436 protein-coding genes, 16 tRNA genes, 2 pseudogenes and 1 riboswitch (1 of these 455 only partly in view) are annotated in these 461373 nt (G+C 46.1%); of the genes and pseudogenes, 160 read left to right on the top strand and 294 right to left on the bottom strand.

Annotation, left to right across the window (positions count from 1 at the left end):
• Positions 1 to 227: the final stretch of a sigma-70 family RNA polymerase sigma factor gene (locus tag L8G48_RS02265; RefSeq protein WP_248262990.1), read on the top strand. Its footprint begins 394 nt before the window's first position; the window shows 227 of its 621 coding nt (coding positions 395-621); the start codon falls outside the window, past its left edge; its stop codon occupies positions 225 to 227.
• On the top strand, positions 220 to 894 hold the full coding sequence (locus tag L8G48_RS02260; RefSeq protein WP_248262989.1) for a ChrR family anti-sigma-E factor: 675 nt from the start codon (positions 220 to 222) through the stop codon (positions 892 to 894). Before L8G48_RS02265 ends, L8G48_RS02260 begins: the two co-directional genes overlap by 8 nt.
• 44 nt (positions 895 to 938) lie before the next feature.
• Here L8G48_RS02260 and L8G48_RS02255 read toward each other — a convergent pair whose 3' ends face one another.
• The 7 genes from L8G48_RS02255 to thrS all read right to left on the bottom strand — a co-directional run bounded on the left by L8G48_RS02255 (position 939) and on the right by thrS (position 7860).
• Positions 939 to 1235 (bottom strand): integration host factor subunit alpha, encoded by a 297-nt coding sequence (locus L8G48_RS02255; protein ID WP_248262988.1) that lies wholly within the window; start codon positions 1233 to 1235, stop codon positions 939 to 941.
• Between the two features lie 3 nt (positions 1236 to 1238).
• Positions 1239 to 3626 (bottom strand): phenylalanine--tRNA ligase subunit beta, encoded by a 2388-nt coding sequence (pheT, locus tag L8G48_RS02250; RefSeq protein WP_248262987.1) that lies wholly within the window; start codon positions 3624 to 3626, stop codon positions 1239 to 1241.
• A 13-nt stretch (positions 3627 to 3639) separates the two neighbouring features.
• A complete protein-coding gene (gene pheS, locus L8G48_RS02245) occupies positions 3640 to 4620 on the bottom strand; it encodes a phenylalanine--tRNA ligase subunit alpha (protein WP_248262986.1) in 981 nt (326 codons plus the stop codon).
• 123 nt (positions 4621 to 4743) lie between these two features.
• Positions 4744 to 5097, bottom strand: a complete 354-nt coding sequence (gene rplT, locus L8G48_RS02240; RefSeq protein ID WP_011234642.1) for a 50S ribosomal protein L20 — start codon at positions 5095 to 5097, stop codon at positions 4744 to 4746.
• 13 nt (positions 5098 to 5110) lie between these two features.
• The gene (gene rpmI, locus L8G48_RS02235) at positions 5111 to 5308 is read right to left on the bottom strand and encodes a 50S ribosomal protein L35 (protein WP_248262985.1); all 198 of its coding nucleotides are present in this window, start codon (positions 5306 to 5308) and stop codon (positions 5111 to 5113) included.
• Between the two features lie 73 nt (positions 5309 to 5381).
• Positions 5382 to 5924 (bottom strand): translation initiation factor IF-3, encoded by a 543-nt coding sequence (gene infC / locus L8G48_RS02230; RefSeq protein WP_248263327.1) that lies wholly within the window; start codon positions 5922 to 5924, stop codon positions 5382 to 5384.
• A gap of 19 nt (positions 5925 to 5943) precedes the next feature.
• Positions 5944 to 7860, bottom strand: a complete 1917-nt coding sequence (gene thrS / locus L8G48_RS02225) for a threonine--tRNA ligase (RefSeq protein ID WP_248262984.1) — start codon at positions 7858 to 7860, stop codon at positions 5944 to 5946.
• Between the two features lie 325 nt (positions 7861 to 8185).
• Between thrS and L8G48_RS02220 the strand changes: the two genes are divergently transcribed.
• A complete protein-coding gene (locus L8G48_RS02220) occupies positions 8186 to 8395 on the top strand; it encodes a CPXCG motif-containing cysteine-rich protein (RefSeq protein WP_248262983.1) in 210 nt (69 codons plus the stop codon).
• Here L8G48_RS02220 and L8G48_RS02215 read toward each other — a convergent pair.
• Positions 8389 to 8997 (bottom strand): riboflavin synthase subunit alpha, encoded by a 609-nt coding sequence (locus L8G48_RS02215; protein ID WP_248262982.1) that lies wholly within the window; start codon positions 8995 to 8997, stop codon positions 8389 to 8391. The two genes, L8G48_RS02220 and L8G48_RS02215, sit on opposite strands and share 7 nt — an antisense overlap.
• A gap of 30 nt (positions 8998 to 9027) precedes the next feature.
• Here L8G48_RS02215 and L8G48_RS02210 point away from each other — a divergent pair, with 30 nt between their 5' ends.
• From L8G48_RS02210 to L8G48_RS02195, 4 genes are all read left to right on the top strand, one after another.
• Positions 9028 to 10062, top strand: a complete 1035-nt coding sequence (locus L8G48_RS02210; protein WP_248262981.1) for a DUF3080 domain-containing protein — start codon at positions 9028 to 9030, stop codon at positions 10060 to 10062.
• Between the two features lie 72 nt (positions 10063 to 10134).
• Complete coding sequence (locus L8G48_RS02205) at positions 10135 to 10746, top strand: TetR/AcrR family transcriptional regulator (protein WP_248262980.1); 612 nt, start codon at positions 10135 to 10137, stop codon at positions 10744 to 10746.
• A 24-nt stretch (positions 10747 to 10770) separates the two neighbouring features.
• A complete protein-coding gene (locus L8G48_RS02200; RefSeq protein ID WP_248262979.1) occupies positions 10771 to 12453 on the top strand; it encodes an isovaleryl-CoA dehydrogenase in 1683 nt (560 codons plus the stop codon).
• Positions 12454 to 12471: 18 nt separating this feature from the next.
• Positions 12472 to 13968, top strand: a complete 1497-nt coding sequence (locus tag L8G48_RS02195; RefSeq protein ID WP_248262978.1) for a class I adenylate-forming enzyme family protein — start codon at positions 12472 to 12474, stop codon at positions 13966 to 13968.
• 17 nt (positions 13969 to 13985) lie between these two features.
• Here L8G48_RS02195 and L8G48_RS02190 read toward each other — a convergent pair whose 3' ends face one another.
• Positions 13986 to 14249 carry a hypothetical protein gene (locus L8G48_RS02190; RefSeq protein ID WP_248262977.1) on the bottom strand — a complete coding sequence of 88 codons (264 nt, stop codon included), beginning with the start codon at positions 14247 to 14249 and terminating at the stop codon, positions 13986 to 13988.
• A gap of 193 nt (positions 14250 to 14442) precedes the next feature.
• Between L8G48_RS02190 and L8G48_RS02185 the strand changes: the two genes are divergently transcribed.
• Positions 14443 to 14519 (top strand) — tRNA-Val (locus L8G48_RS02185).
• Between the two features lie 267 nt (positions 14520 to 14786).
• Here L8G48_RS02185 and L8G48_RS02180 read toward each other — a convergent pair.
• Positions 14787 to 15350, bottom strand: coding sequence for a porin (locus tag L8G48_RS02180; RefSeq protein ID WP_248262976.1), 564 nt, complete (start codon positions 15348 to 15350; stop codon positions 14787 to 14789).
• A gap of 314 nt (positions 15351 to 15664) precedes the next feature.
• Between L8G48_RS02180 and dbpA the strand changes: the two genes are divergently transcribed.
• Complete coding sequence (dbpA, locus tag L8G48_RS02175) at positions 15665 to 17077, top strand: ATP-dependent RNA helicase DbpA (protein ID WP_248262975.1); 1413 nt, start codon at positions 15665 to 15667, stop codon at positions 17075 to 17077.
• A 74-nt stretch (positions 17078 to 17151) separates the two neighbouring features.
• On the opposite strand, the gene katG is transcribed toward dbpA, so the two are convergent.
• Complete coding sequence (gene katG, locus L8G48_RS02170; protein WP_248262974.1) at positions 17152 to 19407, bottom strand: catalase/peroxidase HPI; 2256 nt, start codon at positions 19405 to 19407, stop codon at positions 17152 to 17154.
• A 394-nt stretch (positions 19408 to 19801) separates the two neighbouring features.
• On the opposite strand from katG, the gene L8G48_RS02165 reads away from it, so the two are divergent.
• From L8G48_RS02165 to L8G48_RS02150, 4 genes are all read left to right on the top strand, one after another.
• Positions 19802 to 21496: a BCCT family transporter gene (locus L8G48_RS02165; RefSeq protein ID WP_443986703.1), complete on the top strand. Its 1695-nt coding sequence runs from the start codon at positions 19802 to 19804 to the stop codon at positions 21494 to 21496.
• A gap of 53 nt (positions 21497 to 21549) precedes the next feature.
• Positions 21550 to 23406 (top strand): DUF294 nucleotidyltransferase-like domain-containing protein, encoded by a 1857-nt coding sequence (locus L8G48_RS02160; RefSeq protein WP_248262973.1) that lies wholly within the window; start codon positions 21550 to 21552, stop codon positions 23404 to 23406.
• 2 nt (positions 23407 to 23408) lie between these two features.
• The gene (locus tag L8G48_RS02155) at positions 23409 to 24146 is read left to right on the top strand and encodes a 3'-5' exonuclease (RefSeq protein WP_248262972.1); all 738 of its coding nucleotides are present in this window, start codon (positions 23409 to 23411) and stop codon (positions 24144 to 24146) included.
• A 129-nt stretch (positions 24147 to 24275) separates the two neighbouring features.
• On the top strand, positions 24276 to 24884 hold the full coding sequence (locus tag L8G48_RS02150; protein ID WP_248262971.1) for a hypothetical protein: 609 nt from the start codon (positions 24276 to 24278) through the stop codon (positions 24882 to 24884).
• A gap of 34 nt (positions 24885 to 24918) precedes the next feature.
• On the opposite strand, the gene prpF is transcribed toward L8G48_RS02150, so the two are convergent.
• The 5 genes from prpF to L8G48_RS02125 all read right to left on the bottom strand — a co-directional run bounded on the left by prpF (position 24919) and on the right by L8G48_RS02125 (position 31588).
• Positions 24919 to 26109 carry a 2-methylaconitate cis-trans isomerase PrpF gene (prpF, locus tag L8G48_RS02145; protein WP_248262970.1) on the bottom strand — a complete coding sequence of 397 codons (1191 nt, stop codon included), beginning with the start codon at positions 26107 to 26109 and terminating at the stop codon, positions 24919 to 24921.
• Positions 26110 to 26121: 12 nt separating this feature from the next.
• Positions 26122 to 28716 (bottom strand): Fe/S-dependent 2-methylisocitrate dehydratase AcnD, encoded by a 2595-nt coding sequence (gene acnD, locus L8G48_RS02140; RefSeq protein WP_248262969.1) that lies wholly within the window; start codon positions 28714 to 28716, stop codon positions 26122 to 26124.
• Between the two features lie 83 nt (positions 28717 to 28799).
• On the bottom strand, positions 28800 to 29924 hold the full coding sequence (gene prpC, locus L8G48_RS02135; RefSeq protein WP_248262968.1) for a bifunctional 2-methylcitrate synthase/citrate synthase: 1125 nt from the start codon (positions 29922 to 29924) through the stop codon (positions 28800 to 28802).
• A gap of 99 nt (positions 29925 to 30023) precedes the next feature.
• The gene (gene prpB, locus L8G48_RS02130) at positions 30024 to 30902 is read right to left on the bottom strand and encodes a methylisocitrate lyase (protein ID WP_248262967.1); all 879 of its coding nucleotides are present in this window, start codon (positions 30900 to 30902) and stop codon (positions 30024 to 30026) included.
• Positions 30899 to 31588 carry a GntR family transcriptional regulator gene (locus L8G48_RS02125; protein WP_248262966.1) on the bottom strand — a complete coding sequence of 230 codons (690 nt, stop codon included), beginning with the start codon at positions 31586 to 31588 and terminating at the stop codon, positions 30899 to 30901. The genes prpB and L8G48_RS02125 overlap by 4 nt, the downstream gene beginning before the upstream one ends.
• A gap of 305 nt (positions 31589 to 31893) precedes the next feature.
• Between L8G48_RS02125 and L8G48_RS02120 the strand changes: the two genes are divergently transcribed.
• Positions 31894 to 33447 carry a peptide MFS transporter gene (locus L8G48_RS02120; RefSeq protein WP_248262965.1) on the top strand — a complete coding sequence of 518 codons (1554 nt, stop codon included), beginning with the start codon at positions 31894 to 31896 and terminating at the stop codon, positions 33445 to 33447.
• A gap of 47 nt (positions 33448 to 33494) precedes the next feature.
• Here the strand turns inward: L8G48_RS02120 and L8G48_RS02115 are convergent, their stop codons facing one another.
• The 9 genes from L8G48_RS02115 to L8G48_RS02075 all read right to left on the bottom strand — a co-directional run bounded on the left by L8G48_RS02115 (position 33495) and on the right by L8G48_RS02075 (position 42546).
• The gene (locus L8G48_RS02115) at positions 33495 to 33965 is read right to left on the bottom strand and encodes a hotdog fold domain-containing protein (protein WP_248262964.1); all 471 of its coding nucleotides are present in this window, start codon (positions 33963 to 33965) and stop codon (positions 33495 to 33497) included.
• A 93-nt stretch (positions 33966 to 34058) separates the two neighbouring features.
• A complete protein-coding gene (locus L8G48_RS02110) occupies positions 34059 to 36284 on the bottom strand; it encodes an NADP-dependent isocitrate dehydrogenase (RefSeq protein WP_248262963.1) in 2226 nt (741 codons plus the stop codon).
• 89 nt (positions 36285 to 36373) lie between these two features.
• On the bottom strand, positions 36374 to 36814 hold the full coding sequence (gene gloA / locus L8G48_RS02105; protein WP_248262962.1) for a lactoylglutathione lyase: 441 nt from the start codon (positions 36812 to 36814) through the stop codon (positions 36374 to 36376).
• Positions 36815 to 37294 carry a low molecular weight protein-tyrosine-phosphatase gene (locus tag L8G48_RS02100; protein ID WP_248262961.1) on the bottom strand — a complete coding sequence of 160 codons (480 nt, stop codon included), beginning with the start codon at positions 37292 to 37294 and terminating at the stop codon, positions 36815 to 36817. It lies immediately after the preceding gene.
• A gap of 73 nt (positions 37295 to 37367) precedes the next feature.
• Positions 37368 to 37997, bottom strand: a complete 630-nt coding sequence (locus L8G48_RS02095) for a YgjP family zinc-dependent metalloprotease (protein WP_248262960.1) — start codon at positions 37995 to 37997, stop codon at positions 37368 to 37370.
• A gap of 70 nt (positions 37998 to 38067) precedes the next feature.
• Entirely contained in the window at positions 38068 to 38895 is an 828-nt protein-coding gene (locus L8G48_RS02090) for an ion transporter (RefSeq protein WP_248262959.1), read from the bottom strand.
• An 11-nt stretch (positions 38896 to 38906) separates the two neighbouring features.
• On the bottom strand, positions 38907 to 39704 hold the full coding sequence (locus L8G48_RS02085; protein ID WP_248262958.1) for an undecaprenyl-diphosphate phosphatase: 798 nt from the start codon (positions 39702 to 39704) through the stop codon (positions 38907 to 38909).
• Between the two features lie 85 nt (positions 39705 to 39789).
• Positions 39790 to 41181 (bottom strand): lysine-sensitive aspartokinase 3, encoded by a 1392-nt coding sequence (gene lysC, locus L8G48_RS02080; protein ID WP_248262957.1) that lies wholly within the window; start codon positions 41179 to 41181, stop codon positions 39790 to 39792.
• A gap of 94 nt (positions 41182 to 41275) precedes the next feature.
• Positions 41276 to 41452, bottom strand: a riboswitch (Lysine riboswitch).
• A 44-nt stretch (positions 41453 to 41496) separates the two neighbouring features.
• Positions 41497 to 42546: an NAD(P)-dependent alcohol dehydrogenase gene (locus L8G48_RS02075; RefSeq protein WP_248262956.1), complete on the bottom strand. Its 1050-nt coding sequence runs from the start codon at positions 42544 to 42546 to the stop codon at positions 41497 to 41499.
• A gap of 135 nt (positions 42547 to 42681) precedes the next feature.
• Between L8G48_RS02075 and L8G48_RS02070 the strand changes: the two genes are divergently transcribed.
• Positions 42682 to 45594, top strand: coding sequence for a ligand-binding sensor domain-containing diguanylate cyclase (locus L8G48_RS02070; protein WP_248262955.1), 2913 nt, complete (start codon positions 42682 to 42684; stop codon positions 45592 to 45594).
• A gap of 111 nt (positions 45595 to 45705) precedes the next feature.
• Here the strand turns inward: L8G48_RS02070 and L8G48_RS02065 are convergent, their stop codons facing one another.
• The 3 genes from L8G48_RS02065 to L8G48_RS02055 form a co-directional block, all read right to left on the bottom strand.
• Positions 45706 to 46875 carry a vWA domain-containing protein gene (locus tag L8G48_RS02065; RefSeq protein ID WP_248262954.1) on the bottom strand — a complete coding sequence of 390 codons (1170 nt, stop codon included), beginning with the start codon at positions 46873 to 46875 and terminating at the stop codon, positions 45706 to 45708.
• A gap of 8 nt (positions 46876 to 46883) precedes the next feature.
• Positions 46884 to 47720: an AAA family ATPase gene (locus L8G48_RS02060; RefSeq protein ID WP_248262953.1), complete on the bottom strand. Its 837-nt coding sequence runs from the start codon at positions 47718 to 47720 to the stop codon at positions 46884 to 46886.
• Between the two features lie 64 nt (positions 47721 to 47784).
• Positions 47785 to 49716, bottom strand: coding sequence for a hybrid sensor histidine kinase/response regulator (locus L8G48_RS02055; protein ID WP_248262952.1), 1932 nt, complete (start codon positions 49714 to 49716; stop codon positions 47785 to 47787).
• A 101-nt stretch (positions 49717 to 49817) separates the two neighbouring features.
• Between L8G48_RS02055 and L8G48_RS02050 the strand changes: the two genes are divergently transcribed.
• A complete protein-coding gene (locus L8G48_RS02050) occupies positions 49818 to 50288 on the top strand; it encodes an SEL1-like repeat protein (RefSeq protein WP_248262951.1) in 471 nt (156 codons plus the stop codon).
• A 1-nt stretch (position 50289) separates the two neighbouring features.
• Here L8G48_RS02050 and L8G48_RS02045 read toward each other — a convergent pair whose 3' ends face one another.
• Both L8G48_RS02045 and L8G48_RS02040 read right to left on the bottom strand, forming a co-directional pair.
• Complete coding sequence (locus L8G48_RS02045) at positions 50290 to 51357, bottom strand: alpha/beta hydrolase (RefSeq protein ID WP_248262950.1); 1068 nt, start codon at positions 51355 to 51357, stop codon at positions 50290 to 50292.
• A 15-nt stretch (positions 51358 to 51372) separates the two neighbouring features.
• A complete protein-coding gene (locus L8G48_RS02040; protein ID WP_248262949.1) occupies positions 51373 to 51696 on the bottom strand; it encodes a DUF3392 domain-containing protein in 324 nt (107 codons plus the stop codon).
• 121 nt (positions 51697 to 51817) lie between these two features.
• Between L8G48_RS02040 and xthA the strand changes: the two genes are divergently transcribed.
• On the top strand, positions 51818 to 52627 hold the full coding sequence (gene xthA, locus L8G48_RS02035) for an exodeoxyribonuclease III (protein WP_248262948.1): 810 nt from the start codon (positions 51818 to 51820) through the stop codon (positions 52625 to 52627).
• A 24-nt stretch (positions 52628 to 52651) separates the two neighbouring features.
• Here xthA and yfbV read toward each other — a convergent pair whose 3' ends face one another.
• Positions 52652 to 53086 (bottom strand): terminus macrodomain insulation protein YfbV, encoded by a 435-nt coding sequence (gene yfbV, locus L8G48_RS02030; RefSeq protein WP_248262947.1) that lies wholly within the window; start codon positions 53084 to 53086, stop codon positions 52652 to 52654.
• Positions 53087 to 53300: 214 nt separating this feature from the next.
• On the opposite strand from yfbV, the gene L8G48_RS02025 reads away from it, so the two are divergent.
• From L8G48_RS02025 to L8G48_RS02005, 5 genes are read left to right on the top strand one after another with little or no spacing between them, the layout of a single operon-like run.
• Positions 53301 to 53774 (top strand): PTS glucose transporter subunit IIA, encoded by a 474-nt coding sequence (locus L8G48_RS02025; RefSeq protein ID WP_248262946.1) that lies wholly within the window; start codon positions 53301 to 53303, stop codon positions 53772 to 53774.
• A 20-nt stretch (positions 53775 to 53794) separates the two neighbouring features.
• Entirely contained in the window at positions 53795 to 54139 is a 345-nt protein-coding gene (locus L8G48_RS02020; RefSeq protein ID WP_248262945.1) for an arsenate reductase, read from the top strand.
• Positions 54136 to 55266, top strand: coding sequence for a succinyl-diaminopimelate desuccinylase (gene dapE, locus L8G48_RS02015; protein WP_248262944.1), 1131 nt, complete (start codon positions 54136 to 54138; stop codon positions 55264 to 55266). The genes L8G48_RS02020 and dapE overlap by 4 nt, the downstream gene beginning before the upstream one ends.
• Positions 55260 to 55943, top strand: a complete 684-nt coding sequence (locus tag L8G48_RS02010; protein ID WP_248262943.1) for a M15 family metallopeptidase — start codon at positions 55260 to 55262, stop codon at positions 55941 to 55943. The genes dapE and L8G48_RS02010 overlap by 7 nt, the downstream gene beginning before the upstream one ends.
• Complete coding sequence (locus L8G48_RS02005) at positions 55940 to 56098, top strand: DUF2897 family protein (RefSeq protein WP_248262942.1); 159 nt, start codon at positions 55940 to 55942, stop codon at positions 56096 to 56098. The genes L8G48_RS02010 and L8G48_RS02005 overlap by 4 nt, the downstream gene beginning before the upstream one ends.
• On the opposite strand, the gene purC is transcribed toward L8G48_RS02005, so the two are convergent.
• Genes purC through dapA form a run of 3 tightly spaced genes read right to left on the bottom strand, consistent with a single transcriptional unit; the run spans position 56095 to position 58810 of the window.
• Positions 56095 to 56808, bottom strand: coding sequence for a phosphoribosylaminoimidazolesuccinocarboxamide synthase (purC, locus tag L8G48_RS02000; protein ID WP_248262941.1), 714 nt, complete (start codon positions 56806 to 56808; stop codon positions 56095 to 56097). The genes L8G48_RS02005 and purC overlap by 4 nt on opposite strands.
• A gap of 23 nt (positions 56809 to 56831) precedes the next feature.
• Positions 56832 to 57920 carry an NlpB/DapX family lipoprotein gene (bamC, locus tag L8G48_RS01995; protein ID WP_248262940.1) on the bottom strand — a complete coding sequence of 363 codons (1089 nt, stop codon included), beginning with the start codon at positions 57918 to 57920 and terminating at the stop codon, positions 56832 to 56834.
• The gene (gene dapA / locus L8G48_RS01990; protein WP_248262939.1) at positions 57920 to 58810 is read right to left on the bottom strand and encodes a 4-hydroxy-tetrahydrodipicolinate synthase; all 891 of its coding nucleotides are present in this window, start codon (positions 58808 to 58810) and stop codon (positions 57920 to 57922) included. Before dapA ends, bamC begins: the two co-directional genes overlap by 1 nt.
• A 177-nt stretch (positions 58811 to 58987) precedes the next feature.
• Here dapA and bcp point away from each other — a divergent pair, with 177 nt between their 5' ends.
• Positions 58988 to 59458 (top strand): thioredoxin-dependent thiol peroxidase, encoded by a 471-nt coding sequence (bcp, locus tag L8G48_RS01985; RefSeq protein WP_248262938.1) that lies wholly within the window; start codon positions 58988 to 58990, stop codon positions 59456 to 59458.
• A gap of 18 nt (positions 59459 to 59476) precedes the next feature.
• Here bcp and L8G48_RS01980 read toward each other — a convergent pair whose 3' ends face one another.
• A complete protein-coding gene (locus L8G48_RS01980; RefSeq protein WP_248262937.1) occupies positions 59477 to 60556 on the bottom strand; it encodes an AI-2E family transporter in 1080 nt (359 codons plus the stop codon).
• Positions 60557 to 60701: 145 nt separating this feature from the next.
• Between L8G48_RS01980 and bepA the strand changes: the two genes are divergently transcribed.
• Complete coding sequence (bepA, locus tag L8G48_RS01975; RefSeq protein WP_505465438.1) at positions 60702 to 62153, top strand: beta-barrel assembly-enhancing protease; 1452 nt, start codon at positions 60702 to 60704, stop codon at positions 62151 to 62153.
• Here the strand turns inward: bepA and L8G48_RS01970 are convergent.
• A complete protein-coding gene (locus L8G48_RS01970; protein ID WP_248262935.1) occupies positions 62145 to 62594 on the bottom strand; it encodes a TlpA disulfide reductase family protein in 450 nt (149 codons plus the stop codon). The genes bepA and L8G48_RS01970 overlap by 9 nt on opposite strands.
• 70 nt (positions 62595 to 62664) lie before the next feature.
• Between L8G48_RS01970 and arsC the strand changes: the two genes are divergently transcribed.
• The 3 genes from arsC to L8G48_RS01955 are packed head-to-tail and all read left to right on the top strand — an operon-like array spanning position 62665 to position 63968.
• The gene (gene arsC, locus L8G48_RS01965) at positions 62665 to 63012 is read left to right on the top strand and encodes an arsenate reductase (glutaredoxin) (RefSeq protein ID WP_248262934.1); all 348 of its coding nucleotides are present in this window, start codon (positions 62665 to 62667) and stop codon (positions 63010 to 63012) included.
• Positions 63012 to 63569 carry an NAD(P)H:quinone oxidoreductase gene (wrbA, locus tag L8G48_RS01960; RefSeq protein WP_248263325.1) on the top strand — a complete coding sequence of 186 codons (558 nt, stop codon included), beginning with the start codon at positions 63012 to 63014 and terminating at the stop codon, positions 63567 to 63569. Before arsC ends, wrbA begins: the two co-directional genes overlap by 1 nt.
• Before the next feature lie 9 nt (positions 63570 to 63578).
• Positions 63579 to 63968 carry a DUF2069 domain-containing protein gene (locus L8G48_RS01955; protein WP_248262933.1) on the top strand — a complete coding sequence of 130 codons (390 nt, stop codon included), beginning with the start codon at positions 63579 to 63581 and terminating at the stop codon, positions 63966 to 63968.
• Here L8G48_RS01955 and hda read toward each other — a convergent pair.
• Entirely contained in the window at positions 63965 to 64678 is a 714-nt protein-coding gene (gene hda / locus L8G48_RS01950; RefSeq protein WP_248262932.1) for a DnaA regulatory inactivator Hda, read from the bottom strand. The genes L8G48_RS01955 and hda overlap by 4 nt on opposite strands.
• Positions 64678 to 65763 (bottom strand): DUF2066 domain-containing protein, encoded by a 1086-nt coding sequence (locus tag L8G48_RS01945; RefSeq protein ID WP_248262931.1) that lies wholly within the window; start codon positions 65761 to 65763, stop codon positions 64678 to 64680. The genes hda and L8G48_RS01945 overlap by 1 nt, the downstream gene beginning before the upstream one ends.
• Positions 65764 to 65915: 152 nt before the next feature.
• Between L8G48_RS01945 and L8G48_RS01940 the strand changes: the two genes are divergently transcribed.
• Positions 65916 to 67205: an MFS transporter gene (locus tag L8G48_RS01940; protein WP_248262930.1), complete on the top strand. Its 1290-nt coding sequence runs from the start codon at positions 65916 to 65918 to the stop codon at positions 67203 to 67205.
• Between the two features lie 8 nt (positions 67206 to 67213).
• Here L8G48_RS01940 and pgm read toward each other — a convergent pair whose 3' ends face one another.
• Both pgm and L8G48_RS01930 read right to left on the bottom strand, forming a co-directional pair.
• Entirely contained in the window at positions 67214 to 68851 is a 1638-nt protein-coding gene (pgm, locus tag L8G48_RS01935) for a phosphoglucomutase (alpha-D-glucose-1,6-bisphosphate-dependent) (RefSeq protein WP_248262929.1), read from the bottom strand.
• Positions 68851 to 69333 (bottom strand): replication initiation regulator SeqA, encoded by a 483-nt coding sequence (locus tag L8G48_RS01930; RefSeq protein WP_248262928.1) that lies wholly within the window; start codon positions 69331 to 69333, stop codon positions 68851 to 68853. The genes pgm and L8G48_RS01930 overlap by 1 nt, the downstream gene beginning before the upstream one ends.
• Positions 69334 to 69439: 106 nt before the next feature.
• Here L8G48_RS01930 and L8G48_RS01925 point away from each other — a divergent pair, with 106 nt between their 5' ends.
• The 5 genes from L8G48_RS01925 to L8G48_RS01905 all read left to right on the top strand — a co-directional run bounded on the left by L8G48_RS01925 (position 69440) and on the right by L8G48_RS01905 (position 72660).
• Positions 69440 to 70216: an alpha/beta fold hydrolase gene (locus L8G48_RS01925; RefSeq protein ID WP_248262927.1), complete on the top strand. Its 777-nt coding sequence runs from the start codon at positions 69440 to 69442 to the stop codon at positions 70214 to 70216.
• A gap of 88 nt (positions 70217 to 70304) precedes the next feature.
• Complete coding sequence (locus tag L8G48_RS01920) at positions 70305 to 70520, top strand: DUF2788 domain-containing protein (RefSeq protein ID WP_248262926.1); 216 nt, start codon at positions 70305 to 70307, stop codon at positions 70518 to 70520.
• A 77-nt stretch (positions 70521 to 70597) separates the two neighbouring features.
• Complete coding sequence (gene fldA, locus L8G48_RS01915; protein ID WP_248262925.1) at positions 70598 to 71131, top strand: flavodoxin FldA; 534 nt, start codon at positions 70598 to 70600, stop codon at positions 71129 to 71131.
• A gap of 45 nt (positions 71132 to 71176) precedes the next feature.
• On the top strand, positions 71177 to 71623 hold the full coding sequence (fur, locus tag L8G48_RS01910; RefSeq protein ID WP_248262924.1) for a ferric iron uptake transcriptional regulator: 447 nt from the start codon (positions 71177 to 71179) through the stop codon (positions 71621 to 71623).
• Positions 71623 to 72660 (top strand): saccharopine dehydrogenase family protein, encoded by a 1038-nt coding sequence (locus L8G48_RS01905; RefSeq protein ID WP_248262923.1) that lies wholly within the window; start codon positions 71623 to 71625, stop codon positions 72658 to 72660. Before fur ends, L8G48_RS01905 begins: the two co-directional genes overlap by 1 nt.
• On the opposite strand, the gene glnS is transcribed toward L8G48_RS01905, so the two are convergent.
• Genes glnS through L8G48_RS01875 form a run of 6 tightly spaced genes read right to left on the bottom strand, consistent with a single transcriptional unit; the run spans position 72647 to position 77535 of the window.
• Positions 72647 to 74332 (bottom strand): glutamine--tRNA ligase, encoded by a 1686-nt coding sequence (gene glnS / locus L8G48_RS01900; RefSeq protein ID WP_248262922.1) that lies wholly within the window; start codon positions 74330 to 74332, stop codon positions 72647 to 72649. The genes L8G48_RS01905 and glnS overlap by 14 nt on opposite strands.
• A gap of 48 nt (positions 74333 to 74380) precedes the next feature.
• Positions 74381 to 75337: a 5-oxoprolinase subunit C family protein gene (locus L8G48_RS01895; RefSeq protein WP_248262921.1), complete on the bottom strand. Its 957-nt coding sequence runs from the start codon at positions 75335 to 75337 to the stop codon at positions 74381 to 74383.
• Positions 75334 to 76047 (bottom strand): 5-oxoprolinase subunit PxpB, encoded by a 714-nt coding sequence (gene pxpB / locus L8G48_RS01890; RefSeq protein ID WP_248262920.1) that lies wholly within the window; start codon positions 76045 to 76047, stop codon positions 75334 to 75336. The genes L8G48_RS01895 and pxpB overlap by 4 nt, the downstream gene beginning before the upstream one ends.
• A gap of 14 nt (positions 76048 to 76061) precedes the next feature.
• Positions 76062 to 76826 carry a 5-oxoprolinase subunit PxpA gene (locus L8G48_RS01885; RefSeq protein ID WP_248262919.1) on the bottom strand — a complete coding sequence of 255 codons (765 nt, stop codon included), beginning with the start codon at positions 76824 to 76826 and terminating at the stop codon, positions 76062 to 76064.
• Complete coding sequence (locus tag L8G48_RS01880; protein ID WP_248262918.1) at positions 76823 to 77227, bottom strand: hypothetical protein; 405 nt, start codon at positions 77225 to 77227, stop codon at positions 76823 to 76825. The genes L8G48_RS01885 and L8G48_RS01880 overlap by 4 nt, the downstream gene beginning before the upstream one ends.
• A gap of 47 nt (positions 77228 to 77274) precedes the next feature.
• Positions 77275 to 77535, bottom strand: a complete 261-nt coding sequence (locus L8G48_RS01875; protein ID WP_248262917.1) for a hypothetical protein — start codon at positions 77533 to 77535, stop codon at positions 77275 to 77277.
• Between the two features lie 76 nt (positions 77536 to 77611).
• Between L8G48_RS01875 and L8G48_RS01870 the strand changes: the two genes are divergently transcribed.
• Entirely contained in the window at positions 77612 to 78067 is a 456-nt protein-coding gene (locus L8G48_RS01870; RefSeq protein WP_248262916.1) for a hypothetical protein, read from the top strand.
• A gap of 27 nt (positions 78068 to 78094) precedes the next feature.
• Here L8G48_RS01870 and L8G48_RS01865 read toward each other — a convergent pair whose 3' ends face one another.
• The 17 genes from L8G48_RS01865 to sdhC form a co-directional block, all read right to left on the bottom strand.
• Positions 78095 to 78877: an SDR family oxidoreductase gene (locus L8G48_RS01865; RefSeq protein WP_248262915.1), complete on the bottom strand. Its 783-nt coding sequence runs from the start codon at positions 78875 to 78877 to the stop codon at positions 78095 to 78097.
• A 28-nt stretch (positions 78878 to 78905) separates the two neighbouring features.
• Positions 78906 to 79988, bottom strand: coding sequence for a phosphotransferase family protein (locus L8G48_RS01860; protein WP_248262914.1), 1083 nt, complete (start codon positions 79986 to 79988; stop codon positions 78906 to 78908).
• Complete coding sequence (locus L8G48_RS01855; protein ID WP_248262913.1) at positions 79981 to 81228, bottom strand: acyl-CoA dehydrogenase family protein; 1248 nt, start codon at positions 81226 to 81228, stop codon at positions 79981 to 79983. The genes L8G48_RS01860 and L8G48_RS01855 overlap by 8 nt, the downstream gene beginning before the upstream one ends.
• A gap of 286 nt (positions 81229 to 81514) precedes the next feature.
• Positions 81515 to 82249 carry an alpha/beta hydrolase gene (locus L8G48_RS01850; protein ID WP_248262912.1) on the bottom strand — a complete coding sequence of 245 codons (735 nt, stop codon included), beginning with the start codon at positions 82247 to 82249 and terminating at the stop codon, positions 81515 to 81517.
• Positions 82250 to 82340: 91 nt separating this feature from the next.
• On the bottom strand, positions 82341 to 83009 hold the full coding sequence (locus tag L8G48_RS01845; protein WP_248262911.1) for a hypothetical protein: 669 nt from the start codon (positions 83007 to 83009) through the stop codon (positions 82341 to 82343).
• A gap of 624 nt (positions 83010 to 83633) precedes the next feature.
• A complete protein-coding gene (locus L8G48_RS01840) occupies positions 83634 to 84263 on the bottom strand; it encodes a hypothetical protein (RefSeq protein ID WP_248262910.1) in 630 nt (209 codons plus the stop codon).
• An 84-nt stretch (positions 84264 to 84347) separates the two neighbouring features.
• Entirely contained in the window at positions 84348 to 84779 is a 432-nt protein-coding gene (locus L8G48_RS01835; protein ID WP_248262909.1) for a nuclear transport factor 2 family protein, read from the bottom strand.
• Positions 84780 to 84888: 109 nt separating this feature from the next.
• Positions 84889 to 86733 (bottom strand): hypothetical protein, encoded by a 1845-nt coding sequence (locus tag L8G48_RS01830; protein ID WP_248262908.1) that lies wholly within the window; start codon positions 86731 to 86733, stop codon positions 84889 to 84891.
• Positions 86734 to 87061: 328 nt separating this feature from the next.
• Complete coding sequence (gene dps / locus L8G48_RS01825; RefSeq protein ID WP_248262907.1) at positions 87062 to 87586, bottom strand: DNA starvation/stationary phase protection protein Dps; 525 nt, start codon at positions 87584 to 87586, stop codon at positions 87062 to 87064.
• Between the two features lie 131 nt (positions 87587 to 87717).
• Positions 87718 to 88590: a succinate--CoA ligase subunit alpha gene (sucD, locus tag L8G48_RS01820; RefSeq protein WP_054487381.1), complete on the bottom strand. Its 873-nt coding sequence runs from the start codon at positions 88588 to 88590 to the stop codon at positions 87718 to 87720.
• On the bottom strand, positions 88587 to 89756 hold the full coding sequence (gene sucC / locus L8G48_RS01815) for an ADP-forming succinate--CoA ligase subunit beta (protein ID WP_248262906.1): 1170 nt from the start codon (positions 89754 to 89756) through the stop codon (positions 88587 to 88589). Before sucC ends, sucD begins: the two co-directional genes overlap by 4 nt.
• A gap of 133 nt (positions 89757 to 89889) precedes the next feature.
• Complete coding sequence (gene odhB / locus L8G48_RS01810) at positions 89890 to 91437, bottom strand: 2-oxoglutarate dehydrogenase complex dihydrolipoyllysine-residue succinyltransferase (RefSeq protein WP_248262905.1); 1548 nt, start codon at positions 91435 to 91437, stop codon at positions 89890 to 89892.
• Positions 91438 to 91450: 13 nt separating this feature from the next.
• Positions 91451 to 94258 carry a 2-oxoglutarate dehydrogenase E1 component gene (locus L8G48_RS01805; protein ID WP_248262904.1) on the bottom strand — a complete coding sequence of 936 codons (2808 nt, stop codon included), beginning with the start codon at positions 94256 to 94258 and terminating at the stop codon, positions 91451 to 91453.
• A gap of 107 nt (positions 94259 to 94365) precedes the next feature.
• Positions 94366 to 95079: a succinate dehydrogenase iron-sulfur subunit gene (locus L8G48_RS01800; RefSeq protein WP_248262903.1), complete on the bottom strand. Its 714-nt coding sequence runs from the start codon at positions 95077 to 95079 to the stop codon at positions 94366 to 94368.
• A gap of 13 nt (positions 95080 to 95092) precedes the next feature.
• The gene (gene sdhA, locus L8G48_RS01795) at positions 95093 to 96859 is read right to left on the bottom strand and encodes a succinate dehydrogenase flavoprotein subunit (protein ID WP_248262902.1); all 1767 of its coding nucleotides are present in this window, start codon (positions 96857 to 96859) and stop codon (positions 95093 to 95095) included.
• Positions 96860 to 97207, bottom strand: coding sequence for a succinate dehydrogenase, hydrophobic membrane anchor protein (sdhD, locus tag L8G48_RS01790; RefSeq protein WP_248262901.1), 348 nt, complete (start codon positions 97205 to 97207; stop codon positions 96860 to 96862).
• Positions 97201 to 97575, bottom strand: a complete 375-nt coding sequence (gene sdhC, locus L8G48_RS01785) for a succinate dehydrogenase, cytochrome b556 subunit (RefSeq protein ID WP_248262900.1) — start codon at positions 97573 to 97575, stop codon at positions 97201 to 97203. The genes sdhD and sdhC overlap by 7 nt, the downstream gene beginning before the upstream one ends.
• A gap of 325 nt (positions 97576 to 97900) precedes the next feature.
• On the opposite strand from sdhC, the gene gltA reads away from it, so the two are divergent.
• Complete coding sequence (gltA, locus tag L8G48_RS01780; protein ID WP_248262899.1) at positions 97901 to 99181, top strand: citrate synthase; 1281 nt, start codon at positions 97901 to 97903, stop codon at positions 99179 to 99181.
• 208 nt (positions 99182 to 99389) lie between these two features.
• On the top strand, positions 99390 to 100736 hold the full coding sequence (locus L8G48_RS01775; RefSeq protein ID WP_248262898.1) for a KamA family radical SAM protein: 1347 nt from the start codon (positions 99390 to 99392) through the stop codon (positions 100734 to 100736).
• Here the strand turns inward: L8G48_RS01775 and kdsB are convergent.
• The 5 genes from kdsB to L8G48_RS01750 are packed head-to-tail and all read right to left on the bottom strand — an operon-like array spanning position 100733 to position 106745.
• Positions 100733 to 101494 (bottom strand): 3-deoxy-manno-octulosonate cytidylyltransferase, encoded by a 762-nt coding sequence (gene kdsB, locus L8G48_RS01770; protein WP_248262897.1) that lies wholly within the window; start codon positions 101492 to 101494, stop codon positions 100733 to 100735. The genes L8G48_RS01775 and kdsB overlap by 4 nt on opposite strands.
• On the bottom strand, positions 101491 to 101688 hold the full coding sequence (locus L8G48_RS01765) for a Trm112 family protein (RefSeq protein ID WP_248262896.1): 198 nt from the start codon (positions 101686 to 101688) through the stop codon (positions 101491 to 101493). The genes kdsB and L8G48_RS01765 overlap by 4 nt, the downstream gene beginning before the upstream one ends.
• Positions 101678 to 102664: a tetraacyldisaccharide 4'-kinase gene (gene lpxK, locus L8G48_RS01760; RefSeq protein ID WP_248262895.1), complete on the bottom strand. Its 987-nt coding sequence runs from the start codon at positions 102662 to 102664 to the stop codon at positions 101678 to 101680. The genes L8G48_RS01765 and lpxK overlap by 11 nt, the downstream gene beginning before the upstream one ends.
• Positions 102664 to 104412: a lipid A export permease/ATP-binding protein MsbA gene (msbA, locus tag L8G48_RS01755; RefSeq protein WP_248262894.1), complete on the bottom strand. Its 1749-nt coding sequence runs from the start codon at positions 104410 to 104412 to the stop codon at positions 102664 to 102666. The genes lpxK and msbA overlap by 1 nt, the downstream gene beginning before the upstream one ends.
• Positions 104413 to 104447: 35 nt before the next feature.
• Entirely contained in the window at positions 104448 to 106745 is a 2298-nt protein-coding gene (locus tag L8G48_RS01750) for a DNA internalization-related competence protein ComEC/Rec2 (protein WP_248262893.1), read from the bottom strand.
• A 50-nt stretch (positions 106746 to 106795) separates the two neighbouring features.
• Here L8G48_RS01750 and L8G48_RS01745 point away from each other — a divergent pair, with 50 nt between their 5' ends.
• On the top strand, positions 106796 to 107302 hold the full coding sequence (locus L8G48_RS01745) for a DUF2062 domain-containing protein (protein ID WP_248262892.1): 507 nt from the start codon (positions 106796 to 106798) through the stop codon (positions 107300 to 107302).
• Positions 107303 to 107307: 5 nt separating this feature from the next.
• Here the strand turns inward: L8G48_RS01745 and L8G48_RS01740 are convergent, their stop codons facing one another.
• The 3 genes from L8G48_RS01740 to L8G48_RS01730 are packed head-to-tail and all read right to left on the bottom strand — an operon-like array spanning position 107308 to position 110451.
• Complete coding sequence (locus L8G48_RS01740; protein WP_248262891.1) at positions 107308 to 108543, bottom strand: lipoprotein-releasing ABC transporter permease subunit; 1236 nt, start codon at positions 108541 to 108543, stop codon at positions 107308 to 107310.
• The gene (gene lolD, locus L8G48_RS01735) at positions 108543 to 109229 is read right to left on the bottom strand and encodes a lipoprotein-releasing ABC transporter ATP-binding protein LolD (protein WP_248262890.1); all 687 of its coding nucleotides are present in this window, start codon (positions 109227 to 109229) and stop codon (positions 108543 to 108545) included. Before lolD ends, L8G48_RS01740 begins: the two co-directional genes overlap by 1 nt.
• On the bottom strand, positions 109222 to 110451 hold the full coding sequence (locus L8G48_RS01730) for a lipoprotein-releasing ABC transporter permease subunit (protein WP_248262889.1): 1230 nt from the start codon (positions 110449 to 110451) through the stop codon (positions 109222 to 109224). Before L8G48_RS01730 ends, lolD begins: the two co-directional genes overlap by 8 nt.
• Positions 110452 to 110557: 106 nt before the next feature.
• On the opposite strand from L8G48_RS01730, the gene L8G48_RS01725 reads away from it, so the two are divergent.
• The 4 genes from L8G48_RS01725 to L8G48_RS01710 all read left to right on the top strand — a co-directional run bounded on the left by L8G48_RS01725 (position 110558) and on the right by L8G48_RS01710 (position 117693).
• Entirely contained in the window at positions 110558 to 111166 is a 609-nt protein-coding gene (locus tag L8G48_RS01725; protein ID WP_248262888.1) for a PilZ domain-containing protein, read from the top strand.
• 47 nt (positions 111167 to 111213) lie between these two features.
• Positions 111214 to 114696, top strand: coding sequence for a transcription-repair coupling factor (gene mfd / locus L8G48_RS01720; protein ID WP_248262887.1), 3483 nt, complete (start codon positions 111214 to 111216; stop codon positions 114694 to 114696).
• 15 nt (positions 114697 to 114711) lie between these two features.
• Complete coding sequence (locus tag L8G48_RS01715) at positions 114712 to 115809, top strand: peptidoglycan binding protein CsiV (protein WP_248262886.1); 1098 nt, start codon at positions 114712 to 114714, stop codon at positions 115807 to 115809.
• Positions 115810 to 115923: 114 nt separating this feature from the next.
• On the top strand, positions 115924 to 117693 hold the full coding sequence (locus L8G48_RS01710) for an ExeM/NucH family extracellular endonuclease (protein WP_248262885.1): 1770 nt from the start codon (positions 115924 to 115926) through the stop codon (positions 117691 to 117693).
• Here L8G48_RS01710 and L8G48_RS01705 read toward each other — a convergent pair.
• Positions 117597 to 118646 (bottom strand): hypothetical protein, encoded by a 1050-nt coding sequence (locus tag L8G48_RS01705; RefSeq protein ID WP_248262884.1) that lies wholly within the window; start codon positions 118644 to 118646, stop codon positions 117597 to 117599. The two genes, L8G48_RS01710 and L8G48_RS01705, sit on opposite strands and share 97 nt — an antisense overlap.
• Before the next feature lie 45 nt (positions 118647 to 118691).
• Here L8G48_RS01705 and msrB point away from each other — a divergent pair, with 45 nt between their 5' ends.
• A complete protein-coding gene (gene msrB / locus L8G48_RS01700; protein WP_248262883.1) occupies positions 118692 to 119804 on the top strand; it encodes a peptide-methionine (R)-S-oxide reductase MsrB in 1113 nt (370 codons plus the stop codon).
• Between the two features lie 3 nt (positions 119805 to 119807).
• Here the strand turns inward: msrB and asnB are convergent, their stop codons facing one another.
• Genes asnB through L8G48_RS01680 form a run of 5 tightly spaced genes read right to left on the bottom strand, consistent with a single transcriptional unit; the run spans position 119808 to position 124943 of the window.
• Positions 119808 to 121823 (bottom strand): asparagine synthase (glutamine-hydrolyzing), encoded by a 2016-nt coding sequence (gene asnB / locus L8G48_RS01695; RefSeq protein WP_248262882.1) that lies wholly within the window; start codon positions 121821 to 121823, stop codon positions 119808 to 119810.
• 18 nt (positions 121824 to 121841) lie between these two features.
• The gene (locus tag L8G48_RS01690) at positions 121842 to 122909 is read right to left on the bottom strand and encodes an aspartate/ornithine carbamoyltransferase family protein (RefSeq protein ID WP_248262881.1); all 1068 of its coding nucleotides are present in this window, start codon (positions 122907 to 122909) and stop codon (positions 121842 to 121844) included.
• A 4-nt stretch (positions 122910 to 122913) separates the two neighbouring features.
• Positions 122914 to 123036, bottom strand: coding sequence for a hypothetical protein (locus L8G48_RS13455; protein ID WP_282444453.1), 123 nt, complete (start codon positions 123034 to 123036; stop codon positions 122914 to 122916).
• On the bottom strand, positions 123023 to 124459 hold the full coding sequence (locus tag L8G48_RS01685; protein WP_248262880.1) for a sodium:solute symporter family protein: 1437 nt from the start codon (positions 124457 to 124459) through the stop codon (positions 123023 to 123025). Before L8G48_RS01685 ends, L8G48_RS13455 begins: the two co-directional genes overlap by 14 nt.
• Positions 124452 to 124943, bottom strand: coding sequence for a hypothetical protein (locus tag L8G48_RS01680; RefSeq protein WP_248262879.1), 492 nt, complete (start codon positions 124941 to 124943; stop codon positions 124452 to 124454). The genes L8G48_RS01685 and L8G48_RS01680 overlap by 8 nt, the downstream gene beginning before the upstream one ends.
• A 145-nt stretch (positions 124944 to 125088) precedes the next feature.
• Here L8G48_RS01680 and folK point away from each other — a divergent pair, with 145 nt between their 5' ends.
• Positions 125089 to 125460, top strand: a complete 372-nt coding sequence (folK, locus tag L8G48_RS01675; protein ID WP_248262878.1) for a 2-amino-4-hydroxy-6-hydroxymethyldihydropteridine diphosphokinase — start codon at positions 125089 to 125091, stop codon at positions 125458 to 125460.
• Entirely contained in the window at positions 125457 to 126164 is a 708-nt protein-coding gene (locus tag L8G48_RS01670) for an SDR family NAD(P)-dependent oxidoreductase (RefSeq protein ID WP_248262877.1), read from the top strand. Before folK ends, L8G48_RS01670 begins: the two co-directional genes overlap by 4 nt.
• A 50-nt stretch (positions 126165 to 126214) precedes the next feature.
• Here L8G48_RS01670 and acnA read toward each other — a convergent pair whose 3' ends face one another.
• Complete coding sequence (gene acnA / locus L8G48_RS01665; RefSeq protein WP_248262876.1) at positions 126215 to 128884, bottom strand: aconitate hydratase AcnA; 2670 nt, start codon at positions 128882 to 128884, stop codon at positions 126215 to 126217.
• Positions 128885 to 129147: 263 nt separating this feature from the next.
• Here acnA and tesB point away from each other — a divergent pair, with 263 nt between their 5' ends.
• On the top strand, positions 129148 to 130008 hold the full coding sequence (tesB, locus tag L8G48_RS01660; protein WP_248262875.1) for an acyl-CoA thioesterase II: 861 nt from the start codon (positions 129148 to 129150) through the stop codon (positions 130006 to 130008).
• Positions 130009 to 130027: 19 nt separating this feature from the next.
• Here the strand turns inward: tesB and L8G48_RS01655 are convergent, their stop codons facing one another.
• On the bottom strand, positions 130028 to 131236 hold the full coding sequence (locus tag L8G48_RS01655) for a NupC/NupG family nucleoside CNT transporter (protein WP_248262874.1): 1209 nt from the start codon (positions 131234 to 131236) through the stop codon (positions 130028 to 130030).
• Positions 131237 to 131249: 13 nt separating this feature from the next.
• Positions 131250 to 131882, bottom strand: a complete 633-nt coding sequence (gene udk, locus L8G48_RS01650) for a uridine kinase (RefSeq protein ID WP_248262873.1) — start codon at positions 131880 to 131882, stop codon at positions 131250 to 131252.
• A 210-nt stretch (positions 131883 to 132092) separates the two neighbouring features.
• Between udk and L8G48_RS01645 the strand changes: the two genes are divergently transcribed.
• The gene (locus L8G48_RS01645; protein ID WP_248262872.1) at positions 132093 to 134867 is read left to right on the top strand and encodes a M16 family metallopeptidase; all 2775 of its coding nucleotides are present in this window, start codon (positions 132093 to 132095) and stop codon (positions 134865 to 134867) included.
• A gap of 47 nt (positions 134868 to 134914) precedes the next feature.
• Here the strand turns inward: L8G48_RS01645 and L8G48_RS01640 are convergent, their stop codons facing one another.
• The 4 genes from L8G48_RS01640 to L8G48_RS01630 form a co-directional block, all read right to left on the bottom strand.
• Positions 134915 to 135610 (bottom strand): 2OG-Fe(II) oxygenase, encoded by a 696-nt coding sequence (locus L8G48_RS01640; protein WP_248262871.1) that lies wholly within the window; start codon positions 135608 to 135610, stop codon positions 134915 to 134917.
• Between the two features lie 65 nt (positions 135611 to 135675).
• Positions 135676 to 137265 carry an EAL domain-containing protein gene (locus L8G48_RS01635; protein ID WP_248262870.1) on the bottom strand — a complete coding sequence of 530 codons (1590 nt, stop codon included), beginning with the start codon at positions 137263 to 137265 and terminating at the stop codon, positions 135676 to 135678.
• Positions 137266 to 137393: 128 nt separating this feature from the next.
• Positions 137394 to 137519: a hypothetical protein gene (locus L8G48_RS13450; protein WP_282444451.1), complete on the bottom strand. Its 126-nt coding sequence runs from the start codon at positions 137517 to 137519 to the stop codon at positions 137394 to 137396.
• A gap of 27 nt (positions 137520 to 137546) precedes the next feature.
• Positions 137547 to 138095 carry a DUF6436 domain-containing protein gene (locus L8G48_RS01630; protein ID WP_248262869.1) on the bottom strand — a complete coding sequence of 183 codons (549 nt, stop codon included), beginning with the start codon at positions 138093 to 138095 and terminating at the stop codon, positions 137547 to 137549.
• Between the two features lie 190 nt (positions 138096 to 138285).
• On the opposite strand from L8G48_RS01630, the gene L8G48_RS01625 reads away from it, so the two are divergent.
• Positions 138286 to 139536 (top strand): DEAD/DEAH box helicase, encoded by a 1251-nt coding sequence (locus L8G48_RS01625; protein WP_248262868.1) that lies wholly within the window; start codon positions 138286 to 138288, stop codon positions 139534 to 139536.
• Between the two features lie 28 nt (positions 139537 to 139564).
• On the opposite strand, the gene L8G48_RS01620 is transcribed toward L8G48_RS01625, so the two are convergent.
• A complete protein-coding gene (locus L8G48_RS01620; protein ID WP_248262867.1) occupies positions 139565 to 140476 on the bottom strand; it encodes a M14 family metallopeptidase in 912 nt (303 codons plus the stop codon).
• A 76-nt stretch (positions 140477 to 140552) separates the two neighbouring features.
• Positions 140553 to 140867 carry a YebG family protein gene (locus L8G48_RS01615; protein WP_248262866.1) on the bottom strand — a complete coding sequence of 105 codons (315 nt, stop codon included), beginning with the start codon at positions 140865 to 140867 and terminating at the stop codon, positions 140553 to 140555.
• Positions 140868 to 141001: 134 nt separating this feature from the next.
• Between L8G48_RS01615 and L8G48_RS01610 the strand changes: the two genes are divergently transcribed.
• Entirely contained in the window at positions 141002 to 142186 is a 1185-nt protein-coding gene (locus L8G48_RS01610) for an MFS transporter (RefSeq protein WP_248262865.1), read from the top strand.
• Here the strand turns inward: L8G48_RS01610 and L8G48_RS01605 are convergent.
• On the bottom strand, positions 142173 to 142832 hold the full coding sequence (locus L8G48_RS01605) for a flavin reductase family protein (RefSeq protein ID WP_248262864.1): 660 nt from the start codon (positions 142830 to 142832) through the stop codon (positions 142173 to 142175). The two genes, L8G48_RS01610 and L8G48_RS01605, sit on opposite strands and share 14 nt — an antisense overlap.
• Before the next feature lie 136 nt (positions 142833 to 142968).
• Between L8G48_RS01605 and L8G48_RS01600 the strand changes: the two genes are divergently transcribed.
• Entirely contained in the window at positions 142969 to 143388 is a 420-nt protein-coding gene (locus L8G48_RS01600; protein WP_248262863.1) for a hypothetical protein, read from the top strand.
• 171 nt (positions 143389 to 143559) lie between these two features.
• Here the strand turns inward: L8G48_RS01600 and arfB are convergent, their stop codons facing one another.
• Positions 143560 to 143970 (bottom strand): alternative ribosome rescue aminoacyl-tRNA hydrolase ArfB, encoded by a 411-nt coding sequence (gene arfB, locus L8G48_RS01595; protein ID WP_248262862.1) that lies wholly within the window; start codon positions 143968 to 143970, stop codon positions 143560 to 143562.
• A gap of 1 nt (position 143971) precedes the next feature.
• Positions 143972 to 144214 carry a hypothetical protein gene (locus L8G48_RS01590; RefSeq protein WP_248262861.1) on the bottom strand — a complete coding sequence of 81 codons (243 nt, stop codon included), beginning with the start codon at positions 144212 to 144214 and terminating at the stop codon, positions 143972 to 143974.
• A gap of 246 nt (positions 144215 to 144460) precedes the next feature.
• Between L8G48_RS01590 and L8G48_RS01585 the strand changes: the two genes are divergently transcribed.
• The gene (locus L8G48_RS01585; protein ID WP_248262860.1) at positions 144461 to 145456 is read left to right on the top strand and encodes a branched-chain amino acid aminotransferase; all 996 of its coding nucleotides are present in this window, start codon (positions 144461 to 144463) and stop codon (positions 145454 to 145456) included.
• Here L8G48_RS01585 and L8G48_RS01580 read toward each other — a convergent pair.
• Positions 145453 to 145767 carry an antibiotic biosynthesis monooxygenase family protein gene (locus L8G48_RS01580; protein ID WP_248262859.1) on the bottom strand — a complete coding sequence of 105 codons (315 nt, stop codon included), beginning with the start codon at positions 145765 to 145767 and terminating at the stop codon, positions 145453 to 145455. The genes L8G48_RS01585 and L8G48_RS01580 overlap by 4 nt on opposite strands.
• Positions 145768 to 145784: 17 nt before the next feature.
• Complete coding sequence (locus L8G48_RS01575; RefSeq protein WP_248262858.1) at positions 145785 to 145925, bottom strand: DUF3149 domain-containing protein; 141 nt, start codon at positions 145923 to 145925, stop codon at positions 145785 to 145787.
• A gap of 240 nt (positions 145926 to 146165) precedes the next feature.
• On the opposite strand from L8G48_RS01575, the gene L8G48_RS01570 reads away from it, so the two are divergent.
• From L8G48_RS01570 to L8G48_RS01540, 7 genes are all read left to right on the top strand, one after another.
• Complete coding sequence (locus L8G48_RS01570) at positions 146166 to 146570, top strand: BON domain-containing protein (RefSeq protein WP_248262857.1); 405 nt, start codon at positions 146166 to 146168, stop codon at positions 146568 to 146570.
• 131 nt (positions 146571 to 146701) lie between these two features.
• A complete protein-coding gene (locus tag L8G48_RS01565; RefSeq protein ID WP_248262856.1) occupies positions 146702 to 147244 on the top strand; it encodes a PH domain-containing protein in 543 nt (180 codons plus the stop codon).
• Positions 147237 to 148745, top strand: coding sequence for a PH domain-containing protein (locus L8G48_RS01560; RefSeq protein ID WP_248262855.1), 1509 nt, complete (start codon positions 147237 to 147239; stop codon positions 148743 to 148745). Before L8G48_RS01565 ends, L8G48_RS01560 begins: the two co-directional genes overlap by 8 nt.
• Before the next feature lie 3 nt (positions 148746 to 148748).
• Positions 148749 to 149336 carry a DUF938 domain-containing protein gene (locus L8G48_RS01555; protein WP_248262854.1) on the top strand — a complete coding sequence of 196 codons (588 nt, stop codon included), beginning with the start codon at positions 148749 to 148751 and terminating at the stop codon, positions 149334 to 149336.
• 405 nt (positions 149337 to 149741) lie between these two features.
• Positions 149742 to 150518 carry an NAD-dependent protein deacetylase gene (locus L8G48_RS01550; protein ID WP_248262853.1) on the top strand — a complete coding sequence of 259 codons (777 nt, stop codon included), beginning with the start codon at positions 149742 to 149744 and terminating at the stop codon, positions 150516 to 150518.
• Positions 150515 to 151735 (top strand): MFS transporter, encoded by a 1221-nt coding sequence (locus L8G48_RS01545; RefSeq protein WP_248262852.1) that lies wholly within the window; start codon positions 150515 to 150517, stop codon positions 151733 to 151735. Before L8G48_RS01550 ends, L8G48_RS01545 begins: the two co-directional genes overlap by 4 nt.
• Positions 151736 to 151809: 74 nt before the next feature.
• Positions 151810 to 152745 carry a D-2-hydroxyacid dehydrogenase gene (locus L8G48_RS01540; RefSeq protein ID WP_248262851.1) on the top strand — a complete coding sequence of 312 codons (936 nt, stop codon included), beginning with the start codon at positions 151810 to 151812 and terminating at the stop codon, positions 152743 to 152745.
• Between the two features lie 211 nt (positions 152746 to 152956).
• On the opposite strand, the gene L8G48_RS01535 is transcribed toward L8G48_RS01540, so the two are convergent.
• Complete coding sequence (locus tag L8G48_RS01535; RefSeq protein WP_248262850.1) at positions 152957 to 153307, bottom strand: hypothetical protein; 351 nt, start codon at positions 153305 to 153307, stop codon at positions 152957 to 152959.
• Between the two features lie 97 nt (positions 153308 to 153404).
• Positions 153405 to 155780 carry a TonB-dependent receptor domain-containing protein gene (locus L8G48_RS01530; RefSeq protein ID WP_248262849.1) on the bottom strand — a complete coding sequence of 792 codons (2376 nt, stop codon included), beginning with the start codon at positions 155778 to 155780 and terminating at the stop codon, positions 153405 to 153407.
• 168 nt (positions 155781 to 155948) lie between these two features.
• Here L8G48_RS01530 and L8G48_RS01525 point away from each other — a divergent pair, with 168 nt between their 5' ends.
• A complete protein-coding gene (locus L8G48_RS01525; protein ID WP_248262848.1) occupies positions 155949 to 156617 on the top strand; it encodes a haloacid dehalogenase type II in 669 nt (222 codons plus the stop codon).
• A 2-nt stretch (positions 156618 to 156619) separates the two neighbouring features.
• Here the strand turns inward: L8G48_RS01525 and L8G48_RS01520 are convergent, their stop codons facing one another.
• The 4 genes from L8G48_RS01520 to L8G48_RS01505 form a co-directional block, all read right to left on the bottom strand.
• The gene (locus L8G48_RS01520) at positions 156620 to 157159 is read right to left on the bottom strand and encodes a DUF924 family protein (RefSeq protein WP_248262847.1); all 540 of its coding nucleotides are present in this window, start codon (positions 157157 to 157159) and stop codon (positions 156620 to 156622) included.
• 62 nt (positions 157160 to 157221) lie between these two features.
• Positions 157222 to 158232 carry an alpha/beta hydrolase family protein gene (locus L8G48_RS01515; protein WP_248262846.1) on the bottom strand — a complete coding sequence of 337 codons (1011 nt, stop codon included), beginning with the start codon at positions 158230 to 158232 and terminating at the stop codon, positions 157222 to 157224.
• Positions 158233 to 158363: 131 nt separating this feature from the next.
• Positions 158364 to 158897 (bottom strand): DUF1543 domain-containing protein, encoded by a 534-nt coding sequence (locus L8G48_RS01510; RefSeq protein WP_248262845.1) that lies wholly within the window; start codon positions 158895 to 158897, stop codon positions 158364 to 158366.
• 9 nt (positions 158898 to 158906) lie between these two features.
• A complete protein-coding gene (locus tag L8G48_RS01505; RefSeq protein WP_248262844.1) occupies positions 158907 to 159137 on the bottom strand; it encodes a DUF1653 domain-containing protein in 231 nt (76 codons plus the stop codon).
• Between the two features lie 264 nt (positions 159138 to 159401).
• On the opposite strand from L8G48_RS01505, the gene L8G48_RS01500 reads away from it, so the two are divergent.
• Both L8G48_RS01500 and L8G48_RS01495 read left to right on the top strand, forming a co-directional pair.
• Positions 159402 to 160313, top strand: a complete 912-nt coding sequence (locus tag L8G48_RS01500; RefSeq protein WP_248262843.1) for a prolyl oligopeptidase family serine peptidase — start codon at positions 159402 to 159404, stop codon at positions 160311 to 160313.
• A gap of 20 nt (positions 160314 to 160333) precedes the next feature.
• Positions 160334 to 160552 (top strand): hypothetical protein, encoded by a 219-nt coding sequence (locus L8G48_RS01495; protein WP_248262842.1) that lies wholly within the window; start codon positions 160334 to 160336, stop codon positions 160550 to 160552.
• Between the two features lie 113 nt (positions 160553 to 160665).
• Here L8G48_RS01495 and L8G48_RS01490 read toward each other — a convergent pair whose 3' ends face one another.
• The 13 genes from L8G48_RS01490 to queE form a co-directional block, all read right to left on the bottom strand.
• Positions 160666 to 161145 (bottom strand): tetratricopeptide repeat protein, encoded by a 480-nt coding sequence (locus tag L8G48_RS01490; RefSeq protein ID WP_248262841.1) that lies wholly within the window; start codon positions 161143 to 161145, stop codon positions 160666 to 160668.
• Positions 161099 to 161491 carry a DUF192 domain-containing protein gene (locus L8G48_RS01485; RefSeq protein ID WP_248262840.1) on the bottom strand — a complete coding sequence of 131 codons (393 nt, stop codon included), beginning with the start codon at positions 161489 to 161491 and terminating at the stop codon, positions 161099 to 161101. Before L8G48_RS01485 ends, L8G48_RS01490 begins: the two co-directional genes overlap by 47 nt.
• Positions 161488 to 162276 carry a type II secretion system F family protein gene (locus tag L8G48_RS01480; RefSeq protein ID WP_248262839.1) on the bottom strand — a complete coding sequence of 263 codons (789 nt, stop codon included), beginning with the start codon at positions 162274 to 162276 and terminating at the stop codon, positions 161488 to 161490. Before L8G48_RS01480 ends, L8G48_RS01485 begins: the two co-directional genes overlap by 4 nt.
• Positions 162273 to 162788 carry a type II secretion system F family protein gene (locus L8G48_RS01475; protein ID WP_282444589.1) on the bottom strand — a complete coding sequence of 172 codons (516 nt, stop codon included), beginning with the start codon at positions 162786 to 162788 and terminating at the stop codon, positions 162273 to 162275. The genes L8G48_RS01480 and L8G48_RS01475 overlap by 4 nt, the downstream gene beginning before the upstream one ends.
• 317 nt (positions 162789 to 163105) lie before the next feature.
• The gene (locus L8G48_RS01470) at positions 163106 to 164329 is read right to left on the bottom strand and encodes a TadA family conjugal transfer-associated ATPase (RefSeq protein ID WP_248262837.1); all 1224 of its coding nucleotides are present in this window, start codon (positions 164327 to 164329) and stop codon (positions 163106 to 163108) included.
• Positions 164329 to 165540 carry a type II and III secretion system protein family protein gene (locus tag L8G48_RS01465; protein WP_248262836.1) on the bottom strand — a complete coding sequence of 404 codons (1212 nt, stop codon included), beginning with the start codon at positions 165538 to 165540 and terminating at the stop codon, positions 164329 to 164331. The genes L8G48_RS01470 and L8G48_RS01465 overlap by 1 nt, the downstream gene beginning before the upstream one ends.
• On the bottom strand, positions 165525 to 166232 hold the full coding sequence (gene cpaB / locus L8G48_RS01460; RefSeq protein ID WP_248262835.1) for a Flp pilus assembly protein CpaB: 708 nt from the start codon (positions 166230 to 166232) through the stop codon (positions 165525 to 165527). Before cpaB ends, L8G48_RS01465 begins: the two co-directional genes overlap by 16 nt.
• Positions 166229 to 166420 (bottom strand): hypothetical protein, encoded by a 192-nt coding sequence (locus L8G48_RS01455; RefSeq protein WP_248262834.1) that lies wholly within the window; start codon positions 166418 to 166420, stop codon positions 166229 to 166231. The genes cpaB and L8G48_RS01455 overlap by 4 nt, the downstream gene beginning before the upstream one ends.
• Entirely contained in the window at positions 166417 to 166917 is a 501-nt protein-coding gene (locus L8G48_RS01450) for a hypothetical protein (RefSeq protein WP_248262833.1), read from the bottom strand. The genes L8G48_RS01455 and L8G48_RS01450 overlap by 4 nt, the downstream gene beginning before the upstream one ends.
• A 2-nt stretch (positions 166918 to 166919) precedes the next feature.
• Positions 166920 to 167456: a hypothetical protein gene (locus tag L8G48_RS01445; RefSeq protein WP_248263324.1), complete on the bottom strand. Its 537-nt coding sequence runs from the start codon at positions 167454 to 167456 to the stop codon at positions 166920 to 166922.
• On the bottom strand, positions 167446 to 168669 hold the full coding sequence (locus tag L8G48_RS01440; protein ID WP_248262832.1) for a pilus assembly protein TadG-related protein: 1224 nt from the start codon (positions 168667 to 168669) through the stop codon (positions 167446 to 167448). Before L8G48_RS01440 ends, L8G48_RS01445 begins: the two co-directional genes overlap by 11 nt.
• A complete protein-coding gene (locus L8G48_RS01435) occupies positions 168669 to 168944 on the bottom strand; it encodes a Flp family type IVb pilin (protein WP_248262831.1) in 276 nt (91 codons plus the stop codon). The genes L8G48_RS01440 and L8G48_RS01435 overlap by 1 nt, the downstream gene beginning before the upstream one ends.
• A 97-nt stretch (positions 168945 to 169041) precedes the next feature.
• A complete protein-coding gene (gene queE, locus L8G48_RS01430) occupies positions 169042 to 169713 on the bottom strand; it encodes a 7-carboxy-7-deazaguanine synthase QueE (RefSeq protein ID WP_248262830.1) in 672 nt (223 codons plus the stop codon).
• 61 nt (positions 169714 to 169774) lie between these two features.
• On the opposite strand from queE, the gene queC reads away from it, so the two are divergent.
• The gene (gene queC / locus L8G48_RS01425; protein ID WP_248262829.1) at positions 169775 to 170431 is read left to right on the top strand and encodes a 7-cyano-7-deazaguanine synthase QueC; all 657 of its coding nucleotides are present in this window, start codon (positions 169775 to 169777) and stop codon (positions 170429 to 170431) included.
• A 32-nt stretch (positions 170432 to 170463) separates the two neighbouring features.
• Here the strand turns inward: queC and nagZ are convergent, their stop codons facing one another.
• Positions 170464 to 171456, bottom strand: a complete 993-nt coding sequence (gene nagZ / locus L8G48_RS01420) for a beta-N-acetylhexosaminidase (RefSeq protein ID WP_248262828.1) — start codon at positions 171454 to 171456, stop codon at positions 170464 to 170466.
• Positions 171457 to 171589: 133 nt separating this feature from the next.
• On the opposite strand from nagZ, the gene L8G48_RS01415 reads away from it, so the two are divergent.
• Positions 171590 to 172942: a S41 family peptidase gene (locus tag L8G48_RS01415; RefSeq protein WP_248262827.1), complete on the top strand. Its 1353-nt coding sequence runs from the start codon at positions 171590 to 171592 to the stop codon at positions 172940 to 172942.
• 20 nt (positions 172943 to 172962) lie between these two features.
• Here the strand turns inward: L8G48_RS01415 and L8G48_RS01410 are convergent, their stop codons facing one another.
• From L8G48_RS01410 to hemA, 10 genes are all read right to left on the bottom strand, one after another.
• Entirely contained in the window at positions 172963 to 175302 is a 2340-nt protein-coding gene (locus tag L8G48_RS01410; protein ID WP_248262826.1) for an acyl-CoA dehydrogenase, read from the bottom strand.
• 63 nt (positions 175303 to 175365) lie between these two features.
• The gene (locus L8G48_RS01405) at positions 175366 to 175992 is read right to left on the bottom strand and encodes a TetR/AcrR family transcriptional regulator (protein WP_248262825.1); all 627 of its coding nucleotides are present in this window, start codon (positions 175990 to 175992) and stop codon (positions 175366 to 175368) included.
• A 111-nt stretch (positions 175993 to 176103) separates the two neighbouring features.
• On the bottom strand, positions 176104 to 177597 hold the full coding sequence (locus L8G48_RS01400) for a TrkH family potassium uptake protein (protein ID WP_248262824.1): 1494 nt from the start codon (positions 177595 to 177597) through the stop codon (positions 176104 to 176106).
• 4 nt (positions 177598 to 177601) lie between these two features.
• Positions 177602 to 178444: a 3-deoxy-8-phosphooctulonate synthase gene (gene kdsA / locus L8G48_RS01395; RefSeq protein WP_248262823.1), complete on the bottom strand. Its 843-nt coding sequence runs from the start codon at positions 178442 to 178444 to the stop codon at positions 177602 to 177604.
• A 15-nt stretch (positions 178445 to 178459) separates the two neighbouring features.
• Positions 178460 to 179731: a DUF819 family protein gene (locus tag L8G48_RS01390; RefSeq protein ID WP_248262822.1), complete on the bottom strand. Its 1272-nt coding sequence runs from the start codon at positions 179729 to 179731 to the stop codon at positions 178460 to 178462.
• A 15-nt stretch (positions 179732 to 179746) separates the two neighbouring features.
• A complete protein-coding gene (locus L8G48_RS01385; protein WP_348983630.1) occupies positions 179747 to 180121 on the bottom strand; it encodes a SirB2 family protein in 375 nt (124 codons plus the stop codon).
• Positions 180122 to 180142: 21 nt separating this feature from the next.
• A complete protein-coding gene (locus L8G48_RS01380; RefSeq protein ID WP_248262821.1) occupies positions 180143 to 181615 on the bottom strand; it encodes a DUF3369 domain-containing protein in 1473 nt (490 codons plus the stop codon).
• A 2-nt stretch (positions 181616 to 181617) separates the two neighbouring features.
• Positions 181618 to 182463 (bottom strand): peptide chain release factor N(5)-glutamine methyltransferase, encoded by an 846-nt coding sequence (prmC, locus tag L8G48_RS01375; protein ID WP_248262820.1) that lies wholly within the window; start codon positions 182461 to 182463, stop codon positions 181618 to 181620.
• The gene (gene prfA / locus L8G48_RS01370) at positions 182460 to 183554 is read right to left on the bottom strand and encodes a peptide chain release factor 1 (RefSeq protein ID WP_443986702.1); all 1095 of its coding nucleotides are present in this window, start codon (positions 183552 to 183554) and stop codon (positions 182460 to 182462) included. Before prfA ends, prmC begins: the two co-directional genes overlap by 4 nt.
• A gap of 4 nt (positions 183555 to 183558) precedes the next feature.
• Positions 183559 to 184830, bottom strand: a complete 1272-nt coding sequence (hemA, locus tag L8G48_RS01365) for a glutamyl-tRNA reductase (RefSeq protein WP_248262819.1) — start codon at positions 184828 to 184830, stop codon at positions 183559 to 183561.
• 132 nt (positions 184831 to 184962) lie between these two features.
• Here hemA and lolB point away from each other — a divergent pair, with 132 nt between their 5' ends.
• The 6 genes from lolB (at position 184963) to ychF (ending at position 189911) form a co-directional block, all read left to right on the top strand.
• Positions 184963 to 185598, top strand: a complete 636-nt coding sequence (gene lolB, locus L8G48_RS01360; RefSeq protein ID WP_248262818.1) for a lipoprotein insertase outer membrane protein LolB — start codon at positions 184963 to 184965, stop codon at positions 185596 to 185598.
• Positions 185580 to 186440 (top strand): 4-(cytidine 5'-diphospho)-2-C-methyl-D-erythritol kinase, encoded by an 861-nt coding sequence (gene ispE / locus L8G48_RS01355; RefSeq protein WP_248262817.1) that lies wholly within the window; start codon positions 185580 to 185582, stop codon positions 186438 to 186440. Before lolB ends, ispE begins: the two co-directional genes overlap by 19 nt.
• A 15-nt stretch (positions 186441 to 186455) precedes the next feature.
• The gene (locus L8G48_RS01350) at positions 186456 to 187403 is read left to right on the top strand and encodes a ribose-phosphate pyrophosphokinase (RefSeq protein WP_248262816.1); all 948 of its coding nucleotides are present in this window, start codon (positions 186456 to 186458) and stop codon (positions 187401 to 187403) included.
• A 138-nt stretch (positions 187404 to 187541) separates the two neighbouring features.
• Positions 187542 to 188204, top strand: coding sequence for a 50S ribosomal protein L25/general stress protein Ctc (locus L8G48_RS01345; protein WP_248262815.1), 663 nt, complete (start codon positions 187542 to 187544; stop codon positions 188202 to 188204).
• Between the two features lie 12 nt (positions 188205 to 188216).
• Positions 188217 to 188813 (top strand): aminoacyl-tRNA hydrolase, encoded by a 597-nt coding sequence (gene pth / locus L8G48_RS01340; RefSeq protein ID WP_248262814.1) that lies wholly within the window; start codon positions 188217 to 188219, stop codon positions 188811 to 188813.
• A gap of 6 nt (positions 188814 to 188819) precedes the next feature.
• Positions 188820 to 189911: a redox-regulated ATPase YchF gene (ychF, locus tag L8G48_RS01335; protein ID WP_248262813.1), complete on the top strand. Its 1092-nt coding sequence runs from the start codon at positions 188820 to 188822 to the stop codon at positions 189909 to 189911.
• A gap of 52 nt (positions 189912 to 189963) precedes the next feature.
• Here ychF and L8G48_RS01330 read toward each other — a convergent pair whose 3' ends face one another.
• Genes L8G48_RS01330 through L8G48_RS01315 form a run of 4 tightly spaced genes read right to left on the bottom strand, consistent with a single transcriptional unit; the run spans position 189964 to position 194189 of the window.
• Positions 189964 to 190371, bottom strand: a complete 408-nt coding sequence (locus L8G48_RS01330; protein WP_248262812.1) for a group I truncated hemoglobin — start codon at positions 190369 to 190371, stop codon at positions 189964 to 189966.
• 9 nt (positions 190372 to 190380) lie between these two features.
• On the bottom strand, positions 190381 to 191235 hold the full coding sequence (locus L8G48_RS01325) for a DUF3034 family protein (protein WP_248262811.1): 855 nt from the start codon (positions 191233 to 191235) through the stop codon (positions 190381 to 190383).
• A gap of 9 nt (positions 191236 to 191244) precedes the next feature.
• A complete protein-coding gene (locus L8G48_RS01320) occupies positions 191245 to 193536 on the bottom strand; it encodes a bifunctional diguanylate cyclase/phosphodiesterase (RefSeq protein WP_248262810.1) in 2292 nt (763 codons plus the stop codon).
• A gap of 50 nt (positions 193537 to 193586) precedes the next feature.
• A complete protein-coding gene (locus L8G48_RS01315) occupies positions 193587 to 194189 on the bottom strand; it encodes a methylamine utilization protein (protein WP_248262809.1) in 603 nt (200 codons plus the stop codon).
• Between the two features lie 171 nt (positions 194190 to 194360).
• On the opposite strand from L8G48_RS01315, the gene L8G48_RS01310 reads away from it, so the two are divergent.
• The 7 genes from L8G48_RS01310 (at position 194361) to L8G48_RS01280 (ending at position 197070) form a co-directional block, all read left to right on the top strand.
• A complete protein-coding gene (locus L8G48_RS01310) occupies positions 194361 to 195743 on the top strand; it encodes a class II fumarate hydratase (protein ID WP_248262808.1) in 1383 nt (460 codons plus the stop codon).
• 24 nt (positions 195744 to 195767) lie between these two features.
• Positions 195768 to 196436, top strand: coding sequence for an SDR family oxidoreductase (locus tag L8G48_RS01305; RefSeq protein WP_248262807.1), 669 nt, complete (start codon positions 195768 to 195770; stop codon positions 196434 to 196436).
• A 144-nt stretch (positions 196437 to 196580) separates the two neighbouring features.
• Positions 196581 to 196657 (top strand) — tRNA-Met (locus L8G48_RS01300).
• A gap of 19 nt (positions 196658 to 196676) precedes the next feature.
• A tRNA-Leu gene (locus L8G48_RS01295) sits at positions 196677 to 196761 on the top strand.
• Between the two features lie 21 nt (positions 196762 to 196782).
• Positions 196783 to 196857 (top strand) — tRNA-Gln (locus L8G48_RS01290).
• A 37-nt stretch (positions 196858 to 196894) separates the two neighbouring features.
• Positions 196895 to 196969, top strand: a tRNA-Gln gene (locus tag L8G48_RS01285).
• 14 nt (positions 196970 to 196983) lie between these two features.
• Positions 196984 to 197070 (top strand) — tRNA-Leu (locus L8G48_RS01280).
• A gap of 74 nt (positions 197071 to 197144) precedes the next feature.
• Here L8G48_RS01280 and L8G48_RS01275 read toward each other — a convergent pair.
• Positions 197145 to 198287, bottom strand: coding sequence for an FAD-dependent oxidoreductase (locus L8G48_RS01275; protein WP_248262806.1), 1143 nt, complete (start codon positions 198285 to 198287; stop codon positions 197145 to 197147).
• Between the two features lie 105 nt (positions 198288 to 198392).
• Here L8G48_RS01275 and L8G48_RS01270 point away from each other — a divergent pair, with 105 nt between their 5' ends.
• From L8G48_RS01270 to L8G48_RS01165, 22 genes are all read left to right on the top strand, one after another.
• Positions 198393 to 199262 (top strand): DMT family transporter, encoded by an 870-nt coding sequence (locus tag L8G48_RS01270; RefSeq protein ID WP_248262805.1) that lies wholly within the window; start codon positions 198393 to 198395, stop codon positions 199260 to 199262.
• 79 nt (positions 199263 to 199341) lie between these two features.
• The gene (gene miaB / locus L8G48_RS01265; protein WP_248262804.1) at positions 199342 to 200781 is read left to right on the top strand and encodes a tRNA (N6-isopentenyl adenosine(37)-C2)-methylthiotransferase MiaB; all 1440 of its coding nucleotides are present in this window, start codon (positions 199342 to 199344) and stop codon (positions 200779 to 200781) included.
• 15 nt (positions 200782 to 200796) lie between these two features.
• The gene (locus L8G48_RS01260; protein ID WP_248262803.1) at positions 200797 to 201786 is read left to right on the top strand and encodes a PhoH family protein; all 990 of its coding nucleotides are present in this window, start codon (positions 200797 to 200799) and stop codon (positions 201784 to 201786) included.
• Positions 201786 to 202277 carry an rRNA maturation RNase YbeY gene (gene ybeY, locus L8G48_RS01255; RefSeq protein ID WP_248262802.1) on the top strand — a complete coding sequence of 164 codons (492 nt, stop codon included), beginning with the start codon at positions 201786 to 201788 and terminating at the stop codon, positions 202275 to 202277. Before L8G48_RS01260 ends, ybeY begins: the two co-directional genes overlap by 1 nt.
• A complete protein-coding gene (corC, locus tag L8G48_RS01250; protein ID WP_248262801.1) occupies positions 202274 to 203161 on the top strand; it encodes a CNNM family magnesium/cobalt transport protein CorC in 888 nt (295 codons plus the stop codon). The genes ybeY and corC overlap by 4 nt, the downstream gene beginning before the upstream one ends.
• Positions 203161 to 204672 carry an apolipoprotein N-acyltransferase gene (lnt, locus tag L8G48_RS01245; RefSeq protein WP_248262800.1) on the top strand — a complete coding sequence of 504 codons (1512 nt, stop codon included), beginning with the start codon at positions 203161 to 203163 and terminating at the stop codon, positions 204670 to 204672. Before corC ends, lnt begins: the two co-directional genes overlap by 1 nt.
• A gap of 90 nt (positions 204673 to 204762) precedes the next feature.
• Complete coding sequence (locus L8G48_RS01240; RefSeq protein WP_248262799.1) at positions 204763 to 204960, top strand: hypothetical protein; 198 nt, start codon at positions 204763 to 204765, stop codon at positions 204958 to 204960.
• 36 nt (positions 204961 to 204996) lie between these two features.
• Entirely contained in the window at positions 204997 to 207573 is a 2577-nt protein-coding gene (gene leuS / locus L8G48_RS01235; protein ID WP_248262798.1) for a leucine--tRNA ligase, read from the top strand.
• Positions 207574 to 207576: 3 nt separating this feature from the next.
• Positions 207577 to 208062 (top strand): LPS-assembly lipoprotein LptE, encoded by a 486-nt coding sequence (locus tag L8G48_RS01230; RefSeq protein ID WP_248262797.1) that lies wholly within the window; start codon positions 207577 to 207579, stop codon positions 208060 to 208062.
• A gap of 12 nt (positions 208063 to 208074) precedes the next feature.
• Positions 208075 to 209157 carry a DNA polymerase III subunit delta gene (holA, locus tag L8G48_RS01225; protein ID WP_248262796.1) on the top strand — a complete coding sequence of 361 codons (1083 nt, stop codon included), beginning with the start codon at positions 208075 to 208077 and terminating at the stop codon, positions 209155 to 209157.
• Positions 209154 to 209783: a nicotinate-nucleotide adenylyltransferase gene (gene nadD, locus L8G48_RS01220; RefSeq protein WP_248262795.1), complete on the top strand. Its 630-nt coding sequence runs from the start codon at positions 209154 to 209156 to the stop codon at positions 209781 to 209783. Before holA ends, nadD begins: the two co-directional genes overlap by 4 nt.
• A gap of 63 nt (positions 209784 to 209846) precedes the next feature.
• A complete protein-coding gene (gene rsfS, locus L8G48_RS01215) occupies positions 209847 to 210164 on the top strand; it encodes a ribosome silencing factor (RefSeq protein ID WP_248262794.1) in 318 nt (105 codons plus the stop codon).
• A 3-nt stretch (positions 210165 to 210167) separates the two neighbouring features.
• Positions 210168 to 210638, top strand: coding sequence for a 23S rRNA (pseudouridine(1915)-N(3))-methyltransferase RlmH (gene rlmH / locus L8G48_RS01210; protein WP_248262793.1), 471 nt, complete (start codon positions 210168 to 210170; stop codon positions 210636 to 210638).
• Between the two features lie 8 nt (positions 210639 to 210646).
• Positions 210647 to 212542: a penicillin-binding protein 2 gene (gene mrdA / locus L8G48_RS01205; protein WP_248262792.1), complete on the top strand. Its 1896-nt coding sequence runs from the start codon at positions 210647 to 210649 to the stop codon at positions 212540 to 212542.
• Entirely contained in the window at positions 212529 to 213647 is a 1119-nt protein-coding gene (gene rodA / locus L8G48_RS01200; RefSeq protein WP_248262791.1) for a rod shape-determining protein RodA, read from the top strand. The genes mrdA and rodA overlap by 14 nt, the downstream gene beginning before the upstream one ends.
• A gap of 14 nt (positions 213648 to 213661) precedes the next feature.
• Positions 213662 to 214633, top strand: coding sequence for a lytic murein transglycosylase B (gene mltB / locus L8G48_RS01195; RefSeq protein WP_248262790.1), 972 nt, complete (start codon positions 213662 to 213664; stop codon positions 214631 to 214633).
• Positions 214620 to 215444: a septal ring lytic transglycosylase RlpA family protein gene (locus L8G48_RS01190; RefSeq protein WP_248262789.1), complete on the top strand. Its 825-nt coding sequence runs from the start codon at positions 214620 to 214622 to the stop codon at positions 215442 to 215444. Before mltB ends, L8G48_RS01190 begins: the two co-directional genes overlap by 14 nt.
• Before the next feature lie 62 nt (positions 215445 to 215506).
• Positions 215507 to 216664, top strand: a complete 1158-nt coding sequence (locus tag L8G48_RS01185; protein WP_248262788.1) for a D-alanyl-D-alanine carboxypeptidase family protein — start codon at positions 215507 to 215509, stop codon at positions 216662 to 216664.
• Between the two features lie 12 nt (positions 216665 to 216676).
• Positions 216677 to 216943 carry a DUF493 family protein YbeD gene (ybeD, locus tag L8G48_RS01180; protein WP_248262787.1) on the top strand — a complete coding sequence of 89 codons (267 nt, stop codon included), beginning with the start codon at positions 216677 to 216679 and terminating at the stop codon, positions 216941 to 216943.
• A gap of 44 nt (positions 216944 to 216987) precedes the next feature.
• Positions 216988 to 217653: a lipoyl(octanoyl) transferase LipB gene (lipB, locus tag L8G48_RS01175; protein WP_248262786.1), complete on the top strand. Its 666-nt coding sequence runs from the start codon at positions 216988 to 216990 to the stop codon at positions 217651 to 217653.
• Positions 217637 to 218605, top strand: coding sequence for a lipoyl synthase (gene lipA, locus L8G48_RS01170; protein WP_248262785.1), 969 nt, complete (start codon positions 217637 to 217639; stop codon positions 218603 to 218605). The genes lipB and lipA overlap by 17 nt, the downstream gene beginning before the upstream one ends.
• Positions 218606 to 218620: 15 nt before the next feature.
• Positions 218621 to 219013, top strand: coding sequence for an MAPEG family protein (locus tag L8G48_RS01165; RefSeq protein WP_248262784.1), 393 nt, complete (start codon positions 218621 to 218623; stop codon positions 219011 to 219013).
• Between the two features lie 13 nt (positions 219014 to 219026).
• Here L8G48_RS01165 and L8G48_RS01160 read toward each other — a convergent pair whose 3' ends face one another.
• The 17 genes from L8G48_RS01160 to rlmE form a co-directional block, all read right to left on the bottom strand.
• Positions 219027 to 220142: an SEL1-like repeat protein gene (locus tag L8G48_RS01160; protein ID WP_248262783.1), complete on the bottom strand. Its 1116-nt coding sequence runs from the start codon at positions 220140 to 220142 to the stop codon at positions 219027 to 219029.
• A gap of 11 nt (positions 220143 to 220153) precedes the next feature.
• On the bottom strand, positions 220154 to 221038 hold the full coding sequence (nlpI, locus tag L8G48_RS01155; RefSeq protein WP_248262782.1) for a lipoprotein NlpI: 885 nt from the start codon (positions 221036 to 221038) through the stop codon (positions 220154 to 220156).
• A 121-nt stretch (positions 221039 to 221159) separates the two neighbouring features.
• The gene (gene pnp / locus L8G48_RS01150; RefSeq protein WP_248262781.1) at positions 221160 to 223310 is read right to left on the bottom strand and encodes a polyribonucleotide nucleotidyltransferase; all 2151 of its coding nucleotides are present in this window, start codon (positions 223308 to 223310) and stop codon (positions 221160 to 221162) included.
• Positions 223311 to 223490: 180 nt separating this feature from the next.
• Positions 223491 to 223760 carry a 30S ribosomal protein S15 gene (gene rpsO / locus L8G48_RS01145; protein WP_248262780.1) on the bottom strand — a complete coding sequence of 90 codons (270 nt, stop codon included), beginning with the start codon at positions 223758 to 223760 and terminating at the stop codon, positions 223491 to 223493.
• Positions 223761 to 223856: 96 nt separating this feature from the next.
• Positions 223857 to 224789, bottom strand: a complete 933-nt coding sequence (truB, locus tag L8G48_RS01140) for a tRNA pseudouridine(55) synthase TruB (RefSeq protein ID WP_248262779.1) — start codon at positions 224787 to 224789, stop codon at positions 223857 to 223859.
• Complete coding sequence (gene rbfA, locus L8G48_RS01135; RefSeq protein WP_248262778.1) at positions 224789 to 225175, bottom strand: 30S ribosome-binding factor RbfA; 387 nt, start codon at positions 225173 to 225175, stop codon at positions 224789 to 224791. The genes truB and rbfA overlap by 1 nt, the downstream gene beginning before the upstream one ends.
• Positions 225176 to 225193: 18 nt before the next feature.
• Positions 225194 to 227884, bottom strand: a complete 2691-nt coding sequence (gene infB, locus L8G48_RS01130) for a translation initiation factor IF-2 (RefSeq protein ID WP_248262777.1) — start codon at positions 227882 to 227884, stop codon at positions 225194 to 225196.
• A 29-nt stretch (positions 227885 to 227913) separates the two neighbouring features.
• Positions 227914 to 229410, bottom strand: coding sequence for a transcription termination factor NusA (nusA, locus tag L8G48_RS01125; RefSeq protein WP_248262776.1), 1497 nt, complete (start codon positions 229408 to 229410; stop codon positions 227914 to 227916).
• Between the two features lie 26 nt (positions 229411 to 229436).
• Positions 229437 to 229895 (bottom strand): ribosome maturation factor RimP, encoded by a 459-nt coding sequence (gene rimP, locus L8G48_RS01120; RefSeq protein WP_248262775.1) that lies wholly within the window; start codon positions 229893 to 229895, stop codon positions 229437 to 229439.
• 176 nt (positions 229896 to 230071) lie between these two features.
• Positions 230072 to 230148: transfer RNA gene (locus L8G48_RS01115), tRNA-Met, on the bottom strand.
• A 76-nt stretch (positions 230149 to 230224) separates the two neighbouring features.
• A tRNA-Leu gene (locus tag L8G48_RS01110) sits at positions 230225 to 230311 on the bottom strand.
• Positions 230312 to 230316: 5 nt separating this feature from the next.
• Positions 230317 to 230658, bottom strand: a complete 342-nt coding sequence (gene secG / locus L8G48_RS01105) for a preprotein translocase subunit SecG (protein WP_248262774.1) — start codon at positions 230656 to 230658, stop codon at positions 230317 to 230319.
• Between the two features lie 4 nt (positions 230659 to 230662).
• Positions 230663 to 231421 (bottom strand): triose-phosphate isomerase, encoded by a 759-nt coding sequence (gene tpiA / locus L8G48_RS01100; RefSeq protein WP_248262773.1) that lies wholly within the window; start codon positions 231419 to 231421, stop codon positions 230663 to 230665.
• A gap of 86 nt (positions 231422 to 231507) precedes the next feature.
• Positions 231508 to 232848, bottom strand: coding sequence for a phosphoglucosamine mutase (gene glmM / locus L8G48_RS01095; RefSeq protein WP_248262772.1), 1341 nt, complete (start codon positions 232846 to 232848; stop codon positions 231508 to 231510).
• Positions 232845 to 233660, bottom strand: coding sequence for a dihydropteroate synthase (gene folP, locus L8G48_RS01090; RefSeq protein WP_248262771.1), 816 nt, complete (start codon positions 233658 to 233660; stop codon positions 232845 to 232847). The genes glmM and folP overlap by 4 nt, the downstream gene beginning before the upstream one ends.
• A 70-nt stretch (positions 233661 to 233730) precedes the next feature.
• Positions 233731 to 235680 carry an ATP-dependent zinc metalloprotease FtsH gene (ftsH, locus tag L8G48_RS01085; protein WP_248262770.1) on the bottom strand — a complete coding sequence of 650 codons (1950 nt, stop codon included), beginning with the start codon at positions 235678 to 235680 and terminating at the stop codon, positions 233731 to 233733.
• Positions 235681 to 235720: 40 nt separating this feature from the next.
• The gene (rlmE, locus tag L8G48_RS01080; protein ID WP_248262769.1) at positions 235721 to 236347 is read right to left on the bottom strand and encodes a 23S rRNA (uridine(2552)-2'-O)-methyltransferase RlmE; all 627 of its coding nucleotides are present in this window, start codon (positions 236345 to 236347) and stop codon (positions 235721 to 235723) included.
• A gap of 91 nt (positions 236348 to 236438) precedes the next feature.
• Between rlmE and yhbY the strand changes: the two genes are divergently transcribed.
• A complete protein-coding gene (gene yhbY / locus L8G48_RS01075) occupies positions 236439 to 236735 on the top strand; it encodes a ribosome assembly RNA-binding protein YhbY (RefSeq protein ID WP_248262768.1) in 297 nt (98 codons plus the stop codon).
• A 269-nt stretch (positions 236736 to 237004) separates the two neighbouring features.
• On the opposite strand, the gene L8G48_RS01070 is transcribed toward yhbY, so the two are convergent.
• The 10 genes from L8G48_RS01070 to grpE all read right to left on the bottom strand — a co-directional run bounded on the left by L8G48_RS01070 (position 237005) and on the right by grpE (position 249750).
• Positions 237005 to 237529: a hypothetical protein gene (locus L8G48_RS01070; protein WP_248262767.1), complete on the bottom strand. Its 525-nt coding sequence runs from the start codon at positions 237527 to 237529 to the stop codon at positions 237005 to 237007.
• Positions 237530 to 237675: 146 nt separating this feature from the next.
• Positions 237676 to 238152: a transcription elongation factor GreA gene (gene greA, locus L8G48_RS01065; protein ID WP_248262766.1), complete on the bottom strand. Its 477-nt coding sequence runs from the start codon at positions 238150 to 238152 to the stop codon at positions 237676 to 237678.
• A complete protein-coding gene (gene carB / locus L8G48_RS01060) occupies positions 238149 to 241373 on the bottom strand; it encodes a carbamoyl-phosphate synthase large subunit (protein ID WP_248262765.1) in 3225 nt (1074 codons plus the stop codon). Before carB ends, greA begins: the two co-directional genes overlap by 4 nt.
• Positions 241374 to 241431: 58 nt before the next feature.
• Entirely contained in the window at positions 241432 to 242577 is a 1146-nt protein-coding gene (carA, locus tag L8G48_RS01055) for a glutamine-hydrolyzing carbamoyl-phosphate synthase small subunit (RefSeq protein WP_248262764.1), read from the bottom strand.
• A 157-nt stretch (positions 242578 to 242734) separates the two neighbouring features.
• Positions 242735 to 243541 (bottom strand): 4-hydroxy-tetrahydrodipicolinate reductase, encoded by an 807-nt coding sequence (dapB, locus tag L8G48_RS01050; RefSeq protein ID WP_248262763.1) that lies wholly within the window; start codon positions 243539 to 243541, stop codon positions 242735 to 242737.
• The gene (locus L8G48_RS01045; RefSeq protein ID WP_248262762.1) at positions 243541 to 244773 is read right to left on the bottom strand and encodes a dicarboxylate/amino acid:cation symporter; all 1233 of its coding nucleotides are present in this window, start codon (positions 244771 to 244773) and stop codon (positions 243541 to 243543) included. Before L8G48_RS01045 ends, dapB begins: the two co-directional genes overlap by 1 nt.
• A 138-nt stretch (positions 244774 to 244911) precedes the next feature.
• Positions 244912 to 245739, bottom strand: a complete 828-nt coding sequence (locus tag L8G48_RS01040) for a M48 family metallopeptidase (protein WP_248262761.1) — start codon at positions 245737 to 245739, stop codon at positions 244912 to 244914.
• 51 nt (positions 245740 to 245790) lie between these two features.
• Positions 245791 to 246945, bottom strand: coding sequence for a molecular chaperone DnaJ (gene dnaJ, locus L8G48_RS01035; protein ID WP_248262760.1), 1155 nt, complete (start codon positions 246943 to 246945; stop codon positions 245791 to 245793).
• A 102-nt stretch (positions 246946 to 247047) separates the two neighbouring features.
• A complete protein-coding gene (dnaK, locus tag L8G48_RS01030; RefSeq protein WP_248262759.1) occupies positions 247048 to 248979 on the bottom strand; it encodes a molecular chaperone DnaK in 1932 nt (643 codons plus the stop codon).
• Positions 248980 to 249084: 105 nt separating this feature from the next.
• Complete coding sequence (grpE, locus tag L8G48_RS01025) at positions 249085 to 249750, bottom strand: nucleotide exchange factor GrpE (protein ID WP_248262758.1); 666 nt, start codon at positions 249748 to 249750, stop codon at positions 249085 to 249087.
• A 142-nt stretch (positions 249751 to 249892) separates the two neighbouring features.
• Here grpE and nadK point away from each other — a divergent pair, with 142 nt between their 5' ends.
• The 5 genes from nadK to L8G48_RS01000 all read left to right on the top strand — a co-directional run bounded on the left by nadK (position 249893) and on the right by L8G48_RS01000 (position 259667).
• Positions 249893 to 250771 (top strand): NAD(+) kinase, encoded by an 879-nt coding sequence (gene nadK / locus L8G48_RS01020; protein ID WP_248262757.1) that lies wholly within the window; start codon positions 249893 to 249895, stop codon positions 250769 to 250771.
• A 79-nt stretch (positions 250772 to 250850) separates the two neighbouring features.
• The gene (recN, locus tag L8G48_RS01015) at positions 250851 to 252515 is read left to right on the top strand and encodes a DNA repair protein RecN (protein WP_248262756.1); all 1665 of its coding nucleotides are present in this window, start codon (positions 250851 to 250853) and stop codon (positions 252513 to 252515) included.
• An 86-nt stretch (positions 252516 to 252601) separates the two neighbouring features.
• Positions 252602 to 252952: an outer membrane protein assembly factor BamE gene (locus L8G48_RS01010; RefSeq protein ID WP_248262755.1), complete on the top strand. Its 351-nt coding sequence runs from the start codon at positions 252602 to 252604 to the stop codon at positions 252950 to 252952.
• Between the two features lie 29 nt (positions 252953 to 252981).
• Complete coding sequence (locus tag L8G48_RS01005; protein ID WP_248262754.1) at positions 252982 to 255690, top strand: insulinase family protein; 2709 nt, start codon at positions 252982 to 252984, stop codon at positions 255688 to 255690.
• Between the two features lie 158 nt (positions 255691 to 255848).
• A complete protein-coding gene (locus L8G48_RS01000; protein WP_248262753.1) occupies positions 255849 to 259667 on the top strand; it encodes an EAL domain-containing protein in 3819 nt (1272 codons plus the stop codon).
• Positions 259668 to 259687: 20 nt separating this feature from the next.
• On the opposite strand, the gene fadJ is transcribed toward L8G48_RS01000, so the two are convergent.
• Both fadJ and fadI read right to left on the bottom strand, forming a co-directional pair.
• Positions 259688 to 261814 (bottom strand): fatty acid oxidation complex subunit alpha FadJ, encoded by a 2127-nt coding sequence (gene fadJ / locus L8G48_RS00995; RefSeq protein ID WP_248262752.1) that lies wholly within the window; start codon positions 261812 to 261814, stop codon positions 259688 to 259690.
• Entirely contained in the window at positions 261814 to 263124 is a 1311-nt protein-coding gene (gene fadI, locus L8G48_RS00990) for an acetyl-CoA C-acyltransferase FadI (protein ID WP_248262751.1), read from the bottom strand. Before fadI ends, fadJ begins: the two co-directional genes overlap by 1 nt.
• Before the next feature lie 211 nt (positions 263125 to 263335).
• Between fadI and L8G48_RS00985 the strand changes: the two genes are divergently transcribed.
• Genes L8G48_RS00985 through L8G48_RS00960 form a run of 6 tightly spaced genes read left to right on the top strand, consistent with a single transcriptional unit; the run spans position 263336 to position 270247 of the window.
• A complete protein-coding gene (locus L8G48_RS00985; RefSeq protein ID WP_248262750.1) occupies positions 263336 to 264292 on the top strand; it encodes an AAA family ATPase in 957 nt (318 codons plus the stop codon).
• Positions 264292 to 265251 (top strand): DUF58 domain-containing protein, encoded by a 960-nt coding sequence (locus tag L8G48_RS00980; protein WP_248262749.1) that lies wholly within the window; start codon positions 264292 to 264294, stop codon positions 265249 to 265251. Before L8G48_RS00985 ends, L8G48_RS00980 begins: the two co-directional genes overlap by 1 nt.
• A complete protein-coding gene (locus tag L8G48_RS00975) occupies positions 265248 to 265727 on the top strand; it encodes a DUF4381 domain-containing protein (protein WP_248262748.1) in 480 nt (159 codons plus the stop codon). The genes L8G48_RS00980 and L8G48_RS00975 overlap by 4 nt, the downstream gene beginning before the upstream one ends.
• Positions 265720 to 266703, top strand: coding sequence for a vWA domain-containing protein (locus L8G48_RS00970; protein ID WP_248262747.1), 984 nt, complete (start codon positions 265720 to 265722; stop codon positions 266701 to 266703). The genes L8G48_RS00975 and L8G48_RS00970 overlap by 8 nt, the downstream gene beginning before the upstream one ends.
• Positions 266700 to 268529, top strand: a complete 1830-nt coding sequence (locus L8G48_RS00965; protein ID WP_248262746.1) for a vWA domain-containing protein — start codon at positions 266700 to 266702, stop codon at positions 268527 to 268529. Before L8G48_RS00970 ends, L8G48_RS00965 begins: the two co-directional genes overlap by 4 nt.
• Positions 268523 to 270247, top strand: a complete 1725-nt coding sequence (locus tag L8G48_RS00960) for a BatD family protein (RefSeq protein WP_248262745.1) — start codon at positions 268523 to 268525, stop codon at positions 270245 to 270247. The genes L8G48_RS00965 and L8G48_RS00960 overlap by 7 nt, the downstream gene beginning before the upstream one ends.
• 73 nt (positions 270248 to 270320) lie before the next feature.
• Here L8G48_RS00960 and L8G48_RS00955 read toward each other — a convergent pair whose 3' ends face one another.
• The 11 genes from L8G48_RS00955 to L8G48_RS00905 all read right to left on the bottom strand — a co-directional run bounded on the left by L8G48_RS00955 (position 270321) and on the right by L8G48_RS00905 (position 279585).
• Complete coding sequence (locus L8G48_RS00955) at positions 270321 to 272189, bottom strand: SurA N-terminal domain-containing protein (RefSeq protein ID WP_248262744.1); 1869 nt, start codon at positions 272187 to 272189, stop codon at positions 270321 to 270323.
• Between the two features lie 151 nt (positions 272190 to 272340).
• Entirely contained in the window at positions 272341 to 272613 is a 273-nt protein-coding gene (gene hupB / locus L8G48_RS00950; RefSeq protein WP_011234253.1) for a nucleoid-associated protein HU-beta, read from the bottom strand.
• 302 nt (positions 272614 to 272915) lie between these two features.
• Positions 272916 to 275240, bottom strand: a complete 2325-nt coding sequence (lon, locus tag L8G48_RS00945; RefSeq protein WP_248262743.1) for an endopeptidase La — start codon at positions 275238 to 275240, stop codon at positions 272916 to 272918.
• Between the two features lie 121 nt (positions 275241 to 275361).
• Positions 275362 to 276639, bottom strand: a complete 1278-nt coding sequence (gene clpX, locus L8G48_RS00940) for an ATP-dependent protease ATP-binding subunit ClpX (protein WP_248262742.1) — start codon at positions 276637 to 276639, stop codon at positions 275362 to 275364.
• A gap of 27 nt (positions 276640 to 276666) precedes the next feature.
• Positions 276667 to 277287: an ATP-dependent Clp endopeptidase proteolytic subunit ClpP gene (clpP, locus tag L8G48_RS00935; RefSeq protein WP_248262741.1), complete on the bottom strand. Its 621-nt coding sequence runs from the start codon at positions 277285 to 277287 to the stop codon at positions 276667 to 276669.
• Between the two features lie 99 nt (positions 277288 to 277386).
• Positions 277387 to 278688, bottom strand: a complete 1302-nt coding sequence (gene tig, locus L8G48_RS00930; protein ID WP_248262740.1) for a trigger factor — start codon at positions 278686 to 278688, stop codon at positions 277387 to 277389.
• A gap of 181 nt (positions 278689 to 278869) precedes the next feature.
• The gene (locus tag L8G48_RS00925; RefSeq protein WP_248262739.1) at positions 278870 to 279097 is read right to left on the bottom strand and encodes a hypothetical protein; all 228 of its coding nucleotides are present in this window, start codon (positions 279095 to 279097) and stop codon (positions 278870 to 278872) included.
• Positions 279098 to 279196: 99 nt separating this feature from the next.
• Positions 279197 to 279273, bottom strand: a tRNA-Pro gene (locus L8G48_RS00920).
• A gap of 28 nt (positions 279274 to 279301) precedes the next feature.
• Positions 279302 to 279377, bottom strand: a tRNA-His gene (locus L8G48_RS00915).
• A 26-nt stretch (positions 279378 to 279403) separates the two neighbouring features.
• Positions 279404 to 279480: transfer RNA gene (locus L8G48_RS00910), tRNA-Arg, on the bottom strand.
• 28 nt (positions 279481 to 279508) lie between these two features.
• A tRNA-Pro gene (locus L8G48_RS00905) sits at positions 279509 to 279585 on the bottom strand.
• A gap of 238 nt (positions 279586 to 279823) precedes the next feature.
• Here L8G48_RS00905 and folD point away from each other — a divergent pair.
• Positions 279824 to 280684 carry a bifunctional methylenetetrahydrofolate dehydrogenase/methenyltetrahydrofolate cyclohydrolase FolD gene (folD, locus tag L8G48_RS00900; RefSeq protein WP_248262738.1) on the top strand — a complete coding sequence of 287 codons (861 nt, stop codon included), beginning with the start codon at positions 279824 to 279826 and terminating at the stop codon, positions 280682 to 280684.
• On the opposite strand, the gene L8G48_RS00895 is transcribed toward folD, so the two are convergent.
• Positions 280685 to 281422, bottom strand: coding sequence for a pilus assembly protein (locus tag L8G48_RS00895; protein WP_248262737.1), 738 nt, complete (start codon positions 281420 to 281422; stop codon positions 280685 to 280687).
• 110 nt (positions 281423 to 281532) lie between these two features.
• Complete coding sequence (topA, locus tag L8G48_RS00890; RefSeq protein ID WP_248262736.1) at positions 281533 to 284151, bottom strand: type I DNA topoisomerase; 2619 nt, start codon at positions 284149 to 284151, stop codon at positions 281533 to 281535.
• Between the two features lie 297 nt (positions 284152 to 284448).
• Here topA and astB point away from each other — a divergent pair, with 297 nt between their 5' ends.
• On the top strand, positions 284449 to 285792 hold the full coding sequence (gene astB / locus L8G48_RS00885) for an N-succinylarginine dihydrolase (RefSeq protein WP_248263321.1): 1344 nt from the start codon (positions 284449 to 284451) through the stop codon (positions 285790 to 285792).
• 34 nt (positions 285793 to 285826) lie between these two features.
• Here the strand turns inward: astB and purF are convergent, their stop codons facing one another.
• The 10 genes from purF to fabB form a co-directional block, all read right to left on the bottom strand.
• Positions 285827 to 287344 (bottom strand): amidophosphoribosyltransferase, encoded by a 1518-nt coding sequence (gene purF, locus L8G48_RS00880; RefSeq protein ID WP_248262735.1) that lies wholly within the window; start codon positions 287342 to 287344, stop codon positions 285827 to 285829.
• Between the two features lie 14 nt (positions 287345 to 287358).
• Positions 287359 to 287853, bottom strand: coding sequence for a CvpA family protein (locus tag L8G48_RS00875; RefSeq protein ID WP_248262734.1), 495 nt, complete (start codon positions 287851 to 287853; stop codon positions 287359 to 287361).
• Between the two features lie 90 nt (positions 287854 to 287943).
• Positions 287944 to 288489: an SPOR domain-containing protein gene (locus tag L8G48_RS00870; RefSeq protein ID WP_248262733.1), complete on the bottom strand. Its 546-nt coding sequence runs from the start codon at positions 288487 to 288489 to the stop codon at positions 287944 to 287946.
• A 3-nt stretch (positions 288490 to 288492) separates the two neighbouring features.
• Positions 288493 to 289785, bottom strand: coding sequence for a bifunctional tetrahydrofolate synthase/dihydrofolate synthase (gene folC, locus L8G48_RS00865; RefSeq protein ID WP_248262732.1), 1293 nt, complete (start codon positions 289783 to 289785; stop codon positions 288493 to 288495).
• Positions 289782 to 290660, bottom strand: coding sequence for an acetyl-CoA carboxylase, carboxyltransferase subunit beta (gene accD, locus L8G48_RS00860; RefSeq protein WP_248262731.1), 879 nt, complete (start codon positions 290658 to 290660; stop codon positions 289782 to 289784). Before accD ends, folC begins: the two co-directional genes overlap by 4 nt.
• Before the next feature lie 91 nt (positions 290661 to 290751).
• On the bottom strand, positions 290752 to 291537 hold the full coding sequence (gene truA / locus L8G48_RS00855; RefSeq protein WP_248262730.1) for a tRNA pseudouridine(38-40) synthase TruA: 786 nt from the start codon (positions 291535 to 291537) through the stop codon (positions 290752 to 290754).
• 11 nt (positions 291538 to 291548) lie between these two features.
• Complete coding sequence (locus L8G48_RS00850; protein ID WP_248262729.1) at positions 291549 to 293873, bottom strand: FimV/HubP family polar landmark protein; 2325 nt, start codon at positions 293871 to 293873, stop codon at positions 291549 to 291551.
• A 78-nt stretch (positions 293874 to 293951) separates the two neighbouring features.
• Positions 293952 to 294968, bottom strand: coding sequence for an aspartate-semialdehyde dehydrogenase (locus L8G48_RS00845; protein WP_248262728.1), 1017 nt, complete (start codon positions 294966 to 294968; stop codon positions 293952 to 293954).
• A gap of 9 nt (positions 294969 to 294977) precedes the next feature.
• Positions 294978 to 296123 (bottom strand): 4-phosphoerythronate dehydrogenase, encoded by a 1146-nt coding sequence (locus L8G48_RS00840; protein ID WP_248262727.1) that lies wholly within the window; start codon positions 296121 to 296123, stop codon positions 294978 to 294980.
• 21 nt (positions 296124 to 296144) lie between these two features.
• On the bottom strand, positions 296145 to 297359 hold the full coding sequence (gene fabB, locus L8G48_RS00835) for a beta-ketoacyl-ACP synthase I (protein ID WP_248262726.1): 1215 nt from the start codon (positions 297357 to 297359) through the stop codon (positions 296145 to 296147).
• A 133-nt stretch (positions 297360 to 297492) separates the two neighbouring features.
• Here fabB and mnmC point away from each other — a divergent pair, with 133 nt between their 5' ends.
• Complete coding sequence (gene mnmC, locus L8G48_RS00830; RefSeq protein WP_248262725.1) at positions 297493 to 299313, top strand: bifunctional tRNA (5-methylaminomethyl-2-thiouridine)(34)-methyltransferase MnmC2/FAD-dependent 5-carboxymethylaminomethyl-2-thiouridine(34) oxidoreductase MnmC1; 1821 nt, start codon at positions 297493 to 297495, stop codon at positions 299311 to 299313.
• Here the strand turns inward: mnmC and L8G48_RS00825 are convergent.
• Complete coding sequence (locus tag L8G48_RS00825; protein WP_248262724.1) at positions 299278 to 299562, bottom strand: YfcL family protein; 285 nt, start codon at positions 299560 to 299562, stop codon at positions 299278 to 299280. The genes mnmC and L8G48_RS00825 overlap by 36 nt on opposite strands.
• 116 nt (positions 299563 to 299678) lie before the next feature.
• Here L8G48_RS00825 and fldB point away from each other — a divergent pair, with 116 nt between their 5' ends.
• The gene (gene fldB, locus L8G48_RS00820; protein ID WP_248263320.1) at positions 299679 to 300200 is read left to right on the top strand and encodes a flavodoxin FldB; all 522 of its coding nucleotides are present in this window, start codon (positions 299679 to 299681) and stop codon (positions 300198 to 300200) included.
• Positions 300201 to 300205: 5 nt separating this feature from the next.
• A complete protein-coding gene (locus L8G48_RS00815; protein WP_248262723.1) occupies positions 300206 to 302608 on the top strand; it encodes a zinc-dependent metalloprotease in 2403 nt (800 codons plus the stop codon).
• A gap of 25 nt (positions 302609 to 302633) precedes the next feature.
• Here L8G48_RS00815 and L8G48_RS00810 read toward each other — a convergent pair whose 3' ends face one another.
• From L8G48_RS00810 to L8G48_RS00800, 3 genes are all read right to left on the bottom strand, one after another.
• Positions 302634 to 303026: an acyl-CoA thioesterase gene (locus L8G48_RS00810; RefSeq protein ID WP_248262722.1), complete on the bottom strand. Its 393-nt coding sequence runs from the start codon at positions 303024 to 303026 to the stop codon at positions 302634 to 302636.
• A gap of 40 nt (positions 303027 to 303066) precedes the next feature.
• Positions 303067 to 305298 (bottom strand): S9 family peptidase, encoded by a 2232-nt coding sequence (locus L8G48_RS00805; RefSeq protein WP_248262721.1) that lies wholly within the window; start codon positions 305296 to 305298, stop codon positions 303067 to 303069.
• A 139-nt stretch (positions 305299 to 305437) separates the two neighbouring features.
• On the bottom strand, positions 305438 to 307642 hold the full coding sequence (locus L8G48_RS00800) for a TonB-dependent receptor domain-containing protein (protein WP_248262720.1): 2205 nt from the start codon (positions 307640 to 307642) through the stop codon (positions 305438 to 305440).
• A gap of 162 nt (positions 307643 to 307804) precedes the next feature.
• Between L8G48_RS00800 and L8G48_RS00795 the strand changes: the two genes are divergently transcribed.
• Entirely contained in the window at positions 307805 to 309451 is a 1647-nt protein-coding gene (locus L8G48_RS00795) for a M28 family metallopeptidase (protein WP_248262719.1), read from the top strand.
• Positions 309452 to 309578: 127 nt separating this feature from the next.
• The gene (gene olsF / locus L8G48_RS00790) at positions 309579 to 311282 is read left to right on the top strand and encodes a bifunctional ornithine lipid synthase OlsF (protein WP_248262718.1); all 1704 of its coding nucleotides are present in this window, start codon (positions 309579 to 309581) and stop codon (positions 311280 to 311282) included.
• Here olsF and L8G48_RS00785 read toward each other — a convergent pair.
• Together L8G48_RS00785 and L8G48_RS00780 are read right to left on the bottom strand one after the other, a co-directional pair.
• Positions 311264 to 311995, bottom strand: coding sequence for a UDP-2,3-diacylglucosamine diphosphatase (locus L8G48_RS00785; RefSeq protein ID WP_248262717.1), 732 nt, complete (start codon positions 311993 to 311995; stop codon positions 311264 to 311266). The two genes, olsF and L8G48_RS00785, sit on opposite strands and share 19 nt — an antisense overlap.
• A complete protein-coding gene (locus L8G48_RS00780; protein ID WP_248262716.1) occupies positions 311970 to 312467 on the bottom strand; it encodes a peptidylprolyl isomerase in 498 nt (165 codons plus the stop codon). Before L8G48_RS00780 ends, L8G48_RS00785 begins: the two co-directional genes overlap by 26 nt.
• A gap of 120 nt (positions 312468 to 312587) precedes the next feature.
• Here L8G48_RS00780 and cysS point away from each other — a divergent pair, with 120 nt between their 5' ends.
• Together cysS and L8G48_RS00770 are read left to right on the top strand one after the other, a co-directional pair.
• Positions 312588 to 313967 carry a cysteine--tRNA ligase gene (cysS, locus tag L8G48_RS00775; RefSeq protein WP_248262715.1) on the top strand — a complete coding sequence of 460 codons (1380 nt, stop codon included), beginning with the start codon at positions 312588 to 312590 and terminating at the stop codon, positions 313965 to 313967.
• Positions 313968 to 313995: 28 nt separating this feature from the next.
• Positions 313996 to 315540 carry a M17 family metallopeptidase gene (locus L8G48_RS00770; RefSeq protein ID WP_248262714.1) on the top strand — a complete coding sequence of 515 codons (1545 nt, stop codon included), beginning with the start codon at positions 313996 to 313998 and terminating at the stop codon, positions 315538 to 315540.
• A 73-nt stretch (positions 315541 to 315613) separates the two neighbouring features.
• On the opposite strand, the gene L8G48_RS00765 is transcribed toward L8G48_RS00770, so the two are convergent.
• Complete coding sequence (locus tag L8G48_RS00765) at positions 315614 to 316213, bottom strand: Yip1 family protein (protein ID WP_248262713.1); 600 nt, start codon at positions 316211 to 316213, stop codon at positions 315614 to 315616.
• Positions 316214 to 316408: 195 nt separating this feature from the next.
• On the opposite strand from L8G48_RS00765, the gene miaE reads away from it, so the two are divergent.
• Positions 316409 to 317191 carry a tRNA isopentenyl-2-thiomethyl-A-37 hydroxylase MiaE gene (gene miaE / locus L8G48_RS00760; RefSeq protein WP_248262712.1) on the top strand — a complete coding sequence of 261 codons (783 nt, stop codon included), beginning with the start codon at positions 316409 to 316411 and terminating at the stop codon, positions 317189 to 317191.
• Positions 317192 to 317217: 26 nt separating this feature from the next.
• On the opposite strand, the gene L8G48_RS00755 is transcribed toward miaE, so the two are convergent.
• The 3 genes from L8G48_RS00755 to L8G48_RS00745 all read right to left on the bottom strand — a co-directional run bounded on the left by L8G48_RS00755 (position 317218) and on the right by L8G48_RS00745 (position 322066).
• Entirely contained in the window at positions 317218 to 318501 is a 1284-nt protein-coding gene (locus L8G48_RS00755) for a dicarboxylate/amino acid:cation symporter (protein ID WP_248262711.1), read from the bottom strand.
• A 96-nt stretch (positions 318502 to 318597) separates the two neighbouring features.
• On the bottom strand, positions 318598 to 319596 hold the full coding sequence (gene sohB, locus L8G48_RS00750) for a protease SohB (RefSeq protein ID WP_248262710.1): 999 nt from the start codon (positions 319594 to 319596) through the stop codon (positions 318598 to 318600).
• Between the two features lie 73 nt (positions 319597 to 319669).
• Complete coding sequence (locus L8G48_RS00745; RefSeq protein ID WP_248262709.1) at positions 319670 to 322066, bottom strand: VolA/Pla-1 family phospholipase; 2397 nt, start codon at positions 322064 to 322066, stop codon at positions 319670 to 319672.
• A gap of 186 nt (positions 322067 to 322252) precedes the next feature.
• Here L8G48_RS00745 and L8G48_RS00740 point away from each other — a divergent pair, with 186 nt between their 5' ends.
• Together L8G48_RS00740 and L8G48_RS00735 are read left to right on the top strand one after the other, a co-directional pair.
• The gene (locus L8G48_RS00740; RefSeq protein ID WP_248262708.1) at positions 322253 to 323005 is read left to right on the top strand and encodes a YciK family oxidoreductase; all 753 of its coding nucleotides are present in this window, start codon (positions 322253 to 322255) and stop codon (positions 323003 to 323005) included.
• A gap of 81 nt (positions 323006 to 323086) precedes the next feature.
• Entirely contained in the window at positions 323087 to 324157 is a 1071-nt protein-coding gene (locus tag L8G48_RS00735) for a WD40/YVTN/BNR-like repeat-containing protein (RefSeq protein ID WP_248262707.1), read from the top strand.
• A 14-nt stretch (positions 324158 to 324171) separates the two neighbouring features.
• On the opposite strand, the gene L8G48_RS00730 is transcribed toward L8G48_RS00735, so the two are convergent.
• The 12 genes from L8G48_RS00730 to L8G48_RS00675 all read right to left on the bottom strand — a co-directional run bounded on the left by L8G48_RS00730 (position 324172) and on the right by L8G48_RS00675 (position 335769).
• On the bottom strand, positions 324172 to 326289 hold the full coding sequence (locus tag L8G48_RS00730; RefSeq protein ID WP_248262706.1) for an aminotransferase class V-fold PLP-dependent enzyme: 2118 nt from the start codon (positions 326287 to 326289) through the stop codon (positions 324172 to 324174).
• Between the two features lie 56 nt (positions 326290 to 326345).
• Positions 326346 to 326558, bottom strand: coding sequence for a (Na+)-NQR maturation NqrM (nqrM, locus tag L8G48_RS00725; protein ID WP_248262705.1), 213 nt, complete (start codon positions 326556 to 326558; stop codon positions 326346 to 326348).
• 8 nt (positions 326559 to 326566) lie between these two features.
• Entirely contained in the window at positions 326567 to 327598 is a 1032-nt protein-coding gene (locus tag L8G48_RS00720; protein WP_248262704.1) for an FAD:protein FMN transferase, read from the bottom strand.
• A gap of 3 nt (positions 327599 to 327601) precedes the next feature.
• Positions 327602 to 328828 (bottom strand): NADH:ubiquinone reductase (Na(+)-transporting) subunit F, encoded by a 1227-nt coding sequence (nqrF, locus tag L8G48_RS00715; protein WP_248262703.1) that lies wholly within the window; start codon positions 328826 to 328828, stop codon positions 327602 to 327604.
• A gap of 36 nt (positions 328829 to 328864) precedes the next feature.
• On the bottom strand, positions 328865 to 329473 hold the full coding sequence (nqrE, locus tag L8G48_RS00710; RefSeq protein WP_248262702.1) for an NADH:ubiquinone reductase (Na(+)-transporting) subunit E: 609 nt from the start codon (positions 329471 to 329473) through the stop codon (positions 328865 to 328867).
• Positions 329474 to 329478: 5 nt separating this feature from the next.
• Positions 329479 to 330111 carry an NADH:ubiquinone reductase (Na(+)-transporting) subunit D gene (locus L8G48_RS00705; RefSeq protein WP_248262701.1) on the bottom strand — a complete coding sequence of 211 codons (633 nt, stop codon included), beginning with the start codon at positions 330109 to 330111 and terminating at the stop codon, positions 329479 to 329481.
• Positions 330104 to 330880 (bottom strand): Na(+)-translocating NADH-quinone reductase subunit C, encoded by a 777-nt coding sequence (locus tag L8G48_RS00700; RefSeq protein WP_248262700.1) that lies wholly within the window; start codon positions 330878 to 330880, stop codon positions 330104 to 330106. Before L8G48_RS00700 ends, L8G48_RS00705 begins: the two co-directional genes overlap by 8 nt.
• Positions 330873 to 332075, bottom strand: coding sequence for an NADH:ubiquinone reductase (Na(+)-transporting) subunit B (locus tag L8G48_RS00695; RefSeq protein WP_248262699.1), 1203 nt, complete (start codon positions 332073 to 332075; stop codon positions 330873 to 330875). The genes L8G48_RS00700 and L8G48_RS00695 overlap by 8 nt, the downstream gene beginning before the upstream one ends.
• Positions 332076 to 332078: 3 nt before the next feature.
• Positions 332079 to 333419: a Na(+)-translocating NADH-quinone reductase subunit A gene (locus tag L8G48_RS00690; RefSeq protein ID WP_248262698.1), complete on the bottom strand. Its 1341-nt coding sequence runs from the start codon at positions 333417 to 333419 to the stop codon at positions 332079 to 332081.
• 174 nt (positions 333420 to 333593) lie between these two features.
• Complete coding sequence (fabV, locus tag L8G48_RS00685) at positions 333594 to 334772, bottom strand: enoyl-ACP reductase FabV (RefSeq protein ID WP_248262697.1); 1179 nt, start codon at positions 334770 to 334772, stop codon at positions 333594 to 333596.
• A gap of 84 nt (positions 334773 to 334856) precedes the next feature.
• Positions 334857 to 335177, bottom strand: coding sequence for a BolA family protein (locus L8G48_RS00680; RefSeq protein WP_248262696.1), 321 nt, complete (start codon positions 335175 to 335177; stop codon positions 334857 to 334859).
• 115 nt (positions 335178 to 335292) lie between these two features.
• Positions 335293 to 335769 (bottom strand): hypothetical protein, encoded by a 477-nt coding sequence (locus L8G48_RS00675; RefSeq protein ID WP_248262695.1) that lies wholly within the window; start codon positions 335767 to 335769, stop codon positions 335293 to 335295.
• 117 nt (positions 335770 to 335886) lie between these two features.
• On the opposite strand from L8G48_RS00675, the gene L8G48_RS00670 reads away from it, so the two are divergent.
• On the top strand, positions 335887 to 337197 hold the full coding sequence (locus L8G48_RS00670; RefSeq protein ID WP_248262694.1) for a capsule assembly Wzi family protein: 1311 nt from the start codon (positions 335887 to 335889) through the stop codon (positions 337195 to 337197).
• Between the two features lie 157 nt (positions 337198 to 337354).
• Here L8G48_RS00670 and L8G48_RS00665 read toward each other — a convergent pair whose 3' ends face one another.
• Positions 337355 to 339175, bottom strand: coding sequence for a cation:proton antiporter (locus L8G48_RS00665; protein WP_248262693.1), 1821 nt, complete (start codon positions 339173 to 339175; stop codon positions 337355 to 337357).
• Between the two features lie 174 nt (positions 339176 to 339349).
• On the opposite strand from L8G48_RS00665, the gene L8G48_RS00660 reads away from it, so the two are divergent.
• The 8 genes from L8G48_RS00660 (at position 339350) to bfr (L8G48_RS00625) (ending at position 347455) form a co-directional block, all read left to right on the top strand.
• The gene (locus L8G48_RS00660) at positions 339350 to 340375 is read left to right on the top strand and encodes a Fe(3+) ABC transporter substrate-binding protein (RefSeq protein ID WP_248262692.1); all 1026 of its coding nucleotides are present in this window, start codon (positions 339350 to 339352) and stop codon (positions 340373 to 340375) included.
• 21 nt (positions 340376 to 340396) lie between these two features.
• Positions 340397 to 342025, top strand: coding sequence for an ABC transporter permease (locus L8G48_RS00655; RefSeq protein WP_248262691.1), 1629 nt, complete (start codon positions 340397 to 340399; stop codon positions 342023 to 342025).
• The gene (locus L8G48_RS00650) at positions 342026 to 343084 is read left to right on the top strand and encodes an ABC transporter ATP-binding protein (protein WP_248262690.1); all 1059 of its coding nucleotides are present in this window, start codon (positions 342026 to 342028) and stop codon (positions 343082 to 343084) included. It abuts the gene before it with no gap.
• A gap of 221 nt (positions 343085 to 343305) precedes the next feature.
• Positions 343306 to 345177 carry an acetate--CoA ligase gene (locus tag L8G48_RS00645; protein ID WP_248262689.1) on the top strand — a complete coding sequence of 624 codons (1872 nt, stop codon included), beginning with the start codon at positions 343306 to 343308 and terminating at the stop codon, positions 345175 to 345177.
• 36 nt (positions 345178 to 345213) lie between these two features.
• Positions 345214 to 346191 (top strand): calcium/sodium antiporter, encoded by a 978-nt coding sequence (locus L8G48_RS00640; RefSeq protein WP_248262688.1) that lies wholly within the window; start codon positions 345214 to 345216, stop codon positions 346189 to 346191.
• A gap of 62 nt (positions 346192 to 346253) precedes the next feature.
• On the top strand, positions 346254 to 346478 hold the full coding sequence (locus L8G48_RS00635; protein WP_248262687.1) for a bacterioferritin-associated ferredoxin: 225 nt from the start codon (positions 346254 to 346256) through the stop codon (positions 346476 to 346478).
• A gap of 33 nt (positions 346479 to 346511) precedes the next feature.
• A complete protein-coding gene (gene bfr / locus L8G48_RS00630; protein ID WP_248262686.1) occupies positions 346512 to 346988 on the top strand; it encodes a bacterioferritin in 477 nt (158 codons plus the stop codon).
• Positions 346988 to 347455, top strand: a complete 468-nt coding sequence (bfr, locus tag L8G48_RS00625; protein ID WP_248262685.1) for a bacterioferritin — start codon at positions 346988 to 346990, stop codon at positions 347453 to 347455. Before bfr (L8G48_RS00630) ends, bfr (L8G48_RS00625) begins: the two co-directional genes overlap by 1 nt.
• A 227-nt stretch (positions 347456 to 347682) precedes the next feature.
• On the opposite strand, the gene L8G48_RS00620 is transcribed toward bfr (L8G48_RS00625), so the two are convergent.
• From L8G48_RS00620 to L8G48_RS00600, 5 genes are all read right to left on the bottom strand, one after another.
• A tRNA-Ser gene (locus L8G48_RS00620) sits at positions 347683 to 347770 on the bottom strand.
• Positions 347771 to 347816: 46 nt separating this feature from the next.
• Positions 347817 to 349448: a methyl-accepting chemotaxis protein gene (locus tag L8G48_RS00615; protein ID WP_248262684.1), complete on the bottom strand. Its 1632-nt coding sequence runs from the start codon at positions 349446 to 349448 to the stop codon at positions 347817 to 347819.
• A gap of 120 nt (positions 349449 to 349568) precedes the next feature.
• Positions 349569 to 350228 (bottom strand): gamma-glutamyl-gamma-aminobutyrate hydrolase family protein, encoded by a 660-nt coding sequence (locus L8G48_RS00610; RefSeq protein WP_248262683.1) that lies wholly within the window; start codon positions 350226 to 350228, stop codon positions 349569 to 349571.
• Entirely contained in the window at positions 350201 to 351178 is a 978-nt protein-coding gene (locus L8G48_RS00605) for an amidoligase family protein (RefSeq protein WP_248262682.1), read from the bottom strand. Before L8G48_RS00605 ends, L8G48_RS00610 begins: the two co-directional genes overlap by 28 nt.
• Complete coding sequence (locus tag L8G48_RS00600; RefSeq protein WP_248262681.1) at positions 351171 to 352556, bottom strand: M28 family metallopeptidase; 1386 nt, start codon at positions 352554 to 352556, stop codon at positions 351171 to 351173. Before L8G48_RS00600 ends, L8G48_RS00605 begins: the two co-directional genes overlap by 8 nt.
• Before the next feature lie 246 nt (positions 352557 to 352802).
• On the opposite strand from L8G48_RS00600, the gene L8G48_RS00595 reads away from it, so the two are divergent.
• Positions 352803 to 353645 carry an SDR family oxidoreductase gene (locus L8G48_RS00595; protein WP_248262680.1) on the top strand — a complete coding sequence of 281 codons (843 nt, stop codon included), beginning with the start codon at positions 352803 to 352805 and terminating at the stop codon, positions 353643 to 353645.
• A gap of 21 nt (positions 353646 to 353666) precedes the next feature.
• Here L8G48_RS00595 and L8G48_RS00590 read toward each other — a convergent pair whose 3' ends face one another.
• From L8G48_RS00590 to L8G48_RS00505, 18 genes are all read right to left on the bottom strand, one after another.
• Positions 353667 to 355088, bottom strand: coding sequence for a glutamate synthase small subunit GltD family protein (locus L8G48_RS00590; RefSeq protein ID WP_248262679.1), 1422 nt, complete (start codon positions 355086 to 355088; stop codon positions 353667 to 353669).
• Positions 355088 to 359554: a glutamate synthase large subunit gene (gltB, locus tag L8G48_RS00585; protein WP_248262678.1), complete on the bottom strand. Its 4467-nt coding sequence runs from the start codon at positions 359552 to 359554 to the stop codon at positions 355088 to 355090. Before gltB ends, L8G48_RS00590 begins: the two co-directional genes overlap by 1 nt.
• A gap of 139 nt (positions 359555 to 359693) precedes the next feature.
• Positions 359694 to 360734: a quinolinate synthase NadA gene (nadA, locus tag L8G48_RS00580; RefSeq protein ID WP_248262677.1), complete on the bottom strand. Its 1041-nt coding sequence runs from the start codon at positions 360732 to 360734 to the stop codon at positions 359694 to 359696.
• Positions 360735 to 360828: 94 nt separating this feature from the next.
• Positions 360829 to 360904, bottom strand: a tRNA-Lys gene (locus L8G48_RS00575).
• Between the two features lie 31 nt (positions 360905 to 360935).
• A tRNA-Lys gene (locus tag L8G48_RS00570) sits at positions 360936 to 361011 on the bottom strand.
• Between the two features lie 131 nt (positions 361012 to 361142).
• Positions 361143 to 361901 (bottom strand): tol-pal system protein YbgF, encoded by a 759-nt coding sequence (ybgF, locus tag L8G48_RS00565; RefSeq protein WP_248262676.1) that lies wholly within the window; start codon positions 361899 to 361901, stop codon positions 361143 to 361145.
• A gap of 27 nt (positions 361902 to 361928) precedes the next feature.
• Positions 361929 to 362465: a peptidoglycan-associated lipoprotein Pal gene (gene pal, locus L8G48_RS00560; protein WP_248262675.1), complete on the bottom strand. Its 537-nt coding sequence runs from the start codon at positions 362463 to 362465 to the stop codon at positions 361929 to 361931.
• 51 nt (positions 362466 to 362516) lie between these two features.
• Positions 362517 to 363866, bottom strand: coding sequence for a Tol-Pal system beta propeller repeat protein TolB (tolB, locus tag L8G48_RS00555; RefSeq protein ID WP_248262674.1), 1350 nt, complete (start codon positions 363864 to 363866; stop codon positions 362517 to 362519).
• A gap of 11 nt (positions 363867 to 363877) precedes the next feature.
• Entirely contained in the window at positions 363878 to 364795 is a 918-nt protein-coding gene (gene tolA, locus L8G48_RS00550; protein WP_248262673.1) for a cell envelope integrity protein TolA, read from the bottom strand.
• Between the two features lie 2 nt (positions 364796 to 364797).
• A complete protein-coding gene (tolR, locus tag L8G48_RS00545) occupies positions 364798 to 365226 on the bottom strand; it encodes a protein TolR (RefSeq protein WP_248262672.1) in 429 nt (142 codons plus the stop codon).
• Positions 365223 to 365933: a protein TolQ gene (tolQ, locus tag L8G48_RS00540; RefSeq protein ID WP_248262671.1), complete on the bottom strand. Its 711-nt coding sequence runs from the start codon at positions 365931 to 365933 to the stop codon at positions 365223 to 365225. The genes tolR and tolQ overlap by 4 nt, the downstream gene beginning before the upstream one ends.
• Before the next feature lie 3 nt (positions 365934 to 365936).
• Positions 365937 to 366347, bottom strand: coding sequence for a tol-pal system-associated acyl-CoA thioesterase (gene ybgC / locus L8G48_RS00535; protein WP_248262670.1), 411 nt, complete (start codon positions 366345 to 366347; stop codon positions 365937 to 365939).
• A gap of 417 nt (positions 366348 to 366764) precedes the next feature.
• A complete protein-coding gene (gene ruvB, locus L8G48_RS00530) occupies positions 366765 to 367784 on the bottom strand; it encodes a Holliday junction branch migration DNA helicase RuvB (RefSeq protein ID WP_248262669.1) in 1020 nt (339 codons plus the stop codon).
• A gap of 9 nt (positions 367785 to 367793) precedes the next feature.
• Entirely contained in the window at positions 367794 to 368411 is a 618-nt protein-coding gene (gene ruvA / locus L8G48_RS00525; protein WP_248262668.1) for a Holliday junction branch migration protein RuvA, read from the bottom strand.
• Between the two features lie 12 nt (positions 368412 to 368423).
• Entirely contained in the window at positions 368424 to 368960 is a 537-nt protein-coding gene (ruvC, locus tag L8G48_RS00520; protein WP_248262667.1) for a crossover junction endodeoxyribonuclease RuvC, read from the bottom strand.
• On the bottom strand, positions 368961 to 369710 hold the full coding sequence (locus tag L8G48_RS00515; RefSeq protein WP_248262666.1) for a YebC/PmpR family DNA-binding transcriptional regulator: 750 nt from the start codon (positions 369708 to 369710) through the stop codon (positions 368961 to 368963).
• 16 nt (positions 369711 to 369726) lie between these two features.
• Complete coding sequence (gene aspS, locus L8G48_RS00510; protein WP_248262665.1) at positions 369727 to 371496, bottom strand: aspartate--tRNA ligase; 1770 nt, start codon at positions 371494 to 371496, stop codon at positions 369727 to 369729.
• Positions 371497 to 371570: 74 nt separating this feature from the next.
• Positions 371571 to 373001, bottom strand: coding sequence for a diguanylate cyclase domain-containing protein (locus tag L8G48_RS00505; RefSeq protein WP_248262664.1), 1431 nt, complete (start codon positions 372999 to 373001; stop codon positions 371571 to 371573).
• A 116-nt stretch (positions 373002 to 373117) separates the two neighbouring features.
• Between L8G48_RS00505 and cmoA the strand changes: the two genes are divergently transcribed.
• The 3 genes from cmoA to L8G48_RS00490 are packed head-to-tail and all read left to right on the top strand — an operon-like array spanning position 373118 to position 375745.
• Positions 373118 to 373849: a carboxy-S-adenosyl-L-methionine synthase CmoA gene (gene cmoA, locus L8G48_RS00500; protein ID WP_248262663.1), complete on the top strand. Its 732-nt coding sequence runs from the start codon at positions 373118 to 373120 to the stop codon at positions 373847 to 373849.
• A gap of 8 nt (positions 373850 to 373857) precedes the next feature.
• Complete coding sequence (gene cmoB, locus L8G48_RS00495; protein WP_248262662.1) at positions 373858 to 374829, top strand: tRNA 5-methoxyuridine(34)/uridine 5-oxyacetic acid(34) synthase CmoB; 972 nt, start codon at positions 373858 to 373860, stop codon at positions 374827 to 374829.
• Positions 374830 to 374851: 22 nt separating this feature from the next.
• Positions 374852 to 375745, top strand: a complete 894-nt coding sequence (locus tag L8G48_RS00490) for a LysR family transcriptional regulator (protein ID WP_248262661.1) — start codon at positions 374852 to 374854, stop codon at positions 375743 to 375745.
• Positions 375746 to 375749: 4 nt separating this feature from the next.
• Here L8G48_RS00490 and galU read toward each other — a convergent pair whose 3' ends face one another.
• Positions 375750 to 376634: a UTP--glucose-1-phosphate uridylyltransferase GalU gene (gene galU, locus L8G48_RS00485; RefSeq protein ID WP_248262660.1), complete on the bottom strand. Its 885-nt coding sequence runs from the start codon at positions 376632 to 376634 to the stop codon at positions 375750 to 375752.
• Between the two features lie 103 nt (positions 376635 to 376737).
• Here galU and L8G48_RS00480 point away from each other — a divergent pair, with 103 nt between their 5' ends.
• Positions 376738 to 377049, top strand: a complete 312-nt coding sequence (locus L8G48_RS00480) for a DUF6170 family protein (RefSeq protein ID WP_248262659.1) — start codon at positions 376738 to 376740, stop codon at positions 377047 to 377049.
• Here the strand turns inward: L8G48_RS00480 and L8G48_RS00475 are convergent.
• From L8G48_RS00475 to ccmA, 11 genes are read right to left on the bottom strand one after another with little or no spacing between them, the layout of a single operon-like run.
• Positions 377018 to 378007, bottom strand: coding sequence for a response regulator (locus L8G48_RS00475; RefSeq protein WP_248262658.1), 990 nt, complete (start codon positions 378005 to 378007; stop codon positions 377018 to 377020). The two genes, L8G48_RS00480 and L8G48_RS00475, sit on opposite strands and share 32 nt — an antisense overlap.
• A 55-nt stretch (positions 378008 to 378062) precedes the next feature.
• On the bottom strand, positions 378063 to 378827 hold the full coding sequence (locus L8G48_RS00470) for an MlaA family lipoprotein (RefSeq protein WP_248262657.1): 765 nt from the start codon (positions 378825 to 378827) through the stop codon (positions 378063 to 378065).
• Positions 378824 to 380032 carry a c-type cytochrome biogenesis protein CcmI gene (gene ccmI / locus L8G48_RS00465; protein ID WP_248262656.1) on the bottom strand — a complete coding sequence of 403 codons (1209 nt, stop codon included), beginning with the start codon at positions 380030 to 380032 and terminating at the stop codon, positions 378824 to 378826. The genes L8G48_RS00470 and ccmI overlap by 4 nt, the downstream gene beginning before the upstream one ends.
• Positions 380025 to 380486, bottom strand: a complete 462-nt coding sequence (locus tag L8G48_RS00460) for a cytochrome c-type biogenesis protein (RefSeq protein ID WP_248262655.1) — start codon at positions 380484 to 380486, stop codon at positions 380025 to 380027. Before L8G48_RS00460 ends, ccmI begins: the two co-directional genes overlap by 8 nt.
• Complete coding sequence (locus tag L8G48_RS00455) at positions 380483 to 381031, bottom strand: DsbE family thiol:disulfide interchange protein (RefSeq protein ID WP_248262654.1); 549 nt, start codon at positions 381029 to 381031, stop codon at positions 380483 to 380485. The genes L8G48_RS00460 and L8G48_RS00455 overlap by 4 nt, the downstream gene beginning before the upstream one ends.
• Entirely contained in the window at positions 381024 to 382979 is a 1956-nt protein-coding gene (locus L8G48_RS00450; RefSeq protein ID WP_248262653.1) for a heme lyase CcmF/NrfE family subunit, read from the bottom strand. The genes L8G48_RS00455 and L8G48_RS00450 overlap by 8 nt, the downstream gene beginning before the upstream one ends.
• On the bottom strand, positions 382976 to 383458 hold the full coding sequence (gene ccmE / locus L8G48_RS00445; RefSeq protein ID WP_248262652.1) for a cytochrome c maturation protein CcmE: 483 nt from the start codon (positions 383456 to 383458) through the stop codon (positions 382976 to 382978). The genes L8G48_RS00450 and ccmE overlap by 4 nt, the downstream gene beginning before the upstream one ends.
• Positions 383442 to 383672: a heme exporter protein CcmD gene (gene ccmD / locus L8G48_RS00440; protein ID WP_248262651.1), complete on the bottom strand. Its 231-nt coding sequence runs from the start codon at positions 383670 to 383672 to the stop codon at positions 383442 to 383444. Before ccmD ends, ccmE begins: the two co-directional genes overlap by 17 nt.
• Positions 383672 to 384409, bottom strand: coding sequence for a heme ABC transporter permease (locus L8G48_RS00435; RefSeq protein ID WP_248262650.1), 738 nt, complete (start codon positions 384407 to 384409; stop codon positions 383672 to 383674). The genes ccmD and L8G48_RS00435 overlap by 1 nt, the downstream gene beginning before the upstream one ends.
• A gap of 1 nt (position 384410) precedes the next feature.
• Entirely contained in the window at positions 384411 to 385094 is a 684-nt protein-coding gene (gene ccmB / locus L8G48_RS00430) for a heme exporter protein CcmB (protein ID WP_248262649.1), read from the bottom strand.
• Positions 385091 to 385747 carry a cytochrome c biogenesis heme-transporting ATPase CcmA gene (ccmA, locus tag L8G48_RS00425; RefSeq protein WP_248262648.1) on the bottom strand — a complete coding sequence of 219 codons (657 nt, stop codon included), beginning with the start codon at positions 385745 to 385747 and terminating at the stop codon, positions 385091 to 385093. Before ccmA ends, ccmB begins: the two co-directional genes overlap by 4 nt.
• 78 nt (positions 385748 to 385825) lie before the next feature.
• Here ccmA and L8G48_RS00420 point away from each other — a divergent pair, with 78 nt between their 5' ends.
• Positions 385826 to 387472, top strand: coding sequence for a flagellar hook-length control protein FliK (locus L8G48_RS00420; RefSeq protein ID WP_248262647.1), 1647 nt, complete (start codon positions 385826 to 385828; stop codon positions 387470 to 387472).
• Complete coding sequence (locus L8G48_RS00415) at positions 387469 to 387750, top strand: EscU/YscU/HrcU family type III secretion system export apparatus switch protein (RefSeq protein ID WP_248262646.1); 282 nt, start codon at positions 387469 to 387471, stop codon at positions 387748 to 387750. Before L8G48_RS00420 ends, L8G48_RS00415 begins: the two co-directional genes overlap by 4 nt.
• Positions 387751 to 387757: 7 nt before the next feature.
• Here L8G48_RS00415 and L8G48_RS00410 read toward each other — a convergent pair whose 3' ends face one another.
• The 12 genes from L8G48_RS00410 to flhA are packed head-to-tail and all read right to left on the bottom strand — an operon-like array spanning position 387758 to position 400015.
• Complete coding sequence (locus tag L8G48_RS00410; protein WP_248262645.1) at positions 387758 to 388207, bottom strand: DUF2802 domain-containing protein; 450 nt, start codon at positions 388205 to 388207, stop codon at positions 387758 to 387760.
• On the bottom strand, positions 388208 to 388711 hold the full coding sequence (locus tag L8G48_RS00405) for a chemotaxis protein CheW (RefSeq protein ID WP_248262644.1): 504 nt from the start codon (positions 388709 to 388711) through the stop codon (positions 388208 to 388210).
• A 21-nt stretch (positions 388712 to 388732) separates the two neighbouring features.
• Positions 388733 to 389554 (bottom strand): chemotaxis protein CheW, encoded by an 822-nt coding sequence (locus L8G48_RS00400; RefSeq protein ID WP_248262643.1) that lies wholly within the window; start codon positions 389552 to 389554, stop codon positions 388733 to 388735.
• Positions 389555 to 389556: 2 nt separating this feature from the next.
• Positions 389557 to 390333: a ParA family protein gene (locus tag L8G48_RS00395; RefSeq protein WP_248262642.1), complete on the bottom strand. Its 777-nt coding sequence runs from the start codon at positions 390331 to 390333 to the stop codon at positions 389557 to 389559.
• A gap of 12 nt (positions 390334 to 390345) precedes the next feature.
• Positions 390346 to 391506: a protein-glutamate methylesterase/protein-glutamine glutaminase gene (locus L8G48_RS00390; protein WP_248262641.1), complete on the bottom strand. Its 1161-nt coding sequence runs from the start codon at positions 391504 to 391506 to the stop codon at positions 390346 to 390348.
• Between the two features lie 15 nt (positions 391507 to 391521).
• On the bottom strand, positions 391522 to 393666 hold the full coding sequence (locus tag L8G48_RS00385; protein WP_248262640.1) for a chemotaxis protein CheA: 2145 nt from the start codon (positions 393664 to 393666) through the stop codon (positions 391522 to 391524).
• A gap of 13 nt (positions 393667 to 393679) precedes the next feature.
• A complete protein-coding gene (locus L8G48_RS00380; protein ID WP_248262639.1) occupies positions 393680 to 394432 on the bottom strand; it encodes a protein phosphatase CheZ in 753 nt (250 codons plus the stop codon).
• Positions 394433 to 394445: 13 nt separating this feature from the next.
• A complete protein-coding gene (gene cheY, locus L8G48_RS00375; protein WP_248262638.1) occupies positions 394446 to 394829 on the bottom strand; it encodes a chemotaxis response regulator CheY in 384 nt (127 codons plus the stop codon).
• Between the two features lie 37 nt (positions 394830 to 394866).
• Entirely contained in the window at positions 394867 to 395592 is a 726-nt protein-coding gene (locus tag L8G48_RS00370; RefSeq protein ID WP_248262637.1) for an RNA polymerase sigma factor FliA, read from the bottom strand.
• Positions 395585 to 396457 (bottom strand): MinD/ParA family protein, encoded by an 873-nt coding sequence (locus L8G48_RS00365; RefSeq protein ID WP_248262636.1) that lies wholly within the window; start codon positions 396455 to 396457, stop codon positions 395585 to 395587. The genes L8G48_RS00370 and L8G48_RS00365 overlap by 8 nt, the downstream gene beginning before the upstream one ends.
• A 57-nt stretch (positions 396458 to 396514) precedes the next feature.
• On the bottom strand, positions 396515 to 397849 hold the full coding sequence (gene flhF, locus L8G48_RS00360; protein WP_248262635.1) for a flagellar biosynthesis GTPase FlhF: 1335 nt from the start codon (positions 397847 to 397849) through the stop codon (positions 396515 to 396517).
• 12 nt (positions 397850 to 397861) lie between these two features.
• Positions 397862 to 400015, bottom strand: a complete 2154-nt coding sequence (gene flhA / locus L8G48_RS00355; protein ID WP_248262634.1) for a flagellar biosynthesis protein FlhA — start codon at positions 400013 to 400015, stop codon at positions 397862 to 397864.
• Between the two features lie 168 nt (positions 400016 to 400183).
• On the opposite strand from flhA, the gene L8G48_RS00350 reads away from it, so the two are divergent.
• The 4 genes from L8G48_RS00350 to L8G48_RS00335 are packed head-to-tail and all read left to right on the top strand — an operon-like array spanning position 400184 to position 401632.
• Complete coding sequence (locus L8G48_RS00350) at positions 400184 to 400600, top strand: prepilin-type N-terminal cleavage/methylation domain-containing protein (RefSeq protein ID WP_248262633.1); 417 nt, start codon at positions 400184 to 400186, stop codon at positions 400598 to 400600.
• Positions 400594 to 401094, top strand: coding sequence for a prepilin-type N-terminal cleavage/methylation domain-containing protein (locus tag L8G48_RS00345; RefSeq protein WP_248262632.1), 501 nt, complete (start codon positions 400594 to 400596; stop codon positions 401092 to 401094). Before L8G48_RS00350 ends, L8G48_RS00345 begins: the two co-directional genes overlap by 7 nt.
• Positions 401095 to 401112: 18 nt before the next feature.
• Positions 401113 to 401307, top strand: a complete 195-nt coding sequence (locus L8G48_RS00340) for a Type II secretion pathway-like protein (RefSeq protein ID WP_248262631.1) — start codon at positions 401113 to 401115, stop codon at positions 401305 to 401307.
• Positions 401288 to 401632 (top strand): Type II secretion pathway-like protein, encoded by a 345-nt coding sequence (locus L8G48_RS00335; RefSeq protein WP_248262630.1) that lies wholly within the window; start codon positions 401288 to 401290, stop codon positions 401630 to 401632. Before L8G48_RS00340 ends, L8G48_RS00335 begins: the two co-directional genes overlap by 20 nt.
• 5 nt (positions 401633 to 401637) lie before the next feature.
• Here L8G48_RS00335 and ispH read toward each other — a convergent pair whose 3' ends face one another.
• The 8 genes from ispH to L8G48_RS00295 all read right to left on the bottom strand — a co-directional run bounded on the left by ispH (position 401638) and on the right by L8G48_RS00295 (position 409711).
• Positions 401638 to 402582, bottom strand: coding sequence for a 4-hydroxy-3-methylbut-2-enyl diphosphate reductase (ispH, locus tag L8G48_RS00330; protein WP_248263319.1), 945 nt, complete (start codon positions 402580 to 402582; stop codon positions 401638 to 401640).
• A gap of 36 nt (positions 402583 to 402618) precedes the next feature.
• On the bottom strand, positions 402619 to 403059 hold the full coding sequence (fkpB, locus tag L8G48_RS00325) for an FKBP-type peptidyl-prolyl cis-trans isomerase (RefSeq protein ID WP_282444447.1): 441 nt from the start codon (positions 403057 to 403059) through the stop codon (positions 402619 to 402621).
• Between the two features lie 10 nt (positions 403060 to 403069).
• Positions 403070 to 403597, bottom strand: a complete 528-nt coding sequence (lspA, locus tag L8G48_RS00320) for a signal peptidase II (protein WP_248262629.1) — start codon at positions 403595 to 403597, stop codon at positions 403070 to 403072.
• Positions 403590 to 406424, bottom strand: coding sequence for an isoleucine--tRNA ligase (ileS, locus tag L8G48_RS00315; protein ID WP_248262628.1), 2835 nt, complete (start codon positions 406422 to 406424; stop codon positions 403590 to 403592). The genes lspA and ileS overlap by 8 nt, the downstream gene beginning before the upstream one ends.
• Positions 406425 to 406450: 26 nt before the next feature.
• The gene (gene ribF, locus L8G48_RS00310; RefSeq protein ID WP_248262627.1) at positions 406451 to 407389 is read right to left on the bottom strand and encodes a bifunctional riboflavin kinase/FAD synthetase; all 939 of its coding nucleotides are present in this window, start codon (positions 407387 to 407389) and stop codon (positions 406451 to 406453) included.
• Positions 407390 to 407450: 61 nt separating this feature from the next.
• Positions 407451 to 409013 (bottom strand): murein biosynthesis integral membrane protein MurJ, encoded by a 1563-nt coding sequence (gene murJ / locus L8G48_RS00305; RefSeq protein ID WP_248262626.1) that lies wholly within the window; start codon positions 409011 to 409013, stop codon positions 407451 to 407453.
• A gap of 45 nt (positions 409014 to 409058) precedes the next feature.
• Positions 409059 to 409421, bottom strand: a complete 363-nt coding sequence (locus tag L8G48_RS00300; protein WP_248262625.1) for a HepT-like ribonuclease domain-containing protein — start codon at positions 409419 to 409421, stop codon at positions 409059 to 409061.
• The gene (locus tag L8G48_RS00295) at positions 409418 to 409711 is read right to left on the bottom strand and encodes a nucleotidyltransferase family protein (RefSeq protein ID WP_248262624.1); all 294 of its coding nucleotides are present in this window, start codon (positions 409709 to 409711) and stop codon (positions 409418 to 409420) included. Before L8G48_RS00295 ends, L8G48_RS00300 begins: the two co-directional genes overlap by 4 nt.
• Positions 409712 to 409895: 184 nt before the next feature.
• Here L8G48_RS00295 and rpsT point away from each other — a divergent pair, with 184 nt between their 5' ends.
• Positions 409896 to 410156, top strand: coding sequence for a 30S ribosomal protein S20 (gene rpsT, locus L8G48_RS00290; protein WP_248262623.1), 261 nt, complete (start codon positions 409896 to 409898; stop codon positions 410154 to 410156).
• Between the two features lie 75 nt (positions 410157 to 410231).
• On the opposite strand, the gene L8G48_RS00285 is transcribed toward rpsT, so the two are convergent.
• The 18 genes from L8G48_RS00285 to L8G48_RS00200 all read right to left on the bottom strand — a co-directional run bounded on the left by L8G48_RS00285 (position 410232) and on the right by L8G48_RS00200 (position 427844).
• Positions 410232 to 410528 carry a hypothetical protein gene (locus tag L8G48_RS00285; protein WP_248262622.1) on the bottom strand — a complete coding sequence of 99 codons (297 nt, stop codon included), beginning with the start codon at positions 410526 to 410528 and terminating at the stop codon, positions 410232 to 410234.
• 1 nt (position 410529) lies between these two features.
• Positions 410530 to 410952 (bottom strand): flagellar export chaperone FliS, encoded by a 423-nt coding sequence (gene fliS / locus L8G48_RS00280; protein WP_248262621.1) that lies wholly within the window; start codon positions 410950 to 410952, stop codon positions 410530 to 410532.
• Between the two features lie 15 nt (positions 410953 to 410967).
• Positions 410968 to 412356 (bottom strand): flagellar filament capping protein FliD, encoded by a 1389-nt coding sequence (gene fliD / locus L8G48_RS00275; protein ID WP_248262620.1) that lies wholly within the window; start codon positions 412354 to 412356, stop codon positions 410968 to 410970.
• Between the two features lie 12 nt (positions 412357 to 412368).
• Positions 412369 to 412779, bottom strand: coding sequence for a flagellar protein FlaG (locus L8G48_RS00270; RefSeq protein ID WP_248262619.1), 411 nt, complete (start codon positions 412777 to 412779; stop codon positions 412369 to 412371).
• A 773-nt stretch (positions 412780 to 413552) separates the two neighbouring features.
• On the bottom strand, positions 413553 to 414968 hold the full coding sequence (locus L8G48_RS00265) for a flagellin (protein WP_248262618.1): 1416 nt from the start codon (positions 414966 to 414968) through the stop codon (positions 413553 to 413555).
• Between the two features lie 189 nt (positions 414969 to 415157).
• Positions 415158 to 416372 carry a flagellar hook-associated protein FlgL gene (gene flgL, locus L8G48_RS00260; protein WP_248262617.1) on the bottom strand — a complete coding sequence of 405 codons (1215 nt, stop codon included), beginning with the start codon at positions 416370 to 416372 and terminating at the stop codon, positions 415158 to 415160.
• Between the two features lie 5 nt (positions 416373 to 416377).
• Positions 416378 to 418393: a flagellar hook-associated protein FlgK gene (flgK, locus tag L8G48_RS00255; protein ID WP_248262616.1), complete on the bottom strand. Its 2016-nt coding sequence runs from the start codon at positions 418391 to 418393 to the stop codon at positions 416378 to 416380.
• Between the two features lie 91 nt (positions 418394 to 418484).
• Positions 418485 to 419462 carry a flagellar assembly peptidoglycan hydrolase FlgJ gene (gene flgJ / locus L8G48_RS00250; RefSeq protein ID WP_248262615.1) on the bottom strand — a complete coding sequence of 326 codons (978 nt, stop codon included), beginning with the start codon at positions 419460 to 419462 and terminating at the stop codon, positions 418485 to 418487.
• A gap of 14 nt (positions 419463 to 419476) precedes the next feature.
• Positions 419477 to 420577, bottom strand: a complete 1101-nt coding sequence (locus L8G48_RS00245; protein WP_248262614.1) for a flagellar basal body P-ring protein FlgI — start codon at positions 420575 to 420577, stop codon at positions 419477 to 419479.
• Positions 420578 to 420587: 10 nt separating this feature from the next.
• Positions 420588 to 421262, bottom strand: a complete 675-nt coding sequence (gene flgH, locus L8G48_RS00240; RefSeq protein WP_248262613.1) for a flagellar basal body L-ring protein FlgH — start codon at positions 421260 to 421262, stop codon at positions 420588 to 420590.
• Between the two features lie 34 nt (positions 421263 to 421296).
• Positions 421297 to 422085 carry a flagellar basal-body rod protein FlgG gene (flgG, locus tag L8G48_RS00235; RefSeq protein ID WP_248262612.1) on the bottom strand — a complete coding sequence of 263 codons (789 nt, stop codon included), beginning with the start codon at positions 422083 to 422085 and terminating at the stop codon, positions 421297 to 421299.
• 21 nt (positions 422086 to 422106) lie between these two features.
• Positions 422107 to 422850, bottom strand: coding sequence for a flagellar basal body rod protein FlgF (locus tag L8G48_RS00230; protein ID WP_248262611.1), 744 nt, complete (start codon positions 422848 to 422850; stop codon positions 422107 to 422109).
• Between the two features lie 120 nt (positions 422851 to 422970).
• The gene (flgE, locus tag L8G48_RS00225) at positions 422971 to 424320 is read right to left on the bottom strand and encodes a flagellar hook protein FlgE (RefSeq protein ID WP_248262610.1); all 1350 of its coding nucleotides are present in this window, start codon (positions 424318 to 424320) and stop codon (positions 422971 to 422973) included.
• 15 nt (positions 424321 to 424335) lie between these two features.
• Positions 424336 to 425019, bottom strand: a complete 684-nt coding sequence (gene flgD, locus L8G48_RS00220) for a flagellar hook assembly protein FlgD (RefSeq protein ID WP_248262609.1) — start codon at positions 425017 to 425019, stop codon at positions 424336 to 424338.
• Between the two features lie 14 nt (positions 425020 to 425033).
• Positions 425034 to 425486: a flagellar basal body rod protein FlgC gene (flgC, locus tag L8G48_RS00215; RefSeq protein WP_248262608.1), complete on the bottom strand. Its 453-nt coding sequence runs from the start codon at positions 425484 to 425486 to the stop codon at positions 425034 to 425036.
• A 6-nt stretch (positions 425487 to 425492) separates the two neighbouring features.
• Positions 425493 to 425897, bottom strand: a complete 405-nt coding sequence (flgB, locus tag L8G48_RS00210) for a flagellar basal body rod protein FlgB (RefSeq protein WP_248262607.1) — start codon at positions 425895 to 425897, stop codon at positions 425493 to 425495.
• 94 nt (positions 425898 to 425991) lie between these two features.
• Complete coding sequence (locus tag L8G48_RS00205) at positions 425992 to 426828, bottom strand: CheR family methyltransferase (RefSeq protein WP_248262606.1); 837 nt, start codon at positions 426826 to 426828, stop codon at positions 425992 to 425994.
• Between the two features lie 83 nt (positions 426829 to 426911).
• A complete protein-coding gene (locus tag L8G48_RS00200; RefSeq protein WP_248262605.1) occupies positions 426912 to 427844 on the bottom strand; it encodes a chemotaxis protein CheV in 933 nt (310 codons plus the stop codon).
• Positions 427845 to 428015: 171 nt separating this feature from the next.
• On the opposite strand from L8G48_RS00200, the gene flgA reads away from it, so the two are divergent.
• The 6 genes from flgA (at position 428016) to L8G48_RS00170 (ending at position 431500) form a co-directional block, all read left to right on the top strand.
• Complete coding sequence (flgA, locus tag L8G48_RS00195; protein ID WP_248262604.1) at positions 428016 to 428747, top strand: flagellar basal body P-ring formation chaperone FlgA; 732 nt, start codon at positions 428016 to 428018, stop codon at positions 428745 to 428747.
• A gap of 116 nt (positions 428748 to 428863) precedes the next feature.
• Positions 428864 to 429187 (top strand): flagellar biosynthesis anti-sigma factor FlgM, encoded by a 324-nt coding sequence (flgM, locus tag L8G48_RS00190; protein WP_248262603.1) that lies wholly within the window; start codon positions 428864 to 428866, stop codon positions 429185 to 429187.
• Positions 429187 to 429588 (top strand): flagellar export chaperone FlgN, encoded by a 402-nt coding sequence (flgN, locus tag L8G48_RS00185; protein WP_248262602.1) that lies wholly within the window; start codon positions 429187 to 429189, stop codon positions 429586 to 429588. Before flgM ends, flgN begins: the two co-directional genes overlap by 1 nt.
• 57 nt (positions 429589 to 429645) lie before the next feature.
• On the top strand, positions 429646 to 430125 hold the full coding sequence (locus L8G48_RS00180; RefSeq protein WP_248262601.1) for an LPP20 family lipoprotein: 480 nt from the start codon (positions 429646 to 429648) through the stop codon (positions 430123 to 430125).
• Between the two features lie 97 nt (positions 430126 to 430222).
• A complete protein-coding gene (locus tag L8G48_RS00175) occupies positions 430223 to 431386 on the top strand; it encodes a flagellar assembly protein FlgT (protein WP_248262600.1) in 1164 nt (387 codons plus the stop codon).
• Positions 431387 to 431426: 40 nt separating this feature from the next.
• Positions 431427 to 431500: transfer RNA gene (locus L8G48_RS00170), tRNA-Arg, on the top strand.
• Between the two features lie 30 nt (positions 431501 to 431530).
• Here L8G48_RS00170 and L8G48_RS00165 read toward each other — a convergent pair.
• From L8G48_RS00165 to L8G48_RS00120, 10 genes are all read right to left on the bottom strand, one after another.
• A complete protein-coding gene (locus L8G48_RS00165) occupies positions 431531 to 432334 on the bottom strand; it encodes a sterol desaturase family protein (protein ID WP_248262599.1) in 804 nt (267 codons plus the stop codon).
• On the bottom strand, positions 432327 to 432965 hold the full coding sequence (locus L8G48_RS00160) for a CDP-alcohol phosphatidyltransferase family protein (protein ID WP_248262598.1): 639 nt from the start codon (positions 432963 to 432965) through the stop codon (positions 432327 to 432329). The genes L8G48_RS00165 and L8G48_RS00160 overlap by 8 nt, the downstream gene beginning before the upstream one ends.
• Positions 432958 to 433626, bottom strand: a complete 669-nt coding sequence (locus L8G48_RS00155; protein ID WP_248262597.1) for an ATP-binding cassette domain-containing protein — start codon at positions 433624 to 433626, stop codon at positions 432958 to 432960. Before L8G48_RS00155 ends, L8G48_RS00160 begins: the two co-directional genes overlap by 8 nt.
• The gene (locus L8G48_RS00150) at positions 433610 to 435232 is read right to left on the bottom strand and encodes an ABC transporter permease subunit (RefSeq protein ID WP_248262596.1); all 1623 of its coding nucleotides are present in this window, start codon (positions 435230 to 435232) and stop codon (positions 433610 to 433612) included. The genes L8G48_RS00155 and L8G48_RS00150 overlap by 17 nt, the downstream gene beginning before the upstream one ends.
• Positions 435211 to 436293 carry an ABC transporter substrate-binding protein gene (locus L8G48_RS00145; RefSeq protein ID WP_248262595.1) on the bottom strand — a complete coding sequence of 361 codons (1083 nt, stop codon included), beginning with the start codon at positions 436291 to 436293 and terminating at the stop codon, positions 435211 to 435213. The genes L8G48_RS00150 and L8G48_RS00145 overlap by 22 nt, the downstream gene beginning before the upstream one ends.
• A gap of 1 nt (position 436294) precedes the next feature.
• A complete protein-coding gene (locus L8G48_RS00140; protein WP_248262594.1) occupies positions 436295 to 438460 on the bottom strand; it encodes a dihydrolipoyl dehydrogenase family protein in 2166 nt (721 codons plus the stop codon).
• Between the two features lie 5 nt (positions 438461 to 438465).
• Positions 438466 to 438753, bottom strand: a complete 288-nt coding sequence (locus tag L8G48_RS00135) for a type II toxin-antitoxin system RelE family toxin (RefSeq protein WP_248262593.1) — start codon at positions 438751 to 438753, stop codon at positions 438466 to 438468.
• The gene (locus L8G48_RS00130) at positions 438743 to 438997 is read right to left on the bottom strand and encodes a type II toxin-antitoxin system Phd/YefM family antitoxin (RefSeq protein ID WP_248262592.1); all 255 of its coding nucleotides are present in this window, start codon (positions 438995 to 438997) and stop codon (positions 438743 to 438745) included. The genes L8G48_RS00135 and L8G48_RS00130 overlap by 11 nt, the downstream gene beginning before the upstream one ends.
• A gap of 62 nt (positions 438998 to 439059) precedes the next feature.
• Complete coding sequence (locus tag L8G48_RS00125; protein WP_282444581.1) at positions 439060 to 441309, bottom strand: TonB-dependent receptor; 2250 nt, start codon at positions 441307 to 441309, stop codon at positions 439060 to 439062.
• A gap of 121 nt (positions 441310 to 441430) precedes the next feature.
• On the bottom strand, positions 441431 to 441955 hold the full coding sequence (locus L8G48_RS00120; protein ID WP_248262590.1) for a hypothetical protein: 525 nt from the start codon (positions 441953 to 441955) through the stop codon (positions 441431 to 441433).
• On the opposite strand from L8G48_RS00120, the gene L8G48_RS00115 reads away from it, so the two are divergent.
• Positions 441954 to 442862, top strand: coding sequence for an AraC family transcriptional regulator (locus L8G48_RS00115; protein WP_248262589.1), 909 nt, complete (start codon positions 441954 to 441956; stop codon positions 442860 to 442862). The genes L8G48_RS00120 and L8G48_RS00115 overlap by 2 nt on opposite strands.
• A 15-nt stretch (positions 442863 to 442877) precedes the next feature.
• On the opposite strand, the gene L8G48_RS00110 is transcribed toward L8G48_RS00115, so the two are convergent.
• The 5 genes from L8G48_RS00110 to L8G48_RS00090 are packed head-to-tail and all read right to left on the bottom strand — an operon-like array spanning position 442878 to position 446931.
• Positions 442878 to 444482, bottom strand: coding sequence for a methyl-accepting chemotaxis protein (locus tag L8G48_RS00110; protein WP_248262588.1), 1605 nt, complete (start codon positions 444480 to 444482; stop codon positions 442878 to 442880).
• The gene (locus L8G48_RS00105) at positions 444479 to 445024 is read right to left on the bottom strand and encodes a DoxX family protein (protein ID WP_248262587.1); all 546 of its coding nucleotides are present in this window, start codon (positions 445022 to 445024) and stop codon (positions 444479 to 444481) included. Before L8G48_RS00105 ends, L8G48_RS00110 begins: the two co-directional genes overlap by 4 nt.
• A complete protein-coding gene (locus L8G48_RS00100; protein WP_248262586.1) occupies positions 445005 to 445712 on the bottom strand; it encodes an HvfC/BufC N-terminal domain-containing protein in 708 nt (235 codons plus the stop codon). The genes L8G48_RS00105 and L8G48_RS00100 overlap by 20 nt, the downstream gene beginning before the upstream one ends.
• Positions 445699 to 446559: an MbnB/TglH/ChrH family RiPP precursor modification enzyme gene (locus tag L8G48_RS00095; RefSeq protein WP_248262585.1), complete on the bottom strand. Its 861-nt coding sequence runs from the start codon at positions 446557 to 446559 to the stop codon at positions 445699 to 445701. The genes L8G48_RS00100 and L8G48_RS00095 overlap by 14 nt, the downstream gene beginning before the upstream one ends.
• A 3-nt stretch (positions 446560 to 446562) precedes the next feature.
• On the bottom strand, positions 446563 to 446931 hold the full coding sequence (locus L8G48_RS00090; protein ID WP_248262584.1) for a BufA1 family periplasmic bufferin-type metallophore: 369 nt from the start codon (positions 446929 to 446931) through the stop codon (positions 446563 to 446565).
• Between the two features lie 169 nt (positions 446932 to 447100).
• On the opposite strand from L8G48_RS00090, the gene L8G48_RS00085 reads away from it, so the two are divergent.
• The 5 genes from L8G48_RS00085 (at position 447101) to L8G48_RS00065 (ending at position 450624) form a co-directional block, all read left to right on the top strand.
• On the top strand, positions 447101 to 448009 hold the full coding sequence (locus L8G48_RS00085; RefSeq protein WP_248262583.1) for an HD-GYP domain-containing protein: 909 nt from the start codon (positions 447101 to 447103) through the stop codon (positions 448007 to 448009).
• A 24-nt stretch (positions 448010 to 448033) separates the two neighbouring features.
• Positions 448034 to 448573, top strand: coding sequence for a carboxymuconolactone decarboxylase family protein (locus L8G48_RS00080; protein WP_248262582.1), 540 nt, complete (start codon positions 448034 to 448036; stop codon positions 448571 to 448573).
• Between the two features lie 19 nt (positions 448574 to 448592).
• Positions 448593 to 449018, top strand: coding sequence for a hypothetical protein (locus L8G48_RS00075; RefSeq protein WP_248262581.1), 426 nt, complete (start codon positions 448593 to 448595; stop codon positions 449016 to 449018).
• Between the two features lie 9 nt (positions 449019 to 449027).
• Positions 449028 to 449819 carry a DUF547 domain-containing protein gene (locus tag L8G48_RS00070; RefSeq protein ID WP_248262580.1) on the top strand — a complete coding sequence of 264 codons (792 nt, stop codon included), beginning with the start codon at positions 449028 to 449030 and terminating at the stop codon, positions 449817 to 449819.
• Positions 449820 to 449901: 82 nt separating this feature from the next.
• Entirely contained in the window at positions 449902 to 450624 is a 723-nt protein-coding gene (locus tag L8G48_RS00065) for a DUF1499 domain-containing protein (RefSeq protein WP_248262579.1), read from the top strand.
• A gap of 63 nt (positions 450625 to 450687) precedes the next feature.
• Here the strand turns inward: L8G48_RS00065 and L8G48_RS00060 are convergent, their stop codons facing one another.
• The 4 genes from L8G48_RS00060 to L8G48_RS00045 form a co-directional block, all read right to left on the bottom strand.
• On the bottom strand, positions 450688 to 451287 hold the full coding sequence (locus L8G48_RS00060; protein WP_248262578.1) for a FlgO family outer membrane protein: 600 nt from the start codon (positions 451285 to 451287) through the stop codon (positions 450688 to 450690).
• A gap of 13 nt (positions 451288 to 451300) precedes the next feature.
• Positions 451301 to 451867: a FlgO family outer membrane protein gene (locus L8G48_RS00055; RefSeq protein WP_248262577.1), complete on the bottom strand. Its 567-nt coding sequence runs from the start codon at positions 451865 to 451867 to the stop codon at positions 451301 to 451303.
• Between the two features lie 65 nt (positions 451868 to 451932).
• Positions 451933 to 452370: a hypothetical protein gene (locus L8G48_RS00050; RefSeq protein WP_248262576.1), complete on the bottom strand. Its 438-nt coding sequence runs from the start codon at positions 452368 to 452370 to the stop codon at positions 451933 to 451935.
• A 62-nt stretch (positions 452371 to 452432) separates the two neighbouring features.
• Entirely contained in the window at positions 452433 to 453704 is a 1272-nt protein-coding gene (locus L8G48_RS00045) for an IS4 family transposase (RefSeq protein ID WP_248262575.1), read from the bottom strand.
• Between the two features lie 98 nt (positions 453705 to 453802).
• Between L8G48_RS00045 and L8G48_RS00040 the strand changes: the two are divergent.
• The 6 genes and pseudogenes from L8G48_RS00040 to L8G48_RS00015 all read left to right on the top strand — a co-directional run.
• Positions 453803 to 453892: pseudogene (locus L8G48_RS00040) on the top strand (IS5/IS1182 family transposase); the annotation flags it as partial.
• 35 nt (positions 453893 to 453927) lie between these two features.
• A pseudogene (locus L8G48_RS00035) lies at positions 453928 to 454039 on the top strand (DDE-type integrase/transposase/recombinase); the annotation flags it as partial.
• 162 nt (positions 454040 to 454201) lie between these two features.
• On the top strand, positions 454202 to 457276 hold the full coding sequence (locus L8G48_RS00030) for a TonB-dependent receptor domain-containing protein (RefSeq protein WP_248262574.1): 3075 nt from the start codon (positions 454202 to 454204) through the stop codon (positions 457274 to 457276).
• A 71-nt stretch (positions 457277 to 457347) separates the two neighbouring features.
• The gene (locus tag L8G48_RS00025; protein WP_248262573.1) at positions 457348 to 457980 is read left to right on the top strand and encodes a DUF6445 family protein; all 633 of its coding nucleotides are present in this window, start codon (positions 457348 to 457350) and stop codon (positions 457978 to 457980) included.
• Positions 457981 to 458066: 86 nt separating this feature from the next.
• Positions 458067 to 458651: a hypothetical protein gene (locus L8G48_RS00020; protein ID WP_248262572.1), complete on the top strand. Its 585-nt coding sequence runs from the start codon at positions 458067 to 458069 to the stop codon at positions 458649 to 458651.
• Positions 458652 to 458909: 258 nt separating this feature from the next.
• Positions 458910 to 460031 (top strand): ISAs1 family transposase, encoded by a 1122-nt coding sequence (locus L8G48_RS00015; RefSeq protein WP_248262571.1) that lies wholly within the window; start codon positions 458910 to 458912, stop codon positions 460029 to 460031.
• Positions 460032 to 460344: 313 nt separating this feature from the next.
• On the opposite strand, the gene tnpC is transcribed toward L8G48_RS00015, so the two are convergent.
• On the bottom strand, positions 460345 to 461373 hold a 1029-nt coding region (gene tnpC, locus L8G48_RS00005; protein ID WP_348983625.1), incomplete at its 5' end, for an IS66 family transposase.

The raw sequence follows: 461373 nt of genomic DNA, 5'->3' as shown, positions 1-461373 counted from the left end.
GCCTGGATGATGGTTATGCGTTAGACCATGATGTTCTGATGCAAGAGATTTCGCATTACTATGCGAAACTACCCGATGCACAGCGGGTTGTTATTGAAAAAATTTACATTGAAGGAAAATCCCAGCAAGAAGTATCAGATGCTTTGGGAGTCCCTTTAGGGACAATTAAATCTCGCACTCGTCTAGCATTAAAAAAACTGAAAGAGTTGATAGTCGATAATGATTAAATCACATCCGGGCGAAGGCCTTTTATATCAATATGTCTCCGGCGATCTCAGTGCGGCAATGACTCTAGTTGTCGGCACGCATATCGACATGTGCAAAACATGTCGTCAGACAGTATGTGACATCGAACAAAAACTGTGTGAGGAAAATCTGGACACGTTGGTCAGCATTGCCAGCTCAACCATGAGCAAATCTCAGTGTGACCAAATGCTGGAAGCCATTTTTGCCTCTTCTGCGTGCAACAAACAAGTTCATCAACCCAATGAATTATTGTCTCTGGAAGGTCGTCGCTTCACGTTACCACGTACACTGGCTCACAACAGTCACCGCATTGGTGAATGGTCAAAGCTAGTCGGAAAGCTCTGGCGAGCACCTTTAACGCTGGACAACGGCAACCAGACTAACCTCATTTATATGGCGCCTGGCGCAAAAGTTTCTGAGCATACGCACAAAGGACTGGAAGCGACACTGGTCATTGATGGTATTTTTAACGACGAACAGAGTGAGTATCGCGATGGAGACTTTATTTTGTTGGATCCAAGTAGAACTCACACTCCGGAAACGCAAAATGAAGACTGCTTAACTTTAGCAACCTTAGATGCGCCAATGCATTTTACTTCTGGCATCAGTCGGTTATTAAACCCCTTTAGCCACCTGTTCTTTCGCTAACGAAAAGCAGCTAACCTTACCGCCAATGAAAAAAGAGCCTGAAGTTAATCTTCAGGCTCTGCGTTTTCTACACGGCTTTTAAATTTTTGACCCGGTTTAAAAGTGGCCACTCGGCGTGCAGAGATTGGAATTTCTTCACCCGTTTTAGGATTACGTCCCGGACGCTGACTTTTGGTTCGCAGCTCAAAGTTACCAAAGCCTGATAACTTAACTTGCTCACCTTTTTCCAAAGCAACTCTGATTTCTTCAAAAAAATCTTCAACCAACACTTTGGCATCTTGTTTACTAATACCGTATTTGTCGAACAACACTTCTGCCAGTTCTGCTTTGGTCAGCGCCATAGTTTAATCCCTCAAAGTTGCATTAAACTCACTCTTTAATGTCTCAATAAATTTTGTCATAAGCTCAGTAACATCGGTTTCTTCCAGCGTTTTGTCACTGTCTTGTAAAGTTACCGACAACGCCAGACTTTGTTTACCTTCCGGTACGCCGTCACCCACGTAAACATCAAACAAGTTTAGGTCAACTAACTGTTTTACGCCAATATTTTCCATCGCAGCAATCAGCTCACCCGCCGCAAGCTGCTTATCAACAACGACCGCAAGGTCTCGACGAATGGATGGATATCGGGAAACAGGCTTAGCCAGAGGCAGAGGTCGCTGAGTTACTGCCGATAACGATAACTCAAAAACAAAAGTGCGTTGGTTAAGACCCAGCGCTTTATCGAATTTAGGATGCAAGGCGCCAATGTCGCCAACTTTTTCAGATCCACAGTAAATACCGGCAGACTGCCCCGGATGCAGAGCCGGATTTTGCGATGCAACAAAACGAAATGCTGAGGCATTACCGGTTTGAGCTAATAATGCTTCGACATCTCCTTTAACATCGTAAAAATCAATGCCTCGGTCGCCTTCAGACCAATGCTCTGAATGCGCTTTACCGGAGCGTATGCCGCTAATGACCGCTTCCTGTCGAACACCATTTTCTGCTGAATCATCAGGTATAAAGCGTAGTCCTGTTTCCACGAAGGCTAAAACAGCCTGCTGGCGTTTTTGATTATGAGCTACAGCACCAACTAATCCAGGCCATAAACTCACGCGCATAGAAGACATATCAACCGAAATTGGGTGAGGTAAGGTTAACGCGGCCGTTTCATCAAACATCAACGCCTGATGCTTTGGATCAACAAAACTATAGGTTATTGCTTCCTGATAGCCACGGCATACCATCGCGTCAACAAGCTTATGCGCACTGAGCTGGCTTTCTTTGCGCCCGGTCATAACTAATTGCGCGGCTGGGGGCGCAGCCTGAATTGAATTGTAGCCATAGATACGTGCCACTTCCTCAATCAAGTCTTCTTCAATGCTCAAATCAAACCGGTATGAAGGAACACCGACTTGCCATTGCTTGCCGTCAAATGAAACATCAAAGCCTAAACGCTCCAAAATTTCAGTGACACTGCCCTCGGCAATACTAACACCAAGCACTTTACCTAATCTGCTGGCTCTCAATATAATACCGTCACGCTTAGGCAAAAATTCTTCGGCGACGGCTTCAGTTACTGGTCCGGCTTCACCACCGCATATAGCCAACAATAACTCGGTCGCTCGCTCCATAGCAATACGCTGCAATTGAGGATCTACGCCTCGCTCATAGCGATGCGAAGCATCGGTATGTAAACCGTAACGCCGCGCCTTACCTAAAATAGCATCTGGTGCAAAAAACGCGCTTTCAAGGAAAATATTCTGACTTTTTTCCGTAACACCGCTGCTTTTACCACCGTAAACGCCAGCCATGGCTAACGCTTTTTTCTCGTCGGCAATCACCAAGGTATCTTCGTCCAATTCGACAATCTGTTCATCAAGCAAAGTGAGTTTTTCTTTGGGTTCAGCCACACGAACGTTAATATTGCCTTCGAGCGAATCCAGATCAAACGCATGCATCGGATGACCCAGTTCAAGTAACACGTAGTTTGTGACATCGACCACAGGGTCAATACTACGAATACCGCTGCGGCGAAGCTTCTCCGTCATCCATACTGGCGTTGGGCGAGTTAAGTCGACATTTTTAATAACCCGGCCTAAATAACGCGGGCATTGCTCAGCAGCAGACAAGGTAATATTTAACGTATCTTCAATACCAGCCGCTACTTCACCAATTACCGGGGCGGTAACATCCATACGGTTTAGTACACCAACTTCGCGGGCAATGCCACGTATACTCAGGCAATCACCGCGGTTCGGTGTTAAATCAATATCGATGCTATTATCGTCAAGCTGCAAGTATTTACGGTAATCTTCACCGACCGGCGCATCTGCCGGCAATTCGATAATACCTTCGTGCTCATCAATCAAACCCAACTCTTTAAATGAGCACAACATGCCATGAGAGGGATGGCCGCGAAGCTTAGCTTTTTTGATTTTAAAGTCACCCGGTAACACCGCACCGACTTTAGCAACGGCTACTTTGATACCCTGGCGACAGTTAGGTGCACCACAGACAATATCAACCGGTTCAGTGTCACCAATATTCACTTTGGTAACCTGGAGTTTATCGGCGTCTGGATGAGGACCACACTCAATCACTTCACCAACGACGACAGTATGGAATTCATCGGCAACCGGCTCGACAGAATCTACTTCAAGACCCGCCATGCTAAGCTGCTCGCTCAATTCATGACTGCTGATATCGGGGTTAACCCATTCCCTTAACCATTGTTCACTGAATTTCATTACTTACTGCCCGTTAGTTAAATTGTTTGAGAAAACGCAGGTCGTTCTCGAAGAACGCGCGTAAATCATTCACACCGTAGCGCAACATGGTAAGACGTTCTACACCCATGCCAAAAGCAAAGCCGGTGTATTTTTCCGAGTCAATACCCACCGCTTTCAACACGTTGGGATGCACCATGCCACAACCTAAAACCTCTAACCATTTACCGTCTTTACCCATGACATCAACTTCCGCCGAAGGTTCGGTAAACGGGAAGTATGAAGGTCTGAAACGCACTGTCAGCGACTCCTCAAAAAAGTGATTCAGGAAATCTTCCAGAATACCTTTTAGTTGGGTAAAGCTGACATCGGTATCAACCATCAACCCTTCTACCTGATGAAACATTGGTGTGTGGGTCTGGTCGTAATCATTCCGGTAAACACGCCCGGGAGAAATGATCCGAAGCGGCGGCTGTTCATTTTCCATGGTACGGATTTGCACACCCGAGGTTTGCGTACGCAGCATTGTTGAAGGGGTAAAATAAAAGGTGTCGTGATCAGCCCGTGCCGGATGGTTCGCCGGAATATTCAGTGCATCAAAATTATGAAACCCGTCTTCGACTTCCGGGCCTTCTTTGACGCTGAAGCCTAAATCACCAAAAAACTGTTCAATACGACGAATAGTCTGAGTAACCGGGTGCACGCCGCCAACGGCTGAATGACGGCCAGGCAGAGTAACGTCTATACGTTCGGCTTCCAGCTTCTGCGCCAATTCAGCGGCTTTCAACAGCTCTTTACGGGCATTGATGCTGGTTTGCACTTGCTGTTTAGCTTCATTAATTTTTTGTCCGGCTTCACGACGCTCAGATGGTTCTAACTGACCTAAGCCTTTCAGCAGCTCGGTCAGTTGCCCTTTTTTGCCCATGTACTCGACGCGGACTTCGTCTAACGCAGTCGGTGAATCAGCGGCCGCAATGGCCGATTCAGCCTGCTCAACAATTTGCTCTAGCTGCATCGTATCCCTCAACAACACAAGATAAATAATAAAGGCGCTATAATAGCGAATTTTCAATGAAAAAGGGAGCCAATTGGCTCCCTTCTAAATCTGTTTATTCTAACCGGTAACGGTTTTGAATAATTACAGTGCGCCTTTTGCTTTCTCAACCAAAGCGGCAAAGCCGTTTTGATCGTGAACAGCGATATCGGCTAAGATTTTACGATCGATTTCAATGGATGCTTTTTTCAGACCATTAATAAAGCGGCTGTAAGACAAACCGTTTTGACGAGCCGCAGCGTTGATGCGAACAATCCATAACTGACGGAATTGACGTTTCTTGTTGCGACGGTCACGGTAAGCATATTGACCCGCTTTAGTGACTGCCTGGACCGCTACGCGATAAACGCGACTACGGGCACCATAATAACCTTTCGCCTGCTTCAGGACTTTTTTGTGACGCGCTCTCGCGATTACACCACGTTTTACTCGTGCCATTTGCTATCTCCCTTTATGCGTACGGTAACATGCGAGCGACTAATCGAACGTCGGCCTCATGGACCATGTTCTTTGCGCGAAGCTGACGCTTACGCTTAGGGCTCTTCTTTGTCAGAATGTGACGCAAGTGAGATTGCTTGCACTTAAAACCACCAGAAGCAGTCTTTTTAAAGCGCTTAGAAGCGCCTTTGTTCGATTTCATTTTTGGCATGAAATTAAACTCCGCATTGTTGATAAAAGTGTGAAAGGGTGAGCCTGACAACCAGACTACTTGTAAACCACGATCACTTCTTGTTGGGTGCCAAGACCATGATCATCTGACGCCCTTCGGCACGCCTTGGGAACGACTCAACAATTGAGATTTCTTCTAAATCGTTTTTAACACGATTTAGCAATTCGATACCCAACTCTTGGTGTGCCATTTCCCGGCCACGGAAACGGATAGTGACTTTGGTTTTGTCACCTCCCTCGAGGAAACGACGCAGGTTGCGCAGTTTTACCTGGTAGTCGCCCTCATCAGTACCAGGCCGGAACTTAACTTCCTTGACCTGAATCTGTTTCTGCTTTTTCTTTTGCTCTTTTTGCTCTTTGCTCTTGTCAAAGAGGAATTTACCGTAATCCATTAAGCGGCAGACCGGTGGCTCCGCATTCGGGCTCATTTCCACCAAATCAACGCCAGCTTCCGCTGCTGCGCTAAGAGCTTCTGTAATACTGACGATACCAATCTGTTCAGCTTCTACACCAATTAAACGAACTTCATCTACACGAATTTCTTCGTTGATACGATTTTTATCTGCAGCTTTCTGAGTTCTTTTTCCGCCTTTAATGGTTTATTCCTCCAAACAATTAATCAATTTTGCGAGTACGGACTTCGTCCTTTACACGAGTAATGAAGTCTTCTAACGGGAATTTCCCCAAGTCTTCACCACCACGTGTACGTACCGCAACCTCACCAGCTTCGACTTCTTTGTCGCCAACAACCAGTAAATATGGAACACGTTTTAATGTGTGTTCACGGATTTTAAAGCCTATCTTCTCATTTCTCAAGTCGGCTGATGCACGAATTCCCTTTTCATTCAGGGTTTTCACAATATTTCGTACATAATCGCTTTGATTATCCGTGATATTCATTAAAACAACTTGCGTTGGCGACAACCACAACGGGAAGTTTCCGGCGTATTCTTCAATAAGAATCCCCATGAAACGTTCAAGTGACCCTAAAATAGCGCGGTGAATCATAACAGGCGTATGTCGCTCGTTATCTTCGCCCACGTATGTAGCCCCTAAACGGCCCGGCAACGCAAAATCAAGCTGTATTGTACCACATTGCCACGCTCTGCCCAGACAATCGAACAAAGTAAATTCTATTTTCGGACCGTAAAAAGCCCCTTCACCCGGTAAATATGAAAAATCGATATCATTATTTTTCAATGCCTGAGCCAATGCTGTCTCTGAACGGTCCCAGGTTGCATCATCACCTAAACGCTTTTCAGGACGAGTCGAAAGTTTTACATCAACCTTGTCAAAACCAAAGGTTTTGTAGGTTTCGTACACCATTTTGATGCAGCCCGCGACTTCTTCCTGCACTTGCTCTTCTGAACAGAAAATATGCGCATCGTCCTGAGTAAAGCCCCGAACCCGCATCAAACCGTGCAAAGCACCTGATGGTTCATTACGGTGACAACTGCCAAATTCAGCCATACGCAACGGCAAGTCACGGTAAGACTTTAAGCCCTGATTAAAGATTTGAACGTGTCCCGGGCAGTTCATGGGTTTAATTGCATACTCACGGTTTTCCGAAGATGTTGTGAACATCAACTCTGAAAACTTTTCCCAGTGCCCCGATTTTTCCCACAACACCCGGTCCATCATCAACGGACCTTTCACTTCCTGATATTCATACTCACGCATTTTCTCACGGATATAAGTCTCAAGCTCACGGAAAATTGTCCAACCATTGTGGTGCCAAAAAACCATGCCCGGCGCTTCTTCCTGCCAGTGGAAAAGATCCTGTGCTTTCGCTATTTTACGGTGATCGCGCTTTTCGGCTTCTTCTAAACGCTGCAAGTATGCCTTTAACTGCTTTTTGTCTGCCCAGGCTGTTCCATAGATACGTTGCAACATTTTATTGTCAGAATCACCACGCCAGTATGCACCTGCCATTTTCATAATTTTTAAGTGATGACAGAACTTCATGTTAGGCACGTGCGGTCCCCGGCACATATCTATGTATTCTTCGTGGTGATAAAGCGCAGGATGAGAGTCTGTTGGAATATTTTCGTCCAGAATTTCTATTTTGTAGGGTTCATGGCGTTCTACAAAAGTTTCACGGGCTTCTTTCCAGCTGACTTTGTTCTTAATAACGGCGTATTCCGTCTTCGCCAGCTCTTTCATCCGTTTTTCAATTGTTTCCAGGTCGTCTTGAGTAAAGGTGTGGTCAACATCAATGTCGTAATAAAAACCGTTGTCGATAACCGGTCCTATTGCCATTTTCGCCTCTGGCCATAACTGCTTTACCGCATGCCCCATTAAGTGGGCACAAGAGTGACGAATAATTTCAAGTCCGTCATCATCTTTGGGGGTAACAATTTCGACACGTGCATCGTGCTCAATCAGTTCACAGGCATCAACTAACTCACCGTCTATACGTCCGGCAACTGTTGCTTTAGCCAGACCAGCGCCGATATCAGCGGCAATGTCCACAATACTTACTGGGTAATCGAATTCACGTTGACTTCCGTCAGGGAGAGTAATTACAGGCATGAAACTTCCTTTCTACAGTGGTGACACCTACCAAGTGCCACATGCTCTATTTGGGCTTTATCTATAGTTTAGAAAAACCAACGAAATTTGTTGCGTTTGGTACAATCAAACGCGAACCGCTACTATAATCGACCGTTGACACTTCAGCAACCGCTGAGTATATCAACCTTGACGCTTCGTGCTTTTTCTTTATTACTCTTCCCATTTCTTTGCTGTAAAAACAATGGATTACACCGCAGTCAAAATCACAGCTCTACTATCATTGGGCGAAATCGAAATTTTCTTTCTATAGTTAGCAGTATGACTCAGAAAATAAGAGCACAACATGAACGAAGAGAATTTAAAAAGCTGGTCGGTGCGGTGCCCTCATTGTGGACATAATACTTTTCTGGACATTGATGTCTCGGAAGGTAACCAGGACTATCAAGAAGAATGTGCGGCCTGCGGTGACCTTATTCATGTTCAATTACAAATAGATGAGGCTAACCAGCAGGCGCGTATTAAAGTAGACGGTAACGATGAACAATTTTACTGACGCTTGGCCAATACTCGTTCTACGGTTTCAACAATGGTAATGGTTTGTTGATCAAACTCAATATTCAGATTGTCACCTACCTGAGTCAGCTCTAAATTCGTTAGGCGCTGGGTTTCCGGAATTAAATGCAAACTAAAGCTATTGCTTTGTACCTGACCAATTGTCAAACTCGCTCCATTAATCGCAATAAAGCCTTTGGCAAACAAATAGGCTAAATACTGTTCAGGAACGTCTATCCACATAGCAACATTATTCTCTGACTCATCAATTTTGGTCACCTTGCCCTGACAATGAATATGACCAGAAACCGCATGCCCACCAATTTCATCCCCCACTTTCAACGACCTTTCCAGATTGATCTTATCGCCCTCGCCTAATAAACCTAAGTTGGTTAGCCGCAGAGTCTCGTCAATAACGTCAAAGTGTACCTGGGTATCACTAACTTCAACCGCAGTTAAGCAGCAACCATTTATCGCAACGCTTGCACCAATGGCCAAATTCTGTAGAAACTGAGGTTCGGTTTTAATAACCAAGTGTCGAAAAGATCCTTGGTCAGAGACTGAAAATATCGTAGCTTGGGTTTGAACAATACCGGTAAACATGGATAAAACCTTGTTGCGAGGAATAAAACAATGAAACAAAGTGTACTTATTTTTCGGTCTTTTGGCTATGTGTTAGTGGCCTTAGGTTTATCGGCTTGCTCGGATAATCCCGGCTTAACAGAGTACGCCGATAAACTGCATAACCGTGTCCACAATACACTCAACCGGCCCGCTAACTCAATAACGGCTCCTAAACCTCAACTTCAATACCCGGCCAAACGCGCATTAACTCAAACTATTGAACGAACCCGTTTAGGGTTGCTGGACAGTCTTAAACTCAATCACTGCCGGTTAGGTCAGCTTATTGCCGAAAACAATAGCTCGTTGGGCAGGCTCAAGGATGGGTTTAGCCGCTACCATGCTGACCTGAATATGGTTCAAGCACTAAAGAGTTGCGTTAAACACCCTGAGTCAGTTGCTGTTAAAGACAAACTTAAAAAAGCATTGCTGCATAAGAAATCACAACTGAATAACAGCCTGGCCAATGCCTTTGCTCGCGACGACGCACTCAGAAAAGCTCTGTCTGTAGGCAATAATTCGTTATCTCAATTTCATATGACCGAATACAACTACGCCGTTAATGCTTTGGAGCGCTTTACTCGTATACTCGAGCGCTGGAACTATAAAAAGGAAGCAGACGACCCGGCGGAGTTAATAAAAATGCTCGGGCGTTTGGAGCGTAGCAATTATCTTCCCGATTTGTTCCGTACTATGTTGGATTACTCCTATAAACTCGAACGAATGGCTGAGCTGCTGCCTGAAATTCCGCAATCAGTTTACTGCAAAAATGGGCAGGTGCCCGATAAAGCTCTGGCACTGAAAAAGGCCTTTAATTCTATTTATATTCAAGAAATGCAAGGCGATATAGCAGAGATTATTGAACAACATCAGCGTTTGTTAATGACTCTGGCAAACCTGCAAGGTATAGCGCCTCAACCTGAGCTAAAAGCCTATATTGCTGAGCTGGGGACATTAAGTAAGAAACTGACCGATGCTTCTGTTCAATTTGTTCGCCCCTGGCAGAAGTTTTACAGTGCTTGCAACTTTAATCCAGGATTAAATTAAGCCAGAACTTGACTCTGAATCATTTATCGCCTAAAAAGTGAATATAGATTCATTCTTTAGCAGGAGTCAGTGTTGGCTTATCGTGAAACTGCCCGCATGCAACAGCGCAAACAGGCAACCCGCGACACAATTGTGGTGCAGGCATTAAAACTACTTGATGAACGCGGTTTTGCAGGAATACAGATGGTGGTGTTAGCGCAACGGGCAAACTTGGCTACCGGTACCTTGTATCGATATTTCGGCTCAAAAGAACAGTTATGCGAAACCTTGTTTAAACAGGCGACTCAAATTGAAATTCAGCAAGTTCAGGAGCAATTGCAACACGAACAAGCAAACGCATCGGAACGTATCGCTGCAGCATTAACCACCTTTGCAAAGCGCGCTTTGCGCGCACCGACTACCGCCTGGGCACTGATAGCAGAGCCCGTAGAGCCTATTGTTGTAGCAGCCCGACTCAAGTATCGCGAACGCTATGCACAACTGTTCGAACAAGCCATTGAACTAGGCATAGCCGATGGCTCTCTACCTCAACAAAACAGTGCACTGGCCAGCCGGGCTTTAGTTGGAGCCATTGCAGAAGCACTTATTGGTCCATTGGCTCAGCAAGCGCAACAGAATGAGCAACAATCCATCAGCGACAGTGTGCGTTTTTGCTTACAAGCCATTACCGCCCGTACATGGTGATCATCACCAAACAGGAGATTTATTATGACGAACAAGAACCGCTTTTACGCGACCACCCATAACGTCACCAATCAGCCACCAGAACTGGAAAACTATAATTTATACGCGGAAGATACAGCCTTGCAGGAAGCACTTAAACGCGAAGGAGCCCAATGGGCGGAGCAGGATGTTGCTCGATTTGGCGCGGAATGCGGCCTGGTTGAGCGCATCAAACTCGGTTTTGATGCCAATGCCAATAAACCTCAGTTACGTACCCACGATCGTTTCGGACATCGTATTGACGAAGTCGACTATCACCCTAGCTATCATCAATTAATGGATATTGCCAAAACTGAAGGCTTACACGGCAGTCCCTGGCTTAATCCTAAATCCGGCGCTCATGTTGCCCGTGCGGCAAAATACTATTTGCATACGCAAGTTGAAGCAGCACATGGCTGCCCTATTACCATGACTTTTGCAGCCATTCCGGCACTTAAGCATCAACCTGAGCTGTTTGAGAAATTTGGTAAAAAGATTATCGCGCCAAGTTATGATGCTCGAAACGTGCCCGACAGCCAAAAACACGGCCTTACCGTCGGTATGGCGATGACCGAGAAACAAGGAGGGTCGGATGTACGCAGCAACAGCACCAAAGCTTACCCTATCGGTCCGGAAGGTTCCGGGCAGGCCTATGAACTGGTCGGACATAAATGGTTTGTTTCAGCCCCTATGTGTGACTTGTTTTTAATTTTAGCGCAAACAACCAACGGTTTATCCTGTTTTGTGGTCCCCCGGTGGCATCCAGATGGTAGTAAAAACCCACTACAAATTCAGCAGCTGAAAAATAAAATGGGTAACGTAGCTAATGCCTCCAGCGAATGCGAACTGCGGGGCGCGCTGGGCTGGATGATCGGTGATGAAGGTCGCGGTGTACGCACTATTATTGAAATGGTCGCTATGACCCGCTACGACTGCATGATTGGTTCATCGTCCGGTATGCGTCAGGCAACAGTGCAAGCTTTGCACCATTGCCACCATCGCGAAGCCTTTGGTGCCCGCTTAAGCGAACAACCTTTAATGCAAAATCTGCTGGCTGATTTAGCGCTGGAAAGCGAAGCCGCAATGACCTTAACCCTGCGCATGTCGCGTTGTTTTGATAATCAGGATAACGAACAGGAAAAACTATTTGCCCGCATTGCTACGCCTATTGGTAAATACTGGATTTGCAAACGGACACCCAACCACGCCTATGAAGCTATGGAAGTCATTGGCGGCATGGGATTAATGGAAAACACCGTTATGCCAAGATTACTTCGTGAGTCGCCGGTTAATGCGATTTGGGAAGGCAGCGGTAATGTGCAGTGTCTGGATATTTTACGGGCCGTTCAAAAAGAACCTAAGGTGCTGGAAGCCTATTTCAATGAACTGGCAAAAGCACAAGGCCGTTCTAAACTTTACGATGCCTTTGTTCAGCGTCTGCAAAAAGACTTTAAACAAACCAACCCGGATGATTACCAATACCACGCAAGGGAATTTGCCGACCGCATGGCACTGGCATTACAGGCCGGATTATTGTTGCAGAACGGTCCTGATTTTATCGCCGACGCCTTTTGTCAAAGTCGTTTAAGCGACAGCCCTTTCAGTCGCTATGCCAATTACGGAACATTGCCTAGCGGCATTGATGTTGCCAGCATTATCCGCCGTGCTTCACCCACGTTACAAGAATAAGGAAAAGGAAAAGTCGTTATGATTATCCCTGCGTATGTCAGCCGCAATGCCCGTAAATACTCGAATCATGAAGCGGTTATTGATGGCGAGCGACGAATGACCTGGTCGCAACTTAACGCTGATGTCGATAGCCTGGCCGAAATTCTGGCTAATGATTATCAGGTTGCTGTCGGCGACAGAGTTTGTCTGGTATTACCCAATAACTATACTTTTATTGTTGCTCATTTTGCGGTTCAGCGTTTAGGAGCCATTATTTCGCCCATTAATGTCAAACTGACAGCCAATGAGCTTGATTATATTTTTAACAATGCTGAGCCCAGCCTGGTTATTAGCTGCAGTTTAACTAAAACCGAAGCGGAAAAAGCCACGGCGGATTCTGCCACTTGTCCTTTATTATTGATTGACAATTTAGCTGAGTTTCAGCAAGAGCATGCTAGTGGGCGATCATTTCAGGCGCTCGATGAAAAACGAGCGGATCAACCGGCTACGCTGCTCTATACCTCGGGGACTACCGGTCGCCCTAAAGGCGTATTGTTTGACCATCAGGCGTTGTTGTTTGTAGGGTTAATGTTCGCGACCGAAATGCATTATCAGCCCGAAAGTCGCTTATTGTCGTTGATGCCGTATACACACTCAGCACCGCTGAACTTAAGTTTGGTTGGGGGCACATTAATGGGTTCAACCCATGTTATTGCCCCTACTTTCACACCCGACTTACTGCTGGGGTTAGCAGAAAGAGAACGAACAACCCACTTTTTCGGTGCGCCGGTAGCCTATTTATTGACGGCGCAACATCCGCATATTGAAAACACAGATTTATCTAGCATGAGCCACTGGATTTACGGCGGCGGGCCGCTGTCAGCTGAACATGCTAAGCGTGTACAAAAAGCCTTTAACAGTGACCAGTTTTACTGTGTTTACGGCTTAACCGAAGCCGGACCCACCGGCAGCTTTTTACGGCCTGAAGATCACGCTAAAAAAGCCGGTTCCATTGGGTGTCGGGCAGCAGCCTTCACCGAAATGAGAGTCGTAAATGAAAGTGGCGATATCGCCGCCATTGATGAACCCGGTGAAATCCACATTGGTGGCGACGGACTCATGCGTGAATATTGGCACAATCCCGCCGCTACGGAAGAAACCTTCTCAAGTGATGGCTGGATAAAAACCGGTGATATCGGTGTGCGCGACGCCGATGGCTTCTACTGGATAAAAGATCGCAAGAAAGATCTCATTATCAGCGGCGGTGTTAACGTTTACCCCCGTGAAATCGAGGATGCGTTATCAGCGCACCCGGCAGTTGCCGAAGTCGCGGTTATTGGCGTACCGCACCCAGAATGGGGCGAAACGGTTAAGGCCTGTGTGGTGCTTAATAAAGACGTCAGCGAAGATACATTACGTCAGCACGCGGCCGTATACTTGGCTGACTACAAACGACCGCGAGTCTATCAGTTTTATGAGGAACTGCCGCACAATGCCAATGCTAAAGTATTAAAGCATGAATTACGCGACAGCTAACAGCTCTCTTTTGCCTCTTACAAATGCCATTGCTTTGTAAGACTTGGATGCGGCGAGCCTTGCTCTTTTTGGTGGATTTCGTTGATAACATAACGCAGACCGAAAAAGGCCCAAAGCCAGAAAGCCCCGTGAAGAACGCCCGCGATGATTGCGATCATGGATGATCGCATCAGGGAATCAACCTGCAAGACATTATACGTTAACTGTGCGATAACTGCGGCTATTGTCAGCAGAAAAAATAGCCCGGCCAAAGCCCGTATAACCCGTAAAAAATTCAACATGATATTACTCCTTATCATAGCCTGCTTTGTTTTTAATAAAGCTTAAAAATTAGATGTGGGCAAACACCGGATTTTTAAAGGTTGAATAGAATTTCGACAAACAAATGCGTTTCGTAAAAAACTACTTGCACCCATGGCGGCAAATCACTAGTATAACGCCTGTTCCACAGCAGTGGATACCTTTCTAAAATGTGCGTCCGTAGCTCAGTTGGTTAGAGCGCTGCCTTGACATGGCAGAGGTCGGTAGTTCGAGTCTACTCGGACGCACCATTTATTATTTCTATTCCTGAACTATCTTCCTAAATTACGCTTTTGACTCTCTACAATAAACCCTTAAGAAAAGAATAATATAGCCAAACTCCGCCATATACAGAATGTATTGCTTCCTTCAAAATCACTATTTTCTGTTGCAGGTAAAATGAGTGAATATAAAGCGGGTAATTGGCTATGTGAAAATCTGAATGAAATGCAGCGTTGTTTTTACGGGGGTAATTGCCGCCCGTCTGAAACGACAGGCGGCGGACTTAACTGGGTTGCTTAGAAGTGCCAAGCAGCGCCAATGAAGTAGCCATCGCGCCAGTCGCTGTCAAAACCATCAACGTAAGTTGCACTTAGGCTGAATTCATTATTGATGTACCAACGAGCAGCCAATTCATATTCTTGCTCAGAATCTACGAAGATATCATTATCGATGTGACGCACCAGACCTGAGAACTCAACGGCTGGGTTTAAACGATAAACACCACCAACCTGTACTGCATAACCAGTATCATCGTCGCTGGCTAGCTGAGCATCATAATCCATATAAGAAAGGTTAACATCAGCAAAGCCCGTGAATTTTTCACTGAACTCGTGCTTGTAACCAATACCCGCCAATATTTCATCAACATCCAAAGAGCTTTCGCTGGTGTGAGCGTAGTCTCCGGTGAAATAGATAGATTCATTCAGCATTACACGACCACTAAGGCCAAAACCATCGATATCACTATAATCGATGTAACGAGCTTCTAAACGATCAAAGTTAGAACCTTGGTCTGCGGCTAAAGTTGCACCACTGAATAATGCGGCGCCGATAAGTGTAGCTAATACTGCTTTTTTCATTCTTTAATACTCCGTTATGTCGTGTGTTTCACACATACTACTTCCAAGCTGCCAGGCAGCCTTGCTTCAATGACTGAAACAGTTTTGTAATAATAACAGGGTAGAAATACATAATTTGTTGTTATTTCATTGATTTTTTGATTATAAATTATTGAGTTAAACAATTTGGAGAACATGCTGACTGCAATGCCTGCATGTTTTTGATGGGCAACTTACCTGAGTAAAGGCTGGCATAACTGAATAGATTATCGCAGTACCTTTACCCTAAGCCTGCTACAATACGCAAAGAAACTTAAACAGAAAGTAGCCTTTTAATGCCTGAAGATACGTCGGAAAACACACCTGAAAATACACCAGAGCTTATTCACTTTAATCAGCTTAACTTAGCGCCAGTCTTAATCGCCAGATTAGATGAAATGGACTATCAGCAAATGACGACCGTGCAGTCTCTAAGCTTGCCCGTTATTTTAAATAATGCCGATGCGGTTGTCCGTGCCAATACCGGCTCTGGAAAAACAACGGCTTTTACGCTGGCTGTGCTTTCAAAGCTGAATGCCAAGCGCTTTTCACCACAGGCATTAGTGTTGTGCCCTACTCGTGAATTAGCCCATCAGGTTGCTGACGAAATTCGTAAGCTGGCTAAATCCATGGCAAACATCAAAGTATTAACATTATGCGGCGGTGAACCGACCCGTATCCAGACAAACTCCCTTGAGCATGGTGCCCATGTTCTGGTTGGCACACCCGGTCGTATACTTGATCATCTGGAGCAACGGAACCTCGAGTTATCCGCTCTTAGCACTTTTGTGCTGGATGAGGCGGACCGTATGTTAGAGATGGGTTTTCAGGAGAGTCTGAGCGCGATTGTTAAACACATTCCCAAAGCCCGACAAACATTGCTATTCAGCGCAACGTACCCAAAAAATATTGCGGCTCTGGCAGAACAAGTAACCACAGAAGCCACTAACATTAATGCGTTTCAGGAAGAAGCAAAGCCGCGCATTGAACAGCACTTTTATGCCACAAATAATGAAGATAACGCACAGCTGGTTATGAGTTTATTAAATGAACACCAACCGGAAAATTGTCTGATTTTTTGCAACACAAAGAACGAAGTCAAAGACATGCTCGATACACTAAAAACGAACCAGTTTAGCGTATTAGCGTTGCATGGCGAACTGGAGCAAAAAGACCGTGATCAGGCCATTGTACAATTCAGTAACGGCAGTGTTCGGGTACTGGTGGCCACCGATGTAGCCTCCCGTGGATTAGATATTGCTGAACTAGACTTAGTGATTAATGTCCATATGGCGCACGATTTAGATACTCATACCCACCGTATAGGGCGTACCGGGCGAGCTGGTAAAGACGGTATAGCAATCACTTTAATTGGCGCACAAGACGACTACAAAATGCGCTTACTCGAAGACACCTTAGCTGAACCCATTCAGATAAAATCGGCGCCAGCCTTAGTCAATAACAAACCATTAAAAGCAACTATGACAACACTGCATTTAAGTGGTGGTAAAAAAGATAAACTAAGACCTGGTGACATTGTCGGCGCATTAACCAGAGACAATGTTCTGAGCGCTGAAGATATTGGAAAAATAAAATTAGAAAGTACGTTTGGCTTTGTTGCCGTAAATTCTCGTTTGGCCAAGCACGCTTTAGGGCTTATTAGCAATAACAGAATAAAAGGTAAGCGATTCCGCGCCAAAATGCTTTAGATAATAGAAAGAAACCTAAAAAACGGTGACGCTATAGCGCCACCGTTTTCAATTTTAGCTTTCCTAATCATTTTTTATTCTAGATCAAAGCGATCTAACTGCATGATTTTAGTCCATGCCTGAACAAAATCACTGACGAACTTCTGGTCTGCATCGCTCATTGCATAAACTTCCGCAACAGCGCGTAGCTCAGAGTTAGAACCAAAAATCAGGTCAACTGGCGTTGCCGTGTATTTTTGCTCACCGGTTTTACGATCGAAACCTTTATAAATCGCTTCGTTGTCAGATGATTGTTTCCATTCGTTGTCCATGCTTAACAGGTTAACGAAAAAGTCATTATTCAACGTACCCGGCTTATCAGTAAATACACCATGCTTACTACCGTTATAGTTAGCGTCTAATGACCGTAATCCGCCTATTAACACCGTCATTTCAGGTACGGTTAAGGTTAACTGATCAGCCTTATCCACCATATGCTGAGCCGGTGACACCCGATTACCTTCTGCATAGTAGTTCCGGAACGCATCTGCTTTAGGCTCAAGGAAAGAGAACGAATTCACATCCGTCATTTCCTGAGATGCATCGGTACGGCCGGGTTCAAATGGCACGGTAATGTCATAGCCAGCGTCTTTCGCTGCTTTTTCGATTGCCGCCGCACCACCAAGCACAATAACGTCAGCTAAAGATACTTGCTTGTCACCAGGTAGCTCATCATTAAAGTCTTCCTGAACACCTTTCAGTGTATTCAATGCTTTTTTCAGCTCAACCGGGTTATTCGCTTCCCAGTTAACCTGCGGTTCTAATGCGATACGCGCACCGTTAGCACCACCACGCCTATCAGTTCCGCGGAAACTTGATGCCGACGCCCAGGCTGTACGCACTAACTGAGGCACTGAAAGACCCGATTCCAGAATAACGGTTTTAAGCTGTTCAATTTCGCTGTTGTTAATCAATTCAAAGTCAACGTCAGGAATTGGATCCTGCCATAGAAGATCTTCCTCGGGAGCCATATCGCCTAGATAACGCTGTTTAGAACCCATATCCCGGTGAGTCAGTTTGAACCAGGCTTTAGCGAACGCCAGTTCAAATTCTTCCGGATCTTCGTGAAAGCGCTTAGCAATTTTGCGGTATTCAGGGTCTTCTTTTAGAGACAAGTCCGTCGTGAACATAATAGGTGCGTGGCGCTTACCTTCTACGTGCGCATCAGGAACCAACTCCGACGCCTGGCCGTCAACAGGGATCCATTGAACAGCGCCGGCAGGACTCTTAGTCTGCTCCCACTCAAAACCAAACAGGTTGTCCAGGTACTGAGTGGTCCATGCGGTTGGATTCACTGACCATGCACCTTCTAAACCACTGGTGATGGTATCTTCAGCGTTACCTTTACCACATTTGTTCTTCCAGCCAAGGCCCTGCTCTTCAACGCCCGCAGCGGCAGGTTCTGCGCCTAAACACTCTTCTGGTTTGTGTGCGCCGTGTGCTTTACCAAATGTGTGGCCGCCGGCAATCAGAGCAACGGTTTCTTCGTCATTCATAGCCATGCGAGCAAAAGTATCACGAATGTCTTTCGCGGCCAGTAACGGGTCAGGCTTGCCGTTTGGTCCTTCAGGATTGACATAAATAAGACCCATTTGAACAGCCGCCAGCGGGTTTTCAAGTTCACGCTCACCTGAATAACGTTCATCTCCTTTTAACCATTCTTTTTCCGGCCCCCAGTAAACAATGTCTGGTTCCCAGGCATCTTCCCGTCCGCCGGCAAAACCAAAGGTTTCAAAACCCATAGACTCAAGCGCAACGTTACCGGTTAGCACCATCAAGTCAGCCCATGAAATATCTCTTCCATACTTCTGTTTAACCGGCCATAAAAGACGACGTGCTTTATCCAGACTGACATTATCCGGCCAGCTATTTAGTGGTTCAAAACGTTGTTGAGCGCCGGCAGCTCCGCCACGCCCGTCTTGAACCCGGTAGGTTCCCGCACCATGCCAGGCCATACGAATAAAGAATGGACCATAATGACCGTAGTCGGCTGGCCACCAGTCCTGATCCGATGTCATTAATTCTTCAATGTCTTTTTTCACTTGCTCCAGATCAAGCTGGCTAAAAGCTTCAGCATAATCAAAATCATCGCCATAAGGGTCTGATTCAGGGCTATGCTGACGTAAAGGCTCTAGATTCAACTTGTTTGGCCACCAAAATTCGTTTGATTTAGGCTCTGGAGCATTCACCTCGTAAGACGAATTTTCCTGAGCGTTAGCAACACCTAATCCCGCTGAAACTGATATTGCAATTGCTACAGCAGAAAGTAAAGGTACTGTGTTCTTAAACATAATTAATTACCCTTTTTGTTAGACCACAATAAATTCGCTATTAATATAAACTAAATGCTTTGCTTTAGGGGGGTCAGATAAATTTGAAAAACAGATTGGAATAATCGAATTGTCAGTTGGTGTTTTCAAACAATTGACAGTTAAGGAGTTTGCCGCTCACTCAGTAAGTTATGAGGCCATTGTCGCCTTTTTGGATATCGGTGACGAAAATATTATCCGGCACGATATTTCTCCTTTCTTTCATTAGTTTTTTATTACAATCTCTTATTTTTACTGAAAAAAACCAATCTAATTTTGAGAAATCTGCGTAGCTCTCTATACTTTAGTAGTGGATTTAGAATAAACGTTTAATTTCGAGGCGTAAAAGTACGCACTTTTATACAGGGGATAGCCAATGAACAAAAAAGAAGAAGAGGTGCTCCGCGGAGAAAAAGATCTCGAGCGCGAGCGCCAAGCTAATGACCCGATGATTCCTGACGGTGAAGTCAATCCAATAAACACGGATTATCAAGTGGGACAAGACAACGTGGTTATGAAAGTCGGCCCTTTTGGTCTGGATTTCCATAACCGGGTGTTTGCTATTTCTGCATTAGTAATTATAGCCTTTGTTGTCATAACTTTAATGTTCCAGGCTCAAGCGGAACCCGTATTCACAACAACAAAAAACTGGTTAACCTCGAATCTTGATTGGTTCTTCATTGGTGCCGCTAATATTTTTGTCATTTTGTGTTTGTTTTTGATTTTTTCTCCACTCGGCAAGGTTCGTATAGGTGGTACTGAAGCCAGTCCTGATTTCTCCTATTTAGGCTGGTTTTCGATGTTATTCGCGGCTGGTATGGGTATCGGGCTCATGTTTTATGGTGTTTCTGAGCCAATAACGCACTTCAGTACCGCTCTGGGTGGAACAGAGACAAACGCTGAAGGTATCCGTACTGACTGGGCGCCTCTTGGTGGCGCAGGTGGTGATCAAGCAGCTGCAATGAAGTTGGGTATGGCTGCCACAATTTTCCACTGGGCATTACACCCATGGGCTATTTATGCAGTTCTGGCTCTGGGTCTGGCGTTATTTTCCTTTAACAAAGGACTACCGTTAACAATACGCTCAATTTTCTACCCAATTCTGGGAGAGCGAGTATGGGGCTGGCCAGGACATATTATCGATATCATAGCGATATTAGCCACTCTGTTTGGTCTTGCAACCTCATTGGGACTGGGCGCGTCTCAGGCAGCCGCCGGTCTTAACTTTTTATTCGGCTGGTCTGAAGGTGCCACGACACAAGTCTTATTAGTCGTAGGAATAACAGCAATTGCAACCATTTCTGTCTTAGTCGGACTTGAGGCCGGCGTGCAGCGGCTTTCTCAAGTTAATATGTCACTTGCGGCTATTCTTATGCTGTTCGTGATCATTGTTGGTCCTACCGTGGCCATTTTTACTGGCTTTGTAGACAACCTTTATAATTACGTTGTTAACCTTCCGGCATTCTCAAACCCGGTTGGACGTGAAGATCTCAACTACTCACAAGGCTGGACATCCTTCTACTGGGCGTGGTGGATTGCCTGGTCACCTTTCGTCGGTATGTTTATTGCCCGGGTTTCACGAGGCCGTACAGTACGCGAATTCTTAATCTCAGTACTGCTAATTCCTTCGTTGGCTTGTATATTCTGGATGACTGTATTCGGTACTGCCGCTATTGATCAGTTCGTGTCAGGTGCAGAAGAAGTCGCCAATGTTGACTTGTCATTGCAGCTATTTGTGATGCTGGAAGGTCTTCCCTGGACCGGAATCACCTCCTTTGTGGGTATTATTCTGGTAATAGTGTTCTTCATCACGTCATCAGATTCCGGCTCACTGGTTATTGATACCATCAGCGCCGGTGGTAAGGTTGAAGCACCTATACCTCAGCGTGTTTTTTGGTGTACTTTTGAGGGCTTAGTCGCTATTGCACTTATACTGGGAGGGGGCCTGGTTGCCTTACAGGCAATGTCTGTATCTGCCGGTTTGCCTTTTACTCTCGTATTACTGGCCGCCGGTTTCGCCCTCGTTCAGGGATTGCGTTCTGAACCCAGAGTTGGTAAAACCACAAAATAACCGACCACAAGCGGCACCTCCGGGTGTCGCTCATTTTTTCAAAAGGTGCTTATATGGAAGCTGAGCACGTCGAAATACTTAACTTCTTACGCAAATATTCGCCGTTTAATAAACTGCCGGAAGAAGATCTCCAGTTAGCCGCACAGAAAACCTCTGTTGCATACTTTAAAGCAAATACTCAAATGCTGGAATTTAATCAACATATTGATTCATTGTACGTGGTCAGAAGTGGCTCCGTAGAAACCTACCATAGAGATGGCTCATTATTTAACCGGTTAGATGAAGGTGGTTTTTTTGGTGAAGCCGGTTTACTCCGTAAAGGGCATGTCCGCTTTCCGGTTAAAACCATTGAAGACACGTTAATTTATTACATTCCGGGCGACTTATTCAATCGCTTTTATGACGAATGCGATTCCTTCGCTGATGCCGTGGAAGTTGAAGAAAAACGTCGCGTCAGTCACGCCGTTAAGGAGCACGAAAGTCGTAACCGAACATTGACAGCCCGGGTTGAAACGCTTATCACACGTGAGCCTGTGGCCATAGATAAAACTGCATCGATACGTGAAGCCGCCGCATTAATGACGGATGAAAAAGTCTCTTCACTGCTTATTTATGATGGTGAAAAACGTCATAAACCGGTTGGCATAATTACAGACAAAGATCTGCGTAAGCGGGCGCTTGCCGTAGACAGAAACGCCGCCGATCCAGTTTCTGATATTATGTCTGAAAACTTGATTTTCATTCAGCATAACAACCGGGTGTTTGAAGCCTTTCTCACCATGCTACGCACCAACTTGCATCACTTACCGGTGTTACGCCAGTCAAAAGTCACTGGCGTTATTGCTCTGTCTGACGTGGCAAAACATGAATCCCAAAGTAGCTTATACGTTGTCTCCGGTATCTTTAAACAAACTACTATTGAGGAACTCTCGCAACTGGTACCTGACGTGCAAAAAAGCTTTGTTCGTATGGTTGAAGAAGATGCAAACTCCCGCATTATAGGCTCTGCTATGGCGACTATCGGGCGTAGCTTTAAACAACGCCTGCTAGAGCTCGCCGAGGAAAAGTACGGACCTCCACCGGTGCCGTACTGCTTTTTGGCTCTTGGTTCTATGGCCCGGGATGAACAAACCATAGTAACGGATCAAGACAATGCCATGGTGCTTGACGACAGCTTTAAACCCGAACTGCACGACGAATACTTCTTGAATATCGCACAGTTTGTTTCTGATGGTTTAAATGCCTGCGGTTACACCTACTGTACCGGCGGTATTATGGCAACGAATCCGAATTGGCGTCAGCCGCTGTCTAAATGGAAGCAGTACTTCAACGACTGGATAGATAATCCGTCACCTGAAAAATTGCTGCATTCGTCAATATTTTTTGACCTTGACGGTGTTGGCGGTGAAACTCGGTTTGCCAAAGAGTTAAATCAACTCATTCGCAAAAAAGCCCCTCAGCGAAAGCGGTTTCTGGGATCTATGGCTCGTAATGCTCTGAACCGTACGCCTCCACTGGGTTTTTTCCGAGACTTTGTGATGGAAAAAGACGGCAAGCACAGAGACAGCATTAACACTAAACGGCGCGGAACCGGTCCTGTCGCCGACTTAATTCGCGTCCACGCATTAGCTATTGGCGCACAGCGACAAAATTCGTTTGCGCGTTTAGAAGAAATTGTCGACGCCAACCTTTTACCCAAAGGTCGTGGGCCTGACTTACGCGATGCACTTGAACTCATTTCTATGGTGCGTATTCGTCACCAGGCACTGGCATTGGAAGCCGGGGAAGCGCTGGATAATAATGTAGCCCCGGAGGACTTATCGGACTTTGAGCGCAAAAACTTAAAAGACGCCTTTCAAATTCTCAGCAATGCGCAGAAGTACCTGCGTTATAAATACTCGGGAGCGTAAAAATGCTGTATTTGCCCCCCGACGCTGAAAACAAACAACAGAAAACGACCATAAACTGGCCGAAGCGCTTTGAGGAACTCTCGGAAGCAGCGAAATACCCGGCTCTGAAACAATACTATGAGGCCGGTATAGCCAGTACAGACACGCCTATCAATGACGTTCCTATGGTCGCCGTTGACTTTGAAACCACCGGTATGGACCCGGACCGACACAGCATTATTAGTATTGCCATTGTACCCATGACACTTGCAAGAGTCGATATGAGCCAGGCACAGCAGTGGATTGTAAAACCACGCCGGGTACTGACCGATGAATCAATCACTATTCATGGTATAACGCACAGTGCCATTGAACGGGCGCCGGACTTATCCGAAATTATGGACTCGTTATTAGAGGCTGTTGCCGGGAAAGTCTGGGTTGTGCATTATAATGGTATTGAGCGGCCCTTTCTGCAAGGTGCTTTTGAAGAGCGTTTAAAAGAAAGTATTCATTTCCCGGTTATTGATACCATGGAAATTGAAGCACGCTTTCATCGTAAAAATCGCAGTTTATGGGACAGAATAACCCGTAAAAAACGGGTATCTATTCGTCTGTCAGACAGTCGTGAGCGCTACAACCTCCCATTTTATGCACCGCATGATGCCATGACCGACGCCCTCGCCTGCGGCGAACTGCTGCAGGCACAAGTAGCCCATCACTTTTCTGCCGATACACCCATTGGTGAGGTTTGGTTACCGTAAGGTATTTTAATCTGAAATTTCGGCTACAACGGTATGTATTATAAGTTTACGTAAAAGTACTGGCATGTACTTTTAATTCATGTCAGGTTTTATTTTCGCCATAATTAAACATTAACTCATGGTCAAAAAATGAAAAAAATTATTTTAGTTACGTCAATTACCGTCGCAAGTGCATTTTCCACCGTCTCTGCAGAACAAGTTGTTAAACCAGCTCCACGGGTTGCCACTCAGACACAGGCCGAATTTTTTCAAGCCATTAACCAACACTGCGGGAACTCATACGCGGGCGAGGTCACAGTTGATACGCCCTCAAGCGAAGGCTTCGAGGGACCTTTAATTATGCACGTTCGCAAGTGCGGTGATCATAAAATTGAAATTCCCTTTCATGTCGGTGATAACCATTCGCGCACCTGGATTTTAACGCAAACAGGCTCAGGCATTAGTCTGAAACATGATCACCGCAAACCTGATGGTAATTATGACCCGTTAACCATGTATGGCGGTCATACTGTCGATAAGGGCCATGCAACCGCACAGTCATTCCCTGCTGATGCCTATTCTAAAGAGTTGTTTATTGAGCTCGGTGCTCCGCAGTCCAACACCAATATTTGGCAGATGTATATTCACGACGAAACCTTTACTTATCGTTTGGTCAGAGAAGGTCGTGAGTTTCGGGTAGACTTTGACTTAACGCAACCCGTTGAAACAGCAGCAACCCCCTGGGGTTATGCCGATTAATAAAAGTCGCGCATTACGCGCGACTTACTTCACCTTAAAGAACATCGCCGGGTACTCGTACCTGCCCTTCCATTAACACTCGGGCGCTGCGGCTCATAATGGCTTTAATAGCTGTCCACTGACCGTTAACCTGTTTGCACTCAGCACCTACCTGCAAAGTACCTGAAGGGTGACCAAAGTTAACCATAGTACGGTCATTGCCACCGGCGGCTAAATTAACCGTGGTGCCGGGAATAGCAGCGGCGGTGCCTATAGCTACTGCAGCCGTCCCCATCATGGCATGGTGTAACTTACCCATGGACATAGCCCGTACCAGCAAATCAATATCATTTGCTTTAATTACTTTACCACTGGATGCGGTGTAGTCTTTGGGAGATGCCACAAAAGCCACTTTTGGGATATGTTGACGGTTAGCCGCCTCGGCAACATCGTCGATTAAGCCCATCTTCACAGCGCCACAGGCACGGATGGTTTCAAATCGCTCCAGCGCTTCCGGACTGCCGTTAATGACTTCCTGCAATTCAGTACCGTTGTAGTCAATTTCTTCTGCGTTTAAGAAAATGGTCGGAATGCCTGCATTGATCATTGTTGCTTTTAGCGTACCCATGCCCGGCACTTCTAAATCATCAATCAAGTTACCGGTCGGAAACATAGATTCACCATCTGCAGAAGGGTCCATAAATTCCACCGGAACTTCAGCTGCCGGGAAGGTAACACCATCCAGAATAAAGTCACCGGCTTCCTGCACTTCGCCATTAACCATAGGCACTTTATTGACAATAGTCTTACCAATATTGGCCTGCCAGATGCGAACTTCACAAACACCGTTTTCCGGAATTTTATCAGCACTGACTAAGCCGTTAGCAATAGCGAAGGGCCCTACCGCTGAGGACAAGTTGCCACAGTTACCACTCCAGTCGACAAAAGGCTTATCAATAGAAACTTGTCCAAAAAGATAATTAACATCGTGCTCTGGCTGTGAGCTTTTTGACACAATGACAGTTTTACTGGTGCTTGAAGTCGCACCACCCATACCGTCCGTATGTTTCGCATATGGGTCCGGACTACCAATCACCCGCAACAATATCGCATCACGCACTGCGCCCGGCTGTTGTGCCGCCTCAGGTAAATCCTGCAAACGGAAAAACACCCCTTTTGAGGTCCCGCCACGCATATAGGTGGCAGGAATTTTGACTTGTGGTTTGCTTGCCTTAACTGTTGCCATTGTAAGAACTCCTTAGCTTGCTTCAGCTTCTAAAAAGTCCTGAGCAAAACGCTGCAATACACCACCGGCTTCGTAAATTGATACTTCTTCTTTGGTGTCTAAGCGACACTGCACCGGCACCACTTCACTGTCGCCGTTGGCACGATGGATCACTAATGTCAGTTTCGAACCGGCCTCTGGTGTCCCTTTTACATCGAAGGTTTCAGTACCGTCAATATTCAGAGTTTTACGGGTTGTGCCTTCTTCAAACTGAAGAGGTAATACCCCCATACCAATCAGGTTGGTGCGGTGAATGCGCTCAAAACCTTCAGCCACAATGACTTCAACACCGGCTAAGCGAACGCCTTTTGCCGCCCAGTCGCGTGACGAGCCCTGACCGTAGTCGGCTCCGGCAACAATTATTAATGGTTGTTTATTTTCCATATAGTGCTCAATGGCTTCCCACATACGTACCGTTTTGCCTTTCGGCTCTATACGTGCCAGCGAGCCCTGAATCACTTCGCCGTCTTCGTCTTTTACCATTTCGTTAAACAGTTTCGGGTTAGCAAACGTCGCGCGTTGCGCAGTTAAATGGTCGCCCCGGTGCGTCGCGTAGGAGTTAAAGTCTTCTTCCGGCACACCCATCTTCGTCAGATACTCACCCGCTGCACTGTCAGCCATAATGGCATTTGATGGTGACAAGTGGTCTGTCGTGATGTTGTCGCCCAGCACCGCTAACGGACGCATGCCTTTCATGGTGCGTTCCGCGGCTAATGCACCTTCCCAATATGGCGGACGGCGAATATAGGTGGTTTGCGGACGCCAGTCATATAGCGGATTATTCTTTTCACCGTAATCAACCGACAGATCAAACATCGGATCATACACCTTGCGGAATTGTTCTGGCTTTACACTCTGCTTAACAATGGCATCAATTTCTTCGTCACTTGGCCAGATATCTTTCAATGTTACCGGGTTGCCGTCAGGGTCAATTCCCAGCACATCTTTCTCGATATCAAAGCGAATAGTGCCCGCAATGGCGTAAGCCACTACCAATGGCGGTGACGCTAAAAATGCCTGCTTAGCGTGAGGATGGATACGACCGTCAAAGTTACGGTTGCCCGATAAGACCGCCGTAGAGAACAAATCCCGGTCGATGATTTCTTGCTGAATTTTCGGGTCTAACGAACCACTCATGCCATTACAGGTCGTGCAGGCAAAAGCCACGACGCCAAAGCCTAAATCTTCCAGTTCAGGCAAAAGTTCGGCTTCTTCCAGGTACATTTTTACCGTTTTAGAACCCGGAGCCAGTGATGACTTCACCCATGGTTTACGGGTTAAGCCCAGCTTGTTCGCGTTACGGGCAATTAAGCCGGCCGCAATCATATTGCGCGGGTTACTGGTATTGGTACAACTGGTAATAGCCGCAATAATCACCGCACCGTCAGGCATGTTGCCTTCTTCGGGGTTCTCAATGTGCTTGGCGACGCCGCGTTCTGATAATTCCGATGCCGGTAATAACGAATGCGGGTTAGAAGGACCGGCCAAATTACGCTTCACTTTCGATAAGTCAAACTTGAGTACTCGACCATACTCAGCGGATTTCAGGCTGTCAGCCCATAATCCGGTTTCTTTGGCAAAATGTTCAACCAGTTCAACTTGATCGTCATCGCGCCCGGTGATCTTCAAATAATCAATAGTCTGGTGGTCGATATAGAACATGGCCGCAGTTGCGCCGTATTCTGGTGTCATATTAGAGATAGTAGCCCGATCGCCCACCGTTAAGGCCTCAGCACCCTCACCGTAAAACTCGAGATAAGCGCCAACCACGCGTTGTTTGCGTAAGAACTCAGTCATTTCCAAGACTAAATCGGTACTGGTAATGCCGGGTTGCAGCTTACCGCTGAGCTCAACACCAATAATGTCCGGCAAGCGCATGTAAGAGGCACGGCCGAGCATAACACTTTCAGCTTCTAAGCCGCCTACCCCCACGGAAATCACCCCAAGGGCATCGACCATTGGCGTATGGCTGTCTGTACCCACACAAGTGTCAACAAAGGCTACATTGTCACGCACCTGCACAACCGGAGACATCTTCTCCAGGTTAATTTGATGCATAATCCCGTTGCCCGGAGGTATCACATCAACGTTCTTAAACGCGGTTTTGGTCCAGTTAATAAAGTGAAAGCGGTCGTCGTTACGACGGTCCTCAATCGTCCTGTTCTTCTCAAAGGCGTCTTTATCAAAACCAGCGTGCTCAACTGCCAGTGAGTGATCAACAATTAACTGGGTAGGCACCACAGGGTTGACTTTGGCGGGGTCTCCGCCCTTTTCTGCGATGGCGTCACGCAAGCCGGCTAAATCCACTAAGGCTGTCTGACCCAAAATATCATGGCAAACCACGCGGGCCGGAAACCAAGGGAAATCGTGTGCTTTTTTCTTATAAATAAGCTGTTCTAACGACTGCGTCAGAATGTCCGGCGGGCAGCGACGCACCAAGTTTTCAGCTAATACACGAGAGGTATAAGGCAGACGCGCATAAGCGCCTGGTTCTATCGCATCCACCGCGGCCTGAGTATCAAAGTACTCAAGCGTAGTACCAGCGAGTTTTTTACGGTATGAAGTCATGAATTACCACTTATCGTCATGATTAAACGAAAAAAGGAGCAGTAAATGACTGCTCCTGTACTATTTACCAGTCGAAGACTAAATTAACGCTCTTCTAAAGCTGGAACTTTACGCGGCTCTGGTCCGGTATAATCCGCACTTGGACGAATGATACGGTTATTAGCGCGCTGTTCTTTCACATGAGCGGTCCAGCCGGTAACACGTGACATCACAAAAATTGGCGTAAATAATTTGGTCGGAATACCCATGTAGTGATAAGCCGAGGCATGGAAGAAGTCTGCATTCGGGAACAGGTTTTTCTCGTCCCACATAACTTTTTCACAACGTACCGACACGTCGTACAAGCGGCTATCGCCCACTTCTTCAGACAGCTTCTCAGACCAGGCTTTAATGACATCGTTACGAGGATCAAAGTCGCGGTAAATAGCGTGCCCAAAGCCCATGATTTTCTCTTTACGTTCCAGCATGCCTTTCAGCTTGTGTTCAGCGTCATCTGCGTCTTTCATGCCTTCAATCAGTTCCATTGCCGCTTCGTTTGCACCACCGTGTAATGGACCACGCAATGAACCAATAGCACCCGTTACACAAGAATGAATGTCTGACAAGGTTGAAGCACAAACACGAGCGGTAAAGGTTGAGGCATTAAACTCATGCTCTGCGTACAAAATCAACGATGTGTTCATTACTGCGGTATGAAGTTCTGAGGGGGCTTTGTCGTGTAATAAACGCAGGAAGTGTGCGCCAATTGACTCTTCTTCAGAATCGGTATCAATACGAATACCGTCGTGAGTAAAGCGGTACCAGTACAATACGATACCCGGGAAAGTTGCGAGCATACGCTCAATATGACCATCCGCTTCATCAAAGCTTTCTTCCGTTTCCAGGTTACCCAACATAGAGCAGCCGGTACGCATAACGTCCATTGGGTGTGCTGTTTTTGGAATACGCTCAAGTACGTCTTTCACTTCCTGAGGCAAGCTGCGCAGTGATTTTAAACGTTTTTTATAATCGGCTAACTCTTGTTTGTTCGGTAATTCACCTTTAGCCAAAAGATGAGCCACTTCTTCAAAACTGACTTTTTCAGCCAGTTCAGAAATGTCATAGCCACGGTAGGTTAAACCTGAGCCACTTTTGCCTACAGTACACAGTGCCGTTTCGCCGGCTGATTGTCCGCGCAAACCTGCGCCGCTTAGTTTCTTCTCTGCCATAATTTTGTTCCCTTCTTAACCTTTATTGGTATCTTCCGTAGCCTGATGTTCACATCAAGTGAGATATTGAACCTGACGTAAACGTCAGGCTACGTCGTCTTACTTTTTAAATAATTGGTCGAGTTTTTCTTCAAAGTCGTGGTAATTCAAAAAGTCATACAGCTCTGCGCGAGTCTGCATGTCATCGACAACGGCTTTCTGATCACCATGCTCTAAAATACTATTGTAGACGTTTAATGCCGCTTTGTTCATAGCGCGGAATGCACTTAACGGGTAAAGAACAATTTCCACCCCGACATCGGCGAGTTCTTGTTTGTTAAACAACGGCGTTGCACCAAATTCAGTAATATTTGCCAAAACAGGAACATCCAGCGCCTCACTGAAAGCTTTGTATTCATCCACCGTGCGTACCGCTTCTGCAAAAATGGCGTCTGCACCCGCATCAACGCAAGCCTGGGCACGTTCAATAGCCGCTTCCAGACCTTGTTGTTGCAAAGCGTCGGTACGCGCCATAATCAGAAACTGGTCATCAATACGTGCATCAACGGCCGCTTTAACACGATCAACCATTTCTTGCTGGGTCACAATTTCTTTATTAGGGCGGTGTCCACAGCGTTTTTGCGCCACCTGGTCTTCAATGTGCATTCCTGCCGCTCCGGCGCGAGTCATTTCCTGAACCGTACGGGTAATATTAAATGCACCGCCCCAACCGGTGTCTGCATCAACTAACAACGGCAAGTCGGTTGCCGCTGTTATGCGACGAATGTCTTCACAAACATCATTTAACGACGTCATACCCAAATCAGGCAAACCAAACGACGCATTGGCTACGCCGGCACCAGAAAGGTATAACGCTTTATGCCCTACCTTTTCAGCCATCATTGCTGTGTAGGCGTTAATGGTGCCAACAATCTGTAACGGGCTTTCATTGGCAATGGCTTGGCGCAATTTAGCGCCCGGACTTGTCATTTGAGTCATGAGGTTTCCTTTTCTGTTTGTAACCGTGATTCAATATTTTTACGAGAAGCGCCAATGTGACGACGCATTAAGAGATCGGCTAATTCACCATCACGATTCGCAATGGCATTAATAATGGCTTTGTGTTCATCAAAGGCACGCGAGACTCTCGGCCCATTCATGCCCATTTGTACTCGATACATACGAACCAGATAGTAGAGCTGGTCGCAAAGCATATTAATTAAATACTGATTTTTACTGCCGAGGATAATGCGATAATGAAAATCCAAATCGCCGGCTTCCTGATAATAGCTCTCGCCTTCGCGTACACGTTGAGTTTCCAGGTGTTTGTCTAAAAGCTGTCTTAACTCGTCAATTTCACTATCCGGCATTTGCTCTGCCGCTAAGCGACAAGCCAACCCCTCCAGCTCTTCACGTAGCTGATACAAAGCAACCAAACCTTCAGGAGACAAGGTAACCACTCTGGCACCGGCATTCGGTATTCGTTCAATCAGATGACAACGCTCAAGTCTCGCCAGAGCTTCACGCAACGGCGCCCGACTTACGTTAAAACGCCTTGCCAGCCCTGGCTCACTAATTTTTGAGCCAGCAACAATATTACCTTCGACAATCGCGCGCTGTATTTCAAACAAGACCCTGTCTGAGGAGGTAATGGCGGAACGTTCTAAGGGGCTGACTATTTGCATTAATTGTCGACAGTCGTTATTGATAGTTCTATTTTCTATGAAAAAACTTCGGTTAGCAAGGTTTACCTCATTAAATTGTCGACAATTAAAAAAGGGATTAACGAAGAAAAAAGATGATCCGTTGAGTGATCAGATGACTTCTCAAAAGGACAAACAGCGCGAAAACTGACTATTTCGTCGTTTTCGGTTTTATTTCTCAGCTGTCGCTAGTAAAGTAAGGCCTCTTTTTTCGGCTCAGACTTTAGTCGAATAAGCCATTAGTAACGCTAACTATTTAATATTAAATAACAAAATGGATAACAAGAATGGATCCAAATAAAATAGTCGATAAAGATTCAAGCTTTTTCGGGCAGCCCGGTGGTCTACAAACCCTGTTCTTTACCGAAATGTGGGAACGCATGAGTTACTACGGTATGCGTGCGTTGCTGGTTCTTTTTATGACCGCCAGCTTGCAAGAAGGCGGGGTAGCATTCACCGTCGCCGCCGCAACAGCCATCTACGGATTATACACCGGTGCCGTTTATTTTATGGGCCTGCCCGGCGGTTGGATTGCTGACCGACTACTTGGCGGCCAGCGCGCAACCTGGTACGGCGGCATCATCATCATGCTGGGGCACATAGTATTAACGATACCCAGTGAAGCTGGCTTCTTCATCGGAATGATTCTGGTGGTACTTGGAACCGGCTTATTAAAACCAAACATTACCGCCATGGTTGGCCAGTTATACAGCTCTGACGATGATCGTCGTGATGGTGGCTATACCCTTTATTATATGGGTATTAATATCGGTTCTATCATCGGTTACATTGTTACCGGTTATCTGATGGAAAATGCCGGCTACCACTGGGGCTTCGGCGCTGCCGCCATTGGTATGGCATTTGGTCTTATTCAGTACAAATTAACCTTACCTAAACTGAAGAACGTAGGTGAAAAGCCACCAAAGCCTTTAGGCCCAAAAGCAGCAAAACGCAGTTGGGGAATCATCTGGTTTTTACTGGCGAGTTTGGCTGTCTACACATTCCTGGCGCTAAATGACTATGTCAGCATTAATCCAGTCGCTGCCGCTGAAAGCGTTTCCATTATATTCACGGTTATCTTTTTCCTGTTTTACCTATCCGTTTTTCTTTTTGGTAAATTGACGCGGGATGAAATGAAAAGGCTGGGTGCCTTATTCTTAGTCTGTATTGCCTCAACCATGTTCTGGGCAGGCTTTGAACAAGCGGGTTCTTCATTCAACTTGTTTGCCCGAGATTTAACCGATCGCATGGTTGGCGGTTTTGAAATTCCGACAACTTGGTTTCAGTCACTGAACTCTTTCTTTCTGGTTGCCTTGTCACCTTTCTTTGCAGCACTTTGGATAAACCTGAGCAAACGTATGATTAATCCATCGTATGGCTTTAAGAGTGCAATTGGACTTATCATTATGGCAACGGGCTTTATTGTCATGTTCTTTGCGTCGCAAGCCGCCGCCAGTGGCATGAAAGTGGCTCCCTACTGGTTGGTTGCCGTTTATTTTATCCACACTGTGGGTGAGCTATGCTTAAGCCCGGTTGCACTGAGTGCGGTCAGTAAACTGTCTCCCAAGCGCATGGCGGGTCAGATGATGGGTATCTTCGTATTGACTTACTCAATCGGTAACGTTGTTGCTGGCCGAATCGCGGGTGGCCTTAACCCTGACGACCCACAGGCAATGCCTGAGCTTTACTGGACGATTTTCCTATTCGGTGTGAGTGTTGGCGTTATAGTATTCGTATTGGCTCTGTTTACTCGTAAATGGGAAAAACTGGCTCCGGACGATGGCGAAGACGAGCACCCTGGCGCTGTCATCGATGCTAATGAACCAGTTAGCAAACCTTAATTCACTTTTTTGTGAAAAGCGGCCAGAAAGGGACCTTCGGGTCCCTTTTATCGTTCAGGCTTTTCTGAAACGTAAATAATAATATTGCCGGCAGCCACAACGGTACCGTCGTTGCGTTTTGCTTCCACTGATATTGGTTGCTCGCCAGGCTGCCAGGTCAACGCTGAAGCCACCGCCTCTATTGTCACATCGCTGTTTGTTTTCGCCAGATACTGAACATTCATACCTTTGGGGAGCCAACGCAGACTCCTGGGAATTGATGCTTCAGCTAACGCCCCCATAGCCATTTCCATACCATTACAGACCGCAATAGCATGCACAGTGCCTATGTGATTCTGTACTGCCTTTCGTTTTTTGAAAGTCAGCTGACAGAAATTTGGTTCTAATTTTGTAATTAAAGGTTTAATTGTTTTGAAGTACGGTGCTTTGCGGGCAAATATTGTTGAAAAAATCTTGCGTCCAAAAGGAAGCTTTAAGCAGCGCTGGTATAAATTAATCAGATAGTTCCCATTAGCCAAGGTCTTTACTCCAAATAGAGGGTTATGCAATATAGCCATAAAAAAAAGCAGGCCGCAGCCTGCTTCTTCAACTCATAGCTTACAAAGTTTTAATTATAAGCTAGCCAGTGTTTCGTTTAATACCGAACACGGACGCATCGCTGCCGATACCTTGTCAGTATTTGGTTGGTAATAACCGTCAATATCAACTTTAACGCCCTGAACTTTGTTCAGCTCATCGATAATAGCTTTTTCGTTACCAGAAAGCTTATCAAACAGCGTGCTGAAGCGTTCTTTCAGATCAGCATCGTCAGTTTGGTTAGCCAGAGCTTCGGCCCAGTACATTGCCAGATAAAAGTGCGAACCACGGTTGTCAATTTCACCCGCTTTACGCGACGGTGATTTGTTCTCTTCCAGGAACTTAGCCGTTGCCACATCCAGGCTGTCTGCCAGAATTTGCGCGCGTTTATTGTCAAAAGTCTGGCTTAAGTGCTCCAGAGAAGCAGCTAATGCTAGGAATTCACCCAGTGAGTCCCAACGTAAGTGGTTCTCTTCAACAAATTGCTGTACATGTTTAGGCGCCGAACCACCCGCACCCGTTTCAAACAAGCCACCACCGTTCATTAACGGAACAATTGACAGCATTTTCGCTGAGGTGCCCAGTTCCAGAATGGGGAACAAATCGGTCAGGTAGTCACGCAGCACATTACCGGTAGCAGAAATGGTGTCTTTACCTTCTTGCACACGTTTTAACGTATGGCGAGTCGCTTCAACCGGTGCCATTATCTGAATATCCAGGCCATCGGTGTCGTGCTCTTTCAGATATTCTTCCACTTTACTGATAAGTTGTTTGTCGTGTGCGCGGTTGCTGTCCAGCCAGAATACCGCCGGCATACCGCTTAAACGTGAACGGTTAACCGCCAGTTTCACCCAGTCGCGAATTGGCGCGTCTTTCACCTGACACATACGCCAGATATCACCTTCTTCTACGTTGTGTTCAAAGACAACGTCACCGGCTTTATTGAAAACTTTTACTACGCCGTCAGCCGGAATTTCGAAAGTCTTATCGTGAGAGCCGTACTCTTCTGCTTTTTGCGCCATGAGGCCAACGTTCGGCACGGTACCCATGGTAGACGGGTCAAAGGCTCCATGTTCACGGCAGAAGTCGATAGTTTCCTGATAAACGCCAGCATAACTGCGGTCAGGGATCATCGCTTTAGCGTCTTGCTGGCTATCGTTCGTGTCCCACATTTTGCCCGAGTCACGGATCATCGCCGGCATCGATGCGTCAATGATGATATCGCTTGGAACGTGTAGGTTAGTAATACCTTTATGTGAATTAACCATCGCCAGTTCAGGCTGTTTCGCATAAACCGCGTTCATGTCTGCTTCAATGGCATCACGCTGTTCTGCGGTCAGTTCATCCAGTTTACTGTACAGATCACCGATACCGTTGCTGGCATCAAAATCAATCTCTTTCATTACGTCGGCGTGCTTTTCTAAAACGTCTTTATAGAACACACGAACGGCGTGACCAAACATGATTGGGTCAGACACTTTCATCATGGTTGCTTTTAAGTGCAATGACAGCAATACGCCCTGCTCTTTTGCCGCGACGGTCTCTTTTTCAAAAAACGCCTGTAAATGCTTTTTGCTCATAGTTGCTGCGTCAACAACTTCGCCGGCCAGAACTGGTACTGATTCTTTCAGTACCTTCTGCTCACCGTTCGACTCAAAAACAATCTTGAAGCTGTCATCAGAGCCAGAAGTCACTGATTTTTCGCTGCTGTAGAAGTCGCCTTCGTTCATGTGCGCAACGTGAGTCTTAGAGTCCTTTGACCATTCACCCATGCTATGCGGATGCTTCTTCGCGAAGTTTTTAACGGCGCCTGGCGCACGACGGTCAGAGTTACCTTCACGCAGAACCGGGTTAACCGCACTGCCTTTAACTTTGTCGTAACGTGAGCGAACGTCTTTTTCTTCATCAGTTTGCGGATCAAACGGGAAGTCAGGCAGTTTGTAGCCCTGCTCTTGTAATTCTTTAATACAGGCTGTCATCTGCGGAATAGACGCGCTGATGTTTGGCAGCTTTATAATGTTGGCTTCCGCGGTTTTCGCCATTTCGCCCAGTTCAGCTAAAGCGTCTGACTGACGTTGTTCTTCGGTCAGGTACTCCGGAAACTGCGAAATAATGCGACCAGCCAAAGAAATATCGCGGGTTTCAACGGAAACACCGGCAGCCTTAGTAAATGCTTCGATAAAAGGCAGAAACGAGTAGGTTGCCAGGCGCGGCGCCTCGTCCGTTTCAGTATAAATAATCTTTGCTTTATCAGTCGACATAGTCATTCCTATTTATTGGACTAAAGTAAAAATCTATTAACTTATTTATGTAATTTTGTGGCGCAGATTATAGAGGATCAGGCCTTTAATTACCATTCACCCGTATTTCCCATAGACACCCAAGGCTCTTGTGGCGGTAAATGATCGCCCTTTTGCAGCAGCTCTATAGAGATGTTGTCGGGCGAGCGCACAAAGGCCATATGCCCGTCTTTTGGTGGTCGATTTATGATGACACCGTTATCCATCAGCTTTTGGCAAAGTTCATAAATATTCTCAACCCGAAAGGCCAAATGACCGAAATTACGCCCACCGCTATACGTTTCAGGGTCCCAGTTATAGGTCAGTTCCAGCATCGGTGCCTGTTCTTTTTTAGCACGCTCAACATCATTGGGAGCGGCTAAAAAGACTAAGGTGAAACGACCTTTCTCTACGTCCTTGCGCTTAATTTCCTGCAACCCCAATAGGTCACAATAGAAATTTAAAGACTGTTCTAAATCGTGCACTCGCACCATGGTATGTAGATATTCCACTCACGACTCTCCTTGCTGTTTAATCAGGGCCTTAGCACCGCGTTCAATAAGGTCGACACAACGTTCAAACCCTTCCGGCCCTCCAAAATACGGATCAGGCACCTCTAGTGGTTCATCACTATTCTGGCTATGAAGCGTCTGCAAAAACAATTCGACTTTATGCTCATACCCCGGCGCATCTCGTTCTGCTAACGCTTTCAAGTTATGGAAGTTTGATCGGTCCATGGCGTAAACGAAATCAAACTGCTCAAAATCCTCTTTGGTTACCTGTCGACCTCGCAAATGGCTTATATCAATACCCCGGGCACGCATGCTTTTTTGCATTCTCTTATCCGGCTGTTCACCAATATGATAGTTCGATGTCGCTGCAGAATCGACTTGAAGCGCTAAGTTTTCGTTATCAATAAACGACTGAAAAAAACCTTCAGCAGCCGGCGACCGGCATATATTGCCTAAACATACCATTAGAATTTTCTTCAACTTTTCACCTCTTCCTGATTTAAAGTCGCGTATGTGTTCAGAGTAATAGCTCAGACCCCATTAGGAGAAGAGCTCAGATGAACTGGTTAGTCAGTTTCTTTCGTTCGCGCCAGTCAGGCAGAAATTCATCCATCAGCGTATAAAAGCGGGCGTTATGGTAACGCTCAAACAGATGTGTCAGTTCGTGAACAACCACGTATTCAAGGCATTCTACAGGCTTTTTCACCAACTCCAAATTCAGCCAAATTTTCTTACTGTTGACATTGCAGCTGCCCCAACGCGTTTTCATTATTCTGATTCCAAAGCTACTGCTGAAAGCCCCCATTCTGGGCTGCCAGATAGCCAGTAACGCTTCTACTTCGCGAGTAATTTGCGCACGATACCAATGGTTCAGAACCTGTTGACGCTTAACTGAGTTGTAGTGTGGTAATGTAATTAGACTCAATTGGTCAGCAAGCTGCTCAACGCCGGTGCCCCGTTTTTGTTCCACAACATTGAGGGTATAACTTTTTCCCCAAAGCTTATGGTTTTCACCTGAAACAAACTGAAGCTCAGCCTGACTTGGTTGCTTAGCAATTCTTTGCCGTTGCTTTATGAGCCAGTCATGACGTTCAAATAGCCAGCGTTCTATTTCATTTAATGAACACTGTTTAGGCGCGGATACCTCAACATCACCTGAAGGTGCCCGCACTCTTAGGTACATATTTTTTATCCGCTTACTTTTAACCGTAACCGGAATTTCGTTAATAAGAAGCTTTGCGCTATAAAGGTTTTTACTTTCTTTGGGCATCTTGCTGAGCCACTATCAATTGCTTTAATTCCCGAATTTCTTGCTGCAAATCGGTTATCGAAGGTTCCTGCCCGATAAGCTCCTGATCCGCTTGCTTCTCGCTAAGCTCAACTTTCCGTCCCTCTTTATCCATAACGTTAATGACGATACCAATAACCATATTTAAGAACGCGAAAGCGGTCAGGAAAATAAAGGTCATATAATAAATCCAGCTCCAGCCGTATACCTCCATAGTTTCGTACTGGATATCGGTCCAATCCTCGAAGGTCATTACCCTGAATAACGTCAGCATTGAAGTAGCAATATTGTCCCACAAGAACGGATTAATGTCGGCAAACAGATAGCTGCCAACCGCCGCATAAATATAGAAGATAATAAACATCAGCAACACCACATAGCCCATTTGGGGAAGCGCTTTCAGCAAAGAGTTTATTAAGGTTCGCAGCTCCGGAATAATGGATATCATCCGCAGTACGCGGAATATTCGGACTAACCGTGCCAGCAGAGCCAGTTCAGAATCATTAATGGGTATGAGACTCATGACGACAACCAGAGTATCAAACACATTCCAGCCATCTTTAAAAAACGCCTTCTTATTGTCTTCAGCAATAAATCGAATGGTAATTTCAACCACAAAAAATAGCGTAATAAAGAGATCTAAACCTAAGGTCAGGCTATTAGCAAAGGCCGGCAATTCATACGTTTTTGCACCAATCTCCAATGCAGAAATAATAATGACGGCAACAACCAGCGCTTCAAATGTTTTGTTACTTTTAAGTCGGAATAACTGCTTTTTGATGTTTTCGTACATAAATTAACAACTCAAAAGAATAATAAGTACAGGACAACCGCTAAGATTAAACGGTAAATAACGTAAGGCCACATACCGAACGCATTAAGCCATTTCAGGAAAAAGTGAATCGCCGTTATGGCAGTTAAAAACGACACAATACCGCCAACCAGAAAGCCTGACCAGTCAACCGCAATAGACTCAGAAGCAATAGTTAATAATTTTACTAAAGCAGCTGCGGCCGTAATTGGAATGGCCATAAAAAATGAAAACTTTGAGGCTGATTCGCGGTTTAATCCTAAAAACAAACCGGCAGTTATGGTCGCCCCCGAACGTGAAGTGCCCGGAATAAGTGCCACGGCTTGCGCAAGCCCGACAATAATCGCATCTTTAAAGCCAATATCCTGCAGGGTTCGGTTTCCGCGGGCAAAACGATCGGCTACCGCTAAAAGCACAGCGAAAACAACGGTGGTAGCGATAATAACTCCCACAGCTCTTAACGTTGTGTCGATGTAGTCCAGTAACAATACTCCCGCAATACAAGCCGGTATGGTTGCAACAACCACAGCCCAGCCTAAGCGACTTTGACCGACATGCTGACGCGCAGAAATAGAACGAACTCCGTCAACAAAGAGTTCAGTGACATCTTTGCGAAAGTACAGGATAACCGCGAGCAAGGTACCAACATGAACCGCAAGATCAAAGCCGACCCCCTGGTCTTCCCAGCCGGTTAATAGCGGCATCAAAATTAAGTGGGCAGAGCTGGATATGGGAAGAAATTCGGTTATGCCCTGGATAATGCCAAGGATGATCGACTGTAAGAAATCCATTAAAAATGCTCGCCTTCATTTTGCTCAAACAGAAAGCGAGCATTATAGTCAGTTTCGTTGCCAGAACGAAAGTACGATTATGCGATTAGACTTCGCACTGGCTTTCACCACATTTACCCTCATCGCACTTCATTTCCTGACTCAATATTTTATCGTGCAACGTTCGGATCACATTCTCACCTTCCCGTTCTTCTACTAAAAAGCAAAGGTTGTGTTCACTCGCTCCCTGACAAATTAAACGCACAGCGTAGTCGTTTACCGTATTAAAAGTGAGTTGACTGATATGAGCATCGCGGCCAATACCATTTCCAATAATCGCCACCAGCGACAAGCCCGTTTCAACCTCTACCCGGCAAAACTGTTCAAGCTCCTCCAAAGCCGCAGCCGGCAATAAAGCCTGTCCATTCGCAATACTGCCACCTTCATCCAGCGTGAGTGCAATACTGACTTCTGACGTTGTCACCAGGTCAACACTGACGTCATAGCGTGCCAGTATTGCAAAAAGCCGGGCCAGGAAACCGCTGGCGTGAAGCATGCTCAGACTATGAACCGTAACTAATGTCTGGTTCCGACGCAGCGCAACCGCACGCACGTCAGGCCGGGTTGCAGGGTTTGCGGATACATAAGTACCGCCGGCCGTCACGTTTTGACTACTGCCAATAAAAACCCGTATACCATTCTTTATTGCAGGTGCCAGACTGGAAGGGTGCAGAATCTTCGCGCCAAATGTTGCCAGTTCTGCCGCCTCTGAAAAGCTCATCTCGGCTATCGCCCGGGCGCTGGCACAAATTCTCGGATCCGTTGTATAAATACCGGCAACGTCTGTCCAAATTTGTAAATCTGTTGCATTGAAACCTGCGGCCAGCAGCGCTGCACTATAGTCACTTCCGCCGCGGCCCAGAGTCGTTGTCCGCGCCTTGTCATCTGAGCCAATAAAACCTTGAGTGACCCAAACACAACCCGATTCGAGCTTTTGTTTTTGCTCCAGGCAATGCGACTTGGTTGAAACGTCATCTGGCTGTGCACGGCCAAAGCCGCTAGTGGTTTTCAGCAGTTGACGAGCGTCCAGAGTATCCGATAACGTTCTCTGCTCATTTAAAACACAAGAAAACAAAAGGCTGGAGCAACGTTCACCGAAGCTTAATAGTTCATCCCGCCAGGCAGCCCAATTTGCTACAGATTGCCTACAGTGATGGTCTATTTCTTCATGCAGCTGAAGCAAAGAAGCTTCCGCGTCGCTGGTATCGTTGAGCTTTTTTAGAATAGAAGAATGGATGGTATAAATTTCATTTCGCAGAGACTCGGCTTGCTTTCCCTGTTGGTCAGCTATTTCTGCCAGCCGGTTCGTCACTCCGGCGCAAGCACTGACAACCACCAGCCGAATAGATGGGTTATTCCTGACAATTTCAGCACAGCGTAGCATTGAGGGGTAATCGGCAACGCTGGTACCTCCGAACTTGGCAACAGTAAAAGACACAGTTTTCTCCTAAACATAGCTATATAAGTGTTCGGAGAACTCAGGTTTTGCAGAATGCGCGGCAGGTGTTGTTTATCAGCCAATAAAAAATGCAAACACCAGAAGCTCTCCACCCTGAAGGTGACAGTTGTGGGTATTCAAACCCTGCAACCGGCAGTATTGCCGCCAACTGGCAATACCACCTCGGCATAGCGCCCCTCCCTTTCGACTCAACTCCGGTTTTGGCAACCTAAGTTCGAAAGTTCCTGGCGTACGCACCTCTTCTTTGCGTAAATTAGACCACGCTCGGCAAAGTGCGGTCAATTTATTTACTCATTACGACTGCTTTAACGAGTCCATATCAATCACAAACCGATACTTTACATCACCTTTTTTCATACGAATAAAGGCATCGTTGATATTCTGAATATTCAGCATTTCAACATCGCAGTGAATATCGTGTTCAGCACAAAAATCAAGCATTTCCTGAGTTTCCGGAAGGCCGCCAATTAGAGAACCGGCTAACACCCGGCGCTTCATTACCAAAGCACCCGCCTGTAACGCAGGGTCAACCGGTTCTAGCAGCCCCACCAAAATATGTGTGCCATCCACTTTCAGACAGTTAATATAAGGGTTCAGGTCATGCTGAACCGGCACGGTGTCTAATAAAAAGTCAAAAGTCTCAGCCGCAGCTTCCATTTGCTCATCATCGCTGGAGATAATTACATGGTCTGCGCCTTGTTTTTTAGCTTCTGACATTTTGCTTTGTGAACGAGTAAAAATAGTGATTTCAGCGCCCATGGCTTTGGCAAACTTAACGCCCATATGGCCTAAGCCACCCATACCAATAACACCGACTTTATGCCCTTTTTGCACACCAAAGTGACGCAATGGAGAATAGGTTGTAATACCCGCACACAAAAGCGGCGCTGCCTTTGCCGGATCCAGCTTTTCAGGTACCCGCACAACAAAACGGTCACTGACTACAATCTTTTCAGAGTAACCACCATAGGTTACGCTTTTGTCGTGCAAATCTTCCCCATTATAAGTCGGTACCATGGCGTTAAGGCAGTACTGTTCCAGACCTTTCTCACAAGAGGAGCACTCACGGCAAGAGTCGACCAAACAGCCAACACCAACTGTATCTCCAACGCTAAAGGCTTTAACATTTTCACCTACGGCAGTGACTTTGCCGATGATTTCATGACCCGGGACGACCGGATAAATAGTGCCACCCCAGTCATTCTCGGCATAGTGAATGTCGGTATGACAAACACCACAGTAAGTGATGTCGATAGCAACATCATCATCGCGCAGCTCTCGACGTTCTATAGCGTGCGGCGCCAATTTGGAGTTTTTGGATTGTGCAGCATAAGCTTTCGTCATTTATTTTTTCCTTGAATTATGATTTCCGGCTAATGTACTCATTAACGTATTTTTTAGATTATCGACTTTAGAATTATTGCAACCTGCCCGACTACAACATACCATCGAATAACACTGCTTAATAATCGATGACCTATGAAGTACCTCCTCTTTATATCACTGGCTACACTTTTATACCTGCACGCTCCGGTAACGAGCGCCTTTGCCAATCAAGCCAGTGCTATTGAGGAAAAGAAACCTCTGAGCGACTATTTAATTCGGCACTGGAGAACTCGTGACGGATTACCGCACAATTCTGTCAATGAAATTATTCAAGACGACAAAGGTTATCTTTGGTTAGCTACATGGCAGGGCCCGGCCCGTTTTAATGGCCGTCGTTTTGATATCTACGACAATTTACGCGAAACCGGTTTGCCCGATATTGGCATGTATACTGCTGCTTACAGCCATTGCGATGGCAGTGTTTATGTTGCCGGTAGCCGGGGAGGAATAGCCCGTTTTTACGACGGGCGTTGGAAAACATTACAATCAGCTCCGCCATTTGTGAATCACTTATCTATCGATAAGAACTGTAATCTCTGGGTTTCGACCTCAGAACTTGGTCTGTTAGTTTATAAAAACAATCAACCTACAGCCCAGTTCACGACCGAACACGGTTTAAATTCTATGTTCGTCTATGAATCCATAATCGATAGCCAGGGCAACTTATGGGCCGCAACCAATAAGGGTGTTCAAGTCAAAAAAGCGGGTCAGGCGCACTTTCAAGCCATTACAACAATACCCGAGCAACTTATTACCGCACTTTTTGAAGTCGAGAACGGCAGTTTATTAATTGGGACAGAACAAGGCCTGTATCAACAAAAAAATAATAAAATGGAGTTTGAACGCATATTACCGGAGATTAATAGCAGAATTAGTACTCTGTTCCAGTCACCTAATAATGGGCTTTGGCTGGGAACCTACCGTGATGGACTTATTCGCATTGGCAACTATGGCATCGAGAGATTTGGCACCGAACACGGGCTTCCAAACAATCATGTGCTCGATATCATTCAGGACAAAGAAGGCAGTTTCTGGGTATCAACACATGGCGGCTTAGTTCAATTCAGAAACGCACTATTCTCTACCTACACAACGGACGATGGATTGACAGGCAACTACATCAGAGCGTTAGCAGAAAACAAAAACGGTGACGTTATTGTGGGTTCCAGTAACGGCGCCGCTATCATAAACAAGTCGGGCATCACCCCGCTTGCTCCCGATACGCCGCTAACGAAACAATCGGTATTGTCTCTGGCTTACGATCATAAACAGCAGCTTCATATCGGCACTTACACCGACGGTCTTTATATCTGGGATGGTGCCCAAATTGTCCATCATTTCGATGATGACAACCTGTTGAAAACCGATGAAGTTCGTCAGCTAGCACTTGATCCTGAACTCGGCATATTTCTGGCGACACCATTGGGTATTACCCATTTGTACCAGAACTCCGAAGAAACATGGAAAGCCCAATATATTGCACAAAAAGATGGCTTAACCAATAACTATACAACGTCATTATATCTGGATCAGCAAGGAACATTATGGGCAGGCTCTGCACGAGGCGTCGTCAACATTAAGATCACCCAAAAAAATGAACAGTTTGATTACCAAATTAATGAAGTTGATTTAACCGAACTCAATAATGCCGAACTGGCATTTCATATTACCGGGCAGTCCGGTTATATCTGGATGGCAACCGACCGTGGACTTATCGTTCATCATCTTAAAAACAGCAGCTGGCAGATTTTTAATCGTGACCAGGGCTTACCATTTGATAACTTTATGTCTGTTACTTTTGATGGTGATGGCAACCTGTGGCTTGGCTCAAACAGGGGCCCGGTTATGGTTGAACATGACTCCTTTACTCAAGTTTTAGAAGGTCACGCAGACAAACTTAATGTGCAGCACTTTAGCGAAGTTGACGGCCTTGAAAGCGCCCAGATTAACAGTGGTGGCCCTTCAATGCTGCAATCTCAAACGGGCAGCATTTGGCTGGCAACCAGTAACGGTGTTTCAGAAGTTGACCCCAAAACGATGTCTAAAATTGGCAACCGCCCGCCAGATGTCAACATAGAATCGGTAAAAGCAGATGGAGCAACCGTTGTCTTCGGGGAACAACTCAGTGCGGAAACTGAACGTATTGTGTTTGAGTTCATTGCTCCTGGTTACCTGATGGCAGAACAAATTAATTATCAGGTACGCCTGGTTGGATTTGATAAAGGCTGGGTTAATAAAAGCTCGCTCAACTCAGCCGAATACACAACGTTGCCAGCCAATGACTATATCTTTCGGGTTCGGGCAAGATATCCCGGAGGCCAATGGAGCCAACCCGACCATTTCGCATTCCGGCAGTCCGCACATTTTTGGATGCAACCCTGGTTTTGGATTTTCGCCTTATTAATTGTCGCTCTTTTAATCTTAATTTCAGTGAGAGCACGTCTTAATCAACACAACAGAACGCGCCTGCGACTCGAGCAAATGGTTAAAGAGAAAACAGCAGATTTAGAAACCGCGGCTCGTCAGGATCCTTTAACCACCCTTGGTAACCGCCGGGCTTTTGATGAACGTTTGCAACATGAGCTTAGCCGCTCCAGACGTGACGGAACCTATTTAAGCCTTGCGATTTTAGATGTTGATTACTTTAAGCAAGTTAACGACACCTATTTACACACCGTAGGCGACCAAGTACTAATTCGCTTAGCTGAGGTGCTACGTGACGAAATTAGAGACATTGATTATGTTGCCCGCTGGGGTGGTGAAGAGTTTGCTGTATTAATTACGAATTCTGAACTGGAAGTTGCTAAAGAAGCCAGCGAGCGAATGCGCGAAAGAATCGCAGCGACCTCATTCGACGATCTTGTTGATGACATGAAAATTACCGTTAGTATTGGGGTTGCAAGCAGTTATCACTATGCTGATTATGCGGGTTTACTGGTTGCCGCCGACCAAGCTTTATACCAGGCAAAACACAGCGGTCGCAACCGAATAGAGTCAAAACCATGATTCAACAAAATGGCATTTCGCGTCACACGTACTCCGGGCCGGACAGCTAAACGCCGCCGCTAAATACCGGCACCGGGTTCTTTATAAAGCCTCAGTGCCGGTATTAAAGGGTTATTTAATTGTGCTCATTGCCCTTTCAAGGCCAGCCAGAGTTAACGGGTACATTCTTCCGCCCACTAAGTTGTGGATCATTCGTACCGACATATAATAACGCCAATGCCCCTCGGGTTGAGGGTTAAGCCACGCCACTTTTTCAAAATGGCGGGTCAAACGATTCATCCAGACCTCGCCCGGCTCTTCGTTCCAATGCTCAACACTGCCGCCAGGATAAGCTATTTCATAAGGCCCCATGGTCGCATCTCCCACAAACAACAATTTATAGTCCTCACCGTAGGTTTGGATGAGTTGTTCTGTCGGAATCTGCTCTTGCCGGCGTCGGGAGTTCTCTCGCCAGACCCCCTCATACACGCAGTTATGAAAATAAAACAACTCCAGATGCTTAAACTCGTTTTTCAATGCGGTAAATAACTGCTCACACTGATAAACATAATCATCCATTGAGCCGCCAACATCTAACAACAGAATAATTTTAACCGCATTATGCCGTTCAGCCTGCCACTTCAGATCAAGTAAACCGCCTTTTTTTGACGTCGCTTCAATGGTTCCGTTTAAATCAAGCTCTGTTGCCGCACCGGTGCGCGCAAACTGACGCAGTTTTCTCAGCGCCAGCTGAAAGCCGCGCTGTTCCAACCGTGCATTATCATCAAGATCGCGGAATTCGCGTTTATCCCACACTTTGGCGGCACTGCGGTTACGATTCCCGTGCTGTCCAATTCGGATACCGCCGGGGTGATACCCATAAGCTCCAAAAGGTGAGGTTCCTCCGGTACCAATCCACTTAGAGCCGCCCTGATGCCGCTTTTGTTGCTCCTGCAAACGCTCATGAAACGTTTTCATTAACTCATCGAGGCTACCAAGCTGTTGTGCTTTTTTCTTTTCTTCGTCACTCAAGTTACGTTTTAACGCGTTCTCCAGCCAATCTTTAGGAATCTTATCGGTCACATCAACTTTAGCGACTTTATCGACATACTCACTAAAGGCGCGATCAAACTTATCGTACTGCGACTCATCCTTTACCAGAATAAGCCGGGACAGATAATAAAACTGTTCAACATCAGCAAAGGCTAAATTAGCTTTCATCGCGCTTAATAAATCCAGCCATTCGGTAATGCTGGTTTTAAGCCCATGCCGCCGTAAAATTTGAAAAAAATCAATAAACATAGTGCGAATTAACGTCTTTGAATACGAGCATGCTCAGCTAAGCGCTCGACATCCTGTTCATGTTTTAGCAAAGCACCGGTTAAAGGCAATACCCCCCCCTGTTCACGGCTTTTACGCAATTCATCGGCGTTAATATCTTCCACCAACAATAACCGTAACCAATCCAGTAGTTCAGAGGTAGAGGGCTTTTTCTTTAATCCGGGAACCTCTCTTAACTCAAAGAACATCGCTAAAGCGGTATCTAATAAGTCGCTGTGTAAATCAGGGAAATGCACATCCACAATCGCTTTTAATGTGTCACTGTCAGGAAACTGAATGTAATGGAAAAAACAGCGACGCAGAAACGCATCGGGTAAGGCCTTTTCATTATTGGAGGTTATAAGAACAATCGGCCGTTGTTGGGCTGTAATCTGCTCGCCGGTCTCATAAACGTGAAACGCCATCTGATCCAGTTCATGCAGCAAGTCGTTAGGGAATTCAACATCGGCTTTATCAATTTCATCAATAAGCAGCACCGGACGCTTCTTTGCTGTAAAAGCCTGCCACAGTTTGCCGGGTCGAATGTAGTTACTAATATCATGAACTTTTTCACTACCTAACTGGCTGTCGCGAAGGCGTGACACAGCATCATATTCATACAAGCCCTGCTGGGCTTTTGTGGTCGATTTAATCGACCATTGCAGCAAGTCGGTCTCTAAAGCACTTGCCAATTCTTCTGCCAGACGAGTTTTACCGGTGCCCGGCTCGCCTTTCAGTAATAATGGCTTTTCTAATGTTACTGCGGCATTAACGGCTGTCGCCAACTCTTGTGATACAACATACTGAGAGCTACTGCTAAAATTCATTATTCTATCCCTTAGCTAAACCAAAACTGCGTCTATGGTACAACAGACACTGGGGCTGTGCTAATCAGAGAAACTTTTGAGACCCTAAGTCTTCAAACCGTTTAAGAACTTTAGCGATATCTGCTTTTACAAAAGGTTTGGTGACATAGTCATCCATACCTGAACGTAAAGCTTGCGTTCGTGTTTTCGGGTAGGCATCGGCAGTCAGCGCAATAACATAGGGTTGATGAGTATCCATAGCACGAAGCGCCCGGGTCGCCTCCATTCCGTCCATATGCGGCATATGCAGATCCATAAAGAGCACATCATAATCCCGTGCCTGCATCATCTTTAAGGCATTTTTAGCATCACTCACAAGTTCGACTTCTTGATTCAGCGACAGCAGCATTTCTTTAATGATCAACTGGTTAATTTTATTATCATCGACCACCAGAACATAACTTTTAGCTAAGGTTGGCAGCTCAGAAACCTTGTGTTCGTCGGTCCTTCCAGATTGAATCGACATCGGCAGACACAGTGTAAAACACGACCCGTGCGCAGGTTTGCTATCAACCTGAATCGTACCATTTAATAATTGCACCAGGTTACGAACAATCGCAAGACCCAGTCCACTTCCGCCCTCAGGGCGATTAAAACCATCTTGTTCCTGCTCAAAAAGTTGCCATATTCGCTGCGTATCATGAATACCCATGCCGGTATCCTGTACCTTGACAACTAATTCACCTTCACTGTGCTTCGCTGGATTATCATACCAGCTTGCACTCACAGCTATTGAACCTTGTTCAGTAAATTTAAGCGCATTACTGACCAAATTACTGACAACCTGAGCAATTCTAGCTTGATCCATTAAAATCTGTTCTGGAATATCGTCACTAATGTCGACCAGAAAATCCAGTCCTTTATCTTTTATCGGCTGCTCAAACAATCGGACAATATGGTTTAACACTTTAACCGGGCAGTGCACGCCCAATGTCACTTTTAGTTGCCCCTCTTCTGCCCGGGTTAAATCAAGAACATCGTTAAGCGTGGTCAGCAGATAGTCACCACTGTTTTTTATCGTACCTAGTAACTGTTGCTGATGCGGATTCAGATCCGTTGACTCCAGCACCGAAGCTATACCGAGAATACCGTGTAACGGTGTTCGAATTTCATGCGACATATTAGCTAAAAAAACATTCTTAGCATGTGCCGCTCTGCGCGCATCCAATTCAGCTTTTTTCTGCTCGGTAACATCGGTCAGGGTTCCGGTATAACGAATAGCTTTACCTTCGCTGTCGCGCTCAATTATTTTTCCGCGGTCTAAGACATACACCCAGTGCCCATCCCGATGTCTTATGCGGTAAAGACTTTCATAAAACGGCGTAATTCCATCCAGATGGTTTTTTATAGCCTGCCAGACGTTATCGTAATCTTCGGGGTGTAAACGACTGGACCAACTTTCCACGTTAGCTTCCAGTTCAGAAACATCCCAGCCAAACATGTTGGCCCAACGTTGATTAAAAATGGTCACCCCGGTTTGCGGATTCCACTCCCAGGTGCCTAAACGGGTGGCGTCTAAAATGAGCTGTAATCGATTGCGTTCCATCTCCAGGGCTATTTGCAACTGCTTACGTTCAGTAATATCAATCAAATACCCATAAAGGTGTTTTTTACCGTCTTCGTGTCGGATCACAACGGTGGTGTCTGATACCCAGATATCGCGGCCATCAAGATGTTTTACACGGTAATCCTGATGAGTTAGTGAAGAACCGGACGCACTGCTTAAAAGCGTTTCAACTTCCTCCATCACCTGTGGCAAATCATCCTGATGAATGAGATCCCGGTACTCAATTTGCTGTTTTTCTAAACGCGTTTTTTTGTAACCCAAGAGTTCTTCGACGTTGTCTGAAACAAAAAGCACCGGCCAGCCGGCCGAGTCTTCCCAGACAAATAAACTTAAACGACTTCCGACGTTTAGCAGCGCCGCCAAATTTTCATTAGAAACAGGTGTAATCATCGACTTTAGCTCACTTCATACGCTATTTCCCCACCAGTTTGCCGCAGTAGCAACTTGGTGTACACTGACAAAAACAATAACATAGAAACAACGATACGCGGATGACTCAGGCAAACGTCAATGAATGGCAAACAGCGCTGCTTACACAGGTTGATCAACTCATTGAGTTGGCTAAGACACGCTTACCCGGTAGACAACAACCCACTATTCGCGGCCCTGAATACTGGCAGCGGTTTGCTAAACATCATTACGTACGCGCTGCTGATTTACTGAAAGCAGACCAAGGGTTTGAAGCGGCCAAGCATTTTCGCCGGGCCGCTTTATTTGGCCACAGCAAGGCCATGTTATATTTGGGCCAAATGTTTTTACAAGGCAAAGATTTACCGGAAAGCGTCTTTCACGCCTGCTGTTGGCTTACCTTAGCCGATCGCGCCGGAGAAGCAGAAGCCGAAAAGATTATTGATAATTTGATTCATAAGCTTACGGCAAGACAACTGAACAGCGCCCGCCAGCTTGCAGCGGAGCGCTTTGAACAAATTTGTGATGCCAGCTTCGAGATTCACGGATTGTAGCTTACGGTAACCACAACTGAGTCTTTTCACGTACCTTGCCGGTAGCTACCCAGTCCTGAAGCTGATCAGCCATGCGCTTTCCGGCATCCACCGCTTTTTCCCAGTAATCGATACGAGTCGCAGCATCAAGCTTAACAAAGTCGGTTCTGTCCGGAATTTTTCCATAAGGCAGTGACTGTATAAAATCTTCAGACGGGCTGATAAACACCACATTCGGCCACTTTGCCCCTGTTGTTCGTCGCCAGCTTAGGCGTTTATCGAACCAGCCGGGAATGGCTTCGTTATGAAAGTGAGGGTAAAGCACCAGCCCATTTACTTTAGAGAAATTCAAATCAAAATGGTAATCGGTAACACCGCCGTCACGATACACCCCTTCAGGCGCACCCGGAATATCAACAACACCATCGAGTACTAACGGAATAGAGCCGGTGGCCAGTAACGCTGGTTGGAAGTTCTGCCCGGTGAGCTCTACATGATGTGTGGGTAAATCTTGCCAGCCTTTAGAAAAGCTGAGATCCGACTGAGGGTGATGAAAAATAACCCGTTCGTAGAATCGTCCCAACCAGCGTCGGTTCATACTATTAGCAAAAGCAGAGCCAAGTAAGCCTAACATCTGCTTTTTCGTTTCTGCCGCGGTCCAGCCCCGACAACGGGCAACAATAAAATGATGACGAACAGCCGACTGCCCTAATATTTCTGTAACGGCCTGATCTGGTACATACTTAGCCAGTAACTCTTTTGCTTCACTGGTAATTTCATTTCTGTCGGGCTTTTCGCAATAAGTCTGAGTTCTGTACAAACGACAGAACAAGTCACTGGCCGCAACGGGGTCGTTTTGCCCCAGTGCGGCAAAACGCCAGGCCCCGGCAGAGGTACCCAAGGTATTCAGTGGTTCTTGCTTGTCTTTAAAAAACTCACCGAACATCCATTTATCAAGCCCCTGAAGAACAAACCACTTAGGCCCGCCGGACGCGCCTAACAGCAAACCGATATCATCGACGCTCAGTCCTTGTTCCTGAATGTGCTGATAAGCCGACGCGCCGGCCTTAATGTTAATCCAATCCGTCATACAACGTTCCCTGATCTACAATTGTCGCTTTCTCTCGGCAAGGAACCCCAGTAACAACAGTATTCCAATGGTACTTACCGCGAGTAAATGCAGCGGAATAAGGCTTAACCAACCCGCAAGAACGGGTGTAAACCAAACCGTCAGCCAACCATAACCAAATGCGCACACCACAATAAAGACTATTGTTCGGAAAACAAAGTGCCAATGCGCCACCTGTCTTTTCACCATTCGGTTCACTTCGGCACCGTAAATAACCAATAGTGTCGCAACAATCGCCATGGCTAATTCGTAAAAATGAGGACGAATCATGATGCCCAAATTATTTAATACGTTTTGCACGCCAATACCCCGCTTAAAATTATCGCCAGAGTATACGAATTTTCTGTTGTTTTCGCATCCCAAGTTTGCGCTGTGCTGTGTTATCCTAAAGCTATAAAGAAGCTCATTTATAGGACGTTTTATGAAAATCATTTCATTCAATATCAATGGCATACGTGCTCGATTACATCAGTTACAGGCGTTAATTGATAAGCATAAGCCCGATGTTATTGGTTTGCAGGAAACCAAAGTGCATGATGACCAGTTTCCGTTGAAAGACGTTGAAGCTATGGGTTACCACGTAATTTTTCATGGTCAGAAAGGCCATTACGGCGTCGCTATGCTCAGTAAAAAGCCGCTGCAAAACCCGCAGTTTGGTTTCCCTTCTGACGACGAAGAAGCACAGCGCCGGATGATCATGGGCGATTATCCACTTGCCGATGGCAGTCATGTACGCATCTTAAACGGCTATTTCCCGCAGGGTGAAAGCCGGGATCACCCCACTAAGTTTCCGGCAAAAGAGAAGTTTTATCAGGACTTAATGAGCTATCTGGACAACGACCTTTCACCGGAGAAGCCCGTTATTGTGATGGGCGATGTGAATATTTCACGTATCGATTCAGACATTGGTATTGGTGAAAACAACGCCAAACGCTGGTTAAGAACGGGTAAATGCAGTTTCCTGCCGGAAGAGCGGGAATGGATGCAAAAACTGATGGACTGGGGCTTTACCGATACTTATCGTCAGCTGAACCCCAATGTGGATAATCAGTTCAGTTGGTTTGATTATCGTTCCCGTGGTTTTGATGACAACCGTGGATTACGTATCGACCTGATTCTGGCTACGAAAACTCTAGCAGAGCATTGTCAAGACAGCGGTATAGATTATGCTCTGCGGGGCATAGAAAAACCTTCCGATCATGCGCCAGTCTGGTCTACCTTCAAAGTCTGAAAATAACATCGCCGCCGGTTAATTTTAATGATCTTCCGGCGGTAATGTTTCCAATGCTTTACGCAAAATAATCGCCAGATCCATGTATTCAGGCCCTTTCTCACCCTGAGGCTGACATTCCACTCCTTGTGCCCGCAACTTATCTCTTAGCTCTTTATACCAATATCTTAACGAAGGTTTGAGTACCTGACGTGAACGCCATCCAAGCCAATACAGCCCCTGAAGCGGTAAACTCAACATAATCAGCGACAGCATCAGTCCCGGAGCCAGTTGCTCCTGCGGCATAAACTGCCAGGTGAGTGCAGCATTTAGCACAGCAATACCCGGCGTCCAGCTAATGGCCTTGCGCGTCACCGGTATAATTCTCGATTCCGCCATAGCTGCCACAACTGAATGGTGAGGCCATTTATCGGCATACACGTTTCCATCTCTTAAAACTGCAAAAAATGAACCACTCATGATGACCTCTTTGACAAAAATGCTGCAATTATAAACAAATATCTACCCATTGTACGATATTCACACTTTAAATATTATTCATATTTTTCATGAACTTAAAACCTTACAACCGCGTAGTGCACAAACATATCCACAGTTAATGTGGATACAGTTGCACGCGAGCTTTAGCTTTGCCACTATACTAACTGAATTAGTCAGTAGCATGGTGTCAGTTGTGGCAACAAGTCAGCTTCCTTCTCTTTATGCACCGGTAACCGGCCGGGTCATCGACGTACCACCCACAGCCGGAGTATGCCAGCAAGGCCTGTTGGGACAGGGTATCGTCATAGAAATGACCGGTAGTACCTTATACGCCCCGGCAGATGGCGTACTGACCCATATTAGTGGCAGTGGCGATTACTTATCCTTACGCCTGAATAACACCTACTCGCTACAGTTAGTAACAGGCTCAGGTGATGCATTCGGAGCGCATTTGGCTCTGACCGTACTTTGCCGCAGACAGGTCCAGATTCAATGCGGCGATCCTCTGGTAAAAATTAACCAGTCACTGCTACGCAGTTTAAATTCCATGCAGCAACGGCTTGCGGTTCTGGTCTGTGCGCCGGACTCTACAAAAACAACTGAGCCTTTCGACTGGCTGACATCCGGACTCGTTACCGCAAAAGACAGTCCACTTATCACAACTTAACCTCGACAGGAGCTGTACCTATGTTGCGCGTTTATGGCATAAAAAACTGCGACACTGTAAAAAAATCACTTAAATGGCTGGATAACAACGGACTTTCTTATGAGTTTATCGATGTTAGACAACAGCCACTGCAAAAAGAAACGGTGACTGGCTGGTTGAAGCAGCTTCCTGCTGAGTCATTGTTAAATAAACGCAGCACCAGTTGGCGGAATCTGTCCGACGAACAAAAGTCTGTGGATAATCGCGATGCCATTGCCGCGTTAATTGCCGAGCAGCCGACTCTGTTTAAGCGCCCATTGGTTGAGACCGGCCAGAACATTTATTGTGGCTTTAACGAAAAACTCTGGAGCGAACGCTACTTATGAGCTCTGAAACACTGCAACTTGCCCATGAACTTATTTCCCGCCCGTCAATTACACCGGAAGACGAAGGCTGCCAGCGACTTATTGGTGAACGTCTTGCGGCGCTGGGATTCGACCTTGAGTCTCTAATCTTTGATGATACAACGAACCTTTGGGCTCGTCGCGGGCAAGGTCGTAAATTGTTTTGCTTTGCCGGTCATACCGACGTGGTTCCGCCCGGCGATGTGAATGACTGGCAGTTTCCTCCTTTTCAGCCAACGCTTCACGAAGGCTATTTATATGGTCGCGGAGCCGCTGATATGAAAGGTAGTTTAGCGGCTATGATAACGGCTACCGAGCGCTTCATTAAAGACTACCCGGATGTGGATGCTGATATAGGTTTTCTGATCACCAGTGACGAAGAAGGTCCTTTTATCAATGGCACCAAACGTGTCATAGAAACACTTCAACAACGCAACGAAAACATCGACTGGTGTATTGTCGGCGAGCCCTCAAGTACTGAGACTCTTGGTGATATTGTAAAAAATGGGCGCAGAGGCAGTCTCACCGGAGACCTAACCGTGTTAGGTATACAGGGTCATGTTGCATACCCTCACCTGGCAAAGAATCCGGTTCACGATCTTGCACCGGCACTCAGCGACTTAATTAAAGAAAAGTGGGACAAAGGCAATGCCAGTTTCCCGCCAACGACATTTCAGGTGTCAAACATTCAGGCCGGTACCGGTGCGGGAAATGTCATTCCCGGACGTATTAACACCCAGTTTAACTTTCGCTTCTCCACCGAGCTGACGGCTGAAAAAATTAAACAGCGAGTTGAGGCCATACTCAATAAGCACTCGCTAAAATACAGCTTGCAATGGAAGCTCAACGGACCGCCTTTTTTGACAGAGTCAGGCCCATTAGTCGAAGCGGTTCAGTCTGCCATTGAGCATGAATGTGGATTTTCTACCACCCTCTCCACTGCGGGTGGAACTTCTGATGGCCGTTTTATCGCACCAACCGGCGCTCAGGTGATTGAGCTGGGTCCCGTAAATGCAACCATTCATAAAGTGAATGAATGCGTCAAAGCCACTGATCTGGATAAGCTCAGCGGCGTTTATTACCGCTGTATGGAAAAATTACTATGTTAAGTAATACCGAACTTACCGGCGCCAGTGAAAAACACTTAACTGCGGTAGACGGGCATAAACTTCATGCTGGTGCCGCTGAAGGTTATCTTGCTATGCAAAAAGCAGCGGCAGCTAACGGCCTTGAGCTTGCTATTGCCAGCGGTTTTCGCGCTCTGGACAGGCAGTTATCTATCTGGAACCGGAAATGGCGGGGTAAGTTGCCTCTGTTGTCTCAACACGGCGAGCAACTGGACGCCTCTGCCTTAAACGATACCGAGAAAATGCACGCTATTTTGCATTGGTCTGCGTTACCCGGCAGCAGTCGTCACCATTGGGGGAGCGACCTCGATATTTATGACCCTCGCCCGTTTCAACATAGTGAACGTAAATTACGTTTAGTGCCTGCCGAATATACTGATGCAGATGGCCCTTGCCACAAGCTCTGGCAATGGTTAACGCAACATGTACATGAGTATGGTTTCTTTTTTCCTTATGCCCGCTATCAGGGTGGCGTTGCCCGGGAACCCTGGCATTTAAGCTATCGTCCGGTGTCGCAAAAATGTCATCAACAACTCAGCCTGGAACTACTGGCCGAAACCATCAATGCTATAGCGATAGAGGGCAAACCTATTATTCTGGATAATCTGGTACAGATAAAAAATCAGTACATCGATACAATTACGGAGGATGACGGATGAACGAATATCTGGTGTGGTTACTGATAGCATTAGTGCTTGGAGTCGTTATCAGTAATGTCATGGTGCTAAAGTATACGGCTAAACTTAAATGGCCCGACGCAGAGTCGCCTAAAACTAAAGACGACTCCGACCAGAATACGGAAACTAAAGATTAGTCCAGTTGCACGCCCAGACGCTCAGCGACCTCACGATAAGCCTCGACAACACCGCCTAAGCCTTGACGAAAGCGATCTTTGTCCAGTTTTTCGCGGGTTTTAGCATCCCAGAGACGACAACCGTCCGGTGTGAATTCATCACCCAGCATGACTTCGCCGTCAAACACACCGAATTCCAGCTTATAATCCACTAACAGCAAACCCGCATCAGCAAACAGAGCTTTTAAAACCTCGTTGACTTTAAAGGTCAGCTCTTTCATCTTCTCAATTTGTACTGCAGTTGCCCACTCAAAAGCCTGAATGTGATAATCATTCACCATAGGGTCATGCAAAGCATCATTTTTCAAAAAGAACTCGAATGTCGGCGGGTTAAGCGTTTTACCCTCATCAACCCCTAAGCGTTTTACCAGAGAACCCGCGGCAACATTACGAATAACACACTCAACCGGAATCATATTCAGTTTTTTAACTAAAGATTCGGTATCACTTAAGCGCTCATCCAGCTGTGTCGGAATACCCGCTTGTTCCAGCTTTGCCATAATAAAATGGTTAAATTTATTGTTGACCATGCCTTTATCATCAAGCTGTTCAACTTTTTCACCATCAAACGCTGAAGTGTCATTGCGAAACTCCAGAATCAGACGGTTAGGGTCGTCAGTATGGTAGACCGTCTTTGCTTTGCCCCGATACAGTTCACTGCGTTTTTCCATGAATCTTTCCACTCGCACTTAAGTTAAAGTTGGCTTTGCTGTTTAACAGCGTTTTTAAAGGCTTCAAACACTTGATTGACCCACTCGTCTGAAACAACTTCATCATCCTGATAAACGGTTACCGATGTATTCTGGCCGTCTTCCAATAAGCGGAATTCATACTCACCCTCGGCAATACCAAGCGCTTCATAGTCATCACCGCCAATGAACAAGAAGCCGCTGCCAGGTTGGCTGTACTCGACAAAATACGTTCCGGCTTCACGGTTTAAATCTTCAACCTCAAATCCAATATCTTCTAAAGCAAGGTTAACCAACGGCCACGCTTGCTCAAAATCGTCTTCAACGATTAAAACAGAATGCCCTTCGGTTGTTTTTGACAGGCGTGTATCAATTCCTTCCGCTTTTTCGCGAACAACGGCTAACTGCTGCTTACGGTTGACTTCGGAAATAACCGCGTTAAGCAAGTCAGTTTCCAGATTACGAACAACCAGTGGTGCTACTTTTTTCTGTTCGCCGTCAATAACCTGAGTAAAGTCATTTACATTGACACGCAAGGCCGTACTACGTTGATGATTTTCGGTTTCCTGAGTCACCTCGTAACGGAACGTTCTTTCACGAATTTTATCGCTCTCTCCGCCAAAGCCAAGAAAACCGCCCTCTCCGTCAATACCCTGCTGCACAGCCATCGGCTCAGTAAGCCAGCGATTTTCACCCACTTCGTCCCAGTTAATATTACGGCGTTCTAAAACATCTTTGGCCGCCTGACTGACAAACTCAGTGACTGAGTCTCCCATGCCATCAACAATATCAAAGTAAACCCGGGTTTCTGTTTCTGTCTCTAAAACTCGGCTACCCAGTCCAATAGGACGAACTTGCTGAGGTGCAGTAATATTCACTCTTTGTCCGATTGGCGCCGGAGAAATTTGGGTATCAGGAATTCGGTATTGATCGCCCGTTTTCGCATCTTCCAAATCTTCAGGAATATTCAGCGTCGCAGTAGGCTGAATATTGATATATTCAAACCCTCCGCTCGCACGTTCTTTTTCTACCGACGAACAACCTGTTACGACTACGGCAGCTACGCCCATCCACGCAAGGCGAGACAATTTCATTACGACTCCTGAATATTTAATAGGTTTTCTTGCTGCAATACTGACTCAATCAATTGCTGATTTTTTTCTTCCGGAGGTGTCAGTGGCAGACGATAGTTTGCACTAACCCAGCCCATCAAGGCTAAAGACCATTTAACCGGAATTGGGTTAGATTCAACAAATAGCATATTATGCAAAGGCTCAAGTTCGGCATCTAATTGGTTCGCATGAGCGGTGTCGCTCGCAACCGCAGCCGTTACCATTGCTTTTATTTTGGCAGGTACAATATTAGCCGTTACACTGATAACCCCATGACCACCAGCCAACATAAATTCGCGCGCTGTCAGGTCATCACCGCTTAACAGAATAAAGTCATCACCACAGCGTTTTTTTAGCTCTTGCACACGGCTTACATCGCCGGTCGCTTCTTTAATACCAATAATGTTATCAATTTTTGCGAGCTGCTCTATCATTTCCGGCGTCATATCAAGACCGGTGCGACCCGGAACATTATACAGAATTTGAGGTTTATCAGTGACATCTGCGCAAGCCTGATAATGAGCAATAAGACCCGCTAAAGAGGGTTTATTATAGTAAGGCGTCACATTCAAAAAGCCGCTAACACCAGCCTGATTCATTTTCTCAGTAAGCTGCACCGCTTCGCTGGTTGAATTTGAGCCATTGCCAGCAAGAACATCAATGCGTCCTGCGCTCAACTCGACCATCGCATTAACGACATCAATGTGTTCTTCATGCGTTAAGGTTGTTGACTCCCCTGTTGTGCCAACCGCTACAATAGCGTCTGTACCCGCTTCACAATGCCGGTTTACCAGAAACTCAAGTTCACTGTAATCGACATTGCCATGTTTTGTAAAAGGGGTAACTAGAGCGACAATACTGCCCTTAAGCATACAATCTCCAAGTCCTAAACTGGGGCTCTAATGGTAATGCCAGCCCCGACTAAACACAAGTGGTAGGAACCTAACTTAGCCAGAAGGTTCCGCAAACTTTTGTCGCTATCACATTTTCCAATACGCTCTGTGTCCGCTATGATGTTGGCACAGTTAACTCAGTTGCAGGAGAATACAATGCAGACATTACAACAGGGTGATAAAGCACCTGACTTTACGTTACCCGACGCTCACGGGAACTCAGTGGCATTATCGGAGCTGCTGAAAGAACATCGCGTACTGGTCTACTTCTACCCCAAAGCCATGACTCCCGGCTGTACGGTGCAGGCACAGAACTTACGTGACAGTCGTAAGCAGCTGGAAGACTGCAATGTAGTATCCGTTGGTATAAGCCCGGATGCGCCTAAGCGGTTAGCTAAATTTACTGACAGAGATGAGCTCAACTTTACTCTGCTCAGTGACGAAGACCACAAAGTTGCTGAAGCGTTTGGGGTTTGGGGTCTGAAAAAGTTTATGGGTAAAGAATATGACGGCATCCATCGCATTAGTTTTTTAGTTGAACAGGACGGAACCGTTTCAAAGGTGTTCGATAAATTCAAAACCAAAGAACACCACGAGGTTGTATTGGATCACCTTAAACAAGCTTAAACCTCAGCAAACACCGCATTATTGCGGTGTTTGCTCTTCCTTATTATCACTCGTACCAGTGTCCCAGGCGGTTAATACCGCTTTCACCAGACTCGCCAGCGGAATGGCAAAAAACACCCCCCAGAAACCCCATATACCACCAAAGATTAATACCGCAGCAATGATGTAAACGGGGTTTAAACTAATCGCTTCTGAAAATAACAAAGGCACCAGCAGGTTTCCGTCTAAAGCCTGAATAACCAAATAAGTAACCGTCACCCAGACAAAAGGCGCTGTTGGGCCAAACTGGAATAAAGCCACCAGAACAACAGGTATGGTTACTACCGCCGCTCCTATGTAAGGAATCAAAACCGATAATCCAACCAAAATGGACAACAGCGCAGTATAGCGCAAATCGAACAGACTGAAGGTGACAAAAGTCACTACCGCTACCACAACCACCTCAATGGCTTTCCCACGAATGTAATTCATAATCTGCAGGTTCATTTCCTGGCCTACCTGCGAAATTAACTGGCGGTTTGAAGGCAGCAATCGGCTAAAATGAGCGACTAAGACATCGCGATCTTTTAGCATAAAGAAGATCAATAACGGCACCACAATTAAATACACCAGCATTGCCATAACATTAACGATAGAGGTTAAGGAAACCGTTAATAGGTTTTCCCCCAAACCGACCACCCGCCTTTTCATTTCCTGGGTAAATTCGTTAATTTGGTTGTCATCAACAATGGTCGGGAACATTTCAGGTAATTTATGCAACCAAATTTGTAAGTTGGTAACCATATCCGGCATTTCTTGTATCAGCGTTGTGCTTTGCTGCCAAATGACCGGAACCAGAGTCAGTAAACCGATGATCATTAACGCCAGAAATAGAGAAAACGTGATAACCGTGGCGCTAAGCCGGGACAAGCCTATTTGCATTAACCGAATAACCGGCCAATCTAACAAGTACGCTAAAGAAATAGCGATTAATAATGGCACGATTAAACCGCCAAAAACTGCAATAACAAGTACAGTAAATGCCAATAACAGAAATAAGGTTACTGCATTGGGGTCTGCAAATTTCCGTCGGTACCACTGTTGAATGTATTCCCACATAGCCGTAATCTCTTTATCTTCGTTAGGTCGATAATATCAGTCCTTGCAATCTTTCCATAACCCCATAGAGTAAAAAGGAACTAAAGATTAAAATTTGGTTCTTAAAAGAAGATTAACTCTGTTTCATTTAGCCTGCGAGTCATTGATGTCCGCCAAAAAACTACACTTTTTTATCGCTTGCCTCTTCACCTTTACATTGAGCTATAGTGCTGCAACGAGCGCTACACAGGATCGTCAACGTTTACCCGAAATAGGCACCACCGGCGCCGCTTTCATGAGTATTGAACGCGAACAGGTTGTTGGTGATTTTTATATGCGCCAGGTTCGCTCTCAGGCTCCGATAATTTACGATCCGGTATTAGATAGCTATTTAAACAGTATGGGTCAGCGTTTGGTCAGAAATACCGGCGGTGTGCGTTACCCCTTCAACTTCTTTTGGATAAACAATAAAGAAATAAATGCCTTTGCCTTTATGGGCGGCTATGTTGGTGTGCATACCGGCTTGCTCAATGAAGCCAGAACTGAATCTGAACTGGCGGCAGTACTGGGACACGAAGTTGCACACATTACTCAACGTCATATTGTCCGGCGAATGCAGGAACAACAGCGCAGTATGCCCATGACAATTGCCGGTATTATTGGCTCTATTCTCATCGGTATGGCAAACCCGGAAGCGGGTATGGCCGGACTGTATACCACTATGGGTATGGCCGGACAGTCGCAGATTAACTATACCCGTATGTACGAGCAGGAAGCCGATCGTATTGGCCTTTCTGTGTTACTGGCGGCGGGTTTTGATCCCAGAGGTGCCCCTGATTTCTTTGGTCGGCTGGCAGAAAAATACCGATACGTGAGTAAGCCACCCGAAATGCTTATGACGCACCCTTTGCCGGAGTCTCGTATAGCTGATACAAGAGCTCGCGCTGAAAACATGAGGCCAGTTGATGTACCACCAAGCCTTGATTTTGCTTTAGCAAAGGCCCGGGTTCAAGCGCGTTATAGTAGTGACAGTACAAAAAGCGATTTCGAATCGATGCGCTCAAGCCCTAACGCCATTAATCAGCAAGCGGGACAATATGCTCTGGCAATACAAGCATTGGATAGCAACCGTATCGACTTAGCCCATGAATTAATGCAACCATTACTGGAGCGTTCCCCGAACAATGCGTTTTATATCGACGTTCAAACCGATATTTTGCTTGCACAAGAGAACTACGAAACCGTTTTAAATTGGTTGCGCGGTAAGTATATTCAACAGCCGACAGAGCCGGTCATTACACTGAACTTTGCAAATGCTGCACTCAGAGCCAGAGATACCGCACTTGCTGAAAAATTATTACGTGACTTTTTGCTGCAAAATCCCGACCATACGTTGGCACTTGACCTTCTGATACAAGCTTATGAGCGCAGCGGGAAACCGGCTGCTTTGTACGAGACCCGTGCTGAGGCGCTTGCGCTGCGAGGAAATTTTAAGCTTGCAATTGATCAGTTGCATACCGCGCATAATCACACTGATAACGACCTGACCCACAAGCGTCTGAATGCCCGTATCGATCAGATCCGAAACATGGAACAACAAATTCAGTCATTAATGTGACTGAACAGCGTTTTCCAGTGATTCTAAGTCCTGCTCACCCATCAAGGGTCCTTTGACGCTACCATCCGGCTTGATAACGTAAGTCGCGGGTAGCACCTGAGGCCGTTCGAAAGGAAACGCCGGTGCCGGATCCATCATGGCCAGTTGAAATTCAATACCGTGACGCTGCTTCAGTTCGGCAAGCTCGTTATTTGACATTGGGTCAAAGCTGACCCCAATTAACTCAACGTTTTCCGGCTTATGCGCGTTAAACTCATTGAGCTCCGGAAGTTCCCGCAGACACGGAGCACACCACTGCGCGAAGTAATTTACGACAACGGTTTTACCTTCAAGTTGCGCCCAGCGAAACTCATTATTGGCATCAGTAACCACGTCAGGCTTTGGTGAGCAAGCCGTTATCAATACAGCTGCAGCCGCGCAGACCAGTGTTCTCAATTTCATTCCTTACCTCAATTACGTTACTATTAGCATATATTCACCTAATACTCAGATACTACAAGGTACGATACCTATGAGCCAAGTAACAATTTATCATAACCCGCGTTGCTCAAAATCAAGACAAACTCTGGAACTACTGAACCAAAACAACGTAGAACCAGAAATTGTGGAATACCTTAAAACACCGCCTAACGCGGCCGAACTCAAAGACATTCTGGAAAAGCTGAGTCTTTCCGCTGACCAGCTTATGCGTAAAAAAGAAGATATTTATAAAGAGCTAGGCCTGGCGGGTATTAACAATGAAGATGAATTGGTTACAGCTATGGTGAATAATCCCAAGTTGATTGAACGTCCCATTGTCATTCGGGGCCATAAGGCCGCCATTGGTCGCCCACCTGAAGCCGTGTTGGATATTTTATGATGACCCGCGTCGTTATTCTTTATTACAGTCGTAACGGAGCAACACAACTGCTTGCCGATGCCATAGCAGAAGGCGTAACGGCGGCCGGCGGCGAAGCCGTTTTGCGTAGTACCGGGCACGGCAGCAATGCTGTTAGTGACAGAGATCTTGAGATTGAAAATGCGGATCTGGAAAGTTGTGATGCCCTCATTCTCGGCAGCCCAACTCGATTTGGGCATATGGCTTCAAGCCTGCAGAAGTTTTGGGAAGGGACGTCGCGCGAATGGTTACAGGCAATCCTGACCGACAAACCCGGCGCCGTATTTACTTCGTCCAGTTCACTACATGGTGGCCAGGAATCCACATTGCTGACGTTAGCACTGCCTTTAATCCACCACGGTATGATGCTGGTGGGTATTCCATATTCAGAGCCCGCGCTGCATCAAACGGAATCGGGTGGCTCACCTTATGGTGCGAGTCACCATGAACACAGCAAAAAATTAACTGAGCATGAGCGTCAATGCGCTATCGCATTAGGCAAACGAGTTACGCAAACGGCTGCTAAGCTTTCTTCATAGGATTTATCAATGCCAACATCCCCACGTTTTTACCGCTGGTTAACACAAATTTGCTACTGGCCTTTGCTTATTTTAATTGCGCTCTGGCATGGCATGCCAACCGATGCACCCGGCACACTACCCGTTTATATTGCGCTAATTTTGTGGCTCTTGCCTCTGCTGTTTCCTTTGCATGGACTGGTTAAAGGCAAACCTTACACCCATGCCTGGACCAACTTTATTTTGATGTTTTATTTCCTGCACGGTTTAACGGTGGTTTATACGCACCCCGATGAACGAATGTGGTCAATACTGGAACTGATATTTACCACTGGCGCTTTTATTGGTGCAACCGGCTATGCGCGTTATCAGGGACGAGCCCAGGGGTTGGGACTGAAAAAACTAAAAGACTACGACTAAATTTCAAGAACTTGCTTAACAAACGGAATTGTTAAGCGACGTTGGTAAGTAATAGAGGCTTCATCCAGTTCGTTTAAGGCTTTCATTAAATCACGCATTGAGCGGCCTAAACGTTGTGTCATGAAAGCCGCTACATCGCCCGGAAGCTCAAGCCCACGCCACTGTGCCCGCAGAATTAACGCGTTAGCTTTCTCGTCATCGTTCAACGGCTGAAGCTGAAAGCCGGTAGCCCACTGAAAACGGGACTGCAGGTCCGGTAAGATAACGTCGGTCTGCGCCGCCGACTGCTTAGCCGTCATAATCAACCGCGTTGACTCGTTATCGGTCACTCTATTAATGAGTGAAAATAATTCAAAGCTCCAGCTCTGCTCTAGTGTCACGCTATCAATATCATCCAGACAGATGAGATCAGCTTGTTCAATACCCTGCAGTACGGCCGTTGCATCGGCCTGAGCCAATTCCTGCAAAGGCAAATAAGCAATACGCTGCTCCGGTTTTACCGATGCAATGACGCTATGCATTAAATGGCTTTTCCCCACCCCGGTTGCACCGGATAACCAGGTCAATTGTTGGCTTCTTTTTAACGGCGGCTGCGATTGCGGTAATCCTTCCAGCCAACTCAATAACGTTGCGTTGTCGCCGGTCAGAAACGTCGAGAATATTTCGTCATCCGGCAACTGTACGGCCAAAGGCAACTGCTGTGGCAACATCAGCGGTTCTCGTTCCAGCGATAAACAGGTATTTCAGCTTCTCTGGCAGCAACGAATGGCCCAACTTCTTTTGACGCTAGTCGTCCATCCAAATTAATCGCCTGCAATATTTGATCGACAGGACCGTTAACCACAATTTCAAATTCGCTCAAAGCCTGTGAGTAGGTCAGTAAACGGACGTCCCGTACAGACACGATACTTTTCAAAAAACGTTCCAGTTCTAAAACCCGGCTTAAGCTGGCTAATTCCTCCACTTTTACCGTCATGGTATTGCGAACGTTTTCATCACCTGCGGTAAGACTGTATTTCTGCGACAATTTTGTCATTAGCTGCTCAACCAGCGGCTCGGCCAGCCAGTCAGGACTGGCTGCCGTCACTTCGCCGGAAAACCTATCGTCCCCCACTTCCACAAACCAATTTAAACGCCAGGGCTCTTCAGTTTCCTCCTGACGAATAATACGTCCAACCAACAAACCATCGGTACCATAGCGTTCAGTCGACGTTCTTACCGGATCGAGAAACCGCCCCCAGACATCCGTTGCGCTGATAGTGAAGTTGTCGGTTAAGTCCATTAAAGGCAACTGAACGGGAATACTGTTTTGGCGCGCAAAGAACTTTAATTGCTGAGTAAAAACAGACTCACTGTTACTATCAATAATAGTGCGTTGCCCATTACTGCCTTCTTTTGCTATCCATAACATCAGTTGAGGTCGGCGACTGCCCCAGTAGGGTAACTGATGCTCAGCCAGTAACGCGCGTAATTTAGTGCCGTCAAAAGTCGCCGTCAACGTGCGCTGCCCCTGGTTTTGACTATAGCCGTACTGAACCAGATAATTATTTAAATCGCGCTTAGCCCGTTTAATCGCCTCATACTGCGTTGCTTCAACCTGGCCGGTTAACTTAGTAATAACCCGGTCAAAAGCTTTGCCAATTGCCTGTTGCCGATCAGACGAGCTCTGCGACGCAACTTCAACTTCTGCTGCATACAAATTATCAATCAACCGCGCCTCAGCGTCGGTTGTCGAAAAAACAGCTAACAGCAACAATAAACCTGCAGCAATATAATGAATTTGGGACTTTGCCATGCCATTATCCAAATAAGACTTTGAGAGCATATTAAACAGCCAGATAGCGAACAGCAAGTAACAACTTGTGGATAAGCTTGTGGGAATCTCCACTAGGAAAATAAAGCCACTAACGGTAATATTGCGACAAACGGGTGAAGAGTGACAAAGGCATGCTAAAACAACAACTTCGAGGTATCAGTTCTTTACTGGGCAGCATCAGTTTAATTGGTGTCTGTGTCGGCATGACCAGTACTCTATTGAGTCTGCGCGCCACCATTGAAGGTTTTGGTACTCTGGTTACCGGTTTTATCATGTCAGCCTATTTTATCGGCTACTTATTTGGTTCTACCCGCGCACCTAAAGATATTCGTCGGGTTGGCTATATTCGTTCATTTGGTGGCCTGGCAGCGTTAGCTGCTTTTAGTATTTTAATGCAAGCCATTTGGGTTGACCCCATTATCTGGTTTGTCATGCGCTTTATTACCGGGTTTGCCATTTCCGGCATTTTTGTCATTGTAGAAAGTTGGCTGAACACAATGGCAGACAACCGCAGTCGCGGTACTTTGCTGTCCGTTTATCTGGTTATTATTTATACTGGCCTTATTGTCGGGCAGCTTATTCTGGGTGTTGCCGACCCGGCGGGTTTTATTGCCTTCGCTATTATTGCTTTACTAATAAATCTGGCTCTGATTCCTATTTTGATCAGTGTGACAGCTGAACCAACAACCCATGAAAACCGAAAGGTCCCCATTTCGTTATTATTTAAGACCGTACCTCTGGGCGTCGTCAATGCCTTTATCATGCAGGCCTGCTACGCCATGTTTTACGGCATCGGTCCAATGTATGCGTCTTACATAGGCCTTAGCGTCGTTCAAATTACCTTTTTCATGGCAGCATTCATTGCCGGCGGCTTAATTTCTCAAGCGCCTTTCGGATTATTATCGGATCGAATCGACCGCCGTTTTGTTATTGCTATTTGTGCTGCAGGTGGAACACTAACAGCTGCTGTCCTGTCTCAACTGGGGGCATCAAACGCTATTCTCATTTATCTGATTGTTGGCTTGTTAGGCGCCTTTATTTTGCCTCTGTATTCACTGGGCATGGCGCACACGAACGATTTTCTGGAACGAGACCAAATGGTGGGGGCAACCGGCGCCATTATTAAAATTGGCGGCGCTGGCTCAATTATAGGAGCCCCCGCTGTTGCGGCATTAATGCAGTTTGGTGCTATTAACTACTTTTTCTTGTTACTGGCAGCACTGACAGCCATGGTGGGTTTTTACTCGCTGTACCGCATTACACGCCGCGCAAAAGCCGAAGACCAGTTACACAGCAACTTTGCCATACTGGCACCGTCACAAACTTCTGATGAGCTATTAACGTCTATGGCGGAGGAAGCTCCGGAAACGGAAGAAGAAGAGGACGACGACGAAATGGAGTCCAACGCCGTCCTTCGTTAACTGCTTATTTATTCTGACAGCAGGTCATTGACCCAACTGGTGGCCTGCTCAAAAATCTCGTCTAAATGCTGCTCGCTGACAAAACTTTCAGCGTAAATTTTGTAAATAGGCTCGGTGCCTGAAGGTCGTGCCGCAAACCAGCCATTACCGGTCGTCACTTTAATGCCACCAAACTGTGCCCCATTTCCAGCCGCTTTGGTTGAGATATCAGACACAGTATCGCCTGCCAGCTCAGGCAGTTTGACTTTGTACGCGCGAATGTCTTTAAAGCGTGCGTTTTTATCGGCACTTGAAGCGGTATCAACCCGACGATAATAAGACGTACCGTGCTGCTGGCATAACTCATCATAATATTGGCCCGGATTCTTACCGGTTTTCGCCAGTACCTCAGCGGCCAACAAAGCCATCACAATACCGTCTTTATCGGTGGTCCAGGTATTTCCTTTGCGGTCCAGCAAGGTTGCACCGGCACTTTCTTCACCGGCAAAGGCTATGCTTTGTTCAGCAAGCCCTTTGGCAAACCACTTAAAGCCAACCGGCACTTCCATGAGTGGACGCTCGTTTGAACTGACTACGCGGTCAATCATGGCGCTGGATACCAGGGTCTTACCTATCGCAATACTCTTGTCCCAGTCACGATGTTTACATAAGTAATCTATCGCTACCGAGAGGTAATGATTCGGGTTCAGCAAACCGTGGGTCGGTGTCACTATGCCGTGGCGGTCGTAGTCCGGGTCATTACCAAACGCTAAATGGTAGTTGTCTTTTAACGCCAGTAAACTGGCCATAGCAAAAGGCGATGAGCAGTCCATTCTAATTTTGCCGTCTTTATCCAGCGGCATAAATGAAAAGGCCGGATCAACCACTGCATTACGAACCTCAATAGACAAATTGTAATGCTCAGCAATTTGCTGCCAGTATTTAACGCCGGAACCCCCCATAGCATCGACCGCTAATGTTAGTTTCGCATCGCGAATAGCCGACATATCAATACAGTCTTCCAGTTGAGCGATGTAATGCTTGCGCCAGTCAACAAAGGTCAGTTTTGAATGCTGTAATACATCTTCACTTTCACAGGTGTTTACCCCGACTAACCCGGATGACAGTAACGCATTAGCATACTTCTCAATAATTCGCGTAACATCGGAATCGGCCGGTCCGCCATGCGGTGGGTTATATTTAAAGCCACCGTCTTCGGGCGGGTTATGCGACGGCGTAATCACCACACCGTCGGCTTTCGCTTTATGGTCGCGGTTCCATTCAATAACCGCACGGCTTAATACCGGCGTCGGGGTATAATCGTGCTCGGTCTGAACCTGAACTTCTATACCGTTACCAATGAACACATCTAAAGCACTGATGTAGGCAGACTCTGACAGCGCGTGGGTATCTTTAGCAACCATAATAGGTCCGCTAATGTCCTGCTCTTCGCGATACGCGCAAATAGCCTGCGCAATAGCCAGAATATGCGCTTCATTAAATGAACGCTTAAATGAACTGCCCCGGTGACCCGACGTACCAAAACTGACTTTTTCTGCCTTTTTGCGTGGGTCCGGCTCATAAACATAATAAGCACTGGTCAGTTGCGCAATGTTTGTCAAGTCACCGGCCTGTGCCAGCTGACCTGCCCGTTCATGATTCGCCATTATAAAAAGTCCCTAATTTTTTCTGCATCGACTGAATCATAGCCAAGTTTCTCGGCTACCTGAGTCAGCATCGATTTTTTCTTTGTCGTATTGGTGTTGGTAATCACCCAAAATGGGGAGTCCGGTATTTGTTTTGGATTTGTGCTGTTACCGGAAGTCAGTAACGCCTCTTCTGATCGCGCGAAATACTGACGATCGCGTCCGCGGATATCCAGCACTTGCGAAAACTCGCTTGAATGGCAACGATACAACATACTTAAAATATAAAGAAAGCGTGCAACCACACTTTTTTGAATGCGCACATCCTGCTCGTTTAAGCGGTTAAAAACCGATTCGGTTTGTGTACTTTTGCTGTCGACTTCAGGCTCGTTATTATTTACATCAAGCAGGCGACGCAGAATATCCGACGCGCTCTCGCCTATTTTTCTGGTATGGCTTGCAATGTATGCGTATAAATCATCGTCAATGTCAATCCGCTTCATTATTGACTTTCTACCCCTGAATATTGAAAGGTTGTGCTTTGTCACTTGCAACGCCCCGACAAAGCCTTGAAAATATGCCTCAAAGTTTATCACTAAAGGCGCTTCGATGGCAGACTCTTCATTGTTGAATCACGAAACATTAGGTACCGATAATCATCCGGCTATCATCATTATTCATGGCCTTTTCGGCGACAAAGACAACTTAAAAAGTATCGCCAGAGAACTTTCAGATGACTACTTTTGTATTTTGCCGGACACTCGCAACCACGGCGATTCTTTCCACAGTGAAACTATGACTTACTCGGCCATGGCCGACGACATCATTGAGCTGGCCGATGCGTTAGAGGTTGAACAGTTTTCTGTATTAGGTCATTCCATGGGGGGCAAAATTGCCATGGAAATGTGCATGAAAGCACCTGAACGCGTTACTGCTGCCATAGTTGCTGATATATCCCCCGCAGCTTACAACGGCACTCACGACAGCATTTTGGATGCGCTGTCAGAACTGGATTTAAGCCAGGTAAAAAGCCGCGGCGATGCCGACGAACAACTAGCGGATAAAATTTCAGAAAAAGGCGTGCGTCAGTTTTTACTGAAAAACCTTAAAAAGACCGACAATGGCTACCAATGGCGACTTAACCTTAACGCATTAAAGCAAAACTATGAGCAAATTTCAGCAGCTGCCAGTACCGGCCACTATGAAGGCCCGGTACTTTTCATTAAAGGCGGCAACTCAAACTACCTGACTGAAAAACACCAAAAAGAGGTCAGTTCCCGTTTCAGTAACACGTCAGTTAAAATTATCGAAGACGCGGGTCATTGGTTACACGCTGAAAAGCCCCGAATATTCAACCGTCTTGTCCTTGAGTTTCTGACTCAGTAATCTCGCCAGCCGCAGCGCTTTATGGTAATCTAAGTGCCGTAAAAAAATAGCCAATATCAGGCGTTACACATCAGCGGGGTTAAGCGGTATGTTAGCTGAGTATTATGAAGAAATTGAAGTTCTGGCCACCAATTTTACGCTGGGCATACTATTTTTACTAATAGGCTTAGCCATTCGTGATGTGTTAAAACGCTCGGCAGTACCGAAATTCGGACAAATCATTGTTTGGGCGGTATTGTTCCTGGGTTGTTTTGGTTTTATTGCAAAAGGTATTATTCAGGTGCTCTGGGAATCCGGAATTTAACCTAATTGATAATTTACGCCGCTGAATGACAATTCATTCAGTATTGTTTGTTCGTATAACCAGGTGGAAATTGATTTATGGCAACTGTTGGAATTTTCTTTGGAAGCGATACCGGTAACACCGAAGCCGTCGCTCAGATGATTCAGAAGGAGCTGGGTAAAAAGCTTGTTGACGTTAAAGACGTCGCTAAATCCAGTAAAGAAGATATTGCCAGTTATGACCTACTATTGTTCGGAATTCCGACGTGGTACTACGGCGAAGCTCAGTGCGACTGGGACGATTTTTTCCCCGAACTGGAAGAAATTGATTTTACTGACAAACTCATTGCAATTTTTGGGTGTGGTGACCAGGAAGATTATGCCGAATACTTCCTTGATGCAATGGGTATGGTTCGCGATATTGTCGAAGCGCGAGGTGGCATTATTGTCGGTCACTGGCCAACCGAGAGTTATAATTTTGAAGCCTCAAAAGGCATGACAGACGAAAATCATTTTGTGGGGCTGGGTATTGACGAAGACCGTCAGCCCGAACTGACCAAAGAGCGCGTGAGTAAATGGTGCCAGCAAGTCTATGAAGAAATGTGTTTAGCAGAACTGGCAAATAACAGCTAATACAGGGTATGCTGTTATACATGTTTAATTGAGATGCGAATTATTATGGCGAGTAACGACGAACAGCTAAAGAAAGCAGGACTCAAAGTCACGTCCCCACGAATGAAAATTCTGGAGATCTTAAAACATCCAGATAATCAACACATCAGTGCCGAGGACGTTTACAAAATTCTGCTGGAACAAAAAGATGAAATTGGCCTGGCTACTGTATATCGAGTACTGAACCAGTTTGATGACGCTGGCATTATTACTCGCCACCACTTTGAAGGTGGCCGTTCGGTGTTTGAGTTAAGTGCTAAGGATCACCATGATCATTTAGTGTGTTTAACCTGTGGTCACGTGTTTGAGTTTGAAGACGACGTTATTGAAAAACGTCAGGAAAAAATTGCTGTGTCCAATAAAATCAAACTGACCAACCACAGCCTTTATCTTTACGGTGAATGTCAGCGCGGCGAAAGCTGCGAATATAAAACCGCTGCTGAGGCAGAATAATGGCGCTACGCTGGCTCATTTATGGGGCTTATGGTTATTCGGGCAAGCTTATTGCTCATCAGGCAAAAAAGCGCGGTTACCAACCCATTTTAGCCGGTCGGAATGAAGACTCCCTTGAGCCAGCTGCTCATCACTTAGGCTTTCAGTATAAAGCCTTTTCATTAGACAGTATCGATGAGGTCAAACAGCAATTAGAAGACGTTGACTTAGTCGTTAACTGCGCCGGACCATTCAGTCAAACCGCAGTTCCGCTTATCAACGCCTGCATTGATACCCAAACCCACTACTTAGACATTACCGGCGAGATTGACGTTTTCGAATACGCGCACTCTATGGACAAAGCGGCTCGTGAAGCTGGCGTTGTTATTTGTCCGGGTGTCGGCTTCGACGTTATTCCAACCGATTGTATTGCGGCGCGACTAAATGCCCAAATGCCTGAAGCAACTCATCTGGCTCTGGGTTTTGATTCAGGATCACGTATGAGCCGGGGCACGGCTAAAACCAGTATCGAAAGTTTAGCCCGTGGTGGTGCCGCACGAATTCAGGGGCAAATTACCGATGTTCCGCACGCCTGGCATTCTCGCTGGATAGACTTCGGTAACGGTGAAAAATGTGCCATGACCATTCCCTGGGGTGATGTTTCCACGGCTTACTACACCACTGAAATACCCAACATTGAAGTCTACATACCCGCCAGCCCGCGCTTAGTGAAAAAGATGCGTCGCATGAACTGGTTCCGCTGGGTATTTAACTGGAAATGGGTACAACGCAAGCTAAAACAAAAACTAGAGTCACAGCCCGCAGGCCCGGAAGAAAAAGAACGCAAAGACAACCCGACTTATGTTTGGGGTGAAGTTACAGACGCCAAAGGTAATAAAAAGAGTATGCGGGTTAAAGTGAAAAATGGTTATTCACTGACCGCTGAGGGTGCGGTAGAACTGGCGGTGCATACCTTAAAGCAAAAACAATCAGGGGGCTTTTACACCCCCTCACGTTTATACGGCGCTAAACTACTGGATCAGTTTACGATTCAGTAGTTTGTTGCTGTTCTATTTTCGCCCAGCTGTCACGCAAGCCAACCGTCTGGTTGAAAATAAGACGCCCTTCTTTCTCGGCATCAGTGTCTAAGCAATAATAGCCCAGGCGTTCAAACTGGAAGTTTTCGCTGAGTTTCGCACTAGCTAAGTTTGCTTCCACAAAGCCTTTCTTAATAACCAGAGACTCAGGGTTCAGGGTGGAGAATAAGTCTTCCTCGGCCGCCGGATTCGGCACCTGGAATAAACGATCATAAACACGGAACTCGGCTTCTTTAGCCGTTTCAACAGACACCCAGTGGATCACGCCTTTTACCTTGCGACCGTCAGCCGGGTCTTTACCTAACGTATCCGCGTCGTAGTGGCAATAGATGGTCTGAATTTCACCATTATCGTCGGTTTCTACCCGGTCGGCACGAATAACATAAGCGTTACGTAAACGTACTTCTTTATCCAGTACCAGCCGCTTGAACTTCTTATTGGCTGATTCGCGGAAATCCTCACGTTCTATCCAAATTTCGCGGCTGAAAGTGACCTGCCGAGAGCCCATTTCCGGGTCGTTCGGGTGGTTAGGCGCATCCAGCAATTCCTGCTCGCCTTCCGGGTAGTTCTCAATCACAACTTTTACCGGATCCATCACCGCCATAGCACGTGGTGCATTGGCATTTAAGTCATCACGGATGCAGGCTTCCAGCATGCTCATTTCTACCTGATTATCCATTTTGGTCACGCCAATACGACGACAAAACTCACGAATGGATTCAGGTGTATAACCACGGCGACGTAAACCAGCAACACTGGCAATACGAGGGTCATCCCAGCCCGTGACTTTATTTTCTTCCACCAGCGTATTAATAATACGCTTGCTCATTACCGTGTATTGCAGGTTCAGGCGTGAAAATTCTATCTGCTGTGGGTGGCAGTCAATGCTGATGTTATCCAGTACCCACTCGTACAAACGACGGTTGTCCTGAAACTCCAGCGTACACAGTGAATGCGTAATACCTTCCAATGCATCGGAAATACAGTGGGTAAAGTCGTACATGGGGTAAACGCACCATTTATCACCGGTCTGGTGGTGATGCACAAAGCGTACACGGTAAATTACCGGATCACGCATGCACATAAACGGCGAGCTCATATCAATTTTTGCGCGTAATGCCGCGGTGCCTTCTTCGTGTTTACCCGCTGTCATATCAGCGAAGTGCTTTAAGTTCTCTTCCACAGAAGTGTCACGGTACGGGCTGTTTACGCCCGGCTCTTTCAGGGTACCGCGCATTTCACGCATTTTATCCTGAGGGCTGAAATCAACGTAGGCCAGGCCTTTCTCGATCAGTTCGACCGCAAAGGCATGCAACTGATCAAAGTAGTTGGATGAGTAACGTGGCTCACCTTCCCAGTGATAGCCCAGCCACTCCACATCTTTTTTAATGGAGTTTACGTAATCCACTTTTTCTTTCAGCGGGTTCGTATCATCAAAACGCAGGTTACAGGTGCCTTTGTAGTCTTCGGCAATACCAAAGTTCAGCACTATCGACTTAGCATGGCCAATATGCAGGTAACCATTCGGCTCCGGGGGAAAACGGGTGTGTACAGTGGAATGCTTGCCACTGGCCAAATCTTTATCAATAATTTGACGAATAAAATTACTGGGACGTGAATCAGTATCAGCCATGGACTTTTTGTCTCCGCTACAAAATCAACACCGGATAAAATGAAGCGGTTATGATCGCAGGTTATGGCCTGCCTGACAAGTTAAGCGAACATTAAAAAACTGATAAAAACGGCGCAGTTGCTGCTGTGCAACTTTACCTTCAATGCGGGTAAAACGAACCGTCTGACTGGGTTGGCATTGCGCCAGCCGACCTAAATCAAAAGGATTAATGGTGCCCAGTTTAGGGTATCCACCCAGGGTTTGGCGGTCGTGCATCATAATAATAGGCTGCCCGTTGGCCGGCACCTGTACCGAACCCACATTAACCCCCTCTGACACCAAGCCTTCACCGTCGTATTCCAGCGCTTTACCGGACAAACGAATACCCATACGGTCACTGTCTTTCGTGACTTCGTAATCTTCGTAGCAGAAAGCTTCTTGGGCAGAACTGGGAAATGCGTCGTACTGAAACCCCGGTATTAAACCAATAACCGGAGTTTTTTCGTAATTAGGCCGGTACTTCCAGCCAACGCGGCGCGATACTTGATAGTCCTGTTCTTTATTAAACGCCACCTCGTCTCCGGCTTTTAACGGCGCGCCGTCACCATGCAAGCCGCCAACCGCATCACGTGTTACCGTGGCGCAACTGCCCCATTTAGGTTTCACCTGAAAGCCGCCCTGCACCGCTAAATAGGCTCTGACACCGGCACTGGCGTAACTCACTTTTAGCCGCTGCCCCGCACGTACCTTAAAATTTTGCCAATTCTGCAGTGTTTCATCATCCAGCGTAAGCTCAACATCAGCGCCAGTCACTGCACACTGACAATCGGAGTCAAACTCAACCTCTAAACCACCCAGGGTTATTTCAATCTGAGCAGCATTAAAGCTATTACTCAGTAAGCGGTTGGCCCATAAAAACGCGTGCTCATCCATTGGGCCGCCGCGGGTCAGGCCTTTAGACAAATAACCAAAACGACCAAAGTCCTGCACCATTGCGCGCATACCCGCTTCAATAATCCGCATCATGATAAGGTCTCCGTATCACCGCCTTCATCAATAAACTCCTGTTTATCAACAGCATAAAATTCTACTTCGTCGCCCACATTCAGCGGGCTAATGGTTCCTGAAGACGGGTCATAAAGCTGAGTTGAGGTACGGCCAATAATATTCCAGCCGCCGGGCGACGCCGACGGATAAACCGCGGTCTGGCTTTCGGCAATGGCTACACTGCCTGCCGTTATTTTCTTGCGGGGGTTCTCTAAACGCGGCGTTCGTATATTTTCCGAAACTTCACCTAAATAGGCAAAACCCGGTGCAAAGCCCATGGCATAAACCCGATAGGTTTGTTTCGTATGAGCTTTAATCACATCCTCTACGGAGCAGTTATTGGTTTCAGCAATACGGGATAAATCGGGGCCAACGCTTTTATCGTAATACACCGGTATGCGGTGCCGCTTGCCTGTTTGGTTGCGGTCATCACTGGTCAGATCCTGCAAAGCGTTTTTTAAACGCTCGCGCATTTCCGGCTCATCAATATTCAGCACGTCATAGTAAACCATCAACGAGTTATAAGACGGAACGAGATCCAGCACCACATCGGATAGTTTCTGCTCTACCGCCCGAACCGCCGCCAGAACACGTTGATTAACCGAGACACTAATGCCCTCGCCTAAATAGACAATCAGTGCATCAGCCCCCGCTGAAACCAGTTTGGGAAAATCAGATTCTTTATTCATACCTTAATCATAAATTATTGGTAAGCTTGCCGGACAATATCCCGCAGTTTCTCAACGGTTTCTATTGCCCTGGGGTTATCGCCGTGAACACAAAGAGAGTCAATTTCAATCTGTAACGATTTACCCGATACACTCTCAATAGCGCGGCCTGTCGCAAAGGCTTCGGCCTGCGCGTACAGAGTTTCTGCGTCACCGTATACCGCATCAGAGTTACTGCGCGAGCGCAGTTGCCCGTTATCATCGTAAGCTCGGTCGGCAAACCCTTCAAACCAAAGTTCAACATCAAACTGCTGGCCGCGATGACGCCAGGCATCGTTTTCCGGGGTTGCCATGACCATTAACGGTAACGGTTCATGACGGTCATTCTGCAATGCTGCAATAGCCTGACAAACCGCATCAAACTGCTGGCCGTCGCTGAGCATGTCATTATATAGTGCACCATGGGGTTTCACGTAACTCACTTCTGTTTTTTGACCGGCACAAATTCCCTGTAACGCCCCCACCTGGTATTGAATTAAGGCTGTTACCTCATCGGGTTTTAACTTCATGTGGCGTCGGCCAAAACCAACCAGATCGGGGTACGCCGGGTGTGCGCCTATGGTCACATTGTGCTGCTTCGCCAGTTTAACCGTTTTCAGCATAGTGAGAGGATCAGACGCATGAAAACCACAAGCGACGTTAGCACAGTCAATATGGGGCATGATTAACTCATCGGCGCCCATTTCCCAAGCACCAAAACTTTCACCAATATCACTGTTTAGAGTAATTTGAGGATTCATTTCTTACCTTTTTCAGACTTTCTGGCTTCAATGTCACCCATTAACTTAGCCAAACTGACACCAAATAGATACAAACCGATACCCACGGCCGCGAGCTGTAATGGCGGTAAACTCAGCACCACCAACTGGTGTTTGGCAAAGACCGCTATGGCACCTGTAAGCCCCATGGTCGTTATTGCACTGGCAACCAGAGTTACAGGAGCCATCCAGGACAGCAGCCAACGCAGTTTTAGCAACGCGCACAATCCACCAAGCACCAGCCCCCAGGCAATAGGAACGCCCAGTTTGTACCAACCCAGATCAAAATTCGCAATCAGGGTAATCAGCTCTTCCTGCTCCGCCGTGTAAAAAAATAAACCCACGGCACCGGTTAAAATAACAATTCGTTTTGCGATATTCATTAATTAGATTCCTGATTTATGCCTAACTCTCTGCTTAAACTATCCGCCTACATGAACAGACTGATAATAAAAAAGATGATCGCAATAACCGGAACCCACAAGAGCGGAGACTGATACCATTTCAACGTCGGTTTGTCGGTGCGATTCAGCGATTTTAAGGTGGGCTGCTTATAAAGCCAGATAATACCTATCAGCATTAAAACAGCACCCGATAGGCGGATATTAGTGTCGTTATCACTCACAACACCCAAAACCGCCATCAATAAGCCAGCAATAAGAATCAGTAATGCCAAAACACGTTGCCACATACTTCCCCCAAGTTATTGTTCTTATATTTATTGTCTTTATACTAAGAAATTCTACTGTATCAGGTTCTGGAGCCATATGTTAAAGCAAATTATTCTTGGTGTGGGTGCCATTATTATTACCATCATTCTCATTTTGGGTAGCGCGATTATTTATCAGAAGGTCACTATGCAACCCGACTTGCCCAGTGAAGAGCAGTGCGAAATAAAACAGTTGGTTAGCAATGATGGCGGCTCTTTAGAAGCCCACTCTTACTGGTGTGAGCGCGGCAGCGATAAGCAATGGCAAGGCCACGAAGTCTGGCTGCATGAGCCGCGTATTGATAAATGGCAGCGCATACTCACGACCGAGCACGATGGTTGCCTTAAACTGACCCTGAAAGACCAGCAGCTTGATATCAACCACGACGGTAGCCGTGGCAATATGCATTTGGTTGAGCCGGTGTTCTTATTTAACGACGCTGACGGCGTCAGCCAGTCACTGTCGGTGCAGGTATCTACCCGCGGTAATGCGGTCTGTGGCAGCCCCGAATAAATTGCCGGGCTGAGTTAAAAATCTGAATTAAGCCAGCTTTAACACCCATTTTAACGGCAGACGCTTCATTAAAAATGCCATTAACGCCCAGGGCCAGCGCGGCACATAGGCTTTTACCGGCTCTTTATTGATAGCTTCTGCCAATAACCGGCAGCCCGTTTCTGTGTCCACCATGAACGGTGTGTTTTTCACCTTTTCATTAATTTCCGAGCGAATATAGCCCGGATAAATGGTCGATACTTTAATGGGGCTGTTGCTGCCATAGGTTTTCATTAAGTCCGCCCGAATGCCTTCGGTTAACGACGCCAAACCCGCTTTTGTGGCCGCATAGACCGTCATAGCCCGTGGCATACCGCGAAAGGCACTCATGGACGAAATAGTGACTAAATGCCCCTGCTTTTGTTCGCGCAAAATGTCCATAGCCGCTTCGCATTGCGCCAGTGCCGCCACAAAGTTCGTTTCGGCCGTGGCTTTATTCGCTTCAAAATAGCCCGTCCCCAGAGCGGCGCCCTTGCCCATACCAGCGTTAATAATAAAGCGGTCGATTTGTTTTTTTTGTGCGTGAAACTCTTGCTTAAATTCCTGAAAGATGCGGAATACGTCTTCGTGCTGGTTTACATCCAGGGTTTTAATGCTCACGGTTATACCGGAATGCTGACCTTCCAGCTCGGCTTTTAGCTCTTCCAACCGGTCTAACCGGCGGGCGCACAGGCACAAGTTTTTACCCTGCGCTGCAAATTCCCGCGCCATACCCTGACCCAGGCCAGAGCTGGCACCGGTAATTAAAATGGTTTTTCGTTGTTGAGACATTTTTTAATTCTCTTTTTATTGTTATTTTTTAGGCTTTCGCAATACGGCGGCGGCAGCGCCACAGCAAATAATTCACCAAAAACCAGAAGTTCTTAAAGGCTTTGTTGCTGGTTTGCTTGTGGTGGTAGCGGTAATAAATTTGCTGCGCAATAACCGCTAAACGGAACAAGCCAAACACCTCGTAAAAAGCGAAATCTTCAGCATTAGTGCCGGTACGCTCACAGTAATAATCGATGACTTCCTTGCGGGTTAACATGCCCGGATAATCACTCGGCTGACGTTTTGTTGCTCGCGCCACTTTGTCGTCGCTGGCTTCTATCCAGTACGCCAGCGAGTTGCCAATATCCATTAAGGGGTTACCTAAGGTTGCGAGCTCCCAGTCCAGAATACCGATTATTTCGGTGGGGTCTTCCGGGTTGAGTATCAAGTTGTCTAAACGAAAGTCGTTATGCACCAGGCAAATGTTCTCTTCCGACGGTTTGTTTTCCTGCAGCCATTGCATGACGGAGCCTGCCCCGAACACATTCCAGGTTTTAGCTCTTTCATAGCGGCCACACCAGCCGTTCACCTGACGCTCGGTATAACCCCTGCCTTTAGCGATTTTACGCAAGCCGGTGCTGTTTAAATCGACCTGATGCAGCTCAATGATTTTATCCAGCGCATTGGTACATAGCTGCCGCGCCTGATCAGAGCTGAGATCCAAACCTTTCGGAAAACGCCTGCGCGGAATAATGCCGGTAATGTGCTCCATCACATAAAACTCCGCGCCTATTACTGACTCATCTTTGCAATGCGCCAGCATTCTGGGCACATGCGGAAAAGCCGGACGCAGGCGCTTCTGCAGCCGATATTCACGCCCCATATCGTGAGCAGACTTCGCTTTGGTACCATCCGGCGGACGACGCAATACCAGTGCCAGACCGTTGTAATCTAAACGATAGGTCCAGTTAGACACACCGCCATTGTATTGGGTAATTCGCAGTTCGCCGCGCTCTTCGGGCAGTTCACTGCCTATGTTTTCGACTAACCAGTTATCCAGCGCCTCTATTGGCAGCGCTTCGTCTTCCCTTACCTCAACGGCCTGATCAGTAACCGCAGATGAATCAGTCATTAGCGCGTCCTTTCCATTGTTTTTCCCATTGTTTTAACTCTGTTTTTGCAATAGTCGCACGATGCACGGCGTCAGGTCCATCAGCAATACGCAATGAACGAGCTACGGTTAATAAGCCCGGTAACGGCGTGTCGTGACACATGGATGCACCACCAAACAACTGCATGGTTTCGTCGACCACGTTTTGCAGTACATTCGGAGCCACCAGCTTAATCGCCGATATTTCCTTAATGGCTTTCATGGCACCGACGTTGTCAATTTGCCAGGCCGCATGCAGGGTCAGCAAACGCGCCTGATCAATAGCCACACGCATATCAGCCAAGCGCTCGCTGTTACCGCCCAGTTTCAATAAAGGCTGACCAAAGGCAATGCGCGAAGTGCCGCGTTCAACGAACAGCTCCAGCGCGCGCTCGGCCGCGCCAATAGCGCGCATACAATGATGAATGCGGCCCGGGCCTAAACGCCCCTGAGCAATTTTAAAACCGGCACCCGGACCGACAATGATGTTTTCTTTAGGTACCCGAACGTTGTCGAACACCACCTCGCCGTGGCCGTATGGCGCATCGTACTCGCCCAGAGCGTGCAACATACGTTCAATGTTTACGCCCGGCGTGTTCAAAGGTACCAACACCATAGAGTGGCGATAATGCTTTTCCGCGTCTTCGTCGGTTAAACCCATGACAATGGCAATTTTAGCATCGGGGTGACCTAAACCCGTACTCCACCATTTACGCCCGTTAATCACCCAATCGGAGCCGTCCGCCTTAATAGTGGTTTGCATATTGGTGGCATCGGAGGACGCAACGTCCGGCTCTGTCATACAAAACACCGAGCGAATGTCGCCATTCAGCAAGGGCGTTAACCACTGCTCTTGTTGCGGGTCATCACCAAAGTGATACAACACTTCCATATTGCCCGTATCGGGAGCATTACAGTTGAAAATTTCCGGCGCCAGCAGGCTGCGGCCCATGCGCTCGGCAAGCGGTGCGTATTCCAGCGTGCTTAAACCTGCACCGATTTTTTCGTCCGGCAAAAACAAGTTCCAGAGCCCCTGCTCTTTTGCCAGCTGTTTAAGCTCAAATAGCCGCGGAGGCACCTGCCACTCCCGCCAATTTGGCGTGCTGTTCAGCCGATAATTCTCTTTCTGATATTGCTCTTCGTATGGCTCAACGTACTCCGCCATGAAGGCATTCAGCCGCGCCAGATAATCCTTTGTTTTCGCACTGTAGGAAAAGTCCATAGCACCCACTCCCAACGAATAATAAACAGCATTGTAGACATGAAAGGGTTGGTGGTACAACCAGAGTTGAGAGCATAGTTTTAGTTAGGATATTGAGGGGGGGTTAGTGGAACCGTTTAGACTCCACAAAGGCATTATTTGTCTTTTTTAGTCATTTTTTGGGTTATAACGTCGCCCTTCCAAATCATAAGGAAGCTGACAAAAACAGAGGCAACGGCTAAGGCAATCAGTAAATAAATCATTGTTAATTCCTTTTGTTGGGTTTAACCCCGTTATCACGGACGGTTTAAACTTTTTCGCACTCAAAACCATTCAGATAGTTTGCGACCTTACGACTAATTTCGTCTTTAAGCCATTTAGGCCCGTAATCAGTCATGTCGTTATGGCGGGACTCCGGTATTTCCTTAACACAAATACCGTACTGCGCGCTTTCTTGTTGCGAAGGCAACACGCCCTCGTCTGCCGGGTAATCGCTCCCGCGAATTGAGAGCACACCGATATCTTCGCTGCGGGGAAGAGGAACGCGCCGGTGATCAATCGTAATGACAGTGCCTACGTAATCCTTGCCCTCGTTCGCAAGCCAGGAAGAAATATCGCCACCATTTGAGTGAGCGATAAGAAGCAAGTCATTAAAATTGTAGCTCGGGTAATCAGGTTCCAGGTTATGCTTAATAAAGTCCAGTGTTTCAGCGCCCCTGCTCCAGTTCTCACTTCGAGTTTCATACAAGTCACCCGACACTGACAACGGCGGATCGGTTTCAAGCTCATGTCCAATAGCGACAACCATATAGCCCAACTCATTCAGCTGTTTCGATAGGAAAGTGTACTTTGAGTGCGGTACACCATAACCCGAGCTAAGAAAGGCTACAGGACATTTTTGTATTTCGCTACATTGCTCTTTAGCAGTGGGATGCGAGATATCTATTGGAATCTGTCTATCTCTAGATTCATCATAAACCGTATTGCCTGCGAAGCAGAATACACTGAAAAATATACTGGTAACTAATGCGAGAAATTTCAAATTATAGTCCTTTACGATTTGGTTTTGGGATGCGCCCCAAATTATTGACTTGAAATATATCAAATCTTCAGCATCTAATAAAATAATACAGTTATTCTGGTTGCATGCTTTCATGAAGAACCATTGAATTATCGAAGTACAGCTCACTACTTTGAACTTTTGGATTACGTTTTAAGCTACTTAAAATAGGCTCTTTCCTGGCCTTATCATTATATTTTGAAAGCTTTATCAGAATATCATTGGGTGTATTCGGGTTGCTGGCTAAGTTAATATCAGTTCCAATTTGGTCTGGAGTTCCATATAACGATTCAAGAACATCAGTAGGTGTAGATGGATTTCTCGCAATCCTGTTATCTATTTCATAGCCAAAACCCGATTGAAAACCAACAAGTTTCCTCAACCTTTCAGGCTTCGTTGCAGGGTTAGCCGAGTCCAAAAGTGCATGCTTCCTCTCAACCGAACCTGTGATTGAATAGGCTGCCAGACACAGCAGAATAACGGTTATAAAGGCGAAACTAATTACTTTTAACCGATCTGCATTGATAGATGCTCGAATAAGTTTATAAATTGATAGCGTTAATAGTACCCAGAGTATTGCGCTGGTGATGAATGCAAAAACGACAACAACGCCAGCCTGGGCATCAATAAGAATATCCGTCAAATTGGCTTCAAAAGTGTATTTGGTAAACGCGATTGCAAAGCTAATAACCGTAGCAACCAAAACTGTATGCAGCTTATTAAGCTTTATAGAAAGTTCCATTTTCGTTTCCTGCTAAAATTCGCTATTTAAAAAACTCAGTGTGTAATACCTCGCCCTCAGCATTCGTTACCTTTATTTGAGTGCTGGATGGCGAGATAAAAATACCTGACGCATCACTGGTCGTTGGAATGATAATGCGATCAGCAGGAATTTCTTCTTCATTCCCTACTCGGTAAACTTCAACGGTACAGGGAAACTTCTGTTGGCACCAACTCTTATCAACTGGCGCAAGCTCCCTACCTAGACTAGCCCAGTCTGGGCGACTCAATCTATATTCTGTTCTAGGCCAGACTACATTAACGTCATATTTTTCGGAATTTAATGACCAAAACTTACCCTCACTATTCGTCAATAAAACCGGTTCATCAAACGCATGATTCTCCACAAGCCAGGTATAAGTCTCCGGTTCAAATTTTTTCTCACTTTTTTCAGCAATCGCCGTCTGGTTAATCGTGAATGGGTCTAGCTCTAACGACTCTTTTAAATAGTAGGCGAGCCAGCCATCTTCATTTATGTGGCTATAGCCGACATGAATGATGACTTAGCATCGCGATTATTGTCGAATATTTTCTCACGAAGGTTTTTGGCTGCACTTTTCTCTCTAGCTTCCGTTCCACCGGATGTTTAAGAACCGTAGTCGTATGAAACTAACTGAAAACCTAACTGCCGAGCATGCAGTATTAAATTCGCGAACACGGGTTCGACTGTATAATAACCAGCGCTCTCAGAAACGTATTCGTCAGCCAACTCCTTTTCAGCATTTTCGGATAAAGTTTCCAACGCCAAGTAACGATAACCTTGTTCCCACAAATCCTTTAACAGTCGATATGTCAGTACACGGTGCTGGGCAACATGGTGCGCTTCATTAATCATTACAATTTGATGTTCAACTGATTTTTCCACAATCGCATCAACTGCATTTTGCATACTTAACCCCTTTACTTTGTCATGCAGGTTTTTAGGTGTTAAGTTGCGCTTATCAAATGCCGCCAACGCCTGATTATGTTGACCCAGAAATGAATAGGTAGTACCGCGCTCTTGAAGTAGCATGTCATACACCGCTTCATTGTCAGCAAACTCAGTAGAAAGCTCCTCAAGCGCATTAATCTGCTGACTTAATGTTTTGCCGTTCGTGGCTTCGTAAACTCTCTCAAATGCTTTTTTCATTTTCTTTAGATGCTCTTCGTGAGACTGTTCGTCCGAAAAACATACGAAACTCATAAGCAAAGCGACGATAAAAAGCAAAGTTCTCATGATTTATCCTCCATGATTAAGATCTGAGTATTGAATCAAGCAAATAAAATCTAGCAGATTCCAGCTTATTCAATAGCTTACCAATCAGAAATAATGCCTAATCAATTTTATTTTGTTGTTTTCAAACTCGAATAAAGTAACTAATTTTTCATTGTTATTTTCAGGATCAGAGTTCCCATCTTTATCCGTGCAAGGGTGTAAATATTCGACGGTGACAGCGTTAAGCCCTTCAATAACATTCATTACCTGAATATCACATTCGCCATAATTTCCCAAATAGTAAAGCAGGCCTTTTTTGTACTCCGCTTTTGACTGAACGGCATCAAACCTGGGGTGCTCGAATTTTGCGTCGTCAGTGAGTAAGGATAATAAGTCACCAACATCACTTTCCGTTGAATTTTTATGCTCTACGGCTTTTTGAGCTTCGAAATACTGGTTAACCTTGTTAATCAGGTCACCGGCAAAAGCAACGTTAGAAAGTAATAACGAAGCAAATATTACATAGCGATATTTCACTTTCTCCTCCTTGAGGCATAGTTAATTAAATAGCGACAGTGATTAACTCTATTAAGCAAGCGTCTCAAATGCACACGAATCTCGGCGACCTCAAGACAAACACCCACTCTCATATATTCTTAGCAATCAACCCCGCCTTCAACAGTCCGCCCTTAGTAAACAGCTTCGCAGAAAACTTCGGGGTTCGACGCGACTTAAATGCTTCCAATATTTTTTTAAGCCCGGCGGCCTCTAGTAGTGAAATATTGACTTCAGTATCCATTTCAGCCGACTCAACAAAGTCATTAGAGAAGCTAGGGGCGACAATAAGTACTTGAGCAACTCGTTTACCGGCGGCTTCACAACGAGTAGCGTACGCTTTAACCTGCCTGGAGGTGGTGGAGTATTTCGCAAAATCTCCGTTCTTCGAGGTTTTTGCTTCACCGATAATGATCTCGTCTTCACTAAGAGACAATATAATGTCAGCTTTATCTTTGGCTGTATTAATATCTCGACGTAAATCCTCGTCAACGATCAAGCCAAGCTCTTCAAATATGGCTTTAGTGACCTCTTCGAACTTAACGCCAATATCGGCTTCGGCTATTTCAATATTCTTTTGTTTCAATGTGACCCAATCGCGTTTTGCCAGCGCTTCATAGTTCTCGACTAACTTGTCTGTGGCATCAGCAAAGCTCTCTAAAATGACCTGTCGGGGATCACCACGACGCGTTATATCCATGTCGGATTTTAAACTCTTCACCTGTTCATTGGATAACATGAATAAAATGTCGTACGGCGTAATGGCAAGAGAGCGTAACTTTTCAACGTCAATTTCCTGATGAGGCTCAAGCTCGAACTCACTTTTTAGCATTTCAGGAAGCTTAGGCATGTGCTGGCTGAGCGTGGCAAACAAGGACTTATAACCAGCGGCAGAAAGAATATTAAACTCCCGTTCTGTCGACGAGTTAAGCGCACCAATAATCAGGTTGTACCGCTCATCTAAAGTAGTTCCTAGTTTATCGAGTGATAACTGCAGGTCTTCAATAAGTAACTTAAGCCGGTCTTTTTTCTCTGTGACACCTACTTGTTCATTGTGCATATCGTCACTCAGTATCTGGCTTACCGATAAACCCATTTTAAAAACCGTATCTATTTTCTCATCACGGCTTACACCCCGAATGCGCTTGTCATGATTCTTTAGAATGTTGGATAACTCAGCATCAGAAAATGTTCTTAAAATTCTTAGAAGGTGCTTGTCTGCCAGCTCTTTATGCTGGATACGGTGAAGCATTGCAACAATCTCGTCAGGAATGTAAACCGTCTGATCTTTCTTTGACACAAAGACTATGCCTATTTCACGCAATTGATTAAGGCAGTCCTGAACTCCCGTTTTAGGTATTGGATCAATTAAGTGCTCGATAGCCACCCTATTGTCAGCAGTTACATCCAATTGCTGGGCAAGAACATTCAGTATTCCCCGCTCTTCATCCGTAATTTTTGCTTCCCGGTTGGAGCGTTCGTCGTTATGAAGAGCCTCGTGCAAACAGGCATAATAGATCCCTAATCGCTTCGGCTCGTCATAAACCTCGGTTTCAGGCGCATCTGCAAAAAGTGATTTCAGACTTTTTGCCTGCTCATCAATTTGCTTCCACTCTTTCTCACAAAGATGCTCTATCCATGTGATTCGCGCCACACAGTTGCCGTCGCGACTGAGTATATTGACCAGCAGGACTGTTTGAGCGCCGCTAAGCGCCAGTTGTGATTTAACTTCTTTTTGAAACAGGTGCTGAGCAAGCTTGAATAACTGAGTTACTTCGCCACTGGAGGCATTTTTAATTTGCCCATCAATATTTTTAAAACGCTTAGCAACTTCTATGTCGTGTGAGCTAACTTCTGTACAAATACGGTCGAGGAAGTTAATGAATTTCGACTTCTCAAACTGATTGACGGTAGATAAGACGTTGGCAAGTTTCATTGCTACTCCGCTCCTTGGTTCGCTTAATTATTAGTCAGTTAAATTACTCCCTTATAACAATATTGCAACCTAAAGACATGGGAAACTAAAGCCGCTTTTCTACATCTTCTAATACGAAATTAGCCAATTCAATGAAAAGTTTTAATGCATCTTTCCACTCAACTGGACTCTCGGCGTACACCATAGGACTGACATAATTGTTATATCGCTCAATAAATTTAGGGTGATCTTCGAGCAGACTCTTTCGCTGAGTATTTCTTACTTACATATATACAATAAAAAAAGCCCGACATCAAAGATGTCAGGCTTTTCAAATTTGAAACGCTATTTAGTTTTTCAACTCACCCGATGATGACTCAATATGAGCGCGAACAAACCACTGGAACTGCTCTAGTTCGCCGAGTTGCCCGGTAAGCATATCTTCCGAAACAGGGTCTAACTCTGAGAGCTTGTCGATAGCTTTCCGGTGATCAGCATTAACGCCGTTGTATACTTTATCCAACGCGACTAGATGCTCTGTCACTAAGCCTTTGCCAATTGAATACTCGTCCCAACGACGGCGATCAACAATAGATTTAGGCGTACCTAATGGTACTCCGCCCATGGTGGCAATACGCTCCGCAATGGTGTCAGTCATTTCACGAACCGCATCAACCTGCGGATCCAGCATTTCATGCACACCAATGAAGTTAGGCCCAACAACGTTCCAATGAATGTGCTTTAAAGTCAGTTGTAGATCGAGAAGTGCAACCAAACGGTCATCAAGTAAAGCGACAGTATCCTGCGCCGATTTATTATCAACGCCCGGAGCAGTGAATTCAGCTGCTTTCTTTGCATTGTTGCTGTTACTCATTATTCCTCCTGCTGCTTATTTATATACTATCTACTACGGCAGAAATAGAATATTGGATCGCTACACCCTATAAGCCAGCAACAAAAAACCCGGCTCGAAGGCCGGGTTTTGGTAGAGCGTTTGGCGGGTTATTACCAGCCTGTTTTCTCTGCAACAGCTTTGCCAATTTCGGCCAGGCTGCGTACAGTTTTAACGCCTGCTGCTTCAAGTGCAGCAAATTTCTCGTCAGCAGTACCTTTACCGCCGGCAATGATAGCACCAGCGTGGCCCATACGTTTGCCCGGAGGTGCAGTAACACCAGCAATGTAAGAAACAACTGGCTTAGAAACATTGTTCTTAATGTATTCTGCCGCTTCTTCTTCTGCTGTACCGCCAATTTCACCAATCATAACGATAGCTTCGGTTTCTGGATCTTTTTCAAACAGTTCCAGAATATCGATGAAGTTAGAACCCGGGATAGGGTCGCCACCGATACCAACACAGCTAGACTGACCAAAACCTGCGTCAGTAGTCTGCTTAACCGCTTCGTACGTTAATGTACCTGAACGCGAAACAATACCCACTTTACCTTTCTTGTGGATGTGGCCAGGCATGATACCAATCTTACACTCGTCCGGAGTGATAACACCCGGGCAGTTTGGACCAATCATGCGCACGCCTTTGTGCGTCAAGTATTCTTTAACGTAAAGCATGTCCAGTGTAGGAATACCTTCAGTAATACAGACAATCAGTTCGATACCGGCGTCTGCCGCTTCGATGATTGAATCTTTACAGAAAGGGGCCGGTACATAGATAACGGATGCGGTTGCGCCAGTTGCTTCTACTGCTTCTTTAACAGTGTTGAATACAGGCAGACCTAAGTGTTCCTGACCACCTTTACCCGGTGTTACACCGCCGACCATTTGGGTACCATACGCAATAGCTTGCTCAGAGTGGAAAGTACCCTGACCGCCAGTAAAGCCCTGGCAGATAACTTTGGTATTTTTATCGATCAAAATGCTCATTCTTGACCTCCTGCCGCAGCAACCACTTTATCGGCAGCATCAGATAAGCTCTCTGCAGCGATAATGTTCAGGCCACTTTCTTTCAATTTTTGAGTACCCAGTTCAGCGTTGTTACCTTCAAGACGAACAACAACGGGTACTTTAACGCCAACTTCTTCAACAGCTCCGATGATACCTTCAGCAATCATATCGCAACGTACGATACCGCCGAAGATGTTAACCAATACGGCTTTAACAGAACGGTCAGACAGGATGATTTTGAACGCTTCTGCAACGCGTTCTTTTGTCGCGCCGCCACCAACATCAAGGAAGTTAGCTGGCTCGCCGCCGCTCAGCTTAACGATGTCCATTGTACCCATCGCCAAACCAGCACCGTTAACCATGCAACCAATGTTGCCGTCTAGTGCTACGTAGTTCAGTTCCCACTTAGCCGCTTCTGCTTCACGCCCGTCTTCTTGTGACGGATCGTGCATTTCACGGATTTTAGGCTGGCGATACAGTGCGTTACCGTCGATGCCGACTTTCGCATCCAAGCAATGTACGTTGCCTTCGTCAGTGATAACCAATGGGTTAATTTCCAACAATGCTAAGTCGTACTGTTCGAACATTTTTGCCAGGCCTAAGAACACCTTAGTGAACTGCTTAACCTGGTCTGGAGTCAGACCCAGTTTAAAACCTAATTCACGGCCCTGGTAAGCCTGTGCGCCAACCGTTGGGTCAATTTCAGCTTTCAAGATTTTCTCAGGTGTTTCTTCAGCAACGGTTTCAATTTCTACGCCGCCTTCGGTTGATGCCATGAACACGATTTTTCGTGAAGCACGATCAACAACTGCACCTAGGTAAAGCTCGTCGGCAATGTCAGTGCAGCTTTCAACTAAAATTTTAGAAACTGGTTGACCTTTTTCGTCGGTCTGGAAAGTGACTAAGTTTTTACCTATCCACTGTTCTGCAAATGCACGAACGTCGTCTAAACTTTTCACTAATTTCACGCCGCCCGCTTTACCACGGCCACCAGCGTGAACCTGACATTTGACAACCCAAATGTCGCCACCAATACGTTTTGCCGCTTCTACCGCTTCATCAGCAGTGTCGCAGGCATAACTTTCAGATACTGGCAAACCAAACTCTTTAAAGAGTTGCTTGCCCTGATACTCATGCAAATTCATGATGCTCTTCCGATTCGTTGAAACAACTTAAGCAGCCAAGTGCTGCTTACCCGAATACCGCGCCGAATTCTAACGTTCTCGGCGCATAATTTACAGCCGCAAGCCTAATAGCTCACGGCTGGGTTCTCAGCGTCTAGATATCCAGGATAAGACGTTGAGGGTCTTCTAATAACTCTTTTACGGTAACCAGGAAGCCTACCGATTGTTTACCATCAATAATCCGATGGTCGTAAGACAGAGCTAAGTACATCATTGGTAAGACTTCAATCTTACCGTCAACCACCATGGCCCGATCCTGGATTTTGTGCATACCCAGAATAGCGCTTTGTGGTGGGTTCAAAATAGGTGTTGAAAGCAGTGAACCAAATACCCCACCGTTAGTAATGGTGAAGTTACCGCCCTGCATTTCGTCCATGGTCAGCTTACCGTCACGGCCTTTAATGGCTAAGTCACGAATGCCGTTTTCCATGTCAGCAATGCTCAAACGGTCAGTGTCACGTAATACTGGCGTTACCAGACCACGAGGCGTGGATACCGCAATGCTGATATCGAAGAAATTGTGGTACACAATATCGTCGCCATCAATTGACGCGTTAACGTCTGGGAAGCGTTTCAGCGCTTCTGTTACCGCTTTAACGTAGAAACCCATGAAACCAAGACGCGTGCCGTGTGTTTCTTCAAACACATCTTTGTATTTCTTACGCAAGTCCATAATTGGCTTCATGTTAATTTCGTTGAACGTGGTCAACATGGCGGTGTCGTTCTTCGCTTGCAACAGACGCTCAGCAATACGCTTACGCAGACGTGTCATAGGTACGCGTTTCTGATCGCGGTCACCAGCAACAGCAGGCTGCGATGATTCTTTTTTACCGCTGTCAGATGATTTCGCTGAAGACTGACCTTTAACATGCTTCTCAACGTCTTCTTTAGTCACGCGACCGCTTTTGCCTGTGCCTTTTACATCACTTGGCTTAAGACCGTGCTCACCTAACAAACGACGCACTGCTGGACCAGCAACTTCGGTATCGCTGCTGTCGTCTTTGCTTTCTGACGAGGATTCAGACTTGCTGTCAGATTTGCCTGAACTGTCGCCGCCGGAAGCACCTGCTTCTACAATACCAATAACGTCATCGGCACCAACGGTGTCGCCTTCGTCATGCTTAATTTCAGCCAGTAAGCCGTCAGCCGGAGCCACAACTTCCAGAACCACCTTGTCGGTTTCGATATCAACCAGGTTTTGGTCGCGTTTTACTGAATCGCCAGCTTTTACGTGCCAGGTCGAGATAGTGGCATCAGAAACAGATTCAGGCAACTGAGGAACTTTAACCTCCATTTTCTCGCCGGAACCTTTCTTGTCAGATTTTTCTGAGTTTTCTTTTTTATCTTGTTTGTCATCGCCTGAGTCTTTATCTTCTGGTTTATCGTCAGAAGCAGACCCACCGCCACCTTCTTCAATTTTACCGATGACTTCTTCAGCGGTTACTGTGGTACCTTCTTCGGCAGTAATTTCGCCTAAGACACCGTCCGCTTCTGCGACGACTTCAAGCACTACCTTATCGGTTTCGATGTCAACCAGATTCTGGTCGCGAGACACTTTATCGCCAGGTTTTACGTGCCATGTTGCAATGGTTGCATCTGCAACAGACTCGGGTAATTGAGGAACTTTAATATCAATTGCCATGGTTCATCTTCACCTATTTAATGGTTAGCGCTTCGTCAACAAGGTTTTGCTGCTGCTTGTTGTGCTCTGAAATGTATCCGACCGCTGGTGCTGCTGAAGCACTGCGACCACGATAGGACAACTGAGCTCCTTTCGGAATTGCGGCCCAGAAATGGTGCTGGCTGCTATACCATGCGCCTTGGTTCTGAGGCTCTTCCTGACACCAGACAAAATCTTTAACGTGCTCATAATCTTTCATGATTTCTGCCACTTCTTCTGCAGGGAACGGGTAAAGCTGTTCAATACGAATAATGGCAACATCTTGTTGTTCACGTTCGCGGCGTTCCTTCAGTAAGTCGAAATAAACTTTGCCGGAACAAAATACCACGCGTTTTACTTTTTTCGGGTTCAAGTCGTCAATTTCAGCAATCGCGTTCTGGAACCCAACATTCGCTAAGTCGTCCATTTCTGAAACGGCTAATGGATGACGCAATAAGGATTTCGGTGTCATCACAACTAATGGTCTGCGAACAGGCCGTAAGTGTTGACGACGGATCATATGGAAAACCTGAGCCGGTGTTGTTGGCACGCAAACTGACCAGTTATGATCCGCTGAAAGTTGCAAGAAGCGCTCCAGACGCGCCGAACTGTGTTCTGGCCCCTGACCTTCATAACCATGCGGTAACAATAACGTCAAGCCACACAAACGGCCCCATTTTTGTTCCCCAGAGCTCATGAACTGGTCAATAACGACTTGTGCACCATTGACGAAATCACCAAACTGGGCTTCCCACATTACCAGTGCTTTTGGCTCTGCGGTTGCATAACCATATTCAAAAGCTACTACTGCAGCTTCTGATAACACCGAGTCATAAATTTCAATTTTACCGTCCTCGGAACCCAGGTTATTCAGAGGCATATAAGTTGATGCGTCTTCCTGATCGTGCAAGACCGCATGACGATGGAAAAACGTACCACGACCACTGTCCTGACCAGTCAGACGAATATGAGTGCCGTCATTCACTAAGGTCGCATAGGCTAAGGTTTCCGCAAAACCCCAGTCCATCGACTTTTCACCTTTTGCCATTTTCAGGCGTTCTTTATACACTTTCTCAACGCGTGAGTTCAGCTTATGCTCTTCTGGGTACTCAGTGATTTTCTGACCGAGCTCTTTCAGCTTTCCAACTGACACTTTGTAGTCGTATTCAACATCCCAGTCGTTACCAATGTACGGAGACCAGTCAACTGAGTGTTGACGCATCGGCCGGTGCTCATCGACGACCACTTCGCCTTTATCTAAAGCATCGCGGTAATCGGACATCCATTGTTTTGCTCTTTCTTCATCAACAACTGAGTTTTTAATTAAGCGCTTACCGTAGATTTCACGAGTAGCCGGCTGTTTTTTGATTTTACTGTACATTAACGGCTGAGTTGCACTTGGCTCGTCGGCTTCGTTGTGGCCGTGACGGCGGTAACAAACTAAGTCGATTACCACGTCGCGCTTAAACGCATTGCGATAATCCAAGGCCAGCTGAGTGACAAAAACCACAGCTTCCGGGTCATCGGCATTCACGTGGAAAATCGGTGCCTGCACCATTTTGGCAATATCGGTACAGTACTGAGTAGAACGCGCGTCTTCTTGTTTTGCGGTAGTGAAACCAACTTGATTATTTATAACAATTCGAACCGAACCGCCAACATGATAAGCACGTGTCTGCGACATATTAAAGGTTTCTTGGGCTACGCCCTGACCAACAACCGCTGCGTCACCATGAATGGTAATCGGTAATACTTTTTTACCGTCAGGGTCTTGCAGACGATCCATGCGTGCACGAACAGAACCCATAACCACCGGATTGACAATTTCCAGGTGCGATGGGTTAAACGCTAATGCAAGGTGGACATCGCCCCCCGGTGTCGCGTAGTCAGACGAAAAGCCCATGTGATATTTAACATCACCAGAACCTTTTGTGCTGTTATGTTTACCGGCAAATTCGTCGAATAAGTCTTGTGGCTTTTTACCCAGAACGTTAACTAAAACGTTCAGTCGGCCACGGTGCGCCATGCCAATAACCACTTCTTTGGCACCTTGCTCACCCGAGCGTGAAATGAGTTCTTTTAACAACGGAACGAGGCTGTCACCACCCTCTAATGAGAAACGCTTAGCTCCCGGGAATTTAGAACCCAGGTATTTTTCCATTCCGTCGGCTGCAATCAGTTCTTTCAGAATTTTGGTTTGTTGTTCTTTTTCAAACTTAGGCTTGCCAAGGACACCTTCCAACCGTTGCTGGATCCAGCGTTTTTCTTCGGTTGAAACAATGTGCATATATTCAGCGCCAATCGAGCCACAATAAATGTTTTCCAGTGCTTCGTGAATATCACTCAGCTTCATTGTGTCTTTGCCGACAGCTAAAGAGCCCACATTAAACTCTCGCTCTAAGTCGTCTTTACTTAGATTGTGAAAGCTTAATGATAAATCTGTAACAGTTTCTTGTTTCCATAAACCAAGGGGATCAAGGTTAGCATGCTGATGACCGCGGAATCGGTAAGCATTGATAAGCTGTAATACTTTAACTTGCTTCTGATCAGCGGCAGTCGTGCTGCTTGCTTGGGATTGCTTGAATTTATTTTTTGCGGCTTCGCGGAACTGCTCCCTCACTTTGCTGACTTTGGTATCAACTGTGTGGTTTTCTTTCGGCAACGCATCGAACATTTGACGCCATTCATCACTGACTGCCGTCGGATCATCCAGATACGCCTCAAACATTTGTTCAATGTAGGCAACGTTACCACCGGCTAGATGCGATGTTTCTAACCATTCACGCATTACACCATCTTGCATTGCGTTTCCTTCACCTGAATAGATAAACCTTTTTATTAAAATAGCCACCCTGGTAGGATGGCTATCCATAACATTAACCGCTCAAATTGAAACGACTGTTTAATTGCTTAAACGGCGCGGTTCAAAAGCATCGATTTAATGTGTCCAATAGCCTTCGTCGGATTCAATCCTTTTGGACAAACGTTGACGCAGTTCATGATTCCGTGACAACGGAATACACTAAAGGCATCATCCAATTCATCCAGACGCTCGTCGGTCGCCGTGTCCCGGCTATCAATTAAGAAACGATAAGCGTGTAACAAACCAGCCGGACCAACGAACTTGTCTGGATTCCACCAGAACGACGGACAGGAACTTGAACAACATGCACATAAAATACATTCGTACAGGCCATCAAGCTTAGCACGATCTTCCGGAGACTGCAGACGCTCTCGCGCTGGTGGTGTTTTATCATCGTTAATCAGGTACGGTTTAATCTTTTCGTACTGCTGATAGAACTGGCTCATATCAACTATCAAGTCACGAATAACCGGTAAACCCGGTAATGGACGAATCACTATTTTCGTTGACTTCAATGAAGACAAGTGTGTGATACAGGCCAAACCATTTTTACCATTTATATTCATACCATCTGAACCACACACACCCTCGCGGCATGAACGGCGGAAAGACAGCGTTGGATCTTTCTCTTTCAGTTTTATCAGTGCTTCTAACACCATAAGGTCCTGATTTTCTTCAACTTCCAACGTGTACTCTTTCATGTGAGGTGCGTTGTCAACATCAGGATTGTATCGATACACTGAAAATGTATATTTTTTCATATCACCCTCCAACTTAGTAGGTACGAGCTTTCGGAGGGAAAGCTTCACGCAGTTTAGGTGCCATATTGACTTCCCGCGTTACCATATCTTCCTTTTCAGGACGATAAACGGTGTGCACCAGCCACTTCTTATCATCGCGATCCGGGTAGTCAGCACGACTGTGAGCACCACGGCTCTCAGTTCGGAAGCTGGCAGCTAAAGCTGTCGAATAAGCGGTTTCCATTAAGTTTTCTAGTTCAAGACACTCAACCCGTTGAGTATTGAACTCTTTGGACTTGTCATCCAGACGGGCATTTTTCAAGCGTTCGCGAATTTCTTGCAGCTCTTTCAAGCCCTCTTTCATCGAATCGCCTTCCCGGAAAACAGAGAAGTTAAGTTGCATGCACTCTTGTAAATCTTTCTTAATTTGCGCCGGGTCTTCACCTTTTTGAGTGTTTTCCCAACGGTTATAACGTGCTAGCGCAGCGTCAATGTCATCACTTGTTGCTTCTCTGGTCTCTACGCTGGCCGCAAGGGTTTCACCCAGGTGCATACCAGTTGAACGACCAAATACGACCAAATCAAGTAATGAGTTACCGCCTAAGCGGTTCGCACCATGCACTGATACACAAGCGATTTCACCGCAAGCAAACAAACCTTTAACGTGAGATGTTTGACCATCATCAGCTACCGACAACACTTGTCCGTTAACATCCGTTGGAATACCACCCATCATATAATGGCAAGTTGGAATAACCGGAATAGGCTCTTTTACTGGGTCAACGTGAGCAAAGGTGCGTGACAAATCACAAACACCGGGTAAGCGACTTTCCAGCGTTTCTTTACCCAAGTGATCAAGCTTCAATTTCAGGTGAGTGCCCCATGGGCCTTCACAACCACGTCCTTCACGGATTTCGGTCATCATTGCGCGAGAAACAACGTCACGTGAAGCCAGGTCTTTCGCATTCGGTGCATAACGCTCCATAAAACGTTCGCCATCTTTATTTAAAAGATAACCACCTTCGCCACGACAACCTTCTGTCACCAGAGAACCGGCTCCGGCAATACCGGTTGGGTGAAATTGCCACATTTCCATATCTTGCACTGGAACACCAGCACGCAATGCCATACCAATTCCATCACCCGTATTAATATGAGCGTTGGTTGTTGATGAGTAAATACGACCTGCGCCGCCAGTTGCAAGCACAACAGCCTTAGCTTTTACGTAATAGACTTCGCCACTTTCGATGTCCATGGTGGTGACACCACAAACTTCGCCGTCTTCATTTTTGACGATATCCAGTGCATACCATTCAGAAAAAACCGTCGTTTTCTTTTTGACATTTTGCTGATACAGCAAGTGCAGCAGTGCGTGTCCGGTACGGTCAGCCGCGGCCGCCGTGCGAGCAGCTTGTTCGCCACCAAAATCTTTGGACTGGCCACCGAATGGGCGTTGATAAACTTTACCATTTTCAAACCGCGAAAATGGCAAACCTAAGTTTTCCATTTCTAAAATAGCTTCAGGGCCTGCTTTGCACATGTATTCGATAGCATCCTGGTCACCAATATAATCCGAACCTTTAACGGTATCGAACATGTGCCATTCCCAGTTATCTTCATGCGCATTACCTAATGCTACGGTAATGCCACCCTGCGCTGAAACTGTGTGAGAGCGCGTTGGAAACACTTTGGACATCAACGCACAACTCAATCCCTCTTGGGAAATTTGCAATGCTGCTCGCATACCAGCACCGCCGGCACCAATCACCACTGCATCATATTCTAAAGTTTTAACAGTCACTTAAACACCCCACAGTACAAACAAGCCAGTGAGCCAAACAGCGATCAGACCAACACTGAAAACTAATTGGATAAAGGCTCTGAGACCAGACGCTTTCACGTAGTCGGTTGATACTTGCCAAATACCAATCCAGCCGTGAATTAGTACAGAAGACAAGGTCAGCATAGTGAATACTTTCATCCAAATGGCGGCAAACAAACCATTCCATACTTGATAAGTTACATCTGGCGTAGATAAGAAGAACCCAGCCATGAACAGTGAATATAGAACCATTACAATAGCGCTGGCTCTTACTAAAATAAAGTCATGAGAACCACTACGACCAAAAGTAGCTGCTGCTGTTACCATAGCCAAACTCCTATTAATACGGAAAAGATCACAGAAAGCACAATAGAAACAATTGCGCTGATTCTTCCGGAATCGAGTTCTTCCCAATAGCCCATGTCCATTACTAAGTGACGCAGACCAATGATTAAGTGAAATCCTAGCGCTGTCAAAATACCCCAACCGATGAATTTCGCGATGAAGCTGGTCATAATACTTTCAATTTGAGCAAAACCTTCAGGGCCACTCAGTGACACGGAAAAAGCCCAGATTAAAAATACCAGAGAGAACAACATAACAACACCTGAAATACGGTGCAGTATGGATGCTTTGGCAGCGGCAGGAAACTTGATAGTTGATAAATCTAAATTAACAGGTCTTTCTTTTTTCACGATAGATTGCCTTTTAATAAAGCACAAAAGAAATGCAATTTTCGTTTGCGCGACACACATATATGCCACTAATGCGACACAAAGTATATCGCTCCAAACCTCTAATTACAACGACAAAGTCAGATTTGAACTCTTAGCAAATGTGTCTTACCACTAAAGTTTAACGTAATGCCGAAAATCTTCAATCTGAGTAATTTTTTCGTCATGTTTATTACGTATATTTGACCATAATTGGTTCATGTTACCCGATTAAAATTGACATTTAAGGGCATGATCGAGTTAAATTAGCGCACTTTTTCAAAGTAGACAGTGAGGAGAATTCCTTATGGCTGATCGTAAAGCCACTTTACAGATTGACGGCCAATCCATTGAGTTGCCGGTACTTTCACCCGCGGCGGGCAAGGATGTAGTCGACGTCCGAACTTTGGGCAAACACGGTTACTTCACATTCGATCCTGGGTTTCTCGCTACAGGCTCTTGTGAGTCGGCCATCACCTACATTGATGGTGAAAATGGAGTTTTACTGCACCGCGGCTACCCAATTGGCGAACTGGCAACCCAGGCAGACTATTTAGAAGTTTGCTACATGCTGTTGCACGGCGAAGCGCCGAATGAAAAGCAATATCATGAGTTTAAAGACACCATTACTAACCACACTATGATTCATCAGGGAATTCATAATTTCTTTAATGGTTTCCGCCGTGATGCGCACCCAATGGCAATGCTGTGCGCGGTAACGGGCGCTTTATCATCGTTTTATCACGATGATTTAGAAATTCACGATGAAGATCAACGGTTACGTAGTGCTTACCGCCTAATTGCAAAAATTCCGACTATTGCTGCGATGGCTTATAAGTTCAGCATCGGTCAGCCTTTCGTCTATCCACGTAACGACTTAGGCTATGCAGAAAACTTCCTGAACATGATGTTCTCTGTTCCGGCTGAAGATTACAAAATAAGCCCTGCCGTTGCCCGTGCAATGGATCGCATCTTTACTTTGCATGCTGACCACGAGCAAAACGCATCAACCTCAACCGTTCGTCTTGCTGGCTCTTCAGGCGCTAATCCGTACGCCTGCATTGCGGCAGGTGTTGCTTCTTTATGGGGGCCTGCACACGGTGGCGCAAACGAGGCTTGCCTGCGCATGCTGGCTGAAATTGGTTCTGTTGAGAATATTCCAAAATACATCGAGAAGGCGAAAGACAAAAACGATCCTTTCCGTCTGATGGGCTTTGGTCACCGTGTCTACAAAAACACTGACCCACGTGCAACGGTTATGCGCGAATCATGTCACGAAGTACTAAAAGAATTAGACCGTGACGATCCATTATTAGACGTAGCAATGGAACTGGAGCGTATCGCACTGGAAGACGACTACTTCATTGAGAAGAAACTGTTCCCGAATGTTGATTTCTACTCTGGTATTGTCCTGAAAGCTATTGGCATTCCGACCAATATGTTTACCGTTATCTTTGCACTGTCACGTACTGTCGGCTGGGTTTCTCACTGGCACGAAATGATGGGCGAAGCGAACCAGAAAATTGGCCGTCCTCGTCAATTGTATACCGGTTATACAAAACGCGAATTTTCGCCAATTAAAAAGTAAATCGTTACCACTTGAAAGGCGCCGGAAGGCGCCTTTTTTATGCTTGTAATCAATTAGTTAGAACACATTGTCTTTTATCTTTTGCAGGACGTGCAACTGCCCCTCGTTTTCTTTATACTACGGCGCATTTCGTTGGTCGCCGGAGAGCTGACACGCACATTCATTTTTAACGCGCTTTAGTCGGTTACAGATAATGACAGAGAGGCTTATGCAGCAAGTAGTTAATGTACAACAACCCATCATTACCCCACGCAAGTTCAAGGTCTACCAGCATCGTCAACTCGATAAAATTGAGGCCTTAAAGAAAGTCCCTGCTGACATCCGCTTCGAAATGAAAGTCGTTGCTAATGTACTGCCGTTCAGGGTTAACGAATATGTTTTTAATGAACTCATTGACTGGGAAAATGTGCCTAACGACCCGCTGTTTCAACTGACATTTCCGCAAAAGGACATGCTGGAACCCTCAGCATACCAGCGCATGGCTGATTTGATGTCGGGCAAACACACCACTAACGAAGTGTTTGACTTAGCCACCCAGCTACGTGATGAAATGAACCCACACCCTGCTGACCAAATGCAAATGAACGTGCCGCATGTTGATGGAGAGCCCTTACCGGGGATGCAACACAAATACCGTGAAACAGTTCTCTTTTTCCCGGCCCAGGGTCAATACTGTCATTCATACTGTACCTTTTGCTTTCGCTGGGCGCAGTTTGTCGGTAAAGCCACGCGGTTTAACTCAAACGATGCCGATCAGTTGCATCGCTACTTAGCTCAGCACAAAGAAGTAACTGATTTATTAGTTACCGGCGGTGACCCCATGGTCATGCGCACACGAAAGCTGGCTCATTATTTAGAAGGTTTGCTTAAACCTGAATTTGAGCATATAAAAACCATACGTATTGGTACCAAATCGCTGACCTTCTGGCCTTATCGTTTCATTACCGACCCGGACGCAGATGATATGCTGCGCCTGCTGGAGCGGTTAGTTGCGGGCGGCAAGCACGTTTCTATTATGGCGCACCTGAATCATCATAATGAACTGCGTACCGAGGTCTGCCAGGAAGCCATTCGTCGTTTGCGTAGCACTGGTGCACAAATACGCTGTCAGGCACCCTTACTTAAGCATATTAACGACGATGCTGATGTCTGGGCGTCTATGTGGGAAAAACAAGTACAGCTTGGAATGATCCCTTACTACATGTTCGTTGAGCGAGACACTGGTGCGAAACGCTACTTTGAAGTGCCGTTGGAACGTACCTGGGAAGTATTTCAAAAGGCCTACCAACAGGTGTCCGGTATTGCCCGCACCGTTCGCGGTCCTTCAATGAGTGCAGGTCCGGGTAAGGTAGAAATTCAGGGCGTAACCGAAATTGCGGGAGAAAAAGTATTTGCTTTACGCTTTATTCAAGGCCGCAACCCTGACTGGGTACAACGACCTTTCTTTGCTAAGTACAACCCGGATGCAACCTGGTTGCATCAATTAGAACCAGCCTTTGGCGAAGACAAGTTCTTTTTCGAAGACGAGTATGTAAAAATGGCAGCCATGGATTAACCATCGGCTGCCTGATTTCGTGCGCGCTGCAGGTCTTCTTCTGTATCAATGCCTGTAGCCGGCGCGATAATAGCTTCTGCCACATGAATACGCTCACCATGCCAAAGCACACGCAGTTGCTCTAACGACTCGAGCTGTTCTACAGGGCTAGCCTGCCATTCAATATAACGTCTGACAAAACCTGCCCGATAAGCATAAATACCGACATGGCGATGGTAATGGTCGACAACCACATCTGTCGCCCGTTCAGCAGAAAAATGCTCTCTGTCCCAGGGAATGGCAGCACGGCTAAAGTACAGTGCATAACCAGCCGCATCAGTAACCACTTTTACCGTATTAGGGTTAAAAATATCCTCGGCATCAGTAATCGGAACAGCCAACGTAGCCATAGGTGCTTGCCGTTGATTTGCAAGGTTGTCTGCGACCTGTCTGATAATTTCAGGTGGAATAAAGGGCTCATCCCCCTGCACATTCACCACCACCTCATTTTCCGCCAGTGCTAACTGGTCAATGACCTCAGCCAGTCGCTCGGTGCCGGATGTATGCTCAGTCGAGGTCATCATCACGCGACCACCAAATTTATCAACGCCCTCTTTTACCCGAACATCATCAGTAGCAACGATAACTTCAGCAGCACCACTGCTCTCCGCTCTTTCAACCACATGCTGAATCATCGGTTTACCACCAATGTCGGCTAAAGGTTTACCGGGCAAACGGCTGGAACCATAACGTGCAGGAATAACTACGGTAAAACTCATGAGGGAACCTTTTCTAACTCTTCTGCGGATAATTCTCTTGCTTTATCGGCTAAAAGCACCGGAATGTTTTCGTCGACAGGATAAGCCAAGCGCTCTCCCCGACAGACTAATTCGTCTTTTTCGGCGTAATAGGTCAGCTTACCTTTACATTTTGGACACGCCAAAATCGCTAATGTTGTTTTATCAATGGGCATTTTTCTTCCTTTCCAGTTCCGCCAGCAAATTGGTTTTCATGACTTCCGGCAGCTTCGCTTCAATTGTTTGATAATACCAGTTTGGTTGTGCAAACGGCTGACATTTCCCGGCATCTTTTTCAGTCATTAGTATGGGCTTATCCGTTAACTGAGAAAAGTTTTCCTCACTAAAAACGTGATGATCTGAAAATGCTTGCCTGTCATGCAGCTCAATTCCCTGGTCAACCAGCGAATTAAAAAATCGTTGAGGGAAACCAATACCGGCAACGGCATTAAACTTGTCGTCGACGTTTAGTTCTATTTTTTCATTATTATCAACCCGGAACCAACTGCCGGGTTCAACATCCACTACGTGCTGGGCAAAAGCGTGACGACCGTAATTTGAAATAACCCAGTCGGCACCTTTCAAACGCCATGGACCCTCCCGTAAAGGACCGGCAGGTAACAGCCAACCGTTTCCGGTTCCCCTTTCTGCATCCAACATGATCAACTCAATATCGCGCTTTAACGCGTAGTGTTGTAAGCCGTCATCACAAATAATCACATTCACTTCCGGGTGCTGTTCTGTCATTAACTCTGCCGCTTTGGCACGCTTAGGAGCAATAATAACGGGACAACCTGTCCGGTGGCGCATAAGCAAAGGTTCATCGCCCACTTTTCCCGGTTTATCAGTTTCTGAAACAGAATGCGGGAAAGGTCCCTTAGCACCATAGCCGCGACTGATGATTCCAGGCTGCCAACCCTCTTCCTTAAGCCACTTGCATAAGGCAACAACCATGGGGGTTTTTCCGGTACCACCCACACTGATATTACCCACAACAATAACGGGAACGCTTGCTTTATAACGAGGTACCAGTCCGGAAAAATAAAAACTCCGGCGCAAATTAGTCATCAGCCAAAACAACAAGGACAGTGGCGTCAGCAAATAAAGCAAGGGATGCAGCCTGGCTTTATACCATTGCTGTTGGAGCCACATTAGCTGGCCCCGCTAAACTGCAGGTTATACAGTTGAGAATACGCACCTTCCTGGTTCAGTAGCTGTTCGTGGGTGCCACGCTCAATAATTTCGCCGGTATCCATAACCAGAATCTCATTCGCATTTTCTATGGTCGACAACCGGTGAGCTATAACAATAGCGGTACGGTTTTGTCGTAAGGTTCCCAGCGCATCCTGAATGTGGCGCTCTGATTCCGTATCTAACGCCGAGGTTGCTTCGTCCAGAATTAAAATGGGAGCGTCTTGCAACAGCGCTCTGGCAATCGCAATACGTTGACGTTGACCACCCGATAACATGACACCATTTTCACCCACCATGGTATCCAGCCCTTTAGGCATGTTATCTGTAAATTCAGTAACATAAGCTTGATTAGCGGCTTTAATGATATCATCACGCGACAGATTCTTTGCAGCACCATAAGCAATATTATTAGCAATAGTGTCGTTAAATAATGTTACGTGTTGAGAGACCAACGCAAATTGACGTCTCAAACACTTCAGTTTGTAATCATTAATATTGTGACCATCCAGTAAAATCCGCCCTTGCTCAATATCATAAAACCGGGTAAGCAAGTTAGAAATGGTCGATTTACCACTGCCGGAGCGTCCTACCAGAGCCACAGTTTTGCCCTGGTCGACACTAAAGTTAATATGCTGCAGTGCAGGCTCATCCTCTTTTTGATAAGCAAAAGTGACATCGTCGAAGACAATATCACCCGCTGCGCGCTCTATAACCCGCGATCCTTTATCAATTTCAATAGGCTCATCAAGAATTTCAAAGACACTGGTAGCCGCCGCAATACCGCGTTGGAAATCGCTATTCACATTCGTTAACTGCTTCAGCGGCCGTAACAGCATGATCATAGCCGTTAGCAAAGTGGTGAATGCGCCAGCTGACAGCTCTCCTAACATTTCGGGAAAACTGGCTATCACTAAAACCATAGACAAGCTTAAAGACGCAATAAACTGAATAACCGAAGTGCTAATTGCCCGGGTGCTCACCAGTTTCATATTCTGATTACGAGTGGTGTTGTTTATCTCAGAAAAACGTGATGATTCATCTTCCTGGCCTTGGTGCATCACCACAACTTTATGGCCGTTGATCATTTGCTCGGCAGTTGTCGTGACATTACCCATGGCTGTTTGAATACGACTACTCACTTTACGGAAGCGCTTAGAAACAACTCCCACAACTTTCGCAATTAACGGCCCAACCACTAAAAACACCAGTGATAATTGCCAGCTTTGATAAAACATCAAGCCCAGCAAGCCAACAACAAAAGCCCCTTCTTTAATCAATACCAATAAAGCCCGGCTACTGGCTTCTGCCACTTGCTGAGTGTCGTAGGTTATTTTTGAAATTAGATCGCCAGTAGAGTGTTGGTCATGGAATCCTACGGGTAACTTCATCATGTGGTCAAAAAGCTGTTGTCGCATTTTGGTTACCACTTTGAAACCAACCCAATGCAAAAAATAACTGGAACCTACGTTAAGTAAACCGCGAAGGATAAATATAAAAGGTACAAAAAGCGCACCATAGAGCAATATGGTCGAATCTTGCTCAGTCAAACCTTCATCTATCAAGGTTTCTATCTGAGATAGAAATAAGGTATCGATGCCTGCATATCCAATCATGCAAATGACAGCGACGAGAAACGCGGCTTTATAAGGTTTGATATAACCCAGAAGGCGTTTAAAGCTGGTCTTTTTTTTAAGCTGAGAGTCCATGTAATCTCAAATGAGTTATTAATACTTTCAATATTCTACCTGTTTTCAAAGGGTAACTCCAAACTCCATGTGCCACCGTCACTTACTACGGTTAACTGTCCGTTTTCTCTGGTTCCGAACCAGGGCCGTTGAGTACGGGATAACCGCTCCACTGTATAACGGTGCGGAAATTGGTAACCGCGATGCCTGCCATAGCTCATCAGATACAGGTCTGCATTGACCGCCTGCAGCAGCGGCCAACTGGTTGAGGTTTTACTGCCATGATGCGGGATAAGCATGACATTGGAGCGAATTTGGGAAGCGTTATCCAACCCCGCCAATAGCAATTGCTCCGCCGGCATTTCGATATCACCAGGCAGAAAAACACTAAATTCCCCAAAGCGGATAACGAGTACGCATGAACGGTTATTTTTGCTTAGGCGCTCCGCTCCCTGATACTCAGCCGCTGGCCACAATACTTCCCAATGCATACCGTTCCACTGGCCTGAATCCCCCGCCTTACATGGCGCGTTACTGGCATCTCCCCGCCACTTCAATTCGGGATAACGCTGAGAAAGGAAGGCTCTGCCGCCATTATGATCTTTATCACCATGGCTAATAAACGCAATCTCAGGAATCAGCCCGTGATAGTTTAAAAATGGTTCAATAACCGATTCGGCAACGCTGAAACCCGAATTATATTCAATTCCCGTGTCAATCAGCATCGCTTTACCATTTCTTTCCATTATCACGGCCTGGCTCTGACCCACATCCAGAACATGAAGGCGCAAATTACCGTCCCGCTGATTAAACAATATGAAAACAAACGCAGGTAAACACAGCATTAAGCCAAAGCGCTGCCAGCCATATCTGACCGGAGCTAACAACACCGCGATAAGCGCAAACAGAACGGCAAAACGAGCCTCCCGCGTTATCGGCCACCGATTCAGCTGCAACCAATTAGCTGAATGCTCTGCCAGATTTTCCAGTACGGGATTAAAATAAATGATAGGGAGTTCGGCCAGCTGCCAAAGAGGTTCAGCAAAGTTCGAGTCAAACAGCGCAAAAACGGTACCTGTTAACGCCAAGGGAAGTAACCAGAAACTGATAACCGGCAGCACCAGCAAGTTAACTACTGGAGCAAACAGCGAGAATCCGCCAAATAATAAAAATGATAATGGGGACATAACCACAAGCAGCAGCCACTGAATAAACCAGAGGTTTTTTATAGTAGCAAGCCGTCCGTCAGCTTTTTGCCAGCGCCAGCGTGCTAAAAACAATGCCGCAACGGCGGTTATTGACAACCAAAAGCCGGGATCCTGCCAGGCAAACACGTCAACGATTAATACCGCCACACTGACTCGCAACAATAAACTCAGTGGGCTTAATTTCAGATTTAAAATGATATGAGCAACAACCACCAAAAACATGGTTAACGCTCTTACTGTAGATATTGGGAAATCGGCTAAGCTAGCGTATGCGCTCGCAACAAGTGCCGCAAAAACGAATGACCAGACCCGAATGTTTAACCGCTCTCTGAGTTTTAACCCAACCGGGAAACACCGGAAACATAAACGAAAAAATAAAGTGGCGGCAGCCGCAACCATTCCCAGATGCAAGCCTGATATTGCTAAACTATGAGCCAATCCATTTTTTTGCCAACTGTCGCGCACTTCAGGTGTCAATAAACTGCGTTCACCGATGGTTAATGCCGCTAATATTCCCGGTTGACTTAAATTCGACTGGGTCAATCTGTCAAAAATTCTTTGTCGTAAACTGACAGACTGGGTCAGTTTTTTCCCCTGCGTGATAGTACCGATAGCGTAAATATTATTGCGCAGTAGGTATTGCCTATACCTGAAGCTACCATGGTTACGGTAGTCCGTTGCCTCCTTGAGTCGCGTAAGTAGTTGCCAACGCTCGCCGGTCTTGGGCATTTCTTCCAGATTATCCCGATACCAATTTAACTGCACTCTGGACTGCCGCCAATAAGACAGCGGCTTATCATTAAGCTTTAGTATTCGGCCCGTTACCCGCAAGTGATAAGGGTAGCGTCGTGATATCTCATCCACTACCAAGGTTAATTGGCTTTCAGTCTGTGTGAGAGTGTCGGGTATGGCGCGTAAGTTTTGCCAATAAAGGTTGGCATTAGCCCATAAAATGCCGCAAAATAACGCTATTAATAGTGGTACAAATGATCGCTGTTTTACTTTTCTCTGTCCAAGATCCAAAAAGGCATAAACTATCGCCAGAAACAGTAATGCGATAGTTGAAACAATGAGCCAGAATTTAGTGTCAGAGTACAATGAGGCGGATAAAATTCCGCCAGCAAATAGCAGTAACCAGCGTTCCATCGTTGCTCCTTCCTTGGGGCAGTAACAGGATAGGTAATAAACGTCATATTATGGCTAGACGCTTCATTAAACGCTTAATGCCTGATCATCAAAAAGTGCGCAATTCAAAAGCAATCCGCTTATTTGGCAGCCTTTTGCACGATGCAAATCTGTGGCATCTAAACAGACGTTCAGCTTCAGGTGCGTTCGCTGTGGGCTTATTCTGCGCTTTTATACCGGTTCCCTTTCAAATGTTACTAGCAGTGGCCTCAGCAATTCTTTTCCGCGTGAACCTGCCACTTTCAGTCGGACTTGTCTGGATCTCAAACCCAATTACGATGCCGCCCATGTTTTATCTTTGCTACCTGGTGGGTAATGCCTTATTAGCTCAACCTCCACAACCCTTTGCATTCGAAGCAAGCTGGGAGTGGCTAATGCACAGTATTTCAACCATAGGCCCGGCATTTTTGCTTGGGTGTTTGGTTTTAGGCACGTTATCCAGCTTTATCGGTTATATCGGTATTCGGCTACTATGGCGCCAGTCGGTGGTTAAAGCCTGGCGCCGCCGTAATCCATAAAATTGCTAAACGCTCTCGTGCAAGGCTTTCGCCGGCTCAACTTTTACCGCTCGCCACGCTGGATAAATAGTCGCCAATAAACTCATTACTATTGCCACCGAAGCAACCAGGAAGATATCTGGCCAAAGCCACTGAGACGGAACTTCACCCACAAAATAAATATCACTGGAAAGCACATCAAAGTTAAACCAGTCTTCCAGAGTTATCATAATATCGGGTAAAAAATGTGCTAATAATATTCCGCTTGCGCAGCCCAATACAACACCGTATATTCCGTTTATAAGCCCTTGAAATATAAATGATTGCAATAAGGCGCTGTCCGTCATCCCCAAGGTTTTTAACATGGCAATCTGGCTACGCTTTTTAGCAACTGTCATAATAAGCGTTGAAACAATATTAAAGCAGGCAACCGCCATGACTAAAATAAGAACCAGGTAAACCACCCAACGAACCAACTCAATATCACGATACAAATGACCATGACTTCGGGTCCAGTCATCCAGATAGACGAGCTCAGGCAGCTGATTCCCAATTTCTCTGGCAACGGCCGGAGCTGAAAACACATCGTTTAAACGAAGCCGAACTGAACTGACGCCATCGGCAAACCCCAGTTCACCCTTAGCGGTTTCCAGCGAAACATAAGCGTTGTGATAGTCAATCTGTCCACCAAACTTGAATACCCCGGTAACCTCAAGCCTGACACGATCCGGCGAGCGAAAACCACGTTCGGATTTCTCTGGTGTCAATAACGAGATAGAATCGCCAACCGACAAATCCAATTTTTCGGCTAACCCGGCTCCAAGCAACAAACCGCCTTTTTGTTGCCAGCGTTGCCAGTCCTCTTCACTAACATAGTCGGATAACGCCGATACCTTTTGTTCATACTCTGCTGATATGCCACGCACCTGAATACCATGAAAAGTAGATTGGGTTTGCACCATAACAGTGGCATTGATTCCTGGTGCAGCAGCAATAACCTGAGGGTGTTGCCGCGCAATTTCCGCAAGCCCTTCCCAGTCTTCCAGTTGACCTTCAACAGCTCTGTATTCAACCTGAGGAACAACCGCCAGAAGCCTTTCCTGCAACACTTGGTTAAAACCATTCATCATTGATAATGCCGCAATTAAAACCGCACAACCCAATGCAATACCGATGGTTGAAGAAGCCGATATAAACGACAGAAACCCCTGCTTAGCCGTTCCCTGACGAAAGCGACGGGCAATTAACCAGGCCAGCTGCATTAGTCTTGTTCCTTATGCAGAAGACCATTCTTCAGAACTTCTACACGCTGTAATTGTTCAGCCAAACGCAAATCATGAGTCACAACAATAAAGGCGGTGCCCATTTCCTGATTAAGCTCCAGCATTAACTGATAAATACTCTCAGCAGCCTCACCATCTAAGTTACCTGTGGGTTCATCGGCAAGTACCACTTGTGGTTTGTTGACAAAGGCACGGGCGATAGCCACCCGCTGCCGCTCACCTCCCGATAACTGTGCCGGCCGATGCGACAACCGGTGTTCCAGGCCTACCCGCACTAAAAGTTGCTTTGCCTGCTGTTTAGCCTCTGCTGAACTTTTGCCCGCAATCATTTGAGGCATTGCAACATTTTCCAATGCTGAGAATTCGGGTAGTAAATGATGAAACTGATAAACAAAGCCCAGGTTTTTATTACGCCACTGTGCCAGTTTATTGGCTTTCCAATGTGTCATCTCTTCAGTGTTGTAAAATAACTGTCCGCTGGAAGGTTTATCCAACCCGCCTAGCAAATGCAGCAACGTACTTTTGCCTGAACCTGACGTTCCTACAGTGGCAACCATTTCTCCGGGTTGCAAAGCAAAATCAATGTCTTTTAAAACGGTAACCCGGTTGTCTCCGTCCTGATACGACTTACTCAGTCCTTTACAACGCAACAGCGCGTCAGTCATAGCGTAATGCCTCCGATGGTTGGACATGTGCTGCTTGTGATGCAGGATATAAAGTTGCCACCAGAGTTAATACAATTGCAGCAACAGCAGTAACGATGACCTGGAAAACATTAATAACAATTGGCAAACCTTCTTCTGATCCCGCAAAGATTCGTGCCCCAAACAAGGCCAGAATATCATTAAGATACCAACTCAATAGCAGTCCCAGAATAACGCCTAACAATGAGCCAAATATTCCGTTATACAGTCCCTGAAGTAAAAACACAGCGCGAATATGGCTATTTGATAACCCCAGAGTTTGTAATATGGCAATGTCGTGACGTTTATCGTTTATGACCATAACCAGAGCCGATAGTGTGTTAAATGCGGCAACCGCAATAATTAACGCGAGCATCAGCCACATCATCCGCTTTTCCATGCCAACGGCGTCGAATAACTGTCCATAGTTTTGGCGCCAGTCACTAACATTTAACTCGGTTTGATTACGAAGGCTTTGTGCAACTTGTGGCGCCTGAAAGGCGTCCTCTAAAAACAACTGCAACCCCGTCACATACCCCTCAGGCAAACGGATAAGACGTGCTAAGTCATTGCCGTGCGCAAAAACAACCGACTCGTCAACTTCGGAACCCATCGCAAATAAACCACTGACCACAAAACGCCGCTGTGATGGAACCAGCCCAAAAGGCGTGTAAACGCCGCCTTGCGCTGCGATAACCCGGATGGTGTCACCTACCGTTATACCTTGTTTTTGCGCCAACCGCTGTCCTATCACAATGTGGTAACTGCCGGCTTCCAGACTTCTCCAGTCACCGCTGACCATCTTATTGGTCAGCGATGGCGGTACCTCACCAGTGTCTGGGTATATTCCCTGTATATTAGCGACCGACATTTTTTCAGAAAACTGAAGTATGCCCTGCGTCTGAACATAGGGTATCGACCCCTTCACCGAATCCAGTTGAGGAAGCTGCTTCTGAGTCTTCTGCCAGTCGGTTAACTCGGTTGTGCTGCCGGCATCGGTAAGCGTTACCTGTGGCACCGCGCCCAGAATACGGTCTTTCAATTGACCTTCAAAACCATTCATGACCGACATCACCACCACCAGCGCCATAACGCCCAGTGCAATACCGGCAAAGGCAAAGCGATTGATAAAGGCGGTAAACGCTGAACCCTGCCTTGCCCGGCTATAACGCAGGCCAATAAACAGCACAACCGGCTGAAACATATACCCTCAATTATTTGATGGTTGCTAATTAATAACGAGCAAGGATAATGAGTTGTATTGAGCCTGACAACTAAAAGCCGAAACAATGACGCAATCGCAGACATCAATGACATCACCAATAGGAGATTTCTTCACTGTAGGGGAGTATTTCCCGGTTAATTTAATTGCGCTGGAATCGGCAACTAACATTCCGGATGAAGACGCGTTTATTGCGGAAATCCCCGAGCTTTTTACGATTGCCTCCAGTATGGCTGAAAGCGATCAGCAACAACTGCAAAGTATCAAGGTAGAACAGTCGTCAGGCAGTGCGTTAGTGGCTTTTCTTGAACAGCAGCACAAGCGCATGAACATTTTACTGGGCTATATGCTCCGCAACGAGGATGATCCCAAGCATCGCTTTGAAGGGGTAGAATACGGCGGCGGCGGTATCCGTCTTTTAAATGATTCGCCCTTAACTGAGGGGCAAGTATTTCAGGCCAAGTTATTTTTCAAAGAAGAAGCTTTGGCAATTTACTGCTACCTGACTCTGGAGAATTGCCAACACGAAGAGGACAGCGACCGTTACCGTTGCACGCTTCGCTTTGCTCAAATTCGGGAAGAAGATCAGGAACTGCTTATCCGGGCCAGCCTTCATGCTCAAAGTCGTCAGCTTAAAGAACGTTCAAAACAACGCCGTGAACAAAAAGAAAGCGACAGCTCGTCATCCAAATCCTGATTGATTTCGGTATAATACCGATGTTTTCCCAAACCAGTTGAGTAGTCATGACTAAGGCATCTGTACTAAGACCCCCTTTTCCACCGGCAGCCAATAAAGATATTACCTGGCAGGAACTGCATGGCAGCGCCCCTGCATTGGCTCTGGCCAAATTAATAGACGCTACCCCCGGGCGCGTTTTAATTGTTACAGCAGATGCTAACCAGGCGCACCGGTTAGAACAGGAAGTTAAATACTTTGCCGGTGAGAACACCGAGTACCATGACGACATTACTTTGTTCCCTGACTGGGAAACTTTGCCGTATGACAGTTTCTCCCCGCATCAGGACATTATATCCGATCGTCTACGGGTTCTGGCTCGCCTTCCGGAAGCTAAACGCGGGGCATTAATAGTCAGCATTAATACCTTATTACACAAAATTGCACCAACCTCTTTTGTTCAGGGACAGGCATTACAAATTGAAAAAGGCCAGCAACTCGATAGCCTGAAACTGCGTCAACAATTAGAGAATGCAGGCTATCGCCATGTTAACCAGGTTATGGAGCATGGCGAATTCAGTGCACGCGGCTCAATTTTAGACCTGTACCCTATGGGCAGTCAGACACCATATAGACTCGACTTTTTTGACGATGAAGTCGACAGTATCAGGCCATTTGACCCGGAAACTCAACTTTCAAAAGCTCAAATAGACAACATTAACCTGTTGCCGGCACACGAGTTTCCGCTGACCCAAACAGCAATTGAACGCTTTCGCGCCAATTACCGCGAGCATTTTGAAGCCAGTACCGAACGTGAGTCTGTTTATCAGCAGGTGAGTAAAGGCCAGTTACCCGGCGGAGTCGAATATTACCTGCCACTATTTTTCGAAGAAACCGCCAGCTTGTTTGATTACCTGCCAGAAGATACGGTACTGGTTACTTTTGGCAACATTCAAGCCAGCCTGGAACGCCTGTGGAAGGACATTAACCACCGCTACGACCAACGTCAATTTGATCCGTTACGACCATTGCTGCACCCGAATGAACTGTTTCTTCCGGTCGATAATATACACGCCGGCTTTAAACAATACCGCAGGGTAAGAGCCAACGTAGCGGCTGAAATGGCGCAACCCGGGCCGACACCATTTATTACCGAAACGGTTACCGAAATTGCAGCGGATCATCAACAAAAAGAGCCTTTTGCCAAGTTAAAAGCCAAATTAGAACAGGCTCAGGCAAACAAGGAAAAAGTGTTACTTTCCGCTGAAAGCGCCGGTCGCCGCGAAGCCTTGCGCGAAATTGTCAGCAAGCTTGGGTTCAAAGTAAGGCTTTGCTCTGGGTTAGAGGAGTGCCCGACACAAGAAATCGGGTTAATCATAAGCCCGGTCATTAATTCATTTTATTTACCAGACACCAAACTCTGGTTCATTACCGAAACCGAGTTGTTCGGGAACCGTGTTGTGCAAAGTCGCCGACGCGCACAAAAAGCCACGGTTAGTGCCGATACGCTTATTCGTAATCTGGCAGAGTTGCAAGCCGGTCAACCCGTCGTTCACCTGGATCACGGCGTGGGTCGCTATCAGGGACTGACAACTCTGGATGCCGGTAACGTAACAACGGAATTTGTCACTATTGAGTACGCAGGTGGCGCAAAACTTTACGTTCCGGTAGCGAGTCTGAATGTTTTAAGCCGTTACAGTGGTGGTGAAGAAAACCATGCTCCTTTGCATAAGTTGGGTAACGACGGTTGGGAAAAAGCGAAGAAACGAGCGGCGGAAAAAGTCCGTGACGTAGCAGCCGAGTTACTGGATATCTATGCTCGCAGAGAAGCCAAGCCAGGCTATGCGTTTAACATGAATGAAGACGACTATCAGCGCTTTGCGGCTAGTTTCCCATTTGGAGAAACCATTGACCAACAAGCCGCTATTGATGCCGTAAAGCAGGATATGCAACAAGCTCGTGCAATGGACAGACTGGTTTGTGGTGATGTTGGTTTTGGTAAAACGGAAGTCGCAATGCGCGCTGCTTTTATTGCGGTTAATGAAGGTAAGCAGGTGATGGTATTAGTACCGACCACCCTGCTTGCGCAGCAACACTACGAAAACTTCAGTGACCGCTTTGCTGATCAAGCCATTCGGGTTGAAGTGCTGTCGCGCTTTAAAACGGCCAAGCAGTCAAAAGGCATTCTTGAAGATTTATCGAACGGCAAAGTCGATATAGTGATAGGCACACACAAACTCATTCAGGACAGCGTCAAGTGCCATGATTTAGGTTTGCTGGTAGTCGATGAAGAGCACCGTTTTGGTGTCCGTCAAAAAGACGCCATTAAGCGCCTGCGAGCCGACGTCGATATTCTGACATTAACGGCTACGCCTATTCCCCGAACTTTGAATATGGCCATGAACAACATTCGTGACCTGTCCATTATTGCGACGCCCCCGGCTAAGCGTTTAGCCGTAAAAACCTTTGTCCGGGAATACGATGAACCCACAGTTCGCGAGGCCTTGCTGCGTGAAATATTACGCGGCGGCCAGGTGTTTTTCCTTCACAATAATGTTGAAACTATTGAAAAAACCGCTGCGGATATTGAAGCCTTAGTGCCTGAAGCCCGGGTGACTGTCGCACACGGGCAAATGCGCGAGCGTGACCTTGAGCGCATTATGTCGGACTTTTACCATCAGCGTTTTAATGTACTGGTCTGCACCACCATTATTGAAACCGGTATCGACATTCCCAGTGCCAACACCATTATTATGGACCGAGCCGATCATCTCGGGCTTGCTCAAATGCACCAATTGCGCGGTCGCGTCGGGCGTTCTCACCATCAGGCTTATGCGTATTTACTGACGCCGCACCCCAAACGCATGACCAAGGACGCGCACAAACGTCTTGAGGCAATTTCCCAACTGGAAGATCTGGGGGCCGGCTTTATGTTGGCGACTCACGACTTGGAAATTCGCGGTGCGGGTGAATTGTTGGGTGATGATCAAAGCGGACAGATTGAAAGTATTGGTTTTACCTTGTACATGGATATGCTGGAACAGGCGGTTAAAGCCTTAAAAGAAGGCAAAGAACCCGGTCTTGCTCAATTGCTGCATGAACGTGCCGAAATTGATTTAAAACTCCCGGCACTTTTACCCGAAGCTTACATACCGGACGTGAACAACCGGTTAAGTTTGTACAAACGAATAGCCAATTGTGAAACCAGTAAAGAACTTGAAGATTTGCAGGTTGAACTGATTGATCGCTTTGGTCTGTTACCAGATGCCGCAAAGAATTTGATTCGCCAGACACAGCTACGCAATAAGGCGGAACAATTGGGTATAAGCAAAATTGACATGGGTAATCAAGGGGGTATTATTGAGTTCGCTGACAACACAAAAATTAATCCCGAAATTATTATTGCACTCATTCAGAAAGCCCCTGACTATTATAAGCTTGATGGACCAAGCCGTTTGCGTCTGAGTCAGACACTGGAAGATACTCAAAGTCGCTTAAAACTGATAGAGTCTTTATTAGAAGAATTCGCAGAGCAATCTCAGGCGGCGTAACACAGGAGTGAAGGAATGGCGCTGGTGCATCGTGGGTTAAAATCGGTACTGGGCTTAATAACAGCACTAATAGCTTTAGTGTCTGCTGAAGCCGCAGCTCAGTCTGGTAAAGACTACTGGCGCTGGTTCGAAGTCGAAGTCCTTATATTCAAACAAACAGCGACCGACCAATCGGGCGAAAACTTCTCGTTAACCCTGCAACCTATTTCTATTGCAGGCAGCCAAGATTTACTGACACCACACCATAGCCTTAAAAACCGCTCGCTTCGCAGCGCTTTACCAACTTGCGAACCACTGTCAGAGGGTAATTGGCAACTTGATGTTGCCTGCCAATATGAAAATGAAGATCAGTGGATACCTATTACCGGTAACCCATTTGCACCTTCACCCGTTCTATCTGAAGTGACATCGACCGCGGTCGTTATTGACGGCCCGGGGGGGGATATCAAAACCGCCTCGCAACCTTTCTTAATGCCTGAAGAGGTTTTAGAGCTGTCACCCATTCGCACCCAACTGGATAAGAAAGGCCAGGCAAAATCTCTATTGCACCTCGCTTGGAGACAGCCCGTATTTACCCGAAACCATGCCCGCAAGTTCCGCTTATTTGGCGGTAAAAATTACAGTGATGAGTTTTTCTATAATGGCTTCCCCCGGGAGCAGGCAAAACTTAACACGCCTTTATCCAGCGCCAGTCAACAACAACGTATGGATAATATAGAGAGTCTGCTTAAGGTTATTGATTCCGGAGCTGAACCTTTTCGTCGCTTAAATGAGACGACTCCGGTTCGTCCACCTCTGATAGCGGCCGACCAACCGCATCTTTCCTGGGAGTTTGACGGGCTGATGCAGATTTTTTTAGTGGGCAATTATCTTCATATTAATGGTGAGTTTAATTTACGTGAAACCGACAGAATAGAACGCATTGCCAACAATATAGAGGAACAGGCATCGTTGGCACTCAATAATGCCAGTGAACAGATTCCTTATCTACGTAGCTACTACTTTTCACAGTTACGGCGGGTTATCAGTCACGAAACACACTACTTCGATCACCCTAAGCTTGGTGTTGTTGTTCAAATCCGCCGTACCGACTTATCAGCTCCAAGGTACTAGCAGGCTTCGGGACAACGATGGAAAAAATCAAAAAATTACCCACATAATGGATGCGGAACGCCCGGACGCGGCACTCGTTCCCAGTAGGAAGCTACGACAACCTGGATCACTACTATGAATAAACAACTACTTAACTTGTTACCCGCTCTTTTTTTGTCAGGAACAGCCGTTGCAAGTACCTGTGATAATGACAGCGATATGACTTCTATTGCCAGCATTCAGGGAGAAACTGAACGTTCCGAAAGGGTCGGTGAAGAAGTTAGCATCCGCGGTATCGTCACCGCCTCCTGGCAACACACTAATGAACTGAGCGGTTTTTTTATTCACAGTTTTGCTAATGATATGGATGAAAATCCAGCCACTTCAGAAGGGTTATTTGTTGCCACTGATGAGCACCATTCCACGGTTACTGCCGGTGATACGGTAAGAGTTTCCGGCAAAGTGGAAGAGCGCTCACGGTTAACCTCTTTGGTGAATGTATCCAATATAACCACCTGTGGTAAAAGCACGACCATTCCTTCGTTAACAGCTTTACAGCTACCCGTAAACTCACTTAAAGAGCTTGAGGCTCTGGAAGGAATGCCTGTCCAGCTGTCCGCAACGAAAGGTAAAGAACTGACGGTATCAGGACATTACAACTACCCTCGTTACGGCTTTTTTGATATCTCTTCAGGCCGACTATGGACGCCGACACAAATTGTTATGCCCGGTAAAGATGCCCAACGCCAGGCAAAAGAAAATGAACTGAACCGACTTCAGGTTGATGACAACAGCCATGTTATTGAACCCAGCCCTTTGCCTTTTGCCTCCCTCCAGCATGGTGAACAAAATAGCTTACGCTCAGGTTCTAAAATAAGCAGCTTCAGCGGCATTATCAGCCAGTTTAATCACGGCTACAGAATTCAGCCAACCGAAGACTTAGTATTAAAAACCGTATCACAGCAACCTCAGCTGGCAGAAAAGTCCAGCGACGTTGTCCGTATTGCCAGCTTTAATGTCTTGAATTTCTTTAATGGTAACGGTGCCGGCCAGGGTTTCCCCACACCCAGAGGCGCTGACAACCCAGCACAAATGCAACACCAACTGCAAAAAATTGTAGCTGCACTGACCACTATGGATGCTGATATTATCGGGCTGATGGAGCTTGAAAATGATGGTTTCGCTAAAAACAGTGCGATTACACAACTGGTTAACGCACTAGAAATAGTGTCAGGTAAAGATTATGAAATAGCTGAGCCCCATGCGCAAAAAATTGGGACCGATCAAATTACGGTGGGTATTATTTACCAGCCAGAACGCGTTAAACCGAGTTCTCACGCAATCTTTACTCGTCAGGGGCCCTTTTCCTGGGGAAGTCGCCCGCCTTTGGCACAAAGCTTTATCGACCAAAACAGTGACACTGAATTCAGCGTTATCGTTAATCACTTTAAATCGAAAGGCAGTTGCCCTGAGGACTCTGAAAGCCCGAACAGTAATAAAAATGATGGTCAGGCGTGTTGGAACGACTTACGGCTAAAATCTTCGGAGCAGCTAACGCAGTGGATTCAAAATGAAACTTTGGTCAACCCTGTTCTTTTAGGCGACTTTAACGCCTACTACCATGAAGATCCTATTCGTTACTTCACTGAAAATGGTTTTTATAACCCTTCCAATGCAACGGATTATTCCTATGTGTACGATAGTCAGGCGGGTGCTTTAGACCATGTTTTTGTAGCTGACTCGCTTAAAGATAAGATTAAAAAAGTCTATCATTTACCGTTTAATGCAGACGAACCCTGGGTTTACGACTACCGTAATGACACGTATTTTTCCGAGGGGCCATTTCGCTCGTCAGACCATGATCCTCTGGTGCTGGATTTGCGCTTTTCCGCTTCGGGCATGTAAGCATTATCGGTTCCGAAATGAACTTCAAATTCAATCCCCACTAACCACTGGCCACTACGTTGCTCTGCTAAATGACCGCGTGGCCAGTGGTAACCCACCCAACTTTCAACAAAAAACCAATCCCGCAAATAACGCTGACGGTTCAGCAAACGTACGCCGTAATCCTGAACCGGTACCTCGTGATCGGTATTGCCTTCTATCCAGGTTTCCGCAGCCCAGGCTTTTTCTTCACTGTATAGGTGATATAAACGGGCGCTGCTGCTCCAGCGAACACCATCAGTCTCTTCAGCGAAGGTTCCGATTGAAGCCCACCTCAGCAACCAGCTTTCCATTAGCGTCGTTTCATAATCAATACGCTGAGCAACACCAAAGCCATCACTGTCGCGCCAGAACGCAGAGGATTGAGTACGGACTTGTTGGTCTTCCGAAAAAACAAAACCGGTCATGTAGCGCGCCCGGGCGTAGGTATCAAAACGCAAACCACCGCGAATGCCAATACTGTATGAAATACGATGGCCTTCATTAATTTCCGGATCAAAGCCCAGTCCAACTAACCATTCTTCATCCGATTCCGGCGAACGAATAACCGAGGGCCGGCCCGCTGAATCATTATCCAAAAATTCGTTTTCATCGACCCGACCAATAAAGGCTGAAAAATTTTTCTTTAGTTTGGGTAAGGCAACACGCGCTCTAAAGCGAGATTTCACTTCAAAGCCATCATATTGATCCCATTGAGGTGCAACCGAGAGCCGTCCGTAAGAACGCTCATAATGACCGATACCTGTTTCTCCAAACAGACCGTCAACCCAGCGAGCTGTTACCTCAACCGAGGTTCCTAGTCCGCTACGAAAACTGTCCAGCCACATGTCATCTTTCTCGTCTGACTGCTGCAATGCAGCGACAGATTGGCAGTTAAGGCCAAAAATAAAAGCTACCCAAGTAATCTTTTTCATATTAAACGGTCTATAACTAGATAACACCTTTGGTTAGAGAATACTATGTCAATTCGCCTGATAATTATTGTTACCAGTTTGTTAGTATCTGGTATCAGCATGGCACAGAATAATGAGCCAACAAAGCAAAAAAATGAGAAAGTTGCCACTTTAGCGGGTGGCTGCTTTTGGTGCGTAGAAGAGGCTTTTGAGAAAATGCCGGGGGTTCGTGAAGTTGTCTCTGGTTACAGTGGCGGCAAAGAAACCAATCCGACTTATGAACAAGTTGCCGGCGGTCAAACCGGACACACTGAAGCTGCGCAAGTTTACTATAATCCGGATATTGTCAGCTATGCTGCCTTGCTTCAAAAACTGTGGCGTATCAGTGATCCAACAGACAATCAGGGGCAGTTTGTCGATCGTGGGCAGCAATACCGCCCCGCTATTTTTTATCATAATGAACAGCAAAAACGCATTGCTATGGAATCGCGTGAATGGCTGGATAAAAACGGGCCTTTTTCTGACCCCGTAGTTATTGAAATAACTCCCTTTAGAAGCTTTTATAACGCTGAAAAGTATCACCAGAATTATTACGATAAAAACCCTGTTCGTTATCGTATCTACACCTATAATTCGGGGCGATATGACTTTGTGGAGAAACACTGGGGCGATACTTCTGACGTTGATTACCAGCAATTTACTAACGAGAACCCATCAGGAAAAAGTGACAAAAACACGTACACGAAACCCAGTAAAAGTGAATTAAAAGAACGCTTAACTGACATTCAGTATGCCGTCACTCAGGAAGACGCGACAGAACCGGCGTTTGATAACCCATATTGGGACAACGAACGCGCTGGTATTTATATAGATATTGTCAGCGGCGAGCCACTTTTTTCTTCAGCGGACAAATATGAATCGGGTACTGGCTGGCCAAGTTTTACCAAACCAATAACACCTGACGCGGTTGTTGAAAAAGAAGACAATAGCTGGTTTTACACGCGTACAGATATTCGCAGTCGCCAGGCAGATTCTCACGTGGGTCATGTTTTTAAAGATGGCCCCAGACCAACTGGCTTAAGGTATTGTATGAACTCAGCCGCAATGCGTTTTATTCCTTTAGAAAAGATGGAAGAAGAAGGTTACGGTGACTACATTGATGCAGTCACCGAGAAGTAAAAATTAAACCGTCCAGCCCAGTTCGCTGGCACGTTGCCGGGCTTGTTTAGGTACATCAGTTGCCACAAAGTGATGATACAGTACCTGAACGCCCAGCATGTGGTTAATCACCGCATCGAGCTGCACACGCTCTTCTTTAGGAACGTTATCGTCCTGATGACGTTCAAAAGTTCTTACCACTTCGTCGTAGTCAAGTAACCCAGCTGACTTCACAAAATCCTCATTTAAGAACTGATGAGCCAGCTTTTCTACCGCTTTCCATTTTTCAGGATCGGTATGTGCCGGCGGCGCCATAAAAGCAAACTTTTCACGCTTGTACAGCGTTTCCGGCAGCAGGCCTTTCATTGCTTCGCGCAACACATACTTCTCTTTATTACCCTTAATACGCAAATGCGGCGGCACCGAAAAAGCGTATTCCGCTAAATGATGATCGAGAAATGCCGGACGCGCTTCCATTGAATTAGCCATATCAACCCGGTCGCCACCCCAGGTCAGAATTTGCCCTTCCAGCATGGTTTTTATCCAGACATACTGGGCTCTGTCGAGCGGATGGCGACCATCGAGCATGTTCTCGTCTAATGTATCCGCTATTGCCTTGCTGGGCTCATAACCCTCAACTTGCTGGCGCTTTTCCTCTGACATTAGCGGTAAGGCAACGGATGAACAGGACAACCAAGGCTGCACGCAACTGGGAGTAAAGCCCATTTTTTGGTTGAAAGCATCGCTGACAAATTCTTCGCGAGCCAACATGGCGCCTTTAAAGAGCTTATTATTTTTTTCTAATAATTCCTGCCACTCTACCCGCTCAACTTCCGGTAAATGATCGAGCCCATGCAAAAACATATCCTGACGAAAAGCTGGGTAACCGGCAAAAAGCTCATCTGAGCCCTCGCCTGTCATCACCACTTTATAACCCGCTTCGTGTACCTCTTTACTCATAAGATATTTAGCAACACCCAGAGTGTTATAAATGGTTCGCTCGGTGTGCCACAACGTTTTCACGAAGTGATCATAAAGATCATCGGCTTTAAGACGCATAATATGGTGGTCAGCATGAGTCGCTTCCGCCATTTCCTGCGCTATCGGTGTCTCATCATAGTCTGCTGAATCAAATCCTATGGTAAAGGCTTTAACCGACGTTTGAGTTGACGCTGACGCCAGACCCAGAATTGCACAGGAATCGATCCCACCCGACAAATAGCAACCCACAGGCACATCGGCTGTCATGCGGTGCTGAACCGCTTCCAGTAACTTTGAGCGAACACCTTCTATATACTCTTCTTCATCAACATCAGCACCGGGATAACTCTCCTCTGGTGGGAAGTCCACGTCCCAGTATTTGTGTTCTGTCGCAACCACTTTGCCGTTTTTACGTTGCAGCTTAACCACATACCCCGGCTGAACCTGATTAATTCCCTCAAAAGCCGTAGAACCGGGAACCATCACCTGAATCAGCTGGTGATACAATCCTTCAGCGGAAAACTCACGCTTAACTTCCGGGTGAGCAAACAACACTTTCAGTTCAGAGCCAAATACCACGCCATGCTCTGTCTCGGTCCAATAGAGAGGTTTAACGCCAAAGCGGTCACGCACTAAGTACAGACTTTCGTCTTTGGCATCGAACAAGCCAAAAGCAAACTCACCACGTAACTCTTTTAGAGTGTCCTCTAACCCGAAACGCTCAAACAAATGCAACACAATCTCTGAGTCACTTTTACTGTTAAATCGTGCACCGCGGGCGGTTAAATCCGCACGAATACGTTTAAAATCGTAGAATTCACCATTATGGGTCAGCATCAATCGCTTATCAGTTGACAAAAACGGTTGCCGACCCCGCTTTTCGTCCAGGTCGATAATGGATAAACGGGCGTGACTAAACCCCACCCCATAATCTTCTTGTACTTCATAACCAAACCCATCGGGACCACGATGATGCATTATCGCAGCCATATTCACTAAGGTCTGGGGGTCAATCGCTCGTTCCGTTTGATGATGAAAAACGCCAGCAATTCCGCACATTCTTTGCTTTTCCTCGTATCAGACGACATCAATGACGCGTTCAGCTCGCTGCACCATACAGGTCAGCAGCGCCATCCGTAAAAACACCGCTCCCCGGGCCTGGCTGAAATACCAGTTATGAGGCGTGGGGTCGAGATCGGTCGATAGTTCCCGACCGCGTGCTAATGGGTGTAAAATAATGGCGCTGTCTTTTAGCGGTGACTGCGTCGTTAAGTGAAACTCACTACCGTAAGTACTAAAGGTATCACCTTCCCATGAAATGGCATTGATATAAACCACATCAAGCTCTGGTAATACCTGCTCTAAATCCCGAGTGGTACGAATTCTAATTCCGGTCTGTTCAATCTGCTCTCTTTGCTTATCTCCGAACAATTGAGTAGACGACTCTTCATCGTGGATAATAACAATTTCATCAATGGCTTTAGGAAACTTAACCAGACATTTAATAAAGCTACGAACCGTACGCATTTTATCCGGCACCCCAATAATCCCAATTTTTATGGGTGCTTTTTCTGCCTCATCAGTCACCAAATCCGGGCGCCATTTAAAAAGCGCATACATATCCGAAAGTGCCTGCGTCGGATGCTCGTCCGAGCCATTGCCCGCATTGATAATAGGAATACGCAACGAATCGATCATTTCCTCTAATGACGTTTCGTTATTGTCGCGCAGCACCACGCAGTCGCCATAGTTGTTAAACATTTCAGCAACATCAGACAAACGCTCACCTTTTGCAATGCCGGTGCTGGAACGGTCCGTAATTGACATAATGTCCCCGCCCAGCCGGTGCCATGCGCTCTCAAATGACAAGCGCGTACGGGTACTTGGTTCATAAAATGCGCTGATTAGGATCTTACCTTGTAACGACGTACTAAATCGACGAGGGTTAGCCTCATACTTTGCCGCCAGCCGGAACAACTGCAACATACCCAGTTGCGAAAATTGGTCAGCCGATACCACATGCTGATTCGACAGTTTCAGCAGGTAATCACCATCTTCCTGAATTGCTTTTAATAACGCCTTTGGGTGAGCGTCACCACACACATCGGGCCAGTCTCGCTCAAAGGAAACATCCTTTATAGTCATACAATTACCATATGGTTTTAGAAATAAAATCTTTAATGAAAAGCCCCAGTAATAATATCGGAGCCACACCAGTCATTAGCAATGCCAGAAAAATCAACCACTCAAACGCCAGCTCATTGATTAGCATCTACCTGCTCCTTTTCATTTAACTGGTCCCAGTCAAACTGTTTGTCACTGCGAATAATACCCACTAAGCAGATAAGCCCGGAAATAGCGCACGATACCAATGCTGCGACATAAAACCCGACAGCAAAGTAACCCAGCATACCCGATAACGTTCCGAGCGCCATAGCAAAAGCAGCATAACCACCGGTCAGACGACGCTGGTAAAGTCCCAACAGTATCGGCCAAATAGTACTGGCAACGAAAGCACCGGCAAAGTTTAGCAAAGCCCCTAACGTAGCAATACGCGGTAAGCACAAGAGCCAGGTCATTATGCCTAAGCCGAGAATACAGCTACGATTAAAGCGCATTAACGTTTTGTCGCTGGCGTTTGGTTTTAATTTCTTATGAAAAATATCTTGTGTGACTAAGTCAGAAGTCGCCGCAAGCAATGAGTCCAGACTGGAAGCCAATGCCGAAAAAATGACAACAAAAACAATGATAGCCCCCACTTTACCGAGTACCGCAGCGGCCACAGTAGGTCCTATCATATCCGGGCTTGGCGGGAAAATTCCCAGTTGTGGCGCAGCCAAAGCAATAAAACCTGTCACTATAGGAATAGGCAGCCACAATAAACCTCCGGTTAAGTAAGCTTTGTAAGCCACGTCCTTTTTAAAAGACAACGCCCGTGACCACCAGACATTGGAATGGAATATTTCGCCAAGCCCAAAGAAAATATTATTAAACAAAAACATGACAGCTGCAGGAAACAAAAGATCCAGTAACTGTGGGTGCTCAGCGGTTAAGTTGCTGTGAATGCTGTCTAAGCCTACATTATCAATCAGCCAGTAAGCGATAAAACTGACCCCGACAATAATAATCAACGCCTGAATAAAGTCGGTGGCGATAACGGCCCGCATCCCGCCGAATAAAGTATAACCAACACAAATGACCAATATGGTTGTCATGCCAATGTGGTAATCAAGACCGCTCAGTGATTCCAGCAAAATGCCGCCAGCCATGCCCAGGCTGATTAACCAGCCAAACGCATACACCACAGAAATAACAACAAAGACCAGCCAGGCTAAGTTACCATAACGCAAACGAACGAAGTCCCCTGAGGTGTATCCGTTCGGTAGCAACTCCTTAATACGTTTGGCCATTGGCGCAAATAAAATAAGCCCTAAAGCGGCAAAGGAGTAACCTATCATGCCCCATATACCAAACTGATAGGTCAGTTGAGGTGCAACCAACGTGGTGTTGCTGGTTACCCAGGTTGCCATAGCCGTTGCGGCAGCAAAAGCAAAGCCAACATTCCGCCCTGCTAAAGCAAAATCTTCGTGGGTGCGGTTTTTTCGTCCCAGCCAATAACCAAAGGCAACCCAGAACACTCCGAACAGAATGATAATAGTGATGCCGGTGCTGGTTTCTAATGCGAACTCAGTCATGATGCTTATGTTGTTTGGAATGTAGCCATTGACGATGCAGCAGCAACAAGGTTGCTACTAAAGTAATGAAAATAACTAAACCAATAAAAAATAAAGTCAAAGCCTGCCACAGTGGGTAATGTTTTACGGTAATTTTGACTGTATTACTCACATAGGCTTGTCTATTGGCATCTTCTGCCCGAGCGCGTACGTAGTATTTCCCGTTGCTAAAGCCGGTTAACGAAATGTCTTTAAAATCACCTAATGCGGGAAACTGGCGAGTACGCTCTGTAAAATCCGAATCGCTGGCAACCTCAATAGTAATTCTGTTAAGCTCATTAATATCATTAGCATGGACAGAAACGGTAAAGTAACCTTCCTTAATAACAGACTCAGGCCCGCTTAGCGTCAGGGAGCTTGCAAGCGTGGTTGTTGGTAACATGAAGAACAGACATAAAGCCAACAAAGTATATCGATAGTTAAAGCAGGTTTTCTGTGTCGTCATTAAGACTTCTGCTCACCAGCGTTAGTTGAAATTTTAGGCTATCAACAGATCTTTGCAATTTCAACTATTTGAGTCTGTCATCTGTTTGGTGTTTTTACCCGTATACAAATCAACATATTATTCACGTTCAGTGGTCAGATATTCAATGAAAAAGTACTTATGCAGTCTTGGTTCAAACATAGAGCCCCAAAGAAATTTTTCTCAGGCACAAGCTGAACTAAAGGCTTTGTCAAAAACCATAAGTTTCTCGAGAAATATTCCCACATCTCCGGTGAATATGAACACCGACAGAAACTTTTTAAATGCTCTGTTTATAATTCAGACACCAATGACGACTGAGAAACTCAAGTCTGAGTTTAATAGAATTGAGGAAGCACTGGGGCGCGATCGCTCTGATCCACAACGCAGTTTTAAAGACCGCACCATAGATATAGATATTCTCGGAAAGCTTGAGGAGAAACCGCAAGTTCCGGAGTATTTAACTTCTTTACTCACAGATTTAGGACTCACGCCATGAAAAAAACAGCCGTTATTACCGGTGCCGGCCGACGCTTCGGTTTTGAGTTGGCTAAGGCTTTACTTGCTGAAGGCTATCAATTATTCGCTCACTACAACAGTTCACGCAAAGGCATTAACGAATTAGAGTCACTTGGTGCCACCGCCGTACAGGCTGATTTCACCGATCTTGATAGTATTCAGACCATGATCCAGACAATTAATAACGCCACTGATTCCATCGACCTTTTGGTCAATAACGCATCCTGTTTTTTCGACAACGAAACTGTTAATAACGATAACAATGCGCTCGCCGCTGTATTTCAGGTGCATGGCATGGCCCCTTATCTGCTCATTAACGGCTTACAAACAAAGCTGGGTCAGTCAAAAAATGGGCTGGTAATTAATATTACAGATATCTATGCTGATCGCCCTTCCACTGACTACATAGCCTATTGCGCCGCAAAAGCCGGACTTGCCAATATGACTCAGGCATTTGCTAAAAGCTTGGCACCATCAGTAAGAGTCAACGCCATTCAGCCTGGTCCCATTTTATTTTTACCTGAGCATGATAAAGAGCACCGGGCGCAAGTACTCGATGAGACCCCATTACGGGTTGAAGGAGGGTTAGAGCCAATGATAGAAACCGTTCGCTTTTTACGTGACAACCCCTTTATTACCGGAGAAGCGATTAAAGTCGATGGCGGCCGCGGCTTAATGATATAAAAAAAGCCCGGCTCATTGGCCGGGCTTCAATTTCTTTTCTGTTAAAATTGTTATTTAAGCATTCCACGCAACACGTAATGTAAGATACCACCACTTTTGTAGTAACTCATTTCATTACCGGTATCGATGCGACACTTAGCTTCAAACTCAACCTCACTGCCGTCTTTGCGTTTAGCAACAACTTTCAGCAGCTGTCCCGGTTTCAGATCATTGTCTAAACCAAGAATCGAAATTTGCTCTTCACCGGTCAATTTGTGTTCTTTCACGCCTTCATCTTCAGCAAACTGAAGTGGCAGAACACCCATACCAATCAGGTTAGAACGGTGAATACGTTCGTAGCTTTCAGCCAATACGGCCTTAACGCCCAACAGAGTCGTACCTTTGGCAGCCCAGTCACGACTTGAGCCTGTACCGTATTCTTTACCTGCCAGGACAACCAACGGCGTATTATTCTCCATATATTTCATAGCCGCGTCGTAAATTGGCATTTGCTCGCCAGTAGGAATGTATTTGGTGTAACCACCTTCAACATCATCCAGCATTTGGTTTTTAATACGAATATTGGCAAAAGTACCGCGCATCATCACTTCGTGGTTACCACGACGCGAACCGTAAGAGTTAAAGTCTTTAACTTCCACTCCATTTTCCTGCAAATACTTACCGGCCGGTGAATCTGGTTTTATTGCACCCGCCGGTGAGATGTGGTCAGTAGTAATTGAATCAGCAAATACTGCTAACACATTTGCGTCTTTAATGTCGCTTGGCGCTTCCAGTGGCTTGTCAATACCTTCAAAAAACGGGGGATTCTTAACGTAGGTGGAATCATCTTGCCATTGGTAAGTATTGCCCTCAGCAACACTGATTGACTGCCACTCCTCATCACCTTCAAAAACCTCACCGTATTCTTTGCCGAACATTTCGTTATCAACGATTTCTACTACTTCAGCAATTTCTGCACTGCTTGGCCAAATGTCCTTTAAGAACACGTCATTACCCTCTGAGTCTTTACCCAAAGGATCTTTACTCAGATCGGTACGAGTGGTACCCGATAATGCATACGCAACCACCAGGGGTGGTGATGCCAACCAGTTAGCCTGAACTTCGGGGTGAACACGCCCTTCAAAGTTACGGTTGCCCGATAGCACTGAAGATACGGTCAGTTTGCCTTCATTAATAGCTTCAGTTATTTCATCATCCAGTGGACCTGAGTTACCAATACAAGTAGTACAACCATAACCCACCAGATTAAAACCGAGTTTATCAAGATATTCGTCTAAGCCTGCTTTAGCGAAGTAGTCGGTCACCACTTTAGAACCCGGAGCCAGTGAAGATTTAACCCATGGCTTACGAACCAATCCTTTTTCCACGGCTTTTTTAGCAACCAGACCGGCTGCCATCATAACACTGGGGTTGGACGTATTAGTACAAGACGTAATAGCAGCAATGACGACGTCGCCATGCGACAACGAGTAATCCTTACCTTTTACCTGTACTTCTTTGTCTTTTTCGCCCGATTTACCATTGGTTTCCAGAATCAGGTCAAAGTTACTGCCCAGTTGTTCCATATCCACTCGGTCCTGAGGACGTTTAGGACCGGCAAGTGAAGCGGTTACTGTACTTAAATCTAATTCAAGCGTATCGGTGTATTCGGGCTCGTTGTCGTCATCGCGCCATAAACCTTGAGCTTTCGAGTATTTTTCAACCAATTCAATGGTTTCTTCATCGCGGCCGGAAAGGCGGAAATAACGCAGAGTTTCATCATCGACCGGGAAGAAACCACAGGTTGCACCGTATTCCGGCGACATGTTGGAAATAGTAGCCCGATCGGCTAATGGCAGATTTCCCAGACCCGGGCCGTAAAATTCAACAAACTTACCGACAACACCCTTTTCGCGCAGCATTTGAGTTACCGTTAATACCAGGTCGGTAGCGGTGACACCTTCTTTCAGTTTGCCAGTCATGCGGAAACCCACAACTTCCGGTATCAACATCGAAACCGGTTGCCCCAGCATAGCGGCTTCGGCTTCAATACCGCCTACGCCCCAGCCTAATACACCAATACCATTGATCATGGTGGTGTGTGAGTCAGTGCCGACCAGGGTATCGGGATAGGCAAACGTCTTGCCGTCTTCTTCTTTGGTCCAAACGCTCTTACCCAAGTATTCCAGGTTGACCTGATGACAAATACCGGTGCCCGGCGGCACCACACGGAAATTTTTAAAGGTGTCCTGTCCCCATTTCAGAAACTCATAACGCTCTTTGTTTCTTTCCATTTCGAAGCGAACGTTTGCTTTAAAGGCTCCTTTCGTCGCGTATTTATCAACCATAACCGAGTGGTCGATAACCAGGTCGACCGGAGACAGTGGATTAATAACTTCAGGATCATGTCCGGCTTTCGCTACGGCGTCTCGCATGGCAGCTAAATCAACAATGCCCGGAACGCCGGTAAAGTCCTGCATCAACACTCGAGCAGGACGATATTGAATTTCACGGTCAATTTTCTTCTTCTTTGACCAGTCGACCATAGCCTGCAAGTCATCTTTGGTCACGGTTTCGCCATCTTCATTACGCAGTAGGTTTTCGAGCAAAACTTTCATCGAAGCGGGAAGTTTCGAGATATCCCCTAACGCTTCCTCCGCTTTCGGTAAACTGTAGTAATGAAACGTTTTTCCTTTAACATCTAACGAACTTAAGGTTTTTAGACTGTCTTTACCCGACATTGATTCTCTCCCATTCGCTTATAAAAGCGTAGTTTATGGCTCAACGGTTTTAAATATAAATATAGACAAATACAACCGTTTCAGCCATCAAATTTGTGCTTTTATGAAAACATAAATCAAAGGTTTGTGCCAATTAACTGGTGGTTAAGCACCCAGTTAAACAACTATTTTTATTATAAATTGTGTTTATATTACATAGTTTTTAAAAAGCGTTTAAGATCAACCAGACATCGGCTTCAACGTATTAAGTAAGGATATAATGGATGAGTCAGGTACTCGACGATTTACTGAATTTACTAACCCTGGAAAGCATTGAAGACGGTCTTTACCGTGGACAAAGTCAGGATTTAGGCTTTGGTGCTGTCTTCGGTGGTCAGGTGATTGGCCAGGCGCTTTCTGCAGCCAAAGAAACGTTACCTCAGGAACGAGTGTGTCATTCGTTTCACAGTTACTTTTTGCGTCCAGGTGATGCCAAAAAGCCCATTGTTTATGACGTTGAAAACATTCGTGACGGTAAGAGTTTTTCAGCACGCAGAGTCAAAGCCATACAATATGGTAAACCCATTTTCTACATGACGGCATCTTTCCAGCAACAGGAAGAAGGCTTTGAACATCAGGACACCATGCCTGAAGTCCCCGGGCCTGAAGGCTTAGTTTCAGATTTGGACATTTATCGCGAGCACGAAGAACTGATACCCGCACCTCTGCGCAACAAGTTCATCTGCGATAAGCCAATAGAAATGCGGTTTGTAACGCCCTACAATCCATTTAAGCCTGAAAAAGATAAACCCCGCCGCTATGTCTGGTTTAGAGCAAATGGCGGTATGCCAGATGATCAGCGCGTTCATAAATACTTACTGGCTTATGCATCGGATTTTAACTTCTTGCCAACTGCATTGCAGCCTCATGGTGTAAGTTTTGCTCAGCCCAACATGCAGGTCGCTACCGTTGACCATGCAATGTGGTTCCACCGCGACTTTCGCATGGACGACTGGTTGCTTTATGCAATAGACAGTCCGTCGGCCAGCGGTCAACGTGGTTTAGTTCGTGGACAAATTTTCACGCGAGCTGGTCTGTTAGTAGCATCGACAATTCAGGAAGGAGTCATGCGGGATCGTGGTTAAACGCGATCCCGAGACCGTTTTAGGTTAGTGAAACAAAGAAGCCTGCAATTGCAGCACTCATCATGTTTGCTAAAGTTGCCGCTAATAAAGCACGCATGCCTAAACGGGCAATATCGTGGCGTCTGCTGGGCGCCATACCACCTAACCCGCCAAGCAAAATAGCGATAGATGAAAAATTCGCGAAACCGCAAAGCACGAAGGTAATAATTACCTGAGAGTTTTCACTTAACTGATCTTTGTAATTGACAAAATCGAGAAACGCAACGAATTCGTTAATAACCAATTTCTGGCCGATAAAGCTTCCCGCCAGGTTCGCCTCATCCCAGCTTACGCCCAGTACATAGGCAACCGGCTGAAATACATAACCAAAAATTTGTTGTAAGGTGAGTTCAGAATAGCCAAACCAGCCACCAACCCAGCCAAAAATACCGTTTATCAACGCTATTAAAGCCACAAATGCCAATAGCATAGCGCCAACATTCATTGCTAACTGCAAGCCACTAGATGCCCCTTGAGCTGCTGCGTCAATGACATTTACTGAATTATCTTCTACTTCAATTTCGTTGAGATCGTTACGCGGCTTTTCTGATTCAGGAATCATCATTTTGGCCATTAAGAATCCACCGGGAGCAGCCATAAAGCTTGCCGCAATAAGATACTTCAGTTCAATTCCGACCTCGGCCAGACCAGCAAGAACAGAGCCAGATACTGAGGCCATCCCGCCTACCATAACCGCAAACAACTCAGAACGCGTCATAGTGCCGATAAAAGGCCTTACCATCATTGGCGCTTCGGTTTGTCCCACAAAAATATTGGCAGCCGCTGACATCGATTCCGGGCGACTGGTACCCAGCAACCTTTGCAGCACCCCGCCTAAAATGCGAATAATCCATTTCATAATGCCTAAGTAGTACAAAACGGAAATAAGAGAGGAGAAAAAAACAATGACCGACAAAACTTCAATGGCAAAAACAAGACCAAACTCTTCAGACGCTAATCCACCAAATAGAAAATTGATACCTGCCTGAGTGTACCCAATAACCTCCGAAATTCCGGCCGCAAAACTCAGTAGTAACTCTTTTCCTATAGTGGTGTAGAGTACAATACATGCTAATCCGACTTGAATACCGAATGCTCCGAGAACCGTTCGCCAACGAATGGCTTTACGATCCGTTGACACTAAATATGCAACGAGAAAGATGACGGCAATGCCGAGAATACTGTTCATAGAAAAACCAATTTTATTCCGCCAGCAACTGACGTATTTTTGTTTTTATAATATCAATGGCGATTTCGTTCTGACCACCGCGAGTGACAACGATATCGGCAAACTGCTTAGACGGGAATATAAAGTCAAAGAATGCGGGACGAACATACTGCTCATATTGCTCAGTAACCGACTGCAACGTACGTCCACGCTCTTCAATATCGCGCTTGATACGGCGCAGCAGACAAATATCCAAAGGCGTGTCCATAAATACCGAGATATCAAACTGCTCACGTAGCTTTTCGTCAGTTAACAGCAAAATGCCTTCAACCATCACAACTTTCGCCGGAGCAACCCGTATAGATTCTTCCAGGCGGGTATGTGTGGTATGGCTGTACTGCGGCATATCAACCGCTTCACCGACTTTTAACTGCCGCAAATGCTGCTTCAGCAAATCGTGTTCAAAAGCAGCAGGCTGATCGTAATTAGTTAGCACCCGTTGTTCCATGGTCATATGACTCTGGTCACGGTAGTAAGCGTCTTCGGCCAGAATAGCAATGCCGTCAGTTCCTAATTCAGCCACCAACTCCTGATACACCGTGGAGGCAAACAGGCTTTTTCCCGACGCCGATGCGCCCGCTATCGCTATCACTGTTATTTTACTCACAAGCTTCCGTTTCTATTTGCTGAAAACCGACGCAATTATCCTTGATTGTCTGTGTAATTAAAAGACTTGACTGGAACCTTTATTTTCACAACTTTTACCAACAAGCCGTCATATGTTTAATTTCGTTACAATTTAGCTTAGACACAAGCATGCATACGAGCGCTTCCTCTCGTATAGTTATGTTGCTTAATAAATAATTCAGGAACCACTATGAAGATGATGAAAACTTTAACTGCTGTTGCTGTAGCAACCGTGTTACTTGGCGGTTGTCAGACAACTCAGCCGGCTAACAACGGACAGGCTGTGAGCCAGTCACAATTTCCCGACGTAAAAGTCAACTATGAGACATTTACATTAGATAACGGCTTAACTGTCGTTGTTCATGAAGATCGCAAAGCTCCTATTGTTGCCGTTAACGTTTGGTACGCTGTTGGCTCAAAGGACGAAAAGCCCGGTCAGACCGGCTTTGCTCACTTGTTCGAACATTTGATGTTTAACGGTACTGAAAACTACGATGACGAGTATTTCGGCCCGTTTGAACGTGCCGGCGCAACAGAAATGAATGGCACCACCAATAATGACCGTACTAACTACTTTGAAAACGTTCCAACTCCAGCGCTTGATATGGCTTTGTGGATGGAGTCAGACCGTATGGGTCACCTATTAGGAGCGGTTACTCAGGACAAACTGGATGAGCAACGGGGGGTTGTTCAAAACGAGAAGCGCCAGGGTGAGGCTCAGCCTTACGGCAAAGCCTGGAGCTACATTGCGGAACAAACCTTTCCTGAAGGACACCCATATTCATGGTCAGTCATTGGTTCAATGGAAGACTTAAACGCCGCTTCTCTGGATGACGTTCATCAGTGGTTTGAAGACTACTACGGCGCCGCAAACGCCGTATTAGTTTTAGCGGGTGATATCGATGTTGCAACCGCTAAAGAAAAGGTCACTAAATATTTTGCCGACATCAGTCCTGGCAAACCCTTACAGAAACAGGAAGCCTGGGTAGCGAAACGTGACGAGCAAAAACGCTCGACCATGGAAGACCGTGTACCGGCTCCACGTGTTTATAAAGTCTGGAATACCGCCCAAATGGGAACGGCGGACTCTGAGTACCTTAACCTGCTGGCCGATATTCTTGCTAATGGTAAGAATTCACGCCTGTATGAGCGCTTAGTTTACAATGAGCAAATTGCCAGCTCTGTTGGTGCCTTCCAATATGGCCGTAAACTGGCCGGTCAGTTTATGATCACTGCCGACGCCAAACCCGGTGTAGAACTGGAACAGATTGAAACCATTATCAATGAAGAAGTCTCGCGTTTAATTACTGAAGGTCCAACCGCTGCTGAACTTCAACGCACTAAATTCAGTACCACCGCAGACTTTGTTCGTCGCGCTGAAAAAGTCGGTGGTTTTGGCGGTAAATCCGACATTCTGGCTTCCGGTGCGGTTTATCATGAAAACCCGGGCTTTTATGAAAAAGAAATGAAATGGACCAAACAAGCGTCCGTCAATAACCTGCGGGATGCCGCTGAAAAATGGCTGAGTAATGGTGACTTCGTTCTTAATGTTGTACCACAACCTGACTACACGGCTCAGGAAACCGATGCCGACCGTTCACAATTACCCAATATTGGTGACTTACCACAACTTGAGCTGCCGGAAGTTGAACAGTTCACATTATCTAACGGTTTAGACGTTTACCTCGCCCAGCGCAGCGATACGCCAACGGTTGAGATGAGCCTGGTCTTTGACAGTGGTTATGCCTCAGATGTTGGTGCGAAGCTGGGAACAGCCAGTTACACCATGTCGATGCTAAAAGAAGGCACGGAAAACCTGAGCGCGTTAGAGCTTAACAAGCGTCTGGAGTCTCTGGGTACAAACCTGAATGCCTCAGCCAGCCTCGACAGCTCGCGCATTAGTATGGATACCCTCAGTGTGAACTTGGCTGAAAGCTTAGCGCTAATGAACGATATTTTACAAAACCCTGCGTTTTCTGAAGAAGAAATTGAGCGTAAACGTTCAAACTGGCTAGAAGGAATTCGCAAGGAAGAGGCTCGCCCTCAAACTCAAGCGTTACGTGTTTTACCGGGTTTAATGTTTGGCGAAGAACATGCTTACAGCCAGCCGTTAACGGGTTCCGGTACGCCTGCATCTATTAAGTCCTTAACTCGCGAAGACTTAGTCCAGCACGCTCAAACCTGGTTGCGCCCCGATAACGCAAAACTGGTAATAGTAGGCGATACCACCGTTGAACAAGCTCAAGCTCTATTAGACGAGCAGTTTGCCAGCTGGCAGTCTCCGGCTTCTGATAAACCAGAAAAGGTACTTGATGCCTCCATGGTTTCAAAAACCAGTCGCGTATTTCTCATCGATAAACCCGGAAACCCACAATCCGTCATAATTGCCGGACAAATTGCTCCATCGGGTCAAGTCGATAACGCCGATACCGTTGATGTAATGAACACGGTTCTTGGTGGTAGCTTTACCAGCCGTCTGAACATGAACTTACGGGAAGATAAAGGTTGGTCTTATGGTGCTCGCTCTATCTGGCTGGATAACGAAGGCCCCGGCTTGTTAGTTGCTCTGGCTCCGGTACAAACCGATAAAACCAAAGAGTCGATTGAGGAAATTATTAAAGAATTTACTCAATACGAAGGTGATAAGCCTGCAACAGCAGACGAGCTGGCCAAAGTAAAAGCAAATAAAACAGCTAAATTACCAGGCGCCTACGAAACCAAAGGCAGCTTGCTTAGCGGCTTAGTCGGCACCTTTAATAAAGGCAAAGACGTTGAGTATCTCGAAAGTTATGGTCAACGCATAAACGCTATTACGCTTGAAGATATTCAGGTAAATGCAGATGAGGTATTAACCCCGGAAGCTATGACCTGGGTTATCGTTGGCGACTTAGCAGAAATTGAAGAAAAAGTGCGTTCACTGAATTTAGGTGAAGTCACTATTCTTAGTGACAGCGACGTTAAGTAATATCATCTCCCCCGGTTTATTTGGCCGGGGGATTTTTCCTCACTATCTCACTCACCAAATAATTGTTCTGCCCGACTGTGAAGGATCCAGCTGGTTAAAATATACTTGTCATTTGATACAGGCATTCTGCCTCTGTGCGTATGTGTAAAGTAAGCCGGTGCTATGACCATTTGACCCGCTTTGGGTTTTAACGAACGTTCCTGATAGTAAAAATCGGTTTCCCCACCTTCGTCTACGTCATTTAAATAATACATAAACAATAAAGCCCGGTGCAGTGGTTCAGTTGACCCCTTCTGCGGAAACGCTTCGCAATGCCAGTAATTATAGTTTCCGTCACCTTTTCTATACCGCTGCATTTGTATTGCACCCACACGAAATAACGTTTGCATAATCGCAATTTCATTGCCTTTCACAATTTCATCAAAATTATCGTGGGTCAACGCCGTCGGTTGCTGGTTTTTTGGGTGTTGTAACGTTAACGCTACGGGGGCTATCAAAGCAAAATGGTACTTTTTAAAATACGCCAACGCATGCCGGGCTGTGGTCTGCTGTATATTTAGCAGCAGTTCCCGGTACTCGGGGTGAGCGTTTAACGCCAGGTCTGTACTGGACTTTTTACTGACATCAACACCACCGCCGGTGCGACCCTGGAAAGTATGCGGCGACTTTTCAAATACCGCAATCAGTTGTTGGCAAAGTTCAGGGGATAAAGCGTTGTCATAGGTTTCGATAAAATCATTCATAAGATGACTCTTTCTATTAGCAGTACGTTTAGACAAAATAACGTTTCAAAAAACATCAACACGCCCTAATTTAATGCGCGGCTAACTTCCGGAGAGGGTCTGCCAATATAATACCCCTGCAAATACTCAATTTGTTGATCACACAAGTAACCGTTTACGTCTTCACTTTCTACAAATTCGGCTACAATTGGAATCCGTAATTCCTTACAAATACTGATTAACCCATTAAGAATACTGGCACTGGTCGGATCGTTTAATACATTTTGAACAATACTTCCGTCAATCTTCAGATAGTCTGGGCGTAAGCTTATCAAGCGCGAAAAGTTTGAATAGCCAACACCAAAGTCATCTATCGCAATTTGACCACCTAAGCGTCTGACCTCTTCAGCAAAAGCCTGAACTTTAGTGAAGTCTTCAGTTGACTCAGTTTCAGTAATTTCAAAAATAAGCTGTGCTTTTTTATGCTCAGCCAATACATAATGAATGAAACTCACCGTTTCTTTATTAAAAATATCTTGAATCGATAAATTAACGGATATTGCCACCTGATAACTCTCTGAAGTTAACACCGCCTGTTCGATAACAGAACGGGTAATTTCGCAGTAATATCGTGTTGTTTTTGCTGTATCTAAAAACAATCCCGGCACTAAATCTTTATTATTATCTCGTAAGCGAACCAAGGCCTCGTAATAGCCCGGCTTATCTTTGTTGGTACTTTTAATGGGTTGGTAATAATTCACAAAGCGATGATCAACCAGTGCTGACTGAATTTTGGGTATCCAGTTAACGTTATTTTCTTTAAGGAAGTCACGCTCATACACCACTTCAATTCTGTAGCCCGAATAAATTACTTTGGCTTTAGACAGCGCACTTTCAGCCAACTGCAGTTGTTTGTTACGGCCCACTCCCATCCCAATAGCAATATCCAAAGCAACTTCGCTATTTGCGACCTTGAGTTTTTCCGCCGATAAAGTCTGGTAAAAGCTTAAAAGATGGCCTTCAAACAAATTTGGGATCATTCTAAAATCGGGAATCAAGGCAAATTTATCGCTGTACAGTCGATAGATATTAATATGCTTATGTCGCAAAAATTCCGATGCCCAGGCACTGAATTCACCTAACAACTCATCACCAAACTCAAGCCCATGAAAATCCGCGTAACTGCGGAACTTGCGAATATCCAGCACCGCTAAACACTGAGTCCCTACTCGTTTTAGATCGTTCAATAAGTCGACCCGTGTCGCAAGTCCGGTAACCGGATCAAACCGGGCTTCCTGCAGCAGTTCATCAAGATAAACCTCACGAGAAATATCCTGAAACAGCAACACGAACTCGGTTAAATAGCCGTCAGTCCCATATAAAGGAATGGCCATACAGCGACACCAGTTACTCCGGCTATTACTGTCAAGATAGAGTTTACCGTTCCAGGTATCACCATTGTCGGAGGCTTGTTTAATAGCATCGGTAACACTTTTACGGTAATCAATGTGCAGGAATTTAGAAAACGCAGTGGTTCGTCTTAAATAGTGAATATCTAATAATTTATGAAGAGAGTCACTCATCCAGCGAATGTTGCCCTGGGGTGACAACCGCGCACACAAAGCCGCAGATTCAAGCGTATTAATATACTGCTTCAACAAAAATTCATCACGCATGCATGCTCAGTCCTGGGCGGCGACAGTCAATGTTAACTTTCTGTAATGTACCGAATTCACTGAGATAATAACAGCCCGTAACGCAAGATATTTACTTAACCGAAATCATCGGAGCGGGTATAATTTTCTCAATTTTTGCGTGAGCAAGCATCCACGGCCTGATTAACCGCACTAATAATGCCCTTGCGTTCAATAACTACAGCACCATCAAAAATAAGTTGGAGAAAATCGGTAAAGGTTTGTTTTACTTGCATATTTAGCAGCTCCGTTGTCCTGTCGCTTTAAACTTTGCAGTAACATCCTTTTGCAACGGTATTAACCCACTCAGGAGCCTTTGAACTCATCGAAACGGACGGGATCAACGCTTCCACAAAGCTGCTTTCAGCATTACAAAAAGCACCATCTGCGTATGGACCAATGTAAATCAGTTCTGATGATTTATTAAACATAATAATGGCAGGCGTTGCCGGGACGAAGCTTTTTAGGCTGGAAGCTTGATCAATATCAATTAAGAGGTTCTGTCCATCCGCCTCGGTTATCTGTCTTTTTACCTTGGCTATATGGGCCGATGAACGCCAATTGCAGGAACAGTCCTGCGACATGATATGGAAAACCTGCCCTGATACCGAGTAACCAAGATGACTGAGCTGTTGTACCAACTCGTGCTCGAGTTTGTCATTGTTACTGAGCTCCAGCAGCTGCCCTTGCTCATCAAACCAGACTAAACGCTGTTCCAGCAGGTAATTAATGCCCCAAAGCACCAGTCCAAACCAGGCAATAACAGCGACAAGGAGCCACCGGGCTCGTGCTTTACTCAGCTTTTTAGTCAAGGATAAAACGCCTTACTTCTGCATCAAGTTTATTTGAGAACTTTGTCAGCTCTTTGTGGATCTTCAAAGTAAACTGACGTTATTCACTAAACCGCCGCTATAACATAGCAAGTGAGTTTACTTCTGTCTGTGGTACAATACCTTAAAGTCGCAGTCATGTGATATTTATCATCCTAATTCCCGGAGCTTCATGTCCACAGAACCAAACCAAACCTCATTCCAGTCACTGGGATTGAGCGACAATATTTTACGTGCCGTTACTGAATGCGGTTATACCACCCCGACTCCAATTCAACAGCAAGCCATTCCAACGGTCATGGCCGGTCATGATTTATTGGCCGCAGCGCAAACGGGGACCGGGAAAACAGCCGGTTTTACGCTTCCTCTGCTGCATAAATTATCCAGCAGCAAGACCGACGGCAAGCCAATTATAAAAGCGTTAATTTTAACCCCAACCCGAGAGCTTGCGGCGCAGGTTGAAGATAACCTGAATACTTACGCCAAGTACACCGGTCTTAAATCACTGGTTATTTTTGGTGGTGTTGGTATTAACCCTCAAATTAACGCTTTGCGACGCGGCGTTGACATTCTGGTGGCAACTCCCGGACGCTTGTTAGATCACAGCCGTCAGGGAACGGTAGACTTGAGTAAAATTGATGTTCTGATTATGGACGAAGCGGATAGAATGCTCGACATGGGCTTCATTCATGACATTAAAAAAGTCATGAAGCTTATACCTGAAAAACGTCAGACACTGCTGTTTTCTGCAACCTTCTCAAGTGAGATAAAAGCCTTAGCTCAACAGTTTATGCAACAGCCTAAATTGGTTGAAGTAGCACGCCAAAATGCAGCGGCAGACAACATAAAACAGCGAGTTTATCCGGTTGATAAAAAGCGCAAAAGAGAGCTTCTCAGCTACTTAATCGGTAGCCGCAACTGGCGCCAGGTATTGGTTTTTACGCGCACGAAACATGGTGCCAACCGTTTAGCGACTCAGTTAACCGATGATGGCCTGCCCGCCATGGCAATTCACGGTAATAAAAGTCAGGGCGCAAGAACTAAGGCCTTAGCGCAATTTAAAGCCGGAAAGTTACGAGTGTTAGTTGCAACAGATATCGCTGCACGTGGCATCGATATTAACGAACTGCCTCATGTTATTAATTTTGAGTTGCCGCAAGTGGCTGAAGATTATGTACACCGTATTGGTCGTACAGGTCGGGCCGGCAGTGAAGGTGAAGCCGCATCACTGGTTTGTGTTGATGAACATAAACCGCTGCGGGACATAGAAAAGCTGACTAAAAATGAGATACCCAAAGAGGTTATCCCAGGCTTTGAACCCGACCCGAGTATAAAACCTGAGCCCATTCAAAAACCCAGAACTGGCCGTCCTCAGAATTCACGTCGTGCGCCTCGTCAAAAGCGACCGGACACACGACGTTAATTTAGCGATCGTTTTAGCGGATTGGGCTTTACTTTAAAAAGTCCAGTCCGCCGGTTATCGCTGCCACCTGAGCTTCAATACATTGTTCCGGTGTTGCTTTCGGGCTATCCGGATACACTTCTGTGGTGGTGGCATACTCCGCTTTACTAAAGCTAATGCAAAGCCCCATTTTTGCCGTTGGCAATAAAATAACACCACGCTGAGCAATGTCTTCGCCTATTAACTTATTCTCGTCATCAGCATCAGCAATGTGCGTCACTTTTTCAACCGAATCTAACACCGCTTTTTGAAACTCTGGGTAAGGTTTTTCTGAGTTTCCAACCAGATAAAACCCGTCCGGAATATTCCAGTTGGTATTGACTACGCCATCCATTGCCGCTTTGGCTGGACGAAACTCGCTGTTATCGGTGTCCGTTGTTTCATGCAAATCAATATGAGCCAGAATATCCACACCCAGACTATCAACATAGTTCATAATATGTGCGCACTCGCCAGCTGGAGAGTCAGTCACAAATGAACGGTTAGGATCAATTGCGGCCGGGTTCCAACGGTTAATCGTTTCATAGCCCCAAGGACTCAAACAAGGCGCAACAACAACATTAAAGTTTGCTTGGTAACCTTTTGCTTTGGTCTCAATAAACCGTAATGCACCATGAACACCGCTGGTTTCGTAACCGTGTACACCACCAGTGACTAAAACGGTTGGTTTACTGTTATCCCAGCCTCTTGTTCTGACCACAAACAGAGGGTAAGTGCCACTTTCGTAAGCAAGCTCACCGTATTGTTCTACCTCAAAGTCGGCTTTAAAGCTTTCTATTTTACTCAGTACATCATCAAAATATGAGCGCTTTTTGTCTTGCTCTGCCAGCCACTGCAACTTTTCTTCCGCGCCCCAGGGCTTACCCGGTGTTCCAATATGATAAATCGTTTGTTGTGTCATCTTTTAATCCTATCCATTCATACGGTGGCAGCTATACTACCAAAGTCTTTATAAGCGCTAAATCGTGTCCTGGCCATTAAGCCGCCTTTGTCGATTCTTTATCGCTTGCTTTTGACGGTTCAGGCTTTTCCGTTGACGCTTTTTCGGTCTTTGGCTTTTTCGACTTTTTAGCCCCTAATGCAATAAGCACGTTTTCACGCTCTTTTGCTAAGAACAGCGCCATATCTTCAAGTTGCTGTTCATCATTAAAAAGTTCACTGCCTTTAATGAGTGGACTCAGGGCCTCGGCCATATCCAGAATTTTATCGTGTGCATCGGCTTCGGCTTTTGAAGTGAATGTCATTTTCTCGGCTCCGTCGCGAATAACTACATATTGGGTTACTACAGCCATGGTATGGTCCTTTGCTGATGTGTAAATATACTGTTTATTTGTACAGTAAAGTAACATGAATTGCAATAGCTGTAGCATTCGCTAAACTGCGCAATCCCAATCGGCTCTATTACCGCAGGAAGCAGACCAGACCTATGACTCAGTTCTCTAAAGCACAAGTTCAACTGGCTATTTTTGCTATGGCAATTGGCAGCTTTGCTATTGGCATTGGTGAGTTTGTCATTATGGGGTTACTGCCTGACGTTGCTGCTGATTTTAACACGGATACCCGGCAAACCGGGCACCTGATCAGTCTTTATGCGTTGGGTGTTGTTATTGGCGCGCCACTTATTACTATTCTATTTGCCCGCTTTCCACGCAAACCCATGTTACTCGCGTTGCTGCTTGCTTTTGCGCTCGGTAACTTTGCCAGTGCCTCAGCAGAAAGCTATCCATTTTTGCAGCTGTTGCGCTTTTTAACCGGCCTGCCACATGGTGCTTATTTTGGTATCGCCTGTCTGGTTGCGGCCGATATGGTGCGTAAAAACCAACGCGGCATGGCCGTGACCATGGTGATGATGGGACTGACTATCGCCATTTTAGTCGGTAACCCTTTAGCGACCTGGCTTGGCCAACTTATTGACTGGCGTATCGTTTACCATACCGTCGGCGCTTTAGGACTTTTAGCGCTGGTTATGATTTTATTTGCGGTACCGAAACACCCTAACGAGCAAAAAACCTCGGCCAGAGGAGAAATGAGAGCACTGCAAAACCCTCAGGTGTGGCTAACCCTGGCGATAGGAGCCATCGGTTTCGGCGGTATGTTTGCGGTTTTAAGTTACATCGCCCCCACGCTTATAAATGCAACTGGCCTGGCACCTCACTGGATACCTGTCGCTTTATTGATTTACGGAATTGGTTCATTAGTTGGTAGTTTAATTGGTGGCTGGGCCGCTGACCGAAACCTGAAATTAAGCATAGGTGGTTCTTTGTTCTGGTCAGCGATGGTCCTGGCTGTTTTCCCATTAACATTACAAAACCTATGGGCCGTCATGCCCATGATTTTATTACTCGGCAGCGCAGCCGCTTTGGTTCCCGCACTTCAGGTTCGTCTGATGGACGTTGCCGGTGAAGCTCAGACTCTGGCGGCGTCTTTAAATCATTCTGCATTTAATGCGGCGAATGCATTAGGTGCCTGGCTGGGCGGACTGGCGATTATTTCTCCGCTTAGCTGGCAAGGCACCGGCTGGATTGGTTGCGCACTTTCGTTAATCGGTTTGCTGTTATTTTGGATAACCAAAAAACACAGTCGCAAAGTACCCGGCATTATAAGTCTTTAGAGCTTTCATTTGAGTCCAGTTCTTTTACTGGTTCATCAGGTTTTGCATAAGATAGACGCGCAGCCCGTTGAGTACGGTGATAACCATCTAGCCCCGAAATAGCCATAGTTCCTAACGATTCAATATCAATGTAACCATCATTTTTTACAGCCTCTTCCTCAACTTTTACCCAACGAACTTCACCCACAATTAATGCGGTATCATTATGTTGTATCGGGATAACTTCAACTAACTGCATACCAATTCGCAAGGCACTTTCAGCAACATAAGGGGCATGAAAACCATCTTCAAATTCAGGTGTAAGGCCGCAGGCTTCAAACTCTGAAACGTCTCTTGAGTAACGAGCTGAAGTCTGATGAGCTTGACGGAAGAACTTTTCGCTCACCTGGTTAATGGTGTAAACACCGCTCTCTTCAATATTTTCCAATGTATGTCTGGTTACTGAATGAGGGCGCATAATAAAGCCGAGAAAAGGAGGGTTGCTTCCCAGATGAACCACTGAGCTTATTATTGCTAAATTATCTTGCTGGCGCCTGTCACGGGTACCTATTACATTGGCACTCTTAAACCCGGACAAACAATTTACAAAACACGCTCTCTCGATATTTTTCATGTTCGCCAAGTCTTGCTGCTTATAAGTTTTCATTAAAACTCCAGGTCTATTTTCTTTAATATTAACTATACGTCATATTCTTCCATTACGATCGTTTGCAAATAACTTGTTGCGAACCGTTATCATTTGCGTTAGCTTATTTATTCACAGCCAAAGCAGAAGGTGCAACATGAAGAATATCTATAACAATTATTTTAACAGCCAGGAACAGCTAAAAACGGCCACCTCTTTACTGAACCGCAAAGACTATGAGGCTGCAGCAGCTTTTCTCATTCGAGCACGTCAATCGGCGCAACACATTTGCAACGATCCAGTGCTGGCCGGTAACGCAATCCAGAACTACACAACCTGTTCCATTCTGCTGATTGCAACGCACATTAGACGCCACCAACAACTGCAGGCGTACGAGTTTCAACAAGAAAGTATCGAGCAGTTAAGACACTGGCAAAAAGGCTCAACAACCGAGTCAATTAAAGACCTTTGCCGCTACTGCTATCAACTACTTGTTACAGGCTGTCAGCATTCTCGCTGTCTTGGGCACTGTTTGCAGCAACTGGAGGAGTGCGGTCATGCGCAGGAGCAAACCTGAACGTTTACAATTGTCAATGACGAAAGAACAGCTCAAAAAGTTATTGCTCGAACAAAAGTTAGTCGCGAGTGACATTCGTTGCTGTAATCACTGCAGCCAGCACGAACTGAAGCAGCTGATACTTGAATGCGCCCGAATTAATTGCGCAGGTTCGCTACAAAAATTTGGCAATTAGAATTCTTTTTTTCTAAGCGCTTTCTTTTGCCCTTGCTGTTTTTTACTGGTCAGTCGCCTTTCTTTGGCAGAGCGACCGGGCCTTGTTGGAATACGCTTTTTGGGAACCAGTGACACGCTGCGAATTAATTCAATTAATTGCTCAAGCGCCAACTCCCGATTGCGGGCCTGGCTTCGTGTTTCCTGGCATTTAATAATGACTTTGCCACTTTGGGTAATGCGGTGGTCAGATTTATTAAGCAGACGCTGCTGATAAAAATCCGGCAATGAAGACGCCTGGATATCAAAAATAAGTTGAGCGGCAGTCGCGACTTTATTGACGTTCTGACCTCCCGCACCACTAGAACGGATAAACTGCCACTCTATTTCGTGCTCTGCAATCTCAACTCGTTGTGAAACTCTGATCATTTTACTCTGCGGGTTCTATGAAATTATCAATACCTTCCTCTTTTAAAGCATCTAATGCTTCGGCAAGCGCATCATCTTCTTTTTCAAATTCGTCTTCCCAAAGCGTTGAGTTATTATTTTCATCGACAACTTCCAGAATCCAGCCACTGTCTTCAGTTCGGTAAATATCGATTTCAACAGTTTTACCGTTGGCACTGTATTGCTGAGTACTCTCGCTTTGGATCACTTGCTTTTCTTCGCTCATAATAGGCTCTTTGTTGTTCTGCAATGTAAGTCACGCAGTCTACCATTCTTCAGCCTCCCCTGACGGGTCTTTTTAAGGCGCTTTTAATACATTTGGCACACAATCGTACTCACCACATCCTTGTTTTCCGACAATGTCATAGCCGCGACCAACAACCACTCAATTTCCTGGGGTATTCTGAATCATCCGGCTATTAAAAATTATGGTATATTACAAGGCAACTATTTAGCCGATAAGGATAACTTTATGGCAGCTTTTGGTACGGTGTTTATGCCGCAGATGACGTTAGCGACTTTCGAGGATTCAAACTGGAGTACACCCAAACTTGTTTCTTCTGACACGATACAACTACATCCCGGAGCTCATGTTCTGCATTACGCCAGCACCTGTTTTGAGGGGCTTAAAGCCTTTCGCCACGAGGACGGCTCTATAAACTTGTTTCGCATGGACAGAAACATTGAACGTATGCAGCAAAGCAGCAAACTACTTTCGTTGCCCGCTTTTAATGCCAGCCTGCTGCAACAGATGATCGTGGATGTCGTTAAAAATGTTACTAACGAGGTGCCCGAACCGCCTGGTTCCATGTACATACGTCCTACTCATATCGGTACTGAAGCCGCTATAGGTAAGGCTGCGTCGCCAACCAGTTCTTCTATGCTTTATGTACTGCTGTCGCCTGTTGGTGACTACTTTTCCGGTGGCGATAAAACCTTACGCTTATTACTGGAAGAAGATGGCTCACGCTGCGCTGCTCATATGGGCATGGTTAAAAGTGGTGGCAACTATGCCAGTGCACTACAACCTATTCTGCATGCTCGTGCCACTGTAAACGCTGACCAGGTTCTGTTTTGCCCAAATGGAGATGTTCAGGAAACCGGCGCAGCTAACTTTTTACTCATTGATGGCAATGAGATTATCACCAAAGCTCTGGATAGCAGCTTCCTCCATGGTGTTACCCGAGACTCCATACTGACCATTGCCCGCGATATGGGTATGACAGTCTCTGAACGCGAACTGAGTGTCGACGAATTGCTTGAGCGCGCTGCGAAACCAAACACCGAAGCGGCTCTATCTGGCACGGCTGCAGTATTAGCTCCGGTTGGTACCTTAATTCATAATGGACAAGAATTTTCCGTCGGTAGCGGAAGCCCGGGTCAGACAACCTTAAAACTGCGCAAAGCCCTGAATGATATTCAGTGGGGAAAAACAGAAGACAAACACGGCTGGTTAACCCAAATTTAATGGTTTGGTGGCAGTACCACCCATTCAGGATCGTCGAATTCGCCTAAAGGCGTTATTTCGCAAAAAGGGGCAGCACTGCGAATAATCTCAGCAACATCAGGATTATGCTGCCCTTCCATAGCGTCACGCTGTTCTTTACTATCCCATGACGCTATAGCGATTAAGGTTTTATCATCACCTATTTTACGGTGCAGTTCTGTGCCTCTGGCTCCGGGCGCTTGTTGAATAATCTCACTCGCTCTGACCCAGGCATCAGCGTATTCTTCTGCCGTATGACCTTCTTTGATACGAACTTGAAAAATATACTTCATAAACCTCCGTTGCGCTTTTATTGACGTTTTCTTTCTGATTTTGCCATCTTAATATAAAAGAAAACAGCGTAAAAAACACACATACCAATAACAATCGCTAAGCCACTAAAAGAAAAAAATATTACTGGATCACTAAAAAACTCTTGCCATAAACTCATGGTTACTCCCCTGTCTGAATCCTTAATTTCAGTCTATTAAAACTTGGCAATAACCATATTGATCTTAATCAAAATTAGTAATGACACGGATTTTTATGGGGTTTTATTTATCCCGGTTGAATTATCACAGGTGTACAAACTGCGACCCGTTTTGCAAAACATCTGTAAACATCACCCTAAAGCCTAAAGATGTCGCTATAGTGATTGTGATAACAATTTTTCACTAACAGGAGGTTATTCATGACAAATTTTAAAATGGTACTGCCAGCAAGTTTAATTGCGCTTTCAATGCTAACAATTTCTGGTTGCAGTGACGCAGAGACCGAGAAAGCGGAGTCTAAAGCTGAGAATGCAATACAGGAAACCGAAGATAAAGCTCAGGAAGCAAAAAGCTACACTGAAGAAAAAGCTCAAGACGCTGGTGAATATCTTGATGACGCGGTTATCACCACCAAAGTTAAAGCCGTTATCTTCGAAGACGACAACCTGAGCAGTATGGACATCAATGTTGAAACGAACAATGGTATTGTCCAATTATCTGGCTTTGTTGAAAATGAAGCCGATATCGATACAGCTGAGAATCTTTCTGCAACCGTTAAGGGTGTTAAAGACATCGAAAACGATATTCAGTTTCGCAAAGATTAAGCCTTTATCAGTAACGACGGCTGTTTGATTAAAAGCGGCTTTTTTAAGCCGCTTTTTTATTCCCGCAAAGCTAGAACGCGTAGTAAAACACTGTTAACTTTAAAGCATAACCGTCATTAAATAAGAAAATAATGTCAGCCGATAAATTTAGCAATCAATCGATAACGCCAGATGACCTGGCAAAGGTTAATTCGCAACAGTTCACTCCAATAAGCCATGTTTACGTTAAAGTGAACTTGATGTGTCGTTTAGTATTCTGGTTAATTATTGTCAGTTTACTATTGATTCTTTATTGGCAACCCTGGTTTACCCTTCCTAAAACCATTGAGCTTTACTTGCCTCAGATACAGTTAGCGGTGGGTATTTTGGGTTTGTTAAGCTCTGCATATGGCGTTATTGCTGATAAACAAAAAGGTTACGCGGTACGTGAACACGACTTCAGCTATTGCAGTGGGGTTATATTTAGATCGGTTATTAGCCAGCCAATATTACGCATACAACATGTTGAATTGAAACATGGACCCATTGATCGTCATTTTGAACTGGCTAACCTGGAAGTTTTTAGCGCAGGTGGTGCCATGCATACTTTTGCCATTGCCGGATTACCAAACGAAACAGCCCGAAAACTTCGCTCCTACGTATTAACTCATAGTGATATCGCCGAAAATGATTAGTTATAAAGGGCAATGGCTTAAATTATCGCCGGTAGCAATCATCTATTTTGCGGTTCAGTTTGTCAAAGACGTTGGTAATAACCTCATTTACCTACTGCCGGCTATTTTTGTTGGTTACAATCAATTTTCTGAAAATGCAGTCACGATAGTTTCAGGTCTGGCAGCCTTGTTGGTATTGGTGGTGATAAGTGCCTTATTAAAGTTTTACTTTTATCAGTATCGTCTTACTGAAGGCCGGGTCCAAATTCATTCAGGCGTATTTCAAAAAAAACATATCGACCTTCCTTTTGAACGCATACAAAATGTTCGTTTTGAACAGCCCATTTTCTACCGCCCTTCTCACCATGTTTGCATGCTGTTAGATACTGCGGGGTCGAATAAACTCGAAGCAAAAATTATTGCGCTGCCAAAAGATACGGCCGACGCGCTTAAGCGAGAAATCCTTTCTTACAAAGCTCAGGAAGTGAAGACAACAGAAAACGACGAACCTCAAACAGAACATGAGCAGCTTCTGAACTCTCGCTCTATAAAAGATTTAATTATGCATGGTCTTGCCAGTAACCGTATCTGGATTGTTTTAGGTGCTTTAGCCCCATTTTTCAATTCACTCTCAGAAAAGTTTATTGAAGGTGTAGAAAACATGGGCGTTGATGTTGATGCACTTATGGAGTCGTCACAGTATGCCTTCTGGCAATATTTTTTATTCTTCCTGTCCATCGCTTTTGTCGTCATCGCGGTTATGGCCTTAATTTCGGTTTTGGGATCAGTCATCACCTTTTACGATTTTAAATTAACCCGCAGTAATGACCGCTATATTCGACGCAATGGACTTTTTACCCGTCACGAAGTGGTTATGAAATTATCACGACTTCAAATGATTGTTTGTCAGCAAAACTGGCTCGATAAAGCTTTAAAAAGGGTTAACTTAAAGTTTGAGCAGCTGGGCGCTGGTCTGGAACGCCAATCCGCAGGAACATCCGGTGGAAAAATTATGGTGCCGTCGGTAACTCTGGAACAAGCCAATACACTAGCTTCCGATGCCTGGCCGGAAAACCAGCTAAAAACAATAAAGTATCACCCGGTCAGCAAACGCCTGGCGGTTAGAAACACACTGATTGCATTTTGGCTGTTAGTGCCTCTGAGTATCGCTTTAACCTACTATGAACAAACCGAGCTGGCGCTTGCCTCTGTCACTCTGTTTGTTCTGGCAACCCTATTAATAATTCTGGGCTGGAAACGCTGGGGTTACGCAATTAAAGATGACTTTATTTACCTGAGAAAGGGCCTTATTGGCGTCAATTATCGGTGTTTCCCAATTCATAAAATTCAACAAACTCAGCTGCATCAAAGTTGGTTTATGCGACGCTTTCGGCTCTGTTCGGTTAAGTTTGTACTGGCCTGTGGCGGACAGACGCTCCCTTTCATTAAAAAGCCAACCGGAGAAAAGCTGGTTGATACCAGTTTGCATCAGGTTGAGGCGTTAAAACGGTCCTGGATGTAATTTATGGAACTCCCTTTCTCACAAGCTTGTGAAAACAATAAAGACTCTATACTTCGTATTCTTAACAAGGTTTTTGTGGACGCTACCCATGTTTTAGAAGTCGGAAGTGGTACCGGTCAACATGCGGTCTACTTTGCCGGGGCTCTTGCTCATTTAAAATGGCAGGCGAGTGATCAAAAGCCTTATTTACCGGGAATAGAAGTGCGAATTAAAAAGGAAGGTGTAAACAACCAGCCGCTACCGCTGGAGTTTGATGTTTTTAAAACAGTACCTAAAGGCCAATTCGACGCGTTGTTTACAGCAAACACTTGCCATATTATGCCGAAAGAAGGTGTTGAAGCGCTATTTAATCACCTCGGCGATAATCTGAAATCGGTGAGGTATTTATGCATTTACGGGCCATTTAATGACAACGGGCATTTTACCAGCGACAGCAACCGGGCATTTAATCAGTCTTTACAGGCTCGTGACAACCAAATGGGCATACGCGATAAACAATGGATCACTGAACTTGCCAGCCAGCGAGGGTTTAAATTGGAAAACACTCACGCTATGCCGGCAAATAATCAACTTCTGGAGTTTCAGCGTTAGCTTCTCAAGCCGGGGCTAACCTTTTTTTATTGAGTATTTGGAACAAGCCGTAACTCAACCCGGCGGTTTAAGGACAGTTGCTGGTTGTATTCTGCAGACCCGATGCTATCGGTATGACCCGCTATTAGCATGGTGGTCCTCTCATGCTTTTTCAGAACCCGCAAGTTCTCATGTCGACATTGTCATCGCTAAAACAAACTTTTTCATATCATTGACTCCATTAAAACAATTCATGCCGAAAAATTAGCATGCTGTAATAGAATCACTCAGATGATTTGCGGATTCTTTACTTAACGCTTTCCTCTTCTTGCGCTGCAGTGGTAACTTAAGGGAATAGTTGTAACCCACTTTTGTATTTTCATTGATATGACAATAACTGACGCTAGCAAAGCCCGTGAAATTCTTATGAGATTCCTGCGGGAAAATGCACCGGTAACCGTAATTACAGGCGCTGGCCTGAGTACTGACTCCGGCATTCCCGACTACCGGGATAGTAACGGAGAATGGAAGCGCACACCTCCGGTTCAACACCAGGATTACATGCGCAGCGAGGCGGTACGAAAAAGATATTGGGCCCGCAGTTTGTTTGGTTGGCCGGTTCTGTATCATGCGCAACCCAATTCTGCTCATTACGCTATTGCTAAATTACAACAACAAGGGCTTATTGGTACTATTATTACTCAGAATGTCGATGGACTGCACCAAAAAGCCGGCGCAGTTGATGTTATTAATTTACACGGATACGCTAACGACATGGTCTGTATGAGTTGCCGTGAAATAACTCCCAGACTTGAAATGCATGAGCGTTGTGTAGCCATGAACCCGGACTTTGTAGCTTTGGACGCCACCGCAGCACCTGACGGCGATGCCGATCTTGAAGCTGATTTTAACCGTTTCAGAATTGCCGACTGCCTTAGCTGCGGCGGCATTTTAAAACCCGACGTGGTCTACTTTGGTGACAACGTTCCACGGCCTCGTGTCGAAAAAGCCCAACAGCGGTTAGAGGACAGTAACGCTCTGCTTGCCATAGGTACATCTCTTATGGTTTTTTCCGGCTACCGCTTTGCACGGCAAGCCAGTCAAAATGACAAACCTATCGCACTGTTAACGCTGGGGAAAACACGTGCCGACGAGTTGGCCACTCTAAAACTGAATTGCGCTATCATGGACGTATTAGCATGAACTACTGGCAGTTATTAAAGCAGTACCCCGCTTTCTTAATGTTCGGCTTTATGGCGACCTTTGCCTCAAGCTTCGGGCAGACCTTTTTTATTTCCTTATTTGTTGATGATATTACCCAGTTGCATGATCTTAGCTACGGTCAGTTCGGTAGCTTATACGCCATTACTACTGCCGTTGGCGGGCTGTTTTTAATGCGCGTGGGAAAAAAGCTGGATTACATTCCGTTAAAACACTTTGCTCATTTTGTCATATTAGGGCTCGCCCTTTCCGCTGCACTCATGGCGTTATCAGCAAACTGGGTAGTACTCATAATTGCTATGTTTGGGTTACGTTTATTTGGCCAGGGACTGATGGGGCATATGGCTGTAACCAGCATGGGTCGATATTTTAATGAGCTACGGGGCCGAGCCGTTGCTTTTTCAGGAATAGGCTTTCCTGCTGGTGAAATCGTGTTGCCCGGCCTCGCTCTGTTGCTGCTTAGTCAGCTAGGATTCATTACTACCTGGTGGCTGATAACCGGCGTCATTATTATCGCATTCTGGCCATTACTAATAGCACTTCAGGCTCACCACCCTAAGGTTTCATTATCTAAAAAAAGCGATGATGCAACTGAAATTCCAGCGCCGGCAATGCTGCGCCAACGGGATATTATCAGAGACAAGAGTTTTCTGGGGGTTTTACCCGCCATGTTAGCTTTACCTTTTGTAATGACTGGCATTCTAATCAACCAGTTGTGGTTTGCTGAACAGCGCGGGTGGTCACTGGATGTTATTGCCGTTGGTATTGCTTTGTTCTCAATCAGCCGGGTTATTACTTCTGTCATTGCCGGCAGTTGGGTTGATAAATTAGGGTCATTTAAACTGATTGGGGTTAATATTCTGCCGGTTGCTGTCGGCCTGATAGCATTAACCTTTGTCGAAGCATTTTGGGGATGGTACACCTTTATGCTTCTGGGCGGTTTTAGTGCCGGGTTTAATTCGGCAATATCCGGAACGCTGTGGCCTGAAATATACGGAACCCGCAGTTTAGGAACGATTCGCGCTCTGTACCACTCGCTTATGATTTTTGCGACCGCAGCTGCGCCTATGCTCTTTGGTTACCTAATTGACTTAGGCGTTCCACTTTCATGGTGGTTACTCACGACCGTCGGCGCGCTGATTCTTGCCTGGATATGCGCACGCCTGGCTGTTAGCGGACTTTCACACAAGCGGCTTTGATAGCCTAACTTTTCTACCTTAAATGGTAAACTACTCGATAACTGAGAAATAGTTTCAAAGTATTAGGAGTTATTATGAAAGCAGTAATTTTGGATAACGACAGTTTAGGCGAGGGGGTGGATTTATCTGCTATCAAAGACCATGTTAGCGAACTGGTTTGCCACCCACTGACCTCTCCTGATCAAGTTGATGAACGGATTAAAGACGCCGACGTTGTTATCACCAACAAAGTAGTGCTGAATGAAGCTTCTTTAAAAAGCGGGAATCAGCTAAAATTGATTTGTGTGCTGGCTACCGGTATGAATAATATCGACCTAAAAGCAGCCGAAAAGCTTGGAATTCCGGTTAAAAACGTTGCCGCTTACGGAACCCCCAGTGTAGTGCAGCATACGCTGATGATGATGTTGTCACTGGCAACAAAAATGCCTGTTATGCAAAAACGTATGACTGCCGGCGACTGGCAAAATTCACCTCTGTTTACGCTACTTGATCCACCAACGTATCAACTTGAAGGCAAGCACCTGGTTATTGTTGGTTCCGGAGAGCTGGGGCAAGCAGTAAAAAAACAAACCGAAGCACTGGGTATGCGCGTGACATTTACCGCCCGCCCCGGAAAAACAGACGACTCACGCCCCAGTTTTGATGAATTACTGCCAGAGGCTGACGTTATCTCATTTCATTGCCCACTAACCGATGAAACAAAAGGTTTGCTTAACCGCGACAATATCCAGTGCTGCCAGTCTCATGTTTTAGTTATTAATAATGCCCGGGGCGGCGTTGCCAATGAGCGCGATGTGTTGGAGGCATTAGGTAAGGGGCAAATTGGCGGCTATGCAACCGATGTTCTGCCACAAGAACCACCTAAAGATGGCCACCCATTACTTAATGCTCTAAACGAGCCTTTAAATCTGATCGTAACGCCACATAACGCCTGGACATCGCCTGAAGCGCGGCAGCGTATTGTAGAGCTGACAGGAGAGAACATTAAAAGTACTCTTAATAAAGCTTAAAACTTATTTTTTGCGCAGTAAATAAGCGGTCTCGGTCGACGTCAGTTTCAATTCAAACACTTTCTCGTCGTCATTACCGACAAGGGTGGCTTCAATTGAAGCTACCTGTTCAAGTCATTAGAGGGCCACTTTCAGAACAAGCACCGGTAAATAAAGCCGTAATGGCCACAAAAGATAAACGCGTTAACATAAGTCCCCTTTGTTTTTTTATTTAATATGACCAAGCGCCCGTTTCTTCAATTAGAACACGCCCCTTTCCCTGAACCACTCGCAATACGCCAGATTCAAGTACGGTATAGGTGACATTACCATTTTCAAAACGGTAACCCAGGAAGCGACATGGTGATACTCCATCTGCACAGTGGGTATGCCAAGTTTTACCTTTTAATTCAATGCTATTACCCGACATTTTGGATACGCCCGTGTAACTCACGTTATCACAAGTCACAGACCCCTCTTTGCAATGTCTTTCTATCTCGATAATGTAATTTTCGGTGGTCAGTGTGGCAGCAGCACTCACGCTACAAAATGCGAAGGCACTCAATAACAGATAATTTTTCATCCAACTTCCCTTGAACGTGAAAGATAAAGTACCTTATCACGAACTCGTATCTGATTAATTGAAGGCACTGCAACGCAGTGCCTTCAATTGGCTTTACTCAGAAGCTTACGGTAACACCAAACCAGAAGTTTCTGGCTTTGTCTTTTACGTTGTAATCGTCGGTAAATACGACCTCGCTGACGGCACCACGCCCGGTAACATATTCAAACTCGCCATCACCATTAAGGTCGGTGTAAGTTGTTGAATAAGTCGTGAAGTCGCGATCCAATAAGTTGTTAATACGAAGGTTCAAATCAACCGAGTCAGTCAGTTTATAATTAGCGCCTAAGTTAAGCAGGCTATAGTTCTCAAAATACAGCTGCTTATCAATGGTGCTGTCATAGCCGCGGTAACGGTCAGAGCGAAGCTCGCCTTGCAGGTAAACGGTCAAAGCATCCGAAGCATTCCAGTTTAACCACAAGTTTGCCATGTGTTCGGCGGTATTGGTTAGCGGTAAGCCCGACTGACTGCCGCTTTTTTGTTCACTGTCGGTCCAGGTATAGTTACCTCTTACTGACCACGCGTCGCTAATTTCATAGCGCCCTGCCACTTCAACACCTTGAACATCGACTTCGTCGATATTAATGCTCTGTCGCCAGGAGTCGTAGCCCAATTGTTTATACTCACCTAAGTTGACACAAGGACGCACACCGCCCGTTGCTTCACAACTCAAAACCGTATCACCACGCCCAATTTTGTCGTCAAAGCGCGTACTGAAATAGGTGATATTAAAGTTGTGATCAGCAGTATCCGAATTCCAGTAAAGTGCTATTTCCGAATTAACACTGGTTTCAGGCTCTAGCTCCGGGTTCCCGGCGAATGGCATAGTCCCCTGCCCGCCAAAGCCAACAATACCGTCATATAAATCGGTTGTTTTTGGCGTTTTATAGCCGGTACTGACACCACCTTTAACAGTCCAGGCAGAGCTTAGGTTATAAACCGCATAAAGACGCGGCGATACCTGGCTGCCAAACACGTCATGCTTATCGTAACGAACTCCGCCGGTTAAGGTGAAATCAGCAACTGGCATCCAGTTGTCTTCCACAAACAACGAATACATTTTTTGCTCTTGAATTGCGCCAGCATTGCCTTCTTCAAGACCGAAAACACCGTCTTTGAGTTCGCCGTCAATTAACTGTCCTCCGACCACTAAATTATGATGCCCGCCAAAACCTGAAAAAGGCATATCCAGCTTTGCGTCCACTGTATACTGACTGCTGTCTAATGGGCGATCCGGTCGTGGCAGGAAAGTTTCTTCAGCAAGTGAACGACGCGCGTCTTCCGGCAAACCTGAATACTCACCGGTTCCGTCATACATTTCCTGTAGTAATAAACGTTCATTAACGCTTAACGGTAAGGTTCTGCCGTTGTTTTGGGTGTCAACGTAAGACACAGAAATCATACTTGAACCGAAAGACCACTCAGCATCGTGAGCCAGTGACCACCAGGTTCGATCAAAGGTTTGATCCGCCGCATAACCAGCACGGGGATTAACCTGACCGCCACGCGCCTGCCAGATAGATTCAATACTGTCTTTGGTGCCTAACGGATAAGTGATGGTATCGGTTTCTACATCATAAGAGGGTGTGTTGTCGTACGACTGGTGAGAGTCATCGTAGTCGAATTGAATATTATGATTTTTTGCAGGCGTATAAGAAATAGAGAAACCATAATGCTCATCTTTGTTATCGACGGTACGACCACCACTACCAAAGCCCAGTTGACGAACATGCACAGTGCCGTTTGGATCGACAGCGGGTGAAAATTCTGGCGAAGACGCTTGTTGGTCGTACAAGCTTGCGCGAACCCCCAAGCTTAATACATTATCAATCAATGGCCCGGTTGCAGTGAAATCCGTTGTAAAGTCGTCGCCAAAATTATCGTTTGTTTGTAGACTACGACCAAAGGTTATGGCACCTGTCCAATTCTCGGTATGATTTTTAGTAATAACATTGATGACACCACCCAGTGCATCTGCACCATACAAGGTCGATGCCGGACCACGTATGACCTCAATTCTGTCGATGGTTTCAAGTGGAGGAATATGATTGAAGGCGTTACCTCCAAAGTTGTTTGGGTAAATATTACCATGGTTGTTCTGACGAATACCGTCAACCAAAATTAACGTATAGTCACCGGTTAAACCGCGCATGCTGATGCTGCCCTGACCAGTTTTGTCGCGGCTTGTTCCTATATCGATACCTTCCTGATACTTCACCGCATCGAGCAGCGAGGTGAAAGAACGCGACCGAATTTCCTCATTGGTAATTACCGAAATGCTTGCGGGTGCTTCTGTCAGCTTTTGTTCAAAGCCAGAAGCCGTTACAACAATCCGTTCCATACCATCAGGAAGTTCAAGGTCACTAGCAACGGCGCTGGCGCCAAGGGTTGAGGCAATTACCGTGGCAACGGCGCTGGGTAAAAATTTCTCCATTTGTCATTGTCCTTAATTAGATTGGCTGAGCGGCTCAGTATCCTACAGAGGCTTCTTACGAATGTAAATACAAATAACAACAATTCGTATTTCAAAATAAATAGAAAACTACGTTGGGAATAGCTCCGTACACTCAATACAGACTTATTTCAGTAACAGGAGCGTGTTTTGACAGCTTTAGCTTTTGACGTTTACGGCACACTTATCGACACTCAAGGTGTCGTTTCTCTTTTAGAGTCATACCTTGACGAAGACAGCGCCCAGCAATTTTTAAACCGCTGGCGCGATAAGCAACTAGAATATTCATTTCGTCGCGGGCTTATGCAGCAGTATCAGGACTTTTCGGTCTGTACCAAAGACGCCCTTCAATTTACGAATAATGAACACAATGCGCCGTTAAGCGACGAGCAACAGGAGAGTTTACTGGAAGCATACAAAAGCCTCCCCGCATTTGACGATGTGAAAACAGCACTGAATAAATTAAATGCTGCCGGTGTCGAGTGCTTTGCATTTTCTAATGGCAGCACCAGTGCAGTAACCGAACTGCTCGAAAATGCAGAGCTCAGTAACTACTTTAAGGGGATAGTCAGTTGTGAAGACGTAAAAAGCTTTAAACCTAACCCCGATGTTTACCAGCATTTTCTCAGCAAAAGTGGCAGTCGTGAGCAAAATACCTGGTTAATATCCAGCAACAGCTTTGACATTATTGGGGCTCATGCAGCCGGCTGGAAAACAGCCTGGGTTAAACGCTCTAAAGAGGCCCAATTTGACCCATGGGGCGTTAACCCCACAATTACAGTGGGTTCGCTCACACAGTTAATTGAGAACATAAAGTAATATTAAAAACTGGACCCCGGCTGTTTAAGAAATTCCTTTTCTTCCGGGGTCGATTCACGCCCCAATATTTTATTCCGGTGTGGATAACGCCCAAATTGATCAATAATTTCTTTGTGTCTCACTTCAAAGTTGTAATTAGTTTCAAGGCCGGGTTGTTTGAACAATTGTACGGCCTGCTCATGAATCAACCTGGATTCGCTGTGCATATAAGGCATGTAGAGAAAGGCTTTTTCACTGGCATTCAATGATTTGTCCGCTCCTTTCACCACCGCCTCCTGCGCCAGAACTAATGCAACAGGGTCTTGTGTAAAGGCCTGCGGTTTATCCCGAAAAACATTTCGGGATAACTGATCTAACACAATAACCTCAGCCAGACGTCCATGTGCGGTTTCACGCCAATGCCAAAGCTCCCCGTTCGCGGCAGTGTTAAGCGTATGGGAAAAGCGTTTTTTAATGGTAGTGTCCAGTTCATTACTTTTGGCAAACCACTGCTTAGGTGTCAGTTCGTTAAACCAAAAATCCAGAATTTTCTGCGCGCTCATTGCCCCTTCCTCATTTTACTTAATAACCCGCTGAAAAGCTTGAAGAAGACGACTACGGCAACTTATTTCCAGTTCGTTTTAAACCAGGACATCATTTCGCCTTCAATGGCTTTCGCGTTTTTGCCGTAACGATGTTTTCCGCCTTCATATATCGAGAGCTTATGAGTGAAATCTTCTTTCTCAAGAACTTTGTTCAGCGCAATGCTGGACGCCACTGAAACTCGTTCGTCTTTGTCGCCATGTATCAACAAAATTGGAATGTCGTTATCAATCTCGTCCATCCAGAAAACAGCAGAACGCTTTCTTAGTTCAGCTTCTTTTTCTTCGTCATAATTTGGGATTCGCCCTTTATAAACTCGCTCCATCTCTGGACGGTGCTTTAAACCCTCAAGTAAATTGTACTGCCCGGCATAAAGAACAATAGCGTCAACGTCTAAACCCTGCTTTACCGCTAAAAGGGACTGCATGCCACCGCGGCTGGCACCAAATACGCCAATCTTTTCAGAGTTCACATTAGGGAAGTGTTCGAATAACTCTGGTAACGCAACAACGTCGTTGACATCAGCGCCGCCAAATTCATCTTTACCGGGGAGTTTAGGGTATATGCCACGATAATTAGACGCGAAAATAGCAATATTCTCATCTACGGCCAAACTAAAGAGCTGAAGGTAAACATTACCAAACACCCATGAACCATAACGAGCATTGCCACCTCTATTATTTATAATTACTGGTAAATCTGACTGGTCTTTTGGAGCAACATAGTAGCCCGTGGATACTGCATCATTAACTTTGTAAACTAACTCTTTACATTCAAGGATTTCCTGGTAATTTTGAAAATCTTCTTTTTTAAAAACTTTCTTCATATTCTTTAATCGTTGTTCAGAACCGGGTTCATTGGAAACTTTATCGGTAAGCATACTTATCCAGCTTTCATAACTCTCAAACGGGCCACTGAAGCAGTCGTTCGTTTTTAGTAACTCAACATCCAGTTCTGCTTGCGCAGGCATAGCAATAAAACCAGCTACCGTAACCAGTGTGAAGACAACGGTTTGTTTAATTATTTTTATCACTTTCTTTCTCCGACTTGTCGCTAAAAACATTTAATCAACACTTTTAACAAATTACTCTATAATGATTAAAATAACAAGGAAGTGCAAAACCGCCCCTTAAAAGGCCGTTATGGATAAATTTAAATTAAAAATTACGGCAGTGGCTGATACCCTTTCCAGTCTGGTACCAACGCCTGTTGTTCGCCGTCGAATTCAAGCGTCACGTAGTGGTTATCAACCAAATCAACGCACAAGCAGTCGTCCACCGCCAGTAAGTCGTCCTTATGAATTTGCTCAGCACCCGTTAAACCAGCCCTGGAAATCTGAGCGCGAGCCAGTTGCTTTGCGGATTGCGGTGAATCAGCAACCACAACGGTAAAGTCGTGATACTCAGCCAGCTTATTGGGAAAATAACCACCGAAGTTAACGAAGTACAAACGTTTTTTCGCCGGTTTCTCAGGCGCTTTAGAGGTAAGCTGAATGCGGTAACCATCGACATGGTGCAAATGAACAAAGCTATCCAGGTGCAGGCCTTTTTGTGTACCGAACCATCCTTTGCGAATAGCCTGGTAGGTATCTTCCATGCACTTACCCGCCACAAACCGGATATCGTGCAGCTCAATGTTTGCACCGGGGGCTGTGCCACCCACGTACACTAAAAACAGTTTGTTGTCGGTTTCGCTCATTATCTTTCCTTACTCATTGCCAATAAAACGAAACCGGGGTACATCATGGCCGTCTTGAGTCACCGTTTTCACGAACACATCAAAGGGGCTCACCCACAGCTTCTGCTCACCGTTCTCTTGTTCTCCGTACAGTGGCTGATAAAGCACCATCCACTCTTCGGTTTCACTATGCCGAGCGGTATCAATAACGCGGTAACGCCCACCTTTGTAATGTTCATAAATGCCGGGCTGTATGGTCATATTGGTTTGTTCCAATGCTTATGGTTACTAAAATACGTTAGAAGCATCCTACCAAAAGTCACGGTTAGGGTTTACTCATTTGCTTATGACTACCGAAAAATAATGGTTTGTGATTAGAGCGGTTAGCGGATAATCTGCTTTGTAACACTGACATAAAGGACTATAAAGTGCCTGAACTGATCCTACCCATCACTGAGCTTGAATCCAGTTACCGATGCTACATTCATGAGCTCGGCGACGAAGAAATAAACCGGTATTTAATTCATGCGTAAACTTAATCAGATTATCGCTTTGGCCTTTTTTTCTATCAGCTCATGCTTATTAGCCGCGTCAGAATTGTCTTTTGAAACACAGACACTGAAGCGGCCGTTAATGCCCGACTCTAAAATTACCTATCACCTCGGCTTAAGAGCAAAGCCCGCAAATAACCTATTACTCATATTACAAGGTTCTGACTGCCGGAGTGCATTAACAAACAACTCAATTAAAGAAGTTTTCCCCAAAGTACGACCCGACGCCGATGTTCTGCTCATTGAAAAATGGGGACTTAACTCGGGTACTGCTAGCTGCCCGCAAGCCTACATCAAGAATGATTCACCGTCGCAATGGGTAAATGACGCCAAACAGGTGCTTCAACACCTTAACGAAACTAAAAGTTACCAGTCAGTCTATGTTCTCGGCGGCAGCGAAGGCGCGGTTATTGCTGTTATGCTGCGCGAAGCGTTCTCTGGTATTACAGCAACTATCGCCTTTAATGGTGGCGGTAATTCATTTCAGAACGACATTGAGCACAATATAAAAGCATCCACACCTACAGAGGTTACAGCATCGGTGCTTAGTGAGTTTCGTAGATTTGCGGAGCAAGTAAAAACATCAAAAGAGCCTTTCGCAGTGAATTCAAGCCAGCATGGTTATAAATGGTGGAAAGAAATGCTTACCCTTGAACAGGCTAAGATTATAGAGCGCGGAACAACACCCCTGCTAATTGTTCAATCGGGCCAAGATGATTCGGTAGATCCAGAGCAAACCGATTTAATGATAGAAAGCTTGGATAGCTCTGAAAGCCTAGATTACCGTTTTTTTGAAAAACTTGACCATGGCTTACGAAAAGGCACTGGCAACACTATTGATGACTCGGCACTAGCCGCCATGACAGAATGGTTTCAGAAGCACTGAAAACGGCATGAGTTGCTGATATGAAGAAAAAAGAGAATAAAATACGTTCGACCATTTACTGGGCTCTGGTGCTTCAAGGTGGCTATATTATTGCAGCTACTGCAGTTAACTCCTTTCAACAAAGTGAGTTAACGCTACATACTTTAGAGTTTCAGGGTTTACTCATAGCTTTAATTATTTCGGCGCTTTACCACTGGCGAGCAACGCGCAAAGAGAAAGAGAAAAATGAGCAACCCTGATAGTTATCTTATGCTAAATGCAGCTTTAAAAGAGGACATTGCTAAGCTCGATTTCTGGAACCCGTAGTTTCTTCAATTTAAAACTAAGAGCACTCTCAATCAGTATCGTTATTTCAACTTCCGATCGGCACCAAATCACTTGATGGAACCGGAGTATCTTTCAATCTCGCTTTTTGAAGCTCTAATAGTTTATTGAGTAACATTTCAAGTTCACCATCAAAATTATCGAGTTGTGCTCTCGCGTCCATCAAGACATTTGTGGTTTGGCGAAGGTTTAGTAGCGCTAAATTAAACCAAACGCTTTCATCTGACTCGTTAATTTTTAGTGAATTTCTGTAAGCTGACTCGCTAGCCTGAAAGCGATATTGTCTAAAATAGATATTGCCAAGCAATTTCCAGCTTTTATCAGTTCCCAATCCTTTGCTATGAAGCCACTGCAAATGCTGTTCAGCTGACAAAAGATCGCCAGTTTTATACCATTCGACGGCCGACTCTATACTTTTCGTTCTTGTCTGCCTCTCCTGTACTGTTGCGCTGCAACCCAGGTTAAGTAAGCTCAATAACAATACTGCAATCGTAAGGCTTGCTTTCATTTCGCTCTCCATGCTTTTTAATAAATTTCAATTTCTTCCCTACCCACTTTTCTACCGGCCAAAAACTTCCGGACGCCATTTCAAGCAAACCATGCGCACCTTTAAAACGGGCTATTTCATTAGGGCAAACGAACCGACGAACTTCAATAATTGTATTCTCTTTATCTAGAGCAACAACATCGATAGGCTCTTTCATTCCCCATGTGTGAATTGACTTACAAAACGGGAACCAGAAGGCCTTGTCCGGCGCCGGTTGCTGTTCATTCATCATGCCGATCAATCGTTGGTGAAATTTTTTCATCACCTTCACTTTAGGCCATAAAACGACTTCCTTTTTATTCTTCACCCGAACCCTCCCTGGCTGAGTTGTACAATGACCGGTCCCAAAATAACGAGAAAATTAACCGGAAAAAAACAAGTTACCAGCGGAAATAATAGTTTAACCGGTGCTTCCTGTGCCCTTTTTTCAGCAGAATTAAGCAGTTCCTGCCGCAATTGATTGGCATAGAACCGTAATGACTTCGTAAGACTCGCCCCCTGTTGATACCCTTTAACTAACATCGAGCTCCATTCTTTAAGCTCATTAGCGTTATATCTTTCAGACAGCTCTTTCATCGATTGTGGAAAACTGGCTCCTCGTCGTAACCGGCTCAACATTGCCCTTATTTCACGCGCCAGAAGTAATTCACTGCATGAATCTGAAACTTTTTCCAACGCCGAAATAAGTGGTACACCTGAAGCGATCATCATTGAAATTAAGTCACAAAAATCCGGAAGCTGACGAACAGCAGCGCGGTTATTCCGCTTTTCTAAAGCTTTTTTTTTATTAATAACCATCAGCATAGACAGAGCGTAACTAGCAACAACCCACCAGGCTCCGGATATTAAATAGACACTGACGGACAAAACCAGCATTGCGACCCAAAAGAAAAATGATCGCGCTTCTCCGTTAAGAACCTCAATTAGCAAGTAGCTAGCAGTCCATTTTTTTACTTTTACAGGTAAAACGACAAATACAGCAGACATTAAGTTGTCTAGCTTTTCGCTCAACCCTAAAAACTGCCACAGTAACATTCCCCAAAAAATGAAACTTAGTGCCGCGATGAATATTAATACGGTGACTACGATCATTGCTCATCTTCCGGGTGCATAATGCGTTTTACCATCCAGCCACCAACTGCCATTAATACAAAGGCAACGGTCAGCATCAGAATGCCAATACGTGATTCTGTGAACAATGCTGTGTGTTCAGGTTTCATCCAACTTAAAAGAAAATAGAGGCCGACTGGCATTAATACTAAAATTTTAGCCTGCATTCTGGCTTGTGAAGTCAATGTTAACTGACGTTCTCTAAGGTGTTGTTGCTGCTGTAAATTATCAGCCAATCTCAAAAATAAGTCCGACTGCTGACCACCACTTTTCAAACCTAAGATTAAAGACTGAACAACCAATTTAATCGAAAACAGAGGCAGCCTAAGCTGCCATTGCTCCAGGCACTCGGTTAATGGTTTCCCCATCTTCTCTTGCCGCAATAGTTCATCCACTTCCTGCCCTAAGGGTGCCAGCATACTTCCTTTAAAGCTTTTCACTGCGGCTCCAACACTGGTCCCGCTTCTTATCTGATTACTGAGTGCAATCAACATCCCTGGTAATTGCTTTTCAATTTTAAGAAAACGTCGCTTTTTAAAATGTCGGTAGATAATCGGCGGGGCCAACAGCGTTATAGCAAAGGTGAAGGCAGCCCACTTGATATTGCTGTTTAACCAAATAACCAGCGGGAGTAGCACAGCTATGCTCAAGTAACCTCTGACCAGAATTTTCACCGGCATCCTTAAAAAGAATTCCTCTAAGGACTGAACCGTCGAAATTGTTAATTTGTCTTCAAATTTCTGATATTGCCTGGTGGTTAAATGAGAAAAGATCCATACCCAAAACAAACCGCTGATACTTATCAGCAGGACTATACTGGCGATGAACATAACTCGTCCCCCATCAGTGATTCCCATATTGCCTGACGATTTTCCTCGGTCTGCTCTTCTGCAAACTTGCACAGGGTCTGATTGCTGACTAAGGAACCTTGTGTATTATGCCGTTCAAACAATGGTGACAACTGAAGCACATCATCATCTATTCCAGCCACTTCGTTAATACTCAGAACAGCCCTTCTGCCATCCGAAAGACGAGCTATTTGAACAATAATGTCAACAGCGCTTGCAATCTGCTGCCGCAAAGCTGAAATAGGTAATTCTATTCCCGCCATCAGTACCATTATTTCCAAACGTCTTAATGCATCTCTGGCGCTATTTGCATGAACCGTACTGAGAGAGCCAGCATGACCTGTATTCATTGCCTGTAGCATATCTAAAGCCTCCGAACCCCGACACTCACCAACAACAAGTCTGTCGGGTCTCATCCGAAGTGCATTGATAACTAATTCTCGAATACTTATCTCACCCACGCCTTCTTGGTTTTTAGGTCTGGCTTCCAGACTAATGAGATTGTCGTGCTGCAATCGAAGCTCAGCCGCATCTTCAATCGTTAAAATTCTTTCATCTTCTGATATTTCCTGAGATAAGATATTTAATAGCGTCGTTTTTCCTGTTCCCGTGCCGCCGGACACAATAATATTTTGACGACAACGAACAGCCAGCTTTAGAAACTCAGCAGCTTTTTTAGTCAGAGAATCACCTAAAACTAAATCGTTAATGGTGAGAGATTTATTCGTGAACTTACGAATCGTCAGACATGAACCTTTAGTTGCAAGCGGCGCCAATACCGCGTTAACACGGGAGCCATCAGGTAAACGAGCATCCACCATTGGTGATGCTTCGTCGATATGCCGCCCTAAGGGCAGGACGATTTTGTCAATGGTACGACGTAATGAAACTTCATTGATAAATTGCTCTGAAGCTTTTTCGAGCCTTCCCGAACGCTCGACGTAAATATGTTCAAAACTATTCACCATAATTTCGCTGACTGAATCATCGGAAAGAAGCCTTTCAATAGGACCCAGGCCGATAACCTCCGCTACAGCGTCTTTTATCATATGGTCAGGAGCGGAGGTTTTTTCGGTTAAAAAAGACTCGGCATAACATCTTAACTCGCGCTCATTCATCTCCGCTATTAAAGGATCTCTGGCATCTAAATGCTCTTTAAGGTAATTGATAAGTGTCACTGGCGTCATCAGAATGTATCCCTTAACTGTAAAACTGACTTTTCTCGATACCAACTCCGCTTCTGCTCTCGTTTTTGCCGTTTATCGCGAAGCTTTTTCTCGGCGGTATCCATGCGCTCAGCGGTTACCATAATAACTAACTCAGTCGCCTGGTTTCTGTTCTGCTGACTCCTAAATGCATTTTCTACAATAGGTAATGAACCTAACCCGGGAATTTCATCGTCCTGCGCGGATTCATCTGTACTTAATAAGCCAGATAAAACCATCGTATCTCCGTCATTTGAGAGAAATACGGACTCTGTTCGCCGACTCAATATTCCTGGAACACCTGATACCGAAACAGCAGGATCAATATTACTCAGTTCCGCGTGTAGTTGAGTTTTTATTCTATTACCGTTTAAAACAACGGGCTCAATAATGAGCTTTATTCCGTATTCGCGAAAAGTAACATCCTGCATCCCTTGAGCCACAACTTGAGGAATTGGTAACTCGCCACCCGCAAGAAATGTTGCCTTTTCACCACTTTGCGTTGATAAAGTTGGATTAGCTAATAATTTTGCCAGTCCGCGGCGCTGCATGAGCATTAACTGGGAGTTTATTTCTGCATCCCATTCGAACAAACCTGATAACGCACTTGAAAAGGTTGGCCCACTGGTTGTCCCCTGCCAGCGAATTCCTATGTCTTCCAGGTACTGACGCTTAGTCTCAAAAATACTAACCTTTAATGTCAGCATGGGGGCTTCTTCTACAAAAGGTTCTGTTAAGTTCAGAACACCCTCGTGACTCTGAGAAAGTTTGACTAACTCGTTATAGTACCTCTCGGAGACCTCACCGCTCAGTATCGTTATCCCTGGCTTTTCTGTTTTTTGTAGTCCGCTTTCTGCCTCGACAATCGCATTAACACGGGCCTGTAAAGATTGCTCTAGTTTACCGGTTACGGTAACGCTCAGCTCCCGTAGCACTTCTCCGTGTTTAAGCCATATACCGGCCTCACCTTCATTTAAAGCTCTGACGACGGCCTGGGTATTACTCAGCACGTGAATATCCACAACAGTCTCGTCACTAATAAGAATATCAGTACCCGGCTCCATATTAATAACTTTGGTCTCTCCCTCCTGGAGGGAATAGCCTGAGTTATCAACACTGGCTAACGCTGGCAATACAATTAAGTTTAATAAGGTTAAAACGATACAGCATTTTAATTTTACTGAACCTTCCATGGTGCCACCTTGCTTTGTTTTAAATCTTCCGCCCAAACATTTAATTGAGATGATTGACGACCACGAGCCCATACCAGCATAGGCCGGCCCAGTGCCTGGGTAAAAGCTTTCACCTTTTGAGGAGCAATTAATAATGTCAGGGAATAAGAGCCATAACCTTCTTGCAGGCCATGAATTTCAAAAACTTCTATCTCACTAAAAGAAATGTACCGCTTAGACTGCTTGAAAGAGTCCCCGACAAAAGCAATATCGACAACATCTCCGGTTTTTAGCATTGCATTATGGTGCCCTAAATTATCCGTATTGACGGTTATGGCGTAATACCCATTAGGCAACTTTTCTGACAAACCGCTATTTGCACGACTCAGCAACACCCTTTGAGAAACTGGCTCACCAGGTCCGACTGCAGTACGAAGCTCCTGACCGATAACCAACCCCGCCGAATTCTCCATGTACCAATGGTCATTAATTAACTCTTCTGGGTACTTACGAACCAACAAATCATTTGCACCAAGAATTTTTCCTGCCTCTAGTTCTCTTGCAAACACAATAACACTCCCTGTATTTTTTGACGCGGCCTCCAGCCGTCGCGATGTCTCTTGTTGCAGATATTGATGAATTAAAAAGACTGTTACGACAGAAATCACTGAGCTAAAAACTACGGCAAAAATCCATTTCGCCTTTTTCGTCATGAACTCCCTCCTGGAATCAATACTAAATAGCGCCAAATAAAATAATAAAATGCTTTAGCTTCACGGCCTGTTTCAATCAAGTAATCAATAAGCGACAGCTGTTCTTCGGCAACCAATAAAACAGTCATGATTAAGAGCGAAATAATTAACCACTCAATCGACGCCTGACCACCCTGCCTTTGACTCATAAAACATGAACCAAAATCACGTATTCACCTTGCTCGGAAAAAATTAACCGACCGAAGTCTTCTTTGAATATCCAAACGTCATTCTCATTCTCGATGGATTGGAAAGAATCAACTTTTTGGCTGTAATACAACATCATTGAAGTCTGTAGTTGTTTAAGAGGGTACCTGGCTAAATAGACCCAAACCTTTTTCCCATTACTTTCATGTTCAGAAATTGGAGTAAATGGACCTTTTAACAACTTATCTCTAGGTGGAAAACCACTCATCGGCATTAACACCCATTGCTCATTTTCAACCTCAAATAAAGTCCAGTCCGTACCGTCTATAGGGCAAAGCCAAAAAATAGTTTTTCCGCCCGGACAATATGGATAAAACTGCTGCAATGCATCCCAGTCCGGAATCTTCGGCTTTTCTAAAAAGTGAGCATTAACGTTAATAGAGGAACTAATCGGTTGCTCTACCCAATCCCAATCATCTAAAACTACTGGTAAATCCATAATTATTTCCTTTCCTGATATGCTTCTGGAGGAACAATGTCAGGTGAAATCGTTCCAAATACTAACGAGTCTGAATGAAGCTCTTCAGCTAAAAAAAGCCAGCTAATTCCATCTTGAACTAATCGAGTTACATCCCCCGACAACGCACTATTTACAACCAGTGATGCCGGTCTGCTTGATAACTCAGAAGCAGTTCGCGCTTGCCAACTATCGTTTAACCTAACCATTGGGTATAAATTTGGCTCATCTAACGACCTTAGTGCTCGTAAATTTTTCCCTTCAAGGTTTACCGGTAAAATTTTGTTTAAAGGTCTAAAAAATATTCCTGTACGCTCATTTAGACGATAATTACCTGACAAGACTGTTTTCTCATCATTTCGGACTTTTTCCCAAATTGCTTTTCGCGCAGCTATTAAGTTATATGTATTGCTCTCAACAGCAGGAATAAGTGCTTGGTGTAAAGATAGATAAACAATTATCAATGCTCCCACCGACAGCAAAACTTCAACGACTGCCTGCCCCTTATTTTTAGAATGCATCACGGCCTAGAATCCCTATTTTGTCTTCGTCAGCGATAAGGACTAAGTCAGCTTCCCACAACGCATTGAATAAGTTATCAGTCTCTGCACGTTCATCACCTCGGGGAAAAACTTGACTCGGTCGACTAAAACTCGTTTTTGCTTTAGCGAAAGCTGCTTGGCTATCCAATTCTATTTTTACTATGACGGTGTCCATACTCATATTTAAAAAGTTGCTCAACCGCATAAAGCTAAAGCTATCGGTGTTATCATTAAAAGTTCCCATCTGAGCCAATCCCATCCCGGAAGACATTGAATTACTTCGGAAGGCGCCGCCGTAACCAGAGCGCTTGTAGCGTCGCTTGTTCTGGGCTTTAGCTCCCCAACCTAATGGCAGTTGTTCTCTAAAACTTCCAATTAGCCAACGCCGCCCATGCAGTGATACTGAATCCAAAGCATGCCAGTCCCATCCGCCATTTTTGTTCCTCGATAATTCAGTTCCACCACGTTTCACAATTTTATGAGTGAATACGTTAATCCAGTTGTATCCGCGGCTTTTACTGAAAGGGTCCAGGCTTTTTAAAGTCAGTTCTTCCAATTCTTTCGATTCACTTTCATCATCGGTATTACGTACTTCGGTTTTTCGCCACCAAAGGCTGGGAAATGGAGCAATACCACCGCCTTGATAGGCGTCCCAACTAAGCTCTTCCGAATGTTTTGAAACAATGTCCTGAATGAGCAGCGGTAGCTCTATAACAAAACTGGCATCCAGAAGTCGCTGAGCGGTAGATATGCCTTGTATAACAGCAGATTGAAAACGGATAAGAGTCCGAACTACCTGTTCAAAACCTCCCTCAATACGATCTAAAACCGTAGACAAGGCTCGGGTAATTTGTCCCAAATAAGGGATGAATGATGTCACTGCTTCAAGATTATCAGCGGTTCTATCCAACATTGCTAAGTAACTGGCCAGCCCAACCCATTGAGCAATGGCGACCTGATTCCCGATAAGCGCACGGTTGGTTAATGCTAAGAAATTCATCTGGCGCGACATAGCTACGGCGGCGCTGTATGAAGCGTTATCAGCAACGCTTTGCAAGTACCACTGGCGACGGGCGTGTTTACCCATGTCAGTCACAGCAAACAGTAAAAGCGATACCAATAGCAGCACCCCGACCATTAAAATCAGGGTCTGCCCTTTTACTCGTGAATTAAAACTTCCCAAAGCGACCATTATTGCTCACCTTGCTCCGTCGCCTCATCATAGTTGCCAAGATTCACATCCGTATTAGCGACGGTACCTGCTCGCCGTGATGATTGTCTTGCCCGATTGAGTTGTTGAGACGATGACTGCCCAGTCATTTCTTGAGCAAGACCGGCAACCTGATTACGGATAGACTGACCGAAAAGCGAGTAGACACCTATGGCTGCGACAGCAATTAGAGCGACAATGATGATGTATTCCGTCATTCCCTGACCACGATAACGCCGAGCAAAACCCGTATTCATAATCCCCTCCTGATAAATAATTCGACGCCATAATTAGCGTAGAAGTCAGGAAGTATAGACCGGGTTTTAGCAAGTCAGATCAGAAGTAGCAAATGTCTTACTCAATATTGAGATATTTATGCATCTGCACGGAAAGGCGCCAGTTGCGAGCTATGCAGGTTTTCATGGCAAGCTCGGTGGCCCTTGGGCGCTGGCTTATGGGTTGCAGGCAAATAATAGCGTCTGTTTTGGGTGGGCAGCGTTTGAGTAAGGAGTCTAACGCGTCTATGTGCTTTTGCATGGCTACGGGGTGCTTTATTTCATTAGCGCGGGCCATGCAGTCCGGGCGTACCAGGTAGCCGCCGGGCATATCCAGCTTAGGCGATACCGTTACCCAGGTATTGTCGGTCACTTTTAGCTCAAAGGTACCGCTGGTTTCTATTTGCAGCTGATAGCCTTTGGCTTCTAAAGCTTGGCCCAGCGGCAGCAAGTCAAACATAGCGGGCTCGCCGCCGGTAATTACTACGTGTTTGGCGGCGTAACCTTCTTGTTCAAAGCGCGCAGTAATGTCTACGGCGCTCATTTCTGCCCATTTTGATGAAGCTTCAGTTTTTGCCATCATCGCGTCAACGCTCACCAGATCACTCTGGTTGGTCTCCCAGGTATGCTGGGTGTCGCACCAGGGGCAGCCCACGGGGCAACCCTGCAAACGCAGAAAAATGGACGGCACACCGGTAAAGGTGCCCTCGCCTTGCAAGGTCTCAAAAATTTCGTTGATGCGGTAAGACATAGCTTCCGTTAAAATGGCTTTCGTTAAAAGGACAGATGCGGATTATACGGGGAGTTACAACATGTCGCAAAAGGTCGTTGTTATTTATTCAGGCGGAATGGACTCATTTACCGTTTTGCACAAAGCCCTGGCAGAGGGTAAAGAAGTGCTGGCACTGTCGTTTAACTACGGCCAACGCCATGTAAAAGAATTGGAAGTTGCGGCTAACGTCTGCAAACAGCATGGAATATCTCACAAAGTAGTAGATATTACCGCGATTAACTCGCTGCTTTCGGGCAGCTCGCTGACCGACGACATCGACATACCCGAAGGCCACTACGAAGAAGAGTCAATGAAATCCACCGTGGTGCCAAACCGCAATATGATTCTGTTGTCGCTGGCCATTGGCTATGCGGTATCTGAAGAAGCCTCTGCGGTGTATTACGGCGCCCATTCAGGCGACCACGCCATATACCCGGACTGTCGTCCTGAATTTGTGCGGCAAATGGATGTAGTCAGTAAAATGGCTAACTACGAGCCGGTAGCCGTGCATGCACCTTATTTAGACGTGGATAAAAACGCGATTCTGGCCGATGGCTTAAAAATGGGACTGGATTACAGCCAGACATGGACCTGCTACAACGGCCGTGACAAGGCCTGCGGTAAGTGCGGTGCCTGCCAGGAACGGTTACAGGCCTTCGCTGCCAACGGCATTGAAGACCCCATTCCTTATGAATAAAGAGTTACGAATAAAAAGTTTCGAATAAGAGCCTACAACCAGCGCTGGGCTTGTTCCCAGCGCTCAGTGCGTTTTAACGCATCCAGCGAAACCGCCGGTGACGACATCAGCATACGCTGCACCCGTTGTGCGCTCTCTGGTTCGGTTGCCGGTAACTTAGCATCTAATACCTGTAGTGCGCCTGCCCGGTCATTACACACGAGTGTCATATCGCAACCGGCTTTTAACGCGGCTTTTGCCCGCTGCTGCATATCGCCTGCTACCGTTGCGCCCTGCATGGACAAATCATCGCTAAATATGGTGCCGTTAAACTGTAGTTCGTTACGCAATATTTGCTGTAACCAGAACTCGCTAAAGCCCGCCGGTTGCGGGGCTATTTGCGGATAAATAACGTGCGCCGGCATAATACCGTCCAGCTTCTGGCTTAATGACAAAAACGGTTTTAAGTCATGCGCCCGAATTTGCTCTAACGTACGGTCATCTTCCGGAATGGCAATGTGCGAGTCGGCCTGCACCGAGCCATGACCCGGAAAGTGTTTACCGGTACAGGCCATACCGGCTTCGTGCATACCTTCAATAAAGGACGACGCCAGCTTAGAAATTTCCGACGGTACAGCAGAGAACGCGCGGTCGCCAATGACGTCGCTGCAGTCGTCAACGTCCAGCACCGGTGCAAAGCTGATATCAATGCCCACGGCCTGAACTTCGGCAGCCATTAACCAGCCTAAATCCCGGGCGGCACGCTGGCGTTCGTCTTCGTTCTCAATTTTTTGCAGTGAACCCATAGGTGGAATGGCACTGAACCCCTGGCGAAATCGCTGCACGCGTCCGCCTTCATGGTCCACTGCTATTAACAGCGGCTTAGCTGCCGCCACCCGCGCTTCACCGGTTAATTCCTGAAGCTGTTCTAACGATGCAAAATTCCGCGTAAATAAAATAAGTCCGTTAACTGAGGGCTCTGCCAGTAATTTTTTATCGTCAGCGGTCAGCTCAGTGCCCGCAATATCTACCATTAGTTGTGCCATAACAGTGGCTGTCTCGTTTGGTTTTTAATAGTCAGCAGTTTGCCATGAGTTCAGTAAAGACGCCATGTTCACTATTTATCTTTTCGCTTGCTGTGCTAAATTAACATTTTTACAACAGAAAAAGAGATGTGGTATGAAACTCGAAAAATCGCTTTTATGCGTGGGGATTACTCTGGCTTTATCGGCCTGCGGTGGCTCCGGCAGCGGCTCTAATAATAGCGGAACAGATAGTTCCGGTGGCTCTGATAACGGTAACAACTTCGCTGTTTGCTCAGTCGAGGACCAGAATCAGCGCTTTTTCGAGTACATGAAGGAAGACTACTTTTGGGCTAGTCAGTTACAGGAAGACTTAGATCCGGAAGCCTTTGACGACGTGTATGCGGTGCTTGAAGAACTGCGTGTACCAGAAGATACATACAGCTACATTCTTACAGAAGAAGAATATGATCAGCTGTTTGTCAGCGCCACGTTTTTTGGTTTTGGGTTCTCTATGGAGCAAACTAACGAAAGCCAGGTAAAATTTCGTTTTGTCTATAACGACTCCCCTGCTGACACGGCCGGCATTAAGCGTGGCGATGAGCTTCTCGAAATTGACGGCGTAGCGGTTTCAGAGTTATTAGCCAACGGTGAATTCAACGATGCACTTGGGCCTAATGAAGACGGTTTAAGTCGTGAACTGACCTGGCAAAAACCCGACGGCACAAAGCAAACCGAACGACTCAGTAAAGTTGAAGTAGAAACCAATACGGTGATGGGTGCTCAGACTTATGAACTTGATGGCCAAACCGTTGGTTACTTTACTCTGGACTCTTTTATCAACCGCACTGGTGATGACTTAAACAGCGCCTTTGACTTGTTCACCGCCGAAGGCATTGACCATTTGGTGATTGACGTTCGTTACAATGGCGGCGGTTTAATTCGTTATGCAAACCAAACCGCAACCCAGGCAGCCGGCACCAATGTTCAGGGTAAAACCTTTTTACAATATCGCTTTAACGAGCAAAACAGTAACCAGAACCGTACTGTTCCTTTTAGTCTGAAAAATGGAATAGAACAACTGGATTTAGACCGGGTGTTTGTACTGACAACAGGTAGCAGCTGTTCGTCTTCAGAAATTATTATTAACTCTCTGAACCCACACATCGATGTCGTTACTATTGGTGAGAAAACTTGCGGTAAACCTGTCGGCCAACAACCGGAAGATCTTTGCGATAAAGTGACCTTTGCCATTAACTTTGAAACGGTAAACTCTGAAGGCGAAGGCCGGTATTACGATGGCATTGCGCCAGACTGCTCCGTTGATGACGAAATAGTTGCTGACTGGGGTAGCCCCGAAGATCCACTCACAGCAGCTGCAAACACTTATATCAGTACCGGCAGCTGCCCTGCTGAGTCTGCGAGCGCATTAATAAAAAAGAGCGCTCAGGAGCGCTCTTTTGCAAAGCCTATTCATAACATGAAAGATAAGCGCGAGTCTCTTCAATAAGAGACTCTGCTTTGCAGCGGTTAGTCTCTAACCGCTGCTTTTCTCATGTCACCTTTAGCGGTGTAAAACTGATTGTTTTCCAGAATACCCGGAGCAAAACTGTCGACACCAATAGCGGTTAACCGCAACGCTTCAGTTTCAGCCAGTTTTCCGGCAGTCTCTTTATCTATTAAGCCCTTTTCCAGAGCCGTATCTGCAAGTTCCTGGCCATTGAGATTTGACGATAACTCACCACGTTTTTGAGCCTTGCGCAAAGTCTTATATACCGATTTCATTTCCAGCATAGACAAAAACGCTTTTTCCATATGGCCGGTTGAGTCGCTGATACTATCTTTCCAGTAACACAGGAAGGTATGACGGTCACGGGTGACGCCCGGCTCCATCATGCTGGTACTGATATTTTGTAATATCTTATCAGATGGCTTTTTGAAATGATTCCCCAGAGGGAAAATCAGGATACGCATCGTCCATGCCATGAAGCGATTCGGGAAGTTATCAAAGAAACCATAAAACGCATCGGCAATGTTGTATAAATGGTGCTTCAATGCGTAATGAACATACGGCAGGTCAGCAACCTGACGCCCTTCATCTTCAAAACGTTTCAGTACCGCCGAGGCCATATACAAATGGCTCAAAACATCACCTAAGCGGGCAGAGATCATTTCTTTACGTTTTAAATCTCCGCCCATCATCAGCATTGAAATGTCGGACGCCAACGCTAAGCCACGACTCATACGACCCAGCTTACGGTAATAATGAGCGGTTTCCCCACTAACCGGAGATTCGCCAAAACGCGCGCCGGAGAGACCCAGCCACAAACTGCCAAACACGTTACTGGCAGCAAAACCAATGTGTTTAAGTAACAGCCCGTCAAAATCACGCATACCTTCGTCTTCATTTGGGTTGGCTGCAGCTTGCATTTCTTTCAATACATAAGGGTGACAGCGCGTGGCACCCTGACCGAATATCATCAGGTTGCGCGTCAGAATGTTCGCCCCCTCAACCGTAATAGATACCGGTGTTGCCATATACGCATGACCCAAATAGTTGTGCGGGCCTAGCTGAATGCCTTTACCCGCATGTATATCCATGGCGTGTTCAAGCACTTCCCGACCCATTTCGGTCATGTGGTACTTGGTCATTGCCGTAACCACCGAAGGACTTTGCCCCTGACATAACGCTGAAACAGTCAGTCGGCGTGTCGATTCAAGAATGTAGTTAGTACCACCAATTTTACCCATTGGCGATTGCACACCTTCGAACATACCGATTGGCATGCCAAACTGCTGACGAACATAGGCGTAGGCACCGGTCATACGCTGAGTCACGTGGCCGGATGCCGTCGCCAGTGCCGGCAACGAGATACCGCGCCCCGCTGACAAGCACTCAACCAGCATACGCCAGCCTTTACCGGCGTAATCAGAACCACCAATAATCCAGTCCAACGGAATGAAAACATCTTTACCAAAGGTTGTGCCGTTTAAAAATGCCTGATTCAGAGGAAAGTGACGGTCACCAATCTCAATACCTTTATGCGACGTTGGAATTAACGCACAGGTAATGCCTATTTGTTTTTTATCGCCTAAAAGTGCATCCGGGTCATAGAGTTTAAATGCCAACCCCAAAACCGTAGCCGAAGGCGCTAACGTAATGTAACGCTTTGACCAGTTTAAGCGAATACCAACAACTTCTTTGCCGTCATGCTCGCCTTTACAAATGATCCCTTCATCCGGAATAGAGCCGGCGTCAGACCCTGCTTCAGGTCCCGTTAGGGCAAAGCACGGAATGTCTGTCCCATTGGAAAGACGCGGTAACCAATAGTCCTTTTGCTCTTTGGTGCCATAGTGTGTCAGTAACTCGCCCGGACCCAGAGAGTTCGGTACCATCACCGATACTGCAGCACTGATAGAACGACTGGCAATGCGGGAAACAATGTAAGAGTTAGCCGCCGGAGAGAAGTCCAGACCACCATAGTCTTTGCCTATAATCATGGCAAAGAAACGTTCCTTGCGCAGATAGTCCCACACCGGTTTCGGAAGGTCTCTGTCTTGCTGGACAATTTTAAAGTCATCCAGCATGTCCATCAGCTTCGCTAATTGATTATCAACAAAAGCTTGTTCGTCTGGTGTCAGTTTAGGTTCAGGTACATCCAGTAGTTTTTGCCAGTCAGGGCGACCACTAAACAGCTCACCGTCCCACCAGACGTCTCCCGCTTCCATGGCTTCACGTTCCGTGTCAGACATAGGCGGCAAAATGCGCTTAAAAATAGCAAATACAGGTTTAGTTACCAGGCTGCGTCGAATATCTCCGACTGCAAACACCAGTACCACTAAAACCACTAACAGAATAATAATTTCCATGGTTATCTCCAGTGCACTATCACAATAAAAGTGTCGTCAAATCTCAAGCTTAAGACAGTCTCTTTACGCCTCTTCGAGCCCGCCGGAAACAAAAGGAATCAAATGATCAATCACGTCCTGTGCGTTAACTTTCTGATTAAACTCGGCCTGCGCAATTTCAATAAGAGCTTGCCCCGATACTTGGGCAAAAACTGCCGCCCCCAAAATAAAGTGTAGACGCCAGAACATTTGTTGCTCACTTAAATGCGGGTTCGCTCGTTTTAGCAAAGCCAGTAAATGCTGCAATACGCCACCAAATTCTTGTTGGGTGTATCGGCGCAGATGTCCCTGAATTTCAGAGTAAGCAAAGCCCAGTAACCTTAAGAAGATATCAGGGCCGTGTTTATTAACCTCAGTTAACTTTGCTAAAGGTATTTTGAAACGCTTAAATAACGCTTCTGTTTTTAACTCGCTTTGTTGCTCAGCTAACTTTAGCTGTTCATCCAGAATCGGCATAAAGACTATTAAATAGCGAGCCATCACCGCTTGTATAAGTGCTTTTTTTGAACCAAAGTGATAATTAACAGAAGCAAGGTTAACCCCCGCTTCCTGCGTAATTTGTCGTAACGAGGTTTGCTCAAATCCATCGCGGGAGAAAAGCGTCTCGGCGGCATTTAATATTTTCTTTTGAGTGGAAATGCGTGCTGTCATATAATAAATAAACGCATGATTTAAACATGCGTTTAATTTAATTGATGTGAATTCAGCGTGCAAGTGTTCGCTGAACTTTATTTTCATTACTCATGTAGAGTAAAGTAGGCATTAGTGTTGCCAGTAATGGCGATGGAATAAGATAAGCACGGTCATAATTTCGAGGCGACCCGCTAACATTGCAAAAACTAAAAGTAATTTAGCGCCACCTTCCAGACTGGAAAAGTTACCAGAAGGGCCAATAATATCTCCTAACCCGGGACCAACATTACCCACTGCCGAGGCAGCTCCTGATATTGCCGTTAAAAAGTCGAGATCAAATAACGACAAACCTAACGCAATAATGGCTATTAACAGAAAGTACATAAAGCAAAACGCAACCATAGACCCCAGCAGTGAGTCATTGACCCGGCGATCCTGATAAGTTTGTACCCTAACCAAATTCGGGTGAATTAACTGGCTGAATTGTTTTCGCAAGAGGAGTTGAGACAACTGAAAACGGAAGATTTTCATACCACCGGAAGTTGAACCGGTACAACCGCCAATAAACATCAGGTAGAAGAAAACCATTAACGACCAGCTTCCCCAGCTGCCGTAATCTTCGGTCGCGAACCCTGTTGTTGTGACCACAGAAACGACATTAAAGGCGGTGTGCATCAATGCATCGCCAAATTCGCGACCTTTAACTATCTGCACCAAAGTGATTAATGCAATTGCAATGAGCAAAAAGGTAATAAAAGCACGTACCTGAGTATCTTTCCACAGCGGCTCAAAGTCTCTTTTCAAGAGCCGGATATAAAGAACAAACGGCAAAGCCCCGGCAACCATAAAAATAGTACCGGTCACAATCAAAAATGGCGTATCGGAGAAATGCCCAAAAGAGGCATCGTAGTTTGAAAATCCTGCGGTACCAATGGTTGTCATACCATGAACAAAGGCATCAAAGCCGCCCATTCCGCCCACTAAATACAAGCCAATAACCGCCGCTGTCAGCATAAGGTAAACCCGCCCTATTGCCATAATCATATGACTCGAGCGAGGCATGAACTTTCCTGACATATCAGACGACTCAGCCTGGAATAACCGCATCCCCCCAACTTGCAGGAACGGCAGAATAGCCATGGCCATAACGATAATTCCAATACCACCTAACCACTGCAGCATAGCCCGCCACAATAAAACGCTGGAAGGTAAATCATCGAGTCCCGAGATGACCGTAGCCCCGGTTGTCGTAATAGCTGACATAGACTCAAACCAGGCACTGGGGAAATCCAGATAAGGCTGAGCAAAAATAAACGGTAAGGTGGCAAACAGGCTGGCCGAAACCCAACATAAGGATGTGAGCAGGAAAACTTGTCGCGCACGCAACTTTGCGTTGCCAACAGGTTGCAAAAATAAAACCAAACCAACGACTAACCCCAGAATAACCAGGGTAAGATAAGTCCACTGCTCTTTCTCGCCATTGACGACTGCCATTACAAATGGCGCTAAAAGTGCAATAGAAAGCAAAGCGATCAGTCCACCCACAGCTTTAAGCAACAACTTAATCGCCTGTCGGCTATCGAGCGGAATTTGACCCAGTGACTGGTTGGCTTGCAATGACATAATGTCAGTTAGATGTATCTAATGGCGCAAATGACTTAATCAAATCGTCGATTGCTTTCATTTGCTGTAAATAAGGCTCCAGAGTATGTAACGGCAAAGCACAGGGACCATCGCATTTCGCTTCATCCGGATTGGGGTGCGCCTCAATGAACAAACCCGCGATACCCAGTGACATACCAGAGCGCGCTAATTGTGCAGCTTGCGCCCTGCGCCCATCTGCAGAATCCGTTCTGCCGCCCGGCCGTTGCAAGGCATGAGTTGCATCGAAAATAACCGGAGCCATAGGTTTCATTTCATCCATACCAAGCATATCGACAATCAGGTTATTATAACCAAAGCTGGAACCACGCTCGCACAGCATTAGTTTATCGTTACCGGCTTCAGCAAACTTTTTAATAATGTGCTTCATTTCCTGAGGCGCAAGAAACTGAGGTTTTTTAATATTAACCATAGCGCCCGTTTCCGCCAGCGCAACGACCAAGTCAGTCTGACGGGCAAGGAACGCCGGTAGCTGCAACACATCAACCACTTCTGCTACCGGAGCAGCCTGATGCGGCTCATGCACATCGGTAATAAGAGGTAGATTAAACTGTTGCTTTACCTCTTCAAAGATGCGCAACCCCTGTTCCAGGCCAGGGCCTCGAAAAGAATGAATGGATGAGCGATTAGCCTTATCAAATGACGCTTTAAATACGTACGGTATGCCGAGCTTACTGGTCACCTCTGAATAATGTTCAGCTATCCGCAGAGCTAAGTCACGAGACTCCAGTACATTCATCCCGCCAAATAAAACAAAAGGTTTATTATTTGCAATTTGAATGTCGCCCAGCTTTAATTCTTTAATCATTGTAAACTCCTGCGATTAGCTACCCACAACTCTTAAAATCTGGCCGGCAAAGTACGCCATATAGGTTCCGAGCGCATACCCCATTACCGCTAATAATACACCAACCGGTGCTAATGACGGATGAAAGGCTGAAGCAACAACCGGTGCCGACGCCGCACCACCTACGTTAGCCTGACTACCAACCGCCATATAGAACACCGGTGCGCGAAGCAGTTTTGCCACTAATAACATGAGTCCGGCATGAATCATCATCCAAATAGCACCTATTAAGAAGTACTTGGGCGCATCCACAATTTTGGTCACATCCATGTGCAGGCCAATACTGGCGACCAACACATAGACCAGCACAGAACCAATTTTTGAAGCACCCGCGGCTTCCATTGAGCGAGCTCGGGTAAAGGACAGTGCAATACCGCCGGCGGTAGCCAGTACAATCACCCAAAAGAATAAACTATCGAGGCTAAACTTGCTGAGTGCCGGGTAGTTAGCTGCAATTCCCGGAGCTATCCAGTCAGCCAAAAAATGCGCTAAACCTGCAACGCCAAAACCAATGGCCAGAATAAGCATTAAATCTCTTAAGCTAGGATTCCTGACATGCTCCGCTTCATACAACTCAACTTTATGGCGGATACGATCAATAGCTGAGGTGTCAGCGCCCGTACGCGCATCAATTTTCTTGGCGTTTGCTGCCATATAAAGCAGCACAGCCATCCATAAATTGGCAACAATAATGTCGACAGTCACCATAGCGGAGAAAATATCACCGCCCACTTCGTAAACTTCTTTCATGGCAGCCTGATTAGCGCCACCGCCAATCCAGCTGCCGGCAATGGTTGTCATACCACGCCAAACAGCATCAGGCCCTGCACCGCCCAACATTTCAGGAAATACTGCCGATACCAGTAATAACGCTATTGGACCACCAATAACAATGCCGAATGTCCCGGTTAAAAATAAGATAAGGGCTTTAGAGCCTAAGCCGATAACAGCTTTTACGTCCAGGCTTAAGGTCAGCAATACCATACAGGCCGGTAACAGATAATCCATTGCAATATCAGTGACCACCGTTTGGTTAGCATCAACAATGCCAAAGGTATTAAGCAACGACGGCAAAAAATAACAAAGCAATAAAGCCGGAACAAAGCGGTAAAACTTCTTGAAAAACGGATGCTCACTGCTATTGGTATAAAAGACAACACCAAGAATGGCGAATAGCAGGCCGGCAACCACTCCATCGTTAGTGATTAAGGCATTCGTTTCCGAAACAACAGACTCAGGCGCTAACATAGGTACTCCCTTAACTTAACCGGCAATAAGAGCTTGTTTTGACAAGGCAACATGCAAAAGAAAAGCTATCCAGCCACAGGCGCCAATAAAACCTAACCAGCGCGCACCAACCGTTTTGCCTTTTATAGCTAATACACCAAAGCCTATATAAGCGATAACACCAATGACTTTATCTGTTAGCCAGGGCACCTGAATGGGATACATACTTAAAGTCACCATGATGCCAACCGCGCTTAATAACAGTAAGGTATCGTTAATATGAGGCACTATTTTCAACCACTTCTTTTCTAGTAGGGGAGAATTAAGCAGTCGAAGTACAAAGCGGAATAAAAAAAAGCTGATTGAAATCAGCACGAACAGTACGTGCAAGTGTTTAAAAGCTGTGTACACAAGTAACCTCTTATAATTTAATTAAATAGTTCTTAATTCAGGCAGGGATTTTATCACTGCATTGAGAAACTTAGGCGAATAATAACGACCTTTTTCGTCGTTTAGGCGCACAGCAATGTCGTCATCACTAACACCACTTTCCCACCACTCCAACAGTTGCTCAGTCAGCAGTAGAACTTGAGTACTTATTGCTATATCGGAACCTTGTTTGCCGTCCGGCAGCCCTAATCCATCCCAACGTTCAAGCCTTTCTATTAGCGCTCTATGCGCACTCTGAGTTGCCTCATGTTCACCATGAGCCAATGCCCGCAATGAGCGAGCAACACGCTGCTGACATATTGTTTCTACAGCCGCCGCTGCATCTGTTACAGAGTTAAGTAATGGCCGGGCTTGCGCAAATAAAGACCAGGCTAAAGCCGTCGTTTCTGCGTCATCCGCAGCAACTCGCTGAGCTATTTCATACGTAAGACGAACCTCATTATCTTGTTCAATGACACGATTAAATTGGCTGGCGTGATGCAGCATCAATTGGTCGGCCAAACGCGCTAAAAACTTATCTGAGTCTTCCAGACAGACCACATTATCTTGCGCTAACTGAACATTTTCCGAAAACAACTGAAGAAGATGATGATCATCTGCTGTCAGTGAGCGGGACAAGCCTCCGATAAATAAGACGGACCCATGAGGCTGACAATGACTTCGACAATACAAGAGCACGAAATCATCACCATAATAAGATCCATGATTGGTAATAATATACTCCAGCTCAGACAAAGCTTTTGAGGGGATCACTGAGCGTAACGTTTGTCCCACACACACTTTTGAATCCTCACCGTGAGCTGCCAGCACTTTATAGATTGAGCCATCTTCATTGGAGGTTGCATACAAGGTTTGTTTAGCGCCGCCAATAACCCAGCTTAGTTGTTGCACTAAGCCATCAACGAAGCTATTCATTGGTTGCAACGTATAAAGGTTAGTCGACGCCGCAATAATCTTCTCAAGTCCATGTCGGCTCTGGTCTATTGACATAATATCGCGGTACGAGCGCAACGATGACATGACCGCAGTGAATAGTTTTTGAGCAGTCAGTTCGGTTTTGGATTTATAGTCATTAATATCGTAATTAACAATAACTGTGCGCTCTGGTGCCTGACCTGGCTGCCCGGTCCGCAAAATAATTCGGGTAAAATGATTATCCGCCTCTTCGCGAATATAACGCGCAACCTGCAAACCAGCGTCGTCAGTTTCCATAACAACATCCAGTAATAATATTGCCGCATCAGGGTGCTCATCAATTAATTGCTTCGCTTCTTCACCCGAGAAAGCGCTGTAAAACTTTAAACCTCGCCCTAAAAAATTAAAGTCATTGAGTGCCAGTTTGGTTACAGCATGTACCTCTGGTTCGTCATCGACAATCAGAATTTTCCAGTATTCTGTCGGTAATTTTGTGGTTTGCTGGCTGGTTTCGTCAGCAAACATAAACTGATTGCTCATTATTAGTCTCTCTCCGCCCTGGCTTTTGTTCCACCGGTAACTCGTTCTACACTAGCATAATCCTGCCAGTGGTTAACCTTTTTATAACCACTTTTAAACAGTAGCTCAAGCACACTGTCTGCCTGCTGCCAGCCCTGCTCAAGTAACAGCCAACCCTGGTCAACCAGGTGGTTTCTGGCTTCTTTTATAATCGTCTCTATATCGGCTAAACCGTTATTTTCTGCAACTAAAGCCGAGTGAGGCTCGAATCGGACATCCCCCGAAACCAAATGAGGGTCGGCTGCATCAATGTATGGCGGGTTCGATATAATTAAGTCAAACAAAGGAGTCTCTGGCACAGAATCAAACCAACTACTGCACAAAATTTCAACATCCAAACCTAAGGTTTCACTATTACGGCGGGCCAACTCAACGGCTTCCTCGTTGTTGTCACAAGCCAGCACTTGCCAACCGGGGCGTTCGGATTTTAACGCCAATGCAATAGCCCCTGTGCCTGTACCTAAATCTAACACTCGCGCTTTTTCGGGGAGTTCCAGATTCAGTGCAACTTCAACCAGAGTTTCAGTATCAGGGCGAGGGATCAAAGTACTGTCATTAACTTCAAGCATCAGTGACCAGAATTCACGGTGACCCGTAATATGAGCAACTGGCTGGCCTTGCTTGCGCGCGGCGATGCAATTTTGATACTGCTTCTGCTGCCTTTCGTTTAGTTGTTTTTCCGGCCAGGTAAGCAAATAGGCTTTATCCTTATCCAGCACATGGCAAAGTAAGACAAATACATCCACATGCGCGTCTTCACTTTGACCTAACTGCTGTCTGCCCCAGATCAGCGCTTGCTGTAGCGTCATTGCTGCCCTTCAGACAAGGCTGCCAGCTGATCAGCCTGATGCTCGGTAATAATCGCATCAAGAATTAAATCAATATCGCCGGTCAGCACTTCGTCTAAGCGGTATAATGTCAGGTTAATCCGATGATCCGATACCCGACTCTGCGGATAGTTATAAGTACGAATACGCTCCGAACGGTCACCACTACCGACTAAATTACGCCGTGTGCTCTCTTCTTCGGCCTGGCGCTTTTCATCTTCAGCTCGTTGCAAACGCGCCTGCAAAACCGACATCGCTTTTGCCCGGTTTTTATGCTGAGAACGTTCTTCCTGACATTCAACAACCACGCCAGAAGGTAAATGGGTGATACGGATAGCCGAGTCTGTCCGGTTAACGTGCTGACCACCAGCACCTGAGGCCCGGTAAGTGTCTACTCGTAAATCTGCCGGGTTAATTTCTATCGCTTCGGCTTCGGGAATTTCAGGCAGAACGGCCACAGTGCAGGCCGACGTGTGAATTCGCCCTTGTGATTCAGTTTCCGGGACACGTTGCACACGGTGCCCGCCGGACTCAAACTTCATTCGCCCGTAAACGCCTTCACCACTCATATGGGCAATAATTTCTTTATACCCACCATGCTCACCTTCACTGGCACTGACAATGTTCACCTTCCAGCCATGCTTTTCCGCGTAACGGCTGTACATACGAAACAGATCTCCCGCAAATATTGACGCTTCATCACCGCCGGCACCTGCGCGTATCTCTAAGTAACAAGAGCGGTCATCGTTCGGGTCTTTAGGTAGCAGTAACAGTTGCAAACGGTTTTCCAGCTCTTCTTCTGCGTGTTGCGCTTCATGTAACTCGTCTTCTGCCATTCCGCGCATTTCAGCGTCGTCATCTGCTGCCATATCTTTTGCAGCGATCTGGTCTTCCTGATTCTGGCGATACTCTTCAAAACAACCGACCACTTCTTCGAGCTGAGAATATTCGCGAGATAGCGAGCGGAAACGGTTTTGATCGCTGATCACATCGGGTTCACCCAATAAAGCCTGTACTTCCTGATAACGCTCAACTAATCCTTCTAGCTTGCGTTCAATGGATGGATTCAACATGTTTTTATTTGCCTTTTAATGAGTCAGAGTCTGATTCTGACCAAAGTTGTTGCAAAACGGCCAGCGTATATTGATCGTTATTTTCGCCAGCAGATTTTAATAAGTTTGTCGGTTTGTGTGTCAATTGCTGTAGCAGCCTATGACTGAACTTTTGCAAGACTTCAGCCGGATCTTTACCCTGTTTAAGCTGTGCTAACGCTTTTTTTAGCTGCTCGTCAGCCAAAGTCTTTGTGTGCGTGCGATACTCCCGCACCAGCTCCACACTATTAAGAGACTTCAGCCAGTCATTAAACTCTTGTGTCTGTTGCTGAATGATAATCTGAGCTTCGCGTGCGGCCTGCTCTCGATTACGAATATTTTCACTAATGATGCTTTGCAAATCATCAACCGTGTATAAGTACGCATCATCAAGTTCATTCACTTGCTCTTCGATATCTCTCGGAACCGCTAAATCGATGAGCAACATTGGTCTGTGCCGCCGCTGCTTTAACGCTTTTTCAATACTGCCTTTTCCCACTATAGGTAAAGTACTGGCGGTTGAACTGACGACAATGTCGGCTTCAGGTAATAACTCCGAAAGTTCCGATAAACTGTGGGCTGTAGCGCCAACCTTGTCGGCCATTTCGCGTGCACGTTGTAACGTCCGGTTGGCAACAACAAGCTCTGTCACGCCCTGCTGTTTCAAATGTTGTGCAACCAGTTCAGAAGTATCGCCGGCACCAATAAGCAAAACCTTCGACTTATTCAAATTAGCAAAAATATGACGAGCCATAGAAACAGCAGCATAAGCAACCGAAACTGCATTTTGACCAACCGCCGTTTCATTTCTTACCGTTTTTGCGACACGAAAGGTTTGTTGAAATAAACGTTCCAGAATGCCACCAACAGAGGATTGGCGTTTAGCGGCTTGATAGGCCTGCTTTACCTGCCCCAGAATTTGCGGTTCGCCCAAAACCAGAGAGTCCAGACCACTGGCAACCGACATTAAATGGGTAATGGCTTTTTCACCTTGAAACAGATAATGATGATTCTCCAACGCATTGGATGCTAATTTGTGAGAATCGGTAAGCCAGTCCAGTAGCAACTCGCCAGAAATATCGCCGCGGCAATAAAGCTCGGTACGATTACAGGTAGAAACAATAACCGCTTCTTCAACGCCCTTAAGATTGCATATGGCCTGAAGCGCGGTATCTAGTTGTTCAGCACTAAACGCGACTTGCTCACGCAAATCTACCGATGCTGTTTTATGATTAATTCCAAGGGCTGAAATGGTCATCTGACTGTGAAACTCGTTATCCCAACGCGGCCAAAATCTTAGTTGTCCGATTGTACGTGAAAGCCTTAGTCATTGAAAGTCACAGCGCTTTCTGGTCAACTACTCGCATTCCGATTGCACCAATAGAGAACTATGATTCAACGTCGAATTTTCTGGGTTTATTTTGTTGTCATAACAACCTTAACCGGTTGTGCCCTGCCGACTCCGTCAGAACAAGTCAGTAGCACCCAAGTAAACCAAAGTTTGGTCAACTCTCATCAGCAAAAGCTCGAACAGTTACAACAATGGTCATTAAGCGGTCGCATGGCTATTGTTCAAAAAAAACAAAAACAAAGAGACAGTTTTTATATTAACTGGCATTACTTACCGAACCAGCAAATTATTCGTTTTTCTCACCCATTAAAAGGCCAGTTGGCAAAACTAACCATTGATGACAGCGGTGCGTTGCTGGTTGACTCTGATGATCAAGAACGCTGGGCTCCCACTGCAGATGCGCTAATGTATCGTTTATTGGGTGCCGCTATTCCGTTTCAGCAGTTACACCACTGGGTTTTGGGCCGAAAAACCCCAACACTTGAATCTCCCCGTTACCATAAGGATGGAACGCTGGCTCAGGCAAAGGTCGTTAATCGGGGGCAAAACTGGCAACTCAACTGGTTTTTCAGTCAGAACAGCACTCAGCCAATACCTCTGCCGGAACAAATCCATGTAGAAAACCCAGTTCTTCAAATAAAGGTGCAAGTGAACCAATGGCAGTTAACACACTAACGCTTCCTGCTCCGGCAAAACTGAATCTATTTTTGCATATTGTCGGTCGGCGCCCCGATGGCTACCACAATTTACAAACCGTTTTCCAATTTCTGGATTACGCCGACACTCTCAAATTTCACAGTAATAATGAAAGTAAATTCAATTTGGTTGACCAGAGCAGCCATATCCCTAACCAGGAAAACCTGGTATGGAAGGCGTTAATAAAGCTTCATAACGCCTATCACAGCAAGGGCATTACACAGCTGCCGGGCTGCACTATTGAGTTAATTAAAAAGCTTCCTCAGGGGGCCGGGCTTGGCGGTGGCTCATCCGATGCCGCTACCACTTTAGTGGGACTTAATCGTTTTTGGGGCAGTCGTCTTACTCTGTCCGAACTGCAGTCCCTGGGAACAGAACTGGGAGCCGACGTCCCCGTATTTATTCATGGACATGCCTGTTTCGCTGAGGGTATTGGCAATATTTTTACTGACATATCGCCACCAAACCGGTGGTATTTAATCGTCAAACCTGACGTTTCAATCAGCACCGCAGCATTATTCTCTCACCCTCAATTACAGCGAGACTGCGCACCGATAACCGCTGATAACTGGCAAAATAAACCCACCACAAATGTATTTGAGCCCGTAGCCTGCGATTTGCATCCCGAAGTTGCTATGTTACGCCGTGCGTTGTTAGAATATGCTCCGACTCGGCTCACTGGCAGTGGAGCGTGTCTTTTTTCAGCATTTGAAACAAGGCAAGCCGCAAAGGAAGCGCAGCAGCATATCTCTGAGGGGGTACGCTCATTTATTGCTCACGGCCAGAACCGTTCACCTCTTATCCAGACATTAACCCAATAGAAGTCGAGGTATGTTGTGCCTGACATGAAACTTTTCGCCGGCAACGCTACTCCTGAGCTAGCCCAGAAAATCGCCGATCGCCTTTATATCAAACTTGGTGAAGCTGCTGTAGGCCGCTTCAGTGACGGTGAGATTAGCGTCGCTATTAACGAAAACGTCCGCGGTTCCGACGTCTTTATTTTACAATCTACTTGCGCCCCAACCAATGACAACCTAATGGAACTCATTGTTATGGTGGATGCATTACGCCGTGCATCAGCTGGCCGCATTACCGCCGTTATTCCTTACTTTGGATACGCCCGCCAGGATCGCCGGGTTCGTTCGGCTCGTGTTCCTATTACTGCAAAAGTGGTTGCAGACTTTTTATCAAGTGTTGGTGTTGATCGCGTACTTACCGTCGATTTACACGCTGAGCAAATTCAGGGCTTCTTCGATGTTCCTGTTGATAACGTTTTTGGAACCCCCGTTTTACTTGAACACATGCGCCAGCAAAACTTCGATAACCCGGTTGTCGTTTCTCCTGATATCGGCGGCGTTGTGCGCGCTCGTGCTTTTGCCAAACTTATGGATGAAACCGACTTAGCTATCATCGACAAACGTCGCCCATCTGCGAACGTATCGCAAGTTATGCATATTATTGGTGATGTTAAAGACCGTGACTGCATCATTGTTGATGACATGATTGATACCGGCGGAACACTTTGTAAAGCGGCTGAGGCGCTGAAATCTCACGGTGCAAAACGCGTGTTTGCTTACGCAACCCACCCGGTCTTTTCCGGCAATGCCGTGGAGAACATCAAAAACTCTGAGATTGATAAAGTGATTGTTACCGATAGCGTACCATTGAGCGACGCCATGAAAGCAACGGGTAAAGTCAGTCAACTCACCCTATCCGGGATGTTGTCTGAAGCACTGCGCCGCGTCAGTAATGAAGAATCTATTTCTGCAATGTTCGAGTACTGATTGTTGTAATTAATACCACTGAGTGCTAGTATTGCGCGCCCTTAGAAACCGGCCTCGTTGTCGGTTTCTAAGTTTCTGGGTCAGTTCTTGGTCGCGAGATCTGACAAATAAAAACTTTAAACATTGAGAGGCCAAATCATGGCTGAATTAGATTTTAATATCCAAGCCACTGTCCGCACAGACAAAGGGAAAGGTGCGAGCCGCCGCCTGCGTCATGAGGACAAAGTACCAGCGATTTTATACGGTGGTCAGGGCGAACCAATTGCCCTAGCGTTAGATCACAACAAAGTGAATAACATGGCCGACTACGAAGCCTTTTATTCACACATTTTGACGCTAGAGTTTGATGGTGAAAAACATCAGGCCATCCTTAAAGACATGCAGCGTCACCCGTATAAGCTTAAATTGACTCACCTGGATTTCCAGCGCGTTGAGAAAGGCCACAAACTGCACACTAACTTACCTTTGCACTTCTTAAACGAAACCACTGCAAAAGGTGTTAAAGAGGAAGCAGGTGTAATTGTTCACCACGTAAACGAAGTGGAAATCACGGTATTGCCTAAAGATTTACCAGAATACCTGGAAGTTGATATTGCTGAACTTAGCGTCGGTGACACCATCCACCTAACTGACTTAAATCTGCCTAAAGGCGTTGAGTTAGTTGAGTTATCTAAAGGTGAAGACCACGACCAGGCGGTTGTATCTATTATTGCTCCTCGTGTCGAGAAAGAAGAGACCGAAGACACAGTAGCACCTGGCGACGTTCCTGCTGATAACAGCAAAGACGCTGACGAAGAATAAGTCAGTCTCCTTATGGAAACTGAAGTAAAACTGCTTGTGGGCCTGGGAAATCCAGGCCCCGAGTATCATAAAACTCGCCACAACGCTGGTTTCTGGTTAGTCGAAGACTTCTGCAGGCGCCACGCAATGACACTTTCTCCGGATACAAAAAGCAAAGCCCTGATTGGACGTTGGCAACAAGGCCCTCACGATCTTCGCATTGTGTTACCACAAAATTTTATGAATCGCAGTGGCTTTTCTGTCGCCGCTCTGGCTAACTTCTATAAGATACCGGCCAGTGAGATTTTAGTGGCTTACGATGAACTCGATTTACCACCCGGCGTTGCTAAATTTAAAAAAGGTGGAGGTGCCGGCGGGCACAACGGAATTAAAGATATTATTGCCCAAACAGGGAGTCAGGACTTTATGCGGCTGCGTATTGGTATTGGCCATCCGGGCGATAAAACAAAGGTAACCGGTTTTGTACTAGGCAAAGCCTCAGCAAATGAACAGCGGCTTATTGATGATTGCATCGATGAAGCCAGCCGCAGTATCGACACATTAATGGTGGACGGCTGGGGGCCTGCATTACAGCGACTCCACAGCTACCGCCCTGAACAGAAAGGCTAAACTCTCATGGGATTTCGATGTGGTATTGTTGGTTTACCAAACGTAGGTAAATCCACACTTTTCAACGCACTGACAAAAGCAGGCATTGAAGCGGCAAACTTTCCATTTTGTACCATCGAACCAAATACCGGCGTTGTACCCGTGCCTGACCCACGTCTGGATAAGTTAGCGACTATTGTCAATCCCCAGCGAGTTATTCCGACAACCATGGAATTTGTCGATATCGCTGGATTAGTAAAAGGGGCTTCAAAAGGCGAAGGTTTAGGTAATCAGTTTTTAGCAAACATTCGCGAAACTGACGCTATTGGTCATGTGGTACGTTGTTTTGAAGATGACAACATTGTGCATGTTAGCGGTGGCATTGACCCCACCGACGATATCGATACCATCAACACTGAGTTGGCCTTAGCTGACTTAGACTCAGTTGATAAATCGCTATATCGCCTGGCTAAAAAAGCCAAAGGCGGAGACGCACAGGCCAAAGCTGAAATCGCCGTACTGGAAAAACTAAAGCCCGCACTGGATGAAGGGCAAATGGCTCGCTCCGTTGAGCTCAGTAAAGATGAGCGTGCAACGATACGCTCATACAACTTACTGACTTTAAAGCCGACCATGTACATTGCTAATGTGAACGAGGACGGCTTTGAAAATAACTCGCACCTGGATAAAGTGCGTGAAATTGCCGCAACCGAAAACGCGGTTGTTGTTCCTGTCTGTGCCGCTATTGAATCAGAAATTGCCGAACTGGACGAAACCGATAAAGAAGAATTTTTGAGCGAGCTGGGTCAGGACGAGCCAGGTTTGAACCGCGTTATTCGTGGTGGCTATGAGCTATTAAACCTGCACACTTACTTCACTGCTGGTGTAAAAGAAGTTCGCGCCTGGACTGTTAAAGTGGGGTCAACCGCACCACAAGCCGCCGGACGTATTCATACCGACTTTGAAAAAGGTTTTATTCGGGCGGAAATCGTTGGCTACGATGACTACATTGCTAATAATGGCGAGCAAGGTGCGAAAGATGCCGGGAAATGGCGTTTAGAAGGGAAAGAGTACATTGTAAAAGACGGCGATGTCATTCACTTTCGTTTTAACGTTTAACTACCGACGGGTGGCTCGGCACCAGCGAGCCACCCTTCTGCGGCTCAAATTATTAGTCTTCAACAATATCGCTATGCATTGGCGCCAACAATGCCAACAGCTGATTTTGCGCTGAAACCGGGATATCCTGCTTTTCCATGGCCGCAATTAAATGCTCAACCAAGGCATTAAAGTCGGCATTATCAATCCCCATATTGCGATGGGCTGTTTTCATATCTTCACCGCTGTAATCACAAGGACCGCCACTTAAATCGCACACCTGTTCACTGATCAGTTTATGCACCCGCATAATATCCACACCGTCAAAATGATGAGCAATACGGGCGTCGCCACCAACTCGATACAGCATTTCTTCGACTATGGTTTTAATCCCCTGCTTCTCACCAAGTTTTACATATAAATTCTGTGCAAACGTCAGCGGTGTAATCAACAGTAGCGCCAATAACAAACCTATTTTCATAACCTCTCCTTAAAAAGCTGCCTGAACTGACAAATACCAACCTGTCTGATCATCTAACCCGGCAATGGAGCCTAAGTCTGTATAAGCCCCCACAACCGATACATGTTTACTCGGGAAATAAGCGACAAAGAGGTCTTTCCAGTCCTGCTCTTTGGCAAAGCTTAAATTATCGGGTTTCTGTCGATACTCAATACCGACAGCCCAGTAACGATTAATAAAAGTTGCTACCGAAGCTTCCGCTAACCAGTCGCGACTGTCTTCTTTATCACCACCAAAGCCGAGTAAACCAAGTTGGTTCGCTTTACTGGAACGTAAGGTTAAATTGGCGACCCAGGTTCGATGAAAAGGCCCGTCTAACCACGCTTTTGCTGCGCTGACATACCAGTCGACGCTGCTGTCATCTTGCGAGCCAACGGCGGAAGGTAATGCGTAATCTTTATTCTTTTTGTGTTGTGCGCCGATACTGATTTGCGGTAAGTCACCGTATATTAGGTCACCCGCTAAGCGCACTTTTGCACCAACAATATCTTGACTCAATTCACCACCAATAGTGGATAGATCAAAGGTCTGCTCTGCGTACGACAACTCTATTCGGTTATTCCAACTAAAGCTGGCGCCCTGCACACTTAAACGAAAATCATCGACAGTAACTTCGCTCAGGCTAACCGTAACGCCCAACTGATCCTCGCCGGAATAGCTGCTTAATGTTGCCCAGGGAACGATTCCACCACCTCCGGAACCCTCAAGCATACTGGCTCCTCCGGTTGCTAATAAACGGGCTCCCTGGTCTGCAAACGTTAATGGTGTAAAAAATAAAGCGCAGACCAGCAAAGTGCTATTTCCGAATAATAAAGGCTTTCTCATAATTCGCTCTCATCCATTCACATCATGGTCATTTAAGTAATCGATAAAATCTGAGACAGGTAACGGCTTGCTAAAGAAATACCCTTGCAACTCGTCGCATTTTAAGGTTTTTAACAGTTTCCAGCTTGCCTCATCTTCTACCCCCTCAGCAACAACGTGAAGATCCAACTCATGAGCTAATTGTATGGTTGAGCGAACAATGGACTTATCCATGGAGTCTTCGCTTAAGTGTTGTACAAACGCTCTGTCGATTTTTAACTCTTTTACCGGAAGACGCCTCAACTGCGCAAGTGACGAATGACCTGTACCATAATCATCGATGGATATAGAAAAACCAAAGCGTTGCAATGTTTCCAGCCTTGCGGTCGCCTTTTCAGGATCTTTCATCACGGCACTTTCAGTCACTTCCAGAACCAGAAGCCTGGGCAACTCGGGAAAATCTTTTATCAGGGTTTCAAACAGCAAAGGCAGCGCATCGCTCAATAAATCAACCGCCGACAAATTAATACTTAACTTCAACGCCCGACCTTGTTGATGCCACTGATAAAGCAACCGGAAGGCCTGTCTGCAAACCCATTCGGTAAGTTCAGTAATAGCACCCGACTGCTCAGCTAATGGAATAAACTCATCTGGCCCGACAAAACCCAGTTTTTCGCTCTGCCAGCGCAGTAAAGCTTCAGCACCAACAACCAACCCGGTCTGGCAATTCATTTTAGGCTGTAATACCAGTTTCAACTCCTCATCTTCTACCGCATTTTTAAGCGACTCGATAATTTGCAGCCGGCGCATATGTTGTTCATCTAATCCTTTCTCATACTCCACATAAAAGCTTTGCTGACGTTTGGCTTGCTGAACCCTGACCTGCGCACGGCGAATCAACAAATCAACATCACTTCCCTGTTCGGGGAAATTAACAACGCCCACATTGAACGCCAGTTTATAGTCGCTATCACCCACTTTAAAAGGAGGTGTCAGAGAAGCTTTTAGTTTTTCAATTTTATCATCAAGGTTAATTTTTAATTTTTCATTAGAATATAAAATAGCAAATTCGTCACCACCCACCCGGGCTAATGATGCTGAGCTACTGCAACATTGCTGCAGCCGGGTTGATAACTGGCGCAAAATATCGTCGCCAATTTCCTGCCCTACACTGTCATTAAGCACCCTAAACTGATGAATATTTAACAATAGAAGAGCTCCCGCCTCACTCGCGTCATTGAGTAAGTGTTGCAATTGCTCGCGGAAAAACCGACGGTTAGGTAGATCGGTCAACTGATCGTGGGACGCCTGATAAGAAATTCGCTTTTCACGCTCGGAAATAGCCTTTCGCATACTGCCAAAGGCATTCGCCAAATTGCCAAACTCATCGTCGTTTAATGACAACTCAGATTTACTGTAATCGCCTTGTTGCAGTTTCCGGGCCGCTCCCGAAAGCTGCTGCAAAGGCCGTGAAACGCCACGTCCAATAATTGCGGCCAGCAACACAGCAACAATTAAAGCTGCCACCGCAATTATAATGATTTGCCAACGCAGACGGGTAAACTCAGCCGTAGCTGCATCTAGCGAGGTCGTTAACACAACATGGACAGCATCATTAGAGCCCGCATCAAGTATGATCTCATTCCCGGCCAGGTCGTATTTCGACAGCCAATTATCAAGCGCTTTAACGTCATTTTTTAGCACTTCTGACAACGATGATACCTGCTCATGTTGCAAACTTGAGGCAACCACTTGTTTAGAATTTTCCAGCCACAGACTGATATCGGCATTAGCCAAACTTTTTAATTCCTGGGCTAACCCTGAGTCAACTTCAAAGCCTAAAGTCGCCCAGGCAATGAGATTAGGCGCGTTGACAGGCACGGTAACCAATTGAAAAAGCTTACCTTCAACAACCGCCAGTTCGCGATTTAATCCCGCAGTCCTGGGGTTAATACGCAGTTGTTCGAAGGCATGAGAAGATGCTATCTCAGTGCCATCCGGCGTCTGCAAAACCATAAGCTCAGCTTCAATTCGCTCACCATGATTTACCAGTGCCGAAATAATCGTTTCTCTGTCTTTGGAAGATACCGCACGTTTAAATCCAAAATCATCCGTCAGTACTTCGGCTGCCTGCAACAATTGAACACTGCGACTGTCAAGCAGTTCTCTAAAAACGCGCTCGCTCACTCCCAGCTCTCGTTCAATAGCTCGCGCCAACTGATTTTCTGTTGCAACCCACACTGCGGCTAAAGCGACCAATAAGGCGCCAGCGACTAATCCGGCAAGAATGACGGTTAAACGGGTTCTAAACTTGGTGATCATTGATTCCCTTTACGGTTAAATCGTTGTTCTAAACGTGAAGGTTCTTTTTCTTATTGCTCTGGAGGTGAAACCTGAACTTGCCCGGTCAGTTTCCCTGCCTTTTTTGTTAACACCACATTCTCAGCTTGTGACAGTTTATCGCCCATCCAGTGATGCCAGACCGTTATTGCTTCCAACTTTTCACCTTCAGTCAGATTAAGTTCAGTGAGTCCCTGTTCGTTCGTCACAGCAATGTCATAATTGTCGCTCACCAATATATAAGCAACCATTTGGTCGTGAATATTGCAGCCTAAAGTGACTATGCCTTCGTTTTCAAAATTAACGCTGGGCTGTTCTTTATCAGAATACAGTTTTAATTCAAAAGTTTTGGCTTCAGAAAATGAGTAAACATTGTGACGGATATTATCACTATTAGGAAAAACGACGTCGGTTCCGAGAGCAATAGCACTCACTATTGGAGTAAATTGTTTGTCAACCTGATCAACAATTGCCTCTTTATTACCTTCTGTTGGAAACATCTTCTTATCAATTAATAACGCAGCGTTTTTTAATGGCTTGCCATTTGCAGCCAAAATCTCAACCGTTATGGTTTCTGCAATCACATTCGAAACACTTAAAAAAAACAAGAAAGCGGCGACAAAATAGTGTTTCACAGGTTGCTCCTTAAAATTTATTACGGCGTATTCAAGTCTTGTCTAACCGTAACCGAAAAAATGAAACTACGCTATGATTGACGTACTTATTAATGATCCACAATGAGTCATTATAGGTAGTCTACACAGAGAGGCTTTCAGTCTTAAAGCTTAATACCAGGAGGGATACTAATGAGTAACGATTATCGCACTGAGAAAGACAGCATGGGCGAAATCAAAGTCCCTGAAAAGGCGCTGTATGCAGCGCAAACACAACGCGCCGTTGATAATTTTTCAATCAGTGGGCTAACACTCCCGACTCAAATGATACAAGCTATTGCAATGGTTAAGGCCAGCGCCGCAAATGCAAATGCCAATATCGGCCAGTTAAAAACGGAGCAAGCTGATGCCATCATAAAGGCCGCTAAAGAAATCATTCATGGGCAGCACTTAGAACACTTCCCTGTCGATGTCTTTCAAACCGGTTCCGGCACCAGTTCTAATATGAATATGAATGAGGTCATTGCCAATTTAGCTAAACAGCAAGGTGTTGAAATTCCCCCCAATGACCATGTCAACCAGAGCCAGTCAAGCAACGATGTTATTCCTACAGCCATTCAAATTTCAAGTGTACTGTCGGTAGAGAAGCAGTTACAACCCGCACTGAAAAAGCTTATTGATACCATTCATAGCAAAGCCATTGAATTACGGGACGTGGTAAAAACCGGCAGAACGCATTTGATGGATGCTATGCCAATGACCATGGCACAAGAGTTAGAAGCCTGGGCCGGACAATTAGAGGTAACATCAGAGCAATTGCCGCAATTACTGGAACGCAGCCGTATTGTGCCTCAAGGTGGCACGGCAATCGGAACAGGCATTAATGCGCCCAAAGCGTTTGCCGCTAAATTTGCAGATGCGCTGAGTGAATTGAGTGGTACGGAGTTTAAGAGCTCACAAAATTCTTTCACCAGCATTGCCGGACAAGAATTAAATTTACAACTCTCGGCGCAGCTCAATACATTAGCAACCACCTTATTGAAAATAAGTAACGACTTACGCTGGATGAACAGTGGCCCGCTAGCCGGTCTGGGTGAAATCCAGCTAACTGCGCTACAGCCGGGCAGCAGCATTATGCCGGGTAAAGTGAACCCCGTAATTCCAGAGGCAGTTGCTATGGTTGCAGCGCAGGTTAACGGGAATCACACCACAATTACCACCGCCGCACAGCAGGGAAACTTTCAATTAAACGTGATGTTACCGGTAATTGGTTATAACTTGCTACAGTCCATTGAATTACTCAGTAACGGTTGTCATGCTTTGGCAACCAAAGCGATTGCTGACTTTCAGGTAAACCAAGAGCAACTGCAACAAGCGTTGTCGAAAAACCCGGTTCTGGTTACGGCACTTAACCCTGTCATTGGCTACAATAAAGCCGCTGAAATTGCTAAAAAAGCTTATCAAGACGGTCGCGCCATTATCGATGTCGCCGACGAAATGACCGATTTAGGTCGCGAACGACTGGAGCAACTGTTGGATCCGAAAAAATTAACCGAAGGTGGCGTTAATCAATAACGCTTATAAAATTTGGAGTAGAAAATGAGTCAACAACACGTCCTGATTACAGGCGCTAACCGCGGTATTGGCTATGAATTTGCGCGCCAGTATGCACAACAGGGCTATAAAGTGATAGCGGTTTGTCGTAATAATTCAAAACAACTGACTGAGTTAGATGTCGATATTATTGAGGGGATTGATGTCACCAAAACTTCAGATCTTCTGCGCCTTTCTGAGAGTATCGGCGATAAAAAAATTGATATATTAATTAATAACGCGGGCCTTCTGCACAACGACGTATTGGGCGAAATTGACGCGGGCAATATACGTGCTCAATTTGAAGTCAATGCACTAGCTCCACTCAAAGTCACCGAAGCGTTATTACCTAACCTGCATAAAGGCAGTAAAGTTGCACTGATTACCAGTCGTATGGGCTCCATAACTGACAATGGTTCTGGCAGTCGTTATGGTTACCGAATGTCAAAGGCTGCATTAAACGCAGCTGGCAAGTCGCTGGCTCTGGACTTAAAAGATCAAGGTATTGCCGTTGTCCTGCTGCACCCTGGGTTCGTGCAAACGGATATGGTCAACCATGCGGGCGACATTCCACCAGAAACAGCAGCTGAACGTTTAATGCAGCGTATTGATGACCTGAATTTGAACACCAGTGGACAGTTTTTCCACAGCAACGGAGAAGGCCTCCCCTGGTGATCTGATGCCTTTTTAGGCAAATCACTGTTTTTTTGCTCAAACACGCTCGTTAATCTCGTTTTTTCTCAAAAATAGGTTGACGGGCTGCAGAGCGATTTGCATAATACGCGCCGCACTCACAGAGAGCGGTAAGTAAAAAGGTAAGGCTACGTAGCTCAGTTGGTTAGAGCACAGCACTCATAATGCTGGGGTCGCAAGTTCGAATCTCGCCGTAGCCACCAACCTTTAACTGATTATGATGCGGACGTGGTGGAATTGGTAGACACGCTGGATTTAGGTTCCAGTGCCTCACGGCGTGAGAGTTCAAGTCTCTCCGTCCGCACCAACTCTCAGAGCCAGCTAAAATTGGGGCATAGCCAAGCGGTAAGGCAGCGGGTTTTGATCCCGCGATTCCCAGGTTCGATCCCTGGTGCCCCAGCCATTAGTTGTTTCCAAAAGTGATTGCTATCTTAGTAGGATGGGGCATAGCCAAGCGGTAAGGCAGCGGGTTTTGATCCCGCGATTCCCAGGTTCGATCCCTGGTGCCCCAGCCATACTAACTACTGTTGCGGTGGTGGCGGAATTGGTAGACGCGCTAGCTTCAGGTGCTAGTGTCCGCAAGGACGTGGGGGTTCAAGTCCCCCCCTCCGCACCATATTTACTAAAGTTTTTTGCTTAAGTAAAAGTGGAAAATAGAAAGGCCACCATAAGGTGGTTTTTTTGTGCCTGCTATTCGCCGACAGCCTGTTGTAATAGCCAACGTTTTACCCAGGGGGCACCAGCCACTTTCAACGATGCTGTTGTTGCAAGCTGCATAATTGGGTTATTGCTGCGCCAACCAAACTGTATTGCATCCATCATCCGCATCATTTTTGCATTTTCCCGCTGACGCTTGCTTTCATACTGACTTAACGCTGAGCGCTGTGAACCTTTCTGTAAAGCATCAATTAAACAACGAACATCAGCAAAACCGAGATTAACGCCCTGCCCGGCCATCGGATGAATGCTATGCGCCGAGTCACCCATTAAGACAATAGATTCAGCTTTCACATAGCTTTTAGCGTGCTTTCGTTGCAGTGGAAAACTGGCACTTTTGTCTAAACGAAAATCACCAATATGGGCAGAGAATAGTGTCTTCAAGTGTGCTTCAAGCACTTTTTTATCTCTCTCCAGCCGATTAATGTCGTCTCGTATGCCGTAGTCAATTAGACAAGCCTGTTGCTCTGTCAGCGGTAATAACGCATAAGGTCCCTGCGGACGAAACACTTCCCAGGTTTCCGGTTCTATTGGTTTTTCTAAGCTGACATTGGCTAATAAACAACGCTGATCATAGTCCCAGCCGCGATAGTTAAAGCCAGACAGCTCAGCGACTTTAGAATTGGCACCGTCACATCCCAGTAGAAGATCATAATTCAACCTATCGCCCTGACTTAAAACAGCCGTCTTTGCCTGAACGTCAAGCTTGTCTAAGCTCTCTTCTGTGAGTAAATGCACATTATTCAACGTTCTTAATTGAGCCCAGAGAGCTAATTGCAATGCGTTATTTTCAACCATGACACCCAGTTTGTTTAAGCCGGCTTCATTGGCATGAAAACTCAAACTTTGACCGCCCAGCGAAGTTACCGTTAATTGTTGATAATCAAATATTCGCTGTTGACGCAGGTAATCGCCCATACCCAACGTCAGTAACCATTCCCAGTTGCTGTTATTTACCGAAGAAATGCGTAAATCCCAATCCGGGTCTGTATTCGTATCGGCAACCGGAGGCTTAGGTTCCAGCAAAGTCACATCAACCCCTTTCTGAGCTAATGCTAAAGCGGCTGCTGCACCGACCATTCCGCCGCCATTTATCAATACGGATAGCTGTTTCATAGACTGCGCCTTCATTCCTGACATGTCTGCTAGCTCTCATAAATAACACATTTCCTTTAGAATTTCCGTTATCATAGTCAATAAAATGGTGTTCAGAGTGTTTTTATGCAGACTCGGGAAGGCTCACAAAAAGCGGTTATTATAGCTTCTGTGCTTATTTTAAGTGCCGAAGCAAGTTTTGCCGGCGTTAGCGCTCTGGTAAAGTACATCAGTCAGGATCAGCCCTTTGAACAATTGGTGTTCTTTAGAAATTTAATGGCCTTTCTTGTGCTACTCCCCTGGCTATGGCGTAAAGGGCTGGGTAACTTAAAAACTCAACGCTTAAAGCTGCATCTTGTTCGTGGCGCCGCTGGCATTGGTGCAATGTACTTGTTCTTTTATGCCATTGCGACGATTCCACTGGCACAGGCAACATTGGTTCTATTATTATCGCCTTTTTTAATTCCGGTCATTGGCTGGCTTTGGTTAAAAGATTATGTCGCAAGACAAACCTGGCTGGCTATCGCACTGGGTTTCATGGGTGTCTTCATATTTCTTGATCCCATGAACAGCGAACTTTCTCCGGTTATTGGTTTAGCTTTTTTAGCCGCTGCCTTAGCAGCATTCACCAAAACCGTCATCCGCCGTATGTCTGATACCGAGTCCACCAGTAAAATTGTGTTTTACTTTTCCACTCTGGCAACCCTTGCATCTGGCATTCCATTGCTGTGGTTGTGGCAACCTATTCCAACTGAGCATTGGCTTGGCGTTATCGCTTTGGGCTTACTTGCTGTCTATGGTCAGCTGGCAATGACCAAAGCCTTTTCCATTGCTCCACCAGCGAAAGTTGGCGTATTTACCTACAGCTCGGTTCTATTTGCGGCATTGCTCGGTTACTGGCTGTTTGGTGAGGATCTCGCCTGGCATATGTTATGGGGTGCGTTAATCATTGTTGTTGCGGGCTATTTTGCCATACGTACACGGCGCAAAAGTTAATCACTGCAAACTTGGCAATCTGCCCCAATACACGATAAAATAAGCGTCTTATACGAAATTCAACAATCATCGAGTGGTCATGAGTAAGAAGTTATATATCAAAACCTGGGGCTGCCAAATGAATGAGTACGATTCCACCAAAATGGCGGAGCTGCTGCATTCAACCCACGGCTACGATGTCGCCGAAGAAGCCGAAGATGCAGACTTAATTCTGTTAAATACCTGTTCCATCCGTGAAAAGGCTCAGGAAAAGGTATTTCATCAGCTGGGACGCTGGAAAAACCTTAAAAAGAACAACCCCAATTTATTGATTGGTGTTGGCGGTTGCGTTGCTTCTCAGGAAGGTAATGAAATTCGTGCCCGGGCGCCTTTTGTCGATATTATCTTTGGCCCGCAAACACTGCACCGCTTGCCAGAAATGGTCAATCAGGTTAGTAAAACTCATACACCAATGGTTGACGTGTCTTTTCCGGAAATTGAAAAGTTTGATCGCCTTGCTGAACCAAAGGCCGACGGTGCCAGCGCTTTCGTTTCTATCATGGAAGGCTGCAGTAAATATTGTTCATTCTGCGTTGTGCCGTACACCCGCGGTGAGGAAGTTAGCCGCCCGGTTGACGATGTCATTTATGAAATTGCACAGTTGGCAGAACAAGGCGTTCGCGAAGTTAACCTATTAGGGCAAAACGTTAACGCCTACCGCGGAGAGCATTACGACGGTGAAGTCTGCCGCTTTGCTGAGTTACTCCATATGGTGGCCGCAATTGATGGTATCGACCGCATCCGTTATACCACGTCGCATCCGGTTGAATTTACCGACGACATTATCGAAGCCTATAAAACCATTCCGGAACTGGTCAGTCATTTACACTTACCGGTACAAAGTGGCTCCGACCGAATATTAACCATGATGAAGCGTGGTCACACGGCACTGGAATATAAATCAAAAATACGAGCCCTTAAAAAAGCACGTCCTGATATCGCCATGTCGTCAGACTTTATCATTGGTTTCCCCGGTGAAAGTGATTCGGATTTTGAAGCGACCATGGATCTTATCCAGGCCATTGACTTCGATATGAGCTTCAGCTTTATTTACAGTGCCCGGCCCGGAACTCCGGCAGCCGATTTACCCGATGATATCACTGAAGAAACAAAGAAGAAGCGCTTACAACTGTTACAGCAGCGATTGAACCAACAATCTCTGGCTCACGCCCGGCGTATGCTGGAAACCGAACAACGCATTCTGGTTACCGGACCGTCGAAAAAGAACCCTATGGAACTGACCGGACGCACTGAAAATAACCGGGTTGTAAACTTTGTTGGTCAACCCCACATGATTGGGCAGTTCGTTGATGTACGTATCACGGAAGTTCTCCCTAACTCTCTGCGTGGAGAGTTAATTCGGGAAGAAGCCGATATGGGACTTCGTGTTGATACTGCACCAGAAACTATTTTGCAGCGAGGTAAGTCGAGCGAGCCAGACCAGTTAGGTGTTGTTCAGATACCTCGACAAGCCAGTTAAGTAGAGAGGAAACGATTGAGTCCACAAACACAGACACTTGATTTTGAACTAGAGCCGACAGATTCACGTCGGCTTTCCAATCTCTGCGGACCTTTAGATGAAAACCTAAAGCATGTTGAACGTCGTCTGGGTGTAGAGGTTACGCATCGGGGACATCAATTTCGATTGATCGGTCACCCTGCCAGCGTGAGCGCTGTACATAAATTGCTACTCGACTTATACGTTGAAACCGCAACCGTCAAAGGCAAAGAAGGTCAGATCGAACCTGAGCAGGTACATCTAGCGATTCAGCAGGCAAAAGTTCTTGAACAAAGCGAAAACCAAGGTGACCCTGCTGCCGAAAAAATGACTCATATCAAAACCAAACGAGGTTTAATCAAACCTCGTAATCATAATCAGGCTGGTTATGTTCGGGCCATTTTAGCTCACGATGTTAATTTTGGTATTGGACCCGCAGGTACCGGTAAAACCTATCTGGCGGTAGCATGCGCAGTCGACGCTCTCGAGCGTCAGGAAGTTCGCCGTATTCTTTTAACACGTCCGGCCGTTGAAGCCGGTGAGAAATTAGGCTTCTTGCCAGGTGACTTAGCGCAAAAAGTAGACCCCTATCTACGTCCTTTATATGACGCCTTATTTGAAATGCTGGGCTTTGAAAAAGTTGAGAAACTGATTGAACGGAATGTTATAGAAGTTGCTCCACTAGCTTATATGCGTGGCCGCACGCTGAATGATGCTTTCATCATTTTAGATGAAAGCCAGAATACCACCTGTGAACAAATGAAGATGTTTCTTACCCGTATCGGCTTTAATTCCCGGGCGGTTATTACTGGTGACATCACTCAGGTTGATTTACCCCGGGGACAGCGTTCAGGACTGAGACACGCTATTGAGGTACTCAATAAAGTCCCTGATATCAGCTTCACCTTTTTTCAGGCGGGTGATGTGGTACGCCACCCGGTGGTGCAACGAATTGTTCAAGCCTACGAAGAATTTGATAAAAGCTAATGACTGATCTTATCCTCGATTATCAATTAGCGGACGGCATTGCCAATGCCCCGGACGAAGAAGCTATCCATACCTGGGTGGTAACGACCTTAGATTATCTACAACAACATAAAAAAGCGGTTGAATTGACTGTGCGAATCGTCGCAAAAGAAGAAGCTCAACAGTTAAATAGTCAGTTTCGAAACAGAGACTACGCAACCAATGTTTTATCCTTCCCGTTCAATAGTCCGGTGGAATTACCCGTCACGCTTTTAGGTGATTTGGTTATCTGTCAAACCGTCGTTGAAGATGAGGCTAAAGAACAACAAAAGTCAGCTATTGACCACTGGACGCATATGGTCATACACGGTACTCTCCACCTATTAGGTTACGATCATATTGAAGATAACGAAGCAAATAAAATGGAACAAATTGAACGTAACGTCTTAGCGCGTCTGCAAATAACAGACCCGTACCAAACGACAGACAACATGGAGCTTAATACTCAATGAGCGACGACAACCCCCACTCAGCCAACGGCTCGTCGGGAAAATCCTGGGCAGCAAAACTCTTACAAGTATTTGCCGGCGAGCCGAAAAGCAGAGAAGAACTCGTCGATTTAATTCAGGACGCCGAAGATCGCGACCTGATAGACAGCGATACCAGAGAGATGATCCAGGGCGTACTTGATGTTGCCGAACTCAAAGTCCGCGATATCATGATCCCTCGCTCTCAGATGGTCACTATAGATATCCATCAGAGTGTTGAAGAATTCTTACCTATCGTTATTGAATCTCAGCACAGCCGCTATCCTGTTGTTACCGATAACAAAGACCATGTTGAAGGCATTCTGCTCGCTAAAGATTTATTGACTCACGGCTTTAATATGACTGATCAGGTCTTTTCACTTGAAAAGGTTATGCGCCCCGCGGTCATCGTTCCTGAGAGTAAACGAGTTGATGTGTTACTCAAAGAGTTTCGCTCCAATCGTTATCATATGGCTATTGTAGTCGATGAATATGGCGGCGTTTCCGGCCTGGTAACTATTGAAGACATTTTAGAAGAAATTGTTGGTGAAATTGAAGACGAAACAGACGCTCAGGGGGATGATGAAAAAATCAGCATTCGTCGTCTTAGCCCAAGCCGCTATTCCATTAAAGCCTTAACCACCATTGAAGATTTTAATCAGTACTTTGACACTAATTTCAGTGATGAAGAGCACGATACTGTCGGCGGTTTGGTTGCTCACGGTTTTGGCCATTTACCTCAAGCGGGCGAAGAAGTCACCTTGGGTAATATGGGGTTTAAAGTTACCAACGCAGATAAAAGACGTATTCAGCAACTACAAGTAAGCTTAAACTCTGACACAGGCACCACTTCGGAGTCCGCACAGTAATGAGAAAGCCTTTAGGAAGCGCTTTTCACTCTGTTCTTTTATTACTTTGCGGCGCCCTCCTGACGCTCGCTTATTCGCCTTTTCACTGGCATTGGCTGCCCTTTGTCATATTGCCTTTAGTCGTCAAACTCATCTGGCCACTTGCCCCCAGACGCGCATTCCGCGCCGGCTTCGTGTTTGGATTGGGTTGGTTTGGGGCCGGTTTAAGCTGGATTTACGTCAGTATTGATCAATATGGCGGCGTCTCGCTTCCGATAACCCTGCTACTTCTGGTGCTTTTATTTGCTTATTTGGCGTTGTTTCCGGCCATAGCGTTTTGGTGCTGGCAAAAGCTCTCGCACCGTAAATTTGCGTGGCGCTTCAGTCTGCCCTTTTTCTGGCTTATCGCTGAACTCTTGCGGGGCTGGTTATTTACCGGATTTCCCTGGCTTAGCCTGGGGTATAGTCAAACTGATGGCATTTTCGGCGGACTCGCCTCCGTTATTGGAGAAACCGGTATTACCGTTGCCTTATGGTTTACTGCCATTGCGGTGGTGGTTGCTCTGCGAAACAAAAAACCGGCGCTATTGATAATTCCACTCGTTTTACTCACTTGTGCTGCAATATTTCCCAAAATACAGTCGACTGAGAGAAACACTGAGTCAATGTCAGTACTGCTGGTACAAGGCAATATTCAACAATCTTTAAAGTGGCAGGCAGAGCAGCAATGGCCGAACATTTTGCGTTACCTGGACTTAACTCGCCCTCAATTTGACCACGACTTAGTTATTTGGCCTGAATCGGCTATTACAGCACTTGAGCCTTATGCAAGCGACGTACTTAATACCGTCGAGAAGTCAGCAAGTATCAATAATTCGGCGTTAATAACTGGAATTATCGACTACGACAGGCTGAATGATGATTTCTATAACTCTGTTATTGTGCTGGATAATCAAGGCTATAATTATGGCAATGCGAACCGCTACCAAAAGCATCAACTGCTTCCTATTGGCGAGTTTGTTCCTTTCGAAGACTTGCTGCGACCGTTAGCTCCTTTATTCAATTTGCCCATGTCGTCATTTAGCCGGGGCAGTTATCAACAACCCAACCTCAAAGCTAATGGCAGTAATTTAGCCATGGCAATATGCTACGAAATTGCGTTTTCCGGACAAGTTCGGAGTAATACCTACGACGATACAGACTATTTAGTTACCCTTAGCAATGACACTTGGTTCGGCGACTCTCACGGCCCCTGGCAACACATGCAGATAGCTCGCATGCGCGCTATGGAAATGGGAAAGCCACTGTTAAGAGCAACGAATAATGGTGTCACAGCTGCGGTTGATGAATTCGGCCGTTATATTGCCCTGGCACCTCAGTTTAAAGCCACTGCACTGTCTGCCAATGTCTACCCCGTTAGGGGCTCAACAATATTTAATCAAATTGGGAACTGGGGTGCCATAATTCTCGCTCTGTTTGGGTTGTTACCAATATTCGCTACAAAACGTGCTAAGAAAAACCCTAAAACATAGTCATCAGCTCTTAAAATCAGTACACTATGCGCTCCAGACAAAACTAAATTTGTTGCTGTTTTTTTTCCATTTTTCTACAGGGATACTACTATGGAAAATATATTTGATGCCATTCTTTTTGCTGTGCTTATTGCCGCTGGTGGTCTTGGGTTAAGCTCCTGGCTCATGCTGTTTGCCATTGATAAATCAGAACCGGCCGAAGTTAAACAACGTTCATTTTTTGAGAGCGTTTTTTTTGGTCTGGCTGGAATAGTCATTATGTTTCTTATGTGGTACGCAATTAGCTAAACCGATATTTAAATTCAACCGGAATCAGCAGGAATTATGCAAGAACAATACAATCCGAGCAAAATCGAATCTGCCATGCAAAAACGCTGGCAGGAACAAGACGTATTTACAGCAAAAGAACAATCCGGTAAAGATAAGTTCTATTGCCTGTCTATGTTCCCCTATCCCAGTGGTAAGCTGCATATGGGGCATGTACGTAACTATACTTTAGGTGACGTCATCAGTCGTCACCAGCGTATGCTTGGAAAAAATGTTATGCAACCTATCGGCTGGGATGCTTTTGGGTTACCTGCTGAAAACGCCGCGATACAAAACAAAACCGCGCCCGCAAAATGGACTTACCAGAATATCGATTACATGCGTGATCAGCTTAAAAGCCTGGGCTTTGGCTATGACTGGACCCGTGAACTGGCAACCTGTTCTCCCGACTATTACCGCTGGGAACAATGGTTCTTCACCAAACTCTACGAAAAAGGGCTGGTTTACAAAAAGAATGCCACCGTTAACTGGGACCCGGTTGATCAAACGGTACTGGCCAACGAGCAGGTCATTGATGGTTGCGGCTGGCGTTCCGGTGCGAAAGTAGAGCAAAAAGAGATTCCGCAGTGGTTTATCAAAATAACTGATTACGCTGAAGAACTTTTAGACGACCTTGATCAGCTTGACGGTTGGCCAGAACAAGTCAAGGCAATGCAGCGCAACTGGATTGGGCGCTCTGAGGGTGTTGAAATTGATTTTAACGTTACTTCGCTTGAGCAAACCCTGCGCGTTTATACGACCCGTCCGGATACGTTGTACGGTGTAACCTACATGGGCGTTGCCGCACAACACCCTTTAGCCATTGAAGCGGCAAAGAGCAATCCTGAACTGGCTAATTTTATTGAAGACTGTAAAAACAGCAAAGTTGCAGAAGCCGATATTGCGACCATGGAAAAACTGGGGATGGATACCGGTATTAAAGCCATTCACCCCATGACGGGTGAAGAAATTCCGGTTTGGGTCGCTAATTTTGTTTTAATGGATTATGGCTCCGGTGCTGTTATGGCGGTGCCTGCGCATGATCAGCGTGACTGGGAGTTTGCCACAAAATACCAACTGGAGATTCGCCCGGTAATACAGCCCATAAGCGGCGACAGCGATATCGAAAAAGCGGCAATCACTGAAAAAGGCACCGTCATTAATTCAGATTCATACAATGGCATGAGCTCGGCTCAGGCCTTTGATGCTATCGCTGCTGAATTAAATAAAAAAGGCATTGGTGAGCGTAAAGTCAATTACCGCTTACGCGACTGGGGCGTTTCTCGTCAGCGCTACTGGGGAACCCCTATTCCTATGTTGAATCTGGAAAATGGTGAATCAGTCCCCGTACCAGAAGACCAGTTACCGGTTAGGCTGCCAGAAGATGTGGTTATGGATGGTGTTAACTCACCCATAAAATCTGACCCTGAATGGCGTAAAACCCAATACAATGGCCAGCCCGCTGAACACGAAACCGATACCTTCGACACCTTTATGGAGTCGTCGTGGTACTACGCCCGTTACTGCAGCGCGCAAACCGATGACGCCATGCTAGATCCGGAAAAAGCGAATTACTGGCTACCCGTTGATCAATATATTGGTGGTATTGAGCACGCGATTTTGCATTTATTATACGCTCGCTTTTTCCATAAACTGCTACGCGACACCGGGTTGGTTGAATCTGACGAACCTTTCAAGCGCTTATTATGTCAAGGTATGGTTCTTGCTGACAGTTACTACCGCGAAGATGAAAAAGGCGGTAAGCAGTGGGTATCACCTCTTGACGTTAACATTGAGCGGGACGAGAAAGGCGCTATTGCTGCAGCAAAACATAAGCAAGACGGTCAACCGGTTAGTATCGGCGGCATGAGCAAGATGTCAAAATCGAAAAATAACGGTATTGACCCTCAAACCATGGTCGAGCGCTATGGAGCCGATACTGTGCGTTTGTTTATGATGTTTGCCGCACCACCGGAAATGACGCTGGAATGGTCAGATTCCGGCGTTGAAGGTGCACAACGGTTTTTACGACGTTTATGGAAGTTAACTTATGACCTGACTAACGCCGGCGGCGCTTGCTCGGGTCAAAGTTTCAACACAAGTCAAAAACAATTACGCCGCGAACTGCACAAAACCATCGCTAAAGTCAGTGACGACATGGGTCGACGCCAGCATTTTAACACTGCCATAGCGGCTATTATGGAGTTACTCAATCATCTCCAAAAAGCACCTCTGGAAAGCGATGCCGACCGTCAGGTATTAGCTGAGTCTATTGATGCTATGGTGCGTATGCTTGCGCCTATCACGCCGCATATATGCGAGCAGTTATGGCAAGAACTTGGGCATCAGGAACCACTGTCTTTCGCCGACTGGCCAACGGTTGATGAAAGTGCACTGGTTGAAGAGGAAAAGCTGATTGTCGTGCAGATTAACGGTAAAGTCCGGGCTAAGTTGACGGTACCGGCCGACGCATCTGCTGAACAAGTTGAACAGCTCGCTTTTGATGAGGAGGCTGTGCAAAAGTACACTGAGGGTAAAGAGGTTCGCAAAAAAATCTATGTCCCGGGGAAAATCCTCAACATTGTTGTCGGATAATCTATGCGCGTTATCTTAAACCTTGCGCTCACTCTGCTACTGATAGCCACTCTTAACGGTTGTGGCTTTCAGCTTCGTGGCAATTACCAACTACCAGAAACACTTCAGTCTGTGTCATTGCAGAGCCAGGTGTCTAAGGAGTTAAATGAGCACATGCAGCAACGCTTTACGTATTCAGGTATTCAGGTTTCCGACACAAATCAGCCTATTACCGTTCGTCTTATCTCCGACAAGCTAGAGCGAAGAACTTTATCGTTGTTCGAAAGTGGACAGGTTGCTGAATATGAGTTGTTGTATCAGGTCAAGTATCAGTTGTTTAAAAAACAGCAACTCTTGCTTGAACGTAAAGTTGAAGTAGCCCGGGACTATCAGGATGACCCCAACTTTGTGCTGGCAAAAACACGTGAGCGTGAAATGCTTGTAGATGAAATGAGGGCGGAAGCCTCTCGACTTATTCTGCAGCAAATTATCTTCGAAATGTCGGAGTAAGTTACTTAGACCATGCAGACTATTTACCCTGAAAAGCTCGAAAATTACCTGCAGCAAAACGGGGTTCCTCCTGTCATGCTGGTATTTGGTGATGACCTTCTGCTCAGGAACGACGCTCTTTCCAGTATTCGTAAGCATATAACCAGTGACGATCTTGAACGAATACATTGGCTACAAAGTAAAGACTTTGACTGGCAGCAGCTGGCGTCGGGCGAGCAGTCTATGAGCCTGTTTGGTAATTTACGTCTACTGGAACTTGAGTTACCCGAAAATAAGCCAGGCAGAGATGGTTCAGCGGCGTTAACTGAATACGCAAAAAACCAGACAGAAAACGAAATACTGATAGTTATTGGCGACAGACTTAAGAAAGAAACACAGAATAGCCGCTGGTTTAAAGCTTTGGCCCAGCGCGGTCCGCTGGTTCGCACCCAAAGCCCCGATAAGTCTCAGTTACCTGCTTTTATTCATCAAAGAGCGCAACGTTATCAACTGACGTTAGAGGCCGGTGTTCCAGAAAAACTGTCCGATTGGTTTGAAGGAAACTTACTGGCTTTAGATCAGGAACTCAGTAAATGGCAGTTGTTAACAAATGATGGGATTATTACAGACGTTTTTTTAAAAGAATCGATTGATGATGTCAGCCGTTTTAGTGTTTTCGCACTGCAGGAAAGCATCCAACAGCAAGACTTTGAAGGAGCATTGCACCGGCTGAGTCGTTTGCTGGACGAGGAAAATGATTTTCACAGACTCATTTGGATATTACAGCGCGAAGTTCAGTTACTGACCGCCCTGCAAAAATCCCAGCAAGCACAGGCTGATACAACCGCTCTGTTTCGACAACTTATGATCTGGCCTAATCAACAACCGGGCTATCACCAGCGTGCTACTCAACTAAGCCCACAAACATTATTGGATGCTCAGCGGCTGGTTGAGAGAATAGAAGCGGCACTTAAACTGGACAGCGGAGAGTCGCCGCTTATCTTAACAACGCATTTACTCAGCTTACTTTGCTGTAGCAATGCAAACGCCGTCAGTCAGGCTCTTTCTGCGTTAAATCATGGTATTGAGCCAAACGAGCAGCTTATTCAATTATGATACGTGCAATTTTCGGTGGTACTTTTGACCCTATCCATAATGGTCATTTAGAAACAGCGGCAGCGCTGGTCCAGGAACTTACCATTTCAACCTTGTCTTTGATGCCAAGTGCGTTACCACCGCACCGTCCACAACCCATTGCCAGCGCAAAACAAAGACTTGAAATGGTCGATTTGGCTTGCCAACAAAACACCGCTTTTAATGCTGAGGACTGGGAATTAAAACAAGACAGGCGTTCTTATACCGCCAACACATTAAGTGAATTTAAAACTCGTTATCCAAACGATACGCTACTCTTTGTCATGGGCATGGATTCTTTAATGAGCCTTCATCGCTGGCATCAATGGCAGCAACTCATAGAGCATGCTCACCTGGTCGTTATGCCAAGAGCCGGAGTCTCGTTTGCTCCTCAAGACCAAGAGTTGGAAGATTTTATCTCTGGCCATTTGACCGAGGTTAAAGATAAATTAAGTCAGCGAACTTCAGGGTTACTGTATGTTGCACAAACCCCAATGATTGACGTTTCTGCCACGGAACTTCGTCAACAGTTGCAACACCGCGAATCGAATCTGCCATTACCGACCAATGTTTATGACTATATAAAAGAACATCAGCTGTATTTGTGACTGAACACTTTTCTTAATTTCTGTTAAACTTCGGGTTTTAGTTCTTAGATCGGAGAAAATCTTTTGCAGGCAGAAGAATTGCGTGAATTTGTCACTGATAAAATCGATGACCTTAAAGGTCGTGACGTTCAAATTTTAGATGTTCATGATAAAACTGACGTTGTTGACTATATGGTTATCTGCTCTGGCAGTTCAAAAACGCATGTACGAAGCATTGCTGAACATGTCGCCACAGAGTCGAAACATGCTGGAACACCGCCTATTGGTGTGGAAGGTGGCGAACAGTCAGAATGGGTATTAGTTGACCTTGGTGACGTCGTTGTGCACGTTATGCAGGACAGCATCCGCGACTTCTATCAATTAGAAAAACTCTGGGGCTAGTCAGTGCAAATTCAATTGCTCGCTGTTGGCACGAAAATGCCCACGTGGGTTACTGAAGGTTTTAACGAATATAAAAAGCGGTTTCCGGCGGATTGCAAACTGGTTTTGCATGAAATAGCCGCGCAGAAGCGGACTCGTAAGGCTGACTTGAAGCGTGTTATGCAGCAGGAGGGTAAATTGCTTCTTCAGGCAATACCCAAAGGAAACCGAGTTGTTACTTTAGAGGTCACAGGCCAAGCCTGGGATACCCCAAAGCTTGCTCAACAGCTGGGAAAATGGCAAATGGATGGCAGAGATGTCACTCTGCTGATTGGTGGGCCTGAAGGCCTTTCCGACGCATGTCTGGCTATTGCCGAACAACGTTGGTCATTGTCTAAATTGACTCTGCCTCACCCGGTCGTGCGATTAATCGTCGCCGAAAGCCTATATCGGGCATGGAGTCTGAATAACAATCATCCGTACCATAGAGAATAAAAATAATAATGCGTCATCGCACCCACATACGTGATCACGATACTGAAGCAGCCCTTTTTGGCCGCCGCGTCTTAGTCGCGATGGTAATTGTTGTGGCTGCCTTTGTGGCTTTAATGTCTAACATGTACCACTTGCAGGTTATTGAACACAATGAACTGCAGACGCGTTCTAACGATAACCGGATTAAATTATTACCTCTGGCTCCAAACCGAGGCTTAATTTACGACCGTAATGGCGTTCTCTTAGCAGAAAACACACCTGTTTACAGCCTGGATGTTACCCCTGAAGAAATCGACGACCTTGAGAATACGTTAAGCGAACTGCAACAATTACTCGACTTTCCTGATACCGCGATTAAACGGTTTTACCGCAACCTTAAAAACCAGCGGCGATTTAATAATGTTCCGTTACTTGATGATATCAATGAGGAACAACTGGCTATTTTTGCCGCGCAACAACACAAGTACCCCGGAGTTAGTATTGAAGCACGCTTGATACGAAACTACCCGCATAAAGAATTATTAACCCATGCCGTCGGCTATGTAGCAAAAATTAATCGTAACGACGTTAACAGATTACGAGATAGCGGAGAGTTAGCAAACTACGCGGCAAGTCGCACCATCGGCAAACTCGGCATTGAGAAATATTACGAAAAGGATCTGCACGGCGAAGTCGGTTATCAAAGTGTCGAGGTGAATAACCGCGGACGGGCCGTAAGAACGCTTAGCATTGAGGCACCCGAACCCGGACAGGATATTGTGTTAGAGCTTGACCTTGAACTGCAGAGAAAAGCAGCCGAATTACTCGGTCAGCAAAGAGGTTCAATTATTCTGATGGATACTACCACAGGTGGCATCCTAGCAATGGCTAGTACTCCCAGCTATGATCCGAACTGGTTCGTCAATGGTATTTCAGTTAAACAATATCAATCATTACTAAACTCGACACAAAGTCCACTGCTTAACCGTGCTACTCAAGGAGCCTACCCCCCGGCATCAACCATTAAGGCTCAAATCGGTTTATTAGGTTTAGAGGACGGCACTATTACCGAAGAAACCCGAATATGGGACCCCGGCTGGTTTGAAATTAAAGGGGTCGACAGACGTTACCGGGACTGGCTTGCGTGGGGGCATGGCTGGGTCGATATCGAGAAGGCAATTACCGAAAGCTGCGATACCTTTTATTACGACTTAGCACTGAAGCTAGGCGTTGATAAGATTTCAAGCTTCATGGGTAAATTTGGTTTTGGTGAAAAAACCGGTATTGATATTCACGAGGAAGTTTCCGCTCTGATGCCCTCGCGGGGCTGGAAAAGAGCCAGGTTCGGCCAACCATGGTACGCTGGCGAAACTCTGTCAGTTGGAATTGGCCAGAGTTACTGGACAGCAACACCTATGCAACTCGCTGTTGCCACCGCAATGGTTGCTAATAAAGGCGAGCACCTTGTTCCCCGCCTGCTTCGCGGAAAAATGCAGGATGGGGTATTCGAGCAAGCATTAATTACTCAACGCGAACCTTTAACACTGTCCGACAGCGATTACTGGGATGCGGTAAAGAAAGGCATGCGTAATGTCAATATGGCACCCAAAGGCACCGCGCGGCGCGCATTTGCGGATGCTCCATACTCCTCAGCCGGAAAAACAGGAACCGCTCAGGTCAAAAGCCTGGGTCAGGAAGAAGAGTACAACGCAGAAGACATTGCCGAACGTTATCGGGATAACGCGATGTACGTCGGCTACGCGCCTGCAGATAAGCCCAGAGTCACCGTTGTTATTGCTATTGAAAATTCACTCGGTGGCGGCGGCAGCATTGCCGCACCAGTAGCACGAAAAATGCTCGATCTTTGGCATTCCCGATTTAATAATGAAAAAAAACAGCAGGTAGAAATCGATGCTGACCACTGAAGAACGCCAACGGACCTCACTATTAAAACGGCTGCATATAGATGGGCCATTACTTCTGCCGTTGGTACTGCTTTCGGTTGCCAGCTTATTTGTTATTTTTAGTGCGGCCGGTAAGGATATTGCTGTTGTAGAGCGGCAATCTATACGCATCGGCTTGTCTTTTGTGGTTCTTTTTGTGGTAGCACAAATTCCGCCTCGCGCGCTTTCACGATTCACTGTTCCGGCTTTTATTGCGGGCGTACTGCTGCTAGTTGCCGTACTGGTCTTTGGCGAAATGGGTAAGGGTGCACAACGATGGCTCGATATCGGCCCCATGACCATTCAACCATCAGAGATAATGAAGCTTGCCATGCCCCTTATGCTCGCCTGGTACATGAATCAACGGCCTATCCCGCCATCAATTTATCGGTTATTTGGTGCATTAATTCTGGTCATTATTCCAACCCTGCTTATTGCACGGCAACCCGACTTAGGAACCTCTTTATTGGTTGCCTGTGCAGGCGTTTTCGTTATTTTCCTGGCCGGTCTTAGCTGGAAGCTCGTTACGGCGGCAGGGATTAGCGTTGCAGCTTTAACCCCGGTTCTCTGGTTCTACCTTATGCATGACTATCAACGTCAGCGAGTGCTTACCTTTTTGAACCCTGAACGCGATCCGCTGGGTGCTGGTTACCATATTATCCAGTCAAAAATCGCTATCGGTTCGGGTGGTATAGATGGCAAGGGCTGGTTACAAGGAACGCAATCCCAACTTGAATTTTTACCCGAGCGCCACACTGACTTCATTTTTTCCGTTTTTAGTGAAGAGTTTGGTCTTACCGGCGTCTTGATTCTTCTGGCATTGTACGGATTTATCATTTTGCGTGGGTTCGTTATAGCGCTGCGAACTCAGGATATTTTCAGTAAATTATTAGCGGGCTCACTGACTCTGACTTTCTTTGTCTATGTGTTTGTAAATATTGGTATGGTTTCAGGACTATTACCGGTGGTTGGGGTACCATTACCATTAATTAGTTACGGTGGCACCTCGATGGTGACACTGATGGCAGGCTTTGGCATGTTGATGTCTATAGCCACCCATCATCGCTTAGTTATGAAAGATGGTTAGCACAGGAGAACTTTATGCGCGCTTTATTTGGGTTAGTTTTGCTGACCACAACGACTAGTTTATACGCAAACGCTCAAGAACAATCACCAGAAGTTGAAGAATTTATTCAGCAGCAAGTTGAGCAACACCAACTTGATGAAAATAAAGTTCGTCAATGGCTGAAACAGGCACAAAAAAATGACGACGTACTTGAAGCAATACAACGCCCCTGGGAAGCAAAACCCTGGCACCAGTATTACCCCATATTTTTAACCGAAAAACGCCTTCAGGCAGGTCTTAAATTTTGGCAACAGCATAAAGAGACCTTAGAACGAGCTGAAGCAAAATACGGTGTTCCGGCACAAATTATCGTTGCCATAATTGGCGTAGAAACTTTCTACGGCAATTATATGGGTAAGTATTCAGTACTGGATTCACTGTATACTTTAGGATTCCATTATCCGCCCCGCCAAAAGTTCTTCCGTTCTGAACTGAGTGAGTTTTTTCAATTAGCTTCAGAGGAAGGTTGGGACGTATCTGAAGCCAAAGGCTCTTATGCAGGTGCTATGGGCTTTGGCCAATTTATCTCCTCCAGTTACCGTTATTATGCCGTTGATTTTGATGATGACGGGCAGCGGGATATTTTAACCAACCCAATTGATGCCATCGGCAGTGTGGCTAACTACTTTGCGAAACATAAATGGCAGCAAGGTCAACCGGTCGCACAACCTTTAGCTGAGACGCAGAATTGGAAAGCTCTGGTTGGTGACGGTATGAAACCCAATACCGAACGTTCTGAGATAAAGCGTAAAGGCTATGAACTTCCGGACCATGCGGCAGTCAATGATGACACCAAAGTGCGAGTGTTCCAATTTGAAACGCAAGAAGCCCATGAATATTGGCTGGGTTACAACAACTTCTATGTCATTACACGATACAATCACAGCCCACTTTACGCTATGGCGGTTTTCCAGTTCAGCGAGCAACTTAAAAATGAAGTGGAGTAGTTTATTCATTTTTATACTGAGCGCATTTTTTCTCAGCGGCTGCTCAAGCGCTCCGGGCGGCCGATACAGCCAACACACTGACAGCGCTCCGACCCGTTTACCCAATGAGTCGGAGTTGCGCAATGCCGTTCCCGTTCATGAACCAATGAGCCCTCAAGGCAACCGCGACTATCAGGTGCTGGGCAATCATTACAACGTTATGGAAAGTGCTGCCGGTTATGTCGAGGAAGGTTACGCATCGTGGTATGGCAATAAGTTTCACGGGCACCTTACTTCAAATGGCGAGTATTACGACATGTACAGTATGTCCGCAGCTCATACACGCCTGCCTTTGCCTACTTATGTTAAAGTGACGAACTTACGAAATGAACATAGTGTTATCGTTCGGGTGAATGACCGCGGTCCATTTCATCCTGAGCGTATCATCGATCTCTCATTTGCTGCAGCTTACAAACTGGATATGCTGGATAGCGGAACAGCGCCAGTAAGAGTCGAGGCAATTAATTTCAATACGCCGATGCTAACTGAGAAGACCACAAATACGCACCAATCGAGTTACCATATACAGTTAGCCGCTTCTTCAAATATTGACCGTTTATCGCGATTAAAACACGACTTACCGCCAAAGTTTCAAAAAATTGCAACTACTGAACACACTCATGGTCTACATAAGTTAATGCTGGGGCCTTTCTCTGAAGAACAAAGTCGTGATTTACTCGAACAGATACGCTCTTCTGGATACCCTGAAGCTTTTCGCGTAAAGGCGGCACAAAGTCCGATTGATACTCCTGACGCTGAGCGTCAGAACTGATATAATCCGGTTCCCTTACGCACTTGATTCACCTTTTGACCGATAAGATAAAGATAATTCCAATGAAAAAAATTTGTCACCTTTTTACCGTCGTAACCCTTCTCTTCAGTTCAGTCAGTTTTGCCGCTCAGTCGTTGGTTCCCAATGCACCGTCGGTTAACGCAAAAGCTTACATCCTTATCGATCATACTACGGGCAAAGTTTTAGCCCAGGGTAATGCTAATGAAAGTCTCCCTCCCGCTAGTCTGACCAAAATGATGACAAGTTATATCATTGGTAAAGAAATGTTGGCAGAACGCATCAGTTCAACGGACATGGTTACCATTAGCGAAAATGCCTGGGCAAAGAATTTCCCAGAGTCATCAAAAATGTTTATCGAAGTTGGCAAAGAAATCAGTGTCGAAGATTTGAACCGGGGCATTATTATTTCTTCAGGTAACGATGCCTGCGTCGCTATGGCTGAACATATCGCCGGCAGTGAGGACGCTTTCGCCGACCTAATGAATAACTATGCTGAACAGATTGGTATGAAACACAGTCAATTTGCTAACAGTCATGGACTGCCTGACCCTGACCAATATGTTTCTGCGCGTGATATGGCAACGTTAGCTACTGCCCTCATAGAAGAAACACCTGATGAGTATAAACTCTACGCCGAAAAATCTTTCACTTTTAATAATATTAAGCAATACAACCGAAACTCACTGCTTTGGGACCGTAGCCTGAATGTGGATGGAATAAAGACCGGCCACACTAACGAGGCAGGTTATAATTTAGTCACATCAGCCATTGAAGACGGTACCCGTTTAATTGCGGTCGTAATGGGAACCGGCAGTGAACAAGCTCGCAAAGTAGAAAGCAAAAAGTTGCTGAATTACGGTTTCCGCTATTTCGAAACTGTCAAAGCCTATGGTGCCGGAGAGAGCTTTATCTCTCAACGTATTTGGGGCGGCGATTTAGACGAAGTTGAATTGGGTATTAGTGAAGATGTTGTTATTACTTTACCGAAAGGTCAACGTGATAAGTTAAAAGCAAACTTTGAACTTGAACAGCAGTTGCAGGCGCCCCTGACAAAAGGGCAACATGTTGGAACAGTTTACCTCCAGTTAAATGATGAAGACATAGCATCGTTCCCGCTAGTAACGCTGCAAGCCGTTGAAGAAGGTGGCTTCTTTAAGAAAATCATGGATTACATTAAGCAACAGTTTACTGAAAAATAAAGGTTAAGATAGATGCAAAAAACGCACTTTAATGAGCTGGTTGACTTCCCTTGTCACTTCACTTTTAAAGTGATGGGGGTTGCCAGTGACAGCCTTCCGGATCAAGTTGTAGAAGTTTTACAAGAGCATGCTCCTGGTGACTATAGCCCTTCAGTAAAACCAAGCAGTAAAGGAAATTATCACTCAATTTCGGTTGCGGTGCGTGTCGAAAGCCAGCAACATATCGAAATTCTCTATCGGTCTTTGTCTGATATTGAAGATGTTCGATATGTTCTGTAGGAGTAGGGCTAGCCGTTATTGCTGACAACCGTTATAATGTAAACATGAATGATACTTTAATTATTCGTGAGCTAGGCAGGCAGCCGTACGAACCCGTATGGCATGCTATGCAGAAGTTCACTGATCAGCGAGACAAAGAGACTGCCGACGAGTTGTGGGTAGTTGAACATGAGCCTGTCTTTACTCAGGGGCAAGCTGGTAAAGCTGAGCATATATTAGCTCCGGGTGACATTCCGGTTATTCAAGTCGACAGAGGCGGACAGGTTACCTATCATGGTCCGGGTCAGTTGGTTATCTATTTTCTTCTTAATATTCGTCGTCTTAACTATGGTGTCCGTCAGTTAGTTAATCATATTGAAAATACCGTTATTGAAACCCTTTCGGATTACGGTATTGACGCTAACGCCCGGCGCGATGCTCCGGGTGTCTATGTCGATACGGATAAGATCTGTTCTTTAGGGTTACGTATTCGAAAAGGCTGTTCTTTCCACGGATTGGCATTAAACGTCAATATGGATATGGAACCTTTTTCGCGGATAAATCCGTGCGGTTTATCTGGAATAAAAATGATTCAAACCAAGGATCTTAATGGTCCTGAAAGCTTTAGTGACGCGGCTGATGCAGTGATAAAACACTTCACTAGTTCAGTTTCCTACAGCAACATTCTTCAACAAATGGGACTCGCTCAAGATTATGTCAAAGCCAGTTAGAGTTGAACCTGGTGTCAAAATGCGTGACGCCGATAAAATGGCACTGATACCAGTACAGATAATTCCCACAGAACGCGACCAGATGTTACGCAAGCCGTCATGGCTGAAGGTTAAGTTGCCTTCTTCAACTGAGCGTATTGATGAAATTAAACAAGCAATGCGCAGCCATGGTTTGCACTCTGTTTGTGAAGAAGCTTCCTGTCCAAATTTACCCGAGTGTTTTAACCACGGCACCGCCAGTTTTATGATTTTGGGTGACATCTGCACACGACGTTGCCCCTTCTGTGATGTTGCTCATGGTCGCCCTCTTCCGCCTGATCCAGAAGAAGCGGAAAAGCTGGGAGAAACCATTCGCGACATGAAAGTAAAATATGTGGTTATTACTTCGGTAGACCGTGATGACTTGCGCGATGGTGGTGCTCAGCACTTTGTGGACTGTATTCGCGCCATTCGTAAGCACAGCGAAAACAACATTCAGGTAGAGGTACTGGTGCCAGACTTTCGTGGTCGGATGCAGGTTGCACTGGATATTCTTAAAGATGAAGCGCCTGATGTATTTAACCACAATCTTGAGACCGTACCTCGTCTTTATAAAGCGGCGCGTCCTGGCGCAAACTACCAGTGGTCATTAGATTTGCTGCAAAAATATAAAGAGGCGCGTCCTGATATTCGGACGAAATCGGGGCTTATGGTCGGTCTTGGTGAAACCAAAGAAGAAATACTGGAAGTAATGAAAGACCTTCGCGCGCACGATGTCGATATGCTGACTATCGGCCAATATTTGCAACCGAGTCGTCACCATATCCCGGTTGCTCGCTACGTACACCCCGATGAGTTTGAAGAACTGCGTGTTGCCGGCGTTGAAATGGGCTTTAGCCATATTGCCAGTGGTCCGTTAGTACGCTCTTCTTACCACGCTGATTTACAGGCAGCGGGTGAAACCGTACGCTAACAGGACATAATGATCATGAGCCTTTTACTGTGGTGTTTACTGATTGCCGGAGTTTTGCCTATTTTAGCCAAGGCTCCTGTCGTTTATTTTCAGAATCGTGACAATGGTTACGACAATAAACACCCCAGGGCTCAACAGCAACGCTTGCTTGGGCGTGGGGCCCGGGCCGTAGCCGGTCACTACAATGCTTATGAAGCCTTTCCTCTCTTCGCAGCGGCTATTTTAGCCGCTCTGTCAACCTCACAAATAACAGAGCGAATTGAATTTCTGAGTATTGCATTTATTGTACTAAGAGTGCTTTATCATATCGCTTATTTAAGCAACTACGACAAGCTTCGTTCACTTATTTGGTTTTTAGCAACGCTCTGCCCGGTCTTAATTCTGGCTCAGGTTGCACTTGCTGTTTAACCTTAAAGTTTCTTTATTCAGGGTTTATTAATAACTTCAAATAAAGCGCAGGCCATAAGCCCGTATCATGTTGTTCCATTGCAGTACTGACATCAACAGGACGCCAGGCCTGCCTACCATTAATAGCATTGCAGGTATCTGCTTTAAAAAGCCCCGTAACAGCGTTTTCAGAGCTTCCTAAACGCCAGTTATCACCCTCGAAACTCGCAATTTCATGCCACGAGTTAATTTCTTTTTTCCAGGGTAAGCGCTGGTAAATATCCTGAACCTGCTCTGCCGTATAGCTTTGCTCCTGTTTTGTAACAATGATATTTAAGCTTTTATGCTCATAACGACCATGGCAAAACTTTTGAGCAAGAGACTTTGTCATTTCATACTCATCCGCAAATCCCATCCAGTGACCCAGTTCATGCTGAATCACCTTTTCTGAGCTATCGGGGGTTAATATCAAGGTGCGATTATCAGCACTTGCTATGCCTTTATCGGCCAACACAACATGCTTATCAAATTGTGCATCAAAATTACATTTAGCCCTATTGCGTTCAGTAATGCCCGCGCAAGACAAACGTTGGTCTAACCTCCAGCTAATACACCAGTTTTCACTGTCAAAAGGAGAGCTTTTTACCGCCGACAAAAAATCAAGATAACGTTCTTTTTCACCCTCAGTAGAGGCAATAACATTAATTTTTATCTCACATTGTCCGGCTTCCTGATAACGTTTCAGCAGCGCGATTTGTCGCTGTAACCAAGGTTCGTTCGCGGTTTCCCAGCGAAGCTGCCATTGCTCCAGAGAAACATTTCTATTCGCTAGTTCATGCTTAGCGACCTGACGTTGAGCCGCCGCATCGCCTGCGGCAGCAGCCAGCTGCAGCCAGTCATTAGTAGCCTGAGGAAACTCTTTAATTAAGCTTTCTATAGCCGGAAGGTGTTGTTGCTCTGCTGATTGTTGCCACCAGTAATAGGCAACAGTTCGGTTACCACTGTGCCAATATCTATTGGCCAATTGATACTGTGCTTTGGCATTACCCTTGTGTGCTAACCAGTTTACCCGCTGTTGCTGATTGTAAACCTGATGAGACCACCCGTTTACGCCCAGCAACACCAACAAAATCAATAGCCGTCTTTTCATCGGCTGACTCTTTATCGGGTAAGCATTGCTTTACGGATACGGGTTAATTCGACCGATGCGTAACGATGCTCAACAAACTCATACACATTTGTCATTAGCGCCAATTTAAAATAGTTCATCGCTGAAAGTGGTTCTCCTTTTATCTGCATATACTTTCCTAAATAAAAGTAAGCCTCACACAAGCGCTCTGAGAGTTTTTCGGATTCTTCCAGGTTGCGGCTCATACGCTGTAAGAATTCCTTTTCAGCGAGCTGACCAGCATACAACTGAACAATTTGATACCCCCACTCAGCTTGATCAAGTTGAGTCTTATTTTTTTCAAGACTCTTCTGCGCCAGTTCAGGATCATTTTCATGTTCGGCTAAGAACAGCCAAATAACACGGTAGGGATCGCCAGGTTCTTTTTTCAGGTGATACTCTAAATCTTCCTGGGAAAGTTCGGTTCTGGCATCATAATACTCAGCTATGCCTCTATTCAAATAGGCGTAACGGTGTTCAGGATTCAGTTCAATTGCAGAGTCAAAAGCTTCATACGCATAATCAAATTCTTCTAACTGTGTGTATTGAATACCTAAAAAATTGTAGGCATCCGCCAGTCTTGGGTTATATTCCAGAGCACGTGTGAAGTCCATTCTGGCCAAGGTTCTGAGGCCTACGGCGTCGTATAAGGCACCACGACGATAATAGAGTTCTCCACGTTGCTCTTGAGAAAGATCTTCTCCTAACATTTGAGCAATACGTGCAAGCTCTATTTCATAACGAAATTCTGCCCTCTCTGGCTCGACAAGCACCACATTATCGGGCAATTGATTAACTGAACTTTGCGAAGCACATCCCGTCATCGAACCCAATAGTAATAAGGCTCCAATGAATGTGACATTAGTGCGCATCGGCATAATTTTTCCTCAAACAAGTCTAGATTTATATTACACCACATTCGGAGCCATACAGGCAAAAGCCGGATATAAAAAAACCCCGTTAAACGGGGTTTTTAAAAAGCGTGTCATATCTTTTATATTAGTCTTCGCTTTTATTCTCTTCTTCAGCAGCGGGTTCTGCCGGAGCTTCAGTTGCAGGTTCTTCCTTCTTCTCAGCCGCTTCTTTCATACTAAGACGAACACGCCCCTGACGATCAATTTCCAGTACTTTAACCGGAACAACATCACCCACGTTCAGGTATTCATTGACGTCATTCACACGCTCTTCAGCGATTTGAGAAATATGAACCAAACCATCTTTACCCGGTAATACCGTTACAAACGCACCGAAATCGACGATACGGGCCACTTTACCCTGATAAATTTTACCAACTTCAACGTTAGCCGTCAGCTGTTTGATTTTCTCAATAGCCGCATCGGCGTCAGCCTGGTCGCTGGCTGCCACTTTAATAGTGCCGTCATCACCAATTTCAATGTTGGTATTGGTCGATTCAGTCAACTCGCGAATAACCGCTCCGCCTTTACCGATTACGTCTTTGATCTTGTCCTGATCAATTTTAATGGTGGTAAAGCGAGGTGCATAACTAGACAGTTCGTCGCGGTGACCACCAATAGCATCATCCATCACTTTAAGAATATGCAGACGTGCCGATTTAGCCTGGGCTAAAGCGCTTTCCATGATGTCACGGGTAATACCGTCGATTTTAATGTCCATTTGTAAAGCAGTGATACCATCGGTGCTACCCGCAACTTTAAAGTCCATATCACCTAAATGATCTTCGTCACCAAGGATGTCAGACAGAACAACGTGTTTTTCGCCCTCTTTAACCAAGCCCATAGCGATACCAGCTACAGATGACTTGATGGGTACACCGGCATCCATTAATGCCAATGAAGAGCCACAAACTGAAGCCATTGAGCTTGAACCATTAGATTCCGTAATTTCTGAAACGATACGGATCGTGTACGGGAAGTCATCATGGCTTGGCATAACAGCCTGAATACCACGTTTCGCCAGACGACCATGACCAATCTCACGACGTTTCGGCGTGCCGACCATGCCAGTCTCGCCGACACAGTATGGAGGGAAGTTGTAATGCAGCATGAAGCGGTTGGTGTTCATACCGGTCAGCTCGTCAATCATCTGAGCATCACGGTCCGTACCTAAAGTAGCTGTTACCAGTGCCTGAGTTTCGCCACGGGTAAACAAAGCCGAACCGTGAGTACGCGGTAAAACACCAGTAGCAACGCTAATAGCACGCACCATGTCGGGGTCACGACCATCAATGCGCTTTTCACCGGTAAGAATACGGCTACGAACAATGTCACTTTCCAAATCGTGGAAAATATCGCCAGCTTCTTCTAAGTTTATGTTTTCATCTTCGGCGGTCAGCTTCTCAACCATCTGTTCTTTGACTTGGTCCAGCTTGCCTTTGCGTTCGGCTTTATCAGTTGTACGATAAGCTTCACCAATACCCTGCTCTGCCAGCTCACGAACTTTAGTCTGTAAGCTTTCGTTTTTAACGGGCGCCTGCCAGTTCCACTTTTCTTTGCCAGCTTCAGCTGTAAACTCTTTAATTGCTGTGATCACATCCTGCATAGCTTCATGGCCATACATAACAGCGCCCAGCATTTGGTCTTCAGACAGCAATTCTGCTTCTGATTCAACCATTAATACCGCTTTGTCAGTACCTGCAACCACAAGATCCAGTTTCGAGTTTTCTAACTCATCCGCGGTTGGGTTCAGTACATATTCATCGTTGACCACACCGACACGTGCCGCACCAATTGGGCCGGCAAAAGGCACTCCGGAAATAGATAACGCCGCTGAAGTACCTATTAAGGCAACAATGTCAGGGTTTATTTGAGGGTTTACAGAAACAACAGTGGCAACAACTTGCACTTCGTTCATGAAACCATCAGGAAATAGAGGGCGAATTGGACGGTCGATTAAACGACAAGTCAAAGTCTCGTTTTCGCTTGGGCGACCTTCACGCTTAAAGAAGCCACCTGGAATTTTACCGGCCGCGTAAGTTTTCTCTTGGTAATTGACCGTTAATGGAAAAAAGTTTTGCCCTTCACGTGCTTCTTTTTTTGCGACGACAGTGACTAATACTGTTGTATCGTCGATGCTGGCAAGTACAGAACCAGTCGCCTGACGTGCCATTACGCCAGTTTCTAATGTGACTGTATGCTGACCGTACTGAAATTGTTTAGTTATTGGATTCACGTTGCTTTCCTTTACCTTCAAAATATAGAGCATCCGGATTGATACTCGTCTTCTCTCTTTATTTATCTCACTGTACAGTATAGGGGAAACCGAACAAAATTAAGACCCATACGCCTAAAAAAGAATACAAAAAAAGGGCCAGAAGGCCCTTTTTCATAAATTCTTGTCAATACGCTTGTCTTAACGACGAATACCTAAGCGTTCTACGACAGCTACGTAGCGTTTTTCATCTTTACGCTTCAGATAATCAAGAAGCTTACGACGGCGGCTAACCATACGTAATAAACCACGGCGCGAATGGTGGTCTTTCTTATGCGATTTGAAATGATCTTGTAATTCAGCCAGGTTCTGAGTTATCAGTGCAACCTGCACTTCCGGAGAACCTGTATCGTTCTCGCCTTGACCAAATTCTTTTACAATTTCAGCTTTCTGTTCAACAGTTAGTGACATAGTAACTCCTAAGTTTGTCAAAATGATCGACGCCAATCACTAATTCAGCGTCGATATGAAGGCGGGGATTGTACCCCCCAACCATTATAAAAACAACTATAAATCCGCATGCTCTAATGCAATAACGCGACGAGGCCATAGTTCAGCATTTTTTACGCGACCAACGCCAAGAAACTGTGACTTATCATTAACGACTCGCCATTCATCGTCTTCACTTACTCCTTCCAGAGGCAAAGAAACAGATTGGCCGTGCAGAAAATCTCGCGTTTGTTCTTGTGTCACCGTAACCTGAGGCAACTTGCTTAATAGCAAGTCGGCTGGTTGCAATAGTTTATCCAGAGCCTCGTGCCCCTGCTCTGCAGCGGCTTCCAGTTGCTCCGCAGTCACCATAGCTTTTTCATCTATGTCTGCCACCACATTACGGTGCAAAACCGATACATGTGCACCACAGCCCAGTAGCTGGCCTAAATCATCTATTAACGTACGGATATAGGTCCCTTTACTACAACTAACCTGCAGGGTCACCTTGTTGTCCTGAATACCCAACAGTCCTATGGAATATACGGTGATTATTCGCGTTTTTTTCGGCACCTCAATGCCTCGCCGGGCATAATAGTACAGTGGCCGCCCTTCATGCTTTAAGGCAGAGTAAATAGAAGGGGATTGTTCTTGTTCACCGATAAATTCATTTATTGCATCAGTGATATTACTGGCTTTAACGGTTACCGGCTTTTCTTCAACAACTTCACCCTCGGCATCGCTGGTAGTCGTCCTAATGCCTAATAAGGCTTCAACACGGTAAGCTTTATCAGCATCCAGTAAATATTGCGAGAACTTCGTTGCTTCTCCCAGGCATATGGGAAGAATTCCCGTTGCTAAGGGATCAAGCGCACCTGTGTGACCGGCTTTTTGTGCGTTAAACAGACGCTTAACACGTTGCAGGGCATGGTTTGAACTCATGCCCTGCGGTTTATTCAGTAAAATTACGCCCGTGACTGCACGGCCTTTGCGTAGACGAGCTTTAGACATTAGTCGTCTCCGCTGTTTTCGCTGTTTTTCTTATCTTGTTCGCGTGCTTCCGCTACCAGTTTCCCCATACGAATGCCTTCGTTTAACGAGGCATCGTGCTGGAACTTAAGCTGCGGAACTATACGTGCTTTAATCCGTTTCCCTAATAAAGAACGAATAAAACCAGAAGCTTCATTCAGCACCTTAAGCGCCTGCTTCACTTGCTCATCATCATCCTGAAAAAAGGTAACAAACACTTTGGCATAAGCTAAGTCGCGAGAAACCTCCACGTCAGATACAGTGACCATGCTAACGCGAGGATCTTTTATCTCACGTTGCAAAATCATTGCTATTTCTCGTTGCAGCTGATGCCGTACCCTTTCGGTACGGCTAAACTCTTGAGCCATAAATTACGGTGTCCTTGATTACAGCGTACGTTCAATCTGGATGGTTTCGAAGACTTCAATTTGATCGCCTTCTTTAACATCGTTGTAGTTTTTCACACCGATGCCACATTCCATTCCGTTACGAACTTCTTGTGCGTCATCTTTAAAGCGGCGCAGTGACTCCAGCTCACCTTCGTAGATAACCACGTTATCACGCAGTACGCGAATTGGAGCAGAACGTTTTACGATACCTTCAGTTACCATACAACCAGCAATTGCGCCAATCTTAGGTGACTTAAACACATCACGAACTTCTGCAAGACCAATAATTTGCTGTTTGAACTCAGGCTTAAGCATACCGCTCATTGCCGCCTTAACTTCGTCAATCAAGTCGTAAATAACGCTGTAATAGCGCAAGTCTACACTCTCTTGCTCAACCAATTTTCTGGCCGCAGCTTCTGCACGAACATTAAAACCAACAACAATAGCGTTTGAAGCACTAGCCAGAGAAATATCGGTTTCTGTAATACCACCAACACCACTACCAATGATGTTTACTTTCACTTCATCGGTCGACAGCTTAGTCAGCGCATCAGAAATCGCTTCCAAAGAACCCTGTACATCGGATTTCAGAACGATATTAAGCTCAGCAACGTCACCTTCAGTCATGTCCGAAAACATGTTCTCAAGTTTCGCTTTTTGCTGTTTCGCTAATTTCACGTCACGGTATTTACCTTGACGATAATTAGCAACTTCGCGGGCCTTACGTTCATCCTTGACAACGGTCGCCTCATCACCCGCCTGAGGAACACCCGATAAACCGAGTATCTCTACAGGAATAGATGGACCGGCCTCTTTAATTTCTTTACCGGTTTCATCACGCATTGCGCGAATACGTCCGTATTCAAGGCCACAAAGTACAACATCGCCCTGTTTTAATAAGCCTCGCTGGACCAGAACGGTTGCCACTGGCCCACGGCCACGATCCAGGCGTGATTCAACCACAATACCTGAGGCCATACCGGTTTTCTCTGCTCTTAAGTCCAATACTTCAGATTGCAGAAGAATAGCTTCTAACAGCGATTCAATACCTTCGCCAGTGTGAGCTGAAAGAGGAATGAACTGTACGTCGCCCCCCCAGTCTTCCGGAATAACGTCAAGTTGAGACAATTCATTTTTCACGCGATCCGGGTCGGCACCTTCTTTATCCATTTTGTTGACAGCGATAACCAATGGAACACCAGCTGCTTTCGCGTGCTGTACGGCTTCCTTGGTTTGTGGCATAACGCCATCATCTGCTGCAACAACCAAAATAACAACGTCGGTAGCGCCTGCACCACGTGCCCGCATAGAGGTAAAGGCGGCGTGACCGGGTGTATCCAGGAAAGTGACCATGCCATGATCAGTGTCAACGTGATACGCCCCAATATGCTGGGTAATACCACCCGCTTCGCCTGATGCAACTTTGGCTTTACGAATGTAATCCAGAAGAGATGTTTTACCATGGTCAACGTGACCCATAACCGTAACAACAGGCGCCCGAGGTGCTTCATCACCGCCTTCGTGACGATCTGAAAGCACTTCTTCTTCCAGTGCATTATCTTTAACTAACGCAGCTTTATGGCCCAGCTCTTCCACCACTAGCGCAGCTGTGTCTTGATCAAGAATCTGGTTAATCGTAACCATTTCGCCCATTTTCATCATGGTCTTAATAAGGTCACCGGCCTTAACTGCCATGCGGTTGGCAAGCTCGCCCACGGTAATAGTTTCACCAATTCTGACGGCACGCTCAACCGGCTGCGCTGGCTTATTAAAGCCCTGTTGTAGCGACGAGCCACGACGAGCGCCTTTACGACGTTTGTCACGACGTGAATACTCATCATTTTCTTCATCTTTACGACGACGTTTTTTACCACGCTTACGACTTTTACGCTCTTCATCAAAGTCCTGTGCGTCTTCAGCTTCCTGAGCGGTAGAAGACGTTGTAAAATGCACCTCTTCTTTTTCTTGCTGCTTACGTTTCTGCTCTTCTTCTTCCCAGCGTTTTGCATTCTCTTTCGCCAGTTTACGAGCTTCATCCGCTTGCGCTTCCGCTTCTTTTTCTGCTTTTTTCCGTGCTTCTTCTTCCTGTTGACGCTTCAGTTTCTCAGCATCAGCTTTCGCTTTATCTGCTGCTTCACGTTCTTCAGGTGTCATAGCTGCACGTTTTTCAGCTTCTGCTTTTTGACGCTCTTTTTCTTTTTCTTTACGCAGCTTTTCTTTTTCAGCTTTTTCTTTCTCAGCTTTTTCGCGCTCCGCTTTCGCTTTCGCTTCGGCATCTTTGCGTTGTTGCTCTTCTTCGCGTTTTTTCTCTTCTTCGCGAAGTTTAGCTTCTTCTGCTTCTTTTTTTTGTGCTAAACGTTCTTGTTCTTCACGTTCCTGCTCTTCGCTTGCAGAACGTTTGACATAAGTCCGCTTTTTGCGCACTTCTACTTGAACAGATTTAGCATCTCGTCCACCACCAACATTTAATGTACTTTTTGTTTTACGCTTTAAAGTCATTTTGCTGGGTTCAGAGCTGCCACCGCCGCCATGCTGACGGTTCAAGTGAGCCAGTAATTTCTGTTTTTCTTCTTCATTAACAGAATCACCCGCTTTCTTGGTCATGCCCGCTTCAGCGAACTGCTGAACCAGACGATCAACTGTTGTACCGACATCTTTGGCCAGCTTATCGAGCGTTACTTCTTCCATAGTCTGTTGTACCTCCGCTGATCGTTCTACTATTCTTCATTGAACCAGCAAATATTGCGGGCTTTCATAATTAAATCGCCAGCCTGCTGTTCATTTAATTCTTCAATATCGGCCAAGTCGTCAACGCCCTGTTCCGCTAACTCTTCCAGAGTAGTCACGCCCTTACTGGCTAATACATAAGCCAAGTGACGCTCCATTCCTTCGAGGTTCAACAGTGTGTCATCTGGTTCAACCGACTCCAGAGATTCTTCGGTAGCTAGAGCTTTTGTGGTCAAATAAGCACGCGCTCTACTACGTAATGCTTCTACAATATCTTCGTCCATCCCTTCGATATCAAGAAACTCTGCAACAGGGACATAGGCCACTTCTTCAAGTGAAGAGAAACCTTCATCAACCAATACATCTGCAAAATCTTCATCGATATCTAAACTTGATATGAACAAGTTCAATAAACGTTGAGTTTCAGCTTCATTTTTCTCATTAAAATCATCTTCGGTCATTACATTCAGTGTCCAGCCTGTAAGCTGACTGGCCAGTCGAACATTTTGCCCGCCTTTACCGATAGCTTGCGCCAGATTGTCTGCTGCAACAGCAATGTCCATCGTATGTGCATCTTCGTCGACCACAATAGAAGCGACTTCTGCAGGAGCCATTGCATTAATCACAAACTGCGCCGCATTATCATCCCAAAGCACAATATCAACCCGTTCACCACCAAGCTCACCTGAGACAGCCTGAACACGAGCGCCGCGCATGCCAACACAGGCACCAACAGGGTCGATACGCTTATCATTGCTCTTTACAGCAATTTTAGCCCGTGAACCGGGGTCTCGGGCGGCGCCACGTAATTCAATCATTTCCTCGCCAATTTCAGGCACTTCGATTCGAAACAGCTCCAATAAGAAATTCGGGTTGGTTCTGCTAACTAACAACTGCGCACCGCGCGCTTCTGGTCGCACATCGTAAAGCAAACCACGAAGTCTGTCGCCAGCACGAACCGACTCGCGAGGAAGCATTTCATCGCGGTAAATAATCGCTTCTGCGTTATTGCCTAAATCAAGAATGACATGTTCGCGATTCGCGCGTTTAACAATGCCACTAACCATCTCCCCAAGTTGATCACGATATTCGTCGACGACTTGAGCGCGTTCTGCTTCACGTACCTTCTGCACGATAACTTGCTTTGCAGTTTGCGTGGTAATTCGGTCAAACTGAATCGAATCAATTTGCTCTTCTACGTAATGTCCGGCTTGCACCGAAGAGTCGTCGTATTGCGCTGCTGACAAGCTGATTTCCCGGTAAGGGTGCTCTAACCCTGTATCGGTGTCTTCAACGACTAACCAGCGACGGAACGTATCAAATTCGCCGGTATTGCGATCAATATCAATGCGGACTTCAATATCACCGTCGTACTTCTTTTTGGTCGCATGAGCCAACGCTGACTCTAAGGCTTCAAATATTTTTTCGCGTGGTACTGCTTTTTCGTTTGAAACCGCTTCTGCGACTAACAGTATTTCTTTACTCATGAGTGCTGCCTCGCCAACGCAATCCTTTAATCAAATGCTGGAACCAAGTGAGCGTTTTTCACATCACGCATATTCACCTGAAGAGTATCGTTATCTACAGCAAGGGCAAGTTCTTCTCCCTCTACCGCTATTAATTCTGCTTTAAATTTTCTTTTGTTCTTCTGTGCTGCTACTAATTCAAAAGCAATGGTTTCAGTGACATAAGGCCGCATTTGTTCGGCATTAAAAAACGGTCTTTCCATTCCTGGCGATGACACTTCAAGGTTGTATTCAACGTTAATCGGATCTTCAACATCTAATAGTGAACTTATCTGATAACTCACATTCGCACAGTTATCTACACTAATACCGTCTGGATGGTCTATGTAAACTCTTAACGTAGAAAACTTACCGGCGCGAATGAATTCTACACCCCACAATTCAAAATCCAGCGCTTCTACCGCTGGCCGAATCATATCGGTTAACCGTTCTTGCAAATTTGCCAATTACTGCCTCCTGAAACCAAAAAAGGGCGCAAGCGCCCAGTGTTCTGGCTATCCTAAGATAGCTAAGGCCACATAGCAAAAAGCCCCGAGCTGCTGCGGGGCTTTTTGAACACTGGACCCTTTGTCAGTTATTTTAGCAAAAGCATCGCTCTATTGCGAAGCACTGCTGCTAAAATTGGTTGCGGGGGCAGGATTCGAACCTACGACCTTCGGGTTATGAGCCCGACGAGCTACCAGACTGCTCCACCCCGCGTCCGAAACTTGTTGCACATTATACGTATTTTGCGTTTATTTTCAACCTCTGACGCAACAATCAGAGAGGTAATTTTTGGTGCAGAAGGCGGGACTTGAACCCGCACGCCCGTAAGAGCACTACCCCCTCAAGGTAGCGTGTCTACCAATTCCACCACTTCTGCGAATTTTAGTCTATTGGCGGTACATCAGACTCTGGTTCCGACTTATCATCAGCCGGAGGTAACTGTTGTTCTTCTTTTGGTACCGAAAGGTCAGAAAAGTCAGTTGAGCTTTCGTCTGTAGCCGTCGATAAGTTACCCAACACCAGACTCAGAATGAAAAAAACCACCGCTAACCCGGCAGTTGCACGGGTCAGGAAGCCGCCTGAGCCAGATGAACCGAAAACAGTATTCGATGCGCCTGAACCAAAAGATGCGCCCATATCTGCGCCCTTACCTTGTTGCAACATAATAAAGCCAATTAAGACTAAAGCCACAACCAGAAATGCGATCATCAAAATTTCGTACATAATTTTACCCTTGAGCAGCCTGGCAAATAGCAACAAAGTCCGACTCTTTCAGACTTGCGCCGCCTATCAGGCCACCATCAATGTCTTTTTGCGCAAATAATTTAGCAGCGTTGTCAGCTTTAACTGAGCCGCCATACAATAACGGCCGTTTCTCGCCAATCACGCCAAATTGCTCTACCAATAACGTTCTTAATTTTGCATGAACGTCCTGTGCTTGCTCTGGTGAAGCCGTTTCTCCGGTACCAATTGCCCATACTGGTTCATAGGCCAAAACAACTTTCCCGGCTTTCTCTTTAGGAAGGTTCGCCAATGCGGCTTTCGCCTGCCTGGACACTACCTCCAAAGTATTCCCTTCATCGCGCTGAGCTTTGTTCTCGCCAACACAAACTACCGCTGTCATATTCGCATTAACCGCCGCTAACGCTTTTTTATTCACCATGTCGTCTGTTTCTGCAAACAGCTGTCGACGTTCTGAATGTCCGACTAGCACGTAGCTAACGCCAAACTCCTGTAACTGAGCCGTTGAGATTTCGCCGGTAAAGGCTCCATTGCTATGTTCAGATACATTCTGCGCACCAATAGCAATTTCATCATAATAGCACTGGTTTGCAAGCTCACCGATAAGGGTAAACGGAGGACAAACAACTAACTTAACGTGTTGAAGCTGGCTAAGTTGTTCTCGCAAAGCTGCTGACATTATTTTCGTTAGCTCGCGATTTCCGTTCATTTTCCAATTTGCAATCACTAGGGATGCATTAGGCATAGTTTGTCCTCTGCTTCAAAGCGCGGGAATAGTAGCGAAACACTCGCCAACTTACAAGCTAGATTTTCACTGTTCCCGCCAACTGTTTAATTTGTAGGCGCTTCAACTTCTTTCGCAATTTGTTGAGCAAAGGCTTTTACCTTAGCTTCATTTTCGCCCTCAACCATCACCCGGATCAAAGGTTCAGTCCCTGATTTACGCAACAAAACCCGACCACTGCCTGCCAGGGCCTTTTCAACGTCCCGAACCGCACTTTTCACATTTGCTGATTCAATAGGCTGCTTGTTACTATCAAAGCGAACATTAACCAGTACTTGCGGCAACTTATGAAAGTCACAACTCAATTTTTCCAGTGATTTTTGCTCTTGATACATTGCAGCCAGTACTTGCAAACCGGCCACAATGCCATCACCGGTGGTGTGGTGTTGGCGGTTAATAACATGGCCTGAGTTTTCTCCCCCCAGATACCAATCGCGTTTAACCAGCTCTTCGATAACATAACGGTCGCCCACTTTTGCACGAACAAAAGGAATACGTCGCTTATCCAGCTCCTTTTCAAGTGCAAAATTGGTCATCAATGTACCAACAACACCACCTTGTAATTGTCCCTGATTTTGTGCAGTAACTGCCAGCATGTAAAGAATTTCATCACCATCAATTGGTCTGCCGTTTTCAGTCACCATCATAATCCGGTCACCGTCACCATCAAGCGCTATGCCCAGATCGGCTTTAGTTTCCAGTACTTTATTCTGTAACGCTGTCAAATGTGTGGCACCGCAGTCTTTATTGATATTAAGTCCGTTGGGTTGCGTACCAATTTCAGTGACTTCTGCACCGAGCTCGCGAAGCACGTTAGGCGCAATGTGGTACGTTGCTCCGTGAGCGCAGTCAACCACAATGTGCAGGCCTTCCAGTGTCATCTCATTGGGAAAAACGCTTTTGCAAAACTCAATATAGCGACCCGCGGCATCGTTAATACGGTTAGCCCGCCCTAATTCTTCCGAGATAACGCATTCCATCGGTTCGTCCAGTAAACGTTCAATTTCTAACTCAACCGTGTCCGCAAGTTTATGTCCATTATCGGCGAAAAACTTAATACCATTATCATAATAGGGGTTGTGAGATGCACTAATTACGATACCTGCAGCGGCTCTGAACGTACGTGTTAAATAAGCAATTCCTGGGGTTGGCATAGGGCCCAGGAAATCCACACCAACACCTGCAGCAGCTAATCCCGCTTCTAGCGCCGACTCTAACATATAACCAGAAACCCGGGTGTCCTTACCCACCAGTACGCGGTTGGTACCTTTAGCAGCAAGCACGCGGCCTGCAGCCCAACCCAGCTTAACGGCGAATTCAGGGGTTATCGGAAACTGTCCGACCCGGCCACGAACGCCATCCGTGCCGAAATATTTGCGTTCAATCAAAGGTGTTCTCCTTCTAAAGTTGCTGCAACCACTTTCATTGCATCAACGGTCTCCTTAACATCATGAACGCGAATTATACGTGCTCCTTTCATAGCTGCAATGGTTGCCGCGGCTAAACTACCCGCCAAACGCTGTTTTACTTCGCGTCCGGTAGCATGCCCAATCATACTCTTTCGCGACAAGCCTACCAGTAACGGTAGCTGAAGTTCATGGAATGCTTGCAGTCGCTGCAATAGTTGGTAATTATGCCGTTGCGATTTGCCAAAGCCGAACCCCGGATCTAACCAAATCCTGTCCCTGCCAATACCAGCATTCTCGCAAGCCTGAATACGCTCTTGTAAAAACGCCTTAACATCACATACAACTTCATCATAATGTGGATTTTTTTGCATGTTTCGGGGCTCGCCCTGCATATGCATTAAACATACTTTAGCATTCGTTACCGCCAAAGCTTCCAAAGCTCCGGTTTCCTTTAACGCGTTAACGTCGTTAATTAAGTTTGCACCCGCCTTTATTGATTCAATCATTACTCCTGGCTTCGTCGTATCCACCGAAATGGAAATGTCAAAACGTCGCTGTACCGCTTCTACCAGGGGAATAACTCTGCTCAGCTCTTGCTCTTCTGATACAACAAAAGAACCCGGCCGCGTTGATTCACCGCCGATATCCACTATATCAGCCCCTTCATTTATCAACTGGGCAACATGGTCGATAGCATCATTTAAACGGTTGTATTCCCCTCCGTCAGAAAATGAATCCGGTGTGACATTCACAATTCCCATCACTTGCAAAGGCTTTGGATTTTTAGGCATAGATCGGCTCCGAATATTACGGTTTCCTACAAAAAAGCCACCTCTCGGTGGCTTTTAAAAAGAATCAACTTTAAGAAGTCGCATCTCCGGGTTTATCCACATTGATAGGCCGTTCCGGACCTTCTTCAGTACTCCCTGTCTTAGCAGCACCGCCGTCCGAATCGTTATCGCCACTGTCTCTGTCATCCCAGTCTTTCGGTTGACGAACATCGCGACGATTCATTAAGTCATCAATCTGGTCCGCATCGATTGTTTCATACCGAACCAACGCGTCTTTCATTGAATGAAGAATGTCGATATTCTCTTCCAATAATTTTTTAGAGCGCTGATAGTTACGATCAATGAATGATTTCACTTCTTCATCGATAGCACGGGCGGTGTCATCAGACATATGCTTATGCTGAGTTACCGAACGTCCCAGAAAAACTTCGTTTTCATCTTCAGCATAAAGCAATGGTCCCATCTTTTCAGACAAGCCCCACTGAGTCACCATTTTACGAGCAATTTCTGTTGCTCGTTCAATGTCATTGGAAGCACCCGTAGTCACTTTTTCATTACCATAGATAATCGCTTCCGCCAGACGGCCACCAAACAAGCTTGAAATCATACTTTCAAGATGTTGTTTAGTATGGCTGACACGATCCTGCTCTGGCAAGTACATCGTTACGCCTAATGCGCGTCCACGTGGAATGATCGAGACTTTGTAGACAGGATCATGTTCCGGTACCAGGCGACCTACAATAGCGTGACCGGCTTCATGATAAGCGGTCATCGCCTTCTCATCGTCGGTCATTACCATTGAACGGCGCTCTGCACCCATCATGATTTTGTCTTTCGCTTTATCAAATTCTTCCATCGAAACGATACGCTTTTCACCACGTGCAGCAAACAGCGCAGCTTCATTAACTAAGTTCGCTAAATCTGCACCGGAAAAGCCTGGCGTACCACGAGCAATCAGCGACGGTTTAACATCATCACCGAGTGGCACTTTGCGCATATGTACTTTTATAATCTGCTCACGACCGCGAACATCTGGTAAGCCAACCACAACTTGGCGGTCAAATCGACCGGGACGCAATAATGCAGGGTCTAAAACATCAGGACGGTTGGTTGCAGCAATAACGATAATACCTTCGTTGCCTTCGAACCCGTCCATTTCTACCAGCATCTGGTTCAATGTTTGCTCGCGTTCGTCGTGACCACCGCCTAAACCAGCGCCACGCTGACGGCCAACAGCGTCAAGCTCGTCAATGAAGATAATGCAGGGGGCCGACTTTTTCGCTTGTTCAAACATATCGCGAACACGAGAGGCACCCACACCAACAAACATTTCGACGAAGTCTGAACCAGAAATACTAAAGAAAGGCACTTGTGCTTCGCCGGAAATAGCTTTGGCCAGCAACGTCTTACCGGTTCCCGGAGGACCAACCATAAGAACGCCTTTGGGGATTTTTCCACCCAGACGTTGAAACTTGGAAGGATCTTTCAGGTAGTCAACCAGCTCTGAAACTTCCTCTTTGGCTTCATCGCAACCAGCAACGTCTTTAAACGTTGTTTTTGATTGCTCTTCATTCATCAGTTTCGCTTTACTCTTACCAAATGACATTGCTCCACGGCCACCGCCACCGCCCTGCATCTGGCGCATAAAGAATATCCATACACCAATCAGTAACAGCATGGGGAACCAGGAGATAAAGATAGACGCTAAAATACTTTGCTCTTCCGGCGGAGTCCCCTGCGTTTCTACATCGTTTGACAGCAAATCATCCAGAATTTTTGGATCATATTGAGTGGGTACAACGGTTTTATAAGATTGACCATTGCGAGTCATACCTGAGATAGTGCGTCCATCATCACCAAATTCAGCACGACGGATATTGCCATTGTTAACCTGAGATACAAATTCATTGTATGCCATGGTCGCCGATGTCGTTCCGCTCGGACTGAAGCTCTGAAAAACGCTCATCAGTACGACGGCTATTACAAGCCACAAGATGAGATTTTTTGCCATATCGCTCAAAGCCTATTACCTCTATTAAAATCAACTACCCGATAGGGTACTACAGTTTATAATCTGTCGCTACCAAGTAGACCTCTCTTGAACGTGCCCGAGAGGACTCCGGTTTTCTCGTTTTTACATCTTTAAACGCCGCCCGTACATCTTTTAGGAACGGCTCGAAGCCCTGCCCCTGAAATACTTTGACCGCGAAACTACCACCTGGTTTCAACACCTGATGGCACATATCCAGTGCCAGTTCTACTAAATACATAGAGCGTGCCTGATCGACGGTAGCATTACCACTCATATTAGGCGCCATATCAGACAGTAAAACATCCACATTTTTACCGCTGATACGTTCCAGTAAGGCGCTTAATACCAATTCTTCACGAAAGTCGCCCTGAAGGAAATCGACGCCGGCGATTGGATCCATCGCTAAAATATCGCAGGCAATAATTTGTCCATCACCATTAAAGTAATCAGCAACATATTGTGACCAACCACCAGGGGCTGCCCCTAAATCAACGACGGTTTGGCCTTTTTTGATCAGTTTGTCTCGCTTTTGTATTTCTTCCAACTTAAAAACGGCTCGGGAACGCAATCCCTTCTTCTGTGCTTTCTGGACAAATTGATCATCAAAATGTTCTTTCAACCAGCGCTGACTGCTCACACTGCGTTTTTTTCCCATGATTTAACGAAGTTTCCTTAATTGTCTAGCCTGAATACCTGATCTGGCGTTACAATGTTAAAAAATCAAGCTCTAAAACGGATATTATCGAATGTCATTAAGTAATAAGCAAAAACAACATTTAAAAGGTTTAGCGCATCCGCTTAAACCCGTCGTGCTACTTGGGGCTAACGGCCTGACTGAAGGTGTTCTTGCAGAAATTGAGCAGGCACTCGATCACCACGAACTCATTAAAATAAAAGTTCCTGAGGAAGATCGTGAACTCAAAAAACAAATTATGGCAACCATTCTACATGAAACAGAGGCGTCTGAAGTGCAAATTATCGGTAAAACTCAAGTGATATACCGCCCCGCAGAAGAACCTAAAATCCGTCTTCCGCGCGGTTAACTGCTAGGGCGTGTTGGTCTTTGCTGATTAGATTCTGTTCGTTCTGGCGGCGTTTTGATCGCGAAACGAGGAACGAAGTTTAGTTATTCTAAATAAGCGACGAGTGACAAAGAGCAAATCGTCGCCAGACGAACCCTTCGGGCAGCACTTGGCTGATATTTCTACGGCGTTATCGCTTGTTCATGTAGAATAACGACACATCACAAGCTCTGCCTTGTATAAATATTAGCCAAGCTGCTGCAAAAGCAATCAGCAAAGATCAACACGCCCTAGTCTTTAGCCGCAGGCTTAAGCGACAGCGCTTCAGCGACTAACTCTAATGCCTGCGACTTTGCTATCCACTTATCGGTAGTGGAAAAATAAGCATCTAACATCAATTCCAGACATTGATCATCACTTTCTAAACCGTAGGCTTTTAATAGAGGTTCTACTTTTCTGTGAGCTTTTAGGAATTCAATTCGTCGGTTCCGTTCTTCCTCAGCCACGCTATATTTAACATAGTCCGGTTGAACATAAGAATAAGTGGGTTCATGTAGGGTATAGCCCGGCGCAAAAAACCAGTTTAACGAGACTCTTTCCTGCATCAGTTTTCGAATTATTTCAGCAAAAGGCAGTTTATTACTGCGTTTCCAATTCGCGTAATCATTAGGCCCCCGCCCTAACCAAAGACAAACGTCCTTATAAGTTCCCTTTTGCGAAAGGAGTTTCAAACGGTCAAAACATTCCGTTACCGTTAGCTCATCAAGCGGTATGTATTGAACGGCTTGAGATGATAGTGACTGTTCCTTGTCCATTATATAGCTCTTTTGTGTATTTAATGTTAAAAAAATAGGCTACAAACTATACAACATTCAGTACAAAAAACAAACGACAGCTTCTCATGAAAACAAAAAAGCTGGTAAACTTTCGTTTCCAGCTTTTTTCAATAACAATGGTTATCTTATTTATACTCTACTGCAACCACTTCATATTCAACTTCCCCGTTTGGGGTTGTTACTGTAGCAATATCATCAATTTCTTTACCAATTAATGCCCGCGAAATAGGTGAGTTTACTGAAATCAAATTTGACTTGATGTCGGCTTCATCATCACCCACTATTTTATAAGTCACTTCTTCATCAGTTTTAGTATTATATATGGTTACCGTAGAGCCAAAGATAACTTTGCCGTTATTCGGCACTTTCGTAACATCAATAATTTGTGCATTCGACAGTTTAGATTCAATTTCCTGAATCCGCCCTTCACAAAAACCTTGCTGTTCACGCGCAGCATGATATTCCGCGTTCTCTTTTAAATCGCCATGCTCACGAGCATCAGCAATAGCTTCGACAATACGCGGGCGCTCTACCATTTTTAAGCGTTTGAGCTCATCACGTAATAATTGCGCGCCATGTTCCGTCATTGGAATCTGGTTCATATTAACGATACCCTTTTATGTAATTCCTGAACCGAACTCACTCGAGCTCGATCATCCGCTGTATTTGCCTTAACAGTGGCAAACGCAGCATTCAATGTTGTGGTGTAAATAACTTTATTCAACAGTGCTTCACGACGAATATAAACCGAGTCTTCTATTGCCTGCCGACCTTCCACTGTATTAATAATATAACAATATTCGCCGTTTTTAATCGCATCGACAATATTGGGACGACCTTCTTGCAATTTATTGACAGTACTGCAATTGATGCCTTCTTCAGCTAGCATTTTTGCCGTACCGCGAGTAGCTTCCAGACTAAAGCCTAAAGCCAATAAACCGCGAGCTAAATCCATCAGGCGCTGTTTGTCACTGTCCTTTACCGAAACCAGTGCCTTACCTTTTTTCGCCAAAGCTTCTCCAGCACCCAGATTCGCTTTAGCATAAGCTTCTTCAAAACTCTCGCCAACACCCATAACTTCACCAGTTGATCGCATCTCCGGGCCACGAATAGGATCCACACCCTGGAACTTGGCAAAAGGAATAACGACTTCCTTCACCGAGTAATAAGGTGGAATAATTTCTTTAACATAGCCCTGTTCCTGCAAAGACTGGCCAACCATAACCCGTGCAGCCACTTTCGCCAGCGGAACTCCGGTGGCTTTAGAAACAAACGGTACAGTCCGCGCAGCTCTTGGGTTTACTTCAATAAGATAAATTTCTTCATCTTTAACTGCAAACTGTGCGTTCATTAAACCATTTACATTCAATTCAAAAGCTAATTTACGCATTTGCTCGCGTAACTTAGCCTGAATAATATCACTTAACGAGTATGGTGGTAATGAACATGCTGAATCTCCCGAGTGCACACCGGCTTCTTCGATGTGCTGCATAATACCGCCAATAAGAACATCTTTACCGTCACATATGGCATCAACATCAACCTCGACGGCATTATCAAGGAAACGATCCAGCAACACCGGTGCATCATTTGATACTTTGACCGCATCGGTTAAATAACGTTGTAAGTCGGCTTCGTCATAAACAATTTCCATCGCCCGGCCACCCAGTACATAGGATGGACGCACGACTAAAGGATAACCAATGCGTTTTGCTTCTGTCAGGGCTTCATTAAAGCCTGTTACCGTCGAGTTTTCAGGTTGCTTCAACCCTAAACGACGCACAGCAGTCTGAAATCTTGAGCGATCTTCCGCTCTGTCGATAGCATCGGGTGATGTCCCTATAATAGGAACTCCGTTAGCTTCTAACTCACGCGCCAGCTTAAGCGGCGTCTGCCCACCGTACTGAACAATAACCCCTTTGGGTTTCTCAATACGGACAATTTCCAGTACATCTTCAAGCGTAATCGACTCGAAGTAGAGACGATCCGAGGTGTCGTAATCGGTGGATACAGTTTCCGGATTACAATTCACCATAATGGTTTCGTAACTGTCTTCGCGCAACGCCAGTGACGCATGTACACAGCAATAATCAAATTCAATGCCCTGACCAATGCGGTTAGGCCCGCCACCAATGACCATTATTTTATCATTATCCGACGGCGCAGCTTCGCACTCTTCGTCGTAACTTGAATACATATAAGCGGTACCTGAAGCAAATTCAGCAGCACAAGTGTCAACTCGTTTGTAAACTGGATGAATCTTATACTTGTAACGCTTTTTCCGAACTTCTGCTTCACTAACGTGTAAAACTTCAGCAATACGTGAGTCGGCAAAACCTTTGCGTTTTAACACCGTCATAACCTCTGCCGTTAGTCCGGCCAGGCCAAGCTCGTCCACCTCTTTTTCAAGATTAACCAACTCTTCAATTTGAATCAGGTACCATTCGTCTATATGTGTTAACTCAAAAACTTCGCACACTGTCATCCCCAAGCGGAACGCGTCAGCAATATACCAAATACGCTCTGCACCCGGTTCTTTTAACTCACGGATAACTTTTGAACGTGCGGCTTTGGCTTCGCGGTCAACGAGGGGATCAAAGCCCGACGCACCAAGTTCAAGCCCGCGCAGCGCTTTTTGCATGGACTCCTGAAAGTTACGGCCAATAGCCATCACTTCACCTACCGACTTCATTTGCGTGGTCAGTCGGTCGTTGCAATTAGCAAATTTTTCAAAATTAAAGCGCGGTATTTTAGTCACCACGTAATCTAACGCAGGCTCAAAAGACGCAGGCGTTCTGCCGCCAGTTATCTCGTTCTCCAGTTCATCCAGCGTATAACCAACCGCTAGCTTCGCAGCAACTTTAGCGATTGGGAAGCCTGTAGCTTTTGAAGCCAGTGCCGACGAACGCGATACCCGCGGATTCATCTCAATAATAACTATACGCCCAGTGTCCGGGTTTACGCCGAACTGTACGTTAGAACCACCGGTTTCTACACCAATTTCACGCAGAACGGCCATTGCCGCATCACGCATTAGCTGAAATTCTTTATCAGTTAACGTCTGAGCCGGCGCAACGGTTATCGAGTCACCGGTATGAATCCCCATTGGATCGAAGTTTTCAATAGTACAGACAATGATGCAGTTATCGCCTTTATCGCGCACAACTTCCATCTCGTACTCTTTCCAACCCAGCAATGACTCATCAATTAGCAGTTCATTGGTTGGAGAGAGGTCTAAACCGCGTCGACAAATTTCTTCAAACTCTTCCCGGTTATAGGCAATACCACCGCCACTGCCGCCCATGGTGAAGGACGGTCGGATAATGCAAGGGAACCCCAGTCTGCTGAGCACTTCAAAGGCTTCATCAAGACTATGAGCCATTTCAGCGTTCGGTGTTTCCAGACCGATTGCTTTCATCGCTTTATCGAAGCGATCACGGTTTTCTGCTTTATCAATGGCGTCGGCATTAGCGCCAATCATTTCAACCTTGTAGCGTTCCAGCACACCGTGGCGGTCTAAATCCAGCGCACAGTTCAAAGCGGTTTGACCACCCATCGTCGGTAACACCGCATCTGGGCGCTCACGCTCTATAATTTTTTCCACCACTTCCCAGTGGATTGGCTCAATATAGGTAGCATCGGCCATTTCAGGATCAGTCATAATGGTAGCGGGGTTAGAATTAACCAAAATGACTCGGTAACCTTCCTCGCGCAGTGCTTTGCACGCTTGAGCGCCGGAGTAATCAAACTCACAGGCCTGGCCGATAACAATCGGGCCTGCACCCAGAATCAGAATGCTTTTAATGTCGGTACGTTTTGGCATAAAGTCGCTCTATCTGTCCTTTCGCTACGGATGACGGCATCGAATACAATTCGACAAATTAGGCATTGGCCTGCATCAAGTCAATAAAGTGGTCAAACAGTTCACTAGCATCTTGCGGTCCCGGGCTTGCTTCGGGGTGCCCCTGAAAACTGAAAGCCGGTTTGTCTTTACGGCGAATACCCTGCAATGTGCCATCGAACAAAGACACGTGAGTCACTTCCAGGTTATCCGGCAATTGTTTCTCGTCAACCGCAAACCCGTGGTTCTGACTCGTGATAATCACCCGTTTTGTCTTTAAATCTTGTACAGGATGGTTTGCACCGTGATGCCCAAACTTCATCTTCATTGAACGCGCGCCACTGGCAATTGCTAATAACTGATGCCCAAGACAAATACCAAAAATTGGAATGTCTTTATTCAACAAGGTTTTTATCGCAGCGATAGCGTAATCACAAGGTTCGGGGTCGCCAGGACCGTTAGATAAGAAAATACCATCAGGCTTTAACGCTAAAACATCGTCAGCTGATGTTTCAGCTGGCACCACCGTTATTTTGCAGTTTCGGTCAGCCAGCAAGCGCAGAATGTTTTGTTTACACCCATAATCATAGGCAACCACATGGTATTTGCTCTGTTCGGGTTTGGTATGACCTTCGCCAAGTTGCCAGCTGCCGCCTGACCAATTGTAAGGCTTTTCGCAACAGACTTCCTTAGCAAGATCCATTCCTTTTAATCCGGGAAACTGCTGCGCCAGCTCTTGTGCCTTGTTCTCATCCAGATCACCAACCATGATGCAGCCGTTTTGCGCGCCTTTCTCTCGTAAAATACGAGTTAAACGGCGCGTATCAATATCGGCAATACCCACCACATTGTGGCGTTGCAAGTAACCACTCAAGGTTTCCTCACTACGGAAGTTACTGGCTTTCATTGCCAAATCTCTAATAATAAGGCCTTTTGCCCAGACCTGACCAGACTCTTCGTCTTCCGAATTGGTGCCAGTATTGCCTATATGAGGATAAGTAAGAGTAACAATTTGTTCGGTATAAGATGGGTCGGTAAGAATTTCCTGGTAGCCTGTCATGGCCGTGTTAAAGACGACTTCGCCGACAGCGGAGCCTTCTGCTCCAATAGCGGTCCCGCGAAACACGGTCCCATCAGCAAGCACCAGAATCGCTCGTTTAGCGGATTGACTCGCTAGAATACTCAAGGGCAACCTCCGTACATAAAAAAACGGGTGAATCAATAATTTGACTTCCCCGTTTAGCGTCCTGAACCGCGTATTTTGCCAAATCACGCCAGCCTCGGACTGATTCAGGCAAATTCCCACCATTCTACGAAATATTACGAAAATCGTCCAGCGGTATTTATCTCTTAAGTAAGCGTTGCAAGATGTCCTGCAGGTTAAGTGTGTCTTGCAAGCTATATAAGCCGGGCGCTTTTTCAATTAACCACTTAGCAGCACGTAATGCCCCTTCTGCAAAAGTCTTACGATCGCTGACACGATGACCAATCTCAACGCGTTCACCAGCAACAGCAAGAGTAACTTGATGTTCGCCGACAATATCGCCTGCCCGTATAACAGAGAAGCCTATCCCGGCGTCGCTGCGTGACCCGTCAGAGCGAATCCCGTCGTTAACCTGCTCCCAGTTTTGCTGCCGCCCTTTTGCTGCAGCCTGCCCCAAACTCAGCGCCGTTCCGGAAGGGCCATCTTTTTTGTGCCGGTGATGCGCCTCGAAAATCTCAATATCAGCATAGGGTAATGCAGCACTGCTTAAACCAACCAGCTGTTCCAGCAAAGCAATGCCGATGCTGGTATTACTAGCATACAGCACCGGCACAGTCTCGGCCGTCTGAGCCAGACGTTGTTTCTGTTCGTCGTTTAACCCCGTGGTACAAACAACAATAGGTAACTGATACTGTTCAGCAAGCTTCAGGTTTTCAGTGAGCGCTTCAGGCAAAGAGAAATCAATAAGAACATCAACCTGCTCTGGCTGTAGCTCATCGGCATTAATAAAATGAACAAGCTCGTTTTCTGTCGCACTGTCCCCATAATTGTTGCTGCTTTTTCTGACAATGGCCGCACCCAGCTTAGCTTGGTTATCGTCCACCAAAGCCTGAATAACGGCTCTGCCCATTCTGCCCGAGGCTCCAAATACGCCCACATTAACCATTATTTTGACTCCGTCGCTAAATGAGTTTGATCCTGCAACAGGTTTTCATTACGTGCAACAACTCTGGAAACCATCATATCCCCAGTTACATTGGTCAGGGTTCTGGCCATATCAATGATGCGGTCAATAGCAGCGATAAACGCAATACCCTCTAACGGTAACCCGATAACATTCAGGGTCACGGTTAACATTACCAAAGCTGTACCGGGTACGCCGGCGGTTCCCACCGAAGCAAGCGTCGCCGTTAGCATGATCAAACTATAATCCATCCACTCTAACGGTATTCCATAGAGCTGTGCAATAAAAATAGAAGCAACGGCCGGATAAATACCACCGCAGCCATCCATATTAATGGTGGCGCCTAAAGGTAAAACGAAACTAGCGTAGTCCTTCGAGACACCCAAACGCTCGGTGACAGCCCGATGCGCTGCCGGTAATGAGCCAAACGAACTGCAAGTAGTAAAGGCGACAATCTGTGCATCAAATATAGCTTTAAAGAACTGCCAGGGGCTTACGCCGCCTGCGATGCGAATTAAACCGCCGTAAATCACCACAATATGGATAAGACAGGCCAAATAAATGACGCCAATAAATTTCGCCAGAGGCAGTAAGGTACTAAAGCCGTATTCACCAATAACCCAGGACATTAAACCAAGCACACCAATAGGCGTTAACTGCAACACCATACGAGTAATTTCATACATGACTTCAGCGCCTGACTTTATTGTCTTACGTAAGGGCTCGCCTTTGTCTTTTAAGCGCTGAATAGCAATGCCAACCAAAGCCGCAAAAACGACGATTTGCAGTACATTACCTTCGGTTAACGCTGTGAAAGGATTACTGGGCACAAAATTAAGGAAAACTTGGGCGACGCCGGGAATTTGCTTTTCATTTTGACTCGTTGCGGTCAGCGTGGCTGCCGGGCTCATATCAATTACACTGGCCAGAGTTAAACCAATAGCACTGGCAATCACCGCCGTCAGCATAAATAAACCGATGGTTTTAACCCCCAGGCGACCTAATTTCTTCCCATCATTCAAATCCGTAATGGCGCTAACAATGGCACAAAAAATAAGCGGCGCAACCAACATCTTAATGGCTTTTATAAATAAATCGCCAAGCGGCTTAAGCGCTACGCCAACTTCAGGAGCCAGCCCACCTATTAACATGCCTAATACAAAGGCACCTAAAACACGTTGCCAAAATGGGATTGCAAACCACGCTTTAAACATAATTCCCCAGCCGCTTTATAAAAAATGGGAGCTAGGGTAAAACTTTAAGGAGAAGAGCAAAAAGAATAAATTGAACTAGGTTATAACCTTTTGAAAGACAGAGGGAACAGGATCATCCCCTCTGTTACTTTGCGTGTCTCAACTACCAACCGACGTAGGCCGTTGGCAGGCTGGTGTTTTTCCGGCGGAGCGAGCCGCAGCATAACGCTCCTGCAACGCAGGGATTTGCGCTTCAAGATCTTTAATACGAGTTTTTGGATTCGGGTGTGTCGACAACAGTTCAAGCGGTGATTGACCGTCTGAAGCCGCTTGCATATTGCGCCAAAGCTCAGGCGCGTGCTCCAATTTAAAGCCAGCATCAGCCATATACTTCATGCCTAGTTCATCAGACTCAGATTCATGAGTACGCGAATAGGGCAACAGAATACCCACCTGAGCTCCGACACCTAAAGCTGCCATTAACAGACCTGCTTCATTGCTGTCTAACTGAGTACTGGCTAGTACGCCTCCCAATTGCAGTCCAAGCCCCACCATCATATTACTGGAAATGCGTTCATTACTGTGTTCAGCAATAACATGGCCAATTTCATGACCAATTACAGCAGCTAACTGATGCTGGTTTTCTGCAACTTCTATTAAGCCGTCATAAACACCAATATAACCGCCGGGCAACGCAAAAGCATTGACTGCTGGTTCTGCAAAAACAGTCACCTGCCAGTCCATTTGACTGTAATTTCCCGGTAAGTTTTCAATTAACGCATCACTGATGCAGCGCACATAAGCGTTAACTTCAGCATTATCGTTAATCTTTTGCTCTTTACGCATTTCCTCGTAAGAGGCAGCTCCCATTTTATTCAGCTGACCGCTTGAATAAAGTTGCAGTTGCGAGCGCCCTGTTGGAGATTTTACACAACCGACAATTAGCACTAACGTACAAGCAATTAAGGTAACTGTTTTCCAATTCATGGACTGGCTCCCGGCTTTTTAAAACCATAAACTTATATGGTGATAGCCAATTTAGCTGCGTAAGTCATCAAAAAATTGTTTCACACCGTCGAAAAAGCCTTTTTCTTTGGGTCGGAATTTTGCGGCCTCATCACCAGTACCCATTGATTCTTCAAGCGCTTCCAACATATCACGCTGCTTAGAAGACAAGTTCACCGGGGTTTCAATCACAACCTTGCAAATTAAATCGCCGATTGCGCCTGTACGCACCGATTTAACACCTTTACCGCGTAATCTGAAGTGTTTACCCGTTTGCGTTTCTTTAGGTACCTTCAGTTTGACTTTTCCATCGAGTGTCGGAACTTCAATATCACCGCCAAGCGCCGCTTTTGTATAGCTCACTGGTACTTCGCAGAACAGATTATTACTATCACGAGCAAAAATTGGATGTTCCCGCACGTGAACCTGCACATATAAATCACCGGCTGGAGCACCATTTTCACCGGCTTCACCTTCGTTAGCTAAACGAATGCGATCACCCGTATCGACACCAGAAGGGATCTTAACCGATAAGGTTTTGGTTTCTTCTTTACGTCCTTGCCCATGACAAGTACGACATGGATCGCTAATAATTGTCCCTTTACCACCGCATTGCGGACAAGTTTGCTGTACCGCAAAGAATCCCTGACGCATTTGAATTTGTCCGGTTCCGTGACAGTATCCACAAGTTTGTGGCCTGCTGCCTTTTTTAGCACCACTACCACCACAGTCACCGCACTCAACTAAAGTTGGAATCTCCAGTTCTACCGTTTTACCGCGAACCGCTTCTTCCAGCGACATATCCAGGTTATAGCGCAAATCGGCACCGCGTTGAGCACGGGATTGCTGGCGTCTGCCGCCCCCAAAAATATCACCGAAGACATCGCCAAAGATATCAGAAAAATCGGCACCACCGCCGCCGAACCCACCTGCACCGTGGCCACCGCCACCCTGGCGTGCCTGTTCGAAGGCTTCATGCCCATATTGATCATACATCTGGCGTTTCTGAGGGTCCGAAAGCACTTCGTACGCCTGCTTAATTTCCTTAAACTTTATTTCCATCTCTTTATCACCCTCGGTTCTGTCCGGGTGATACTTCATGGCCATACGTTTGTAGGCTTTTTTGATGTCACGTTCGTTGGCGTCTTTTGATACGCCCAGAACCTGGTAAAAATCTTGCGTCGCCATAATTCTTCGTCTTCTATCTGTGCTGTTGTGTCAGCCTGATACAAATACACGGGTATTACCTTACGGCAACACCCGTGTCCTTTTGCGAAGTTGCCTTAATGCTTACTTCTTATCGTCGTCTTTAACTTCTTCAAATTCAGCATCAACGACATCATCATCCGCTTTGGAAGACTGTTGCTGCTCACCACCAGCAGCACCTTCAGCGCCTTGCTCAGCTTGTTGCTGTTGAGCGGCTTCCATCAGCTTTTGTGACGCTTCCATGAGTGCTTGAGATTTCGTATCGATGGCTTCTTTATCACCCTCTTTAGCCGCCTGCTCTAACTCTTCACAAGCTTTCTCAATGGCGTCTTTGTCTTCCTGAGACAGCGCATCACCCACTTCTTTCAACTGGTTACGGGTTGCGTGAACCAAACCATCAGCTTGGTTACGTGCCTGTACCATTTCTTCAAACTTCTTGTCTTCCTCAGCATGCGCTTCGGCGTCTTTTACCATTTCATCGACTTCAGACTCGTCCAGACCAGAAGATGCTTTAATGGTGATCTTCTGTTCTTTGCCAGTGTCTTTGTCTTTAGCCGACACATGCAGTATGCCATCCGCATCAATGTCAAAGGTGACTTCAATTTGCGGTACACCACGCGATGCTGCGCGAATGCCTTCCAGATTAAATTGACCCAGAGACTTGTTATCGCCGGCACGCTTACGCTCACCCTGAATAACATGAATCGTTACTGCAGACTGGTTGTCTTCAGCGGTTGAGAATGTTTGCGACTCTTTTGTTGGAATCGTTGTGTTTTTCTCAATCAGCTTGGTCATTACACCGCCCATGGTCTCAATACCCAGCGACAGAGGACACACGTCTAACAATAATACGTCTTTTACATCACCTTGCAGTACACCAGCCTGAACTGCTGCACCAACCGCTACGGCTTCATCAGGGTTCACGTCACGACGTGGCTCTTTACCGAAGAAGTCCGTTACCGCAGCCTGCACTTTCGGCATGCGAGTCTGACCACCGACCATAATGATATCTTCAATATCACTGACCGAAAGATCCGCGTCCGATAACGCTTGCTTCAATGGCTCAAGCGATTTCTTAATGAGATCTTCAACCAGCGACTCTAGCTTGGCACGAGTCACTTTAATGGCCATATGCTTAGGACCCGCGTTGTCTGCCGTAATATAAGGCAGGTTCACTTCCGTTTGCTGGGCTGATGATAACTCAATTTTCGCTTTTTCTGCGGCTTCTTTTAAGCGCTGCATTGCCAACGGATCTTTACGCAAATCAATGCCCTGGTCTTTTTCAAACTGCTCAACTAAATAGTTGATCAAGCGGTTATCAAAGTCTTCACCACCTAAATGTGTATCACCGTTAGTCGCCAGTACTTCGAACGTATGCTCGCCTTCAACCTCATCAATCTCAATGATTGAAATATCGAATGTACCACCACCTAAGTCATAAACAGCGATAACGTTGTCGCCTGACTTTTTGTCCAGGCCATAAGCAAGGGCAGCAGCTGTTGGTTCGTTAATAATACGTTTTACGTCAAGACCCGCAATTTTACCGGCATCTTTCGTCGCCTGACGCTGGGCATCGTTAAAGTATGCCGGTACAGTAATTACCGCATCCGTGACTTCTTCGCCCAGAAACTCTTCGGCGGTCTTTTTCATTTTTTTCAGAACTTCAGCAGAAATTTGCGGTGGCGCTTTTTTATCACCGTCAATTTCTACCCAGGCATCGCCATTGTCTGCTTTTACAATGTTGTAAGGCATAATACCAATGTCGCGCTGTACTTCGTCATCCTGAAAGCGACGGCCGATAAGGCGCTTAATTGCAAATAACGTTTTATTTGGGTTAGTTACGGCCTGGCGTTTGGCCGGTGAACCCACCAAGATTTCGCCATCATCAGTAAATGCAACGACTGACGGCGTAGTGCGATCACCTTCGCCGTTTTCAATAACACGTGCGTTACCGCCATCCAGTACAGCAACACAAGAGTTTGTTGTACCTAAGTCAATACCAATTGTCTTACCCATAATTTCTCTCCAACTTCTAATTCATGTAATTTGCTTCGTTACCCCTTACTTGGGGTGCCTATGTTCGAATTTCAATACCCAACACAGGGATATTTTTCGATTTTGTTACGCTTTTGTATCAACACCCGAGCTAGAGTTGCGTGCAACCATCACCATAGCCGGACGTAACAAACGTCCGTTAAGCTCATAGCCCTTCTGCATAACAGCAATGATGGTGTTGTTCGAATGCTCTTCAGATTCCTGCATCGACATGGCTTGGTGTTGATCTGGATTAAACGCTTCGCCCTCTTCACCTATGGCTTTAACGCCAAACTTTTCCAGCGTTGAGGTTAAACTTTTGTAGGTAAGCTCAATACCTTCAACAAAGTTTTTATTCGTTTCGTCTTCCTTGTCAGCCAGCTGTAAAGCGCGCTCTAAGTTATCAACCGAGGTCAATATCTCATTCGCGAATTTCTCTAAAGCAAACTTATGCGCCTTTTCAACATCCTGACTGGCACGACGACGCACGTTTTCCATTTCAGCCTGAGTGCGCAATACCGAGTCGCGCTGATCATTCGCCTTCGCTTCTGCTTTACTCAAAGCCAGCTCCAGCTCTGCAATACGATCGGTTTGTTCTGACGACTGGCCCGCTGTTTCAGTTTCATCAGCAGCAACATCTTGCTGTAATGCCTCTTCGGCAGCTTGCGCGGCCTCTTGTTCCGCTTTTTGCTGCTCTACTGTCGGCTCATTCGCCGCCTCAGATGTTTGTTTCGAATCGTGTTTATTAGTCATAAGTGACTCTCTTTAACCAGTTTAAAATTAAGGTTGCAAAGTTAATGGGGGCAAGTTTTTTTCTTTCAAGGGGATTTCTCTTGCTTGATAAATTTTCTTCCTCGTCGTAGCGTAAGCACACGAACGCATAAGGATCCCGTGAATGAGTGCTTTTAAAAAAATTGGACTACTTGGTAAAGCCAATGATCGTGGCACCCAGTTAACCTTAGAAACCATTACTACCGCTTTAACCCATCGTGGTTTTGCGTTGTGTCTGGAAACGCGCACAGCAGAGCAACTGACGTTACCTGAGGGAATCGAAACACTCAGTTTGCAGGAATTAGGCGACTGGGCTGAAATTGCCATTGTTGTCGGCGGCGACGGTAATATGTTGGGAGCTGCAAGAGCCTTTTGTGAAAACGATATTGGAGTTATTGGCGTAAACCGCGGCAATTTGGGTTTTTTAACTGATCTGGCCCCTGATGAAGTATTAACTCCCCTACTGGCAGTATTAAACGGTGATTACCACATAGAAGAACGCTTTCTGCTCTGTGCCGAAGTTATTAACAAAGGCAGCCCGTCCGGAACCGGCAGAGCAATTAATGAAATTATACTTCACTCTGATAAAGTCGCGCATATGATTGAATTTGAGCTGTATGTCGATGACCACTTTGTTTTTAGTCAACGTTCGGATGGGCTGATTTGTGCTACCCCAACAGGTTCCACTGCTTATTCACTCTCAGGCGGAGGCCCTATTTTGCACCCCGGGCTCGACGCCATGACTTTGGTCAGTATGTTTCCCCACACGTTGAGTAGCCGGCCTATTGTGGTCGACGGGAACAGTGAAGTCAGGCTTAAAGCGGCTGTTGACAACGACTTGCTTCAGATTAGCTGCGATGGCCACGTGCGCATGACAGTCCATCCGGGAGATGATGTCATCATCAAAAAATACCCGAAAACTTTACGCATGATTCACCCGATAGACCACAACTACTATCACGTATTGCGTAACAAACTCGGCTGGGGCAGTAGACTTTTTTAATAAGCGAACTTGCATTTTAACACATCTACTGTATAAATACTGTATAACCTGTATATATTAACAGTATTGGAGCGAGTCTATGTTATCGCAATTAACTATTCGCAACTTTGCCGTTGTTAAATCTTTAGACATTGAATTTCACAACGGTATGACAGCTATCACTGGTGAAACCGGTGCCGGTAAATCTATCGCGCTGGATGCCCTTAGCCTTTGTCTGGGTAGCCGGGCCGATGCTAACTGGGTTCGTCCCGGACAAGAAAAAGCAGAAATAACCGCCGTTTTTACTCTAAAAACCGATAGCCCGGCGTTTCACTGGTTAAGGGCAAACGAGTTCGACACAGACGATGACTGCCTATTGCGCCGAGTAGTTCAACGTGACGGTCGCTCCAAGGCCTGGATAAATGGCACCCCAGTACCATTGAGTCAGCAGAAATCTCTGGCACCGCTGTTGGTTAATATTCATGGCCAACACGAACATCAGTTGTTATTAAAAGAAGAACATCAACTGAATCTACTGGACAGTTACGCACGCCACCAACATTTATTGACTGACGTTCAGGAAAACTATCGAAACTGGGCTTCGATAGAAAAACAGTATCAAAGCTACCAACAACAAAAAGAAGAACTGGAAGCTCAGCGTCAGTTACTTGAATACCAGGTTAATGAACTGAACGAATTCTCATTGGCCGACGGTGAGTTTGAAGAGCTGGAAAATAAGCACAAGCGTTTAAGTAACAGCAAAGTTTTACTGGAAGCCGGGGTATTTGCCTTAAATGCGCTCTACGAAGGAGAGCACAATAATGCCTCCAGTCTGGTCCAGTCTGCCGGCCAACGTCTGGCCGAAGCTGCGGAAATGGATAACGCACTCTCTCCCATCCATCAGTTGCTGCAGCAGGCAAAAGTACATATTGAAGAAGCTGCTCTGGAATTACGGCAATATCAGGATGATTTAGAACTTGACCCTGGTGAATTACAACAGGTTGAAGAGCGGTTAAGTGCAGCGATTCATCTGGCTAAAAAACACCAGATATCAGGCTCAGAACTTAGCCAACAACACCAAAAATTAATCAATGAGCTGAATAATTTAGAGCAAGCCGGAGAAGACGCTTCTAAGCTAAACGAAGAAAGACAACAGGCCAGAAAAACTTATCGTAAAAGTGCACAGAAGCTATCAGCCAGCCGGGAGCAGGCAGCGGCGGAGTTAAGCCAAAAAATAAGTCACTCAATGCACCAACTGAGTATGCCTCATGGCCGCTTTGTTATTCAGGTTGAACATGATGCCACTGCGCGGGCAAATCGCTATGGCACCGATCAGGTCGACTTTCTGGTAACCACTAACCCCGGACAGCCCATTCAAGCCCTAAATAAAGTCGCTTCCGGTGGTGAACTTTCAAGAATCAGCCTTGCCATACAGGTGATGACAGCAACGCAAAAAACGGTTCCTACCATGATGTTCGATGAAATCGATGTTGGCGTTAGTGGCCCTACAGCAGCAATTGTAGGTTCCATGCTACAAGCTTTAGGAAAAACATCTCAAGTTATCTGTGTAACACATTTACCGCAAGTTGCGGCCAAAGCTCATCAGCAATTACAAGTGAGTAAAAGGACCGATGGCGCTGAAACAGAAACGGCGGTTGTTGCTTTATCTAAGCAGCAGAGAGTCACTGAACTCGCACGTTTACTGGGAGGCGATAAAGTCACTGACATGGCAAAAGCGAATGCCAGAGAGTTACTCGCGAGTTAAATTCGTTCTATGCTGGCGTTCGATGAACTCATTGTTTATCATCAACGCTGATACAATCAATTGAGATTAATTTTAATAGGTATTTCATGTCAAGATTTGGAATTTTTCTAGTTGCCGTTATTGCTTTGAATGGCTGTTCTTTGCTCGACAAAATAGTCTATCGCATTGATATCCCACAGGGAAACTACCTTGAGCAAGACGATATTGATAAGTTACGCGTTGATATGACCCAAGAGCAAGTTATTTATGTGTTAGGAACTCCGGTTGCTGACAATAGCTTTGATTCTGAACGCTGGGTTTATCTCTATACTATGGATCCAAATACTGGCGAAGACTATCGAAAGGAACTCGTTTTAACCTTTAACGAAAACAAACTTCAGGACATGAAAGGTGATTTTGATAAGCCTGAAGAGTTTACTCAACCCTTGGGTCAGTAACTCGCCTAAAGTAGACAGCAAGGAGAATTATGGCGAACTCTTCACACACTGATGAGGTCGTCCGTATTGTCCGCAGTCCTAAAGACAAACGAGACTATCAACAACTCACTTTAAAAAACCAACTTAACGTGTTGTTGGTTAACTCCCCCGACAGCCCGAAAGCCGCAGCTTCTGTTGCGGTCAATGCCGGCCATTTTGATGATCCTGTACATACACAAGGCTTAGCTCACTTTCTTGAGCACATGTTGTTTTTAGGGAGTAAGAGTTTTCCTGAGCCCGCCGCTTTTGGCCATTTTCTCAACCTAAATGGTGGTCAGCATAACGCATGGACAGGCACTGAATTTTCAAACTTTCACTTCGATTGTAATGCTAATGCTCTGCCTCGTGCTTTAGAGTTTTTTTCCGCCATATTAAAAGAGCCGTTATTATCTGATAACTGGATAGACAAAGAACGGCAATCTATAGAGTCTGAGTTTAGACTCAAGCAAAATGATGAACTCCGTCGTTTATATCAAGTACACAAGGTAACAGCCAACCCCGGGCACCCTTTTACCCAATTTTCAGTTGGTAACCTCAAAACACTTAACGACGATGAGCACGGTAGCCTGAGAACTAAGCTAAAAAATTTCTTCGATGAGCATTACGTTGCTCAAAGAATGCGGTTAGTTCTGGCTGGGCCGCAATCCATCGAGGAGCTAAGTGGATTGGCACGCCAGCATTTTGCACAAATTAAACAGGAATGTCGTAGCAAAACTTCAATAAAAAGTCCGCTGTACCTTACCCCACAAAAAGGTGTATGGATAAAGGTTAAACCTATCAAAGTTGCCTATCGGCTTATTGTTACGCTGCCTCTACCCAGTATTGACGCCGATTATCCCCATAAAACGACCAGTTTTATTGCGCATTTACTAGGTTATGAAGGCCCGGGAAGTTTATTCAATGCGCTACGGTCAAAAGGGTGGGTGAATTCGCTTTCGGCAGGCGGGGGCATCAGCGGCAGTAACTTTAAAGATTTTAATATAAACCTGCAGCTTACCGAATCGGGGCGCCATAAAGTTGAACAGGTTGTTCAGTGGATTTTTGCTTATATTCGAAAAGTTGAAGCTGAAGGTATTGACGACTGGCGCTATAAAGAAAGGCGCATTACCACTGAAATGAGTTTCCTTTATCAGGAACCGACACCCGTTGGCGAGCTTGCGAATCAATTATCGGTTAATGCATTTCACTATAAGATGGAAGATGCGTTATATGGTGATTATCGTATGGATAGTCTTAATCATTCTTATGCGAAGCAGCTGCTGCAACAAATGACAGCAGAGAATGCCCGTATAACACTCGTGGCTCCTGATGTAGCAGCCACCCAAACGGCGCCTATATACCATACAAACTATGACCTCGAAGTCATCAATTCCAGACAACATCAAAAATTCAAATCCCTCCCAAAAGGCTTTAATTGCGAATTACCGAAACCTAACCGTTTCTTAAACTCTCGCTTCGACCCTTTACCTCTGGAAGCTGGCGGGTCAATACCTCAATTAATTGAAGACAGCTCTCAGTTACAATTATGGCATTTACAGGATCGCGATTTCAGAGTCCCTAAAGGGCATATTTACCTTTCCTTAAAATTACCAGCAGTTACCAATTCAGCCTTCAACTTTGCCATCGCCAGGTTATGGTCAGAATTAATGATAGATGCATTGAACGATGATCTTTACGACGCCGAAGTCGCGGGCTTACACTTTAATATTTATCCAACTCAAAGCGGAGTAACTATACATACGACCGGTTTGTCAGCTGGTCAAATCCCTTTAATGCAGCACCTTATTCAACGTGCTTTAAAAACGCGCTTTGCGAGACGCCGGTGGCAAGATCTTAAGCAAAGCCTGTTAAGTAACTGGCGCTCTGCTCATCAGAATCAACCTCTAAATAAGTTGTTTGCAGAATTGAATCAACAATTGCAATCCGGCTTATTTCGACTCGGCGACTTAGCCTGCGAATTAGCGCCCGTTTCATTTCGTCAATTTACGGTAGAAGTCGCTAAACTTTTTAGTCCTATCCATGTAACTGCGTTTGCTCACGGTGATTGGCAAAAGAAGGATGCTTTTCAACTCAGTCATCTTATTAAAGCTAACTTACCGAGTGCACAACCGGCCTCAACAAAGAGCCCCCCGATAAAACGCGTTGAAGACTTTGTCTATCAGCAGCTCGATGTTCCATCTGAGCATTCAGATAGAGCCTTGCTCCTTTACTTCCAGGGAGTAGATGACACATCGACTGAACAAATTAACTTTATGCTGTTGCAGCAACTGATCCATCAATCGGTTTTTCAAAGCCTGAGAACTGAAAAGCAACTTGGATATGTTGCCGGTAGCCAATACTTCACGGTACAGCGCTTACCAGGCATTTTATTCTTTTTACAGTCACATGAGTTTAACCCAGACGAAATTTTTCAAGCGATGCAGGCAATGATTGAACAGCAACTCGAACGGCTGAGTAATTTAACACTTAAAGAATGGCATCATGCTAAATCTACACTCAAACAACAGATTAAGACTGTCGATAGAAATCTGAGAGTGCGAAGCCAAAGGCTTTGGGGCGCGATTCAGCTCACTGATACCGAGTTTAACCGGCAGCAACTGCTACTATCTGCTCTTGAGCATTGTCAGTTAGCACAATGGCTGGAAAGAATAAAGCATCGCTTAACCGATAAAGCGCAGGCTCTGAGACTTCAAACCTGAGGACTAAAAGCGTAGAATAGTCTTTGACAGCCAAGCGCTCTCCCGTTACCTTAACGATAAATCAACAATAGAAGCTGCTAAAGTAGCCAGCCATTAGGTTTCCTGTGATTTTTACGTTGTCTATCAGAACATTATGCTCTGTGCTTTTCCTATGCCTTTTGTTATCAATCTATAGTCCCAATGTTGATGCACAAGAGCCATTCAAAGCGTCCCAAACTAAACAATGGTCTTTTGCTGACGGCCTGCCCAGCAACCATATTCACGATATTACTGAAGGCCCTAATGGTTTTTTATGGATTGCTACAGCAAGCGGTCTCAGCCGTTTTGACGGAACTCAGTTTTATAATTATCCAATAACGTCTGAAGCTGATAGCCAGCTGCTTTCAAACAGTATCCATCAACTTTTTTTTAGTCAGTCAGAAAAACTATGGTTTAGTACGGGAAAAAGTCTTGCAAAACTGTCTCTTTCATCTGGTGACATGTCTACTTTTAACCTTCCTGAGGCTGGTTCTGAAAATAAAGCCGGCATAAAACACATTTCAGAAGACTCAAGTGGCCGCTTACTGGTCACTACTGATCGTTTTGTTTTCCGGAGTGATCCGCTAGCCAGTAAATTTGAGCGACTGGAATTAACCTATAATGATGTTCCGATTACGAAGGTCAATTATATTTTTCGCGGTAAAAACTGGTATTGGTTAAGTACGGAAGAAGATGGCGTGTTCGTTTGGGATGGTTTTTCCCGGGAAGTATTCGCTCTCAATAAGCAAAACCCCATTACCGATAACATACCGGGCAGTCAACTTTATGCAGCATTGAACTACCAGCAACAACTTTGGTTAACAACTGATCAGGGCGTTATTATACTTGATAGAGACTTCCGCTTAGTGCCGACTCCGGACGCTGTTAGTGAACTGGATAATATTGCTGATATACAAATCACAGAAGACAACGATATTCTGTTCAGTACTGCAAGTGGCCTTTATCAACTGAGCGGTAATCAACTCAATAAATTGCATAATTTCCCTGTTAACCGAACGCAACAAATAGCCCGGGGCGACATTTTTTCCATAACGAAGAATCAAGGTATTTTGCAAATAGAAACCCCTTTTGCTCCGGCAGCACTAAAGCTCCTCAAAGAAAACAACTCAAATACAATAGCGATCAACACTCCCAAACTCATGCAGCAAGTGTCTGCCGCAATTGAAGGCAGTAATGGTAACTGGTGGCTGGCAACTGAGCTTGGCTTATTATTTTATGACACTCAGCAAGAGGAAATATCAGAACTGAACCATTACCCTGAGGTTAACGTTCAGGTTAATAAAATGCGTTTATTTGCGAATCGGTTATACATTGTCAGTGACTCTGGAGAGTTTTATCAGTACGACATTATTGATAAAAGCTGGAATAAACTGAACATACCCACGTTATCCACAAAGTTGGTAGATTTTAATTTAACAAGACATGGCCATTCGCTGTGGCTACACAACAATGAATACGCACTGGAAATTAATGAGTTTGGAGAGGTTTCTGAGAAAAAGCCTATCAGAAAAGACCCTTCATTTTTTACAAATCCAGTACACATTGACACAAAAAAGATAAGTGATACCACCTACTTATTTAATTTTACGGCACCTTTTGCAATCGCACCTAACCAACTTGTCTATCGTTACAAGACGGACAATACACAAGATGACTGGCAACTTCTGGATGCGGGCTATAACTCAGTTCAACTTCCATCAATGCCTACAGGTCAACGCAAATTAGAAGTTCAAGTGTCTTACGACAATGAACGGTGGTCCCCATCAACCTTTAAGTCGTTCAACATAACAACGCCATTTTGGCAAAGTCCCATTGCCTGGGCCGGCTATATTTTTATTATTTTTGCTCTAACAGCCAGTTACTGGCGTTACCAACAGCGACGCCGAACAGCATCTCAACAAAAGCTCCAACAACTACAAAGGCAAACTCAGGGGCTTCAGTCGAGTCAATATCAATGTTGGGAGTGGGATTTAAGCTCCGGCGAACTGGTTCGACAGAATATTTGGAAAAACGGCCCGGCTTTTCCTATTGATGGTAAACGTGTTGGCTTTTCCGGTGGAAAGTCCAATGTCCATCCAGAAGACTTGCAACGCTTACAGAAAAGTCTTGCTGAACACTTACAGGGCCAGTCAGATTTATTCGAATGCAGCTATCGTTTGGATAACCGCGGTAGCTGGCTTTGGATTTTAGACCGTGGAAAATTGCAGGCTAACGGCGAAAATCACGTAATGTTTGGGACGTTAAGCGATATTAGCAGCCTGGTAAGCTCTGAGGAGCGTATCAATATGCTGGCAGCGTCCATTACCAACATATCGGATGGCATCTGTATTTTTGACCGATTTTTCCGTAAACGTGAAGTCAATAACGCATTTGAGAGTATCAGCGGATTCCAACGCGAGCAAGTACTGGGTCAGTTATTAACGCTTTCCTGTTACCCGGACAGTTTTGTTAATCAAATAAAACGGGCGGTGATAAAAGACGGAACCTGGCGCGGTGAAATTAGCGACGTCAAAGCAGATGGCGATGAGTTCCTTATGGAACTGACACTTGATGCTGTTCGCGATGATAATGGTGAAGTATCGTTAATAGTTGCCAGCTTCTCTGATATTACTGAAAGACGCCATACCGAAAATGAAATGCGCAGGCTTTCTAATACTGACACGTTAACAGGCTTACCGAATCGCTCCTACTTTCAGGTCAGTCATTCAAACCTGGTCCGGAAAAAAGTGTCTCATACTTTATTGCTTTTTGACCTGGATGACTTTAAGAAAATTAACGATTCCTTGGGACATGAAATTGGAGATGAGCTTCTTTGCCAAGTAGCTGAACGACTAATGGACATTGGGCGCAGACAAGATACGCTTTACCGTCTGGGCGGTGATGAATTTGGGTTGCTTATTGAAGACAGCGTCGATATTAACCTTATTGGCGATTTAGGAAATCAAGTAAACCTTAAAGTGTCAGACCCTTATTTGATCCAACAGCATGAAATTGTCATTGGCAGTTCCATTGGCATCGTGCTGTATCCTCACGACGGTCAGACGTCACAGGAGCTTTTACAGAAAGCCGATATGGCGATGTATCACGCTAAGCAACGAGGCGGAAATTGCTATCAGTTTTTCAGCCAGTCCATGAACGAAAATGCGGTAAAACGACTGAAACTGGAAAACCAACTACGGTCAGCATTAAAAACCAACAATATTAGAGTTCATTACCAGCCTAAAATTGAAATGAGCTCTGGTCATATCGCCGGACTGGAAGCTCTGGTCCGCATAGAAAACAGTGACGGCTCAATGATCAGTCCGGCTGATTTTATCCCCTTAGCAGAAGAAACCGGACTGATCATTCCTTTAGGTGAAGAGGTTTTACGTCAGTCCTGCCGGGATATGAGACAGTTTATGACAGCCCCCGGCGCACCCAAAAGCGTTGCTATTAACTTATCAGCCCGGCAGTTTATGCAGTCCAGTCTCGCGTTACAAATAGAACAAATTTTACGTGAAGAAGGCTTGCATGCTCGTCATGTCGAGTTTGAAATAACAGAAGGTATGGTTATGAGTGACCCGGAGCGCGCTATCACGATGATGGAAAATCTGTCCGATATGGGTGTCAAACTGGCGCTGGATGATTTTGGTACGGGTTACTCTTCACTGTCGTATCTTAAGCGTTTCCCAATGAACAGTCTGAAAGTTGATAAAGCTTTTGTCGATGATATTACGATAAATGATAAAGATCGTAATATGGTGGCTTCTATCATTGCCATGGCCCATAACCTGGGGTTAAAAGTGGTTGCAGAAGGGGTTGAAACTAAAGCGCAGCTACAGACATTAAAAAGCCTCAAATGCGAATACATTCAAGGCTTTTACTACGCCAAACCTATGCCGGCTAACGCATTAATTGAGTTTATAGAGCAGCACAATGAAGTCGCTGCTCAGGTATAACCATTCATTGGTTAAATAAATTACTGATAAAAGCGCCAGCCGTTCTCTACCATCTGTTTAAGTAACGGCGCTGGTGTGTATCGTTCGCCTCTTTCTGAAGAGAGCTTTTCCAGTTTATTCACAATAGTTTCCAGTCCCTGACTGTCCATATAACGGAAAGGTCCGCCGAGGAAAGGTGGGAAGCCGATACCAAAGATGGCGCCAATATCACCATCACGCGGACTGCGAATAATCTCTTCGTGCAGACAATATGCAGCCTCGTTCAGCATCGGCAACAAGCAAATATCAATGATATCTTCGGCCGACTTACTTTGTTTCGGATCAATATCCAGCAACGAATAAACTGAAGTATCCACCGGCTTACCTTTGACACCTTTGCCGTACTTGTAGAAACCTTTTTGATTTTTCTTACCTTTACGGTCATCGTCAATCAGTTTCTCAAAAGCTTCGGGTGCCTCAAAACGGTCACCGAGTTCTTTCACTAATACCGGCGCCACCTTTGCAGCAACGTCGATACCAACCTCATCAAGCAACGTAACTGGACCCACAGGAAAGCCGAATTTCACCATGGTTTTATCTAAGTGTTCGATTGGCTCACCCGCTAACAGTAAACGTGCGGCTTCATTCATATAAGGCGCTAAAATGCGGTTAACATAAAAGCCAGCACCATCTTTTACGACTATCGGCGTTTTACCCTGCTTTTTCGCCAAAGAAACCGTAGTTGCGATAGTCTTATCGGAGGTTCCCGCATGCGTAATAATTTCTGCCAACGGCATTTTATCCACCGGTGAGAAATAATGAAGCCCGATAACCTGCTCCGGACGCTTTGCTGTCGCTGCTATTTGAGTAATTGGCAGCGAACTGGTATTGGTTGCAAAAATAGTCGATTCTTTCGCGTGCTCTTCAACATCTGCGACCATTTTCTGCTTCAGGTTAAGATCTTCAAATACCGCTTCAATAACCACGTCGGTACGCTCAAAGCCACTGTAGTCAAGCGAACCGCTTAACATCAACATGGTTTTTTCAAGCTCTGCACGACGCATATGACGACGCTTTACTTTTTTATTTAAGCGCTCATAACTGTAATGCAGTGCATTACTCACACCATCTTCGCTAATATCTTTAATACGAGCCGGGATACCCGCTTTAGCCGCCGTGACGAAGGCAATACCGCCGCCCATCAAACCACCACCAAGGACACCAACACGTTTCACCGAGTCAGGCTTCACACCCTCAGCGCCAGTTTCTTTCTTCATTTCAGTGGTCGCAAAGAAAATTTGACGCAGTTCATAAGATTCCGGCGTCATTGCCAACTCACCAAAACTGCGAGCTTCTTTATCCAGACCAGCTTCACGTCCGCGTTCTGCGCCTTCCTTAACCGTCTGAATGATTTTATCAATAGCCGGGTAGTTGCCCTGTGCTTTTTTCTGAGCCTGTTCACTGGCTTTCTTAAAAATGATGTCACGACCAAAACGCGTTGCTTCCAGTATCTTACTAAAGCCCTTCAGCGGCGGTTTAGTTGATTTTGGCTTACGCTTTAACGCGTGTTCAACGGCCACCTCTAAAAGAATGCTCTGTGGTACCACTTCTGCGACTAAACCCGCTTTTTTAGCCTGTTTCGCGCGCAACTCTTTGCCGGTCAGAATCATAGTCAGTCCCTGCTGCACACCAACCAGTTCCGGCAACCGCTGAGTCCCACCGCTGCCCGGTAACAGGCCTAGTTTCACTTCAGGCAGGCCCATGGTTGTTTTACTGTTGTCTGTACACACCCGTACATGACATGCCATGGCTAACTCCAGACCACCACCTAAGCAAGCGCCATTTATAGCGGCAACAACAGGAACATTCAGCTGCTCTATACGATCAAACATAGCCTGACCTTTTCGTGCCAGACTCTCGGCGTCTACCGCGTTCTCACAGCCATCTATCATGTTGATATCAGCGCCAGCGATGAAGGAACCGGGCTTGCCGCTGATAAACACAACGCCTTTAACCGAGTCGTCACTCTCTAATCGGTTCATCAAGCTGCCGACTTCGTCTGCAAATGAGTCTTTTAAGGTATTCATCGACTCACCGGGGACGTCAATCGTAATCACTGCGACGCCATCGTCCCTTACTTCCATAGTGAATGCTTTATCCTGACTCATTATTCTGTCTCCACAATCATTGCTGCACCTAAACCACCTGCGGCACAAGCGGTTGTCAAACCAACACCTCCACCACGACGGTGCAGTTCATTCAAAGTTTGCGTGATCATTCTGGTACCGGTAGCGGCAAATGGGTGACCATAAGCAATGGAGCCGCCCAGTACATTAAATTTGTCCATGTCGATTTCGCCAATCGCTTTATCACGGCCCAGTTTTCCTTTAGCAAACTTGTCGCTGGCAAACATCTTTATATTCGCCAATGTCTGCGCGGCAAAGGCCTCGTGCATGTCGATAAGGTCTAAGTCATTGAGGGTCATGCCGGCACGCTCAAGCGCAACCGGAGTTGAATAAGACGGTCCCATGAGCATGTCTTCTTCCACCTGCAGAGCCGCAAAAGCATAGCTGCGTAAATACCCCAGCACCGGCAGGCCAAGCTCTTTAGCGCGGCTTTCTGTCATCATAAGCACTGCCGAAGCACCATCGGTTAGCGGAGTACTGTTTGCCGCCGTGACTGAGCCATGCTTACGATCGAATACCGGTTTTAACTTAGCCAGTTTATCCGCCTGACTCTCACCGCGAATATTATTATCACGACCTAAGTGCTTCTTATAAGGCTCGGGATAAGCCGTCATAACTTCATCATTTAACCAGCCAGCTTCCCAGGCTGCATGAGCTTTCTGATGAGAGCGGACGGTCAGCTCGTCCTGATCTGAACGGCTAATGTTATGGGTTTTTGCCATTTGTTCAGCGGTTTCGCCCATACTTAACCCGGTACTGTATTCGGCAATTGCCGGCGGAACCGGTAGCAAATCTTTAAAGCTCAGTCGCTTTAAAATAGAAAGTCGCTGCCCCAGGGTTTTGGCTTTATTTAAGTCAACCAGAGCCCTGGCCAGATGTTTGCTGACACCAATAGGCAATACAGATGAAGAGTCCGCTCCACCGGCTATACCGCCGCGGATATGGCCGGCTATCATGGCTTCGGCAATATTTGCAGCCGACTGAAAACTGGTCGCACACGCGCGGGAAATACTGTAAGCGTCGGTATTGACCGGCAAACTGGTGCCAAGCACAATTTCACGGGCAATATTCGGAGCCTCGGGCATCTGAACCACTTGTCCAAAAACCAGTTGTTCAACCCAGTCACCTTCAATTCCGGTTTTATTCACTAATTCCTGAACAACCATTTTTCCTAAATCGACCGCGGGTATGCCGTGAAAGTCCGTTGCCTGTTTCGCAAACGGTGTTCTTAAACCTGCCACAAAGGCTATTCTTTCACCATTAACGGTTAGCAAGCGTTGTGCTGCTGTCATAATAATTCCTCAATTCAAAAATCAATACTGGTCTGACCACAAATTAACTTACAAATTCTAGCCCGTAATAGAGCAGATTAAAACCACCGTTTTCGGTAAAGTATGCTGTATAGATTGAAAATTCGGAACAAAGACAGCATTGTTGCTGTCATTGCTATGCGGTACTGACAGCATAGTCAGTTTTCGCCGATAACGACAGCCTGGAGTAAACATGATCGCGACAGCGTTTCAACAACTACAAAACTACCTGAATCGACAAGTACTTGGACAACCCGACTTTACCCAAAACCTTTTAATTGCCGTATTGGCTGACGGTCACCTGCTGGTTGAAGGCCCTCCCGGCCTGGCTAAAACTCGTGCAGTGCAAGCGCTGGCAAAAGGCATTGAAGGTGACTTCCACCGAGTGCAGTTCACTCCCGACCTGTTGCCCGCCGATTTAACCGGCACCGACATTTTTCGTCCCGAAACGGGTCAGTTTGAGTTCCAGCAAGGCCCTTTGTTCCATAATTTAATTCTGGCCGATGAAATTAACCGGGCACCGGCCAAAGTTCAATCGGCTTTACTGGAAGCAATGGCTGAGCGACAAATTACGGTGGGTCAGCGCAGCTATCCGCTGTCTGACCTTTTTATGGTATTAGCCACACAGAACCCGTTAGAGCAGGAAGGTACATATCCATTGCCCGAAGCTCAACTTGACCGCTTTTTATTGCATTTAAAACTCGACTATCCTGATGCAGAAACAGAGCAACAAATCCTGCGCCTGACACGAGGTGAGGCGCTATCAGGGGATCAGGACATTCCTACCCCATTAACGCAAAAAGAGCTGTTTAATGCCCGGCATGAAGTTCTGCAATTATACTTAGATGAAGCCGTTGAGAACTACTTGGTTCAGCTCATTATCGCAACGCGCCAGCCGCAGCATTATGACCAGAACTTAGCTCAATGGATTGGCTACGGTGCCAGCCCTCGTGCCACTATAGCAGTGGAGCGTTGCGCCCGTGCTAAAGCCTGGTTAGACGGCCGCGACTTTGTAACACCTGACGATGTTATCAGTGTCTTTCATAACGCGCTGCGGCACCGCATCATTTTGAGTTACCAGGCTGAAGCCGACGGTGTATCGCACGATCAAGTTCTGGACACCATTCTCAAGCTGGTACCGGCACCATAATGTTAAACGCTGAAATTGAACAATGGCTTAAGCAGTTGCACTGCGATGGTATCAATCCTGGCATTCAGGAGCTGCTTTATTATCGCAGCAAAATTCATGCATTCGCACGCCATCACAAAAGTTTACCGCGCTCAAGCCAGACCGGCCCGTTGCTGAGCAAAAGCCGTGGGCGTGGCATGGAGTTCGATGAAGTGCGTCATTACCAGCCCGGCGACGATATTCGCTCTATTGACTGGCGAGTAACCGCTCGAACCGGAAAAGCCCATACGAAACTCTACCGCGAAGAAAAAGAGCGGCCGGTATTTATTTCGGTGGATTTATCTCTGACTCAACTCTTTGGTAGCCAATTTGTATTTAAATCCGTTCAGGCTTGTCACTTGGCTGCTGCGCTTGCCTGGCAGGCACAGCATAAAAGTGATCGCATCGGCGGGTTAATAGGCAACGGCTGGCTTCATCAAGAGTTAAAGCCTGCTGCCAGACAAAAAGGTGTTTTGCGTTTATGCCATGCACTGCTGGACGTTCATGAAGACAGCCTGGCTCGCTGGAAAGACAAACAAAAACAACAGAAAAATGCGTTAGATGAGAATTTGAAACGTTTGCGTCAACTGGTGAGGCCAGGCAGCACCGTTTATCTTATCAGTGACTTTTATGGCGCCAGTAATCAACTTCTGGACGGTTTACGCGTGTTATCTCAGCATAATTCTATTCGCTGCTTTAGCATATACGACCCAATGGAGCTCGAATTGCCTCAAGGGTATTCCTCACACCCGTTGGCGATTACAGATGGTCGGGAACACGTTAATATCAACCTGACAGACCGGCAGCAAAGAAAAACGTATCAACAAGCAGCACAGCAACGCTGGCAAGCCGTTCAACAAGCTTTTAAAAAGCGGCGGCTCTCTTTAACGCCAATATCCAGCTCAGTACCATTGGAGCAGCAGTGGGCGGAGGTGATATGACACAACAGCCTTCATTACAACAGTTAAACGATATTGTTGAACCCAATGATGCCAGTTGGTGGCCACCTTCCTGGGTGGCACTGGTAGTAGTTGCTGTTGCGCTTATACTCGTGGCAATTTTCATTATCTGGGGAGTTCGCCGCTGGCAAGAGTCACGGACACGTAAGACGGCCATGAAGCAGCTGCTGCAACAAAATAACAGTAGCGTCGAACAGCTCACCGTATTGCTCAAACGCACAGCGCTGGCTTACTACCCCAGAGAGCTGATAGCAGAAAAACACAGCCGCAATTGGTTGATTTTTCTGTTAGCGGCGCTGTCTGACAAAGAGAGAGTATTGTTTGAGCCTATACTCGAACAAGCCGACAAGAACTTTTATGGCATTGCTGACGATGCATTTCGTCAAAGTTACTATCAGTTAGCTAAACTCTGGCTGAGTAAAGATTTGAGCAAACAACCGGGAGCTGAGCATGTTTGAACTGGCCTGGCCCTGGATGTTTTGTTTGTTACCTTTACCCTTTATTCTATGGAAATGGGTTCCTGAAGTTCGAAGAAATAGCTCCGCGATACGAGTTCCCAGTACCTATGGATTGGTCAGCACAGGGCAAAGCACGGGAAAACGCAGACTACTGTTACTGCTTATGAGTTTATGCTGGCTTATGCTGGTAACCGCTGTTGCAAAACCTCAGTGGTTAGGAGAGCCTTTAGCCGTTCGTGCCGAAGGCAGAGAGATTATGCTGGCAGTCGACCTGTCGGGCAGTATGGAAATTGCAGATATGCAGCTTGAAGGACGCTCAGTCGATCGTCTGACCATGGTTAAACACGTTCTAAGCGACTTTATTCAACGCCGCAAAGGTGACAGGCTAGGCTTGATTTTATTCGCCGACACCGCGTATCTGCAAACGCCAATGACTTACGATCGCAATACCGTAAAACAGATGTTAAATGAATCGGTACTTGGGTTAGTCGGCGAACGAACGGCAATAGGCGACGCCATTGCCCTATCGGTCAAACGCTTTCGCGACGACGAGGAGTCCAACCGGGTATTAGTATTACTGACCGATGGCCAGAATACAGCGGGCAACCTGACACCGGATCAAGCACTTGAGCTTGCTGAGGCTTACGACGTTACAATTTATCCGATAGCGGTTGGTGCTGAAGAAGTGGTTGTTGACAGCTTTTTTGGGCAACGCAAAGTGAACCCAAGCCGCGATTTAGACGTTCCATTAATGCAAAGTATTGCTGAACGAACCGGTGGCAAATACTTCCGGGCACGCAGTACCGATGAGCTCGAAGCTATTTATCAAAGGTTGGATCAGTTGGAACCGATTGCCGGTGACCCTCAGCAGCTAAGACCGCAAGTGAGTTTATTTTACTGGCCATTAGCAATCAGTTTTCTTTTATTCGTCACTATTGTCATGATGCATTATCGCCCCTGGGGGAGACGTTCATGAGCGAATTACACTTAATACGCCCCTGGTGGCTGCTCGCGTTAATTCCGGCAGGCTTACTCTACTGGCGTTTACTATACAGCCAAAAACATCAAGCCGGATGGCACCAGTGGCTGCCCGGGCACTTATCCAGAGTGCTGGTGAAATCAGGCGCTAAGCCATCATTATGGCCAATTCATCGGTTTCTGTTAATTACTATATTAACAACACTTGCCCTATCCGGCCCAACCTGGGAACGACTGCCACAGCCGGTCTATCAGCTGGAATCAGGCCAGGTTGTCATTATAGACATGTCACCCTCGGTGTTAGCCGATGATATTTCACCTGACAGACTCACCCGTATGCGATATAAAGCCATTGATTTGGTCAGGGCGGGGCTTGATGGTGACACCGGACTGATTGCCTACGCTGATGATGCTTTTACTATTAGTCCGCTTACTGCCGATAATGGTAATTTGATTAACCTTATTCCGTCATTATCGCCTGATATTATGCCTGCGCCAGGAAGTGAGCCTTTATTCGCTCTGCAATTAGCCAATGAACTGTTACGAAACGCCGGTTACCCGCAAGGCGATATCTATTGGCTTACAGACGGCATTAGCAGTAGCGAACTCAACCAGATCAGTCGCTACTTGCGTTCGCTAGAGCACCGGGTTTCAATTCTCGCGGTCGGTACTGAAGAAGGCGCGGCGATACGTGACAGCTCAGGTCGTTTACTAAAAAACAATAATCAAGTCGTCATAGCCAAAACCTATCCATCCCGATTAGCTGATTTGGCGTCAATTACAGGTGGTGTATTTACCTCAGTTACAGCAGACAACAGTGATATTGAAAAACTGATAAGTCAGGCGCCTCTGACACGTGAAGGCAAAAACAACGATGACCAGCAACAAGGCGATGCCTGGCGTGATATGGGTCCCTATATCGCCCTCTTTATCTTACCTTTAATGCTGTTTAGTTGGCGTCGGGGCGCCATGCTCAACCTATTAGTCCCCGCACTGCTTATGCCATTAATGAGCTATAGTCCTGAACTTAAAGCTGCTCATGATCCCACCTGGAAACAGCCGTTTCTGAATACAGAACAACGGGCACAGCGCTTATATCAGGATAAGGAATATGAGCAAGCAGCCAATTTAAGTGAAGATCCCATTCGACGAGGCGCAGCCTTATATCGGCAAGGTAACTTTGAAGAAGCCGCCAGTGCCTTTTCACAGCAACAGTCAGCTGAAGCACATTATAACTTAGGCAATGCTCTGGCTCAGCAGCAGCTCTATGACGAAGCAATTGAGGCATACGACAAAGCATTGGAGCAACGCCCGGGTTGGTCAAAAGCCGCTGAAAACCAGCAAGTGACGCAGCAGTTAAAGCAAAAAAAAGAGCAAGACTCCGGTGATTCAAAGAATACGTCAGATGAGTCGGACTCAGAAAACAGCCAAAAGAATGAAAACTCCAAGCAAAGTAACAACGGGCAAGAGCAGAAAAGTAATGAGTCCAATAACAACGACGGGCCTCCCAACCCAAATGAGGAGGGTCAACAAAATGATCAACCCGAACAGGCTGAAAAAGAACAAAAGTCTGAGTCTGAAGAGCCAAAAAAAGAACAAGCTAAGGCTAAAAATGAAAAAACGAATGAGAAATCCACTCAACAACTGCAACAGAAAGTTGCCGAGGGCGATATTGACCCCGAAAAAGCTCAGCAACTGGAACAATGGATGAACCGGGTTCCGGACGACCCCAGCATACTGCTGCGCAACAAAATGCTTCTGGAAAGCCAACGCCGTCGTCAGCGTCGAGTTTCAGAACCACAAGGAGAAGAGAAAAAATGGTAAGAGCATGGCTACACACCCTCTTATTGATTGGTTTTTTACTTGTCTGCCAACTCGCTCGCGCCGATGTCTCCGAAGTAACGGCGACAGTCGATCGCAACCCGGTTACTGCTAATCAGTCTTTCGTTTTAAACGTGACAGTTGATGACGATGTTGCGAATGATAGTTTCTCTCCCTCAAAACTGCTAAAAGACTTTGTCGTAGGAAGAACATCGGTCAGCCGTCAAACATCGATGATAAATGGGCGTCTCAGTAAACAAACCCGCTTTACTACTGTGCTTATCCCTCAGGCTGAGGGGGAGTATGAAATCCCTGAGATCACTATAGATGGTGTTTCGTCTGCTCCCATTTCCCTGCAAGTGCTCGGAGCAGGCAGTAATCAGGACACAGAACAAAAAATAGCGTTTCTGGAAGCTCAGGTCGATAGTCAACAGGTATACCTGCAACAACCGATCACCTACGTTGCCCGGCTTTTCCTTGCTGCTGATCTCAATAAAGGGAATTTGATTCCCCCTGAAGTAGAGAATGCCGATGTTCGGCAGATTGGCCAGGATCAAGAAAGTACACAAATGGTCAATGGTCGTCGTTATAAGGTTTATCAACGTATTTATCAAATAACCCCCAGTAAATCCGGTCCATTGACGATTATTGGTGCGCGTTTCGATGGCGAAGTATTTACCCAGGGTCAACGTTCAATATTTTCATCGTTCTCGAATACTCAGCCGGTCAGTACCATAGCTGAAACTATTGAGGCAGAGGTGCAGCCTGTACCCGATAAATGGCAAGGACATTGGTTGCCAAGCGAGTTAGTGAGTCTCTCTCAATCAGTTTCTCCCCAGCAAGAAAGCTATACGGTCGGCGAACCATTGACGATTTCCTACATGTTGACTGCGGTGGGAGTAAAGCCAGAACAACTGCCGGATATAAAGCCGGACTTCCCTGATACAGTGCGGGTTTATCCTGATGGCGACGAAACGGATCAATTTACCCGCAACGGCGTCGTTATCTCTCAAAAGACAGTGAGTTTTGCTTTAGTGCCTAACCAACCCGGACCACTAACCATTCCGCCACTCACGGTTCCCTGGTTTAATACAAAAACGGGATTAGCGGCGTCAGCTAAAACTGAAGCATTAGATTTTTCAGTGGATATGGCTGAAGGTATGCAGGCTATACCCACAGAGCAGACTCAAAGTGAATTTCCCGCTCAAGCTCCTCAAACGGCTACTGAGCAGCCAAAAGCGTCAACAACTTCAGTAAACCCAATATGGTGGAAGCAAGGCTGGTTCATTGCATTAGTCAGTCTAATTCTGGCTTTGTCTTTACTCATTAACGGCTACCTTATCTGGAGTAAGAGGTTCGCTTCTGCCATTAATGCCGGCTTACAAAAAAGAGCAGAGACAAAAGACGAGTTAAACAAAAATAAATTGTGGCGCGATTTCCAGCGCGCCTGCAGTAAAAATGATGCTCAAGCAGCCAAGAACTCCTTATTAAAATGGGCAAATCGTTATTTTGGCAAATCATTTAATAGCTTAACCGAATTGTCTCAGCAGCTCTCAATAAAAGGTGCATACCTTACTACTCTGCAGCAAAGCTTGTATAAGCCAGCGAGTAACTCATGGGGCGATGGGAAAATGTTGTATAAGGCAGTTAGAGTATCTCTGGAGAAAAACAAAGACAGAAACGTTGGTAAAGAAAACTTACCTGAGCTCTACAAAAGTTAAGCTTTCATACCCAATAAAAAGGCTCAGACTTATTACGGTCTGAGCCTTTTTTAGTTTCAACAGAGTTAAAATTTTATCGAGTCGATAAACGCTTTATATCCGCATTACTTTTTAAATTATTAATGAAAGCTTGCAACATAACTTGCGCCTGCCGGTTCTGCAATTGCGCCCGCAATTCGTCAAGCTGCCCTTCATTCGCACTCCCCGGAGACACTTCGGTCAAAGCAACGACGGCAGCATCACCATTTGGTAAAGCAACCGTGGTAAAAGAAGCTTCGCCGTCTGCTGCAGGAGATATTGAGAAAAGCTCCTGTACAATGGCTTGAGGATATTCACCATTGTTACGTGCAACGCTATCCAGCCAAACAATTTCTTTGCCAAGTTCTTCATCGGCCTGCCAAGCCTGCAGCCATTCTTCAGCTTTTTCCAGAGCTAAATCTTGAGCTTTTTCAATACGCAGTTCAGCAACGATTTGGTCACGAATTTCAGTCAGCTGTTTTACACGAATGGGCTGATGTTCAGTCACGCGTACAACCAATGAGCGATCATCTGATGTTTCGATAATATCGCTATTCAGCTTTTCCTCAATTAACTGCTCTGAAAACAAGTTATTAAGAATGACATCATCACTGAGTGGCGTCGGGGCTCTCTCGCGAATGAATAAATCGGTTCGACGTACCGTTGCTCCAACTTCTTCAGCTGCGGGCTCTAACGTATCAGGCTGCTCAAAGCTGATTTCCGCAAGCTTCTGTTGCATATCAAAATAACGATCTTCAGCTTTTTCAGTGAGTAACTGCTGGCGAACCTCTTCTTTAACTTCGCTGAATGGAGTGACAGCTCCCTCACGTAAATCGGTCAGCTTAATAATATGATAACCAAAACTGGTCTCGACAATGCCGGATAAGTCACCAACGCGTTCCAACTCAAAAGCAGCAGCATCAAAATCTTCATCCATCATGCCGGACTCGATCCAGTCAAGGTCACCACCTTGCTCAGCAGAGAAGGTGTCGTCTGAATAGGTTTTTGCTACTTCGGCAAAGTTTGCGCCCTGCTCAAGTTCAGACAAGGCTTGTTCTGCCTGCTCTTTTGCATTTTCAGTATCAAATTCAATCAGAATATGAGAAATGCGGCGTTCCTCTTCTGTTGTATATTGTTGCTGACGCTGTTCGTAGTATTCGCGCACTTCTTCTTCAGAGATTTCAATGTCCGACTCAATTGCGGCCAAGGACAGTTCAATATAAGCGACACTGAGTTTTTCTTCAGTACGAAACATATCCTGATTCTGCTGATAGAAAGTTTCAATGTCTTGTTCAGCAATGTCGACCTGATCTTCAAAATTATCGTTCCGGGCAATCAAAAAACCGCCTGACCGAGATTGGCTTTGCAAGCGCAAGAACGCCAAAGCTTCAGGTTCCAGTACAAACTCCGATCCGGATACCCCCTGAACTAATTGGTTCCGAGTCATATCCTGTTGCATCACCTTAGCAAAAGCTTCGGGACTGTAACCAGCATTACGCAACGCCATTAAATAAACATCGTTATCGAACTGACCCGCCGTACGAAACTGTGGAATATCGCGAATGGCCGCTTTTACTTGTTCAGAGCCCACTCTCATTCCGTTCGTTTCCGCATATTGTACTAACAGCTCTTGTTCGATGAGTCCCTCAAGTACACCACTGCGCAAATTACGCATATAGTCTGGATCGGAAGTGATAGCAGAAAACATATCACCAAACTGCTCTTGTAAGCGACTGCGCTCATTCTCGTAAGCACGATCATAGTCACTACGAGGAATATCTTCTCCATTAACTTTTGCAACGGCATCTTCTGTGTCGCCGGTGATATAGCCACCGACACCCGCTAGTGCAAAAGTTAGAATGATTAACACAAGAATGGCCTTAGCAGTATAACTCTGCGAGCCTTCCCGAATCCGCTCTAACATAATAAGGCTTTCCTTATCTAACCTGAATAATCGACGTCACATTATAAGGTGATTCGTCTTAAAACTCACCATCCATACAAAAAAATAACCCGAGGTTTATAACCTCGGGTTACTCGTATTATTCTATAAAAAAAGCGCTAATGCGCTTTAATTAATTTACTGCGTCTTTCAGTGCTTTACCTGCTTTAAAAGAAGGTACTTTAGCAGCAGCAATCTGGATAGTCTCGCCCGTTTGAGGGTTGCGACCAGTACGAGCAGAACGCTCACGCACACTAAACGTACCAAAGCCAACTAATGCGACTTGGTCATCTTTTTTTAGAGCATCAGTTACTGCATCGATCATTGAGTCCAGAGCACGACCAGCAGCAGCCTTAGAAATATCTGCACCTGCCGCGATTTTGTCAATAAGCTGAGACTTGTTCACAGTATCATCCCCTTAAATTGTTATTATCAAGTTTCCGTGGTTCCATTCGGAGTTAAATGAGCCAAAACGGTTATATCAAGCTTGATTTAATTGTTCAAGCACCATTATCCAAATAGCTTTGCTATCCAGCTGTTCTTAATGTAATACATTGGAATCAGCTTTGAACTCTAGGCTACCACAGTCGTTTCGATTGAAAACCCTTTTTACGGACTTTTTAACGAAAAAATGCGGCCTGAAGCAGGATTTCTCATCTACAGGCCGCATTTTACCGTCCGAATATGACTCTGGCATTAAGCTTTTGGCTATTCTTTAACCAAAGCAACATCCAGTACTTCATCAATCCATTTTACCGGTTGAACCACTAGATCTTCTTTTACGTTATCGGCTATTTCTTTTAAGTCTCGTTCATTTTCTTTTGGAATTAAAACGTGCTTAATTCCACCACGATGCGCCGCCAACAATTTTTCTTTTAAACCACCAATAGGCAATACTTCACCTCGCAAGGTGATTTCACCCGTCATCGCCAAATCAGAGCGAACCGGTTTACCCGTTAACGAAGAAACCATGGCCGTCACCATTGCAATACCAGCACTGGGGCCGTCTTTGGGCGTAGCACCTTCAGGTACATGAACATGAATATCACGTTTCTCGTGAAAATCATCCGCAATGCTCAACTTATCAGCGCGACTACGAACTACCGTCAGAGCCGTCTGAATTGACTCCTGCATCACATCGCCTAACGAGCCGGTTGTGGTTGTCTTACCTTTACCAGCAACGTTGGTTGCCTCAATAGTCAGTAAATCCCCACCCACTTCGGTCCAGGCCAGACCAGTCACTTGCCCAACCTGGTTGGCTTCTTCGGCTTTACCGTAGTCGAAACGTTGCACGCCTAAATAATGACTGAGGTTGTCACCGTGAATTTCCACATGTTTGATGGATTTATCCAGCAATATCTCTTTCACCGCTTTGCGACATAAGCGTGACAATTCACGTTCCAGATTACGCACACCGGCTTCACGCGTGTAATAACGAATGATACCAATAATAGCGCTGTCCTGGACTGTTATTTCTTTCTCTTTCAAACCGTTACGACCTATTTGCTTGGTTAGCAAATGTCGTTTAGCAATATTCAGCTTTTCTTCTTCGGTATAACCCGACAAGCGAATCACTTCCATACGGTCTAATAACGGCGCCGGAATATTCATGCTGTTGGACGTTGCTACAAACATTACATCCGATAAATCATAATCTACTTCAAGGTAGTGATCATTAAAGTTAACGTTTTGCTCAGGATCTAACACTTCGAGCAACGCCGACGCGGGGTCACCACGCATATCTGCAGACATTTTATCAATTTCATCTAACAGAAACAGTGGGTTACGTACGCCAACTTTCGACATTTTTTGAATCAGCTTTCCTGGCATCGAACCAATATATGTACGCCGATGGCCTCTTATTTCAGCTTCATCGCGCACGCCACCAAGTGCCATACGTACATACTCACGGCCGGTCGCACGCGCTATTGATTGCCCCAGCGATGTTTTACCCACCCCCGGCGGGCCAACTAAACAAAGAATCGCCCCTTTCACCTTAGTGGTCCGCTGTTGCACCGCCAGATATTCAATAATGCGTTCTTTAACTTTCTCTAATCCGTAATGGTCGGCATCTAACACTTTTTCAGCGTGAGCTAAATCCTTTTTAATACGCGAACGTTTTTTCCATGGAACCGACACCATCCAGTCGATATAACCTCTTACGACCGTTGCTTCAGCCGACATGGGTGACATCATTTTCAGCTTTTGTAGCTCGGCTTCAGTCTTTTTCTTGGCCTCAGCCGGCATCTTGGCGTCGTCTATTTTCTTCTGCAGTTGCTCAAATTCATCGACACCATCTTCAGTTTCGCCCAGCTCTTTTTGAATGGCTTTCATTTGCTCATTCAAATAATACTCTCGCTGGCTTTTCTCCATCTGCTTTTTGACGCGGCTTCGAATGCGTTTTTCAACCTGAAGGATATCAATTTCACCCTCCATTAACGCCATCAGATGTTCAATGCGCTCGCGAATGTCTGTAATCTCGAGAACAGCCTGCTTTTCCGCAAGCTTTAACGGCATATGAGCAGCCATTGTATCCGCCAGACGATCACCATCCTCAATACCTGATAATGACGTCAGTACTTCAGGCGGTATCTTCTTATTCAGCTTCACGTAACCTTCGAACTGGTTTAATGCCGAACGAATAAGAACTTCTTCTTCTTTTTCGGGCAATTCCTCAGAGGCAAGGTAGTGAATACTGGCCTGAAAATACTCTTCGTTATCCTGTAATTCATCCAGTTGCGCGCGTTGCTTGCCTTCAACCAGAACTTTTACCGTACCATCCGGCAATTTTAACAATTGCAGTACAGTAGCGACTGTACCCACCGGGTATATATCCTCGTTGGCAGGCTCATCTACCGACGCATCTTTTTGCGCTGCCAGAAAAACTTGTTTATCTTCGTCCATTGCAGCTTGTAAGCATCGAATCGATTTCTCACGACCAACAAACAGTGGAATCACCATATGCGGGTAAACCACTACATCTCTCAACGGCAGAACAGGCATCGTTAATTGTTCGGTGCGTTCTTCGCTCATTAAATTCTCTCCCGACCTAGGTTTACTTTGTAATATGCGGCCTTTACCTGAAAGTTCAATCCTTGACAGAAAAAAAGGGCCGTTCGGGCCCTTTTTTGAACGATTTTAATACAGTTTCAGATTATTCGCCCGAAGCCTGCTTATTTTTCTGCTGATTAGCGTAAATCAAAATAGGATCCGATTCCCCTGCTATAACAGACTCATCAACCACAACTTTTGCGACATCTTCAATAGAAGGTAAATCATACATGGTGCTTAATAAAACACCTTCAACAATTGAACGCAGACCGCGCGCCCCTGTTTTCCGAGCCATAGCTTTTTTCGCAATTGCCCGTAACGCATCCTCTCGAAATTCCAGTTCAACGTCTTCCATTTCAAACAAAGCGGAATACTGCTTTGTCAAAGCGTTTTTGGGTTCACGCAAAATCTCAACCAGTGCCGCTTCATCCAGCTCGTCCAGAGTTGCAACAACCGGTAAACGACCAATGAATTCAGGAATCAAGCCATAGCGGACCAAATCTTCCGGTTCAACTTGAGCAATAATAGCCCCTTCATCACTTTGCGTCTTACTCTTGACTTCGGCACCAAAACCAATGCCGGTCCCGGTCGATAAACGCTGCTCGATAACTTTATTCAGGCCAGCAAATGCGCCACCGCAAATAAATAGAATTTTTGACGTGTCAACCTGCAAAAATTCTTGCTGAGGATGCTTGCGGCCACCTTGTGGAGGCACAGAAGCAACGGTTCCTTCAATTAATTTCAATAGCGACTGCTGCACACCTTCGCCGCTGACGTCACGGGTAATTGATGGATTCTCTGACTTACGTGAAATCTTATCAATCTCGTCAATGTAGACAATACCGTGCTCGGCCTTTTCCACATCGTAATCACACTTTTGCAACAGCTTCTGAATAATGTTTTCTACATCCTCGCCAACATAACCCGCTTCAGTCAGCGTCGTCGCATCAGCCATGGTAAAAGGAACATCCAGATAACGTGCCATTGTCTCAGCAAGGAAAGTCTTACCTGAACCCGTGGGGCCTATCAGCAAAATATTACTTTTGCCCAGCTCGACTTGCTCTTTACCTTTGCCTGACGCGCGTAATCGTTTGTAATGATTATAAACGGCTACCGATAACACCTTCTTCGCGCGATCCTGACCAATAACATACTCATCCAGGTGCTTACGAATAGCTTTTGGTACGGGCAACTCATCCTGATCCGGCACCGGAGCCAGTTGATGAATTTCTTCTTTCAGAATGTCATTACATAACTCGACGCATTCATCACAAATGAATACAGAAGGTCCTGCAATGAGCTTTTTTACTTCATGCTGACTTTTGCCACAAAAAGTGCAATACAACGGCTTATCACCGTCACCTTTGGACTGATCTGTCATGCTTGTCTCCTACTACTAAGAGTCAACTCAGGACTCTTCGCCACGTTGGCGTAAAATACCGTCAACCAGACCATAATCGACAGATTCTTGCGCCGATAAGAAGTGATCGCGATCAGTGTCTTTTGCCACTTTTTCGTAATCCTGGCCTGTGTTCTCAGATAACATACGGTTTAAGCGCTCTTTCAGATCCAAAATTTGCTTCGCATGAATTTCGAAATCTGAAGCCTGCCCCTGAAAACCACCTAATGGTTGATGAATCATCACACGAGAATTCGGCAGACAATAACGCTTACCTTTTGCGCCACCGGCTAACAAGAACGCCCCCATGCTCGCGGCCTGACCCATGCATACCGTACTGACGTCAGGCTTAATAAAGCGCATGGTATCATAAATAGCCATACCCGATGACACGACACCGCCTGGCGAGTTAATGTACAAATAAATATCTTTATCAGGATTATCTGATTCTAGAAACAATAGCTGCGCCATAATAAGATTGGCCATATGGTCTTCAACCTGACCACTGCAAAAAATGACACGCTCCTTTAATAAACGTGAATAAATGTCGTAAGAGCGCTCCCCTTTTGAAGTCTGTTCGACAACCATAGGGACTAGCTGTGCCATTGGATCCTGAATATCGCTCGACATGTGTTATAAAGCTCCTAAAATAAAAAAGGCTCGTATGAGATCATACGAGCCATTAAACCAAGCTGTAGCGGGACCCGTCAAGGATTCCATTACACCAGATTACTGCTGCTTCGGATTCATGATGTCATCAAAGCTTGCTTTTTTCTCTTCAACTGAAGCTTTTTCCAACACGAATTCTATTGCTTGCTCTTCTAACGCTAAGTTACGAACTTGCTGCATCATGTCGTTGTTTGACTTGTAATATTCAACAACTTCCTGCGGATCTTCATAAGCAGACGCTGCCGTAGCAATTATTTCATCAACCTTTTCATCATCAGCTTTTAGCTCATTACCGCGGATAACCTCACCTAGTAACAAACCAACTTTAACGCGTTCTTTAGCTTGCTCTTCGAACAGCTCAGCCGGTAAATCAGGCATTTGCTCAACATTACCACCAAAACGCTCAGCTGCTTGCTTGCGCAACTGGTCAATTTCTTGATCAATCATTGACTTAGGCTGTTCAACATCGTTGTTTTCTACAATTCCCTTTAGGACTTGCTCTTTAACTTTTGCCTTCACTGCGTTTTTCAGTTCGCGTTCCATGTTTTTGCGAACTTCTTCTTTCAACGCTTCAACTCCGCCTTCTTTGACGCCAAACAACGCTACAAACTCATCGTTTAGTTCAGGTAAGTCGCGCGCTTCAACTTTCTTAGCCGTAACCACAAATTGAGCTTCTTTACCTTTCAGGTTTTCAGCGTGGTAATCTTCAGGGAAAGTGACTTCGATAGTCTTTTCTTCACCGGCTTTAATACCTTTGATTTCGTCTTCAAAACCGGGAATCATACGGCCTTCGCCTAATTCCAGTGCAAAGTCATCCGCTTTGCCGCCTTCAAATTCTTCACCGTCAATAGAACCAACAAAATCCATAGTGACCTTGTCACCTTTTTTGGATTTGCGCTTAACTTCTTTCCAGTCAGCGTGTTGTTTCTGCAACGTTTCCAACATGTTATCGACATCTTTTTCAGTGACATCAACAGCTGGTTTTTCTACATTTACTTTATCCAGATTTTTCACTTCAACTTCCGGATACACTTCAAACGTAGCAATAAACTCAAGGTCTTTACCTGGTTCATTAACTTTAGGTTCAATCGCAGGTGCACCAGCAGGGTTTAATTTTTCCTGCATAACAGCTTCAAAGTATTTACTTTGCATGACGCTTGAAGCTGCACGTGAGCGGGCTTCACGACCAAACAGCTTTTGCAGGACGTTTGGTGGAATTTTCCCTTTACGGAAACCATTCACACGACGATGGCGATATTCTTCCTTTAATAAGCGTTTTACTTCGCTATCAATTGTATCTGCCGGGACTGTAACAGTCACACGACGCTCTAAACCTTGAGTTGTCTCTACAGAAACCTGCATTGCTTCATTACCTCGGTTTCAATCAATGAATGTTACTCGCATTAATTTATCATTATAAAATTAATAATACGGCAACGGCGTTGACCCTTAAAAATGACGCAGCATTATAGCGAGGCGACTGCTCAGAGTCGAGCCCCAAGCGGCAATTTTTAAGCAGCTCTTTAGTCCGACAACAAAATAATCAGGATTTGCCTTCAAGCTCGATAAGTAGATTATTAATTTCGCCCAATTTATCCGGCTTGTCTGCGGCCATATTTTCTTGATCGGCAACTTCAGTTTCAAGTTCATCATAACGCCACTGCTTGAGCACATCGATTTTTTGTTCTGTTGTAAGTTCAGCATCATTCACGACATTTTGTGGCGAATTGAACGCTTCAGCGGGATTTTTCAAACTTTTCTTAAAGTCCATAACAATAGCTCCAGCTAAGTATTGGCAGCAAAATCTTTTTAATAAATCTTAAATTAATGTAGCAGGAGTGACTGAAAAGAAAAAGGATAAAGCGTGCAATGGTCGGCGATGCAGGATTTGAACCTGCGACCCCTTGGACCCAAACCAAGTGCGCTACCAAACTGCGCTAATCGCCGATATACAAGAAATTTTGACATTAAGAAATGGGGTGGATGATGGGACTTGAACCCACGACAACCGGAATCACAATCCGGGGCTCTACCAACTGAGCTACACCCACCACTGAGTGATTTCTTTGGCGCGTTATGGCGCACCCGGCAGGATTCGAACCTGCGACCCACGGCTTAGAAGGCCGTTGCTCTATCCAACTGAGCTACGGGCGCATATCGAACCAGTAAACCGTCATGAGAATGGTCGGCGATGCAGGATTTGAACCTGCGACCCCTTGGACCCAAACCAAGTGCGCTACCAAACTGCGCTAATCGCCGAATTTCTCCGAAAGCGGTGTCATACGCAGCTTTATAAAAGCTTATTGCTGGCTGACAACGGTGGCGAATATTACCTGTTGCAGACTGACCCGTCAAACTTTTTTTCCGATATAGATACTGAGTGACTACTTTTGCAACAACCTGACGACTAAACCAACAATCGGTGACATTCAGGCCGGAAAAAAGTTACAATGCATTATATATCACCTTGAATTCTCTCATTTTTGGGATCGTCACTATGCCAGCACAAATTATCGATGGTAAATCCATTGCTGCCAATGTTCGCCAAGCTGTTAAACAGCAAGTAAAAGTACGTACCGATTCCGGACTGCGTGCCCCCGGTTTAGCCGTCATCTTAGTCGGAAGCGACGCTGCTTCCGAAATTTATGTCGGTAACAAACGCAAAGCCTGTGAAGACGTTGGATTTCGCTCATTCGATTACGATTTACCAGCAACCGCGTCTCAGCAAAAACTTGAGGAGCTTATCCATCAACTGAACAATGACGAATCCATCGATGGCATTTTGGTCCAACTACCACTGCCTGCAACGCTCGACGCAACACCGATACTCGAAAAAATTCGTCACGATAAAGACGTTGATGGTTTTCATCCATTTAATATAGGGCGCCTCTCACAGCGCATCCCTGCCCTGCGGCCATGCACTCCCAAAGGCATCATGACCTTGCTCGCGCACACTCAGGTAGATTTGCATGGGTTAAATGCTGTTGTCGTTGGCGCGTCTAATATTGTCGGGCGACCGATGAGTCTCGAACTTCTTTTAGCAGGCGCCACAACAACAGTCTGCCATCGCTTCACCAAAGATTTATTAGAACATGTGAAACGCGCAGATATCCTCATTGTCGCGGTCGGTAAAGGGGAGTTTATTCCGGGTGAATGGGTCAAACCCGGCGCCATTGTCATTGACGTTGGTATGAATCGACTGGCTGATGGTCGTTTAACTGGAGACGTTGAATTTTCAACGGCGGCAGAAAGAGCCGGCTGGATAACTCCGGTTCCCGGTGGTGTTGGCCCCATGACTGTTGCATCACTGATTGAAAACACATTACAAGCTTGCGTTGAGTATCACGACGTACGTTAATTAAAACGATTTGCGGTAGCCGCTTAACAGGGCATGTTGAGCGGTATTCGATAGCGCCCATAAAGGTCGGTCATACATAACACTGCGGCCGGCACAGTAGGTTGCAGCTTTTGAATCCGATAATAAATGTTGCGTTGCTGCTAAAAACTCACCTGCAATCGGTATTTCCAAAGGTAAGCACCAGTGCGTTTCAATACGCAATATACGCGCCTGGTGCCACTGTTCAGTTGCGTTGTCGCCGGCCCGGGCGTAATAGTGATCTACGGAAATTTCCAGTACATCTCGCTCTTCTTCTGCATCCCAGCGACGTTCAGAAAAATGACGAAAATCGTCCTGGGTTGGCGACAAAACATTGAGTTGCCCAAACTGGGCAAAATGAAGACGCTGATTTAAGATTGACTTAGCGGCTGCTTCCATCTGATTATCAGTATCTAGCTGCGGCTCTAAGCCCGCCATTCCTGCCACCAGGGTGTTTACCATTGCGCTATTCTTGCCGTGATTAATACTGCCCGCTCTGACTGCGTATTGATTAGCAACTGTCAGAGTTTGTTGCCCCCACCAAATAATGAGAGCCTGAACAAACGTAAAAATGCTGGCAACGATAACCGGCCATACAACCAACAACTCAACACACGCCTGGCCGGATTGTTTTTTAGATGTTTTACGGCAATTCAGAAAGGAAAAGCCCGCTGCCGAGAAAGCAGCGGGAAATGCTATGCTCAAACGAGACAATAACATAGGACCTCCGTGTCCGGTGTGCCGTGTCCTTCAATAGACACCGTGCTATGTTAGCCCTGTCTTTCATTTTTTACTATTAGCAAAACGAGCGTTTTACTGTAAGCGTTTAGTTACTTGTCCTCTACCTTCCATTTGCCATTACGGTAGTAGGCCTTCCATCCGGTTTGTTTTTTCTTAATTTCAGTCACAACGTATTGTTCTTTGTTTTTTCTTGAAAAACGAACAATCGCATCATTACCGTCATCATCTTGCTGAGGTGCTTTTGCCAGATATTTGAACTTCTCTGGTAAACGCTCTTTAAACTGTGCCAGTTCCTTTACCGTTACCGCTCGTGTTTCTCTGGATTTAGGGAAAGTATTTGCTGATAAGAAAATACCAGAAGCCCCGTCTCTTAGCACAAAGTAGGCATCCGATTCTTCACAAGGCAACTCAGGTAACGGAACCGGGTCTTCTTTAGGAGGGGCGGGTTCGCCGCTTCGCAATAACTTCCGGGTATTTTTACATTCGCTGTTAGTGCAACCAAAATATTTACCAAAACGCCCCGTTTTTAATTGCATTTCAGAACCACACTTATCGCATTCGATTATCGGCCCATCGTAGCCCTTAATCCGGAAAGTGCCCTCTTCAACCAGTTGCCCGTCACATGTGGGGTTGTTACCACAAACGTGTAATTTACGTTTTTCGTCAATAAGATAACTGTCCATTGCCGTACCACATTTAGGACAACGTTTTTTAGCCCGCAGAGCTTCGGTTTCTCGTTCTTCTTCGTCGGTGATCTCAACCGCTTCCTCACCCAGAGTAAGATTAAGCGTTTTAGTACAACGTTCCTTGGGTGGCAGATTATAACCGGAGCAGCCCAGAAATACGCCTGTCGATGCTGTCCGTATGCCCATTTTACGGCCACATTCCGGGCAGTCGATATCGGTTAAAACCAAACTGTTTTCACGCATACCACCCTCGGCAGACTCCAGTTCAGCTTTCTCCAACCGCTCTTTAAAATCGGCGTAAAATTTATCCAGCGTCTCTTTCCAGTCACGCTTTCCGGCCGCAATATCATCCAGAGCCTGTTCCATTTCCGCCGTAAAGTTGTAATTCATTAGCTCAGTGAAGTTTTCAATTAAGCGATCATTGACAATTTCACCCATTTTCTCGGCAAAGAAACGACGGCTTTCAACCCTGACATAGCCACGATCCTGAATCGTTGAAATAATCGATGCATACGTCGATGGCCGGCCGATACCTCGTTTCTCCAATTCTTTAACCAAAGACGCCTCGCCGTAACGAGCTGGCGGCTTAGTAAAATGCTGCTCAGGATGCAATTGCTCAAGCGTAAGCGAGTCGCCTTTTTTTACATCAGGTAAAGTGGCATCACCGTCCTTTTTACTGCTGGCCGGGGGCATAACCTTAGTCCAGCCAGCAAAGCGCATAACCCGTCCGCGAACTTTTAACTCAAAGTCTCCGGCGGTGGCCGTTAAAGTGGTACTGTCATAGCGAGCAGGAACCATCTGACAAGCAACAAACTGGCGCCAGATAAGCTCATACAAGCGCTGAGCGTCGCGTTCAACACCAGCTAAAGATTCAGACTTAACCTTTACATCGGACGGCCGTATTGCCTCATGCGCCTCTTGCGCATTGCCCTTCGCTCCATAACGATTTGGCGCGTCAGGCAAATAATTTTTACCGAAGTCTTCAGTAATTAACTCACGGCAGGCGTCGACGGCTTCTGTACTCAAATTCGTTGAATCGGTACGCATATAGGTAATGTAACCCGCTTCATACAGCCGCTGCGCCATCATCATGGTCTTCTTAACGCCGAAGCCAAGGCGCGTGCTGGCAGCCTGCTGTAAGGTTGAGGTAATAAAAGGAGCGCCGGGTTTACTCGATGTCGGTTTATCTTCACGTGCAGTAATTTCGTACCCGGACGTTTTCAATGATGCTACAGCGGTATCCGTTTCCTTTTTGTTGGCCGGACGGAAATTTTTGCCCGCCTGCTTCATCACCTGCATCCGCAGAGATTCATCAGCAGGCGTATTTAAGTCTGCATGGACATCCCAGTACTCTTCCGGAACAAAGGCTTTGATATCGCGCTCGCGCTCAACCACAAGCCGCACAGCAACAGACTGAACGCGTCCTGCCGATAACCCCCGTGCAATCTTCTTCCACAGCAGCGGCGACACCATAAAACCCACAACGCGATCAAGAAAGCGCCGGGTTTGCTGCGCATTGACCCGGTCGGTATTTAGCTCAGCCGGATGTTCAAAGGCTTCCTGAATCGCTTTTTTTGTGATTTCGTTAAACACCACACGTTTATAGCGCGAGTCATCACCACCAATAAGTTCCCGCAAGTGCCAGGCTATAGCCTCACCCTCACGGTCCAAATCCGTTGCCAGAATAATTTCGTCTGACTTCTTGGCCAGCTGCTTTAACTCTTTTACGACTTTTTCTTTTCCTTGCAAGACTTCGTAATGCGCTTCCCAGTCGTTTTCCGGATCGACTCCCATTCTGGCGATCAGTCGTTTGTAATCGCGTTCTTTTTGATATTTTGCTTTTGCATCCGGCGACATTTTACGTACTTCAGCTGCCGGCTTGCTTTTTATTGTCTCAGTAGCTCGAGTAGGTAGATCACGGACATGACCAACACTGGACTTAACAATAAAGTCCTTACCTAAATACTTATTAATCGTTTTGGCTTTTGCCGGAGACTCGACAATGACGAGCGATTTTGCCATAGAATAATCGTTCTCTTGTTGTAGATGACCGTGTATATACGTGCTAACAGTAACAATTACAAGTTCAATTGCTCTTTAGCGGCCTTTTTTAGGTATATCGGTTATCGGCTACAGAAACAACCATAACTCGATTATTTGATAAAAATTCGCGCCAGCTAAATAAACAGTCAGTCTTATGCAAACAGGCTTACACTCCAGAAAAATAAAGGCTTTCAAGGTGGTTTTAAAACAGTATAATGGCGTTTCAGTTTACATTATCAGGTGCACAAAATGTGCAGGGAGTATCGAAAAGTGAGCATGCAACACTTCGAAGTCAACTACGACGGCCTGGTCGGCCCTACTCATAATTACGCTGGATTGTCGTTCGGTAATGTTGCCTCTCTGGCCAACGCAAAGGCCTCTTCCAACCCAAAACATGCTGCCCTGCAAGGCCTGAAAAAAATGAAAGCTCTGCACGACATGGGGATGAAACAAGGCATTTTAGCACCGCAGGAACGTCCTGATATTTTTGCCTTGCGCCGTTTAGGCTTTTCCGGCACGGATGCCGAAGTGTTATACCGGGCGGCTACCGAAGCCCCGGCTATATTCCAGGCGGTTTGCTCAGCTTCCAGCATGTGGACCGCCAACGCAGCAACGGTTTCCCCCAGTGCTGATACCGCTAATGGTAAAGTACACTTTACTCCTGCTAACTTAACCAATAAGTTCCACCGTTCTTTAGAACCACAAACCAGCGGCCGCATTTTACAGGCTATGTTCAATAACGGTCGTTATTTTGAACACCACACGCATTTACCGGATAACGAACACTTTGGTGATGAAGGCGCGGCCAACCATACCCGATTATGTCGTGAATACGGTCATGCGGGCATTGAATTGTTTGTATTTGGTCGTTATGCGTTTGACAGCTCAAAGCCGGCGCCAAAACGCTTCCCGGCCCGGCAGACTTTAGAAGCTTCTCAGTCCATCGCTCGTTTACATGGTTTAAGTGAAGACAACACTGTGTATATTCAGCAAAACCCGGATGTGATTGATCAAGGGGTTTTTCATAATGACGTGATAGCAGTGGGTAACCAAAACGTCCTGTTTTATCACGAGCAGGCTTTTTCCGATACTGAAGCGAAACTCGCCGAAATTCAAAGAAAGTTTGGCGATCACCCGCTACATTTCATTAAAGTGAGCACCGAGCAAGTCAGTATTCAGGACGCTGTCAGCACTTATTTATTCAATACCCAGCTTATCACTCCGGCTGATCGGATAATGACTATTATCGCGCCAACTGAGTGTCAGGAAAACGATAGTGTCCGGTCTTACCTTGAGCAACTGACTCAGAGTAATGACAGCCCAATTAAGCGAGTTGAATACTTTGACGTTAAGCAGAGCATGCGTAACGGCGGCGGTCCAGCCTGCTTGCGTTTGCGAGTTGCGTTAAATGACGAAGAGATAGCCGGTGCGAACCAAAACTGTTTAATGTCAGATGGACTGTTTAAACGTTTGAATCAATGGGTAGAAAAAAACTATCGCGATAAACTCGCTGTTGATGATTTACGTGACCCTGCGCTACTTGAGGAGTCGCGCGTAGCACTTGATGAGTTAACACAAATTATGAAGCTGGGATCGGTGTATCCCTTCCAACAAGACTGAGCGATTATCGCTCAGTCTTCTGTTTCAGAATGAATTAATCGTTATCGTTATGAAGTTCAAGGTTAGCGTCTTCAGAGCCGTCGCGGTCGGACATCGCAACATCGTTGCGTTCAGCGTGCAGACGATCTAAGTATTCCTGACTGACATCACCCGTGACATATTCACCACTGAATACCGATGTCTCAAAGCGTTTAATCGAGCGATTTTCGGAACCAACAGCATCAATTAAGTCATCAAGATCCTGATAAATAAGCCCATCCGCTTTAATCATATCTTGAATTTCTATAGCCTCACGTCCGTGACCAATCAGTTCATTGGCACTTGGCATATCAATGCCGTAAACGTTCGGGAAGCGAATTTCCGGCGCAGCTGATGCAAAGTAAACTTTCTTAGCACCGGCTTCACGAGCCATCTCGATAATTTGTTCTGAGGTTGTTCCTCGCACAATTGAGTCATCAACCAGCAAAACGTTTTTGCCGCGAAATTCAGCACTAATAGCATTAAGCTTACGACGCACTGATTTACGCCGCTGAGTCTGGCCCGGCATAATGAAGGTACGGCCAATATAACGGTTCTTTACAAACCCCTGACGATAAGGTAAGTCGAGAACACTGGCTATCTCTAAGGCGATATCACAACTGGTTTCCGGAATGGGAATAACCACATCTATTTCCATGTCAGCGCAGTCCCGCTTAAGTTTTTCACCCAGCTTACGACCCATATTAACCCGTGATGCGTAAACCGAAATACCATCAATAAACGAATCAGGGCGTGCAAAATAAACGTATTCGAATATGCAGGGGCAATGCATGGGTTTATCGGCACACTGACGCGAATACAGCTTACCGTCATTGGTAATATAAATTGCTTCTCCGGGTTCTACATCACGTATATATTTAAACCCGGTACCGTCAATTGCAACACTTTCCGAAGCAACAATGTACTCTTCACCATCGTCAGTATCACGTTTACCCAGCGCTAAGGGACGAATTCCCCAAGGGTCACGAAAAGCAACCATGCCGTGACCAAGAATCATAGCAACGACCGCGTAAGCGCCTCTGATCTGACGATGAACCGCGGCCATAGTGCGAAACACATCTTCTTCAGTCAGCGTTAAACTTTCGTTTTTATCTAATTCATTTGCAAATACATTCAGCAAAATTTCTGAGTCTGATGTGGTATTGATATGGCGACGGGCGGTCTGGAACAAGTGCTCCTGAACATCATCGGCATTGGTCAGATTGCCATTATGCGCCATGGCAATACCAAAAGGCGAGTTAACATAGAATGGCTGTGCTTCTGCAGAACTTGAACTACCCGCAGTCGGGTAACGGACATGACCAATACCGACGTTACCTGACAACCGGTGCATATGGCGCGTATGGAAAACATCGCGCACCAGGCCATTGGCTTTTCTTAAACGCAACGTACAATGTTCATCAACTGTCATAATACCAGCGGCGTCCTGGCCACGATGCTGAAGCATGGTTAACCCATCATAAAGCGCTTGGTTAACGGGATGCTTACCAACAATACCAACAATACCACACATGTCTTTTCACCTTTTTATACAGGTTGAGGGACTAAAAAACTGGAGCTGTTTTCCAGATAACTGAAAAACCACTGAATAAATACACCAAAATGAGGAATAAGCAGAGACCCCTGCCACCATTCACTGGAAGATAACGCAGTGAAGGAATCAATAAAGAATAATAACGCGCTGACAATCAGTACCCCACGTAACGCACCAAACACCAGGCCGAGCACGCGGTCAGTTCCTGATAAGCCAGTATGGTGTACTAATTGAGAAAGAATATAGTTAATAATAGCGCCCAGAATCAGTGTCGCTACAAAAAGTGCAGCAATGGCAGCAGCATTTCTGACCAAAGGGTCACCTATTTGAGTAAAATATACCGCGAGATCCTGATAGAACTGACTGGCAATAAAAAAGGCGGCAATCCATACAGCCAAAGAAACAGCTTCTTTAACGAAGCCCCTAACCAGACTGATCAGTGTAGAGAGGCCAATAATAATTATAATGGCATAATCAATCCAGAGCATAATAACTCACAATTGCTGGGCTAAAAACGTGACAGATTTTAACAGAATGTGGCTTACAATGTGATTTTCTTTTCGCATAGATTGCAAACCTTATGGCCGATAAGTAATGACCTTACCCTCAAGTCCGGTGAGTTCTTCTAACGGAGCCAACTGTCTTTCAAGTTCATTTTTAGACGTATCCGGCCCCACTAACACTCGTATCAATGAACTGCCTGACGCTTTTTGTGAATATGCGGCAAACCCTTTTTCCTGCAATTGGGAAATTAATCGTTTAACACTCTTTTCCTGACTAAAAGCGCCTAACTGAATAACCCAGGCTTTGCCATCAACAGCATACTCCGATGGCTCTCTTGGCGGAGCTTCTACATTTTTATCTTCATTAATGGAAGCTGCAGAGTTAGCCGTTTTTTCTATATCTAATTGCTCTTCCTGAACGGTCACGGGTTCTGCTACTGTTCTGTCTGATAAGGTTTCAGGTTTGTTCAGTTCTCTCTCTACAGCCGGCTTCAATGGAATTGTTTCCATTGGCTCAACAGAGCCTTTTTTTTCACCATCCAACACACCCGGAATAATGATTACAGCTAACGCCACCAATATTAATGTGCCAACAAGACGGTTTTGCAGAGGACTGGACAAAGCTCAAGCTCCTTTAATAAGTGCGCTAATTCTAGCTACAGTGTAAAACGAGCCGAAGCCTAAAACCAGAGCCTTACCTTCATTTGCCTGCCATTGCTGCGCAGCGCTTAGTGCTTGAGTAAATGCCTGTTCAACCGATTCAAACTTTTCGTAAGATTTTTCCGGGAGTTTAGACATTACACCCAGTTGTTCCGCTGTTTCACCGCGCGGCTCGGACAAAGAACCCAGGTACCAGTTGGTAACCTGTGCGGCAAGTGCTTTAATAACGCCGGCATGGTCTTTATCGCTCAACATGCCAACCACCGAAAATATTTTATGCTGCGGATAAAACTTATCTAAATATTGGCTGGCATAGGCAGCTGCCTGGGGATTATGCGCCACATCCAGTAACACTTCGCATCCATCACAAAAACAGCGCTGCATCCTGCCCGGCAATGTTGCTCGTGCAATGCCTTCGCGGATAGCTGACAAGCTGACAGGTAACGGCAGCTGCTCAATGGCAGCTATTGCGGTTGATGCATTAATAAGAGGCAGTTTAGGTAATGGTAAATCGTTGAGTTGGGTATGCTGGCTACGGTAACTCCAGCAAGTGCTTTGTTCATTACGATGAAAATCACGACCCGTCTGACACAGCTTAGCCCCTATACGCTTAGCACTTTCCTCAATACTAGCCGTAGGTTTTATTTCACCACAAATGAGAGGCTTGCCGGCTCTGGCAATACCGGCTTTCTCGTGACCAATTTGCTCACGATCATTTCCAAGAAATGCAATATGATCGATACCAATACTGGCGACCACAGCAACATCAGCATCGACACAATTAACGGCATCAAGGCGTCCGCCTAGCCCAACTTCCAGAATCGCTACCTCAGGACGCGCCTTATTGATTAACCATAGCGCCGCCAAAGTGCCAAACTCAAAATAGGTTAATGAGGTGTGTTGACGGGCATGTTCTATAGCTGCAAAAGCTTCAACATGCTTAGCGTCAGTGAGTTCCTGGGCATTAACCCGAACTCGTTCACGATACTCTGTAATATGTGGAGACGTATAAACGGCCGTAGTGTAACCCGCTTCACGAAGAATAGTTTCCAGGTAACATACTGTTGAGCCCTTACCATTAGTTCCGCTTACAGTAATAACCAGCTTCGCAGGCTTTAATACTCCTGCTTTAGCCCCAACCGCAGAAACGCGCGCCAGACCCATATCAATATCTTTCGGATGAATACTTTCAAGGTAGGTCAGCCAATCCTGCAACGATGCGGTCGTTGCAGGTGAAGATATCTGTATGCCCGTCATTCGGTTACACTTATTTCCGCTGTTTCAGTTGATGGCAGATTTTGCATTTTTGCTAACAGACGGGCAACGGTATCACGCATTTTACGGCGGTCGACAATCATATCAACAGCACCGTGCTCCAGCAAAAACTCGGCTCGCTGAAAGCCTTCGGGAAGGGTTTGACGAACCGTTTGTTCAATGACCCGGGGGCCGGCAAAGCCAATCAAAGCTTTAGGCTCAGCAATATGCACGTCGCCCAGCATGGCTAAACTGGCAGAAACACCACCCATGGTAGGGTCGGTTAATACCGAGATAAAAGGCAAGCCTTCTTCGCTCATTCGGGCTAATGCGGCAGACGTTTTAGCCATCTGCATTAATGACATTAACGCTTCTTGCATACGCGCTCCACCCGACGCCGAAAAACAAACTAACGGAATACGGTGTTTAAGGCAGACTTCGGCAGCCAGCACAAACTTAGCACCCACAACCGATGCCATTGAGCCACCCATAAAGTTAAAGTCGAAGGCTACAGCTACTATAGGAACACCTTTTACAGTGCCTTTTTCAGCAATTAACGCATCATTTTCACCGGTGCTTTTCTGTGCCGCAGCAATACGATCTTTATATTTTTTTGAGTCCTTAAAGCGTAAAACATCTTTCGGTTCTAAATCGGTACCAATTTCTTCGCGGTTTTCTTTGTCCAGGAAGATAGCCAAACGACTGCGGCCGGTGACCCGCATATGGTGATCACACTTAGGACAAACATTGAGACTGCGCTCTAAATCGGCCTTATAGATAATATTGTCACAGGCTGTGCACTTGCTCCAGACACCTTCCGGAACGCCACGCCGTTTATTAATTTTTGGCTTCGCAAGAATTCTTTCTATCCAGCTCATACTATCCCGCCTAAAAGCTGTTATTAATCAATGTAAGGTAGCTTACATGGTACCACAAATGGGTCAAGCAAAGAGGTCATAACAGTTACTCTTAATCGCTTAACCACAGTGGTCCCGGAGGGACACTTGGCATATTATAGTTGGTTGGATAGGTAACTTCGACCAAATACAGGCCGCCGGGTTTAGCCGTTGCCGCCGCTTTTGTCCGGTCTTTTTGACGCAGTAATTCAGCAAGCCACTCTGGCTCTTGTTCGTGTTGGCCAATGACAATAAGGCTTCCAACAATATTACGCACCATGTGGTGTAAAAATGCATTTGCCTTTATATCGATAATTATATAATCGCCCCGCCGCTCTACTGTTAAGTCTGTAACCTTGCGAAAGGGCGTATGGGATTGACAGTGAGAAGCTCTAAAAGTGGTAAAATCATGCTCACCAATAAGCGCGGGAGCAGCTGCCTGCATCGCCTTTTCATCAAGCAGTTGATGATAATGACTCACTCCGGCCGAGTGAATTCCGGGACGAAACCGTGTGTTGGCGATAATGTAACGATAACGCCTTGAGGTTGCACTAAAACGAGCACTGAAGTGGCTGTCGACCGCCTGCGCCCAGCGCACCGCTATGCCTGCGGGTAAATTGCTATTGACTCCCAATGTCCAGGCGGGCTCGGCCCGTGGTAAAGGGATATCGAAGTGGACGACTTGACCAGTCGCATGAACGCCAGCGTCGGTTCGCCCGGCGCAAGTCACTTCTATGGGCGCATCTGCAATTTTACTAACAGCTTGCTCTACGCACTGTTGAACACTAATCACTTCACGTTGGCGTTGCCAGCCATAATAACGGCTGCCATCGTATTCCAGGCATAAGGCCATTCGCATACTGCTTTATCCTACGAATCCAGTTTTTGTTTCAGCGACTCAGCCTCTTTTGCCAGAGCTTCATCATCACCCTCGGCTAATTGCTGAAGAATTTCCCGGGCGTCATCTTTTTCACCCATTTCAATATAGGCACGGGCTAAATCTAGCTGACCGGCAGGGGCATCGTCATCAGGAGCACCTTCGGCATCACCTGATTCATCTTCCGGTAAAACATCTTTTACTGCCGAAGATTGATAACGATCGTTGTCCTCTTCCTCTTCGTCAGCCTCTTCCATTAACGAGTCAATATCGACAAAGTCTTCATCATCCTTGGCATTAAAAGAGTCGCTTTCCTCTTCTTTCTCTTCTTCTTTCTCTTCTTCTTTCTCTTCTTCTTTCTCTTCTTCGCCAGCTTCCGAAGCTCCGCCGAATAGCGACTCTAAATCTTTATCGGCTTCATCTTCAGCTTGCTCAAGCTCAGCATCATCTTCCGGAACGTCTTCTTCCAGATCATCTAACTCTTCCAGCGACTGGGTCAGCTCATCAGATTCCTGCAGCAGCTTGTCCAGATCATCCTCTTCAGCTTCATCCGTTTTTTCCGGAGCTTGCTCAGCTTTATCCTCTTGCTTTTCTTGGTCAGGCTCAACGGCGGACTGCTCTTCTGTATTTTTTTCAGTTGCCGGTTCTTCTGCACTTTCCGGCTCACTCTGCTCATCATCTTCAGCTTCAGACAAGCCTAACTCCGCAAGGACATCATCAACTTCGCTATCGTCAAAGTCATCCGGTAACAGATCGTCATGTTCTTCCGCAGGTTCTTCCGCAGGTTCTTCCGCAGGTTCGTCTTCAGGTTCGTCCTCAGATTCTTCCGCAGGTTCTTCTGCTACATCTTCATCAACAGGGGGGTCTTCTTCCGGCGCGTTATCTGACAATATGTCATCAATATCATCGCTATCCGTTACATCAGTTTTTTCAGTATCTTCGTCAGAGTCTTCTTTCGGTTCCTCCGGTTGCTCCTCAGCAGTCTCACTAGAATCTTCTTGCTCATCATTTACCGACAGATCAATGGCTTGCTCATCATCATCGTCCGCTTCGCCAAATAATCGATCCAACTCATCCTGCGACAGCTCGTCAGCCTCATCGTTTTCCTCGTCAGGTAACACGGCTTCGTCATCATCGTCCAAATCATCATCTGAACTTTCCTTAGGAGAGGCTTCTGGTTGTTTATCATTATCTTTACTGTCGTCGAGCTGAACACTAACGTCCTTTTCATCTTTTTCTGAACCACCAGTAAGTTCGGCTTCAAGCGCACTGAGATCATCACCGTCATCATCACTGCTCTCTTCACTGTCAATATCAAATAGACCGTCGGTGCTATCTTTCGGCACCTCCCCAAGCAGTTCTTTATCGAGCTCTGCAGCCGCCTCCTCTTCGGTGAGCTCTTTACTCTTGTCGTCCTCTTCATCGTCCTCTTCTTTCGGCGTTGATGAGCGACGTAAAAACAAAAAAGCAATCAACCCGATAATCAGCAAAGCCGGTAAAACTGAAACCAGCAACATATTCACCGGATTTTGCAACCAGTCCGCAATACCGGATCCTTGTTCAACCTCTTCCTCAGCGTGTTGCTCAAGAAGCTCTCTTTGCTGCGCTAATACTTGCTGAAACTGAAGTTCCAGTTCATCCGTTTTACCCGCACCAGCAGCAAGTTCATCCAAACGTTCAGCTAACGCATCAATGCGTTCTTGCAGTGATTGGTTCTCTCCATACATACGTTCAACAGCCTGCACAGACTGCTGAATCTCTGAACGTAGCTCTTTAAAGCTCTGTTGCTGGCGCTGTTCTACTTCTTCAACAGCTTGTTCTGCTTTTTCTCGTGCCTCTTCCAGTAACTGTTGCTGTTCAGCGCGCGTTTCCTGGGCACTCTTCTGCACTTGTGACAGTTCTTGAGATTTGGTTTTTAGCTGACCATCAACCACCACCTGACGCCGGGCGGCCTCAGGATTAACCATTTGAATTTCTTGCAGAGAAGGAATGCGTAAATAGAAGCCATCAAGCATACGGTTCATGTTGCCGTCAACGAACGCTTGATCGTTGGCCTGAACAATAGCAACCATCGTCTGATATTGAGTAACACTGGAATGCGGTTTATAACGACGCGCAATATCCCACAGGGTATCATTACTGCTAATAGGGCCGTAACGCTCCTGCCCAATACGCACATCGGTAGCTTCGGAACCTTTCTCGCCTTTTATAACAACACCGTCCTGCCAGCTTGCCGCAGCAGCAATGAGGCTGCCGGACAGCATTATAGCTGCCAGCGAAAAGTATCTCAGTACCTGCACTCTTAGTGTTTTTCTCATTCCTTCGTCTCTGCCTGCACTTTGCTCTTATCTTTAACGGCGTTAGTCCCTAAACTTTATGACATACAGCAGCTTAAATTACCAGTAATCACGAATTAAAGTTTCAGCAATTTGTATGCTGTTGGTTGCGGCACCTTTGCGGATATTATCAGACACAACCCAAAGGTTAAGGCCATTAGGATGACTGATATCTTCCCTGACTCTTCCGACAAAAACATCATCGTTACCAGCAGCGTTACTCACTTGCGTTGGAAACTCTTCACGCTGTTCCATTAAAGTAACGCCGGGCGCTTCATCTAATAGCTGTTTTGCATACTCCGCTGTAATGGGTTGGTGTGCCTCAATATGAATGGCTTCTGCATGACCAAAAAACACCGGTACTCTGACAGCTGTCGGATTGACCAGAATACTGGGGTCATTAAATATTTTTTGAGTTTCCCACACCATTTTCATTTCTTCTCTGGTGTAGTCGTTGTCCTGAAAAACATCGATTTGAGGGATGCAGTTAAAGGCAATTTGTCGACTGAAGTTTTCGACCGTGGGTTGCTTTGCGTTCAAAAGTTCCGCCGTCTGCTTGGCGAGCTCTTCCATCGCTTCCTTACCCGATCCCGACACCGACTGATAGGTACTGACGTTAATACGTTCAATACCGACCGCATCGTGGATAGGCTTCAAGGCCACCATCATTTGAATGGTTGAGCAGTTCGGATTAGCAATAATATTACGGTTTCTGAACTCTGCTAAAGCCCAGGCATTTACTTCGGGCACAACTAACGGAATATCAGGCTCGTAACGAAATTCAGAGGTATTATCAATCACAACACAGCCTGCTTCCGCAGCTTTAGGCGCAAACTCACGGGAAATAGAGCCGCCCGCAGAAAAGAACGCAATGTCGGCGTTAGACCAGTCAAATTCACTGGCATCTGACACTTCAACTTCTTCACCGTTAAAATCAACTGTTGCGCCAGCAGAGCGTGCACTTGCTAAAGGGAAAAGTTCTGCCACCGGGAATTTTCGTTCAGCTAAAACTTCTATCATTTGCTGACCCACTAAACCTGTTGCACCTAATACCACAACGCGAAACCCATGTGACATGCTAACTCCTTACTCAGGCAATTGCCGGGCTTGAAAGCCCAACTGTAAAAACTGGATGTATTGCTCACTATTATGGCATGTAACCACCTGATTAATGAACTCTCTACGCGGGCTTTCTTTGCGATAATTGCGACGCAGCCTGTCAAAGCCATCGGGTGTTAACCCTTGTTTGCGAAAAACACCATCATCTTTATTTAGATCGAAGTGTTCTTTTACCCATAAAGCAAGAGATTCCAGGTTATTGATCTGTTCAGCTTTACATTCTGGCCACTCAATTGGCGGTAAAACTCGAGACAACTTTTTATCCGCTTCGTATCCGAAATGATTTACCAAAGCATTGGCTATCATCACAGCCCCACCAACTTTACCCTCCAGGCTGTGCCCGGCAATATGGGGGGTCGCAATATCGATACAGGGCACGAGCTCCTGTAATACTTCAGGCTCATTCTCCCAAACATCCAGCACCAGCGAAGGCCGCTCTCCCTGTTTAACGCGCGCCAACAAAGCTTTGTTGTCAACAACGGCCCCACGGCTTGCATTAATTAATAACTGCTGCGAATGAAGTGATTGTAATGTCGTATTTTCAAACAGATGCCGCGTCGGAAATTCACCGTCATCAATTAACGGAACGTGGCATGAGATAATATCGGCTGTCAGTACTCGCTGCCAGTGGTCATGAACAAACTTAACGCCTTTTTTACACAGCGGTGGATCATAATAGTGAACATTGAGCCCGAGAGCTTCCAGCCTTTTTCCTGCCGCTTTTCCCGTATGCCCGGCGCCAATAATAGCAACATCAATTTCATCAAGAGACGATAAAGACCTGCCATTGAGCCATTCAATCACCGCGCAAAGTACATACTCACCGACCGACTGCGCATTCGCGCCGGGCGCATGAGTAAAACCAATTCCCCGGGCTTTAAGTGCATCGATATTAATATGTTCAGTACCAATGGTGGCAGACGCAACAAATTTTAATTCAGGAGCTTTTCGCAACAAAGCTTCATCAACGTCAGTGACAGAACGTACTAATAAAGCATCGGCTTCTGCCAGAAGTTCTGCAGGAGGCATTCTCTCAGAGAAGTAAGAGAGCGTTCCTGCACCCGACAATAAGTCTGACAGTGCAGGAATATTCTGGTCAGCAACGATTTTCATCGAAGTAACCGACCTAATCGATTATTCAGAGTATTCACGCATCACTAACGATGCGTTCGTACCACCAAAACCAAAGCTGTTCGACATAACTGTCCGCAACGGTGCTTCCGTTGTTTGCCTGATAATGTTCATACCATCGGCTTTTTCATCCAAACTCTCAATATTGATTGAAGGCGTAACAAAACCATTCTTAAGCATCAATAGTGAATAGATGGCTTCATGAACACCGGCAGCACCCAGAGCGTGTCCCGTCATTGCTTTAGTCGCACTTATCATAGGCGTTTTCTCAGGGAAAACTTCACGAATCGCTTCTAATTCTTTGACATCGCCAACCGGTGTACTAGTGCCATGAGTATTCAAATAGTCAACTGGAGTATCTACCGTCTCCATCGCCATCTTCATACAGCGGATCGCACCTTCGCCTGACGGAGCAACCATATCGTAGCCATCGGAGGTGGCGCCATACCCAACAATTTCACCATAAATTTTCGCACCTCGGGCTTTTGCGGCTTCCAGTTCTTCAATCACCAGAATACCACCGCCACCGGCCGGGACGAAACCATCACGGCCTTGATCATAAGTACGGGACGCTTTCTCAGGTGTGTCATTATATTTAGTGCTTAATGCGCCCATCGCATCGAACTCCATTCCCAGAGTCCAGTGCAACTCTTCACCACCACCGGCAAAAATGCGATCTTGTTTACCAAACTGAATAAGCTCAAGAGCGTGACCAATACAGTGGGCAGATGTTGCGCAGGCAGAACTGATAGAATAGTTAACCCCTTTAATTTTAAACGGTGTTGCCAGACAAGCTGAGGTGGTTGATGCCATGCAGCGAGGAACCATGTAGGGCCCGACTTTTTTTACCCCACGTTCACGCAAAATATCAGCTGCAGCAACCTGATGCTCACCAGAGGCGCCTCCAGAGCCAACAACTAAGCCGGTACGCGGGTGAGACACCTGCTCTTCAGATAAGCCTGAATCTTCAATTGCCTGTGCCATCGCAATGTACGCATAAGCTGCCGAATCTCCCATAAAGCGTAAAGCTTTGCGATCAATATGGTCTTTAGGGTTTAAATCAACTTTTCCCCAGACCTGACAGCGCAGTCCCTTTTCCGCAAAAGATTCCGAACGGCTAATCCCCGACTTGCCGGTACGTAACGATTCCAGCACTTCTTCTTGATTGTTTCCGATACTTGATACGATACCAAGTCCGGTGATAACAGCTCTTCTCATTCTTTAATCCTGTCTGACATTTCTACATCGGTATCTTACCAACGTTGTGTATGAATGTGGTCTGCTTTGTCCACTGTTGTTCGTAAAGTTGTTATTATAGCGACCATCAGCCAATAAATCATGGAATAGCCACTTGAATTCTAATTCATTTATTCAGTTTAACGAGCATGGCGTACCTGTTTCCACTACTTTCGACGATATTTATTTTTCTGTTGATAGCGGTATAGACGAGAGTCAGTACGTATTTCTTAAGCAAAATGGATTACCTGAACGCTGGCAGTATTTACCCATGCATTATTGCTATACCATTGCTGAAACCGGTTTCGGCACAGGGTTAAATTTTTTACTGGCCTGGAAACGCTTTTTAGAAAATGCCCCGGCAAGCGCACGACTTCATTTTGTCAGTTTCGAAAAGTTTCCCTTATCGCGCCAGCAACTTGAGCAAGCTTACCAACTGTTAAAGCCCGTAGCAGAGTTAAGTTCTCAGTTTCTGGATCATTACCCCGCTACCGACCCCGGCTGTCATCGCATTATTCTATCAGAAGGCCGTGTCATTCTGGATCTTTGGATTGGAGACCTTAATGAGTTACTGCCTCAATGGTTACCACAGGCACAACAGCAAATAGATACTTGGTTTCTTGATGGCTTTGCTCCCGCCAAAAACCCCGAGATGTGGCAGTCAACACTGTATGAGGCAATGGCCAAAAGCGCTCATAGCGAAACAACCTTCTCTACTTTCACAGCGGCCGGAAGCGTAAAACGAGCATTACAGAGCGCTGGTTTTACGGTTAACAAAGCACAAGGTTTTGGACGTAAAAGAGACATGCTCTGTGGCCATTACCACGACCCTAACGTTAAACGCCAACCAAATGACAGGCGCGATGTCACCATTATTGGTGGCGGTATCGGTGCCGCCTGTTCCGCACTGGCGCTAAAACAACGTGGCGTCAATGTCAGGCTCATTACACCTGAAATTGCCGATGGCGCTTCCGGCAACTCACAAGGGGCTGTTTACCCCTTACTTCATGCCGAACATACGCCATTGAGCAAGTTCTACTGGCAAGCCTTTTCGACAGCCACAAGCTTCTATCGTAACTTTTGCGCAGAAAACTGGTTCCCGACTGGCGTTATGCAACCGGCGTTTAACGACGACAGAGCCCGACGTTATCAGCGCATTGCCGATCATCTCTATGCAAAAGAAACGGTCCGCTATTTACTACCCGCAGACGCCGCGAAAACGGCAGGTGTCTCCTTAGCTGTACCGACATTGCATTACCCTAAAGCCGGCTGGCTGCGCCCCTCGCAAGTGGTCAAAACGCTTCTGGAAGAAGCGAATGTCGAACTGATTAAAGCTACAGTCAACACATTACAACAAGCTGAAAATGGCAACTGGCAGATGACATTAAATAATGGCGACTTATTGCTTGCTGAACGTGTTCTGGTCGCTGCAGGTCATCGAATCAATGCTTTATTGCCGGAAAGCATCGAGCCTTTGCCGATACAGCCCGTTCGCGGACAAGTGAGTCTGGTCAGTACAACCCCGGCGTTGTCAAATCTTAAAACCGTATTATGTTTTAAAGGTTATTTGGTTCCCGAAGATGGCAGCAGCCACTGCGTTGGGGCAACGTTTAATCGGGACAATGACGACCTGGAGCCAAGCCCAGAGGATGACGAAGAAAATTTGCAGCAGCTTAGCAGCAACGCACAAGAGCCCTGGGCTGAAGCTCTGCAGGTAACGAAACAAAGGGTTTCTGTACGCGCAACCAGTCCCGATCACCAACCTGTCACAGGCTCTGTTGCTGAAAACTTATTTGTGGTGAGCGCTCTGGGTTCAAGAGGCTTTACCTCAGCCCCAATTCTGGGTGAAATTATTGCCTGCCAGTTAACCGGGGAGTTAATGCCTTTGACTCAGGATGCCTTAGGCCGTATCTCCAGTTGTCGCTTTAAGCGCTAACTTCTCTAAGACATTATTGATATGCGTCTGGTCGGCCGGAGACAATTCATGACGGGTTTTGTGCACTGCATCACGCAAAGCAGGCATAATATTCTCCGGCTGCGTATTACCGGACATTTCTAACTGAGCAACAACCAGATCAAAGTGCCCGCGTAAATAACCACAGGCGAATAATTCATCATCAGTACCTGAAACAACGGCATCGTCAAAAACAGTTTCAAGCCGTTCCACTAATTGATCAAAATCCATACTGCTCTCCATTAGAAGTTCCCGTCCGCAAACAAAGGCGCTCATTCTAACGATCTTTTTGTTACAATGCATCCGTATCAAAGACTCAACGCGTGACAGAGGTATTTATTATGTCCCTGGAAATTGGCTTGTTTTATGGCTCTACCACCTGCTATACCGAAATTGCTGCAGAAAAAATTCAACAAGCCATTGGTGAGGATATTGTTCAGCTGTTTGATATCAAAGACACACCGCTAAAAGACGCAGAACAATTTGACATCCTCATTTTTGGTATTTCCACCTGGGATTTCGGCGAACTCCAGGAAGACTGGGAAAGCCATTGGCACGATATTAACGATGTTGACCTGCGCGATAAAATTGTTGCACTTTATGGCATGGGTGATCAGGAAGGTTATACCGACTGGTTTCAGGACGCACTCGGCATGCTGCACGACGCCATCGCGGCTCATGGTTGCAAACGTATTGGTTTTTGGCCTAACCAGGGGTATGAATTTGCCGCTTCTAAAGCATTAACCGCAGATAACACTCAATTCGTCGGTTTATCACTGGATGAAGACTCGCAATATGAGCTATCAGATGAACGTATCGAACAATGGACCCTGCAAATTTTAGAAGAAATTGCTGAACAACTGGGATAATAATAATGCAAAACATTCTATCCAAAATTTTGGTGCTACTCACCTTAGCTGTATCACTGAACGCTCTGGCAGAGACAAAAAACAGCAGCATAGAAGCCTTCACTTCAGCGTTTGAAGAGCAACAAGGATTTTTTACGTTTTACCATGATAAAGCGAAAAGTAAATTCTATCTGGAAGTTCCCAGAAACAACGACCCGTTTATTTTTCAGACCAGCCTTCCGTGGGGATTAGGCTCTAACGATGTCGGTCTCGATCGCGGTCAGCTGGGTGAAACCCGTTTGTCGTCATTTCATATTGAAGGTAATCAGGTTCTGCTGGTTCAGCACAATACGCAATTCCGTGCTCAAACTCACAACCAGGCTGAGAGAGACAGTGTCAATCAAGCCTTTGCTGATGCTGTACTTTACGGTTTTGACGTTGTTGCAAGCAACGATAAGCACGTTTTAATTGATTACACCCCTTATCTTCTAAGCGATGTACACGGTGTCAGTAAGCGCTTACAACAAACCGAACAAGGGCAATTCAAAGCCGACTCAAGCCGTTCTGTGATTTATCCCGAGCGCAGCAAAGCGTTTGTTGAAAATACGGAACTGGAAGCAAAAGTCACTTTTGTTGGTGAAGGTAAGGGTCAATGGGTTAATCAGGTAGCGGCCAATGCTGATGCCATTTCGCTGCATCTGCACCACTCTTTTATCCAATTACCTGACGCAGCCTATCAGCCCCGGAACTTTCATCCTAACAGTGGTTTCTGGGCACACAGTTTTAAGGACTACGCAGCGCCTCTGGGTGAGTCGATGACCGTACAATATATCCCGCGTCACCGGTTAAATAAGAAAGACCCAATAGCATCACAGAGCAAAGCGCGTGAACCTATCACCTATTACCTCGACCCCGGTGCACCTGAACCCGTAAAAACAGCCCTGCTTGAAGGAGCCCGTTGGTGGACTGAAGGCTTTGAAGCCTTAGGGTACGATAATGCGTTTCAAGTCAAAGTTCTGCCGGATAATGCCGACCCAATGGATATTCGTTATAACGTGATTCAATGGGTTCACCGTGCGACCCGCGGCTGGTCATATGGCTCGTCTGTCATTGATCCACGCACAGGCGAAATTATTAAAGGCCATGTCACCTTAGGTTCACTGCGTGTGCGCCAGGACATGAAAATTGCAGAAGGTTTGCTAACACCTTTTGTTGACGACAGTAGTGAGTTAAAACAAGCAGTACAAAACATGGCTCTGGCTCGTATTCGTCAACTAAGCGCTCACGAAGTTGGCCATACTCTGGGAATAGCTCACAACTTTGCCGCCAGTACCACTGACCGGGCCTCCGTTATGGACTATCCACATCCGTTAGTTAACCTGACTACTGTCGGCACCTTAAGCTTAAGCAACGCCTACACTGAAGGTTTAGGCATCTGGGATAAACAAGTGTTAGCTTATGGCTATAGTGACTTTGGCGGCATGCCCTCCTCAACCGAACAGCTGACACGAATTCTGGAAAAAAATAAAACTTTAAACTTAAGCTTTATCTCTGATCAGGATGCCCGGCCTGCCAGCGGCGCTCACCCACTCGCTCACCTATGGGACAACGGCAGTGATCCGGTGACTGAACTCGAACGTTTGCTGTCTGTCCGCCAGCACGTACTGGATAATTTCAGTAAAGAGATGTTGCGTTCAGACCAGCCTTTGAGTCAGCTACAAGGCATTTTTGCTCCTATATATTTGCTGCATCGCTACCAGGTGGAGGCTGCTGCGAAATGGTTGGGCGGGGTTAATTATCGCTATTATATGGCCAACGATTCTGCTGATGACTACCAACCGGTCAGCGCAGCAAGACAGCAAAGCGCACTAAAGCAGCTATTGAAAACCATTCAGGCGGATAGTCTGCGTGTGCCATCGCATATTCAGCAATGGTTGGTTCCTGTGGCTTATGGCGATAACCCGTCACGCGAGTACTTTGATGGTAAAACGGAATTGATTCCGGATACCGTAAGCATGGCAGCAAGCGCCGCTGATCATAGCTTGCAGTTGATACTTAACAGCCAGCGCCTGAACCGATTGGTTCAACAACACGCTAAAAACGATAGAGTCCCGTCGCCAACGCAGTTAATGTCCGAAATTTTGAGTACAGCTTTCAACGACTGGAATAACGCCAAAAACGATCCTCTGTCGCAGCGTTTACTGACGACAGCGGTAAATGCCGAAGTCAGAGCAATAAAAGACACCGGTCTGGCAGCAGAAACCCGATTAATGATGCGGGCAGAACTGGCCAGGCAGCAAAAGCAAATGGCTGATTCATCGTCTTTAATGATGCAGCAACTCGCTAATGATGTAGAGCGGTTTTTAACTGATGGCGAGTGGCCAGAGCAGTACGAACCCGAGCCATTGCCACCGGGTTCGCCAATCTAACTCAATAGAATATCGGAGCCGCTGCTTATAGCGGCTCTGGCATATCGTCCAGCTGATCTTTCGTTATACCATGCGGCGTTGGTTGACGTGTTTCCGGGTCAATATGAACAAAGACAATGTCATCCGCACTACAAATATTTTGTTTCGTATGCTTGTTACGCACCAGGCAAGTGATGGCCAGCGACGTCCGGCCTACAGATTTAACCTGCAACCCAAACTCAACCACATCTCCCTGAAACGCAGAAGTTTCAAAGGTAATAGCACCAATGTGTTTGGTGACCAAACTTTTGGCTTCCAACTGGCAGCTGGCAAAAATATAAGCTTCTTCGTCAATCCATTCCAGAATACGGCCACCAAACAACGAACCGGAAAAATTCAAATCATTTGGCATAACCAGTCGGCGGGATAAAAAACGCATAGTCACTCCTTATTAGTGAAAGATATGAACATATTATAACCTATTGTTCGCCGATGGTTTGTTGAAAAAATTGAGCAATCATTGAGTACAAATGGATTTTTGTATGACGCCCGTTAATAGAATGCTTTTTCCCCGGGTAATTCATCATCTCAAAGGACTGTGCGTTATCCTGTAACTGCTTATAGAGCTTTGTACTGTGAGTAAACAAAACATTATCGTCAGCCATTCCATGATAAATCAGTAAGTCGCCTTTAAGGTTTTGACTGTAAGGAAACACAGAGGATTTTGCATAAGCGTCGCCTTCATCAGGCATGCCCATAAATCGTTCCGTGTAATGTGTATCATATAAACGCCAGTCCGTTACTGGCGCACCGGCAACGCCAGCCTGAAAGTGTTCGGACGCTTTAAACAGAGCAAGCAGAGACATATAACCGCCGTAACTATGGCCGTAAATACCAATGCGCTCAGCATCAACATAAGGCAAGCTGGTTAAGTACTTAACTCCGGTAACCTGATCATCAATCTCAGGGCCTCCCATGTTTTTATAAATGGGGGCTTCAAATTGTTTTCCCCGGTTAGCCGAACCTCTGTTATCCAATGTAAAAACAATAAACCCCTGCTGCGCCATATACTGAACAAACGCGCTGCCCCAACTTTTAGTAACGCGTTGGGCTCCCGGCCCCCCGTAAACGTACACCAGCACGGGGTAACTTTTTTCCGCATCAAAGTCTTTCGGCTTGGTCAGTTTGTAGTAAAGCGTTTGGCCATCTTCAGCCTCAAGCTCACCAAACTCGGGATAACTCCACTGACGCAGATAAAGTGACAATGGATGTTCATCGGTAATTTCATTTTCAGCTAACCACGCCAGATGATTCCCGGTTGGCCCATGCAAACTCACTTGCCTGGGTTGTTGGGGCGACGAGTAAGTATCCAGATACGAACGAGCATCGGAGGCAAACTCAATATCATGCATTCCTTCACGTTTGGTAATACGTGTCGGCTTTGCCGACGAGCCCGTATTTAACTGCGCACGGTAGAGATGAGATTCAAGCGGTGACGCTTTGCGGGCCGTAAAGTAAATCGTTCCGGTACTTTCATCCACAGCTTCCAGCTCATCGACTTGCCAGTCGCCGGAACTCAGCTGCCGAATTAATGAACCATCCAGCCGATAAAGGTAGAGATGTTTAAATCCACTGCGTTCCGATGCCCAGATAAAATGTTTATTATCTTCTAAAAAGTACAGATCGCTATGAAGGTTCAGCCAACTGTCTGATGTCTCAGCCACAAGCTCCTGCTCAATCTTGTCCTGACGGTCATAAATCGACAAGCTCAGTTTTTGCTGATTACGGCTCTGCCACTGATAGCTAAGATACCTGCTATCACCAACCCACTTTACTCTTGCCAGATAACCATCCTCTAACCGACCAAGCTTTAGCCATTCAATTCGGCTGTTATTAAGCTGGTAAATTCCTAAATCAATATCGACATTATCGCTTCCAGCAAAGGGATAACGTTGTTGTATAGTTTCAATCGTATCGGCATAAATTTCGCTACGAGTCGCCAGAGGAACAGGACTTTCATCAACTTTCGTCAATGCAATTGCTGATTCATCCGGTGCCCACCAGTAACCGCTCATACGCTTCATTTCTTCCTGCGCAACAAACTCAGCCATGCCAAATTTAAGTGTCCCGCCACCGTCGCTGGTAATGGCACGCTCCTCACCACTGGCTAAATCAAAAAAGTATACATTTTGCTCGCGAATATAAGAAACATAATTGCCTTTCGGTGAGAACTTAACATCGGTTTCGAACGCCTTTGTTTTAGTCAGTTGCCGGGTATCCGTCGTACCCGGCTGGTAGTAAAATACATCGCCATTATATGGAAAAAGCAGCGCTTCACCGGTCGCTGACCAATTGTATTCTATTATGCCGCTTGCGCTGATGCGCTGACGTTCCCGTCGTGCTTTTTCTTCATCAGACAGGGCAACTTCGTCCGCAGCCAGTTGGTCAGCCGATACCAACAACTCATGTTTTTTGGCCTCAACATCGTATAACCAAAGATCATAACGCTGCGGGTTCTCTTTACTGCCCTTCAAATAAGAAAGGTGCTGACCATCCGGTGAAAATTTAAGCGACTTTGGTGTTTCACCGGTCAGCCCGGGTCCACTAAAGATCCTTTCGATAGTTAATTCGTCAGCAGACACTGAAAGTCCAGAAAGACTAAAAGCAACAAGGGCAACCGCCTGAATCAGACGGTTAAATGTAAAAGGCATGATAAAAGATCCAACAGTTGGTTCATTACCACTAATATTAACAAAGTTCGAAGTAAAAATCGGTTGGCTGCGGTGAAATAACACAAAAACGCTACCGCCGAATTACGACGATAGCGTGAGTTCTGGCAAAGCCGTTCAATTAAAAGCTAATAGAAACGCCAGCCTGAAAACGTCGACCGGTTACCGGAGCATCGTCTTTCAGGAACGAGCTATGCACAAAACCCAACTGATTCGTTAAGTTTTCCCCTTTCAAATAAAGGGTCGCGCCATAGTTTGCCAGCCAATCCGGGTACAGATTAATACGCGCATTCAGCAGACCATAAGCATCCGTTGTTGTTTCATTCTGAGCAACTTTATCTTGCTCAAGGTAGCGGGTGTAACCAACAGAGCCATCCCAGCTAACGGCCTGGTAACGCACTTCTGTACCTACACGCTGAGCGGGAATTCTCGGCAAGTCATCACCGTCACGCTGCTTTGCACGAGTGTAGTCACTAAAGCCATGTAAAGACCACTGATCAGTTAACTGCCAATCCAGCTCCAGTTCATACCCATAAAGCTCAGCATCAACCTGGCTAAACTGGACAACTTGCAATCCTTCACCGTGCCCATGTTCATGTTCATGTCCATGTTCACCAGCGTGCTCATCATGCTCACCCTCATGCTCCCCAGCGTGTTCATCATGACCTTCATCACCATGAATTTGTTCGCTGTTCAGACCAATAAAATCATCGAAAATGAAGTCATCAACGCGATTGTAGAACAAATTCACATTAGCGTGAAAACTGTCATTCTCATAATGGAAGCCAGCATCTATGTTATTTGAGGTTTCTGTTTCAACAGAGGTATCACTCGGTTCAATGTGATATTCGCCACTCTCTTCCTCATGCAGCTCATAAGCAAGTCCCAACTCATAGGTACGGGTCGCAAAGTGATTACCGTTAGCAAAGACTTCATTACCAGTTGGTGCTCTCTCCGCATGGCTTACATTAAACGAAACTGACGTATGATCACTGAAGTGATAAAGATAGCCGGCAGAAGCGGAAGTCGCATCATAAGTATCCTTACCAAGCTCATCAGCAGAAAGCGAGGTCCGCTCATGGCGAACACCTAAATCAACGTGATGTGCGCCAAATTCCTGCTCCACTACCCAGAACAGGCCTTGTGTGCGACGCGAAGTATTCGGCGTAAAGGCTTCCTCTCCAAAAGCGGCCTTATCACTGATATCCCACTGCCAGCCAACAGCGCCTTCCCAGCCGGCAATTGTTTCATGTCGAGCAATCAAACGAATCTCTTTTTGCTCATTTTCAAATTGAGTGGAAACGAAGTTTTCTTCAATTTCCTGATGTTGGTAGTCAGTCAATGCGGCACGGAAATCTAATCGGCTAAAGCCACTGAACGGGCTGCGCCATTGGCCTGCAAATTGTATTCGCTCTTGCTCAAGATCGGCATAAGGGCCTGATTCCTCGACATGACCATGCTCGTCATCATGACCATGCCCTTCTTCGGCATGATCATGACCTTCTTCATGACCATGCTCTTCTTCGTGACCATGCTCGTGACCCGGAATTCCATATTCCTGGTAAAGCGCCTGATAAGAAACACCAAAAAATCCGTCATCGAATTGATAACTGGTGCCGACGGTTCCGCCTTCAGCATCAACGAAGGTATTTTCAACGTGATCAACGAGTTCACCTTCATCGTTGACAAAAGAAGGTGTTTCATAGTCATCCGCGCGGCGAATAAAAGCATCTGTATACAGAGCCCAACGTCCGTTACCAAGCTGTAAATCGTATGACCCTTCTTTATTGTCGTTGTTGGACGACGCTGACACGTTTGCATTACCCTTTAACCCATAAACGGGTTCAGCCGGAATACGATCATCAACAACATTAACCACACCACCAATTGCTCCACTGCCATAAAGCAGTGTTGCAGGGCCTCGCAGCACTTCAATTTGCTGTGCGGTGCTGGTTTCCGTCGTTACCGCATGATCAGGACTACCACGTGATACATCACCGGTATCAAGACCGTTCTGAGTAATTTTAACCCGAGGACCACCAAGACCGCGAATAATCGGGCTACCCGCTACGTTAGCAAAGTGCGTATTATTAATTCCCGGCTCAAGCGCCAAGGTTTCACCCAAACTGTGAGCATGCAGCTGTTTCAGCGCATCTCCTGAAATAATATTAACCGGCTGAGCTGACTCAAGTGCGGTCTTATCCAGTGGGCTTGCATTGATAACAATGACTTCATATTCATTAATGTGTTCATGGTCTTCTTGCTGCTGCGCTTGCGCAACAGTACTGGTCGCTAATAAAGCAAGGGTTAACGCATTCAGTTTCATAGACTGCTCCGGTAAAGCTATGTTGACAATGTAATAATATAACATTACAAAATATTGATACGTTTTGCAACACTCTTTGAGCTATCTGCTCTGGTTGTCTTTTGCCTGCTGCGATACACTAACTCAGCTATTATGATAAAAAATAACCCCAAAGGACATGATATGAAGCCATCCCATATTCTTCTGCCGGTCACGCTAAGTCTGCTCGTAGCAGCTTGCGGAGCGCCGGAAACAAAATCGCAGCCTGTTACTGTCAGTGCTGATGAATCCAATTTACGGGCTCACTTAGAGTTTCTTGCAGACGATGACCTTAAAGGTCGTGAAACCGGAAGTGACGAGCACGAAGTTGCCTCTAACTATATTGTTTCTGAATTTAAACAGTTAGGGCTTGAACCTGCAGGTGACGATGACACTTTTTATCAGCGCGTTCCTTTTCGTAAAAGTACACTGAAAGAAAATAGTGCCAGTATGAGTTTTAAAAGTAATGGTGAAACTCTTGAATTTGAATTCCCTAAGCAATTCATTACCGGCCCGAGTCACTACAGTGAAAAAGATGAAATTACAGCGCCGTTAGTCTTTGTCGGATACGGTATGGAAGCTCCCGAATTCGGTTTAAATGACTACCAAGACCTTAACGTTGAAGGCAAAATTGTTGTCATGCTCACCGGTCGCCCCGGCTTTTTACCCAGCGAAGAAGGTGCTCATTTAGCTAATATTAAGAGCGATATCGCCCGTGAAAAAGGTGCCGTTGGTATTATTACCCTGCACACGCCAGTGCGCGAAAAGACACGCAAATATGAAACCAGCGTATATTACACCAAAACGCCGCGTATGACCTGGCTGGGTCCAAATGGATTACCAAAAGGCGAAGAGCAGCAACTAATGGGCTCAGCCTACCTTGATGACGAGCCGGCTAAACAGCTCTTTGCTGATGCCCCGACCAGTCTGAATACCATCTTCGAAAAAATTGAAGAAGACCCGGACTTTTCTCCGAAAGGTTTTGAGCTCGACGGTTCGGTAACTCTGGCCCGTGAGTCTCGCCATGAAGAAATCAGCAGCCCTAACGTTGCAGCTGTATTGCCGGGCTCGCACGATACCTTAAAAGACGAATACGTTGTCTACACCGCGCATTCCGATCATATCGGCGTTGTCAAAGATATGAGCCGCGACGACAATATCAATAATGGTGCTATGGACAATGCCAGCGGCGTGTCAGTTATGTTAGAAACCGCTCGTTTATTTGTTGAGTCAGGCCAGGAGTTTGACCGCTCAATTATGTTCTTGTCAGTCACCGCGGAAGAGAAAGGCTTATTAGGTGCAGACTACTTCGCCAATAACCCAACAGTTCCTTTGAACAATATTGTCGCAAACGTCAACCTGGACATGCCGGTGCTACTTTATGATTTTGCCGATGTCATTGCCTTTGGCGCTTCACACTCAACTCTGGGTGAAACAGTGAGTAAAGCCGCAAAACAGTTTGATACCGAGCAAAGCCCGGATCCCATGCCGGAGCAGGCTATTTTTACCCGCTCAGATCACTATACTCTGGTTAAAAAAGGTATTCCTGCCGTATTTCTGATGACCGGTTTTAACTCGCGCACCGAAGGTGAAGATGGCGGTGAAGTCTGGGGTGAATTCTTTGCTGAGCATTACCACAAACCCAGCGACGAAATAAGCCTGGGTATTAACTACGAAGCCGGAGCGCGCTTTACCAACATTAACTTTGCTATTGGTAAAGAGATAGCTAACGCGGACCAACGTCCACAATGGTTGGAAAACTCGTTCTTCGGTAAACAGTTTAACGATTAAACTGACAGAAAAATAACGATTAAAAACTAAGGGACCGCAAGGTCCCTTTTTTATTTCTTAACGTCATTAAACTGTCATTAACCCGACCTACACTTTTGATATCGATAACGACACTGCCGGAGCATTTATGTTATCTGTCGACAAAGTTGTTAATGACAAGCTTCCCCGAATTAAAGGAAAACCCTGGCTGGAGAAGCCAACGGCCTGGGTTTTACGTAGCCTTTTGCATGAACAAGACCTTCAGATATTTGGAGAAAGCGCGCCGTCGTTAGAAGGCATTGACTTTGTTGAACATGCTCTGGATTACTTCAATTTCACTTATACCTACGCTTCACAAGAGCTGGATAATATTCCGGTCAGCGGACGTTTAGTCATTATTGCTAACCACCCGATAGGTTCTCTTGATGGCCTGGCACTACTAAAACTTGTGAATGAAATACGAAGCGATGTGAAAATTGTCGCAAATGAATGGTTGTCTGAACTCAAGCCACTTCATTCACTGCTGCTGCCAGTCAACGTTTTTGGCGGAAAACCCAGCCGCAAAGACATCCGCAATATACACAGCCATTTGCATGACGAAGGTTGCGTTATACTCTTTCCGGCCGGTGAAGTTTCCCGCTTACGCCCTAATGGCGTGCGTGATACCCACTGGCAAAATGGTTTTTTAAAAATCGCTAAAGTCACTCATAGCGACGTGCTGCCAATAAGGCTTGAGGCCCATAATTCAGCCTGGTTTTACACCGCTTCAATGGTCTACAAACCCTTAGCCACAATGCTCCTTATTAAAGAAATGTTTCGCCAACAACGAAAACACGTTAAATGCCATATCGGTCAAAGAATACCGGTTGAAGCGTTTTTAAAGCAAGGTTTCGGAATTAACCAACAAGTGAAGCTCTTTAAAAAGCACTTGTATCGGGTAGGAACTCAAAAGAAAAATATTTTTCCGGTTCAAACCGCTATTGCCCGGCCGGAGCCGCGTCAACCCCTGAAAGCCGCGATTGAATCCTGTGAGTTACTGGGTGATACGCCCTGCGGCAAAAAGATTTACCGGTATGAATTTAATGGCAGCTCTCCTATTCTCCGGGAAATTGGCAGGCTAAGAGAAATTGCATTTCGTATGGTCGGCGAAGGAACCTGGCGCAAGCGCGATCTCGACGCATACGACACCTGGTATATGCACCTGATACTCTGGGATCCTGATGATCTTGAAATTGCCGGCGCTTATCGCTTAGGTGACTGTAAAAAGATCATTGAATCTCATGGGCAAAGCGGGCTTTATAGTGATGACTTCTACCAGTTTACCGATACGATGAAAGCGATGTTTCCACAAAGCCTTGAGCTGGGCCGCTCGTTTGTACAGCCAAAATACTGGGGAAAACGAAGCCTTGACTATCTGTGGGTTGGCATTGGAGCGCTGTTGCGTAAACACCCTGATTATCGCTACCTGTTTGGCTCTGTTAGTATCAGTAACGCTTTACCTAAAGACGCTCAAGCCGCTTTAGTGAAATTTTATAGTGCCCACTTTCCGCCTCAGACCCCGATGGCCACAGCCAATATTCCTTACCGTTTAAACAGCCATTCAACCGTACCTGATTTTAGCGGAGGAAATTATGGTGATGAGTTTGCTCTGCTAAAAGGTTATATGGCCAATATTGGTTCTGCCGTTCCCACACTTTATAAACAATACTCCGAATTATGTGAGCCAGGCGGTGTTCAATTTTTAGAGTTTGGTGTTGACCCGGACTTTAATCATTCAATAGATGGGCTGGTTTTAGTGGACACCATGAAGTTAAGCGCTAAAAAACGTAAACGCTATCTGGAGATGAGGTAAGTACTGGCCTGTTGATACCAGTCACCTAAAACAATGCGCTTAGCCGATGAACCGTCAGCAAGGTTGAAACAATGCACCGCCGGCCGGTGAGTGTGCCCATGAATTAACTGATTAACATCATGCTTTTGCATCACTCTTAAAACTTCGCTGTGCTGAGCGTCCATTTTGTAAAGCTGCTCTGGCGTTAATTCAGGTTTTTGACTGCTGGACTTTTGTCGTAACCGACTGGCAATACGCATTCGCCACGGTAAAGGTAAATTGCGCATAAAACCTTTAACCAACGGATTTTGAATAAATGAACGATAGCGCAGGTAGCCTTTATCTAAGGTACACAAGGTATCGCCATGCATCAGAAGTACGCGCTCACCATACAAGTTAATGACCGTTTCATCGGGGAGAATTGTTAATCCGACTTCACTGGCAAAACGTTCACCCACCATAAAGTCGCGGTTACCCGCCATAAAATACAGTCGTACACCATTGTCGCTCAGTTGCTTGAGCTGCTCTTTGATTTGTGCAGAAAATTCACTATTGTCATCGTCCCCAAGCCAGGCATCAAACAAATCACCCAGAATATAAAGCGCATCAAGCCACTGATGTTGCTGACAAAAATCACTAAAGGCAGCCAGAATATCTGGCCGCCCGGGGCTTAAGTGTAAATCAGCAATAAAGCCGGTGGTCATAAAGTCAGTCGTTAACCGATACGCTTTCAATAACCACGTCTTCCACCGGTACGTCCTGATGAAAGCCTGCTGTGCCTGTTTTTACGTCCTTCATGGCATTCACCACGTCCATACCGTCAACGACTTCAGCAAATACGCAGTAACCATAACCGTTAGGTGTTTCATTCTGAAAGTTTAAAAAGGCATTGTCATTCACATTGATAAAAAACTGCGACGATGCTGAGTGGGGATCCGGCGTGCGTGCCATAGCCACGGAACCCAGCACATTAGGCTTGGCGGTCGGTGCTTCGTTTTCAATATTATCGCGCGTTTCTTTTTGCTTCATACCGGGTTCAAAACCACCACCCTGCACCATGAAGTTACTGATAATACGGTGGAAAATCGTACCGTCATAAAAGCCCTCACGAGCATACTGTAAAAAGTTTTCTACCGTCTTAGGTGCGGTTTCGTTGTGCATTTCTAAAGTAATATCACCATAATTGGTGTGTAAAACGACTTGCATGGAATGTACCTGTTTCATTGACTAAACCAGCTGATAGTGTACCAGAGCAGCGTCATCGGTGGTATCATAAGCCCCCAGTTTTCATCGCTAACCGTCAGATAAGTAAGAGAACCAAACATTATGGCATTAACCGTATTTAATACCCTGACCCGTAAAAAGCAGTCATTCGAGCCTATTAAACCCGGCCACGTGGGTATTTATGTGTGCGGTGTTACCACCTACGACTATTGCCATATTGGTCATGCCAGAACCTATGTGGCGTTTGATATTGTTGTGCGCTATTTACGAAAACTGGGTTATGACGTTAAATACGTGCGTAATATTACTGACCTGGACGACAAAATTATTAAACGCGCAGCTGAAAACGGCGAAGACTTTCATGAGGTCACCGAGCGCTTTATTGATGAGATGCACAAGGATTTTGACGCCTTAAACCTCATTCGTCCCGATATCGAACCCCGTGTCACCACCCATATGGATGAAATTATCCAGATGATTCAACGACTCATCGACAAAGACAACGCCTACGAGGCTGGTAATGGTGACGTTCTGTTCAATGTTTCCACATTCAACGACTATGGCAAACTTAGCGGTCAGGATTTAGAGCAGTTACAGGCTGGTGCCCGGGTTGACGTTGATTCAGCCAAACAAGACCCGCTCGACTTCGTCCTGTGGAAAGCGGCAAAAGCCGGTGAGCCAAGCTGGTCATCACCCTGGGGCGAAGGACGGCCCGGCTGGCACATTGAATGTTCAGCTATGAACAAAAAGCACTTGGGCACTACCTTTGACATTCATGGCGGCGGCGCTGATCTGTCCTTCCCGCATCATGAAAATGAAATTGCGCAAAGCTGCTGCGCCAATCATTCTGAGTATGTTAAGTACTGGATGCACAGTGGTATGGTGCAGGTGGATAATGAAAAAATGTCTAAGTCACTGGGCAACTTTTTTACCATTCGTAGCGTACTGGAACAGTACGATGCTGAAACCGTTCGATACTTCTTATTGTCGAGCCATTATCGCTCGCAACTGAACTATACTCAGGAAAATCTTGATCAAGCGCATTCAGCGCTGGAACGTTTATACACAGCACTGCGTGATATTGCTCCGCAAGCTGCGAGTAACGAGTTGCGCAGTAAATACTGGCAGAGCTTTCAGCAGGCTATGGATGATGACCTGAACGCACCGGAAGCCATGAGTGTGCTTTTTGAAGTTGCCCGTGAAATTAACCGCAACCGCGAAATTGAGCCGACTATTGCTGCTCAGCTGGCACATATTCTCATTGAGCTCGCTGGTGTTATGGGACTACTGCAACAGTCCCCGGAAGAGTTTTTACAAGGTGACGAAGATGATGTCGCCAAAATTGAAGCGTTAATCGCTAAGCGAAATCAGGCCCGGGCAGATAAAGACTGGGGTGCTGCAGACGAAGCCCGTGATGAATTAACCAATATGGGCATAGTCTTAGAAGACGGTGCACAAGGCACCCGCTGGCGTCGCGCTTAACCGACAACTGATTAAGAGGTTTATTTTTATGGCATTTGCACAACTGCAAATTGTCAGCTCACTGGCTGACGCATATTCGAAAGATGGTACTGACGCACTTATCTTAATTGGAAACTTTGACTCTGTTGACGATTCAGCTTTGGCTGAAACCATTCAGCAGGCACAAACCACAGACCAGCGAGTTGGTAAGCAACCTTTATTATTGCAAGCTAACGGCGTACCCGGTCAACGTTTAATCGCAGCACCAACCGGTCCGTTAAACCGGGACTTTGACGATGTCCGTCAGGTTTTTGATGCAGCACATGCCGCGGCAAAAGTCGCGCAAGATGCCGGTGCCCGCCACCCGGTTATTGCACTTAACAACATAGATATTAACGGTGAACGCTATCAGCAAGCTTTTTTAGCGGCTTATCTGGGTTTTTCTCAGGCGCTTTATCAGCCACTGGAAGCTCGCGAGGCTCATGGCGAAGAAGCCATTGAGCCCACTCAAAGCGTTATTCTGGTCGGTGAGCTCGATGCTGACTGGGCAATGGCAGTCGAAGCCGGCAAACGTGTTGCGCGTGACCTTGCAGGCACAGAGCCTGAGCGCATGGCGCCACCACGTTTTGCCGAATATTGCCGCCATGCTTTCGCACACACTTCGGTTAAAGTTACCGTTATAGATGATTACCAACAACTACAGCACGAATATCCATTACTGGCTGCTGTTGGTCGTTCATCAATGGCCGTGGAACGCCACCGCCCATGCGTTATCCGTCTCGAGTACCATGGCAGCAAACCCGAGCGTACCGTCATGTTTGCCGGTAAAGGCATTGTCTATGATACCGGTGGCGCTGACCTGAAAGTTGGCGGTCATATGGCCGGTATGAGCCGCGACAAAGGTGGTGCCGCAGGCGTCGCTGGTTTCATGAAAACCGTAGCGGAATTACAACCTGAACACCTTAACGTGATAGCGGAGATTGGTGCAGTACGTAACAGCATTGGTTCCGATGCCTTTGTCGCCGATGAAATCATTACTGGTCATAGTGGTAAGCGTGTACGCATTGGTAATACCGACGCCGAAGGCCGCCTTGTTATGGCTGACTTGCTGTCACATTTGCGTGAAGAAGCGGCAAAAGGTGATGGTGAACACGAGCTTTATACCGTAGCCACTCTGACAGGCCATGCGGCGTTATCAAAAGGGCCTTATAGCGCACTGGTACCGAATGGTCATGCGCGTCGCCAAAACCTCGCTCAGGACTTATTTGACGCTGGTGAGGCTTATGGTGACCCAACCGAAATTTCCTGGTCGCGTCGTGAAGACTTTGATTTTGTGAAAGGCCGTACCTTGTGTGATGATTTACTCTCATCTAACAATGGTCCTTCAGCAGCCACCCCTCGTGGACACCAATTCCCTATGGCATTTTTAAGCGGCGTTTCCGGGCTCGACAACCACGGCATCGACAGCGAGCATCCTATCAGCTACATCCACATTGATATAGCCGGCAGCGGTGTTGAAGGTGGTGACTGGCAACATGGAAAACCGACAGCTGCACCGGTTACCTGTTTAGCCGGACATTACCTGAAAAAATAACGGTATTAAATGCCATAAAAAAGGCCCAGTTCCGGTTCAATGGAATTGGGCCTTTTTCTATTCAACGTCTTATTTAGGACATGAAGTCTGGTCCGAAACCATTAGTCCACAAGATTGCTGTCGTAGCCATCAATACCACCATGGCAATAAGACCTGCGGTCACCACCGAACTGGCGTAAAGAAAGCCGCGCTCTTCAGGAATGTGCATAATAACCGGCAGGCCTGAGTAAAGCAGGTAAACGGAATAAGCCACACCGCCAAGAAAGACAACAGTTGTAAACCAGAGCTCAGGATACAGCGAGGCAATTCCCGACATAATGACCGGAGTTGCAGCATAAGCGGCTAATTCAAGAGACTTGGTATAACTTGGATCAGCACCAAAAGTTTTTGCCATCCAATAAATTAAGTAGGCCAGCGCAAAAGTTGCACCCAATATACCGATGTACATTGCAACGCCCATCATGACAGCGCTGTTTTGCGTCAAGTAAATAGATTCACGAGTTCCAATGCTCCAGCCTATATGAGCGGAGCCATAATAGGCGGCCAAACACGGTAAAATTGCAACTAACAGAATGTGAGAGCACGAATAAAGAAAACTCTCCCGCTTACTGTCTATTGACTTCCATTCTTGAACCGGATGAGCGTATAAGCCCCAAATATGATTCAGTATCATAATTTCACTTCCCCATAGCACGCGGTCATACCGCGAAATTCTTAAATACGTTATAATTTCAATATGGGTTCTGCTGAAAAATTCACCCCATGTGTCTAATATTCAGCACCACCTCTTTTCTGTCAAGGCCTTTTGTTATAGAAAAATGCCGAACTTGTTAATTTATTTTGCACTTTTAAGTCAAAAAGGATGGTTGTGAATCATAACGTTGTCGAACCCTATTTAAACCTACTGGACCCTATACACAATTTTTTGCTTTGCAGAACTCCGCAAAAGTGGGTGCAACAAGCTTCTCTGGCAGAAAACTTACCCGTAATATTACTTGATCACTTGCATTGCGAGCTTAAAGCCGCTCAAAGTGCTGCTCTGTTGCTGCGTCGTTACGCTGTGAATGAAGGCCACGGTCAGGCCTTACTGGATGCTTTGCAACCTTATGAAGATCTGGTCTACCGCGGGCTGGGAAACTTTGATCAACTCAAGCAGAGCAAACAACTTTCACACGCCTTGCAAGCTGCGGAGTCACAACCTTACGCCGACGAAATTATTGATAAAATGTCCCGTTTAATTCGGGAGGAGCTACATCACTTTCAGCAAGTTCTGGAAATTATGCAGCGCCGCAATATTCCCTTATATAAACTCAGCGCCTCTCGCTATGCCGCACAACTTATCCGCCACGTGCGTACTTACGAGCCACAGGCTCTAATCGACAAACTGATTATAGGGGCACTTATTGAAGCACGCTCGTGTGAACGCTTTGCTGCACTGGCACCGCACCTGGACGATGACATTGCCCGGTTTTATGTCTCGCTTCTGCGTTCAGAAGCCCGGCATTACCAGGATTATCTTGAATTAGCCCAAAAGCTGAGTGGGACAGATATTACGGAAAGGGTGAATGAATTCAGAACCTGGGAGGCGGAATTAATTAGCGCAGAAGATAACAAATTACGCTTTCATTCAGGAGTACCGGCGCACACCTAGGTGTGCACCGGTTTTTTACAGACTGACTAGAGCTCTTCCAGCTTCTTGCCCGCGTCTTTGTCGTAGTATACGTCTTCATCAAAATCGTTTTCTGAGCGTGCAACCACAGAGCTAACCATTGCATCACCAGTGACATTCACTGCGGTTCGGGTCATATCCAGCAACCGATCCACACCAATAATCAGGCCAATACCTTCGACCGGAAGACCGACTTGTTGCAGAACCATGGCTAACATAATAAGGCCAACGCCGGGAACACCCGCGGTACCAACAGAAGCCAGGGTTGCCGTCATAATCACCATCAAGTACTCGGCTATGCCTAAATCCAGTCCATAGACCTGCGCAATAAAGACTGTCGCAACTCCCTGCATAATAGCCGTACCATCCATATTGATAGTAGCGCCTAAAGGCACGGTGAAAGACCCAACACTGTTGCTACCCCCTAAACGACGAGTAACGGTTTCCAGAGTGATTGGCATCGTCGCATTACTGCTGGCCGTGCTGAAACCAAACAATTGCGCATCTCGCATTTTACGCAGGAAAATACCGGGCTTAACTCGAGCCAGAACACGCATAAACAACGGATAAACAATTAAGCCATGGGCGAGCAATACAAACAGAACCAACAGGAAGTATTTCGCGAGGCTGCCTATCATTTCCACGCCAATTTCAGTGAATAACTTAGCCATTAGCGCAAACACACCATAAGGTGCGAGGTTCATTAAAATAACCACCAGCTTCATAATGACCGCGTTTAAGTCATCGAAAAAACCTTTCAAACGCTCGCCCGGTTTGCCGACTAACGCCATGGAAATACCGAACAACAGTGCAAAAATAATAATTTGCAACATGTTGCCTTCAGCCATAGCGTTGATGGGATTATCGGGGAATAGATTAATAATAACTTCACTCACCGATGGCGCTTCATTGGGTTCAAAGGTAGCGTCTGAGGTTCGTTCTATACCCGAGCCAGGCTGAACCAGAACAGCAGCGAAGATAGCAAAGCTAATGGCAATAGCCGTGGTTACCATATACATGCCAACCGCTTTTCCACCTAGACGCCCAAGCTTACTGGGATCACTTAACGAGCAAGTGCCGACTACCAGTGACACGAACACTAAAGGGACAACCAGCATTTTCAGTGAGGTAATGAATATTTGACCCACTACATCAAAAAGCCCATTGGTTAAATACAGGGAAACCCAGGCATTATCACCGGCTGCGTAACGAATAATGGTACCGAGAATGATCCCAGCAACCATGCCAATAACAATACGGCTGGTCAGGCTGAGTTTTTTCTTTTCGCTCATAAGCGTCCTTTATTATTCATTTTAAAAAACTGCAACAGCCTAGCAGAAAGCTTTTGAATAAGCAGCTATAAAACTGCCAGCCAAGCTGAACACCTTTTATTGTGCGACATCCGACCGGGTTAAAGATGATTTCAACGTATGAATAATAACCGACATACCTTTAGCAAAGCGTTCACTTAAGGGTTTACGGGTAACGTACTGCAACTGTAATACCTCAAAATCTTTATGCTGTTTCATTAACCAGGCATCGCTGGTGATAATCTCATCTATTAGCCCGAGTTCTTTCGCTTCCTGACCTGACCAAACCTCACCCGTTGCAACCTTGTCGATATCGAGCTCAGAACGGTTTTCCTGCACAAAGGATTTAAACTGGCGATGAATGGCTTCTAAATCCTGCTTAAACTTACGACGCCCTTCGTCAGTATTTTCACCAAATAGGGTCAACGTACGTTTGTATTCGCCTGCGGTTAACTGTTCAAAATCGACATTATGCTTTTTCAAAAGACGGTGAAAGTTGGGTATTTGTGCCACCACACCAATTGAACCCACAAACGCAAATGGCGCGGCAAGCAGTTTATGACCCACACAAGCCATCATGTAACCGCCGCTCGCAGCGACCTTATCAATAGCAATGTTAACGGTTAACTTATGTTCTTTGAGCCGTAATAGCTGAGCGGCTGCCAGGCCATAACCATTAACAACCCCACCGCCACTTTCCAGGCGAATCAGTACTTCGTCTTTTTCAGTGGCTAGGTTAAGAATAGCGTTAACTTCATGCCGTAAGCTATCGACTTCTTTTGCATCCATACTGCCTTTAAAATCAATAACGAACAGGCGGTTTTCTTTATTTTCAGTGGCTTTCTTTTTCTTAAGCGCTTTCAATGCCTTTTTTTGAGCTTTTTTATCCATCAACTCAATTTTTAATTGCTCACTGAGCTCATTCAACTCTTTAGATAAATGCGTAACCTGTAAGTCACCTTTGCTCTTCTTCTGTTTTTGCGCCGCTTGCGCAACCAGACCCACAATAAAACCAACCGCTACAACAATAATAGCGGCTTTTAATAAAAAGCTTCCAATATCAGTAACAAATTCCATACCACTCCCCTGAAACGAAAAAGGCCAGCATAACTGCCGGCCTTTGAATACTAAGTGTCCAGTAACCTGAAGGTTATTCTACCACTTCTTCGTTGGTTACTGGTAATTGCAACATATCGGCTGCGAACCAAAATGCGATTTGTTGCTGCATTTCAGCGGTAACTGCCGCAGATGGTTCTGAACTAACTAGTGAACCGTGCTCTGCGTCACCGCCAAAGCGTACAATACCTGATACCGGACTACCATCTTGTGATGTCGTTGTCGTTGAAATACCCTCTAAACCAAGCAGCGCTGCAAGAGGTTCAGTACCCGCTAAAGGCTTGTCTTCTACTGCGTTTGGAATGACAGTGTCACCAATTGACTCAATCATAAATACAGGCGTTTCTGCAGCAACCATGTCGCTCGCATAGTTTACAGGGTCACCCGAATCAACGACAGTTTGTGCGGCAAACGCAAACTGTTCTAATATCGCATTAATTTGCGCAACTTGCTGTTCTGAGGCTTGTGCCATGAATCCTGCATAAAACTCTTCAAGGCTGGCACCGCCCGCTATCGCTTCGCCAGCACCTGCTTTAAATTCCGGGTTAGCCGAATACAGCAATGTTGCCTTAATTGTAGGACCAAAGCTGTCTGACGCGAGCAAGAAGTTTGCAAGGCTACCACCCGGCATAGCCAAACTTGAAGCTTTTACGGAGAACTGACTGTCAAAAGCAGCTAATTGGCTATCTTCACCGAACGACGTATTCGCTAAAGCGGTAAAACCAGTCCCTGCAATTGCGCCTAGTGAATGACCAACAAAATGAACATCACTTCCATCGAGTTCAGAACCGTCACCTGCGACAAAGTTATTCAAGCTTACACGTAACCCTACTAAATCAGCAATCGATTGACGCAGATTGTCGCGTGTAGTGAGTAAGCTATTCAGATTCATATACGTTGTAACGTTTTCAGTGCCGGTAGCGGTAATATCAAGTTCGCCATCGTTATCAACATCAAAGCCTCTATCCCCGTGCAATGGGTGATCAATAGCCACTGTCGCAAAACCGGCAACAGCTAACGAGCCTGCAATAGCCGCTGCATTAGATTTATCCTGAGCGATACCGTGTTGGAAAATCACTACCGGCCAACCGTTAGCCGGAGCCGTCAGTGGATCAAGCTCCATTGAAGCCCTTACCCCATTTGCCGTTGCCAAATCAGGAATTGTAATGAAAGCATTAATAGTTTCATCATCTTGAGACGCAGGCACAGGGTTATATTTCGTCAAGTGGCGCTCTTCATCAACACCAGGCAGATCGATTCCATCTGGCTGAGAAATACAGGTTCCAACTAAAGACTTAATAATTGCAGCTTTGTCTGCTTCTATTGCATCTTGCGTTATCCCCAGAGTGCCATCGGGAATAGCGCCACTTTCAATACCTCCCACAATAGAAATGGGACTGTCACATTTTGCCATCCAACGACCTGTTACTGGTGCAGTTGGATTCTCAGCGCTGGGTAACGGTGAGTAATAGGGTAAATCAACTTGACCACCGTAAACCTTAGCTGCGCTTGCAGCAGCCAAAGTATTAGGGTCAGTAATACCCGCTTTACTCAAGTCTTCATCTAAGGTCTTACCTAAAGATGTGGCCTGCAGTTGTGGCGTGTTTCCGAACGCGATCTGCTGACCCAACAAGGTCTTAGTCATACCCAGAACATCGCCCACCGACTGTGTGGTAAAGTTCGAGCTGTAAATGACACCCTCGGGGTCAACCCCATGCTGTGCCAATGCACCTTCATAACTGTTAACCAAGCCCTGCAGGGCTAAAGCACTCTCATCGCCTGAAACCGGGTTTTCTTCAACGTTACGTTTCATCAGAGTGTAGGTTTGTGATGGCTTAACATCACGACCCAAAGAGTCTTGAATGTTATTAGTTAATACAACCAGATAACCCGTTTTAGGCTTAAAAGGACGTAATGGCACAACGGCAACACTGCCATCCCCAGTTTCTTTAACCGTAAAGTCTGCACCGTGCTGAAGCTCACCGGCTATAGCGCAAACCGCAGCTGGGTTGGCGGCAGCACAATCAGGCGAGATCTCATTGCCACCCTGAAGGGTTTCAAATACCCTTATTGACCCCTGAGCCTCCAGACTAGCTGCTTCTATAGTGACTTGTTCACCGTTTTCATCAACCGGCAATGAGAAATCAAACGTTAACGTTGAATGTGTTCCCCAGCCATCAAGTCCATTAATAGACACTTGTGGGTCTGCAATATCAGATGCATCTTCAACCGGCAGATTCAACGTGCCATCGACTGAACCGCTTAACAGTATGTTAGTCGGTGCTGGCACTTCACCATTTGACGGGTCAAAAACCACGCGCGACGCGGCAACATTTATTTCACTTTCTGTAATAGGCGCTTCGTCACCGCTACCGCAGCCTGCCAGGCTGAGCGCAGAACCAATCGCTAGTGGGAGTAGTAATTTCTTCATGAGGTATCCCCGATCCTTTTTTAGGTTTTGTTATTCTATGCCTTCTCTTAACGATTTTTATACACCTGTATGAATTAAGATGAAAGGCTTTTTACCGATTTTTCGTTCGTTTGCTGAGAAGTTATTCTATTATCGTTACAATAGCCCACTCACCCGACCACAGTCCAATGGTATTAAAAAACTGTTATGAAAATTAAAACCGTACACAATTATAAGGCTAGTCCTGACCTACTGAAAAACAAAGTTATTTTAGTTACTGGCGCCGGCGACGGCATTGGTCGCGAGGCCGCTCTTAGCTTCTCTAAACACGGCGCAACGGTCATTTTACTGGGGCGCACAGTCAGTAAGTTAGAGTCCGTTTATGATGAAATAATAGCTCAGGAAAGCCCACAACCAGCAATTATTCCATTGGACCTAAAAGGTGCAACCGAAAATCACTACCGCGATATGGCCGCCACTATCGATAATCAATTCGGTCGACTGGATGGCGTACTTCACAATGCCGGGCTGCTCGGTATTCTTTCCCCGTTTACCCATATTGAAAAAGACAGCTGGGATGATGTTATGCAGGTTAATGTCACCGGTCAGTTTGCTATGACAAAGGCACTTATTCCGATCATGGAAAAGTCCCCCAATGCTTCTTTAGTATTTACGTCCTCCGGTGTTGGTCGCAAAGGTAAAGCTTTCTGGGGCACTTATTCTATCAGTAAATTTGCAACTGAAGGCATGGCTCAGGTTATTGCTGATGAATACGACGAGACAAAGCTGCGTACAAACGTCATTAACCCGGGTGCCACTCGCACTTCTATGCGCTCAAAGGCTTATCCGGCGGAAGACGCTAAGTCATTAAAAACGCCGGCAGAGCTGATGCCTACATACCTGTATTTGATGAGCGACGACAGCATTTCTGACAATGGACTGTGTTTTGATGCACAGTGAACTAAGCGCCTCGAACTCACGTATCGGTAAAAAAGAAACATGTTACACTCAATGATATGCACAATTAATTAGGCGACATCTATGATTTCGAAGCTTCAGCAGCGAGCCGTCAATATACTCAGGCTTGCTTTGCCCTTCAGCGCATTATTAAGTCTTCCGGCGGTAGCTCAGCCGCCGGAAATAGAAGTATTTGATAATGTTCGCCAGCAGCATTGGGTGGGCGTTAGTCCGGTAAGCCGGGACACTATCTGGATTTCCGGTGAGAAAGGAACCGTAGCCAGAACCACAGATTCAGGAAAAAGCTGGGAATATTTTCAGCCCGGACCGGATGATCTCGATTTTCGCGATATAGAAGCGATTGATGACCGTCGTGCTTTTGCACTTAGTGTCGGTAGTGGCGGTCAATCACGTATCTATTATACCGATAATGGCGGTAACAGCTGGCGCTTACGTTATCGCGGCGAGTCCGACAGTTTTTTCAATTGCATGGCGCTTTCCCCTGGCGGTGAAGCCTGGATTTACGGCGATAGCGTGGGTGATGAATGGCGCATGGTTCGTGCCGCCGATGGTCGTAACTGGATGCAGGTTCGTAGTGCCGTTGCCAAACCACCTCTGTCAAATGAGGGCGGCTTTGCCGCAAGTGGCAGCTGCGCCCGTTTTAATAACGATAGCTGGATGATAGCCACCGGTAACGCAGACAAAGCACGAGTGTTAATTAAAGGCTCTTTCGGTATTCGTTTCCGGGTTGTAGAAACGCCAATGCAGGCAGGCCCAATGGCTGGCATTACCAGTGTATGGCCAATTGATGATGAGACCTTTTATATTGCCGGCGGTGACTTAAACGATGCTTCTGATGATAAAAATCGTCTGTGGCATTACCAAAACGATGAATTCAAAGCCCTGCCTAAGCCCCCTGTAAAAGGAGCTCTATACAGTTTAAGCCTTGTTGACCACAATGGTTCCTGGTTACTGACTTCAAATCCGCAAGGTGCGGCAGTATTAAACTTAAACAACAACGAATGGTTCAAGCTCTCTGATGCTGATATCTGGAATATTCAGTGCCATGACGATATCAGCTGCTGGTTAGTCGGCAAAGACGGTTATGTTAGTCGTTTACAATGGCAGACACCGCAACAACGCCCCAAACTCTAGTTTGATACTCGTTATTAGGCGGCTGGCGAGCCGAGTAAAGCCAGTCCGCCAAGCAAGTGACGACTATTAAATCCGTGTCGCTTCAGTACATTAGCCACAATCTGACTTCTGTTACCAGAACGACATAAACAAATAATATCGCGCTCACGCAAATGTGCATTGTTATGTATAAATTGAATAACTTCAGTCAGAGGTACATTGATGACTTCTGCACAACAGGGTAAATCTGACAGTACATGCTCTTGTCTTTCCCGAACGTCAATAATTAATAGATCATCGCGATGCCAAAATTCATCGGTATCCCCGACCGGAATATCAACGACATCATCAATAGGAAAGTCTCCGCTTAACTCACAGGGGGTATAAGCAATATGATGTTCAGCGTCCCGCCCCGGGCAAAGAAGCGTATGTTCACCAATAAAGCACTGGTAAGCTGAAGGGGAAGCTTCTGCACCGGTAAATAAAAAGTCAGAATGAACCTGGCTCTTTAATGCCGCTGGCTCACTCAACACATAAACCGGATTTCGGGTGCCAACTCTGAATAGCCGACGCTCTCCAATACTGACACAACCGTTGACATCGCCCTCACACTCAACCGGAACAGCATCACACGAGGTGGCTTCTGCTTCCGGCCAACCGAATATATCCTGCTCATTTTTTGACTGTGATGGCATAAGTATTGGCGATAGCAACTCAATAGACTGGCTTATCACCGGAGTAACCGCTGTCGCAACCACAGCTTTCACCCGGTAGTGCTGGCAACTCACAATATTCTCAATTCTTCCAGCCAGAGCTGGATGCGGATCAATGATGAGTATTTCTTTAGCTTTTCGGTCTATCACCAGATAACAACAGTGATCGTCGTATTTGAGTTGAACAACGCCATCAAGTTGAGCGTCATTGTCGTTGTTGGTATCGGCAACAATCAGGCAGGAGTTTTTTAATGCATCAGCGGCTTTCTTTATACGTATACAGGCCTCACTAATTTCTTCTTGTTGAGTCGCCGGACCAAAAGATAAACGTATGGCTGAACCGCTGCGCCACTCGTCTAAACCCATGGCATCCAATACAAAACTTCTGGTTACCTTAGAGCTACAAGCTGACCCCGAACTAACCCTTATCTGGCACGCGTCTAAAACATCCATAATATCGCGCGAGGCAACGCCTTCTACAGAAAAATTAAGAGTCGTAGGAACAGAGTGATTGAGATCATGATTAAAGACTATAGACGGAAAGGCAGAGCTCAACGCTTCAACTAACTGCGAACGATAACTCATCAACGTGGCTTCGCTCTTAAAGCGCTGACTTTCTTTATTCAGCATTAACTCAAATAACGCATTTAACGCTGCAATTCCGGGTAAGTTTTCGGTTCCGGAACGTTGGCCAGACTCCTGACCACCGCCAATGATTAAAGGCGTATAAGGCGCTGAACTGCGCACAGCCATAAACCCGATACCTTTGGGTCCATAAAGTTTATGGCCGCTAAATGGCGCATAATCAATGGTTGTTTCATCTAAGTTAAGTGCTTTCTTCCCCAGCACCTGCACGCAATCAACCATCCAGGGAACATGAGGATTATGCTCACGAATCACACCTTCCAACTGAGTCAGGTTTTGTATAACACCGGTTTCATTATTAACTGCCATGGTGCATATCATCGCCGCGTCTTTTGCATGTTCGGCAATAAACTGCGTGTCCAGCAAACCATTATTATCAACAGGAATTGGTAAAAGTTGAGCCTTTAAACCAAGAAGGCGGTTCCAGTGCTCCAGAGCTTGTGGAACCGCTTTATGTTCGGTTGCGCCATAAAGCAAATACTTTTTCCTTTCACTTGGCTCTACCTGCATTGCTGCATATATTGCCGAAACAACAGCCGTTTGTATGCCTTCTGTCGCGCCACTGGTAAAAATGAGGCGACCAGATTCTGAGCCGATTACTTTGCGGGCGAGTTGCCGGGTTGTATCCAGAATATACCGCGCTTTTAAGCCGGTAATATGACTACTTGAAGGGTTGCCAAAAACCGTTTCCATTGCATGAGAAACGGCTTTAACAATTTCGGGAAGTACCGGAGTGGTGGCATTGCAGTCCAGATAAAGCTCGTTTGCATTTGTCTGAATATTTATTGGTTTCATGCCACCCTCTAAATTAACAAAAAGTTATATATTTATAACCTTTATGACTATAAGGGTCAATGAATCTGGTTTTCTTTCCAGACCTCTTCCTTTTTCATTCGCTCTTTACGTTTTTCGCAAGGATTGTCGCAGTCACAGGCTTTTTCCATACCTAAAGCGCCAATACCACCGCAACTGCCGGAAATGGTCTTTCGTTGCACCATATAACCAATAGCCATTGCTAGTACAACGATTAAAAACACAGCGAATACCATTATAAAGGTTTGCATTAAAACTCCTACTCCTGCTTACTCAACAACGGCTCAAATGCGTCGCTGATATACTCATCAAACCCATCTTCGGTTTTATAGATGAGCATGACTGCCAAATTATGTTTTTCTGAAAATACTTTTGCTTTATCAGTTCCCGCTACCAATAAAGCTGTTGCATAAGCATCAGCAGACATCGTATCGTCAGCATAGACCGAAGCCGAAACTAAATTATGCTGTATAGGAGAGCCTGTCGCAGGATCAATAATATGTGAATAACGACGTCCATTTTCCTCGTAATAATTACGGTAATCACCCGAGGTTGCTAATGCACCGTCATTAAGTTCGACAACATCTTGTACCGCTCGTTCCGTAGAAACAGGCTTTTCTATTGCGAGACGCCATGAAGCTTCATCAGGCTTACCACCTTTGACTAGGATTTCTCCACCAATTTCAATGAGGTACTGCTTTATTCGTAGCTGTTCCAATAAATGAGCGACTCTGTCAACGCCGTAGCCTTTTGCAATGGTTGATAAATCGACATACATTTGCGGGTTGTCTTTTATCAATTGATGATTTTCTACCCGTAGCTTTTGGTAACCCGTTTTTTGCCGAGCCTCTCGCAGTTCAGACTCTGTAGGTTCATTTTCAGGCTTTGCCTGAGGACCAAAGCCCCATAAATTCACTAACGGCCCAATGGTTACGTCCAGAGCACCGTCCGTTTGCTCCGCAATCTCTAATGCACGAGTCACTACGCGTTCAAGAGCTCGGCTAATAACCACCGGTTCAGTACTTTTAAATTGATTAAACTGAGACAGTTCTGATTCAGGGTCGTAAGTCGACATTTGTGCGTTGACACGCTCTAACACAATATCGACCTTCCGTTTTATCTCATCCTTATTGTGCCTGGGATCTTTCGTGTAAAGCGTTACGCTGTAAGTAGTTCCCATGGTATCGCCACTGAATGAGATTTTATCGGGCGCGTCAGAACAAGAAACTAAAAAGGCCAGCCCCATAAGGGCCAGCCAAATTTTAGTCGTCGAAAATTTCGAAAACATCATGGATTAACCACCAAAGTCATCCAGCATAATATTCTCGTCTTCTACGCCTAAGTCTTTCAAAAGGTTAATAACGGCAGCGTTCATGACCGGAGGTCCACACATGTAAAACTCACAGTCCTCCGGCGCTTCATGGTTTTTAAGATAACGTTCATACAGAACATTATGGATAAAGCCAGTGTCGCCTTCCCAGTTATCTTCCGGTTGAGGATCAGACAGTGCTACGTGCCAGTCGAAATTATCGTTTTCTTCTGCCAGCTCATCGAAGTCTTCAACATAGAACATCTCTTTTCTTGAGCGCGCACCGTACCAGAATGAAACCTTACGATCAGTTTTTAAACGACGCATCTGATCAAAGAGGTGAGAACGCATTGGCGCCATACCAGCACCACCACCAATAAAGACCATTTCCGCTTCAGTTTCTTTGGCGAAGAACTCGCCGAACGGACCTGAAATTGTCACTTTGTCACCCGGTTTCAGACTGAAAAGGTAAGATGACATTTTACCGGCTGGCAGACTCAAGTCATTAGGCGGCGGGGTTGCTATACGGACGTTTAGCATAATAATGCCTTTTTCTTCCGGATAGTTAGCCATTGAGTAAGCGCGTATAACTTCTTCGTCTACTTTAGATTCAACATCGAAAAAGCCAAAGCGATCCCAGTCGCCATGATATTCCTCTGAAATATCAAAGTCTTTATACTTAACGTGGTGCGGCGGCGCTTCAATCTGAATGAAGCCACCGGCACGGAATGGCACATCCTCGCCTTCCGGCAACTGAACAATAAACTCTTTGATAAAGGTTGCTACGTTGTCGTTCGACTTGACTGTACAGTCCCACTTACGAATACCGAACACTTCTTCAGGCAATTCAATTTCCATGTCCTGCTTAACGTTAACCTGACAAGAAAGACGGCAACCTTCGCGAGCTTCACGCTTGGTAATGTGATCAAGTTCAGTTGGCAGAATGTCACCACCACCTTCTTTTACGGTGACGCGACACTGACCACATGAACCACCACCACCACAAGCTGACGATACGAAAATACCAGCGTTAGCCAACGCACCCAACAGTTTTGTACCAGGCTGGGTCACGATTTTTTTGTCATCGTCTTCATTAATCAGGATTTCTACGTCACCTTGAGGTACCAGCTTTGATTTTGCGAACATAATAATCGCAACCAAAACCAGTACGATAATAGTGAACATCCCTACACCGAGATATATCTCTTGCATCGATTCGTACCTTTTTTTACCGATTCAACACACTGGTTATAAGGATACGCCGGAAAACGACATAAAGCCCAAACCAATCAGACCCACTGAAATAAATGTAATACCTAAGCCACGCAAACCATCGGGTACATCAGCATATTTCAGTTTCTCGCGCACTGCCGCCAAAGCAACAATGGCTAAAGCCCAGCCAACACCGCTACCAATTCCGAACACAACCGATTCGCCAAAGTTGTAATCACGCTCAACCATGAACGCAACACCACCAAAAATGGCGCAGTTAACGGTAATCAACGGAAGGAATATACCCAGTGCGTTATAAAGTGCGGGCACATATTTATCCAATGTCATTTCCAGAATCTGCACCAGTGCAGCGATAACGCCAATAAAGGTCAAAAACTTAAGGAAGCTTAAGTCTGCGTCCGGAAATCCGGCCCAGTCAAGTGCGCCCGGCGCCAGAATGTTGTGGTAAATTAGATTATTTACCGGTACCGAGATACCCAATACAACAATAACGGCAACACCTAAGCCAAAAGCCGTTTTTACTTTCTTAGATACCGCCAAAAAAGTACACATACCTAAGAAGAATGACAGCGCTAAGTTTTCAATAAAAACGGCGCGTATGAACAGGTTGATATATTGTTCCATGACTATTACTCCTTAGGTTCAACTTGTTCAGTGCGGAAGCTACGCAGCACCCAAATGAATCCACCAATAATAAAGAAAGCACTTGGTGGCATCAATAACAAGCCTACCGGTTCATACCAACCACCTTGTGATGCCAGCGTTAAAATCTGAACATCAAACAAACTGCCTGATCCGAACAGTTCCCTAACAAAGCCGACAACCAATAAGACGATAGAGTAACCTAAGCCGTTCCCAATACCGTCCAGTAACGACATAAACGGGTTGTTTTTAGAAGCGTAAGCTTCTGCCCGCCCCATTACAATGCAATTGGTAATAATTAAGCCGACGAATACCGAAAGTTCCTTAGATATCCCATAAGCATAGGCTCGCAGTATCTGATCAACCACAATAACCAAACTGGCAATGATGGTCATCATAACAATGATACGTACACTTGACGGTATATGGTTTCGGATTATAGAAATAAATAAGTTTGAGAAAGCAACAACCGCGGTCAATGCTATACACATAACCAAGGTATTGCTCATTTTCGACGTTACAGCCAAAGCAGAACAGACACCAAGAATCTGCAAAGCGATGGGGTTGTTGGCAAATATCGGTCCGAATAAAACGGACTTCATTTCTTTTGCACTAGCCATTGTTCAACTCTCCCTCACGAAGTTTTTTGAGTAATGGACCGTAACCGTTTTCGCCCATCCAGAATTGAACTAGGTACTCAACACCATTACTGGTTAAGGTCGCACCGGAAAGCGCATCAACTTCATGCTTACTACTGGCTCCACCTTTTACTACTTCAAACTGGACGTTACCGTCCTCGCCATAAACTTCTTTACCTTGCCAGGTTTTCACCCAGTTAGGATTAGTAATTTCGCCACCCAGCCCCGGAGTTTCTTTGTGTTCATAGAAAGTAACACCTTTCACCGTGTCAAAGTCCTGCTCTAAAGCGAGCAGACCGTACATGGTTCCCCAAAGCCCCTGGCCACGAATGTGTAGAACTAAGCCTGTTGTCTCGTCACTTTCATCCTTAACCAAATAAATTTGCGTTAAGTCTTCACGTGTACCCAAGCCAGCTGGATCATTCTTCTTTTCAAGTTTTGTGCTGGTTTCAGGATCACCCGCCGCTTTACGATTACTAAAGGATACCGTATCGATATCGTCTTTAACCGTTAGGTCTTTGAGGCTAACAACCATTGTATCGATACGTTGCCCATAGGCCTCAGTGACATTGGTATCAGCTTTCAGAAGACCAACGGCATCCAATACGTTTTTCTGCATATCAAGTGCGGCGTTCTTTTCCTGCATGGGTTTTAAACCAATAGCAGCTCCAGAAACCACAATTGAGCAAACCAGACAAAGTGCCAGCACGACAATAATTGTCTTACCTAAACCTTCATTTTTATTAGCCATTGCGCGCTAACCTCCGTTTGATATTTGCCTGTGCTACAAAGTGGTCAAATAACGGCGCGAATACGTTAGCAAATAGAATGGCCAACATAATGCCTTCCGGGAAGGCCGGGTTAATAACACGGATCATGACCGTCATAAAACCAATTAACAAGCCGTACGCGAACTTTCCTCTATTGGTATAGGACGCTGATACCGGGTCGGTTGCCATGAACATCATCGCAAAAGCAAAACCACCCAAGACTAAGTGCCAATACCAGGGCATCGCGAACATGGGGTTAGTTTCGCTGCCTATCAGGTTCAAAAGTCCGGAGAACAGAACCATGCCGGCAAAAACACCCAAAACGATACGCCAGGAGGCTATACGGAAATAAATTAACGCCAAACCGCCTATCAAAATAAGCAAGGTAGAAACTTCACCGACTGAACCTTGAATGTTGCCAAGGAAAGCATCCCACCATAATGCGGTGTTACCGTAATCCATGTTACCCAGCGCTGCTTTACCCAGGTTAGTTGCACCAGAGAAGCCATCAACAGCGGTCCAGATTGAATCACCGGACATATTGGCCGGGTAAGCGAAATATAAGAATGCCCGCCCCGTCAGTGCCGGGTTAAGGAAGTTACGGCCTGTGCCGCCGAAAATTTCCTTACCAATAACGACACCAAAGGTAATACCTAAGGCGACCTGCCATAGCGGCGTTGTTGCCGGTAAAATCAATGAGAATAAAACCGAGGTAACGAAGAAACCTTCGTTCACTTCGTGCTTGCGAACAGACGCAAACAATACTTCCCAGAAACCACCAACAATAAAGGTCACCGCATAAATTGGCAGGTAGAAACAGGCGCCGTACCACATTTTGGCACCCCAGCCAGCATCGGCTCCGAGCTCACCACCTAGCAAGTGGAACAAACCAACCTGCCAAACATCTGCCAGCTCATAACCGCTGACCAAGGCCATAGCTGCCTGGTTACCAACGTTATACATACCCCAGAACATGGCCGGGAAGGTCATCATCCACACCAGAATCATAATGCGTTTCAAGTCGATACGGTCACGCACGTGCGTCGCCGACTTAGTCACAGTACCAGGTGTGTATAAAATTGTAGCTACCGCCTCGTATAAGGGGTACCACTTTTCGTATTTACCGCCTTCTTCAAACTGCGGTTCAATACGCTCGAGTTTGTCTTTCAAGCTCATGGGTTAGCCTTCTTTCTCAATCTTAGTGAGACAGTCACGCAGCACCGGGCCATATTCATATTTCCCCGGGCAAACATAAGTGCACAATGCGAGATCTTCTTCGTCCAATTCCAAGCAACCTAATTGCTGGCCTTCGTCCGTATCTCCTGACAGCAAGTCTCTCAACAATACGGTAGGCAGAATATCCAGAGGCATAACACGCTCATAATTGCCAATTGGAACCATTGAACGCGAAGAACCATTCAGCGATGTCGTCATACTAAACAACTTCTTCGGATTAAAATGCCCCGCATAAGCACGCGTTACTGAATGCAAATCAGAGCCCGGGCGAATCCACCCCAGAAACTCTTTGTAATTGCCTTCAGGAATAACACTGACTTGATTATGGAAGCGACCTAACCAGGCGTGTTCTTTGTCAGCAGTATGGCCATGTAAAACAGAGCCAGAAATAATCCGCAGATTATCACGGCTGAGTTCGCTGTCTGTTAATTCATGCAAATTGGCACCCAGACGTGTGCGCAACAGACGCGGCTCTTTTATACCTTCACCAGCTACAGCCACTGCTCGATCAGTAAATATTTCACCGGTTGTGAATAATTTACCGTAGGCAATGACGTCCTGGTAACCAATATGCCATACCGGGCGTTTAATGCTCGCAGGCTGCAAAAAGTGTATATGAGTACCAACCAAACCCGCAGGGTGAGGGCCGGAAAAAGATTCTAATGTAACATCGGCATCACCGGTATCAACTTCGGCATCAGCGGCTTTACTAACAAACACTTTGCCTTCGGTCAGGTTCGACAATACCTTCAAACCATCAATAAAAGCTTGCTTCTGTTCATTAATAAATAAAGTTGGGTCACCCGCTAGCGGGTTAGTATCCATTGCGTTAACGAAGATTGCGCTGGGCTCTGCATCTAACGCCGGAGATTTGCTGTAAGGACGGGTACGAAGCGCAGGCCACTGACCCGACTCAACCAAAATGTCCTGAACCTTTTCACGACCTAATGAATTGAGCTTATCGCTGTTAAATTTGTCAAAGGTGACTTGCTCATCGCCTTTCAATTCAACAACAACGGCCTGCAATACTCGGCGCTCACCACGCAGGATGTCTTTAACTACACCAGCACCAGGGGCTGTGTATTTGACACCAGGGTTTTTCTTATCCTCGAAAATAAGCTGACCTTTTTTAACCGGGTCACCTTCTTTCACGTGCATGGTTGGGCGCATACCCACGTACTCTTCACCTAGGATAGCGACTGTTGTCACAGCCTTACCGTCGGATAGTTTTTGCTGGGGCGCCCCTTTCGTAGGGATGTCCAGCCCTTTCTTGATCGTAATCATATGCGTTTGCACTACTCGTTAAGGGAAGATTCATCTCAACCAGCCATTACGACTGGAAACCTGAATAATCAAATAGTTACCGACACAAGCAATCACTTTTAGAGGACTTCCTGTCGGTAACCTAAAACATTTTCCACACTTATCAAAGGGATTTTAGCATTTTTCCCACAACGCTTACCAGTTTACTTTTGGATCAATATCAGCGTCATAATCGACATTATCAAAGCCAAAACCAAATAAGTGCAGGAAGTCCTGATGATACCCCTCGTAATCGGCAAGCTGGTGGAAGTTATCCTGAGTTACGTGCTCCCACACAGCTTCTACCTTTGCCTGGGTCTTATCATTGGTCTCATAGCCATCCATGTGAAGGCGGCCGGCTTCATCCAATTCCGGGCTGCTGTTGTAAAGACCTTCAGTGAACAAGCGGTAAATTTGCTCAATGCAACCTTCATGCGTACCTTCTTCTTTCATCACTTTATAGATTAATGAAATATAAAGAGGCATAACCGGAATAGCTGAACTTGCCTGAGTAACCAGCGCTTTTAGCGAAGAAACATACGCTTTCAGATTCAGGTCATCACACTCGGCGACAAGCTCTGATGCAGCCCGGTCAAGATCCTCTTTAGCCCGACCAATAGTCGCATGCCCATAAATTGGTAATGTCAATTTTTTACCGATATAGGTATAAGCTGTCGTCTGGCAATTGTTCGCCAATACTCCAGCATCATGCAGTGCTTTAACCCAGCATTCCCAATCTTCGCCACCCATAACTTTAACGGTATTCGCAATATCATCATCAGTAGCGGGATCAAGCGTAATTTCATGCACTTGGTCTTTATCCGTATTGTAAGTTTTGGTGGTGTATTGTTTGCCTATAGGTTTTAATACTGAGCTATAAACTTCGCCGCTTTCCGGATCTTTGCGTTTAGGTGAAGCCAGGCTATAAACAACGAGGTCAATTTTGCCCATGTTTTGCTTAATGTAGTCGATACTTTCCCGCTTAATTTCGTCAGAAAAGGCATCGCCATTAATTGAATGGAAGCCTATGCCCGCTTTTTCAGCTTGTTGATGAAAAGCGGCAGTATTATACCAGCCGGCTGTTGCTGTTTTCTTTTCTGTCGGTTCTTTCTCAAAACACACACCCAGAGTATGTGCCTCGCTACCAAACGCGGCTGTAATTCTTGAAGCCAGTCCATAACCTGTAGAGCAACCTATTACCAGAACATTCCTCGGACCGTTGGTCACCGCAGGTTTATTTCGGACATACTCTATTTGACGCTTTACGTTTTCGGCACACCCCACCGGGTGAGAATTGGTACAGATAAAACCGCGAATTTTTGGCTTAATGATCATATTAATGTATCCCTGTTGTTCGCATTATTTTGGTTATTGTAACTAATGCAACCACAGGAACACATCAGACATGCGTAATTTTTCTTAATTTGCCGCTATTTTCGAGCCGCCAAGACAGTTTGGCGAACGTCTGGACTCGCCCAGTTGCTCCCACTCGCCTTGGGTATAGGTGTGTAACGCCAATGCATGAATATTATTCATCAGTTCATCAGCCAACACTTTATTAACCGCACGATGTCGGTTAATTAACCGCTCTCCGCTGAATTTGGGTGTCACTAATACCACTTTAAAGTGAGATTCGGCATTCGCTCCGCCCGAATGCATATGGCTTTCATCTTCTACTTCCAGATGAATTGGCGTAAACGCGTCGCGTAATTTGTTCTCAATATTTAACCCAATAGACATAACTAACCCCTACCATGTTCAGCTCAGTATTCAGTCTAGTTTACTGAAACCGAACCACAGAATTTTTTTACCAATAATTATCTAACTTTACGAATTTTCGGCAAATAAAGTTTTCTCAATACGGAGAATCATCGACGGCCGCATGGCAGACCTCTGCCATCGAAGAAAAGGCAACCACGGCAGGAAATACGGCATCGGCTAGCTCTCCTTTTGACACGCCCACGGGCTTCACAACATGATAGCGTTGCGCACTGACGTTTCCTTCAACTTGCCAGAGTAGAATATCTGTTTCTTCAAATAGCGTGGATAACGTACTCAAACCTTCTTGCCTGTATGGCGGAAATGCCGTGCTTTCTCCCGATAACCGCCAGCGTCTAAGCTCAGCTTTTGATGCCAGCAAAGCCTCATTAATACGGTCCCGGCAAAAGCTCAATTCTACTGTCGCTTTACTCAACTGCCAGTCAGCATTCGGCAAGAGTTGTTCGTCCAGCGCTTTAATCTCAGCACCGCGTAAATCTGTTGTAACCTCCTGGCCACAACCATTAAGAGCTGCAATAAACAAACCCGCCAACAAAAAACGTTTAAAAGTCATAAGTGGAACCTCCGCAACGGCGTATTATAACTGAAAAGCTCAGATAAACCGTTGTCTTAGTGTTAAAATTTCTGGCAGTATAGAATGCAATTTGTCGTAGGGATTCAAGTACGTTTCATGTCAGTCATCTCATTTTTTCGCAACACAATTATTGTCGGCGGTCTCAGCTTAATGTCAGCCCCTTCTGCGATCAGTTCCGTATGGATAGAATCGACGAACGTAGAATTACGGAATAGTCTGATTGTTTTAGCTGAGTCAGGACTGATTAAAGCACCTATCCAGCAGTTTCCTATTACCTGGAAAAGCTTACTACCTGAATTAGATGCCCTTGAACTAAAAGAGCTGACAGCAACCCAGCAGTTAGCTTTGCGTCACGTACGCCACCAGTTGTCACAAGCTCAAAGCGGCCCGCAGACCCGTTGGTATATAGGAGCTACAGATAGCGAACAAGTTGTTCAGGACTATGGGGACGCTACCTACGAAGAAGGAAAAATTAGCTTAAGCCGGACTATGCATGGCACCAATTGGGCGGCAAAAGTTCAGGTAAATTACCGTCAGGATCCTTTTGAAGGGGAACCTAATAAAACACTGGATGGCAGTTACTTAGCTTATAACCTTAATGACTGGAGTTTCAGCCTGGACTCACTTCCGCTGCGCTGGGGGCCGGCAGAACACAGCAGTTTGCTATTTTCCAATAACGCCCGCCCTATGCCCAAAATTCGTATTGACTACGCACCGGATTATCCTCCGGCCGGTATGAACCCTTTTAAAATTAGCCTATTTAGTGCTTATCAGGATGACGGCTACAGCAATTATAATCGCGTTAACGGTATTCGTTTTTCCAGTCAGCTCTTTCTGCACCTATGGTTTGGTGTCAGTGCTATAGAACAAACGGCCGACAATCGCCCGGATAACCGCATGTTGACTGCTGATGCACGCACCGGTTTTGACTGGGGTGCGCATCAGTTTTCAGCCTACGCGGAACTGGGTATTGACCGGAAACTGGAAACCGATGACAAGCCGGCATATACTCTAGGCGCGCAATGGATGATCGGCTCTGAACAACACCGCCATAGCATTACTGTCGAGTACAGCCAGCTGGACGGTGGAGAGGAACATGACTTTTATGCTCTTGATGACAATCAACGGCAATACTTCCTGAACCATCAGCGTAATCCCGGCTCGCCTTTTCCCCGCAAGAGTGAAACCTTGTCAGCCAGTTACCGGCAGTTTTCTGCGGATGGTTCGGCCTGGATCGCTTTGCTCAGTCGCAGCAAAGAGAAAAACGATGACACTTTGTCCAGAGCGCTGCTGCGACGCACAGAACCGGCTTTTTCGGGACTCATAACGCTTTCTCTGCAATACCTTGATGGCAGTAGTTATGATGGTGAAGTTGGTGTTCAGTTAAGCGCAGAGTGGCGTTTTTAGCGCGCCACTTTCTGACTCACTCCCAGGCTAATGCCCAGCCTTATTTCAATCTTCTAAGACGTATCCACAGTCCGGACATTCCGGCTATTCACCGGCCCACAAAGGAGCACGCCGGCTTCCTCAGTTACATTGCGGCCAGCCGATGAAATCAACCTTTTTATGTTGCGTTGCCCGGTTCGCTCTCATTTTCCTCAGACTCCGCTGAAATCATAGCGATGACAGTCCACCCGGACTGTGGTTTAAGTTCTCTTTCCGTTGTAAAAATATGAAGTTTTTCAGCATCGTCTAATGCAAACATCGGCAAAGCCCGAGTTCCATATTTTTGCTGATAGTCAGCAAAACTAAAACTGTCTGTAATTGGTGTTGATTTAATCTTAGCGCCTTTAAAATGCAAACTGGCAAGCTTGGAATAAGTCACACTTTCGCCAAAAAGATTTAATGTTTTGCGATAACTTTCGGTCAACTGATGACTGGCTCTATAATCTTGTTCGCCGCCGTTCAAACCATGGACTTTTCGGGAACCAAACCAATCCTGATAATACATAGATACTAAAGGATTCAACTGCTTATAAGGGGACATCACCAGCAGCCGACCAAGCCCCGCTAAATCAATGTTATTGGCGGCATGTTCCGATGCTGGATTACCAAAATACACCGGTAAGTTATCCATTCTCGCTAACTTGATATTCTCCCAGTTGGTATCAGCCAGGCGAACAGGAATGCCTCTTTCCTTTATGTTTTTAGCGACAGCCCTTGCCATCTGATTAGCGCCAAAAATCAAAAAGCCATTTGCGGATGGTTCCAGCAACCCTAACAGCCGTGCCAGCGGCTTCGCCGTTAAACTTTGCAGCACAACTGTCGTCATTATTACCAGGAAAACCAAGGGAACAACCGCTGAAGCCTGGGTCCAGCCTGATTCTTCCATTTTTAATGCAAACAGTGCTGAAACCGCTGCCGCGACAATACCGCGGGGGGCTATCCAGGACAATAATACTTTGTCCTTAACCCTTAACCCGGTTCCTATTGCCGACAGCCATACCGCTAGAGGGCGCACCGCAAACAAAATGGATGCAATCAAAATAACCGCAGGGATCCCCAGTGCATCAAACTCAGCGAAATCAAGCCGGGCGGCCAAAATGATGAAAAGAGCGGAAATTAATAACACACTCAGCGTTTCTTTAAACTCTAGTATTTCTTCCATATTCAGGTTGCGCGTGTTGCCCATCACCATACCCATAACGGTAACGGTTAATAAGCCGGATTCATGCTGAATGGCGTTCGACAGAGCGAAAACGCCAAGCACAATGGTTAAGGTAGCAACATTCTGCAAGTAATGCGGAAACCAGCCTCGGCCCAAAGCAAGTCCCAATAAACGCGCGGCTCCCCAGCCTAGTGCGAACCCAAGAGCAATGGTTGTCGCAAACGCCTGCAGTGCGTAAAGAAAAGCAACGTCCTGACTGGCAATAATAAATTCGTACACCAAAACCGCTAATAAAGCACCGAGCGGATCGATGATAATCCCTTCCCAGCGTAAAATGTTTGCCAGTTTATTGATGGGTCTAATAGAGCGTATCATCGGCTGAATAACCGTTGGCCCGGTTACCACAACTAGCGCACCAAACAGCGCTGAAATCTCCCAGCCATAGCCCATAATAAAATGGGTTAAAACAGCAATAACGAAGAAGGTTACCAACATGCCAATACTGACCAAATTGGTTACCATACGGCCATGCCCGCGAATTTCTTCAAACTTCAGCGTAAGGCTGCCTTCAAACAGAATGACAGCAACTGCCAGAGACACAAAAGGAAAAAGCAAGTCTTCAAATAACGCATCCGGGTCTAATAAACCAAAAGTAGGTCCCAATAATAAGCCGCAGATTAACAAGGGTAATATTGCCGGCAGCTTAATGCGCCAGGCTAACCACTGACAACAAATGGACAGCACACCTATCAGGGCAAGCAACGATAGTTCAGACATAAGTTCTCCGCTGAAAATAAGTCTTTTGTAGAATAGCAGAAGCGAATACCTTGACTACCCTCAACTACCGAATTTAGATGACTATTTTTAAATGAGAATAGCTATCATTATTCAGTCTTTTTGATATAATCACTTCGTTTCAACCATATAGAGTTCGTTAAGGAGTCATTTCAAATGCGTCAGTTTACTTCATTACTCGCAATACTTGCCGCGACTTCTGCGACACTGGTGTCCCTCACTAGCGCCGCCGCTGAAGTGAATATTTACTCAGCGCGAAAAGAAGCCCTGATTAAACCGGTTTTAGAAAAGTTTACCGAACAAACCGGTATTGAAGTGAATTTATTGACCGGTAAAGCGGATGCACTGCTTGCCCGCCTAAATTCAGAAGGTAAAAATACACCCGCCGATTTATTTTTGACGGTTGATGCCGGAGCTCTGCATCGCGCGGTTGAAGCAAACGCTTTTCAACCGCTAGATTCGGATGTCATTAACTCGGCGGTTCCGTCTCATTTCCGTTCATCGGATAACCTTTGGTTCGGCTTGAGCCTGCGTGCTCGTCCAATTTTTTACTCGCCAGAACGTGTTAACCCGGATGAGTTAGAGTCCTACTTGAGCCTGGCCGATGACAAATGGAATGATCGTATTTGCATTCGTTCATCAAATAACCTCTATAACCAGTCATTGGTTGCGGCACTGATTGAACATCACGGCGCAGAAAAAACTGAAGCATGGGCAGAACAATTTGTTGCTAACTTTGCTCGCGAACCAGTTGGTGGAGACCGCGACCAAATTAAAGGTGTCGCCTATGGTGTTTGCGATATCGCGGTGGCTAACACCTATTACTTTGGCCACATGCTGAACTCAGATGACGCCGAACAACGTGAAGCGGCAGAGAAAGTTAAAATATTCTGGCCAGCTCAGGATAAGCAAGGGGCTCACGTGAATGTTTCTGGTATTGGGATTACCAAACACGCCCAAAATGTTGACCAGGCTCAAAAGCTGATTCAATTTCTGGTCTCTGAAGAGTCTCAAAAATGGTACGCTCAGGCCAATTATGAATACCCGGTTCGCGAGGGTGTTGAATGGAGCGAGACTCTGCAACAATGGGACGACTTCAAACAGGACGATATCGCTATGGATATTCTCGGTGAAAATAACGGTGACGCCGTTCGCTTGATGAACCGCGCCGGCTGGCGTTAATTTGTATCAGGAGATGCATAAATGAACCGTGGCACGCTATTGCTGTTTGCCGTCGCGGTGTTGATAGGGCTACCACTTATTGTGGTAGCTTTGTCGTTATTAAATCCCCAATGGGACACCCTGTACCATTTATGGCAAACCGTTATACCAGAGTATATCGGTCATTCGTTGATCTTATTATTCGCCGTTGGCTTTGGTGTTACTTTATTAGGAGTGAGCACGGCCTGGTGCATTAGCCAATACGATTTTCCGGGATGGCACTGGTTAAGCTGGGGGTTGTTACTTCCGTTAGCAATGCCCGCTTATATCACCGCTTATACTTACACCGGCTTGCTTGATTACGCAGGCCCAGTACAAGGACTTATCAGAGATATATTTTCGGTCAATATCGGCGAGTACTGGTTTCCTCAAATTAGAAGTCTCAGCGGCGCTATCTTCGTTCTTTGCATTGTTCTTTATCCTTATGTTTACCTCATCACTCGTGCCGCTTTCATGCAACAGTCAACAACCGCCTTTGAAAGTGCAAAAACGCTGGGAGCTGGATCACTAAGAAGCTTCTGGAAAGTCGCATTACCATTGGCTCGTCCGGCTATCGCAACCGGCGTCACGCTGGCTTTAATGGAAACATTGGCCGACTACGGCACCATGGAATATTTTGGCGTCACCGTTTTTACCACCGGAATATTCAGAACCTGGTACGGCATTGGTGACGCTCAGGGCGCACTGCAGTTGTCGGCGCTGTTGCTGGTATTCGTCATCATATTGATTATGGTTGAACGTTACTCTCGACACCGAGCCCGTTTTTATCAACAACGTTCGGCCACCCGGCCACCACAGCGGCGCCCTCTCCGAGGCTGGCGCGCTGCAGTCGCCTCACTGGTTTGTTGGTTGCCTGTTATTCTTGGTTTTGCGATACCCGCAGCACAGCTGCTCTGGTGGTCTGTTCAAAAATCAGATATCTGGCAGCAAAGTGCTTTTTGGGTTTTAACCTTTAATACGCTCTGGTTAGGATTGTTAGCCGCAATAATTACTGTTGCTCTGGCTCTATGGCTGGCTTATGGTCGACGTCGCTATCCTACCCGGCCATTGCGGGCAGCTATCAGCCTGGCTGGCATGGGTTATGCCATTCCGGGTATTGTCATCGCTGTCGGACTGCTGTCACCTTTAGCCTGGCTCGACAATCGAATTATCAATGTCAGCGAATGGTTGTTTGAATTTAACCCCGGCTTATTGTTTTCCGGCACCGTTATTGCGCTTTTATTTGCGTACAGCGTCCGTTTCCTCTCGGTCTCACTGCAAACGGTAAACGCAGGGTTGGAACAAATCACACCGCAAATGGACGACAGTGCCCGCACCCTGGGCGCCAGCGGTAAGCGAATTTTGTGGAGAATCCATTTACCTTTGCTCCGCAGCCCATTACTAGCTGCACTTATTTTAGTGTTAGTCGATGTTATGAAAGAATTGCCGGCAACTTTGGTTTTAAGACCTTTTGACTTCAATACTCTGGCTGTACGCGCATTTGAAATGGCATCTGATGAGAGACTAGCTGATGCCGGCCCACCCGCGCTGATGATTGTCGTTGTCGGTTTAATTCCGGTTATTATGTTATCGCGGGCGTTACGCAGTAACTCGCTTAAAACAGGAGAGTAAATGAGCACATTACTGAACATCGACACAGTCAGCATCCAGCTTTGCGGTGATCTCATCGTCGACAGACTGGGCTTATCACTAGAGCCTGGTGATATTGGCTGCTTACTGGGCCCCAGTGGTTGCGGCAAAACGACTCTGTTACGCGCTATAGCCGGCTTTATCCCGGTTTCACAAGGCAAGATACAGTTACACGGTAATACGGTCTCTTCCGAAGAAATACAGCGACCAACCGAACAGCGCCAAGTTGGCATGATGTTTCAGGACTTCTCATTATTCCCTCACTTAACTGTTGCCGACAATATCCGTTTTGGTATTAACCGCTTACCTAAAAAGCAGCAGCAAGAGCGCATTCAAGAGCTGTTAAGCCGTATCGGCCTTAATGGGTACCAAAATCGTTATCCTCACGAGTTATCCGGCGGCCAGCAACAACGCGTTGCCCTGGCCAGAGCCTTAGCACCTAAGCCCAAACTCATGCTGCTGGACGAGCCTTTCTCCAGCCTTGATGCCGAGCTAAGAGAAGTCTTAACCCATGACGTAAGAAGGTTGCTTAAAGAGGAAGGGATTACCGCTTTACTGGTCACCCACGATCAGCAAGAAGCCTTTGCCATGGCCGATAAAGCCGGTGTCATGTACTCGGGACAGTTACTGCAATGGGAAACACCCTATGCGCTTTATCATCAACCGATGCATCAGCTAGTCGCAGACTTTATCGGCCGCGGAGTATTGCTTAAGGGAGAAATTAAAAAACATAAACTGCACTGCGCATTCGGCATCATTGAGCATCAGCAACTGCTCGGCAAACCGGATATGAGTGTTAACTTTTTAGTGCGTCCCGATGATGTACTGATTAATAACGAAAGCTCTATGAAAGCTATTGTTGTCGGTTGCGGTTTTCGCGGTTCGCATTATCTCTATACGTTAGAGCTCGCTGATACCAGCCATGTATTAGCCGTTGGCCCTTCTCATCAACCATTAAACACAGGTGAACAAATTGGTATTGATATCGACTTTGATCATTTAGTGGTATTCGACGCTTCACTGTGCGAACTGCCGGACTGATGTTTGCGTAAACCAATGACAAGTTAAACGCCTCGCTATGGATTTTTTAATTAATCCCCGGGTTTTCAGTCATTACCGGCGTATTTTACCGCTCAGCTTTTTAACGGGAAGTTTTGGTAACTATCACTTAAATTCAGTTAATTTAGACCTAAGTCGAATAGGAAATCCAAACCAAAAGAATATGCTTAAAGGCTCTGCATAAAAGGATTTGAGGTGGTGCAATGCAAGCCTATAAGAAAGTCTACTCTGAAGCTCAGCAAGATCCTGAAGGTTTCTGGCTCGATCAGGCACGTTATTTGGATTGGTTCAAACCGCCCAAAATAGCTGCACACGTCAGAAAAAACGGAATGGCGGACTGGTTCCCCGATGGCGAAATTAATATAAGCTATCTGGCTCTGGATGCTCAGATAAATGCAGGGCGCGGCGAACAAGTTGCTCTGTACTACGACTCTCCGGTTACCGAAAGTAAAACAAGTTACACCTTTAACCAATTGCACCACCAGGTTGCTTGCTTTGCTGATGTATTAACGCAACAAGGTGTCGAAAAAGGTGACCGGGTTATTATCTACCTTCCCATGATTCCGCAAGCAGCCATCGCCATGTTGGCTTGTGCAAGAATTGGTGTCATTCATTCAGTGGTTTTCGGCGGCTTTGCGGCACATGAGCTAGCGGTTCGTATTGATGACGCCGCGCCCAAACTGATCGTTACCGCCTCTTGTGGTATTGAAGGTGCTAACGTTTTACCTTATAAACCAATTGTCGACAAGGCTTTGGCAGAGGCACAACACAAGCCTCGCACCCTGGTATTTCAGCGTGAGCAGTGCCGGGCAAAAATGCAGGAAGGCCGCGATACAGATTGGGAGTACGCGCTAACCAAGGCAAAGCCGGTAGAAGCGGTCCCCCTGCCGGCAACCCACCCTCTTTACATTCTTTATACCTCAGGCACCACCGGTAAACCAAAAGGGGTTGTTCGTGACCACGGTGGTTATGCTGTTGCCCTGAATTTTTCCATGAACTACGTCTATGCCTTACAGCCCGGAGAAGTCTTCTTCACGGCCTCCGATGTAGGATGGGTCGTCGGTCACTCTTATATTGTTTATGGGCCGTTGATTTTCGGCTGCAGCACTGTGCTATACGAGGGCAAACCGGTTAACACTCCCGATGCGGGCGTATTTTGGCGCATAGTTCAGGACTATAAAGTCAGCGCAGTTTTCTCTGCACCAACCGCCTTCCGGGCAATTAAAAAAGAAGATCCGGACGGTGCATTGATTCAGCGTTACGATATAAGCTCGCTAAAACGCATTTATATGGCCGGTGAGCGCTTAGATCCAGCCACTTATGAGTGGACAACAGAAGTTACCGATTTACCCGTTTATGACCACTGGTGGCAAACTGAAAGTGGCTGGCCGATGTGCGCCAACCCGGTTGGTGTCAAAGCCGCTACAGTAAAACCGGGGTCTTCAACCTTTCCGGTTCCCGGTTACGAGATCAGTGTATTAGACCCAATGGGTAAAAGCTTAAACAGTAAAGAGGAAGGCGCTATTTGCGTCCGTTTACCCTTACCTCCCGGTTGCCTGACCGCAATTTGGGGAGATGAACAACGCCTTAAAAACAGCTACTTAAACGCATTCCCGGGTTACTACTGTAGTGGCGATGGTGGCTATATCGATGAAGATGGCTATGTCTTCATAATGGGTCGTACGGACGATGTCATAAACGTTGCAGGCCATCGACTGTCCACCGGTGAGATGGAAGAAATTTTAGCAGCCCATAAAGACGTCGCCGAGTGCGCCGTTGTCGCACAGCCAGATGATCTGAAAGGAGAGTTACCGGTTGGCTTTGTTATTCTCAAAAATTCCGCCACTATCAACCAGGAACAACTCCAGCAGGAGCTTATACAGTCAATACGCGCAGAAATTGGTGCTATTGCCTGCCTGAAAACTCTGCATATTGTTCCCCGATTGCCGAAAACGCGTTCAGGAAAAATACTCAGACGTCTTATACGTCAGCTCTTGCAGGGCGATGATGTCGCGATACCATCAACTATAGGCGACCCGACAAGTATTGATGCTATTAAGCAAACCATGCGTTAAACTGTCCGCTTTTCATCTAAACGGAAACAGGGTGTTATGACGTTATCGATTGTTGCGGTCATTTTAGGGTTGGCCGTTTTGGTCTGGAGTGCTGACCGGTTTGTGGAAGGCGCTGCCGCAGTAGCAAGACACCTGGGCATGGCGCCCCTGGTTATCGGTATGGTCATTATTGGCTTTGGTACCTCCGCACCAGAAATGGTGGTATCGGCGTTGGCTTCTATGCAGGGTAACCCCGCTCTGGCACTGGGTAATGCTTATGGTTCGAATATTACCAACATTGCGCTGGTGTTAGGTATAACCGCCCTGCTCGCTCCTATCGCCGTCAAGTCAGTAGTCATTCGTCGTGAAATGCCGGTTCTTATAGCCATCACCCTGTTAAGCGCGTTATTTCTTTGGGACTATCACGTAACCCGAGTTGAAGCGGTTGCTTTGCTGGTTGTATTTTTTGGCTATATGGGCTGGTCAGTGTGGCTAGGATCGAAAAGCAGTGACGATAGCTTAGCGGCTGAATACACAGAAGAGCTTGACGCTCACCCATTACCAATCAAGCCCGCTGTCATCTGGCTTATTATTGGTTTATTGCTGCTTATTGTCAGTTCCCGTATTTTAGTCTGGGGCGCCGTCAATATTGCTGTATCGCTGGGAGTCAGCGATTTGGTCATAGGCTTAACGGTGGTTGCTATCGGGACCTCTTTACCCGAGTTGGCGTCGGCCATTGCCGCCACCCGCAAAAATGAACACGATTTAGCGCTGGGCAACGTTATTGGCTCCAACATGTTCAATACTTTGGCTGTGGTAGGTATTGCCGGTGCCATTGAACCGGTGTCATTAGAACCACTGGTATTAAGCCGTGACTGGGTTGCTATGGCTTTATTAACAATATTGCTTATGGCTTTTGGCATCCGCAAAGCTCGTCAGGGAAAAATTAACCGCGTTCATGGCTGCATCCTCATTTTCTTATACCTGCTTTATACCGCGTATCTGTTAAAAACAGGTTTTATGGCACCGCAGTAAAATACTATTGCAAATAGTTCGTATTTAAAATAGACTGTTATTATTAAATGAGGTGACAGTCTATGTATGTTTGTCTTTGTAAAGGTATCAATGATAAAGCTATTCATCAGGCCGTAGTTTCTGGTGAGATCAACTCTATGCGTGACTTACGCCAGCAATACGGTGTCGCTTCACAATGCGGGTGCTGTAAAAGCTGCGCCAAAAACATTTTACATGAAGCCCTCGAACAACGCTCACATCAGCCAGGTAAAGAAACACAACTTCCCGTTGCTGTATGCTACACTTAATTCATATGTCATGAATTAAGGAGTAATACCGCTATGAAAGGTGATGCCAAAGTCATCCAGCAACTGAATAAAATACTGACACTCAAACTAACCGCCATTAATCAGTACTTTCTTCATGCCCGCATGTATCGTAACTGGGGGTTTGAAGATCTTAATGCGTCTGTTTACAAAGCTTCCATCAATGAAATGAAACATGCCGATGTTATTATCGAGCGCATCTTATTTTTAGAAGGTATTCCCAATTTACAAGAACTTGGCAAATTGTATGTCGGTGAAGACCCGAGAGAAATGCTGGAACTGGATCATAAAGTGCAGTTTAACGATGTGAGCGCCATACGCGAAGCCATTAAAGACTGTGAAAAGTACCAGGACTACGTTAGCCGCAACGCGCTGCGCGACATTCTGGACTCTCAGGAAGAGCATCTCGATTGGCTTGAAACCCAAATTGATTTGACTTCTCGTTTGGGCAACGAAGTGTATCTACAAACCAAAATTCAAGGAGATGATTGATGCGCAGAGATAACAATGTAGTTGAGCAACTCAACCGCCTATTGGCTTTTGAACTGACCTCAATTGATCAATACACATCACACTCTCGTCAATACGAAGACATGGGCTTAATGAAGCTGTATGAGCGCATCAACCATGAAATAAATGATGAGCGAGGCCATGCCGATTTACTCATTCGCAGAATTTTATTTCTGGAAGGCAAACCGAAGATGGATAGCCGTGAACCACACACCATTGCTTCAGATGTTCGGGAAATGCTGGAAAATGACCTAGAACTGGAGCACAACAACGCAAGAACACTGCGTGAAGTGATTCAGTACTGCGAAGAAGTTGATGATTATGTCACCCGGGAAATGCTGATCGGTATTTTAAAAGATACCGAGGAAGACCATGCATACTGGTTACAGATACAATTAAGCTTAATGGATCGTCTTGGCAAAGAGCTTTACTTACAAAGTATGATGTAAGTCGCAGGCTCTTTAAAAGCAAAAAACCGCCTCGAGGGCGGTTTTTTTATATCTGGCTTCGATCGAGGGATTAACTCGGGCCCTCCATGGCCCTCGCCCTTCGGGCAGCGCTAAAGCGCTGTTCAAAACGGCTTTCCTGCCGTTTTGTCGAACCGGGAGGGGTCTCATCAAGTCCTCCCTATCTGCAGACACAAAAAAACCGCCTCAGGGGCGGTTTCTTTTGTATCTGGCGGAGAGAGAGGGATTCGAACCCTCGATACGTTGCCGTATACACACTTTCCAGGCGTGCGCCTTCAGCCACTCGGCCACCTCTCCAGAACGGCGGCTATGGTAGGGGTTTTAGCCGCTCTAATCAAGAGGTTTAAGTAATTTTAAAGCGCTTCATTCCATTATTTAAGCGTTTTGCTAACTCGTTAAGCTCACGGCTGGCTTCACTAATTTGTTCTGAGCCTGCTGCGGTTTGTTCGGCCGCTGCAGTAATTGAGGTGAAGTTCTTATTAATTTCTTCCGCTACCGCCGTTTGCTCTTCCGCAGCGGTCGCTATTTGCGTATTCATATCACTCATTTTTGCAACAGAGCTATTTACTGCGTGCAGAGACTCACCTGCAGATCGGGCCTGCTCAACACTTTCGCTCGCTTTTTCTCTACCTTTTTCCATAACGGTTACCGCATCATTAGCACTAACACGCATCGTTTCAATTAAGCTTTGAATATTACGGGTAGAGTCCTGTGTTCTGTTTGCTAACGCTCGCACTTCATCGGCAACCACTGAGAAACCACGACCATGGTCGCCGGCACGAGCGGCTTCAATGGCAGCATTTAATGCCAGCAAATTGGTCTGGTCCGCGATACCCTCAATGACCTCCAGTACTTTGTGAATTTCTGCGGTGTTATCAGATAACTGGCCAATAACTTTTGACGCACCTTCAACCTGGCTGGCTAATTCTTCAATCGATCGAACCGTTGCTTCTACCTCACTGCTGCCACCCACTGTTTCTTTATCAGTATTGTCGGCCAATTGTGCAGCCTGTTCAGTATGCTGCGCAACTTCTCGAACTGTTTGCGCCATTTGATGAATAGCAGTAGCGCCTTGAGTGGTTTGTTCCTGCTGCTGAACCACTACTTGCTGATTACTGTCAGCCGTTTCGAAAAGCTCGCTCGATGAGTCTAAGATAGTATTTGCAGATTCATTAACCTCTTGCAAAATACTACGAAGCTGCCGGACCATTCGGTTAACGTCAGCCATCATGCTTTGTTCATAATGAGAATGAGTAGACACCGTTAAATCGCCATCAGCAATTCGCTGTAACACTTCTGCCGCTTCTTCGGGCTCACCACCGATAGTATGGGTTAATTTAACCACTATTCGCCAAGCTACAAGCACTCCACCAATAATAGCAAAGCCAGTTACCCACCACATTAAGGCGGCAAAGTTTTCACTACGACTCATCACTCCTTCGGTACCAGCAGAAATATTTTGCTCCTGATAATTAATAAAGGTATTAATGCGATTCAGCCATTCAGCGTACACCGGTGATAATTCATTCAGAACGTATTCCTGTGCCTGTTGGCGTTGGCCGGCGTTTAATAAACGTTCAGTTTCATCGGCTGCCGCCAGACCCTCAGTTTGAATGTTTTCAATGTCACTTAATAGGTCACGTTCTTTACTGTCAACCAGCTCATTGTCAGAAAAAATATCAGCCATACCACTACCGGCTTTTCTGTAGTCTGATTTTAAATCAGCAATTAACTCAAGTAATGGTGGTCGGTCACCGGCATTTTCAACAAGCACTAAATCGCGAAGTGCAATAGCTCTGTCATGAACGCTGCCACGAAAGTTAATCGCAAACCGTTGTTTTTCACTGCCTACTTCATTAACTCTTGTCAGAGTTTTATCAATTTCACCGACTTGGTAAGTGCCAACAATGGTAGTTATGGCAAGTAATAGCAGAATAAAGGCAAACCCTGCATACAAACGATTTGCGATGGTCATTTAGCGCTCCGAAAGCTTTGTAGAAAATTGATTCTAAGTTATTAAACAATTATACAGTTTGGAATATGAAACGGATCAAAAAAACGGATGAATTGAGGTAGGTATAATCGGAATATTCAATCATTGTTTGATAAGCCAACGAAAAATCCGAATCTGACTGGGCACGTAAAATAAGTATTCAGGATGCCATTGCACACCAATAACAGCCTGCTTATTCTGGCCTTCGGAGGCTTGTAAAAAACCATCCAGGTCCCAGCCTACAGCAAGCATGCCAACCCCCGTTTGTTTTACAATTTGCGAGTGAAGGCTGTTCACCCTGAGTTTTTTCTTTTTACAAATTTTCGCCAACTTACTTTTCGGCTCAATAAACACCTGTTTGGTCGGTAATAACCCCGGGCGGTTATAGGTTAGCTGTCGTAACTTTCGAATATTTTGATCGAGCTCACCACCCAGCACCACATTAATCAATTGTGAACCCCGACAAATGCCTAACAACGGTTTTTTATTCTCCAGCGCCCAACGTATCCAGTTAACCTCCAGCTCATCGCGAGCAGGGTCATACTCGCCGTCAGGCTCCGGCGGCTGGTTATACTGCGAAGGATTGATATCGTCACCGCCGCCAATAATCACAGCGTCAATATTTTCTTGCTGACAACGGTGTTTAACACTTGCACGCAAGGGTCTGGCACCAAGACAAGTCAAAATGAGCCAGGTACACCACCAGGACGGCGACCAGCGCCTGGCAGCTCCGGTCACAACCACTCGCGGTCTTTGAGCCATTGCTCCAGCCTTTCTTTCCAATCTTTTTCTGAAACACCAATTAAAGGACGCTCGGCGTCAAGAAATGCTTGTTTCCAGTAATCCAACGCCTTCTGGTCATTAGCCAGAGCATCAACCACCCACCAAATCTTCCAGGGCTCAGTTAATTGCCAGTCAGGATGCTCAAGCAGGCAATTCGGCAGACGATAATGAAACGTCGGACGCGCCTTTACTTTATTATCGTGCACTGCCGCCATGACTTTTTCTTTATCTAAAAAGCTCAATAAAGGCAGCATATCTAACGCGCGGTTGCGGGTCGCATTATATTTGAGATAGTCATCAATGAGTTGCCCCTGACTGACCTCATGCTGCGTAACCAGCATGCGGGTATAAGCCTCGGGGTACTTATCGATGTAAGGGCTCAATTTTCGTGTTGTATCAACACCATGGGCCTCAACCAGCCACCACTGTAATAAAGAAAACGCCTGCAGGTAACGCAATAATACATTGGCATCTAATGAAGGCACTTCGGGGTTAATATGGACACCATAAGCTGCTATCCAGGATTCTTCGGTGCCTTTTGCTCCGGCTTCCCGCAAGGCATTAATTAGCGGAAGTAAGTGCTCACACTGTTTAAGCGTAAGCGGCGGACAGACAATTTCAATCGGCACTAAACTCTCAGCAAGAGTGCCTAATTCACGCACCCAGGCTGACTTATCTCCGCCTTCAGCTTTTGCTTTTCGTTTTAAGTACTCCCAGTCAATTTCAACGTTAAAGGAACCGAGACCATCAACCTCAATTTTTTGCTCTGCTTTGGAAACAGAAACTACCTGACCCGACAATTCCCGTTGCAGGATATCGACAGTCTGCCGCAACGTTAAGCCACTAAACTCCAGTTCAAAACCAACTTTACGATTTTCTCCTTCATAATTCAGTGGCGCAGTTAACGCTTTAAAAAATTCTTTATTCAATAGAAAATGTCCCCGCTGGTCCCGGAAATACAACTGGGCTTTCAAAGCCATCATTACTAACACTAGCTACCCCAAAAATGTAATTATCGATCACCACATTTTCCAGTGTGTACTCGTTTACGTTACCAACGTAGCGGCTAAACTGCCACTGTGGGGCACTGGTTAAACGCCAGTAAATTTTGTAGCCAGCAATGTTCTCCTCATCTTCCAATTGTGATGTCCAGCGCAAGGTTGTATCCGGTTTTACCGCGCCTTCTATTTCCACTTTGGCAGGAGGCCGTGGTGCCCAGGACATATTTGCCATAGAAACGGCGTTCAACGCTGTCAGTTTCGCTGCATAGTCAAAATTGACACCATCAATGGTATCGCCGTATTCAATGCCATTCTCAACACGAAGATCCTGATGTTGGCGATTATAGTTTTCGTTAGTTTCCATAATGCGAATACCGGCATACCCTAAATCATTAAAAGGTCGGTGATGCCCACCACGACCAAAACGGTCTAAACGATAGACAATCATGGTATCTAAGTTATTAATGTAACGATCAGCCAGGGTATCAATGTAACGCGCTAAGTTGCGTGAGGGGGAGTCCACCTCGCCACCATAAAAACGACGCATGGTTGCTTCGCGATCCGATTCGTTCATACGGGTGCCCTCAGCGAAAATGCGAGCAGTGCTGTTATTGATGACACCGTTAATGCCTTCTATATTACCAATCATGTCATTATTAAGAACGCCAGTAAGGTGCCAGCCTTCTTCTTTGGCTTTCTCGGCCAGAATTTTCCCGCCAAACAAACCTTGCTCTTCACCGGCGAGCGCCGCATAAACAATAGAACCGTCAAATTCATACTGGCTTAAGACCCGCGCGGCTTCGAGTGCTCCGGCGACACCCGAGGCATTATCGTTCGCACCGGGCGCATCTGAGGTGTAGTCCATAACATCGCTGACGCGCGAATCGATATCGCCCGACATCATCACGTAACGATTCGGGTCCGTTTTACCCCGCTGGATAGCAATGACACTTTTGACTTCAACCGGATCAGGTATTCGAGTTTCACCAGAGATGGTATCGCTGACATACATCACTTCCAGACAACCGCCACAAGCTTCCGAAATACGTTCAAACTCGGCGAAAATCCAGCGGCGTGCCGCGCCAATGCCGCGGGTATCTGACTCGGTTTCCGATAACGTATGCCGAGTGCCGAAATCGACCAAAGTCTGAATGTCGCTTTCAATCCGATCGGCCTGCATGGCGCCGGCTATTTCATGTAATTTTTCTTGTTCTTTGTAATCAATACCATTTTGTGCCATGGCGGCAAATGGTAAGGTTAAACCGAAACTTACCGCTAAAAGCGGGTTTGCCCATGATTTCAACATAATTGAACACCTGTTAATAAATAAACTATTATTGGATTATGGGTTAAATAACGGACGATGGGAAGCCACAGTAATAAGACCGATTAAAAGCAATTCTGCCATGATACTGTCAATTGAGACCAGTGATCATCTGTTTTAAGCCCCTTAATCAGAGTTTCTATTGGGGCGTCACGGTTTATAATGGTTTGTTGGCCGGTAGTATTATTTTTTTCAACCATTAATTTTGATTAACGCCAGGAGGTCTTCATGAAAACGCTTTTACTTGGTTACGGTGACATTGCAGACCGCGTTGCGCAAAGGCTTAGCGCAATAAAAAGCCAAATTACCGGCGTGTGCAGAACGCCCGGCAATAAACCCGTGCGTCCGGGCGTCGATTTAATTGCCGCGGACTTAAACAGCGAACAAGAGCTTTATCAGCTGTTTAAACAAAAGTGGGATAATGTAGTTATTACCCTAACCCCAAAAAAAGGGGCAGAGGATAGCTATCATCAGGGTTATGTGGTGCCCTGCCGTCAATTACAGCAAGTACTCTCGCAACAAACTCATCAGCCTTTTATTATTTACGTTTCCAGCACCGGAGTTTATGCGCAGCGAAATGGTGAATGGATTGATGAAAACAGCGTAACGGAGCCTACTTCAGATTCCGGCAAGGCATTATTGCAGGCTGAATCTCTTATTGATGCATTACCGGGGAGAACATCCATTCTTCGTTGCAGTGGCATCTACGGCCAGGGGCGTGATTTTTTACTACGTCAGCTAAGCCAAGGAAATGTCCAGTTGCGCGACAGCTGGACCAACCGAATACATCAGGACGATGTCGCGGGTTTTATTGTGCATTTGCTGACAAAAGTCCGTCAGCCCCAGCCTGTTTATTTGGTCAATGACGATGAGCCGGTTAAACAGTACGAAGTTTACCAGTGGCTGGCTCAGCAACTCGGCATTGAACCGCCGGAGACTATTAATAAAGACGTTGACCCCAGAGGCTCAAAACGCTGCCTGAATAACGCTTTAAAAAACAGTGATTACCAACTTCAGTATTCTAATTTCCGCGAAGGTTATGCGCCGGTTATTAAACAATGGCAGCGCTAATTGCGCTGCTCTGCTCGTAAATTACCCGGCATCAAAATAATCCAGCATTCCCTCTGCCGCATCACGCCCTTCCGCAATAGCCGTTACTACTAAATCGGCGCCACGAACCATATCACCGCCGGCAAATATTTTCGGGTTACTGGTTTGCATGGCAAATTCGGTATCCCCCGTTGCTAACACGGTGCCCCAGTCGCTCAAGGCAACTTTATGCTGTTGTAACCATTGTGGCGGATTTGGCTGATAACCAAAGGCGATAATCACCGCTGTCGCCGGCAGCACAAATTCTGAGTCGGGTACCGGCTGTGGGCGCCTGCGACCATCTGCATCGGCCGGGCCAAGTTCCGTCCGCACCATTTTCACTCCGCTGACTTTACCCGAGTTGTCAGTGATAACTTCCAGCGGTTGCTGGTTAAACTCAAAAGACACGCCCTCTTCACGCGCATTTTGTACTTCTTTACGTGAACCCGGCATATTGCCTTCGTCCCGCCTATAAGCACAAACTACTGACTTCGCCCCCTGCCGAATTGAGGTTCGGACGCAATCCATGGCCGTATCGCCGCCGCCCAATACCAACACGGTTTCATTTTTTACATCAATGAGCGGGTACTCAGACATCGGCTCATGAGCCATGAGTTTTTGGGTGTTACCAATGAGAAAGGGTAATGCCGGATAAACCCCCTCTGCGTCCAGACCTTTCAATTTCCCATCCAGTGCTTTGTAAGTTCCTAACGCCAGAAATACGGCGTCGTATTCAGCTTCCAACTCAGCAAATTCAATGTCCTTACCGACCTCGACACCCAGTTTGAATTCAATACCCATGTCAGTAAATATTTCACGCCGCAAAGTCATTACCGCTTTATCCAGCTTAAAAGGTGGAATGCCATAAGTCAGCAGCCCGCCAATTTCCGGATAGCGGTCGTAAACCACGGCTTTAATACCATTACGCGCCAATACATCGGCACAAGCCAGACCGGCTGGCCCGGCACCAATCACCGCAACGCGTTCCCGGCGCTTCGTAACGCCGCTTAAATTTGGGCGCCAGCCCTGTTTAAAGGCTTCGTCGACCATTTGCTTTTCAATACTGCCAATAGTTACCGCACCAAAGCCGTCATTAAGCGTACAAGCGCCCTCGCACAACCGATCCTGAGGGCAGACCCGGCCACACACCTCCGGCAAGCTATTGGTTTTGTGCATCAGCTCAGCGGCCTCAATAACCCGCCCTTCGTTAGCCAGTTCCAGCCACTGAGGAATGTAATTATGTACCGGACACTGCCACTCACAGTAAGGGTTACCGCAGTCCAGACAGCGATCAGCCTGACCTTTTAGCTGAACCGCAGGCATGGGGTTATAAATTTCTTTAAACTCAATACGGCGTTCTTCAACCGGGCGTTTAGGCGGATCGATACGTTGTACATCTAAAAACTGATAAATATTCTTATTCATTACATCACCTGCACCCGTAGCTCTGCGGTTGATCGCGCCCTATGACCCAGCAGTTCTTTCACATCGGCCGTTTTCGGTTTAACGATATAAAAGCTGTCAACAATTTGCTCAAAATTGCGGAGAAGCTCACGCGAGTATTGGCTTCCGGTTGCTTCATGATGCTCGTGGATTAGTCCGCGTAAATGCTCCTGAATAATCGGGGTATCCACTGCAACGGCTTCAACCAGTTCGTGGTTAAGCCGACGGTGCAAATCGCCGTCGTTGTCTCTTAAGTACGCAAAACCCCCGGTCATGCCCGCGCCGAAGTTAATACCACAATCCCCCAGCACCACCACAATACCGCCGGTCATGTATTCACAACCGTGGTCACCAATACCTTCTACCACTGCCGTGGCGCCGGAATTTCTCACCGCAAAGCGTTCACCTGCGCAACCGGCAGCATAGAGTTTTCCGCCCGTAGCGCCGTATAAGCAAGTGTTCCCCATAATTACCGCTTCATGGCTTTTGTAACGGCAACCTGCCGGCGGTTTAATGGTAATTTCGCCACCTGCCATGCCTTTACCCACATAATCGTTCGCATCGCCGGTAAGATGCAACTTTAAACCACCGGCGTTCCATGCGCCGAAGCTTTGCCCGGCGGTGCCGATAAAACCGAACGAAATAGGCGCAACCGCCATTCCCTGATTTCCATGCCGACTGGCAATGTAACCCGATACACTGGCGCCAACCGAGCGGTCGTCATTGCGAATCGTCAGTGACCAATGCCCACCATGGCGCTCCTCAACTGCATCTTTGCAAAGCGCCAGTAAACGCTGATTGAGCTTACCCTCATCAAACGGAGGATTCTTAGCCGTACAATATAATGAATACTCTGACCCGACTCCTGCTGAATCGAGCAGCGCATTCAACTGTAACTGTTGCTGACATTTGGTTTCGCCCGGCAGGCGCTCCAGCAGATCAACCCGACCGATAGCATCGGTTAACTGAGTCAAGCCAAGATGAGCAAGAATGTCGCGCACCTCCTCAGCCATAAACTCAAACAGTGTCACAACGCGCTCCGGTAACCCGGAAAAGTATTCACGACGTAAGGTTTCGTCCTGCGTAGCAACACCCGTCGCGCAGTTGTTCAGATGGCATATTCGCAAGTATTTACAGCCCAGAGCTATCATTGGAGCGGTACCAAAGCCAAAGCTCTCTGCACCCAGAATAGTCGCCTTCACAATGTCCATGCCGGTTTTTAATCCACCATCAACCTGTAGTCGAATTTTATGGCGCAGATCATTCGCAACCAGGGCTTCATGCACTTCCACTAAGCCCAGCTCCCAGGGTGATCCGGCGTATTTGACCGAGGTCATCGGGCTGGCTCCGGTACCACCATCGTAGCCGGACACGGTAATTAAATCGGCATAAGCTTTTGCGACACCAGTAGCAATAGTGCCAATGCCCGGCGTCGAAACCAGTTTTACAGAGACTAAAGCTTTAGGGTTTACCTGTTTTAAATCAAAAATTAGCTGAGCTAAGTCTTCAATCGAATAAATGTCATGATGCGGTGGCGGCGATATTAAAGTTGTGCCGGCCACCGCATAGCGCAATTGCGCAATCTCTGCAGTGACTTTTTCGCCAGGTAACTGACCGCCCTCACCCGGTTTAGCGCCTTGCGCCACTTTTATCTGAATAACATCGGCATTGAGCAGATAATGTGGTGTCACCCCAAAGCGCCCCGAGGCCACCTGCTTAATTCTTGAATTTTTAGCGCTGTTAAAGCGTTTGGGATCTTCGCCCCCTTCTCCCGAGTTAGAGTGTCCGCTAATTTGATTCATAGCTATGGCAAGAGCTTCGTGGGCTTCAGCGCTTAAGGCTCCAATGGACATGGCGGCGGTATCGAACCGCAGAAATAAATTTTCTTTTGATTCAACGTCGTGTTTTTCAATTTTAGGCGACTCCGGTAACTTAATACTGAGTAAATCACGAAGATGAGTAACCGGCCGTTGGTTTACGAACTTCGCATAGACATCGTAATCTCGCTGTTCTTTGCTAATGACGGCTCGCTGTAACGAGGTAACAACATCCGGGTTATAAGCGTGATACTCGCCCCCGTGTACGTATTTTAGCAGCCCGCCCTGAACCAGCGGTTTGCGTTTTAACCAGGCTTTATGAAAGCTTTGTTGGAGGTCCTGCTGGATATTTTCAAAACCGGTGCCGTCGATACGCGCAGGTACGTTAGCAAAGCAGCTGCGACGAACATCCTCATTAAGCCCCACGGCCTCGAACAAAGAAGAACCGCGATACCCCGCTACTGTGGCTATGCCCATTTTTGATAGAATTTTTAAAAGACCTTTATTGAGTCCTTGCCGGTAATTCAGCAGTGCCTCTCGAATGGCTAATTCGATTTTACCACGGGCAACCAGTTGCTCGACGGTTTCATAGGCCAGGTAAGGGTAAACCGCGGTAGCTCCCAGACCAATCAGAACCGCGATATGATGGGGGTCACGCGCGGACGCTGTTTCAATAATAATATTTGAATCACAACGTAAGTCATCTGCAATTAAAGCCTGCTGAGTTGCACCTACAGCCATTGCTGCCGGTATCATCAACTCTTCCTGCTGCAAATTTCTGTCACTCAGTATTAAAATGACGGTTTGCTCATCCTTAACAGCCCTTTTCGTACGTTCAACCAGATTCTCAATGGCTTGTTTTAAATTGCACTCTTCAGGCTTGAAAGCCAGCGACAAAGTTGTTGTGCGGTAATGCTTTTCATCCAGTTCGCGTAACTGCATTAAATCGGTGTACATTAACACAGGTGACTCGAACACCACCCTGTCAGCATCACCCGAGGCTTCATTAAACACATTATGTTCACGCCCAACGATAGTGGAAAGCGACATCACGTGGCGTTCACGAATCGGGTCGATAGCCGGATTGGTGACCTGTGCAAACTGCTGCCGGAAATAGTCATAGAGTAAACGGGGTTGCTTTGACAGCACCGCGGTTGGCGTATCGTCGCCCATCGATCCCACCGCTTCCTGACCGTCCTTAGCCAACACACTGATAATTTGCTGTAATTCTTCCTCAGAATACAAATACGCTTTGTGAAGAATTAGCATGGTTTCATCGTCATACAGACGCTTACCCAGCTTATCTGCATGACTGCGCTCAAATGGAATTAAGTGACGACGGTGTTGCTCAAGCCATTGTTTGTAAGGATGACGCTGTTTTAATTCATCTTCAATCTCGTCGTTGTACCAAATTTTGCCGGTATAAGTATCCACCGCCATCATTTGACCCGGGCCTAAACGCCCTTTTTCTATCACTTCCTGTTCGTCGTAATCCCAAATACCCACTTCCGAGGCAATGGTCAGAACGCCAGAGCGGGTCAATACATAGCGAGCCGGGCGTAAACCATTGCGATCAAGACTACAGGCCACATGTCTGCCATTGCTCATCACAACCCCGGCCGGGCCATCCCAGGGCTCCATATGCAAAGAATTAAATTCATAGAAGGCGCGCATGTCATCAGACATCGTTGCATCACCTTGCCAGGCTGGCGGAATCAACAGGCGCATTGCCCGGAATAAATCCATACCACCGGCTAATAACAACTCCAGCATATTGTCCAGCGAAGCCGAATCTGAACCGGACAAACCCACCAAAGGTTTAGCGTCTTGTAAATCTGCGAGTAACGGGGTCTGGAACTTATAGGCCCGTGCCTGCGCCCATTGCCTGTTACCTCTTATGGTATTAATTTCGCCGTTATGAGCCAGAAAACGAAAGGGTTGAGCCAGAGGCCAGCGCGGTTCGGTATTGGTTGAGAAACGTTGATGAAAAACACAAATGGACGTTTTCATCTCAGAGTCGGCCAGGTCAGCATAGTAAGCGGGCAAGTCCGCAGCCATCATCAACCCTTTATAAACCAATACCAGGCTCGATAATGAGGCGATATAAAGTTCTTCCTGATTAGGAATTAATTTTTCAACGCGACGCCGGGCTATGTACAGACGTCTTTCCAGATCTTTTTTTCGCCAACCCGGAGGGGCAGAAACCAGAACCTGCTCAATAACTGGCTCAGAGGATTTCGCACCGTCGCCCAGCACTTGGTTATCTACCGGCACTTTACGCCAGCCAGTAACCGCAAGAGTCTCTCTTTGCAGTTCCTGCTCAATAAGCTGGCGAGCAGTTTCGCATTTATCATTATCGCGACTAAAAAACACCATGCCCACGGCAAACTTTTTGCTGAGCTGCCAGCCTTGTTTTTCTGAAAACTGACGGAAAAATTGCTCAGGCATCTGCAATAGTAAACCGCAGCCATCCCCGGTTTTGCCGTCCGCGCCAATGCCACCGCGGTGTTGCATACGATCCAACGCTTTTACCGCTGTGGAAATCAAGCCTTGCTCAGCTTCACCATTCACATTAGTGATAATGCCAAAACCGCAGTTATCACGAACTTCAGCCGGATCATATAATCCCATGCACATGCCACCCGAATAAATATTCAATAAACTTAGATTAGCATGCAGTTGTGTTGTTCGGTAGGTAATGCATTTATGGCGACTATAAATGTCTTGTATAAGCGGGAATGAAAAAGGCTCCCGCAGGAGCCTTTATAAATTATTTTAAGCTTGCCGAAAACTCCAGCATTCTGTCCAGTGGTACCATCGCTTTTTTGCCTAAGGCTTCATCTACATGAATTTCGTGTAACTGACCACCTTCTTTCAACGCCTCTTCTATGGCTTTTAAACCATTCATTGCCATCCATGGACAATGTGCGCAACTGCGGCAGGTTGCGCCATTTCCGGCGGTAGGGGCTTCAATAAAAGTTTTGTTCGGTTGCAATTGCTGCATTTTATAGAAAATGCCTTTGTCAGTCGCCACTATGAACGTCTCGTTCGGCAGTTCCTGACTGGCTTTTATAAGCTGAGAAGTCGAACCAACAGCATCCGCCATAGCGACAATATTTTCAGGTGATTCAGGATGTACAAGAATAGCGGCTTCCGGGTGCAGCTTTTTCATGTCTTCAAGCGCTTTTGCTTTAAACTCATCGTGAACCACGCAAGCACCCTGCCACAATAACATGTCGGCACCGGTTTCACGCGCAATATAGCCACCTAAATGACGGTCGGGCGCCCAAAGTATCTTCTCACCTTTAGCGTCCAGGTGATCGACAAGCTCAAGTGCCATACTCGATGTAACCACCCAATCCGCACGCGCTTTGACTGCTGCCGAGGTATTAGCGTAAACAACGACGGTTCTGTCCGGGTGCTGATCACAGAACTCTGCGAACTTTTCCGGAGGACAACCAAGATCCAGCGAGCACTCCGCTTTCAGAGTCGGCATCAGTACTTGTTTATGCGGCGTTAAAATTTTAGCGGTCTCACCCATAAAACGAACACCTGCAACAATCAATTTTTTTGCGGGGTGATCACGACCAAAGCGAGCCATTTCTAATGAGTCAGCCACACAGCCGCCGGTTTGTTCGGCTAATGCCTGAATATCGGGGTCAGTGTAATAATGAGCCACTAATACAGCATCTTCGTCGACAAGAAGCTGCTTAATACGATCTATTGTTTCTGATTTCTCTTTCGCACTTAACGGGTTAGGTTTGGGTGGAAAGGTATAATCAAGATTATCCAGTGTTTGAATCTCGGTCATGATACCAGGGCTTATTTTCCAAGTGTTCTTACTAGGTGGGGCTTATTATAACTAAATTCAAGATAGGCTTGTAGCAAAGTAAATCGAAAGAAGATGGTGGGTTGTGCAGGATTCGAACCTGCGACCAATTGATTAAAAGTCAACTGCTCTACCAACTGAGCTAACAACCCATTCTTGGATAGAATTATTTTATTGGCGACGTGGTGGGTTGTGCAGGATTCGAACCTGCGACCAATTGATTAAAAGTCAACTGCTCTACCAACTGAGCTAACAACCCAACGCCAATAATGTTACCGATTCTGCTTGGCAACGGCGGCATAGTTTACTGAAATAGTGCGCGCATGCAACTTAAAATTGAAAAAAAACGTGCAACTGCTCAAATCACGAACACATGTTGCTTAGTTGTTACTAGTTGAGGCGCTGTTTTGCCAAATTAGCTTCGGTACTATCAGGATATTCTTCAATGACTTGTCGGTAATATGCAGTAGCATCTGCCGATTGATCCTGCTCGTGGGCAATAGCGCCTAATTTTAATAAACAGTCACCCCGTTTATTACTGTCAGGGTAGTCATTTACGACCATTTCAAACTGTTGTTTCGCTTCGTCGTATTGACGTTTCGCGAAAAACAGCTGACCTAACCAATAATGAGCATTTGGAACATAAGTCGAACGTGGAAAGTTTTTCAGAAAGGACTGAAATGCAGGTATAGCTTCATCGTAACGCTTATCTTCAAGCACTAAGCCTATAGCTTTATCGTAAGCATCATTCTCACTTAAGTCTGGAGAATAGCTGCTACTGTTTGTTTGTGTTGGAGCCTGATCGAGCTCACTGTATTCACTACCAGAACTACGACTTAGACGACTACTGTCTTTCAAGTTGCTGAAACGACGGTCAATTTCCTGATACAGCTCGCGCTGGCGTTCTAATAATTGCTCGAGACGATACTCATGCTCTTCGGTTATTCCTCTTAATTCAGCAACATCTTGCTGCAAAGAGCCTAACTGATTCAGCATTTTTAATTGAGCATTCGATCGAGCTTCGAGCATGCGCTCGATCTGCCCCAATTGTTGCTCAACATCACCCGAAGATGACAATCCTGAAACCGGAGCCTGAGCCATAACAGTTCCAGGCACACACAAACATACAGCTAACAGCGTTTTTCTCATGAACTATCCGTATTCTTAGATCTTAGATTAGTAAACTAAAACGGCACGACGGTTTTTACCGTAGGCACGTTCATTTGACTCGTTTACCATTGGCTTCTCTTCACCATATGAAACCGTCGAAGTTTGAGAATCCTGAACACCTAAGTTGTGCAGGTAACTTTCAACTGCCTGGGCACGACGCTCACCCAATGCAATGTTGTATTCAGGCGTACCGCGTTCATCAGTATGACCTTCAACAACAACTTTTACAGAAGGATTTTTCACTAAGTAGTCAGCGTGAGCTGACAATAATTCAGTATATTCTGACTGAATGTTAGATGTATCAAAAGCGAAGTAAACAATGTGTTCTTTACGTAACGCTTCCATTTTTTCTTGACGCTTTTCTTCCATCGTTTGTGCGCGTTCTGCCGCACCAACTTCAACGCCAGAGTCTTGCTCAGCTTGTTGATTGGTTTGTTGACCTGCGCCCGCACCTGAACCGGTTTCCTGGTTTGAGCTACAAGCGGCCAAAGTTGCCATTGGTACAACAATTGCCAGAGCTTTAAAAAGTTTATTAAGCTGCATCCTTTTCGTCCTTATCGTTTTATCGAACAATTCAATTATTCAGGCTTTTTTTTACATAAATGGCGACCAAGCCGGTGACTTAACTTCACCATCGGTTGCCGGTAATCGTGCTTTAAAACGTCCATCGGTAGAAACCAAAGCCAGTACTTGCATATTGTTGTACGTTGTACTGTAAATAACCATACTGCCATTTGGCGCCACGCTGGGTGACTCATCCAATGTCGTTTTTGTTAAAACTTGCATCGTTCCACGTGGGAACTCTTGCTTAGCGATATGATAATTGCCACGTGTTCTGTTAACTAAAATCATATCTTTGCCAGACGGTGATACTGTACCACCCAAATTCTGTTCACCTTCAAAGGTTAAACGTCTAACCTGACCTGATGATAAATCTACGCTATATAGTTGCGGTCTGCCACCTCTTTCTGAGGTAAACACTAAAGAGTCACCGTCTGGTGTCCAGTTAGGTTCTGTGTCAATCCTACGATTACGAGTAATACGTTGCAAGTCCTTAGTATTGATATCGAACACATAAAGTTCCGGATTACCATCCTTCGATAAAACCATAGCTAATTTTTTGCCATCTGGCGAGAAAACAGGATTACCGTTTATCCCCGGAAACGACGTAAGCTTTTCCCGGCGGGTGGTGTAAATATCCTGCATGAATATTTCTGCCGTTTTGTTTTCAAAACTCACATAAGCCAGCTTACTTCCGTCAGGTGACCACGAAGGCGACATCAACGGCTCAGGACTGCGTAACAGAATTTTTTCATTAGCTCCATCGTAATCGGCTACCGCTAATTTGTAAGGATACCGGTCATCGTGATTCGCCGTGACATAGGCGATTTTGGTCATAAAGGCACCGCGTTCTCCCGTTAGTGCTTCATAAACAACATCCGAAATACGGTGTGCATAAGAACGAAACTGATCGCCATCAATAACACTAGAGCGTGAATCAAGGATATGATCATTACTCTGTACCAGTTCGCCATTTTTAAGCATTTGCGAGTTGCCACCCGTAATTTGACCTCTGAGTACATCAATGACTTCAAATTTAACCATGTAGCGATCAATAGAATAAGGCTCGACTGAACCGACTAAAATCGCTTCTACCCCCATTTTTGCCCATGCAGAGTAGTCAATATCACCGTCAGCAGCAGGACGCTGTGGCATAGCATTTGAAGGAATCGGGTTAAACTTGCCGCTGCGCATGAGATCGGCGGCAATAACATCGGTAAGTTCGCTGGGCGCTTCTCCTTCACCTTTCCACTGAAAAGGCACAACCGCAATAGGCCGCGCCGTATCGATACCTTCCGTGATGACGATTTCCAGTACGCCGGCGCGAGCAAAAGCTGTTAACGCGACAAAGAGCAATATGCTGTTAATTAATATTTTTTTCATCGTTCACCTTGTTACAACTGCGGTTTAACAGTCAGTTTTATTGTACTCATTTGTTCATAAATTTCGGGATCTTCAGAAACCGGTAGCGTTGTCGCCTTTAATACCGCATTTTGCGCGGAGCGACACACATTGGCATCACCACTGCCGGTATCAACTGACTTAACGAACCCACTAGGCGCTACACGAATGGTCAACTCACATGATTTGCCGCGCATGGAGTCATCAACATTCCAGTTTCGCTGAATGGTTTGCTGAATTAATGCCTGATACTTTTCAACTTCACTCAATACTTGCTGACGGCGAGCTGCCTGCCGACGAGCGCGCTCGTCTTCCATTTCCTTTTGCAATTGAGCTTCGCGCTCTGCTGCTTCACGCTGCTCCTGTTCGCGCTTGCGCTGTGCTTCCTTGCGTTTACGGCGTTCTTCTTCTGCACGACGCTCAGCTTCTTCAGCCTCACGTTTACGCCGTTCCGCTTCTTTTGCTGCTGCTTCAGCTTTTGCACGTTCTTGCGCTAAACGCTCGGCTTCTTTTTTCTCACGCTCAGCCTGCTTACGAGCTTCTGCCGCTTCCTTTTTTTCTAACTCTTGCTGTCGTTCAATTTCTTTTTTACGTTGTTCTTCCCGCTCACGGGCTTTTCTGGCTTCTGCGGCACGCTGCTCAAGCTTTTCAAGCCGGCGTTGCTCTGCCGCTTCTTGCTCCGCTTTTTGCTGACGAATTTTATCCGCCTGTTGTTGAACTTTGGACTTATCGACGGTTACCGCACTCACAATTTCTTCCGACATATCCAGTTTGCTTTGCTCAAGGTTTACTTCCATCACGTCAGGCGTTGACGGAGTAAATTCAAAACTGAACAACAAAACAGCGGCTATCACAACATGTATGACAATCGAATATATCAGCGGTAAGGTTAAACTGTCTGATTTTTCCACAACTAATTATCCGACGAATCTGTCATTAAACCAACTGATGGTACGCCTGCTCTTTGCAGTAATACCATCAGTTGTACAATTTGATTATAAGATACCGAACCGTCTCCATTAACCATTACCGGAGTGTCCGGTTCAACCTGCAGATGTGCAGCCACCAACGTCGCTAACTCGTCTGCCTGCATGGGAGTATCTTTACTGTCCCCCTGATTCAGGTAGTACTGTCCTTCGGCATCAACTGATGCAACCAAAGGCGGTTTGCTCTCCTCAGCAAGAGGCTCGGCCGTTGCTTTTGGCAAGTCAACTTTAACCCCTTGAGTGATCAACGGCGCGGTTACCATAAATATGATCAGCAAAACCAACATCACGTCGATATATGGAACGACGTTAATTTCCGCAACCGGTTTACGACGTTTGCGCGGCATCACCATCATACCGTTTCGCCCTCTGCTTTACTTTTATCAGCCTGAGCCGACGATTGTCGCTGTAAAATCGAGATGAACTCATCAATAAAGTTCATATACTGATTATCAACTTTTTCCACAGTTGTGGTGAATCGGTTGTAAGCAATAACGGCAGGTATTGCAGCAAAAAGGCCCATAGCAGTGGCGATAAGTGCTTCTGCAATTCCCGGAGCAACCATAGCCAAGGTTGCCTGCTGTACCGCACCTAATGCGATAAAGGCGTTCATTATTCCCCATACTGTTCCAAACAAGCCTATGTAAGGGCTTATCGAACCAATAGTCGCAAGAATACCTAAATGATTATCCAGCTTTTCCGTTTCTCTGGCATGAGCCACACGCATCGCTCTAAAAGCCCCCTCCAGCATAACTTCAGTTTTTGCCGCGGAATGGTTACGCAGTCGTGCGTATTCTTTAAAGCCTCCATGAAACAGCAGCTCCATACCACGTGCATTTTTTGCACGAGCAGAGATTTCCTGATAGAGGCGCGCAAGATCAACACCCGACCAAAAGCGATCTTCAAATTTCAGTGCATCGTTTCGTGCTTGTTTTAACACTTTCCTGCGCTGAAAAATCAGCACCCAGCACCACACCGACATGCCCAGTAACATTACCATCACCAACTTAACCAATAAGCTGGCCTGCATGAATAAATCAATAAACGACAACTCTGCTTGCACGCTTTAAACCCCTGACTGAATACGCGAAATTATCGGTTCCGGAATAGCAACAGCCCGCATTGCCTTGTTATCAATGCAAGCAGCGAGCACTACCGCCTGACAGTGTATACTACCATCCTTCGCCAACACTTTTTGTTCGAAAACCAATGAAGCCTTCTTTATCTTTTTAACGTTGACCGTTACTGTTAGCTCGGCATTAAACTGAGCCGCCTGCCGCAAGTCTAACTCTACCTTACGAACGACAAAAGCTATATTTTGAGCCAACCAGGTATCCTGTTCAATCCCAAAAGATCTTAACCACTCTGTTCGTGCTCTTTCAATAAACTTGAGATAGTTTGCATAATAAACGATACCACCAGCATCGGTATCTTCGTAGTAAACCCGAACAGGCCATTCAAAGTTACAGTGAGACATTACCACCTCAAGTAAAGTTCCGAAAAGTTACAGTTGCGTAATATTTTGTAAAGAACACCCTATAACTGCCACTGATTATTTTATCAGCAGACTTTTTTTTATGACAGAATTGAAACAATTAAATAACAACACAATGTTTTTTATAGGTTTTTTTGTTTTGTTATAAATATACTGTTCTTTTTTCAATCAAGAAAAAGCAACTACACATTAATTTTAGTAATGCGAATATCTAATTTTTCTTGTTTGATCAGAACTCTCTTAACCGTATAATACTCAATATATCAGAGACGAAGAGATTGGTTGTCCCTTCTTCTTAGATTGTTTATGAATAAACTGTTCCCTGGATTTAACTTCCTTCTTGTTGTTCTGTTTGCCCGCACATTATGCGGGCTTTTTTTATGTAATCTCTGGTATTTGTTATTTCTCAGGCTGTAATCCAAAGTGCTGATAAGCACGAGGTGTCGCCATTCGTCCACGAGGCGTACGCTGAAGAAACCCTTGTTGAATAAGATAAGGCTCCAGCACATCCTCTATCGTATCTTTTTCTTCACCAATAGCTGCCGCCAAATTATCTAATCCTACCGGCCCGCCCATAAATTTCTCCATTATCGCCAGCAACAGTTTTCGGTCCATATAATCAAAACCGGCCTGATCGACATCTACCATGGTCAAAGCGGCATTTGCTGTTTCCTCATCGACATCGCCATTGCCTTTGACTTCGGCGTAGTCCCGTACCCGGCGTAACAGCCGGTTAGCTATACGTGGTGTACCTCTGGAGCGACGGGCAATTTCACGGGCTCCACCATTTAACATGCGGACATTCATAAAATGCGCTGAACGGGCCACAATATCTGTCAGCTCGTTAACGTCGTAAAACTCAAGGCGCTGAACAATACCAAAGCGATCCCGCAGCGGCGAGGTTAATGCGCCCGCTCTGGTGGTAGCACCAATTAAGGTGAAAGGTGGTAAATCCAGTTTGATAGAGCGCGCTGCCGGACCTTCACCTATCATTATGTCTAATTGATAATCTTCCATGGCAGGATATAAAATTTCTTCTACAACCGGGCTTAACCGATGAATTTCGTCAATAAACAAAACATCATGCGTTTCAAGGTTAGTCAGTAGTGCCGCTAAATCTCCGGCTTTTTCCAAAACCGGCCCCGAGGTTGTTTTAATACTCACGTCCAGCTCATTAGCGACAATGTTCGCCAGAGTTGTTTTACCCAACCCGGGAGGACCAAAAATCAACAGATGATCAAGTGCTTCCTGACGTTTACGAGCCGCCTCAATGAAAATCCCCATTTGCTCAACAACGTGTTTCTGTCCAGTATAGTCTGCCAGGGCTTTAGGGCGTATAGCGCGGTCAACCGTCTCATCTTCGCCTTGCACCTCGGGTTCGATAAGACGCTGAGTGGGTATTTGATCGGCTTCTATCATAGAGGGTCCTTACGACAGCTGCTTTAACGCCAGTCGAATTAAAGTCTCACTGTTATGTTCTGCAGAATACACTCTTTGTAAGGCTTTTTCAGCTTGATTATCCTTATAGCCAAGTGATTGCAAAGCGCTGATAGCATCGGTTCGTGCATCGGCAGGATGTTCTCTGGAATCCCCTCCCTGACTATCAACGGGGGCTTTGTCGGTAAACGGTGTAGCTGGCTGCCAATCTTTAAGCCGGTCGCGCATTTCAATCACCAGGCGTTCGGCTGTCTTCTTACCCACCCCGGGTAATTTCACTAAACGAGTAACATCGTTCTGATTGACCGCCATCACAAACTCATCTGCTGACATGCCAGACAAAATTGCCAAAGCCAGTTTCGGCCCCACACCCTGAGTTTTCAGCAACAACCGGAACAGCGAACGTTCTGAAACTGAAATAAAGCCATACAGTAACTGCGCATCTTCGCGCACCACAAAATGGGTTACCAGTTTTATGGTTTCACCGACCGCTGGCAATTGATAGAAACAGGTCATCGGTAGCTGAATTTCATAACCGATTCCCTGTACGTCAAGTACGACTTCGGGTGGTTGTTTACTGGTAAGAACGCCCTGAATATGACCTATCACTTTTTCACTCCGTTAACGCAAACGTCCGCGAACTGTTTTACGCGCTGCGCCTGCCATTTTAATCAAGTTCTGCGAACTGTGAGCATGACACAAGCCAACCGCCAGCGCATCGGCTGCGTCTTCTTGTGGGCAACGCTGCAAGTCAAGTAACGCCATCACCATATGCTGCACTTGCAGTTTATCCGCACCACCATTACCCACTACAGACTGTTTAATTTGACGTGCCGAATACTCAGCTACCGGCAATTCAGCACATGCCGCCGCCACAATAGCGGCTCCCCGGGCTTGCCCGAGTTTTAATGCCGAATCGGGGTTTTTAGCCATAAACACTTGTTCTATCGCAAACTCGTCAGGTTTAAACTGAGTAATTAATTCGCTGACACTGTCATGTATGCGACGCAACTTTTCTGCCAGTGTTAAAGGTTCCTTAGTAGTACCAATAACTTTGATACAACCGCTGCCAAGATAATTCAGTTGCCGCGCGCGGTGCTCTATCACACCATAACCTGTCAGCCTTGACCCCGGGTCAATACCCAGAATAATTGCCACTTAATCGTCCAGCCGCGTAATGATCTCATCCGAGATATCGGCGTTATGATAAACGTTTTGCACGTCGTCCAGGTCTTCCAACGCATCCAGCAGTTTTAAAAACGTTCGCGCCGATTCTTCATCCAGGTCAACCCGGGTATCCGGAACCTGCGTCACTTCGGCGTTATTGGCTTTCAATTCTTTACCATCCAGGGCATCTTTGACCGAACCAAAGTTCTCAGGTGTCGTCATCACATCAATACTACCGTCGTCATAAGCAATAATGTCTTCCGCTCCGGCCTCTAAAGCCGGCTCCATGACCTGTTCTTCGGTGACCTCCTGTGGGTAACTGATAACCCCTTTCTTATTAAATAAATAGGCAACCGAGCCATCCGTACCCAAATTGCCACCCAGTTTACTGAAGGCATGGCGAACATCAGAAACCGTTCGGTTGCGATTGTCAGTCATGCATTCCAGCAACACAGCGACACCGCTGGGGCCATAGCCTTCGTAGGTCAGCTCATCAACGTTATCGCCTTCCAAATCGCCTGATCCGCGCTTAACCGCGGTATCAATGGTGTCGCGCTTCATATTATTCGATAAAGCTTTATCGATAGCGGCACGTAAACGCGGGTTGGTTTCAGGCTCTGCACCGCCCTCGCGCGCAGAGACCGTAATTTCACGAATTAGCTTGGTAAAAATTTTGCCGCGCTTAGCGTCCTGCGCGGCTTTGCGGTGCTTAATATTAGACCATTTGGAATGACCAGCCATATTTCACCTCTGTTGATTACTCGTCTTTCTTCACAATACTTTTTACGCCCAGCTCTTGCAATGCAGCCGGGTTTGCAGCACTGGGAGCATCGGTCAGAACACAGGCCGCGGTGGTTGTTTTGGGAAAGGCGATAACGTCACGAATGGAGCTTGCGCCAACCATCAGCATAACTAAGCGATCTAAACCAAAAGCTAAGCCTGCGTGTGGTGGCGTACCGTATTTTAACGCTTCCAGCAGAAAGCCGAATTTTTCTTGTGCTTCATCTTTCTCAATACCTAAAACTTCAAACACAGCCTGCTGCATAGCATTCTCGTGGATACGAACTGAACCACCACCGAGTTCAACGCCGTTTAATACCATGTCATAAGCATTAGAAATTGCCGCTGCCGGATTCGCTTTTAACGCTTCGGGAGTCACATTAACCGGTGCCGTAAATGGGTGGTGTAACGCCGCCAGGCTGCCGTCGTCCGCCACTTCAAACATAGGGAAGTCAACCACCCATAATGGCTTCCACTCGTTACTAACCAGCTCAAACTCTTCACCCAGCTTCAGGCGCAACGCCCCCAAAGCTTCAGCAACAACGTGCGATTTGTCCGAACCAAAGAACAATACATCGCCGGTTTGTGCCTGTGTACGCTCCAACAAAGGCTCAATCACCTCATCGGGTAAGAATTTAAGAATTGGTGACTGCAAGCCTTCACGTCCGGCACCGCGGTCGTTCACTTTAATCCACGCCAGACCTTTCGCACCATAAATACCAACAAACTGCGTGTATTCATCAATCATTTTGCGCGAAACATTTTCAGCTTGTCCTGGTAAGCGAATAGCAGCCACACGGCTATCGTCATCATTCGCCGGGCCAGAGAATACTTTAAACTCTACATCTTTTAAGACATCAGCAACATCAACCAGCTCTAACGGATTACGTAAATCAGGTTTGTCACTACCGAAACGACGCATTGCTTCGTGCCAGGTCATACTTGGAAACGAGCCTAAATCCACATCCAGTAATTGCTTAAATAGCTCGCGCGCCATTTGCTCGGTAATTTGCATAACCTGCTCAGCACTCATGAACGAGGTTTCAATATCTATCTGAGTAAATTCAGGCTGGCGGTCAGCACGCAAGTCTTCGTCACGAAAACATTTAACAATCTGATAGTAACGATCAAAGCCGGACATCATCAGCAACTGTTTGAAGAGCTGAGGGCTTTGCGGCAGCGCGAAAAAACGACCTTTGTGTGTGCGGCTTGGTACTAAATAATCGCGCGCGCCTTCCGGGGTTGCGCGAGTTAACATCGGCGTTTCAATATCAAGAAAGCCATTTTCATCGAAAAAGCGGCGTACGGCACTGGTTACCCTGGCGCGAAACTGCAGCTTTTCGTTCATTTGCGGACGACGCAAATCGAGGTAACGATAACGCAAGCGCGCTTCTTCACTCACTTGCTGGTTAAAATCGATAGGAAGGGGTTCAGAACGGCTCAGAATTTCTAAGTCAGCTGCCAACAGCTCAACGTCGCCGGTTGACATGTTTTTGTTGACCTGGCTTTCCGGACGACGGTTAACTTTGCCGGTTAAGCGCACGCAGAATTCCTGACGCAAGCTGTTCGCTGTCTCAAATAAAGCTTGCTGGTCCGGGTCAAAAACAACCTGCAACAACCCATCCCGGTCACGCAAATCAATAAAAATTAAGCCACCTAAATCCCGGCGTTTGTTGACCCAACCACACAGCGTGACTTCTTGTCCCGCCAGTTCAGCATTAATTTGTCCACAGTAATGAGTTCGCATGCGCGTTTATCCTGCTAGCTGTTGCAATGAATGTTTTCATGAAGCGCAACATTATAGCGGACTGACGCCGAATGTCATCCGTCGTCGCCAGCAAGACGTACATCATTTTTGCCAGCCGCTTTTGCCCGGTACATCGCTTTATCCGCAGAGCGTAATAACTCATCCACCGTCAAGCCGTGCTGGGGGTATAAACTAACACCAATTGAAACACTAATATCAAGCGACTTTTTCTTTACTTTGTAAGGCTTTGCTAATTGCACTACCAGCTTGCGTGATACCGCCAGCGCTGAGCCCACACTGTCTGCTGTCGGAAGAATAACCACAAATTCATCACCGCCGTGACGACAAACCGTATCGGAGCGACGCAGCAGGCTATTCATTCTATGTGCAGCCTTTACCAGCAATTCGTCACCGAAACTGTGACCAAAGTCATCATTAATTTTTTTAAAGCCGTCCAAATCTAAAAACAGGACCGCAAATAGTTTTTTTGTCCTTTCATTTTGACTAAGCGTTTGTTCAAGCCTGTCTCGCATTAAGTTCCGGTTGGGTAACCCCGTTAATTCATCATGCGTCGCAACATGTCGAATTTGTCTTTCTGCCGCTTTCCGTAATTTAATTTCTTTACGTAAACGGCTGTTCCAAACCGCAAAACCGACAATAATTAACAATACAACCGAGCCGGCCTTCATCGCAATATCCAGCAGCTCTTCATGACTCCAGCCTTGTTCCAGCTCAAAACCATACCATTTTTGTTTTAATTGACTGCGCTCGTCATCGGAAACACTGTCAATACCTTGATTTAACGCCATAACCAAAGGCTTCCAGTCATCGCGTACTGCCAAATAGAGCGCTTCGCCTTGTGCATCATCGATAACGGAAAGTTCAGCCGAGGGCAGGGGTTTTTGTTGCAACTCGTGAACCAACATCGGCAAGCCATCTACATAAAAGTTAACGGCGCGGCTACGGAACAAGCTCATCCCTTGCTGGATATCATCAACCTGAATGAGTTGAGTGCCACTTAGTTGAGCAATCTGTGACTCGATACTGTAACCTTCAACAACTCCAACTTTGCTATTACTTAACTGTTTTAAACCAATACTTCCACTTCTCACTTGTTGGCCATTCAGCGAAACAGCGGCCCAGGGCATTGACCAGTAGCGCTGCGTAAAATCCATGAACTGATTACGTTCAACTGAATACGACACACTGGTAAGAACATCAATTTCTTTACTTTTTATAGCATTCAGGCAGTCTTGCCAATGCCCGCAGGGTTTCCAGATAATTTTAACGGAGAATTCACGGGTAAACTTCTTGACCAGATCGACATCCAGGCCCTCAGCTTGACTATTTTTTATCGAAATCAGAGGTGCCAGTTGTTCAGGCACACCAACACGAATTTCTTTATAATCTTCCAGCCAACCTTCTGTTTCTCCAGCATAACCGTTCGATAATAAAACAGTTAACGCAGCTAAAATGACACTGACTATCGCTAAAGCTCGGTTCAATGTTTTCTCTCCATCAGTTATGCTCAGATTTTAGTCCAATATGACCTGTGCGTCAGTATCATTTATCGGTAAAATGCCAATAAATCTGAGACCTTTATCGAATAAAAGTAAATTTTATGACGCAACACGACACCATCTTTTCAAAACCGTTACCCAGTATCTCGGACTTCTGCTTTGACCAGCATGTGGTTGAAGTATTTCCCGACATGATTAATCGCTCGGTTCCGGGGTATTCAAGTATTTTGCAGACATTGCCACAGCTTGTCAGTCAGTACGTTCAACCTAACAGTCATCTGTATGATCTTGGCTGCTCTCTCGGCGCGGCAACGCTGGCTATGCGTAAAGGGTGTGAGCGCACCAAGCATTGTAAAATCATTGGTATTGATAACGCTCAACCTATGATTGAGCGTGCACAGCTGCATCTGGATGGTTATCGAAGTGACGTCCCGGTTGAGCTTATTTGCCAGGATTTAACAGCAACTACGATAGAAAACGCATCGGTTGTGGTCTTAAATTTCACTCTGCAGTTTATTCCGGAAGATAAACGGGGCGAGGTTATTCAAAACATTTTTAACGGTATGAATAAAGGCGGTGCATTATTAATTTCAGAGAAAATTCGCCACCCTGATACTCAAATGAATGACCGACTCATTGACCTGCATCATGACTTCAAACGAGCTAATGGTTACAGCGAACTAGAGATTAGCCAAAAGCGTGCGGCCATCGAAAACGTGATGAAAGTCGATACCCTGGAAGCGCACCAGCAACGCTTTGAAAAAGCGGGTTTTAAACACAGCACAGTTTGGTTTCAATGTTTCAACTTCGCTGCCATGCTGGCGGTTAAATAAGGGATACTATGGTTGATTTTAGCAAAGAACTTACCACGCTTCTGCAAAGCCCTCATGCACAATGGCTGGATACCCTGGCCCCGCAACTGAGCGCATTTAAAACTAACCCGCATGGTAACTTAAAGCGTTGGCAGCGTATTTTACAACAATTGCCTGAGCTCACCGCAAAACAGCTTGAGTTATCCGACACCATTCAGGTTGGCCATCCAAATGAAGCTTCAGACGCTGACCGGGCTCGCCTGACGGGGCTTTTGCAACAACTTCAACCATGGCGTAAAGGGCCCTTTAATTTATTTGGTGTTGCTATCGATACGGAATGGCGCTCGGACTGGAAGTGGCAACGCGTTGCACCGCATTTAGACAACCTTAATGGTCGCCAGGTACTGGATGTCGGTTGCGGCAGTGGTTATCACTTGTGGCGTATGCTCGAAGCGGGTGCTGACTGCGTTTGGGGGATTGACCCTGGTGAGCTCTTTCTTATGCAGTTTCGGGCGATTAGCCAGTTAATGCCGCTGTCCTGGCAACAACGCGCCCATTTCTTCCCGGTTGGCATTGAGAACATGCCGGAGCTTAAGAGTTTTGATACGGTTTTTAGCATGGGCGTGCTTTATCACCGCCGCTCACCGGTGGAGTTTTTGCAGCAGTTGAAGTCTTTAATTCGCCCCGGCGGGCAGTTGGTACTGGAGACAATTGTTGTAGAAGGCGATGAAACCACTGTAATGATGCCGGGTGAACGCTATGCGCAAATGAGAAATGTCTGGTTTTTACCTAGCGCCGGCGCATTGTCGGTTTGGTTAGAGCGGTTAGGCTTCAAAGATATTTGTATTGTCGACCATAATACCACTTCAACAGAGGAACAAAGACGAACGGACTGGATGAGCGGCGAGTCATTGGCAAACTTTCTTGATCCAAAAGACCCTAATAAGACTATTGAAGGTTATCAAGCACCAATTCGGGCAGTTATTACCGCTCGGGTTTAATGGCCTACCGGAGTGGACCAAAATGAGCATTTACCGACCCAAATCGACCATTGAACAATGGCGTATCTTACAGGCGGTCGTTGACTGTGGCGGTTATGCACATGCGGCTGAGACGTTGAATAAAAGTCAGTCATCTCTTAACCATGCTGTTGCTAAGCTTCAACAAGTGGTGGGGGTTCAATTATTAGAAGTCAGAGGCCGAAAAGCACATTTAACCACCGCGGGTGAAGTATTGCTTCGCCGTTCACGGCAGTTAACCAGTTTAACTCAAGAAATAGAACAGTTAGCGGACAACCTCGAGCAGGGCTGGGAACCTGAGGTTAAACTGGCTTTAGAAATGGTGTTTGACCGCAATCAGTTAATTCCCATTCTGAACGAATTTCAACAACAGAGCCGCGGCAGCCGTTTAATTATTAACGATACTGTCTTGACCGGAACCGTTGAACAAATTCAACAGCAAAGTGCAGATGTCGTCATCACCCATCATTTACCTCGTGGTTTTATCGGCGAACCCATCAGTCAGTACAACATGGACTTAGTTTGTCATCCAGATCACCCACTGACCAAACTGGAACAACCCATTAACCAGAATGAGCTGTCACAACATTTGCAGATTGTTATTCAGGATAGTGGGAGTCAGCCAGCAGAGGACGAAGGCTGGTTAAAAGCTGAACAGCGCTGGACCGTCAGCCATTTTGATGAAGCCCTGAGATTAATCCGTAACGGTCTGGGTTTTTGCTGGCTGCCGAGCTATATAGCCCAACAGGACTTAAACTCGGGCAAACTGAGTCGTATTGAAGTTGAAGGAAGCAGCTCGCGTAAAGGCAGTCTTTATATGGTATTACCCAAGGCAGAACTGACCGGTCCTTGTGCAAAAACATTAGCGGAACTGATACTTAAGCACCAGCCCCGCTGAACCTTTATTTCAAAGACTGAATATACGCTTTCATATCTGCGCCCAAATCGGGGTGTCGCAAAGCGTGCTCAACAAAAGCCTGAGCGTACCCCAGTTTGTTACCACAGTCATGGCTCTTGCCTTTCATGTAATACGCTTTAACTGGCTGCTTCTCCAGCAGCATAGCCATGGCGTCAGTTAATTGAATTTCATTGCCGGCACCCACCGGGGTTTTTTCCAAAAGTGACCATAAATCAGCAGAAAAAACATAACGTCCAACAACGGCTAAATCAGATGGTGCGTCTTTAACTGAAGGTTTTTCGACCAACTGAGTAATACCAGCCTGTTCGCCCGGCGCCAAATCAGCGCCATTGATATCTGCAATACCGTAATTACAGACATCCTGCTGCGGCACTTTTTCAACCATAACCTGTGAATGGCCACTTTCTTCAAAATTCTTGACCATTTCCGTTAAATTATCACGGTTAAGTTTGCAGCTTGCTTCATCAACCAAAACGTCGGGCAACACGACTGCGAAAGGTTCATCTCCAATTAATGGGCGAGCGCATAAAACCGCGTGTCCAAGACCTTTAGCAACGCCCTGGCGAACATGCATAATAGTGGTTTTTTCAGGGCAAATGGCTTTGACTTCGGCCAGCAGTTGACGTTTTACGCGCTGTTCCAGAGTCGTTTCCAGTTCAAAACTCGTATCGAAGTGATTTTCAATCGAGTTTTTACTCGAATGGGTTACCAGAATAACGTCGGTCAAACCAGCAGCAGCGCATTCTTCTACAATGTACTGAATAAGCGGGCGATCGACCAGTGGCAACATTTCTTTAGGGATCGCTTTAGTAGCAGGTAACATCCGAGTTCCAAGCCCGGCTACCGGAATAACGACTTTTTTGACCATAACAGCTGTCCTTTAATTCTGTTCACTTCAGAAGCGCAAGTTTATAACCTTTTCTCATGTTATAATGCAACCCAATTAACAAAATTCACATGAAAGATTGACTATGGCTTTATATTTTTCTTCACGTCACATTCCGCAACTGTCCAACTACAGCTTTACGGAAAGAGCAATGATTTTGTCAATGGCACAACAAAAAATGCCGGTACCCCGCCGCCTAATTTGTAATATGGCTAAACTGGTACCTATTTGTCTTATTTTCTTCTTTATTGTAGAGGTTGAAGGCTGGTGGAAAGTTCCCGCTTTATTAGCCGCTGGTATTGGCTACCCGCTATTTACGCAACCCATTAATCTGAATATGTCACTGCCCTTTCTGGATAAAGCCATTAAGCAGTTTGAGGCGCAGCAGTTACAGTAAGTTCAGTACCTTCAAAAGCACAATATAGCTTGTGAAAGTGTTCAATTTTGTGCTCCCGGAAGTTTGCATTTTGCCAAATACCTAAGGCTAAATCAGGCTTTGCTCCTGGCTCAGGCTGAAATTTATCTCCGCCCTGAGCCCAGAGCCAAGTGTGCTTCAGCGTATCAACAACACCGACCAGAGTATCGAACGCTGACCTGACCTGTGAATGACAAAGCTCGTGATTTAAATGACTCAGTAAAGCACCAGGTGACAGCAACGTGTTGTCATGACCAGACAAATGCTGGCGTATCAAGGGATCAATCAGTGTTTTTAATACCAGCAGCGGCAGCAAACCCTGTTCTGTAGCGTTCTGTGCAGCGGCCATAACGACCAAAACTTTACCGTTTGTAAGAGGTCGGTAATCGATCCAAACAGGAGCCCGTCCTGCATCATTGATCACGCACTCAAATTTATAATGATTTAACCTCAGCTCGCCTTCAGGCAATAGCTCCTCTACCAAACGCCCGACAATCAAGTCATTCTGGTACAGAATATCAATGTGTGCATCCAGCTCCCATACATCCTGTAAATAAGTCTCTTCAAGCTGATAGCGTTGCAGGCAATGCTCTACTGCATTTTCAATGATATCAAGATTTTGAAGGGGCTTTACCAGGTAGTCCCAGGCGCCTAAACGGACAGCTTCACGAATATCAGACATTTTTTCCGAGGCGGAAATAACGATAATTGGCGTATGAGCACAAACTTTGAGAAGCTTCTCTATCACTTCAAGGCCATCAATATCGGGCAGTTTCAAATCACACAGAACAATATCCGGGCATTCTGTTCGGCAAAGCTCTATACCTTGTCCACCACTCTCTGCGCAACGGACATTATATCCGGTATTCATCAGATACTGTCTGACGACAGACTGAAATACCGGATCATCTTCAATGAAAGCGATGTGGGCTCGGGGCATTGTCAACTCTTAGCGATGAATCATACCCTAAGCATCGTTCAGGAATAGCTAATCGTCAATAAGACTCAGCTGCCGAATCATCCTTGTCGTCGAATTCATCGTCCCAGTCATCATCCCACTCGTCAAAGTTTTCTTCTTGCTGTGGTGGGTTGCCATCAAAAACTTGATCCTGCCAACGCTGATAATAGACGTCTTTGACAAAGGAATAAGGGTCGAGTGAGTTGTCCAGCATTCGCTCTTGTTCACGCAGGCGTAAACGCGTCTCCAAACCTTTTATCGCGTAACGGGCAATATCTATAGGCCAGCTTAACGACGGATACGGAAAATATTGACCATCAGCATAATCGCCGCCACGATCGACCACAACGGTGGGCCCCATTAGTGGCAACATTAAATAAGGTCCGTCAGGCACTCCCCATACCGCCAACGTCTGACCAAAACTTTCCTCACGTTTGGTTAATCCCATCGGGGTGGCCACATCGAATAGCCCGACTAAACCGACGGTAGAATTAACCATAAATCGGCCTAAAGAGATGCCGGCATCAGCCACCTTCCACTGCAACAGGTTGTTCACGAAAGAGGATGGTTCTTCTAGATTCTCTACCGCTTGATACAAAGAGGTGCGGATGGGTTGCGGAATATACTCATAGGTTTCAGCCGCCGGCTTTATTACCGCTTTATCTACGTCACGGTTAAACTCCCACATATCCCGGTTAAAATCTTCGAACGGGTCACGTGGGTCTGCATAGGGGTCATCTGGTGTTGATGAACACCCGACCATAAACACAGAAACGAGTAGTAACAATCCATATTTTTTCATTCGTCAACCCGGGTTGATAAAGTTAAAGTTAAATCAGTTGAAGCTCCCGCTTTTATAGTCACAGTTTCAGCTTCAAGATCACCCGTTTGTTTATCTATTTTTTCGTCTTGCGAAATTCTTGCATGAACTAACCATTGCTCAAGGTCGCTTAATTTATAGTCTGGTAACATCGCATTTTGATTAGATAAGGTTACGGTAACGGGAAATTCACTGATCGGTTGCCTGACTACAGCAGCCGGCATCGGTTGTTCAATTCCGGTTACATAAACAAAAAGAGTGCCGTTAGCTGGCAAGTGATGGCGCATATTATCACGTAACTCAACGCTAACCTGTAACTGCAGCTTTGCCTTCTGTTGTTGTTCTTTTGCACTTTCCAGCGCATTCGCTACTGCCTGATAACGCTCAGAATTTTTCGGTAAACGCTGTTTTAATAACTGCCAGGCACTAACTGCCTGCTCCCAGTCCTGACGCTCAAAAGCAACAAAACCTAATAACGACAGAGCTTCAATATTGCCGGGGTCTTGCTGCAAGGCATGAGCCAACATACGCGCTGCTTTGGGCTGATCTTCTTCACCACCAGACATTAACAAGAAGCGACTGTAACTGACTAAGGTGTTTACCCGGTCAGGCTCAAGCTCTAATGCTTTTTGAAAAGCTTCGTTGGCGTCTTCGCGAGCGCCCAGATCGACCATTATTCCCGCGTATATCCACCAGGCAACAGCGTCATCGGGTTCCCGCATCAACTTTTGCCGTAGCCCCAGAGCAAAAGTATTCAGGTCTTCGCGGCTAGCTTGTTGGTTCTGTTGCTGCAATAAAGTTTTGCCCAGTTCGGGTAAACGTTCACGCGCTTCTTCTGCCTGTAACTGCAGCTTCCAACTACCGAATCCCCAATACAACCCTGCCGAAATCACCAGCAGTAATACAATGGGTACGATAACAGGAGCGCGGTGCCAGTGAACACTTTCTTCAACATCCTGGCTATCGTTCAAAAAGGTTTTATCAAGCTCTTGTTTTGCGTACCGATAATCTTCTTCCGGTAGTCCGTGTTGGGAACGTTCTTCCCCAAGCTCCGCCAGACGCTGCTCGTACCAACGTTGGTTTTCATCCTGACGCTTTTGGTATCGCCGCTGCTTACCAGTCGCCAGCAAAACAAATACCACAGCAACCAGTAACATCAATAACATTAGTAACCATAAACTACTCATCGCCGGACTTCCTCAATTGCTGCAGGCGCTGACGCTCTTCCTGGGTTAATTCTACCGCCGCCTTTTTCTTTCTGGTTAAGCTCACTGCAATCCCAATACCAATAATGACAATTAATAAAGGTCCCCACCATAAGATGCTGGTTACTGTCGTAAACGGCGGTTGGTAATGTACAAAGTCACCATAACGGGCGACCATGAACTCGATAATTTTTTCCCGCGACTGACCTTCTTTCAGCATTTGATAACTGCGGTCCCGCATGTCCTCTGCCAGGGGTGCATTAGAGTCGCCAATATTCTGGTTCTGGCACTTGGGACAACGGAGCTCTTTTGTCAGTTGTTGATACGTTGTGCGCTGCTGTTCATTATCAAATTGATAGTTGTTTTCGTTTTCCGCCGCAGCGGCAGGAATCAACAGCAAAACCGCAGTAAAAGCCAGTAGCAAAGAACGAATCATTTAGCGTCCTCCACCAACTGCTGATAAATGCCCTGCAGTTTATTTGACCAGTTGCGCTCATTCACATCACCCACATGGCGATAACGAATGACGCCCTTGTGATCGATAAAATACGTTTCGGGAGCGCCGTATACCCCAAATTCAAAAGCAATTTTACCTTTAGGGTCAAACAAGTTAATGACGTAGGGGTCACCCAGAGTATTTAACCAGTTTACCGCTTTCTGCCTCGAGTCATCTTTATAATTCAGACCAACAATAGGTATACCGTTCGAGGCCAGTTCATTCAGAAACTCATGCTCAGCCCGGCATGTCGGACACCAGGTGGCCCAAACATTCATTAAAACCGGGCCGTCCTTCAGCACCGACTGATCGTAAACCACTTGGGTATCATAAATATCACTGGCTTCAAATTGTGGTACAGGCTCATTGATCAGCGCCGAGTCTAACTCGGTTGGGTCACTGCCAAGCCCTTTCAACAAAAAAATAAGCAACGCGGCAAATAAAACCAATGGCCCAAATAAAATTAACCAGCGAAATTTACTCATTGGTTATTTCCTTCTTGCCGCGCTTACGGTAACGCTTATCGGACAATGCCATGATGCCTCCAATAGCCATAATGATGGCACCCAGCCAGATCCAGCGTACGAAAGGCTTAATATAAAAACGAATGGCCCAGGTTTGGTTATCCAATGGCTCGCCCATAGCGATATAAATATCACGCAGCAAGCTGGCATCCAGCCCAACTTCCGTCATGCTCGTTCGCTGAACCCGGTAAAAACGCTTTTCACTGGTTAACTGAGTCACTTCCTGGCCATCTTTATAGACCGAAAATACCCCTTCATCAGCATCATAATTAGGCCCTTCGCGGTGCTTCAGGCTTTCGAACACCACATTATAATCCATCACCTCAACGGACTCTCCGGGCGCCAGCGCAATATCACGTTCCTGTTCATAGTGAGACACCAGCGTAATACCAATAAGCGTAACCGCAAACCCTAAATGCCCGAGCACCATACCCCAGTGGCTGCCGGATATTTTCGTCAGTCCAGACCAGCCTTGCTTGCGTTGCTTCACGGTCTGCTGTACTTCAGTGAGTGTTGCAAGTGCCACCCAAAAGGCGAGAAACAACGCAATAACCACTAACGCAGGTAACTCATCCGCCCAAATTTTAGGCAGGCTATAAGCTAAAATAACAGCTAAAGACAGCGCCAGTGCCAATGGTTTGAGTAAAGGCTTCATAGCCTGTCTACGCCACCGCATTAACGGCCCTAAACCAAGCATCAGTGCAAATGGAATAACCAGCCAACTGTATATTTCATTAAAGAAGGGTTCACCGATGGAAATGGTTCCCAGTCCAATTTCCTTATGGACCAAAGGCAGCATGGTTCCCAGGAACACTACCACCATAGCCGCCATTAACAGTACATTATTCCCCAGCAGCATGACCTCTCGGGAGAGCAATTCGTAACGACTGTAACTTTGCATTTTGCCGGCGCGCATACCGTAAAGAATCAGAGAACCACCAACGACCAGCCCCAGCAGTATCAAAATAAATAAACCGCGGGTTGGGTCTGAGGCAAATGCGTGTACTGAGACTAAAACACCGGAACGTACCAGAAAGGTGCCCAGTAAACTCAAGCTAAAGGCTGAAATAGCCAATAATACCGTCCATGACTTAAAGCTGCCGCGCTTTTCCGTTACGGACAAAGAGTGCAGTAATGCGGTGCCTACCAACCACGGCATAAAGCTTGCGTTTTCGACAGGGTCCCAGAACCACCAGCCACCCCAACCAAGCTCGTAGTATGCCCACCAGCTGCCAATAGCAATGCCTAGTGTCAGAAAAATCCACGCAGCAAGCGTCCACGGGCGCGACCAGCGCGCCCAGGCGGCATCAAGCTTACCGGATAACAACGCGGCAATTGCAAAAGCAAAGGCCACGGAAAACCCGACATAGCCCATATACAATAGCGGCGGATGAATAATCATACCGAAGTCTTGTAGCAGCGGGTTTAAATCCCGTCCGTCGACCGGAATCATTGGCAGGCTGGGATCAAATGGATTAGACACGGTCAGCATGTACAGATAAAAACCAATGCTGATCAAGCCGAGAATAGCCAACACTCTTGCTATCATCGGCAGCGGCATTGAGCGGGAGAATATCGCCACGGCGGCTATCCAGCCAGCCTGCATTAACATCCATAGCAGGAAAGAACCCTCATGCGAGCCCCAGACCGCCGTGACCCGATAAACCACGGGTAACTGAGTGTTCGAGTTTGCTGCGACATAAGCAATGCTAAAGTCGTTGCTGACGAAGCCCCAGACTAATAAGCCAAACGCAATCGCCGTAAAAAAGAACTGACCATAGGCAAATGGACGGGCTAGCGCCATCATGCCGCCGTGTCCTTTTGCAGCCCCCCACAAGGGGTAGACTGCCAGCAATACTGAAAAGGCCAGCGCAATGGCTATGGCAAGATGTCCGGCTTCAGCAATCATTGTTTTTCACCGTATTCAACGTCATTAGGGTTTACGTGTTTTATCCCTTTCATTTGTTCAGCCAATTCCGGCGGCATATATTCTTCATCATGCTTCGCCAGAACTTCACTGGCTTGTAACACCGTCGGTTCAATAAGTTTGCCCTGGGCAACAATTCCCTGCCCCTCACGGAATAAGTCCGGTAAAATGCCCTGATAAAGCACCGTCACTTCGGGCCCTAAGTCTGTAATTTCAAACGACACCTCCAGCGTTTCGCGGTTGCGCTCTACCGAGCCTTCAACCACCATACCGCCAACCCGCATGCGCTGACCTACCTGCGGTTTTTGTTTCTCTTTACCCTTACCTTCTACCAATTCACTGGGTGTATAAAACAGGTCAATGCTCTGACTCAACGCATAAAGCATCAGCCCCGTTGCCACAGACACCCCGATGACTAAAACCGCAACCCAGGTTAACCGTTGTTTACGTCTTGGATTCATTACCGTCTCCTACTGCTGCACGGCTTGCTTTACGTCTTGCCAGACGCTGTTGACGTTGCTGTAACTGCCCGCTTTTCTTAACCAGTTGCCGCTTCGCAAATAAGGTTTCTAACGCAACCCCAGCAAGAACAACAAAGCTCAGAAAGAAGGACAACCACACATAAAGTCCATAACCGCCCATAGCGACAAAATCGGTAAAACTGTCAAAAGCCATTAGTCTTGCTCCAGTTTCTGCTGTGCCCAGGGGCGATGTAATTCATGCCTGAGTATCTCATTTTTTAACCGCATTATCACTAGTGATACGGTTAAAAATGCAAAACCGACCAGACAAATTACTAAAGGTATTAACATACTGGTAGCGATTGACGGACGCTCAAATTTTGTAATCGTTGCCCCCTGGTGAAGGGTATTCCACCACTCCACTGAGAAGTGAATAATCGGCAAGTTTATTACTCCGACCAGCGATAAAATCGCTGCTGCCTTGGCACCTGTTCTGGCATCATCAAACGCAAAGTAAAGCGCCATGACACCCACATAAAGAAACAATAGAATCAGTTCCGATGTGAGGCGCGCATCCCATACCCACCAGGTACCCCACATGGGTTTGCCCCAGATAGCGCCGGTTAACAATGCGACAATAGTTAACGCCGCACCAACTGGTGCAATAGCAGGAATCGACCATTCCGCCGTTTTAATCTGCCAAATAAGAGCGACAGCTCCCATAATGGCCATGCCCATGTAAGCGCCCATAGAGAAAACGGCAGCCGGTACATGCAGAAAAATGATCCGATAGCTGTCGCCTTGCTGGTAGTCTCCGGGAGCAAAAGCCAGCCCCCAGATAACACCTGTCACAAGCGTTACTAACGTTAAAGCCACAAACCAGGGCAGAAATTTTTGCAACAAATTATAAGTTGCTTCGGGTTTTGCGTACGGATGTAACCATCGCCACATATTAATTCACACTCATTCTAATGCCGGCCGCTACCGCCAGCGGAGCCAATGTTACGGTTAATACAGAAATTGCCGCCAGTATCGCCAACTGGCCGTGAACGGCAAGCCCCATTGACGCATTTTCCACCGCAGCGGTGGCAAAAATCAGCAACGGGATAAACAACGGAATAAGGATTAAGCTGACTAAAGAACTGCCGCGCTGAACCTGTAAAGTAAGCGCGGCACCAATGGCACCAAGCGCACTTAAAGCCGGAGTTCCTAACAGCAGAGTTAACGCCAGTGCCCACCATCCCTGTACGGGTAAGCTCAGTAGCAACGCCAGTAGCGGCGATAAAATAACTAACGGCAAACCACTTAACAGCCAATGCACCATCATTTTTGCCGTTACCGTAAAAGCCAGCGGTTGCGGCAACAAGCACATTTGTTCGAGTGTTCCGTCCTGGAAATCATCCCGGAATAAACGTTCAAGCCCTAATAAACTCGCCAGTAAAGCGGCCACCCAAATAATGCCCGGCGCTACGCGAGCCAGAATATCCGGCCCGGGGCCAATGCCCAGTGGAAATAATGTCACAACCATCAATAAGAACAACAAAGGGTTCAACGCATCGCTGCGGCGGCGCGCCGCTATACGCAAGTCGCGTTTCAGTATCGTTAACCAGGTTTGGCGACCGGACAACTGACTCATAGCGCGTCTCCCTGAGCGTCCAGAAACAGCTTTTCAGGCGCCAGTTCAGAAAGGGTTAACGATTGGTGAGAGGTGAAAATAATGGTTCCGCCGCTTGCCAGATGCTCAACAAAACGCTGTTGCAATAGCGCAATACCCTGCACATCCAAAGCCGTAAAGGGTTCGTCAAGGATCCACAAAGACGCTTGTGTTGCCCATAAACGGGTTAGCGCCACGCGCCGCTGCTGACCGGCCGACAATCTCGCGGTTAGCTCGTCTTCCAGTCCCAACAGTCCCAACTTTTCTAGTAGTTCCCAGGCATCGACAGTTCCCACCGCGGATAACTGTTGCTGCCAGTGAAAGTTTTCCAGCGCACTTAATTCGCTTTTAACCGCCGCTTTGTGTCCAATAAACAGTAACTGCTGACAAAATTCTGACCAACTTTGACTCAACGGTTCACCATTAAAATAAACAGCCCCGGCTGAAGGCTCTAATAACCCCGTTAAAATTCGTAATAACGAAGACTTGCCAGCGCCATTAGGTCCGCTAACCTGCCATAACTGGCCAGCACTGACCGAAAAGTTGAGGTTTTCAAACAATACTCGTCCGCCACGGATTGAGCTTAGCTGCTCTGCGTGCAATAGTGAGCTGTTGGTGGAAGTAACTTGTGTCATGCGGATTTTACAACCGGAACCTTACTGGTAAGCTGACGCAACTGCCCACGATTCTACCATAAAAATTAGGTAAAGCGCATGGCTGATATCAAGCAACTGTTACAACAAATGATAGCGTCTCCGGAACGAACCTTAGCTCGTGCCGAACAGCAACAATTATCCAGCCTCATGCGAATTTTTACCGGTACGGTCAATACTCCGCAGTCCAGCAATTTATTGACTGGCTCAGCCCAGTCGAACCAACAAAGCCAGGCAGCTCAAACGCCGACCAACTCGGCCCCTTTAATTCAGCAAAACACCGCAAAATTAATGTCAACGTTATTGATCCAAATCAGTTTACCAGTAACGTATGAGCCTGCTAAAGGTCAGCAACCGCCGCGTATTCAGGGAAATAACTGGCAATGGCCCAATCCCCCCCAAAAGATGCAGCCGCCGTTAACGACATTGAGTAAACTGCAGCTTACTATCACCCAGCCGGATCCCAAGCTACCGGTTGTACAATTAAGCCTTAGAGCCGGTCATGCCAAACCAGTTGCCGTAGCAGAGCTTCCGTTAACGCAGTTGCCGGCCAAACTGGTTAAAGCCTTTGTTGAGCAAGGACGTGTTGCTACTGCGCCGTTGCCGGCACCGCCAAAAGCGCCACCGGCTCCATGGGAAGAAACGGTAAAACCAGATAAACCGCAGACTCCTCAGCCAGGCCAGTCGGCTCAACCAACGAAACAGCCCTCCATTCCTGTGGCAAGTGGGCTGGCCATAAAGCAAACTCAGCAAATAACGCCCAAGCAATTTCAACAAGCACTGCAAAGTTTCATTCCTGAGAGCATTAGGCCTAAGCCCGTTTCGGCCAGCCTTGTTGAAGGAGTACAGCAAGCACCGGGGCGACTGTCCACTAATGCTGCCCGGGAAGCTTTGCAATCGCCGCCTAAAGCTCTGCAGCAGCTTTTAGTTAAGGTATTGCAGCAGATGCCTGCAGCGGAATCGATGCAACGTCCGCAAGCGCTACAAAGCTGGGTCAGCGATTGGTTTGCAGCGCGCCCGGTCAGTTCGCAATCCAGCCAACAAATGAGCGGACTGGGGCAAATGCTGATGACGCTATTAGGGTTGGCAATGCAAAAGCCCGAAGCAGCAGCCAGCAGCCCGGCTTCCAGAACGTTACCTAATCAGTTCACTCAGGCCTTGATTCAACAGGTATTGAATCCGGCTCCTGAAAACGCAGGAGAAGTCCGCGAGCGAATAAATGCTTTGCTGCAACAATTGCCTCAGCAGCAATTACAGCGATTATTGCAACTTTTCACTAGCATTTTAAACTCAGCCCAAAGCAGCCAGGCCAGACTGCAGGACTCGCCACCTCAGCAACCCGAATATTACATTCTGCTACCGGCCGATTCGCAAAAGCCTCAGCAACATGAGCTGCTCATTCGTAGAGAACAAGAAAGCAGCAATAAAGAGAACAATGGCCGAACCTTGTGGCTATTTACACTTCGTTTTGAGTTGGAAAGCACAGGCCCGCTGCTGGTGAAAGGACGCTACCACCCACAAGGTTCTTCAATTGATTTTTATACCGAAACAAAAGCAGCGCAGAAAGTTGTTGAGGGCAATGTACAGAAACTTGAAAAAAGGCTGGAAGAGCTAAAGGTTAATAGCGTTAAATTGAGAGTCCAGCAAGGCAAAATTCCGGATAATCTGGCACAACAACACAGCGGTATCATCCGGGTGACAGTATGAGTGATAAAAAAGAAAAACAAGCTATTGGTCTGTCTTACGACGGCTTTAATGCCCCCAAAGTTATTGCCCGGGGGTTTGATGAGCTTGCTGAAGAAATTATTGCGATAGCCAAAGAGCATGGCGTATTAGTGCATGAAGATCCCCTGTTATCAGATTCACTGGCAAAACTGAATGTGGGTGATGAGATCCCCAGAGAGTTGTATATTATTATTGCTGAAATTATCGCTTTTGCTTACTTGTTGGATGGCAGATTCCCCCGACAATGGGAGGAAGGTTAACACGCGCCTAAGCGCCTTTTTTATGCAGAGAAATAAGCAACTCCGCTTCAGCCTGCGGTAGATCGCACTCCTGCATGAGCTCATCGACACGGGCTCCGCTGGCAACTAATTTAGCAGCCCGTTGATACAATTTACTGCCCGGATCCTGCTCTGCGACTTCCTGTAACCTCTGCTGCAATTGTTGCTGTTCATCATTTAATTGAGCAACTTGCTGCTGTAATTGCGCAACAACCTGTTGTTGCGCAAAATCAGGCTTTACTGACAACTCAGGCTGTTGCTTGAACTGCTCTCGTAAAGCCAACACTTCGCTGGCTGTTTCTGTCAACATTAGCAAACGCTGCTGCTGGCGTTCAATTAATTCAGCCTGCCGCCGCGACGTTATAACCACCGCCACTAAAGCAATGAGCGCCAGCCCAAAAGCCAGCGCTGAAATTACAAATAACCCGTTCGTCATCATTTAACTTAAACGGGAAATCTCATCCCACTCTTCGTCAGTCAGCATCTTATCCAAATCAACCAGAATTAACAGCTCATCATCACGATTACTGACTCCCTGAATAAAACGGGCGCTTTCCTCAGTACCGACATTCGGCGCACTATCAATTTCTGAGGTTTTCAGATAAACAACTTCAGCTACGCTATCAACCAGTATGCCAATCACCTGTTGTTCAGATTCGATGATCACTATACGAGCGTTATCAGTGATTTCTGTTGTCTGTAAACCAAAACGCAGGCAGGTATCAATAACCGTAACCACGTTACCGCGCAAATTAATAATGCCTAAAACATAGCTAGGCGCACCCGGTACCGGAGCAATTTCGCTGTAGCGCAGAACTTCCTGAACCTGCATTACATTGATACCGTAAGTTTCCTGTTCCAGCTGGAAAGTGACCCACTGTAGAACTTCGTCATTATTATCAACGTCAGTTTCATTCTTGATAGCGCGATTGTCTTTACTCATGTCTTACTCCGCCAAGCGTTATTAATTCTGCTGGATATGTCCCAGACCTTTATCCAGAAGTGTAATCAATGCGTTAACATCGAGCAATGCACACATTCTGTCACGGACAACCCCGGCTAGCCAGGGTCGTTTATTATTCGTCTCTTTACGCCATTGAATCGATTGCGGCTGCAACGGCTCGCTAGTCACTAACTCTTCACACAATAAACCCCAGGGGCTGTCATTCAATGTAATCAAATACTGATATTCCAGGCTTTCTTCCAGCTCTGGCGTACATTTTTCCGGCATCACCCAGCGAGCAGTATCAACCACCTGTAGCTTATTGTCCCGCTCGGTCATAATACCCCGAAACCATTCTGGCTTACCCATCAAAGAGCTCATTTTACCCAGTTGATGAATACCGCCTAAACTCTTTAGCGGTACCGCCAAAGTTAACCCGGCGACTTTAAAATACAGAGCCTGAAAGTCCTGTTCCATATACTCAGACATAGCGTCCGGCAAAGACTCTTCAGGTACATCAACCGCCTCAGAAGTTGCTATTACGGTTTCCTCTTCAACTTCAACGTCTACGACTTCTGAAGTGTCTACTGCAGCTTGCTGAACAGTTTCAACCTCTGGCTCTTTATAGATATCGTCCGCTTTTACAGAAACTAAAGGTAATAAATCCCGGTCGCGGTTTAAACTCACCGTCTCTTTCTGAGCGACCGCCTGAATCTTTGGAGCTGCTTGTTCAAGTAAACGCTTAACCGGCTCATTATCAAACTCAACCGTTTGTTCCTCGACCAATAAGGCATCGAGATACTCTGCCATGGCGGCTTCACTGTGGTCGCGTTTAGTATTCATAATCAACCTGCTGCCAGTTGCTGTAAATTGGTCAGTAATGACTGATAAGCCAATACGCCCCGCGACTTCGGTGCGTAAACGTTAGGTGGTTGCTGCTCATTAGAGGCATCCCGGAATTTTGTATCTATCGGGATCATGCCATTCCAGACCCTGCGGCCATAGCGCGCAATGAGTTTTTTATACGTCTGTAAAGAGGCGTTGGTCCGTTTATCATAAAGCGTTGGAATGATCGTATAAGCGTAGTTTTCGCCGCGCGACTTATGAATAAGAGTCAGCGTGCGCATCATACGCTCCAGACCTTTAAGCGCCAGAAATTCCGTTTGAACAGGAATAAGTACCCGTTGGCAGCAGGCAAGTGCATTGACCATAAGAACCCCTAACACCGGCGGAACATCGATCAATACATAATCGAAATCATCAGCCACCATTGCCAGGCCGCGCTTTAATACCAGACCCATGCCCCCCTGAGTTCCCAGCTTACGATCCAGGGTTGCTAATGCCATCGTTGCAGGCATAACACTCAGGTCTTTAAATTCGGTTTGCAGAATACTCTGCTTTATTAAATTAGCAGTGACGGCTTTACCTGAACTAAAAACATCAAATGAACTGCTTTCAAGCTCTTCTGAATCTATACCAAAATAATAGGTCAATGATGCATGCGGATCAGTATCAATACAGAGAACCCGCTTACCCTGTTCAGCCAGAAGGCCTGCCAGCGCGACGGTTGTAGTAGTCTTACCGACCCCACCTTTTTGATTAGCTACTGTCCATACGATCATTCACTCATCCTGCTACAAGCCGCTGTAACCGACTTCTTTCATAATCGCCCGGGGCATTCCTTCAAGACTGATACTGCGGGTAGAAATTCCCGCCAGAGTCACTGCCTGAGGCATACCATAAACAACACAACTGTCCTGATCCTGAGCCCAGATAGTAGCTCCCTGATCTTTCAGCATACGGGCACCTTCACGGCCGTCAGCACCCATTCCGGTCAGAATAACGCCAAACACTTTACCCATATAACATTTAGATAAGCTGCCAAACGTTAAATCTACACTGGGCTTGTACGTTATACGTTCGCTGGTATCGTCTTTTATCCGTAATCGGCCACTTCCGGCCCGCCCTTCAACCATCATTTGTTTGCCACCCGGCGCTAAATAAGCCGTGCCGGCTTTCAATGCCTCACCGTCCTCAGCTTCTTTCACATGCACCTGACACAAACCATCAAGGCGCTGCGCAAAGGCTTTGGTAAAAGCAGCCGGCATATGCTGCACCATCACAATGGGGTACGGAAAATTTGCCGGCAATTGTGTGAGTATCTTTTGCAATGCTACAGGGCCACCGGTTGAAGTCCCTAACGCCAATAGTTGATAGGACCGGTTAACCGTTAACGCACCCGCCGAAGTTGCCGTTCTCGCATGACTCTCGCGCTGGCTTTGCAATTCGTTATTACGCTGACGAATACGATCCAGTGCAGAGGTCGGCTCAGAGCTTCGTTCCGGTTGCTTTGGAGCCGGCGTTGGTGACGATGGTCGTGCACGAGTTTTGCTAATCGGCTGGCGCGCAATTGCCAGCACTCTATCTTGTAAGGTTTTCACCGCTTCGTCGCGGTTGCGGGCTATATCTTCAAATTTTTTCGGAAGAAAGTCCACCGCACCAGCTTCCATCGCTTGCAGCGTAGCCGTCGCACCTTCGTGAGTTAGTGAACTGAACATCAAGATAGGACAAGGGTTGCTGCCCATTATCGCTTTAACGGCATCAATACCGTTCATTACCGGCATTTCAATGTCCATGGTAATAACGTCTGGCTTAAGACTACGACTTTGCGCAACAGCTTCTTCACCATCGTTAGCGGTACCAATCACCTTAATGTTGGTATTGTGTTCCAAAATCTCAGTCACCCGGCGTCTGAAAAACGCCGAGTCGTCTACCACGAGAACTTTTACTGTCATGAACGGTGCATCCGGTTATCGTTTTGCGTAATACTTAAGCATGCTCGGTACGTCTACTATCAAAGCAATACCACCATCACTGGTAATAGTTGCTCCGGCCATTCCCGGTGTACCCTGCAATAACTTATCCAATGGTTTTATAACCACTTCTTCCTGACCAACCAGTGCGTTCACCACAAAGCCAACTTGTTGGTTTCCTGTTTGCACAACCACCACATGCCCCTCTTCTTTACGGCTCGAGCCATCATGATTTCGAACCAACCATTTTTCTAAGAAGAACAGAGGAATTGCACGGTTACGTACAATCAGTGTGAGCTGGCCATCAACGGTGTTGGTGCGTTTCATATCCAGGTCGATAATTTCGCTGACAACCGCCAGAGGTAACGCAAATGCCTGATCTCTTACCGCCACCATCAGTGTTGGCAGTATCGCTAACGTTAACGGTACTTTAATCAGCAATTCAGTACCTTTACCCAGCTCTGACTGAATTTTGACGCTACCGTTAAGCTGAGCAATTTTAGTTTTAACCACATCCATACCAACACCACGACCTGAAATGTCCGACACGGCCTCTTTGGTTGAGAAGCCAGCCGCAAAAATCAAGTTATAAGCGTCTTCATCACTTAAACGCGCTGCAGAATCGGTGTCCAGAATACCTTTACTAATGGCAATACCTTTGAGTTTCTCTGCATCCATACCCGCACCATCGTCTTTAATCGATAGCATGATATGGTCACCTTCCTGCGAAGCCGATAAAGTAACGGTTCCGGCACGGGATTTACCGTTTGCTTCACGCTCGTCAGGCATTTCAATGCCATGATCCACAGAGTTACGGACCAAATGCACCAAAGGATCGGCTAGCGCTTCAACCAAGTTTTTATCAAGGTCAGTATCTTCACCATACATCTCAAGGTTTATTTCTTTCTTCAGGCTGCGAGCCAAATCACGCACAACCCGGGGAAAACGACCAAAGACTTTCTTAATGGGCTGCATACGAGTCTTCATCACCGCGCCCTGTAAGTCTCCGGTGACAACATCCAGGTTAGAAATGGCCTTCCCCATTTCGGCACTGTCTGATTCATCAGAATTACTCAGGCTGAGCAGCCGGTTACGTACTAAAACCAGCTCGCCTACCATGTTCATAATTTCATCTAAACGTTTGGTATCAACCCGGACCGTTGTTTCGGCTGGCGGAGGGGCCGGTGCAGCCGGTTTTTTATCGGGCGCTTTTGCCCCGGCTGGCTTATTCTCTGATTTTGCCTTAGGTTCTGGTTTCGGTTCTGGCTGCGGCTTTTCCTCTGGCTTTTTCTTTGGCGTTTCTTTTGCCGGGGTTTCATTCGCTGGTTTATCATCTTTAGGCGTCGGCGCTTTGCCACTGCCATGCAATTCATCCAGCAATGACTCAAATTCGTCATCCGTAATTTCGTCGTCTTTTGTTGGTTCCTTTTGCTTTTCCTGGGCTTTTTCGGCACTTTGAGGCGCCTTGCCGCTACCGTGCAATTCATCCAGTAATGATTCGAACTCGTTGTCTGTTATTTCATCGCTGTCATCATTATTGGCTGGTTTATCCGCTTTGGCTTCACTTTCTTCTTTTTTACCGGGTCCGTGCCCTTCACCATGCAACTCGTCCAGTAAAGCTTCAAACTCATCATCCTGAATTTCATCGATGCTTTCGCTGCTGTCTGCGGCTTCAGAGGTCGGTTCTGGTTCTGGTTCTGGTTCTGATTTGGCTTCCGGTTCAGGCGCTTTAACAGGCTCTTCATCTTCCGATTCGGGCTGACTGAGCTTATGCAGTAATTCCAGCAGCTCAGGCGATGCAGCTTCAGGATCTTCTTTAGCGCGCACCTGCGTAAACTGGACATTGATGGTATCCAGCGCCTGCAAAATAACGTCCATTAAATCGGAAGTAACAGTACGTTGGCCATTACGCAGGGTGTCGAATACGTTCTCCGCACCATGGCAAGTATCAACCAAAGCACCCAACGATAGAAAGCCTGCGCCACCTTTTACCGTATGGAAACCACGGAAAATAGCATTCAACAGGTCTTTGTTGTTTGGATCATTCTCCAGTTCAACTAGCTGTTCAGATAATTGCTCGAGTATTTCTCCGGCCTCGATCAAAAAATCCTGCAGAATGTCTTCGTCCATATCAAAGCTCATACGACTGATGCTCCTAGAAACCTAAACTGGACAACAAATCGTCCACTTCGTCTTGTCCGCCAACCACATCATTACGCTGGTCAGCGTCTATGATTGGGCCTTCAGCAACCCCTGCCTCTTTTTCATCAGGTGCAGAGGCTGCTTTCTCTGCGTTGCGACGCTCTTCTTCTTTTCCGAATATCTTAAGTAATTCGATGAGATTCTTTTCAACGTCCTCGACTAACTGAATCACCCGACGAATAACTTGCCCGGTTATATCCTGGAAGTCCTGCGCCATAAGTACTTCAGTCATCAGTCCATGCACCTGAGGCATGTTTTCACCGCAACCCTTAAGTACGTCATCGACCTGATGGCATAAAGACTTGAATTCATTTAACTCAATATCGTTACTCATCAATCGATTCCAGGCCGGCATCACTTTCTCAACTCTCTGCTGCATATCGTCTGCAAGAGGCAGGCAAGCTTCTACCGCATCCATCGTTCGGTTCGCAGCATCTTCGGTTTTTTCGATCACATACAGCAAACGGTTCTGCGCGTCGGGAAGATCATCTTCCATCATTTGCACAATGCGGGGATCGACCTGAAAGTCCTGAAGCGCATCGTGAAGATCCCGTGTCAACTGGCCTACAGAAGTAAACAACTTGTCATTTCGACGGTTGTAAACATCTTCCAGTAATTGGTTAGCCTGTTGCTGTTTCCCGTCTTCAAGCAAGGCTACGAGTTCCTTAGCTTGCTCCAGAGAAAGATCATGGGCGTTATCCGACATAGTCATTCGCCCTTTAGCTGATTCGTTCGAAAATCTTGTCGAGTTTTTCTTTCAGGGTTACAGCTGTAAACGGTTTCACAATATAACCATTGACGCCGGCCTGAGCCGCCATAATGATCTGTTCTCGTTTAGCTTCAGCCGTTACCATTAAGATCGGCAAGTGCGCCAGGTTATCGTCCTTGCGAATTTCCTTCAGCAAGTCGATTCCCTGCATACCCGGCATATTCCAGTCGGTTACGACAAAGTCGAAATCACCGTTCTGCAACATGGGTAATGCTGTATTACCGTCATCAGCTTCCTGTATATTGGTAAAACCAAGATCACGAAGTAAGTTCTTAATGATTCGTCTCATTGTAGAAAAGTCATCCACAACAAGAATTTTCATATTTTTATCCAAAGCACCCTCCACTGAGGCTCTCGATTACCACCAAAGTTTATTCAACCCAATTTTGCATTCGCGACTTCAGTCGCAACATTGCCTGACTGTGAATCTGACTGACACGTGATTCACTCACGCTCAGCACTTCACCTATCTCTTTTAAATTTAATTCTTCATCATAGTACAACGAAAGCACTAAAGCTTCACGCTCTGGTAACGAAGATATTGTCGAAACCAGGGCTTTATGAAAAGCTGCGTTCTCAACATCTTTTTGTGGTTCATAAGCTGAACCCGTTACCTGCTCTGGCATTAACGCATCTTCCGACACGCCTAAATCTTCAATACCAACAATTCGTCCAGAGCTGACATCCCGCAAAATATGGTGGTATTCATCCATACCCATATTAAGTTTCGCGACCACTTCTGTATCTTTTGCGTCTCGTCCGGTTTCGTTTTCAACCTGACGAATGGCTTCTAACACACGCCTGTGGTTACGGTGTACCGAACGTGGGGCCCAGTCGCCACGACGAATTTCATCCAGCATCGAACCACGAATTCGAATGCCGGCAAAAGTTTCAAAACTGGCGCCTTTACTGTTATCAAAGTTGCGCGCAGCTTCTAATAAACCAATCATACCAGCCTGGATCAAATCATCCACTTGCACACTGGCTGGTAATCTAGCCATCATGTGGTGTGCAATACGCTTAACCAGTCCGGTATGCTGTTCGATAATAGCATTCCGGTTGTCAGCATTGGCGGCATAAACGGCAGCTTTATTCATTGGCAACATCCCGCTTACTGTCTTTATCGGCAGAAGTTATCAATTGTTCAAGAAAAAATTCTAAATGACCGCCAGCTTGTGCCGGAACAGGCCAGTCAATTGCTTTTTTAGCCAGCGCTTTTATTGCTAACGAAGCTGGTGATTTCGGGTAAGCCATTACAAAAGCTTGTTGTTTTCTTACGGCTAAACGCAGGTTTTCGTCGAAAGGTATAATTGCCGACAGCTCCAAAGCAACGTCTAAGAACCGGTCGGTTACTTTCGTTAACTTATTAAACAGTACCTGCCCGTCACGCATATTGCGCACCATATTGGCAACCACTTTAAATTTAAACAAGCCTTGTTCACGGCTTAATACTTTAATGAGTGCGTAAGCATCGGTAATAGATGTGGGTTCATCACAGACTACCACCAAAACATCCTGCGAGGCGCGGGCAAAACTCACAACGGTATTACCAATACCGGCTGCAGTATCCACAATTAGGGTATCGTAATCGCTTTGCAACTGGCTGAAAGCTCTAATTAAGCCAGCGTGTTCAGATTCGCTGAGATCCACCATAGAACGGGTACCCGACGTTGCCGGAACAATTTTTATTCCAGCCGGGCCCTCAATCAAAATGTCTTCCAGTTCACATTGACCACTCAACACATGAGAAAGGTTGCGCTCAACACGCAAACCGAGCATGACATCCACGTTAGCCAGGCCTAAATCGGCGTCCAGCACTAACACTCGTTTGCCCTGTTTTGCCATTGCAATAGCCATGTTCAGTGACACATTGGTTTTACCCACGCCACCTTTACCTCCGGTTACCGCAATCACTTTTACTTTTGATTGTTTCATTCTTCGCAGACCGTTTGCTTGATCCATCGGGCGTATCTCTTTTTATGACTATATTGACAACAGCTTCCTATTAAATCGGCTCATTCAGCGAGAAAACGCCGCATTCCAATATGATTTTGGCACGTCTGACACTGAGGGACAAATGCTTTTATCAAGCAAGCGCTCCGCCTCGGCAACCATGAAGTTGGCATCGGCTACCCGAATGTCTTCGGGCACTTGTTGGCCATTGGTTAAATAACCAACTGGCAGGCCGTGTTCAATGGCTACACTGATACTTTCTCCCAAACTCAGGCATTCATCCAGTTTGGTAAAAATACATCCGGATAATGGTAATTTTTTGAATTGCTTAACCGCATCCATCAGTACTTGACTCTGCGATGTCGCGGAGAGTACCAAATAAGGACGAATTCGTAAGCGCGAGTTCTGAATAAGCTGACTCAACTGATCGCTCAGACGCTTATCGCGCTGGCTCATACCGGCGGTATCAATCAAAATTAAACTCTTCTGACGCAGCGCCAGTAAAGCATCTGCCAGTTCCTGCGCGTTTTTAGCAACTTTTACCGGACAACCTATTATACGACCATAGGTCTGCAATTGCTCACTCGCCCCAATACGGAAGGTATCCGTAGTAATTAATGCCACTTTATCTGCGCCATGGCGCTGTGCATAACGAGCGGCAAGTTTTGCAATGGTCGTTGTTTTACCAACGCCGGTCGGGCCCACTAAGGCAACCGCACCACCGCGTGTCAAAATATCGTCGGAAGTGGTATTAAGCTGACCCTCTAATAAATGTAAGGTCTGCTCCCAGGCTTCATCATCTGAACCGCCTTCGGGAATAAAGCAGGCAATCTGATCCGCCACCCGTTCACTCAGGCCCATAGCTATTAAGCGGTTCATCAACATAGCACGGGTGGGTTCTTCGCGATCCATTTCCTGCTTCATCAAACCACTTAACTGATGTTCCAGTAACTGGCGAATGCCATTAACCTGCGAGCGCAGTTCAGCAATGGCCTGGGAGTCGTCCGCTGCCGGTGCATTCATTTGTTCAGGGAATATATCCTGGTTTAACTGAGTGTTCGCGAATTCTGATGGTTCTGGTTTCGGTTCAGGTCGACGCGTCGGCTCTGCAACAGCTTCTGTTGTTTCAGTTGGTGCAGAGGGCTCGGCCTGCGCCTGGCGCTGTAACAGCTCCTGCAAAGATTCAGCGGGCACTTCCGGTGTTTGCGATGCTGTATGTTCGTTCGTTGTTTGCTCAGACATCGGCTGTTCCTGCTGCGCATCGGGATCGATGGCAGCAACCAGCTCAACACCACCGTTCACTTTCTTATTAGACAAAATAATAGCATCGGCCCCTAAGGTTTCTTTGACCTGCTGCAACCCACGGCGCATATCTTCGGCAAAAAAGCGTTTAATCTTCACAAGCGACTCCCGTTACTCTTGTGTGGCAGTTTGTTCACCACCGTTTTGTTGTCCACCAATTGAGCTGACAATACGAATTTGTTTATCATCCGGCACTTCCTGGTAGGACAACACCCGCATACCCTCGGTAGCGTGACGCGCAAAACGCGCCATGGTTGACCGCAGAAGCCCGGAGGTCAGCAGCACTGAAGGTTCACCATTCATTTCCTGCTGCTGATGCACTTCGCGTAATGACTGTTGCAGACGTTCGGCTAAACCCGGTTCGATTCCGGCGCCTTGCTGATTCCCGTCATTACCCGCCATTTGCAATGACTGATGCAACATCTGTTCCAACTCTGGTGCCAAAGTTATGACAGGCAATTCTGCGGCCCCTTCAGCAATATCCTGGACAATTAAACGGCGCAACGAAATTCTGACTGCGGCGGTTAACACTTCGGGGTCCTGACTGCGGCCCGCGTATTCAACTAATGTCTGCACTATGGTGCGCATATCGCGAATGGCGATACCCTCATCCAGTAAGTTCTGCAGTACTTTTACAAAGTTACCCAAGGACAGAAGATCCGGCACTAACCCTTCAACCAGTTTAGGATGAGTGCGACCCAAGCGATCCAGAAGCTCTTGCGCCTCTTCATGACCCAATAACTGAGACGCGTGATTTGTCACTATCTGGCTTAAGTGTGTTGCTACGACTGTCGCAGCGTCAACCACCGTATAGCCTAAGGTTTGTGCGTGTTCACGTTGTTCCGGGCGGATCCAGACCGCATCCAGACCAAAAGCAGGATCGGTTGTTTTCTCACCGTCTAACTCACCGAATACCTGACCCGGATTAATCGCCATTTCCCAGTCGTGACGAATTTCAGCCTCCCCCATGGTCACCCCCATTAACGTAATGCGGTAACTGTTCGGGCCTAAATCGAGGTTATCCCGAATATGTACGGCGGGTACCAGAAAACCAAACTCCTGAGACTGCTTCTTACGCACGCCTTTTATCCGGGACAGCAGCTCCCCGCCCTGTTGCTTATCCACCAACGGAATCAGGCGATAGCCGACTTCCAGACCAATGGTATCGACATGGCGCACGTCGTCCCAGCTCAGCTCTTTTTGCTGTGCTTGCTGAACTTGCTGTTCTTGTTCTTTCTCGACCAGTTCGCCTTCTTCGGTTTTTGACTTTTTCAGTTTGAAATAAGCAGCGCCGGCCAACACCGCTGACATGCTTAAAAACGCCAGGTGCGGCATGCCGGGAATAACGCCCATAGCAAATAACACAGAACTGGTAATTACCAAGACTTTAGGGTTTTCCAGCAGCTGCAACACAACTGCATCGCCCATGTCTTTACTGTCGTTTTCGCGAGTGATGATAATGGCGGTTGCAACCGACAGTAATAGTGAGGGAATTTGCGCGACCAGGCCGTCACCAATGGTTAACAGCGTATAAACTTCAACAGCCTCATTAAACGTCAGCCCGTACTGGATCATACCAATCAGCAACCCGCCAATAATGTTAATAAAGAGGATTAAGATACCGGCTATGGCGTCACCCTTAACAAACTTACTGGCACCATCCATAGAGCCGTAAAAGTCCGCTTCGCGGGTTACATCGCCGCGCCGGGTTTTGGCTTCTTCCTGGTTAATCAGGCCAGCGTTAAGGTCCGCATCAATCGCCATTTGTTTACCCGGCATGGCGTCCAGGGTAAAGCGTGCCGTGACTTCTGAAATACGGCCGGCACCTTTGGTGATAACCACAAAGTTAATAATAACCAGAATGGCAAACACCACCAGACCCACTGTGTAGTTACCGCCAATAACCACGCTGCCAAAGGCTTCAATTACCGAGCCTGCAGCGCCGGGGCCGTTGTGCCCTTCCAGCAACACGATACGCGTTGAGGCAACATTCAAACTCAGGCGCAAAACCGTAGCGATAAGCAATACCGTGGGAAATGCGGCAAAATCGAGTGGACGTTGGGTGTAAACCGCCACCAGCATAACCACCAGTGACAAGGTAATTGAAAACGAGAACAAAATATCCAGCACCATGGCCGGAATCGGCAACACAATCATCGCCAGAATAGCCATAATAGCCAAAGGTGTTCCGAAACCTTTGATCAGATGCACGTTGTTCTGCGTGAAATTTCTAAAATTTACTAACTTTTCGGCACCGCCCGCCATACGTCTTCCTGTTGCGTCAAAAAGTTGAACCTGCGGTGTTTTATTCAAGAATCGAGCCAGCTTTTAGTTAATGCAACGATTGTCACACACAGTCTTAAGATTGAGCTTACAGACGCGAGTTTACGCACCGCTATACTTTGCAATTATTCATTCATCGGTTGGAATATTATGCGTGGTTATTCGCTTATTGAACTGATTATTGCATTGGCAATTAGTGCTATTCTGGGCACATTTTCTTTGCCTATATTTCATCAGCAAACCGCTTCTTTGCTGTTGCAACAGGAAACGAGTCGCTGGTTAGCTTATTTGCAGCAAGTACAGGCTAAATCCAGACGCAATCAAAACAATATTGAAGTTGATTGGCAGGCGTTACAAAGTGCCGTCAGTGACTACGGGTTAGTGGCAGAGTCTACTTACAGTCTTGCCTCACCGCTGACCTTTTATGGGGAATCGGCAACCGCAAACCCCGGTCATATCAGGCTAATAAGTGGTGAGCGACAAGTTAAGCTCATCATTAGCAGTGTCGGGCGTATCCGCGGTTGCTCAAGTCATGGATCTTCTCTGCCGGGAATACCAATATGCTGAGTATGTCCGAGCGTGGAAGCAGTCTGGTTGAGGTTTTGATTGCTTCGGCTATCGGCGCGTTGGTTGTACTGGCTATGCAACAGCAGCTGCAATGGCAGACCGCAATAAAATACCAGAAAGTTCCCCGAGCCAACTTTTTAATGGGCGCTCAAAACACGGCCAATCAATTTTTAGAAAGACTGAAAGAAACACAAATAGCCGATATTTCAAACCCTCAAAGCGCCTGTTATTTATTTACGCAACACCGTGGTGGTTCCGTTGGTTTCAGAGTCAAAGATAAACAACTGCAATACAACCCAATGACGCTTGACTGCGCTGGTTATGGTTGGCAGTCACTGACCAACAAGTCGCAGTTTAAAGTCGCTCAGCTTAGCGCGGAGCCTTATATGCCTGAATCTGCCACAGCGCTGGCAAAACTGTTCGTCACTCTTACCGTCAGTAAAGACGAACACACTACAATCCTGAAGCGCTTAATCACAATCGCACCCGGTTGAACAAAAAAGGAACCAACAATGAAGGCGAACGGATTCGCTTTAATACTAACACTAGTGACATTAATAAGTCTGAGCTCAGCCAGTTTAGTGGCTTTGCTATTTTACGCACAAATGGTGGAAGCTCAGCAGCAACATCAATGGCTACAACTTTCTCAACAACTTCAGCAAGACTTTGAAGCACAACGGTTGGCGTATGAACAAGCACAGCAATAGCGGTTTTTCACTGGTTGAAGTCCTGGCCTGCTCGGCCTTATTTGGACTCTGGGCCATAACCAGCATGCAGCTTTTACAAACCAGTTTATCTGCAGTTGATAGCGCCTACCAAAAGGCACAGGCCGTAGAGGTATTAATGGCATACGTAAGCGATGCCCAAAAAGCATGGTCTCAAGGGAATCCCCCTGACCTCTCAACCACTACCGGACCGTTTGATTTAACAGCAGAACTGACTTCTGTTGACCCAGATAACGCGATAACTGAAGTGACAGTCTCTTGGAGCAATGAACAGGAACTGAAACAAAGGTTTTGGCTTGTTCGTTAATAGCTTTAAACCGCCGGGTGTGGCCTGAGTTCCGGTGGAATTGAAAACGTAATATTTTCCTCTCTACCACTGAGTTCAATAGCGGTCTTCCCACCCCACTCCTGAAGTTTAGCAATAACTTCCTGAACCAAGACTTCGGGTGCAGAGGCTCCGGCTGTTACAGCAACCTTTTCGCGCCCTTCCAACCACGCTTTGTCGATGCAGTTCGCATCGTCAATCAAGTAAGCCGGGGTGTCCATTTTCTCTGAAAGCTCGCGCAAGCGGTTTGAATTTGAACTGTTACGGGCACCCACCACTAACATCACATCAGCATCACTGGCTAACTCACGCACAGCGTCCTGGCGGTTTTGGGTGGCGTAGCAAATATCGTCTTTGCGCGGACCATTAATCTCGGGGAACTTTTTCCGTAAGTCATCAATAACATCCGCGGTGTCATCAACTGACAAGGTTGTCTGGCTCATGTAATGCAGGTTTTTCGGGTCTTTCACTTCGAGATTAGCGACATCTTCCGGCGACTCCACCAAATAAATACCGCCTTCCGTATTTTTATACTGCCCCATCGTGCCTTCCACTTCAGGGTGCCCGGCATGACCAATCAAAATACATTCATGGCCTTTGCGGCTGGCACGCGTCACTTCCATATGCACTTTGGTTACTAAGGGACAGGTCGCATCAAATACCCGCAAACCACGATCTTTGGCTTCCTGGCGCACCGCTTGCGAAACACCATGCGCACTAAAAATAACAATTTGGTCATCGGGTACTTCGTGCAACTCTTCCACAAAAACCGCACCGGCTTCGCGCAGTTTGCTAACCACATATTTGTTATGAACCACTTCGTGACGCACATAAATCGGCGGCTCAAATATTTCTAAAGCCCGCTCAACAATAGTAATTGCGCGATCAACGCCTGCACAAAAGCCACGTGGGTTCGCCAACAAAATTTGCATCATTTCCTCCTGCGCTCAGCCCGGTTCAGTGACCCGTTAAGGCTCAACACTAATAATCTCGACGGCGAAAACTACCGTTTGCCCGGACAATGGATGATTAAAGTCAATGGTCACTGTTGGACCTTCAATTTTACGAACAATTCCGGGTAAATCTGTACCGTCCGGTTGGGTGAACGCCAAAATAGCACCCACTTCCGGTTTCGTTTCATCGCTAAACTTGGCCGAGTCCACATAATAATAGTTATCCGGATTAGGCTCACCAAAAGCGTCTTTGGGCTCTAGCCTAAATTCACGATCAGCACCTTCGCGCAGACCGACCAGGCAAGCTTCAAAGTTTTCCGTCAGGCTGCCGTCGCCCATACGGAATTTAGCCGGCTTGCCCGACATTTTGGTACTGTCCGCAACCGAACCATCGGTTAGTTTTATCGTGAAGTGCATGACCACTTCGCGCCCGTGCTCAATAGGTAAACGACTCAAAAGAAACTCCTTACTGCTTGTCACCGTTCTCGATTTTATCACGGCGGTTGTCAAAGAAAGCCTCTAGCAACATGAGTGCCGCACCAATGGTAATGGCCATATCGGCAACATTAAAAGCGGGCCAGTGCCAGCCCTGATAATGGACATCAAGAAAGTCAATAACATAACCGTACATTAAACGGTCAGCCACATTACCGATGGCACCGGCTAAAATCAGAGAAAAGGCTAAGTTCTGGCGCCACAAACCTACCGGGTTCCGACGCATCCAGATAAGCAGAACCACACTAATAGCGATGGCTATAGCGGTGAACAGCCAACGCTGCCAACCGCCACTATCACTCAAAAAGCTGAATGCGGCACCGTAGTTATGTACATAAGTGAAATTAAATAAGCCTTCAATAATAACCCGGCTTTCATAAAGCTCAAATTCACCAGCCGCCCAAATTTTGGTAATTTGATCAACAACCACCAGCAACAACGTCAGCCACAAAAAACGCAGCCCGGTTGCACGGTTAGTCTGGTTCGCAAAATCAGGCAAAACGACGCTCCTCACCTTCACCTTCAATATTGGTTACACAGCGTTGGCATAAATCGGGGTGCGCTTCTAACGTGCCAACCTCTTCACGATGATGCCAGCAACGCTCACACTTCTTGTATTCAGATTTAACCACACTAACGGCCAAGTCCAATTTTTCAGCTTTAACTGCATTTGCCGGTGAATCACTCATTGAAGCCACCCGGGCTTCCGATGTCAGCAGCGCAAAACGCAGTTCTTCGCCCAAACGATTCAATGCAGTAGCCAGTTTATCATCCGCGTACAGGGTGACTTCTGCCTGTAACGAACCACCGATCACATCATCGCGGCGTGACTGCTCCAATGCCTGATTAACGACATCACGAATTTCCAGTAACTGCATCCAGAACTCGTTCTCATCGTCTTTAACACCCGAAAACTCATCAAAGCCCTGATACCAGCTCTGTGTAAAGACATACTGGCTACGCTCGTTTGGCAACAAGTCCCAAATTTCCTGAGCGGTAAAGCTACAAATGGGTGCCATCCAGCGCACTAGTGCTTCAGCAATATGGTAAAGCGCGGTCTGGCAGGAACGACGCGCTAAACCTTCAGACTTAGCGGTGTACTGACGGTCTTTAATGATGTCCAGATAGAAACTGCCCAGCTCAATAGAACAGAAGTGCATGAGTTTTTGCACCACACTGTGAAACTGGTAGTTGTCATACGCCTCTAACAACTCTTTTTGTAAGTCCGCAGCACGACCGACAATCCAGCGGTCAAGTTCAACCATGTCTTCTCTGGCAACTAAGTCGGTTTTAGGATCAAAGCCGCTTAAGTTAGCCAGTAAAAAGCGCGAGGTATTACGAATACGGCGATACGCATCCGCTGAACGCTTAAGAATTTCATCAGAAACGGTCATTTCGCCGGAATAGTCGGCCGATGCCGTCCATAAGCGCAGAATATCACCGCCTAATTTGTTCATGACGTCCTGCGGAGCTACCACATTACCGACAGATTTTGACATCTTGCGGCCTTTCGCATCTACGGTGAAACCGTGCGTTAACACTTGGTGATACGGCGCTTCATCGTACATAGCAACACCCGTAACCAAGGAGCTCTGGAACCAGCCGCGATGCTGGTCCGAACCTTCCAGATACAAGTCAGCAGGCCAATGCAAGCCATCAAACTCACGCAATACGCAGTGATGCGTCACGCCCGAGTCGAACCAGACATCTAAGGTATCGGTGACTTTGCGATATTTGTCAGCTTCATCGCCCAGCAAAGTTTCCGGCTCTAAATCAAACCAGGCCTGAACCCCGTCTTTTTCAATCAGTTGAGCCACTTTTTCCATCAGCTCCAGCGTATTGGGGTGAAGCTCTTCGGTTTCGCGGTTAACAAAAATAGCAATAGGGTTACCCCAGGTACGCTGACGTGAAATACACCAGTCCGGACGCCCTTCTACCATTGACTCAATACGGCTTTGGCCCCATTCCGGGAACCAGCCTACTTTCTTAATTTGCTCTAATGCACCGGCACGCAACTCTTTCTTATCCATGCTGATAAACCACTGTGGCGTCGCACGGAAAATAATCGGGGTTTTGTGACGCCAGCAATGCGGGTATGAGTGACGATAGCTTTCGACATGCATCAAATTACCCACCTCGTGCAGCTTATCGACGATAGGTTCGTTCGCTTTAAACACATGCTGTCCGGCAAAAATCGGGGTGTCGTCTTTATACACACCGTTATCACCCACCGGGTTATAAACTTCAATGCCGTACTGCTGCCCTACAATGAAGTCATCGACACCATGCCCGGGCGCCGTATGCACACAACCGGTACCACTTTCAGTAGTAACATGATCACCTAAAATAACCGGCACTTGCAGATCAAATAACGGATGCTGGAGTTGCAGACCTTCTAAATCTTTGCCTTTGCAAAAGCCTAACTTGTGATAATGCGTAATGTTCCAGCGTTCCATGCAGTCGGTCACCAGATCATCAGCCACAATCACCCGTTCTGCCGGCTGCTCGTCGCTGGCTTCCACTTGCACTAAGGTGTACTCAAGTCCGTCCGCCAGAGTAACAGCGCGGTTGGCCGGAATGGTCCACGGCGTGGTAGTCCAGATAACCATGCTGACATTGCCTTCGCCCATATGCCCTTGCGGCGTACTAAAGCAATCGACGGTTTCAGCCGTTGCCGCAACCGGCATGCGCACGTCGATAGCCGGCGAGTTCTTATCCTGATACTCAACTTCCGCTTCCGCCAGCGCAGAACCACAATCGGTACACCAATGAACCGGCTTAAAGCCCTGATGCATATGTCCGTTATCAATGATTTTTGCCAGCGCCCGGACACTGTCCGCTTCCTGCTTAAAATTCATGGTCAGGTAAGGATTGTCCCAGTCACCTAACACACCCAGGCGTTTAAACTCAGTGCGCTGCTGGTCAATTTGCGTCATGGCGTATTCGCGGCATTTTTCGCGAAACTCGGCTAAATTCAATTTCTTACCCGGCTTGCCGTGTTTTTTCTCAACCTGCAATTCAATGGGAAGGCCATGGCAGTCCCAGCCCGGCACATAAGGCGCATCAAAGTCGCTTAAGGTTTTTGCTTTAACAATAACGTCTTTTAAAATTTTATTTACGGCGTGACCAATATGAATTTGACCGTTGGCATACGGAGGGCCGTCGTGCAGAATAAATTTTGGCTTGCCCGCTTTGGCTTCACGAATTTGACCGTAAAGGTCGGTTTCATACCATTGCTCCAGCATTTTAGGCTCACGTTGAGCCAAGTTGCCGCGCATGGGGAAAGCGGTTTCTGGCAAATTTAAGGTGTGTTTGTAATCACTCATCGGTCACTGTTTCCATTTCCGCATAGTTACTGACTCCGGCACGCTAATGCATCGCGTGCGCGGGCGGCATCTTTTTCAATTTGTTCTTGTAAGTGCTGTAACGACGCAAAACGTTGCTCGTTACGCAATTTGGCCACCGGTGTGACCGTCATCTGCTGACCGTACAGATTGCCTGAAAACTCAAACAAATGCACCTCCAGCTGCACTTCGTCGCCATTTAATGTGGGTCGTGTTCCCAGGTTGGCTACTCCCGCGTGTGCTTTTCCATCGTTGCCAAGCTGAGCGGTTACGGCAAAGACACCGTGTAACGGGCTTTTTAGGCGTTTTAGCGGCACATTCGCAGTCGGAAAACCAATGGTCCGTCCGTTCTTACGCCCGTGCACAACTTTCCCGCACATTTTATAAGGCCGACCCAGCATTTGTTCCGCCTGCTCAAAATCGCCTTTATTCAGCGCCTGACGGATTGCTGTACTGCTGACGCGTTTTTGCTGCTGCCGGTAACTACGGGTATCGACAACGTCAAAGCCAAGTTCTTTGCCCGCTTCTAATAACAGCTCAAAATCACCTTCTCGCTTATAACCGAAGCGAAAATCATCACCTACCACTAAAAACTTAACGCCTAACTTACCCACCAGCGTCTGTTCAATAAATTCACGGGCGGGTTGGCTGGCAAACTTTTTATTAAATTCAATAACAATGTGGCGGTCGACCTGCTGTGCCCGCAAAGCCAGGTACTTTTCCCGCCAATTGGTTAAACGTGCTGGCGCTTTTTCAGGCTGGAATAACTCTTGTGGTTGTGGCTCAAAGGTCATTACTGCCGAGGGCACTCCCAGCTTTTTCGCTTGCTCGCGCACCTGACTGAGCACCGCCTGATGCCCCAGGTGAACACCATCAAAGTTCCCTATAGTCAGCACACAGCCATTATGCTCAGCTCTGAGATTATGAGTACCGCGAATCAGTTCCATGCCCGCACAATCTTACTCTATTTCTGGAAAAACGCGATTATAACTGATACTGACCGGATAATCAGTACTCACGGGCACGGAAATGTCGCGGCCTCATGCCAGTAATAACCAACACGCCAACATAAATGATGGCACCAAAACCGATGACTTGCGCTAAAAACCACGGGCGCTCGACTAATGAGCTGGTTCGCCAGGTATCAATATCAGGGCTCAGCCAAAGCACACCGGCAATCATCAAGGTGGTCGCAAAAAGCACCTGCAGAATAAAGCGTCCGGTTCCGGGCTGCCTCTTCAATACCCCCTCGCGCCATAAAGTGACACCCAGCAGCCCTGCGTTAATAGCCGCCGATGCCGCCGTTGCCAGTGCCAGTCCGACATAACTAAAAGGAATGGCCAAAGCAATGTTAAACACCATATTGGCTACCATAGCTATAATGCCGTACTTAACCGGGCGTTTAGTGTCTTGTCGTGAGTAAAACCCCGTTGCCAACACTTTTACCATCATAAAGCTGAGTAACCCGGTGGAGTACGCCATTAAACTATAAGACGCCATACGTGCGTCATCCGGGCTGAAAGCGCCGTGCATGAACAACACCATAAGCATGGGTTCCGCCAATACAAATAACCCCGCCATGGCCGGTACACCGAGCAATAGCACCATGCGAACACCCCAGTCCAGGGTTGAACTGAAGTTTTCCTTCGACTGGTCCACATGACGCGAAGACAGTGCAGGCAGAATAACCGTGGCAATAGCAATACCGAACAAGCCCAGAGGAAACTCCAGCAAACGGTCGGAGTAATACAGCCAGCTTATAGAGCCAGTCATTAAGAAACTGGCAATTAAAGTATCGAGTAGCAAGTTAATTTGGCTAACCGATACGCCAAAAATAGCAGGCAGCATCAGTTTGCGAATTTTAGTCACGCCTGGGTCTTTCCAGCCCCATTTTGGCTTAACTAATAGCCCTGCTTTTTTAAGAAATGGAATTTGGAACAATAGCTGAATTAGGCCGCCAAAAAATACGCCCCAGGCCAGTCCATATTCCGGCTGTTCAAGCTGCGGTGCAAGCCAAATAGCCGCGGCAATAATAGCAATATTAAGAAATACCGGTGTAAACGCCGCTACCGCAAACTTACCCAGTGTATTGAGTATGGCACCCGCCATGGCGGTAAAGGTAATGAACCACAAATAAGGAAAGGTAATTCTGAGCAAATCGCTGGCCAGCACAAACTTCTCGCCCTGGGGGCCGTCATTCCACCAGTCTAAAAACCACCCCATGCCAAACAAGGCGGTGACAAGCGGAGAGGCAATAACGCCGAAAAGCGTCACCACGGTAATAATAGTGCCCAGCGTCCCCGATACCCGGGCTATTAATAACTGCTGATCCGGCAGCTCTTTACCCTGCTTATATTCCGTAAGCACCGGAACAAATGCCTGCGCGAAGGCACCTTCAGCGAATAAACGTCTGAGAAAGTTCGGAATTTTATTAGCAAAGAAAAACACATCCGCCGCTGCGCCGGCGCCCATCAGGTTGGCAATAACCACATCGCGCACCAAACCCAGTACACGGGAAATTAAGGTCATGGCGCTAACGATAAATCCGGATTTTAGGAGAGCTCTGGACACAGTAGTTCCTTAACTGTCTATCTATCGCTTTCTGAAACGGCGACTCTATTTTTCAATGGATTTTATTGCCGATAAAACTTGCTCATGCAAGGGGGGCAAATCTTTCTCAATGGTACGCCAAACAAGCTCATAATCAATTTTAAAGTAACCATGGGCAATGGCGTTTCGCATTTGATATGCAGAGGTTAAAGGAATATCAGGAAACTGAGAAACAGTAGAAGGGCAATTTTTCAATAAGTTATTAGAGGCTTCGCCAATAACTTCCAGGTTACGAATAACAGCGTCCTGAACCAGCTCGTCATCCAAAAAACGATTCTCATCAAGGTCAGCGGTGTAAGACTCTACACGTTCAATCGATTCAACAATATGAGTTAAGTAGTCTTGAGCTCTACTTTCTTTATCTGTCATATTAAACGAGCTTCCTGCTCTATTTTGTTTCTAAACTGCATAGGTAAGCTATTTGGTGTTAATACATCAACTTCAATCCCGAGAAGCTTGTTGAGCTCATATTTAATAGCCCCTACATCAAACATAGTCGTCTCTGGCGTGGTTTCTATCAGTAGGTCGATATCACTATCAGTAGACTCGGTGCCCAGAGCGACAGAACCAAACACTTTCACGTTTTTAGCGTGATGCTTCTCAACAATTTTCTGAATTTCTTTACTGTGCTTACGCAAAAGCGCTGATAAATGCTTCATAAAACCTCCAACTAGTTAATGGAAATATAACCCATCGACTCATTTTTAGCCACGCAAATTCTAAAACACCAGTTGAAGATATTACCTGTTTTTCTTGTTTCAGCTGTTGACTTTTCCAGCAGAAAAGGCATAATCTGAAGCCTTTATAAGAGAAGCGTTCTATTAATGAATTTAGGAGTTCACCTTGGCTAACATTAAGTCTGCTAAAAAGCGTGCGATTCAGGCCGAGAATAATCGCCGCCACAATGCAAGCCGTCGTTCTATGATGCGTACTTACCTTAAACGGGTAATGGCAGCAATTGATAAAAAAGACAAAGATGCAGCAAACACTGCAATGAAAGACGTAATTCCAATGATGGATCGTTACGCTACTAAAGGTCTTATCAGCAAAAACAAAGCGGCACGTCATAAGAGTCGTTTGAATGCTAAGATCAAAGCACTGTAAAAAGAATTACTGACCTGGGCTTTTAGCGCAGGGAAAGAAAAACCGACCTATAGTTTAATTTATAGGTCGGTTTTTTTATTTGGTATAAGCCCGAACGCCTTTCTTGCTTTTACCTATCTTGCTAACTGTCGCCCGGGTTTCCTCACGAACTCGCTCAAGTTCGGGCTGCAGTTCATTTAGGTAGTCATCAACTTCAGCAACAGTGTTGATCCAGTCCTGCGACTCAGTCCAGCCACTTGGAAGCGTATTTAAAAAGGTCAGTATTTTAGGCAGCGTCTTAGTAGCAGATTCAAGCTCTGAATCTGCTACTTGCTGTTTTAATTGCTCATGCAGCTGTTGAAGCTGTTCAGGGGAACGAGCCTTGGTTGACAAGTTAAGCTCCTGAAGCCTGTTGCATTTGGTTCATTGCGACGTCACGTTGTTCCATTGGAATCTGGTCCCACGCACTTTTTATATCAATCATCAAACGCGCAACTTCATCAATAATATCAACGTCCAGCTCAATTGAAGCATCGGCAATACGCGTACTCATGTACATATACAGCTCACTTAAGTTAGCCGCGGCATCCGCACCGGCACTGTCGTCTAAACTGTAGCGCAAAGAGTCGACAATGGCCTGCGCTTTACTTAAATAAAAGCTTTTCTTTTCTAAGTCTTTTCGCTGAATAGCACCTTTGGCATAATTCAAATTCTCCAGTACACCGGCCATCAACATCTGTACCAGTTGATACGGGTCGGCCCCCGCTACGCGAGTTTCCAGTGAACCTTTGGTGTAGCCTTTTAACTTGGCATTCATACGATATTACCTCTATTAATCATTGTCTCTAGTGAAACCAGGGAGGTTAGCAAGCTGTGCACTCACCGAATCTCCACGACTTTGTAATTGGCCAACTAGAGAGTCCAGCGCTTGATATTTTGAGCGTAACGTCTCTTCCATGGACTCCATACGAAGCTTTAACTCTTCGCGGCTTTCGGTCACACGATCCAGACTTTCGTTAATCGTATCTTTACGGAGCTCTAACGAACCACCACCAGCAACATAGCCATCTAAAAAGCTATCCAGGCGAGATGCTAAGCCATTTTCGCCGCCGAGAACAGACTCCAACGCTGCAGGATTATCTTTCAGTACGTCGCTAACATTAGTTACGGGGTTTTCCTGCTCCAACTTACCGTTCTCATCCAGCCCAAAACCTAAGTCAAATAAAGTTTCACCATCGCCAAATGTGGAAGCCAGTATACCATTTAGTTGGCCCTTTAAACTGCGAACAGTCGCATCACCTTGCAACATGCTGTCTTCGCCACCAATTTCGTTTAATGACGAAATAGCACCGTTGTAAGATTTAACAAAAGCATCGACTGACTTTGCAACGCCCTCATCATCACGGGCTATCGAGAGTCGAGCGGTTTCTGTGCCTTCGGATTCTTTCACTGCCGTGATAGTTGAACCTTGAATAACATTCTCAAAGATATTAGTGTCATTGGTGGCCTGGATACCATCAATCTCTATAATAGCATCGGTCGCTTTATCCGCATTGGCAATAGTCATGCCGCCAGCGCCTCCATCATTCGCTTGAGTAGAGATAGCATCAAACTCAGCGTTATCATTGGTCACGGTTAAGTTATTACCGTCACCACTAACATTCGAACGAAACACCAGCTTCGCTTGGTCACCCGTATTAATAATATCGGCGCTTACACCAAAATTATCCTGAGAAGAATTCACTGCGTTACGAATATTTTCCAGGGTTGAGCCTGCTTCTATATCCAAAGTAAAGCTTTCGTCACCGGCAGCAAAAGTCAACGAACCAGCGTTAGCATTTACTTCTGTATCTGAGTCCGCAAACGCACCATCAGCCGAGACGGCACGACTTCCTTTTGCCAGTTGAGTCACGGAAATATCAAAATTACCAGCGCTTGCATCATCAGTGCTTTCCACTGTGGCAACATCACCTGATTCAGGCTGTTTTACAGAGGCTTTCATTGCGTTGAACAAGCTAGCTTCGGATAGCTTCTCAGAGGCATCCTGAAGCTTTGATAATACCGATTTCATTTCACCAACAGCAGACAATTCAACCTGCAACCGTCCTTCTTGTTGGTCCAGTCGGTTTTTCTTAGGAATGCGTTCCGCTTCCAGCGTCGCGTCAATAATTCCCGACAAGTCTAAACCTGAACGCGCACCTATTGATGAAACTAGTGGCATATCATCACCTCATTAAATTTCGTTATCGAACAATAATCCTGCTCGAGTTTCTTGGTTATCGGCCATTTCTTCTATAGCTTTAGCTAACTTGACTCCAAGCTCAGAAGGTATTTGTCGAATTTTTTCTCCGCTTTCCGTATCCATAACCTTAACAACAGGCGGATCACCTTTTTCATCAAAAACAAATTGAAGGCTTGTGTTACGAATCGCCGGAGATTTATTTATCTGTGCTACCATGTCTCTGACATTGGGCTCTTCCGTCTGCTGGTTTAACTGAGCTTTATCTATAGTTTCAGCTACCTTGTCCTGCACCTTACTTACGGCATCAATCACATCTTGCTTTTGAGGCTGCTGTGTCTGAACCGCCCCCTTTCCTGTTGAAAAAAAGCTGAAATCGCGGGTATTCATTGATATATCCGCCATAATAATCACCCGTTCCCTATCAAAACACCAATTAAGTTACTAACGGAGCATGAAAAAAGTTGTCCTCGTATGTTATCGGTATAGGCTACTATAAACTTTAGCTTTTATTTGAAGTTTTTTTAACCACAACTTTTAAAGCCAAAAATTTTATTTTAGATGTATTATTAATTGCTCAAGATTAACCAGACCCAGTTCATTAAACCATTGGTTTAGCATGCTGTGGCTCGCTAACGGGCTGGCGCTGACTCACCAGCGGGTCATAGAGTTAGACTGGAACAGGGACTGATAATCTAACTGTTTCAGTTGGCGGCAACCAACCTAATACGGCCTCGGCTGACTTCTGCAACCCCATCCCGATACCTCGCAGCATCGGTAACCAACGGCAGGGCAACAGACCTACCGGGGTAATGCGCGTGACCTTTCCACTCATGCCTGCCGCATTTACGTCCATAGCTTCAGTGTAAGTGCCAGGCTTCAGCAGTAGCCGCTGCCTTACCCACTATGACCGCCTTATATGCAATTTCTGTTCGTCAGGTCAGTGGTTTGCTTTCCGTTTCCTTCAGATTTCACCTCACGATGAACACCCTTGCAGTGCAGCTAGTGATTCCTCTTACCGGGCTCACAGAGGACTTTCACCTCCAGATCATCTGGCCAGCACCACCTGAAACCAGAAAAGCGCCCCTTAGGGCGCTACGCGCCATGCCCGGCGCACAACAAAAAAACGGAGCCGAAGCTCCGTTTTGACTGTTCAGTTGCTGTTTGTAAGGTAACTATTAACCTAACAGTGACAACGCTGCCTGTGGACGCTGGTTTGCCTGCGCCAGGATAGTCTGTGATGCCTGCTGCAGAATCTGAGACTGAGTCAGTTTCGCCGTTTCAGCAGCAAAGTCCGCATCTTTGATTCGAGACTTCGCACCTTCCAGGTTTTCAGCAATGTTCGACTGGTTACGAATCGTTGCTTGGAAACGGTTTTGCGTAGCACCTAAATCAGCTCGCTGAGAGTCGATTTGTCCGATAGCTTGGTCGATTACAGCCAAAGCATCTTGACCACCACCGTCTTTAGAGATGTCAATATCTCCAACCGAATTCAAGCTACCAGAGGTTGCGCCAAAAATTTCTCCGACATTAGTGCCTGCAATTGTAAAGTCATCTTTAGCCTCTAACGATATCTGAGAGTCAACTACCGCTTCTGTATCTGTATCATCAGGTTGAACATATACGCCGTCTGATCCTGCTAACTGCAATGTATCGTTTGCATCAGCGCCGGAAATTTTAACGCCGTTGACACCTTCAGCTTTGATACTGATTACGCCAGAGTCTACTGAAGCGCTATAACCGGCTTTAACGATAGCTTCACTAAGTTTTGTTGATGAACCTTCGTAGTCAGCCAAATTGAAAGTATCGCCACCAATTTCCAATGTAGCACTATCAAGACTCGAAAAGTCTTTAATCGACGCAGTGACTTCAGTTTTTGCCGTTACACCAGTATTCTCTGCATTAATGGCCGAGGCGACATCGGTTAGGTTATCACCTGCTCCAATTGTTATTCCGGCAGCATTCCCATCAGGACCGGCAATATCAATTGTTTGTCCCGTTGTTACACCTGAGAAATCTTCCCCTGCCGAAGTTGCCGAAGCCGTACCACCGAAGTCAGTACCTTGAGCATCTAAAGTGTAATTCCCTATTTCATTTGCTGAAACATCTCTCATAGACACAGAGATTGTCTCATTGGCATTGGCACCAACTTGATACTCTTGTGAACCAAAACTTCCATCCAATAAGTTTTTCCCACCAAATGAAGTTGTTTCTGCAATTCGAGTCAATTCAAGCTGTAAGTTGCCAACTTCTTTTTGAAGCGCAGCTTTGTCTTCTTGAGAGTTTGACCCATTTTCGGACTGGATAGCTAACGTACGCATACGTTGTAGTATGTTAGTAGACTCGTCCAGAGCACCTTCAGCAGTTTGCGCCATAGAGATAGCGTCATTTGCGTTACGATTACCTTGATTCAAGCCGTTAACCTGAGAGCTTAAACGGTTTGAAATTTGTAAGCCTGCAGCATCGTCAGATGCGCTGTTGATACGAAAGCCTGACGACAAACGTTCGAATGCTTGGTCAAGCGAGTTACTTGAGCCCATCAGCTGACGCTGTGCGTTCAGTGAGCTGACGTTAGTGTTTACATATAGTGCCATGATAATGCTCCTAAGTTTCTGCTTAAGCTTGGATTCAATTGTTGTTGCCAAGCTGGAGGAAGTACTCGGCTTCATGTTTTGCCGGATTAAATTTTCCTCTCACAAAGGGTATCGGCCGGGGTTTGGGGAGCTTTAATGTTTTTTTGAAAAAGTTTTAGCATGGTACCTGCCGTAATAACGGCAGGCTACTTATATATAATCAAATAAGCTTAAACGACTTACTCGGGAGAAGACCTGCTGAGCGGCGGAGTAAATCGTCTCGTTCTTCACTAAGTCGGTTAACGCTTCTGAATAATCTACGTCGGAAATATCGGCGCGAGCCTTTTTATTCACTATTTCAATATCAGCATTACTCAGTCTAGCGTTGTCCATCACGTTCAAACGAGCACCGACAGATGCCTGAGTATCGGTTAAGTCACTAATCACTGTGTTGAAATCGGTTAGGGCGAATGCGATTTCGCTTTCATGAAACCCTTTGCTTCCTGGAACTGAAGCATCCAAAGCGTCAGCGAGATCACCAATTTGCGTCAGTAAGTTACGAGAAACAGGCTCGCCTATGCTGTAGCTAAAAGAATCTCCGGGCGCTGGCATATTATCTTTATCAAGCTCCAGACTCATTCCGTTATATTCAACTTTACCGTCAGTAACAGTTCCCGCAACTACTGGGTTAACGCCATCATCAATTTCATAGGTATCCGGCCCAGTAAAACTCACCGTAAAATCAGTCGGATCACCGGCATCTATACGCGCTTCGGTGTCAGTAATTAATACGTTGCGGTCGGTTACTTCTACTTTTTCAATAAAGTTTCCCCCACCAGTCAGCTCAAAATCGACCCGCTTAGACACATTTGAAAATGCGCGACTGCCCGGGTCATTTGCCGGCAAATATAAAGTTGGTGACAATTGAATGGTGCGCTGTCCCTGGTCACCGACATATTGGTACGACTGAGTCGCATCATCAAATTCCATAGGCTGAGTGCGATTTTGATAACCAGCAAAAATGTACTCACCAGATTCATCCTGTGCGTTGGTTAAATCAAAAATCGAGGTTTCAATATTACGCAATTCTGAAGCAATAGCCTTGCGGTTGGTTTGATCATAGCTACCGTTACCGGCTTGAACCGCCAACGTTCGTGCTTTTTGAATAGAATCGGTAATACTGCCCAACACACTCTCTTCACGGCGCAGGTTATTTTCCAGAGTCACGGAATTACGCTCAAACTGCTCGTTCTGACCAATTTTTTCGTTCAACGCCAATACCTGCGAGTTACCGATTGGGTCATCGGCAGGGCTCAATATTTTGGTCTGCTTAGTCAGCATCTGTTGAATTTTGTCCAACTGATTTTGTGAGGTTTGTAAACTGTCCAGACCGCGCTGGAAAAATAAGTTAGTACTTAATCGCATAGTTATTACCTCAATGAGGTCAGCAGTGTGTCAAAAATGGTTTGCGACGTTGTAATAATACGAGCCGACGCCGTGTATGCTTGCTGATATTGAATAAGATTAGCCGCTTCTTCTTCTAAATTGACACCAGCTTTCGAGTCATATAACGCCTCAGTTTGTGATTTAACGGCTTCAGCTGAGTCACGTAACACTCGGTTCTGACTGACCCGACTTCCTACATCCGACACCAGACGACCGTAGCTTTCATTAAACGTCATTGTGGGGTTAGCTTCCTCTCCGCCAGAGCGACGAACTAACTGTTGGCGCTGCAAATCAGCTATTGCCTGTCCGTTACTGTTATCATCAAAGCCATTGGTGTTGTACTCAATAAAGTACTCATCACCAACCGCTGGCTCGCCGTTTATATCGACTTCGTAGTCGGGGGCGGTCAAACCCGCCTGATCAAAAATACCGTTAAGGTTGGTGGCCCCTGTGATCGTACCTATATTATTTCCATCCTTATCGTAGACTTCCAGATCGTACGCATTACCTGTTTGTCCCGTCACTTCTATGCGAGCCGGCGCACTGCCGAGTAAAGTATTATTTGCAGTATCATAATAATCGTCAGGCGTATTAATTGAAGCGATCTCAATACCTGCTGCACCTTGGTTATCCATACCGTCTTTCACCCTAACAGGGTTTGCTAACGCAATATCTTCCGGACGACGAATGGCTAAGCTAATTTCTGATGCAGCACTTTCTGCCGGCTTAGCCAGAAACTGATCACCATCATTAGCCGTGCCGGTCAGCTCTAACGAAACACCCAGTTCGACAATATCAGCGGTTCCCGGAGACGCTTGGGTGAAAGTAATGGTGTCCGCACCGCTGACTACTGTGCCATCGCTGTTAACCGGAACAACTTCGTATTCGTCTGGGTTACCGGTTTTCGTAATACGCAAGTTTTCAGAGGGAAACGACTTGCTGTCGCCTTCCAGCACGCTGATATTAATCTCTCCTGTTCCACTATTTTCAGAATAGGGGACGGCTTGCGAGTCTGTTTTTTCTAAATCGAAAATTTTACGCCCTAACTGGTTATCTAAGTCCATGCCCTTTTGGTTTTGAGTATTCATTGAGTCTGCTATGCGTATTGCCAACTGCCCTAAACGCTTTTGGGTGGGCATTAACACTTCATCGCGATATTCCAGGTAACCGCCGACAGAGCCGCCGACTTCATCGGTTGGCACATAAAACTCACTGATGCTTCCTCCACTGTGATCTTTTTTGAGAACCATCTCTAAGCGTTCAGTGTCCGGATTGCTTTTTACCGCAACAGCGTTAAACCGGCCATCTTCTAAAACCAGCGGCTGACCATTTTTTAAGTTAACGGCAATAGCGCCATTTTTCTGCTCAATGGTACTGAACTGAACTAACTCTGAGAGCTCTCTTAATTGATCGTCCCGCTTATTTAACAAGGCGTTAATGTCACCGTTAGCACTGTTCTTGCCTGCAGAATACTGTATTTTTGAATTCAGCTCCGCTAAATTCTCAGAAATTGAGTTGATACGGTCAGTCGATAATGTCAAACGATCATTAATTATGCTTTTCTGCTGATCTAGGTATTGAGAAAAGTCGTTAAATTTAGTCACCATAGCATCGGCTTCAGCCAAAACCAGTTGGCGAGCGGTTACCGAACCGGGGTCGTTATTCGCGTCTTGCAAGGTATTAAAGAAGCTTTCTACTGACGACGCAACGTTGGTTGTGCTGTCACCCAGTAACGTATCCAGCTGTTCAGCCTGCTGTAAGTTCGCTTCGTAATAATTGACTTTTGAAATATCGGTACGTAACTGGCGATTGGCAAACTCATCGATCATACGGTTGACACGAACGCGCTCTAGCCCTCCGAATTGACTCTCAGTATATTCGGTACGCTCACGAACATAACTCGGTGTATTTGTATTATTAATATTCTGGCCGGTCACTTGCAGGCTTTGCTGGTGCGCCAATATGCCGTTTTTACCAATATTTAATAAGTCGAAACTCATCGATGATTCTCCAGTGACTCTGTGACCGTTATCGGCACTGAGCGAATATTATTTAGCCACAACGGCAAGTTTTTGCCGCCCTGCCGCACCACTAAATGCCTTTATCCACAAACGCCGGGTTGTTTAACACCGACTGAATTTTTTGCGCGTACTGCGGATCAGTTGCGTAGCCGGCGTTCTGTAACGCTTCTGCATACTGCGTCGGGTTCTCCGCTACCTGCAGAGCCTGCTGGTAGCGCGGATGCTCTTTTATAAAACTCACGTAGTCTTGCAAGCTCTGTTCCACGTTCGCATAAGAACGAAAGGCGGCACGCTCCTTACGGGCTACTTCCCCATCAAACTCCAGCGTGCTGACATGAGACTTGTCACCACTCCAACGCGTATCGGCTTTTATATTGAATAAGTTATTACTGGAGCCGCCGTGACGCCCGGGAACCAGCCGCTTGCCCCAGCCGGTTTCCAGCGCGGCCTGAGCCATCAACACATCAGGATTCAGACCTTCTTCCTTAGCAATTTTCTCAGCATGGGGCTTCAGTGCGTCAATAAAGCTTTGCGGTGAATTAAAGGTAGCTTCGCCGTCACTCACTTTCGCGGTATTAACCCGTTGGTTGCCATAATATAAGCCCGCATCTACGCCACCCTGGTCGCTAAGCTGGCTTTGCTTACCGGCCATGTCCGCACGGTTTTTCATTCGTGGGTCATCCAGGTTCGCTCCACTCCGATTCATCGACTCTGAAACATAGCTATCGTCACCGCCTAACTGCTTCACCATCAGCTCAGCCAGCCCAAGGCTTCCCTGATTTGAGAGCTCGGAGGTCAACTGCTGGTCATACATATCGCGATACATATTGGTGTAACGGTTATCCAGCATGTTGTCTTCTTCAAACACCGCGTTCGCTTTACGCATACTGCCCATCACCATGTTCAAAAATATAGCTTCAAATTGCTGTGCGGCTTCCATCAAGGCTTCTTTATCATCGGGTTTAAACGCGCGCTTACGCAGCCCGTCCAGGCTACTGGTATCCATGGCGTGTTGCGTTTGTTTTAGATGAGAGTCTGAAACCGTCATAATTTTAACTACCGTTAAATCACTATTAGCTCGCCAGATAACGCACCGGCTTGTTTCAATGCCTCCAGCACCGCAATCATGTCGCCGGGAGCGGCACCAATCTGATTCACCGCACGCACTAAATCATTCAATGTTGTCCCCGGCTGAAACACAAACATGCGAGCATCTTCCTGATTCACATCAATAATGCTTTGGGGCGTAATCGCTGTTTCGCCTTCGCCAAACGGGTTTGGCTGATCCACATTCACATTCTCAGCAATGGTCACCTGCATATTACCGTGCGCGACAGCTGCCGGTCTCAACTCCACGTTCTGACCCACAACAATGGTGCCGGTACGCGCGTTAACAATAATTTTCGCTGACGCAGATGCCTGCTGAACTTCCAGGTTTTCAAGCGTCGACATATAGCTTACGCGCTGGTCTAAATCTCGTGGCGCCCGAACCCTGACCGATGTTGCGTCAATAGCCTGAGCAGTGCCCTCGCCGACTAAGTTATTAATGGTTTCAGCCATACGTTTAGCCGTTGTAAAATCTGACTGATGCAGATTAAAAGTAAGATAGTCTGATGCTCCGAAACCGGAACGAACCTCACGTTCAACAACGCCACCATTGGGAATACGACCCACAGTCGGGGTATTAATAACTATTTTCGAACCATCATTGCCTTCAGCCCCTAAGCCACCAACAATTAAACTGCCCTGAGCAACGGCATAAACTTCACCATTAGCACCTTTTAAAAAAGTTTGCATTAGGGTGCCGCCAGTCAGGCTGTCAGCACTACCGACAGAAGATACCGTGACATCAATTTTCTGCCCGGGTTTTGCAAAAGCGGGTAGGTTGGCATGGACGGCAACCGCTGCAACGTTATCAATTTTAGGACGCTCATTCGCCGGAATATTAATGCCGAAGTTGCCCAGCATGGTACGGAAGGTTTGATCGGTAAATGGCGTTTGTTCGCCGGTTCCCGGCAGGCCAACGACCAGACCATAACCAATTAATTGGTTGGAACGAACCCCCTGTACCGAGGCAATATCTTTTATCCGTGAGGCCTGAACAGGAGCTGTCAGCATTGACAATAGACTAACCAGCAGCGCGAATAGTTTAACCGTTCTCATGTCTTACTCCTTAAAATGGCCATACCGGGCTGTTGAAGAACCGGGTTAACCAACCTTGTTCCTGAACCTGCGCAAGGCTGCCGGTACCTGAGTATTCAATACGCGCATTGGCAACGCGGTTAGACGGTATTTGATTAGCCGCAGTAATGTCCTGCGGGCGGATCATGCCGGTTAAACGAATGTATTCGTCGCCGGTATTAATGCGCATCCATTTTTCACCACGCACAATCAAGTTACCGTTTGGCAACACTTTAATGACGGTTACGGTTATTTCGCCGTTTAGCTGGTTGCTTTGATCAGAACTGCCATCACCACTGAACTCACGGTTGCCGTTTATTCCGGCTGATAATGGGTTGCCGCGAGCGGTAATCTCACGCCCGAACATCGTCGGTGCAGCTAACTCTGCGGTACTTTCTTTCGAGGTTTCTGTAGTTGCGGTTTTACTGGCTGTTGTCTGCTCCCGCAGAGTCACCGTTATAATATCACCCAACCGGCGTGCTTTTATATCGGAGTACATATTGTCCGCATAAGCGTCCTGAAACAGGGAACCGGTTGGCACAACAGGTTGTGCTTGTTCTTCCGGCAGCACGGGCGCGTAATAAGGGTCATTCGGCATTGGTTTATGCGGTGTTTGCGCACAACCTGACAGAACCAACGCTGTTAAAGAAAAAAGTAAAAAACGCATAAACTCACCCGCTGTTATTTAATACCGCCAACAATTAAAGCTGCTGAGTCACAAAACTCAGCATCTGATCCACCGACGAAATGACTTTTGAGTTCATCTCGTAGCCACGCTGACTTTCAATGAGGTTGACCAGCTCTTCGGTCACATTCACGTTGGAAGTTTCCAGTGCGCCCTGAACGGTATTGCCCATTCCGTCAACACCCGGTACCGCCTCTAACGGCGCACCGCTTACGGCCGTTTCTTTATAAAGGTTTTGCCCCATAGGCTCTAAACCAGCCGGGTTAATAAAGTTCACTAAGTTAAGCTGACCCACCACAACATTGTCCGGGTTACCGGGTTGGGTAACCGTCACTTCACCTTCTTGTGAAATACTCACTGACATGGCGTTTTCCGGAATCTGAATAGCCGGTTCAATGGTATAGCCGTTACCCGAGGTGACCATTTCACCTTCTTCGTTCAGTGAGAATTGACCGTTTCGGGTATATGAAATATTGCCGTCCGGCATTAACACCTGAAAAAAGCCTTTCCCGTCAATCATCACGTCCAGCGAGTTATCGGTTGTCTGAACGTTCCCCTGGGTGTGAGATTTTTGCGTGGCAACCACTTTGGTACCGGCACCCAGCATCAAACCATTGGGTAATTCAGTATCTTGTGCTGATTGTCCGCCCGGCTGATTGATGTTCTGGTACAACAAATCTTCAAATACGGCGCGACTTTTCTTAAAGCCAACCGTGCTGGAATTCGCCAGGTTGTTGGAAATAACGGAAATGTCACGCTGCTGCGCATCCAGTCCGGTTTTACTGATCCATAGTGCTGGGTTCATGGTATTTCTCCTCGGCTACGCTTAGCTCATTCTCATCAGCGACTCAGAACGCTGAGCATTCTCGTCGGCCGTTTTCATTAATTTGACGTTCATTTCATATTGGCGCTGCAATGCAATCATATGTGTCATTTCTTCGACACTGTTCACGTTACTGCCTTCTAAAGCGCCAATTTCCAGTTTGACATTGGCATCGGCAAACGCCTGTTGGTCGTCTTTTAACTTAAACAGGCCGTCGTTACCTTTTTCGATATTACCGTTGGGCGGGTTAACCAGCTTGATCCGATCAACCACTTCCATCGCATCGGCCGGTGCGCCCATGGGGCGTATGGACACATTGCCGTTGGAGCCAATAACTAAATTATCAATCGGCATAGGCACAAATATCGGTCCATTATTCCCCATAACGGTTTGCCCATTTGAGTTTTTCAGCATGCCATCGGTACCGACTTCAAGACTGCCGCTTCGGGTGTAACGCTCATTACCATTGCCGTCGTCGACTGCAATCCAGCCCTGGTCTTTTATGGCAACATCCATATTCCGGCCAGTGGTTTGCATTGCCCCACTGGCAAGGTTTTGCCCCGGGCTTTCTGTCATTGAAAAGACCCGGGTTGGTAAACCTTCACCAAAGGCCTGCATAGCCCGCGCTTGTTGCAAGTCGGCTTTGAAGCCTGTGGTATTGGCATTTGCTAAGTTATTGGCGCGCACAGCAACGGCGTTCATGTTCTCTTTCGCGCCGCTCATAGCTACCCAAAGCATCTTGTCCATAGCTGACCTCCAGCCAAAAATTTGTCGTCTAAACTTTTACAATTTAAATTATGCAGATTCCGTGCCAGAAACGAAAAAGACGCCAGCAGGCGTCTTTTTAACCGATAAAAGCAAAGTTATTTATCGAATCTGAAGAATGGTCTGATTAATGGTGTTATTCACCTCAAGCGAACGCGAGTTTGCCTGGAAGTTACGCTGAGCGGTAATCAAATCAACCAATTCTTTAGTCAGGTTAACGTTTGAGTTTTCAAGCGCAGAGGCTTCTATACCACCAAAAGTACCAGTGTTTGCTTCGCCGGACAAAGGCTCACCAGAATCGATACTCTCACGCCACTTTGTACCACCAATTTGGGTTAGGCCCTGTTCGTTTGCAAAGCGAACAATTGCAACCTGACCTAAATACTGCACATCACCGTTTGAATAAGTTGCCGCTATAAGGCCTGATTTATCGATATCAACGTTTGTCAAACGACCGACTGTACTGCCGTCCTGATCCAAGTTTGTTACCTCAAAATCTGAAGCAAACTGAGTGGGTGATGTTGTACCACTCAAGTCCTGAAAGTTGAACTGAACCGTTTGAGCATCTGCACCATTGTTTAAATAGGGGTCGCCGGCTGCGTTATTACCTGACAGATCGATTGCTCCCGGATCAAAAGTGGTTTGCCCCGCAGGAACATCTGGTTCACCGTTACCTAAAAAGGTCAACTGCAAGCCTGTACTGCCGTTAATTGAAGCATCCGGGGATGCAGCGGCCGTACCCGTAGGGGTCATATCAATTTCATCACCGTCAAAAGTGGTGTAGACATCCCACTGGTTATTGTCTCGCTTCACGTAATAGGTCGACAAGGTGTGCGATTCACCTAACGAGTCATAAATAGTTGCTGACGTAGAGCTGTGGTAAGTACTTGGTGTCTCTGGATCAAACGGATTAGCCGCACCATTAATGGGTGAACGACGCGCATCCACGTTGAACGCAGTAAATACATTGTCCGTATTCTGTGGCGCACCCGCAACATCCGGAATACGGATAGGCTGAGTGGTTGCCAACGCAACGGATGAGGTTGTACCGCTATTGCGGTCAACCTGGTAACCTTGCAGGTAATTCCCCTGATTATCGACTATAAACTTATTATCATTCAGCTTAAACGCACCTGAACGGGTGTAAGTTAGATCGCGTGAGCCTAAACCATCGGTCGTTGCAAAAAAACCATTGCCGCTAATAGCCATATCGAGAGCGTTCTCGGTAAAATCTAAAGTCCCCTGGCTAAATTGCTGAGCGACCGAAGAGGTCAAAACACCGTCACCCACCTTAGTATTACCGGCATTAAAAATACTGCTCGCGTAAACATCCGCAAATTCTGCACGAGACTGCTTAAAGCCGGTTGTTTTCACGTTCGATATGTTATTCGCGGTTGTATCCAGATCTTTCTGGGATCCGTTGATACCGCTGAGTGCAATATTAAATGACATAGGTCACCTCACCTGTTAACTAATTTCAGTCACATCAGAAAGCTTGATGCCGCCTAATCCTTTAAGATTCAAAACCACACCGCGGTCACCACCGGTGCTGACACTTTGCACGCGAGCATGCATCTGTATGGGTAATTCTTCGGTCTGACCACCAACATTAGCGTTCACTGAGAAAGAGTAATTTCCGGCGGGTGCTTCTTCACCGTTAGACATTACCCCGTCCCACTCAAACTCTTTTGTGCCCTGAGCCATATCACCAACATCAACGGTTTTAACCAGTGCACCGGTTGAATCTTTAATATTGATCTTCACATTTTGCGCCGTCTGCGGGGTCGCAATCATGCCCGTTACGCCAGCGCCTGACTCCAGGTTAGCCTGGTCAGTTGGCACCAGCACTTTGCGCCCCACCATGGTCGAAGCCTGCAACGCCTGGTTTGAGGTCATGTCTGTTGCAAATTGGTCAAATCGGTCCGACAAGCCACTAATGCCCTCTGCCATCGTAAAGCTGGTCATCTGAGCAATCATTTGATCATTCTCAACCGGCTTAGACGGGTCCTGCATATTCAACTGCTCAGTCAGCAGTTTGAAAAAATCTTCCTGCTCCAGCTTTCCTTGCTCATCCGGATCAGCATATCTGGCATCGTCTTCTTTCTTCCATTTCATGCTGTCGATGAGAGAATTATTGCTTACGCCTTCCATTTGTTATCTCCTGCTTACCCTTGACCCAGACGCAATAAACGCTGTGTCATTGTTTTGGCAGTGTCCGCTACCTGCACATTGGTCTGGTAGGAACGCGAAGCCGAAATCATATTAGCCATCTCTTCCATGGTGTTGACGTTTGGCCGGTAAATGTAACCGCTTTCGTCAGCCATGGGATGATTGGGCGCATACTCAATTTGCAGCGGGTCCTGGCTCTCAACGATGCCCATGACCTTCACACCTGCTTCCTGACCCGCCTGCGTCTGATTGGTCAGACTATTCCCCCGGTAATTACCATTGGCATCAGCCAGAGCGGTTGCAAAAACCGGGTTTCTGGCACGATAGGTTTCATCAATACTGCTACTGACTGAGTTGGCGTTAGCCAGATTACTGGCCGTAGTATTCAGCCTCACTGACTGCGCACTCATGGCAGAACCGGTCACATTAAAAATATTAAGTAGACTCATGACGTATTACCTCCCTTGTCCGCCCAGGGCTTTCTTCACACCGCTGATGCGGCCATCGAGAAAGTTCATGGTCATTTCATATTCCAGTGCATTTTGTGCATACAAGTTTTGTTCCAACTGCACATCAACGGTGTTGCCGTCACCAGTATCCGGTTGGTTAGGAACCCTGAACTTTTCGGTGCCCTGGGCTTCAACCTCAACGTTGAAATGCTTGTCGTGAGTGCGTGCCATTTTATGGGTTTCCATTCCACGCTGTGCTTGTTGCAGCGCTTTTTGAAAATCCAGACCTTTAGCTTTGTAGCCGGGGGTATCTGCATTGGCAATATTGTTGGCAATAAGCTCCGCGCGCTGAGTGCGTACACCCAGCGTGTGCTGCTGTATTCCCATTAGTTTGTCCATGGAAAGTGCCATATTTTTGTCTCCACAGTGTTCGATAGTGAAAACAATGCAGGAAGCATGCCAATTTAAAGGAAGGTGTTTCTAACCAATTATTTTCTAAGGTAGGTTACTTTCTTTTGTAAATAATGCCGGGCTGGCAGCGAACCATCTCAAAATCGTCGGTCAGTCCGGAGATAGACTCTGAGGCACCGAGAAAAAGATAGCCACCGGGGTTCAGTGATTGCCGGAATTGGGCAATTATTTTCCGCTTTACATCCGGAGCAAAATAAATAAGGACATTACGGCAAAAAATGACATCGAATTTACCCAGCAAAGAGTAGCTGTCTAATAAGTTCAAATGACGAAAATGAATGAATTGCTTTAGCTCATCTTTAATTCTCATAGAGCCGGGCTTACTTGCGGCATCGGTAAAAAACTTTTTTCGCCGTTCTGCGGATAGTCCACGCGCCAGCGCGAGACTGTCGTATTCACCAATACCGCATTGCTCCAGCACTTTATTGGAAATATCTGTTGCTGTTACTTTTATGCCAGCCCGTAATGCGCCCGGGTTCTTCGCTTTATACTCTAAATATGTCATCGCAATGGAATAGGGTTCCTGCCCGGATGAACACGCTGCCGACCATATTTTCAAAGGTCCCGGATGTTGTTTATATTCGGGAAGAATTCTGTCGTTCAAAATTTCAAATGGATAGGTGTCGCGAAACCACAAGGTTTCGTTAGTGGTCATTGCATCAATAACCGCAGCGCGCAAAGCACGCTCGCTAATTTTCATAGAGCGCTTTACAAGCTCAGCTAAGGAGTCGACATTAAACCGCGCCATTAGCGGGCTTAGACGGCTCTTAACCAGGTACAATTTACTTTCACCCAGTACGATTCCACACTGGTGTTCGAGGAACTGACGAAATTCCTGATATTCCGATAAACTTAATTCGCGATCTATCACGTTATGTCAACAGCTTCCGTTTCGATTTTCATTCATAGCCTGACCTTTACGTCAGGTTACACATATGACCTGATGCAAACGCATCAGTCTACTACTGCATTAAGCCATTTTTGAACGGCTGTTGCCAGCTCATCCGGGTGAAATTTTGCAATAAAATCATCAGCCCCGACTTTCTTCACCATAGCCTGATTAAAGACGCCACTCAATGATGTATGCAAAATAACATGAATATCACTTAAATTGGGATCGGCTTTTATCTCAGCCGTTAAAGTATAACCATCCATAACTGGCATCTCCACGTCAGACACCAAAACGGGTACATGCGGGTGAACAGAGCCACCGACTTCTTTTGCTTTTTCTTTCAGATAATCCAGTGCTTCTTTACCATTCTTTTTGACTTCAAGCTTTATATCTAATGTCTGTAAGGCACGTTTTATTTGGTTACGGGCAACCGATGAATCATCAGTAATTAAAATCGTTAAATCTTCTTTTTTCACATTAATGGCTGCATTAGCGACTTCATCACTGACATCAGTATTCGCAGGCATAATGTCTGCCAAAATCCGTTCTACGTCAATAATCTCAATCAACTCGTCATCAACTTTTGTAATTGCCGTCAGATAAGCGTCTCTGCCAGTACCTTTAGGCGGTGGCATAACGTTTTCCCAATTGGTATTAATGATACGGTCAACGCCTTCAACTAAAAACCCTTGTATGGTCCGGTTGTACTCCGATATAACAACAAAGCGGTTCTGAATGTCCGTTAAAGCCCGCCCGCCTGTCGCCATGCTCAAATCAATAATGGATATGGTCTGGCCGCGAATGTGGGCGACACCACAAATGAGCGGATTGCGGTGAGGCATCGCCGTCAATTTCGGACACGGCAATACTTCGCGTACTTTAAATACATTAATACCAAAGCGCTGCTTACCGTTTAAATAGAAGAGCAAAAGCTCCAATCTATTTTGCCCGACCATTTGCGTACGTTGATTCACTGAATCGAGAATACTGGCCATTGTTCACTCCTGTTATATGGTGGCAGTGGCAGGCTATCTTTACTTCGGCACGGTATTTGCTTACATCAACAATAACCATACTGAAATTATCGAACTGCCGAACTTTTGACGTTATACCGTTTTTTTCGGCACTCGACCAGAGAACCTTAACGAAATACATCAGGATATTTTATGATAGTACGTAAATCGCTGCTGATCAGTTCGATTTTTTTTGTCGGTACATTTTTTTGTAGCTTTAATGCCGTTAACGCCAATGAGAGCCGCGCAAACGACAACTTGCGCTTCAATTACAAAGTTTTACAGGAAATGGCTCATAATTATGTGGCGCAGCGGGTTTCAGCACCGAATAACGGTCGTGTTGAAGTTGTTGCCAATAACCTTGACCCGCGAATGACACCAAAAACTTGTTCAAAACCACCAAAAGTTGAGCTGGCGAATAATGCAACGCTTGATAGCTATACAACAATAGAAATTGAGTGTCTGCCGGCACCGGGCTGGCGGACTTATGTGCCGGTTCGTGTTTACCGTTATAAAAATGTGGTCGCAGCGGCAGGCCCAATGTCTCCCGGGCAAATGATAAGTGAAGGCGACTTAGTTTTTTCCGAAGTGGATCTTAACCGGGTTCGCTCCAATGTCTTCACAGATATGAGTGTTTTAGTGGGAGCCCGTATTAAAAAGCGTATTGCAGCAGGCCAGGCTATCAATGCCAGCGATACGTGTCTTGTATGTGAAGGCCAAAGCGTTACAATAGTTGCTCAGGACAAAACCTTGCGAATTACTGCCGCCGGAAAAGCTTTAGCTGATGGTCTTAAAGGTGAGTCTGTTGTTGTTGAAAACGCACGTTCGAACAAGTCGTTGCAGGCTGTTGTCACAGGACTGAATGAAGTGACCGTCAACTTATGAAGCACTTACCCAGAACCTGACGTGAACACCGGACTACGTGCTGAAATTTTTATTTAAGTTTTTTAAAGTGTGGTCGACAACTAATCGATACATTCTATCCAGCGAGGCTAAAAACAATGCCAATTAATATCAACAATGCAGGCTTAAAAAACGCCAACATTGACAGCAAACCCAATAATCGCCAAGTGCAAAATGATGCTCAGCAAAAGCCTGCCGATGTATCATCAAAAGGCGGAGACGCGGTTTCTTTAACCAGCGAAGCGCAACAGCTTGGCAGCTTACAAGAAAAAGCCATGAACAGCAGCGGCGTAGATCAGGCCAAAGTTGACAAAATAAAAGCAGATATTGAAAGCGGCTCCTATAAAATTAATGTAGAACAGCTAGCCAATAAATTGGCTCAGTTTGAGTCTGATTTGTTCAGTAACGGTAATAGTGAATAATGGCCGTGCTGGCACCTGTTAATGACTTGCTACAGGAAATGGCGGATTCACTGGATACGCTTGCGCTACTACAGCAACGCGAACTGAACGCTATTGTTGATCGCCAGCACGCCGATGTTAACTCGGTTACGGCAGAGAAAGATAAAGTTTTAACACGCATTACTGAGCTTGATGAGCAGCTGAATCAGCACCCTGACAAAGAGCAGTTAAAAGATGATCCGGAATTGTCTGAAGCGGTCGCTGCTATTCAAAACACGTTGGCTGATGTTCAACACCAAAGTCAGGTTAATGAACGCGTGGTTCAAGCTACTTTGAACAGCATTGAGCAATTGAAGCAAACCATTTTGCAATCTGCACGAAAAGATACCCTCACCTACAACAGTAAAGGCAAAATCCGCTAAAGATTTTGACCGTTCAGCCGTTACAACCATAAGTACTTTGTTCAATCAGAGGTCGTTATGGCTAAGCATTTACTCTCTTTCGCGTTACTCGCATCTGCACTGTTATTAAGCGGTTGTAGTGCCTACAACAACTTAGCGCATGATCAAAAACACGTAGAATGGGAAACCCAGACGCCTGACAAGTTTCCTGTGCTTAATGCGGTTGGCTATGCGCCTATTGAAACCCAGCAAGGCGAAAACTCACGGCTTAAAGATTTAAATGCTATGCGCGCTTCAAAACTCGCTGCCTATCGCGAGCTCGCCGAGCAAGTCTACGGTCAACGAATTGCCGGCGGCAGTTCAGTTGAAAGCTGGGCGTTAAGCCAGGACAGCTTTCAGGCCTCTGTGGATGGTGTTATCCGTGGTGCTGAAGTGGTAAAAACCTATACCGTTGGCGAATACTATGCCACCGAGCTACGACTTGATTTCGAGAAAGTACACCGCTTGTATCAAAGCACCAACCGCCAGCAAAAAGTAAAGCGTGTGGTTTATTATTAAGCTCTGCTTAAGTTCATTAAACATGGCAGGGTTTTTGCAATTAATTCCGGTAGAAAAGGTAACGACTAAAAACTGACACTTGGGATGCATTAACGCCATGAACTGGAAAACCCTGCTGCTGATCACCTCTGTTTTTTTTATCGCTATGCCCAGCGAAGCGCGCTGGGTTGAAGCTAAAGGCACTGCTCGAATTATTAACGGTGATACCGATAAAGCGCGTGAAAAAGCAATTGAAAACGCTCTTCAGCAAGCCTTACTGACTTCCGGTGGCAATATCTCCAGTATTCAACAAGTTGTTGACGGGGTTCTGCGCAACACCGAAACCCAATGGAACAGCCAGGGCAATGTTGACCAGGTCACTATTATCCGCGAAGAAGTTCGTAACGACCGCGTTATTGTCCAACTGCGAGCCGATATCTGGAACCGCGAAGGGGATTGCACCCGCAGCAGCTACAAAAATTCAGTCACGGTTATTCCGTTTGAGTTGCGTGACCGCGCGCACGGCACCTGGGGGCAAATTTGGGAAATAGGCAAAGTAGCAGCAGAGCGTCTGGCTCGTGAACTGGGTGGCGTTGGCAGCCAACTTCATATTGCCCACACCTTACAACGTCATGCCGGTTTAAATCATGCTCTCAATGGTTTGAACCTTGAAGCGTTAGGCCGCATGGCTCGCAGCCTTGGTTTAGCCAATGACAGCCAGTTTGTCATATTTGGTCTGTTTGACGACCTGGCGATGATGGACACCAGCTCTGGCTGGCTTTGGTCCAGCGACCCCAATCGTCACTACGCCTTAACGCTTTACCTGCTGGATGCAACCACCGGGCAGCTGGTGACCCGTGCCCGGGTTGAAGATACCCAACCCTGGACTTTTGACCGCACTACTAACGTGGATGTTGCCACCGCTAAATTCTGGAATGAACCCTTCGGTGCAGCGCTTGATAGTGGCCTGCGCGACTTAGCTTCTGGGGTAAAAGAGCAAGTGGTTTGCAAGCCGGTGCGGGCGAGGATTATTGCGGTTGACGAGAACACACTGCAGTTCAATTTAGGTGAAAAGCACAATGTCACACCGGGCGACAAACTTAAAGTTGTTCAGCCCAGTCACTTTACTGATGACCAAGGGCGTTACCGCCAAAAATGGCAGGTCAGTGAATTTGAGGTTGAGGTATCCCAGGTGCAGCAGTCCACCGCTACAGCGGAACTCACCAAGGGGAACATGCTGCACAATATTCAGGTCAATGACTGGGTAGTGCCGGTTAACTAAGGATGAAACCCGAGTCAGCTTCTGGCATAATTCGCAACAAGTCCCCGTAGCTCAGTTGGATAGAGCGCTCGCCTCCTAAGCGAAAGGTCGCAGGTTCGACTCCTGCCGGGGACGCAAACTGTTTCTCGCCGTCTCAAGCTACTATTAATGGCTTTTAAAAGGAATCTTCAATAACCCCCAAAGCTTAGTGGTTACTTTTGAGTCTCTGTACTCTTTAAGACCAATATCAATGTGATCAGAACCCGCTTTTGCTTTGCCGGTATAACTTCTGAACAGGTGATCCCACCAACTGACACTAAAACCGTAATTGCTGTTGGTTTCTTCTTTTTCCACACTGTGGTGAATGCGATGCAGCTCTTGGGTAATAAGCACTTTTCGCGCCACTCGCTCTATTGGTTTGGGTAAGGCTACATTGCCATGATTAAACAGCGAGCAGGCATTAAGAATAACTTCGAATACTATCACCGCCAGTGCAGGAGCACCCAACGCCACAACAGCAACGGCTTTAATAATAAAACTCAACACAATTTCAGCAGGGTGAAAGCGCAAGCCGGTGGTCACGTCAAAATCAGGGTCGGCGTGATGAACCCGGTGCATGCGCCATAAAACAGGAACTCGATGAAATAGCCGATGTTGCCAGTAAATAACAATATCCAGTACCACAATGCTTGCGACTACTGCGACCCAGAAGGGTATCCCAGTTCCAGATTTGTTGATGGAATTTAAAAGCCCCCAGCCATTTTCCGCAGCAACAAGTGCCACGCCCGTCAGGCCAACAGGTGCAATAATTCTAAGCAATACCGTATCCACGGCAACTATGGCAAGATTCGCCGGCCAGCGCTGTTTACGACTGTGGCGGGGTTGTCGCTTCGGTGAGGAAAATTCCCACAGCACCATAATAAGCAAAACGCCAACAAAAATAATTAAACGCCAGGCGGTTTCAGACATTGCGGTTCTCCGGCTTTGCCGCTGGCTGCTTCAGTGTGCGATAACCTGCCACAATACGGGTTATTGCTGTCACCCAGCACCCGACGGCAAACACATAAGCCAATACGGCAAAATGTTGCGGCCATAGGCAAAAAACAACAAAAGCCAGAATCGTCTCGAAACCTTCGGTTAAACCACTCATGTAATGCAAAGACTTGCTCGGATAGGCGGGGTTTTCAATACCACGTTTGCCCGCCACGCTGGCAAAAGCCAGAAAAGTCGACCCTGTTCCCATAAAAGTCACTAACAAAACGCCGGCCGCAATTGCGTTTTGTTCCGGAGCTGCCAGCATAAAGCCAAACACCACGGCGCTGTAAAAAATGAAATCCAGCACAATATCGAGAAAGCCGCCGGCGTCCGTTAACTGGGTGCGTCTTGCTACCGCGCCGTCCAGACCGTCAAACAACCGGTTTAGCAAAATAGCGACCAATGCCAGTTGGTAGTACTCAAACGCCAACAACGGAACTGTCAGCAAGCCTATCAAAAAGCCGGCTATGGTCACCTGATCCGCATTCACTCCTAAACGCACCAGCATCCGGGCCGGAGTATTCAGGACTTTTCGGGTTACTGGAAGAATTTTGGGATCAAACATTGGCCACCTCTTGTTGTATCTCCCCCTGCTCTAGTTTAAGAATACGGCCGCAGGCATCCGCGCGATCATGGGTCACCAACAAAGTCGGTATTTCCTTTTCCTGTAACTGTGCAAACGCCCACTGCCTGACTTCTTCACGCAAATTAGCATCAAGTGCCGAAAAAGGTTCATCCAGTAACATTGCCTGCGGTTCTGCCAGTAACGAACATATGAGTGCAATGCGGGCGTACTGTCCGCCGCTTAAGCTATCGGGGTAAACGCTCCACTTCTCCCAAAGCCCTAGCTTTTTTAGCATGGTTGAGGCTTTTCCCTTCTGTTGTTTAACCGGCAGAACTGAGCGTGCCTTTTGTGCAAAAAGGCAGTTTTCCTTAACCGTTAAGTGCGGAAACAAACCGCCTTTTTGAAACATCATGCCCAACTGACGCTTTGCAATTGAAAGGTCGCCAATGTTTTTTCCGTTTAATGTCAGCTCGCCCTCAATACAGAAATAAGGTAATGACTCGCCTAAAACCCAACGCAGTAAAGTGGACTTACCCACACCGCTGGGGCCCATCAGGGTGACAATTTCACCTTTATTAATCGTCAACTCTTCCACGCTTAACAAAGGTGTCATAGCACTGTCTGACAGTGTCCCAATGTTAAGGTTACGAATGTTCAGCATAGCTTTGGGTCCTGATTAAACCGATAGCAACAAACACCACCAGCGGTAACAACATCTGTAGTAACGCGTAAAGGCTGCCGATGCGCCAGTCTCCGCCACTGGCAACACTAACGGCTTCGGTCGTTAATGTGGGAGTAAGCCCCTGCCCCAGCCATTGAGTTGGCAGATATTGGGCAATACTGACCGCAAAGGCCACCGCAAAAGCCACGGCGATAGGCTGCTTCAACATTGGCAGCATAATTCGCCACCAGGCCTCACGTGCAGAATACCCCAGGCTTTGGGCCCGGGTGAGCCATTGTTGGTCAAAACGAACATAGGCACCGTATAAGACCAGATAAGAGTATGGCAAGGTATAAACAGCGTGCGACCAAAGCACCCAGCCAATTTGCCAACCGTCACTCAACGGCTCCCTGAGCACAAATTGCCAACCTAATATTAAAGGTACCTGGGGAATAAACAACGCAATCAGCACCGGCCAGTAAAAAGCGTTTGCCGCTTTTTGTCGTTGTCTTTGTAATAAAACAATTGCCGCAAGGGTACCGAACAGCGCACTGGTCAGTGCCAGCCAAAAACTGTAGCTAGCGGGCTCGGCTAAATAAGGCCCTTCTGTTTGCCAACGCTCCAGGCTTAGAGAGGCAGGCCACAGGGTTGGATAAAACCAATGTGACGCTAAGCTCTGCAGCGCTAAAATAACGATAATGGCGAGCGCCAGAATACCCAGTAATGCCCAGACGTATTGGCTGGCCTTATTCGAGTTCCACCAGGCCGAGCGTGTGTTTACTTTTTTGCACAACACCAGACAACGGTACATGGCTGCATGCCGGGTGTTAATCAGCAGTAAAACGAAAGCCATAGCCAATAAAACCCAGGCACCTGTTATTGACTTAACCTGGCTGTCGGTCGAAAACTGAAACGTCCATTCATACACTCGCTGCGCCAGCAGGGCTTGTGTATTACTGCCAACCAGCAACGGAATATCAACCACTGAAAGTGAGTAAATGATCACTGCCGCCATAGGCAGGGTTAGGCGGCGCAAAAGTTCAGGAGCAACAATACGCCACCAGGCCTGACGTTCACTGTAACCGCAGCTCTGGGCTTGAGTAAGCCAGGAGCTTACCGGTAACTGCTTTAACTGAGCCGATATCATTAGCAATAAAAACGGCAGCTCTTTTAACACCAGCACAACCATCACGGTTACTAGCGACTTTTCCGGCAGCGGCCAGCCTGCAGGCGGGCTCGGGAACAGGCCGCTAACGCTATCAACTAAACGAATCAGCCAGCCCGACGGGCTCATTAACAGCATAAGCCCGACCGCAAAAGATACGTGAGGAATGGACAGCAAAGGCGAGAGCAACTGTTGCAAACGTGGTCTCTGCAGTAACCCGGGCGCCATCCATAACGCCAAATAACAAGCTCCCAGGGGCGCAACAACCGCCAGCATAAAACTGCCGACGATAGATTCATACTCAGACAGTAAGTTCACTAAAGCCGCTGAGTTAACAACGGTTTGCGGATGAAACGACGAGAGCAGCAGAAATAGCACACCGCTGCCAATGGGTAAAATAATCAGCAGTAACCAGACAACTATTGATAGCGTGCGGACCATTCCCGCTCCAGATAGTCCTGCCAGCTGGCATGAAAGTCATTGGTTGGCTCTAACAACGATGAGCCTTTACCTTCGCTTTGCGGTTTGTTTTTGAGAACGGAAGGATCGCCCCAACGGTTAATATCCGCTTTTCGTTGCTGCGCTTTTTCTGACAACAAAAACTCAATCACCGCTTTAGCTTCTTCCGGGTTACGAGAGCTGATCGGAACCGCTAAATAATGTGTATTGGTTATCGCTTTGTCAGATAAAGTATGGCGTTCAACGCCCCCGGGCAAACGCCCATGATTGACCAAAACTTTATAGTCATTGGGGTTAAAACTGACCGCCATCAGTAACTGACCATTTGCCAGGTATGATATTTGCTCGCCGGCCGACGATGGAAAATTTTCGCCCTGCTGCCACAGGAGCGGGTGCAGTTTATCCAGGTAGTTCCATAATGGCTCAGTCAGTGCTTTTGCAGCCACACTGTTTCTAGGCTGCTGAAATACCTCGCGTTGCTGCGAGTGCAACGACAACAACAGCGACTTTAAAAAGGTGGTGCCATGGAAATCTGGTGGTTTGGGGTAACTAAGGCGACCTTTATTATCCCAGGCGACGTTAAGCAGCGCTTCCGCACTCACTGTATTTTGGGCAAAAAGCCCCGGGCGGCTAATCAGGTTAAACTGCCCCACGCCCCACGGAACTTCCAGTCCATTAACCGACTCGCCAAAGTCGGTTTGCCAGTTCAGTTCCGGATTAACCTGATTTATGGCTTTAATCTCACCCACTACAGACCTTAAAGCCCCGGCTTTTTTCAACGCATGAAAGTTTTCACCGTTTATCCAGATAAGGTCAGCGTTCGACTGACCCTCAATCAGTTGTTTCACCACTTCAGATGCATCCGCCACTTTATTATGCCGCAGTTGAATACCTTCAGCTTTCAACTCCTTTTGAGCCCAGCGTAAGTAATTATTAACTTCCTGCGAACCACCCCAGGCATAGAAATTAACCACTTCCGCTTTTAGCGGCAGCGCCATGCACAGCGAAACAAGCAATAAACTGATGGCAGTAATAAAACGCATATTAACTTCGGCGCCAGCGGTGAAACTTCTCTACCCATGTTAGCAACTTCTCAGGAGCATTTGCCCGCTTCCATTCACCGGCCACGTATTTATTCGCTTCTGCCAGCGTCGGGTAACTGTGTATGGTGCCCAGTATTTTATTCAGACCAATACCATGTTTCATGGCCAGTACATACTCCGCCAGCAGCTCACCAGCTTGCGGCCCAACAATACTCACACCCAGCAGCTCGTCTTTGCCCGGTTTGGTCAGCACTTTCACCCGACCGTAGGCATTGTCATCTGTTATCGCACGATCCAGCTCTCCTATATCGTACTCGGTAATTTCATATTCTCTATTTTCTTTTTTCGCCTGTTGCTCAGTTAAACCAACATTTGCGACTTGCGGCGAGGTATAAGTCACCCACGGCATCACAGAGTAGTCCACTCTGAACGTTTTTATTGGATCAAATAACGCGTTAACCGACGCATACCAGGCCTGATGCGCCGCTGCGTGCGTAAATTGATAAGGCCCCGCAACATCGCCACAGGCATAGATATTGGGAAAGTTGGTTTGCAACATTTCGTTGGTGCTGACGGTTTTGCCAGTCTGTACACCGAGCTCCTCCAGCCCAAAGCCTGAAATATTAGCCTGCCGTCCCAGCGCAATCAGCACTTTATCAAACGGCAGCTCAACCTCCTGGCTCTTGCCGTCAACAGCGTGCTCTGCAATCAGAACTGACTCGCCATTATGTTGCTCGAAACGCACCGCTTTGTGGTTCAGCTTAATATCAATGCCTTCGCTGGCCAGGCGCTGGGTCAGCAGGTTAGCGGTATCCTCGTCTTCCGGTCCCATTAAGCGGTCAGCCATTTCCACCTGAGTCACTTGTGAACCTAAACGCTGAAACGCCTGAGACAATTCGCAACCGATTGGCCCGCCGCCAAGAACAAGCAGACGTTTCGGTAAGTTTTGCAGCTCCCACAGTGAGTCAGAGGTTAGATAATCCACCTTATCCAGACCTTCAAACTTCGGTACCAGCGGTTTAGCGCCGGTGGCAATAATAATGCTGCGGGTGGTAATGCGTTTAGTTTCCTGCTTACCTTCAACGTTGTTGGTTACTTCAACTTCCCAGGGAGAAATAATGCGGGCTTCGCCCTGCTCCACATCCACACCCAACTTGGTGTAGCGTTCAACAGAGTCGTGCGGCTCAATCTCTGTTATAACCGATTTCACTTGCTGCATGACTTGTTTGAAGTCAACCGAAACTTCTCCAACATTAATGCCAACTCTTCCGGCATTACGCGCATTATGAGCCAGTTCAGCAACATGCAATAAAGCTTTAGAAGGCACACAGCCGGTATTCAGGCAGTCGCCACCCATTTTATGTTTTTCAATAAGCGTCACTTTGGCTTTTACCGCTGACGCTATGTAAGCACTAACCAACCCGGCTGAACCAGCGCCAATCACCACTAAATTATTATCAAAAGACTTCGGCTTTTTATAACCCTTGAACGCTTTACGGCGTTTAAGAAAAGCCAATATCGCTTTCGCAATAAGAGGGAAAATACCCAACAGAACAAAGGCACCTATTAGGTCAGCAGACACAACATCTCCCAGACCGGATATCTGAACTAATTGAGTCCCCGCGTTAACGTAAACCGCGGTACCCAGCAACATGCCAATTTGGCTGACCCAATAAAACGTCCATGTTTTTATTTTGGTGAGCCCCATTACCAGGTTAATAACAAAAAACGGAAACAGCGGCACTAAGCGCAGGCTCAGCAGGTAGAATGCTCCGTCGCGCTCCATTCCTCTGTTGATAGCGGCTAAACGGTCCCCGAACTTTTCCTGCACCCAGTCATGCAGAATAAAGCGGGCGCTTAAAAAGGCCAGGAATGCGCCAAGTGAGCTGGCGAAGCTGGCTAATAAAAGCCCCCATCCGAGACCAAAAATAGCGCCGGAGCCCAGCGTTAGAATGGCAGCTCCGGGCAGCGATAAAGCCGTTGTCACCACATAAATCACAAAATAGACAGCGAATACTGTGAAAGGATAGTCCACAAAAAGCTGATTCAGCTGCTGCTGTTTCTCCTTTAACACATCCAGTGACAGATATTGCGTTACATCAAACGCAAAAGCACTGACAAAAAGCGCAATAATAACCAGTAGTAACAACAACTTTTTAAATGACATAAAAATTAATCCAATCGCTTTTGAGCGTTAATATACACTCTGTTTTTATCGCGTTTACCTACCGCTACAACGGTAATCACAAGCTCAGAGTCTCGTACTTGATACATCAATCTATAACCCAGTTTTCGCAATTTCACTTTGTAACAGTTATCCATTCCCTTTAAACGGGACGACAGGACATGAGGTAATTCGATACTTTGTTTTAGTCTGGCTTTAAATTGCGCCTGAACATCCTTGTTCAACTTCTTCCATTCCTTATGAGCTGAACGTTTAAACGTCAGCTTATAAGTCATCGATATTCACCTCAACTTCGTCTTCGTGTTGGCGTTTTTTAACTAACTCCAGCAATTCCCTGTCTTCCAGCTCTTCCATTAGTGCCTCGTAGGTTGCTGCCGGAATACAGTAAAACGCCGGTTGGTTTCGATTCAAAACTGCCACAGGCTCGCCGTGAGACTCTTCAACAACGGCCATCGGGTTTTTCTTTAACTCACTAATACTGGTTGAGTTACGTGCATAAATGGGTCTAACCGTTTTCATAAGACCTCCTAAAAGACTATTAACAGGTCTTATTATAGATCATTTAATTTATTACGCCAGCTTTAGAACGTGTAATTAACACTCAAACGAGCATGCCGTGGCTGCGACGGAAACGCCAGCGTAGCGCCAAAATAACCACCCTCGAATACCGGTGACCAGTTGTCCTGATCGGTGGCGTTAAACACATCTACCCGGGCACTGAGTTGCTCATTAAAGCGGTAGCGCGCGTTCAGGTTTAAGGTATGCTGATCCCGTATAAAAACGGTTTGCAGATAATCCAACGGGTAGTGCTTGGTATAGCTTAAATCAGCGCCTACGGACCATTTTTCTGTAATATTCCAGCCCGCCACAGCTGATGCCTGTACTTGAGGAATTCCCTGCAGCCGCTGTTGCGATGCTGCAAATGCTGTAAAGCTGGGCGAGCCCACACCAGTTCCTTCTATAATATCCGGCCGTGAATCGTCGAAGATATCCGCTACTTGACCGGTCCCCTGGAATGCTGCTGAATTGTCAAAGTAGGCATCAATATAACTGGCCGCTAAGGTTAACCAATAACCGTTTTCGTGAGCGTAGTGCCATTGCGTTTCAAAACCTTCGGTGCGAATGCCACTGTTAGAGCCGTCGCGATTACGCAAGCTTCGCTCTTGATCAAAAACTGCGGCATCGGCATACCAGCGTGCGCTGTCAGGGGCATATTTGACACCCAATTCATACAATGAATTTTCTGTGGCAAAGTTTTGCGAATCGATTTCCCCCGCACCATTTAATACGGTGCCACCGGCCATAGAGTTTGAGGTTGAATCACTTTCATAGGCCGTTGCATAAAAGGTCAGTTCTGGTGTCCAGTTATACTGAGTTGATAAGCTCACCGCAGTTAGCCAGTCGTTGTGGGTATCGCTGGCCGCTTCAACACCTTGCGGAGGAATCGGATCTTTCGCGTCAACGTCGTAATAGTCGGCTCTTATACCACCGGTAATGCGCCATTTATCCGTAATATCCAGCTCATGTTGGGCGAAAACACCCCACTGGTAACTTTTTGAATCCGTGGTATCTGAGGTAATAAAATCGCCGCTGCCATCGCCGTTTACATCATATTGTCCACCCGGTGACACAAATAACCCCGGACGCAGCTCAATTAAACCCGCCTTCTGTTCATTGGTTAAAGGAATGCGGCGATTACTGAGCGGGCCCGTCAAATCAATGGGGTTATCGGCCTCGGTAGAGAATTGACTGTAGCCGAGCACATCATTTACCCGCACGTTAACACCGACCACTGTCTTTTTATTGATATGAAGTTCAGTGCGGTTTTCAAACGTATGCGCATCATCAATAATTTCGACAAAGCTGTTCTGGTTAATGCCCTCACGCGTTAAATATTGATAATAAGTGCGGTTAACTAAGACCATATCGTCACTTAACCAATGCTGAAGTTTGGCATGCAACAACGTTGTTTCTGCAGTATTGGTGTCCAGCGGGTCGGTCAGTGTGGTGCTGCGATCAATTTCCACTTCACCGATTGGGCTTACAATGGCTCCTGCTCCCGGAACACGAGAGCCATTTGACTGAACGCCCTGCCCGGTAATGTAGACGTTATTATCGATTAAATTCTGAGTGGGACGGTTGATACCGGCGTTATCGGTCCACTCTACGTCATAATATTCCAGCGACACATCAAATTGAGTGTCTTCATTCGGAGAAAACTTGTAAGCCAGCAAAATGTCATCACTGCGATGTTCGTCAAAATCGTAAAAGCTGTCTTCATCGACATATTCTGCGCTGATCCTCAAACCTTGCTCGTTATCTTTTAATACCCAATTGTGGTCAAGCTGCAACCGATACTTATTCCACTTGCCAAGCTGCGCTTTCAAGGTTGAGTCTGACTCATTTAGCCGCGCGGTTTTAGGTTGTAAGTTCACAAAACCGCCGACACGCTGAGAAGTTCCCAGCATTACCGGTGGGGCACCTTTAACTACCGCTATGCCCTCAATGGCATTAAACGACATGGGAATACCGAGCCCATTATTCCCCGCTTGACGGCGCATACCGGCTTCGTACAACTCACCCAGCTGCCCGCGCAATGTCGGTAACGACGGGTTACCAAAACCGGCGGCCGCAAAACTGTTGGGAGCAAAACGAGCAATGTCGTGTAAGTCATTGATCGCAGCCTCTTCCATTAAGAAGGCGCTGATAGCCGTGGCAGCACGCGGAATATCCTGCAGGCTTTCCGCTAAACCAAATACCCCTTCGGTTCCCTGTTCAGACGGCAACACAACGCTGCCGTCGTCACGGCCCATCACCTCTATAATTTCCATGGGTTTTTCCTGAGCCAGAGCTAAGGCGGGTACAAACGCTAAAACTGTCAGTTTTTTCACTTATAACATCCTAAAGTTTTTATTAAGTCGACTATAAACGTAACTTAGTTGCATTTTGGTTTTACCAAGTCTTAATTATCTGGCTGAGTACTTCTCGAGTCTTTGTATTTTTTAAATCGTTACCACAAATATACAGACAGATAGTTTCTGAATTAAGCGTTATTGGGTCTTCAACACTCATTATATCCGGTACTTCTCTAAAATAACGACCCAACACATAATTCAAGTTTTTATATTTTTTTCGCAAAGGTAATTCACTGGAGAAAATAAGCCTAACCTTTGGATTCGCGCGCATCACCTCACCTAAAACCCGATCAACCGACGCTTTAACGGCAGATGTTACGGCCAAAGAGACGACCACGGCGTCGGTAGTGCTGGTGATTTTTTGTTGAACATGAGACAAACAGGTCACTTGCTCTACAGTCACTCCTAACTCTTTTAAAAAAGGAGCCATGTCGCCAACAATATCAGGATGCGGCCTGGCTAATACGACTGAACGAATCGCCAATTGAAAGCTCCTCTTTACTAAGTTCAGGGTGAATGATTTACTGGCTCTATGTTGGCATTTAGACAAAATAAATGACATGACAGAAACACCGAAAAACACCACTAAAATAACAGACAGCGTTGATGCTTTGCTTAACCAGGTAGCCCAGGGAACTGAGTTTCACTTCCAGTCAGGTTTATGTGGTGACTGGACACTCATGGCCGATGAGCCCGAAAAAGCCGCCTTGCACTTAGTTACCGAAGGTGACTGCTGGTTTGGCTTTCCAGCTGACCAAAGCGCTGTTACTCAATTGCATGGCGGCGACGTTATTTTTGTAAACCAAGGTGTTTCTCATTTTGTTAGCCGGCGCCCAATTCCAACCCCAATTAGCGAAGACAAAATAGCGAATTTCTGTCAGCCTGAACATGAGCAAAATGGTATTGTTTGCTACGACATTAACAGCCCCTCCGCAACCACCGATACGGTATTTCGGTTACTCCCGCCATGGGTTATTTTAAATCACCAAAATCAAGCTCAGTCCATGCAGTCATTAATAACCATGATTCGTGAAGAAACCAGGAAAGGTGAGGCTGGTAGCAATACCGTGGTTCAACGCTTAAGCGATGTTTTAGCGATACAATTGCTCAGAGCTGTGATTTCATCTCACACCGAGTTGAAAGGTCCATTAGCAGCACTTCAGGATCGTCAGCTAAGAGGCGTAGTGCTTGCTATTATAGACGAGCCGGGTGGTGACTGGTGCGTTGAAACCATGGCAAAACAGGCGTTTTTATCAACCAGCGCTTTCGCCGACCGTTGCCACAGGCAAACGGGAATGGCACCCAAAAAGCTCGTTGACCAATTGCGTCTGCAACGAGCCCGAATGCTATTAAAAAACACTCAGTTACCGCTTGAGTTAATCGCTGAACAACTCGGCTATCAGTCAGCTACAGCATTTAGTCGATTTTTTAAACGCTACGAGGGTGTATCGGCCAGCAGTTATCGCTAAATTTACAAACACAGTTTATTTCAATTTAAATTGTTTTAAAGATTGTTGTAATTGCGCTGACAGGCTATCTAACTGCTCAGCAGCCGCACTGGTACTCTGACTCGCCTGACCGGTCTCATTAACACTGGTTTGAAACTGTTCCGTGCTGCTGGATAACCCCTGACTGGTTTGTTTTTGCTCGTCAAGTGCTGCCGAAATATCCTGTACCAAAGCAACCACCTCATCGAAGTTAGACTGAATAGTACGAATGGCCTGTTTAGCTTCTTCCCCCTCTTTTACACCTTTATTCACCCGCTCCACACCTTCGTTCATTTGGTCGACTGACCGTTGAGCAACGTCCTGAATTTTTTGCACCATGGACTCAATTTCGCCCGTTGACGTGCTGGTTCGAGTCGCAAGTGCTCTGACTTCATCCGCTACCACCGCAAAACCACGGCCATGCTCACCGGCTCGTGCGGCTTCAATGGCTGCGTTTAACGCCAATAAATTCGTTTGATCTGCAATAACTTTTATTGTATCCACAATTTCAGTAATTTGTTTCGACTGCTCACCTAAACTATGAATATCACCGGAAGACTCTTTCACTGAGGTTGCAATAGCTTCCATACTATTAACAGCACTCTCAACTGTCGCTGCACTTTTGTGCATATTTTCTCCGGAAGACAAGGCAACTTCACCGGCCTGAGACGACTGAGCAGCAACATGCTCAATGTGCTCGTTCAACGACTGTATTGCTCGCAGTACTTCATCACTAGCGTCACTTTCCTTTCTCACCGTTTGGCTCAAGCTGCCGGAAGTATTGACAAGGTCATCACCAACTTGATGGATTTCGTTACCAGCCTGTTTAACCGCCCCTAAAATGTTCTGCAATTGTTGCCGCATTACATCAAGGGCTGACATCAACTCGTTAACTTCATCCTTTTTATCGGTTTCAATTTCAACTAATAAATTTCCCTGCCCAATTGCTCTCGCCGCATCGACAGTTTGCTGTAAACGCGTAACTAACTGCTGACGCACCGATAGTGCAGCCACAACAATAACAATGAGCAACACTGCGGCGCCGCCAAACATAACCCAAACACTGAGCTGATCAAAAAATTCGGCTTTCTGCTGCTGTTGTTCAATAGCACTTCTTTTAAGGTTTCTGTATTCGTTAAATAAAGAACGTAAATCCTCTAACAGCATTTCGCCCCGAGCTTGCCCAATGTAGCGCCTTGCCTCAGCCAGCTTGCCACTTTTAGCCATATCTAATGTTGGAATAAGGGCTATCTCGTGCCAACCATCAAAAATATCGCGAACATCTTGTAAAAGTACGTTTTCCTTGTCATTTTTCTCGCTCTGCCGAAGGGTAGACAACGACTGATTAAACTGCTCCAGAGAGCTTTCATAAGGTGCCATAAAGTCCTCATACCCGGTAATAACAAAACCGCGCTGCCCGTTCTCCATAGCCAACAGAGACCGCTGAGCGGTTCCTGCGTGCGCCAGTTGCGAGTTGTAATGTTCAATTTGAGCGATACTCTGCTGGTTGACGTTGAGGGTAAAGGTCATCAGACCAATAAATACCACAAATACAATTGCTATAGCCGCAAATGCTAAAACCATTTTGTGGACAAGTTTCATACTGTGCCCTTCTGTTTTATAAAACGTTTCTTAATTAAACTCTTTTTAATCAAATAATCAAGGCTTAACCGGCCGGGTCCAAAACTGACTAAAATTAGAGCGGCAAGCATCCACCAGGCAGCAGGGTTAATAAAATGATTTAAGTCCGGGTAAACCGCCAACTGGATAAATAATGTCATACCGAACAATCCTGCAGCGGCAGGTCGACTTAACAAGCCGATAATAAGCAGCAACGGCAACGCAACTTCTGTAATTGCGGCAATATAAGCCATCGACTCGGCAATCCAAAGCCCGAAGCTATTTTGTGCATAACTTAAGGTTTCGCTATCACATAGCTGCAAAGCGCCCTCTCTTGGAGGGTCAGGACAAAAAAACTCATACTTAAACAAGGTTAATTTAGACTCATTAAAGTCAAACCATGTATTCCACTTTGACAATCCCGATTTTATAAAAGCATGAGCCAGCAATAACCTTGCCCCCAGCAAAATAAAATCGCGCAGCCACCGGTTAAGCCAAATAACCCTACCTATCAAGTTGTTCACGACAAAGTCCTCCAATCATTAACAGACGACCAAACCAGTCACTCAGTGAAAACGGTGGATAATCAGAACTGACTCGTTCAGAAGACCCTTCGACGGGTAAGCCCTGAACCAGGCACTCAACAAAAAGAGACTCCGGTTCAGATAACAGCATTAAATTAACCTGTTGCCTTTCGTTTCGATAAAACAATACGTCTGCCTGTGAGCCTTTTGCTCTGTCAGACAGCATTTCGGCATCACCTTTACCACTGTATGATAACCACGATTGTAAGTGTGAATATCGGCACGCAACAACTTGTACAGACGGATGCAGTTGAAGTTCTGCTAATACCTTTTCTGATGTAATTTCATGCGCCTGCACTGAGGGTATATCTTTAGCCATTAAGCTCGATAGCCAGGCATAATCAAGTGCTGCAATATCGGCTTCAAAAAAGCAGTTTTGTTCACGAAACACATCAGCCAGTTGAACGCCATAATTGACTAAATAAGGCGACTCAGGGGGAAAGCGCTGACAGTACTCGCGCAATAACGGGCGTAAAGCTTCTTTACCCGTTAGTGCCATTAACGTGGGAAAATTGCTTTCCAACGCATTACGCAAAGCGACCATTCTGTTATTAGCGTATATGGCGAAAGGACTGGTTGCATCGCCGCGCTGGCAGCAGTCAATAACCTGTTGTTCAAGTGACAACATCACAATACTCCTGCTTCAAACGATGCAGCTCCAGCCCCTCGGCTAATAACTGGTTAAATGCGGGTAGATTTGCGTCGCGTTCCAGTAAAGTCGGTTTGTTTCCCCAAGTTTGGCAGGCTAATTTCAGTAGCTCTTTTATAGGTTCTGGTACCGCTTGGCTATGGCTATCAATCAGTAGATTATTTATCGATTTGTCGTGCTCAAATCCTGCTACATGGATTTCACCAACGTAGTTAGCCGGAATTTTCTGAATAAAATTAGCCGCGTTAATACCGCAGTTCACCTCACTTAAGTACAAGTTGGTAATGTCAATTAAAAGTCCGCAACCACTGCGCCGGGCTACCTCAGTTAAAAATTCAGGTTCGCCCTGTTCATGCTCAAGCGTGACATAGTGAGTCGGGTTCTCCACCAAAATGGGGCGGCCAATAGCATTCTGATAACGATTAATATTATCAACGAGAATTTTTAAGGCCTCGTGACTGCGCTTAATGGGGAGTAAATCGGCAAGGTATTCATGCTCATAAACCGACCAGGCAACGTGCTCCGAAACCAAGGCAGGCTCGAATTCACCAACCAGTTTCTGCACATTTTGCAAATGCTCAGATTGTTGACCGGACCTATTACCTAAAGAACCGGCCACCCCATGAAAACTCAATGGAAAGCGCTCAGATAAGTGCTTTAGCATTCGCTTTCTCGGACCACCAATTGAGCAGTAGTTTTCAGTGTGAACTTCAAACCAAAGCTCTTTTTCTTCGCATTTCATGGCCGCGTCATAAAAATCCGCTTTAAAACTTAAGCCGACACCTCTAGGGGGTGCCGGTGCTAAGTTTTGGTTTCCGTGCGTCATTAGTTACGCCGTATTACGATCTAAAGGCTTCAGCGCCGCTTCTCCTTCAGGCGTTGTAATGTATTCGCAACTTCCTTTGGGAGTATAGGTCCAGGCATTCCCCTGAAAATCGATGGTTGAAGTACCTTCACAGCTGGTACCAGCGCCCGCACGACAGTCATTTTCGCCAGCTAAAGCAACACCATAGCAACGCTCCATGCGACCATCGACTTGATCGCCGTTCATCCACTGGTTAAACTTCTGCTGTACGTTTTGTGGCGCACTATCTTCCAGACTTAAGTGATCGTTGCCACTGGCAACCGCTGCTCCACTTGCCAGTGAAGCCATTGCAGCACCTGTCATTAACGCCGTTTGAATCGATGACTTTTTCATATTAAGCACTCCTTTTGTTTGTGTGCATTTATAGATTAGACCGCCTGTTGCGTTATGTCGGTATCTAAAACACCGAAACACACAACTAAAACACCAGAACCAACCGTTCACGCTTCCCTAACCTCGCCAGTTGCTTCTAAGATGATGTCAACCATATAGGAGACTCATTATGTTAAACCGTCTTAAACAGCTGTGGTCACAAGCGTCAGCAAACCAAACGCTACAGAAAGCCTCACAAACCGAACTGCTAACCAGTTTAGCGGTCATGGCCTGGTTCGTCGAAGCAAAAGACCCCTATACCGGCGGCCATCTTTGGCGCGTATCGCAGTATGCCAAGCTTATGGCTAAGCATGAAAGGTTTTCGGCAGCAGATACGGCGCGTATCGGCCTGGGTGGTTTTTTACACGACCTGGGTAAAGTCTCAATCGCCGATCATATTTTAGGAAAACCGGAGCGTTTATCAGAGGAAGAGTTCGATATTATGAAAACTCACCCTTCTAACGGGGCTCGGTTGCTGGCTGCTCACCCGCTTTCGGACCTGGTGATAAAAGCCGTTGAACTGCACCACGAACGCCCTGACGGAAAGGGCTATCCGCACGGTCTAACCCACGCTGCAATTCCTGTAGAAGCAGCAATAGTGGGTGTTGCCGATGCCTTTGACGCCATGACCAGTACGCGACCGTATAGTTCGCCAAAGAGTAAAACCAAGGCATTATCTATACTTAAAGAAAATGCAGGTCAACAATTTAATGCGCGTTGGGTAAATGTGATGCATGCGTTAGATGAACAACAATTACTTGATGAAGTTTTAATGCACAGCGATGACGGTATTCCACTGCATGAATGTCCGAGTTGCGGACCGGTTGTCACTCAGGCGAGCGATGCCAATATCAATGATCTTATCGCCTGCCCTTTGTGTAATGCAGAAATGAAGTTATTGAAAGAGCATTCACATTGGATAGCAAAACCGACAGGCCATTATGTCAGCCCGAGTGCGAACCAACCCAAAGAAGACACAGCAATGATAAAACGCTTTATCGAGCAAACCGTTGCTCCGCTAAACGAGGCAACGTATTAATTCAACCTCTGAAGGATTAAAAAAATGACAGATTTTAAATTACACGATAAAAGTTCAGCGCCTGAAAACAGCAAACCACTGCTGGAAGGTTCAGAAAAAGAAATGGGTATGATACCTAATTTGCACGCGGTGATGGCCGACGCTCCGGGATTGCTGAAAGCGTATCAAGATGTTCACGGTTTATTTATCGACAGTAGCTTTAACAAGAACGAGCTTACCGTCGTTTGGCAAACCATTAATGTTTATCACAGCTGCCACTACTGCGTGCCGGCGCATACCGCTATTGCCAAGCAGATGGGCGCCGATGACTCTATTACGGAGCAGTTGAAAAAAGGTGAAACCCTGAGTGACCGTCAGTTACAGGCGCTGCGCTTATTTACTGAGGCTATGCTGGAAAAACGTGGTCAAGTTTCTCAAACTGACTTAAAAGACTTTTTTGATGCAGGCTACGGCAATCGTCAAGTGCTGGAAGTCATTTTAGGGATTAGTCAAAAAACCATGAGTAACTATACTAACGCTATTGCCGAAACACCCATCGACGAACCCTTTAAGAAATTCGCCTGATGCTATTGCACAAGGTGAGATGCTAAATGCAACAACGGAAGCAACTTATGAGCAAGTCCTTAGAGCAAAACTCCCGTGGGCGCTACTGGCGCTTCGGGTCGGCATTTTTATTGTGATGTTTGTATGGGCGCTGGATAAGTTTGTTAACCCAGGACATACGGCAGCCGTGTTTGAAGGTTTTTATGGTATTGGTGGTCTCTCTGCAACCATTGCCACCGTATTAGGTGCCGTGCAGGTCGTATTGTGCCTGGCTTTTTTATTAGGGCTATGGAAGACCATTACTTACGGTATTATTCTGATATTGCATGGTCTGTCGACTTTATCGTCTTTCCCGCAATACTTAGACGCCTTTAATAACTTGCTGTTTTTTGCCGCATGGCCCATGTTAGCAGCTTGTATTGCGCTATTTATATTGCGTGAGTATGACACTAAGTTGAGCTTTTAAGGTGAGACAATGACTCGATTAATACTGGTTATTTGGGGCTTATGTTTTCAAATGGCTGCGTTCGCGCAGTCGTTTGACCATTCACACGAAGCTTTTAGCGACGTTTTAGAAAAACATGTTGTTGTCTACGACGATAACTTAAAATCAGCGGTTGATTACAAACAACTGGCTCAAAATCGACAACGGCTTGACAGTTATTTGACGTCGCTGTCGCAAGTACAAAAAAACGAATATCAAAACTGGACTCAAAGCCAACAGTTAGCGTTCTTAATCAACGCTTACAACGGTTTTACATTACAATTAATTATCGACAATATCGCTAAGTTTGAGTCTGGAAATGCTGAATCGATAAGAGATTTAGGCGGATTTTTTACCAGCCCCTGGGAGCAGGATTTTTTCAATCTGCTGGGACAAAAGCGCACACTGGACTGGGTTGAGCATGAAAAAATCCGCGTAGATTTTGACGAACCACGCATACATGCCGCTCTAGTTTGTGCAGCGGTGAGTTGCCCTAAACTTCGTGCTGAAGCCTTTACAGGTGACCAATTGGAATCTCAGTTAGAAAGCCAGATGTTTGCTTTTTTAAGCGACCGGGATAAAAACGGTATTGATGAAAAAGGTCTTTATTTATCTAAGATTTTTGACTGGTATAGAGATGATTTTGGCAATATCCGTGACTACATGCGCCAGTACGCCGGTGCGCTGACTAATAAGGCAGAACACAAGCAGCGGCTCAACTCGGAAACTCCGATTCGATACACGGACTATAATTGGCAACTAAATGACGTTCAGAACCGTTAACATCATTCGACAGCTAAATTCACATTGACCCAAACCCAGTATAATGACGTAATGACAAACCACATTATTAAGAGGGTTTTCTATGAAAATGCTACACGGTTTATTTATTCTTCTGGGGTTATTGTCTGTTGTACTGCTCGCTATTTCCGGGCCTCTGTATAAAAGCGGTACGGCAGAGCTTGGCACCGCCTTTTTATTGCTGCGCTGGGCCGCTTATATTGGCGCAGCCACTTTTGTTCTGAACATTATTTGGTATCTTATTCGCCGTCCGCGGGGAATGGTAGCTGGCTTAAGTGGTTTAGCCATTATTGCAGGCGGGTTCGCTTTTTACATGCCTTTCAGTCAGTACCTTAAGGCGCAAAATGTTCCCGCAATTCACGATATTACCACCGACACACAAAACCCACCGGAGTTTATCGCGATTGCACCATTAAGAGCTGATGCACCAAACCCGGTTGAGTATGCCGGCGAAGAAACCGCTAAACAGCAACACGAAGCCTACCCTGAACTATCAACCTACACCTCGCTTGAGTCGCCTGACGGGCTCTTCTCAGCGGCTTTACTCGCTGTTGATAAAATGGGCTGGGAACTCGTTGAAAGTTCAGAAACTGAAGGCCGCATTGAAGCGACCGCAACCACAACCTGGTTTGGCTTTAAAGACGATGTGGTTATTCGAGTACGTAAAACCACCGATGGCAGTGAACTCGATATTCGCAGTAAGTCGCGTGTTGGTCGTAGCGATGTCGGTAAAAATGCAGAGCGGATTCGTGAGTATCTATCATTGCTGAAGCCTGAGTTACGCTAAAACACTTTTACGCGCATAAAGGTGTTAAAACTTGCACTTTTATGCGCAATAAAGTGTCTATGTTTACGGTGCCTTGCGTATTGTCGGCTGCCCGTAACTTTCATCTAACTGCCGAGCCACCGCTTCCGGGATAAAAACCTGAGCCACACTGACAACCGCTTTCGTATTGATATCGACTAACCGGGTATTAGCCATTACGCCGTTACGATGATGCGATAATGTACCGACTAAAACATGGGTGATCGGCATAATTTCATCCAGTTCCAGATAATCACGAGTTAACGCAAAGTCACCTTTGGGTGTTACGCGAATGAAATCAGTTGCTTTGAAATCCAGCACACTAAGTTCACGACGATGCAACTCAAGCAGCAGTTGTTCGGACAGTACCTGACTTAATGCCGAGCTTTCATCATACTGACTGGTTACGCCAACCAAGTTGGTGATGCCGACCTTCGCTGTATTCAAGCGAATACTCGCATTATCCACTAACTGCTCCGCCAATTGCGCACTGAATTTAGCACTATCCGGCTGCGCATAGATTTTCTCCGATGAAGCTTCTTCACTCTCTGGCACTGGAGCTTTCACGACTTCTTGTTTGGCTGGTAAAACCGTGCAAGCACTTAATGAAAACGCTGCAACGACTGTAAAAACGAATAACTTCATAACAGTGCCTCTTTTAATGACGTTGTAAACGGCCATTAACCAGCTCAGTTTGCTTATTCGGCCAATACAAGTGTTTGGGAACATAGCGATTCGCCGCTGCCAAAACTTCCTGATTACGACGGTCAATAATTCGTAGGTTAACCATAGTGCCGGCATCTTTGCGGGAGAGGGTTCCGACCAAGACCCAGTCGAGCTTAGGATGAGTCTCAAGTTCATCAACCTCCCGAGCCATAGCCGTTGCACCATCTTTTGTCAGCGTTATGTAGTCTTGCGCCCTGAACTCAACAACATTTAAATTATATTCTTTCAAATGAGCATATATGCTTTCGCTTAGCTGATGACTCAGCTTGTATAGCGAATCACCCGGTTGGGGAAACTCCAGTGTTTCTGCCAGAACCCAACGCGTTATGCCAATATTTGAATAGGCGTAAGACTGACTAACCTGACTCAACTGCTCGGAGAGATCGGCTGCCAAGTCATCACCGATCTTTTCATGTGGATTACTGGCATGCGCCGACACGGGACTAACAGTAATTAGCAAAGCCGCAGTAACGGCTGCAAGCATAGAACGAGGAAACATAAACGCACCTGTAATTGAAACGCTGATGCTCTCTTATCGGCAGGTGGGGAGGAATGTTTAGTTATTCACTCAACCGGTTTTACTGTTCTTTTCTCTGAAAGGTGAACGTCGATTAATTGCTCATTATAATAAAAAAACGTCATTATAACTGTAATGATTTCACCTGTTGACTCATAAGACAATATTCGGACACTAGAGCAAGAGCCTGACTCGCAGGGCGCAGGCGGCTCTTCACCAAGTAGGTCATTCGAATTATCTACGCTGGTAAAGTTTGACTGATTGGTCAACACCGCTGAATCATCCAGTTCTAATACTTGACTCCTAATAATATTGCCTTCTCCTTCCCAAACAACCAATGTAGCTTGATCAAGTTTTTCATTATGAAAGATTTCACTACAAACCTTTTTCCCGCAGTCTGGAAGTGTGTCGAATTCAGCATTTACAGAATTCACAAAAAATAGACCAAATGTAGCTATTATTAATTGGTAAATTTTAAACGGCATGTAACCTTCCTTGTACTAGTAGTTAAATTCAGAAAACTTAATTTAGCTTCATAAGTTGGACATTAAGAAATAATGGGCACCAGACCCGGCGCCAAACGGCCGGTTTTCCTGTCTCTGTCCGGGTGCGCCCGTTTAGCGTATCGGGATAGATAATCCATTGCCCAGCACCATGTTTGTTTTAAATCAGCATGGTCGTAATGGATGATGGACTCCATTAATTTGTAAAACCAACCCTGCGTATTTTTTGCCACCATAAAGCTTGAAATCGCCACGCCTTTAATCTGCTGAATACTAAAGCCAATATGCCGCTTTACCAACAGCGTCAGTAAACTCACCCAGACCAGACCTTCCATCATTGTTGCTTTTCGCGTGTTGAACTTCCGTAAGTTGCAATACGACTTCCATTCTTTAAACAGCAGCTCTATCTGCCAGCGCAGGCTATACAACTGAATAATCGTGCTCGCCGGGTAGCCGCTGCGCGGCAGGTTGGTAACCCAATAAGTCGGCTCTCTTTTCCCTTTTGCCCAACTGGCTATCATTCGATAACCGTGGCGATTTTCAACATCCATATCAACGACACCACTGCGCCGGATGTGACCTTTTACCTGCTTCAGCGATTGCCCTTCAAAGCGCTTTAATGCCCGGCCTTTCACCGTAAAAGCATTCAGGACACGCGGATTGCTCGTCGTCTTTGCCCAAACAGCATAAAATCCGCCAGCCACATCAATTTCTCGCAAATACGACAGTTTGAAGTACCCTCTGTCTGCCAAAAATAGTTGGTTTTTCAACGTCTCTGCCTTTGGCAGGTAATCATACTCAGCTTTGCTGTCAGCGCTCACTGACACCGTACCCGGTTGACTACTCAACATGTCCCAGGTGACATGAACTTCTATCGCGGCCGGGCTGATTGTCGTGAAACGACCTTTAAAAACATCTCGCAAACCATGGTGTACGGCGAAAGAGCTGCCGTCCTGAACAACAATTTGTTCAAACTGTGTCAAATTCACCTCAGTTCCCAACACTTGTTGCTGCCAGTTTGCCATCGCCATCCGGACTAACCGTTTCATCATGACGACCAACTCAGGTTTACTGAGTTGGTTGTGGAATGGCTTGTACTGCACGTCACAGAAGGTCAGACTGGTGAAATAGCGATGTAAGTCACTGATGGAATCAACGGTTTTATCACCTAATGCGGTGACTAACGACATCACCAGTTCAAACGGCCTTACCACCCGCTTCCGGGCACAAAACCCACTACTTTGGCCAATATCATTAATTTTAAATGCATTCAGGACTTTCGTTATTGTCGCAAGCTCGGTATTATTTTTAGGCATGTCTTCAAATTTGACTCATGTTGTTTGTTTGGCGATAAACAGCTGATCAAATTTGGAGCATGCATTCAAGCTTTATTTCCTTAAGATCCTACCTATGAATATCAACTAGGTATGAAAAGTTAGCGAGAAATTATGCCCGTATGGTGTCACTGGCATTTTCATTGATGTGGCTACCGATGTATTGCTGAATAAAATATGTACAGGAAAGATCAACACGCCCTAGTGGGTAAGCGACATTACTTACTGTGTGCACTTATGAAGGGTTCCTTTACGTGGCAACAGTTATCGACCTGTTCTCTAGACGCATTGTTGGCTGGTCAATGGACAAAAATATGAATAAACCGATTGGCTACCCTGTAAGGTTAACTTTCTCTTATATCTCTTTTTATAACAAAATAACCACTAAAATTTTACAATTGATTAACTTCCTGATAGTTTTTAAACAGCTTCTATTAAATGAAGCGATATAATAAAAACGTTCCAGGGAGTTTTTACTCATGAAAAATATGACATTTCGAAAAAGCTTAACGGCTGCAGCGGTTGCTGCGTCTTTAGGGTTTCCTGCTTTGGTATACGCGCAAGACTCTGCGCAAAATCAAAATGAAGAAGAAACGACTGCAAAAGAAGAAGTTGCAGAGCGAATTCAGGTAACAGGTTCGCGTGTTAAACGAGTCGATCTTGAACCAACTCAGTTAGTTGACTTTGTTGATGACAGCTATTTGAAAGACAGAGGTATAACTAACGCAATTACAGGTGTTTTAGATCTACCGGGAGTTGGTGCAGGTAATACCCCAACGATTGGCGGTAATACAGAGGCTTCCTCGCAAGGTTTAGGCCAAAATACCATAAGTCTATATGGCCTAGGTTCTCAACGTACACTGACACTGATTAATGGTAGTCGATTCATTTCGAGCAACTCGCCAGTTGGTGGCGGCAGTGCACCGGGCTCTCAGGTTGATGTTAACAATATACCTGTTTCTTTAATCGAACGAATTGAAGTTATGAAAGTAGGCGGTGCTCCGGTATATGGTGCAGACGCCGTAGCCGGTGTTGTAAACTATATTCTTAAAAAAGACTATGAAGGCGCTGAAATTTCATTCGACTATGGCTATGTTGATGGGATCAATAGCGATCAATCGTTTCGTGGCCTACTAGGTGGTAACTTCGACAACGACCGTGGTAACTTGGTAGTTGCCGTTGAATATAATGAAACTGATAATATTGCTGCTTCACGCGTGCCGACTTTAGCTAATAGCTGGAGTTCATTCACACCAGCAGCGGGTCAAGGTGTACCGGGTCCTGACGGTGAAATTCCTTCAAACCAAGTATTATTAGTGCCAGACGGTCGTGCGGGTATTTTATCTAATTCTGGACTAATTACGCCGGGACCAACAGCCGTTACTAACCTAGGACTTGGTGCGTGGGGTGGTGAGTTTATTCAGTTTAACCCTGACGGTTCGGGGACTATAGTACCTTATGATCCAGGCAACCCAACGGGTAACCAGATATGGGCGTCGGGCGGCGATGGACTTAACCTCGCTGAAGCCAATACGGCTCGTGAGGGCTTTGAAAGATACAATATTACTGTTTTAGGTAATTATGAAATAAACGATTACGTAAACCTGGATTTGTCTATTTTTGCTAACCGTTCAGACGCTGCAAACCAAGGGTACCAAGCACAGAAATACAGTTCAGGTATCTTCGGCGGAACCGGTAGTGCATTACTGTTTGATACAGACAACCCCTTTTTGACGAATGACGCTCGCCAGACAATTGAAGGACTTGCTGGTGGCCCAACAAGTTTTTACATGCATAAAGGATGGCTTGATCTCGGGCAGCGTGAAATTATTAATGAATCATCTGTAAACAGCTTCAATTTGACCTTCAACGGCTCATTTGATGCAATGGATCGCTTCTTCGACTGGTCTGTTGGGTACCAAAAAGGTATTTCAACTGTTTACTCGCAAGACAAAGCGATTGATGATGCTAAGTGGCTGGCAGCGATGGATGTTGGTCTAAATCCTGAAACAGGTGAAATTGACTGTCGCTATAATTACGTTGATGACTATGAAGGTGGTTTTGTCCCAAGTGGACAAGGGGTAACTGGCACCGAAAATATTCTGGGGGCTAAAGACACCTGTGCACCGTTGAATCCATTTGGAACCATTAGCGACGCTGCAAAAGAATACGTAACCTATAATGACCAAGGGCAATCTCGCCTTGAACAAGCTATTTTTTCAGCATATCTCGGCGGTGACTTAATTGATCTTCCGGCAGGTGTTCTTGGCTTTGCATTAGGTTATGAGCGTCGCACAGAGAAAGCCGAGTTTCGTCCTGATGGCTCAGCCGAGTTGGTTGGTTTTGCACCAAATGCAACCGCTGGCGGCTACAAAACGGAAGATATGTATGTTGAATTTGTAGCGCCTTTAATCTCTAAAGAGATGGATATTCCTTTACTGCAAAATCTTACATTAGATGCTTCGTATCGTAATATTGATAATGACTTAGCGGGACAAGATGATGTCTGGGCCGCTGGACTAAACTGGCGCGTATATGAAGACCTTATGATACGGGGCAATATTTCTGAGACAGCACGTGCGCCGGCTGTAACAGAACTGTTCTTGCCTGTCGTTGAGACAACAAGCTTTGCAACCGATCCTTGTGATGCGCGTAACCTAGAAAGTGGTCCAAACCCAGCGACTCGTCAGGCTAACTGTGCAGCTGATGGCCTTCCTGCTGATTTCGCTTCTGAGATTCAAAATGCTTCACGCCGAGGATTTACTGGCGGGAATCAAAACTTGGAGAACGAAAAAGCAGAAAGTACTAACGTGGGTATAGTTTACACCCCGAGTTGGGCTGAGGGCTTCAATATGTCAGTGGACTATATCCAAATTGATATTGAGGACGCAATTCTACAGTTCTCATTAACGGATATTCTTGAAGCTTGTTACGATGGAACTGATTTTCCGAATGAGTTCTGTGGGCAATTCACACGCTTACCAAACGGCCAATTTCCACAAGTAGACGCATTCCAGTCAGGATATGTTAATGCTGCTATACGTAACTTTGAAGGGGTCGAATACTCGTTGAACTACAGGAACGATCTGAAAGACTATCCTTTGGTTGGTGACTTCTTCAGTCCCGATTCTGGTAGCCTGAGTTGGAACTTGAGAGTGTTTAACCAGCGTAAAAATGAGATTTCAAATACTGGTTTCGACTTCACAGATGATACAGGTGAGTTTAGTGATCCTGATATTGTCGCTAATCTCCAAGTTGGTTATTCTGTAGGTGATTTGTATGCCTTTATGGATGTAAACCACACGGGTCGCACTGAGCGTGACGTTGAACAGACTGAACCGCTTCAGTATATTGATCAAAATGGTAACCCTTATACTGAGGTTACATCACGTACGACATTTGATTTGGGGGCAACTTATCAATTGGCAGAAGGATTGAGCCTTAGAGCGAACGTCTTAAATGCTTTTGATTGGGAACCGTCACCAGTTGAAATTTCAATTGGGCGTTTCACCTACGGCAGAATCTATAATTTAGGTGTTACTTACCAATTTTAAAATGCAGTTATATGATAAAGCCGGGCAGAATTGCCCGGCTTTTTTATTGCTGTATGGGATTCAGTTTTTGAGTGAAAAGAGGTAACGCTAATCTTATGTACCAAAGTCTTATTGTCATAGATGAATTCCTTGATTTTATCGATAACCTTCGTCAGAAAGCATTAAACGCGGAGTACGCCAATTCAGATAAACAAACTTACTTCCCCGGGAGTAACTCAAAGCAGCCGTTCTATATAAACGGACTTGATAAGCTGATATCTAATTTGGTTGGAGAAGAATTAACCCTTTCACCAGGTAACAGCCATGGAAAGTTCAGAGTAGCTTTAGGAGGAGATAGAGGTAAAGGGGGGGTGCATATTGATAAATGTCAGTGGTCAGGAATCTTGTATTTGACTCGGGATGAAGATTGCCAGGGGGGTACGGATTTCTATCGTCATAAATTACTTAATTCTGACCGCGCACCACTAAATCAAAAAGACTTAAAAAAAATGGGTGTCAAATCCTTTGAGTCATTTTGGCATGATTATTTATTAAAGGATGGAACAGACCAAAGCAAATGGGAGTTGATAACCCATATTCTAATGAAGTATAACAGACTGATTCTATTTCGGCCGTGGTTATTTCATAATGCAGGACCCAGTTTCGGTACGAATATTAAAAATGGTCGACTTATTTATCCATTATTTTATGATAATGAAAAATAATAGCTATCCTTAAGTAGCTTAAGAGCTTACCTAGATTTTTTCGCTAGTGTTTAGGAACTTTAAACGTAAATTATGTGAGCAGAGTTATGGAAAAAACGAATCATCGAGCACTCTCCATCTTTAAAGTAGGATTTTTAGTTATGGGGATGGGCATAGTCAATACTGCAATGGCTGACGAAGTCACTAAAAAACTTGAAGCGTGCGCCCAAATTGAAAATGACGAGAGAAGACTTTTTTGTCTTGACAAGTTAATCGCATCGCTTGCTAGTGATGAAAGAAAAGCTAGTTTAAGCGCTGCAAAAAACAGTGCGGAGTCGGAGAAGTCGCTTAAAGTTTCGCCAAATAATACAATGCCACAGATTGCTTCTACGGGCCGGGATGGCAGTCATACCGAGAGTTCTAATCATTCCGAAACTTCATTCGGAATTGAAAGCAGAGAAAAGGAAACTATTGTACAAAAGATTTATGCTACTATCGTTAAAATAAATAAATCTAGGTTTAGAGACACGACTTATGAATTAGGTAACGGTCAAATTTGGGCAAAAAAAGATAGTAGTCGCCTAAAAATTATGAAAGGTGATGAAATATATATTGAGCGGGGGGCGCTATCTTCTTTTTATTTAGGGAAAGATAGCCAGAATACCAGGACTAAAGTAAATCGCATAAAGTAAAATTGGGTGTTTAATATAATTCAGGATGTCTTTTATTAGCATTATTTTATACAATACAGAATAGATCTATCTAAGGGGTTAATATGTTTATATTTGAAATGATGCGTACGGGGCAACTCCATCCAATTGCTTTAGGACTACCACTTTTTCAGGGCAAGATCGTGAACGTTTCTTAACCACTTAAGTGGTTAGTAAACGATCCATTTGACGATCCGGCTTAGTCGTGATCTTATACTCTCTTTTACGGAGAGTGAAACCATGTATATCGAAGCCTTCACCACGCACTTTGGCGATTTAGCCGATACACGTCAGTCAGCAAAAGTAACCTATCCTCTTGAGGATATTCTGTTTATTACTTTATGTGGTGTTGTCGCCGGAGCCGAGGGCTGGAGCGAGATCCGCGATTATGCCGATGGCCACATTGACTGGTTTCAACAGCATGGTTACTTACGCGAAGGCGTGCCAGTCGATGATACCATTGCCCGTACCATTTCGCGGATTGACCCGGAACAGTTCAGAGCCTGCTTTATCAACTGGATGCAGGCGGTCCATGAAAGCACCGAAGGACAAATGATTGCGATTGACGGTAAAACACTGCGAAGCTCATACCAGCGGGGCGACCGCCAATCAACGATACACATGGTCAATGCGTTTGCGTGTGCCAATCAAGTCGTGCTTGGTCAGATAAAGACCTCAGAAAAATCAAACGAAATCACGGCGATCCCTGAGCTTATTCAGTTACTTGATATCCAGGATACCTTGGTATCGATTGACGCCATGGGCTGCCAGACTCGTATCGCAGAGGAAATTGTGGAGCAAGGTGGTGATTATCTGTTTACGCTCAAAAGAAACCACGGCAAACTCTTCAAGGCGGTGGAACATGCCTTTTCTGAAGCACGCAAAGCGCCACTTGGCGGCTTAAGCTTCGAACAAAAGCATGGCCGCATAGACGCTCGTATCTACCATGTGCTGAGCGCAGAAGTCGTCAGTAAAGCGTTTCCTGGATGGCCAGAATTAAAAACCCTAGGAATGAGCATGAGCTTTCGTCAGCAGAGAGGGAAAGCACCTAAACTGACATACCGTTACCACATCAGCTCAGCAACACTGACTGAGCAGCAACTGGCCGAAGCGGTACGTTCACACTGGGCTGTAGAAAACAGTCTGCACTGGGTACTGGACGTGAGCATGGGTGAAGACGATTGCCAGATACACCAGAACCACGGAGCTGAAAACTGGTCGATGCTGCGCCACTTAGCATTGAATATGCTGCGTGCTGAGTCATCAAAAGGCAGCATCCCGGCTAAGCAAAAACGGGCCTGGATGAAAGCCAGCTACCTAGAGGCTGTTTTAACAGCAGGGTTTAGCAGGATGGTCAATTAATAAGCATTCATGCGGTTGCCCTAACCACTTTTTCAGCTTATCATTTTGATTTGTTTAATCATTATTGCATCCCAAAAGAACTACAAGCTATATTTTCCGATTATTTTAGGTCTCATACCTTTTGTTAGCATATTTGCTTTAATTGTTTATGTAGGGCTGCCAGTTAAGTCTAATCGTTAAATTTTGATGGCAGTCTCTATACAATATTACTCCAGATTCAACTAAGTAAGCGTCGCTAGTAGCACACATTGACCGTAGTATTTTCCAGGTGGGTCAATTTTGTTGGCCATTTAACCGGCCAGGATAATTGACGCTAGCGTGTGAGCTCGATATTCCAGGACAGCAGGTGGTCGATATTATCGCTGTCGTTAATAAGTGGCCACTGCCCGAACAGGCTCATCAGGTAGTCAATCGGTTGTAGGTTATTAGCCTTGGCCGTTTCGACCAGGCTGTAAAGCACGGCACTGGCATCGGCACCACCATGGGTGTTGGCGAACAGCCAGGCTTTGCGACCGATGACGAACGGTTTTATCGCGCGCTCGGCGCGGTTGTTATCGATATTAATGCGTCCGTCGGTTAAATACACTTGCAACTTCGACCACTGGTTCAATGTGTATTGCAAGGCTTTGCCCAGCACACTGGTCGGTGGCACTTGATTCAACTGCCTATCAAGCCACTCTTTAAAGTCGCTCATTACAGCTGCGGACTCGCTTTGTCGTGCATGCAAACGCTCATCCGCTGACTTATCAGCCATCAGCCGTTCAACACGGTACAGCTTTTGAATAAACGCAATCGCAGCATCGGCTTTACCGGTTTTCTTTTTTCCCTGCACGGTTTTGGCGTCCACGAACTTACGTCTGGCATGTGCCCAGCAACCGGCAAGGATAGCATCGGTTTGCTCGTAACCTTGATAGCCGTCCACTTGCAATGGTCCACGGTAACCCTGCAGGAAGTCTTTCGGATGTGACCCACCGCGACCATCCTGATAGTCATACAGTACGATGTTCGGTGGTGATGAGGTATTATCGGGCGGTGGCTTATCTGTGCCGCAACCATACACCCACATGTAGGACTTACTTTTCTCAGACTGGATGACTTTTATTGTTGTCTCGTCCGCCCACAGCACCGGCTGCTGCACGAGAAGGTCATGCATGCGCTGGTACAGTGGCTCAAGTTTTTGGCTGACAGCTACCAGCCAACGGCTCATGGTCTGGCGACTGATATCGGCGCCGAACTGCTTAAACATCGCTTCTTGACGATACAGCGGCAGGCCATACTGGAACTTAGCCGTGATGATTTGGGCCAGTAGGCTTGGAGTAGTGATGCTCTTTGGCAGCATGCT

It is taken from the genome of Idiomarina aminovorans (assembly GCF_023155095.1).
Classification (GTDB): domain Bacteria; phylum Pseudomonadota; class Gammaproteobacteria; order Enterobacterales; family Alteromonadaceae; genus Idiomarina; species Idiomarina aminovorans.
Note: the sequence above shows the minus strand (reverse complement) of the source record. Positions and strands in the feature narration are given on the sequence as shown.

Bases quoted from the DNA above. Each gene is read 5' to 3' on its own strand.
- L8G48_RS02260 (WP_248262989.1), top strand. From the start codon at position 220: ATGATTAAATCACATCCGGGCGAAGGCCTTTTATATCAATATGTCTCC.
- L8G48_RS02255 (WP_248262988.1), bottom strand. From the start codon at position 1,235: ATGGCGCTGACCAAAGCAGAACTGGCAGAAGTGTTGTTCGACAAATAC.
- pheT (WP_248262987.1), bottom strand. From the start codon at position 3,626: ATGAAATTCAGTGAACAATGGTTAAGGGAATGGGTTAACCCCGATATC.
- pheS (WP_248262986.1), bottom strand. From the start codon at position 4,620: ATGCAGCTAGAGCAAATTGTTGAGCAGGCTGAATCGGCCATTGCGGCC.
- rplT (WP_011234642.1), bottom strand. From the start codon at position 5,097: ATGGCACGAGTAAAACGTGGTGTAATCGCGAGAGCGCGTCACAAAAAA.
- rpmI (WP_248262985.1), bottom strand. From the start codon at position 5,308: ATGCCAAAAATGAAATCGAACAAAGGCGCTTCTAAGCGCTTTAAAAAG.
- thrS (WP_248262984.1), bottom strand. From the start codon at position 7,860: ATGCCTGTAATTACTCTCCCTGACGGAAGTCAACGTGAATTCGATTAC.
- L8G48_RS02220 (WP_248262983.1), top strand. From the start codon at position 8,186: ATGAACGAAGAGAATTTAAAAAGCTGGTCGGTGCGGTGCCCTCATTGT.
- L8G48_RS02215 (WP_248262982.1), bottom strand. From the start codon at position 8,997: ATGTTTACCGGTATTGTTCAAACCCAAGCTACGATATTTTCAGTCTCT.
- L8G48_RS02210 (WP_248262981.1), top strand. From the start codon at position 9,028: ATGAAACAAAGTGTACTTATTTTTCGGTCTTTTGGCTATGTGTTAGTG.
- L8G48_RS02200 (WP_248262979.1), top strand. From the start codon at position 10,771: ATGACGAACAAGAACCGCTTTTACGCGACCACCCATAACGTCACCAAT.
- L8G48_RS02195 (WP_248262978.1), top strand. From the start codon at position 12,472: ATGATTATCCCTGCGTATGTCAGCCGCAATGCCCGTAAATACTCGAAT.
- L8G48_RS02190 (WP_248262977.1), bottom strand. From the start codon at position 14,249: ATGTTGAATTTTTTACGGGTTATACGGGCTTTGGCCGGGCTATTTTTT.
- L8G48_RS02180 (WP_248262976.1), bottom strand. From the start codon at position 15,350: ATGAAAAAAGCAGTATTAGCTACACTTATCGGCGCCGCATTATTCAGT.
- dbpA (WP_248262975.1), top strand. From the start codon at position 15,665: ATGCCTGAAGATACGTCGGAAAACACACCTGAAAATACACCAGAGCTT.
- katG (WP_248262974.1), bottom strand. From the start codon at position 19,407: ATGTTTAAGAACACAGTACCTTTACTTTCTGCTGTAGCAATTGCAATA.
- L8G48_RS02165 (WP_443986703.1), top strand. From the start codon at position 19,802: ATGAACAAAAAAGAAGAAGAGGTGCTCCGCGGAGAAAAAGATCTCGAG.
- L8G48_RS02160 (WP_248262973.1), top strand. From the start codon at position 21,550: ATGGAAGCTGAGCACGTCGAAATACTTAACTTCTTACGCAAATATTCG.
- L8G48_RS02155 (WP_248262972.1), top strand. From the start codon at position 23,409: ATGCTGTATTTGCCCCCCGACGCTGAAAACAAACAACAGAAAACGACC.
- L8G48_RS02150 (WP_248262971.1), top strand. From the start codon at position 24,276: ATGAAAAAAATTATTTTAGTTACGTCAATTACCGTCGCAAGTGCATTT.
- prpF (WP_248262970.1), bottom strand. From the start codon at position 26,109: ATGGCAACAGTTAAGGCAAGCAAACCACAAGTCAAAATTCCTGCCACC.
- acnD (WP_248262969.1), bottom strand. From the start codon at position 28,716: ATGACTTCATACCGTAAAAAACTCGCTGGTACTACGCTTGAGTACTTT.
- prpC (WP_248262968.1), bottom strand. From the start codon at position 29,924: ATGGCAGAGAAGAAACTAAGCGGCGCAGGTTTGCGCGGACAATCAGCC.
- prpB (WP_248262967.1), bottom strand. From the start codon at position 30,902: ATGACTCAAATGACAAGTCCGGGCGCTAAATTGCGCCAAGCCATTGCC.
- L8G48_RS02125 (WP_248262966.1), bottom strand. From the start codon at position 31,588: ATGCAAATAGTCAGCCCCTTAGAACGTTCCGCCATTACCTCCTCAGAC.
- L8G48_RS02120 (WP_248262965.1), top strand. From the start codon at position 31,894: ATGGATCCAAATAAAATAGTCGATAAAGATTCAAGCTTTTTCGGGCAG.
- L8G48_RS02110 (WP_248262963.1), bottom strand. From the start codon at position 36,284: ATGTCGACTGATAAAGCAAAGATTATTTATACTGAAACGGACGAGGCG.
- L8G48_RS02095 (WP_248262960.1), bottom strand. From the start codon at position 37,997: ATGTACCTAAGAGTGCGGGCACCTTCAGGTGATGTTGAGGTATCCGCG.
- L8G48_RS02090 (WP_248262959.1), bottom strand. From the start codon at position 38,895: ATGTACGAAAACATCAAAAAGCAGTTATTCCGACTTAAAAGTAACAAA.
- L8G48_RS02085 (WP_248262958.1), bottom strand. From the start codon at position 39,704: ATGGATTTCTTACAGTCGATCATCCTTGGCATTATCCAGGGCATAACC.
- L8G48_RS02075 (WP_248262956.1), bottom strand. From the start codon at position 42,546: ATGACGAAAGCTTATGCTGCACAATCCAAAAACTCCAAATTGGCGCCG.
- L8G48_RS02070 (WP_248262955.1), top strand. From the start codon at position 42,682: ATGAAGTACCTCCTCTTTATATCACTGGCTACACTTTTATACCTGCAC.
- L8G48_RS02065 (WP_248262954.1), bottom strand. From the start codon at position 46,875: ATGTTTATTGATTTTTTTCAAATTTTACGGCGGCATGGGCTTAAAACC.
- L8G48_RS02060 (WP_248262953.1), bottom strand. From the start codon at position 47,720: ATGAATTTTAGCAGTAGCTCTCAGTATGTTGTATCACAAGAGTTGGCG.
- L8G48_RS02055 (WP_248262952.1), bottom strand. From the start codon at position 49,716: ATGATTACACCTGTTTCTAATGAAAATTTGGCGGCGCTGCTAAACGTC.
- L8G48_RS02050 (WP_248262951.1), top strand. From the start codon at position 49,818: ATGACTCAGGCAAACGTCAATGAATGGCAAACAGCGCTGCTTACACAG.
- L8G48_RS02045 (WP_248262950.1), bottom strand. From the start codon at position 51,357: ATGACGGATTGGATTAACATTAAGGCCGGCGCGTCGGCTTATCAGCAC.
- xthA (WP_248262948.1), top strand. From the start codon at position 51,818: ATGAAAATCATTTCATTCAATATCAATGGCATACGTGCTCGATTACAT.
- yfbV (WP_248262947.1), bottom strand. From the start codon at position 53,086: ATGAGTGGTTCATTTTTTGCAGTTTTAAGAGATGGAAACGTGTATGCC.
- L8G48_RS02020 (WP_248262945.1), top strand. From the start codon at position 53,795: ATGTTGCGCGTTTATGGCATAAAAAACTGCGACACTGTAAAAAAATCA.
- dapE (WP_248262944.1), top strand. From the start codon at position 54,136: ATGAGCTCTGAAACACTGCAACTTGCCCATGAACTTATTTCCCGCCCG.
- L8G48_RS02010 (WP_248262943.1), top strand. From the start codon at position 55,260: ATGTTAAGTAATACCGAACTTACCGGCGCCAGTGAAAAACACTTAACT.
- L8G48_RS02005 (WP_248262942.1), top strand. From the start codon at position 55,940: ATGAACGAATATCTGGTGTGGTTACTGATAGCATTAGTGCTTGGAGTC.
- purC (WP_248262941.1), bottom strand. From the start codon at position 56,808: ATGGAAAAACGCAGTGAACTGTATCGGGGCAAAGCAAAGACGGTCTAC.
- bamC (WP_248262940.1), bottom strand. From the start codon at position 57,920: ATGAAATTGTCTCGCCTTGCGTGGATGGGCGTAGCTGCCGTAGTCGTA.
- dapA (WP_248262939.1), bottom strand. From the start codon at position 58,810: ATGCTTAAGGGCAGTATTGTCGCTCTAGTTACCCCTTTTACAAAACAT.
- bcp (WP_248262938.1), top strand. From the start codon at position 58,988: ATGCAGACATTACAACAGGGTGATAAAGCACCTGACTTTACGTTACCC.
- L8G48_RS01980 (WP_248262937.1), bottom strand. From the start codon at position 60,556: ATGTGGGAATACATTCAACAGTGGTACCGACGGAAATTTGCAGACCCC.
- bepA (WP_505465438.1), top strand. From the start codon at position 60,702: ATGTCCGCCAAAAAACTACACTTTTTTATCGCTTGCCTCTTCACCTTT.
- L8G48_RS01970 (WP_248262935.1), bottom strand. From the start codon at position 62,594: ATGAAATTGAGAACACTGGTCTGCGCGGCTGCAGCTGTATTGATAACG.
- arsC (WP_248262934.1), top strand. From the start codon at position 62,665: ATGAGCCAAGTAACAATTTATCATAACCCGCGTTGCTCAAAATCAAGA.
- wrbA (WP_248263325.1), top strand. From the start codon at position 63,012: ATGACCCGCGTCGTTATTCTTTATTACAGTCGTAACGGAGCAACACAA.
- L8G48_RS01955 (WP_248262933.1), top strand. From the start codon at position 63,579: ATGCCAACATCCCCACGTTTTTACCGCTGGTTAACACAAATTTGCTAC.
- hda (WP_248262932.1), bottom strand. From the start codon at position 64,678: ATGTTGCCACAGCAGTTGCCTTTGGCCGTACAGTTGCCGGATGACGAA.
- L8G48_RS01945 (WP_248262931.1), bottom strand. From the start codon at position 65,763: ATGGCAAAGTCCCAAATTCATTATATTGCTGCAGGTTTATTGTTGCTG.
- L8G48_RS01940 (WP_248262930.1), top strand. From the start codon at position 65,916: ATGCTAAAACAACAACTTCGAGGTATCAGTTCTTTACTGGGCAGCATC.
- pgm (WP_248262929.1), bottom strand. From the start codon at position 68,851: ATGGCGAATCATGAACGGGCAGGTCAGCTGGCACAGGCCGGTGACTTG.
- L8G48_RS01930 (WP_248262928.1), bottom strand. From the start codon at position 69,333: ATGAAGCGGATTGACATTGACGATGATTTATACGCATACATTGCAAGC.
- L8G48_RS01925 (WP_248262927.1), top strand. From the start codon at position 69,440: ATGGCAGACTCTTCATTGTTGAATCACGAAACATTAGGTACCGATAAT.
- L8G48_RS01920 (WP_248262926.1), top strand. From the start codon at position 70,305: ATGTTAGCTGAGTATTATGAAGAAATTGAAGTTCTGGCCACCAATTTT.
- fldA (WP_248262925.1), top strand. From the start codon at position 70,598: ATGGCAACTGTTGGAATTTTCTTTGGAAGCGATACCGGTAACACCGAA.
- fur (WP_248262924.1), top strand. From the start codon at position 71,177: ATGGCGAGTAACGACGAACAGCTAAAGAAAGCAGGACTCAAAGTCACG.
- L8G48_RS01905 (WP_248262923.1), top strand. From the start codon at position 71,623: ATGGCGCTACGCTGGCTCATTTATGGGGCTTATGGTTATTCGGGCAAG.
- glnS (WP_248262922.1), bottom strand. From the start codon at position 74,332: ATGGCTGATACTGATTCACGTCCCAGTAATTTTATTCGTCAAATTATT.
- L8G48_RS01895 (WP_248262921.1), bottom strand. From the start codon at position 75,337: ATGATGCGGATTATTGAAGCGGGTATGCGCGCAATGGTGCAGGACTTT.
- pxpB (WP_248262920.1), bottom strand. From the start codon at position 76,047: ATGAATAAAGAATCTGATTTTCCCAAACTGGTTTCAGCGGGGGCTGAT.
- L8G48_RS01885 (WP_248262919.1), bottom strand. From the start codon at position 76,826: ATGAATCCTCAAATTACTCTAAACAGTGATATTGGTGAAAGTTTTGGT.
- L8G48_RS01880 (WP_248262918.1), bottom strand. From the start codon at position 77,227: ATGAATATCGCAAAACGAATTGTTATTTTAACCGGTGCCGTGGGTTTA.
- L8G48_RS01875 (WP_248262917.1), bottom strand. From the start codon at position 77,535: ATGTGGCAACGTGTTTTGGCATTACTGATTCTTATTGCTGGCTTATTG.
- L8G48_RS01870 (WP_248262916.1), top strand. From the start codon at position 77,612: ATGTTAAAGCAAATTATTCTTGGTGTGGGTGCCATTATTATTACCATC.
- L8G48_RS01865 (WP_248262915.1), bottom strand. From the start codon at position 78,877: ATGTCTCAACAACGAAAAACCATTTTAATTACCGGTGCCAGCTCTGGC.
- L8G48_RS01860 (WP_248262914.1), bottom strand. From the start codon at position 79,988: ATGACTGATTCATCTGCGGTTACTGATCAGGCCGTTGAGGTAAGGGAA.
- L8G48_RS01855 (WP_248262913.1), bottom strand. From the start codon at position 81,228: ATGGACTTTTCCTACAGTGCGAAAACAAAGGATTATCTGGCGCGGCTG.
- L8G48_RS01845 (WP_248262911.1), bottom strand. From the start codon at position 83,009: ATGGAACTTTCTATAAAGCTTAATAAGCTGCATACAGTTTTGGTTGCT.
- L8G48_RS01840 (WP_248262910.1), bottom strand. From the start codon at position 84,263: ATGAGAACTTTGCTTTTTATCGTCGCTTTGCTTATGAGTTTCGTATGT.
- L8G48_RS01830 (WP_248262908.1), bottom strand. From the start codon at position 86,733: ATGAAACTTGCCAACGTCTTATCTACCGTCAATCAGTTTGAGAAGTCG.
- dps (WP_248262907.1), bottom strand. From the start codon at position 87,586: ATGAGTAACAGCAACAATGCAAAGAAAGCAGCTGAATTCACTGCTCCG.
- sucD (WP_054487381.1), bottom strand. From the start codon at position 88,590: ATGAGCATTTTGATCGATAAAAATACCAAAGTTATCTGCCAGGGCTTT.
- sucC (WP_248262906.1), bottom strand. From the start codon at position 89,756: ATGAATTTGCATGAGTATCAGGGCAAGCAACTCTTTAAAGAGTTTGGT.
- odhB (WP_248262905.1), bottom strand. From the start codon at position 91,437: ATGGCAATTGATATTAAAGTTCCTCAATTACCCGAGTCTGTTGCAGAT.
- L8G48_RS01805 (WP_248262904.1), bottom strand. From the start codon at position 94,258: ATGCAAGATGGTGTAATGCGTGAATGGTTAGAAACATCGCATCTAGCC.
- L8G48_RS01800 (WP_248262903.1), bottom strand. From the start codon at position 95,079: ATGAAAAAATATACATTTTCAGTGTATCGATACAATCCTGATGTTGAC.
- sdhD (WP_248262901.1), bottom strand. From the start codon at position 97,207: ATGGTAACAGCAGCAGCTACTTTTGGTCGTAGTGGTTCTCATGACTTT.
- gltA (WP_248262899.1), top strand. From the start codon at position 97,901: ATGGCTGATCGTAAAGCCACTTTACAGATTGACGGCCAATCCATTGAG.
- L8G48_RS01775 (WP_248262898.1), top strand. From the start codon at position 99,390: ATGCAGCAAGTAGTTAATGTACAACAACCCATCATTACCCCACGCAAG.
- kdsB (WP_248262897.1), bottom strand. From the start codon at position 101,494: ATGAGTTTTACCGTAGTTATTCCTGCACGTTATGGTTCCAGCCGTTTG.
- L8G48_RS01765 (WP_248262896.1), bottom strand. From the start codon at position 101,688: ATGCCCATTGATAAAACAACATTAGCGATTTTGGCGTGTCCAAAATGT.
- lpxK (WP_248262895.1), bottom strand. From the start codon at position 102,664: ATGTGGCTCCAACAGCAATGGTATAAAGCCAGGCTGCATCCCTTGCTT.
- msbA (WP_248262894.1), bottom strand. From the start codon at position 104,412: ATGGACTCTCAGCTTAAAAAAAAGACCAGCTTTAAACGCCTTCTGGGT.
- L8G48_RS01750 (WP_248262893.1), bottom strand. From the start codon at position 106,745: ATGGAACGCTGGTTACTGCTATTTGCTGGCGGAATTTTATCCGCCTCA.
- L8G48_RS01745 (WP_248262892.1), top strand. From the start codon at position 106,796: ATGGCTAGACGCTTCATTAAACGCTTAATGCCTGATCATCAAAAAGTG.
- L8G48_RS01740 (WP_248262891.1), bottom strand. From the start codon at position 108,543: ATGCAGCTGGCCTGGTTAATTGCCCGTCGCTTTCGTCAGGGAACGGCT.
- lolD (WP_248262890.1), bottom strand. From the start codon at position 109,229: ATGACTGACGCGCTGTTGCGTTGTAAAGGACTGAGTAAGTCGTATCAG.
- L8G48_RS01730 (WP_248262889.1), bottom strand. From the start codon at position 110,451: ATGTTTCAGCCGGTTGTGCTGTTTATTGGCCTGCGTTATAGCCGGGCA.
- L8G48_RS01725 (WP_248262888.1), top strand. From the start codon at position 110,558: ATGACATCACCAATAGGAGATTTCTTCACTGTAGGGGAGTATTTCCCG.
- mfd (WP_248262887.1), top strand. From the start codon at position 111,214: ATGACTAAGGCATCTGTACTAAGACCCCCTTTTCCACCGGCAGCCAAT.
- L8G48_RS01715 (WP_248262886.1), top strand. From the start codon at position 114,712: ATGGCGCTGGTGCATCGTGGGTTAAAATCGGTACTGGGCTTAATAACA.
- L8G48_RS01710 (WP_248262885.1), top strand. From the start codon at position 115,924: ATGAATAAACAACTACTTAACTTGTTACCCGCTCTTTTTTTGTCAGGA.
- L8G48_RS01705 (WP_248262884.1), bottom strand. From the start codon at position 118,646: ATGAAAAAGATTACTTGGGTAGCTTTTATTTTTGGCCTTAACTGCCAA.
- msrB (WP_248262883.1), top strand. From the start codon at position 118,692: ATGTCAATTCGCCTGATAATTATTGTTACCAGTTTGTTAGTATCTGGT.
- asnB (WP_248262882.1), bottom strand. From the start codon at position 121,823: ATGTGCGGAATTGCTGGCGTTTTTCATCATCAAACGGAACGAGCGATT.
- L8G48_RS01690 (WP_248262881.1), bottom strand. From the start codon at position 122,909: ATGACTATAAAGGATGTTTCCTTTGAGCGAGACTGGCCCGATGTGTGT.
- L8G48_RS13455 (WP_282444453.1), bottom strand. From the start codon at position 123,036: ATGCTAATCAATGAGCTGGCGTTTGAGTGGTTGATTTTTCTGGCATTG.
- L8G48_RS01685 (WP_248262880.1), bottom strand. From the start codon at position 124,459: ATGACTGAGTTCGCATTAGAAACCAGCACCGGCATCACTATTATCATT.
- L8G48_RS01680 (WP_248262879.1), bottom strand. From the start codon at position 124,943: ATGACGACACAGAAAACCTGCTTTAACTATCGATATACTTTGTTGGCT.
- folK (WP_248262878.1), top strand. From the start codon at position 125,089: ATGAAAAAGTACTTATGCAGTCTTGGTTCAAACATAGAGCCCCAAAGA.
- L8G48_RS01670 (WP_248262877.1), top strand. From the start codon at position 125,457: ATGAAAAAAACAGCCGTTATTACCGGTGCCGGCCGACGCTTCGGTTTT.
- acnA (WP_248262876.1), bottom strand. From the start codon at position 128,884: ATGTCGGGTAAAGACAGTCTAAAAACCTTAAGTTCGTTAGATGTTAAA.
- tesB (WP_248262875.1), top strand. From the start codon at position 129,148: ATGAGTCAGGTACTCGACGATTTACTGAATTTACTAACCCTGGAAAGC.
- L8G48_RS01655 (WP_248262874.1), bottom strand. From the start codon at position 131,236: ATGAACAGTATTCTCGGCATTGCCGTCATCTTTCTCGTTGCATATTTA.
- L8G48_RS01645 (WP_248262872.1), top strand. From the start codon at position 132,093: ATGAAGATGATGAAAACTTTAACTGCTGTTGCTGTAGCAACCGTGTTA.
- L8G48_RS01640 (WP_248262871.1), bottom strand. From the start codon at position 135,610: ATGAATGATTTTATCGAAACCTATGACAACGCTTTATCCCCTGAACTT.
- L8G48_RS01635 (WP_248262870.1), bottom strand. From the start codon at position 137,265: ATGCGTGATGAATTTTTGTTGAAGCAGTATATTAATACGCTTGAATCT.
- L8G48_RS13450 (WP_282444451.1), bottom strand. From the start codon at position 137,519: ATGCAAGTAAAACAAACCTTTACCGATTTTCTCCAACTTATTTTTGAT.
- L8G48_RS01625 (WP_248262868.1), top strand. From the start codon at position 138,286: ATGTCCACAGAACCAAACCAAACCTCATTCCAGTCACTGGGATTGAGC.
- L8G48_RS01620 (WP_248262867.1), bottom strand. From the start codon at position 140,476: ATGACACAACAAACGATTTATCATATTGGAACACCGGGTAAGCCCTGG.
- L8G48_RS01615 (WP_248262866.1), bottom strand. From the start codon at position 140,867: ATGGCTGTAGTAACCCAATATGTAGTTATTCGCGACGGAGCCGAGAAA.
- L8G48_RS01610 (WP_248262865.1), top strand. From the start codon at position 141,002: ATGACTCAGTTCTCTAAAGCACAAGTTCAACTGGCTATTTTTGCTATG.
- L8G48_RS01605 (WP_248262864.1), bottom strand. From the start codon at position 142,832: ATGAAAACTTATAAGCAGCAAGACTTGGCGAACATGAAAAATATCGAG.
- L8G48_RS01600 (WP_248262863.1), top strand. From the start codon at position 142,969: ATGAAGAATATCTATAACAATTATTTTAACAGCCAGGAACAGCTAAAA.
- arfB (WP_248262862.1), bottom strand. From the start codon at position 143,970: ATGATCAGAGTTTCACAACGAGTTGAGATTGCAGAGCACGAAATAGAG.
- L8G48_RS01590 (WP_248262861.1), bottom strand. From the start codon at position 144,214: ATGAGCGAAGAAAAGCAAGTGATCCAAAGCGAGAGTACTCAGCAATAC.
- L8G48_RS01585 (WP_248262860.1), top strand. From the start codon at position 144,461: ATGGCAGCTTTTGGTACGGTGTTTATGCCGCAGATGACGTTAGCGACT.
- L8G48_RS01580 (WP_248262859.1), bottom strand. From the start codon at position 145,767: ATGAAGTATATTTTTCAAGTTCGTATCAAAGAAGGTCATACGGCAGAA.
- L8G48_RS01575 (WP_248262858.1), bottom strand. From the start codon at position 145,925: ATGAGTTTATGGCAAGAGTTTTTTAGTGATCCAGTAATATTTTTTTCT.
- L8G48_RS01570 (WP_248262857.1), top strand. From the start codon at position 146,166: ATGACAAATTTTAAAATGGTACTGCCAGCAAGTTTAATTGCGCTTTCA.
- L8G48_RS01565 (WP_248262856.1), top strand. From the start codon at position 146,702: ATGTCAGCCGATAAATTTAGCAATCAATCGATAACGCCAGATGACCTG.
- L8G48_RS01560 (WP_248262855.1), top strand. From the start codon at position 147,237: ATGATTAGTTATAAAGGGCAATGGCTTAAATTATCGCCGGTAGCAATC.
- L8G48_RS01555 (WP_248262854.1), top strand. From the start codon at position 148,749: ATGGAACTCCCTTTCTCACAAGCTTGTGAAAACAATAAAGACTCTATA.
- L8G48_RS01550 (WP_248262853.1), top strand. From the start codon at position 149,742: ATGAGATTCCTGCGGGAAAATGCACCGGTAACCGTAATTACAGGCGCT.
- L8G48_RS01545 (WP_248262852.1), top strand. From the start codon at position 150,515: ATGAACTACTGGCAGTTATTAAAGCAGTACCCCGCTTTCTTAATGTTC.
- L8G48_RS01540 (WP_248262851.1), top strand. From the start codon at position 151,810: ATGAAAGCAGTAATTTTGGATAACGACAGTTTAGGCGAGGGGGTGGAT.
- L8G48_RS01535 (WP_248262850.1), bottom strand. From the start codon at position 153,307: ATGAAAAATTATCTGTTATTGAGTGCCTTCGCATTTTGTAGCGTGAGT.
- L8G48_RS01530 (WP_248262849.1), bottom strand. From the start codon at position 155,780: ATGGAGAAATTTTTACCCAGCGCCGTTGCCACGGTAATTGCCTCAACC.
- L8G48_RS01520 (WP_248262847.1), bottom strand. From the start codon at position 157,159: ATGAGCGCGCAGAAAATTCTGGATTTTTGGTTTAACGAACTGACACCT.
- L8G48_RS01510 (WP_248262845.1), bottom strand. From the start codon at position 158,897: ATGAGCGAAACCGACAACAAACTGTTTTTAGTGTACGTGGGTGGCACA.
- L8G48_RS01505 (WP_248262844.1), bottom strand. From the start codon at position 159,137: ATGACCATACAGCCCGGCATTTATGAACATTACAAAGGTGGGCGTTAC.
- L8G48_RS01500 (WP_248262843.1), top strand. From the start codon at position 159,402: ATGCGTAAACTTAATCAGATTATCGCTTTGGCCTTTTTTTCTATCAGC.
- L8G48_RS01495 (WP_248262842.1), top strand. From the start codon at position 160,334: ATGAAGAAAAAAGAGAATAAAATACGTTCGACCATTTACTGGGCTCTG.
- L8G48_RS01490 (WP_248262841.1), bottom strand. From the start codon at position 161,145: ATGAAAGCAAGCCTTACGATTGCAGTATTGTTATTGAGCTTACTTAAC.
- L8G48_RS01480 (WP_248262839.1), bottom strand. From the start codon at position 162,276: ATGATCGTAGTCACCGTATTAATATTCATCGCGGCACTAAGTTTCATT.
- L8G48_RS01475 (WP_282444589.1), bottom strand. From the start codon at position 162,788: ATGTTGATTGCACTCAGTAATCAGATAAGAAGCGGGACCAGTGTTGGA.
- L8G48_RS01470 (WP_248262837.1), bottom strand. From the start codon at position 164,329: ATGACGCCAGTGACACTTATCAATTACCTTAAAGAGCATTTAGATGCC.
- L8G48_RS01465 (WP_248262836.1), bottom strand. From the start codon at position 165,540: ATGGAAGGTTCAGTAAAATTAAAATGCTGTATCGTTTTAACCTTATTA.
- cpaB (WP_248262835.1), bottom strand. From the start codon at position 166,232: ATGACGAAAAAGGCGAAATGGATTTTTGCCGTAGTTTTTAGCTCAGTG.
- L8G48_RS01455 (WP_248262834.1), bottom strand. From the start codon at position 166,420: ATGAGTCAAAGGCAGGGTGGTCAGGCGTCGATTGAGTGGTTAATTATT.
- L8G48_RS01450 (WP_248262833.1), bottom strand. From the start codon at position 166,917: ATGGATTTACCAGTAGTTTTAGATGATTGGGATTGGGTAGAGCAACCG.
- L8G48_RS01445 (WP_248263324.1), bottom strand. From the start codon at position 167,456: ATGCATTCTAAAAATAAGGGGCAGGCAGTCGTTGAAGTTTTGCTGTCG.
- L8G48_RS01440 (WP_248262832.1), bottom strand. From the start codon at position 168,669: ATGGTCGCTTTGGGAAGTTTTAATTCACGAGTAAAAGGGCAGACCCTG.
- L8G48_RS01435 (WP_248262831.1), bottom strand. From the start codon at position 168,944: ATGAATACGGGTTTTGCTCGGCGTTATCGTGGTCAGGGAATGACGGAA.
- queE (WP_248262830.1), bottom strand. From the start codon at position 169,713: ATGTCTTACCGCATCAACGAAATTTTTGAGACCTTGCAAGGCGAGGGC.
- queC (WP_248262829.1), top strand. From the start codon at position 169,775: ATGTCGCAAAAGGTCGTTGTTATTTATTCAGGCGGAATGGACTCATTT.
- nagZ (WP_248262828.1), bottom strand. From the start codon at position 171,456: ATGGCACAACTAATGGTAGATATTGCGGGCACTGAGCTGACCGCTGAC.
- L8G48_RS01415 (WP_248262827.1), top strand. From the start codon at position 171,590: ATGAAACTCGAAAAATCGCTTTTATGCGTGGGGATTACTCTGGCTTTA.
- L8G48_RS01410 (WP_248262826.1), bottom strand. From the start codon at position 175,302: ATGGAAATTATTATTCTGTTAGTGGTTTTAGTGGTACTGGTGTTTGCA.
- L8G48_RS01405 (WP_248262825.1), bottom strand. From the start codon at position 175,992: ATGACAGCACGCATTTCCACTCAAAAGAAAATATTAAATGCCGCCGAG.
- L8G48_RS01400 (WP_248262824.1), bottom strand. From the start codon at position 177,597: ATGTCATTGCAAGCCAACCAGTCACTGGGTCAAATTCCGCTCGATAGC.
- kdsA (WP_248262823.1), bottom strand. From the start codon at position 178,444: ATGATTAAAGAATTAAAGCTGGGCGACATTCAAATTGCAAATAATAAA.
- L8G48_RS01390 (WP_248262822.1), bottom strand. From the start codon at position 179,731: ATGTTAGCGCCTGAGTCTGTTGTTTCGGAAACGAATGCCTTAATCACT.
- L8G48_RS01380 (WP_248262821.1), bottom strand. From the start codon at position 181,615: ATGAGCAATCAGTTTATGTTTGCTGACGAAACCAGCCAGCAAACCACA.
- prmC (WP_248262820.1), bottom strand. From the start codon at position 182,463: ATGACGCTACAGCAAGCGCTGATCTGGGGCAGACAGCAGTTAGGTCAA.
- prfA (WP_443986702.1), bottom strand. From the start codon at position 183,554: ATGTTGAATCCATCCATTGAACGCAAGCTAGAAGGATTAGTTGAGCGT.
- hemA (WP_248262819.1), bottom strand. From the start codon at position 184,830: ATGACCATTTCAGCCCTTGGAATTAATCATAAAACAGCATCGGTAGAT.
- lolB (WP_248262818.1), top strand. From the start codon at position 184,963: ATGATTCAACGTCGAATTTTCTGGGTTTATTTTGTTGTCATAACAACC.
- ispE (WP_248262817.1), top strand. From the start codon at position 185,580: ATGGCAGTTAACACACTAACGCTTCCTGCTCCGGCAAAACTGAATCTA.
- L8G48_RS01345 (WP_248262815.1), top strand. From the start codon at position 187,542: ATGGCTGAATTAGATTTTAATATCCAAGCCACTGTCCGCACAGACAAA.
- pth (WP_248262814.1), top strand. From the start codon at position 188,217: ATGGAAACTGAAGTAAAACTGCTTGTGGGCCTGGGAAATCCAGGCCCC.
- ychF (WP_248262813.1), top strand. From the start codon at position 188,820: ATGGGATTTCGATGTGGTATTGTTGGTTTACCAAACGTAGGTAAATCC.
- L8G48_RS01330 (WP_248262812.1), bottom strand. From the start codon at position 190,371: ATGAAAATAGGTTTGTTATTGGCGCTACTGTTGATTACACCGCTGACG.
- L8G48_RS01325 (WP_248262811.1), bottom strand. From the start codon at position 191,235: ATGAGAAAGCCTTTATTATTCGGAAATAGCACTTTGCTGGTCTGCGCT.
- L8G48_RS01320 (WP_248262810.1), bottom strand. From the start codon at position 193,536: ATGATCACCAAGTTTAGAACCCGTTTAACCGTCATTCTTGCCGGATTA.
- L8G48_RS01310 (WP_248262808.1), top strand. From the start codon at position 194,361: ATGAGTAACGATTATCGCACTGAGAAAGACAGCATGGGCGAAATCAAA.
- L8G48_RS01305 (WP_248262807.1), top strand. From the start codon at position 195,768: ATGAGTCAACAACACGTCCTGATTACAGGCGCTAACCGCGGTATTGGC.
- L8G48_RS01275 (WP_248262806.1), bottom strand. From the start codon at position 198,287: ATGAAACAGCTATCCGTATTGATAAATGGCGGCGGAATGGTCGGTGCA.
- L8G48_RS01270 (WP_248262805.1), top strand. From the start codon at position 198,393: ATGCAGACTCGGGAAGGCTCACAAAAAGCGGTTATTATAGCTTCTGTG.
- miaB (WP_248262804.1), top strand. From the start codon at position 199,342: ATGAGTAAGAAGTTATATATCAAAACCTGGGGCTGCCAAATGAATGAG.
- ybeY (WP_248262802.1), top strand. From the start codon at position 201,786: ATGACTGATCTTATCCTCGATTATCAATTAGCGGACGGCATTGCCAAT.
- corC (WP_248262801.1), top strand. From the start codon at position 202,274: ATGAGCGACGACAACCCCCACTCAGCCAACGGCTCGTCGGGAAAATCC.
- lnt (WP_248262800.1), top strand. From the start codon at position 203,161: ATGAGAAAGCCTTTAGGAAGCGCTTTTCACTCTGTTCTTTTATTACTT.
- L8G48_RS01240 (WP_248262799.1), top strand. From the start codon at position 204,763: ATGGAAAATATATTTGATGCCATTCTTTTTGCTGTGCTTATTGCCGCT.
- leuS (WP_248262798.1), top strand. From the start codon at position 204,997: ATGCAAGAACAATACAATCCGAGCAAAATCGAATCTGCCATGCAAAAA.
- L8G48_RS01230 (WP_248262797.1), top strand. From the start codon at position 207,577: ATGCGCGTTATCTTAAACCTTGCGCTCACTCTGCTACTGATAGCCACT.
- holA (WP_248262796.1), top strand. From the start codon at position 208,075: ATGCAGACTATTTACCCTGAAAAGCTCGAAAATTACCTGCAGCAAAAC.
- nadD (WP_248262795.1), top strand. From the start codon at position 209,154: ATGATACGTGCAATTTTCGGTGGTACTTTTGACCCTATCCATAATGGT.
- mrdA (WP_248262792.1), top strand. From the start codon at position 210,647: ATGCGTCATCGCACCCACATACGTGATCACGATACTGAAGCAGCCCTT.
- rodA (WP_248262791.1), top strand. From the start codon at position 212,529: ATGCTGACCACTGAAGAACGCCAACGGACCTCACTATTAAAACGGCTG.
- mltB (WP_248262790.1), top strand. From the start codon at position 213,662: ATGCGCGCTTTATTTGGGTTAGTTTTGCTGACCACAACGACTAGTTTA.
- L8G48_RS01190 (WP_248262789.1), top strand. From the start codon at position 214,620: ATGAAGTGGAGTAGTTTATTCATTTTTATACTGAGCGCATTTTTTCTC.
- L8G48_RS01185 (WP_248262788.1), top strand. From the start codon at position 215,507: ATGAAAAAAATTTGTCACCTTTTTACCGTCGTAACCCTTCTCTTCAGT.
- ybeD (WP_248262787.1), top strand. From the start codon at position 216,677: ATGCAAAAAACGCACTTTAATGAGCTGGTTGACTTCCCTTGTCACTTC.
- lipB (WP_248262786.1), top strand. From the start codon at position 216,988: ATGAATGATACTTTAATTATTCGTGAGCTAGGCAGGCAGCCGTACGAA.
- lipA (WP_248262785.1), top strand. From the start codon at position 217,637: ATGTCAAAGCCAGTTAGAGTTGAACCTGGTGTCAAAATGCGTGACGCC.
- L8G48_RS01165 (WP_248262784.1), top strand. From the start codon at position 218,621: ATGAGCCTTTTACTGTGGTGTTTACTGATTGCCGGAGTTTTGCCTATT.
- L8G48_RS01160 (WP_248262783.1), bottom strand. From the start codon at position 220,142: ATGAAAAGACGGCTATTGATTTTGTTGGTGTTGCTGGGCGTAAACGGG.
- nlpI (WP_248262782.1), bottom strand. From the start codon at position 221,038: ATGCCGATGCGCACTAATGTCACATTCATTGGAGCCTTATTACTATTG.
- rpsO (WP_248262780.1), bottom strand. From the start codon at position 223,760: ATGTCACTAACTGTTGAACAGAAAGCTGAAATTGTAAAAGAATTTGGT.
- truB (WP_248262779.1), bottom strand. From the start codon at position 224,789: ATGTCTAAAGCTCGTCTACGCAAAGGCCGTGCAGTCACGGGCGTAATT.
- rbfA (WP_248262778.1), bottom strand. From the start codon at position 225,175: ATGGCTCAAGAGTTTAGCCGTACCGAAAGGGTACGGCATCAGCTGCAA.
- infB (WP_248262777.1), bottom strand. From the start codon at position 227,884: ATGGAAGAAGTAACGCTCGATAAGCTGGCCAAAGATGTCGGTACAACA.
- nusA (WP_248262776.1), bottom strand. From the start codon at position 229,410: ATGAGTAAAGAAATACTGTTAGTCGCAGAAGCGGTTTCAAACGAAAAA.
- secG (WP_248262774.1), bottom strand. From the start codon at position 230,658: ATGTACGAAATTTTGATGATCGCATTTCTGGTTGTGGCTTTAGTCTTA.
- tpiA (WP_248262773.1), bottom strand. From the start codon at position 231,421: ATGCCTAATGCATCCCTAGTGATTGCAAATTGGAAAATGAACGGAAAT.
- folP (WP_248262771.1), bottom strand. From the start codon at position 233,660: ATGCCTAAAAATCCAAAGCCTTTGCAAGTGATGGGAATTGTGAATGTC.
- rlmE (WP_248262769.1), bottom strand. From the start codon at position 236,347: ATGGGAAAAAAACGCAGTGTGAGCAGTCAGCGCTGGTTGAAAGAACAT.
- yhbY (WP_248262768.1), top strand. From the start codon at position 236,439: ATGTCATTAAGTAATAAGCAAAAACAACATTTAAAAGGTTTAGCGCAT.
- L8G48_RS01070 (WP_248262767.1), bottom strand. From the start codon at position 237,529: ATGGACAAGGAACAGTCACTATCATCTCAAGCCGTTCAATACATACCG.
- greA (WP_248262766.1), bottom strand. From the start codon at position 238,152: ATGAACCAGATTCCAATGACGGAACATGGCGCGCAATTATTACGTGAT.
- carB (WP_248262765.1), bottom strand. From the start codon at position 241,373: ATGCCAAAACGTACCGACATTAAAAGCATTCTGATTCTGGGTGCAGGC.
- dapB (WP_248262763.1), bottom strand. From the start codon at position 243,541: ATGGTTAATGTGGGCGTATTTGGAGCCTCGGGCAGAATGGGCAGAGCC.
- L8G48_RS01045 (WP_248262762.1), bottom strand. From the start codon at position 244,773: ATGTTTAAAGCGTGGTTTGCAATCCCATTTTGGCAACGTGTTTTAGGT.
- L8G48_RS01040 (WP_248262761.1), bottom strand. From the start codon at position 245,739: ATGAATTGGAAAACAGTTACCTTAATTGCTTGTACGTTAGTGCTAATT.
- dnaJ (WP_248262760.1), bottom strand. From the start codon at position 246,945: ATGGCGACGCAAGATTTTTACCAGGTTCTGGGCGTATCAAAAGACGCC.
- dnaK (WP_248262759.1), bottom strand. From the start codon at position 248,979: ATGGGTAAGACAATTGGTATTGACTTAGGTACAACAAACTCTTGTGTT.
- grpE (WP_248262758.1), bottom strand. From the start codon at position 249,750: ATGACTAATAAACACGATTCGAAACAAACATCTGAGGCGGCGAATGAG.
- nadK (WP_248262757.1), top strand. From the start codon at position 249,893: ATGAGTGCTTTTAAAAAAATTGGACTACTTGGTAAAGCCAATGATCGT.
- recN (WP_248262756.1), top strand. From the start codon at position 250,851: ATGTTATCGCAATTAACTATTCGCAACTTTGCCGTTGTTAAATCTTTA.
- L8G48_RS01010 (WP_248262755.1), top strand. From the start codon at position 252,602: ATGTCAAGATTTGGAATTTTTCTAGTTGCCGTTATTGCTTTGAATGGC.
- L8G48_RS01005 (WP_248262754.1), top strand. From the start codon at position 252,982: ATGGCGAACTCTTCACACACTGATGAGGTCGTCCGTATTGTCCGCAGT.
- fadJ (WP_248262752.1), bottom strand. From the start codon at position 261,814: ATGAGTCAGGATAAAGCATTCACTATGGAAGTAAGGGACGATGGCGTC.
- fadI (WP_248262751.1), bottom strand. From the start codon at position 263,124: ATGACAGCAGCACAACGCTTGCTAACCGTTAATGGTGAAAGAATAGCC.
- L8G48_RS00985 (WP_248262750.1), top strand. From the start codon at position 263,336: ATGATCGCGACAGCGTTTCAACAACTACAAAACTACCTGAATCGACAA.
- L8G48_RS00980 (WP_248262749.1), top strand. From the start codon at position 264,292: ATGTTAAACGCTGAAATTGAACAATGGCTTAAGCAGTTGCACTGCGAT.
- L8G48_RS00975 (WP_248262748.1), top strand. From the start codon at position 265,248: ATGACACAACAGCCTTCATTACAACAGTTAAACGATATTGTTGAACCC.
- L8G48_RS00970 (WP_248262747.1), top strand. From the start codon at position 265,720: ATGTTTGAACTGGCCTGGCCCTGGATGTTTTGTTTGTTACCTTTACCC.
- L8G48_RS00965 (WP_248262746.1), top strand. From the start codon at position 266,700: ATGAGCGAATTACACTTAATACGCCCCTGGTGGCTGCTCGCGTTAATT.
- L8G48_RS00960 (WP_248262745.1), top strand. From the start codon at position 268,523: ATGGTAAGAGCATGGCTACACACCCTCTTATTGATTGGTTTTTTACTT.
- L8G48_RS00955 (WP_248262744.1), bottom strand. From the start codon at position 272,189: ATGTTAGAGCGGATTCGGGAAGGCTCGCAGAGTTATACTGCTAAGGCC.
- lon (WP_248262743.1), bottom strand. From the start codon at position 275,240: ATGAGCGAAGAACGCACCGAACAATTAACGATGCCTGTTCTGCCGTTG.
- clpX (WP_248262742.1), bottom strand. From the start codon at position 276,639: ATGACAGATCAGTCCAAAGGTGACGGTGATAAGCCGTTGTATTGCACT.
- clpP (WP_248262741.1), bottom strand. From the start codon at position 277,287: ATGTCGAGCGATATTCAGGATCCAATGGCACAGCTAGTCCCTATGGTT.
- tig (WP_248262740.1), bottom strand. From the start codon at position 278,688: ATGCAGGTTTCTGTAGAGACAACTCAAGGTTTAGAGCGTCGTGTGACT.
- L8G48_RS00925 (WP_248262739.1), bottom strand. From the start codon at position 279,097: ATGGACTTTAAGAAAAGTTTGAAAAATCCCGCTGAAGCGTTCAATTCG.
- folD (WP_248262738.1), top strand. From the start codon at position 279,824: ATGCCAGCACAAATTATCGATGGTAAATCCATTGCTGCCAATGTTCGC.
- L8G48_RS00895 (WP_248262737.1), bottom strand. From the start codon at position 281,422: ATGTTATTGTCTCGTTTGAGCATAGCATTTCCCGCTGCTTTCTCGGCA.
- topA (WP_248262736.1), bottom strand. From the start codon at position 284,151: ATGGCAAAATCGCTCGTCATTGTCGAGTCTCCGGCAAAAGCCAAAACG.
- astB (WP_248263321.1), top strand. From the start codon at position 284,449: ATGCAACACTTCGAAGTCAACTACGACGGCCTGGTCGGCCCTACTCAT.
- purF (WP_248262735.1), bottom strand. From the start codon at position 287,344: ATGTGTGGTATTGTTGGTATTGTTGGTAAGCATCCCGTTAACCAAGCG.
- L8G48_RS00875 (WP_248262734.1), bottom strand. From the start codon at position 287,853: ATGCTCTGGATTGATTATGCCATTATAATTATTATTGGCCTCTCTACA.
- folC (WP_248262732.1), bottom strand. From the start codon at position 289,785: ATGACGGGCATACAGATATCTTCACCTGCAACGACCGCATCGTTGCAG.
- accD (WP_248262731.1), bottom strand. From the start codon at position 290,660: ATGAGCTGGATAGAAAGAATTCTTGCGAAGCCAAAAATTAATAAACGG.
- truA (WP_248262730.1), bottom strand. From the start codon at position 291,537: ATGCGAATGGCCTTATGCCTGGAATACGATGGCAGCCGTTATTATGGC.
- L8G48_RS00850 (WP_248262729.1), bottom strand. From the start codon at position 293,873: ATGAGAAAAACACTAAGAGTGCAGGTACTGAGATACTTTTCGCTGGCA.
- L8G48_RS00845 (WP_248262728.1), bottom strand. From the start codon at position 294,968: ATGTCACATGGGTTTCGCGTTGTGGTATTAGGTGCAACAGGTTTAGTG.
- L8G48_RS00840 (WP_248262727.1), bottom strand. From the start codon at position 296,123: ATGAAAATCGTTGCTGACCAGAATATTCCTGCACTGTCAGACTTATTG.
- fabB (WP_248262726.1), bottom strand. From the start codon at position 297,359: ATGAGAAGAGCTGTTATCACCGGACTTGGTATCGTATCAAGTATCGGA.
- L8G48_RS00825 (WP_248262724.1), bottom strand. From the start codon at position 299,562: ATGGATTTTGATCAATTAGTGGAACGGCTTGAAACTGTTTTTGACGAT.
- L8G48_RS00815 (WP_248262723.1), top strand. From the start codon at position 300,206: ATGCAAAACATTCTATCCAAAATTTTGGTGCTACTCACCTTAGCTGTA.
- L8G48_RS00810 (WP_248262722.1), bottom strand. From the start codon at position 303,026: ATGCGTTTTTTATCCCGCCGACTGGTTATGCCAAATGATTTGAATTTT.
- L8G48_RS00805 (WP_248262721.1), bottom strand. From the start codon at position 305,298: ATGCCTTTTACATTTAACCGTCTGATTCAGGCGGTTGCCCTTGTTGCT.
- L8G48_RS00800 (WP_248262720.1), bottom strand. From the start codon at position 307,642: ATGAAACTGAATGCGTTAACCCTTGCTTTATTAGCGACCAGTACTGTT.
- L8G48_RS00795 (WP_248262719.1), top strand. From the start codon at position 307,805: ATGAAGCCATCCCATATTCTTCTGCCGGTCACGCTAAGTCTGCTCGTA.
- olsF (WP_248262718.1), top strand. From the start codon at position 309,579: ATGTTATCTGTCGACAAAGTTGTTAATGACAAGCTTCCCCGAATTAAA.
- L8G48_RS00780 (WP_248262716.1), bottom strand. From the start codon at position 312,467: ATGCAAGTCGTTTTACACACCAATTATGGTGATATTACTTTAGAAATG.
- cysS (WP_248262715.1), top strand. From the start codon at position 312,588: ATGGCATTAACCGTATTTAATACCCTGACCCGTAAAAAGCAGTCATTC.
- L8G48_RS00770 (WP_248262714.1), top strand. From the start codon at position 313,996: ATGGCATTTGCACAACTGCAAATTGTCAGCTCACTGGCTGACGCATAT.
- L8G48_RS00765 (WP_248262713.1), bottom strand. From the start codon at position 316,213: ATGATACTGAATCATATTTGGGGCTTATACGCTCATCCGGTTCAAGAA.
- L8G48_RS00755 (WP_248262711.1), bottom strand. From the start codon at position 318,501: ATGAGCGAAAAGAAAAAACTCAGCCTGACCAGCCGTATTGTTATTGGC.
- sohB (WP_248262710.1), bottom strand. From the start codon at position 319,596: ATGGAATTTGTTACTGATATTGGAAGCTTTTTATTAAAAGCCGCTATT.
- L8G48_RS00745 (WP_248262709.1), bottom strand. From the start codon at position 322,066: ATGAAGAAATTACTACTCCCACTAGCGATTGGTTCTGCGCTCAGCCTG.
- L8G48_RS00740 (WP_248262708.1), top strand. From the start codon at position 322,253: ATGAAAATTAAAACCGTACACAATTATAAGGCTAGTCCTGACCTACTG.
- L8G48_RS00735 (WP_248262707.1), top strand. From the start codon at position 323,087: ATGATTTCGAAGCTTCAGCAGCGAGCCGTCAATATACTCAGGCTTGCT.
- L8G48_RS00730 (WP_248262706.1), bottom strand. From the start codon at position 326,289: ATGAAACCAATAAATATTCAGACAAATGCAAACGAGCTTTATCTGGAC.
- nqrM (WP_248262705.1), bottom strand. From the start codon at position 326,558: ATGCAAACCTTTATAATGGTATTCGCTGTGTTTTTAATCGTTGTACTA.
- L8G48_RS00720 (WP_248262704.1), bottom strand. From the start codon at position 327,598: ATGATGTTTTCGAAATTTTCGACGACTAAAATTTGGCTGGCCCTTATG.
- nqrF (WP_248262703.1), bottom strand. From the start codon at position 328,828: ATGCAAGAGATATATCTCGGTGTAGGGATGTTCACTATTATCGTACTG.
- nqrE (WP_248262702.1), bottom strand. From the start codon at position 329,473: ATGGAACAATATATCAACCTGTTCATACGCGCCGTTTTTATTGAAAAC.
- L8G48_RS00705 (WP_248262701.1), bottom strand. From the start codon at position 330,111: ATGGCTAGTGCAAAAGAAATGAAGTCCGTTTTATTCGGACCGATATTT.
- L8G48_RS00700 (WP_248262700.1), bottom strand. From the start codon at position 330,880: ATGGCTAATAAAAATGAAGGTTTAGGTAAGACAATTATTGTCGTGCTG.
- L8G48_RS00695 (WP_248262699.1), bottom strand. From the start codon at position 332,075: ATGAGCTTGAAAGACAAACTCGAGCGTATTGAACCGCAGTTTGAAGAA.
- L8G48_RS00690 (WP_248262698.1), bottom strand. From the start codon at position 333,419: ATGATTACGATCAAGAAAGGGCTGGACATCCCTACGAAAGGGGCGCCC.
- fabV (WP_248262697.1), bottom strand. From the start codon at position 334,772: ATGATCATTAAGCCAAAAATTCGCGGTTTTATCTGTACCAATTCTCAC.
- L8G48_RS00680 (WP_248262696.1), bottom strand. From the start codon at position 335,177: ATGTCTATTGGGTTAAATATTGAGAACAAATTACGCGACGCGTTTACG.
- L8G48_RS00675 (WP_248262695.1), bottom strand. From the start codon at position 335,769: ATGACTTTTAAACGTTTTTTGTTGGCGGGTTTGTTTATTGCAGCTCTT.
- L8G48_RS00670 (WP_248262694.1), top strand. From the start codon at position 335,887: ATGTCAGTCATCTCATTTTTTCGCAACACAATTATTGTCGGCGGTCTC.
- L8G48_RS00665 (WP_248262693.1), bottom strand. From the start codon at position 339,175: ATGTCTGAACTATCGTTGCTTGCCCTGATAGGTGTGCTGTCCATTTGT.
- L8G48_RS00660 (WP_248262692.1), top strand. From the start codon at position 339,350: ATGCGTCAGTTTACTTCATTACTCGCAATACTTGCCGCGACTTCTGCG.
- L8G48_RS00655 (WP_248262691.1), top strand. From the start codon at position 340,397: ATGAACCGTGGCACGCTATTGCTGTTTGCCGTCGCGGTGTTGATAGGG.
- L8G48_RS00650 (WP_248262690.1), top strand. From the start codon at position 342,026: ATGAGCACATTACTGAACATCGACACAGTCAGCATCCAGCTTTGCGGT.
- L8G48_RS00645 (WP_248262689.1), top strand. From the start codon at position 343,306: ATGCAAGCCTATAAGAAAGTCTACTCTGAAGCTCAGCAAGATCCTGAA.
- L8G48_RS00640 (WP_248262688.1), top strand. From the start codon at position 345,214: ATGACGTTATCGATTGTTGCGGTCATTTTAGGGTTGGCCGTTTTGGTC.
- L8G48_RS00635 (WP_248262687.1), top strand. From the start codon at position 346,254: ATGTATGTTTGTCTTTGTAAAGGTATCAATGATAAAGCTATTCATCAG.
- bfr (WP_248262686.1), top strand. From the start codon at position 346,512: ATGAAAGGTGATGCCAAAGTCATCCAGCAACTGAATAAAATACTGACA.
- bfr (WP_248262685.1), top strand. From the start codon at position 346,988: ATGCGCAGAGATAACAATGTAGTTGAGCAACTCAACCGCCTATTGGCT.
- L8G48_RS00615 (WP_248262684.1), bottom strand. From the start codon at position 349,448: ATGACCATCGCAAATCGTTTGTATGCAGGGTTTGCCTTTATTCTGCTA.
- L8G48_RS00610 (WP_248262683.1), bottom strand. From the start codon at position 350,228: ATGGCTCAAAGACCGCGAGTGGTTGTGACCGGAGCTGCCAGGCGCTGG.
- L8G48_RS00600 (WP_248262681.1), bottom strand. From the start codon at position 352,556: ATGTTGAAATCATGGGCAAACCCGCTTTTAGCGGTAAGTTTCGGTTTA.
- L8G48_RS00595 (WP_248262680.1), top strand. From the start codon at position 352,803: ATGAAAACGCTTTTACTTGGTTACGGTGACATTGCAGACCGCGTTGCG.
- L8G48_RS00590 (WP_248262679.1), bottom strand. From the start codon at position 355,088: ATGAATAAGAATATTTATCAGTTTTTAGATGTACAACGTATCGATCCG.
- gltB (WP_248262678.1), bottom strand. From the start codon at position 359,554: ATGGGATTATATGATCCGGCTGAAGTTCGTGATAACTGCGGTTTTGGC.
- nadA (WP_248262677.1), bottom strand. From the start codon at position 360,734: ATGACCGAGATTCAAACACTGGATAATCTTGATTATACCTTTCCACCC.
- ybgF (WP_248262676.1), bottom strand. From the start codon at position 361,901: ATGAGAAAAACGCTGTTAGCTGTATGTTTGTGTGTGCCTGGAACTGTT.
- pal (WP_248262675.1), bottom strand. From the start codon at position 362,465: ATGCAGCTTAATAAACTTTTTAAAGCTCTGGCAATTGTTGTACCAATG.
- tolB (WP_248262674.1), bottom strand. From the start codon at position 363,866: ATGAAAAAAATATTAATTAACAGCATATTGCTCTTTGTCGCGTTAACA.
- tolR (WP_248262672.1), bottom strand. From the start codon at position 365,226: ATGATGGTGATGCCGCGCAAACGTCGTAAACCGGTTGCGGAAATTAAC.
- ybgC (WP_248262670.1), bottom strand. From the start codon at position 366,347: ATGTCTCACTGTAACTTTGAATGGCCTGTTCGGGTTTACTACGAAGAT.
- ruvB (WP_248262669.1), bottom strand. From the start codon at position 367,784: ATGATAGAAGCCGATCAAATACCCACTCAGCGTCTTATCGAACCCGAG.
- L8G48_RS00515 (WP_248262666.1), bottom strand. From the start codon at position 369,710: ATGGCTGGTCATTCCAAATGGTCTAATATTAAGCACCGCAAAGCCGCG.
- aspS (WP_248262665.1), bottom strand. From the start codon at position 371,496: ATGCGAACTCATTACTGTGGACAAATTAATGCTGAACTGGCGGGACAA.
- cmoA (WP_248262663.1), top strand. From the start codon at position 373,118: ATGACGCAACACGACACCATCTTTTCAAAACCGTTACCCAGTATCTCG.
- cmoB (WP_248262662.1), top strand. From the start codon at position 373,858: ATGGTTGATTTTAGCAAAGAACTTACCACGCTTCTGCAAAGCCCTCAT.
- L8G48_RS00490 (WP_248262661.1), top strand. From the start codon at position 374,852: ATGAGCATTTACCGACCCAAATCGACCATTGAACAATGGCGTATCTTA.
- galU (WP_248262660.1), bottom strand. From the start codon at position 376,634: ATGGTCAAAAAAGTCGTTATTCCGGTAGCCGGGCTTGGAACTCGGATG.
- L8G48_RS00480 (WP_248262659.1), top strand. From the start codon at position 376,738: ATGGCTTTATATTTTTCTTCACGTCACATTCCGCAACTGTCCAACTAC.
- L8G48_RS00475 (WP_248262658.1), bottom strand. From the start codon at position 378,007: ATGCCCCGAGCCCACATCGCTTTCATTGAAGATGATCCGGTATTTCAG.
- L8G48_RS00470 (WP_248262657.1), bottom strand. From the start codon at position 378,827: ATGAAAAAATATGGATTGTTACTACTCGTTTCTGTGTTTATGGTCGGG.
- ccmI (WP_248262656.1), bottom strand. From the start codon at position 380,032: ATGAGTAGTTTATGGTTACTAATGTTATTGATGTTACTGGTTGCTGTG.
- L8G48_RS00460 (WP_248262655.1), bottom strand. From the start codon at position 380,486: ATGATTCGTTCTTTGCTACTGGCTTTTACTGCGGTTTTGCTGTTGATT.
- L8G48_RS00455 (WP_248262654.1), bottom strand. From the start codon at position 381,031: ATGAGTAAATTTCGCTGGTTAATTTTATTTGGGCCATTGGTTTTATTT.
- L8G48_RS00450 (WP_248262653.1), bottom strand. From the start codon at position 382,979: ATGATTGCTGAAGCCGGACATCTTGCCATAGCCATTGCGCTGGCCTTT.
- ccmE (WP_248262652.1), bottom strand. From the start codon at position 383,458: ATGAATCCAAGACGTAAACAACGGTTAACCTGGGTTGCGGTTTTAGTC.
- ccmD (WP_248262651.1), bottom strand. From the start codon at position 383,672: ATGGCTTTTGACAGTTTTACCGATTTTGTCGCTATGGGCGGTTATGGA.
- L8G48_RS00435 (WP_248262650.1), bottom strand. From the start codon at position 384,409: ATGTGGCGATGGTTACATCCGTACGCAAAACCCGAAGCAACTTATAAT.
- ccmB (WP_248262649.1), bottom strand. From the start codon at position 385,094: ATGAGTCAGTTGTCCGGTCGCCAAACCTGGTTAACGATACTGAAACGC.
- ccmA (WP_248262648.1), bottom strand. From the start codon at position 385,747: ATGACACAAGTTACTTCCACCAACAGCTCACTATTGCACGCAGAGCAG.
- L8G48_RS00420 (WP_248262647.1), top strand. From the start codon at position 385,826: ATGGCTGATATCAAGCAACTGTTACAACAAATGATAGCGTCTCCGGAA.
- L8G48_RS00415 (WP_248262646.1), top strand. From the start codon at position 387,469: ATGAGTGATAAAAAAGAAAAACAAGCTATTGGTCTGTCTTACGACGGC.
- L8G48_RS00410 (WP_248262645.1), bottom strand. From the start codon at position 388,207: ATGATGACGAACGGGTTATTTGTAATTTCAGCGCTGGCTTTTGGGCTG.
- L8G48_RS00405 (WP_248262644.1), bottom strand. From the start codon at position 388,711: ATGAGTAAAGACAATCGCGCTATCAAGAATGAAACTGACGTTGATAAT.
- L8G48_RS00400 (WP_248262643.1), bottom strand. From the start codon at position 389,554: ATGAATACTAAACGCGACCACAGTGAAGCCGCCATGGCAGAGTATCTC.
- L8G48_RS00395 (WP_248262642.1), bottom strand. From the start codon at position 390,333: ATGATCGTATGGACAGTAGCTAATCAAAAAGGTGGGGTCGGTAAGACT.
- L8G48_RS00390 (WP_248262641.1), bottom strand. From the start codon at position 391,506: ATGACAGTAAAAGTTCTCGTGGTAGACGACTCGGCGTTTTTCAGACGC.
- L8G48_RS00385 (WP_248262640.1), bottom strand. From the start codon at position 393,666: ATGAGCTTTGATATGGACGAAGACATTCTGCAGGATTTTTTGATCGAG.
- L8G48_RS00380 (WP_248262639.1), bottom strand. From the start codon at position 394,432: ATGTCGGATAACGCCCATGATCTTTCTCTGGAGCAAGCTAAGGAACTC.
- L8G48_RS00370 (WP_248262637.1), bottom strand. From the start codon at position 395,592: ATGAATAAAGCTGCCGTTTATGCCGCCAATGCTGACAACCGGAATGCT.
- L8G48_RS00365 (WP_248262636.1), bottom strand. From the start codon at position 396,457: ATGGATCAAGCAAACGGTCTGCGAAGAATGAAACAATCAAAAGTAAAA.
- flhA (WP_248262634.1), bottom strand. From the start codon at position 400,015: ATGGCGGGCGGTGCCGAAAAGTTAGTAAATTTTAGAAATTTCACGCAG.
- L8G48_RS00350 (WP_248262633.1), top strand. From the start codon at position 400,184: ATGCGTGGTTATTCGCTTATTGAACTGATTATTGCATTGGCAATTAGT.
- L8G48_RS00345 (WP_248262632.1), top strand. From the start codon at position 400,594: ATGCTGAGTATGTCCGAGCGTGGAAGCAGTCTGGTTGAGGTTTTGATT.
- L8G48_RS00340 (WP_248262631.1), top strand. From the start codon at position 401,113: ATGAAGGCGAACGGATTCGCTTTAATACTAACACTAGTGACATTAATA.
- L8G48_RS00335 (WP_248262630.1), top strand. From the start codon at position 401,288: ATGAACAAGCACAGCAATAGCGGTTTTTCACTGGTTGAAGTCCTGGCC.
- ispH (WP_248263319.1), bottom strand. From the start codon at position 402,582: ATGCAAATTTTGTTGGCGAACCCACGTGGCTTTTGTGCAGGCGTTGAT.
- ileS (WP_248262628.1), bottom strand. From the start codon at position 406,424: ATGAGTGATTACAAACACACCTTAAATTTGCCAGAAACCGCTTTCCCC.
- ribF (WP_248262627.1), bottom strand. From the start codon at position 407,389: ATGGAACTGATTCGCGGTACTCATAATCTCAGAGCTGAGCATAATGGC.
- L8G48_RS00300 (WP_248262625.1), bottom strand. From the start codon at position 409,421: ATGACAGATAAAGAAAGTAGAGCTCAAGACTACTTAACTCATATTGTT.
- L8G48_RS00295 (WP_248262624.1), bottom strand. From the start codon at position 409,711: ATGAAGCATTTATCAGCGCTTTTGCGTAAGCACAGTAAAGAAATTCAG.
- fliS (WP_248262621.1), bottom strand. From the start codon at position 410,952: ATGAATGCCAAGTTAAAAGGCTACACCAAAGGTTCACTGGAAACTCGC.
- fliD (WP_248262620.1), bottom strand. From the start codon at position 412,356: ATGCCACTAGTTTCATCAATAGGTGCGCGTTCAGGTTTAGACTTGTCG.
- L8G48_RS00270 (WP_248262619.1), bottom strand. From the start codon at position 412,779: ATGGCGGATATATCAATGAATACCCGCGATTTCAGCTTTTTTTCAACA.
- L8G48_RS00265 (WP_248262618.1), bottom strand. From the start codon at position 414,968: ATGGCACTATATGTAAACACTAACGTCAGCTCACTGAACGCACAGCGT.
- flgL (WP_248262617.1), bottom strand. From the start codon at position 416,372: ATGCGATTAAGTACTAACTTATTTTTCCAGCGCGGTCTGGACAGTTTA.
- flgK (WP_248262616.1), bottom strand. From the start codon at position 418,393: ATGAGTTTCGACTTATTAAATATTGGTAAAAACGGCATATTGGCGCAC.
- flgJ (WP_248262615.1), bottom strand. From the start codon at position 419,462: ATGACGGTTTCAGACTCTCATCTAAAACAAACGCAACACGCCATGGAT.
- L8G48_RS00245 (WP_248262614.1), bottom strand. From the start codon at position 420,577: ATGAGAACGGTTAAACTATTCGCGCTGCTGGTTAGTCTATTGTCAATG.
- flgH (WP_248262613.1), bottom strand. From the start codon at position 421,262: ATGCGTTTTTTACTTTTTTCTTTAACAGCGTTGGTTCTGTCAGGTTGT.
- flgG (WP_248262612.1), bottom strand. From the start codon at position 422,085: ATGAACCCAGCACTATGGATCAGTAAAACCGGACTGGATGCGCAGCAG.
- L8G48_RS00230 (WP_248262611.1), bottom strand. From the start codon at position 422,850: ATGGACAAGATGCTTTGGGTAGCTATGAGCGGCGCGAAAGAGAACATG.
- flgE (WP_248262610.1), bottom strand. From the start codon at position 424,320: ATGTCATTTAATATTGCACTCAGCGGTATCAACGGATCCCAGAAAGAT.
- flgD (WP_248262609.1), bottom strand. From the start codon at position 425,019: ATGGAAGGCGTAAGCAATAATTCTCTCATCGACAGCATGAAATGGAAG.
- flgC (WP_248262608.1), bottom strand. From the start codon at position 425,486: ATGAGTCTACTTAATATTTTTAATGTGACCGGTTCTGCCATGAGTGCG.
- flgB (WP_248262607.1), bottom strand. From the start codon at position 425,897: ATGGCACTTTCCATGGACAAACTAATGGGAATACAGCAGCACACGCTG.
- L8G48_RS00200 (WP_248262605.1), bottom strand. From the start codon at position 427,844: ATGGCCAGTATTCTCGATTCAGTGAATCAACGTACGCAAATGGTCGGG.
- flgA (WP_248262604.1), top strand. From the start codon at position 428,016: ATGATAGTACGTAAATCGCTGCTGATCAGTTCGATTTTTTTTGTCGGT.
- flgM (WP_248262603.1), top strand. From the start codon at position 428,864: ATGCCAATTAATATCAACAATGCAGGCTTAAAAAACGCCAACATTGAC.
- flgN (WP_248262602.1), top strand. From the start codon at position 429,187: ATGGCCGTGCTGGCACCTGTTAATGACTTGCTACAGGAAATGGCGGAT.
- L8G48_RS00180 (WP_248262601.1), top strand. From the start codon at position 429,646: ATGGCTAAGCATTTACTCTCTTTCGCGTTACTCGCATCTGCACTGTTA.
- L8G48_RS00175 (WP_248262600.1), top strand. From the start codon at position 430,223: ATGAACTGGAAAACCCTGCTGCTGATCACCTCTGTTTTTTTTATCGCT.
- L8G48_RS00165 (WP_248262599.1), bottom strand. From the start codon at position 432,334: ATGTCTGAAACCGCCTGGCGTTTAATTATTTTTGTTGGCGTTTTGCTT.
- L8G48_RS00160 (WP_248262598.1), bottom strand. From the start codon at position 432,965: ATGTTTGATCCCAAAATTCTTCCAGTAACCCGAAAAGTCCTGAATACT.
- L8G48_RS00155 (WP_248262597.1), bottom strand. From the start codon at position 433,626: ATGCTGAACATTCGTAACCTTAACATTGGGACACTGTCAGACAGTGCT.
- L8G48_RS00150 (WP_248262596.1), bottom strand. From the start codon at position 435,232: ATGGTCCGCACGCTATCAATAGTTGTCTGGTTACTGCTGATTATTTTA.
- L8G48_RS00145 (WP_248262595.1), bottom strand. From the start codon at position 436,293: ATGCGTTTTATTACTGCCATCAGTTTATTGCTTGTTTCGCTGTGCATG.
- L8G48_RS00140 (WP_248262594.1), bottom strand. From the start codon at position 438,460: ATGTCATTTAAAAAGTTGTTGTTACTACTGGTTATTATTGCGCTTTTT.
- L8G48_RS00135 (WP_248262593.1), bottom strand. From the start codon at position 438,753: ATGACTTATAAGCTGACGTTTAAACGTTCAGCTCATAAGGAATGGAAG.
- L8G48_RS00130 (WP_248262592.1), bottom strand. From the start codon at position 438,997: ATGAAAACGGTTAGACCCATTTATGCACGTAACTCAACCAGTATTAGT.
- L8G48_RS00125 (WP_282444581.1), bottom strand. From the start codon at position 441,309: ATGGAAATTATAGAGGTGATGGGCCGTGACGACGGCAGCGTTGTGTTG.
- L8G48_RS00115 (WP_248262589.1), top strand. From the start codon at position 441,954: ATGACAGAAACACCGAAAAACACCACTAAAATAACAGACAGCGTTGAT.
- L8G48_RS00120 (WP_248262590.1), bottom strand. From the start codon at position 441,955: ATGTCATTTATTTTGTCTAAATGCCAACATAGAGCCAGTAAATCATTC.
- L8G48_RS00110 (WP_248262588.1), bottom strand. From the start codon at position 444,482: ATGAAACTTGTCCACAAAATGGTTTTAGCATTTGCGGCTATAGCAATT.
- L8G48_RS00100 (WP_248262586.1), bottom strand. From the start codon at position 445,712: ATGTTGTCACTTGAACAACAGGTTATTGACTGCTGCCAGCGCGGCGAT.
- L8G48_RS00095 (WP_248262585.1), bottom strand. From the start codon at position 446,559: ATGACGCACGGAAACCAAAACTTAGCACCGGCACCCCCTAGAGGTGTC.
- L8G48_RS00090 (WP_248262584.1), bottom strand. From the start codon at position 446,931: ATGAAAAAGTCATCGATTCAAACGGCGTTAATGACAGGTGCTGCAATG.
- L8G48_RS00085 (WP_248262583.1), top strand. From the start codon at position 447,101: ATGTTAAACCGTCTTAAACAGCTGTGGTCACAAGCGTCAGCAAACCAA.
- L8G48_RS00080 (WP_248262582.1), top strand. From the start codon at position 448,034: ATGACAGATTTTAAATTACACGATAAAAGTTCAGCGCCTGAAAACAGC.
- L8G48_RS00075 (WP_248262581.1), top strand. From the start codon at position 448,593: ATGCTAAATGCAACAACGGAAGCAACTTATGAGCAAGTCCTTAGAGCA.
- L8G48_RS00070 (WP_248262580.1), top strand. From the start codon at position 449,028: ATGACTCGATTAATACTGGTTATTTGGGGCTTATGTTTTCAAATGGCT.
- L8G48_RS00065 (WP_248262579.1), top strand. From the start codon at position 449,902: ATGAAAATGCTACACGGTTTATTTATTCTTCTGGGGTTATTGTCTGTT.
- L8G48_RS00060 (WP_248262578.1), bottom strand. From the start codon at position 451,287: ATGAAGTTATTCGTTTTTACAGTCGTTGCAGCGTTTTCATTAAGTGCT.
- L8G48_RS00055 (WP_248262577.1), bottom strand. From the start codon at position 451,867: ATGTTTCCTCGTTCTATGCTTGCAGCCGTTACTGCGGCTTTGCTAATT.
- L8G48_RS00050 (WP_248262576.1), bottom strand. From the start codon at position 452,370: ATGCCGTTTAAAATTTACCAATTAATAATAGCTACATTTGGTCTATTT.
- L8G48_RS00045 (WP_248262575.1), bottom strand. From the start codon at position 453,704: ATGCCTAAAAATAATACCGAGCTTGCGACAATAACGAAAGTCCTGAAT.
- L8G48_RS00030 (WP_248262574.1), top strand. From the start codon at position 454,202: ATGAAAAATATGACATTTCGAAAAAGCTTAACGGCTGCAGCGGTTGCT.
- L8G48_RS00020 (WP_248262572.1), top strand. From the start codon at position 458,067: ATGGAAAAAACGAATCATCGAGCACTCTCCATCTTTAAAGTAGGATTT.
- L8G48_RS00015 (WP_248262571.1), top strand. From the start codon at position 458,910: ATGTATATCGAAGCCTTCACCACGCACTTTGGCGATTTAGCCGATACA.